Below are 461,373 nucleotides of genomic sequence, written 5' to 3' on the forward strand. Positions count from 1 at the left end.
ATCTCCTCTATTTCTTCCTGCTCACCTACATACTGGGAACAAAAAGCACATAGCCTACGGAAATAATGTCTGTAGACGACGTCAAAAACTTTTTCTTCTCCTGCTTTTAGGGCAGTGATAACGGACTTATTATTATTTATATCCAAATATATCGGAGATTGTGACATTCTCTTTTAATTTATGTAAGACAAAAATAATGAAAGAAGTAGATAAATGAAATAAAAATGCGAGAAAAAATATTTTTTTCTTTTTCTCTTTAGTATATTTGTGCTCACAACTGTATTACTACAAAGGTATTATAGTTTTTTTTTGTAAAAAGATAAAAGAGCATGGATGAAACTATCTTGGTGAATTACCTGCAAGGTGAATGTAATGATGAAGAAGCTGCTCGGGTGGAAGCTTGGTGCGAGGAAAGACCGGAAAACCGGAAAACTTTGGAGCAACTTTATTACACTCTCTTTGCAGGTGAGCGTATAGCGGTGATGAATACTGTAGATACAGAGGCGTCATTGGATCAATTTAAATCAGTTATCAGAGAAAAGGAGAAAAAGGCTAAGCGGAAAAGTATTTCAATCCGTTGGGGACGTTATGCTACTGTGGCGGCTGCTTTTCTTACCGGACTCGTTTTTGCCGGTGGAATTGCCTGGGGATTACTTTCTAATAAGCTTTCGGATTATGAGGTGATAACTGCTGCCGGACAGAGAGCGCAGACTGTGTTGCCGGATGGTAGTAAGGTATGGCTGAATGCATCTTCAAAAATAGTTTATCATAATTCTTTCTGGAGTTCGGATCGTCAAATCGATTTGTCGGGTGAAGCCTATTTTGAGGTGTCTCATGATAAACATGCTCCATTTATAGTAAATAGTAAGCAAATCAAGACTTGTGTGCTTGGTACGAAATTTAATGTGCGTGCACGCCAAGATGAGAATAGGGTAGTGACTACCTTGCTTCAAGGACTGGTACGGGTAGATTCTCCGCGAACGGAAGAGAATGGTTATTTGTTGAAACCGGGACAGACATTGAATGTAAATACGGATACTTATCAAGCAGAGTTAATTGAATATAACCAACCTACAGATGTGCTTCTCTGGATTAATGGCAAGTTGGAATTTAAGCAACAGTCTTTATTGGAAATAACCAATATTATGGAGAAGTTGTACGATATCAAATTTATCTATAAGGATGAAGCATTGAAATCAGAACGGTTTACCGGTGAATTCTCTACTGATAGCACTGCTGATGAGATACTGAATGTATTAATGCATACCAATCATTTCTCTTATAAGAAAGACGGACGGATTGTCCGGGTGATGAAGAAATAAGAGATAGATTAGTGTTTCTAAAAGGCAGCCTAATTAGATCCTGAAAGATTAAGGTTTGTTCGTTATATAAAGTGAAGTGCTCCCAAAAGTTAGATACATAACTTTCTGGGGGCATTTCGCATATATGTAGTGGCAAATTGATTGGAATGGGATTTTATTAGATAGTCTTTAAAACGAAAAATCACCCTCATTACAATGAACTGCACCCCAAAAGTTGAACACAAAACTTAAGGAGTGCAGTTCAGTCATGTAGTGAGGGTGATTTTATGAGCTTAAGGCCTGTTTGATAGCCTCTATTCTATATTTTTATAGTTATCTATTCATAAATACTTACTCACTTTTGGGTTCGTAAACATTAAATTCTGTAACATCCGTACGACCACTTGAAGCAATGGTAATAATCTGATATTTTAGATATCGCGTAGTAATAGGAGAAATGAACGTAATATTTTGTGTGCCCCCAGATATTGCTAGTGAACTTAATGATTTCCAAGTCGTACCATTATCAGATTGTAAAATCTCTACTTCTCTAGGAGCATATGAACTTGAATTTCCCCAATGATTTGTTTTGATGCCTGTTAACACCTTAGTTTCTCCTAAATCAACAGTAAACCAGAATCCTGCACCACTAAGAGCAATATCAGTATTAGTCCTGCCATCAATTAAGTTATTACCTGTTCCTTCTACTCCTTCTTCTAGCTTAATTACCCAACCTGCACGATTACTGATAAGTTGGCTATTGCTAGGAGTACCACTTTTTAGATTGCAGTAGGCAGCTTTATTAATAATGACAGGTAATGTACTTAAGCTACTACTAATAACTGTGTTCTTATCATTGGTAGTTACATTACTGATTGATATACTGAAAGAGAAACTTGTTTTTTCCATGATACTGGCGAATATCGTCGGATCAACCGTCGCAGTGATTTCTTCAGAAGTCATCTGTCCCTCTTTGAGAGTAACTTGTGAGGAACTTAAAACGATCTGGCTTGCATCAAGCCCTTCTGTTTCACTTTTTGCACTTAATGCGATAACCATATCTGTAGATACTGCTTTTTGTGTTTTTACAGTGAAAGCCATCTTCATTTCATCTCCTCCGATTCCATTCGCATCATGAGTCAGATTGAACTTTTTTACATTCCCTGATAAATAGTCATTTCTCTGTAGAGACACATACGTAGCATTCCATTCGTTAAAAACTTCTTCATTATCGCTACAGGACGAAATGAACGGGACAAACAAGCCGAGTAGAGTTGCTATTGATAGTGATTGAAATATATTTTTCATATGTACATACGATTAAATTATTACTATTTCCATTCGGTAGATTTATCTGTAGATAAAATACCGTCAATCCAGGTAGGAGTAGCAGAAGTAGTCAAAGTATGACCTTTGCCAGTTGCGTCTTCGAATACATTGCCTTGTCCTTCATTAAATCGCCAATAAGCTTCCAGACCTACAGATTTTGGGCTCACTTGGGTCATGTTATTCTGAATTTGAGAAGCGGAACGAACTACAGACCAGATACGTGCTTCACTCATCAAAATTTTACAGTTTCCCCATCTACTATAAGAATCATCACCTAAGCAGAACCAATTTACATCGGAGAAAGTTGTTGCTCCTGTTGGTATACTCAACACACCCGAATCAACTCCGTTTATGTAAAGTCGATAGTTGGAACCATCACAGACCAATGCTAAATGTTGCCATTCGTTTGGCTTGAAAGAATTACTTGGATTCAAATAAAGCCGGTTACGTCCTACAATCTGTACTAATGAATGTGCCTTATAATTTTCATTATCACTTTGAGGATCCTCAAAACGTAAAAGGATAAAGTTTGCATCATCTCCTCCGTTCTTAAATACTGCACGGTCACGGTCAGCTGTGTTGGCTACCTGGAAACGAACCTCTATAGTATATTGTGAATACGTTTCGGGAGATTCTGTGAATTTATTAGCTTTTAAACTAGGAGCGCCAACAAACATTGGAGCTGAAAATTCGATAATACTTTCTGCCAAAATAACAAAGGTTCCGGTATTTTCCATCGGTGAAATACTTCCATCTTGCAATACTAGTTTTACAGGCAGTGCATATGATTCTCCCGATTTCATCATTTCCTGACTGAAAGCTTTCAAAGCGATGGGGAGGGCATCGGCTGCATATTGTCCTGCTTTTACAGTAATCGTTTCCGGCAACGTATAATAATCTTTGGGCAACATTATATATCCGGTTCCATTAATATGGTTATAAGTGTCCAGTACTGATTGATCTGTAACCAATTTATAATGATTGTCTGTAGAAGAAAGATTACTAAGATGCACATTTAGGGTAGTAAAACTTTCTCCAGTAGCCTGTACGGTCACTTTTTGACTTGTACTGGAAAGAGCTTCTTCAATATAAGCATGTGTATCTAAAGTATCGTATTTTGCATCTCCACAACTTACTATACTTCCTAAGCCTGTTATGACTGCGGAGAAGCATAAAATTTTTATATAATTCATACGTTTCATAGTTTACATTAATTTTTAAGTAATGAATGTGATGACGGGTTCATAATTTGAATAGCACGGCGTATATTTTTATATTCTGGTGAAGTTCCATACTCTGCTTCCATATGATAGGTTCCTGCACCACCTTTACGGAATCCGTTACTTGGTTGCCAGCGTGCCATTCCTTCGAGAGATTTCATTTTGTTACCATAACGATCAGTGTAATCATATCCACCGTCCATAGCAGCATCAGTAGCCTCGAAATTCTCGGTCATGATGGTCATCTTCGTGATTTGTTCTTCAGACATGACACTGCTATACGTCTGAACAAGTCCTGCACCTGCTACGCCGCCTGTGATAAGACGTTTATCGAGTTTAGAATCACTGCCAGGACTACTATTATTGTAAGCCTGAATGATAAAATAGTCAAAATATAACCCGACTTCAGGTCTACCTGTTATGCTCTGTGGTTCGCCATCGATAACTAATAATTTACCTGTTCCTGATTTCGGACCGAAATATTTGCCTAGTTCATCAACAAATGCAAACATTCTATCGTCTTCGTCTACGATATTACCGGGGTTGCCGAAATTAGGTTCATAATCGATATCAAAGCCGTCGTAACCATATTTGTTTACTGTATCGGCAATGGCGCTTGCATATTTGCGAATGGATGCTTCTATTGCTTCCTTATTTGATTCATCGGAAGGCCATTCCCAAAAATCATTCACAGCTTCTTTTTCGGATGAAAATCCCATATTTTCCCAATTTTCACGAATATTCTGCGGAGTAATTTGATCGCCTACACTTCTGATAATAAAACACATGGTAAAACGAGTTCCTTTAACTTGTTGGCAAAATTGCAGATCTTTTTTTTGAGCTTCTGTAATGTTCGACCAATTTCCCCAAATAGAAACAATATCTACACTATCAGGAATACCGGCTAAAGAACTTTTCATATAGGCACCTTCACCACTCCAGCCACCAAACCAGCCAAAGGCAACTTGGTGATCTGTCTGCTTATAGGCACGCAAAGCCGCATAATATTCATCCGATACGATCGATTCGGGAAAAGTTTTTGCTTCCGACTCCGTCCAGTCACTGCAACCGATCAATGAGGTTGTTGCCAGTGATATGAGTACAATGTATAATAAATAAATTTTCTTCATAAAAGTCCTTTTTATGCATTATATAAATTAGTTCTTCTTAGCCCACTTTAAGTCAGTAGCTTCATTATCAGCACCACCGAGTTCTGCTACTCCCAGATCATAATTGGCTTTATTGTTTTGTGCCTCTGTATAAGGGAAGCTTAGACGACGCATACCGCGTTGGCTACTCACTCCACAATCTGATAGATTGTCGATACAAGGATAAAGTTCCGGATAACCTGTACGGCGATATTCAGCCCATGCTTCCAATCCTAATGGATAATTGGCGATCCATTTTTGAGTAATGACACGTTGGAAATTTTTTCCATTTACGTTATCAGCCTCACTGTCATCCCACATCACACTCACTGTATTGGTAATTGTAACAGTAGCATTTTGCACAGCATCACTTTCATGTGATACGACAGGAGCTTCGTCAATCTTCAAGTATTCAGTGGCTGAAACCTGATATTGTTCCATTGACAAATTAATACCATCTTCGTAATAGGCTTTTGCTGTTTTAGAACCGACATTCCAACCACGCAATTTTCCTTCTGCACGTAAAAAAGCCGTTTCTGCAGCGCAGAAAACCATTAATTTAGAGGTTGCCGTATATGCGGGAATAGAAAATCCTGCAGCGTCTGCCTTTTTAAAATCAGCATCTCCTGTACGCATACCTACATATTTATCTGTTTTCCCGGCAAGGGTAGACTTATTAAAGAACTTCGGCATACGTGGATCGCCATATGCATTCATATAATCTACAATATTTGCATTCACACGCAGATCACCCCAACTTACAGCTGCCAGTTGATATGGATTACTCTGTGTGCCACAAGAAAGCATAGCATTATCCGAATTACTTTCAATCAATCCTGCTTTATGTGTTACTGCTGCTTCAGCTGCCTCTTGAGCAATGCCAGGCCATGTTCCGCTGATTCGCATTGCAACACGTAAGCGCATTGAATTGGCTAGCTTAGCCCAACCTGAATAATTTCCATCAAAAACCGGATCATTGGCCCCCAATGGGGCATTGCCATTTGTTTCTACATAATAGTTGTACAAAACATCAGCTGCATTGGCTAAATCACTTAATATACTGGTATAGACCTGTTCCTGGGTATCATAAGATACATAGAAATTACCCTTCTTTACTTGGCTGTAAGGCATCGGTCCATAACAATCTGCAACGCGAAGCATCGTTATGGCACGTATCATACAAGAGAAAGCATAATAATGTCCGGTAGAATTAGTTGCTTCCTGTATCTGGAAAAAGTTTCCATATATTTTTTCAAACGGAGTGTTCCAAGGGGTAGCATTCCAGGCATCACTCTGATTGAATGTGCTGAAGTTTGTACCACTCCATGTGTTAGAACAGCATAAATAGCCACCTAACTGTCCCACCATCTGATCCTGCATTTGAGAGTCATTCTGCTGAATATTCACAATTGTTTCAATCATAGACTTCATCAAGGTAGCAGGGTCTGCATCATGAATTTGATATTGATTCGTATTATACTCCTCAAATTTATCGGTACAACTTCCTGCCAGTAACAACAGAGCGGCACCGACTGTGATATTTCTTAAATATTTTCTCATAACATTAGCTTTTTCTTTTAGAATTGAACTTTCACATTAAAACCGAAGTTACGCAAGCTAGGTTGCATAAAGTAGTCTACATTCATATAATAGTTACTGGAGGTAGAGGCAGACAATTCCGGGTCGAATGGAGCTTTACAGTAAATCATCCATAAATTACGTCCTACAACACCCAAAGTAACATTAGCCACATTTTTAAACCATCTTTTAGGAAGTGTATAGTTTAGGCTCAATTCCTGCAAACGTACATTGGTTGCACTGTATAGATAATAACGACCATAGCCACCTTCACCCGTACCAATAGTCTGGTAATACTTTTGGGCGTTAACCTTACCGTTATTAATAGGTATACCACCATTATCACGAGCTGTTGCAGATGTTTCGGATACTCCATAATAATCTAAAATTCCTTGAGTAGCCGAATAAGCTAATCCGCCTACACGGGCTGATAATACAACTCCTAAATCAATTCCTTTGTAAGTGAAATGATTGGTCCATCCGAGGTTGAAATCAGCATCCAGATTACCTACTTTTACCGGAGTGTTTGATGAAGTGATACCCAGATTACCATTCTGATCGACTTTTATATTACCGTTATTGTCTTTTGTCAGCTGGTTGTATACATAGATATCAGTCATGGAGCCTCCTTCTGTCAGGATGACGCGAGGAGCTACATTCTCTTTACCTAACCAACCTACATTCATTTCATCCATTTGGATAGCTTCTCCTGTCACAGGATTCACGCTGCCGCTTGCCAGTCGTTTCACCTTGTTACGGTTTAAAGTGAAAGTTGCATTAGAAGACCATCCGAATCCTGCCCATTTATCACTGAATCCTAAAGCTAATTCAATACCCTGATTTTGCACGTTACCGGCCTGTACAATCGCTTGTTTATATCCGGAAGAAGAGGGGATATCCACTTTAAATGTCTGGTTCAATGTGTTAGAACGATAGTAAGTAGCGTCTAAATTGAAACGATTTCCCCAGAATTTCAAGTTCAAACCGACTTCCCATGATTTAGTCTTTTCAGGTTTCATATTGTCCATCGGATATACGGTCGGATTCGCCCAGTTATGTGTCTGGCTGTTGTATTCGTAACCCGGATTAGTAAGGAAACGATCGAAAGAAGAGGCTACCACTGTATACGAACCGCGTATTTTAGCATAAGAAATCACCTCTGGTAGTTTAACCATTTCTGATAATAAAGCCGATAAACCGACTGACGGATAAAAGAAAGATTTCTGTTTGGAGAATGCGAGTTTTGAATCCCAGTCATTACGTCCGGTTACGGTTAGATACAGTTGATTTTTCCAACTTAATTCAGCACTGGCAAAAATACTTTGAATTTCATCTTCATATCCGGTAGGATCCGGTTTATAGTTGGCGGAGAAATTAATATTGTTGATCTGGAAGAAGTTGGGAATAACCAGGTCACCTGCAATATATAGCTGATCCATTGAAGTATGATATATGGAAGCACCAACATTGGCTGTTAAATGAAAATCACCAAATGTTTTATCTATATTAGCCAGGAAATCGGCATATAAAGAACGTTCCTGCCGCATGGCATCTTCAAAACCACCACTTACACCACAGAATGTTGTTAATGTAGAAGCAGATTTTTCGTTTTTATTCCGGTAGTCAGAGTTGTCCAGATTGACACGACCGACAACATTGAGCCAATCTGTAGCCTGCCATTTCAAGGAAGCGTTCATCATATAACGTTTCTTGTTGGAAGTACGGTTGATGCGATTTTGTATCCAATATGGATTTTGTAATGACAAACTTGCATCACCATAAGGCCAATATTGTTCCATATAGCCGTAGTTAGTATTATAACGTTCATACAAACGAATTTCGTCAAAGTTGTCTCCACGAGGGAATAGATACAGTGATGGGAGAGGGTTATAATACTGTCCTTGAGAAACCATGTTTTTGTTGTTCTGAACGATATATTGTGCACCGATATCCAGAGTAAGTTTATCATTCAGGAAATGGGTGGTATTACGTGCCGTAAAATTATAACGGTTATAAGAGTTATTCGGAAGAATTCCACCGGAGTTAGTTGTAGAAGCTGAAAGATAGGTCTGGTTTTTGGTATTTCCTGTAGATAATGCTACCGAATTGATAACATTGGATCCTGTTTCAAAGAAGTCAGATGGGTTATATCGACGGTTTGTCAATTCTCCCCAGCTGAATAATCCGGAACTTGTACCATAACGGTTCTGCATATCCGGCATAATATATGCTTTAGAGAAAGTAGTACTGTTGGATACTGTTATGGTAGTTTTCTCTGTTTGGCCTTTTTTAGTCGTTATTAAAACAACACCATTTGCCGCAGCGGAACCATATAATGCTGCCGCAGAAGGACCGGTCATCATACTAATACTAGCAATATCATCCGGATTTAAGTCAGCAACAGCATCTGATCCTCCCATCTCTCCAAATAATCCTTCGCCACCGCTTTTTCCTGTATTAAAAATAGGTACACCATCAATTACATACAATGCATTGTTATCTTTAGTCAGAGATTTCATACCACGCATAACAACACGAGTGGCACCACCAGCACCGGTTGCACCACTATTAATCTGAACACCGGCAACCTTTCCTGATAGTGAATTCATAAAATTGGCGTCCTTTACAGCTGTCAATTCGTCACCTTTTACCTCTTGTACATTATAACTTAATGCCTTAGTTGCACGCTTGATACCCAATGCAGTAACAACTACTTCGTCCAATACTTGTGTATCTTCTCCTAAGGTGACTTTAAGGGGTTGAGCATTGGCAAGCGTGATTGCTTGGGAGAAACAGTGAAATATAAATATCTGCCATAAAAAAAATAACAGAATATTACTACTGATGCGATTTCTCTGCTGTCTCAAAAAAAACATTGCATTAATTGGAATGCACGATTATTTTCAAACGCAAATATTTACATTTACGCAGGTTGCATAAAGTTAGATAAAACGATAAGAGTCCGGCAAAATGTCGGACTCTTATTTACAAATAACCGATTTTCCAATCAATTATATTTTAGATACTCCATCTATTATTCAGCAGGGAATACATACATTTCACCATTGTTATCATCAAACTTTCCAACCATTGGAAGGTCTAGCTTACTCTTGTCTCCATTATAGTAAGTAGCCCAGTTCCATATTTTAGTTGCATCGTCACTGATAACACCAGTCTCGTGATCGCGTTTTTGTCCATTACATGGATAGTAAAGTAGTAATCCTTGTTCGTCCGGATTTACCATCTTCCATGTATATCCTTTTATTTGTTGTGCAGTACGGGCAATATCCCAGAAACGGACTTCACGTACAAATTCATTAGAACCTCCCAACCAGAAACCTGTCAGCCCATATTCTCCGATTCTAATTTCACGTGATGCCACTAAGTCACCATTTACGTATACTAAGGTCATTTTACCATCATAAACAAATGTAAGCATATACCATTCATTTGCTTTAGCTGCAAATTTATTTGATGGTACATCAATTTGTGATGCGCCTGTTTTTATTTGCAACTGATTAGGATTAATCGTCACATCTCCAAAACGAGTAAATATTTCATCAAGAGGACTAGAGTTAGGTGCCACTTTTGTTCCCCCAATGGATTTATTATTTGCATTATATGCAGACCGTTTAATCATAACCTCCATAGTCCACTGTTTAACTTTAAAGTCTTGTGGAAACATATCACCACTTTCGCTTCCGGCATTATTCATAAGAAGCGCTTTGGTGCGTGTACGTTTTTCTAAAATGATCAAAGCTTCCTCTTCATTGGGGACGAGAGTGACAGAACCTTTAGACAAACGAATAGGTAATGCATAGTCTCCTTTCAAAGAAAATTTTAGATCTTTCAATGCAACAGGAATAGACTGCATAGCCAAATTTGGCTTAAAGGTCATCACTGAAGGTATTTCATACATTTCAGGCGGTAGCATCAAATAGGATGTACCATTCTTTTTATTGTATTCATCAAGCTGCGCCTGATCACCAACTGTCAAAGGAACTTCGCATGCTTTATTCTCTTTTACAGCTAACCCGACTTTTATATCTTTGATAAAATACTCCTTACCCTCTTCTACAAAAATCTGGATGGGACCATCAGCAGCTATATATGCGCCTTGATCACTTCCGAAATCTTTTTGAGTATCTGTATACAATTCGTTCTGGCAGCCTGCTAGAAGCAACGTACCAAACAGAGTCATAACTATTTTTTTCATTTTTCTTTCTGATTAAAATGTTTATTCAAATGTACCCGGATATACTTGGTTACCATAATAAAGAGCCGTTTTAAGCCACCTATAAGAGGGTTCGTTAGCAAAGTCATATTCCATATGGAAAGTACCAATGCCACCTATTCGTTTCCCACTCGGAAGATTTAGTGTGGCATAATCAAATATTTGTGTTCCATATTTTCCATTAAACTCCGTTCGAACTGAAGTATATCTTCGATTCGCATTCGAATTTACTGCTTTATTATCGGGATCAATACCTCCACATCTCCAACACTGTTCAAATTCAACCGTGATAATTGTTTTACGCTCCCAATCATCTAAATGAGGGTTATTGATTTTATTAATTACAGTGTTCGTATTTCTTTCCCAATAGCACTGGTAAATATAATGGTCTATCAACTTTGATGTTTCTGTCGACAAAAGATCCGGCTGACCATCCATAACTAACATTTTTCCAGCAGGACGTAAGCGAGCACTTAGCGTCTCAATAAAAATCTGCATATTATTATTACCAGTAGAACTAATTGTCTGAGAAGTTGCTAAAGTACCTTTATGACCATATCCTGGTTCATAGTCTATATCAAAACCATCCAGATTAAATTTTTCAATACTATCACAAATGGCATTTGCATACGCTTTAACCCCCTCTTGAAAATCACCTTTTCCTTTATCAGTTACCCAATATTCTGTAGCTGTTAATCCTTGAGGAGTCAACTGATCTCCCAAGTCCTGAATAATCCAGCATAATAGAGCCTTTCCTCCTTTCACTTCCTGAAAGAATTTTAAATCGTTTTTTTGCTCATCAGATAGTCTTCCTCTTGTTCCCCAAAGAGATACAAAGTCTACACTATCGGGTAGCATCTTCAAGTAATTTTGGGCATTTGTTCCTTTTCCTGTCCAATTACCAAACCAGCCAAATCCCTTTACATGGGGAGTCGTACGATATTCTCTAAGTTGGCGGTAATATTCGCGTTGCGAAGGCATCAAATCCGCTTCATTTTGAGCATCAATAAGAGGAATAAAACGATTTATTTCCTCTTGTTCTGGAAACACTTCACGTTCAGCATCTGTCCAGTCAGAACATGCTGTAAAGCCTAGGACTGCAATACCGATGTATAAATAATTACGTAATTTCATACTATTAATTGTTGTTTATTGATTATTAAAACAATTGACTGGTTTATTAATTCTGAACAGGTCTGTTAGCACGTACCCACCAAAGTTTAGTACCACCTTTATCCGGACCATTCAACAATGTAGTGATGGAAGACATATTGGGATTACCACTATATTCTTTTGCAGCAAAACTGAAACGTTCTGGAGCTCTCGTTTTCTCTGTTGCACCTACCTTATTATACAAAGTATTATCGAATAGACTTGCCAAATAAGGGAATCCAGTCCGGCGATACTCTGTCCAAGCTTCTACTCCATTAGGATAAAGAGCCAGATATTTCTGTGTGATGATCCGTTGCAGTTTCGTTTCCTCTGAAGCAGCGTCATCCCATTTAGGAGTAATATTTCCTGCAGTAATATCAGAATTATAGGATTTGCCACCAGCATAGTAATAATTACTTGGCGAATTTAGTGTTGCAGGTTGTGCACTATTGTTTAAATAGGTAGTGGCTGCTGCTTCCGCAATCCCCCATTCATCCATAGACAGTTTTACTCCTGCCTCATATAAGTCTTTCACATTTCCTTCAGTTAAGCCATACAATGCAGCTTCGGCCTTTAAAAAGAAAGTTTCGGAAGCTCTGAACCAGTATAAAGGATCTGCATTTTCTACTTTGGGACAAGAAGCGAACTCTGCTGTATTGTCGCCTTCGGCCTTGCCTAAGGTGTTACCAGGAGCAATACAATAGTATCCACTAATTTTGTTGTATGTACCCTTTGTGTAATATTTGTCTATTCGAGGATCGTTATAACCTGTCAAATAAGACCAAGCTGTGGCACCCATACGGTTTTCTTTGTAATCGATTGTTGCGATTAAAGAGTTTAGTAATGGGAATTTACTTGTATTACCAATTTTTGCTTCATCTGTTTTACTTTCAATCACGCCTCCATTCCTCGGATTCAATGCTTTCTGAATATATTCTACAGCTAAATCTTTGTTAACAAAGTGAGTACGAACTGCCATTCTCAACATTAATGAGTTGGCCAATTTAGTCCATTTAATCGGATCTCCATCATAAATCAAATCGTATTTCGGCATAATCTTAGAAGTCGATTTGTTCAGAATATCAGCACAAGTAGCCAAATCTTTCAACATAGCTTTATATACGTCTTCCTGCTTATCCAACATTGGAGCGATGTCACCATTTCCTGCGTTAGAATATACAATAGGGCCAAAACAATCAGTAGCTCTTAACCAACCAGCAATTCTTACGACATTAAATATTGCCATAATTTCTTGTTTATCTGGCTCTTCGCTATTTCCAATCTTTTGATATATTTGTACCCAAGGTTGATATACTTTCATATAAAGTTGTTCGTATGCATAACTCATTCGATTGTCAGCAAAGTCCCATGTAGCTTCTGTACTTAGTTTCCAGTTATTATTCATGCCAAAAAAGCCGATATATTGGGCCGATGACATCACATCTGTAACTGCCAAATCATTACCCGGATCAGTTGTTTTACTTGGTGAACCGATGGGAATAACACGTTGCTGCATTTCCATCAACTGAGTTCCGTAGATTAATCCACCTGCTTCCAGTTCTTCGTCTGTTACACCAGTAGTACTTTTATTAATATCTATATAATCCTCGCAAGCAGTTAATAAGCCTAGCGAAAAGACCACTAATAAGTATTTCTTAAATTTCATAATTTCAATTATTAATAAATAATTAGAATCCAAATTTCAAACTAAAACCATACGTACGACTGCTAGGCAGCATAAAATAGTCATAGCCTTGACCAAATGTACCTGTAGATGCTGTTAATTCAGGATCATAAGGAGCCTTATTATAGATCATCCATAAGTTAGTACCATACACGGAAATATTTACGTTCTTCACTACATCACCGAACCACTTGTTAGGTAGGGTATAACCGATACTAGCTTCTTGTAGACGAACGTTTGTTGCAGAATATACATAATATGAGTCTAAGTCATAAATAGTCCCATAATAATCTTCTGGTTGCATCTTTATATTACCTAGCATTACATAACCTGCGTCGCGAGCATCAGCTGATGCTTTAGAGACACCAAAACGGTCTAAAGTAGCTTGGGTCTTTGAGATTACGTTACCACCGATTCTTGCAGTAAACATGACATTAGCATTAATACCCTTATAGTTGAATCCATGTCTCCAGCCTAAGTTCCATTTAGGATTGACTGACCCGATCTTAAACGGTGTAGTCTTTTCTGTAGCCAAGGTCTGTCCTGGATTGTAGAGAATATATCCTTCTTCATTCCTTTCAACTCGGCGGTCGGCATATAACGCACCCACTTCACCTCCTTCACGGAGACGGAAGCGTCCCAGTTGAATATCACTTAAATCCAGCAATTCGCCATTAACAGGGTTCTTTACATTAGAAGCTAACTTCTTAATTTTGTTTCTGTTGGCAGTAGCTGTGAAAGTAGTATTATAATTAAATTCACCGAATGTCTGATCATAGCCTAATGTCATCTCAATACCTCTATTCTGTACATTACCAGCTTGAACATACATATATTTATATCCGCTACTTCCTGGCATATCAGCTTTCAATAACTGATTGTAAGTATTAGAATGATATACTGTCACCCCCAAAGTAATTGTATTGTTAAACCATCTGGTATCGATTCCTAGTTCGTACGAACGAGTACGTTCAGCTTTCAAATCACTCAAAGGATAGTATTCGAAAGGAGATACAGTGCCATTTTCTAGTTTATGAGTAATCGTTCCCGGTGTCAGACCTGTAAATGGAATCGGAGAACCTACTTCTGTAAATGAGCCTCTAACTTTAAAATAACCTAATACAGGATTGATACTTTCACGAATATTATCAGGCAAAAGCTCCGTAACAATAGCGGAAAGACCTACTGATGGATAGAAAATCCATTGCTCTTTACTATTAACCAATTGCGATGGTTTATCTGCACGCCCAGTTAATGTTAAATACAAGGCTGAATTCCATGCAAGTTCTGCGGATGCGAAAGTTGCAAAGTTTTGCGTACGAGAATCACCTCCAGTTTCAAAAGGACTGGCTACAGATGGATTTACATTTCCATAAGTGAATTTGTTGGGTACCAATAATAAGTCTCCACCATATCCATGTCCTTTGGTATCATATTCTTCGAAAGATACACCCGCATTCACTGTAGCATGATAAACTTGGGCAAACTGTTTGTCGAAGTTTACCATGATATCTGCATACTTCTGCTTGTAAAATTCATTCGAGTATTTATAACGGCCATTTTCTCCGGCAAAAGTACTGGTAGTGGATGCATAACGTCTGTCTTCTGATTCGGAATATGTATTATCCATACGGAGACGGCCTGCAACATTCAAAAAACTTGTTATATCATATTTCAAGCTTGCATACAACATGTAGCGGTCTTTAACTTCAGGACGCAAGTTACGGTAAGCAATCCAATATGGATTCTGTACATCCATACCCATACTACCTGGTTGCCAACTCTGTGCATTATATCCCAATTCATTATCATAGCGTTCGAAATACTTTTCACTTTCAAAGTTCATACCTCTCGGATATAGATAAGCTCCTACGATAGGGTTAAAGTATGTACCAAAAGATACCATGTTATTGTAGTATTCGCGAACATAGCTAGCAGATACATCTAATGTTAACTTATCATTCAGGAATTTTGCAGTATTGCGGAATGTTACATTATAACGGTGATATTTATTGTTTTCAACCATACCATTAGAGTTCACTGCGGAAGCAGAAATATATGTCTGATTTTTCTCTGTTCCCATTGAAAGGTTGAACGAATTATTGAAAGTAGCTCCTGTGTTATAGAAGTCTCTAGGCTCCCAGGAATATGGATTCTCCATTTTTTCTCCCCAAGAAAAGTAATTGCCCGAAACATTTCCATAAGTGTTCTGAAATTCTGGCATTACGAATGGATTGGCAAATTCTACTGAAGAGGATACATTCAAACGCATAACGCCTTGTGCACCTTTCTTTGTATTGATTAAGATAACACCATTAGCTGCGTTTGCACCATATAATGCAGCAGCCGATGGGCCGGTCAATACAGATAAGCTTTCAATATCATCTGGGTTGAAATTGGATATACCTTCACCGGAAGCCATTCCTACAAAGCCTGTACCATCTCCCGAACGATCAGCTTTATTGCCGATAGGTACACCATCCACTACATATAGTACATTGTTCTGACCTGCAATGGATTTATTACCGCGCATCACAACGCGAGTACCACCACCCACACCGGATGCACTACGTTGGATGTTTACACCAGCAACTTTTCCATTCAAACTATTCATAAAGTTGGCGTCTTTCACTGTTGTCAGTTCATCACCTTTTACTTGCTGTACATTATAGCTTAGTGCTTTCTCTGAACGTTTGATTCCTAACGCTGTAACAACTACTTCGTCCAGCACTTTTGTATCCTCACCCATTGAAATTTTCAGAGGTTGAGCACTGGCTAATGTGATTGCTTGGGAGAAACTGTGCATTATTATGATTAGGAAATAAAATTTATGCCACCTTTATTATTTATCAATAAGTAATTGTTCAAAATTAAACGGCATCATGTGTATGATTGTAGTGTCTTGCCTCTACAATTCACCACCACCAATAATATTTATTATTTTTTCTATCCTTCACCTTTCTTCTGGACTCCCGATAAACAGGACGTTTACGAGTGAAGAGTGACTCTTTCACACACTCTTTCACCTTACTTGGAAATGAAATATGCTTATAGATTATTTTTTTATTAGGGTGTTTTTTTTTAACATTGGGATGATTGTAAAAAACATCACAGTGTTTTTTACAATTAATGCAATGATTTTAGAAAGTACTGTTACAACATTCTTTCGATATGAATGTAATGGTGAAGACTCCTCCTTCACCCATAAACGACCTAGTCATCGGGTGTTCAGAAAAAAGGTGAAGGGGAATGGAAAAAATGTATATCTGTAGGGAAATCAAATATTGTTTTACCAATTCTATAAAGCACAGCTTTAGCCTACTTAAAGCATAGCTTTTCGTTCCCTAAAGCTATGCTTTAAGTAAGTGAAATGTAGAACAGAGCTTATACCTTGAACAAATAGTACAGACTTTATAAACTTTACCATCATGTGAATGGCTTATTTATAAAATTTGACGTAAAACTGTCTAATTGATATATAACATAATTTTCTTGTAACTAAAAATGAATATGGAAAATCCATTTATCTCTTCTGCTTTTTCACAAATTGTAGTATTGAAAAACTAGAGAAAATAAAGGGTGTACATACAATTTACATGCACTATTCTAATTTAAATATTAAAGTCGGTAAGCAATTGAGCATTTCTTATTCTTTCTTCTTTCTCAAAATAGGCTAGATAGTTCTCTGTGACAGCTAAATTGGAGTGTCCCAAACTTTCTGAAATATAGGAAGTTTTAGCACCTGCACGTTTTAGAACTGTTGCAAATGAATGCCTAGCAGTGTAAGTTGTTAATTGAGAGATCCCTGTATCTTGAGCTATCTTTTTGAGTCTTCTATTGCATTTAGTAACAATACGCCTCACTAGCCTAACTCTTTCAAACGCATTTTCTGTTCCGTCAGCGTATTTAAAGATATATGTTTGTGGATTAATTCTAGGGTTCCCCCATTTATGAATGATATTCCACATTTCCGGAGTTATTATTGCATGTATCTCTCTACTATGTTTAGCTGTCCTCGAAGTTTTAGAACGTACAAAGCATATCTCTCCATCTACAATATTTGAATACTGAAGAAATAGTAAATCCATGAAATTGATACCATTGCATAAATAAGAAAATACCCATAGATCTCGAAATTCTTCTATATCTTTTGTTCCATCTTGATAGGACATTACTTTTTTTATATCAGCAAGGGTGAGTGCTAATTTACGTCCACAGCCTTCAGGAATCTCATATTTATTTTTTCCAAAAGGGAACGATGATTCTTTTAATATGCCATCTTGTATAGCACGATTTAGTATGCACTTTAAAGCTCTGAAATAAATACTAATACTTGAATAGCTCTTACCTTTTGAAAGCCAGAAACGTTCACATCGTTTGAGCCAATCTACTGTAATTCTTTCTAAAGGAATATATGTCCCGCCAAAACTCTCTAAACTTTTTAATGCACTCTGATAACTTAGATAAGTACTTGCCTGCTCATTATCTTTTAGTTCTTTCATTTTCAGACTAAAAGCACTATGCAGATTCATATCTTTCATTTGTCTTCCTAACCTAATACTTAAAGTCTCAATATTAAATTCCCCCTTTTGTATTAGTTCATTAATGTGCTGTTTTACATTAGAAAAGCTACTTTCTATATCACTTCGTATCTCTGTCAATAACCTACTTTTTGCTTTTAGCAGTCTATCCCAATCTTCTTTTGAAAGTTCCTTTCCTGTTGAGTAATATTTTTGTTTTCTTCTGAATACCACTTGAACTTTAATAGGAAACAATCCGCTCTTTTTTACTCTTCTGGTATCTAATATGGTTAATACAGAGACTCCATCTCTTGAATATTTGAACATAAAAATGAATGTTTATATCTATACATTAACTGAAACATACATGAATTGTATGCAAAATGTATGCAAATATAATAAATCAGCCTGATTTTAATAAGTGTATAAGATTCTATTTATCAAATATTTGAGTATTTATTTTTCAATTAGGAATTTACTTCTATTATTTTTTTTCAAAAAAAAATCTTATCTTCGTTTAGTAAGGTTACAACATAGAATGTATTACTATTGAATAAGCGCTTATGGAATTTATTTTAAGTGTAACCTTTAAATTTATTAATTATGAGAAACAGAGATACATGAAACCTTTGTGTGAAAACGGTAATTTCAGTTACTGTCCCTAATTAAACTCTCTAAAAACTATTTCTAATTAAAAAGAATAAGATGAAAGAAATTATAAAACACAAGTTCTCATACTTGTTATTCTTCCTTTTGTTGGTTTCGTGTTTTGCTTCAGCTTATGGGCAAGAACGAACGATCACTCTTAATCTATCAAAAGTACCCTTAAACACTGCTTTGAAAGAAGTTGAGAGACAAACTTCAATGTCAGTAGTCTATAACACAAATGATGTCGATATAAATCGCATCGTATCCATCAAGGTAACAAAAGAATCTCTGAATAATGTAATGAATCAGTTATTCAGAGGAGTTAATGTCAGTTTTTCAATAGTAGATAATCATATTGTACTTTCTGCAAAGAGTAATAAAGAAGATCAGCAGAAAAAAACTCCAATTATGGCAAGTGGTACTGTTACCGATTCAAAAGGAGAACCATTGATCGGAGTTAGTATTCTGGTAAAAGGAACTTCAAATGGTACTATCACTGATATGGATGGAAATTTCAAAATACAGGCTGCCAAAGGTGATGTGCTTGAAGTATCCTATATCGGTTATGCCTCCCAAGCAATCACGCTTGCCGGTACACAGCCTGTAAAAGTAACAATGGGTGAAGATACAAAAGTACTGGACGAAGTAGTTGTTACAGCATTAGGTATCAAACGTTCGGAAAAAGCATTGACATATAATGTACAACAGGTGAAAGGCGATGAACTTACAACTGTAAAAAGTACTAATTTTATGAGTGCATTGGCTGGTAAAGCGGCAGGTGTACAGATTAACTCTAGTGCATCAGGTCCTGGTGGCGGTGTGAAAGTTGTAATGCGTGGTGCTAAGTCTATTACACAGAATAATAATGCTTTGTATGTAATTGATGGTATTCCAATGTATAACCGTGCCTCTTCCGGTGGTGATGGAGCTATGGCAACACAACCTAGTAGTGAATCAATAGCTGACATTAATCCGGATGATATCGAGAGTATGTCATTGTTGACAGGACCTTCTGCAGCTGCATTATATGGATATGAAGGAGCTAATGGAGTTGTTCTAATCACTACAAAGAAAGGGCGTGCAGATAAGACAACTGTAACTTATAGCAATAATACCACCTTCAGTGATCCGATGATGATGCCTAAGTTCCAAAATACGTATGGTAATCTGGCAGGAGAAACAATGAGTTGGGGCCTGGAAACAGATAAGAGATATGACCCTGCAAATTTCTTTAATACAGGAAGTAACATATCTAATGCACTGTCTCTCTCTACAGGTAATGACAAAAGTCAAAGTTATATCTCTGTAGCTACCACTAATGCGGCAGGCATCATGCCTAATAACGACTACGATAGATATAACTTCTCGTTCCGCAACACCACCAATTTCCTGAATAATAAGTTTATTTTGGACACAAGTGCCAACTATATTATCCAGAATGATAAGAATATGGTGTCTCAAGGACAATACTTTAACCCGTTGACAGCTTTATATCTGTTTCCACGTGGTGAGGACTTTAATGACGTAACTGTATACGAACGCTATGATGACTTATCAGGAGTAAGCACTCAATATTGGCCATACGGTGATCTAGGAGGTGTTTCATCTCAAAATCCTTATTGGATCATGAATCGAATGAATCGTGAAAATGATAGAAGACGTTACAAACTGGCTGCCAGTCTGCAATATAACATCATTGAAGGGCTGAATGTGCAGGGACGTGTGAGCGTTGACAATACCGAAAGCAAATATACTGAAAAATTCCATGCCGGTACTGTCGGTAACTTTGCAGGAACGAAAGGACGATATAAGGAAGAAAGACGTATGGATAGGCAAATATATGCAGACGTGTTGGCTAACTTCAACAAAACGTTCAAAGATTTTAATGTAATGGCCAACCTTGGTGCTTCTATTAAAGACCTTCGCATGGAATCCAGCTCTTTACACGGAGACTTGAACAATGTAACCAACCATTTTACCATCGAAAACCTGACACGTAGTGGGTATTATAAAGTAGATGCTAATGGCCTAAAACGTCAGACACAATCCGTTTTCGCCAATGCGGAAATAGGATGGAGAAGCTTCCTTTTCTTAAGTCTCACCGGACGTGCTGACTGGGATTCTTCACTTGCTCTTTCCGACAGAGGAAATAAAGCGTTCTTCTATCCATCTGTTGGTATTTCAAGCATTCTAAGCGAAGTGATTGATCTGCCCGAATGGTTCTCATTCTTGAAAGCACGTTTCTCTTTCACTTCTGTAGGTAATGCTTATGATCCTTATTTGACTAAAGCACGCTATATCTATGATGATCAGCTTGACCAATACAAAACAGAATCTTTGTATCCGAATTCGGATTTGAAACCCGAAATTACCAAATCTTATGAAGCAGGATTGAATATGCGTTTCTTTAAAGGTGCATTGAATTTTGATATTACTTATTATAATTCAGATACACGTAACCAAACGTTTGCAGCACCTCTTCCTGCAAGTGCCGGATATACCGCTGTTAATATTCAAGCTGGTAGTGTACAGAATCAAGGTATCGAAATGGCTTTAGGATATAATAATGAATGGCGTGATTTCGGCTGGTCTACTAACTTTACTTTTACTTATAACAAGAATAAGATTAAAAGACTCGCAGATGGTGTAACCAACAGAATAACTGGTGAACCCATTGAAATGCCTTATGTGGATAAAGCCAGATTAGGAGGTTCAACTTCACCGGTAGTACGTCTGACAGAAGGCGGTTCTATGGGAGATTTATACATCAACCGTGATTTCAAACGCGACAACAACGGTTATATCTATCTGGATGCTAAAACAGGTTTGCCAAGCATGGTAGAAACTGAATACAAGAAAATTGGCTCACTGCTTCCGAAAGTTAATTTAGGATGGAGAAATTCATTCACTTATAAAGGAGTACGTTTGAATGTATTGTTAAGTGGTCGTTTTGGTGGTTTAGTTGTATCTAATACGCAGGCATTCCTTGATCGTTGTGGCGTTTCAGAATATAGCGCACAACTTCGCCAAACTGGAGGAGTAACAATCAACGACAGAAATGTGTCTGCTAAAGACTATCTGGGTATAGTAGCAGCTGGTACCGGTGAGGGAGATCACTATGTTTACAATGCAACGAATATCCGCCTGCAGGAAGTCAGCCTCGAATATACGCTTCCTAAGAAATGGCTGTATAACATTGCTGATGTGACATTAGGTTTAATTGGAAACAATCTGGCTATGATCTATTGTAAAGCACCGTTTGATCCGGAATTGGTTGCATCATCTTCCAGCACTTTCTATACTGGTGTGGATTACTTCATGCAACCTAGCTTGAGAAACATGGGATTTAGTGTAAAAGTACAATTCTAATAAAGGAACGAATAATGAAAAGATTCAATATAATCAAGACAGTAAGCGCAGCAGCTTTTACAACTACTCTGCTGTTCACTTCGTGTACCGGGAACTTTGACGAATTAAACACGCATCCAACGGACTTGTATCCCGAAAATATGACTCCAACCGAGCGGGTAGGTACATTGTTTGTGGCTATGACTCGCTTATTGAATGCCTGTCAAGAAAATAACAGCCAGCACACCGAACAAATGGTGGGGCAATATGGAGGTTATTTCGCTACAACTGCTCCCTGGAATGGCACTAATTTCGGAACATTTAATCCCAGTGCAGACTGGGTATCTGTTCCTTACAAAGATATGTTTACTGAATTTTATCCGAATTTTCAAACAGTCAAAGAGTCAACAGGAGGGTCCGGATACATCTATGCATGGGCGTCTATTCTTAGAGTAGGCGTAATGATTCGCGTAGCCGATATCTATGGACCTATTCCTTACTCTGAAATGGGAAAAGGAGAATTTCAAGTAGCATATGACGACGTAAAAACACTCTATCATAATATGATTAGTGATTTGACACGTAGTATTGAGGTACTTTCTGCTTTTGTGCAGGAGAATGCAGGAAAAGAGGTTCCGGTTGCTGAATATGATATCATATACAATGGTGATTTCAGCAAATGGATTAAGTATGCCAACTCTTTGAAACTTCGTATGGCAGTACGTATCGCTTCTAATACTGAGGACACGGAATATGCCAAACAAATCATGGCTGAAGCAATTGAGGGAGGAGTTATAGAGTCTAATGGAGATAATGCTTTCTTCCCCGCTATGCCATACAATCCATTTGAGATTGCTTCCGGCTGGGGTGACTTGGCTATTAACGCAACACTTTCCGCATATATGACCGGATATAGTGATCCGCGCATCAGTAAGTATATGAATACTGCGACTTCATACAGAGACTACCGTGGAGTACGTATGGGTATTAGTGATACAAGCAAAGCCGTAGAGGGTAGCGCAGCAAGATATTCTAAACCTGCTTTTACAGCAGATTCCCCTATGCCTGTTTTCTATGCAGCGGAGACTTATTTCTTGAAAGCTGAAGCTGCTCTGCAGGGATGGATTGCTGGTGGAGACGCAGCGGCCAAAAGCTATTACGAACAAGGTATTCAAATGTCAATGAGTCAATATGGTGTAGAGATTGGTGATTATCTTTCAAGCACTGTTGTTCCACAAGGTTACACAGATCGATTGAATTCAAAGAACAATATCTCATTTACCAGCGTGCCCAGTGTTGCATGGGGAGATGGAACTAATAAACTTCAAAAGATTATTACCCAAAAATGGATTGCCAACTATCCGATGGGAATCGAAGCTTGGTGTGATTATCGTCGTACCGGCTATCCCGAATTGTTTACTGCACGTGACAATCTAAGTTCTGCCGGTTATATCGGTGATATTGATAGCAAACGCATGGTACGCCGCTTGCCATATCCTACAACAGAAAAATCCAGTAACTCTGCCAATGTAGAAGCTGCTATTGCAACTATGTTAGGTGGTCCGGACACCGGGTCTACAGATTTATGGTGGGCGAAAAAGAACTGATTTTTAACCTGATAAAACATAGAATATGAAACATATAAAGAAAATGTTAGGATTTGCATTTGCTGCGACATTCTTTGTTGGATGTACGGATGTGGAATCTATTAATGACATAGATTTGAATCAAACAACTAAAACAGATGAATATTATGCTGCTTTGCGTGAATGGAAAGAGACACCGGGACTTCCGCAAGTGTTTGTATGGTTCGACAACTGGACAGGGACTTCTCCTACAGGTGAAAATAGCTTAAGAGGTTTGCCTGATTCTATCACCATTGCGTCCAACTGGGGTGGTCATCCTAAATTTGATTTAACTCCGGAACGAAAAGCTGATATGGAATATGTGCAAAAAGTGAAAGGAACAAAGGTTGTCGTTACTCTCTTTTCTCAAAACATTGGTGATGATCTTCCTGATAAAGAAATTTATCACGAAGCCGGAACCAGTAGTGATCCGGAAAAAGTGAGACCTGCAATCAAAGCCTATGCTGAGGATATTTACAAGGCTTGCCTTGAATGTGGATATGATGGTTATGACTGGGATTATGAACCTGGTGGTGGAATGGGAGTAGGTCCGCTCTGGTCAAATAAAGTTCAGAGAACTATATTTGTAGAGGAACTTTCCTACTGGTTTGGACATGGAGCAATGGATCCCAACCGTGATCGTGGAGATCGCGCTATGCCGGAAAAACGCCTTCTCTTCTTGATTGACGGTGAGGTCGGTATTCGAACAGGTATGGATAAGGAATGGCTGTCATATTATGTAGATTATTTTGTATTGCAGGCTTATGGCGGAATGGCAGACTACAGAATGAAAGGGGTTCTTGACGATATGAGCGATTGGATTCAGCAGGGAATTATTACTCCGGATGAAATCGTTCGTAGAACCATAGCCACTGAAAACTTTGAATCGTATGCAAATACAGGGGGAGGGTTCCTCGGCATGTCAAATTATGTATATAAAACAACGTATACCACCGGTGGAAAATCGTATGAAATAGATCAGTTGATTGGTGGATGCGGGCTTTATCGTGTAGGCTTTGATTATGCACAGGGTAAGGGTGATTATGATGGTTCACCGGAATACTATTTTCTGCGTCAAGGCATTACGAACATATACAAGAATTTCTATAGCCGTATGAATGCTACTGCGAATGAAGAATAATGGTTAAACGAATTTTATAAGAATGAAAATTATGAAATATATCTATTTATCAAGTCTTATGATCGCATTCTCAACAGTCTTTTTTATGGGATGTGAAAATGCTGAATACAAGGCGCAGACAAACAGTCTTTATATAACAGATGCAGCTGATATAGCCACTGCTGCTACTATCACTATGGATGATGGTGCAGACATTAATGTTGTGGTACGTTTAGCTCAAAAGGTTACGGAAGATGTAGAGGTTGAAATTCAATTTGTTCCCGAATTACTGACCGAATACAATACGATCAGTGGTACAGAATATGAAGTTCTGCCTGCAAACATGCTTCCACAGAATGCTACGGTTACGATTCCGGCAGGTGAAATTAGTGCCAATTATCGGCTTCATGTGAATGATTTTGCAACGAATGGTATTACTTATGCTATTCCCCTTGCATTGGGAAATGTTATCAAAGGTGATGTTACGAAATCAAAAGCTCAAAGCAAATTCATTTATGTATTGGCTAAACCTTTGAATGTTTCTGCTCCTGTATTGCGTGGTAATGCCGGAAATGTATCGACCTTGCCGGCAACAGACTGGGGAATTACGGTAGATGCATGGACATTGGAAGCATGGGTACGTATGGATGGCTACAAAAAGAATAATCAGGCTATTTTCACTTCGGGTAGTGGTGACCATGAAATTTATATTCGTTTTGGAGATGCCAATAAACCTTATAATTATCTGCAGATAAAAACTTTAGGAGGGCAGAAACAAACTGCCAGTGATTTGGAGGTAAATACATGGTATCATTGGGCTTTCGTTTACAACGGAACAACACTCACCATTTATAAAAACGGAAAACAAGAAACATTCTTCGATCCTCCTGCACCAAAAGGTGGAAATGTACGTATTGATTATATGAAGATAGTTGATAGTGGTAGCTATTTCCAAAATAACTGTACTATGAGTCAGGTTCGCTTTTGGAAAGTTGCTCGTACTGAATCGGAAATTGCAAACAATATGTACTTTGAAGTTAATCCAAAGAATCCAAATTTGATTGCCCTCTGGCCAATGGATGAAGGAGAAGGTACTGCCTTTAGAGATGCAACAGGAAATGGGCATGATGCAACTTCTAATGGAGCTCTTCAGAAGTGGGAACATAATATCAGATTTGATAAATAAAATGTGCTAGACAAATAATTTATATGAAAGAGAAGGATATGTCCATTGTGGCATATCCTTTTTCTTTATATGTTAAAGTATTCATAATTTTTTAGAACTTCATTCTCCTGAACTGTATTATAATAAATGCTCGTATAAACTTAAATTCTAACAAACATGAAACATTGGTTATTATCTGTTTTGCTGGTGGTGTGTGGTGCCGTTTCAGCACAAGTAACACTAGTAAAAGATGGAAAGAGTAATGCTCGTATCATTGTGCAGGACAAGATGCCAGATACTAAGACATCAGCGCAACTCTTACAACATTTTCTCTATCATATTTCGAAAAGCAAGCTTCCAATTGAAAATGATAAAACGCCTCGGAAAGGAGATATACTGATTGGCGGTCAAACTCCGCAAACAGTGACGGAAGATGGTTTCTCTATCTCTACTCAAGATGGTATTTTAAGAATATCAGGAAAAGAAAAAGGAGTTGTATATGGAGTTGTCACTTTGTTGGAACAATATCTGGGAGTTGATTATTGGGGAGAGAATGAATACTCTTTTACTCCTCAAAAGACGGTGATTTTGCCTTTAATTAATAAAGTCGAAAACCCGGCCTTTCGTTATCGTCAGACGCAATGTTATGCCATCCGTACAGATTCTATTTATAAGTGGTGGAATCGTTTAGAGGAACCCAACGAAGTGTTTGCTGCCGGTTATTGGGTACATACCTTTGATAAGCTTCTGCCTTCATCTGTTTATGGGAAAGAACATCCGGAATATTATTCTTATTTCAAAGGAAAGCGCCATCCGGGGAAAGCAAGTCAGTGGTGTTTGAGTAATCCGGAAGTTTTTGAGATTGTAGCTCAACGTGTTGACTCTATTTTCAAAGCTAACCCCGATAAACATATCATGTCCGTCAGTCAGAATGATGGTAATTATACGAATTGCACCTGTGATGCTTGTAAGGCTATTGATGATTATGAAGGGGCACTATCGGGAAGTGTGATTACTTTTCTGAATAAGTTGGCTGCTCGTTTTCCGGATAAGGAGTTTTCTACATTGGCTTATCTGTATACAATGAATCCTCCAAAGCATGTGAAGCCTTTGCCGAATGTGAATATTATGTTGTGTGATATTGACTGCGATCGTGAAGTAACCTTGACGGAGAATGCTTCGGGAAAGGAATTTGTGAAAGCCATGGAGGGATGGTCTAAAATAACCAATAATATTTTCGTATGGGATTATGGTATCAATTTTGATAATTATCTGGCCCCTTTTCCTAACTTCCATATTTTACAGGATAATATCCGTCTTTTCAAGAAGAATCATGCTACCATGCATTTCTCTCAAATAGCAGGGAGCAGGGGAGGAGATTTTGCTGAACTTCGTGCCTATTTAGTTTCAAAGTTAATGTGGAATCCCGAAGCTAATGTAGATTCTTTGATGCAACATTTCCTACATGGATATTATGGTGAAGCAGCGCCACATCTTTATCAATACATAAAGGTTATGGAAGGTGCATTAATAGGTAGCGGACAGAGATTATGGATTTATGATTCTCCTGTATCACATAAATATGGTATGTTGAAGCCTGCTTTGATGCGTCGTTATAATCATTTATTTGATTTGGCCGAAAAGGCTGTCGCAACAGAGTCGGATTTCTTGAAGCGAGTTCAACGGGCGCGTCTGCCAATTCAGTATTCAGAACTGGAGATCGCACGGACAGAGACAGAAAAAGACTTGGCAGATATAAATAAGAAGTTAGATCTTTTTGAGGAACGTGTGAAAGAGTTTCAAGTCCCTACCTTGAATGAGCGTTCCAATTCGCCGATAGACTACTGTAAATTGTATCGGGAACGTTATATGCCACAAAAGGAGAATAGTCTGGCTTTAGGAGCAAAGGTTACTTATATAACTCCTCCTACCGGAAAATATGCAGCGTTAGGAAAGACTGCATTGGTTGATGGTTTGTTTGGTGGAGCAACCTTTGTTGATAGTTGGATTGGTTGGGAAGGAACGGATGGTGCATTCGTTATAGATTTAGGTGAAACGAAAGAAATACATAGTGTGGAAACGGATTTTCTTCATCAAATAGGGGCATGGATTCTTTTCCCTTTAAAGGTGGTTTATTCGTATGCTGATGACGGTGAGCATTATACACACTGGAATACGATTGATTTACAGGAAGAACGTACGGGGGAGGTGAAATTCCGTGGAGTCAAGGCAGAATCAGCAGAACCGGTAAAAACTCGTTATGTAAAAGTAGAAGTCACCGGAACGAAAGAATGCCCGACTTGGCATTACGGCGTGGGACATCCTTCGTGGTTCTTTATAGACGAAGTGATAATAAAATAAAAAAAGTAGGGGGGAGGCGTTAGTAGTTTCCCCCTTTTAGTTGTATTATATATAGATGGGTTAGAAAAATGGATTTTTTCATCTATATACTATGATTTATGCAACAGAATAAAACTGCTTCTCAACGAAACACTATTAGCCCGGCTTGCTGGGTGCCTACCGCTTATTTTGCAATGGGACTTCCTTTCATTGCTATTAATCTGGTTTCAGTTTTCATGTTTAAGGATCTTGGAATTTCGGATACGCAAATTGCATTCTGGACATCTCTAATTATGATGCCTTGGACACTGAAGTTCTTGTGGAGCCCTTTTCTTGAAATGTATAAGACGAAAAAATTCTTCGTATTAATAACAGAATTGTTGAGCGGTGTACTGTTTGGAATAGTAGCTTTTTCTTTGTTCTTCGATTATTTTTTCGCTATAAGTATCTCTACAATGGCAGTGATAGCTTTTAGTGGAGCCACACACGATATAGCTTGTGATGGTGTATATATGGCTGAATTGAACAAAGAAGATCAGGCAAAATATATCGGAGTGCAGGGTGCTTTTTATAATGTAGCCAAATTGGTCGCTAATGGAGGATTGGTTGCTATGGCGGGAGCACTGGCAGAACATTTTGGAGCGATAGAGGGTGCTTCAATAGATGCTAATAAAGGGGCATATTCATCTGCATGGATGATTATTTTCGGTGTGATTGCTGCAATAATGGTATTAATCGGTATTTACCACATCAGAATCTTACCTTCTACACAAGTACCTGTAACAACTAAAAAGTCGACTTCGGAAATTAAAAAAGAGTTAGTAGCAGTAATAGGGAACTTCTTTACTAAGAAACATATTTATTATTACATCGCTTTTATTATTTTATATCGACTGGCAGAAGGATTTATCATGAAAATAGCTCCGCTGTTTTTGCGTGCTTCAAGAGATGTAGGTGGTTTAGGATTGTCATTAACCGAGATCGGTACGCTGAATGGTATCTTTGGTTCTGCAGCTTTCGTTCTAGGTTCATTGTTGGCAGGAATTTATGTTTCTAAGTTCGGACTGAAAAAGACACTGTTCACTCTCTGTTGTATTTTTAATCTTCCGTTTGTAGCCTATACTTTTTTGGCAGTTGCGCAGCCTACTAATGTGTATCTAATCGGAACTTGTATAACAATGGAATATTTTGGCTATGGTTTTGGTTTTGTCGGACTGACGTTGTTTATGATGCAACAGATTGCTCCAGGAAAACATCAAATGTCGCATTACGCATTTGCTTCAGGGATTATGAACCTGGGAGTGATGCTTCCGGGAATGGTGAGCGGTTATCTTAGCGACTTGCTTGGGTATCGAAATTTCTTTATCTATGTATTAATCGCAACTATTCCAGCCTTCCTGATTACTTATTTCATTCCTTTCACGTATGATGATTCAAAAAAATAATAATATAAAAAATAACGATTATGAATAAAATTCAAATTCCTTGGGAAGATCGTCCTGTCGGATGTACGGACGTTATGTGGCGTTACTCACAAAATCCGGTTATCGGACGTTATCATATTCCTTCATCTAATAGTATATTCAATAGTGCTGTTGTTCCTTTTGAGGATGGTTTTGCCGGTGTATTCCGTTGTGATAACAAAGCGGTGCAAATGAATATCTTCACAGGTTTCAGTAAGGATGGTATTCATTGGGATATCAATCATGAACCTATCCAGTTTAAGGCTGGTAATACAGAAATGATTGAGTCGGAATATAAATATGATCCCCGTGTTACATGGATTGAAGATCGCTATTGGGTGACTTGGTGCAATGGTTATCATGGTCCTACAATTGGTATTGCATACACTTTTGACTTTAAGGAATTTTTCCAATGTGAGAATGCATTCCTGCCCTTCAACCGTAATGGCGTACTTTTCCCACAGAAAATTGATGGCAAGTATGCGATGTTAAGTCGCCCGAGTGACAATGGACATACTCCGTTCGGTGATATATATATCAGTTATAGCCCGGATATGAAATATTGGGGTGAACATCGCTGTGTAATGAAAGTGACTCCTTTTCCGGAAAGTGCTTGGCAGTGTACTAAGATTGGTGCAGGATCAGTGCCTTTCCTTACTGACGAAGGCTGGTTGCTGTTTTATCATGGTGTTATTACTACCTGCAACGGTTTCCGTTATGCTATGGGAGCTGCCATACTGGATAAAGATCATCCTGAAAAAGTCCTTTACCGTACACGTGAATACCTGATCGGTCCGGCTGCTCCTTATGAACTTCAAGGTGATGTTCCCAATGTTGTATTCCCTTGTGCTGCTTTGCAGGATGGTGAACGTGTGGCTGTTTATTATGGCGCAGCAGATACGGTGGTAGGTATGGCTTTCGGATATATAAAAGAGATTATCGATTTTACTAAGCGAACGAGTATCATTTAATTAAGATATGAAACGTATTATATTAACTTACACACTTGCTTTTTCCCTTCTTTCCGCATCTGCGGGGGAAGGGGGAAGCCCTCCCCTAAAAAATACGGATAAAGGTCTTTTGATAGATTATGTAGATCCTTTTATCGGAACTACTAATTTCGGGACTACCAATCCCGGAGCGATTTGTCCAAATGGTATGATGTCTGTGGTTCCTTTCAATGTGATGGGATCTTCTGAAAATACCTATGATAAAGACGCACGGTGGTGGTCTACGCCTTATGAATATACAAACTGTTTCTTTACCGGATATGCTCATGTAAATTTGAGTGGAGTCGGTTGTCCGGAATTAGGTTCTTTATTGCTGATGCCTACTACCGGAGAACTGAATGTGGATTATAAGGAATATGGTAGTAAGTATAAGGATGAACAGGCTTCACCGGGTTATTATTCTAATTATCTGACTAAATACAACGTAAAAACAGAAGTCTCGGCTACTCCTCGTACCGGTATTGCCCGTTTTACTTTTCCAAAAGGAAAAAGTCATATATTGTTGAATTTAGGTGAAGGATTAACGAATGAGAGCGGTGCCATGCTTCGTCGTGTAAGCGATTGTGAGGTGGAAGGAGTCAAATTGCTTGGTACATTCTGTTATAACCCTCAAGCTGTGTTTCCTATTTACTTTGTATTACGGGTTAAAAAGAACCCTTCTGCAACAGGGTATTGGAAGAAACAACGTGCGATGACGGGTGTTGAGGCTGAATGGGATCCGGACCAGGGAAAGTATAAACTTTATACTCGCTACGGAAAAGAAATAGCAGGAGATGACATCGGTACTTATTTCTCCTTCGACACAGAAGAAGGTGAGCAGGTAGAAGTACAAATGGGAGTTTCTTTTGTAAGTATAGAAAATGCCCGGTTGAATCTGGATCGTGAACAGGCTAGAAAGAATTTCGAGCAGATTCATGCTGAAGCACGCTCCAAATGGAATGATGACTTATCACGTATAACTGTAGAAGGTGGTACGGATGCTCAAAAAACTGTATTTTACACAGCACTTTACCATTTGCTGATTCATCCTAATATTTTGCAGGATGTAAACGGAGAATATCCGGCAATGGAAAGTGATAAGATTTTGACAACAAAAGGAGATCGCTATACTGTCTTTTCTCTTTGGGATACTTACCGCAATGTTCATCAATTGTTGACTTTGGTTTATCCGGAACGTCAGATGGAAATGGTACGTACAATGCTCGATATGTATCGCGAACATGGATGGTTGCCTAAATGGGAATTATATGGCAGGGAAACATTGACAATGGAAGGTGATCCGAGTATTCCGGTAATTGTAGATACCTGGATGAAAGGTTTGCGTGATTTTGATGTTGATTTGGCTTATGAAGCAATGTATAAATCTGCTACATTACCCGGAGCGGAAAACTTGATGCGTCCTGATAATGATGATTATATGTCCAAGGGATATGTGCCTCTTCGCGAACAGTATGACAATTCCGTATCTCATGCATTGGAATATTATATTGCTGATTTTGCGTTATCTCGCTTTGCAGAGGCTTTGGGTAAAAAGAAAGATGCAGAGATATTCTACAAGCGTTCTCTGGGATACAAACATTATTATAGCAAAGAATTTGGTACTTTCCGTCCGATTCTTCCGGATGGAACTTTTTACAGTCCGTTTAATCCGAGACAAGGAGAAAACTTTGAACCGAATCCCGGTTTCCATGAAGGTAATTCCTGGAATTATACATTCTATGTGCCACATGATGTATATGGCTTGGCAAAACTAATGGGTGGGAAGAAACCTTTTATTGATAAGCTACAAATGGTTTTTGACGAAGGGCTTTATGACCCGGCAAATGAACCGGATATTGCTTATGCCCATTTATTCTCATATTTTAAAGGTGAAGAATGGCGCACACAGAAAGAGACGCAACGTTTAATAGACAAGTACTTTACTTCCAAACCTGATGGTATTCCAGGAAACGATGATACGGGAACGATGTCTTCCTGGGCTATTTTCAATATGATTGGTTTTTATCCTGATTGTCCCGGACTACCCGAATATACATTGACGACTCCGGTTTTTAATAAGGTAACGATTCGGTTAGATCCGAAATGGTATAAAGAGAAAGAGCTAATAATTGAAACTAATCGCACTCAACCAGGAACTTTATATATTGATAAGGTACTGTTGAATGGTCAAAAGTTTAATAAATATCATATTACACATGATGAACTTGTTCACGGCAAATATTTAAAATTTGAATTGAAATAACACACAGTGTTTCATAGGTATTGTTTTTGGGTTGACAGGGCTGTCGGACTTCTTATGGTCCGGCAGCCCATTTTTTTACATTTACTTTTATTGTTACTTCTCGGAAAATAGCGACACTATATGCTCGGGATAGTGACGGTATCCGGCTAAAATAGCGTCACTATTTCTCCCGGATACCGTCATTATCTTATTTTCATTAGACTATACTCTGCCACATTTATAGTTATTCTCTGTTTTATAGGTGATTACAAAAATCTCTTTCATACGTCTACTATGTAAATTGTAGGCAATAAGATGAAAACAAGAAGAAATTTATTCAAACATATCCTTTGGATATTAATACTTGCAGAGTGTTTCCCTCTATTAGCGATTGCCGGATCGCAGCAAAAGGAACAACGTTATAAAATAGCTGTATGTGACTGGATGATTCTGAAGCGTCAGAAAATCGGTTCATTTCAATTGGTACATGAATTGAATGGTGACGGCGTCGAACTAGATATGGGTGGCCTTGGCAAGAGAGAAATGTTTGATAATAAATTGCGGGAACCTCATTTTCAGCAGCTATTTCGTGAAACTGCTCAAAAATATCAATTAGAGGTTTCTTCTATTGCTATGTCCGGTTTCTACGGACAGTCTTTTCTGGAACGTGCTAATTATAAAGAGTTGGTTCAAGACTGCCTTCATGCAATGAGAGTAATGAATACTAAAGTAGCTTTTCTTCCTTTGGGGGGAATCGAAACTGGATGGGAAAAGAATTCAGCACTTCGAACAGAAGTTGTAAAACGTTTGAAGGAGGTGGGAGATATGGCTGCTTCTGAAGGAGTAGTTATCGGCATTGAAACTCAACTGGATGCTAAAGGAGATGTGAAACTGCTGAAAGAAATTAATTCTCCGGGAATCAAGATCTATTTTAAATTTCAAAATGCATTGGAGAATGGAAGGGATTTATGTAAGGAATTGAAGATTCTGGGGAAAAAGAATATTTGCCAAATTCACTGTACGGATACAGATGGAGTGACTCTGCCTTTTAATGAACGATTGGACATGAATAAGGTGAAAAAGACTTTGGACAAGATGGGATGGAGTGGATGGCTAGTAGTAGAACGTTCACGTGATAAGGATGATGTGCGAAACGTAAAGAAGAATTATGGCTCGAATATTAAGTATTTGAAAGAAGTGTTTCAGTAAAGATAGGAGGATGATTATGATATAGTTAATATAACAAAGAGAGAGAAAAAAGCGCAAAATCTATTTTTTATCCTTTTAAGTGATTACATTTTTTTTGATTGTACGTCTTTCCTTAAAAGAACTTTTAGATTTTGAAGATATAATATATTATTTTTGTTTAAATTAAAATTTAATCTATGAAGAGTAAGATGAAGATTAAAATGAGGGTTGTCAGAAACCTATGGTACTTACCCATGGTTCTTTTCATTGCCTCTTGTGCGAAAGGTTTTGATAATAATGAAACCTTTTCGTCTGGAGTAAGTAATACCCAATTGCTATCTCCTGCAGAAGATGGTATTACATTTTCAAAGAGTGCTGATGAAAAAACATTCACAGTAAAATGGCCTGTTGTATTAGGAGCTAGCGCATATCAAGTATTGCTTCAAATAGTAGACGATCCAGAGAATCCGGAAACTGTATTAGATAAAACCGTTGATGGTTGTTCTTTGGAAGTTGAAATGAAAGAAGATACAAAATATCAGGTGGCAGTTAAATCATTAGGTAATGTAGAATATAATAACGCTGATGCGAAAGAAAGTTCTTTAGCACAGTGGTCTTCTTTGATACCTACAATAGCTACAATCCCTAGTGGTTCAGACATTGCAGAATGGTTTGCAGCTAATCCTATTCAGGATACTGGTGCTGAAATGGCATATGATTTGGAAGCTAATGGTACTTATACGTTAAATAGTCCACTTGATTTTGCAGGTTATTGGATTACATTCCGTGGAGATAAAATTCATCATCCTAAGGTAACAATGGGAACGAATGGTTTGATTAAAACAAGATACGGATTGAAAATTAAATATATTGATTTTGATTGTACAGGTGTTGATCAGGCTGCACAGTATGGCTCTTTTTTAACAATGAGTGAGACTCCTGATGAATCAACGTTGGTAGATGGGAAATGGTACCCGATGTTAATGCCTATTGTAATTCAATCATGTAATATCAAGGGCATAGCTAGAAGCTTGGTTTATAATGGTGGAAAGAATTATATTATTTCTGGATTGTATATTAAAGATTGTATTGTAGAATTAAATACTGCACAAGATTCAAAGAAACCTGTTATAAGTTTTACAGATGGAGGACGTGGATGTATTAATGATTTGGAGATTTCCAATTCTACGTTCTATGATTTATCTAAAGGCGGTAACTTTTTTATCCAATATGCAAATAATGCTGCAGGATCTACTAATTTGAGTTCTCTTTTCTCGAGTAGTAGTGTGAAGCTGTTAAATAATACCTTTTATAATGTTGCATATAGTAAGAATTTTGCTAATTATTCAGGTATGAAAAATAGTAAAGTTACTATTACTGTGATGAATAATATTTTTCAGCACTGTGGTACTGTACAAAAATTGTTTAATAGCGGTAATAAGCAATTCTCTAATAATGCATATTATGAGGAAGTGGATGGTGATGTTAATAAACAAAGTACAGATGGTAGTGAATTTCAGGAAGATCCGGGATTTACGAATCCTATATCTGGGAATTTTGCGGTGTCAAGTTCTACTATTATAGCCAAAAAAGTTGGGGATCCACGTTGGTTGCAATAAGTGAAGGATTGTTTAAATATGTAATTTAAAATAAGAATATATGCAAAAGAAATATTTATTTCTCAAGTGCTGCTTGTGTTTTTTGATGTTTTTTTGTGTGTCACTTCAAGCACAACAAGCGAGATCTGTTAGTGGTGTTGTAGTAGATGAAATAGGTGAACCTATTATTGGAGCTGCTGTAAAGATTGATGGAACTACGTTGGGAACGATTACTGATATGGATGGTAAGTTTGTTATATCTGTTCCTCCCAAGGGAAAAATAACCATTTCGTACATTGGATATACCAGTCAAACAATCTCTGATTTTAAGGATATGCGAATTGTTTTGAAAGAAGATTTAATGAAACTAGATGAAGTGGTTGTAGTAGGATATGGTACACAGAAGATGAAAAATGTGACAGGAGCTATTTCCACCGTTACTCCGACAGAAATTAGCGATTTATCTGTTGCTAGTTTAGGTAATGCATTAGGAGGAGTAGTGAATGGATTGGGCGTTAGTGGTGGTAACACTCGTCCCGGTGAAGGAGCTAGTCTTACAATTCGTCAAAATGATGTTGCTTCAAGCTTCTCTACAGGAGGCTCATCAAGTCCGGTATATGTTATTGATGACTATATTCAAGATGAAACAGCTTTCAATAATTTAGATGCAAGTGTAATTGAAAGTATTACAGTTTTGAAAGATGCTGCAGCTGCTGTCTATGGTGCACGTGCTGCTCAAGGTGTTATTTTAGTAAAGACAAAACGTGGTCAAATAGGTGCTCCGAAAATTTCATATAATGGTCAGTTTGGTTACACAGATGAAGTTTCTCGTGCAAAATTATTAAATGCATATGATTATGGTGTATTATGGAATGGTGTAGCATCAGCTCCGACTACAGATGGTTCTATTAATAATAGAACAGACTTATTTCAGGCTGATGAGCTAGCTGCGATGAGAAATCTGAATTATGATTTATTAAAAGATGAGTGGTCTGCTGCTTTCACACAGAAACATAGTATTAATGTTAGTGGCGGTACGGATCGTGCAACATATTTTGCCGGTATGTCTTATTACACTCAAGATGGTAATTTGGGCCGGTTGGATTATGATCGTTGGAACTATCGTGCAGGGGTTGATGCAAAAATAAGTAAATGGTTGAAAGCATCATTGCAGGTATCAGGTGACTATGGAAATCAGACAAAGGCATATAATAAAGTTGGTGGTGAGAATAGTGATACTGATTATAATACATTGTTGACTCATTTGAGATATATTCCAAGTTCTGTTGCTGGCCATTCTATGGCTGCATTAGGAGTAAGCAATTCAGAAGTTAAAGATATTCAAGCATATAACTATCGTTCTATTCAGGATTTGAATAACTATTCAAATAATAGAACTTCGAATATGACTTTGAATAGTTCGGTAGAATACGATTTCGGATGGAGTAGTATATTTAAAGGTTTGAAAATGAAGTTTTCATACTCGAAAAGTATCAATAATACGAAGGCTAATCAGTTAGGAACTAATGTGACCGTATATAAAATGTTGAATCGTGGTGGATCGGGTCAACATCTTTATACTGGTGATGATTTGGATCTTTCGGAAGCAAATTTCTCTGCTATTACAAAATCTAATGGTAATTTGATTAGACGACAAATGGATCGTGCTGATCAATATCAAATGAACTTTAATGTTTCCTATGCACGTAAATTTGGTCTTCATGATGTGAGTGCTTTGTTTTCTATAGAGAAAAGTGAGGCAGAATCTGAATATGTTTGGGGACAGGTTCTAGATCCGTTGAGTTTCAATGATGGTCAATCTAAAACAGCAAGTGGTACTCAAAGTACTGAATTTAGTCGTTCTGAATCAGGAATGTTGTCATACATCGGACGTGTGAATTATTCATATGCCGACAGATATCTGCTGGAGTTTTTGATTCGTTCAGATGCATCGACAAAGTTCGCCCCAGAGAACTATTGGGGAGTTTTTCCATCTCTGTCTCTTGGATGGGTTGTATCAGAAGAAAGCTGGTTTAAAGAACACGTGAAAGGTATTGATTTCTTGAAAGTTCGCGGATCATTTGGTATGCTGGGAAAAGATAATATCGCTGCTTGGAGTTGGTTGACGCTTTATAATCGTGATGCTAATAAAGGGGCAGTATTTGGAACAAGTGCATCCAATAATATAGGTGCCGGTATCTCTACTAATGTAAATAATGGTATTCCTAACCGTGATGCACATTGGGATAAAAGTTATCAGACGAATCTAGGTTTTGATATTCGTACATTAGACAGTCGTTTGTCAATAAACTTAGATGGATATTACAACATGCACCGTGATATGTTTATGAGTCCTCAAGGATCTGCTGCTCTACCTTCAACAGTTGGAACTAAACCTGCACCTACCAACTATGGTTCTGTGGATACTTATGGTGTTGAGATATCATTGGGCTGGAAAGATAATATTGGTAAAGACTTTAAATATTGGGTGAAATTGAATACAGGTTACAGTGATAATAAAGTGAAGAAAATGTATTGGCCTACTACTATTGCACAAGATCAACAACATCCTAATGAGCGGACAGATCTTGGTACGTGGGGATATCAATGTATAGGTATGTTCCGTAGTTATCAAGAAATTGAAGAATATTTTGAGAAATATATGAAAAAACCAGATGGTACATATGGTACATATTTAGGAAAGACAAAGGATGCAGTATTCCCTGGTATGTTGATTTATAAAGATATAAAAGGTCCATTGAATTCGGACGGAACATATCAAGCAGCTGATCATTCTGTAACAGATGTGGATAAAGTGAAAATATCTAATCGTTCTAATCCTTATAGCTTTACATTGAATTTCGGAGGTAGCTGGAAAGGTTTGTCTTTTAGTGCACAGCTTGGTGCTAGTTGGGGAGGATATAGTTTCGTTCCTAAAGAAGCGCGTGGTGTGTATAGTCCTATAACAAAACAAACCGATTATAAAGCTTTAGAATATTATAATATGCCTTCGTTCTGGTCAAATAACATGTATGTATATGAGAATGTATATGATGCACAAGGTAATATTGTAGCTGCTCAAAATAGAGATGCCAAATATCCTAACCTAATGTATTCACTCAATAGTGAAACCTCTACTTTCTGGAGGATTAGCGGAACTCGAGTTACTTTACGTAATTTGACTGTAGCATATTCTATTCCTAATGAATGGCTTAGAAAATTAGGAGTTGGTATCGAAAGTTGTCGTTTTAATTTGACTGGACAGAATCTGTTAAGCCTTTATAATCCATATCCTGATAATTTCATGGATCCTTTAACTGGTAATTATGGTGTTTATCCGGTTCTACGCAAATTTACATTAGGTGTTAATATTTCATTCTAAGAAAGGAAATAACTATGATAAATAGAATAACAAAATTCAGTGCAGTTGCTATTATGGCAACTACAGCACTTTTCTTCCAAGGGTGTAGTGATGAATTCTTACAAGATAAGAAAGCTTATGGTGCTGTTACATCTGAGGTTTATAATGACTATGAAGGTGCTAAAGGCCGCGTTAATATTTTGTATCAATATTTGCTTCCTAGTTCAACATCAGGGATCGGATTTGATACTCCAAGTGCAGGTGTGGCAGATGAATGTTCGCAATCAACAGAAGAATATGGAGGTTTCTCTGTTTTCATAGATCCGACTACGGAACTTGATTATACAACAGTACCTGATTATGCTTATCGTGAAATGAAGAATACAAGCCCTTATGGACGTATTCGTGAGTGTAATGATATTATTGAAGGTGTAACTGCTAGTACATTGACAGAAGAGCAAAAACGTGAATTATTGGGGCAGGCTTATTTTTTTCGTGCTTGGTGTTATTACAGATTAGTTAAGATTTATGGTGGTATGCCGATTATAGATCATGTACAAACACCGATGTTGAATGATGATGGAGGTTTGGATTTGTCCATTCCACGTTCAACTACGAAAGATTGTATTGATTTTATTTGTGATGATTTGGAAACAGCTTCTAATTATCTGCCTGTCAATTGGAATACTACTTTAAGTGCAGATTATGGACGTGTCACTGCTGGTACAGCATTAGCTTTACAAGGTCGTGCTCGGTTGCTTTATGCCAGTCCTTTATTTAATCGTGGAGATGATGAAGCGCGTTGGGATTTGGCTTACCAATCCAATGAAGCAGCAGTTAATAAATTGACAGAGGGAGGCTTTGGATTAGCTTATGCTGGTAATCCTGGTCGTAATGGTGGAAACTGGGCAAAGATGTTTTCTGATTACCAAAGTCCTGAAGCTGTATTTGTAACTTTATATAATACTATAAAAGAATCTGCAGGAACGAGTTATAACAAGAATAATTCATGGGAAAATTCTATTCGTCCTAAAAACACGTATGGAGGTGGTGGTAAAGCTACTACAGCACAAATGGTCGATTTATTTCCAATGGCCGATGGCATGAAACCGGGAGAGTCAAAATATGCATATGACTCGAAGTGTTTTTTCCTTAATCGTGATCCGCGTTTCTATCGTACATTTGCTTTCCCTGGTGTGATGTGGAGATTTAAAGGCGATCCAACATCTAAGGGGGTGGATTATCCATATACGGGTGATGAATATGTATTATGGAATTATACTTGGTACGATGATGAAAACAAGCAAATCGCAGAAGATCAGAGCGGCTATGGATCAGATGGATTGGCAACAAATGTAAAAGGAGTTTATGTTCGTAAGCGCTCTGATGATTTAGGTGTGAACTCTTCTCCATTGTATAATTATGATCTGACAGTAAGTGAACCATTTAAATGGAGCGGTGCTCCTTACATGGAAATGCGTTATGCAGAAGTTTTATTAAATTTAGCAGAATCAGCTTGTGGTATCAAGAATTACGATAAAGCCATCAGTATCTTAAAAGATATTCGTTTGCGTGCAGGTTATAGTGAATCTGATGTTGCAGCTTATGGTGATAAATTGGAGAGGATGGATCGTGGTGAGTTGTTTGGTGCTATTTTGTATGAACGTCAGATAGAATTAGCATACGAAGGCAAACGTTTTGATGATATGCGCCGCTGGATGTTATGGGATGGTGGTGTTGGACAAGAGGTCTTAAAATCTACTTGGAAATTGAGTGGATTTAATGGAAATACTTGTAATTATTTGAAAGTTACTCCATTTAATGAAACCCACCGTCGAACAGGTTTAGAGGTATGTGTGAATACTTCTTTTGGTACAGCTGAAGCAAAAATGGACGCTGATCCGATTGTAAAAGCTGGAATTACACGACCAGTCTTGAATTTGGATGATTCAAAAACTGTTTTAACAGAAAAGGCAAGCGAGGGAGCAACTAATACGGCTATTGATAATTTGGCAGATTTTTATCGTGCAAATTTATATCGTAAGACAACTCGTGTAGATGGTGATCCACAATATGAGATTAATTTCTTGCCAAAGTATTATTTCATAGGTTTTAAACAGAATTTTATGCAGAATAATGTAACATTGCTGCAGAATATAGGCTGGAATGATTATAATCAAAGTGGAGCATTAGGTACGTTTGATCCATTAGCTGAATAACTAAAAACTTAGATTAAAGATTAATATATCTCCAATACTTGTTTAAAGTGTTGGAGATATTTTTTAGATTAAAGAGTAGATTTGCTATAAATAATTAGCTCTACTGATTACAAATCTTTTTCTCTTTCGTCTTATTATTGTATTTTTGAATTAACAACTTCACTAAACCAAATAAAAATGAAGAAGAAACATGTATTATTAGCAGCTTTTGCTGCTGCAATGTTGACTCCGACTGTTGCATGGGCGCAATACCCACAAATAACCGACGAAGCCAAAGAAAACTATAAAAAGATGATGACCGAAGAGCGGAAGCGCTCTGATGAAGCATGGGCGAAGGCACTGCCAATAGTGCAGAAAGAAGCAAAAGAGGGACGTCCTTATATTCCTTGGGCTAGCCGTCCATGTGATTTGCCACAAGCGAATATACCGGCATTTCCTGGAGCAGAAGGAGGCGGTATGTATAGTTTCGGTGGTCGTGGCGGTAAAGTAATTACTGTGACTAATTTGAATGATCGTGGACCTGGATCTTTCCGTGAAGCTTGTGAAACAGGGGGCGCTCGTATTATCGTGTTCAATGTGGCAGGTATTATCCGTTTGGAGTCTCCGATTATAGTTCGTGCTCCTTATGTTACTATTGCAGGGCAAACAGCTCCCGGGGATGGCGTTTGCATTGCCGGCGAATCATTTTGGGTAGATACACATGATGTTGTTGTGCGTCATATGCGTTTCCGTCGTGGAGAAACAAAGGTTTGGCATCGTGATGACTCCTTTGGAGGTAATCCGATCGGTAACATCATGATAGACCATTGTTCTTGCTCATGGGGATTGGATGAGAATATTTCTTTCTATCGTCATATGTATGATCCTAGTGAAGGTCAATATGAAAGCAAAGATTTGAAACTTCCTACTGTAAATGTGACTATTCAGAATACAATCTCTGCAAAAGCATTGGATACATACAACCATGCATTTGGTAGCACTTTGGGAGGTGAAAACTGTGCATTTGCCCGTAACCTATGGGCTAGTAATGCAGGACGTAACCCTTCTATCGGTTGGAATGGAATATTCAACTTTGTCAATAATGTAGTGTTCAACTGGGTTCATCGTTCTTCTGACGGTGGTGATTATACCGCAATGTTCAATATGATTAATAACTACTACAAACCGGGACCTGCTACGCCGAAAGACTCTAATGTAGGACATCGTATTTTGAAGCCGGAAGCCGGACGTAGTAAATTGAACTATAAGGTATATGGACGTGTATATGCCGATGGAAATGTCATGGAAGGCTATCCTGCCATTACAGCAGACAACTGGAAAGGTGGTATCCAGATTGAAGATCAACCAAATACTGACGGATATACTGAAAATATACGAACTTATCAACCGTTTGAGATGCCGTATATCAAAGTTATGGGTGCAAATGATGCTTATGATTATGTATTGAAACATGCAGGTGCAACTATCCCTTGTCGTGATATTGTAGATGAACGTGTGATTGAAGAAGTGAAAACAGGCATTCCTTATTATGAAAAGAAACTTCCGAAAGATGCTTATGGCGATCTGACCGGCTTGTCTCCTAAATCAATGGGTGAGGACGGACAGTTTAAATATCGTCGTTTGCCGAAAGATTCTTATAAACAGGGTATTATTACTGATATTCGCCAGATGGGTGGATTCCCTGAATATAAAGGTACCCCTTACGTAGATACAGACGGTGACGGTATGCCGGATGAATGGGAAATTGCCAATGGCTTGAATCCGAATGATCCGAGTGATGCTAATAAAGATTGTACAGGTGACGGATATACTAATATTGAAAAATATATCAACGGTATCAGCACAAAGCATAAAGTAGATTGGAGAGATATGAAGAACAACTATGATACATTGGCTGAAAAAGGAAAATTAATGTAATCGCCGGTAAGATGCCGGAGCCAAGTTTTCTTTCGGCATCTTACTTTAAAAACAATATCAATGAAAAAGATACTGATACTATCATTGCTTTTTATTTTTAGTTGGATGTCCGCACAGGCAGTCGACTTAAATAAAGAGAATCGTGATCCTGAATATGTGAAGTCTATTGTCGGCCGATCCCAGAAGATCGTTGATAAACTTGGACTTACAGATGCGAAAATTGCCGAAGACGTTCGCAATATCATAGCCAATCGTTACTTCGAATTAAATGATATTTATGAAGTAAGGGATGCAAAAGTCAAGAAGGTAAAAGATTCAGGGTTGACCGGCGATGCTAAAAATGAAGCACTGAAAGCTGCCGAAAATGAAAAAGATGCGGCATTATACCGTTCACATTTCGCTTTTCCTGCCGATTTATCCCTCTTTCTTGATGAAAAGCAAATAGAGGCGGTGAAGGATGGCATGACTTATGGAGTGGTGAAAGTGACTTATGATTCACATCTGGACATGATTCCCACTTTGAAAGAAGAAGAAAAAGCCCAAATATATGCTTGGCTGATAGAGGCACGTGAATTCGCATTGGATGCAGAAAATTCGAACAAGAAACACGCTGCTTTCGGAAAGTACAAAGGACGTATCAATAATTACCTGGCTAAACGTGGATATGACCTGAAGAAAGAACGTGAGGAATGGTATAAACGTGTAAAAGCTCGTGGAGGTTCTCTATAATAAAAAAATAAGATACTATAAAAAGAAGCGAAATTCTTTCCCATTGTAAATGGTTAGTTTGTTTGATGGTGGAAAGGGTGGCTCGGAGAGTCGCCCTTTTATCATATATAAATTTTGAATCTGGTGATTCTTCCGTTATATTTGAGTACAAATTAGACTTATTATCGTCTCCTCTGTATAAAGGATACAATTATAGAATATAGAAATGAAAAAGTTAAGAAATACATTAGCTGCAATAAGTCTTCTGTTTTTGGCTTCTTGTGGAGGTAACAAAGACTACTATATGTTCACTTCATTTCATGAACCGGCTGATGAGGGATTGAGATACTTATATAGTGAGGATGGAATGCATTGGGATAGTATTCCGGGAATCTGGTTGAAACCGGAATTGGGGCAGCATCAACTAATGCGGGACCCTTCAATGGTGCGCACTCCGGATGGAACTTACCATTTGGTCTGGACTACAAGTTGGAAAGGCGATTTGGGGTTTGGTTACGCACATTCCAAAGACCTGATTCATTGGTCGGAGCAACAGATGATTCCTGTAATGGCAGACGAACCGACTACCATTAATGTATGGGCTCCGGAGATTTTCTATGACGACGAGAGTGAACAGTTTATGGTCGTATGGGCCTCTTGTGTCCCCGGACGTTTTGAAAAGGGGATAGAGGAAGAGAATAACAATCATCGTTTATACTATATCACTACAAAAGATTTTAAGACAGTTTCGAAAGCTAAACTTTTGTACGATCCGGGATTCAGCACCATTGATGCTGTCATAGTGAAACGGGCGAAGAATGACTATGTCATGGTGCTTAAGGATAATACCCGTCCGGAGCGTAATCTGAAAATCGCTTTTTCCGATTCTATGACCGGACCTTATTCGCCGGCATCCCAGCCTTTTACTGAATCCTTTGTAGAAGGACCGTCTGTAGAGAAGTTGGGCGATGATTATCTAATCTATTTTGATGTGTATAAGAAAAAAATATATGGTGCTATGCGTACAAAGGATTTCCGGAACTTTACAGACGTAACAGAAGAGGTAAGCATCCCTGTGGGACATAAGCATGGAACAATATTCAAAGCTCCGGAATCACTAGTAAAGGCATTGCTGGAAGAAAAGAAATAAATCCGGAACTAATTTAAAATCAGAAATAAATCATGAACAACTCTGCTAAAATTCTTTTTGTACTGGCTGCCGGATGGTTGACTACTACAGCCTTTGCACAAGATAGAATCCATTATACAGGAAAAGAATTATCAAATCCTGCTTATCACGACGGGCAACTGTCTCCGGTAGTCGGAGTGCATAATATTCAATTGGTACGTGCCAATCGCGAACATCCGGATGCTTCGAACGGCAATGGATGGACTTATAATCACCAGCCGATGCTCGCTTATTGGAATGGCCAGTTTTTCTATCAATACCTGGCAGACCCTTCTGATGAACACATACCGCCTTCACAGACTTTTCTGATGACTTCGAAGGATGGATATCATTGGACGAATCCGGAAATTGTATTCCCTCCTTATAAAGTGCCCGATGGATATACCAAAGAATCTCGTCCGGGTGTGCAGGCCAAAGATCTGATTGCCATTATGCACCAACGTGTTGGATTTTATGTCTCTAAATCCGGCAAACTGATTACAATGGGGAATTATGGAGTTGCTTTGGATAAAAAGGATGACCCCAATGATGGAAACGGTATTGGCCGCGTAGTTCGTGAAATAAAGAAAGACGGTTCTTTCGGACCGATCTATTTCATTTATTATAATCATGGATTTAATGAAAAGAATACCGATTATCCATATTTTAAGAAAAGTAAGGATCGTGAGTTTGTGAAAGCTTGCCAGGAAATTCTCGATAATCCGCTGTATATGATGCAGTGGGTGGAAGAAGCCGACCGTGAAGATCCTCTCATTCCGTTGAAGAAAGGATATAAAGCATTCAATTGTTATACATTGCCGGATGGACGTATTGCCAGTCTTTGGAAACATGCACTTACTTCTATCAGTGAGGATGGCGGACATACCTGGGCAGAACCGGTGCTTCGTGCAAAAGGCTTCGTAAATAGCAATGCAAAAATCTGGGGACAACGTCTAAGTGACGGAACGTATGCTACAGTATATAATCCATCGGAATTTCGTTGGCCGCTAGCTATCTCTTTGAGTAAAGATGGATTGGAATATACGACATTAAATTTAGTGCATGGTGAAATCACTCCAATGCGCTATGGAGGAAATTATAAATCATACGGTCCCCAATATCCACGTGGTATTCAGGAAGGTAATGGAATACCTGCAGATGGTGATTTATGGGTTTCTTACAGCGTGAATAAGGAAGATATGTGGATTTCCCGCATTCCTGTTCCGGTAGAGATAAATGCTTCAGCACATGCGGACGATGATTTCTCAAACAATAAATCAATTGCAGAACTGACTGACTGGAATATTTATTCTCCGGTTTGGGCTCCGGTTTCTCTGGAAGGTCAATGGCTGAAACTGCAAGATAAAGACCCGTTTGATTATGCAAAAGTGGAACGAAAAATACCGGCTTCTAAAGAGTTGAAAGTATCATTCGATTTGAAAGCCGGGCAAAATGATAAAGGTACCCTTCAGATTGAATTCCTGGATGAGAATGGAATAGCATGTTCCCGTATGGAACTTACTGATGATGGAATTTTCCGAATGAAAGGTGGCTCTCGGTTTGCAAATATGATGAAATATGAAGCAGGAAAGGTTTATCACGTGGAAGCAGTTCTTTCAACTGCCGATCGTAATATTCAAGTATATGTAGATGGTAAAAGAGTAGGACTGCGTATGTTCTACGCACCTGTGGCTGCTGTTGAACGGATCGTATTCCGTACCGGTGTACCTCGTACATTCCCGACTGTAGATACTCCTGCCGATCAGACTTATGATCTGCCAAATGCAGGTGCACAAGATTCATTGGCAGGATATGGTATTGCCAATGTGAAAACATCTTCTACGGATAAAGATGCATCTTCTGCTTTTTTAAAGTATGCTGATTTCAGTCATTATGCAGACTATTTCAACCACATGGAAGATGAGAACATCGTTCAGGCAATTCCTAATGCAAAAGCCTCGGAATGGATGGAGGAAAATATTCCTTTGTTTGAATGCCCGCAACATAACTTTGAAGAGATGTATTATTATCGTTGGTGGTCATTGCGTAAGCATATCAAAGAAACTCCTGTAGGATATGGTATGACGGAGTTCCTCGTTCAGCGTTCCTATTCTGATAAATATAACCTGATCGCTTGTGCGATCGGACATCATATTTATGAGAGCCGTTGGTTACGTGACCCTAAATATCTGGATCAGATTATTCATACATGGTATCGTGGCAATGACGGCGGTCCGATGAAGAAAATGGATAAGTTCAGCTCATGGAATGCGGATGCTGTATTGGCCCGTTATATGGTAGATGGGGATAAAGATTTTATGCTGGATATGAAAAAAGATCTGGAAACTGAATATCAACGTTGGGAACGTACGAACCGTTTGAAGAATGGATTGTACTGGCAGGGGGATGTACAGGATGGAATGGAAGAATCTATCAGTGGTGGACGGAAGAAAAAATATGCCCGCCCGACAATCAATAGTTATATGTATGGCAATGCCAAAGCACTTTCATGTATGGGAATTCTTTCCGGTGATGAAGGAATGGCTATGAAATATGGTATGAGAGCAGACACATTGAGAAATCTGGTAGAGAATGAGTTGTGGAATACCCGTCACCAGTTTTTTGAGACGATGCGTACGGATTCTTCAGCAAATGTCCGTGAAGCAATCGGATATATTCCCTGGTATTTCAACCTGCCGGATACGACAAAGAAATATGAAGTTGCCTGGAAAGAGATTCTGGATGAAAAAGGTTTCTCTGCTCCTTATGGATTAACTACTGCAGAACGTCGTCATCCGGAATTCCGTACACGTGGAGTGGGTAAGTGTGAGTGGGATGGGGCTATCTGGCCGTTTGCTTCTGCACAGACATTGACAGCAATGGCTAACTTTATGAATAATTATCCGCAGACCGTATTGTCTGACAGTGTATATTTCCGTCAGATGGAATTGTATGTGGAGTCACAGTACCATCGTGGTCGTCCTTACATTGGCGAATATCTGGATGAAGTGACCGGTTATTGGTTGAAAGGGGATCAGGAGCGCAGCCGCTACTATAATCATTCTACTTTCAACGATTTGATGATTACAGGACTGATTGGACTTCGTCCGCGTCTGGATAATACAATTGAAGTAAATCCATTGATCCCTGTCGACAACTGGGATTGGTTCTGCTTGGATAATGTGCTATATCACGGTCATAATTTGACGATTCTTTGGGATAAGAACGGCGATCGTTATCATTGTGGAAAAGGCTTACGCATTTTTGTGGATGGTAAAGAAGTCGGTTATGCAGATACATTGACAAGAATCGTTTGCAAGGATGTACTCAAATAATCATTTATCTGATAATATAGATAGGATAGTCTGAACAATGAATATAAAGAAATATCTCCTTCTTTTTCTTTGCCTGCCATGTTTTATGCAGGCAAAGACTATAACAATCAGCCGCCTTACCTGTGAAATGCAGGAAGGTCTGGTAGTGGTCGAAGGTTCACCTCGCTTGGGATGGGTGATGGAATCGCCGGAAAATGGAACGCGACAATCAGCTTATGAGATTGACATCCGGGAAGCTTTTACAGGACGTTCCGTTTGGAATAGTGGAAAAGTCTATTCTACACAGAGCCAGCTGGTTTCTATAGAGGGGGCAGATATACGGCCTGATAATCAATTTAATTATAGTTGGCGGGTTCGTGTTTGGGATGAGACAGATGCACCCTCTGAATGGAGTCGTGAAGCAAAGTTTCGCTCTGCTTCTTCAAGACTTTCCGAAGGAAAATGGATTGGAGCTATCACTCGTCAGAATGCTCATTTACCGGAAGGACGCAAGTTTCATGGTGGAGAGTTGAAGAAACCGGAGGTAAAGGCAGCTTGGGAAGCAGTGGACACTTTAGCAAAGAAAAGTATTTGTTTGCGAAGAACATTCCAGGTGGGAGATAAGACAGAAGGGAATACAAACCGCCAATCGGGCAAGAAAATAGTAGAAGCAACTGCATACGTTTGTGGTTTGGGATTCTATGAATTCTCTTTGAATGGCAAGAAAGTAGGCAACAGTGAATTTGCTCCGCTGTGGAGTGATTATGATAAAACTGTTTACTATAACACGTATGATGTAACGGAACAATTGCGGCATGGTGAGAATGCCGTGGGAATCTTATTGGGGAATGGATTCTATAATGTGCAAGGAGGACGTTATCGCAAATTACAGATAAGTTTTGGTCCTCCTACACTTTTATTTGAACTGGTTATTAATTACGAAGATGGAACATCTACAACACTTCGTTCTGACAATGACTGGAAATATGATTTTAGTCCGGTAACTTTCAATTGCATATATGGAGGTGAGGATTACGATGCTCGTCGTGAGCAAAAAGGATGGAATCAGGTTGGCTTTGATGATAGTCATTGGCGTCCGGTAGTTATACAGGAAGCTCCTAAAGGAATACTACGTCCACAGATGGCGCCTCCGGTGAAAATCATGGAACGATATGATATTCAAAAGGTAACCAAACTAAATGCAGAACAGATTGCTTCAGCTTCTAAATCGACTAAAAGAACTGTCGATCCTTCTGCTTTCGTGTTGGATATGGGGCAAAATCTGGCTGGCTTTCCGGAAATAACAGTACGTGGTAAACGTGGACAGAAAGTAACTCTGCTCGTAGCCGAAGCATTGACAGATGAAGGTGCCTGTAATCAGCGACAAACGGGACGTCAACACTATTATGAATATACACTGAAAGGTGAAGGTGACGAAACCTGGCATCCTCGTTTCTCTTATTACGGTTTTAGATATATTCAAGTCGAGGGGGCTGTCTTAAAAGGTCAAAAGAATCTGCAGAGATTGCCTGTGTTGAAGAATATTCAATCCTGTTTCGTCTTTAATTCAGCTAAGAAAGTTTCCACTTTCGAATCATCCAACCGAATATTTAATGCTGCCCATCGATTGATCGAAAAAGCAGTGCGTAGCAATATGCAGTCTGTGTTTACAGATTGTCCGCATCGTGAAAAACTAGGCTGGCTGGAACAGGTGCATCTGAATGGTCCTGGGCTATTATACAACTATGATTTGACAGCTTATGCTCCGCAGATTATGCAGAATATGGCAGATGCGCAACATGCCAACGGTGCCATGCCGACAACTGCTCCGGAATACGTGGTTTTTGAAGGTCCGGGCATGGATGCATTTGCCGAATCTCCGGAATGGGGTGGTTCTCTGGTTATTTTCCCATTTATGTACTATGAGACGTATGGAGATGACTCGTTGATTAAGAAATATTATCCGAATATGCGCCGTTATGTGGATTATCTGAAGACTCGTGCAGAGATGGGTATTCTTTCTTTCGGCTTGGGAGATTGGTATGATTACGGAGATTTTCGTGCCGGATTCTCTAGGAATACACCGGTTCCCCTGGTGGCTACCGCGCATTATTATATGACAGTAATGTTTTTAATAAAAGCTGCGAAAATGGTTGGCAATGACTTTGACATTCATTATTATACTTCTTTGGCACATGAAATACTTGCCTCATTTAATAAATGTTTTCTCAATAAAGAGACAGCACAGTATGGTACAGGGAGCCAATGTAGTAATGCACTTCCGTTATTCCTCCAGATGACGCAGGATTCAGATGAACAAGGCAGTTATCAACCGGATGCAAAGTTGGATGAGAAAGTACTTATGAATCTGATTAAAGATGTGGAAGCACATGGCAATCGCTTAACGACCGGTGATGTGGGTAACCGCTATCTGATTCAGACGTTGGCGCGTAATGGTCAGCACGAACTTATTTATAAGATGTTCAATCACGAAGAAGCTCCAGGATATGGCTTCCAGTTGAAATTCGGTGCTACCACCTTAACCGAGCAATGGGATCCCCGCCAAGGTTCTTCCTGGAATCACTTTATGATGGGACAGATTGATGAATGGTTCTTTAATTCGCTGGTCGGTATCCGCCCATCTACTACCTATCAAAAGTTTATCATCGCTCCCCAGCCTGTAGGAGATTTGAAATATGTCAAAGCATCGTATGAAACTTTATACGGTACTATTGTTGTAGATTGGACTAGCCAGAACGGAATTTTCACTTTAAACATATCTGTTCCGGTGAATACTACGGCTGTCGTTTATCTTCCGGGAGAAAAAGAACCCAAAGAGATACAGAGTGGAACATATCAATTGGTTTGTGCAAGATGAAAGAACCTTTTGCATATATTTGTAGAATTAAAAAAACAATGTATTCATAGAAAAAGCCACGCAGCATCTTTATTTTAATCATATAGCATGTTTGAAAAAAACATTTTAATGATTGTATTCAAACATTGGGAAGAAAAAAAGATTCTATTAGCATGATTTTTTAGAAGACAATGATGAAATATAATTTAATAATATCGATTATGAATTTACGGACAACTTTTCTCGTCTTTCTTTGCTTCTGTGCAACCACAATTCTCCGTGCCGAGCGTGTGGATATGTTGAAGACCGGTGCAAAAGCAAATGGTAAGGCTCTTAATACAAAGCTAATCAATTCAACGATTGATCGTTTGAACCGTGGCGGCGGAGGTACTCTTTTCTTTCCTGCCGGGACTTACCTGACAGGAAGTATTCATCTGAAAAGCAACATTACACTGGAGTTGGAAGCCGGAGCTACTTTGCTCTTTTCTGACAACTTCGATGACTATCTTCCTTTTGTCGAGGTTCGTCACGAAGGAGTGATGATGAAAAGTTTCCAGCCTTTGATCTATGCGGTAGATGCCGAGAATATTACCATCAAAGGAGAAGGAACTTTGGACGGACAGGGAAAGAAATGGTGGATGGAGTTCTTTCGTGTCATGATTGATTTGAAAGATAACGGCATGCGTGATATAAATAAATATCAGCCGATGTGGGATGCAGCAAACGATACGACAGCGATTTATGCTGAAACGAATAAGGATTATGTAACTACGTTGCAGCGTCGCTTTTTCCGTCCTCTGTTTATCCAGCCCGTTCGTTGTAAGAAAGTAAAGATTGAAGGAGTGAAAATTATCAATTCTCCTTTCTGGACGGTGAATCCTGAATTTTGCGATAATGTAATAATAAAGGGGATAACTATTGATAATGCCCCTTCACCAAATACAGACGGGGTTAATCCGGAATCCTGCCGCAATGTGCATATCAGTGACTGCCATATATCAGTGGGGGACGATTGCATAACAATCAAGTCCGGAAGAGATGCGCAGGCCCGTCGTTTGGGAGTACCTTGCGAAAATATCACCATAACCAACTGTACCATGCTTTCCGGCCATGGAGGCGTTGTTATCGGCAGTGAGATGAGTGGAAGTGTGCGTAAAGTGACTATTTCCAATTGCGTATTTGACGGAACGGATCGTGGAATCCGCATCAAGTCAACCCGTGGAAGGGGAGGAGTCGTTGAAGACATTCGCGTTAGCAACGTTGTTATGAGTAATATTAAACAGGAAGCAGTCGTGCTGAATTTGAAATATAGTAAAATGCCTGCGGAACCAAAGAGTGAACGCACTCCGATCTTCCGTAACGTACATATCAGTGGAATGACTGTGACAGATGTAAAGACTCCAATCAAAATAGTGGGTTTGGAAGAAGCGCCGATATCTGACATTGTTTTGCGTGATATTCATATTCAGGGAGGAAAACAGAAATGTATCTTTGAAAATTGTGAGCGTATCACGATGGATGATGTGATCGTCAATGGTGAAGAGATTAAAATGTAATCCTGCTCTGCATCTGATGTCTTTATGATGACTTACTTAGAATCAAATAATTAAAAATGAAACGAATCCTTTTTACCATGCTTCTTGCCGCATCTCTTTCGGCTGAAGCGCAGACACAAACATACGAGACGGAATTTGCCCGTCCCTTGAATGAAGTACTGACGGATATTCAAAACCGTTTCGGAGTCCGCCTGAAATATGATATTGATACAGTGGGAAAAGTGTTGCCTTATGCCGACTTTCGTATTCGTCCTTATTCTGTAGAAGAATCCCTGACGAATGTATTGGCACCTTTCGATTATAAATTTGTCAAACAGAAAGGAAATATGTATAAGCTAAAAGCGTATGAATATCCACGTCGTACGGATGCAGACGGAGAAAAGATGCTGGCTTATTTGAATACTCTTTATGCAGATCGACAGGCTTTTGAACTTCGCGTTGATTCTTTGAAAAAAGAAGTGCGTCAACGTTTGGGTATCGACACTTTACTAGCTCAATGTGTTAAATCCAAACCTATTCTTTCGAAGATACGTAAGTTTGATGGCTATACAGTGCAGAATTTTGCACTTGAAACACTTCCCGGCTTATATGTTTGCGGTTCTATCTACACACCTCAATCAAAAGGAAAACATGCGTTGATTATTTGTCCTAACGGACATTTTGGTGGCGGACGTTATCGTGAGGACCAGCAACAACGTATGGGCACTTTAGCACGTATGGGAGCTATTTGTGTGGATTATGATTTGTTCGGATGGGGAGAGTCGGCTTTACAAGTTGGCAGTGCGGCACATCGTAGTAGTGCGGCGCACACTATTCAGGCAATGAATAGCTTGTTGATTCTTGAGTCTATGCTTGCTTCCCGTAAGGATATTGATACCAGTCGTATCGGTACAAATGGTGGTTCAGGAGGGGGCACTCATACTGTTTTGTTGAGTGTATTAGATGATCGTTTTACTGCTTCTGCTCCCGTGGTGAGCCTTGCTTCTCACTTTGACGGTGGCTGTCCGTGTGAAAGCGGAATGCCCATTCAACTTTCTGCAGGAGGAACCTGTAATGCGGAGCTAGCTGCTACTTTTGCCCCTCGTCCACAACTCGTGGTATCTGATGGTGGCGACTGGACGGCTAGTGTTCCTACTCTTGAATTTCCTTATTTGCAACGAATTTATGGATTCTATAACGCGAAAGACAAAGTAACGAATGTACATCTCCCCAAGGAGAAACATGACTTTGGTCCGAACAAACGGAATGCTGTTTATGATTTCTTCGCAGACGTGTTCAAGTTGGACAAAAAGATGCTGGACGAAAGCAAAGTTACCATTGAACCGGAATCTGCTATGTATAGTTTTGGAGAAAAAGGAGCTTTGCTTCCCGAAGGTGCAATCCGGTCATTTGACAAGGTAGCCGCCTATTTTGACAAGAAGGCCTTTGCTGATTTAAAATCAGATGCTTCTCTTGAAAAGAAAGCCATGGACTGGGTAGCTTCTTTAAAGTTGGATGATGAGAAAAAGGCAGGTTTTGCGGCAACAGCTATTTATAACCATCTTCGTAAAGTTCGCGACTGGCACAATGAGCATCCCTATACAACAATTCCCGAGGGTATCAATCCTCTTACAGGCAAGCCGCTTTCCAAGCTCGACCGTGAAATGATTGCAGATTCTGCTATGCCGAAAGAAGTACATGAAAGGCTAATGAAAGAGTTACGCAGAGTATTGACTGAAGAACAGATAGAACAAATCCTCGATAAATATACGGTAGGTAAAGTCGCTTTTACCTTGAAAGGTTATCAGACCATTGTGCCCAATATGACAGAGGAGGAAACTGCTTACGTCCTGGAACAGTTGAAGCTGGCTCGCGAACAGGCTATTGACTATAAGAATATGAAGCAGATCTCTGCCATCTTCGAAATTTATAAAACCAAATGCGAACAGTATTTCAATGAGCATGGTCGTAACTGGCGTCAGATGTTCAAGGATTATGTGAATAAACGACAGGAAGAAAAGAAGGCTCAAGAAAAGAAATAGAATTACTTGATTTGAATATAAGAAGCTAAAAAAGGTAGCAATCCGTATGATGTAGAGGATTGCTACCTTTTTGTTTTAACTATCCCGGATAGGGATCTTATTTTAAATTCTTATGATTGTTGTGGTATACTAAATTTCTTTTGAAATGTAACGCTTAGTGTCTGCAAAATAACAGATAAGATAATCATCCCGAGCCCGGAATAAAAAGCAATATTCAGTTCTTTGGCCTCATTGAAAATAATCATGGCCAGAATGATGCTATATATAGGTTCCAGATTATAACTTAAATTGACCGTAAATGCTGAAATCTTTTTCAGAACCTGAATTTGCAATAAATATAGTCCGACAGTACAGAAAGAAGCGAGTAATAGTAGATTGATTAAGTCTCCCATACCGGGCACGATAGTGGACACCGGAAAATAATGCAAATAGAAAGGAAGAATACAGGAAACTCCAATAAATCCGCCAAACATCTCATACAGTAACAGGGCACTTGAAGCATGATTCTTTGCCGTCTTCTTATTGGTTATAGTAAATAGCGCCGCCAATGCAGAAGATATAATACCTAATGTTATTCCCATACGATAACGAGTATCAAAATGGAATATCAGGACAATTCCGAATAGGGTAAGCAGGCTGAATGTAACTTCTTTCAGTGACACTCTATGCCGATTAATCAGTGGCTCCAGAAAAGCCGTAAAGAAACCCACCATTGAGAAACAAACCACCCCGATAGAAACATTGGAGGCTTTGATACTTCCATAGAAGAATATCCAATGCAGTGCCAACAGTACTCCGACACCACTAATCTTTAGTATTTCTTTCAAAGGAAGTTTTGGTAACTTTTTCGCAAAGTATAGAATACCTGCCAGTATCAAAGTTGCAAACATCATTCTCCACCAGACTAACAATCCCTCATTGAGTGTTATCAACTTCCCGAATACTCCTGTAGCGCCTGCAATAATAATGGATATATGCAGCTTGATGAAAGCTTCTTTCATTTTATGATTACTCTATAATTAACTATAAGCCTATTGAGGCCGCAAAGTTACTAAATTCTTTTGTTTATTATTTGAACAGTGTGTTTTTCTTCGATTAACAGATTCTTAAATTGATTTAAACATCTTTTTCGCAGAAAATGTGTTATTTTGTGGATGGCTAATAGAAATATATATGATATGGATAAGCAAAAAGTAGCATTGGTCCTTTCTATGGGAGGAGCACGTGGAATAGCGCATATAGGAGTAATTGAAGAATTGCTCCGTCACAATTTTGAGATCACCTCTATTGCAGGAAGCTCGATGGGAGCTATGGTGGGGGCGATGTACGCTTCAGGAAAAATGGAAGAATGTAAGGAGTGGCTATATAGTTGGGATAAACGTAAGATGTGGGAATTGGCGGATATTACTTTAAGCCGGGATGGATTGGTGAAAGGTGACCGTTTTATCAAAGAACTGAAACAGATTATTCCGGACATGAATATTGAAGACTTGCCTGTCCCTTATGTAGCAATGGCTACGGATATTGTCCGCGATCAGGAAGTGAGGTTTGACAGGGGGAGCTTACATGAAGCTATCCGTGCATCTATTTCTATCCCCATGCTTTTCCGTCCGTTGAGAAAAGACGGTATGGTTTTGATTGACGGAGGCATTCTGAATCCTCTTCCATTGGCTCATGTAAAACGCATTGAAGGAGATATCCTGATAGCTGTCGATGTGAATGCACCCCTCGATTCCGGAAAGAAAAAGAAAATATCTCCTTATAATCTATTGACAGAATCTTCAAGAATGATGATGCAACAAATCACTCGTTACCAGATAGAGCGTTGTCAGCCGGATATCTTAATTCAGATGTCCGGTGATACCTATGATATGTTGGAGTTTCATCATGCAGCCTCGATAGTGAAGACAGGAGTGGAAGTTACCCGAAGCGTGTTGAAAGAATTTCTCGACAATGAATAATATGATACTTTAAATTACTCCAGATAAATCATCTTTTTCGTCATTCCTCCGTCAATCGTGATATTTTCTCCATTGATGAAATCATTGTTTTCTTCACAGAGAAACAAACACATACGAGCAATATCTTCCGGTTTGCCTACCCGTCGCGAAGGATGTTGTGAATGATCTTCCGGCCGGAGTTGGTCATAATCATGAGTTTGTATCCATCCCGGAGCAATAGAGTTGACGGTGATATTCCATTCGGATAACGACAAGGCCAGTGCATGAGTTAAAGAATAGATACCGCCTTTCGAAGCTGCGTAACCTTCACTTCCCGATTCACTCATCAGGTAACGTGTGGAGCAGATATTGATAATCCGGCCGTATGGATTAGGAGAAGACTGTTCTTTACGATGTATGGCAAGCAGGCGGGAGGTGATAAATACAGGGCGTAGGTTGATAGAAAGAATTTTGTCGAAATCCTCTACGCTCGTTTCGGTGATAGACGAAAATTGACTAATACCGACGTTGTTGACAATAATATCAATATCATTCCATTCGGAAAGAATACGTTGCATGCAACTTTCAAGCGCATCCTTATCGCTGACATCGACTTTATGGAATATAGATCCGGTTGCTTTTGCAGTCTCTTGTCCCGCTATTTCATTTATATCACAAAAAGCGACTTGATCGCCGGACAGGCAAAAAGCTTCTACTATTGCCTTGCCTATACCTTCCGCTCCTCCTGTTATAAATACTCTTCTTTTGGAGGGGGATGATTTTGAGGTCATTGGAGTACACGAAGCCGATTCGGTCGGATGAACTGTTGTAGATTTCTTCTTACCATATTTCTGTGCTTGTTTCCAAGCAGCCTTTCTGGCTTCATATTGTTCCTGTTGCCTTTCTATATAATTATCTGCCATCGTTCTTTTTTATTTCTTGGCAAATGTAAAATATAAAATGGATAAATACAAAGAATCGACCGCTCTTTTGCGGACAAAGGAGCGGTCGATTTTATTCAGATGACGGTTCAATTTAAAACTTCGTCGGATCTATCTCTGCATATTTAATTCGTTGGCGACGCCAAGTGTATATGGCATGCAGTTTCCCATCTTTTCCCTGGATAATACTGGGATAAGAGTACTGGCTGATCGGACTGTCTTCTAATGTAAGAACAGGCTTCCAGTTGATGCCATCTTCTGATATGGCCACACAAAGCGGAGTACGCGGACCTTTCGGAGTTCCGGGTAATGTAGAGAAATTATTGTAGATAAGTATATGTCTGCCGTCTTTCATTGTCACAGCATCCGTTCCGGAATTATTATTCGGAACATCCAGCAGCGTTACTTTACTCCACGTATCACCATTATCGCTGCTCCATGCAGTTGCTACTTGTGCGTTACGTGTACGGCAGAGTACCTGTAGTCTTCCGTCTTTATGCTTCAGAATACTAGGTTGTATCGCATAAACAGGTTTGGCTCCTTCTCCTCTGATCGCTTCTCCTCCTTCCTGATCGTCCACATTCATGCCACCTTTTTTACGGTTTTGAGTGGGGACGGATAACTCGGCATCCAGTGGACCTATCATCTTCCAGGTCTTGCCTTTATCATCGGAAATCTCGAAGTGGACACGCCATCCGTTACTTCCTTCCGTACTGGAAGGGCAGATGATACGTCCATTGATATATTCCGGTTTATTCTTAATAGGTCCAAGAAAACCTTCCGGAAGCGGTTCACGTTTACTCCAAGTCTTTCCTCCGTCACGTGAACGAACCAGCCATCCTGTCCAATCACTCACTTTCAGACCTATTTTATAGAATAAAATCAAGTCACCTCCGGGAATCTGGAAAAGAACCGGATTCCAACAAGCTTTTCTGCGGGCAATAAGTTTTCCTTTCTCATCTTTCACAGGTGTACAAGTTGAATCGATTCCAGCCAATACAGCTTGTGAATCTTTGATCGAGAACACACCGTCAGCGGCAAGTTTTGGGGCAGTCCATTCTTTGGAACCTTTCGGCTTACGACATACCCAGATGCAACAATCCGGATTGCGTTCTTTGGTGCCTCCGAAGAAAGAGGCTACGAGATCACCGTTCTTCAGTTCTACAATTGTAGCTCCGTGACATTCGGGGAAAGAAGCTTTTTCGTACAAGAATTCATCACTTAGAATAGCCGTATTCCGGGTGGGGATGTCTACACTGAAGTGATATTTCCCCGATCCGATCTTTTCCTTCCGTCCATCTGGTAGGTGCACTTCACCTGTTGTATTGGCAGGAAGCTCGATGTCCCATTCCAGATGAGTAGGAGTCTTTGCCCACCGACTGGTTATTTTCCCGTAGATACTCATGTATGATGCATCCACATTGCTTAATTCCTGGATTTCAAAAGCCGGTTGGAAAACGATATGTTTGTAACCGGACTTCCAGCGGTCTGCACGAATACCTGCCAGATTATTGAAACACCAAGGTAATAAATCGCCTAAAAGCATCACGTGATTGCCACTGTTCATTTCAGGATTGGCTGTATCACCATTCCATAATTCCCAAATAGTAGTAGCACCTTTGTCAACCATATATCCCCAGGAAGGATATGTTTTATTGGTAGCCAGTAAATAAGCTACATCAGCATGTCCACGACGGCTCAATTCACGCAATAACCATTGCACACCGATTACTCCGGTACTTATATGTCCTTTGTTGGTCGTAATAATAGAAGCTACAGCATTTTGGGCTACTGCATTGATCTGATTTTTAGGAACCAGTCCGAAGGCAAGTGGCAAAATATTGGCAGTAACCGTGTTGTTGCCATAGAAAATACTATCCGGATATAAGGCATGCCCCGGTACGGGAGAGGTACTTTCTTTTACATGCAAAAAACGAGCATTGAATGCATCTTTCATGCGATGTTCCAAATCTTCCCATTCTTCTGCATCAGCTTTCAGCCCTTGCAGACTTGCAAAGCGGTGCATCAGTTGTAACACTTTTAGATAATAGGCGGTTGCAATCAAATCTCCATCAGTCTTGCGGGATGGGTCTTTACTGTGAATCAACTCCAATGATTCGGGTGGAACGCACCAGTCACCATATTTATCTTTGGTGATGATATATTCCTCTGTCATGTAGTATTCACGGATATGAGATACCCATTTTTTAATAGCCGGATAATTCTCCTCGATCGGACGTTTGTCTCCAAAGTTTGTGAAAAGCATGTCGCAGGCCATAGGTAAAGCGGCAGGCCAGGTCACATTATCCGAGTAATAATTCCAGTATGCCGGGGCCACATCAGGAATACAGCCGTCTTCCCGTTGTGCTTCGCGAATGTCACGCGTCCATTTGGTGTACATTGCATAATTATCGAAAAGCATACTCTCTCCCCAACACCCCATGGTACGGTCGCCCAACCATGGTTGGCGCTCATTCCGTTGTGGACAGTCTACCGGCATACCTTTATAATTACTCCGGATTCCCCAGAATGCATTACGGATAATCTTATTCAGAGTCTCGTCAGAACAGCTGAAAGTTCCGGTATGTTCCATTTCATCTTCTACTACCTCGGCAACGAAATCTTCAGCCTTCGCATTCGGATAACCACTAACTTCTACATAGCGAAATCCATGATAGATAAAACGAGGTGCCCAGGTAGCATCTTTTGTTTCACGTCCACTGACAACATACACATCTGTAGAACGGGCATCCCTGAAATTTCTGGTGTAAAGTTCACCGTTGCTTTGCAGACTTTCTGCGAAACGGAGGCGGATACTGTCACCAGCCTGTCCTTTAACTCGGAAACGTACCCATCCTGCCATATTCTGGCCGATATCCAAGATATATTTATTGCCGAGCTTTTTAATGGAAACAGGTTTCAATGTTTCTGTGACTTTCATACCCGGCATCATTTGCGCACGCAATGTTCCCGAAGGAATACTCACACGTTGTGCCGGCATCCAGCTTTTATCATCATATCCGGTTTGAGTCCAGTTTCCTAACTCTTTACGGGCGTCGTACTCTTCACCATCGTATTCATTATTGCTACGAATAGGACCGTCAGTAGTCAATTTCCAGGTAGTGTTTGTAGCAATCGTTTCTTTGCTGCCGTCTGCATATTCCACAATCAGATTCAACCGAAGCTTAGGATAGCCGAAAGTAGGTATCTTATACGGTTTATAGTTTTGGCGCATCGTATAGAAACGACCATTTCCGAGAGTTACTCCAATAGCATTCTCTGTTTGAAGCAACGATGTGACATCATAGGTGTTGTACAGAATCGTTTTCCGATAGTCGGTAGGAGCAGGAGCCAGAACCTGATTGCCGATACGTTGTCCGTTGATAAACAGTTCATACAATCCCATTCCGGCGATGTGCACAGTGGCACGTTTCACTTCTTTCTTCAATGCAAATTCTTTGCGGAGATAGCGGGCTGCCAAGCGACTCCATTGTGTTTCGCTGTCTCCGGGAGCAGCTTTATCCAAACCGATCCATTGCCCTTGCCAATCTGCTTCATTAAACAGTCCTGTAGTCCAGAAAGCCGGAGTACTCCAATCTGTTGTCCCCTTGTTGGTGTCGATTTTCACTTTCCAATAGTAGGGAGCATTACGCTTTAGCGTTTTTCCCTGATAAGCGATCCATTGGGAAGCATCAGATTCAATCTTTCCTGAATCCCAGATATCCCCTTTTCCTTGTTCCAATAGCTCCGGGGTAGATGCAACAAGAATGTGATACGCAGTTTGTATCACATTCTGTTCATTCGATTCGATGCGCCAACTCAATCGAGGTTGGCGCACATCAATACCTGCCGGATTTTTCAACTGTTCTGTTCGCAGGTCAGTGATACCTATGGCTGCGTATATGGACCCGGTAAAGAGCAGAAGAGAAAATAGGAATAATATAAATATTCTTTTATTCATGAGCATAAGTTATATAAAAAGAGTAATTGCTTACTTTGGCACCGAATGGAAACTAGGCTCCGGCACCTTGCCGGTCTGGTAACTCTGTCCAGTCCTTCTCCATATAGTTTTTACTACTGTCCACTACAATCAGGATATGATCGTTTCCACTGCAATAACCACTGTCATGTTGAAATTTGTGCACTCCGTTATCAAATTCTCCGATGTATTCCAGTTTACCATCTTTCGTAGTGTACCACCAGGCATTCTTTTTCGCACCGCTAATTTTATTGAAATCAACTTCCATTGGACGTCCGGTGTAGTTGTACACCATCAGATAATCATTACCACGGGTAGCGATGGCGCGGTCATAGCGTTCTCCATTCTGTCCTACGATGACAGATTGATCGGGTATGCGTTCGAAGAACGGGAAAGTCAGCATCAGGTTTTTCAGATACTTCATTTGATTGTAACCCGGATCATCCAGTGCTTCATACCAAGGCTTTTTAGCGCCATAAGCACCACCTACACCCGGTTTGATAAATTGCATGATAGAATTATGACCGTATGTATGTCCGAAAGAACCGGCAAATACCGACCAGTAAGCATACCGGCGTACATCATAGTCTTTCCAGAGCAATTCATTCTCATCATGCAAGCCATGAGGAATTTCTTCGTAAATCGGTTCACCGTCAATCACGGGTTTCATAGGCTTCATGGCCAAGCTACGCTCTACGAAACGCCAGTTATCTTCTTCTGTATTTTCTTCGATAGGATAATCACCGTCTCCGAAACGTTGTCCGTAGCGGCGGTGTCCGCTTTGAAACATGTTGAAATCCAACCAGGGAGCATTGTTAAACCAAGTAGCAGAAGTTGTTCTTCCACGCGGATGGAATGTCATCAGGTGATTCTTGTCGATAGCTTTGATAGAAGTGGCCAGAGCTTCCCATTCAGCGGTTTTCACATCGCCACGGATGTCTCCGCCGATAAACCAGATAATGTTCGGTTCGTCCTTATAACGTTCTGCCAGAAACTTACCGTATGCTTTTGCCTGGTCAACAGTCATTTCACCCCGGTTCACAGGACTTCCCCAAATACAGACCATACCAATATACAAACCCTTCTTTGCTGCTGTACGGATAATATAATCCATGTGATCCCAATAACCGTATACACCTTTTTGATTGATGTTTTTGAAGTTATATTCGTCAATCATCGAATACTGTCCGTAGATATTCATAGACGGAACATTATTCAATGTTTGAACCTGAATCACATTATATCCGCGGCGTTTACATTGTTCCAGATAATATTCGGCTTCATCCCGGTTCAAGCGTTCGGGTAATAACCATCCCGTTTCGCCTAACCAAAAGAAAGGAGCACCGTTTTCATGTTTCAGGTAACGTCCCTCTTCGGAAACTACAAGCTTTCCGTTGTTCCAGGGAATGTACGTCTTTTGCGTTTTCTTTTGTGCCGCTGCCGGGATAACTAAAGTTAGCAACAGCAATAAGAGAGGAAGAATCTTGAATTTTCTCATTGTATTTTATCGTTTTTAGTTTATTACTTTGTGGTGAGTTTCTCGTATTCAATAGCAGCCAGAATAAATGAACCGACCGATTTCGGATCATTCTCTATGATCGGTTCACTGATATAATATTCAAATGAGCCGTCACGGTATCTTTTCGAGTCTCCGCCCAATCCTGCCACTGCACAGCAGTTAGTGATTGTATAGCTACCATCTTCTTCAAGACGGGTGAATGTCTTTACCATTCCATCAAAGGCTTTCTTTGTCGGTTCGATATATTCGTTGCCAAGATATCCTTTATTGATAGCTTTGGCGAGAGTGTAGACAAACAAGGCAGTAGCAGATGACTCCAGATAATTACCTTCCCGTGCTCCCTGATCGGTCACCTGATACCAGGTTCCTGATTGAGGATCCTGATATTTAACAATCGTTTTTGCCAATCCTTGCAAAATCTGTATAATACTATCGCGTCCGGCAGTTTCCTGTGGCAGGAAGTCCAGTACATCTACGATAGCCGCTCCGTACCATCCGATACTGCGACTCCAGAAATTAGGAGAGCAACCCGTTTCGGGGTTTGCCCATTTCTGTTCCCGGCTTTCATCCCATCCGTGATAATACAATCCTGTTGCAGGATCATAAGTCTTACTATTTATTAAAAGAATCTGTTTCTTCGCTTCGTCAAATAAAGCCGGTTCATTGAAAGTGGCTCCATATTGAACCAGATAGGGAGAAGCCATAAAGATTCCGTCCAGCCACATTTGATGAGGGTATCTCAATTTATGCCAGAACCCTCCTTCACTGGTGCGGGGCTGCTCTGTCATTTGTTTGCGCAAAGTATCCATGGCAATTTTGTAACGTTCGTCTCCGGTCTGTGCATAAAGATCAAAAAGAATCTTTCCGCCGTTGACGTTATCAATATTGAATGAAAGATATTTCATGGTTTTGATACACCCGTCGGCATCGATCAAGCTATCCGCATAGATCTTGGCATAATCATAATATGTGCTATCTCCGGTATGTTTCCATTCTTCCAACATGGATTTCACTACCAGTCCGTGGGTATATCCCCAACGTGGTTTCTTAGCTTTTTCAATCATCCAGGGTTCGGGGAAACGTTTCATTTCGGAGCGTGCCATGCGTTCACTCCATTTTTCCGTTTCTACTTTTTGAGGTGCTGTGCATGCCAGGAAACAAACCGTTCCACAAGCCACCATCAGTTTTAATAAGTTTTTGTTCATATCGGTCGAGTTATTATTTTCCAATCAATATATATTCTTGCCCTGCTTTGGTAGGCAGATCATAGATGTAAGTTTCTGCAATTTCCACCTTATTCAGGTTTGCCTTTTCATTAATCAATGGTTCGGGAATAGTGGGAACAGCATAAAGAGGATTCGGATTTTCACCTTTGGCACGCTTCAGCCCCTTGCCTGTTAATGGGTTGAGTGAACGTAAGCGACAGTTACCTCCCTTATGAGATTTCACAACCAAACGGCTTACTTTTCCGTTTTTCCAGCTCAAATCAAGCTCGAAACCTCCACGTGCAATAATTCCTTTGATAGAACCTTCCTGCCAGACGGTAGGAAGTGCAGGAAGCAGATAAATAAAACCATCGTAACTTTGCATCAACATTTCTGCAATACCTGCGGCACAACCGAAGTTTCCATCAATCTGGAATGGCGGATGCGCATCGAACAGGTTAGGATAGGTGCCTCCTTTTTTCTTCTCATTGCGCACAAGAGTCAACTGATCTGTAATCAGTTTGTAAGCATGGTCACCATCAAGAAGGCGTGCCCAGAGGCAAACTTTCCATCCCATGCTCCATCCGGTCGACGGGTCTCCGCGATGAATCAGAGAAGTACGTGCTGCATCGAATAATTCAGGAGTACGATAAGGAGAAATCTGATTGCTGGGGAATAGTCCGTATAAATGAGAAATGTGGCGGTGTACATCCTTCGGGTCATCCCAGTCGAACATCCATTCCTGTAGTTGTCCCCAGTGTCCTACTTGCATAGGAGCCATTTCTTTGAGACGTTGGGCCAGGTGAGTGGCAAATTCCTGATCTGTGTCCAGTATTTGAGAAGCAGATATAATTGTTGTCCAAAGATCGAAGACCAATTGGTTGTCCATGGTGCATCCGGCAGCTGTTGTGGCTTTCCCATTACTCCCCGAATGTACATTCTCCGGTGAATTACTGGGGCAGACTACCAACCAGTTGTGTACCGGCTCTTTCACCATGATTTCATCAAAGAAACGTCCGGACTCTTTCAGTATCGGGTAAACAGAACGCAGGAACTCAATATCTCCGGTGTATAGATAACGTTCCCAGAGATGTCGGCAAAGCCATGCACCACCACTGGGCCACATACCTGAAGGAGCTTTATCAACCGCCCCTGTGATGCGCCATATATCCGTGTTATGATGTAATACCCATCCGTTGGCTCCATACATAACCTTAGCCGTCTCTTTTCCTGTATCGCTAACCTCTTTTATCAAGCGGAATAACGGTTCATTCAACTCACTTAGATTTGTTACTTCCGAAGGCCAGTAATTCATTTCCAAATTGATATTACAAGTATATTTGCTGTCCCAGGAAGGGAATAATTTATCATTCCAGATTCCTTGCAGGTTGGCGGGCTGTCCTCCCGGTTGGGAAGAACAGATCAGCAGATAACGTCCAAATTGGAAATAAGTGGCAACCAGATGGGCATCATTGGTGTTCTTGAAATTTTCCACACGCTTATCGGTTGGCACATTTGAATATTGGTCTTTTCCTAAATCGAGAGAAACGCGTGTCAGGTATTGCCGATAGAAATCAATGTGATTCTTCTTCGATTCGATGAATGGATGAACCATTGCTTTCTCCAAATAGTTCTTTGCCCGTTCTATCTGATTACCGGTGATGTCTTGATAATTATTGAAATTAGTTGCAATAGATACATAGACGATTGCTTCGTCAGCTTTCTCAACAGAAAGTATCCCATCGGCACAAGCTATTTCTCCACCTTTATTTTTAGCAGTCAATCTGCCTTGAAATTCCACTTTCCCTTTCAATCCCTCATGCAAGGAGGATACTCCTGAAAGAGTTACGCAGTTTCCTTCTTCAGAAGCGATCATTACGTCCTGGTGAGGCGAAGTCAGTTGAGCGTTAAATGTAATTTGTCCGGGACGATTGGCAGTCAGTCGCACCATTACTACCTGATCGGTAAATGAAGTAATCGTTTCGCGTTGATATTGCACTCCGTCTACTTCATAACGCACTATCACGCGGGCTGAATCCAGACTTAACTCCCGATAATAGTTGGAATAACGGGTATGACTGGGAAAGGCAATTCGCAAATCACCGAAACTTTGATATGGCATTCCGGAATTCGTCTTTGCCATCACCTTTTCTGTAGCGAGAGTCTGTGCTTCCAGATATTTTCCGGCAAAAACAAGTTCACGCACTTTGGGAATATACTCCAGCGCGTCCGGATTAGCATTGTTATTGGGGCGTCCTGCCCAGATCGTTTCTTCGTTTAGTTGTATTTGTTCTGTCCCTGGTGTCCCATAAACCATGGCTCCCAGGCGTCCATTTCCCAAAGGTAGTGCTTCTGTCCATACCTGTGCCGGGCAGTCATACCATAGTTTATATTCTTGTGCAGACACATTCGTTTCCTGCGCATGAATGCAGCCCACAGACATCAGTACAAACAAATACCCGATTAATCTCTTTTTATTCATTTCCATCTAACTGCTTTTATACTTTTATAAAAGGACGTTTAATAGGGAATTTTGTACCTAGTATGTAGGCAAAAGAAGTTATGACAATGCAAAGTTATTTAATAAAAAGAACACTTATGGAAACGAATAAAAGAAAAGACCCTCTAAAATAAATTTAGAGAGTCTCTATTTAGAAATTTGGAATGTTATTATTTCAAATGCTTTCCATAAAACTCTGTCAACTTTTTGACAGCTTGATCCACATACTTAGGAATGTCATACAAATCGTAATGACTGGCCCCCTCTATAACCAACAAATCCTTTTCACAAGTTGCCCGTCGATAAAGTTCCTGTCCGTCTTTGTATGAGCCGAATGCCCCTTGTTTATCGCCAACTATGATTTGCAAAGGCTGTGTCAACAATTGTTCTACCAGGTTGAAAGCGTCAAACGCCAAGACGGATGCCATGCTGACAAAACGAAGTTTGTTGCAGGATGTGGGATATTCTCCTCTGGGTGTTCTGTAGTACTCTACAGCTTCCACGATATCTATATCCGTTATTCCCTGTTTCTCCCTTTCTTCAGGGCTACTTGGTGTCCAATTGATAATCATAGGCTCTGCACCATTAGCTTCCGCTGTACGCTGTTTACCGATTGCCTCTAATGTTTGAATAGGATTATTTTCACGATATATTCTGCCTATATTGGCACCTACCACTGTACCTACTGCTTTGATACGATGCTCTGTCATGGCTGCATTTACAGAGTAGCCGCCTCCGGCACAAACACCTAATACTCCAATACGATCCGGATCAACGAATTCCAACGTTGTCAGATAATCCACTGCACTTCGTATGTCCTCCACACGTGCAGTCGGTTCCTCAATATATCGAGGTTCTCCACCACTTTCTCCCTGATAAGAAGCATCAAAAGCAAGAGTTACAAACCCATGTGCTGCCAGTTTTCCGGCATAAATGCCCGCAGTCTGTTCTTTTACGCTACTTCCGGGATGTACACAGACGATAGCTGCATACTTCTTATTATCACTGAAATCATTGGGTAAATAAAGATTCCCCGCCATATTGATAGCGCGATTCTTGAAAGTTACATTCTTCTTCATTGTAGATAGTTTTTAGATTCTATTATTATTCGTACTTTTTACTGATGCAAAGATACGGAGGATAGAATCTAACAGTTTTTCCCTTTGGCTCAAATGTCCTTTTCTGAAAAGCTCAATATGAAAAAGATCTTAATGTGTCGGCGTAAAACCGAACTGCTTTTTGAATGCAGTAGTGAAATGTGATCTATTCTTGAAACCGACATCAAAACATACATCCGCAATCTTTTCGCCACCCTCTTTTATTTTCTCGTATGCCACATTCAAGCGCTTTTGCATAATCCATTTCTGGGGAGATAAATTGCTGATCTTTTTGAAATCCCTTTTAAAAGTGGCAAGACTGCGTCCGGTGTATAAAGCAATTTCACCTATGGACAAATCATACATATAATTCTCGTTCAGAAAATTGATGATATCAATCTTCCAAGGTCCTGTAAAATCAAACAGAGTAGGGTAGAAGCTCTTATCCATATAAAGGAGAGTAAGCAACCCTTCCTGCAGTTTTAGCTTCATCAATTCGTCATTTGGCTTGTTGGAAGAGTCAAAATAAGGAATCATCGACAGGAATATACTGTCAATATCTGCAGACTTGGATAATTTTACAACCGAATTTTGAAATGGAGCGAGCTGTGCGCATATCTCTTTCTTATCCAATGCTTTGTAGCGTTTAATCAGGAAATCCCGGTTGAACTGCATCGTGATTCCTTTGTACTGCTCTCCATTATAAGGTCCTTTAGTAATCACCACCTTGTGGTCCCGGCGGATAAACACACATTCCCCGGCAGTCACAGTCAGTTCATCCCCTTGCTCCGTAATCGACATCTTTCCCGAATACACATAGATCAGCAAATGCGATACAGCTTTATGAGTACATACCGTGTCATCATTCACTAGAAAACTGAAGATGATGTCGGAATATTTAAATATAATCGTCTCTTTTGGTTGCATATTCACAATGATTCTGTTTCAAAGATAACTATTTTCTTGTAAATTGAAATATACTTCCTATATTTGTCAGTAGAATATTTAATAAGAAGAAATTATGAAAAGTTTTAATGTTACATCTATGCTAGTGGTGCTGATGTTCTTGTGCTTTACAGGAATACAGGCACAGACCGTTACTCCTAGTAAGAAATATATCACGAAAGAACTGAATAACGTGAGTAATTTCAGTTCAATCAGAGTTCTGGGTAGTCCCGACGTTGAGTATCGTCAGAGTAGTGATTCTAAAACAACAGTTTCTATATATGGCTCAGATAATCTGGTTGACCTGTTGGAAGTATCTACAGTAAATGGAGTGCTGCAGGTAAATATAAAGAAAGGCGTTAAGATTCTTAGCGGAGAACGCCGGTTGAAAGTGATTGCCTCTTCTCCTTCATTGGATGATGTAGATATTAAAGGATCGGCCGATGTATATCTGAAAGGTACCCTCAAAGGAGCTGATTTAAATCTGAATATAACAGGTTCCGGAGATATTGAAGCCGAAAATCTGCAATATACCAATCTTTCTGCTTTTGTAAAAGGTAGTGGAGATATTAACGTGAAGAATGTGAAGGCCACTACTGTAAAAACGATAGTTAGCGGTTCCGGCGATGTGGAAATGAAAGGTTCTACTCAAATGGCTATGCTGACTGTGAATGGTTCCGGCGATATCAGTGCCGACAAGTTGACTGCTACTAATGTAGTTGCTACCGTTTCAGGTTCCGGTGATATATCTTGTTACGCTTCCAAACAGTTGGACGCAAAAGCCAATGGCAGCGGAGATATTGAATATAAAGGAAATCCTTCTATTGTAAATAAGCAAGGCAAGAAAGACTCAATTTCCGGCAAGTAAGAAATTAGATCTTTGCAGAAAGCGGGTAAATATGTGCTATGTTACATATTTACCCGCTTTTTTGCTATAAACAAACATAATACATGATAATTGGGGGATACATTCCTGGGAGAAAGGTGAAAACGAGTAGAAAAATAAGTTAGCAAACTTAAATACGGTTTTAAAGCCATTAAAATAGATGAATTCCGGCAACAAACAGATATGCTGATTGTTGTGACAATGAATCATTCGTTTTTTTTATTCACCTGAAAAAATACAGATTATGGCAAAGAATTCTCCCGATGAAGGAAAAAGTATAAAGATGGTAGAAAAGCAGGTAGATCCCTCTTTTAATAACCTCAAAGAGTATCAGGCAAAAAGACAATTCAGTGAGACTCCCGAACCGATGGCGGATACCGTGGAAACTCCAAGCCGGATACCTGTTTTTGTTGTCCAAAAGCATGAAGCCAGTCATTTTCATTTCGATTTCCGTCTGGAAGTGGATGGAGTGTTGAAAAGCTGGGTAGTTCCTAAAGGCCCTTCCATGAATCCGAAAGATAAAAGACTGGCCATACAGGTAGAAGATCACCCTTTGAGTTACGCACATTTTGAGGGAGTTATACCCGAAGGCAATTATGGAGCAGGTACAGTGGAAATATGGGATAGTGGAACCTATGCTTATGTCGGTAATAATCGTAACATTTCCGCTGCCATTAAAAACGGAATACTTGAATTCAAATTACATGGTCATAAGCTCAAAGGCCTGTTTACCCTTATCCATACGAATATGGACGACCAGGACAGAGACTGGTTACTAATCAAGAAAGACGATGTATTTGCAGTCACTCATGTCTACGATGCGAAGAACATTCCATTGTATGATGAGGTATTCCTGTAATATATATATTCCTTATGATTAAATGATACTCACTTACATATATAATTTTCTAATTATATACGTAGCTTTATAATTCAATATACTCTATTGTTTTGATGATTCAATTAACTTTTATGATATTATGACCGTGTTATTTCTAATGAAAATAATTAACTAAATGGGGACGATTGGGTAAAATGAAGATCTGATCGTATACCCCCTTAATATTTCGGTAACAAAAGATGTTGTTACCATTTTTGATAGAAAACACCCATTGTTTTTGTTGGAAACCACCTCCTGTGTGTACGTTGAAAAGTTTATACTTGCATCGGATTTTAAGCACGTTAAAAGATTATCAGGCGTGTTTTACTAAAGGTGTAAAATATTAATCAAATCCGATATTAGTATGAATGATTGTTACCTGAATTTATTAGTAAGCTTCCGAGCTTTATTCTCTGCAGATCCTGGAGCCAATTTAGTAAACAGCAAACAAACTATTGGCATCATTTTACCCGATTTGTCGTTGCTTGGATATGCGGTCCCTGTGGAAAGTTTCGGTATTGGACTGTTTGTGATTCTATTTGCGTATCTTATAATAGAATACAATGTGCAGTTATTATCGCATGAAAAATTTAAGATTGCCATGAACATGCTCCATACAGCACATACACCGTTAATATTGCTGCGGAATCAATTGGAAGAACTCAAAACTGGCAACCTCCCTGAACCTCTTTCCCAACAAGTGGAAGAAGCACTGGGATATGCCGAATGTATCATATATTGTAACCAGAATATTGCAACTCTCAATAAAGTAACTAAGAGAATTCCTCCTAAAACGTCAACGGTAAATTTGGAACTTTCCACTTATGTTACTTCCATTGTCAATCAATGCCGGGCTTATGCCAATTCCCGCCAGATACAGCTGACTGTTGGTGAATGTTCGGATTGCGTCAGTTGCAGGATAAACGAAAACATAATGACTGCAGCACTTCAGCACCTTATCAACAAGATGATTTTGATTTCCGAGTCAGGCTGTTGCATATCGATCAACGTAACCCACACAATGAATTCCTGGCAGTTGCAGATTAGCAATAATGAAATAGCCGGGCAAAGAACAGAGAAAATGTTCCCCTTTATTCCTATTATATTTCCTGTGTATGGATATAGTGATTTATGGACGGTAAGAAAAATCATCCGTCTGCATGGTGGAAAAATAACCGGATGCAGACATGGTAAAGCAGCTACTTTCCAAATCGTCATTCCGACAGACTGCCATTGCCTGAATCAGTCATGCCCGGTGTTGAGACATTCTTCTACAAAAACGAAGACGCCAACAAATGACTCCTGCGAGAATCCTAAGACCAATAAACAAAATACTAAAACGAGAGAAACTTCCCATATCCTATTAGTAATGGCAGATAAGTTATTTAGTGATTATTTAAAGAAAACCTTATCACGCTATTTTCAGATCTCTGTTCTTGATAATCCGGAGCTGCTGATGGATACGGCTATCAGTCAAAATCCTGATGCTATCATTATTGACGACAATGTGAATGGAATAAGCGGAGATATACTTAGCACTCAAATTAAGGAAGATAAAACGATAGGATACATACCAATCATTCTTCTATTAAGAGCCTTTGATAACGAAAGCTATTTGTCACATTTGGGGAGTGGGGCAGACCGTCTGGGATTACGTACGGAAAGCATTTGTAAACTTAGGGCAGACATACGTATGCTTGTCGAAAACCGCATGGTCTTACGCGAACGGATCAGACTGTTTCTGTCAGATGCCATCTCTCCGATGATCCCCACAAAAGCTGAAATAGAAACAGAAAATGCCGATCGGAAATTTATGGATAAAGTCAATAAAATCCTGGAGAAAAATCTCTCTACTGATAAATATACAATAGATAAATTAAGCATTGATATAGGTATGAGCCGTACTGCTTTTTATAATAAGATAAGAGAGATTACCGGCAACCCTCCCGAAAACTATATCAATTCATTCAAAATGGACAAAGCACTTAAATTGCTGGCCTCCCAGCAGTACAGCATTTCGGATATTGCAGGTATACTGGGCTATTGTGATGCTAAATACTTTGGAAAGAAATTCAAAGACTTCTATCATGTATGTCCGTCTGATTATATAAAGAGTATTGTAGGATAAAAGAGTATAGAAAAAGGGGGTGTACAAAGCACCCTCTTTTCTTTATACCTTTTTATGTTTTTTCTCTTTGACCGCAAATCTTGTTTTATACAAATGTAATAAAGCCTGTCTTATTGTATCATAGTACTTTTCTAGTCCATAGATTTTTAATAGCATCAGTTCAAAGTCTATTCTATCCTTCTGTTCTAATTCCTTTTCAAGAGGTAATCTGTCTCTATTGAAAATGGGTTGAAATGCTTTTATAATTTCTTCCTTTTGCACATCAGATAGCACCTCCGGATTGAGCATCTTGAAAGATTTTTCAAATTTTGTTTTGCTCAAGTCAAGGGCTCCTAATCCCCTGCCAAATCCGAGACTTTCAATGAAAAACATACTTAAAATGTTATTCAATAATGCGAGGAGGAAAATTTTGTTTTCATCTTTATACTGTTCCTTTATTGAGAAGCCAATCATTCGTTGATCAAAAAAAGAGCGTTTATCAAGCATGGCAATAAACAGACTTTTGTCGAAATTAATATTGACGACAAAATCTGCCATATTTTTTGTACTCATTTCGTACCAAAACATATTTGCCCTATGTAAAGCGACAGGCAATGGCTTCTTGTTTGTTTTATCCATTTGGTTTTCGAAAGATCTTATCCAATTCAGAGCTCCGGTATGATTTAATGTTTCAAGTTCTTCGATACTTTTTGAACAACAGAATGCCTGGGTCTGACTAGTTGCAATGAATGAAGGTGCTTTCTTTAAATTCTTTAGAACAGGCTTTATATATTCATCTTCTATTCCGTGTCCTGCTGCCGGATAAAACATACGATTGCAACCTCTTCTCTCTCCGCGTATAAATTTGAAGATTTTTTTTGAGTCAAGAAGTTTTTCGGTTATTGCCGGCAACCAATTCAAATTAGCGAAATATCCAGACCATGGGATTCCGATATTCTCTAATTGTTTGATTTCACTTATCGAATAGGACTGAATATTGACTTGTTCAGACTCTTTATTAAGAATGATTTCACTACTTAACTTTTTAATATCCGCTATGTTTTCAATTTTTTCTTTTAGCGTACAGAAAGAAATTTTCCTGTCTAAATTGACCGGATCAGAAATCTCTCTCTTGGTTGCTATTAATAATGTGGTAACAACCTTTGCATTATTGAACCATCGTCCATTTCCGGAGACAACAACACGGTCAATATTGAAGTATTTCTGAATTAATTTCAAAAATATTTCTCCATAATCTGTTCCAAGCCATGCATTAGAAAGTATTAATCCAATTCTTCCATTATTGGAGATAATATTGTATAAATAGAAAGGAATATATGCAAATATATCACTCTTTTTACTTAGTGTATTTTTCGCCTTAGTTTGTTCCTTGATTAATTCATTGATTTTTCCTATATTCGGATTAAGTTTTTTGATCTCTTTTTCTCTTATAAAAGGAAGATTGGATACGACATAATCCACATAAGGTAGTTTCTTTTCTACTTGATTTCCATTATTATGTTCTTCAAATGCAGTCTGGCCCATATGCAAATCAATTACGTCAGACCTGAAGATATTTAAAGTTTTTCCCATATTGTTGGGATTGGATAGAGATAGTGTTGATAGCTGGATAGGAAACGAATATTTATCAGAAGCCCAGATGCTTTCAATAATTTGGTCTTGCCCAATTTCATATTCTTCTTTGAGAGAATAAGCTTGCTTAATAATCGTTCCTGTTCCACAACAAGGGTCGAGGGTGATGCCATTTTTGTTATTTATCGTTATCCTTGTTAATAAATCAGCTAATTGAGGAGGAGTTGCAAATTGTCCGGCAACTTTTCTTTTGGCATAGTCGATGGACGATTGCAGTAAGTTTTGTAGAATTTGAATATCAACACTTTCAATCTTAATGTTCGAAATAAATAAATTTAATTGAACTAATTGCTTCCATACATTATCAGATATTAATTCATTGGCGATATTATCACCAAAAATATTCCCAAAATTACAGAGTTTCGAGATCTTCGCAATTATTTGCTGGGCCTCACTGACAGTTGTATCGAAAGTAATTGTTTCAATAATCTTTGCCTCATTGAAATGTCGTTTAATAATGTTGCCAAAAATAATTTTGAAGAACCAGTCGGTCAATATTACCTTCGATAAAGTTGGCAGTTTATGCTTTACATCTTTTTTAGTCTGTGGATTAAATCCGTATTCTGCTGCAGAAGAGAGCCACCAATTATCTATTTGCGCATCGAGTATTGCATTCCTTTTTATATTCTCTTTTATGTTTTCTGCTGTCGAGTCTATATTTTCGAGAACGATATCGATTATTTTATCGATTGCCAATATCTCGGAAGATCCACTTTCTGTTATTTCTCCATGTTCGAAATAATCATTTAAATCTTCCAGGATGGTATGTAGAAGATCTTTCCAAAGATTCTCGTTTTCTTTTACCTCTGAACGCGAATGAAGGTCGATACTATCCCATGATTTCAAGATAGAATATGTATTCCCATTCTTAACATACAAAACTGCGCTTGTCACATTCCAGAGAATAAAACTATTATTGTTCAGTATCTCTGATTTTATCTTGGCGTTGTTTATTAATTCCGTGTCGGTTATAGGAGTATCAGGCATTTTGAGTTCCCACCCCTGCAAAATGATCTTTTTAGCAGAGTCTTTGAAGATAAGCACATCCGGAAATAAACTCGATTTTTCATTTCTGATTGTATTCTCTCCTCCGGCACTTTTTACATGCCAACTTTTGTTAGCCAGGTAAAGATTGATTTCGCTAATGACATCAATGGCCCAACTTCTTTCATTATAGTTGATTTGTGGCATCCGTTTCTAAATAGTTTAAGGTGTGATATTTTGTGATTGGTTTTTTGAAAAGTTTGCGAGTCGATGGAGTCACTTCTTCTCTTTTTAGTGTTTCTGAAATCCTATCCATACAAATCTTGATATAGTCGGTAGGCTGTATTCTGTGCAATAATACATCTTCATTCTTTTCTATTCCGATAAATCTTCTGTTTTCCAGAATGGCCGATAGCAGGAAACTGCCGCTTCCGCAAGCATTATCCAGAATGATATCCCCCGGGTTAGAGAATGTTCTGATTAGATATCTACCCAATTCAACAGGCTTTTGTGTCGGATGATAAACTTCTCCTTCCGATTCGGCCGTTTTCACATATACAAAGTCGTCATGATCCTCCTCAAAGAATACCACATCATTGGGATAACGTTCGCCATCACTTTTTACATGCTGTGGCTTGAACTCCCCATAACTACCTGTATATTGATCTTTTCTGACCCCCTTGTCATACGCTTCCCCTTTAGTCATTTGCGGATTGTATACCGACTGTTTTTTATAGAAAACACAAACATCTTCGTGCTTACGAAGCGGTTGTTTTTTGGCATTTAAAAAGTTGGTCGGTTTTGACTTGATCCAGGTTATCTTGTATTTGAATAATTTCTCCTTGCTTAAAATCAATTTGGCTGTAAAAATACCTTGTGCGGTTAAAACGATCGCCCCATTGTCTTTAATAATACGTTCGTATTCAGCCCAAAGAGCCTGCAAATCAATCACGGAATCCCATTTATTTTGTGTAGTGCCATACGGTAAATCACAAAGTATCATATCTATGGATTTATCAGGAATGGATGGCAATATGTTCAGACAGTCGCCCTGAATGACTTTGTTTACAAAAGGTTTGATGTCTTTCTGCTGTTTTTTCTTTTTTTGTATGACTCCTTCTAACAATCGTTTATCTTCCTCTTTTATATCTTTGGATGTAGAACCCATGGTTTGTATATTAAATATTTAAATTGTCATTTTCTGTCAAAAGTAGAAATAATAGGATTATCTCCCAAATTTATTATATGAAATAATCTGTTATTTGTACCAATAAGCTTTTTGAAGTTTATCACATGATGATTCTCTGAATAGAATCCTTAGTCCATTGCTGAATGTTTCATTAATAAATACAGCATCAGCAGGACATTCCTTTTCGCATTTACCACACATAATACAATTCATTTCATCAACAGGAAGAGGTGTTTTTGCATTATCTTTTAAGGTAAACACATTCATCGGACAGCTTTTCATACACTTTCCACACGCTATACATCTGCTTGTGTTTAATAAAACTACATTTCCAACCACCTCATTAGTCCCGTCAGAGCGAAGAGGTAAACCTTCATAAGTCAATAGCGGAGTATATGTTTTTTTTAAAGCTGATAGTGGGTGAGTTTTTTTTCTCATTTGTAATGCGAATAGGGCCGATTTAAACAAATCGTTGCTATTCGGCCTGTTCTTATTATATCCATTCATTCCGACCCACGGACCGGTGCGGTCAAAGCCAACACATGAAAACTCACCCAATAAAATCCCATCTTTTTGAGCTATCAATGATTTTAGCTTTTTATGGTAACTGCCTAATATGGGCCTGCATCTGGTTGAAAAGATGAATATCTTTTTTCTTGCTATATCCAGTTCTTCTACGAGGGAAATGATCTCTTTATTATGCGAAGCGAAATTGATACCTGACCCCAATCCAATTAAATCATAAGACGAAATATCAGATTCGGTCACTTCCTTCGGGCATTTGACCGTAGCTTTAAGTTCTTGTGCCATTGCTTTAGCTACTTTCATTGTATTGCCAAGATAGGTTGATGAAACTATAATCAGTGTTTTCATTTTTTTATTGTTATTATTGTTTCGGGAGTGCCCGGAGCACCTTGTACACCTTTATACTGAATAAATTGACCGGACGACAAATCTATATAATAATCACATCCGAAGAATTTCGCTAACAAACCTGTCAAATGAACATTAATTCGTTGTTCACGAATTCCATTATGAACAACCACTTCTTTTCCATCTGCCTGCATCTCATATAGTTTTAAATTGTCAGGGCGTATACACTCAAATTTGAAAGTAGATTTCTCTTTAATAGAGTACCCTATGTTGAAACCTATATTCTGAAACCAGGGAACTCCATTGGAACTATATGTTTTGGAGTATGATTTAGATTTTAACATACCATCAATCTTATAAGTCCCATTTTTCAATACAACTCTGATATTTGTATTTTTATCTTGATTGGAATATTCCCATGAAATAGTATGATAATCCGGGGTCATCACATATTTGTTAATTTCATTTCCTTGAGTTGTTTTTAGATATATAAGATTATTCTCTCTACTCTTATTCCAAATAATCGTTGCTTTACTGTCACCACAAGAATATTTATACTCTATTGTCTGGGAATGAACTTGATAAAATGACAGTAGCGTTAGCGTGAATATGATTATTAATTTTTTCATCGATTAAATTTTTCAAATAACATATCAATATAATCACAAAGCGTATTTTCGTATATTGTCCATGAAGTATCACTCGAAAAATCAATGCCATTAAATAGGGGATATTCTAAGGTACTTAATACTATATGATTTATAGAAGCTATCAAAAGAGTAATATACATGCTTATATTCAAATCTTTCGTATCAACTTTCTGCTCCAGTATTTTTTGCAGCTTATGACCATTCTCTTCACGCAAATCTCGAATAGCTTTAAATTTTAACCCACCGGACAACTCCCATAAAAGAAGCTCTTGATGCATCTTATTCTCTCTTATAAAATGGAGTTGTGCCAGTAGAATTTCCTTGGTGATTTGTTTTAAGTTGGCCTCATTAACGGTTTCTATTCTATTGATAAAAGTATCATAAGCCTGGATATAGAAATCATGCTTCTTTGCCCAAACGGCAATTAATCCGTCTAAGCCTCCGAAGTATCTATATATTAATACTTTATCACACCCTGCTGTTCTCGCGATTTTATTGATTCCTATTTTAGAGAATCCCTCTTCAGTAATGATTGTGCTTACTGCCTCTATCAACTGTGTTTCACTTCTTTTTAATTCCATCATTTTACTGTTAGTCACTAGTTGGTGACAAAAGTAAGTCACCAATCGGTGACAACCAAATAATTAGTCTTATTTTTTAGTAACGATGTTGTTTCTTCTTCTCCTATATGCCATTGGAGGAACCTTTTTGTGTTTCTTGAAGAATTTGCAAAATGCAGCCTGGTCCGAAAAGTGAAGTTCTTCTGCAATCTGTGATACTGGAATACTATCGTTTTCAAGCATAGCCATAGCCTGATGTATCAATTCATTGCAGATAATCGTATGTGGTGTTTTGCCCGTCATTCCCTTAACGATACGTGTAAGATGTTTAGTGGAAATACATAAAGCTTCTGCATAAAAATCAATATTATGCTCTTCCATGAAATGCTTTGAGACAAGCTTCATAAAATTCAATGTAATATGATCCCTTTTGCTGATATATGGTAAGGCATCATCCATGTTCTCTTCGTGGGTGAACATGATATTTCCCAGCTCAAGACTAAAACTTCTGAAGTAAGTTTCAGAAAGTTCCTGTCGGTAATAATGCTTTGGGTTACCAAGAGTCTCTTTTAATAGAAGCAGTTGTCTCTCAAGAATTCCACTTTCCTCCTGTGAAAGGTGCCACACGGGAAGATACAGTCGTTCCAGTAAATGATTCAAGGGACCGGGACGAAGATTTTTCAGAGATTCACTGGCAAATTCAAATGTAATGAACAGACACCATGCCCGCAGATTCGGGTCGATTCTGTTTATCCGGACCGTGATAGTATCCATAATATCAAGAAGAGCTGGCCCTTTCATTTCATACGGTTTTCCGTTTAGTTCCAGTTCCAAGGCACCATCACATACGAGTATATGCAAACGACTTCCTTCCATGGTATTTCCTTTCAGTTTGTGGAACCTGTCAGGAGATATCAGTAAAAGTAATCCATCCCTACAACAGTCGGGGGGAAATAACAGGAATAATTCTTTCTGCGTCATTTTTATTTCAAGGTCTACATACCGCTACAAAAGTATGGAAAAATGTCCCGATCAAACAATTTCATGCGTCAAATAGACATACTATTTGCTAATGTTCTTTAATGAGGAGCAATCCGGACAAATCATTGCGCTGTTTGTACAAACAGTACTGAAAATACCTCATTTATTTTTGCGGCATCAAATAACAAATTTAACTAAAAAAAGAAATGAAGGTAAGAAGTATTTTTGTATCAGGTTTATGTTGCATATCCCTGTTGTCCGGTTGCCAGCAGAATACAAAGCAGCAGAATGAAGGGGAGAATTATCCCGTAATGACATTGAAACCGGAAGACAGACAACTATCTGTCAAATACTCCGCAGTGATAGAAGGAAAGCAGGATGTGGAAATACGTCCTCAAGTTTCTGGAACGATTACGAAAGTCTGTGTAGAGGAGGGCGCTCGTGTCCATAAAGGACAAATACTATTCATTATAGATCAGGTGCCATACAAAGCCGCCTTACAAAAAGCACAAGCTGCTGTGGCAACAGCAGAAGCCTGTGAAGCGACTGCCAGACAGACGTTGGAGGGTAAGCAGTCTTTATTTAAGGACAAAGTAATCTCTGATTTCGAGCTGCGTACGGCCCAGAATGACTACAAAAGTGCCAAGGCCGCCCTGCTGCAGGCACAAGCTGAAATGGCGGACGCTCAGAACAATCTTTCCTACACAGAAGTAAAAAGTCCCGTAGACGGATATGCCGGCATGACATCTTACCGCATCGGAGCATTAGTCAGCTCTTCCATGACAGATGCCCTTATCGATGTTTCGGACAATTCAGAGATGTATGTGTATTTCTCCTTGACAGAGAAACAAGTACTTTCCCTGACGGCCCAATACGGTTCTCTGGACAAAGCATTACAATCTTTTCCGGAAGTTTCTCTGGAACTAAATGACGGCTCGAATTATGAACAAAAAGGAAAAGTAGATGTCATCAGTGGTATTATTGATAAAACGACCGGGGCAGTAAGTATGCGTGCCGTATTCGGGAACAAGGACAAGCGCCTGATGAGCGGCGGGCAGGCTAATATCATCATTACTTATGACCGTCCGCAATGCATCGTTATTCCTCAAGGAGCTACCTATGAAATTCAGAACCGCATTTTTGCTTATAAAGTGGTAGACGGCAAGGCTGTTTCTACTCCTATAAAAGTTTTTGAAATTAATGACGGAGCAGAATACATTGTAGAAGAAGGGTTGCAGGAAGGAGATATCATTGTTTCCGAAGGTGCAGGTCTTTTGAAAGACGGTACAATCATATCCGCCGTAAAAGAAGAAAAGGAGGAATAGTTTATGAAACTGCAGAAATTTATAGACCGGCCGATTTTTTCAATGGTTATTTCGGTCGTTATTTTAGTAGCCGGATTAATCGGGCTGTATGCATTATCCGTAGAGCAATATCCAGACATTGCTCCTCCTACTATCCGTGTTTCTACTACCTATAGCGGAGCCAATGCGGAAGCAGTACAAAAAAGTGTAATTGTTCCATTGGAAGAGGCCATCAATGGCGTGGAAAACATGACTTACATGACATCTACCGCCAGTAATACCGGTAGTGCCGAAATCACGGTTTACTTTAAGCAAGGTAGCGATCCGGATATGGCAGCTGTCAATGTGCAAAACAAAGTATCCACTGCAACTTCACTGTTACCGGCAGAGGTAACTAAAGTAGGTGTCACCACCATGAAGCGCCAAAGCAGTATGCTGAAAATCTTCGGGCTTTACAGTCCGAAAGGAACATACGACGAAACATTCCTAACCAATTACCTGACTATTAATGTGAAACCGCAGATACAACGTATCTCGGGCGTAGGTGAAGTCAATGTGATGGGAGGAGATTATGCGATGCGTATTTGGTTAAAACCGGACGTAATGGCACAATATGAATTGGAACCAAGCGATGTGGAAACCGCTCTTTCCAGCCAGAATATCGAGGCATCCACCGGCTCCATCGGCGAAGACTCTAAAAACGTATACCAATATACACTAAAATATCGCGGGAGGTTGGAAACCGAGCAGGAATTTGAAGAGATCGTCATCAAGTCTTACAATGACGGACGTGTGTTGAAGCTGAAAGACATTGCCACTGTGGAGCTGGGAGCACAAAGCTACTCCTATACTGGCACAGTCAATGGTGCTCCGGGAAGTACCTGTATGATTAATCAGACTGCCGGAACGAACGCCAATGAAATTATCACCAACATCGACAAATACCTGGATGAACTAAAGGAAACTCTTCCGGAAGACATGGAAATTGTGGAGTTGATGAGTACAAAGAACTTCCTCGACGCTTCTATTAATGAAGTTATCAAGACATTACTGGAGGCTATCATACTGGTAGTATTGGTAGTATATGTATTTCTTCAGAATCCGCGTTCCACGCTGATTCCTACCATTAGTATCTTTGTGTCACTGATTGGAACATTTGCGGCCCTTTACATTGCAGGATTCAGTATCAACCTGCTTACGCTTTTTGCATTAGTGCTTGCCATTGGCACAATTGTGGATGATGCCATCATCGTGGTCGAGGCAGTTCAGACCCGTTTTGATGAAGGTTACCGTTCACCTTATAAGGCAGCTGTCGATGCTATGAATGGTATTTCTTCGGCTGTTGTCACATCCACTCTGGTCTTTATGGCTGTGTTCGTGCCTGTATCTTTCATGGGTGGTACATCCGGGATCTTTTATACACAATTTGGTATAACCATGGCAGTTTCCGTAGGTATTTCGGCCATCAATGCATTGACGCTTTCGCCTGCCCTGTGTGCCTTGATACTACGTCCGAACGAGATCTTAGTAGAAGGAAAGAAACCGGAGTTCTCTACCCGTTTCCGTATGGCTTTCGATTCGGCTTTCAAACGCATCGTCCTAAAGTATAAAATGGGAGCCAAGTTCCTTATTAAACGTAAGTGGCTGGCATGGTCCTCATTGGGACTGGCAATTATACTGCTTTGTTATTTGATGAGTACTACCAAAACCGGTCTTGTTCCTTCGGAAGACACCGGCTCCATATTTGTCAGTCTGGATGCACCTGCCGGAAGCACTTTGGCGGAAACGGCAAGTATCATGGATAAAGTTGAAAAAGAGTTGAAAGAGATTCCGCAGATTGACAATTTTAATAAGGTGGCCGGATTCGGCATGGGGTCGGGTAGTGGCTCTTCTCATGGTATGTTCATTATCAAATTAAAACATTGGGACGAACGGCAGGGAGAAGAAAGTAGTGTAGACGCTATATCCGAAGAAATATACCGCCGTACGGCAACCATTAAAAATGCTAATATCTTTGTTTTCTCTCCACCAATGATTTCAGGTTATGGTACCGGAAACAGCTTTGAACTCTACATTCAGGATCGTAGTGGAAAAGGAACCGAGGCTTTAAGCGAAGTGACCAATGAGTTTCTGGCAGAGTTGAACAAACGTCCGGAGATACAAATGGCCTATACATCGTTTAGTGCAAACTTTCCGCAATATCGTGTGGACGTGGACGAAGCACAATGCCAGCGTGTAGGTACCACTACCGAGGAAGTTCTTAACGTATTGTCCGGGTATTTCGGAAGTATTTACGCCTCCAATTTCAACCGTTTCACAAAGCTTTACCGTGTCATCATTCAGGCACCCTCGGATAGTCGTAAAAATATGCAGTCACTGGACAATATCTTTGTGAAGACAAATGGTGGAATGGCGCCGGTTAGCCAGTCCGTAAAACTGACCAAGACCTATGGTGCGGAGTCGCTGACACGCTTTAATATGTTCTCTTCCATCAATGTACAGGGAATGCCCGCAGACGGTTACAGTTCGGGAGATGTCATCAGTGCCGTGACAGAGGTAGCAGCCCAGACACTTCCTACCGGCTATGGCTACGAATATTCCGGCATGACACGTGAAGAAGAACAGATGGTCAACTCGCATGACACCATTATTATCTATGGTGTATGCATCCTGTTCATTTACCTGATACTCTGTGCACTTTACGAGAGTATATTCATTCCGATGGCGGTCATTCTTTCCGTACCTTTCGGTTTGATGGGAAGTTTCCTTTTTGCCCGTATGTGGGGAATTGAAAACAACATCTACTTGCAAACGGGACTGATAATGCTAATTGGGCTACTTTCTAAAACTGCAATTCTGTTGACAGAGTATGCTACAGAACGCCGTCATGCAGGCATGTCACTCACACAAGCCGCTATGAGCGCGGCCACCGTCCGTTTCCGTCCCATTCTGATGACGGCACTTACCATGATTTTTGGTATGCTTCCGTTAATGTTTGCTTCCGGGGTAGGAGCCAATGGTAACCGTTCTTTGGGTGTAGGTGTGGTAGGTGGTCTGATTATCGGAACTGTAGCTTTATTATTTGTAACACCCGCTTTCTTCATCGTATTCCAATATATCGAAGAACGGGTAATGGGTAAACGAAAAGAAGATAGACAATTATGAAAAGGATAATATATATAATCATGTGTATGGCATTGCTGAGCAGTTGCCATATCTACCGCAATTACCAACGACCGGAAGGCTTGCCCGTGGACAGCCTGTTTCGGGAGACGGACAGCAGCCGGACGGAAGATTCCCTGATACTGGGAGATCTTCCCTGGCAGGAAATGTTCCGGGACACACTGTTGCAAAACCTGATCCGTTACGGACTGGCGAACAATACTGATATGCAAACAGCCCTGCTACGTGTTGACCAGGCTAAAGCACAGCTAAAGGCTGCCTGTTTATCGTTTCTACCGTCATTGACCTTGTCTCCACAAGGTACACTAACTGGCACGGATGGAAGTAAAACGGTGAAAACCTACGAACTACCTGTACAGGCAAGTTGGGAGATAGATCTTTTTGGAAATCTGCGTAACGCTAAAAAAGGAACCCAGGCTACCTTATTACAACAGAAAGCATATCAACAAGCCGTCCGCTCGGAATTGATAGCAACGATTGCCAATGATTACTACTCACTCCTGATGTTGGATGAACAACTGGAAATCAGTCGGGCTACATTAGACGTCTGGAGAGAACAAATACGAACCATGGAATCCAAGTTCAAAGTGGGTGAAGAAACGGAAAATGCCATCACACAAGCCCGTGCCAACCTGTACGAACTGGAAGCCACCCATAACGACTTGCAGAGACAACAGCGCGAAGCGGAAAACACACTTTGCACACTTTTGGGAACGACTTCCCGAAGTATTCAGCGGGGTAGCCTGGAACAGCAGAGCTTTCCGGAACTAATCAATATAGGAGTTCCTTTACGCTTACTGTCCAAACGTCCGGATGTGGTACAAGCGGAAATGACATTAGCGAATGCTTACTATACGACTAATCAGGCACGTTCAGCTTTCTATCCCAATCTTACCCTGACCGGAAGTGCCGGATGGACGAATTCTCTGGGACAGGTGGTGACCAATCCCGGTGGTTGGATACTTTCGGCCGTTGCATCCCTGACACAGCCCATTTTTAATAGAGGAAAACTAATATCCAACCTGCGTGTATCCAAGGATGATGAACAGATAGCCTTACTCGCTTACAAGCAAGCCCTGCTGGACGCCGGACAGGAAGTAAATGATGCACTATATGCTACAGAAGCGGCACAAAGAACTCTTGGCAGTCATCAGAAGCAATGCAAGGAATTGGAGCGTACTGTACAGACTTCCGAGGCGCTTTATCAGACGGGTAATGCTACCTATTTGGAGTTGCTCACGGCACGGCAGTCGCTATTGAATGCCCGATTGAACGTGGTTTCCGACAGGTTCACACGCTGTCAATCCATTATTAACCTATATAATGCACTAGGAGGAGGATGCGAATAATAATAACCATGAAAGCAGATTCTTAGCCCGCGAAGAGACGTGTTAATCTTTTACGCTCATTATCATACTTCATACCTTTATTAAAGAACCGTTTTTACAAGGGCTATATATTGCAGCTTGGGCTTTTCCCAAGCTGCATTTTTCATTAATATTGCTACATAGTAGTAGATCCCCTGCCCATTGTTATTAAAAGATATGAAAAAAGCATGGGCTTGGCAGGAATAAGAGTGTGGGAATCTGTTTTATATAAAAATACATAAATACAAGAGAGAGTATGGAAAATATGAAGACGTTTTTACCGGAGACAGACCTTGCGAAATTGAGGCTTGTACTCGAAATAAAGGATGCCTATAACCGTGGGACAATTTCTCTTGAGGAAGCCCGAAAGATGCTTAAAGAGAAAGTCGTGACTTTAAAACCGTATGAGATAGCTTTGGCGGAGCAGGAACTGAAGGAAGTACAGGATGATGAGTGCCGTAAGGAAGACATTCAGCGTATGCTGGAACTTTTTGATGGCATTATGGATACGTCGTGTCCTGATTTGCCGCCCGACCATCCCATCATGTGTTATTATCGTGAAAATGACGAGTTGCGCAAAATCCTGTCCTCAATTGAAGAACTGGCACAATATCCGCTCATCAAGAATCAGTGGCTGGAACTTTATGATAAACTGACTCCCTATCGACTACATCTGTCCCGTAAGCAGAATCAGTTGTACCCTGTTCTTGAGAAGAAAGGCTTCGATCGTCCTACGACCACTATGTGGCTGCTCGATGATTTTGTTCGTGACGAGATAAGAGATGCGCGCATCTTATTGGAGAATGACAGTGATGATGAGTTTATGGCATGCCAGCAGACAATCGTCTACGATATAAGAGATCTGATGGAGAAAGAAGAAACCGTATTGTATCCTACTTCGCTCGTCATGATTTCCCCGGAAGAGTTTGAAGAAATGAAATCCGGCGACCGTGAAATCGGATTTGCCTGGATTGGAGAAGATCTGCAACAGAAACCGTCATCAACACCCGCAGAAAAAGAAAAAGGAGAAATGCCGGGATTTGCAGCGGAACTGGCCGGACTGCTGAACAAGTATGGTTATGGCAGGGGAGGAGGAGATGAACTGCTGGATGTGGCTACGGGTCGGCTGTCACTGGAACAAATCAATCTTATATACCGCCATCTACCCGTTGACCTTTCTTATGTTGACGAAAATGAACTGGTATGTTTCTATTCCGATACGAAACACCGTGTTTTTCCCCGCAGTAAGAATGTGATCGGGCGTAATGTCAAGAACTGCCATCCCCGCAGTAGTGTACATGTGGTGGAGGACATCATAGAAAAGTTCAGAAGTGGTGAACAAGACCACGCGGAATTCTGGATTAACAAGCCGGGGTTCTTCGTGTATATCTATTACGTGGCTGTAAGAGATGAAAACGGAAAATTCCGGGGCATACTTGAAATGATGCAAGACTGTACGCATATCAGAAGTCTGGAAGGTTCCCGTACACTACTTACTTGGGATGACACTAACACCCCTGCCCAGACGGAGCCATCCTCGGCCGAGAAGCCTGGAGAAGAATCTGCGAAAATAGAAATCACTTCAGCCACTCTTTTAAAGGACTTGTTGGCGGCATATCCTCTTCTGAAAGACAGAATGGAAGAAATCAGTCCTAAGTTCAAGTTGCTCAAGTCGCCTTTGGCACGAGTTATACTGCCTAAAGCCACCATCAAAATGATGAGCGAGAGAACCGGCATACCGTTGGAAGTCCTGATTGAGTCATTGAAATCCAAAATAGAGGAACTCTCCCGATAGCGAGTGACCTTTCTGCATTTTATATAGAATTCCCGCAATTACTTCTTTCTGACAGGAATTGCGGGAATTTGTATGGAATTATTTCTGTATTCTACCTGTTCTTTCATATCTATATCGTATCTTTGTAAGAGTTCTGAAACTTTGAATATAAAGATAACTACGCTTATGTTACAGAAAACATTCTTAGCACGTTGCGACAATAGGGCTTGTTTAGCTAAAACAAATGTAATAAGTGGCTCACCAGAGGATTGGCTGTCCAATGATTTATTATCAGGGTCTAATACGTTTGGGTTGACTTTCGATTTCTTCATTGATTGGGCGATCAATCGGATTTCCCCTTATGTTTGGATTAAAAGAATACTATTGCCTACCTATACTTATGATGAATTTATTGGTAAGTTGGATTCTGAAATGGAAAAAGAATTTGGCAAAGATTATCTATGCAGACTAGGACGGTTCGCAACAGAATATGATATGCAAGTTCAATTTATTGTATTCCATGATGAATTGGATTGGGCTAATGACAGAAGTGAACTGATAATTGTCTCTTTATCCTTCAAGGAAGGGTATTATAGCTTTTCTCCTCAAAAATATAGCTTGTCAGAATTTAAAGAGCTGATAAAGTCTCATTCCGGAGGTCCTGTTTCAATAGGTTCCAAAGGACTTATCTATGGTACCTCAAGGTTAGAATGCAGTTTGTCTAAGACGGATAGTTTATATCCGGGTGATGCAGACCTTCTACTTTTGAATGAAGATAATAAAGCGGTTTGCATTCTTGAATTCAAGAAACACACATTATCCAGTCCTGTCTCGGAGCAATGTTTCACAAACTATTATCCACGTCCTGACGAGCGCAAGTATAAACGCTTGGCCTTATTAAGAGATTATTTGGCTTCTAAATCCAATAGTCGTATTTTATTTTTTGTTCTTTATTACCCAACTCAAACATATATTGAGCAACGATGGAAATTGGAGGTAATAGAAGGTAATGCCTTTAGTTTGCGAGCAACTGATAGTTTTATCTTTGAATTACCTGCCGATAAATCAGATAATGAATACAAAAAGGTTATTGAAAAAATATCTCAGGTGATTGCTGCTCGTAGTTAGACAGATATTTACAACTACGAATGCAGATAATTCCGGATACAATGTTATATCTGGATTGAATAGCCAAGGTTATGAGGGCTTGACGGAAAGACAATTTTTGAATAAAGAAGCAGAATCAGTTGGTGCTTTACAATTCTTCAAAGATTTGCAGCTAGGTTTCATTGATATAGAAACCGATGAGCATGAGATAGAAAAAGGCAGAAAAGCGATAGATGTTTTTACTGTGCATAATATATATAATAAAGATGGAGAAATAACAGGTAAACAACGTTTTCGTTTTGATTATTGTGAATCACAAGGTACACAGAAACTTTTCGAACTGGCAGGACCGTTGTTTGAAGCTTTACGTCATGGTCGGTTGTTGGTGATGGATGAATTGGATGCTAAAATGCACCCATTGATTTCTCAACATATAATCAAACTGTTCAGTAGTGAAAAGACTAATCAGCATCATGCACAACTCTTGTTTACTACACATGATACCAATCTGCTTTCTTCGCATTTGTTACGTCGTGATTGAATATGGTTTACAGCGAAAGATAAGGCTGAATCTACAGATTTGTACAGTTTGATGCATATAGTGTTACCTGACGGAACGGAGCCGAGAGGAGATGGTAATTTTGAACGTAATTATATAAAAGGACGTTATGGTGCCGTTCCTTATTTAAGTACTATTGAATAATTCTTCCACACTAAAATATATACTAAGGTGTATTCTGAATATTATTCATTTCGAAGATTTGCCATCTTTTCCTTTTACTTCTAGAAGTTTTTTCGTTAATTTGTATCGCATTACAAGAATAATAGAATGAATGTATAGTAATAAAGAAAGGCTATGGAACAACAACGTTTTTGTGATATCAATTTATCTGATCCCTTTTTCAATTCTTTAAAAGAAGATTATCCCGAATTTTCTAAGTGGTATGATAAGAAAAAGAAAGATAAAGCAAAGGCTTTTGTCCAAAAGAATAATGAAGGGATGTTGCAAGCTTTTCTATATTTGAAGCAGGAGTTAGAAGACATAATAGATATATATCCACCAATGCCTCCCGCTAATAGACTAAAAGTTGGAACTTTTAAAATTGAAGCTCATAATACTAAATTAGGGGAACAATTTGTGAAAAAAATAGTAGCAGCTGCCCTTCATATTGATGCAGATGAAATATATGTAACGATATACAGAAAACACGAGGGGCTTATAAAGTTGTTAAAGAGATATGGATTTCTGATATATGGAACTAAAGGTCAGGAGGAAGAACCAGAGCTTGTGTTTGTAAAGCCAATGAAAGTATATTCAGGAGATTTATTGTATGATTATCCTTTTGTTCATACTTCAAAAGTACGAAAGTTTATTTTATCAATAAAACCTGAATATCATACTCCACTCTTTCCTGATTCAATTTTAGATAATGAGGAACGTCATAAATCTTTTCTTGTGCAAGATATTGCTTATACAAATAGCATACATAAGGTTTATTTGTGTAAGATGAGGGATATCGATCAATTGTTAAGAGGGGATATCCTTTTAATCTATCGAATGAAAGATGAGAAAGGGGCTGCATATTATCGTAGTGTCGTGTCTTCTATTTGTATTGTTGAAGAAGTAAGAAAGGCTTCTGATTTTAAATCTATGGAGGAATTCATCAAATATGCAAATGCTTATAGTATTTTTGATGAAAATGAGCTGCGAAAATGGTATACGGTATATGGAATGGTTCTTATAAAAATGACTTATAATATTGCATTTGATAGAAGAGTCACTCGGGGTGAACTTATTGAGCAAGTCGGTCTCTCGGCCAGTGACTACTGGGGGTTTATGCAAATAAATGACGAACAATTTAAGAATATAATATCTAGAGGAAAAATAAATGAAAGTCTTATTATCGATTAAACCAGAATTCGTACAGGAAATTTTTTCAGGAAAGAAAAAATATGAATATAGAAAAGCCATTTTTACAAAGAATGTAGATAAAGTGGTGGTATATTCAACAAAACCTGTTGGAATGATTGTTGGAGAATTTACTGTAGAGAATATTTTAAATGATAAGCCTTGTACATTATGGGATCAGACTCATAAAGATTCAGGTATCACTAAGGATTTCTTTGATCAATATTTTGAAGGACGCACACATGGATATGCATTAAAAATCAGTTCTCCACAGCTTTATGAAGAACCGATTAATCCATTTAAATTATTTAAGACTTTTGTTGCTCCCCAATCGTTTAAGTATATTGATTCAAATGACTCAGAAGCTCTATTATTCTCGAATTACTAAATCTAACCTGGATTATCTAAAAAGACAATCCAGGTTTGCCTATTATTCTATTTTGATACTCCCATCAATATCCCTTGGGCGTTTACTTTTCAATAAATAGCAGTATGAGTTATCTTCAGGAATTGCTATATAATGAGAAGTGTTTTTATCAAGTAATGCCGGGTTTTTAATTAGTTTTATTTTCCAACTTGGCATATCGTGAGGTGGAACAAATTTCTCAATAATATCTCTTAGAGAATTATCTATTAGTTTTAATACCAATTCCTTGAAATATGGCTTACAATCACTGTAAATATAATATTCAAGCTCTCTAAATTTATCAATTAAACATCTCTTATTTGCGTTGCCAACGTACCAAAAAGACCACCAATATTCATAGTACTCATATTTTCCATTAACCCCTATTGTTAATAATGCTCTTCTTATATCATTAGAAATGTCAGTTTCTTTAGAGAAATATCTATTTATGACTTGCCCAACTTTATTGAATTTCTCAATGTCAAAACTTGAAATTTCTGAATAATCGAAATTAATACATGACAAAGCAAACTCTATTCTTCCCATCAAAAGATCATTGTCTTCAACTTCAAATATTATATTTTTTAGAGCTACATTTTCTATATTATGCATTAGTAATTTTGCTTTCAATTTTTCTTCTTCTACCTGACTACGAGCGAAAGATGAATTGATTTTTTCGACTTTGGACAGATAATTGTAAATATCACCACATCCTTCGGATAATTCAGAAATTAAATTTATAACTCCATCAAATGTTTGAGGGCTTCTGATAATATCCGGTCTTTTACCTGTTACTTCAATATTTCCTCTTGATACAATATTTCTGATAACTCTCATCCAATCCTCAAATTTCTCCTTTTTAAAATCTTTGTAATTATACATTAGAAATTCGGTTTGGGCATAAAATAAGACCTTCTGGGTATATGATATGTTTTCATTCTCAGATACTATTTGTGATAAGAAATCCTTTGAAGGTTTGTGTCTCCATAAAGGAAAGTTTAAATTGAGGTCAATATTGGATTCTAAAATGTCGCAATATAAATCAAAGCATTTCTTTAAATAACAAAAACTATCTTTTGAAAATAACTCGGGTCTTATAGAGTCTGGATTATCGTTAAGTCTTGTTATATGATTAATTCTTTCTTCTTTCTTCTCAATGGCATGTCTAATCATTGCAATCGTTGATATAAAGTGAACTAATGAATCATCAATAGATTGCTTATTGCTAAAATTTGTCCAAAATAAGTCAGACCATTTTGTGTCAATCTTGAAAGCAAAAGTGTCTGTTGGATTATGATTTTCTTCCCATTTATTACTGTTTATATATTTCTGAAATCCCGCTTTGAATTTCTCAAATGTAGATAATAGTTTACCTCTTGCATTCATTTTAATATATAAGTCGTCAGTGAGTCCGATATTTTCTAGTTCAACATAGTAGAAACATATAGGTAATGTTTCACTTATAAGTTTCTCCCAAAGATTATCAATCAAACAGAATTTGTTATGTATATCATCTATCGTTCTAAGCATAGCTCTTATTGTAGGATCTTTTTTCCATGATAAATAGAACCAGGGAGAATCTATTATAATATTACTAATGCTGCTATCCTTGTTTACAATAATTCTATTATTAATAATTGATTTACAGAAATCTCTAGATGAAATTCTCGTTTCATAGCTGAATCTGTTAAGTGTTTTTTGAACATTATCATCCAAGCATTTATCTTTTGTTGCAGCATACCAATGCAACAAGAATAATGTGGTAAGTCGTTGCTGTCCATCTAGTGGTTGAAATGCATCATTTACTATACTGCCATAGATGAAATCTAGTTTCAGCTGATAATTCTCTTCTAAACTATTATATAATGCATTTAGAAAATTATCCCTTATTTCTTTTTTATCTTCTCTTCCTTGAGCATAATCCCTTTGTATGATAGGAATTTCAATATTATGAGTATTTATTAATTCATAAAAACTGAATGTTTTTCCTTTGTATTTTTTGTCGAATTCGTTCATTGCTGTTACTTATTTATATATTCGTTGAGTGTTGTCTCTATATCTATCAAATAATTATTTCGATCATCTTGTGTCCAAAAAGATATTTTAGGCGGATATTCACTGAAATATTTCAGAAATACATTTTTGGTACATAGTGGAATAAATATTCCAGCTTTATCTCTTTTGATAATAGTTTTTCTTTTAAATGGAAATACGGCATTTTTATATCCTCTATTTGTTTCAGAATCAAGAAGAGTTAAATTTGATATATCATTGATGTCTTCATCGTTTATTTCAGAATTAAAATGAGCGACAATATGTTCGAAGAGTGTTTTAAATACTTCATCATCATCACACTCACATTCCATAGCCTGTTTTTTCAATAATTTACCTTCACGATTAGAATCATCTATAAAAACAACTGCATCCTTTAGCCAGTCTTTTCGGTTTTTATCTGGTATTGCATCTTTTACTGAAGTTATATGTTCAATATCCCATTTCTCATTTTTAAATAAATCAAAAGGAAAATATGAATTATCCTTTTCGCTATTAAGCATTGTAAGGATATTGTATAATAAAAGTACATTCTTTACTTTATTATCTCCATATTGTAGTTCAGATAAACGGACTTCTTTAAGGTCATCTTTAATAATCTTATTTAGTTCATTTTTGAATTCGCTTTTTGATAATAATGTTGACTTCTCATACAAAGTAGCAATATCAATAGCTTCAACACATAACAAATAACCTATTTTGTGATATAGGTCGCGTTCATTGAACCATTCATTAAATCGTTGGAAATACTGTTTAATTTCAGACCAAACTATATCGATTGTATCATTTTGCTTCTTCGTGAACTTCTTTTGGAAAAACCTAAAGGTTGAATATTGATCAGCTGTATCCTTTTCACTATTCATCAAATCAAATATAAATTCAATTCTATTTGAAGTAGAATTATTCTTATTGATAAAATACCATAATCTGTCATTTTGTAACGTATGTTCTATGTTGTCCCATTCTGTTGCAATTTCAAATTGTCTTTGGCGCAGTTTTTTCAGTTCTCCTTTTTCAAAGTTTGAAGAATTTAGAAATAATGCTTTTATCAATTCGGCATTTGTTAGTGGAATTTTTCCTATATTTATTCTAGTGAAAATATCTATGGGGTTTTCTTCAAAACTTTGGTACCATATAACTTTGGTACTAAATTTAAATTTTGAACGAAATTCTCCCTTGTCAAAATTATCTCCCTTGTTATCAAACCAATCCGATATTGTTTTATATGCTTGTGATATATAGAAGAAATCAATGTTATCATTACTCTTTTCGAAGTTAAGACTTAATAAAAAATTATGAGAGTCCTTTCTTGTCTCATATTCAAGAGAGAATAATTTGTCTCTTTTGGCTTCAACAAAGTCCTGATTTAGGTAATGTAGTATTAGATATATAGTGGTGAGTCGTTGTTGCCCATCAATAACTTCATATTCAAGATTAGAAATGTTTTTGATAACTATCGGTTGCAAACAATACCAAGTCTTTTCATCTGTATCGTTTATAAGTCTTGGTTGAAAATCTGCAATATCATTTAGAAGATCTTTAACTTCATAACTTTTCCACCTATAACCACGTTGGTAAGACGGTATATAAAACTTATATTGCTGAAGCTCATTTAAAGTTTTCAGCTCTAAAATATTTTCCATGCTATTTTTTTTATATTATGACTTAATTTTCAGATTGTTTTTTTATTACATTGAAATATTGTGCAAGTTATAGATATTTTTTTGTATAAGCAAGATTTCTCTTTTTTTATGTTTAATAAAACAGCATTTCTCTATTTAATGCATGCAATCTATACTTCAATATTGCGATATAAAACATATTTGTAGAAAATTGGGGCCTTGATTATGTTTTGCAATATTTTACCAATTGTAATTTAAACAATAATTAGTAGTATGCTCACAAACATACCATCAATATAAATATTATATACAAGATACTATTTATTTTTTCAAATTCTCCTTCACCATTTTCCTCCATCTTTGAAACGCTCTCATTAGACTTTCTTCTTCCACTGATTCTGTCATATTGTATTTTTCCACGAATTCATGCATTGACTTTATATACATCACCCCATTTTTGAATTTATTTTCCAACAGAAATGAGTATAGTTCCGCTTTCATTTCCACTTCAATTTCCTTTTCTATAATAAAGATGCTATCCTGGCCGAAATAATTGTAAACTTCGGGATTTTTGCCGAGTCTTGGGCTGGGGAGGACGAAAGAGATATTTCCTGTTTCTTTCCAGGAGACGCCTTGCGGGTGAGGAACAGATAATTGGTACAGGAAGTGATAAACGGGGGTGAGGTGGGAGAGGTGGATTGGAACAGGGAGTTTTGAAGGCGGATTACTATGCGATCGGGATTCTAAACTTTGTCTGTATCGGACATACATGTACCTGACCAAATATGGCTTGATGGCAAACGTAACTGTAACCATTTGATTTGAATTTTGAGTTGTTGAAATTTGTTGTATACTGATTTCCGCTTAAAACAGCAGATTTCGTCGTGGTTGTTAAAAAAAATCCCATGGGTTACGGGGACGGAATCTTAAATCAGTAAGGAGTTGACATTCAAATTGTTACACTTATTGGTTTTTGGTTTAAAACCAACGGGCCGTTCCTTTAAAAGGAACGGCCCGTTGCACACCGAGGAACGACCTGTTCCTTTTAAAGAAACAGGCAGCTCCTTAAAATCCATGAGACAAAGCTATGCCTAATATTCTGATTTTTCAAAATCATATATTTCCTTATTTATGTATATATGTAATAATATATAACTTATAGCGTACATCTTAATTTTATGCGTATACACATAAACTATATGTAATGAATATAGAATATATTTTATAGAATATAATTTAACTATATTTATTACATAACGATTCTTAATGCAGCAAAACATTTCACTATACTACTTGTTTTGCGTGTGAACTCTGTAATTTTACCATAATAAAAAAATAAGAATATGATAACATCGGTTAGACTTATGCTAAATAAGAGCAGGAGATTGAATAATGGCAGTTACCCTTTAGTGTTCCAAGTGATACATGAGAGGAGGAAGAAGTTGATGTATACGGGTTTCCGGATCAAAGAAGAATCATTTGATGAATTGGAAGAGAAGATTATTGATGGCGTAGATTCTACATTTACCACTGCAGACGTTGCCAGGATGAATCGTGAACTACGGAAAATAAAGAATAGGATTCGTGCACAGATACGACACCTTGAGCGATCAACAGAATCTTTTACAGTGGAAGATGTATTAGCACAGTACATTCATAAAAATGTCAGACAACAATTTTATCTGCTGCGGTATATTGATACACAAATTGACCGGAAAAAGACATTGAAAAAGGAGGGGACGGCTGCGGCATATAGAAGCACACGCCTATCCTTGGCCAAATTTCTGAATGGGTCAGATATTCGTATGTCAGCAATTGACTTACGTTTTATCCGGCAATATGAGGATTTTCTATATAACAGCGGGGTTACAGGAAATACTGTAAGCTATTACTTGCGCAATTTGCGGACACTCTATAATCAAGCTGTAACAGATGGCTATCATCCTCATGGAGAATATCCTTTTGCAAAAGCACAAACCCGTCCCGCCAAAACGGTGAAACGTGCTCTGACTCGGAAAGATCTTCAAGCTCTGGCAAACCTGGGATTAGAAGAGATGCCGGAGTTGAAGTTTGCCCGTGATTTGTACTTGTTCAGCTTCTATGCCCAGGGAATGGCTTTTGTCGATATTGTACTATTGAGGAAATCTGATATTTACAATGGAGTGCTGACCTATTCCCGTCACAAGTCAAAGCAATTAATTCGTATTGCCGTGACACCTCAAATGCAGGAATTAATGGACAAATATGAAACTGAGGGAGAATATGTGTTTCCGATTATTAGCGAAAAATCTCTTTCAGAATATAAGCAGTACCGCCTATCCTTGGGGCGTATTAATCGATATCTGAAGAAAATTGCTGTCATGATCGACATCGCAGTGCCTTTGACCACATATACCGCGCGTCATACTTGGGCCACTCTTGCGCGTGACTATGGTGCACCGGTTTCTGTGATTAGTGCTGGTCTGGGGCACACTTCAGAAGAAATGACACGTATTTATTTGAAGGAATTCGATGTGTCACAGCTTGACAAAGTAAATAGTATGGTGACTAATTTGTCCTGATGGCGTGAATTTTTGTATTATAATTTATTGAAAAAAATAGCAGGTATTAATAATTTATATATATTTGCAGTATTGTAATCTATTCCGCAATAGAGATTATAATAATAACCTCTTATTATTCTAATGAATTTCACGCTGCAAAGTAAACTTATTTTTTTATAATATGATTTATCATAAAGTCCAATAAATTATCCATTTTGTACAAACTGGAATAATACTTGTCAATCAGTGCTATTATCAGCTTGACAGCGCTTTATTAATTGACTTGGAGTGCAACCGAAATGCTGTTTGCAATAACGACTAAAATAAACTTGTGAGTCAAATCCAAGTTCTTCAATGATATCTTTTATACAGATGCCCGGTTTGGTCATCTTTTCCAAAATAAGTTGGTTCTTTTGTTTCAGCATCCATTGTTTGGCTGTCATTCCAAATACTTCATTGAATCTTGCAAAAAAACAGCTTCTTCCCAAATTGGATAATGAAATAAGTTGTTCGATGTTACTCACTTTAGTATAGTTATGCATGACAAAATCTTTAAAATCAATTCTTTTTCCAATAATGGGATAAAACAGCATTGCGATTTCTTCTTTCTCATAAAATCCGCGTAGCAGGAAAAATAATTCCCGTTGCATCAGGTCATGCAGGTGCGAGCAGTTCATGCTATTTCGGATGCAGTAGGTAAGTATTTCCAAAAAGGGAGTTAACGGATAACGTATCTTAATAGGTTCGAATTTGTACTCTTTCTCCTTGCAAATTTCTGATAATGACTGTAATACTAGTTTGTCACAACTGCTTTCAGGTACATCGAAAAACATGAAAAGTAAATTTCCTCCCTTTCCGGCAACTCCCTTAAATGATGAAGAACGCGGAATCAGTATCATGTCTCCTGCCTGAAAAGTCCTGTTGTGAAATTGGTTGTAACTTACTGTAAAATCACCTTTGAGAAAGAACAACAGATAGTTCTTACTTGTATCATCCTCTCCCAGCTCTGTGTCCTCAGTAAACTCAATAAATTTGAATCCAGTTTCGATAGTAGTCATATAGTTCTGACATGACATGTGTTCTTCGATGTATAGCAACTTGTTTTCCATAAGCTTCGTTTTTATAAATAGAATTATTTTAGTGTTTGTTTTATCACAAGTTTCTTTGTTTCATAATTGTTTCAGTATATCTTTTCTTAATAACTTATCCATCAGATTTTTATTTTGCAATGTTCTAATTTTATTCATAATCTAATAATTCTGAAACATTTATCTGTTCTATTTTATATATAATATATTAATAATCAAATGTTTATATTCGTGCGATTCGTAGTAATCTCTATTGCGGAATAGAGATTAAGAAACGAACAATAATAAATAATGAGATAGTATGAAGAAATATCTATGTTTTATCGGGTTATTAGGAACATTACTTTGCAGCACTGCTACCTCTCACGCCCAAGAGATTGCAGTGAAAAGCAATCTACTTTATGACGCTACTACTACAATGAATCTAGGTCTTGAAATCGGTTTGGCAAAGAAATGGTCACTTGACCTGTCCGGCAATTATAATCCATGGAAATTTAATGATGAGACACGTTTACGCCATTGGGGGGTACAGCCGGAATTACGCTATTGGCTTTGTGAAAGGTTCAACGGTCACTTCATAGGAGTACATGGACATTATGCCAAATATAATGTAGGAGGAATTTCCTTTTTAAGCGACAACATGGAGCAACATCGCTACCAAGGTCATCTATGGGGCGGTGGAATTTCCTATGGATACCAATGGTTGTTAGGTAACCGTTGGAGTATGGAAGCTGTGATAGGAGTGGGGTATGCACGGTTGGACCACTCAAAGTATCCTTGTGCCACCTGCGGGACAGTGCAGAAGAGTGAGAAGAAGAACTATCTCGGCCCTACAAAGGCAGCGATTAATATGATATACATTATAAAATAGGTGAACGATGAAAAGAATCTGTTTATATATGGCCCTAGGACTACTGGGGATACTGTCCGGCCATGCCCAAGAGATAAGTATTAAAAATGCCATTGCCCGGAAGATTAGTGATGACAAGGTGGAAGTTTCTTTCAATATCGACTGTAATACACTGCAATTTTCTTCGAGACAACAATTGACAATAATTCCCGTAATCATAAGTGAATCGGAGAATGACAGTCTTTTTCTTCCATCTGTTTGCATTGCAGGCACGAATCGCTACCGTGTGAATAAGCGACAGGAGAAACTCTATGGCAAGATTAAAGGGCAGGAAATAATCCGCTATAAAAAGAAGTACGACACTGTGATTGAATATAACGAAACTGTTCCCTCACAGGAGTGGATGTCGGGTGCGCGTGTAGAGGTACTTCGTGAATTGCAGGGATGTGCCGGATGTGGTGAAATTCTAGGCAACAGCCCTATTGCCGATATTCCTTTATTAAAAAAAATCGTAGAACGCCCGAACTTGGAAATCAGAATACCGGTAATAGAGGAAAAACACCGTTCTTTCACCCATACTGCAACTCTGAATTTTAAAGTGAACCAGTCTACACTGCTGGCAGACTATATGAATAACCCGGTAGAGTTGGCTAAGATATATTCATCCATTGACTCTATTCGAGAGGATGTTAGTTACCGTATTGACAGAATCGGTATTGTAGGTTATTCCTCTCCGGAAGGTAACTACGTATCCAACGCCCGCCTCTCAGAACAACGTGCGAAAGCGCTGGAAAGAAATCTGGAACAGGCTTATAAACTGGATAATGGCATAATTGTATCCCGTTCGGTGCCTGAAAATTGGGAAGGATTAAGCGCTTGGCTGCAGGAATACCGGCCTTCTTATATGCAGAAAGTCCTTGATATTATAGAGCAAACTCCTGTGCCGGATGAACGTGATGCAAAAATAAAAGCCATTGATGGTGGGAAAATCTATAATGCTTTGCTGAGGGAAGTATATCCTCTATTACGATTGGTAGAATATACAGTCAGTTATACGGTTGTGCCTTTCTCAGTAGAACAAGGGAGAGAGATTATCCATACACGCCCCGATAAAATGAATCATTATGAAATGTATCTGGTGGCGGACAGTTATGGCAAAGGTTCGGATGAATACAATAAAATTATTCGGATGATCGCAGACCGTTTTCCGGACGACAGGATAGCCAATAACAATGCTGCCATTGTTGCATGGGAAATGGAAGATTATGACGCAATGAACGTATACCTGCAAAAACTGAATGAGAAAAGATAAATTCATTTTAGTATAAACACGAGTATTAATTAAATTTTAGTTTATGAAATTGGACAAAATTTTTGTAACGCTGTTTGTCGGATTGGCGATGACAGCATGTAGTAATGACGAAGAAGCGACAACTGGTGGCAATCAGCTTCCTGTTGATGGAAAGGCGGCTTATATGTCTTTGTCTCTGGCAATGCCCAAAAGTTCGGGAACACGTGCTCCGGGAGAGAATCATGGAACAGCAAACGAACAAAAGGTGAATGAGTTGTATCTTGCATTGTTTGATGCATCGGATATTTGCTTGGAAACAAAAACTTTGAGTGCTGCAGATTATATCTTGAATGTGGGTGGTGCCGATGTTGCAGGACATGATGGTAAGGCTTTCAGAGTACCTTCTGCTACTGCCAAAGTACTGGCTGTTGTCAACCCGAGTGACAAGTTTAAGCTTGTTTGTGTAGCTTCCACTTCCTGGTCAGTAATCAATAACGCTGTAGAACAGACTGTTAAGGAAGTGATTGGGGATGCTAAAAACAACTTCATGATGATTAATGCCGGTAAGAATGCAAGTCCGGCAGATGGTGCCCTGGTAGCGGCTAATGTGAAAGTGGTTGATGGAACGACCTATGCTGACGCTACTGCCGCAATCGCTGCCGCCGAAGGAGACCGTTCGGAGATTCACGTAGACCGTGTAGTTGCCAAAGTTTCTTTGGGAGTGAACGCAAGCGGTGTTACAGTTCCCGCAGGAGTAACCTGTACGTTCGGCAACTGGGCATTGAATGTCACAAACAAGAGCATGTTCCCTTATTCAGAAATCATTATGCCTGCCGGTGGCTCTGCCGGAGCAGATTACAGAATAGACCCGAACTATACGTTGGCAGGATTCAATGTATCACAATTCAATTATTTGAAAATTGCCGCAAACGGCAGTTTGCCAACCGATTTTTCAGCCATGGCCGACAGTAAATATTGTCTTGAAAACACAATGGCTGCTTATGCGCAAACCCAAGCACAGACTACGGCTGCCGTAGTGAGTGCAGTATATACTCCAAACTCTTTTACTGCTGGTGAAAGCTGGTTCCGTCTTTTGGGTGTCACTTATAAGACCTTGGCTGATTTACAGACCGTATATGTTGCCGCAAAAAGTGCGACAACACCGGATGCAGCACAACAACAGGTTCTTGATCTTTGCGATCAGTTCTACGCCCGTATGTCAGCTGCCGCTACTGCACAAAGCAAGACTATTGGAGCTGATTTTGCAGCTATCACTATTGCTGAACTGGATGCTATCACCAATGGAGGTGAATATTCGAAACCGGCTGCAGGTGAAACTGTGGGAGTTGAATATTTCCAAAAAGGAGTTTGTTACTATAATATCCTGATTCGCCACGATGATGCAATCACTGCAACAATGGCACATGGCAAATATGGTGTTGTACGTAATAACTGGTATACATTGACTATCAACAGCGTGAAACAACCGGGTACGTCTTGGATTCCTGACAAAACAGATCCTACTAAACCTGAAAATCCAGGTGAAGATAACGATGATAATGAAGCGTATCTTTCTGTGGATATAACAGTTAATCCATGGACAACATGGAGTCAGGGCGTAGACCTTTAATAAATAACTGTATAATAATATAAAGTTAAAATCAACCCATTGTAGGGAAGGCGCCGTGTGGCGTAAGCTTCCGGCAGTGTGCCTTCCCTTACTTTTTTTCTTGTTTTCATTAAATAAAAGCTGGCGGAAGCTGATTCCGTGAATCCTGAAAGGATATACTGACAAGTTTCGACTTGTCCACTCAAACAGATTATTCAGAGAAAAACACCATTGTTTTTCCTCACTATATATAAAAAAACAGAAAAATAAATAGAATCATTATGAGACACAACATTAAAATTAAGGGTATCATCCGGCGAACAGGCTTGGGGGGCTGTTTACTATTATTGTTGGCATGCTTCTCCTGTGAATCCATCCATGAGACGCTTCCCGAATGTCGGTTGTATATTGACTTCAAGTATGACTACAATATGGAGTTCACCGATGCTTTTGCTGCACAGGTGAATCGTGTCGATGTGTTTGTTTTCGATAAGGAAGGCACATTTATCATGAAGAAAAGTGAACAGGGGGAAAGACTGGGTACGGGTACCTACAAGATGTCGTTTGAACTCCCTGCAGGAGAATATCAGGTCGCAGCATGGGCAGGCATGAGTGATGCCTTTGAAATGCAGGAGTTACAGGCCGGGCAATCAAAGCTAAATGATTTGACAATGAAAATGAAGAGAGAAAAGTCATTGATACATAATGTTAAGTTGGAACCGTTTTGGTACGGTGAAGTAAAGACTGTACACTTCACAGGAGAGAAAGAACAGACAGAAACTGTCAGACTGGTTAAGGATACAAAAAAGTTCCGTTTTATCCTGCAAAAGTCAGGCCCGGGTGAAGAATTGGATGTAAACGACTGTCTGTTTGAAATCCGTGCGGATAATGGTAGTCTTGCATGGGACAATAGTCTGCTGGAAGATGATGTGATCTGTTTTCAACCCTATCATTTGGAGAAAGTGGAAGATGTAGGGATTGTTGTAGAAATGAACACGATGCGTCTGCTTGAAAACAAGAAAGTCTATCTGATGCTAACACGCAAATCGGATGGAAAGGAACTAATGAAAGTCAATCTGATTTCTTATTTGCTGCTGACCAAGATGGAAGGCCATCATATCCCTGCACAGGAATATTTAGACCGCCAAAGTGAATATGCCATTGTCTTTTTCTATAATCCCGAATTGCTGGATTTTCCGGCTAATAAGATTGTGATAAATGGTTGGACTATTTGGTTAAAAGGTGAGGAACTTTGATACACTAAGCAATGGTTATAAAGAGAATAAAAGATATGAAGAGTTATTGGTGGGTATGTTTTCTGCTATTTTATCGATTTTGTATCTCCTGCACAGAAAATGAGGGGAGCAGGGAGGCAATGATGAATCCTGACGAAGTGCAGATGGCAATAAATATCACTACACGTACGACGAATGACCCTGAAGTGCTGAATGTGAATGAGACACGTATCAGTCGAATACGTGTGTATATCTTTGATGGCACGTCACTGGATAAAATGTATTACTGGACACTGACGGAAACGAGCGGATTCTATGCAACTCCTGTTTTCACAGTAAAAGCTGCTACTGGAAAAAGTCTATGTGCAATAGTGAATGAGCCGACTGATATGAATACCCGTGCCATATTGGAGTCTGTAGATCATCCGAATGATTTGATAGATGTACAGTATCAGATAGCGGACTACCTGACTACCCAAGCTAATGTACCGGAATACACGACAGATTATTGCCTGCCGATGTACGGAGAAGTGAAAGGTATAGATGTGTCGAAAGGAATGACTCAGACGAGAAATATGACAGTAGACCGTGCCGTAGCACGGGTGGATGTGTATATGCGGAAAGAAGCGGGAAACAAGGAGGAAGTTCTCATTCCGAATGGGCTGATGGTGACAGGGGGAGCTGAAACCGGATATGTCTCTCCGGCAAAAGTGGGTAATTATGCGTCTTCTACCATTGATATAACCCGGGAAGCGGTTAAAAGTATACCGGAAGAAACTTCTACAAAAGATAAAGGAATACTGGCATATTCGTTCTATCTCCCCGAAATGGAATGTAAAGACCGGAAACTGAACCTAAAACTGGATGGTTATGATTCGATTGATTTAGGAGGGGATTCGGATAATTCCGGTGGAGCGGTATTGGAGAAACTGGAACGCAATCATGTATACCAGTTGTTGTGTCGGTTTAAGACAAAAATGCCGGCTTTAGACATAAACTTAACGGTGTGTCCATGGATAGCATTAGAACCTAATATTGATAAAATATATGGGGATATACATATTATAAATTGCTTTATTGTACCTCCTGGTGGAAGAGTTCATATACCTATGGATGGAGTTTATAAAGCATGGGCACAACTTGATGAATTCGAACATGCACCTATACCGGACGGAGAAGTTATGGTAGAAGTTCTTTGGCAAGATGAAATAGGAGTGATGACCGATCATAGTATAAAAGTGATGAATGCATCGTTGCGTGATAAGGCTTATGTCATAGTCGAAACAGGTGAGAAAATGGGTAATGCGGTGATAACAATGAAAGTGAATGGAGAGATTTATTGGAGTTGGCATATTTGGTGTACTGATTATAATCCAAATCTAAAGAATGGTCAACAAGAGCTTAACGGTTATGTATGGATGGATCGTAATATAGGCGCAACATATAATTCTTATAATGAAGAGGGAGGAGTCAGGTCTAAAGGCTTTCTTTATCAGTGGGGACGGAAAGATTTGTTTCCCCCTGCTAAAGGATGGGAAAAAGCAGAAGCCGATAAGGAATTATATGGGATCACTGGTGAACTAAAATCATTTAGTAAAACTCCGGTAGCAGTGCTTAATAATATTTCAAATTCAGTACATAATCCCATGACTTTTTATACATCATCTGACTCATGGTATACAGTGAATGAGAAACTGGCAGATTATTCACTGCGCTATTTATGGAATACAAAGTTAGGAAAGAAAACATTATTTGATCCATGTCCTGCAGGATGGAGGGTGCCTGCACCTAAAAATGTAGAGGATTCTCCTTGGCCTGATGATAGTATCGTCTTATATAAAGAAATGAAAGGGTTTGGATTCAATGTAAGCAATGTTTATTATCCTGCTGCAGGATATAGATTAAATTCTACAGGCGACATTATGATGGATATAAATTTAAATACACCTTATAATTATTGGGGAAGATATTGGTCTGGAAATCTTAGGCGATCATTTACAATGACTTTAACTTGTGTAGTTGCATGGGGAGAAAGACCAGAGGTAACAGGAGAAACCTATGGAGTATATGCTAAATTGGAGAGAGCGTCTGCTGCCTCTGTACGTTGCGTGAAAGAATAACAACTTAGAGAATTATAATTATGATAAGTAATATTACGAATGTTCTTACAGCTCTTTTTGTGACATTCTTACTATTCTCGTGTGTTGAAGAAAAGAATAGTTGTGATGATGGTAGGACAAATAACGTACCTGATGGGAAAGAACGAATGGAAATCCGCTTGATTGCACCTGTTGGCAATATAATGACAACTCGCGGAGTAGAAAACGCTTTATTTGAAGAAAACAGAATTGATAAACTGTTCATGGACATAATGGATGGGGAGAACGTTGTGACATCTTGCTCTACAGAAGATGGAAGGTTAATACTAGTATCTGTATCTGATAGCATTTATATAGCTTCTGCAATGTTTGATATCGGAGTTCTAAAAACAGGATATACTGTATGTATACGTGCTAATGATGACTTCCCTAAAGTCATATCAGAACAACCCGTTACTCCACTTTATATGTCGGGATTTGGGTTTATAGAAAAAAGTACAGAGCAGAATTTTAGAACTTCTCTACACTTACTTCGGGGAGTGGCTAAATTACGAACTACAGTTCGGAAAACTGCATTAAGTGTACCACAGCAGGAATTAGAGATAGGTGATGTGAAAGTGCAGGTAATTCATGCAGTTGATAAAATTCGCAAGTATGCTCCATTCTATTCGCATGATTCGGATGAATATATTTACGAAAATAGACCCAGCTCTTATTTTAGTTATTTTAGTTATTTTGATTATCCAGAAATAAGTCTTACTGATATCCTCTTAAAAGATAGAGTAGAACTTGACGGTGAAATGGTTACATTCTATTCCCAATATATTTATGAAAATTATTTGGAAGTCAGTAGAGACTATGAACTGGATAAAAATGTGACACTTCTAAAACTCACAATTCCTGTAACAGATGGAATGACCAGTCGCATTATTGAACGTACGATACGTCTTGACAATGGTGATTATAGAGTAAAACGTAATCATATTTACTCGATAGATGTGCAGGTACTAAGTATTGATGAAGTGAAAATTTACACAGATATGCTTAATTGGACTGATATTGAGATCACAGGTGATATTGTAGGTACTGATTTTGATGTGGACAGAAAAGAAATATCTTTAGTGCAAGGTATTACAGACCCTGTAAAATTGATTCAAGTTTGTTGCAATACTCCGGGGAGTTTTCAAATAAGGATACTTCAACCTAATCAGACAGATTTAATGTCTATAAATGATTTGCAACTTTATTGTGATGGAATATCCACCAATCATAGGGTGATAGGGAATAGTGGAATATATGATGTATCCACTGCCTAAACAATAGGTTTCTATTGTACAACGGGAAGTGTCTCTGAAAATTTTGATGGTGGCTTTATCGAAATAACGGCCGATAATGTACGGAAAGAACTGATTCCGATTAGTTCATTAACCACTTTTACTCCGTTGGATACGGAAGGAACTTCTAACTGCTATATAGCGGATAGAGGAGGGAAGAGCTATTCATTCACAGCCACAATTATGGGCAATGGTGTGGATGGGATTATTGACAATGGGGAATTTGAGGATGCGATGGGTAATAAACTCGCAAAAGTTACCGGTGCTGATATCCTGCCCTTGTCGGCCAAGTTATTATGGCAGGATACAGACGAACTGGTAGAACAAGTGGCTTTGGTAGATAACAGGGTTCAGGTGAAGATGGGACGGAGCCGTGGAAACGCAGTGATTGCTGTGTATGATAATGTGAACCCTAATGCGGTGAATGCCAAGATATTGTGGAGTTGGCATCTCTGGTGTACTGCTACTCCCGGATTGATAACATATTCTGCTTCCCGATATACCGGAAACGAATATAAAGTGATGGATCGTAATCTTGGAGCAACAACTGCCACTGGTGGATTGGGCACCACACAGGGACTTTCTTATCAATGGGGGCGTAAAGACCCATACTCTGGCTCGTTATCTTATGATGGCAAACGGACAGTATTATACGATATAAGAAGTGCAGAATCAGAAGTGGAATATTCAAAAAATGAACCCGCCACAATCGGACAGACCATCAGTACTCCACATATTTGTAATATGGGTACTAGCGATACGTATTCTTGGTGTAAAGACAATGATCTGTATATGAAATATCTATGGGGAAATCCAACTGGAACAGACAAGGTTTTCCCACAATCAACATCCAAAACAATTTATGATCCTTGTCCGGTGGGTTATAAAGTTGCTCCGGGAGATGTTTTCCAAGTATTAGCTAAAACTGGTTGGGTATGGGCACATTCGAATATAGCGTACTATTTTTATATTAAAAACGGATATTCTCATGGTTCCTCTTTTTATTGCGATGGTACGGGAGCTGATGAAACAAAGGTGATTTATTTGCCCGAGGTTTATTTACCTAATTGGGTGGCTGGAGATTTATCTTTATCGGGTAAATACTGGACTTCTTCGCTTTATGGTGAAAAAAAAGCTTTTACATTCACTTTCACCTTGCAAGGTAGTTACATGCTGCCCGTTAACAGAAGGTTTGCAGATGTAGGATCAGTACGTTGCATCAAAGAATAAATATAATAAATTGAAAGTTTTAATGACATGAAAAAACGACAAATACCGTTATTCTCTCATCCAAGATGCTTGATATTCTTTAGCATTTTAGGTATTCTGATATTGAGTAGTTGTGTTGATGACAATGAAACAGGAACTATAAATTCTTCCCCGGCAAATGTGATTCAGTTATCCATACCAGATGCGGAATTGGTGCAAGTGCGTAGTGTAGCTACGGGAAAGGAATGTATGATTAGTAATTTACAGGTTCTTATCTACAATGACGCTCATACCGCTGCTCCGGTATATTATCAGGAGGGAAAAAGCACACAGCTGTCTTTTCTGTTCGGAAATGGCACAGCATCTCCAACCATAACATTGACGGATTATATTCCTCAAAATGGAGATCGTGTTTATGTGCTTTGTAATATGACTGACCGTACTTCAATAAATGAAACAACAAGCGAAGATCAGCTCAAAAATTACAGTAGCCAGGGACAAATGAAAGGATTTTCGAGTTCACAAAAAGAGGAGCGAACCATTCCGATGTATGGTTGGATAGAATGGAACGAGGCGGCTACTTCTAATGTATGTTTGTTAACTCGTTGTTTGGCAAAAATTGTTGTGAATGCGAATTTGGAGCAATTATTTCCTGATAAAAAGGTCTATTGGGAATGGAAAAATCTAAATTTTTCAGATTTTATATTGGATAGTGACAATCAAGGAGATATTTATAAAGGGAATATCAACGAGAATGGCATTTCGGAAAAACATGACTTATTATCGGCCATAACTCCCATCGATGAGTCTAAAGGGTTGGTGACTAGCTATTATCCTTTGGAATATAAACATTCTATATATGCTTTAGGAAAGGAAGTGGATAAGAATAAATTCTCTGTAGATCGAGCAATGTTGTTGTTGACAGTACAGAATATGGATGGATCAGATAAGGAATATTATCGTTTGGACTTTTGGAATAAATCCACGGGAGCGTATTGGGATATATTGCGCAATCATTCTTATAATTTTAATATATCTAAACTAAAAAGTAAAGGTTATGCTACAACATTGGAAGCGATTCAGAACCCGGGAAGTAATATTGAGTATTCGGTGACGGTTTCTGATAATTGGTCGCAAGGATTTGCTTCAAACGGGCAGTATTTGCTGAAAACAGATAGGGAAAGTATTGAATTATTGAGAGGTATAGAAGATCCTGTAGTAATGGTGAAAATTGAGTTGCAGGCTGATGACTCAGGTAATGCAAATTTTGATAATGTAACAACGCGCAGGATTCGTGCTTTAGGAATGGACAAAAAAACTCTTTTCCCTTATAGCCAGATGCAAATGTATTATAGTATTGATAACAAAACTCTGATACCTATAAAGAAAACGACGGAAAGTAACCTCTCGGATAGTGAAGTAGATCTTCCTGTTAATAGCAATAAGTATTGGATATATGCTTGTGTGAGCAATGCAAACCTTGAATTTCAAGGGTATTTGGAAATTACTATTGGCAATATTATTAAATATATTCCTATTAAAGCTATAGAACATTCGGAGGCAAATCCAATTGACGAGAGTGGTCCGGCAAATAGTTTTATCACTCCGATTACTTATGGTATTTACTCATTTGATGCCACAGTAATAGGAAATGGAGTGGATGGCATTGTGGCTGAAACAAAAAATAAGCCGGCATGGTCTGGGCAACTTAAAGACGATCTTGCAATGTATCATTTTAAGAATGCTATGGGAGAGGATATCTCTGTTTCTAAAAATGTGGCAGTTGAACCTAAATCTGCCAAGTTAATTTGGCAGGATAAGGATAATCTAATATCACAGGTTGCATTTAATTCAGAGACTAATAGAGTTGAATTTTTAAGTAATGGAGCAGGAAATGGAGTTATTGCTGTTTATGATAACTCTGATCCCAATGCAGCAGACGCCAATGTGCTTTGGAGTTGGCATATTTGGTGTACAGAGCAACCTGATATTATCGAATTAGGGTTACCGACCAATGGGGAAGTTTACAGTGGAATAAATTATAGGATAATGGATAGGGATTTAGGAGCAACTACTTGTACTCCGGACGAATTGACTACTCGTGGCATGGGGTATCAATGGGGACGTAAAGATCCCTTTATAGGTTCAGCTTCTTTTGAAAGTACAGAAAGTGCTCCAATGTATAATGTTCGTGGTACCGACTTGTTTTTTGAAGAGATACAAAAAACAAAAAGTATAGGAACAATTGAGTATGCAATAAGACATCCTAATGTCTTTATTATAAGTAATGGTGCTGCGTATAGTGGAGGTGATTGGTTATATTATATTTCTCCTATTTATCAGTCTTCTTCGATGACTGGAAATCAATATTTATGGGGAAATAACCCTTATTCAGAGTACAAAATGGTCAATATAAAAACAATGAAGACACTCTATGATCCATGTCCTGCTGGGTATAAAGTATCTCCACCAGATGTGTATGGAGCATTTTTGAAAGAAAAGATAATAGAAGGATCAGTAACCGATCGTCTGCCGAGTTCTGATTATCATTACGGAACGATGGACGGTGAAAAAATTTATCCTCCGTCATTTACTAAGTATGGAGCCTATTTTTATTGTGGTGAGGGTAGCATGCAAAGGGTCTATTTTACAGGTAATGTTCGTTTTGGAGATACAGGATTTAAAGGGTTTCAAGGGATGTATTATGGCGGATCGCTTGCAGGTACTCTACTTCATGATGATGGTAATGGAGGAAATGATGTAGTTTCCTTTGCTTTTAATATTCCATCTTCATTTGGTTTTGGCTGTAGTTTTGGTTCGAAAGAGGCTCATTACTGGTTAGATCGTAGTGCAGCCGCTTCTATTCGTTGTGTCCGTGATGAATAAATGAAGATGAAAGTCACAGTCTATATATGGATTTTAATAAGTTTCTTATTTAAAATTATTTATCTATTCTCCTTTATCTGCAGTTTGCTTGTAGCTATATCATTTTTATTGATTATATCTATTTTTCGAGTATATTCTGCAGAAATCGGTTGAAGTAAAAGTGGAACATAAAATATGATTTTATATAATAATTTGTTGGCAAAAACCTTCTTGAATAAAAGAAAGTACTATTTCATGATATTCGGTTGTTGTTTTACTCGATTCAAGTATCTGGAAGTATGGAAAGAGATGGAACTCCGTATTCATGAACGGCAGTATATTGAGTGCTTGTTATTGGCATTACTCCCTGCATTGATACTGTCTTTATTTCTTTCATGGTGGTGTATGCTGTTTGTATTACTCAATTATCATTTGCTTTACTGGATGGAGAGGTGGTTTGGACATCACTCGTCATTTGATTGGGAGGCATTGGAACATTGTGGTGATACGTTTTATTTGAGAAAAAGGAAATCTTATGCGTGGATGAAGTGGTATGGCAAGAAATCGTTGCCGCCATCAGAATGGGATGATTAAAGTAACTTTAGGATAGCGTAATTAATTGAAAAGGCTAAAGTTTATGTTTTGCCGCTGTGAAGTGGCCCGTTAGAATCCATCCCCTGTCATTCTCTACATAGCAATATTTAGAAAATGGAATAATGGATTCGCCTGCCTGTGAAGGTAGACTATTGTTTGTTTTGTTTGTGTAGTGCATCTTTTTTCCGGTGGGGAAAGAGGTGCACTTTTTTTGTATTTCAAAAGGGACAGATGATTATTCGTCAATCTTGCGGATAATTTCTTCATTCAGTTCTTCATCAGTTCCCGTCAGTTGACGTACCAGTCTATAAACCGTAGTGCAAGGGTTGTGCATCGCATATCTTTCATCTGTATATTCACAATGTTTTGTTTCTGCCCAGCGTATAGCATTATCCTGCGAACCAAAAGTGGTGACTATATCAAAACTACTTTTGTCATTTTTAGCATATTGGTAAGGCGTTTTCTTTTTATATAAAGGAGATGCGTTGACAGCTTTGGTAATGGCGACGGCATATTCATCTCTTGTCATTCCTGTAATTCGGTTATGAAAATGATACAAATACCATAATTCGAAAGCTTCATTACTCCAGGCACATTCTATATGATTCTGGTTAGCTTTAGCAATTGCTGTGTTAAAGTTCTTGGCAGGAAAGCCGTCTTTATCAAATACAGCCCAAACTCTGTCATAAGGAATATTGGCTTTGTCTCGTAAACTAATGGCTTTATCAACTACACCAACTGTATTCATACGTCCGCCATCTAAAGTAAGTTCATAAACGACGTTACCTTTTCTATGCCGGTCAAAGGAACGGAAGTAGTTGGGTTCGGTCTTTTCTCCTTCACAAACGATTAGTATACGACAAATGACCGTTCTTGCTTTTCGTTTGTTCTTTTTATATTCATGCCGCTTTTGCAAAGCATTGTCTATCTTAATTACTCGTGCCATTATTTCTTATGGTTCTAATCATTCATAATAAATGGAATCGCCCCATATCTTCCATTGATATAATTTTTCTCATAGTTCGTGTCATTACGGGGCTTGGAACCATCAGGCAAAATGATGTCCATCATTGAATATAGGTCTGTTTGCTCCAAAGTGTCTTTCTCTGTGAACCATATCTGATCTCTACGCAACAGACGTGCAGAAAGCAAGTGAGTGTCATGCGTGGAGAATATCAGTTGAGCATTCTTTGGGTTCGTCTCCGCATTATTAAATAACTTGATAATGTATTGGGAAATAAGAGGGTGCATTTTTGCATCCAATTCATCGACAACTAAAATGGAACCTTTCAGTAAAGTCTCAAAGATGGGACCGGATAACTCTACTAACTTTAATGTTCCTGCCGATTCCTGGTTTTCGAGGTTGAATACCTCTTCACCAATCACTTGCCCTTTATCATTATATTTGTTGTGAACTGTACTAAGTTTTATATTTTTTTCAAGAACCATGCTTTTTCCTGATACAAAACTAACTTTAGTTGTGCTTTCTTCTTCTGAAAGTAAATCTTCAAAGCCCAATTGTAGAGTTTTGAAAAAGGCAAGAGCTTCTTGATAGCCCTCTTTCTTTTCATGAAACATTTGTTTTGAAAGTGTTTTGTAACCTATACTCTGCAAACCGGAAATTATTCTGTACCCATTATTGAACCAATTAATGATTTTCTTAGAAATAGTTCCCCCTAATTGTGCACACAAAGAAAGGAATAGCCGATTTTCATTTGTTTTAGATTCATATCCTATGCCCTCGGAAAAGTCTTTTTCTGAAACGCCAATACCTTCTTCTGTACGGATAAATAGAGTCTTTTCTTTTTTTGTTCCTACCTTGGTAAACAGCCATTCGCCAACAATAGAGGTATAGGTATAATCGAACCCATATCTGTATCGAATTCCGTCCATCAAAAAGAGTATTTCATAATGAGTCGGCTCGTATGTGTCGTCTGAAGTCTCTGATAGAAGAAACGGATCATACGGAAGCATTTCGTTATCGTTTAGTCGCACAGAGTTGATAACGCAATTTCTCATATTATCCAACGCGCTTATCAAATTGGATTTTCCGCTGGAGTTGGGACCATAAACTGCGGCAGTTTTTACTATTTTGTATCCATCCAACGAAACAACATTAGTTTTAGGTTCTTCCACAATATTCTGCGCTTCGAGCGAGAAAGTACATTCTTTATGGAATGAGCGATAGTTTTTAACTGTAAATTCAAGTAACATGGTTATCTGTTTTTTAGCTATGCAACAATGAATATATGAGTCTAAATCTCAATATAGACTACAAATATAGTATAAAACAGATCAAAAATACGATTTGTTGAGCAAAAAGCTCAAATATTTTCCATTCTTGATCTACTATGAAATAATAGATACCTTTTGGAGGCCAAGTTATTCTTCTCTCCCTGTTTGGCATTCTTGTCGCCTTTTTCTGGTTTTTATTTCTCTTCTTGTCGTTTTTTGTATTTTCTAAACTGTCTGTGGGTATGTAAAACGTCCTTGAAGATCTTGTGAGTATTATAAATTTGTGTCGTTTCACTTTTCTGGAGAATACCGCACTTTTGTACCGTTAACGTTAGCGAAGTAATAATTAAACAGTATTCATTTAAAAAAGAAAAGTATTATGGCAATTAGATTTAAAAGGGTTCAACGTCTGTGTGATCCAACAAACAAAGAGGCAGGAAAGAAAGTGTATCCGGTAATTTCTTATCAATACGATACGAGTGCTACATTGGATGAGTTTGCGAAAGAAATATCCTCTGCTTCCGGTGTAAGTGAAGGTGAAACTATTAGTGTATTGAAAGATTTTCGTACACTTCTGCGTAAGACATTACTTTCCGGACGTTCGGTAAATATCGCAGGACTGGGGTATTTCTATTTGGCTGCTCAAAGCAAAGGAACGGAAAAGGCGGAAGACTTTACTGTATCTGACATTAGCGGTCTGCGGGTTTGTTTTCGTGCGAATTCGGATATTCGTCTCTTTGCAGGAACTTCGACACGTTCGGATGGATTGAAGTTTAAGGATTTGGATCATATCAATGATTCGAGTATCATTGATGGTGGCTCAGGCGAAGGAGGTGAAGCACCGGACCCTGATGAAGGTACGGGAGGTAGTGGTGAAGCACCCGATCCGGCAGCTTGATAAACGGGAAGTCGGGAATTAGCGACTTTGTATGGAATGGGGCTTCGGCCTCATTCTTTCTTTATAACTACATAAATAGATCAATATGCAAATAACTACAATCCTTGCTTTCATTACTGCTATGGGTGGTTTGGAAGCGGTGAAATGGATAGTGAGATATATCTCTTGCCGGAAAACGGATGCACGGAAAGAGGAGGCAGACGTAAGCAGTCTGGAAGAAGAAAATCGCCGTAAAAAGGTGGATTGGTTGGAAGATCGCCTGACACAGCGGGACGAGAAAATAGACGGGCTTTATATCGAGCTTCGCAAGGAGCAGGAAGAGAAGATCGACTGGATACATAAATGCCATGAAGTAGAGTTGGCACAGAAAGAGTCGGAGGTGAAAAAGTGTGAGATCAGAGGGTGTGTGAAGCGCATTCCTCCTTCGGAATATTAATGAGGTTAGTTGATAAGAATAAAATGTCATGAGAAAGATAGATTCTATTATAGTGCATTGCTCGGCTACAAAAGCCGGACAGGATTTTACCGCTGCAGATATTGACCGTTGGCACCGGGAACGTGGGTTCAATGGTATCGGTTATCATTATGTTATCCGTCTGGACGGAAGACTGGAGAAAGGAAGGGAGATTGATTTGGCGGGAGCGCATTGTAAAGGTTGGAATGAGCGAAGTGTCGGGATCTGTTATATCGGGGGACTGGATGAGAACGGACATCCGGCAGATACCCGGACAAATGCTCAAAAACGGGTGATTTATCAAGTAATAATGGATTTGCAACGGCAATATACTATTCTTCAGGTATTGGGACACCGGGATACTTCGCCGGATTTGAATGGAGACGGGGTGATCGAACCTTATGAATATGTGAAAGCGTGTCCTTGTTTTGATGTGAGGGAGTTTATGAAGAGTGGGAGGGAGCTGCTGTTTGTTTTATTATTGGGTCTCGTTCTTCCGGGGGTGCTGTCGGGATGCAGGAGTAAGAAGGAAGTTACCAGTAGGAGCAGTGAGGTGCAGATGGATTCAAGTTCTTCCGGGCATTCTTCCCATGTGGCTTTGTATGATGTTAATCAGGAAAAGAAGATGCTGGAACGGATGGAGGAGTCTACCGAACAAATATTGGTAGTATTGGGGAAAGATACTGCGACAGGGGATTTCTCTTCCACCTGTTTTATTTCAGGTAGCAGAAAGACGGTGAATAAGGTTTTTGAAAAGAAAGAGAGGATAGATGAGAAAGAAGATACTCAAATATCATCTTTCATCGACACGAATCATCATAAAGTGGTTTGTGAGGAGGAAGAGAATAGCTTATATTATAGGAAAAATATAAGTTGGATGCTAATAATTAGTATATCGGCATTGATGTTACTTTACTTTATTTATAAAAAGAGGAGAATTCTTTTTTGAGGATTTGCATAGAAATATATAGAATAATACTATCTTTGTAGAGGTATATCGGGCTTAATGGAGTGATTGTTCAATAATATTCATATTCATCATCGGGATATACAATGAGAATGAGGGCGAAATTTTTTATTGTGATAATTGGAATTGTGTAGCCCTAAATGTGCGAATAACGTAAAAGTGGTAGCTTTTGAGTTTGAATTTTGCATATATCGAAACAGGCTATTTATAATATTTGCTATTAGTCTTGTTTGTAAACAGATATTGTTCTCTTAGACATGAATATAATTTGCCGTATTTGTGATTATACGGACCTTTGCAGAAGGTAACTAACAAACAATATTAGGGATTAATGATTATATATAATAGTCGATTAGCAAAATGTCTTCTCGATAAAAAGAAACATTCTTTTATGATTTTTGGGTGCTACTTTACCCGTTATAAGCAATTAGAATTTTGGGAGGAAATAGAAAACCGGATTCATGTAAGGCAATACATGGAATACTTTTTGCCTGCATTGTTATCAGCAGTAGGAGTATCGCTATGAGTGAAGCTGTCATCATCAAGATGGGCTGACTAAGATAAAGATCCCTTGTGGATCGGCTGCCTGTGAAGGTCGCTCTATTGTTTGTTTTGTTTGTGTTTTGGTGCACCTTTATTCTGTTGAAGAATAAGGTGCACTCTTTTTATGGTTATGTAATAGTTTAAATATATCTTTGAAGAAAAAAAGAAGATGGGTGAAAAAGCTTCAATGTGGAATCTTTGGCATGGCTGTCACAAATTGAGTGAGGGCTGCCGTCATTGTTATGTGTATCGGACGGATGGTAAATATGGAAAAGACAGTTCGGTGGTGACAAAGACGGAGAAGTTTGATTTACCCTTGCTTCGGAAAAAGAACGGTACGTATAAGATACCTTCGGGCAATCTGGTATATACCTGTTTTACTTCGGACTTTCTGATAGAAGATGCTGACGAATGGCGTGCCGAAGCATGGGAGATGATACGGATACGGCAGGACTTGCATTTCCTTTTTATCACCAAACGAATCGATCGATTACAACAGTGTCTGCCTCCGGATTGGGGTGATGGGTATGAGAACGTTACAATCTGCTGCACAATGGAGAATCAGGATAGGGTGGATTTTCGTCTACCTATTTATAGAGAAATTCCTATTAAACATAAAATTATTATCTGCGAGCCGCTTCTTAGCCGGATTGATTTTAGAGGTGAGTTAGGGGATTGGGTGGAACAGGTGGTTGCCGGAGGAGAGTCGGGAAAGGAAGCCCGAATGTGTGACTACGAGTGGGTGCTGGATATCCGGCAGCAATGTATAGATGCGAATGTCGGCTTTTGGTTCAAGCAGACTGGGAGTTTTTTGCTGAAAGAGGGACATGAATACAAGATTGCCCGACAGTTTCAACATTCGCAGGCGAGGAAGGCTGGATTGAATTATACGCCTGATAAACAAGAAATAAAAGGTTAGTTCAGATATTTTTTACTGAAAGCGAGGGTTGCTTGGCAATCTTCGCTTTTTTGTTTTATTGAGTACAAAATACGGATAATCACGTCTTTTTATAAAGATATTGTGTAAATTTTAAATTATCCATATTAATGAAACAGATAAAACTGTTACTTCTTTTAGCTTCCGCCTCCGTTACGGGAGCACTTGCGCAAAGCAATGGATTGACGGATATGAGTCAGAGCCGTTTTGCGAAGATGGCGAATACCGGAATTGGTGCCGTACATTGGACGGATGGATTCTGGGGAGATCGCTTTCAGGTATTTAGCCGGACTTCCCTGCAGAGTATGTGGAACACTTGGAACGCGCCGGAGATCTCTCACGGTTTCCATAATTTTGAGATTGCTGCCGGGGTATGCAAAGGAGAGCATTGGGGACCTCCATTTCATGACGGAGATATGTATAAATGGATGGAAGGTGTGGCTTCTGTCTATGCAGTTAATAAAGATCCAGAGTTGGGCAAGTTAATGGATAACTTTATTACTTGTGTCGTAAAAGCGCAACGTGCAGACGGTTATATACATACGCCTGTTGTTATCGAAGAACTGAATAAAGGGATTGACTCTCATGCATTGGAGGATCAGCATAAACAAACGGTCATTGGAACGAAAGTAGGTGACGAGGATGAAAAAGGAGCTTTTGCCAATCGGCTGAACTTTGAGACTTATAATCTGGGACATTTGATGATGGCGGGTATTGTGCATCGTCGTGCCACCGGAAAGACTACTCTTTTTGATGCTGCTGTGAAAGCGACGGATTTCCTCTGTCATTTTTATGAAACGGCTTCTGCTGAACTGGCTCGCAATGCTATTTGTCCCTCTCATTATATGGGGGTAGTTGAAATGTACCGGGCTACCGGAAATCCCCGTTATCTGGAACTTTCAAAGAATCTGATTGATATCCGTGGTATGGTGGAGAACGGTACGGACGATAATCAGGACCGTATTCCTTTCCGCGATCAATATCGTGCGATGGGACATGCCGTACGCGCCAACTATCTGTATGCCGGAGTAGCGGATGTATATGCAGAAACCGGTGAGCAGCAATTAATGAAGAACCTGACTAGTATCTGGAATGATATCGTGACCCGGAAAATGTATGTGACCGGTGCTTGCGGTGCTCTTTATGATGGTACATCGCCTGATGGAACGTGTTATGAACCGGATAGTATTCAGAAAGTGCATCAGAGTTATGGACGTCCCTATCAGTTGCCGAATAGCACTGCTCACAATGAAACGTGTGCCAATATCGGTAATATGCTGTTTAACTGGCGGATGCTGGAGGTGACAGGGGATGCGAAATATGCTGATCTTGTGGAGACTTGTCTTTATAACAGTGTATTGAGCGGTATTAGTCTGGATGGAAAGAAGTATTTCTACACGAATCCGCTTCGTATCAGTGCCGATCTTCCTTACACGCTTCGCTGGCCAAAGGAACGGACGGAATATATCAGTTGTTTCTGCTGTCCTCCGAACACATTGCGTACACTGTGCCAGGCACAAAACTATGCATATACATTGAGTCCGGAAGGGATTTATTGCAATCTGTATGGGGCAAATACATTGACAACGACTTGGAAAGGGAAGGGAGAAGTAGCTCTGACGCAGGAAACGGATTATCCCTGGGATGGAAATGTACGCGTAACGTTGGATAAAGTTCCTCGTAAGGCGGGTACTTTCTCGCTCTTCTTACGTATTCCTGAATGGTGCGAAAAGGCTACGCTTACGGTGAATGGACAGCCGTTGCAAGTCAATGCGAAGGCAAATTCGTATGCGGAAGTAAATCGTGCATGGAAGAAGGGGGATGTAGTGGAGTTAGTGATGGATATGCCTGTACGTTTGCTCGAAGCTCATCCGTTGGCAGAGGAGATTCGTAATCAGGTGGTAGTGAAGCGCGGACCGTTGGTTTATTGTCTGGAAAATATGGATATAGCGAATGGAGAGAAGATTGATAATGTATTGATTCCTGCTGATATAAAATTGACTCCGAAGAAGATCACGATTGAGGGTAGTCCGATTGTAGCGCTCGAAGGCAAAGCGCGTCTGGCATCTGCAACTTCGTGGGAAGGAGTACTTTATCGTCCGGTGGTTCAGGCAGAGAAGACGGTGGATATTCGTTTGATCCCTTATTATGCCTGGGGAAATAGAGGAAAAGGAGAGATGACCGTATGGATGCCTCTTGCCAGATAAATCATGATACAGAAATGAAGAAATGAGGATGAGAAAGTTATTTTTAACGGCTATATGTATTTTGTGCAGTCATTGGTTATGGTCTGGTGAGATATGGGTTTCTCCCAAAGGTAATGACTTTAATGATGGAACCCGCCAGTCTCCCAAAGCAACGCTGACTGCTGCTTTACGGCAGGCGCGTGAGTGGCGGAGGACGGGAGATGACCGTGTACAGGGAGGAATCACTATTTATATGGAGGGTGGAACGTACGCTCTGTATGAGCCGGTTTTTATTCGTCCGGAAGATAGTGGGACAAAGGAATCACCGACGGTGATCCGTTCGGCAACCGATGAAAAGGTGGTGTTGAGTGGAGGAGTCCGTATCAAGAATTGGAAGAAACAAGGAAAGCTCTGGGTGGCAGATGTGCCGGCATTTAATGGGCGTCCATTGGATTTCCGTCAGTTGTGGGTGAATGGAGAAAAGGCTGTCCGTGCCCGTGATGTAGAGGATTTCGAAAAGATGAACCGTATTTGCAGCGTGGATGAAAAGAATGAAGTTCTTTATGTTCCTGCGGTTGCGGTACGCAGACTTATTGATAATAAGGGAAAATTGAAGGCTGAATATGCCGAGATGGTGATCCATCAGATGTGGTGTGTGGCTAATCTTCGGATTCGCTCTATTGAGGTGCAGGGAGATAGTGCGGCGGTACGTTTTCACCAGCCGGAAAGCCGGATTCAGTTTGAACATCCTTGGCCGCGTCCAATGGTGACGACAGACGGACATAATTCTGCTTTTTATCTGACGAATGCCCGTGAACTATTGGATGTACCGGGCGAATGGTATCACGATATGGATGCCCGTAGAGTGTATTATTATCCACGGGAAGGAGAGAAGATGCAGGAGGCGGAAGTAATGGTACCTGCCATTGAGACGTTAGTACAGGTAGAAGGTACTTTGGATCGTCCTATGTGTCATATTCGTTTTGAGAAAATTACTTTTTCTTATACTACGTGGATGCGTCCGTCGGAGAAAGGACATGTGCCTCTTCAGGCAGGTATGTATCTGACGGATGGGTACCGGATTGATCCAAAGATGCAACGGGATTATCTGAATCATCCGTTGGATAATCAAGGATGGTTGGGTCGTCCTGCGGCTGCTGTTCGGGTAGCTGCTGCCAGGCAGATTGATTTTGAGCGTTGCCGATTTGAACATCTGGGTTCTACCGGACTGGATTATGAAGAAGCGGTGCAGGGTGGTATTGTTCGTGGTTGTCTCTTTCGCGATATTGCTGGAAATGGTTTGCTGGCCGGTAGTTTTTCTCCGGCTGCTCACGAAACGCATTTGCCTTATGATCCTGCTGACCGCCGGGAAGTATGTACACACCAACAAATCAATAATTGCTATTTCACGGAAGTAGGTAATGAGGACTGGGGATGTCTCGCCATTGCTGCGGGGTATGTGAGTGATATTAATATCGAGCATAATGAAATTAGTGAAGTTCCTTATAGTGGCATCAGTCTTGGTTGGGGATGGACACAAACTGTGAATTGTATGCGTAATAACAGAGTTCATGCAAATCTGATTCATCATTATGCGAAACACATGTATGATGTAGCGGGTGTTTACACGCTTGGTTCACAGCCCAAAAGCTATGTAACGGAAAATTGTGTGCATAGTATCTATAAACCGGGGTATGTGCACGATCCTAATCATTGGTTCTACCTTTATACAGATGAGGGTTCTTCTTTTATTACTGTTCGTGATAATTGGACGGAAGGGGAGAAGTATCTGCAAAATGCCAATGGCCCCGGAAATGTATGGGAGAATAACGGTCCGAAAGTGGATGATGCTATTCGTGAACGTGCAGGATTGGAAACAGAATACAAGGATTTGCTGAATGTCCGATAGTGATTAGTCGGTTAATAATAGAAAGAATAATGAAAAAGAAATATATGATATTGCTTGGTGCCTTGTCTTTGGCAAGTAGCACATTTGCCCAGACCTGGATTTGGTATCCGGGAGATTATGAAATCTGGCTGGGAAATCAAATGAACAACCGTCGTACGGAACGGGGTGCATTTTTCCCTCCTTTCTGGAAAACGGACAGTCATTATGTAGTGGTTGAATTCAGCAAGCAACTGAATCTTTCCGAGCCGGAAGAGATTTTTATTGCTGCGGAAGGAAAGTATAATGTCAAGCTGGATGGAAAGCTTCAATTCGGTATGCCGGAGACGATGACTCTTCCTGCCGGTAAGCATAACCTGAACATCAAAGTCTGGAATCAGGCTACTCCTCCCACCATTTATGTGAAAGGGAAGACGGTGAATTCTGATTCCTCCTGGCGAGTGACTTACGAAGATAAAGAATGGATTGATGAGAGCGGAAAAGCCAGTGGTACATCTGCTACGATCTATATAGATGCCGGATGTTGGAACTTTGACGGGGCTACCCAGCTTCCTTCCCAATTCAGTCTGATGCGTGAACCGCAGCAACCTGTTGCGAAGACAGAACAGGCTGAAGGAGGTATTCTTTATGATTTTGGAAAAGAGACATTCGGATTCATCACATTGAAGAATCTTTCCGGAAAAGGAAAAATAGAGATTTATTATGGCGAAAGTCCGGAAGAAGCAAAGGATAAAGCATATTGTGAAACTTTGGACAAACTGTTGTTAGAACCGGGACAAGTGACTGACCTCGCCATCCGTAGCACTTCTCCCTTAAATAGTTCTGATAACGAATATACGTTGGAGAATAGTAAAGCTTTTCGATATGTCTACGTTACCCACGAACCGGGTGTACAAATAGGAGAAGTATCCATGCAATATGAATATCTTCCTGAAGAGTATCGTGGAAGTTTCCGTTGCAATGATGAAGAATTGAACCGTATCTGGGAAGTGGGGGCCTATACCATGCATCTCACTACCCGCGAGTTCTTTATTGACGGTATCAAACGCGACCGCTGGGTATGGAGTGGGGATGCTATCCAAAGTTATCTGATGAATTATTATCTTTTCTTCGATAGTGAATCCGTGAAACGTACAATCTGGCTGCTTCGTGGCAAAGATCCTGTGACCAGCCATAGCAATACGATTATGGACTATACTTTCTATTGGTTCCTTAGCGTATATGATTATTATATGTATAGTGGCGACCGCCACTTTGTCAACCAACTGTATCCACGTATGCAAACGATGATGGATTATGTATTGGGACGTACAAATAAAAATGGCATGGTGGAAGGTATGACCGGTGACTGGGTATTTGTGGACTGGGCGGACGGCTATCTGGATAAAAAAGGAGAACTTTCTTTTGAGCAAGTTTTATTTTGCAGAAGTCTGGAAACAATGGCTTTGTGTGCTGATTTAGTTGGGGATGAGATTGGGAAGCAGAAGTATGAGAAGCTGGCCGCTGCTCTGAAAGCAAAGTTAGAACCTACTTTCTGGAACAATCAGAAACAGGCATTTGTGCATAATCGTGTGAATGGTCAGCAAAGTGATGCTGTGACGCGTTATGCCAATATGTTTTCTGTATTCTTCCAGTATCTGAACGCAGATAAGCAGCAAGCCATCAAGAACTCTGTTCTTCTGAATGACAGCATTCTGAAAATCACAACGCCTTATATGCGTTTTTATGAATTGGAAGCTCTTTGTGCTCTGGGTGAACAGGAGGCTGTCATGAAGGAAATGAAAGCTTACTGGGGCGGCATGTTGAAGGAGGGTGCTACCTCTTTCTGGGAAAAATACAACCCTGAAGAAACTGGAACGCAACATCTTGCCATGTACGGCCGTCCTTATGGCAAGAGTCTGTGTCATGCCTGGGGAGCAAGTCCTATCTATCTGCTCGGCAAATATTATTTAGGTGTGAAACCTGTGAAAGAAGGATATAAGGAGTTTGCTATTGCTCCTGTATTGGGAGGACTGAAATGGATGGAGGGTACTGTACCCACTCCGAATGGCGATATCCATGTTTATATGAATGGCAAAACGATGAAAGTGAAAGCTACAGAAGGGGAAGGCTATTTGACAATCAATAGTCGGCGTCCACCCAAAGCAAATATCGGAATACCGGAGAAAGTATCGGAAGGAGTGTGGCGTCTCCGGATTGATTCACCCGAAGAAAGAATTGTTACCTATCATTTATAATTCATTGTTAATTAGTTAGTGGAGTAGTCCTTGATTAACGGATCCTCTTTTATAGTGGAGATTGTTAATCAGGGACTTTTTTTATTGGAATGTGTGCCACCTTTTCTAAATTTTACTACTTTTGTTTTGTGAAAGACACTTAATTGTAATACGTCTTTTGTTCTTTTGGAAAAACAATTAAACAAAATCCAAGGAATGTTAGATAAATCAGCTCAATACACTAATACAGATGACGAGAAGCTCTTTTCCTTCATAGAAAAAGGAGATAAAGGAGCTTTTACACAGGCTTATGACAGATATCATAAGCTGCTATATGTATTAGCTTACCGTTATTTAATGAATGCAGACATGGCAGAAGATGTAGTGCAACATGTCTTTGCCCGTTTATGGGAATTTAGGTCGGAACTACATGTAGGAATCAGCCTTAAAAACTATCTGTTCACTATGACGAAAAATCATGTCTTAAATCTGATTCGTAATGAGAATAGTGCAATCAGCAAGAACTATGAGATAGCACAATCGACGCCTGTCTACGAAGATAATCTGATAGAAAATCTGGAGAAGAAAGAATTGATGGCCTCTTTTTATAAAGCGGTAGATATGCTTCCGCCACAGAAACGCAGTATTTGTTTGATGAAAGTGAAAGAGGAACTAACGAATCAGGAAATAGCCGAACGGATGAATCTGTCTGTTAATACAGTCAAAACGCATTATACGGAAGCATTGAAAATGCTACGTATTCATTTAAGTAAAATGCTAATAATTGTTACTTTTGTCACACTAATGACATATTTAAGTGTCCACTATTTAAGATAAAAAGAGAATGAATCGACCCACTGATAAACAAATAGAAGAAGTGCTTGCCGGAGTTGCTACACCGGAGGATGCAAAATTTGTGGCGGAATGGTTTGCCACAGAAGAAGGGAACACTTACCTGGATGCTGTGATGACTCGGGAGGCAGAACATTTAAAAGCCGAAACGGCAGAAATATATGTGGACCATACTATACCTTCAGAAAAGATGTACCATCAGATCCAAAAGAACATATCACGCAAACAGATCAAACGTATCTGCTTCCGTGTGGCTGCAATCTTGATTCCCGTTATTTTCCTGATAGGTCTTTATATACAGATCAATTCCCGGGTGAATTTATTCGGCACTACGGAATATGAGGAAATTCGTGTTGCCAAAGGAGAGCGGATACAGATGATGTTTCAAGACGGGACACGAGTTTATATCAATTCGGATTCCTGGTTGAAGTATCCTAAAAAGTTCGGATTGAGTAAGCGGGAAGTTTTCCTGGTGGGAGAAGCCTATTTCGTGGTAGCCAAGAATAAAAAACGTCCGTTTATTGTTAATCTGAACGGACCTTCCGTTCATGTACTGGGTACTTCTTTTGATGTACAAGCCTACCCGGAGAATAAAGACATTGTGATCTGTCTGGATGAAGGACATGTAAATCTGACTCTCTCCTCTGCAAAAAAATACCCGTTACTGCCGGGCGAGAAACTGATATATAATAAAGAAAGTGACCAGTGCCGGATAATCAAGAACGATCATTCAAAGCAAGTCTCAATGTGGAAAGACAATGTGATTTCTTTTAAAGATACTCCTCTGGCAGAAGTGGTCAAGGTTCTGAACCGCTGGTATAATGTAAACTTTAAGATAGAGGATGAGCAAGCATCGAAATATGTATATACGTTGACCTCGGATAATACGATACTGGAGAAAGTGCTTCAGGATTTGGAAAAGATTGCGCCGGTAAAATTTGAATATGATGAAGTCCGGAAAGAAGTGACAGTCCGAATGAAATAGGACGGAAAGAAGTAAAATATACTGGATAGGATAATAGAATGAGGACAGGCTGTGTATATACGCAGCCTTTACTGTTTTAGAATAAGAATGTTATGAAATAAATTAGGCTTATGCAAAAAAACTCTTTTTTCTCTCACCCGCTTTTTTGACTTGTGTGTCTACTAAGCATAAATGAGATTTTAAATCTAAGTTTAACTTTAATCAAAGCAAGTAGTATGAAACACAAAGTTCTGCTCATATTGTTGCTGGGGATAATCATAAGCGTGTCCGCTTCTGCCCAAAAGGTGACAATAAATCTTAAACAAGTAAAGCTGGAGAAAGTATTCTCTGCTATTACACAGCAAACTGGTCTTACGGTGGCTTATAGCCGTACGATCGTCAATCCGGATCGAATAGTGACGGTAGAAGCAAAGAATCAGGAGTTATCTAAAGTTCTGAATGATTTGTTTCTCGGTACTAACGTAAACTATGAGATCGGAAAAACAAAAATTTATTTGAAGGAGAAAGTTACGGATTTTGAACAACAAACCAGTAATGCGAACAAAAAAAATATATCCGGTCGGGTAGTCGATGAGAAAGGAGAGCCGATTATTGGCGCCAGTGTGATGGTGCAAGGCAGCTCTTTGGGTACAATAACGAATGTAGACGGACGTTATACTTTGGCTAATGTTCCCGAAAGCAGTACGATTACAGTCTCATATATCGGATATATTACAGTTAATTACGCTGCTACCAGCAGAAATCTGTCTCAAGTAGTTCTCCGCGAAGATAGTAAGACACTGGAAGAAGTGGTAGTGGTGGGATATGGTACGCAAAAGAAAGTAAACCTGACTGGTGCCGTTGCTATCGTTTCGGGTGATGAACTGACGACCCGTTCTGCTGCCAACTTATCACAGCTTCTGCAAGGTTCTGTACCGAATATGAACGTAAACTTTAGTTCGGGACGTCCCGGACAAGGGGGAAGTTTCAATATCCGTGGTGTCAACTCAATTAGTGCAGATGCAGCACCTCTGACTATCATTGATGGAATCGAGGGAGATATAAATAAGGTAAACCCCAATGACGTAGAATCCATCAGTGTTTTAAAGGATGCTTCGGCTGCTGCCGTATATGGTGCCCGTGCTGCTTATGGAGTTATTTTGGTTACAACCAAGAATGGAAAGATAGGAAAGACCAATGTCAGCTATAACGGTCGTTTCAGTTTTGGTGAAACGACAACTTCTACGGATTTTGAGACGCGTGGTTATTATTCGGCCGGTATCAATGATATGTTCTACAAAACATACCAGGGCGTCCCTTATACACATTATACCCAAGAAGATTACCATGAATTATGGATTCGCCGTAATGATAAAGTGGAAGATCCTTCCCGTCCATGGGTGGTAGAAAAAAACGGAGAGTATAAATATTACGGCAACTTTGACTGGTATAATTGTTTGTTTGATAATACCCGCCCTACTTGGGAGCATAACTTGACGGTTTCGGGAGGAACCGAAAAAGTGAAGTACATGCTATCAGGCAACTACTATAATCAGAAAGGAATTATCAGAATAGATCCGGACCGTTTTAAGAAATATACGTTCCGTTCGAAAATCATTGCCAATATCACTTCCTGGTTTGAATTAAGTAACAATACTTCCTATTACCATTCTGAATATACCTATCCGGGACTATCGGGAGTGAATGACGTTTTCACCAGAGCCGGGCGGCATGCTTTGGCAAGTATTGTGCCGATGCATCCGGATGGAACTCTGGTTTACAGAACAGGTCTGACAGACACAGGAGAAGTGGCAGATGGTGTGAGTGCCGTATTATTGAATGGCGGCCACCATAACCGGGATCGTGAATATGAGTTTGTAACTACGTTCGAGGCCGTATTGAAACCCATCAAACATTTTGAGGTTCGTGCAAACTACAGCTGGGCGCATTACAACCAGCAGAATTTGAATCGTTCCGTAGATGTATTATACTCCAGAAATCCGGGAGAAACAATCACAATGGATAACGGACGTACCAGAGGCAATTATTTGTCGGAAATACAAAACAACCAGATACGCCAGACTTTCAACTTATACGGGACGTATGACAATACCTTCGCAAATGCACATTCTGTAAAGGTCATTGTGGGAGGTAACTATGATTATAAGTATTTCAAGAAACTGGGAATGAAACGTAACGGGTTACTCTCTGAATCTCTCGATGATTTTAACCTGGCAAAAGGTGATGATATATCCATAACCGGGGGACAAGAGGAATATGCTATTCTTGGTTTTTTCTATCGTTTGAATTACGGATATAAAGACCGCTATCTATTTGAAGCCAGCGGACGTTATGACGGTAGTTCCCGTTTTCGTCGAGGACATCGTTTCGGTTTCTTCCCGTCGTTCTCTGCCGGATGGCGTGTCAGTGAAGAAGCCTTCTTTACACAAGCCAAAAACTATGTAAGTAATCTGAAACTAAGACTGTCTTACGGATCATTGGGAAATCAGAAAACAGTAGGCTATTATGACTATCTGCAACTGATTAATACCGGAGCGGTAATGAACTATGCTTTCGGAGATACTACGAAAGGCGATTATGCCTATGAGTCAGCTCCGAACTCTACCGATTTGACCTGGGAAACTGTAATCACAAAAAATATAGGTTTGGACTTGGGTTTTCTTAATAACCGTTTGAATGTATCTTTTGATGCATATATTCGTGATACCAAAGATATGTTGATGGCAGGAAAGACTTTGCCTGGCGTATATGGTGCATCTTCTCCCAGAATGAATGTGGCAGACTTGCGTACGAAAGGGTGGGAAGCATCTATTACTTGGGGAGATAGTTTTACTTTGGCAAGCAAGCCTTTCAACTACCGGATAATGGCTGGTATCGGAGATAACACCTCCAAAGTGACAAAATATGATAATCCCAACCGGACGCTGACTGATCCTTACGAAGGACAGCAGTTAGGCGAAATATGGGGATACGTAGTAGACGGTTATTTTAAAACGGATGAAGAAGCAAGGAATTATAAAGTGGACCAATCGTTCGTTAACCAAATGATTAATGCAAGCGCTTTGGATAATGGACTTCATGCCGGTGACCTCAAATTTGTCGATTTGGATGGTAACAACAAGATTGAGCAGACAACATCGGCTAATGACCGGAAAGACATGAAAGTGATCGGTAACTCATTGCCGCGCTATAATTATAATTTCGGAATCTCTGCAGATTGGTATGGAATTGATTTTTCAGTTCTTTTTCAGGGCATTGGCAAACAAAATTGGTATCCTGGTGCTGAAACGTCCATGTTTTGGGGACCTTATTCCCGACCATACGCTAGTTTTATTCCTTCCGACTTTATGAGCCAGGTATGGAGTGAAGAAAATACAAATGCTTATTTCCCACGTCCCAGAGGATATGTGGCTCTCGGTAGTAATCGTGAATTGGCAGTGGTTAATACTAAATATTTGCAGAATCTGGCTTATTGTCGGTTGAAGAATCTTTCTATTGGTTACACATTGCCGGATAAATGGCTTTCTAAAATAGGTTTCGAGAAAATACGTGTTTACTTTAGTGGTGAGAACTTGCTGACATTCACTAAGCTACATTCCGATTATATTGATCCGGAACAAGCATCGGCAAGTAACAGCTGGAAAACAAGTAAAAGTGACGCAAATATTTATCCCTGGGCAAAGACATACTCTTTTGGTGTAGATATAACGTTCTGATAATAATGAATATAAAGGAATATAGTATGAAAATAATGAAATATACATTGTGGGCGACTGTTGGTCTGTCGTTGTTATTTGCTTCTTGTGAAAGCATATTGGATATAAATCCGAAAGATCGCTTGACGACTAAGGATTATTTTACGAATGAAGAGCAATTACGATTATACAGTAATCAATTCTATTCGAATAACTTCCCGGGTGATGGCGATATTTACAAGGATAATGCTGATGTGTTGATCGTATCACCTTTGGACGATGAAGTGAGCGGACAACGTGTCATTCCGGAAACGGGTGGAGGATGGAGTTGGAGTGCACTGCGATCAATTAATTTTTTATTGGATAATCTGGGAAACTGTAAAGACCAGAAAGTGCGCGACAAATATGAAGCCCTGGCACGCTTCTTCCGTGCTTATTTTTATTTTGAAAAGGTGAAACGTTTTGGAGATGTACCTTGGTACGATAAAGTACTCGGCTCGGATGATGCTGATTTATACAAAGCCAGGGATTCACGCGAATTTGTGATGGGAAAGATAATGGAAGATCTTAATTTTGCCATAGAGGTTTTTAAAGAAACCAACCGGACAAAAGAACTTTATCGTGTAACCTGGTGGACTGCCCAGGCATTAAAGTCACGTGTAGGATTATTTGAAGGTACTTATCGTAAATATCATGGATTGGGTGATTATGAGAAATACTTGAATGACTGTGTAAGTGCCTCTAATGAAATCATGACTGCTTCCGGAGGATATTCATTGTATCAATCCGGCTCACAGTCCTATCGTAATCTCTTTAAATCCGAGAATGCGATTGATGCGGAAATCATATTGGCAAGGGATTATAATAATGATTTGAGTCTGGTTCATAAAGTACAAGCTTTTGAGAATTCTCCGACATTAGGCCGCCCCGGACTTTCGAAAAAACTGGTCAATTATTATTTAATGAAGAACGGCAACCGTTTCACCGACCAGCCCAATTATGCAACAATGGAATTCAAGGATGAAATAGTCAATCGTGATCCGCGTTTAGCCCAAACAATCCGTACTTCAAATATAAATATGAATGTCACGATGACCGGATACCACCTGCTGAAATATGCAAATGATAATATGAGCTATACAGGTGATTCAAGCAATGACCTTCCTCTGTTCAGATTGGCAGAAGTTTATTTGAACTATGCCGAAGCAAAGGCAGAATTAGGCACACTGACGCAAACTGATATCGACAATACGGTAAATAAATTGCGGACACGTGCAGGAGTCACGGGAAAACTGAATATGAACGCAGCAAACCTTTCTCCGGACCCTTATATGTGTGCTCCGGAAACCGGTTATGTGAATGTCACAGGAGATAATAAAGGGGTGATTCTGGAAATCCGCCGGGAACGTGCGATAGAGTTGGTCATGGAAGGCTTCCGTTATTATGATTTGATGCGCTGGAAAGAGGGGCAATGTATGGCCCAATCCTTTAAAGGGTTTTATCTTCCTGCTACAGCTATCAACAAAGCGTACGATATTGATGGAGACGGAACAAATGATGTCTGTTTCTACACCACATCTTCGCAACCCAATGTTGGAAATGTGACGTATGTAAAATTGGCTTCCGATGGAAGCGGCACCTCATTGTCGGAAGGTAATTATGGTAATTTACTGTGTTACAGCTGGATTGATCGTACATGGAATGAGAACCGTGATTATCTGTATCCGGTACCAAGACAGGAAATAACACTATCTGACGGTGTTGTAACCCAAAATCCGGGATGGAATGAATAACAAGTATAAAAGATATAAATAATAGATTTATGAAAAAGATAGTAATATATACATTGATTTCCTTCATATTCTCTGTTTTTGCCAGCAGTTGTGAAGATAATAAAGACAATTCATTGTACTATCCTGATTTCACGTGGGATACAGGAGATGGAGAGGAAGACGAAGACCCCGTAACTGAAACGTCCATGCGTGTAGCAACTTATAACTTACAGGTGGAGACTGGTACAGGATGGACTAACCGACGGGAACGTGTGGCACAATTAATCAAAGACTACGATTTTGAGATTTGTGGATTCGAAGAAGCCAGTTGGGAACAACGTTCCTACTTAGGAACTCAACTTGCGAGTGATTATCAGATTCTCGCTTATGGTCGTGACACTGGAAATGACGATAACAAGGCAGGAGAGATGAGTGGCATTTTATATAAGAAGAGCCGCTACACATTACTGGATGCCGGACGTTTCTGGTTTTCCGAAACTCCGGACATTCCTTCCAACGGATGGGATGAAACAAATTTCAAACGTTTCTGTGTATGGGGAAAATTCAAGGATAGCAAGACTCAAAAAGAATTTTATCTTTTTGAAACTCACATGCCTTTGGCTGATAATGCTAGAAAACACGCATGCCAAATGCTGGTGGATGCAGTTTCCGATAAAGCAAAAGACAATACTCCCGCATTTTGTACCGGCGACTTTAATGCTACTCCTGATGCTCCCGAAATAGCCACTACGATTTGCCAAAGTGGTATATTAAAAGATGCATATCGGGAAGCGGCCGTTCAGCATGGAGCTCTCTTTACATTTCCTTCTAAAAAGACCAGAATTGATTTTATTTTTGTGAAACATGCTACGGTGCTTTCTACCCGCACTATTGTCAGTTCTTTATCCGATCATTATCCTATGGTGATCGTAGTAGAAATCTAAAATAAAAATGAAGATTATGAAAAACAAATTTTATCATATAAGTACATACTCGGTAATGAGATATTGGACCATTTTATGGATGGCTATTTTATCTTTCTCATGCTCTGATTTTAATCCGATGGATTCCTATAGCCGTATTCCGCCGGATAGAAACACAGACATAGATGACGGAGACGAGGGTGACGGAGCAGGCGGGCTTTTTGAAAAAGGTTATGGAACAGTGAACAAGCCCTATCTCGTTATGGATGTGATACAGATTCAGAATATGAGTGAGGCTTTGGTGAAAGGAAAGATGATTTATTTCCAATTGGGAGCTGATATTGATATGAAGTCTATATCTAATTGGGATCCATTGAACCCAACCGGTGACTATTATATCTATTTTGATGGAAATAATCATATTATAAAGAATTTCACCTGTACAGACAAAGCGTATGCCAGTTTTTTCGGTATTTTGGCCGGGACTTGTAAAAATGTCGGTTTCTATAATGCCCATGTAGAAGCAGCTACTAATAGTGGGGCAGGGGTTATCGGCGGTTATATCGGAGTGAAAGCTCCGAACGCTGTAGAGAAGACAGGGCAGGTGGAAAACTGTTACGTCTCCGGAAAAGTGAAAGGAAAGTATGCTGGTGGAATAGCTTCCCGTATGGGTAGACCGTATGGAGGACAGATTTGTTATATCAAAAACTGTTATTCTACAGCAGAGGTTATATCTACAGGAGATGAATGTGGAGGTATTGTAGGTTCTATGTATGAAAACAGTGAGGTGTCATATTGCTATTCTACAGGTGTATTAATTGGTGCCAATTCAGTGGGAGGTATTGCTGCCCTTCCTTCCGAAGGAGCTAAAATTACTTCCTGTGTTGCTTGGAACTGGAAAATGACAGGACCTGCTGCTAGATCTGGACGTATCTGTGGAGTTTTGTCTCAAGGTGAAAATGGACATCAGGCAGATCCTGTCGCATCTGAATGTTATGCATGGGAGGATATGGTTTGTACAGGATTTTCTCCGGAGGATAATGTAGGCTCCGTTTCGACAGGAAAATATGATGGAGTGGGCGAAAGTGTCCTGACTTTGCAGAATAGCATTGCCAATTGGGGGACTCCATGGCATAATGTTGGGAATATAGATATGGGATTCCCTATTTTAGAGTGGCAATTGGATAGAGGAGATTATGCTAGTTATGGAGGACATGACAACGAACCGGAAGGAGATTTTGCCAATGGAGACGGAACTCAAAATAATCCTTATGTGATTGCTAATGCTATCCATATTCAGAATATGAGCAAAGCTCTCATTGAAAAACAAACGACTTATTTTGTCTTGAGTGCAGATATTGATATGCAAGGAATCAAGTGGACGCCTCTGAATGATGCTAATGGTTACCATAAATGGATTGATTTTGACGGACGCAACCATGTGGTTAAAAACTTAACTTGCGAATCGGGTACGTATAGGAGTTTCTTCGGGGTATTGTGTGGAGAATGTAGAAATGTGGGATTTGTGGATGCAAATATCTCATCTTCGAGCACAGGTATTGGCATTATAGCCGGTTATGTAGGGTTAGCTGCCGGTGCGGAAAACTACACAGGCAAGATAACCAATTGCTATACTAGTGGAATATTGAAAGGGTCGGGAGCAGCAGGTGGAATTGGTGGTGTACTTGGTGGTTCGGGATATATCAAAAATTGCTATTCCAGTGCTACTGTTATCGATCAGATTGCTAACAATACAGGTAAAGCCGGGGGAATCATCGGAAGGGTGAATGGCAATGCCAGTGGAAGCAGTATTGAGAACTGTTATTCTAGTGGTGATATTAGTGCCATAGGTGGAGGAAATGTAGGAAGTATAGTGGGCAAAATAGATAAAGGTAAGCTAACTGTTAAGAATTGTGTTGCCTGGAATACGATGTTGACCAGTACTGATAAAACAAAAATAGGACGTATAGTTGGAGGTACCGCTAATACTGCTTATGAAAACTGCTATGCTTATGATGGTATGATCCTGAAAGCAGGAGAAACTATATTTACCGTTTCAGATGAGACATCACCGTCCGGTAGTAGCTTCCAGGGAGTAGCTAAATCTACTAACGAACTGAAAAGTACTGTCATAAGCTGGGATTCTTCTCTTTGGAAAGAAGGGAACAATGGCTATCCGGTATTTAAATGGAGTAAATAAACTGATATTTAATAATTTGTAATATGAAGTGCTTTATAAATAAGAAATATTATTTCCTGTTTTTGATTTTACTTTTTGCCGGAGAACTTCCGGCAAAATCTTTGAACTTAGACAAAACGAAACCGGAAGATATTATTCGCCTTGCATCTTATAACATCCGCACCAAAGGAGACAAGGGGGATAAGGCTTGGGAAGTTCGTCTGAATGCATTGGTGGATGTTGTGCGACGGAATAAATTTGATATGTTTGCCATACAGGAAGGACGTACCTCTCAATTAAAAGATATGATGATCTTGAACGAGTTTTCTTATATCGGTCGTGATCGTGACGGGGATAATAAAGGAGAACATTGTGCCATTTTTTATAAAAAGGATCGTTTTAAGGTGTTGAAACATGGTGATTTCTGGTATTCGGAGACTCCTGACATACCTTCTTATGGTTGGGGAGCACGTTGTCGTCGGATTTGTACTTGGGGATATTTTAAAGACCTCCGGACTGGGAAGAAATTCTATGTGTTTAATTCGCATACGGATCATGAAGCAACAGAAGCAAGACGACAATCTTCGTTTATGTTGTTGGAACAGGTAAGGAAAATCGCTAAAGGTAAACCGACCTTTTGCACCGGTGATTTTAACGCTACTCCAGACGAAGAGCCGATACAACTTCTCCTGAAAGATAGTTTATTACTAGATTCATATGAATGTACTCTGACACCTCCCAAAGGACCGTCAGGTAGTTTTTATGCCTATGACAAAACAAGAAACATAGCTAAGCGTATAGATTTTATTTTTGTGACTCCAAAAATAAAAGTACTTTCTTATCACACCATTGATGATGATATAAAGTATAATAAATATTCTTCAGATCATTTTCCTGTAATGGTGGAAGTGCTACCGAAATGAAAAAAGGAATAAACTTTGAATAGTTATAAGACAATCAAGTTGTAAAGGTCGTTCATAGCCATAAATGTATAGATATATTTGTATATATCGCATTAACGTTGTTTCGACCTTTACACTATTTCCTTTTTTCTCATACAAGATGCTAACAAACTCATAGAACGTTTAGCAAATATACTAAAAAAAAGAAAAGTCAATAGCTTTTATTTATTCGAGATCTACAAAACTGCCCAAATATATTGATCATATCAATATTGAAAAACCAAACATTTGGACAACTCTTTTTATAGTCAGTCTAATCAGCAGCGTGGTACGGATGTGTAAACCAAAAACAGGAGCCGACTCCTTCAGTTGATTCCACGCCAATTTCTCCTCCCATTTGGGAAACAATGCTCTTACAGATAGAAAGTCCCAGTCCTGTACCCTGAACAAAAGTATTCAGCTTCACAAAACGTTCAAATACGCTCTTTTGCTTTTCTTCCGGTATTCCCATTCCGGTGTCGCGCACATAGAATTTTATCTTCTGATGGGATACTTGTTCATATCCCAAAGTGATACTGCCTTGCTGGGTGAACTTTAAGGCGTTATTTATAAAGTTACTGATTACTTGGGTGAATCTATTCTTATCCGTATAGATATAACATTCCGGAAATGGTTCCTCCAGAATCAGTTCAACACCTTTACCTACTTTCATTCCCATTGATTTGATAATTTCAGAACAAGTCTCGTTTACATCCACGTTGGTATATACAAAATTGAATGTTCCCGCTTCGATTTTCGAAAGATCGAGAATGTCCGATATCAGTTGTAAGAGAAGTTCGTTATTCTCTTGCACAATCTTAATGTATTCCTGCCGTTCGCTTCTGCTATCCGTTTCTGCCAGAAGACTGGAAAAGCCGACAATAGCATTGAGAGGAGTACGGATCTCATGACTCATGTTAGCCAGGAAAGCCGACTTCAGACGATCCAGTTCTTCCGCTTTATCGCGGGCAATAATCAATTTCTGTTCAGTTTCTTTCAAAGGCGTGATGTCATAATTGATACACAACATCTCAATAATGCCGTCTTGCGGACGATAATCTCTGACCATTACGTTAATGCTGGTCCATGTATATTTGCCATTCTCCCTGCATACACGAACTTCTTTACGCAAACTGGTTGCCTTTCCCGTTTTCACTTCACCTACAAAGTTTTTCAGAACAGCCTGATCTTCAGGAACTACATGTGCATATACTCCAATAACCTGTGGCATGGGAGTACCTTCTTTTTCACCCAAATTCCTGTACCATGTATCTTGGGCATATCCGTCTCTTGTCAATACATTGAAATGAGCAAATCCTACCTTGGCATAATCACCGATTAGAAGAAACAGATTCTCAAACTCCTGTATCTTAGTGTATGCATTGGTCGTTTCCGTTGTATCTATATTGATAAACAGATAGTTGATAAATCGATTTTGAGAATCATAGAGAGCAGTAACCTTAGTAGTAAGATTAATAATCCCATTTCTCCGGCTATCTACATATTGATTTATTTTTGAGAAGTCATAATTGATGGAGAAGTTTACATCTTCTTTCGCTCTCAATCTCTCTTTAACCTCTAAAGGAATATTGGGATTGTCGAACAGATTAACTCCCAATGCCTCATTCTTGTCAGACAAGCCGAATATTTCAAGCTCTTTATCATTAATATCTACCAGATAACCGTCTTTGTCGTAAAGTTCGACGCCAGCCGGAAGATTCTTATAGATGTTTCTCAATATCTTTTCGCTGTTGTCCAAAGCTAGACGATCTTCTTTGGCTTGTAATTCCGACTTTCGCAATTCGATGCAAATACTGATAATATTAGCAAGAGAGGAGAAGCATTGATAATCCACATTGCTCCAGCTACGCTGCGTTCTTACCATATCAATTCCCATATAGCCCCATACCTCTTCTTTAGAGATTAGCGGAACTACCATCAGCGACTTGATATCTTGCACCTCCAGCGTCTGACGATATTCCGCAGCTTCTTCGGGCATGTCGTCCAGCGTGTTCAGAATGATAGCCCTTCTTTCGGCTATCTGATGATTCCACCAGGTAGAAGGATCCCAGGGAATATTGCTCAAGAATTCCTGTTCCTTGGATATTCCTTCGGCGGTAACCTCATAAGTGCAATCCTGGCGTTGTTCTTTTCTGTTTATTTCGAAGATATAGATACGATCGCCCAAAAACTGGTTGAGGAGATCTCCTAATGTCTTGTTAACCACTTGAGTGACATCATCACATTGCAGAAAAGCAAGCAATGAATATGAAATATTATTTTGTTGGTAAAGCAGATTGCTCACTTGAAAGAAATCAATGTTTTCATTCGTAGTATCGATCGGTCTGTCAATATATTGCAGTAAGCCTGCCATATTCCTATATCCCTCTTTATCAGGCTTTTGGAAATTAATCTTAGAGTACACCCATATTTCTCCGTCTTTTGCCCGGATTGGGAACATCTGTTCGTATGTCTCCAGATAAGAAAGAGACATATACTCATTTTTAAGACGCAGCCGGTGATCTTCACGTATTCTTTGGTGAAATTCGGTGAAACTGATGCGGTTACTTTCGAGGCCGAGTAAGTCAACAATAAAGTCAGAGCAGATATATTCTTTATTCTTCAAATCTGACTCCCACCATCCCATTTTGGCCATTTGTGCTATCTGAACGTATTTTTCATAGTCATAATTTGTTTGTTCTTTCATATTGTTTGCTCTTGTTTTCTGTTTTATATTATAAGCTAGCCGGCAAAGATAAGCATAACTTTTAAATAATGAGGAATTTGCATATCACAGCAGGGTGAAAGTGGAAATTTGGTGCTGAAAAGTGAAAAAAGAGACAAATGAGTACAAACAGGGGATTATTTCGTCTTTCTCTTAGTGAAGAAGTGAATTATATAATCTATAATATATATCAGAAGAATGAAAAATACCAGATTATTCATGTTTGCGGCATGCACACTTTTTTTGGCAGCGTGTGGCAGGCAAACCGTGAAGATTATGACTCCGCCGGATGCGTCAAATCGTGTTTTGTTTGGTGCGGAGCAGTTACAGACTACCTTGGATAAAGCCGGTTATCAGGTAATGATGCAACAGGGAGACACGACATTCTCCGATCCCGAAATCAAAACGATTCTCTTGACGGAAGTAAATGACACGACACTCAAGAAAGAAGGTTTTCATATTTCGACGACGGGCAATCTGACCAGAGTGTCCGGCAGGGATGGGAGTGGTGTCATTTACGGATGCCGTGAACTGATTGACCGTGTGAATGATTCGGATGGTAAGTTGAACTTCCCGGAGGAACTGAAAGACGGTCCTGAAATGGTATTGCGTGGTGCATGTGTAGGATTACAGAAGATGACCTACCTGCCGGGACATGGTGTATACGAATATCCGTATACGCCGGAAAGTTTCCCCTGGTTTTATGATAAAGAACAGTGGATTAAATACTTGGATATGCTGGTTGCCAACCGCATGAATTCACTGTACCTTTGGAACGGTCATCCGTTTGCGTCATTGGTGAAACTGGAAGATTATCCGTTTGCATTGGAAGTAGATGAAGAAACGTTCAAAATGAACGAAGAAATGTTCTCTTTCCTCACAGAAGAAGCGGACAAACGCGGTATCTTTGTCATACAGATGTTTTATAATATCATTCTTTCCAAACCTTTTGCTGAACATTACGGACTGAAAACACAGGACCGTAACCGCCCCATTACTCCTCTGATTGCCGATTATACACGCAAGAGTATTGCCGCTTTCATTGAAAAGTATCCCAATGTAGGATTACTGGTTTGTCTGGGTGAAGCGATGTGTACAGTGGAGGACGATGTGGAATGGTTTACAAAAACAATTATTCCGGGAGTGAAAGACGGATTACAGGCATTGGGACGTACGGACGAACCGCCTCTTTTGTTGCGTGCGCACGACACGGACTGCAAACTGGTGATGGATGCTGCCTTGCCGCTCTATAAGAATCTTTATACGATGCATAAGTATAATGGTGAATCGTTGACTACCTACGAACCTCGTGGCCCCTGGTCGAAAATTCATACGGATTTGAGTTCGTTGGGTTCCATTCATATCAGTAACGTACATATCCTGGCAAATTTGGAACCGTTCCGCTGGGGTTCTCCGGATTTCGTACAAAAGGCGGTCACTGCCATGCACAATGTACACGGTGCCAATGCGTTGCACCTTTATCCGCAGGCCTCATATTGGGACTGGCCTTATACGGCGGACAAATTACCAAACAATGAACGTGAATTCCAGTTGGATCGCGATTGGATCTGGTATCAGACCTGGGGACGCTATGCGTGGAACTGCCATCGCGACCGTACAGATGAAATGGGTTACTGGGACCATCAGTTGGGCAAGTTCTACGGAACCTCTGACGAAAATGCAAGTAATATCCGTGTAGCATACGAAGAAAGCGGAGAGATTGCTCCGAAGTTGTTACGTCGTTTCGGTATTACAGAGGGAAATCGCCAAACGTTATTACTGGGTATGTTTATGAGTCAGCTTGTCAATCCGTACAAATATACGATCTATCCGGGATTCTATGAAAGTTGCGGACCGGAAGGAGAGAAGCTGATAGAGTATGTAGAAAAAGAATGGAAAAAGCAACCTCATGTAGGTGAAATGCCTTTGGATATTGTTGCTCAAGTAATAGAACATGGAGATAAAGCAATAGCGGCTATTGATAAAGCAGCAGGTTCTGTCTCTTCAAATAAGGATGAATTTGCACGTTTGCAGAATGATATGCATTGTTATCGTGAGTTTGCATATGCATTCAACCTGAAAGTGAAAGCTGCCAAACTGGTATTGGATTATCAATGGGGAAAAGAGATTAAGAATCTTGAAGAAGCTATTCCTTTGATGGAACAAAGCTTGGAACACTATCGCAAATTGGTGGAACTGACGGACGAACATTACTTGTACGCCAACAGTATGCAGACTGCCCAACGTCGTATTCCTATCGGTGGAGATGATGGAAAGAACAAGACTTGGAAAGAATTGCTGGTACACTATGAGAAGGAATTGGAGAATTTCAAAGCCAACCTCGCTTTGTTGAAAGAAAAACAGAATGGAAATGCAGTGACTGAAACTGTCGAGATTGCTGCCTGGACTCCTGCAAACGTGAAACTGATTTCTAATTATCCGACAGTGAAAGTGGATGAGGGTATTTCTTTATTTATGGATGTTCCAGGTAAGATAGAAGCAGTAGCTCCGGAATTGAAAGGAATGAAGGCGCTCCGCTTTAATGGAAATGAGCAGAGAGAGAAAGGCACAAGCATCACTTTCGAAACGGATGCTCCGGTGAAATTGTTAGTCGCTTATTTCAAAGACGACCAGAAAAAGTATGCAAAAGCTCCGAAACTGGAAATCGATGCGTCAGCCAATGATTACGGTCAGGCGGAACCTGTATTGACGAATGCTGTCCGTATCAATGGAATGCCTTTGGCAAATGTGCATGCATATAGTTTTCCGGCTGGAAAGCATACGTTGATGTTACCCAAAGGCTATCTGCAAGTGTTGGGATTCACGGCTGCGGAAACGAAAGTGCGTAATGCCGGGCTTGCCGGGGATGAAGAGACAATGGATTGGTTGTTTTATTAATGGGAATTTATCGGTTAAATGAGAATTTAGCGGTTAAATGGGAATTTATCGGTTAGGCTGAAAGCCTTACAATTATATATTTATTGGGGTGCCCTGAAAGGGCTTAATTCTATAGCGTAGGGCAACGCCCTACGAAAAAAAACACACCAGCCACAAGCCCTGAAAGGGCGGAACTATATACAATTATGCCCTTTCAGGGCGCAAATTCAGATTGTCGTTTTTACGTAGGGCGTTGCCCTACGCTATAGAATTAAGCCCTTTCAGGGCACTCCGCAAAATTATCATTTAGTGGTTATGCACTATTTAAGTATTAAACGATTAGAAAAAGTATCATGAAGAAGTTATTGCTGGCAGTTTTTAGTATAGCCACCACTTTCTCTCTATATGCGCAACGGGAAGTTCCGCAGGAACGAATGGAGCAGATTTACGAGGAAGTAAAGACACCATACAAGTACGGGCTCGCAGTTGCCCCGGCAGACAATTATCATAAGATTGATTGTCCTACCGTTTTTCGCCAGGGAGACAAGTGGCTGATGACTTATGTGGTTTACAACGGCAAAGGTGGAACCGATGGTCGTGGTTACGAAACGTGGATAGCAGAAAGTGATAATTTGCTCGAATGGCGCACTTTGGGACGGGTTCTTTCTTATCGGGATGGAAAATGGGACTGCAATCAGCGTGGCGGATTTCCTGCATTGCCGGATATGGAATGGGGTGGAAGCTATGAGCTTCAGACTTATAAAGGTCGCCATTGGATGACTTATATCGGTGGTGAAGGAACGGGCTACGAAGCTGTAAAAGCTCCGCTTTATGTCGGACTGGCATGGACGAAAGGAGATATTTCTACGGCACATGAATGGGAATCTCTGGACAAACCGATTTTGAGCATCCATGATAAAGATGCCCAATGGTGGGAAAAACTGACTCAATATAAGAGTACTGTTTATTGGGATAAAGATAAAACATTGGGAGCTCCGTTTGTGATGTATTACAATGCGGGCGGGCGTCATCCGGAAACGGATTTAAAGGGCGAACGTGTCGGCATTGCGCTTTCCAAAGATATGAAAACATGGAAACGCTACTCCGGAAATCCGGTCTTCGCGCACGAAGCAGATGGAACCATTACAGGAGATGCGCATATCCAAAAGATGGGAGATGTGTATGTGATGTTTTACTTCTCTGCTTTTGAACCTTCGCGTAAATATAAAGCATTCAATACATTTGCCGCCAGCTATGATTTGGTGAACTGGACTGATTGGAAAGGAGCCGACCTGATTATCCCCTCCAAGAACTACGATGAACTGTTTGCTCATAAGAGCTATGTGGTGAAACATGACGGAGTGGTTTATCATTTCTATTGTGCAGTAAACAACGCAGAGCAACGTGGCATTGCCATTGCTACCAGTAAGCCAATGGGACGTTCGGCTGTCCGTTTCCCGGTTCCGGAGAGTAAGAATCGCCGGCAAATCATGACATTGAATGAGGGTTGGAAAACCTGGATTACAGAGGCAACTCACTTGAAAGGTAATTTTATGATGCCTGCAAAAACGGTGAATATTCCTCATAATTGGGACGATTATTATGGATACCGTCAGTTGACACATGGAAACCTGCATGGAACAGCTATGTATGTGAAAGATTTCACGGCAGATGTAAAATCCGGGAAACGGTATTTCCTTCGTTTTGACGGAGTGGGTACATACGCCACCATTACAGTGAACGGAAAGGACTTCGGACGCCACCCCATAGGGCGCACCACATTGACTTTGGATGTCACAGATGAATTAAAACAGGGAGTAAATCGCTTGGAAGTGAAAGCCGAGCATCCTGAAATGATCGCCGATATGCCTTGGGTATGCGGGGGATGTTCGTCGGAATGGGGATTCAGTGAGGGTTCCCAGCCGTTAGGAATCTTCCGTCCTGTGGTATTGGAAGTAACAGATGAGATTCGCATAGAACCTTTTGGTGTACATATTTGGAATGACGAAAAAGCTGCTAACGTATTTGTTGAAACAGAGATAAAAAATTATAGTAAAGCAACAGAAACGGTAGAGTTAGTCAATAAACTAAGCAATGCTGATGGAAAACAAGTTTTCCGTTTGGTTGAGAAAGTTACTTTAGCTCCGGGAGAAATGAAAGTGATCCGCCAACAGGCTCCTGTTGAGAATCCTGTCTTGTGGAATACGGAAAATCCATATCTCTATAAATTAGCCAGCATGATTAAGCGTGATACGAAGACGACAGATGAAATTTCGACACCCTTCGGTATTCGTACCATTAGCTGGCCGGTAAAACGAAACGATGGAGACGGACGTTTTTACCTGAATGGAAAGCCGGTGTTTATCAATGGAGTATGCGAGTATGAACATCAGTTCGGACAAAGCCATGCGTTCAGTAATGAACAGGTTGCCGCAAGGGTAAAACAGATACGTGCAGCCGGTTTCAATGCGTTCCGGGATGCTCATCAGCCCCATCATCTCGATTATCAGAAGTATTGGGATGAAGAGGGGATCTTGTTTTGGACACAATTTTCCGCCCACGTGTGGTATGACACTCCGGAGTTTCGTGAGAACTTTAAAAAGTTGCTTCGTCAATGGGTGAAAGAGCGTCGTAATTCTCCGTCAGTGGTGATGTGGGGATTGCAGAATGAAAGCACTTTGCCTCGTGAGTTTGCACAAGAGTGCAGTGACCTTATCCGGGAGATGGACCCGACTGCCAAGACAATGCGTGTCATAACAACCTGTAATGGCGGTGAAGGTACAGACTGGAATGTAATTCAAAATTGGAGTGGTACGTATGGAGGAGATGTGACGAAATACGGTCGTGAACTCTCTCAAGCGAATCAATTATTGAATGGGGAATATGGAGCGTGGAGAAGCATCGACCTGCATACGGAACCGGGAGATTTCCAGGTGAACGGAGTGTGGAGTGAAGACCGTATGTGTCAGCTGATGGAAACTAAAATCCGTTTGGCAGAACAGGCTAAAGATAGTGTTTGCGGACAATTCCAGTGGATATACAGCAGTCATGATAATCCCGGACGTCGTCAACCAGATGAAGCGTATCGCAAGATAGATAAAGTAGGTCCGTTCAATTATAAAGGATTGGTTACTCCGTGGGAAGAACCATTAGACGTATATTATATGTATCGCGCCAACTATGTCCCGGCTGCAAAAGATCCGATGGTTTACCTGGTATCACATACATGGGCCAACCGCTTTGAAAAAGGACGTCGCCGTGCCACTATCGAGGCTTACAGCAATTGTGATTCTGTATTGCTATATAATGATCTGACAAATGAAAAGGCAACCTTCCTCGGACGTAAAAAGAACAACGGAACAGGCACTCATTTTATGTGGGAAAACCGGGATATTCGTTATAATGTGCTTCGTGCTGTAGGATATTATAAAGGTAAACCGGTAGCAGAAGACCTGATCCTATTGAATGGTCTGGAGCAAGCCCCTAACTTCAAACTTCTTTATCAGGATGATAAAAAGATATTGAAAGGAGAGGCAGGATATAATTATCTGTATCGTCTCAACTGTGGAGGGGATGATTATACAGATAGTTTCGGACAGCTCTGGTTGCAGGACAATACGAATTATTCCCGTTCATGGGCGGAGAATTTCAAGGATCTGAATCCTTATCTTGCCAGTCAACGTACCACCAATGATCCGATTCGTGGCACTCGTGACTGGACGTTATTCCAACATTTCCGCTTCGGACGTCATCAGCTGGAATATCGTTTCCCTGTGGCAGACGGAACATATCGTATTGAACTGTATTTCACAGAGCCTTGGCATGGTACGGGCGGAAGCGCTTCTACCGACTGTGAAGGACTGCGCATATTCGATGTTGCCGTGAATGATTCTGTTGTATTAGACGACTTGGATATTTGGGCTGAAAGCGGTCACGATGGAGTTTGTAAGAAAGTGGTATATGCCACAGTGAAAGGTGGAATGTTGAAAATTCATTTCCCGGAAGTGAAAGCAGGACAAGCCTTGATTTCAGGCATTGCTATTGCCAGCACAGATCAGGAACTGAAACCGACGGTATTCCCTGCGTCCGGCTGGAGTTGGGAAAAGGCGGATAAAGAAGTGATGGAAAAGACTCCGAAAGAGCTACTTCCGGAAGACAAAAATGCTCGTGTCAGTATATCATACGAAGCGGAAACCGCTGTACTGAAAGGCAAATACCAAAAGAAAGAACATCGCAAACAGACGGGAGTGTTTTTTGGTAAAGGAAAAGGCAACAGTATTGAATGGAATGTTTCTACCGGATTGGCGCAAGTGTACGCGCTTCGCTTTAAATATATGAACACTACCGGAAAGCCAATACCTGTCTTGATGAAATTCATTGATTCAAAAGGAGTTGTATTGAAAGAGGACGTATTGAACTTCCCGGAAACACCGGATAAATGGAAGATGATGAGTACCACTACCGGAACCTTTATCAATGCCGGACATTACAAAGTATTACTTTCGGCGGAAAATATGGACGGAATTGCTTTTGACGCATTGGATATTCAATAAATCTTTCTATCAATTGATTTCAATAGAAACGGGATACGGAGAAGTTAAACTTTCCGCATCCCGTTTCTTTATATTCGGATCATTTTCTTAGAAATAGAATAAAGATGTTATTTTTTTATGATTCAATGTTCCGATTTTAATTATTTAAAGATAGGAATTAAATAATCTCTATCTTTGAGGATAAACAAAAAGAACACTAATGGAAAGTGATATGCCAAAGTATGATTTGCCGGTTGATTATATTGTAGGAGAGGGGTTCGCAAAAGATTTACTGAAGAGCTATAAGAATTTTCCATGTAAGATTGAATCCGGCTTATTTATTCTTTGTATAAAAGGCACTATGCAGGTAACGATCAATAGCAATGCCCATCATATCAGTGAAAATGATTTAATAACCTTGCCGCCTAATTGCATATTGGAGATACACACATTCTCATCCGATATACAGATTTATTATGCAGGCTTTTCATCTCATTTTATAGAAAGTATAAATCTGATGAAAGCTACCCAGCACCTTCTTCCGGTAATTATGGAGAATTCGATAGTTGCTTTATCTCCACTTCAGGCATGTAGTTATAAAATGTTTTATGAATCATCTATTCTCTCATACGCTTCGTATAGGACACGGGAAAATAAAGAGATAGTGAAAGCAGTTCTTACCATGTTCATTCAAGGAGCAACTGAAATTTATAAGTTACAGAATAATTGGTATTTATCTTCTCAATCAAGAAAGTATGAGATTTATCAGGAGTTTTTGCAATTGGCCATGAAGCATTATACAGTTCATCATGGTGCCTCTTTCTATGCCAATGAGCTAGGACTTAGTTTACCCCATTTTTGTTCAACGATTAAAAAGGCGGCAGGAAATACTCCGTTAGAGGTGATTGCTTCTATTATTTTGATGGAAGCTAAATCCCGTTTAAAATCGGCCGATGAGCCTGTGAAAAATATTGCTTTATCTTTAGGATTTAATAATATTTCGTTCTTCAATAAATTTTTCAAGCAACACACTGGCATTACTCCTCAAGAATACAGGGGCCGCTAAACTTCTACTTTTCTTTCAAATGGTAATGTAACAGTAAAACAACTACCTTCTCCTATTTTTGACTCAACAAAGATATCTCCTTGCAGGTGTTCTACAATCGTTTTGCAGATAGAAAGTCCTAAACCGGTTCCCTGTTTAAAGGTATCTACTTTGTAGAAACGATCAAAGATTTCATTCAAACATTCTTGCGGAATTCCTGAACCGGTATCTTCTACAAATATTTGTACTGAATTAGCATTTCTGTTATCAAGCGTATACCCAAAATAAATATATCCTTTTTGGGTGAATTTCCGGGCATTATTAATGAAATTGCATATTACTTGTTTCAGACGCGTAATATCTGTGTTGATATAAACATCTTCATCCGGTAATAATGATTTTATTTCAATTCCGGAAATAGGTTTCATTGCCTGTTCTTTCTCTATGTCCATCATTAAAGAGTTAAGGGAACAGTTGGAGAAAGTAAATTTAATCGTATTTGATTCAATCTTGGACAAATCAAGTATATCGTCAATCAATCGTACTAAATGTTCGCTATTGATGCTGATTAGTCGCACGAAATCGGCACGTTCCTCTTCACTTAACTCATCATAAGTAGAACCTATAACATCAGAAAAGCCGACTATTGCATTCAGCGGCGTACGGATTTCATGACTCATATTGGCTAAAAATGCCATTTTAAGACGATCGCTTTCTTCTGCTTTTTTACGTGCCTCGATTAAGGTGTTTTCTATGTCTTTATATTCCTGAATACTCAAGCAGATTCCCACTAACCGATAGGGATGACCGGATATGTTTGCAATATAAGTTGACTGCCCTTCAAACCATTCCCAAGTACCATCCCCCCGGCGCAAACGGAATGGAACTGTTTTGTCAAAAGTTGTATTACCACTAAGTTGTACGACAAAAGCATCAGCCATAGGTTGCCGATCGTCCGGATGAATCATATTCACATATTCCTCCATTGTCAAAGTATTATTTTCTCCTGCCGGAATACCTAAATGTTCAAAATAACGATCGTCAAGAGTAAATTCACTCCGGCTTATATCATAATACCATGGATAGATTTTGGTTTTTTGCAAAGCAGTATTCAGAATATATTCCTGTGTAAGCTCTACTGTAATATTGCGGAAAAAGAATAAGATCTTGTTTAAATTAGTTCTATCCCTGATCGTTGCAAATTCTCCTCTTATGGGAAATTGTGTGTAATCAACCTGTTCTTGCATGAAGGTATGTTCAGGTAATGAATACGTATTTTCTCCCTGACGAATCTTTTCCAGAATAGTCGAAAGTATATCTTCCTTTTTGTTTAGCAGTTTAAATAAACGATTGGTAGGAAAGGGAAGCATATCATTGACCGACGGATGAACATGCAGTTCTGCAAAAGCCTGCTGATTGAGTTGTATAACTTCTCCATTTGTATCAAATATAATCACTCCGTCGGGTAAAATGTTTAATAATTCATCGTTATAGAGTGTCTGTTTGTAATCTTCCATCTTTTTATTGTTTTATACCGAATATAAGATATATGAGACATATCTTATAACAAAGAAAACTATTTCTGTGAAGATTATAACATATTTACAGCTCTTTTTGAGCGACTTATACGGTTATTTTAAATTGCAATACATTTAATGTTAATACAATATTCTTATTTTAATATTCGATATTCAAATATTAATAGAGGAGATGTGCCAAAACTCCTTTATGATTTTATTTTAGCACATCTCCTTTTCTTTATTTGGTAAGTTTTATCCCATTTATTTGCCAATCTTTTTTGGCTGTTCCTTCTGTGAAATTGAATGATTTAGTTTTGAGAGGCAATGGTTTGAAAGTTAGGGAAAATTCGGCTTCTCCGCTTTCAGGCAGAAAGAAATGCTCACCGGGAGTAATGCCGTCAGCTTTTTGTAATGTGTATGATGCACCTTGCTCGTCTACTAATTGGGCGTTCGCACTTACTTGTATCCAGTATTTGGGAATGTAATATGCATAGAAATGAACGATAGTGGCTGTATCAGTCAATTCTACCTGTTTCACTTCAATAATATCAGTATTGGTCGATTCAAAACTCGGATGGTTAACTACTTTTCTATTAGCGTTTTGGGTAATACTCATCTCGCGTTTTGGCGCATCCAAATATCTACGCATCTTTAATTTCAGGCTACCTTTACCATAGCCCGACCACATTTTCACGATTTTGCCTTCGGGAGAGATAAGAACATAATTCGGAATACCGTTGACATCATACACAGCATATAGTCCTGCAGTCTGTTTCAGATCACTTAAGTTTTGCCAAGTCATTTCATGTTGCGCAGAAGCAGCCTTCCATCTATTTTGCGTATCCGAACTCAAACTGATGATGGTGAGTCGGTCTTTATATTGCTCTTGAATCTCTTTCATTTCGGGCAAAGCCATGATGCAGGGACCACAACCGCTGCTCCAGAAATCAAGTAACATATATTTCCCCTTGAAATCAGCCAAATGATGCATCTTTCCATCTAAATCAAAAAGATCGGTATCTGCCATGTCATCTCCTTCTTTCACCGTTTTAGGAGGGAAGAGATTAACCCTGACTTCTTGTCCTTCAATGGAAGCTTTCTGTTCTTCGTTTAATCTGTCATATAAAGCCAGTATTTCTTCTTTATTGGTAAACCTTGAATTGTATTTCAAAGACATACTCAAACGGAGTAATTTTTCCATCCAGACATTGGAAATAGGGAGTTCCTTCATCAACTTTAATTCCCGTTGATTAATAATAGAAGATATACTATCACTCTTTGTTCGAAGTGCTTTTCGTTCGGCTTCTGAAGCTGAACGCATACTTCTTTCTTTGATAGCCAAACGTTGAAATTCGTCCCATAAGTCACGGGAATCCTCAATGAATCTATTATGTTCTTGTTGTTCTTTTACTGGACTGTCTACCCTCCATGTATAAATCAGAGGGTTTGTACCCGTTACTTTTATTTTTGCGCCCGGAGTTGCATAAATATCTAACGACATTGGAGGGAAATCTGTATCGCGACACATGAGAGACAGTTGATCCATACCGCTTTCTCCTGCATTTCGCTTGAAAAAGAAAGTTCCATTACGTATCGTATCCGTACCAACTATGCTTCCTACGCGTCCATCCGTCAAAAATAAGGAAACATGAGTTCCATCTTTCACTCCTTTTACCTCACCTTCAATTGTGTACTCGTGTTGTGCTTGTGAGACGAGACTGCCTAATAGAAAGAGGCTGCTAAATAGTAGTTTTTTCATCATCATAATATTAGAAGTAATTATATGCCGCAAGGTAAAGCTTTTCTTCATAGAGTGTTACTCCTTTTATTGTTCTTTAATATTTCTGTAAAAGAAAGGGGTACAAAATACCCTTTCGTCCGTCTATTTGATATGAAGAAAAAAGAACGAATGAAAATATATACTTTACTATTGGGTGTATTATTTGTAAGCCCGATACAGGCACAAACAGTGCATGATTGGGAGAATCATCATGTTCTCCAGATCAACCGTGAACCGGCAAGAGCCGCTTTTACCCCTTTCTCTGTACAGAAAGGAGACGGCTCAATCTCTTTAGACGGAACTTGGAAATTCCGTTGGACTCCCGTTCCCAATGAAAGAGTCATGAATTTCTATCAGATAAATTTTGATGATAAAGATTGGACGGATTTTCCTGTTCCCGCCAACTGGGAAGTGAATGGATATGGTACGCCTATTTATGTTTCAGCAGGTTATCCATTCAAAATAGATCCTCCACGGGTGATGGGAGAGCCGAAGACGGACTATACTACCTATAAAGAACGAAACCCGGTAGGACAATATCGTCGTACATTTGTTTTGCCAGCAGGATGGGAAGCGGATGGACAGACTTTTCTGCGCTTTGAGGGTGTAATGAGTGCCTTTTATGTTTGGATCAACGGCGAACGGGTAGGGTATAGCCAAGGCAGTATGGAACCGAGCGAATTTAATGTCACGAAGTATCTGAAATCCGAAGAAAATCAGATTTCACTGGAAGTCTACCGATATAGTGACGGTTCTTATCTGGAAGATCAGGATTTCTGGCGTTTTGGTGGTATTCATCGTAGTATTCATCTGATACATACACCGGATATTCATGTCCGTGATTATGCGGTACGCACTCTTCCCGCATCTGTTGGTAATTATAAAGACTTTATTTTGCAGATTGATCCGCAATTCAGTGTATATCGAGGGATGACCGGAAAAGGGTATGTCTTACAGGGAGTATTAAAGGATGCTTCAGGCAAAGAAGTTGCCACATTGAAAGGCGATGTGGAAGATATTCTTGATTTGGAACATAAAGCAAGCCGGATGAATGAATGGTATCCGCAGCGTGGCCCGCGTAAGATGGGACGTTTGTCAGCTATTATAAAATCACCGGAAAGATGGACGGCAGAAACACCCTATCTTTATAAACTACACTTAACTCTCCAAAATGAAGAAGGGAAAGTCGTAGAACAGATAGAACAGGCCGTAGGTTTCCGCTCTGTAGAAATCAAAAAAGGACAACTGTTAGTGAATGGTAATCCGGTTCGTTTTCGTGGAGTGAACCGTCACGAACATGATCCACGGACGGCACGTGTCATGAGCGAAGAACGGATGCTTCAGGATATTCTTTTAATGAAACAGGCGAATATAAATGCCGTACGCACCAGCCATTACCCCAATGTCAGCCGTTGGTACGAGCTATGCGACAGCTTGGGATTGTACGTGATAGACGAAGCGGATATAGAAGAACACGGATTGCGTGGAACACTCGCAAGTACCCCCGACTGGCATGCGGCATTTATGGACCGTGCAGTCCGTATGGCGGAACGTGATAAGAATTATCCATGTATTGTAATGTGGAGCATGGGAAACGAAAGCGGTTACGGACCGAACTTCGCTGCTATTTCGGCATGGCTGCATGATTTCGATCCCACTCGCCCTGTACACTATGAGGGGGCACAGGGAGTGGACGGAAATCCTGACCCGAAGACGGTAGATGTTATCAGCCGCTTTTATACCCGGGTGAAACAGGAATATTTAAATCCCGGTATTGCAGAAGGAGAGGATAAAGAACGCGCTGAAAATGCACGCTGGGAACGGTTGCTGGAGATTGCGGAACGCACCAATGACGACCGTCCGGTAATGACGAGCGAATATGCACATTCCATGGGAAATGCATTAGGAAATTTCAAGGAATATTGGGATGAGATATATAGTAATCCCCGTATGCTGGGTGGTTTTATATGGGATTGGGTAGATCAGGGAATCTACAAGACATTACCCGATGGCCGTACCATGGTGGCTTACGGCGGTGACTTTGGCGATAAGCCGAATTTAAAAGCTTTCTGCTTTAATGGATTGCTGATGAGTGACCGTGAAACTACACCTAAATATTGGGAGGTAAAGAAGGTATATGCCCCAGTTGAACTGAAAATGGAAAATGGGAAGCTGAAAGTGACGAACCGGAACCATCATATCGATTTATCATCTTATCGCTGCTTATGGACATTGTCTGTGGATGGAAAACAGAAAGAACAAGGAGAAATTACATTGCCGGAAATAGCTCCAGGAGAAAGTGGAACAATAGATTTGCCGACTTTCCGTTCATTGAATCCTCTTTCCGATTACCAACTGAAAGTAAGCATTGTTTTGAAATCGGATGCTCTTTGGGCAAAGGCAGGACATGAAGTGGCCTGGGAACAATTCTGTTTACAAAAAGGAGATTTAGCTTCTGCTGATTTAATTAATAAAGGAACGCTTCAAGTGGAAGAGGATGATAAATCTTTATTGATTAGCGGACGCGGTTTTTCTGTTCAGTGGGAAAAGAAAGTGAACGGAAGTATGACCTCCCTTATATATAAGGGCAAAGAAATGCTGGCTCACTCCGATGATTTTCCGGTTCAGCCTGTCACTCAAGTTTTCCGTGCTCCGACAGATAATGACAAGAGCTTCGGAAACTGGTTGGCTAAAGACTGGAAATTGCATGGAATGGATCATCCGCAGATAAATCTGGAATCTTTCCACCATGAAAAACGTGCAGACGGGGCGGTCATTGTCCGGATTCAAACAAGTAATTTATATAAAAAAGGAAAAGTGGTGACGACTTCTGTCTATACGGTCTTTTCAGATGGAACGATTGATCTGAAAACAACTTTCTTGCCACAAGGAGTTCTTCCTGAAATTCCCCGTTTAGGAATCGCATTCTGTCTGGCGCCTGCTTATGATACATTTACCTGGTATGGCAGAGGACCACAGGATAACTATCCTGACCGCAAAACATCTGCTATGATAGGGCTTTGGAAAGGAAGCGTTGCAGACCAATACGTACATTATCCACGTCCGCAGGACAGTGGAAACAAAGAGGAAGTGCATTATCTTACCTTGACCGACAAACAGAATAAAGGCATTCGTGTTGACGCGGTAGAAAACGCATTTTCTGCATCTGCCCTGCATTACACCGTACAGGACATCTATGAAGAAACTCACGATTGTAATTTAAAACCACGTGCGGAAATCATTCTTAGTATGGATGCTGCCGTACTTGGATTAGGAAACAGTAGTTGCGGACCGGGTGTATTGAAGAAATATGCCATAGAGAAAAAAGAACATACGCTGCATATCCGCATCAGTAGTAAACAATGATAGCAATAAATAACTAACACAATTATAAAAGTAACAATGAAAAAAGTAACCACTTTATTATCGACCTTAGCGTTGGCAACTACCCTGGCTGCTCAAAACCTTCCACAAACGGAAAGGCAATATCTCTCCGGTCACGGATGCGACGATATGGTTGAATGGGACTTCTTTTGTACCGACGGACGCAATTCCGGGAAATGGACGAAAATCGGTGTACCTTCCTGCTGGGAGCTGCAAGGATTCGGCACCTATCAGTATGGAATCACTTTCTATGGTAAACCATTCCCTGAAGGCGTTGCCAATGAAAAAGGTATGTATAAGTACGAGTTTGAAGTTCCGGAAAAGTTTCGCGGCAAACAGGTCAATCTTGTATTCGAAGCTTCAATGACAGATACGGAAGTAAAAGTGAACGGACGTAAAGTTGGTTCCAAACATCAGGGGGCCTTCTATCGTTTTTCATACAACATCACGGATTTTCTGAAATATGGCAAAAAGAATTTACTGGAAGTCACTGTTGCCAAAGAGAGTGAAAATGCCAGTGTGAACCTTGCCGAACGTCGTGCTGATTATTGGAATTTTGGCGGTATCTTCCGTCCGGTGTTCCTGGAGGTGAAACCAGCCGTAAACCTGCGGCACATTGCCATTGACGCAAAGATGGATGGAACTTTCCGTGCCAACTGCTACACAAATATTTCTAATGACGGAATGAGCATCCGTACACAGATTTTAGATAAAAAAGGAAAGAAGTTAGCGGAAGGCACTGTACCTGTAAAAGCGGGTGGCGACTGGACTTCTTTGCAACTGAATGTCTCTAACCCTGCACTATGGACTGCGGAAACTCCGAATCTTTATAAAGCTCAATTCTCCCTGTTGGATAAGGACGGTAAAGTGCTGCATAGTGAAACGGAAAACTTTGGTTTCCGCACAATTGAAGTACGCGAAAGCGACGGACTTTATATAAACGGAGTACGTATCAATGTACGTGGTGTCAATCGCCATAGTTTCCGTCCTGAAAGTGGCCGTACATTAAGTAAAGCGAAGAATATCGAAGACGTTCTTTTGATGAAAAGCATGAATATGAATTCCGTCCGTTTGAGCCATTATCCGGCTGACCCGGAATTTTTGGAAGCCTGTGATTCTCTCGGACTTTATATGATGGATGAGTTGGGAGGCTGGCATGGCAAGTATGATACCCCCACCGGAGTACGTCTGATTGAAGGCATGATAGAACGTGACGTGAATCATCCGTCTATTATTTGGTGGAGTAATGGTAATGAAAAAGGATGGAATACCGAACTGGATGGAGAGTTTCATAAATACGATCCGCAGAAACGTCCGGTTATTCACCCGCAAGGTAACTTCTCCGGTTTTGAAACCATGCATTACCGCTCTTACGGAGAAAGCCAGAACTACATGCGCTTACCGGAAATCTTTATGCCTACGGAATTCTTGCATGGTTTGTACGATGGCGGCCATGGTGCCGGATTATATGATTATTGGGAAATGATGCGCAAGCATCCCCGTTGTATCGGTGGATTCCTTTGGGTATTGGCAGACGAAGGCGTGAAGCGTGTAGATATGGACGAATTCATCGATAACCAGGGAAACTTTGGAGCAGACGGTATTGTAGGGCCACATCACGAAAAGGAGGGTAGCTACTACACTATCAAGCAGTTATGGAGTCCGGTACAAATCATGAATACTTCTATCGACAAGCAATTTGATGGCAAATTCTCCGTAGAAAACCGTTACGATTATCTGAATCTGAATACTTGCCGTTTCCTTTGGAAGCAAGTAAAATTCCCGCTGGCAACAGATGCATCCAATGCCGCTATTCAAGTGTTGAAAGAGGGTGAAGTGCAAGGCAGTGACGTGGTTGCTCACTCGGCAGGCATTTTGGATATAAAAACAAATATCCTCTCCAATGCAGACGCCCTCTTCCTGACAGCAATCGATCCATACGGCCATGAACTTTGGCGCTGGACTTTCCCGGTCAACAAACTGAATCAGCAGACTGAACAGCTTTCTCCCTTGTCCAGTCGTCCTACTTATACAGAGACAGAAAATGAGCTTACTGTAAAAGCGAATAAGCGTACGTTCATCTTCTCAAAGAAAGACGGACAACTGAAAGGGGTATCTGTAGATAACCGTAAGATTAACTTCGCCAATGGTCCCCGTTTCATTGGAGCCCGTCGTGCAGACCGCTCATTGGATCAGTTCTATAACCATGATGATGAGAAAGCAAAAGAAAAAGACCGCACATACAGCGAATTCCCTGATGCTGCCGTATTTACGAAACTGGATGTGAAAGAAGACGGAGGTAATCTGGTTGTTACCGCCAATTATAAACTAGGCAATCTGGATAAAGCCCAATGGACAATTAACCCGAGTGGAGAACTGGCTTTGGATTATACCTACAATTTCTCCGGTGTCGTAGACTTGATGGGTATTCGTTTCGACTATCCTGAAGATCAGGTAATCAGCAAACGCTGGCTGGGTGCCGGACCTTACCGTGTATGGCAAAACCGTATTCACGGAACACAATACGATGTTTGGGAAAACGACTATAACGATCCTATTCCGGGTGAGACCTTCACATATCCCGAATTCAAAGGATACTTTGGTGATGTTTCCTGGATGAATATCCAAACGAAAGAAGGCACTATCAGTCTGACAAACGAAGCTCCCGACGCGTATATCGGAGTATATCAGCCTCGTGATGGCCGCGACCGTTTACTTTATACTCTTCCCGAAAGCGGAATCTCTGTCCTGAACGTGATTCCTCCGGTACGTAATAAAGTAAACTCCACCGATTTGTGTGGTCCCTCTTCACAACCGAAATGGGTAAATGGTCCACAAACCGGACGAGTCATTTTCCGGTTTATGTAAATGAATCATATAAAGGTATCCACATTGCGTTGGGTACCTTTTTTATTTGGCCTTCTCACCGATTTTTCAAGGAAAAAGGCTATAAGTGGGGAATAATCATTATTTTTGTTTCGTTTTATACATTCAGATTAATGAATTCTTTCCTATGTACACAATACTAATTATAGAAGATGAACCCCGGGTTGCAAGTTTGCTGATGAACGGACTGGAGGAAAATGGCTATCAGACAATGGTGGCTTATGACGGACTGATGGGATTACGGCTTTTTCAAACGCACACATTCGATCTGGTTATATCCGACATTGTTTTGCCTAAGATGGACGGATTTGAACTGGCGAAAGAAATTCGCAAAACCAATCCCAATATCCCTATATTGATGTTGACGGCATTAGGATCAACAAACGATAAACTGGACGGTTTCGATGCCGGTGCAGACGATTACATGGTGAAACCTTTTGATTTCAGAGAGTTAAATGCCAGAATCAAAGTGTTGTTGAAACGTGTAGCGGGTAATGCACAGGAATTGCCGCAGGAACTTGTCTATGCAGATTTGCGTATTGACCTTCAACGTAAAGACGTAGAACGAAACAGCATATCCATAAAACTTTCTCCTAAGGAATACAACTTACTGTTATATATGGTAGAAAATGCCGAAAGAGTATTGAGCAGGGTTGAAATAGCAGAAAAAGTATGGAACACCCATTTTGATACAGGAACGAATTTCATAGATGTATATATCAACTATCTCCGCAAAAAGATAGACAGGGACTTTGAACCGAAACTTATTCATACCAAAGCCGGAATGGGTTTCATACTGACTGATAAATTATGAAGATCAGGACAACGTTGACTCTACAATATGCAGGGCTTACAGCTGCGGTATTCTTTGTTTTTGTGATGGCTGTCTACTATGTCAGTGAACATTCGCGTAGTAATGCTTTCTTTCGTAATCTTCAAAGTGAAGCTATAACCAAAGCGCACTTATTCCTTAAAAATCAAGTAGATGCCAAAACCATGCAGTCCATATACCTGAATAATCAGAAGTTTATTGATGAAGTAGAGGTTGCCGTCTATACAACAGATTTTAAAATATTATATCATGATGCTTTGCAAAACGATATTGTCAAAGAAACACCGGAGATGATAAAGCGTATTTTACAGCGGAAGAACATCAATTTCTATGTAGATGAATATCAGGCTATAGGACTGGTGTATCCGTTTGAGGGCAAAGACTATGTGGTTACTGCCGCAGCCTACGACGGTTATGGATACGCCAACCGGGATGCGCTAAGAAACATGCTCATTCTCCTATTTATCGGTGGATTGAGCGTATTGGTGGTTGTGGGGTATATCCTGTCTCGAAGCACTTTAAAACCGATACGTAATATAGTGAAAGAAGCGGAAAAAATCACGGCATCGCATATTGATAAAAGATTGCCTGTAAAAAATGAACAGGATGAACTGGGAGAATTAAGTACGACATTCAATGCATTGTTGGAGCGCCTGGAAAAGTCTTTCAATTCACAAAAGATGTTCGTCAGTAATGTATCTCATGAATTACGTACTCCGATGGCAGCCCTTACAGCTGAACTGGATTTAGCTTTATTGAAAGAACGGAGTTCCGAACAATATCAGATGGCTATCGGCAATGCATTGCAGGATTCTCATAGGATTGTAAACCTGATCGACGGATTGTTGAACTTGGCAAAAGCCGACTATCAATCGGAACAGATAACAATGGAAGAGGTCCGTTTAGACGAGCTGTTGCTGGACGCCAGAGAGCTGGTATTAAAAGCCCATCCGGATTATCACATCGAATTAGTATTTGAGCAGGAAGCCGAAGAAGATAATGTGCTGACAGTAATCGGAAACAGCTATTTGCTGACTACCGCTTTTGTGAATTTAATAGAGAATAACTGCAAATATTCTTCTAACCGAACTTCGTCAGTCTTGATAGCCTATTGGGAGCAATGGGCAATCATCCGCCTGTCAGATACCGGTGTAGGCATGTCTGATACGGATAAAGAAAACCTGTTTACACTGTTTTATCGCGGAGAAAACAAGAATATTGCTCCCGGAAATGGTATAGGTATGGCCTTGACACAAAAGATCATCCACCTTCACAAAGGCGAACTTACCGTATCTTCCCATAAGGATGAGGGCACTACCTTTGTGGTGAAGCTCCCGCATATCTAAGAAACTCTAATCGTTTTCTAATACCACTCTAATCATTCTCTAACAGCTTCCCGGTGAAGTCCTCCTTACTTTTGCATCGAATTAATAAATGCAGTTAGTAACTAAAAAAAATTAGAGATTATGGTATGGAAGAAAAAACTGCGTTCACCACAGTACACATTCAATTCAGAGAAAGTATTTTTGGTTGCCACACAACCCGGTAAGTCAATCTATTCATACTTGCAGACAACCAAGCTTGGATTAACACAGGGAGAAGTGCAGGAGCGACAATCCATTTATGGAAGAAACGAAGTGGTACATGAACAGAAAAAGAACCCGTTTATCCTGTTTATCAAAACGTTTATCAATCCTTTCATTGGCGTTCTGACCGGGCTCGCCATAATATCCTTATTTTTGGATGTATTGATGGCCGATCCTGGAGAGCAGGAATGGACGGGAGTCATTATCATCTCATCCATGGTGCTGTTCAGTGCTATCCTTCGTTTTTGGCAGGAATGGCGAGCAAGTGAGGCTACGGATTCTTTAATGAAAATGGTAAAAAACACATGTCTTGCCAAACGTGCCGGTGAACAGGAAGAAGAGATCGAGATTACGGAACTCGTCCCGGGGGATATCGTGTATTTGGCAGCTGGGGACATGGTTCCCGCTGATATTCGGATCATCGATTCGAAAGACCTGTTCATCAGTCAGGCTTCATTGACAGGAGAGTCCGAACCGATAGAAAAGTTTCCGGAAGTACGGGGACAGCAGTTCCGAAAAGGAAGTGTCATTGAATTGGACAATATTTGCTATATGGGTTCCAATGTGATAAGTGGTGCGGCAAAAGGAATCGTTTTTGAAACGGGGAACAAAACCTATCTGGGTACTATTGCAAAAAGCCTGGTCGGACATCGTGCCACTACAGCTTTTGACAAAGGCATTAGCAAGGTTAGTTTTTTATTGATTCGCTTCATGCTGGTTATGGTTCCATTTGTATTTTTCGTGAATGGCTTTACGAAAGGGGATTGGTTTGAAGCTTTCATTTTCGCCATATCCGTTGCGGTTGGTCTTACCCCGGAAATGTTACCGATGATTGTGACTGCCAACCTTTCCAAAGGAGCGATAGCCATGTCCAAAAAGAAAACAATCGTAAAGAATCTCAATGCCATTCAGAATTTTGGAGCGATGGACATACTCTGCACTGACAAAACCGGTACATTGACCTGCGATAAAATCGTATTGGAGAAATATATCAATGCAGATGGCAGTGACGACAACAGTAAACGTATTCTTCGTCATGCTTACTTCAACAGTTATTTCCAAACCGGTTTAAGGAACCTGATGGATAAAGCGATTCTTTCCCATGTAAGAGATTTGAGCCTGGAACATCTGAAGGATGACTATACCAAAGTGGACGAAATACCTTTCGACTTTACGCGCAGAAGAATGTCTGTTGTAATAGAAGACAGGCAGGGAAAGCGGCAAATCATCACCAAAGGAGCGGTAGAAGAGGTTCTCGATGTCTGTTCCTATGCCGAGTTCAACGGGCAGATTCATCCCTTGGCTGATGCCTTGAAAATCAAAGCACAGATGATTAGTGAAGAAATGAATCAGCAGGGGATGAGAGTATTGGCAGTTTCCCAGAAAAGTTTTATCGAGAAAGATTGTAATTTTGCCATCGAAGATGAAAAAGAAATGGTACTGATCGGGTATCTTGCTTTTCTTGATCCTCCGAAACCTTCTGCTGCCGAAGCCATCGAACAATTATATGCGCATGGAGTAGCAGTGAAAATTCTATCGGGAGATAATGATGTCGTAGTGAAAGCGATTGCCCGGCAGGTAGGAATTGATACCAGTCATTTTCTTACCGGGATAGAAATAGAGAATATGGACGAAACAGCATTGAAAGAAGCGGTAAAGGATACCACTTTATTTTCAAAACTGACTCCATTACAAAAGACGCAAATCATCTCTCTGTTGCAGGAACAAGGCAATACGGTAGGGTTCTTGGGAGATGGAATCAATGATGCAGGTGCATTGCGTCAGTCGGACATTGGTATATCAGTCGATTCTGCTGTGGATATAGCCAAAGAAAGCGCAGATATTATCTTGTTGGAAAAAGATTTGATGGTATTGGAAGATGGAGTGCTTGAAGGAAGAAAGACATTCGGCAATATCAATAAGTACATCAAGATGACTGCCAGTTCCAATTTTGGTAATATGTTCAGTGTGATGTTTGCCAGTGCATTCCTGCCGTTTCTGCCCATGATGCCGATACATCTATTGATCCAGAACTTATTGTATGACATTTCGCAGACCACCATTCCTTTTGACCGTATGGACCCGGAGTTCCTGAAGAAACCCCGTAAATGGGATGCGTCCGATCTAAGTCGTTTTATGATTTATGTAGGTCCCATCAGTTCTATCTTTGATATTATCACGTATCTGGTCATGTGGTACGTATTTAGCTGCAACAGCCCCGAACACCAGACACTGTTTCAGACCGGATGGTTTGTGGAAGGTTTGTTATCACAGACATTGATTGTCCACATGATACGTACCCGCAAGATACCGTTCATACAAAGCCGTGCCACATGGCCTGTAATGGGACTGACCTTCTTAATCATGGCAATAGGTATTCTTGTTCCTTTCACCGCTTTCGGGCGTTCCATCGGATTGACAGCTCTTCCTTTGAGCTATTTCCCCTGGCTGGTTGGGATTTTGCTCTCTTATTGCATTTTGACGCAGATCGTGAAGAATTGGTATATCAGGAAGTTTGTGCGCTGGTTATAGCTTTGTCTGTTTATCTCGCAAATTAAATGTATATATTGTAAAAGATTTAAAATTGAGACGAATTGTCTGTCAAGAGTTTTTGCCCCTAAAATTAATTTCATATATTTAGGAGCAAGAACTCTTATTTATTTAGATTTGCAAACTTTCTAATATTCAGGCACGATGAAACACTATTATTCCTTTCTGATAATAACCTCTTTGTTATTAGCCGGATGCGGGCAAAAAGACCGGGCAAAATCTCAATTCGAATCATCTGTACAGACAGAAGAAAGTTATTCGTTAGCAAAAGAATATATTAAAGAAGCTGTTATCACAGGAAAAGTGTTGAACCGGGATTTTTATCCTCAAGAAAAGGAATTAACTCTCATCATTCCATTTTTTTGGAAAATGGAAAATCAATATCGTACCCCCATACAAGAAGATGGTTCATTTTCATTCCGCTTTCCGGTTTATGCAAAATTAAGAGAAGTTTCCATTCGCAATTATGCGGAACATTTGTATATCCACCCGGGAGATAGCATACACGTGGAAATAGACTTCAAAGATCTTTTTCATCCCAAAGTAACAGGTGATGCAGAGAAGTTGAATCAAGAAATACTGGCATTTACAGAAAGCGCCTACTATTACATACAGAATTATAGTATAAACCCGAATTTGAATATTAAGGATTTTGAGACTGAATTAAAGAAGGAATATGACTTTCGTTTGGAGCGGAGAAACGAGTATCTGACGAAGTATAAGCCAATGGGCGATGTTACGTTATTTACTGAAGAGTTACTGAAACAGGACTATTATTACACTTTGTTATCCTATGGTAACCAATGCCAGTTTAAAACAAGAAAAGAAATGGATCGGTATCATAAACTTCTGTCTGCAATCAATAAGCTTTATAATAAAGGGATTCTTTCAGCACGTTTATATGATATTGCCGATGAGGTAGAATGCTATATAGCTTATGGGATAACATACAAAGATAAAAAAAATCCATCTGTAGAAGAGATTATGTCGGCAGTAGGAGAGAATGAACTGAACCAGTATATATATACCAAAATGGCAGTTGGCTCTTTGAATGCAAATGATACACTTGCTTTAACAACGAGGCATACACAGTTTGATTCGATCGTAAAAATGCCGCATTTGCGTGCACAAGTGATGCAGATATATAATCAGACTAAATCTTACCTGGAAAATCCGCAACCAGTTTCCAATAATTTATTATATGGTGAGTTTCACGAAAACTCAAAGCTAAAAACATCTATGCCTTACATGGAACCCGTCTATAATATACTTGAGAAGAATCACGGAAAAGTGATCTATTTCGATTTTTGGGCTAGGTGGTGTCCACCATGCCTGGCAGAAATGGAACCTTTGAAACAATTGCGGAGTAAGTATTCCACCAAAGACCTGGTCATATATTCCATATGTGTAAGTGAACCCAAGGAAGAATGGGAAGAATGTCTGAATGAGTATTCATTGAAGAACCGGGGAATTGAATGTATTTATGCATCTGATTATTTTGGAAAAGATAACTTACAGAAAATTCGCAAACAATGGAAAATAGATAGAATGCCCTATTATCTGTTGATTAATAGAAAAGGGCAAATTGTAGATTTCGGAACTACAGCACGTCCCAGCAATCCGCAATTTGTATCTCGAATTGACGATGCCCTCAAATAACTTTATCATTAATAGGATCGTATGTCATTTCTTTATTCTTCTTTTCTATACGAAAGCTTTTTATTTTTGATGAAAGTGATTTTTCTAGGGTTTGTTTTGCTTTACGATACGTACCGTCATTGGATGGATGTCGTGAACTAACAATAGCTCCTATAACTTTTTTATCTTTTAGATATCCTTGATTGTAGAATAAGTTCACAGTATTGCCGATTTGTGTTATAGCGTGTGCAATATCCGTTCCTTTTAGTTCTACAAAAATATAAACACAACTAAGGGGTGATGTGTATACAAATAAGTAATCACACTTTCTATGCTCTGATGAACTATCAAAATAACCATCAATTTTTATTTTATCAACTTCGGAAATATCTTTAGATGCAATAGTGAACTTACTTTTATTTTCATAAATCGTAAAACGAGAAGTGCATTTACACTTTGAATTAACATATTTATGATCAAAAGAATCTGTATTCTTGAATACGAATCTTCTATTAAAACATTTACAACTCATTTCTTTCAATATTGCATAGTTCGTCAAAAATATATCCTAATTTGTCAGAAGCCGTATCTATGTATTCAGCTCCCAAAGATTTTATGTCAGTATCTCTTATATCTTTAACAGTTCCATCTGAATGAAAAAAGTAGGATGATACATCATCAAAATCAATTAGCGCCATTGATGGAATGAGTTCTTTAATTTTAGATAGCACCAACTTCTTTTTATTGCTTTTCTTTAATATTTCTTGTGCTAAAATTAAATTATCTACTACTGATAACACATATGGACTATGTGTCGTAATTACAATACTTCCATTTGATTTTCTCATCTTTCTCATGATCCAATCAATAAGAAAGTGTTGAGTAGAAGGAAATAAATTTAATTCAGGTTCTTCTATTACTAATATCTGTTTTTTCTTGCTTTCAACATATTGGTTAAATACAATCCACAACGGAATAATTGATTGAATTCCACTAGAAGTTTGAGATAGTTTTACTTCTTTGTTTTCATTCATTAGATATACTGTGTCACCATTGTTATTGAATGACACTTTAATGTCAAGAATGTTTATATCAATATTTTTATACTGAATTCTTGCTTTTTCGTATAAGCTACCAAAATCCTTTATGCAATCGGGAATACTAGCTCCTGCTTGAAGTAAAGAAAATATGCTATTAGAAAATGTTGAAATCAACAATCTTTCAGCTGGAATATATACTGGTATACATTCTTCATAAAGGAGTCCAACTAAGGCAGGTTTTATTAACTCTACCATTGCGCTATCTTTTAAATCTAAGAGGTTTTTAAGACTTTTGATAAATTCTTTGTATGCAAAGTTATTTTCTTTTCGTTCTATAAATTTTAAAATAAAATCATATGACTTTGAAGTATTAGCCATTTCCATCAAATCAGCATCCTCGTAGTTACTGTGAAATTTATTTAAGCCTATTTCCCAATAGTATTTTTCATTGCTATAACGAATAATGGTTGTAGACGTAAATTCAAAATTAATATTATATTTATCCAATAACCTTAAGAAACTATTGAAATCTCCTTCTTTAATAGTCCAAAAAATCGAATTGTTAAATATTGCAAGAAGTTTTGCAATAGTACTTTTTCCACTAGAAGTATGTCCAATAAAGAAATTATATTTCTTTATTTCTATATTTGCGGATTTTATAGCCCCAAAATCTGTTACAATTAAATGTGCCATGCTCATTAAAAAATTTAAGTTATATCCCTCATATAAAAGAATAACTATTGGCAAATGTAGTCATTAATACTGGTATAATACCTAAAGTAGTTCTTTTTTATAGAAAAAAACAAGAAAAAGTTAGTAGATGTTCACTCATATTATAAATTTTCGCTAACTTCTTAATGTCTTCTTTGCCATTCACAATATGAGTACTGTCACCGATCCGGATGGCCTGACTACTTCATCGGAAGAAGACTTCTCGAACAGCTTAACAATAGGGATAAAAGACAAGGCTAATGTCAACCTTGTCTTTTTTGTAGCTCTCTCATCAATTCATCTACAATATATGCATCGCTCATGAGATATAGATCTCCAAGTCGGTGGACAATGCGCTGGTAGCTTTCGCTATTATAAAATATATCAAGTGCCTGTAGACTGGAAATATGCAGACGGGTAGCAAGAAGTTCTACAATGCTGTAATATTTGCCTTGCATTACAATATCAGCATTGGGGATTTCTTTTGAGAGAGATGGGAAAGGCAAAAGTATAACATCCACAAAATGTAAGTGTTCGTCAATTACTTTTTGGTTCGTAATACAAATTTGATTGTTAGGCTCTTGATGAATCAAACGTGACAACGCTTCTTCACGAGTGTAATCACCACGCATATAAAGGTCAATAGTACGTATCACACGGTCATCTGCTATACCGCCTTCTATTATGTCATAATCCTGCCATATAACATTCCCTTGTCGACATGCTACAACAAAATCCAGCCAATGTGCATCGTAAGTGGTAAAGTGCAAATAATTAAAAGAAAAGTTGCGGCAGGCATCTATATCCAATGAATAAATATTGAGCCACACACTATTTTCATGGCGAATATCAGCTGTGCGAAGAGCCCAACGAACTGCCTGTTCCTTTAAATCAGTAAGATAAAAGCCCACTCCGAAATCAAGATTCGGTCGGCATACGCCAGCTAATGGTTGTTCTACACGGTAAGTAGAACCATGATAAACAGTTAACATGACTTATCTCCTTTTTGCTGTGTCGAAACTTGAAAAGGACGATAATCTTCCGGTAACCATTGTGGATCACGATGATAGATATATTCTAATAAAGAATCTACTATGTAGGCTTTGCCTTGGGTATGCAAAGTATCATAAAAAGCATTTATATAGCCGTCTATAGCACCTAATTCTTTTAGTTTATTATATACATCCGCACTATAGCGTCCTAACCGTTCGGCTGTATTCTCTATACAATAGATAATAAACTCTAATTGTTTTTCTTTGAGGGTCACATTATTTTCTCCTTTCTTATCTTAATCAATTAGCGAAAAAGATTAATATTAGCAAAGATAGAAAAGTTCCTTCTTTCTTCCAATTAATTAGTATAGTATATCACGTTTCATTATGGATTAAATCAAAATCAATATACTTTCATTATAGCTTTATAGCTTTTTCTTCTTTCACCAACTTCCTCCATCTTTGAAATGCTCTCATCAGCGTTTCTTCCTGTACCAGTCCTACCATTTCGTAGTGCTCTACGAATTGTTCTATTGACTTTTTAAACATCACTCCTTTATTAAACTTATTATCCAATAGAAAGGAGTATAATTCCGCTTTCATCTCCGTTTCTATTTCCTTTTCTATAATCAATGCACTATCGTTTCCGATATAGTTATAGACTTCCGGATTCTTCCCATTACGCGGTTTGGGCAGTACAAAGCAAATATTCCCAATTTCTTTCCATGAAGTATTTTGCGGATGAGGGACAGATAGTTGATGAAGGAAGTGATAAACTGGAGTAATGTGGGAGAGATGGATAGGGATAAGTCGTTTGGAAGAAGAAGAAGGAGAGGAGGAATGAGACTGGTTCTCTGGATCGGGTTCTAAACTTTGTCGATATCGGACATACATATATCCAGCCAAATATGGCTTGATATTAATTGTAACTGTAACCATGGGAAAATTTTTAAAGTTTGTAATAAAAAAGTATGTATATACAGCCCTTTGGACTGTGAATTCCGTTTGGTTTATTGAGAATATTCCCATGGTTATCGGGACGGAATTCTTCTTTTTATAATAAATTGATATACAGTGTATTATAGATACTGTTTTTTGGTTTAAAACCAAGGAACCGTTCCTTTTAAAGGAACGCCCTGTTTCTCACCGAGGAACGCCTTGTTCCTTTTAAAGAAACGGATGACTCCTTAAAATCCGGGAACAAAACTAGTTGTAATATTCCGATATTTCAAGATGGATGATTGAAGCATTAAACAATACGTGTAAATATAAATAATCATTTTTATACATCGTTTATTTTACGCGTGTATAAACAACCGGTATGTCATGAAAGTTAATTGAATAGAATGGATAATAATTTAACAATGTTTACCGGATAAACCTTTTTTGAGAGTGTTAAAACTCGCTTCTTAGATGATTATGTGGCTATTTTGAGTGAAATTTCGGAATCTGTGTGCAATTTCAGAACGTTTTATTTTAATATATATTTCTTTTGTAAATTTGCAGCATATAATATTTAAATAAACATAAGCGAATAAGCAATAAATATACGCATTTTAATGAAGATACATGACATAGCAATTCTTTTTTTTATATTTTGGGGAAGCATTTCACAATGTGCGGCTCAAAAGATAGCGGTAAAAACAAACCTACTCTACGGTACATACGCCAGTTCACCTAATCTGGAAACCGAATTCGGGATTTCACCGCGAGGTACAGTAGATCTGGGTGCTGGCTTCAACTGGTTTACATCCGTTCATTCATCCTCAAACAAGAAACTGGTGCATTGGCTTGGCTCGGTAGAATATCGTTATTGGACGTGTGAAAGATTCAGCGGACATTTTGGGGGAATACATATACTAGGCGGACAGTACAACATAGCCGGTCATCATTTGCCGCTTCTATTTGGAGATGATTCCGGTCACTATCGCTATGAAGGATGGGGAATAGGCGGAGGCATTTCGTACGGCTACCATTTTCTTTTAGGCAATCGTTGGAGTCTCGAAGCAAATATAGGTATAGGGTATGTCAGACTACATTATGACAAGTTCCGATGCGAGACTTGTGGTGAAAAGACCGGAACAGAAAATCGCAACTATTTCGGACCTACTAAAGCAGCAGTTTCACTTATATTTCTTATAAAATAACAAAAACATGATAAATCTAAAATCTATCCTATGGCTGTTGCCTCTGTCACTGCTCGTTTCTCCATTACTATATGGAGAAAACCTGCCGGACAAATGGTATAAAGGAACGATACAAGCAACAGCCATCGAATTGCAACAAGTGGGGGATTCCCTACATATTCAAGTGCTTTATGACCTTGATAAAATAAAAGTCAGTTCCAATCATTCGATAGAACTGATACCGGTATTGATTGCTGCAAACCACCAACTGGAGTTACCGGAGATTTCTGTCAAAGGGCATAGTAATTTCCAAAACCTGAAACGTAAACTGGCTTTAATGAATACACAGGAACGTGATCTTTACCAGTCGGAAGCTCCGTACTATGTTGTGAAAGGATATGGAATAACCGAAGAAAAACAAATTCGATATTCCTTGGTCATTCCATTCGAATCGTGGATGAAAGATGCACGTTTGGATATAAAAAAGGAAGTAATGGGCTGTTGCAAACCGGGCAAGTTATTATCGACGTTTCCGCTTTTCGGTACCGTCACTTTGGAGCAACCGCCTGTTCCATATCACATCGTCCCGCATATCAGTTATGTCCGCCCACAAGTTGAACCTGTAAAAAAACGTGAGATGTCATGTGAAGCGTTCCTGGATTTTGTTGTATCAAAGACCATCATAAGGCCGGATTACATGAACAACCCGGTCGAACTGGAAAAAATATCCTCTATGCTTGCCGAAGTGAGAAATGATACAACTATTACCATTCGTGGAATATCAGTCATTGGTTATGCTTCACCGGAGGGTTCTGTCCTTTTTAACAAACAGCTTTCCGAAGGACGTGCAAAGGCACTTGTTAATTACCTTCTCCCTCGTTTCCCTTTCTCTAAAGAATTATACAAGGTGGAATATGGTGGCGAAAACTGGGAAGGACTACGTAAAATGGTTGCAGAGTCTGACATGGCAGAAAAGGATGGAATTCTTCATATTATAGATCACATACCAGTTGAAATAAACTACCGAACGAATACCAGTCGCAAGAAATCGTTGATGCTATATAAACAGGGCAATCCTTATCGGTTTATGTTGCGTGAGTATTACCAACATCTGCGTAAAGCGATCTGTAAAATAGAGTACGATGTTCAGAATTTTAATATAGAACAGGCAAAAGTGCTGATTCATAGTCGGCCACAAAATTTGAGCCTGAATGAAATTTATTTGGTCGCTCTCACTTACAAAAACGGATCGCCGGAGTTTATAGAATTGTTTGAAAAAGCTGTCAGTCTCTTTCCTGATGATAAGATTGCCAACCTGAATGCTGCCTCGGCTGCACTTTCGCGAGAAGACATTGCATTAGCAGAAAAATATCTTAAGAAAGCAGAGATTTCTGCACCGGAATATGAAAATGCCGTAGGAGTGTTGTACCTGTTGAAAAGCGACTATAAACAGGCAAAGCTACATCTAATCAAAGCTGCCGAATCCGGATTGGAACAAGCATATTTCAATCTGGAGGAATTGAATAAAAAGGAAGAAGATATTCGATCAATGACTAAACTAGATTATTGATTTTTTATTTATTATAATTATCATTTTATTTACAACATTTTAAAATTTAACAAAGATGAAAACAAAAAGTTTTCTATTATCTACATTGGTGACTTTTATGTTTGCCGGCTGTAGTAGTGATGATGCCCGGGAAGGGAATATTCCGAGCGGTGAACTGAATGGAAAGGCGTATCTGTCGCTTTCCCTGCAAAGTCACACATCCACTACAAGAGCAGAGAATGTAGTAGAAAAACCGGGAAGTTCAGGGGAAAGTAAAGCAGGGACAGTCAGAGTTTTATTATTTGACGAGGAAGATGTGTGCCTTGATGTGGTTAACTTTGACGATCTTACTGTTGGGAATAGCGGAGGAGAATCCGGTGGAACAGGGACCCCGGAAGCTGTAGCTAGCGATGCAAAATTAGTACCGGAGAAGACCAAAAAAGTATTTGTAGTTATCAATCCTTACACCGACGGGAATAAAGGATGGAATTTAGCTGCGGAAACAGTAAAAGGTAAACCTTGGTCTGCAATTAACACTGCTATTGAGGCGGTTATTGCCAATGTCGCTACCACCAATCAATTCATGATGACGAGTGCTGGCAAGGGTACTGGGATAGAAGGAGCATTAACGAATGTAACAGTGCATAAGCCAAGTGGATATACCAATGAAGCCATAAATCAGGCAAAAACAGATGCCAAAAACAATCCTGCTGAAATTAGTGTAGATCGATTGAGTGCAAAAGTAGAGCTTGTGGTTAAGGAGTCTTTTACTACCAAACCTGATGGTGCTAAATTTACTTTCGGCGGTTGGGAATTAAGCGTTACCAATAAGAGTGTGAAACTGTATAGTGAACTTATCACTTACGATAATGCCACGACTGGAGCGGTTTATCGTCGGGATAAAAACTACTTGTCTGACGAACAACCTGATGTATCAAATGCGAGTACTATGGAAACGAATATGGATGCAGCTTTCAATTATCTAAAAAATATAGATAGCGAAAGTGAGGAGATGCCTGCTGTTGCACAGAGTAAGGGAACAAGTCTGTATTGTCTTGAAAATACAATGGAAGCTAAGGCACAGCAATTAGGATTCACCACCAAGGTAGTGGTAAAAGCTACATATACTCCCAATGGTTTGACCGAAAATAGCAGTTATTTCTCTTGGAAAGGGAACTATTATACATTAGACCAGCTTAAAGATGAATATAATAACACTGCTAGTGGCGGACTGAAAACAGACTTACCTATATTCTTAAAAAAAGCGGGTGTCGTGGCAGAGGGTGTTTCGGACATAGATAAGGCGATTGCAGAGCTTACCGCAGACAAATTTACTGCGAAAACCGGTATCATCGGACGCTTCTGTGCCGTACGTTATTATCATGAATCTGTATGCTATTACGATGTCCTGATTCGTCACGACCAAAATGTAACAACCAAAATGGCTTTAGGTAGATACGGTGTGGTACGTAACAACTGGTATCACCTGGAACTTCAGAGCGTGAGCGGTCCCGGAACACCGTGGATTCCCGACCCGTCTGATCCTGATCCTACTAATCCTACACCTCCGGGTACCGATGATGATGAAGCAGACGCATACATTTCTGTAAAAATCACTATCAATCCATGGACTTACTGGACACAAGGTGTTGATTTGCATTAATAGATGAAAATCAAGAGACACATAAAGAAATACATAATAATCCTTGCCGCTTTTATGGCGGCAGGGATTACCGGTTGCGACGTCTTTCATGACGATCTTGACCAGTGTGACCTTTTTCTTGAATTCAGGTATGACTATAACATGGTAAATGAAGACTGGTTTGCCGATCAGGTGGAGGAAGTAAAAGTCTATGTGTTCGATGCAGAAGGGAAATATCTTCAGACATTCATCGAAAAAGGTAATCCGCTGAAAAATACGGACTATCGTATGCTGATCCCTTATCGACTGAAAGGCTGTACGGCTGTTGTATGGGCCGGAAAAACAGATGAGTTTTACCGGCTATCGTCAATGACTGCAGGTGATCCGATAGACAAACTATCCTTAAAATACGAACCCGATAATGACATGAGCAACAATCATCTTGATGCATTATGGCATAGCGGTCCCCTGCAAATGTTTTCTCCGGAGAACATAAGCAATACAGAAACTGTCAGCCTGATACGTAATACTAATGATATAACGATAGGCATTACACGAGGCAGCAATCCGGTCGATCTTTCAAAATACGATATACAATTGATAGCGGCAAACAGTATTTATGACTATAAAAATAATTTTGGAGATGGAAACAAGAACATAATTTACCACCCTTGTGCGGATGAGGAAGACAACAAACTATCTCTTCAGACCCGGCTCCACACGCTTAGATTCGTCAAAGATGTCGCTATGCCTTTTTCCATTACGGAGCAAACATCAGGAAAAGCAATAGACATTGGAGGAGAAACAACCATAAATCTTATTGACTACTTGCTGAAAAGTAAACCGGAAGCGATGGGTGACCAGGAATATCTCGACCGCAGATATCAGTGGGACATTAACATCCGCATCGGAGATAAGGAAGAGAACGGTTATGTAGCATTAAGTATCACTATTAACAACTGGACCTACTGGTTCCAACCAACAGATATGTAAGCCGTTTTTTGAAACGAAATTATGGCACAATTAAGGATGAATATAACTATCAACATACAATTTTCGGCAAATGTCCTGCTTTTGACAATATTTGCTTTGTTTGCTTACTCTTGTACAAAGGAGAACGAAACAACAGGCGCACGTATTTACGAAGGAGAAAAGATACCAATGAGTATTAAAATGGGGACACGCAATACTACTGCTGACGATGATGAAGTCATAAAATCCGTACGCGCAATTGTGTTTAACGACAAAAACGAATTGGTATACAACGATGTTTCTGATGCTTCCATAAACGTAGATAACATATATATCGCTCCCATAAGAGCGGCACGGGGATATAACAACATTTACATCATCTGTAACGAAACACCGGAGCTTACGGAAAAGCTCGCCGCCATTACATTGGAAAATGAAATAGAAAAAGTGACATTCTCTGCTATAGGTATTGTTGCTCCGCCACCTATGTATGGAAATGTGTCACGTGCCTATGTGGAGTCTCGTAGCGACGGAACAAATGCCACAGTTACCATCAATAATGTTACGACAACGGAACTGCCGATTGAGGTAAACCGTATGGTGTCCCGCATCAGCTTTACGGCAATTAAAAATATCACCAATGAGGATGAAGATTTTAAAGTAACCAAACTGAATGTAAAAGTGTGTCGTATGCCGGTCGCCACTACTATAGGAGAGGGGCAGGCATATACAGAAAATGTATGGTCGGATGATCTTACTATATCAGGAACAGGTGAACTCGATAATAACGGTACGTATACGATAAATGGAAATAACTACACCATTCCTGATAACATAGATTTCATAACGATTCCTATTACTTATATTCCCGAACATCTATTGTCCGAACCTCAAAATGCTTCACAAGCAACCTATCTTAAAATTGATGCACAATGCGTTCTTAAAAACGGCAGTACACAGGTACTGAACTGCATCTATCTGCTGAATATCGGTCAAGAGCCTCCTAAAAATCATAACCTGACACGAAACAACCATTATCGGATATACGCCACCATTACCGGTATGGGAGCAATGGGACTTTATGCGGAAATAGTGGCAATGGAGGAACATGACATCACTATCAACTGGAAACCTATTGACGGACTGGTTATTGTAAGTGACAAGGCTGCAGACTATGACGCCGTAGCCGATACGTCCAGAAATGTGAATATATGGAATGACTTTAGTGTTTATTCAGGGATACTGAAAGCATATCATTCAGGAACAGGATACAAGGATATCCTATTTAAATACGGCAGCCTGATAGCCATAAGTTCACCGGATGCAAATACGGAATTCACCCCACCTACCAATGCCACTATATTGAATGATGTACTTTGGTATCCGGGCTCGTACGCTCCTTTAAATATTACGGAATGGGCGGATATTCCTTATCTGGAAACGGATAAAATACCCACAGATAATACAATTGTCCAAGTAGCAGCGGGAAAGGGAGACCCTTGCAAACTTGCCGGACTGTCCGAATCTCAAATCAAGACTTTGGGGATTGTGGATAATAAGCAGTGGCGCATGGCTACTCCGGCTGAAAATCTAATATTGAAAACGGCAGCAGAAAATGAAAGTAATTCACAGGGTTATCCTTCATTCCATTGGCTATTTTCTCCACATAACAGATATAGGGATACGAACGGTATATCGCAAGGAGACCGTTCCAATGGATGGTATTGGGATAACAATGCTACCGTATTCCATTTTTCCGGAGAAGAACCGCAAAATGCAGAAATTCAAGAAAATATGGACAGGCAAAACGCGTATATAATCCGTTGTGTGCGCAATGAGATGATAAAAAGCCAACTGGAAGTAGGTATCATCAGCAGTCCTACTTATCAGGGAACTGAAACGAGCGGAAATGCTTATTTTGGTATTATCTCGAATATTCCTTACTGGACAGCAACACTTGTCACAGAAGGAGCATATGTGGGTTCAACAACCGAATTTGACGATTTCTCATTTGTAGCCGGAGAAACAATACATACCACCCATGGCGGTAACACTCAAAACATACCGATATACGTCAAACGTAAAGAAAGTACCTCACCGCGTTCATTCAGAGTGAAAGTGGAGGGGATCGGTTTGGAAGGAAAAACAGTAAATAAAATACTCACAGTTTCACAAAGCGGATATGATTTACGTGCAAAAACGGGATTAAGCAGCATGGGTAATATACCGCAAGAAGGAGGATCTTATACTACGACTATTAACCTCACCCCTACGGACGTAACAATCTCTTCCGGAAAACTGTATTTACAAATCACTTATGGAGGTGTCATAAGGTGCAAAAGTACTGAAGTACATACTGAACCGAATAAATATAGTTATGATGTTACTATAACAATTCCGGAAAACAATAGTCCAAGTATCGTTGAGCTTATAGGAAATATATATTTAGAGTATGAAAACAACTTGACAGTTCCTCTTGGCAGTCCGACAATTAAGCAGAACGGAACAATATCCTCCAACAATGAGAATTGAGGTGAAAGTATGATGATAAATAGACACAATATGACAATAAAAATAAAATATAATGTGTATTTCCGGACAGCTTGCATTGCTTTGTTTTCACTGATATTCACAAGCTGTACAAAAGATAAACTGGAAGAATTCGATCCAGGAAATGCTACCGGCAAAATGGTGATGGTCAGCCTGAATGTCAGCCTTCCTCCTGCTGTAGAGCCAACGTCTGTGAGCGGGTATGCAGTTACCAAGCCATTTTTTAGAAACAGAACCAATGCTGATTCGCCGTTTACAGTAATTTTGGGAGAGGGGCAAAAGGAATATGCAATAAACTCCAATACCCGGGTATCCGATGGTACAACCTCGTTATATAATCTTTGGCTTTTCCAGTTTCATGAGAATGGTTCGATTAACGGAAAACCCCACAAACTTAGTGATGTAAAGACAGCTATTAATGACATGGTAACTATAGATGTTCCCTTAGTTGTGGCAGATAATCAGACTTTATACCTGCTTGTACTGGGACCTAAACTTGATTATGATATGAGTGAAGTGGGAACACTTGATGATCTTAAGAAATGGAATTTCAAATATCTGACTAATGTAGAAGGACATACCCAATCGCTTATCACAGCTGATAATGAGGTGCCATTTGCCGGAGAAGTGTCAGGAGTCACTGTCGTAAACGTTGATGATGGTAAACGTGGCCTGGTGGAATACAACAAGCCCGTTGGTTTTGTAGGAGGTATTGAAGTCAGGAGGTTGATGGCACGCATTACATTACGCTATAAATTTGAAGTGGAGAATTACCAATTACAAGGACTGAAATTATTGAATGTCAACAATACGATTCGACTTTCCAACCCTTCAAAAAATACCGCAGAGGACACTTATGCCACGCTTGAAACTGTTGATTTTGAGGGACCCGATTCCAATGATTTCTATTCGGCAACCTGGTATGTTGCACAGAATTGTCAAGGGACGATAGAAAAAATTCTTAGTGAAAATCAACGCTACTATAAAATTGTTGATAAAACCCCTGCTGGGGATGCACCGCCATTGGGTACGCAGATTGAGGCATGGGCATACCCGACAACTGCATCTGCAACTGACGAATATGCAATTTACCAGATGTATGTTGGAAATAACAATACCAATAACTTTGACGTAGAACCCAACCATTTTTATAACCTACGTACTACCATAAATACAGACCTTACTTCGGCAAAGAATGACGAACGGATCAGAATGTATACCGCCAGTCAGTATGTAGAATTTCATGCCAGCCAGAATATAAGCGTTGGTGGAGGAGCAAAATTTGATAATACTAAATACAACAAAGCGGGCGTAAGCTATGATCTTGATGCAGCCTATGATGTACGTCCCATAGTTATACAGACTCAAGGAAGGAAAGTGGAAGTTGGGATATATACGGATAATCTCTGTATCACAAAAGTTTCTTCTAATAAGAGTTGGCTCTATCTGTCTTCCTCATCTAATTATACAGATGCGTTCAACAATGTTGATGAGCCGCTGGCTACATCTGTCAAAGCAAATACCATACTTCCTACACAAGTGACGTTTTATCTTTACAATAATGAATATGTTTATGATGAAAACGGCAAATTGGTCAATCCCGGTGAAAATGATAAGGACGGAAAGCGTTCCCTATATATCAAAGTGACTACCACGACCGAAGGTGAAGGAGGAGGAGCAGTGCAAGCTTATCATATATTCAAGATGGATCAGCGACCGGCAGTATATGCCGGACGTTTCGGAGGAGAGAGAGATGCAGACGGAAACTATACGATGGGATTGGTACATGACAGATTGCCTGTGCGCGGCCCTAAATATTTAGAAAGTATAACAACTATGGGAACAATACAATATGGTTATGATAAAGTTGAAACAGCTGCATATTCATACGGAACCGATAATATGGATTATGGGAAAGAGGCAACGAGAAATTTGGCTGAAAATATTAGAAATCTTCCTTGGAACAACGAAAAAATAGCTGCCCCGCAAAAAGATGCATCTAGATATGTATTACTCTATCAATATCAATATCCGGCCAGCTCCTTTTCAGCGAGAGTTTGCTATGACAAAAACAGGGATGAAAATGGAGACGGACGAATTGATAAAGAGGAGATGAAATGGTATTTTCCGGCGTCTAATCAAATGATTGGTATGTATATAGGCAGTTTTTTAAACAACGAAAGCTTTCCAGGTAGTGCCACAACAGAAGATGGAAATGACTATGTCAAAAGATGGTACCAAGGGGTAAATTCTAATCAAAAAATGCAAACCGGATCATCCAGATGTGTCAGAGATATAGATATCTCGCTCGATACTGATTAATGATGACATGAACTAAAATAAATAAAGAACAAAATGAAAAGAATAACAGTCATAATCTTCGTATCTTTTTTTATCCTGCTGAAAGGGTATTCTCAAAAGATTGAAATATATGAAGAGGCGGGAATTAAGTATGCAGCTATTAAATCAATGGAGTTACCGGCAAACAGGGTGGAAAATAGAAGTGAAAACCCTGACTTTTATAAAACTATTCAATTATTTAAGTACACCGACAGCGGTATGGATACTGAACCCATTCAAGTTAACGGTGAGAATGTTTATGTAAAACGGATTACACGACATCCTTACAACGAGAATAATCAAACAATAAAAATCGTTTGGAAAGTATCGGAATACTTTATCATTTCTCCGGATAATGTATGTAGCGATGGAAATGATAGTGATGGAAAGAATGTGGGAGAGAAAACAATGAAATGGGCTACAGCGAACGGATACCTTGCTACGGCAAACACAAATAGTTACACTACGGCAAGTTTTGCAGTCCCCAAAGGATGTGCAATGTATCGTGGAAAGGACGGGAAAGATGAACCTGGGACATGGCGGATACCTACATTACGGGAGGGAAGCCTAATTATGATTTTTTATAAGGAATTAGAGAGAACCAAGGATAAAGGCACCGATTTCCAGCCGTTTGATTTGTCGTTAGATGATAAAAAGGGAACAGCTTATTGGTTGGCAACAGAAAATAATACTAGTGGGAGTGCATGGTCTATAAAATTTTATCCTATGGCAGTGAAATATACATCATCCCTTATCTCCAAGGGTAGCACTCTTTATCTCCGCTGTATCCGGGATATTCCATTAAAATGAGTTACGAACAAAATCATCATCAGTTTATATACACACTTATTATCATACAAAATGAAAACGATAAAAGCCGAAATATTAATGATTGAAGGAGCACCATTCCCTGCCATTGAAAAAGTATATGATCCTTCAAGTAAAAAATGTAATGGGAGGATTACACCACAAGCCCCCATTGTCATCACTGGACATCACTTGGATATGTTAACATGGGATAGCGCCAATCTATACCTTGTGTCTTCAGTAAATGACAGAATGTTGATAGAATGTGGTGATATTCATAAATATTCGGACGATAAAGTGTATACAACCATTCCTGATATTGATGAAGGTGAATATTTTCTGGCACTGATGATTCTGATGAAAGATAAAGAAAGTTTCTTATATATCTTTCCCATATCTTTGATTGTACAATTTACTTAATCAAAATGTCACGATTAACATATGTATATATAGAAGCAAGAAATAAAGACAAACAGCATAATAGCATAAATTGCAGTCAATGAAAGATAATAAGCCATATAGGCAAAATAAAGTATTTGATAATATATCAGAAACAGAAGAGTTTAATGTCTATACTAAAATAGACGATTTACCGCTTAATGAAACTCCTGCGTATCTTGAAGAAGGGATAAACGGGATATGTACGGGAGGCAGTGCGCTTTTCAATGTTTTTGGTAATAAACGACGGATTGTTCCCAATGATCTGGTTGTTATTTTTCCTTTCCAGTTGGCTGCTGTCACAGAGATTAGCGATGACTTTTCAATGACTTTTCTCAAAGTATCCAAAAACTTGTTTATGGATACGATAAGCGGAGTATGTATACCTACTCTTGATTTTTTCTTTTATATGCGGAAAAATTTCAGCACTCCGCTATGCGATGAAGAATGTCAACGCTTCATTCACTTTTGTCATATACTGATTTATCGTATCAACTTGCCTCGGAACTTATTCAGACGGGAGTCTATTATGCAACTATTACGTGTTTTCTATTGGGATATCTATGTGGCTTATAAAAGAAATCCGAAAGCTGCCGAATTAGTAAAATATACCCGTAAGGAAAAACTTTTATTCGACTTCTTTTGTTTGGTGATCGAATTTCATACCGTAAGCCGGGATGTTGCGTTTTATGCGCAAAAGATGTGCGTGTCCGCTAAACACCTTACAATGGTAATTACGGATATGAGCGGCCGTTCGGCAAAAGACTGGATTATAGAATATTCCATTCTTGAGATAAAGGCTCTTCTACGGGATTCGGACCTTGAAATAAAAGAAGTGGCATCACGTACAAACTTCCAGTCGAATTCCGTTATGACAAGGTTCTTTCGCGAACATACCGGCATGACACCGTCTGATTATAGAGAAAGAATTTTTATTCAGATAGATGGATCATGATTTATAGTTAGTTAAGTAATATACGAAATACTGCCTGTGAAGGTCGTCTATTGTTTGTTTTGTTTGTGTGGTGCACCTTCTTCCGAGAGTAGGAAAGGAGGTGCACCTTTTTTTGATTAAAGTTGTTATATTCCTGATCTCATAAGCTAATAGTGAGTACAAAACAGAGTGATTTTCGTCTTTACTTTAGTAAAAATATAGACTGGAATGAAAAGCCGACTGAAACAACAAATATTTGCACTTTCTCTATTAGCATGGACAGCCGTATGCCCTGCCGATGCACAGCAAACACGCTCACTTAGGGAGCAATTTCAAAATCCGTCAGACGAAGCAAAACCCTGGACCTTTTGGTATTGGATGTATGGTGCCGTGTCTAAAGAAGGGATTACAGCCGACTTGGAGGCAATGAAACATGCCGGATTAGGAGGTACTTATCTGATGCCGATTAAAGGTATTCATGAAGGTGCCCAATACGATGGCAAGGCGCAGCAGCTAACTCCCGAATGGTGGGAGATGGTACGTTTCAGCATGGAAGAAGCAGATCGTTTGGGGCTGAAATTGGGGATGCACATTTGTGATGGTTTCGCATTGGCGGGAGGTCCCTGGATTACTCCCGAAGAATCTATGCAGAAAGTGGTTTGGAGCGATACGATTGTAAACGGAGGAAAGCTGATGGCTATTCGCCTGCCACAACCGGAAGCCTATGAAAGCTATTATGAAGATATTGCATTATTCGCTTTGCCGGTAGAAGACGCAGCGGACGAGATGCAGGCAAAGATTACTTGTGTCAATCTAGCCACGACAGGAAATGTAAAAGCTACTCAAACAGTGAATATGGATGCGGCAGGAGTGATCCGTTCATCCTATCCATGCTATATCCAGTATGAATACGAGCAACCTTTCACTTGCCGGAACATCGAAATCGTTTTAAATGGTAATAATTATCAGGCACACCGCTTGAAAGTAATGGCCAGTGATGACGGAGTGAATTATCGTTTGGTTAAGCAGTTGGTTCCTGCCCGTCAGGGATGGCAGAATACGGATGAGAATTCAACTCATAGTATTCCTCCGACTACCGCCCGTTTCTTCCGTTTCTACTGGACTCCTGAAGGAAGCGAACCGGGAAGTGAAGATATGGATGCTGCCAAATGGAAGCCCAATCTGAAAATAAAAGAATTACGCCTGCATCGGGAAGCCCGTCTGAACCAGTGGGAAGGAAAAGCCGGACTGGTATGGCGTGTTGCTCAAGCTACCAAAGAAGAGGAAGTTGGGAAACAGGACTGCTATTCACTTTCACAAGTCATCAATCTGACAGAGCAATATACTAGTCATTCGAATGGAAAAACATTGACCGCCACTCTCCCCAAAGGAAAATGGAAATTACTCCGCATGGGACATACAGCTACCGGACATACCAATGCCACAGCGGGAGGCGGAAAAGGATTGGAATGTGATAAGTTTAACCCGAAAACGGTACGGAAACAATTCGATAACTGGTTTGCGCAGGCATTTGCAAAGACCAATCCCGAAGTAGCTCGTCGCGTACTGAAATATATGCATGTCGACAGTTGGGAATGTGGCAGCCAAAACTGGAATAAACGTTTCGCTATTGAATTTCAGAAACGTCGTGGCTACGATTTGATGCCTTATCTACCTCTATTGGCAGGTATTCCGATGGAAAGTGTCGAACAAAGTGAAAAGATTCTGCGAGACGTACGTACTACCATATCAGAACTCGTCGTAGATGTGTTTTATCAGGTATTGGCGGACTGTGCGAGAGAATATGATTGCCAGTTTTCGGCAGAATGTGTAGCTCCGACGATGGTAAGCGATGGTCTATTACATTATCAAAAAGTAGATCTTCCGATGGGTGAATTTTGGTTGAACAGTCCTACACATGACAAACCGAATGATATGCTCGACGCTATTAGCGGAGCACATATCTACGGAAAGAATATTATTCAGGCTGAAGGGTTCACGGAAGTGCGTGGCACGTGGGATGAATACCCCGGAATGTTGAAAGCCTTGTTGGATCGTAATTACGCATTAGGAATCAATCGTCTTTTCTACCATGTATATGTACATAATCCCTGGCTGGACCGCAAGCCCGGCATGACATTGGATGGCATCGGACTATTCTTCCAACGGGATCAGACCTGGTGGGATAAAGGCGCAAAAGCCTTTTCCGAATATGCTACCCGTTGCCAGTCGTTATTGCAATATGGGCATCCGGTAACAGACATCGCAGTCTTTACAGGCGAAGAAGTGCCGAGGCGTTCGATATTACCGGAACGATTGGTTCCCTCTCTACCGGGAATCTTCGGTGCAGAACGAGTGGAAAGTGAACGCATCCGTCTGGCTAATGAGGGACAGCCTTTACGTGTACGTCCGGTAGGTGTTACTCATTCAGCTAACATGGCTGATCCGGAGAAATGGGTGAATCCGCTTCGTGGATATGCATACGATAGTTTTAATAAAGATGCAATCCTTCGTTTGGCGAAAGCAGAAAACGGACGAATAACGTTGCCGGGTGGAGCAAGTTATAAAGTATTGGTACTGCCTCTTGCGCGTCCAATGAATCTCGAACCTGTATTGTCATCGGAAGTGCAGAAGAAAATCAATGAACTAAAAGAAGCCGGCATTTTGGTACCTTCTTTACCTTATACAGAAGAAGATTTTTCTGTGTATGGTCTGGAACGTGATATGATTGTGCCGGAAGATATTGCCTGGACGCATCGTCGTGGCGAACTTGGCGAACTCTATTTCGTAGCCAACCAAAAGAACGAAACACGCACGTTTACTGCAAGTATGCGTATTAACGGTAAGAAACCGGAATGTTGGAATCCGGTGACGGGTGAGATGAATATTCATCCTTCCTATCGTATCAACGGAAACCGGACAGAAGTTACTCTCACATTGGCTCCTAATGAGTCCGTATTCATCGTATATCCTGCGGAGGGAGTACATGAAGGCTATGGAGAGTCCTCTCTCCAACTGCAAAAGGAGAAAAAAGATATCGCCAGAGCCTCTTTAAACATAGCTTTGGAAGCAAAGGAATATGCTATAACTTTTGCAGCTAACCAAAAAACGCTCACACGAAAAGAACTTTTCGACTGGAGCCAAGAAACGGATGAACAGATACGTTACTATTCGGGGACAGCGACCTATAAGACCACTTTCCGCTGGAAAAATAAACCGAATAAAGACCAACAGATTTATCTGAATCTGGGAACAGTTTATAATTTGGCAACTGTTCGTGTGAATGGCGTAGATTGTGGCACAATCTGGACTGCTCCTTATCGTGCAAATATTACAGGTGCCCTGAAAAAAGGAACTAATGAGCTTGAAATAGAGGTTACAAATACTTGGGCGAATGCACTGACAGGAGCTGATGAAGGAAAAGCACCGTTTGATGGCATTTGGACTAATGCAAAATATCGCAGGGCAGAGAAAACGTTGCTTCCGGCAGGATTGCTCGGACCTTTGAGTTTTTCTATCACAGAATAAAATAGATTTTTAAGGCACGGATTACGCGGATTATACGGTTTATGAGAATCGTATTACATAAAGTAACAACGCAATCCATGTAATCCGTACCCAATTCATTATAATATAGCTAAAGTATGAAAAGTTCAATTATTAAAACAGGTACAATGTTGGCAGGTTTTCTGCTTGCTGCCTGCCTGTCAACACACGCAGAAGTAAAGCTACCGGCTATTTTTTCTGATGGCATGGTGATGCAGCAACAGACCAATGCAAACCTTTGGGGGATGGCGACTCCTCATAAAAAAGTAACAGTGACTACTAGTTGGAATGGAAAACAATATGCAGCAACAGCAGATAAAAATGGGGCATGGAAACTGACAGTAGCTACTCCCGAAGCGGGAGGTCCTTATACTGTGACTTTTGATGATGGAACCCAAAAGACACTGAATAATATTCTGATAGGCGAGCTTTGGCTTTGTTCCGGACAAAGTAATATGGAAATGCCGATGAAAGGCTTCAAAAACCAACCGGTAGAAAATGCCAATATGGACATTCTTCACAGCAAGAATCCGCAAATCCGTCTGTTTACGGTGAAACGTACTTCTACATTCACTCCGCAGAATGACGTTATCGGTTCGTGGAAAGAAGCAACCCCGGCCAGTGTCCGTGATTTCAGCGCAACAGCCTATTATTTCGGGAGACTGGTAAATGAAATATTAGATGTTCCGGTTGGGTTGGTTGTAGCAGCCTGGGGTGGTTCCGCCTGTGAAGCATGGATGACAGCGGACTGGCTGAAAGCCTTCCCGGAAGCGAAGATTCCTCAAACGGAAGCCGACATAAAATCTAAAAACCGTACTCCGACCGTGCTTTATAACGGTATGTTGCATCCGTTAATCGGTATGACAATGAAAGGAGTGATTTGGTATCAGGGCGAAGATAACTGGAATCGTGCCCATACATATGCTGATATGTTTACCCGATTGATTAACGGTTGGCGTGCCGAATGGAAACAGGGTGATTTTCCCTTTTATTATTGCCAGATAGCTCCGTATGATTACGGGATTATTACCGAAAAAGGAAAGGAAGTGATAAATTCGGCATATCTCCGGGAGGCACAGGCAAAAGTTGAACATCGTGTAGCTAACAGCGGTATGGCTGTATTACTGGATGCAGGAATGGAAAAAGGTATTCATCCTGCAAAGAAACAGATTGCAGGCGAACGTCTGGCTCTTCTGGCTTTAACTAAAGCGTATGGAGTGGAAGGTGTAAATGGCGAAAGTCCTTATTATAAAAGCATTGAAATAAAGAACGACACTGTAGTTGTCAGCTTCGAACGTGCCAATATGTGGATCAGCGGCAAGAACTGTTTCGAATCGAAAAACTTTCAGGTAGCCGGCGAAGATAAAGTTTTTTACCCGGCCAAAGCATGGATAGAACGTAGTAAGATGCTGGTGAAAAGCGATAAAGTGCCGCACCCGGTAGCTGTTCGATATTGTTTTGAAAACTATGTGGAAGGAGATGTATATTGCGACGGATTACCTTTAGGGTCTTTTCGTTCGGATGATTGGTAATCGCAAATAGACAAGGTAAAATATGAAAAATATATGAAGAGATTTTATCTGATTATAACCATACTGTTTGTTGGCGTGTCGGCTCTTTGGAGTCAGCATGCCAATCTCATTTGGAATACTCCCAGTCGTAATTCTTCTGAATCTATGCCCTGTGGCGGTGGAGATATTGGGATGAATATATGGGTAGAAGACGGTGATGTTATGTTCTATGTGAGCCGTAGCGGTACATTCGACGAAAACAACTGCCAGTTAAAGCAAGGGCGTGTACGTCTCCGCCTGTCGCCCAATCCTTTCAAAGACGCTAAAGATTTTCGTCAGGAGTTGAAGCTGAAAGACGGATATGTAGAAATCGCGGCGGGAAACACGCAGATACAATTTTGGGTAGATGTTTTTCATCCGACTATACATGTAGAGGTAACAAATGCACAACCGTTGCAGACTGAAGTCTTTTATGAAAATTGGCGCTATCAGGAACGGCCTGTCAGAAAAGGAGAGGGGCAACAGTGTTCTTATAAATGGGCTCCTCCGAAAGGCTCTATGACGGAGGCCGACTGTGTTTCCGTGAACACAAATCAACTTCTGTTCTATCATCGCAATCCCGAACAGACCGTTTTTGATGTAGTTGTAGCTCAACAAGGAATGAACGAAGTAAAATCTCAAATGATGAATCCTTTGAAAAACTTAACTTTCGGAGGAACTCTTTTGGGTGAAAACTTAGAATTTGTCGGTACCACAGATGAAGTATATGCCGGAACAGACTACCGTGCCTGGAAATTCCGTTCTTCCAAAGCAGCTCGGAAAGAACATTTCTGCATTGTGTTACATACAGACCAGACAGAAACAATAGAAGAGTGGGAGCAGGGAATACAAACAGCTTTGCATAGAATAGCCCCCAAAGGCAAAGTTTCATCGAAGACTATCATACAGGATAAAAAACAGACCCGTTCGTGGTGGAATTCCTTTTGGCAACGCAGTTTTATCGAAGCAGATGGTGAAGCCAAAGAAATAACTAGAAACTACACCCTTTTCCGTTATATGCTGGGATGTAATGCTTATGGCAGCGTACCGACTAAATTCAATGGTGGACTATTTACCTTTGATCCTTGCCATGTCGATGAAAAACAATCTTTTACCCCCGATTACCGGAAATGGGGAGGTGGTACGATGACTGCACAGAATCAACGTTTAGTATACTGGCCGATGCTGAAAAGCGGAGACTTTGATATGATGCCTTCCCAGTTTGATTTTTATAACCGCATGTTGAAAAATGCAGAACTGCGAAGCCGTGTATATTGGCAACATGATGGAGCCTGCTTTAGCGAGCAGATCGAAAATTTCGGTTTACCGAACCCCGCAGAATATGGTTTCAAACGACCGGACTGGTTCGACAAAGGATTGGAATATAATGCCTGGCTGGAATATGAATGGGATACGGTTCTTGAGTTCTGCCAAATGATATTGGAAACAAAGAACTATGCAAATGCTGATATTACCCCTTATTTACCTCTGATCGAGAGTTCGCTGACATTCTTCGACGAACATTACCGGCAACTAGCTTCCCGCCGGGGACGGAAAGCGTTGGATGGCAACGGACATCTGATTCTTTTCCCGGGTTCTGCCTGTGAGACATATAAAATGACCAATAATGCCAGTAGCACCATCGCTGCTCTAAAAACAGTATTGGAAACTTATGGAAAGAAAGAAGAGATGCTAAAGACAATCCCTCCGATTCCATTGCGGTATATAGAAATAAAAGATACGTTGAATCCGACTATTGCTCCGGTCTTGAAGCAAACAATTTCGCCCGCTGTAAGTTGGGAACGAATTAATAATGTTGAAACGCCACAACTTTATCCAGTGTTTCCATGGCGTATTTATGGAGTAGGAAAGGAGGATCTGGATATAGCCCGTAATACCTACTTTTATGACCCGGATGCCATCAAGTTCCGTTCGCATACCGGATGGAAACAAGATAATATATGGGCTGCCTGTTTAGGCCTGACCGAAGAAGCAAAGAAACTATCTTTAGCCAAATTATCGAATGGACCGCATCGTTTCCCCGCATTTTGGGGACCGGGATATGACTGGACACCCGATCACAACTGGGGAGGTAGCGGCATGATAGGACTTCAGGAAATGCTATTGCAAACCAATGGAGAACAAATACTCCTTTTCCCGGCATGGCCGAAAGAATGGAACGTACATTTCAAACTTCATGCTCCGGGCGAAACAACAGTAGAAGCCACTCTCAAAAACGGAAAAGTGACAGACTTGAAAGTTTTACCGGAAAGTAGAGAAAAGGATATTATTATAATGATTGAAAAGGAAAAATGATAATTTTGCGGAGTGCCCTGAAAGGGTTTAATTATATAGCGTAGGGCAACGCCCTACGAAAAAGACACATCGGCCACAAGCCCTGAAAGGGCGGAACCGTATACAATTATGCCCTTTCAGGGCGCAAATTCAGATTGCTGTTTTTACGTAGGGCGTTGCCCTACGCTATATAATTAAGCCCTTTCAGGGCACCCCAATAAATATATAATTGTAAGGCTTTCAGCCTAACTGCAAAATTCCTATTTAACCGCTAAATTCCCATTTAACGAATGAAATATATAAATAAAGAATTATGAATAAAAGACCATTTATCATCTTATCAGCTTTTCTGTTGCTATTTTCCTTGATAGAAAAAGGGCAGGCTACAGAAACTTACCGTCCCGAGACATCGGTTGCCGGATTCATCCAGCTTCCCGGTAGCGGGCGACAAGTCTATAATTTCAATCCGGGATGGCGCTTTTTCAGAGGCGATGTCCGGGGAGCAGAAGCGGTAAACTTTGATGACCGTTCCTGGAATGTCGTTTCCACCCCTCATACCGTAGAGTTGATGCCGGCCGAAGGAAGCGGATGCCGCAATTATCAGGGTCCGGCCTGGTATCGTAAGCACTTTGTCCTCCCCGCTGAAACAAAAGGGCAACGGGTAGTGCTTCATTTTGAAGCAGCTATGGGCAAACAGATTCTTTATCTGAATGGTAAACGCATCCAGGAACATCTGGGAGGTTATCTGCCTTTTACTTTAGACTTAACCGCCAATGGCGTACAGGCCGGAGACTCCTGCCTGCTCGCTGTTTTCACGGACAACAGTGATGACAAATCCTATCCTCCCGGAAAACGTCAATATACATTAGACTTTGCTTATCATGGGGGCATTTACCGTGATGTATGGATGATTGCCAAATCTCCGGTAGCTATTACCGACGCTATTGATTCACAAACCGTTGGCGGTGGAGGTGTATTCGTTCATTTTGATAAGATCAGTGAAAAGAGTGCGCAGGTATATGTAAACACCGAAGTTCAGAATGACGACGCCCGTTTCGAGTCAGTCACTGTAGAAACGACTTTGACAGACGCGGATGGAAAAGTAATCAAACGCAGTTCAGGAAAACTTTCTTTAAAGCCGGGAGAGAAGAAATCCATCCGTCAACAGATGGAAGTAAAGAATCCTACTCTTTGGTCTCCGGACACTCCTTATTTATATAGAGTACAATCACGCATTAAAAAAGGAAATAAATCCATTGACGGAGGCATTACCCGTGTCGGTATTCGTCTGGCAGAATTCCGTGGTAAAGACGGATTCTGGCTGAATGGCAAACCTTTCGGACAACTGGTAGGAGCCAATCGCCATCAGGATTTTGCATACGTAGGCAATGCTTTGCCGAACTCACAGCAATGGCGTGACGCCAAACGTCTGCGTGATGCCGGATGCACCATTATTCGTGTAGCCCACTATCCCCAAGACCCTGCCTTTATGGATGCCTGTGACGAGCTCGGCCTGTTTGTGATTGTCGCTACTCCGGGATGGCAGTACTGGAACAAAGACCCGAAATTCGGGGAGTTGGTTCATCAGAATACCCGCGAAATGATTCGTCGTGACCGTAATCACCCTTCCGTATTGATGTGGGAACCCATCTTGAATGAAACCCGCTATCCGCTCGATTTTGCCTTGAAAGCTCTTGAGATTACCAAAGAAGAATATCCCTATCCGGGACGTCCGGTAGCTGCTGCCGATGTCCATTCTGCCGGAGTGAAAGAGCATTATGACGTTGTTTATGGCTGGCCGGGTGATGATGAAAAAGAAGACAAACCGGAGCAATGTATCTTTACCCGTGAATTCGGGGAGAATGTAGACGACTGGTATGCTCACAACAATAATAACCGTGCCAGCCGCAGTTGGGGAGAACGTCCGTTACTGGTACAGGCTATGTCTTTAGCAAAGAGCTATGACGAGATGTACCGCACAACCGGTTTGTTTATCGGTGGTGCCCAATGGCATCCGTTCGACCATCAGCGTGGCTATCATCCGGACCCTTATTGGGGCGGCATTTATGATGCTTTCCGTCAGAAGAAATATGCGTATGAAGTATTTCGCAGCCAGTCGCCGGCCAGCCTCCAACACCCATTGGCAGAATGTGGACCGATGATATTCATTGCTCATGAAATGTCACAGTTCTCCGATAAGGACGTAGTTGTATTCACAAACTGTGATTCAGTCCGTCTTTCTATTTATGATGGAACGAAAACCTGGACGAAACCGGTGGTTCATGCCAAAGGGCACATGCCGAATACTCCCGTTATATTCGAGAATGTCTGGGACTTTTGGGAAGCACGCGGATATAGCTATACTCAAAAGAACTGGCAAAAAGTGAACATGGTTGCCGAAGGAATCATCGACGGAAAAGTGGTATGCACTCAAAAGAAAATGCCTTCCCGACGTTCCACCAAACTACGCCTTTACATAGATACCCAAAAAGTGAACCTGGTAGCTGACGGCTCCGACTTTATCGTCGTAGTTGCTGAAGTAACCGATGATAGTGGAAATGTGCGCCGTCTGGCAAAAGAGAATATCGTTTTCACGGTAGAAGGTGAAGGAGAAATCATCGGAGATGCTACTATTGGCGCCAATCCCCGTGCGGTGGAGTTCGGCTCCGCTCCGGTGTTGATTCGTTCTACCCGGAAAGCCGGAAAAATAAAGGTGAAAGCCCACGTACAGTTTGAGGGCACTCAAGCTCCGACAGCTACTGAAATTGAACTGGAAAGCGTTCCTGCAGAACTTCCTTTCTGTTATGAAGAACAGACTTATGAAATACAAAGGACAACACCGTCCACTCTCAATGTAAACCCGGGCAAAGAATCATCTGAAGGAAAAGTGCAACTGACAGAGGAAGAACGCCAACGGGTGTTGGATGAAGTAGAACGTCAACAGACTGAATTTGGAACTGAAAAATAGTACGATAAAAGTGATTAGCAGGTTAGTGATAAGTGATTAGCAGGGTGATCTGCCAACTTGTTTTTTATATGTTACTAAAGCACTATTCAAAAAAAAAGACTATCTTTGAGTACGTTTAATTCCAATTATAGCCATCAATGAGAAAACGGAATATTCTAATACTATTACTATCCATGATAGGCATGTATGCTTTTGCCTATCCAAATATGATTGTAGAACACTACACGGCTGAACGTGGTTTGCCTAATAATATCGTAAACTGTACATTAAAAGGACAAGACGGATTTATCTGGTTTGGTACCTGGTATGGACTATGCAGCTTTGACGGAAGTAAATTCCGTTCCTACGATAATCATGACGGCTTTTATTCCACAGACATTCCGCCGCGTAAAATTCAGCGCATCGTAGAAGATAAGAATGGTTTTCTGTGGATTAAGACTATCGACCGTAAACTCTATCTGTTCGATAAACGGCATGAGAGCTTTCATGCCGTCTACGATGATGTGAAAGAATATTCCGAGAACATTCAGATTATCAAGATTCAGACGACCGAAGACGGCGACGTATTGTTGCTGACAAAAGATAAAAGTCTTTTGCGTGCGTATACCGACAAGGAAGGTAAAATAACGATGAAACAATTGCATGATTCGCGTCCTAACGTGAACGTGTACGACATGCGTCTGAAACACAACATATTCTGTGAAACAGCCGAGTTTATCAATTGGATCGGTATGGATTATCAGATTCTGTCCCTACGGAAAGGGGAAGCGCTGAAAGACAAACCTGCCGACTTTATACAGAAAAAGGTATCTGCCAACCCGGATCAGTTTACTTGTGCCTCTTATAATTCTAAATTCTTATGGTTGGGAGACAAGAAAGGCCACATTTATAGCATTGATCCGCAAAACGGAGTTGTCAACCGTTACGAGATACCGGAAATCAAACAGCCGGTTTCTAATTTGCTGGTAACGGAATCCGGTCTGATGTACATTACCACCAACGAAGGAGCATACGAGTACAATATCGGCTACAAGCAGTTGACCAAACTCCCCTTTACCATCCCCGAAAAAGACAATGGAATTATATTCTATGATAAATACGATAAGGTATGGTTTCAGGAGGGTAACCAGGCATTGACCTATTATGACCCCCTGAACAGGAGCCATCATCGCTTTACATTCCCTAATCAGAACGCAATCGGCAATTTTGAAATGCAGGATGCCGGCGAACAGGGCATGTTCTTTATGACTCCGGGAGGAGAAATTCTTCTATTCGACAGGGAGAAACTGGAAATGACCCGTATCAACCAATTGAAGCCTTTCTCCGACGATCTTCCCAATCAGCTTTTCTTCCATCTTCTGCTGGATAAAGATGGCATCCTTTGGCTGGCATCTACGAGCAGCGGAGTATACAGGCTTAATTTCCCCAAGAAGCAATTCCAACTGTTGACAGAAGTTTCTCCATCTCCGGTAGTGCCCGAGAGATCGACTTCCTGGAACCAGGGAATACGTGCTCTCTTCCAAGCGCAAAATGGGGATATTTGGGTAGGAACCCGCTGGCAAGCTCTGTATCGCCTGGATCGTAACGGACAAGTGAAACAAATCTTCTCGGATAAGAACTATCTATTGGGAGCCGTATATCATATTATGGAAGACAAAGACGGTAATCTTTGGTTTTCCACCAAAGGAAACGGGCTTGTCAAAGCCGAACCGGACATGAATTCACCGCACGGGTTGCGTTTTACCCGTTATATCAATGACCCCAAGAATCCGAATTCTATCAGTAACAACGATGTGTACTTTACTTATCAGGACAGCCAGGGGCGCATTTGGGTAGGATTACTGGGAGGAGGTCTGAATCTAATTTCCGAAGAGAACGGAGCAATTACCTTTATCCATAAATACAATGGCTTGAAACAATATCCTGCATACGGTCTTTATATGGAGGTGCGTACCATGACGGAAGATGAAGACGGACGTATTTGGGTAGGAACAATGGATGGCCTGATGTCTTTCGACGGACATTTCACTGCCCCCGAACAGATCCAGTTTGAAACGTACCGACAGGTCAGCGAAAATTCAAACGTAGCGGATAATGATATTTATGTACTCTACAAAGATACTGATTCGCAAATCTGGGTAAGTGTATTCGGAGGCGGTTTGAATAAATTAGTCCGCTATGATAAAGAAAAGCGTGAACCGATCTTCAAATCATACGGCATACGCGAAGGAATGAATAACGATGTAGTCAAGTCCATCGTAGAAGATAAAAACGGTAACTTGTGGTTTACAACGGAAATTGGCTTGTCTTGCTTCAATAAAGCTACCGAACAGTTTCGTAACTACGACAAATACGACGGTTTCCTAAATGTGGAATTGGAAGAGGGTAGTGCCCTCCGTACCTTGAATGGAGATTTGTGGATTGGTACCCGGCAGGGAATCCTGACATTCTCTCCCGACAAACTGGAAACATTGCATACGAACTACGATACACGTATTGTTGACTTTAAAGTTTCCAACCGCGATCTGCGTAGTTTCCGCGAATGTCCGATCCTGAAAGAATCCATCACATACGCCAAAGCAATCGAACTGAACTACAATCAATCCATGTTCACGATTGAATTTGCCGCATTGAATTTCTATAATCAGAACCGGGTATCTTACCGATATATACTCGAAGGATATGAAAAAGAATGGCACTATAACGGAAAGAATCGTATCGCTTCTTATACCAACGTACCTCCCGGAGACTATACATTCCGTGTAGAAACCGTAGATGAAGCCAATCCGGAGCTGGTTTCCAACTGTACATTGGCTATTACTATCCTTCCACCGTGGTGGTTGAGCTGGTGGGCAACCCTTATTTATGTAATTCTAGGTTTGGCAGCTCTCTATTTCAGCCTGCGCCTGGCTTTCTTCATGCTCAAAATGAAGAATGATATTTATATCGAGCAAAAGGTATCGGAGATGAAAATCAAGTTCTTTACCAATATCTCCCATGAATTGCGCACTCCTTTGACATTGATAAAAGGTCCGATACAGGAACTAAGAGAACGCGAAAAGCTCTCTCCGAAAGGATTGCAATATGTGGATCTGATGGAGAAGAATACCAATCAGATGCTGCAATTAGTGAATCAGATCCTTGATTTCCGGAAGATTCAGAACGGCAAGATGCGTTTGCATGTGTCATTAATTGATTTTAATGAAATGATAGCTTCTTTCCAGAAAGAATTCCGGGTACTTTCCGAAGAAAACGAGATCAGTTTTACTTTCCAGTTGCCGGATGAACCGATTATGGTATGGGCGGACAAGGAGAAAATGAGCATTGTTATCCGCAACATCATATCCAACGCATTCAAATTCACTCATTCCGGAGGAAGTATTTATATAACTACCGGATTGACAGACGACGGTAAACGTTGTTATGTACGGGTGGAAGATAACGGAGTAGGTATTCCACAAAATAAACTGACCGAGATTTTCGAACGCTTCTCGCAAGGAGAGAACGCGAAAAACTCCTATTATCAGGGCACGGGTATCGGATTGGCACTTTCAAAAGAGATCGTCAATCTGCATCACGGACAGATTCGTGCCGAAAGTCCCGAAGGACAAGGAGCGGTGTTTATTGTAGAACTCCTGATGGATAAGGAACATTACCGTCCGTCGGAAGTAGACTTCTATGTGGGAGATACGGAGACAGCCCCTGTTTCGGTAGAACAAGATCCTGTTGCAAATGCCATATCCGAAGACGGAACGGAAGAAGAACCGGAAATCGACGCTTCATTACCGACCCTTCTGTTGGTGGAAGATAACAAAGACCTTTGCCAGTTGATAAAGCTTCAGCTGGAAGACAAGTTCAATATCCATATTGCCAATAACGGAGTGGAAGGTTTGAAGAAAGTACATCTGTATCATCCGGATATTGTAGTGACCGATCAGATGATGCCCGAAATGGATGGGCTTGAAATGTTGCAATCCATCCGCAAAGATTTCCAGATTAGCCATATCCCTGTCATTATCCTGACTGCGAAGAATGATGAAGGCGCCAAGACCAAAGCGATCACTTTAGGGGCGAACGCCTACATCACCAAACCTTTCAGTAAGGAATATCTGTTGGCACGTATCGACCAGTTGCTTGCCGAACGGAAACTGTTCCGTGAACGAATCCGTCAGCAAATGGAAAACCAAACAACGACCGAAGAAGACAGCTACGAACAATTTTTGGTAAAGAAAGACGTACAGTTCCTCGAAAAGATACATCAGGTCATTGAAGAAAATATGGACGACAGTGACTTTAACATTGACACCATAGCATCCGGTATCGGATTGAGCCGTTCGGCATTCTTCAAGAAACTGAAGAGTCTTACCGGCCTGGCACCCGTTGACTTGGTAAAAGAGATTCGTTTGAATAAATCTATCGAGCTAATTAAAAATACGGATTTAAGTGTTTCCGAAATTGCTTTTGCTGTCGGATTCAAGGATTCGGGATATTATAGTAAGTGTTTCCGGAAAAAATATAATCAGTCCCCTCGCGAATATATGAATGAATGGCGGAAAGGAGAGAGATAACCGATTACAAAATGCTTTCTTAATCGTCCTTTTAGAAACCTAATTAAGATTCGAAAGAATGAACAACATTAAGAAAGTATTATCAGCGTGGATGCTGGTTGCCTGTGTACTACCTGTGGCAGCCCAGTATCCTGTAATTCCGGACTCGGTAAAAGCAAGAGGAGCAAAACAAGAAGCGGAGTTTGAACGAAAATCGGATGCGGCATGGGAAAAAGCTTTGCCGACAGTGTTAGAAGAAGCAAAGAAAGGTCGTCCCTATAAGCCTTGGGCCTCGAAACCCGAAGATTTGATAAAAAGTAATATCCCGGCTTTCCCCGGCGCGGAAGGCGGAGGCATGTATACTCCCGGTGGTCGTGGCGGTAAAGTGATTGTGGTCACTTCGCTGGAAGATTCCGGTCCCGGAACATTACGCGAAGCCTGCGAAACAGGAGGTGCACGTATTATTGTATTCAATGTAGCGGGAGTGATTCGTTTGAAAAGCCCGATTAGCGTACGCGCCCCTTATGTAACGATTGCCGGACAAACGGCTCCCGGAGATGGTATCTGCGTCACCGGACAATCTTTCCTGATCGATACACACGATGTCGTGATTCGTCACATGCGCTTCCGCCGCGGTGCGCAGGACGTAGCTTTCCGTGATGATGCAGTAGGAGGGAATGCAGTGGGGAATATCATGGTAGACCATTGCTCCGCCAGTTGGGGATTGGATGAAAATATGTCTATCTACCGTCATGTATACAACAGAGGGGCAGACGGACACGGGCTGAAACTTCCGACGGTAAACATTACCATCCAGAATTCTATTTTCTCTGAAGCATTGGATACCTACAATCATGCTTTCGGTGCAACCATCGGTGGGCATAACAGTATGTTCTGCCGTAATCTCTTTGCTTCCAACATCAGCCGGAATAGTTCGGTAGGTATGGACGGCGATTTTAACTTCGTCAATAATGTTGTTTTCAACTGGTGGAACCGTTCCGTAGACGGAGGCGATCACAACAGTTTCTACAATATGATAAACAACTACTTCAAACCCGGTCCGATCACTCCGATAGGTAAACCGATTTCTTATCGTATTCTCAAACCGGAAGCAGGACGTGACAAAAATAGACCGCTTTCATTCGGAAAAGCATACGTAAATGGAAATATTATCCATGGCAATGCCAAAGTTACAAAAGATAACTGGGACGGAGGCGTACAACTTAAAGAAGAGGTGGACGCCGCAAAGTTTCTGCCGCTAATTAAATCGGACGAGGCTTTCAAAATGCCACCGGTAACTGTAATGGATACCAAAAAAGCTTATACCTTTGTATTAGATAATGTAGGAGCTAATTTTCCGAAACGTGACGCAGTAGATGCACGTGTCATTAAGACCGTACAAACAGGAAAGGCCATTTATGCGAAAGATGCACCGGAGTTTGTCTCTCCTTACGTGAAGAGACGGTTACCGGCTGATTCTTACAAACAAGGTATCATCACAGATATTCGTCAGGTAGGCGGACTGCCCGAATATAAAGGTGAAGCGGTAGTAGACTCGGACGGCGACGGTATGCCGGATGCTTGGGAAGTTGCCAACGGATTGAATCCGAACGACCCGGCTGACGCAAACATGGACTGCAACGGTGACGGATATACCAATATTGAAAAATACATCAATGGCATAGACACCAGAAAGAAAGTGGACTGGACAGACTTGAAGAACAATTACGATACATTGTCTAAACGGAAAAGTCTGTTGTAACCGGATGAAAAGAGATTAAAGTTTATTGTAATGAATATACAAGTAAGAACGATCCTTTTAGGATTATTGAGCATTGGGTTTGTGCAAAGTTATGCGCAAACCTTTGCTTTACAGGTTAAGAATGACCAGATCACTTACCTGAATGATGATCGGGGAAACCGGATTCTCGATTTCTCTACATGCGGATATAAATCCTCCGAACAGGATATTCCTTCTGTCCGTAATGTGGTATTTGTACCCTGGAAAGCCGGAGATAATACTGCACGTATTCAACGTGCCATTGATTATGTAGCTTCGCTGACTCCTGACGCTTCCGGTTTTCGGGGAGCCGTATTACTCGATCAGGGAGAATTTTCCCTGTCCGGCAGTATTCGTATCTCCGCATCCGGAATTGTATTGCGGGGAACGGATAAAGAAAAAACAATACTGCTGAAAAAAGGCGTAGACAGAGGTGCGCTTATCTACATGGAAGGAATGGACGACCTGAATGTACAAGACACATTGAAGGTGTTTTCCCACTATGTTCCGGTAAACGCGAGAACATTGGAAGTCGCTTCGGGTGTTTCTCTGAAAAAAGGAGATCGCGTCATGGTTACCCGTCCTTCCGGCAAAGAATGGATTGCCTCTTTGGGTTGTGATATTTTTGGAGGAGGTATCAGTGCTTTGGGATGGAAAGAAGGTGACATGGATCTGACTTGGGACAGAACAGTCTGCGAAGTAAACGGCAACCAAGTAACACTGGATGCTCCGCTGACCGTAGCTTTGGATGCCAACTATGGAACTTCTTCCCTGTTGACTTATCAATGGAACGGACGTATTCATGATTGTGGCGTAGAAAATATGACACTGATTTCTGATTACGACAAGCGTTATCCTAAAGACGAGGATCATTGCTGGACAGGTATTTCCATTGAGGATGCGGAAAACTGTTGGGTGAGACTGGTTAATTTCAAGCATTTTGCAGGAAGTGCTGTAATTGTTCAGCGTACAGGTTCCAAAATTACCGTTGAAGACTGTATCTCGAAAGAACCCGTTTCAGAAATCGGAGGGATGCGTCGTTGCACTTTCCATACGCTGGGACAACAAACTTTATTTCAACGCTGCTATTCGGAACAGGGTATTCATGACTTTGCTGCCGGATATTGCGCAGCCGGTCCCAATGCTTTTGTACAATGTGATTCGTACGAATCTTTGGGATTCAGTGGCTCTATTGATGCCTGGGCATGCGGACTATTGTTTGACGTAGTAAATATCGACGGTCATAACCTGACTTTCAAGAATTTGGGACAAGATAAAAACGGAGCCGGTTGGAATACGGCAAACAGTTTGTTTTGGCAATGTACCGCAGCGGAAATCGAATGTTATGCCCCGGCAAAAGATGCGATGAACCGTGCATACGGTTGTTGGGCACAATTCTCCGGTGACGGTGAATGGGCACAGTCCAACAATCATGTACAACCTCGCAGTATTTTTTATGCTCAATTGGGAGAACGGTTGAATAAAGAATGTGCAGAACGTGCACGTATTCTTCCTAGAAATACAAGTGCAACCAGTAGTCCTACAGTGGAAGTAGCTATGGAACTCGCTAAAGAAGCATATAAACCACGGTTGACGTTGGAACATTGGATCGGTGATAATAAGTTTGCTCCTTCGGTGGCATCAACCGGAGTAAAATCAATCGATGATATTAAAGAGAAAAAGAGCGCTGCGCTTGCAAATTCTTCTTCTTCTTCTTCTTCTTCTGCTGCTGCTTCTGCTGCTAAATTATTAACCCAACCGGAAGTAACTGTAACCAATGGACGTATTCAGATGAACGGTGCTCTATTGGTGGGAGGCACTCATACCACCCCTTGGTGGAACGGAAAGCTCAAAACCAATTATCTAAAAAAGGCAAGTCCGGCCATCACCCGCTTTGTGCCGGGACGCGAGGGATTGGGATTAACCGACCGCATTGATTCTGTAGTCGACTTTATGAAACAGAAAAACATTCTTGTTTTCGATCAGAATTATGGTCTTTGGTACGATCGTCGCCGGGATGACCACGAACGGGTTCGCCGTCGGGATGGTGATGTATGGGGACCTTTCTATGAACAGCCATTCGGTCGTAGCGGTCAGGGAACAGCATGGGAAGGATTGAGCAAATATGATTTGAAACGCCCTAATGCATGGTACTGGAGCCGCTTAAAAGAATTTGCAGAAAAAGGAAATAAGGACGGACTGCTGTTGTTCCATGAAAACTATTTCCAGCACAATATATTGGAAGCCGGTGCGCATTGGGTAGATTCTCCATGGAGAAGCAGCAATAACATCAATCAGACCGGATTTCCTGAACCTGCTCCATTTGCCGGAGACAAACGAATCTTTGTGGCGGATATGTTCTATGATATCAGTCATCCTGTTCGTCGTGAATTGCACAGACAATATATCCGTCAGTGCCTGAATAACTTCGCAGACAATTCGAATGTTATTCAGTTGACAAGCGCCGAATTTACAGGCCCGTTGCACTTCGTACAATTTTGGTTGGACGTGATAGCTGAATGGGAAACTGAAACCGGGAAGAAAGCAAAAGTGGCATTGAGTACAACGAAAGACGTACAGGATGCAATCCTTGCAGATCCTAAACGCGCTGCCGTAGTAGATATTATTGATATCCGGTATTGGCATTATAAGACGGATGGAATCTTTGCGCCGGAAGGCGGAAAAAATATGGCGCCACGTCAGCACATGCGAAAGATGAAAGTGGGAAAGGTAACTTTCACAGAAGCATATAAAGCTGTCAATGAGTATCGTCAGAAATTTCCTCAAAAGGCAGTAACATTCTACGCACAGAATTATCCGGCTATGGGATGGGCTGTATTCATGGCAGGAGGTTCATGTCCTGTAATTCCGTGTACAGATAAAGCGTTCCTGAAGGATGCAGTAGCAATGGAAGTGGAAGAAACAAATACGGATGAGTACAAGAAAATGGTAAAATCTGATATTGGAAGTATCATTTATTCCAAGTCCGGAACAGAAATTCCTGTTCAATTATCGTCCGGAAAGTATGTATTAAAGTACATTCATCCTGCTTCCGGAAAGATTGAAACGATAAATAAATCGCTGAAAATAAACGGTTTATACAATCTAAAAGTGCCAGATAAGAAAGAAGGTATTTATTGGTTCCATAAGTTATAAAGCAGGAATCCCGTTGAAGACCATTCAGCGGGATTTTTGCTTTTTATTGGTAATTTCTAGTAAAAGAGTGTTATAAAACATGATACTTGTTTTTTCAATCCACAAACCAGATTTTACCTAACGTTGCGGTCGATACTGCTTAGTTTTGCAACATCAAATCAATCGAATTAATGCTATGATGGAACAAACTAATCATTCAACCGACACTTTGCTCGCTTCTTTTCAAGCGGGAAACATGGCAGCTTTTTCACAGCTGTATAACTTGCACATCAACGTCCTTTTTAATTACGGATTGAAGTTGACCATTGATAAAGAGTTACTGAAAGATTGTATTCATGACATCTTCGTGAAACTCTATACAAAGAAAGATGAATTAGGAACAATCGATAATTTGAGATCTTATTTATTCATCTCCTTAAAGAATAAGTTGTGTGATGAACTTCGCAGACGTATGTATATGTCTGATACGGCAGTAGAAGAAGTTAGCATATCCACTCCTACAGATGTAGAAGATGATTATATGGAAGAAGAGCAACGCAAGAATGAATTTTCATTGGTTAGACGTCTGCTCGACCAATTATCTCCCCGCCAACGTGAAGCGCTTACATTATATTATATAGAAGAAAAGAAATACGAGGATATTTGCGAGATTATGAATATGAATTATCAGTCTGTACGCAACTTGATGCATCGCGGATTGACAAAATTGCGTAGTCTGGCGAGTTAATTTTAGTAAAAAGGTAAATGGGTTGAGTACATAGACAGGATAACGCCGTCCTACTTATGTAAACGCTTAAAAAGGATGCGATATGTGCTCAAAGGTAATGGATTTTTTGACGGATGATGATTTTATCAACTATGTGCTGGGTGTAACTCCGCAATCAGCTTCCCAATGGGAAACTTATTTCAGAGAGCACCCGGAAGAGATGGCAGATGCAGAAGAAGCTAAAGCTGTATTATTGGCTCCGGCAAATGTAGACTGTGGCTTCTCAATAGTTGAAAATAACGAATTGAAAGATAGGATTATTAGTAGTATAAAAGATTTTTCGGGTATTTTGTAGATAGGTTAGTATAGTTAAGATAAAGTAGTTAGGTTAGTTAAGGCATTAAAAGATTGACGCGGCCTTTCACAGGAGGTTTAATTTTAAACACTGTGAAAGGCTGCGTTTTTTATTTGTCCTATTCAGGTTTATCGCCAGATTCCTGAATATCGAAAGCACTACTGAAACTGACTATTAATACGATACATCCGCCCAATATGCCGATAAGCATATAAGCGATACGGATATCGAACGCCTGCGAGATGGCACCGATAAGCAGGGGAGCAATCAGCAAACCTATAAAACTGATGCTTGACAGAATGGTAAGTGCAATACTGACCGGTGTTTTTGATTTGGCTCCCACGAAGCTGTACAAAGTAGGCACAATGCAGGAAATACCCAAGCCGACCAGCATGAAACCTAAAGAATTAATGATTACTTTCATAGCCATAGATTCGAAAACTCCTCCTAACAGGGCAGAAACAAAAAAGCCGATACAGATAAAGCTGCCCGCCAGTTGCAGGACTTTCTTCTTTCCCCAAAGCTGATAAGCGTAGTTAGTCAGGAAGCGGCCCGTTGCCATCATAATCATAAATACAAGAAAACCGATTTGCAATGATTTAGGTACGTGAACCACTGATTCGAAATAAACGGCACTCCAGTCGAACATTGCGCTTTCTACAATCAGCGCGAACAGTCCGACAAGTCCTAACTGCAAAAGTAACATTTCCGGTTTTTGAAATAACAGGCGAAAACCATTGGGAGCTTTGGCTGTATTTCTTTCCTGCGTCTTTGTATCAGAAACTTCCGCTTCCTGCGGTGCGCTCTCCTGCAAATATTTCCGCCCGGAAAGTGCAATTATAAGGATGATGATAAATATCAGTGTGTAATGCCAGATAGGGGAGACTCCTGCCAAAATCATTACGAAGCCGATAAGTGCTCCTGCACATGCCCCCAGACTCCATCCTCCATGAAAAGTGGCCATAATGGTTTTACCATACAAACGTTCCACTTCAATGCCTTGTGTATTGAATGATATATCACATAAATTCCAGCACACACCGAAGCAAAAGAGCAGAAAGCCTAAAAGATAGACCTCATGAGCCAGTCCGACACAAAGCAGGGATGAAGCGTATCCCAGGATACTGACCTGTACCATGCTCCGGCTTCCTAACTTCGAAACAAGATAACCAGCCAAGGGGATCGCAACAAATTTTCCGACAGGGATCATAAATAAAATCAGTCCCCAGTAGAAAGCATAATTTGCAGCAAAAACGTCTTTAAAATCAGGGATTCGGCTAGCCCAACTTGCCATACAAAGTCCTTGAGCGAAGAAAAAAGTCAATATGGCAAAACGTATTCTCTCTTTAGGATGCGTAAATTGGTTATTCATGCATTTTTTATTTTTAATCGCGGCAAAGGTATCTATTTTTTTTGTACTTTTGCGCCCGATTTAAAAATATCATATTCATGAAGACAGGCGAATCTTTATTATCCATAGGTAAATTTATTGCAGAATATTCAGCCCATTTAATGGGGGCCGGAGTACACACCTCGCGGGTGGTACGCAACACAAAGCGTATTGGAGAGGCTTTCGGACTAGATGTCAAATTAAGCGTATTTCATAGAAACATCATTCTGACTATTATAGACAAAGAAACAAACGAGGCTTGTAACGAGGTCATAGACATTCCTGCACACCCGATCAGTTTTGAACATAATTCAGAGTTAAGCGCATTAAGCTGGGAAGCAGTAGACAATCATTTGTCATTGGAAGAACTGAAAGACAAATACAAGAAGATTATTTCTGCTCCGCGGATACATCCGCTTTTCGTTTTACTACTAGTAGGATTTGCCAATGCGTCTTTCTGCAAATTGTTCGGCGGTGATTTAATTTCGATGGGAATTGTGTTCTCGGCTACCATTACAGGATTCTACCTGAAACAACAAATGCAGGCAAAAAAGATCAATCATTATGTTGTATTTATAGTCTCGGCTTTTGTTGCTTCCCTGTGTGCTTCCACCGCGCTGATTTTCGACACAACTTCGGAGATTGCCATGGCAACCAGCGTGCTTTATCTTGTACCTGGGGTGCCTTTGATTAATGGCGTGATTGATGTAGTAGAGGGATATGTATTAACAGGATTTGCCCGTCTGACAGAGGCTTCTTTGTTGATTGTCAGCATCGCTATCGGACTTTCCTTCACATTATTAATGGTAAAAAATAGTTTAATTTGATATGATAGCACTTGACATTCTTACGGATGGATTTTTTGCAGCAGTAGCAGGTATAGGATTTGGTGCAATTTCCGATCCTCCTTTGCGTGCATTCAAAATGATTGCCATACTGGCAGCACTGGGACACGCCTGTCGTTTTTGTTTGATGACCTATTTAGGCGTGGATATTGCCACAGGTTCGTTGTTTGCCGGATTAGTCATCGGCTTCGGTAGTTTGTGGTTAGGGAAAAAAGTATATTGCCCGATGACGGTATTGTACATTCCGGCGTTGCTTCCCATGATTCCGGGAAAGTTTGCATACAACATGGTATTTTCACTTATCATGTGTCTGCAAAATGTGAATGATCCGGATAAGCTGGACAAGTTCATGTCGATGTTCTTCTCTAATACTCTGATAGCAAGCACAGTGATTTTCATGTTGGCGGTAGGAGCTACGTTCCCGATGTTCCTGTTCCCACATAGAGCCTTTTCATTAACAAGACACTAAAACGAACTTTTATGGAGATTTTTTGGAGAACAATTGCATATTATAATTCAGCTACCTGGCTGTTACAGATAGTTATCATTCTGATTGGTATTGCATTGACCGGATTGCTTATCGGCCGACCACGTCCGTGGGTGAAAATGGCGATGAAGTTCTATATGATAGGCCTGTATACGTGGATTTCTCTGGTCTACTATTATATCTACTGTGAAGAGCGTAGTTATAATGGAGTAATGGCTATGTTTTGGGGTGTGATGGCTATCATTTGGATATGGGATGCGATTACGGGATATACTACCTTCGAACGTACCCACAAATATGATTTGCTGTCTTATGTCCTGTTGGCAATGCCTTTTATATACCCTTTGGTTTCATTGGCACGCGGTCTCTCATTCCCGGAAATGACTTCTCCGGTCATGCCTTGTTCGGTAGTGGTGTTTACTATCGGATTATTATTGCTGTTTGCACAAAAGGTCAATATGTTTTTGGTATTGTTCCTTTGCCACTGGTCGCTGATCGGATTATCCAAAACTTATTTCTTTCAGATTCCGGAAGATTTCTTGTTGGCAAGTGCCACAATCCCCGGCTTGTATCTTTTCTTTAGGGAGTATTTCCTGAATAATCTTCATGCAGATACCAAGCCGAAAGCCAAATATATCAATTGGCTGTTGATAAGCGTTTGCGTCGGACTGGCCGTGTTGCTGACTACTACTATGTTTTTGGAATTGGTTCCGAAAGGTTAATCCGGAAACATAGAAGATATTCAAATCAAAAAAAGAGGCCGTTCAAAAAAGCCTTGATCTTATAAAATCGTCCTTACTACGATAGACTGTAGTAAGGACGATTTTTCTTTTAGGAACTTTGAGAACAGTTTCTTTTATATATCGTATCGTTTACTTAATTGCGTAGAATATCCGTAAGGCATATTGCATCACTGCATCAGGCAACCATTTTTTACTCTTCGCAAACAATACCTGTATCCAAGGACCTACTTTCGTCCGAAAAGGAGGATTGGTACATTCCACTATCTTACAGATGGCAGCACCCAACTTCCGCGGATGGCATCCATTACGTTCTTCTTTTTCTATAATCTCCAATGATTTCAGAAAACTTTCTCCATAATCGGCATCCAGTCTTGTCTGTTCGGAGATATTCCGGTTATCAGTAAATCCGGTGTTAAAGTCTCCCGGTTCTACTACACAAACCTTTATATGGAACGGATGAACCTCTAAAGCCAATGCTTCGCTATATCCCTCCACAGCAAATTTCGAAGCAGAATAAAATCCCTGATAGGGGATTCCCATTACACCACCGATAGAGCTGATATTGATAATCTTTCCTTTTCGTGCCTTTCGCATAGATGGCAAAACGGCTTTACACATATTCACTACGCCGAAGAAGTTTGTATTCATTTGTATATTCACTTCTTCTTCAGTGGCAAGTTCCAATGCACCACCAATACCTATTCCGGCATTATTAATCAATACATCAATCCGTCCTTGCTCCAATAGAATCCGCTCTACGGCCTGACAAACGGAAAAGGAATTGGTAACATCGACAACAAGCATCTTTACTTGATTCATGTCTTCGGAAGGTTTCCGGCTTGTTCCATAAACGATGTGCCCTTGTTCCGATAACATTTGGGCGGTAATCTTACCGAATCCGGAAGATGCTCCGGTGATAAGTATGACTTGTGGTTGCATATTTTTTATTTGCGGTATGGTACTAACTGCTCAATTATCATTTCTGCAAGATAGCAGTCATTTCTTCCCGCCAATCTTCACCATTCTTCGGTTGGAACGTTTCAAATCCGAGTTCCTTGCCTATATGGATATTCGAAGCACCGTCATCTACAAATAAAGTTTCGGAAGGAATGATATTGCAATCATTTACCATAAATTCGAAAATTTCGGGCGCAGGTTTCGTATGACCGACCTCATAAGACAAATATAGTTTGTCACAATAATCATTCAGCGGCTTTTTCTTCGATGAGAAATCAGAGCTGCATGCCCACGACATAACAAAAGGATTGGTATTACTTAAAATATACACATGATAGGACTTTCTCAATTCCAATATATAATCGAGTTTATTTAGATTCACTTCATTGAAAAAGCCCAGCCATGCCTGTTTGGTTTCCTCCATCGTCAATGGACGGCCACATAAATCCCCCAGTTGTTTCCGAAACTCATCCGCACTTAGCTTTCCTTCTTCCAGTTCTTGAAAGATGCCGGTCTGGTGATATTTATCCAGCCGGGTATCAGCATCTGCCAGTCCCAGTTTGATAAATGCCTGAACCGCTTTGTCACGATCAATATCTACAATCACTCCTCCAAAATCAAATACAATGTTTTTAATCATGATATATAATTTTCTTGTTTGCTACAAAGATACGGCTTATCTTCTTAATTAGCAGTGCACAACGGCTTGATATTTGTCAAAAAAACATAGTGACGCTATCCTTGCCAAATAGTGTCACTATCACACCCGGATAGCGTAGCTATAAGGAGAGGATAGCGTCACTATACTTTTTGTATGACTTAGGGAAGGATAAATACCGATTATTTTTTATATTTGCAAATCCAATCAATCCTTTGTAAAGACAAAAATAGAGTTATGAATAACCTTCGAATTTTATTGTATATGATGCTCCTTTCATTGGCTGCATGTCATCCGGAAGGAACGAGTGTGAAGCAAGGGTTAGGCAAAGCCGCACAACTCATGGCACAGGACCCTGATACAGCATCCATTATTCTTGAGACTATTCAGTCAAGCCAAATGAATGAGGCTCAACTGGCAGAGTATAATTTATTGTGTACCCAGCTCAACGAGGATAAAAACATTCCTCATTCCTCTGATAAGCAGATTAGGCAGGCGGCATCTTATTATGAGAAAAATGGCAATGAATATCAAAAATCCAAAGCATATTATTATCTTGCCTGTGTGGAAAGTGATCTGGAACAGAAAGAGGAGGCAGAAATCCACTTTAAGAAGGCAATCAAGCTTGCCAAGGAAACAGAGGAATACGACCATCTGGCAAAAATCTGCAAACGATGTAGTCTTTATTATCAGAAATACGGTAACTTTGATGAGGCACTGGAAATGGAGAGAAAGGCTTACGCCAGTCAGTTGATGTTGAATGACGGTAAAAGCGATTCTTCAGTAATTCTTTCTTCTGCTTTAGGAATGTTTGGTGTGATGTCTTTGTTACTTGGGCTACTCTGGAAGAAAAATCGGCACGCACTTTCCCAATTGGATCTTTTCAAAGAAGAAATACTGAAAAAAGATGTTGAATCGGATAAGCTGATTTTGCAATGTAACCATCTCGAAGAGAAGTATCAGTCTCTTCAACTACATATCTATGAAAGTTCCCCCGTTGTCTCAAAAGTACGACAGTTTAAAGAACGGAATGTTTTGTCTTCTAAAATCCCTTCTTTCTCCGAGAAAGACTGGACAGAGTTACTGCGACTTCAGGAAAACGTCTATGGACTTGTATCTAAATTGAAAGAAATAGGTCCGAAGCTCACAGAAGAGGATTTAAGGGTATGTGCTTTTCTGCGGGAGGGAGTCCAACCTGCTTGCTTTGCTGATTTAATGAAACTGACTACAGAGACGCTGACCCGGAGAATCTCCAGAATAAAAACGGAGAAACTGATGTTGGCAAATTCTAAAGAGTCACTGGAAGATATTGTGAAATCATTGGGGGATCTTTCATTTTGTGCAAGAAATTAATTATTATCTGGTAATGATTCATTATCTCCTTACTACATTTAAGGCTTTTCGTTGCAGAGATTAATGTTTTTTGGTACAGAAATTAGTAATCTTTTATGCAGTCGGGTAGTTGTCCCGTTATAACGGGACGATGGGCATCCTATAGGGTGACAAATGTCACTTTATAAGGTGATATTTGTCATTCTGTAATATGATTATCTGTCTTTAGAAGAATGAAAGTCATTAAAGATACGAAATTAAATAGCAAAAAACAAGAGTGGCACTTGTTTTTCCTAATATCCCAATAGTTTTTTCATATTTGATACATTGTCATTTTTATGCCATTTACTTTACTATGCCATTATTAATTTGTACCTAATTTATCCTCTGTCTGTTTTTGTCTATCTCTTCACTTTTATTATTATTGATTATCAACATATTATCATTGACGACCGTCCGTATCCGTCCGGTAAAAAATGCCTATTTTAGCAGTATGTCCTGTAACTTTGCAAATAAAAAAGTACAGAACAATGAGCAACTTATTATTTAAAAGATGGAATGATTTCGGTGGGTGGCTGGTCTTTCTGATAGCAGCATTTGTGTATGGGATGACCATCGAACCAACCGCAAGTTTCTGGGATTGTCCCGAATTTATTTCTTGTGCTGAAAAATTACAGGTAGGGCATCCGCCGGGAGCACCTTTCTATATGCTTGTCGGCAACCTGTTTACCCAGTTTGCTTCCGATGCTTCGCAAGTGTCGGGAATGGTCAACTTTTTAAATGCACTATTGAGTGCCGGTTGTATCTTGTTTCTTTTCTGGAGTATTACCCGATTAGTGAGAGCCTTGCTTGTGGGCGATGAACGGAAATTATCTGTTATGGATGTTATTATCATTCTGGGAGCAGGTTTTGTGGGAGCTTTAGCTTATACTTTCAGTGATACATTCTGGTTTAGTGCGGTAGAGGGGGAGGTATATGCCTTCTCTTCTTTCCTCACAGCCTTGGTATTTTGGATGATTCTTCGCTGGCAGGATGAAGCAGATTCTGTGTCCGGTGACCGCTGGATTATCCTGATAGCCTATATTATAGGGCTTTCAATCGGAGTGCATTTGCTTAATCTGCTTTGTATTCCTGCCATTGTATTAGTGTTCTATTACCAAAAATATCAGACTCTATCACTCAAGGGAGTTATCGGGGCCATTGCATTATCCGGTATTCTTATTGTATTGATTCTTTTTGTTTATATACCCGGAATGGCTGATGTAGGAGGATGGTTCGAATTATTCTTTGTCAATGTGATGGGATTACCCTTCCAGTCAGGATTGATCGTCTTTCTGGGTTTGGTCCTGTTTTTACTGATAGGAGCCATTTATCGGTTCAGAAAACGCATCGTGAATACCGGTTTGTGGTGTTTACTCATGCTCACCATAGGATATACCACCTATGCGGTCATACTCATTCGTGCCAATGCTAATACGCCGCTCAATGAGAATGCACCGGATACTATTTTCACACTCAAAAGCTACCTGAATCGCGAACAGTATGAAAGTGCTCCTTTACTTTATGGGAGAACCTATGCGTCCGAACCGGAGTATGTGCCCGAAGGAGACTATTACAAGGTAAAGACAGAAAAAGGTAGTGCCATCTATCGGCCGGATAAGAAAGAAGGCAAGTATAAAATTATTCGCTATAAGGAAGACGTGTGCTACACTCAAAATATGTTGTTTCCGCGAATGTGGAATGATCGTTCGGCCGCTTCTTACAAAGGATGGTCCGGTGGAGGTGCGAATGAGGCTCCTACACAAAAAGAGAACCTGACTTATTTTATCACATACCAACTCAATTACATGTACTGGCGCTATTTCCTATGGAATTTTGTCGGACGACAGAATGATATTCAAGGAAGCGGTGAACCGGAACATGGTAACTGGATTACAGGAATTTCCTGGCTTGATAATCTGCGACTGGGGGATCAAAAACTTTTGCCGGAATCTTTGCGTGAGAACAAAGGTCACAATGTATTCTATGGCTTACCATTATTATTAGGATTACTCGGTATCTATTGGCAATGGACACGTGGAAAAAAAGGCAAGCAGCAATTCAGTGTCTTATTTTTCCTTTTCTTTATGACGGGATTGGCTATTGTGCTCTATCTGAATCAGACTCCCGGACAACCCCGTGAACGGGATTATGCGTATGCAGGTTCGTTTTATGCGTTCGCTATCTGGATTGGAATGGGAGCCGCCGGATGCTGTGACATGCTTCGCAGGAAACAGGCAAAAATCCTCCCAGTCGGCTTACTTATGCTGCTTTGCCTGTTTGTCCCCATACAAATGGCAAGCCAGACTTGGGATGACCACGATCGAAGCAACCGGTATACCTGTCGTGACTTTGGTGCTAATTATCTGATGACACTTCCCGACAAAGGAAATCCGATCATATTCTGTGACGGGGATAATGATACGTTCCCCTTGTGGTATAATCAGGATACGGAAGAAGTACGCAGAGATGTACGTATCTGCAATTTAAGTTATGCGCAGACCGACTGGTACATTTATCAGCAACAATGTCCTCTGTACGATGCTCCCGGACTGCCGATCAGTTGGGATCAAAATCAATACCAGGAAGGGAAAAACGAATATGTGGCTGTTCGTCCGGAATTGAAGAAACAGATAGAAGCATTGTATCAGAAACATCCCGAAGAAGCCCGTGACAGTTTTGGAGACGATCCGTATGAAATAAAAAATATCCTGAAATATTGGGTGTTCGCGGAGAAACAGGAATTTCATGTGATACCTACCGATACAATAAATATCCATATTGATAAGAATGCAGTACTCCGTTCGGGAATGATGTTGCCTGAAGCCATTCATCATTTAAGAGGGGAAGAACTAAAAGATGCAATACCGGATAAACTGTCTATTTCTCTAAAAGATATACGTCTATTGACTAAAGTGGACTTGCTCATACTCGAGATATTGGCTAACTGTAACTGGGAACGTCCCTTGTACATGGCTATCTCGGTAGGCAACTCCAGTAAACTGAAGTTTGATGACTACTTTGTTCAGGAAGGGTTAGCATTCCGGTTTACTCCTTTCAACTATAAAGAATGGGGAGACGTAAAAGAAGGCAACGGATATGCCATAGATACGGAGAAACTCTACGAGAATGTGATGAACAGATATAAATACGGAGGATTGGATACTCCCGGACTTTATCTGGACGAAACAACCCTGCGCATCTGTTATTCTCATCGAAGGCTTTTTGCGCAACTGGCTAAAGAATTGGTGAAACAAGGAGACGACATCCGTGCCAGAAAAGTATTGGAATATGCTGGGCAAGCTATTCCGGCATATAATGTTCCTGAAGTATACGAGAGCGGTTCGTATGATATAGCCACCGCTTATGCTTCCATAGGAGAAACGCAGAAAGCGACCGATCTATTGAATCATTTGATAGCAGAATCGGAAAATTATATCGACTGGGCTTTCTCATTGGGAGATAACCGGATAGGGATGGTTCAACAGGATTGTTTGTATAGGTTCTGGCAATGGAATCAGTGTAATGAATTACTGAAGAATATGGATAAAGAGAGATATGAACAGAGTAATCAGCAATTTGAAAAGAAATATATGCGACTCACTCAACTAATGAATTATCACAACTAAATTCAAAGAATATGAAATCGAAAAGAATAAGAGAAGAAGAAATAAAAACAGTATTGGGCAAAAGAAATTACGTCATCTTAATTATCGGCTTTATATTGATTATCATAGGATATATATTAATGAGCGGCGAGGGGAGTACCCTTGCCGCCTATAATCCCGATATATTTAGTGGAACACGCATACGTATTGCCCCATTATTGTGTTTATTGGGGTATCTACTGAATGTATTCGGTATTCTTTACCGCCCTCGTCAAAGAGGGATTTAATCTTTCAATAGAGGTAACTGATTGAGCATATTTCTAAGTTTGATTGCCACTCGTGGCATAGGTTCGGCAACTGTAAGTCCTACCAGATCATATTCGGAGGATATATCATTAATGATACGAACTACTTCTTCAATCTTCATGCCGTTAGGCTCAACGCCTACGGCAGCGATTATCTCTGCCGGGTCCAATACATCCATATCGAAATGTATAACCACCTTCGAAACCCCGGTACTTTTCAGCCATTCCATAATCTTTGTACGATCATTGGCAACTTCCTGTGGAGATAATCCTTTAATTCCCAGCTTTCTTTGTCGTTCCTGCATACCCTCATCCCATGAGCGGAGTCCGACAATCAGGGCTTTGGAAGCATCTGTTTTTCCCGGAAGTAATTCCATTATTTCTTCATCTCCCATTCCCAAACAAGCTGTTAGTGCCATTGCATGATAACCCTTATATTCATCATAAGGCAGATTGATGTCGGGATGTGCGTCTATCCAGACGATAGCTACATCATCCGGGTATCTATTGATTAAATAAGTAAACGGAACAACACTAACGGAACATTCTCCTCCTAAAGTGACAATCCGATCCGGATGATTCTCTTTAAGCAGATCAAGCGCAGCTTTAGTTTGTTTCAGTATGACACTGCGTGCACTAATACCTTTTTCCGTCGCTCTGTCATTGATATCCAGTGAAACCGGAACTTCGACGGTCTTCTGACCGGTCTGTGGGGCTAAATAGTTCAATAACTGTGCTCCCAGATAGTAGCCTCTGGATGAATCTTCCGCCGGAATATCAGGCATCCAATGATCTACAATTCCTCCTTGCCATTGAGGATAGATAAAACGAAGAGTTGATTTTTTATTTTCCATATTTACATTGTTAGTTACTTTTTCTTGTGCATTCATTGAAACGATTCCAACGACTAATGCAAGTGATAATAAATACTTTCTCATCTTTTTGAAGCAAAAGTAGGGAATACCTGACACATCGGCAAGTAGGGACGAATTATTCATATACTGATAAATTTAGCCCTATACTACATTTTTGGGTTATTATTTTTGTTTTTATAGTGATATCCTTATTTTTGCAGAAAAGCAGAAAACTATGTATAAGAAGAAAATTCCTTTTGATATTGATTGTGGGATAAAGATTACGATGGAAGTGATCGGGGGAAAATGGAAAAGTTGCATCATTCAGGAATTATGCACCGGTCCGAAACGTCCCAGCGAGCTGCATCGTTTATTTACTGAGGCAAGTCCCCGGGTCATCAATCAACAACTGAAAGAATTGGAGATGCACGGTATTATCAGTAAAAAGATATTCATGGAGCTTCCTCCTCATTCGGAATATGCTATCACCGAATTGGGAAAGACGCTGATTCCCTTGATTGAGCAACTGGAAATCTGGGGTGATAGCTTTCGTCCGGAGATGAAGAGAATCTTGAAAATAGAATAAATCTTTCTAATATCATTAATATTTCAAAAAAGACCATCTATCTAAAATAAATTATTGCTTCTTTTGTCCCAATGAAATGAAAGTTGGGAAATAGTATGAATAACAACATTGATATAAAAACGTTGGAGGCCTTTCAGGATGGGAATCACAAGGCCTTTGAGACTATTTTTATTACATACTACAACAAAACCAAAGCATTTATTGACGGATATATAAAATCGGAACCTGATGCAGAAGAGCTGACAGAGGATTTATTTGTCAATCTTTGGATCAACCGTCATTCGATTGATACGTCCAAATCATTCAATTCTTATTTGCACACCATTGCAAGAAATGCAGCAATCAACTTTCTGAAACATAAATATGTGTGTGATGCCTACCTGAACCATAATCAAGAAACAGGATATAGCTCTACTTCCGAAGAAGACCTTATTGCCAAGGAATTGGAAATGCTGATTGACGAACTTGTCGGAGGAATGCCCGAACAACGGAGAATGATTTATACATTAAGTCGTAATGAAGGATTATCCAATGCCGAGATTGCCGAACGACTGAACACTACCAAAAGAAATGTTGAAAGCCAGCTAAGCCTCGCTTTAAAAGAGATACGGAAGGTTATTTCATGTTTTCTGTTATCATTATTGTAACTTTATTTTCTTCTTTACTTATTTTTTCTCCAAAAATATTCATTTTCTTATTGAGCTTTTTGCCACCTAACTGTATATATAGTAAAGTGCAGTAAAAATGGAGAAAAGTAATATCACCAAAATCATCAGAATGTTCCTTTCCGCCCGCTTTCCATCCGAAACGGAAGAGAAAGTGCAAAAGTGGATCATTAAAGATAAAGACCAGCAGGCGAAAGCAAAAGCTTCATTAGATTATTGGAATGAATTGGACGTAGAAGCCGATTCGAGCACTTATGCCTCACTGGAACGGGTGAATTTAAGAACCGGATACAATAAAGAACATCTGACGGGCATCGCTTCTTATCAGAGGTTTGCCCGTGTTGCCGCAGTTGTTGTTCCATTGCTTTTATTAGCAGGAGGAATGTTCTGCTATCTTTCTCCACAAAACGAGATGATAGAGGTATCCGTTGCTTATGGAGAACAGAAACGTCTAATCTTGCCGGACAGTTCGGAAGTTTGGTTGAATGCGGGAAGCACCATTTTATATCCGGAAACTTTTGCTAAAGATAAACGTTTGGTCATTCTTAACGGTGAAGCTTATTTCTCTGTCCAAAAAGATACTGCAAGCCCCTTCATCGTGGAAGTTCCCCAGCTTTCCGTAAAGGTTCTCGGAACCAAATTCAACGTGAAAGCCTATCCTGGTGATGAAAAAATAACAACTACACTGACGAGCGGCAAGGTAGAAGTGAGCGTCCAGTCCCAACCTCCCCGGATACTTAAACCCAATGAACAGCTTACATACGATAAGAAGTCGTCAGACATCCATATATCAGTGATAGATACTCATGACACCAACAGTTGGGTAGTGGGAAAACTGATCTTTACCAATGCTACTGCCGGAGAAATATTCCGAACCCTCGAAAGACACTATAACACCACGATTGATAATGAGGCAAATATCCCTGCGTCCAAACGATATACTGTCAAATTTCTGAAAGATGAAGATCTGGATGAAATACTGAATATCTTGAAAGATATCATCGGCTTTGATTATCAACAACATGAAAATAAAATAGTATTAACCCAACCATAAAAGAAACAGCCTATGAACAAAAAGAACCGGGAAGCAGCTTGAGACCCTCTTCCCAGTTCTGAAATGCCTATCCTCATTCAACAAGTGACGTAAAATGAAGTATCAACATACAAATATAGAATAATGAATCGAATTAATACGAATAAACGGGCAGCTAAGCTCGCCATTTTTTTATTTTTTACTTTTCTCTCTCTTACAACTGTCGCACAGAACAAAGAAAAAAAGATTACCATACAAAATAAAAGGATATCATATTATTATTTCTTTGCAAGATAACCGGCAAAAGCCTGCCAATGATGATATACAAAAACTGACTCAAACCATAAGAGGAATCGTTGTTGATTCCAAAACCAATACGCCAATAGAATATGCCTCCGTCTGTATAGCAGAGAAACCTTCACTGGGAGGCTCAACTGACAACCGGGGAAATTTCCGGATTAATAACGTCCCGATAGGACGTTATAATATTCAGGCATCTTTTATGGGGTATCGCCCAAGTATCATTAGCGAAGTGTCTGTCACATCATCCAAAGAAGTATTTGTAGAAATCCCTATGGATGAAAATGTGCAGGATTTGGCTGAAGTGCTTGTCAAACCGGAAATAAAAAAAGACCGGACAGTCAACCCGATGGCTATTACGGGAGGGCGTATGATTAGTATTGAAGAAGCGTCCCGATTTGCCAATGGGTTTGATGATCCGGCACGGTTAAGTTCTGCATTTGCTGGAGTGGCAGGAGATGTCGGTACCAATGCGGTCGCCATCCGGGGAAACGCTCCGCAATTTACCCAATGGAGACTGGAGGGAATTGAAATACCTAATCCGACTCATTTTGCCGATTTAGCAGGGCTGGGAGGGGGATTTCTGTCTGCTTTAAGCACGCAAGTTATCGGAAACTCCGATTTCTATAATGGAGCTTTCCCAGCGGAATACAGTAATGCCTTATCCGGTGTTTTCGATATGCATTTGCGCAATGGTAATAATCAGAAGTACGAACACGCCTTTCAGGTCGGACTCATGGGCATAGATTTAGCTTCGGAAGGTCCTATCAGTAAAAAACGGGGAAGTTCCTATCTGGTGAATTATCGTTTTTCTACTACTTCACTGGCATCGGGTAATGACATCAACCTGAAATATCAGGATTTAGCCTTCAAACTAAATTTTCCCACACGTAAAGCCGGAACCTTTTCGATCTGGGGATTAGGATTGATAGACAGGAATAAAGCAGATGTTTTGGAACGTTCCGAATGGGAAACGATGGGAGACCGGTCGTCAGGATATAATAAACTGGATAAGCTGGCAGGTGGCTTAGCGCACAAATATGTACTGGATGAAAATACTTATATCCGTTCTTCTCTATCCGCTACCTATTCCAAAGACCGTTCATTGGCAGACTTACATACCGACGACGCTATTATTAATGTAGCAGATATTCAGAATAGTAGATGGAATTTAGTATTCAATTCATATCTGAATAAGAAATTCAGTCCGAGGCATACCAACAGAACAGGGATTACCATTACGGAACTTAAATATGATCTTGATTACAAAGTCAGCCCTTATTTGGGATTAAACAAACCTATGGAGCAAATATCGAAAGGCAGTGGAGAAAGCACAGTCCTCTCGGCATATAGTAGTTCCGTAATAAACTTGAGCAACAATCTGACAACCAGTTTAGGGGTTACCGGACAATATTTTACTTTAAACAAGAACTGGTCGATAGAACCGAGAGTTGCCCTTAAATGGAAAATAAATCCTGCACATTCTTTAGCAGCTGCTTACGGCTTGCATAGCCGTCGGGAAAGGCTCGACTATTACTTTGTTGAACAGATAATCAATGGTAAAAAGGAATCAAACCGGTACCTGGACTTCTCAAAGGCACATCATTTCGGATTCACTTATGACTGGAATATCAATCAGACCCTACATCTGAAAATAGAACCCTATTATCAATACTTGTTCCACATACCAGTTGAGGAAAACTCCTCCTTTTCGATTATCAATTATGAAGAATTCTATTTAGACCGCATATTGACAAACACCGGAATAGCCAAAAACTATGGAATAGATATAACACTGGAACAATACATGAAAAACGGCTTCTACTATATGATTACAGCTTCATTATTCAAATCGAAATATAGGGGAGGAGACCGTATCTGGCGAAATACGAGACTGGATAAAAGTTTTTTAGTGAACCTGCTCGCCGGAAAAGAATGGATGGTTGGCAGACTCAAACAGAATGTATTAAGTGTAAACGGCCGTCTGTTCTTTCAGGGAGGAGGACGCTATACACCTGTGGATGAAGAAAAAAGTCAGGAAGAAAAAGACATCGTCTTTGACGAGAGCAAAGCCTATACTAAACGATTCAATCCATCTATAAACGGTGATGTTTCCATCAGCTTTCGGATCAATAAGAAAAGAGTATCCCACGAGTTTTCTCTGAAAATACTGAATGTGGGTATGCGCACCGGAATGCATTTCTATCAATACAATGAAAGAACGAGTGTAGTAGAAGAAAAAGACGGAGCGGGTCTGATTCCGAACATCAGCTACAAAATTTATTTCTAAATAACTGAACAAGAAAAGGGTTTGTTCACACAATAGACTGACACCCAACAGGCAACTGCTTTCAGTAATTATGGTATAACAATCTGTAATATATATACTAACAAGCTCTCTGAATACCTGTATATTTGCTGCGTGAAATAATTTAGTTATGAATTATATGCGTATCATATTCAAGAAATTCAAAGCACGTATGATTGTAGGATGTATATTAGCTGTAATAGCATTGCTGGCGGTGTCAGTCATTGTTTTTATCAATCAAGCCAGTTTCGGCAGAACTCCCCATGGGGAACGGCTGGAAAGAGTCATGAAATCTCCTAATTACAGAAACGGAGAATTTAAAAATCAGCATGAAACCCTATTGATGACTTCCGACAGGGGACGTTTTAGCGGAATCTGGGAGTTCATTTTCAGAAAGATAGACGGTTTGCGCCCCGAACAGGCTGTCAAAGCAATAAAAACGGATTTACGCAAGATTGACCCTAATGAAGAAATATTGGTATGGTTCGGACATTCATCTTACCTGATTCAAACGGGAGGAAAGCGAATATTGGTTGACCCGGTATTTTGTATGGCTTCTCCCGTATCTTTTGTCAACAAGCCATTCAAAGGTACGGAACTTTATACACCCGATGATATGCCGGACATTGATTATCTCGTGATTAGTCACGATCATTGGGATCATTTGGATTACAACACGGTCAAAAAATTAAAAGACCGGATTGGAGCAGTGATTTGTCCGTTGGGTGTTGGCGAACATTTCGAATATTGGGGATTTGATAAAGAGCGTCTGATAGAACTTGACTGGAATGAAGACGCAAACCTCGCTCCGGGCTTTATGATACATTGTTTGCCTGCCCGCCATTTCTCCGGTCGCGGACTTACTGCCAACCAGTCACTTTGGGCTTCCTTCCTGTTAGAAACTCCTTCACAAAAGATATACATCGGCGGAGACGGAGGATATGATACGCATTACGCAGAAATAGGTAACCGATTTCCGGACATCGACCTTGCAATCCTCGAAAACGGACAATACAACGAAGAATGGAGCTTGATCCATTTGATGCCCCAGTATATGGCACAGACGGCCAGAGATTTAAAAGCGAAAAGAGTTCTGACCGTACATCATTCTAAATATGCGTTGGCCAAACATCGTTGGGATGAACCTCTCAAAAATGCAGAAGAGATGAAGAATAAAGATTCTCTGAATGTATTGATTCCGGAGATTGGAGAGGTCGTGGCATTAGAAAAATAGTGCTTTACCCAATCGGCTAAAGGTTTTCCCGTCTGTTATCAGTAAAATTGGTAAAACATTCTGTAATTTGTATAGTTGAAAAACAAATTTCCCTGATTAACTTTGCAAAGTTGAAATATAGATGGTTCAATCCTGACAGTTTTAGACATTTAGATATAACTACTATAAATTGAAAATTAATTAGTTTATGCTACGTACTATCAGACTTACAACCGCCATTGTGTGCTTTACACTTATTACCCTGCTCTTTCTCGACTTCACGGGTACATTGCACACATGGTTCGGATGGTTGGCGAAAATTCAATTTCTGCCGGCTTTATTAGCCTTGAACATAGGTGTCGTATTGTTTTTAGTTGTACTTACATTCCTGTTCGGACGTATCTACTGCTCTGTTATTTGTCCGTTGGGAGTGTTTCAGGACATTGTTTCGTGGGTATCCGGCAAACAAAAGAAAAACCGGTTCCGTTATTCACCAGCAATGAAATGGTTGCGGCATGGCGTTTTAGGAGTATTCATTATCATGATGGTTGCAGGATTGAACTCTTTGGCTATTTTGCTGGCACCGTATAGTGCTTATGGCCGGATAGCTTCCAGTCTTTTTGCACCGGTCTGGCAATGGGGAAACAACCTGTTGGCGTACTTCGCCGAACGAATGGATAGTTATGCTTTTTATGAGGTAGATGTATGGATAAAGAGTCTTTCGACGATGCTGCTTGCCATTGTTACCCTTGTTGTTCTTTTCATTCTGGCGTGGCGCAACGGACGAACCTATTGTAATACGATCTGCCCCGTAGGTACTGTATTAGGGTTTATATCCAAATATGCAATATTCAAACCGGTAATTGATACTTCCAAATGCAATAGTTGCGGTTTGTGTGCCCGCAATTGCAAAGCATCGTGTATTAATCCGAAAGCTCATGAAATAGATTATAGCCGTTGTGTGACTTGCATGGATTGCATCGGAAAGTGTAAGCATGGAGCCATTACATACACAAGACGGAAACCTAAGAACGAAACAGCTACGAGCGAAGATACGAAAGCAAAGTCTGTCACTACTGAACAGGTAGACAATGCCCGTCGTAGCTTCCTTTCAGCATCGGCCATTTTTGCAACAACTTCTGTACTGAAAGCACAAGAGAAAAAAGTAGACGGAGGATTGGCTACTATCGAAGATAAAAAGATTCCCCAAAGAGAAAATCCGATCTATCCTCCCGGTGCATTAAGCGCACGCAATTTCACTCAACATTGCACAGCCTGCCAATTATGTGTCTCTGTTTGTCCCAACCAGGTATTGCGCCCATCGGACAACCTATTGACATTGATGCAACCGGAAATGTCATACGAACGTGGATATTGCCGTCCCGAATGTACTAAATGTTCGGAAGTTTGTCCCGCCGGCGCTATTCATCTCACCAGTCTTGCCGAGAAATCAGCTATTCAGATCGGACATGCCGTATGGATTAAAGAGAACTGTGTACCTTTGACAGATGGAATGGAATGTGGCAACTGTGCCCGCCATTGTCCGACAGGTGCCATACAGATGGTAACTTCCGATCCTGAAAAAACAGATTCTCCAAAGATTCCGGTAGTAAATGTAGAAAAATGTATCGGTTGTGGGGCGTGTGAGAACCTTTGTCCGTCCCGTCCTTTCAGCGCTATTTATGTGACAGGACATCAGATGCATAGAATTATTTGATCTAAATCAGTATAAGATTATGGAAGATAAAAATAAGAAAGATATAAATAGAAGAGATTTCATTAAGATTGTAGGTATTAGTGCAGCCACATCGACAGGGCTATTATACGGATGCTCTTCAAAAGGTACTTCCTCTTCAAGCAGCGCAACAGGAGAAGGAGAGGTGCCTACCGATAAAATGACTTACCGCACGTCTCCGACTACCGGTGACCGTGTTTCACTCTTGGGATATGGTTGTATGCGTTGGCCTCTCAAACCTGCTCCCAACGGTAATGGTGAAGTAATCGACCAGGATGCCGTGAATGGACTGATTGATTATGCAATCGCTCACGGAGTAAACTATTTCGATACATCTCCGGCATACGTACAGGGCTTTTCCGAAAAGGCAACGGGTATTGCATTGAGCCGTCATCCCCGTGACAAATATTATATCGCCACCAAGTTATCCAATTTCTCTCCCGATACATGGTCTCGTGAAGCATCGCTCAAGATGTACCACAAATCGTTTGCAGACCTGCAGGTAGATTACATTGATTATATGCTGCTTCACGGCATCGGCATGGGAGGAATGGAAGCCCTTAAAGGACGCTACCTGGATAACGGAATGCTTGACTTTCTGGTGAAAGAACGGGAGGCAGGACGTATCCGCAATTTGGGATTCTCCTATCATGGGGATATCGAAGTGTATGACTATCTGCTTTCACGGCACGATGAATTCAAGTGGGATTTCGTACAGATACAATTGAACTATGTAGACTGGAAACATGCCAAAGAAACCAATACCCGGAATACGGATGCTGAATATCTGTATGGAGAACTGCATAAACGAGGAATTCCATCTATCATCATGGAACCGCTTTTAGGAGGTCGTTTGTCTAAATTGAATGACAACCTGGTGGCACGGCTCAAACAACGCCGTCCGGAAAGCAGTGTCGCTTCCTGGGCTTTCCGTTTTGCCGGTTCATTTCCGGACATTCTGACTGTATTAAGTGGTATGACTTATATGGAGCATCTGCAAGATAATCTCCGCACTTATTCTCCTTTGGAACCGTTGACAGATGAAGAAAAAGAGTTTCTCGAAGAAACGGCACAATTAATGTTGAAATATCCAACGATCCCTTGCAACGACTGCAAATATTGTATGCCATGTCCGTATGGGTTGGATATACCTGCTGTGTTGTTACATTACAACCGTTGCGTCAATGAAGGGAATGTCCCCAGGAACGGGCAGGATGAGAATTATGCGAAAGCCCGGCGTGCTTTCCTAGTCGGATATGACCGTAGCGTGCCCAAACTTCGTCAGGCAAGCCATTGCATCGGTTGTAACCAGTGTGTGGCACACTGTCCGCAGAACATTGATATTCCGAAAGAGCTGCATCGGATAGATCAGTTCGTAGAACAATTGAAACAAGGTACTTTATAAAAGAAAAGATGGAAGAATTAATCAATTTACTACATACAGGAGGATATTCCTGTACTATTGCCAACAAAGGAGAAATCCGTACTTTCACTCAACGCGGTGTGGCTGATATCTATGATTTACTGACCCAGGAACCGGAGTTTCTTAAAGGAGCCTCGATTGCTGATAAGGTGGTTGGAAAGGGAGCTGCCGCCCTGATGATTCTGGGAGGTATCAAAGAGTTATATACCGATATTATCAGTACCAAAGCTCTGGAGTTGCTTCAGAAATCAGATATAAAAGTTGGTTTTACAGAGGAAGTACCTTTTATCTGGAACCGTAACCATACAGGAGGATGTCCTGTAGAGACAATGTGCAGCGAAGTGGAATCAGCAGAAGAAATATTACCACTGATCCGCGATTTTCTGGAAAAGATCAGAAATAAGAAGTAAAAAGAAGAAACTTGAAACACGAAATAAAGTATGAGAAGAAATACAGCTTGTTTATTCCTGTTCGGTAGCTTGCTTTCCCTCTCGGGAATGGCACATACTAAAAAGGATAGCATACAGGCCGGAAGAAATTATATGATTGATGAAGTCGTAGTCACCGGAACACGTAATGAAACCGATGTGCGTCATCTTCCGATGACCATTTCCGTAGTCGGCAGGCAACAAATTGAGAAAAGATATGAGCCTTCTCTTTTGCCGTTGTTAACGGAGCAGGTACCGGGATTATTCACTACCAGTCGTGGCATCATGGGATATGGCGTATCTACCGGAGCTGCAGGTGGCATGAGCTTGCGTGGTATCGGTGGTAGTCCGACAGCGGGATTATTGGTACTGATTGACGGTCATCCCCAGTACATGGGGTTGATGGGACATCCGATAGCGGATGCTTATCAATCTATGATGGCAGAGAAAGTGGAAGTTTTACGTGGTCCTGCATCTGTACTTTATGGTTCGAATGCCATGGGTGGTGTGATTAATATTGTTACCCGTCGGCAACAGGAAGAAGGTGTGAAGACGAATATGCAAGTTGGGTACGGTTCATATAACACGTTGCAGACTGAATTTTCCAACCGTGTCAAGAAGGGACGTTTCAGTAGCGTCGTAACCGGATCATATAATCGTACAGATGGACATCGTCCCGATATGGGATTCGAGCAATATGGTGGATACGCAAAGTTAGGTTATGATATCAGTTCTTTCTGGAAAGTATGGGGAGATGTGAATGTAACCCATTTTAATGCTTCCAATCCGGGGACTATCCAAGTACCACTGATTGACAACGATTCTCGTATCACTCGTGGAATGACATCGTTCGCTTTGGAAAATCATTATGAAAAGACTTCAGGAGGTTTGAGCTTTTTCTATAACTGGGGACGGCATAAAATCAATGATGGCTATCAGATAGGAAAAGAACCGCAAAAATCACATTTCAACTCTAAAGACAAAATGCTGGGTGTATCATGGTATCAGAGTGCCACTTTCTTTACCGGTAATCGTTTGACCGTAGGATTTGATTATCAACACTTCGGAGGTGAATCATGGAACAAAGTACTGGCTACGGGTGAACATACTCCGGGAGTAGACAAGCAAATGGATGAGTTTGCCGGATACGTTGATTTCCGTCAGGATATCAGCAGTTGGTTCTCACTGGACGCAGGTATTCGTGTAGACCACCATTCACACGTAGGTACAGAATGGATTCCACAAGGCGGACTGGCTTTTCATTTACCCAAGAATGCAGAACTTAAAGCAATGGTCAGCAAAGGATACCGTAATCCAACCATTCGTGAGATGTATATGTTTCCTCCTGCCAACCCGGAATTGAAACCGGAAAAACTAATCAACTATGAACTTTCCTATTCACAACGTCTGCTGGAAGGGGCATTGTCCTATGGAATCAGCCTTTACTATATCAATGGCGACAATCTGATTATGTCAAACGGACTCTTTCCTCCATTGAATATCAATTCCGGAGAGATAGAGAATTGGGGAGTTGAAACGAATATAGGCTACCACATCAATTCACACTGGAATGTGAACGCCAATTATAGCTGGTTGCACATGGAGAATCCCGTTCTTGCTGCCCCCGAACATAAATTGTATGCAGGGGCGGACTATACTTCCGGACGTTGGAGTATATCGACTGGAGTACAATATGTGAAAGGACTTTATACTTCTGTTGTAAAGGGTAGCGAGCAACAGGATCATTTTGTTTTATGGAATCTTCGTGGGAATTATCGTGTCTGCCGTTTCGCTAACCTCTTCATAAAAGGAGAGAACCTGCTGGCACAGCGTTATGAAATAAATGCAGGTTATCCCATGCCCAAAGCTACGTTTATGGGTGGTATTAATTTGAACTTTTAAATAATAAAATGATATGGAATCAACTACTGTAAAACTCTATTCGCTGAATTACGGCAATGTGAGAACTTATCTGGCAGCCTCGTTATTCATCGTTGGCAACATCCTTTTTCCCCAATTTTTTCATCTCATACCGCAAGGAGGAATAACCTGGCTGCCTATCTATTTCTTCACACTGATCGGAGCTTATAAGTACGGGTGGAAAGTCGGTCTGCTGACTGCTGTTCTTTCCCCTATTATCAACTCCTCACTTTTTGGTATGCCGATGCCGGTGGTGCTGCCTGCTATTTTATTAAAGTCCGTATTGCTCGCCATTGCTGCCGGTTGGGCCGCACAACGTTTCGGACGTATCTCCATCCCGGTATTGGTTGGCGTAGTACTTACCTATCAAGTTGTAGGGACATTGGGAGAGTGGATGTATATAGGAAATTTCTACAATGCCATTCAGGATTTCCGCATTGGAATTCCCGGAATGTGCCTGCAAGTATTCGGAGGTTATTTATTCATTAGATATTTGATTCGCAAATAACTTCCTTATCAATAACCGCTTTTCCCTGAAAAGAGTTATAAGCCTTGAAAAAGAAAGTTCTCCTCTGTTATAGATACCCATAACAGAGGAGAACTTTTTTAAATACAACGTATCTATTCGCTTTTTATTTATCAATCTTCTTCGTCATCATCTTCCAGCTCAGTAGCAGCGGGATTACCTCCTTCTTTAGCATACCTGCTCGGACTCATCTTATAGTATTTTTTGAATACTTCCCGGAAATATTTAGTTTCAGAAAATCCAACCATGTCTGAAATCTCATTAATAGCATATCCACCCTCTTTCAGTAACTCGGTAGCACGTTTCAAACGCATCACCCGAATAAACTCTGTCGGAGACTGTCCCGTCAATGCTTTCAATTTACAATAGAAACTGGTACGGCTCATACCACTTGATTCACAGAGCACATCAACGGAAAATTCAGGGTTGTTTATATTCTCATCCACGATTTTCTTAGCATTTGATATAAACTTCCAATCAAGGCTGTTAGTGCCGTTTGCAGACGGAACCATCGTTTTTTCTATATCCAGATTGGCATATCTCATGCGCAACAGTTCCCGGTTTGCCAGTAAGTTAGCAATATTTGCCCGCAGAATTTTCACGCTGAAAGGTTTGATGAGGTATTCGTCCGCACCAATGGACAAACCGTCAAGAATATTATTTTCATCTCCTAAAGCTGTGAGCAACAATACAGGAATATGTGAAGTCTCAATATCACTTTTGATAGCGACACACAATTCGTCTCCTCCCATCTCCGGCATCATAATATCAGAAAGTACCAGTTCCGGCCAAAACTCTTTTATAATAATCAATGCTTCCTTTCCATTGGCACAAGCTTGTACATTATATATAGAAGATAATGAACTGACCAGATAAGAACGTAATTCATCATTGTCTTCTACAACAAGAATCCGTTGCAAATTTGGATTATCTATGGTAGCAGTTGCTTTTGCAGGTACATTGGGGGTAGGTAGGACAGGAGCCAACGCTTCAAATTTAGAGGGTGCTTCCTCACCGGTATTTTGAAAGTTCTTATTGCTTTTCGGAAAGACTATTTTGATTGTCGTGCCTTGATGTTCAACACTCTCTACACTAATCTTACCACCATGAAGGCTGACCAGTTTTCCCACCAGCATTAATCCTATACCACTACCTGTCACTTTGGAGTTAATGGCATTGCTCGCACGAAAATGTAGCTTGAACAACTTACTTTGTTCACTGGCAGGAATACCGATACCTGTATCCTTGATAATCACTTTCCATGAATCGTTCGTATCAGATACGGAAATATTGACCTTTCCACTTTCCGGAGTATATTTTAGCGAGTTCGATATTATATTCTTCAAAATAGAATCCATCTTCTCCTTATCAAACAATACATTCAGATAGCTGAAAGTACTCTCGTATGTATACTCAATACGCTTAATAGCTGCATAAGAAGAGAATGTATCATATATTTCATTCATATAGCTATTCAGTTCATACTCAGAAACACTCATTTTAGAGGAATATATATCCGTTCGTTCAAAATTAATCAGATTGCTGACCAATCGCAAAAGAGATTCCACATTCCTCAATGCAATATTCGTACGGGTTATTCCATTGTCGGTTAGAGTCTCTTCTTCCAGTAATTCCTCCAAGGGTGCTTTTATCAAAGTTAATGGGGTACGTATATCATGAGCTGTATTGATAAAGAACTGCGTTTTTTCATCAGATATATTCTTTTGTTTTCTTAGATTTATCACACGTAGAACGAAATAAAATCCCCCTATTACCAACAGAATATAACACAAGATAGCCCACCAACTCGACCAAAAAGGTTGCGTGATGATAATTTTCATAGCATGTTCCTGAAAAACAATGTCATGTTCTTCTCTGGATATAGCACGTACATGAAGAATATATCTACCTGGAGGCAAATTGGTAAAACGAATCAAATTATTTGCTCCCGGTTGAGTCCATTTCTCATAAAAGCCTTCTAATTTCCACGAATATAGTGCATTTCCGGGAGAATCATAATTGATTGTAGAAACTTCAAATGAAAACGTATTCTCATCATATTCCAGTTCTAACACATCTGTCTCATCAATACTCTTCTGTAAAGGGGAATCCTTGACACCCGGATAAACAGGTTGATAAGACAGATGGAAGTCACTGAATATTAACCTAGAGAACTTATAATCCGGGAATTTTACATTTACCGGGAATTCAATTGCTCCGTCTGTGCTTCCAAATACAAAACCTTTATTCTTACGCACTGTTCCTGCGGATGCATTAAAGTAAGCAGGTAACAATCCTTCTCCTCTGGTCCAGTTATTGAATATCTTTTCTTTCGTATGAAAACAAGTTATTCCGTTCTCCGTACTCATCATTATACGCCCGTTTACTTCCGGAAGTATGGTAAATATTCTATTTGAAACCAATGCGGAATTATCAGAAAAATAGTGCTCAAATGTTTTATCTTGATGATTGTACACAAATACTCCCACACCATTTGTTCCGATATATAGCAACCCATTATCTGCCTGGTATAGCGCATTGATATAAACAGCTCCTATCTCCATCTTAATATACTGATACTCACCAGAATTTCGATTTAATAGATACAATCCGTTAACAGTTCCAATCCACATAGTGTCTTTGTCTTTTTCAACAATCGATGTGATGGAATTCAAACCAGGATATAGACGGACACTGTTAGTTGCCAAATTAAAACATTTTAGATTGTAATATCCACCCGACCAGATATATCCTCTTGAATCCTTAATTATATCACGAATATACTTATCCGGGCGCATATTGACGTGAGAAAGCAGGTAAGGAGAGAAGTATTCAACTGACAACGTATTCTTGTTTATCTTATAAATGCCGGAAGTATATCCTCCTGCCCATATAACTCCGGGAGATACTTCACATAAAGTAATAAAGATATGGTTTTTATCTTTTATCTGTTGGTCAAAAGAACTTAGGAACGAATGCCATTTACCAGTTTTTGACTGATAAAGACTAATACCATTACTGGTTCCAAACCATAAATCGCCATCCTCGTCTTCAATAACCGCATGTACCTGATCGTTGATTAGCGATTGGTGATTACCCATGGAATGTTTCATCCAATGATAATTTTCATAGCGGTTATCCATTATTGTGATCCCGGTAGGATAATTGGCGAGCCATATTCGTTTTTCTTCATCTACAAAGACATCATTGATGTTATTTCCGTTCATTTCATTATAACTCTGATAGTTGGCTACAATGTAATGTTCCAGTTTACACGTGTTTACATCAACTTTATATACTCCCATCCCTTCGGTTGCAATCAACAGTTCCGTTTCATTCAAAGGGCTGATACGAGCTATGTTTACGTCACTAAGGTCAGCGTCCGGCCGTATAATTTCCTGCGTATTCGTATCATACACAAAAACTCCTCTTTCAAATGAACCGATAAACAGTCTTTTTAATTGCTGATGAAAATACAGTTCACTCACCTGAGCATGGAAATAGTCTAATGTTTCAACAGGTATAATCTCTAAAACATTATTTTCCTGTTTGACATATCGTACGCCTGTCTCCGTTGCTATAAAGAAATGGTGCTCATCTACTTGCTCTATTGCCGTGATACTACTGTGAAGCACATTAGGGAATTGGAAGATACGAGCATCTTTAATATTATAAAGCAATACAGTATCCTTGCGACATAACCAAATATTATTATTCCGGTCCAAATAACCACAGCTAATTGTTTCAGAAGTATCCGGTAATCTATATACCATTCTGAAATCATCTTTATTAGCGTCATATTGAAAGATTCTCCCTTGCTTGCCAATCACCCAGATGCCTATATGCGGTTCTGTATACAGCCATCCCAGACGTATGGGAGCGTCTAAAGTATTACCTTCTTTATTTAATTTATAGTGTTTTATATCTTTACCGTTGTATCGGTCCATCCCTTCATTTGTAAGGAACCACATATAGCCCTGGGCATCTTTCTGAATATTGAATATCCGGCGATTGCTCAAGCCATCTTCTATTCCTATATATTTGTATGTTTGTGCTGTAACCCAAACAGGAAAAAAGAGAAGAATATATACAATGTATTTCATATAAACAGTTGTTTTTTAAACTACTTCTAACGATCATATAAATATAACAGTTAACGAAACTAGACAAAAGCAATGACAAATGCAAAGAAATAGGAGAGATTCTACAAGAAAACATCTATTTAGAAACATTTTTATTTCCAAAGTTGATTATTTACTTTGCGAAGTTGATTTATCTGAAAGTGTTCTTTTGCTATATGTTATAATTAGCGCATGTTTTGTTTTTGTTAATTTAACTAATCAAATTTGATTCCAGTTTCTTCTTATAGACCCATATACTTATTGTAAAATAAATAAGTGCCTGTATCCAGAGAGTTATATATTCCGGTCTGATATCAGCCATACTGGCTCCCATAGAATTCAGTTTCACAAAAGCGAGTGTGCCTGGTGCAGCAGGGAAAATGTAATGGGCCACTTTCCAATACCAAGGCATTAGTTCCATTGGATAGGAAACGCCGGAAAGAAAGATTAATCCTACGGAGAAGAAGGCGATCATGAGTAGGGGAGCCTCAGAATCCGTAAAATACCTGGACGCAGCTAATCCCAGGAAAGAAGTTGCCATCAAATATGGAATCAATAATAGTACGATGTACAATCCGTTTCCAATATTGGGGATGCTGAAAAAGTGAGGGAGCAAGCCTAATAGAAAAAAGGCAAAGATGGCATAAAGAGCACAGTACACGGACGTTTTTCCTGCCACTATACGAATGGCAACTCCCCAGCCATATCCGAAAGAAGTATATGCGCGGATTCCTTTACTACTGTATTCTTCTCCGGTCACCATGCCAATAACCATCAGCAAGGTCTGGAAAATTATAATCATCATGACTGCCGGAATAAGATAGGAACCATACCCTTCGGTATAATTGTAGAGTGCAGTGCCTTCCACATTGATCGGTTTCGCCATAGCTACGGCAAGCAATCCTTGTGGTGGAAGAAACACCGCTTCATCTGGCCGGTATTTATCATTAATAGCCAACATGACACGTGAAGAAGCACCTTGCAAAGCTTCGAAATACAAGAAGGCATCAGTAGTTGCATAAAGGGAAAATACGGCTTCATCTCCCCGGAACACCCGTTCCTCAAAGTCATGAGGCAGATAGAGTATTCCCTGTACTTTGCATTCTTTCATCCATTCTTTTGCTTCATGATAATCCATAGCCTGACTGGAAATCTCTGCCTGGGGAGTAGCATCCAGCCAACGGATAAAATCACGGCTCAATTCACTGTGCGAATTGTCGACTACGGCAACAGGTACATCGGTTACAATATTCGGTGCATACATATAATTGTAGAGCAACCCGTAAACGAAGATTCCTCCCATCAACACCAGTAAAACCGCATAACTGGTACTGATAGCTAGAAATTCACGACGAATGATGAATGACAACTGTTGTAACTTACTTAATGTTTTCATACTTATGACTTTCTATAGCTCGTTTTAAATGAGGAAGCAGCGACAGGGCCAGCAACGGGAAGATACAGAGTATCACAGCCGACGGCCAAAGATGGATAAACCCACCGCCTCCATAGAGCATGGTTTGCATCATTTCCGTAAAATGACGGACAGGGAACAAATTGGAAGCATCCCTCACCAACGGATACATATTGGGAACCGGAAAGGTTACTCCGGACAAAGTAGCCCCCAGAGAACCTACCATAGAAACTACGCTTATAACCAACGATATTGCTGGAAACAGCGAGAATAAAAACAGCCCTAAAGCTTGTGTTGCAATGATGAAAAGCACAGTCATGATATTCATTAACCACCAACTCCCCTGAAAAGGAATATGCAAAATACCAAACATGACGTAATTAGCCAACCATCCTATCAGTATATATATAATGGTATAAGGTAATAATTTACCTAAAACAGCTGTCACTATATTGCCTTTTGCAGTCGCCAGCCAATCGTCTGCTGTGCGGAACTTAATTTCAATGCCAACCGCATACACGGTAATCAACAGAATCAAAACCTGAAACAGCACAAAGAAAAAGAGCTGACTTAAATATACCGAATAATCCAGACTAGGGTTATATATCGGATGGTTATTAGCCTGTACGGGTAATAAAAAGGTGGTAATCTGATCCTGTTCTACTCCGAGTGCCATCGCTTGCATCACCACAGGAGAAAGAGCCACCGGAGCTAAGGAAGTTTCGAATGCCGCCATCAACTCACCACCTACCGACATTAATGCATAATGATAATAGTAGGAGAGTGTTGCATTCTTTCCGGTAATCGCATTCTGTTCAAATTGGGGAGGTATGGAAAGATATCCATAAATCTCTTTCTTTTGCACAGATTCACGGGCAGCTGCTTCATTTACAAAATGCTTTGTCACTTTAAAAGTTGGTACGGCAGAAATGTTCCTGACTATCGTCCGGGAAGTAGCAGTATTATCCTGATCGACAATACCGATAGGAATGTTTTCCATCTGTCCGTTACCAAAGATCGTAGCCATAAAGAAAAGGGTGAACAATGGCAAGACAATGCAGACACCAAAATAAAGGCGCCGTGAAGTCATTCGCCGCCACTCTCTGAGCAGTACGGAACGAAAAGGGGAATATGTTTGTGATTCATCCATTCTCTGGTTTATTTGATGTCGATTAATCTAAAGTCAATAACACGGACATGCCGGGACGCAAGTCATCCATCTTTTGGGTTGGACGGGCATGAATCTCAAAGGTACGTAAGTCATAACTTCCGGTTTGCTTGGTTGATTTCCAGGTAGCAAAACTGCCTAGCGGACTAATATAATAGATTTTGAATTCAATATTTTTTTTACCGATAGCGGGCACATCCGCAACAAATGTTTCGTCCATTTTAAATTGCGGCATCAGATCTTCCCGCACGTTAAGAACAACATGTATATCATCCATCACCACCAAATTCATAATGGGAGTTCCCGGTGCAACCAACTCTCCACGTTTAGGGAAGATTGTTGCTATCTGACCGTTTTCCGGAGCGATTAACCGAGCATCGACCAGCAAAGCCGAGACTTCATCCACTGTGCTTCGGGCAGCATCCACCATGCTGGCAGCAGACGCTTTATCTTCTTTTTGTGCACCATCTACAGCCATCTGATACTGTTCATAGGCAGCACGTTCGGCTGCTACAGCCGCTTTATACATAGCTTCTACTTCATCCTTTCTTTGAGAAGTAATGACACTGTCCTTATATAAAGTAAGAATACGGTTGTAAGTTGTCTGGGCGAGAGTAAGATCACTCTTCGTTTTATTCCATAATTGCAGTGCAGTAGCTACAATCTGACGACGGGTTCCGGCATCTATTTTCTTGTTCTGTTGCACTGCCACCTGTTCCAAGGCATTCACTTGTTGATACTTGGCATGTACTTCAGGGCTATTAATGACGACAAGAGTATCTCCCTGGTGTACCCAGTCTCCCTCCTGAACGAAGAAAGTGTCGATACGGCCGGGAAGTTTCCCGCTGATACGGATTTCTGTTGCTTCAGCTTGTCCTTGCAAGACCAGCGGCTGTTTATGCATTAATATAACTCCCAGGCCGGTGAAAATACCGACAGCCAGAAGAATGATGACAAAAGCCCATGATAGGGTTTTACTAGTTGGTTTCATTGTTTGTTACGGTTTAGGTTGATAGTTTGCAAATTGTTCCGGTGTGCCACAAAGCGAGAGTAGATTCATTAGTGCCACATCATATTCATAATATGCTGCCAGGCGAGCCACTTTTACACTGGCAAGCATGGTTTCAGCATCAATAACTTCGGTAGAAGTTGCCATCCCTTCTGTAAATGATTTCTTTCGGATGCGTACCAATTCTTCACTTAAAGCAATCGTTGCATTTAAAGCTTTTACATTATCCTGTGCCTTTTCCAGCTGCGTATAAAGCTTATCTACCCCAACAGCCAGATCATCACGGGCCTTCATCTGGCCTAAAGCCAGAGTTTGTTCCGTTAATTTCGATTGCCGCACTCTTTTTTCACGATCCAGTCCGTCAAAGAGGTTCCATGTAAAACCAATGCCTACCATGGTACGCGGTAATAAATTACTCTGAATACCATGCGAATACAAGGTCTGTTTTCCAAAAAGGGCTATATTCGGCAAATAGCCGCTTTGAGCAATCCGCACTTCTTGTTTGGCAATATGCTGCTGCAGCTGTAATTGGTTGAGTGTATAGTTCCCACTGTTTACTGAAAGATCAAATAGCATTTTAGGTGGTAATGAATCATTCATAAAAAGGGGAGAGGTAGGAATGATATTGGCATCTGCATCCTTTTTATTCAGCAAAACCTTTAAGGCACTTTGCACTACTGTTTCTTCTTTTCGCGCAGCTTCCAATGCACGTTTGGCTTCATCCATATTTACCTGGGCAAAAAGCCTTCCTGCTTTGTCAATCATTCCTGCTGCCTCTAATTTCAAGGCATTTTCATAATGTTTCTTCAATCCGTTGTAGGTTTCTTCACGAACCGTCACAATTTGTTGTGCCAGTCGAAGCCCATAATAGCTTTCAACCAATAAACTTTGCTGATTGGCCGATACCTGTGCCCGACTTTCCCGTGCCAGATCGACCATCGTTCTTCCGATGTTGGTGGCATGAAAACGCTTACCACCGGAAAAGAGTACCCACTCGGCTGATAAATCAACAGTTGTCAAATTTCTTGGAGTCAAAGGAAATATAAGGGTATTTGCCCCAATTTGATCCAGTATAGACGAAATGATCTGGTCATCCGGAATAATCGAATGTACAAAGTCTTTAGCCGGATCGGTAAACTGCGATAAAGGCTGTTTAACTTCGATCTTCTCCGACATGTGTACAAACGCACCTGTAGACTGAAGACTGGGATACCAGAAAGCATTCAACTTATCACGTTCAGCCTTCGCAATCTCAATACTCTTATCCGCTATTTTCAGACTCTGATTTCCTTGATTCAACAGATGCAGTGATTCTTCGAAACTTAATGGTGTCTGTGCATCTATCTGACCGATGGAAAAATACAAAGTCAATAGTATACAAAGTCGCTTATTTTTTTTCATACAGGTTAGGTTATATCTGAATTTGAGATATTCTAACAGATGAAAAGAGAGGTTTGTTCATCAGAAAGAATATAGCAATACAACAAAAGAAGGTTTCAGCGCTCTTTTATAAGATGTTCTATTTTTCATCTTCTCTTTGAATCATGCTTGTGTCATTTCTATCAGATAGAAAAAATGATGCATAAAATAATGCAAGTATATGCAATAAGCGTGTTATTAATGGATATAAACTACTTGATTATACAAAATATAAATGCATATTGGAGTTGTTTCTTTAAAGGAAAAGCTCCGTTCCTTTAAATGGAACCAACCGTTGGTCGGTGAGAAGCGTGTTCTCCCTTTAAAAGAAAGCTACCAAACAGCCCATAAAGTACCAGTTTGTCTCTAAATCTTATTTATTTTGCTAGAAACTAAATCTGTCAATTTGAAATAATATAAGCAACTTTGTTCTCACATATTCAATATTCATTCTCTATTTAGAACCTAGTGATAGATTATTCACTAAAATAGTTTATATCTGAATCTTATTAACCGGAAATCCTGGAATTTTTTCTATAGCGACTATCGCCAATCTGTATATTTTTAATTATACGGGCTACTAATATGCGTTTTTTCATATCCGGTTGTTTTTCATCAAAACAAAAGAATTGAAGAGGCTTTAATTTCTCTTTTTTCTTGCATTAAAATTTCTGCGATTTTATTTGAGATATAAAAATTATGTTTACCTTTGCATCACCATTTCATAAGGCTTTTGAGTCGAGAAATGCAGTAAATATGCGGTAATAGCTCAGTTGGTAGAGCGGCGGCTTCCCAAGCCGCAGGTCGCGAGTTCGAGCCTCGTTTACCGCTCTTTTGAAAATCAGGTGGTTATCTTAAATAAACTACCTGATTTTTTATTTTTCAAGCCCCCTTTTCTATGGTTTTATCTATTATCGGAGGAAACCTAAACTGAACATATTGTAGAATAACCCTAATTGAATAACCAATATGGCTAAGAAAATAGAGAAATATCTCCCCGTAGATTACAGTGACAGTTTTTCCATAGAAGTTACAGAAAATCGTTTGTCTCCTAAAGATATTATTTTAAAAGTCCTTGCTCATAACCCCGCTTGGCTCCGAATGTTGTATGCAATAAGGGCCTGTTTAGTCAAACCTTTCGGTATAGAAACTAAAGCTATTGAAAGTGAAGAACTTATTATAGAGGAAGACAAGCAAGAAGCAATTATGAGAAAAGACGATAAACATTTATTGTTTTATGTCGATATTTTCATTACGCCATTGGAAACAGGAAAACAAATGATTGAGGTTACCACATTAGTAAAATACCATAATTGGGTAGGAAAGGCTTATTTCTTTTGTATAAAACCTTTTCATCGGGTCATAGTGCCTTTAGTTCTCAAAAAAGCGCTATGCTGAACAAGCACAGTCGCGGATGCAACGATATAACGAATATGAAAAATGAGATATGTAATATAGAAGTACATGACTTTAGAAAATTAATGCATGAAGAATAGGGCAGTTCATGCATTTTTCGTATTTTTGCACCCTGTTTTAACACTCAAGAAAACTTTAAATAGAAAAATATAATGGCAAAAGAACTGAAAGACCTTACCAAACGTAGTGAAAACTACTCACAGTGGTATAACGATTTGGTGGTAAAAGCTGATTTGGCAGAACAATCTGCCGTGCGCGGATGTATGGTGATTAAGCCTTACGGATACGCTATCTGGGAGAAAATGCAACGTCAATTGGACGACATGTTCAAGGAAACAGGACACGTAAATGCATATTTCCCGCTATTAATCCCGAAATCATTCTTAAGCCGCGAAGCAGAACACGTAGAAGGGTTTGCGAAAGAGTGTGCCGTAGTAACACATTATCGCTTGAAGAATGCAGAAGACGGTTCAGGAGTTGTAGTAGATCCTGCAGCTAAATTGGAAGAGGAATTGATTATCCGTCCGACATCAGAAACAATCATCTGGAATACTTATAAGAACTGGATTCAGTCATACCGTGACCTGCCTATTCTCTGCAACCAATGGGCGAACGTTTTCCGTTGGGAAATGCGTACCCGTCTTTTCCTGCGTACTGCCGAATTCCTGTGGCAAGAAGGACATACTGCTCACGCTACCCGTGAAGAAGCAGAGGAAGAAGCAATCAGAATGCTGAATGTATATGGTGAATTTGCAGAAAAATATATGGCTGTTCCTGTTGTAAAGGGAGTGAAATCAGCTAATGAACGTTTTGCAGGTGCACTTGACACTTACACAATAGAAGCCATGATGCAGGACGGAAAAGCATTGCAAAGTGGTACTTCCCACTTCCTGGGACAAAACTTTGCAAAGGCATTCGATGTTCAGTTCGTTAACAAGGAAAACAAGATGGAGTATGTTTGGGCTACTTCATGGGGGGTTTCTACTCGTTTGATGGGCGCATTGATTATGACTCACTCGGATGACAACGGATTGGTATTACCTCCGCATTTGGCTCCGATTCAGGTAGTAATCGTTCCTATCTATAAGAATGACGAACAACTGAAACAAATCGACGCTAAAGTAGAAGGCATTGTAGCTAAGTTGAAAGCATTAGGTATCTCTGTTAAATATGACAATGCAGATAATAAACGTCCGGGCTTTAAATTCGCCGACTATGAATTGAAAGGTGTACCTGTTCGTTTGGTTATGGGTGGCCGCGATCTTGAAAACAACACGATGGAAGTGATGCGCCGTGATACACTGGAAAAAGAAACGGTTACTTGTGAAGGCATTGAAACATACGTTCAGAATTTGCTTGAAGAAATGCAAGCTAATATCTACAAGAAAGCATTGGACTACCGTAACTCCAAGATTACAACAGTAGACACCTATGACGAATTTAAAGAAAAAATCGAAGAAGGCGGATTTATTCTGGCTCATTGGGATGGAACTACTGAAACCGAAGAAAAAATTAAGGAAGAAACTAAAGCAACCATTCGTTGTATTCCGTTCGAGTCATTTGTTCCGGGAGACAAAGAACCTGGTAAATGTATGGTAACAGGTAAACCATCTGCTTGCCGCGTGATATTTGCACGTTCTTATTAAACAAAATTCGCACATAATTATAAAAAGGATGGAAACGGCTCAATCGCTTTCATCCTTTTCTTTTTTTCCTTCCATATTATATTATTTATGGCCTGTCCTAACAGTTCATTAGACATTCAATAGTTATTTCAAACTCTTTTTTCAATCCATTTCAGTTTTATTTCAGAAATATCCCTTTTCTTTGTAGTATGTAAAAAAGAAAGGAGACAAAATTATGAAGATATTGATTGTAGAAGACGAACCCTCTTTGAGAGAACTGATTCAATGTTCACTTGAAAAAGAACGTTACGTTGTAGAAACAGCCAGTGACTTCAATTCTGCTCTACGCAAAATTGAAGATTACGACTATGATTGTATCTTATTGGACATCATGCTACCGGACGGAAGCGGACTTGATCTTCTTGAACGACTGAAAGCTCTCCATAAGCGGGAGAACGTGATTATTATTTCCGCAAAAGACTCCCTGGAAGACAAAGTTTTGGGATTAGAACTGGGAGCGGACGATTATTTGCCAAAGCCATTTCATTTGGTTGAACTAAATGCACGAATTAAAAGCGTGATTCGTCGCCATCAGCATGATGGAGAGATTGATATCCGCCAAGGCAACGTACGGATAGAACCGGATAAATATCGTGTATTTGTCAACGAGCAGGAAGTGGAACTAAATAGAAAAGAATATGATATCCTGTTATATTTTATCAATCGCCCTGGGAGATTAATCAATAAAAACACTTTGGCCGAATCAGTGTGGGGAGACCATATCGATCAGGTCGATAATTTTGACTTCATATATGCACAAATTAAGAATCTTCGCAAAAAGCTCAAGGATTCGGGTGCAACTATTGAAATTAAAGCAGTCTATGGATTTGGGTATAAAATGATAGTAGAATAAAAAGGAAAGAGATTATTGTCCATGAAATTAATATATTACATCATTCTTCGTATTACCCTTGCTCTGACCCTCATACTGACGGTCTGGGCTATCTTCTTTTATGTTACGATGATCGATGAAGTCAACGATGAAGTGGATGATGCTTTGGAAGATTATTCGGAAACCATCATTATCCGGGCATTGGCAGGAGAGGAGCTACCTTCTAAAACCAATGGATCCAACAATCAATATTATATGATGGAAGTAAGTAAAGAGTATGCGGAAAGCCGGGAGGATATTCAGTATAAAGACTCTATGGTATACATTGAAGAAAAAGGAGAGACCGAGCCGGCACGTATTCTTACTACTATCTTTAAAGATGATGAAGGACGATACCACGAGCTGACAGTATCAACTCCCAGCATTGAAAAAGACGATTTGAGAGATGCCATCCAGGTGTGGATTATATTTTTATATGTAGCTTTATTATTCTGCATTATTATCATTTCCGTATGGGTATTTTACCGGAATATGCGACCGCTCTATGTACTTCTACACTGGCTGGACGGTTATCAAACAGGAAAAAGAAATAAACCTTTGAGTAACGATACTCAAATCACGGAATTCCGGAAATTAAATGAGGCTGCCATTCGTTATGTGGAACGTACGGAGCAGATGTTCGAACAACAAAAACAGTTTATCGGAAATGCTTCACACGAGATACAAACTCCACTTGCTATCTGCCGTAATCGATTGGAAATGTTGATGGAAGATGATTCGCTATCAGAAAAACAACTGGAAGAACTGATGAAAACGCATCAGACTTTAGAATACATCACTAAATTAAACAAATCCCTATTATTGCTTTCCAAGATTGATAATGGTCAGTTTACGGATACCAAAGAATTGGAACTCAATGTACTTCTCAAACAATATCTGCAAGATTACGAAGAAGTTTATGATTATCGCAACATAGAAGTCACGATAGATGAACAAGGCGTTTTCAAGGTGACAATGAACGAATCCCTGGCTGTTGCTTTACTCACTAACCTCCTGAAAAATGCATTTGTACATAATATTGACGGGGGACATATCCGAATCACCGTTACTAAGAACGGTATTACTTTCCGAAATTCGGGAGTGGAACATCCGCTGAACAAGGAACATATCTTCGAACGTTTCTATCAGGGTAGCAAAAAAGAAGGATCTACAGGGCTGGGATTAGCTATAGCCGATTCCATCTGTCGTTTGCAACATCTGAATATAAAATATTACTTCGAGCAGAATGAACATTGCTTCGAGATTTCCCAATCATAAGATTCATCTGAAAAATACAGAGGACACGGATTTTAAGTGAACGACCTGTCGGTTATCATAAAACCAATTTGTCAGGTATATCCATTCACCTGTTTCTCCGTGTCCTCTGCGTCTTTTATAGTGAGCAGGTTATCGGGATCGTATTTCTCTCCTCATAAACATGATATAAGAAATAGCGAAGCAAATAACCGTTGCCGCAATCAATCCGGTCAACTGTGGCCATACAACTAAAAGACTTTGTCCCAATGGGAGCGGACTAGGGATAGCTCCCTGTACCTGTTCCATAGTCAATGGCCCCAAACTTCTGACAGAAGGCATCAATAGTGTGGTGGTAGCTTCATTAAACAGTTCACTCGGCGCCAAACGCATCAACCCTAGAATAAACTTCTGATAACTGATAATCTGATAAGGTGATGCCATCTGTGACGGACTCAATCCTTTTGCCACCAAATTAACAATCATGGTATAGAATACGCTAAAAAACAGCCAAACGGCCACAGATGCTAATGCAGAAGTCGCTGCCTGACGGAAACGGAGCGAGAACAGAATAGCCAGATTCAACCAGAATGCTACATAAAAGATACTGGTAATAATGAAGAAAACAATTCTCCAAAACTCTTCTGCCGTAGGAGGAATGCCAATAGCAATCAGCCCACATCCCATCACCAGAAAGCTCAATACAAACAACATGATACCTATCACAATCAAAGCAGCCACAAACTTCGCATTGATAATGCAATCACGATGAATAGGCTGGGACAGCATACGGCTCAATGTGCCTTTATTTTGTTCGGAATTGACAGCATCAAATCCCAAAGCGATTCCCAATAGGGGGCCTAAGAAGTTAATAAACAGAACAAAAGAGGGGAGAGTCCCATCTGAAACTGTAAACAACTTCAAGAAAAGAAACGAACCGTCCGGGTCATTAGGTTTGATGGCTTCACTAATATTGGTGAGCGCTGTATATAGCGACCCCATACAGGTAAGTGCTATAATACCTATTAATATAATAAAACGCCAACTTTTTACATGATCGGAAATTTCCTTGTTGACGATAACCCAAAAAGGATGATTGACTTTATTCATGTCTTTCTCCTCCTTCCTCAAAATAATGGTTATAAATATCAGACAATTCCTGCTTCTTATCTTTCAATTCTGCCATATCGATCAAAGCAAGTAATTGGCCATTACTGAACAAACCTACCCGGTCACACACTTTCTGTACTTGATCCAGATGATGGGAAGAGAAAAGCACTGTCAGTCCTTCTTCTTTACTCAACCAGCGAATCAGTTCGATAAATTCCTGAACACCTGCAGGGTCAATCCCTGAAGTCGGCTCATCGAGAATAATAATCTCCGGATTTTTAATAAGTACATCAGCCAATCCCAACCGCTGTCTCATACCACGAGAATATTTCCCGGTCTTTTTGGCTAACTGATCTTCAAGGCCTACCCGCTTCATCAGTTCCATAGCCTTAGTTTTTGCCTCTTTATCAGAAATACCATTTAATCGCGCTGTATAGATCAAATTCTCCGGTCCTGTCATATCATCATAGAATCCTACATCTTCTGGCAAATAACCTATTTTCCTTTTTACTTCAATAGGATGTGTAGTAGAATTGATTCCACAAATTTCAACTGTTCCCGAAGTAGGCTCTGTCAATCCCAACATCATTAAGATAGTAGTTGATTTTCCAGCGCCATTCGGCCCCAGTAATCCGAAGATTTCTCCTTTCCGGATATTCAGGCGAATATGATCTACAGCAGTGAAATTACCGTATTGTTTGGTCAAATCGGTAAGTACGATCACTTGTTCGCCCATAATTTACCTCCTTCCATATTTACGGAACAGATAGTAAACCACGCCGATGGTGGCAATAATGATAAGAACGCCTACCCATCCCCATATCATCGGAGTTTTTACTGCAACTCTGAACTGCGCATCTGCATTTACTTCAGGAGTTTTTGCCATGATGGTAGTCACATAGTCACCTGGCAATGCTTTTTTAGAAGCTTTCAAAGTAGCCATAACCGTTGATGTCTCTCCGGCTTTTAGTGCATCGATTTTTGAAGGTTCGAAAGTTACTTCCCAGTCAGCAGGTTTATTAGCAGACAGCTGAATATCTTTCAGTAATGAAGAACCTGTATTTCTGACTTCCAGTTCTATTTTCTTTATATCACCTGCTGTGACATCTGTACTCAATAACCCACGGGGAGTAGTCAGTTCCATTTGATAAGAGCCAGTAACAACCACTTCCAGTTCCAATTCGGCAGAAGTGGTACCTGTAGCGGCGCGTACCGGAATTTTGTAACTGCCGGCTTCTACATTGGCAGGAGGAGTAATATCTATACTTACATTTTGAGTGCTGTTGGCTTCCACTTGTGCAGAAGTGGCTTGCTTATAGTTAGGTTTAAAAACTACATTCCAACCTCTGGGTGCATTAGCCATCAAAGCATACAGCTGCTGGTCGGCAGTCTGATTTTTTAAAGTGGCGCTGAAAGTGAAGGTTGATTTGGAATTTCCCTGCATGTTGGGTTGGTCGGTAGTAAATTCAGTCTGGTATGTTCCTTTTTGAGCAACCACCACATCCAATGGAAGTTTGGCGTTTCCGGCATATACTACAAAGTGATAATTACCTTTATTCACCTTTAATGGGACTTCGACTTTTAAATTGAAAGTCTTTTTCTCTTTGGGAAGTACCGATAGTTGGCTAAGGCTCCAGCCACCGGATTTCATTTCGTGTTTCCAACTGGCGGACAATCCGCTGACAGAAAGATTCGCATTCGTCAACTGGTCTGTGTTGTTGATAAGATCAATACTGTAGTCAATTGACGCTCCGGGAGATACGGAGATTTTTGTGTAAGGTGTGTACAGAATCACGCTCTTAGGTATTGAATCATTGGCGTGCGTGTAACTCATAGGGATAATCCCCAATAGAATAGCTAATAATAAAAAATAATTTGTTCTCATAGTCATACAAAAGTTCTTATGGTTGTTTAATATGAATATTGTCAAATTTGTGTGTGCAAAAATAAACGATGTATCTATTAGTAGTTTTAAAAGAATCCTAAAGAATCTAATTTCAGGAAGAAATTATAGTGACACTATCCCTATAGGATGGTGACGGTATCCTTTATATATAGTGACGCTATGTTAACCGGATAGCGTCACTATTTTTTTTCGATTTTTTTTTCGGAAATTCTCAAAATTCCCAAATCTTTTCAGATTCTCCTCTCACCTTTGCATTATCAAATTAATAATTATAGTAAAAACCAATATTTAAAAAACAACGATTATGAAAAAGTTAGTATTCTTATTAGTGTGTCTTTTCACTTTGCAAACAGTAGCTCGTGCAGATGACGACAAACCAATCCAGATAACTCAAATGCCACAACCGGCACAGCAGTTTATCAAACAGCATTTTGCCGACAGCAAAGTAGCATTAGCCAAAATGGAGAGTGATTTCTTCTATAAAAGTTATGAAGTGATTTTCACGAATGGCGATAAAGTGGAGTTTGACAACAAAGGTAACTGGGAAGAAGTGAACTGCAAATATAGTTCTGTACCTACAGCAATTATTCCGGCAGCTATTCAGAAATACGTAACGACCAATTACCCTGATGCTAAAATTCTAAAAATTGAGAGAGATAAGAAAGATTATGAAGTAAAACTATCCAACCGTACGGAACTGAAGTTTGACCTGAAATTTAATTTGATTGATATTGATTTCTAAACCTATTTAAATTGAACAAAGATGAAACTAAAGATTTATACACTTTTACTGGCACTAAGCGTCACATGGAGTCTGCAAAGTTGTGACAACGATGACGATGGTTCAATAGCTGTTCCTGCCGAACTTCAAAGTGCATTTTCATCCAAATTCCCTAATGCTGCAAATGTGAAGTGGGAAACTAAGTCTGGATATTATGTAGCAGATTTCTATGACGGATATGAAGCATCTGCATGGTTCACCCAAGATGGTAAATGGCAAATGACAGAAACGGACATTCCTTACAATGCATTACCACAAGCAGTAAAAATGTCTTTTGAGAACAGCGAATATGCCTCATGGAAGCGGGATGATATAGACAAACTGGAACGGACAGGCGTTGAAACTGTTTTCGTAATTAAAGTCGAAAAGCAGAATCAGGAGGTCGATTTGTATTATTCTGCTGATGGAACTCTGATTAAAAGCATTGTAGACACTGATGATGATAACAGCGAACATCTTCCTGTACAATTGACTGAAGCTATGAAAAACTTCATCAATGAAAAGTATCCGAATGCAAGAATCATGGAAGTAGACGTTGAAGATAATAGAAATGATTGGGATTTTGGATATACAGAGGTAGATATCATTCATAATGGAATCCCAAAAGATGTATTGTTCAACCAGACTGGAAATTGGTATTCTACTTCATGGGAAGTACGTCAGGATGAATTGCCTGAAGCGGTAAACAGTACTCTCAATAATCAATATAGAGAATATCGTTTTGACGAAGCGGAGTATATTGAAAAAGCAGATGGTACCATATATTATCGAATTGAACTTGAGAAGGGGGATGTAGATAAAGTAGTAAACATAGGCGAGAACGGTACTGTCCTTTCATAGGTCAAAGTGCATAATTCTGAAACATAATTCTCACAAACAACAAACGATGACATAATTCCTGGTGGATATGTCATCGTTTATTATTTTTTACTGCTCCTGTACACGTTTTCTTTTCACTGCCGATTTAGCAGTTTTATCAGTGATACTGTCCGTTTGTTGCGGTTTCACCTTTTCAGCTTCTTCCTGTTTCCGCTTATTGCGTAACCGCCATTTATTCCAGAAATATAGATCACTCCATTTATTGAAATCCTTTTTATACATGATACCTACACCTTGTGTAGTCAAGTTTGTTTTTGTGTAATAACGGTCATTTGTCTCATTATAAGCCTTCAAACGAATATCTCCCGAACGGGTAATCAGCCATTCTGCTTCAAAGTCTCCTACAAAGTTAGTATTAGCCATCGGATTATCTCGATAACCGAAGTTTCCGTTTATCAATAAACGGTTATTCAATAATTGTCCCGACAAAATACCTTCTACTTCCATATCTGTCCAACCCTTATCACCCGTACTCAAATTCGTACCGATATTCCAGTTATTCGTTTCAAAGACTTGTGAAAGTGCATTATTCAACTGGCCGGAAAGAGTAGATGAGAGCACCGATGACATCACATTCGAATTCTGATTATTATTACGGGCATCTTCCGTATAGAACTTGCCAATACCCAACAAATAAAGAATCTGCATATTCATTTGCTCCTCCGTACTGATATAATTACGTACCAATGTTTGTATTTCATCTCTTTCATTCGGAAGCTCTATACCCAGTTTGATAGTCGGTCGTACCAGCATACCACTTAGATTCATGATACAATTTACACGTACATTGGGTTGTTGAATAATAGCCGAAGCATCCGGTATCAAGTCATTCAAAGAAGCGGAATTCACTGTATATGAAGCTTGTATATCCATGTTAGCATCCAAAGGTGCACCATTGAACGTTATTGTACTTCCATCCTTGATAATAAAGTCTTTACGGATCACCTCCTGCAAACTAAATTTATATACTCCTTGATTGATCCGGTAATTACCGAACATTTTCACATCGCCCTTATTATAAAATTCCGTTCGGATATTTCCCGTACCTTTTCCGCTGATATAATCTCCGGCAATAGGGTCCATGATGATTCGCATGGTGGCATCGGGAGTTGCATCCACCAGAATATTCAAACGGATATCTGTTTTCTGCTCTTCCTCCTCCTCCTGACGTTTTTGCTGTATTTGTTCGTAATATGAGATTACTTGAACAGAATCCTGAATAGTACGACGAGGTGTTTTATCTACAAATTTGATAAACTGATTGCTAGTAGCCGATGCTACACTACCATTAATATAAGTAAAGGTAGTATTTCTATTTGTAGTCATAGCCACATTTACGTCGAGCCCCTGTATGGCGTTTCCAGAGAGCAATACATTCCCGGTACCATATACCGTACCATAGAAAGGCATATCTGTCGATTCTTTTGTGTTCATCACAAGCATATTATTTGCCTGTATCTCAAAACGATAGTTTAGGTTCTTAAAATGCTGGAAATGCAAATATCCATTCATTCTCCCCGAATGTCCTTCCATATCAGAGATATGTATATTATTGAATGTCAATCCAGTAGGAGCCAGATGAATAGTGTCTTTTACAGCAAAATGTGTGTTTAAAATATCAAAATTCATGGATGCGTCTGTCATAACCGCACCATCCAGGTTCAACCCTTTAAATTTACCATAGAAATGTACTTTTCCTGTTCCCCGCCCTTTAATATCATTGGCAATAGACTTCATATAATGTTCGAGGAATTTCAGATTCAATTCATTTGCTTCAATATTTAAATCAAGTCCGCTCTCGGGTTTTAATGGATAAATAATACCCGTGACACGCGATGGAGAAGGAGATATATCCTGAATGGATGCATCCAACCGGATACCTCTGTTTTCATTATCCCACTCACCATATATATCCAGTTCACCTAAACGACCGTGATTGAGTGAGAAATTCTTTATAAATAAACGAGTATTCATGATAGGCTTTTTAAGCACTCCGCTTGCATAAGCCGTTCCTGTTGCATCGCCCTCAAAATTTACATCGTCGGATATACTTGCAATATCAAATACATATCCCATATTTATATCCTTTAGATCAACCTTTACAGTATCTTTAGGATTCTCGGAAAGCCGGCCGTTAATGCGTACATATCTATCCTGATGACTAAAATAGAAGTTATTCACATCCACTCGTCCGGAATCGACCACCACCTGCGAAGGATGTATCTTCCAGAGAGTATCATTTAAAATAACATCAGTAGGTTTCACATCCACCATCGCTTTCAACAATGACTTTTCTCCGCTTGTACGTAAAAATTTGGCAACAGCTGCTAATTTCCCGCTATATGTTGCTGCAGCATTATTTCCCCAATCCAAAGTCGTACTGACATTGTCATCTTTAGCTTGTGCATCCAAAGATAGATTGACTGCTCCTTTCTTTTTCAAATTAGTCAGACGAACCCGTGCACGAATATGATCTGCCGGATTCTCGCACAGAATCATACCTGACTCAATATAGTTGTTCTTATATTGCAGACGGGGAAAATATCCCTCTACACGCAAGCGTTGTAAAGCATCATTAAAATATCCCTTCAACGTAGAATGAGTATATACCGTTAACGGTATATCAAATATCGTAGATAAAATGTCCGTATTATATATATGTATATCAAACAAAAAGTTATTATGGGTTTCAATCGGCTTCTTGGGAGGTAATATCAAAGACGGCACATATTTCCGCATAATATTCAGAATACTGGCAGGCAATGTGTGATATTGGAATTTTCCCTCTATGCTTGCTTTCAGGAATTCGGAAGTCAATCTAAGCTGATTTTCTCCATTTTGTTTGGTTGCCCGGATATTCATATTCTGCATGAAATATGCTTTATCCGGAGCTGTAAATTCCAAGCTATCCACATTGATTTCTCCAATCATCTCATCCACTGATCCACCTGTAAAATTGGCTTTCAGTTTTAAAGAGAACTCTGCATCAGGATATTTGGTCGTAAGATTCAAATCATGTGGGCGTACTTTATTGACTACTGCAAGAAAATTAAAAGTAGGAACTTTGGATGCAACATTTACGTCTCCATTCAGATAAATAGAGCCATTAGGATCATCCAACGCAATCTTTCCATTAAATCCGCCTTGTTTGTATTCTCCGTCCAGTGTGATATTTTCATATCTATATCTGCTATAATCTATCGAAGCAATCAGTCCTTTCAATTCTACGGCAGGCAAGTGGTCAGCAATATGTCGGCCATGTACATCCAGATTGAAAGTAATTTCTCCCAATTCCTCATTATCCAATAATTTACCTAGTTGAAAATCCTCTGTTTTGACAGCTCCGGAATACGCAAACAATCCTTTTGTCTTATCAGAACTCAATTTTAAGTCGGTCTTTACATTTCCAAGACTCGTTTGTAATTGTCCATAAGTAACTAAGTCCGTGAAGTATCCCGAAATTTCTCCCTGGAAACTCACGTTGCCCAAACGTTCGAGAAGAGGAGGAACTCCATTATAATTAGGACTCAAATTACGCACTAAAAAACCGACTCCGCGGGTATTGGCCGAAAGTTCGGAAAGAGTTCCATATACATACGCATCTTGTGGACGCGATAAGTCCTGAAGCGATACATCTCCTCGCAGACGGAACTGACGGTCATCGGCTGTAATCTCCAGATGCGAACAAGTCAACTGATCCACAGTTCCCTTCACCTCCATATCCAACGTCACCGGTTCCTTGAAATGCGAGAGGATAGGGACAAAAGGAGAAATATCTTTTAAAGTAACTTGCGATGGCAAAGTACGGAAAGAGAAATGCACCTGTTCTGTAAAACGGTCAAAAGCTTTCAAACTATCATACTCCAAATGAATGGTATCAAGCTTGAGAGAGGTTTCGGGCAATTCTATTGTAAAATTATCAATGTTTGTCTGCTTGTTATTGGCAACCAGTTTCAAACTCATTTTTTTCAAAGAGAAGCCGGATGCTTTTTCATCAAGGCTCAATCGCTTGATCCCTAAATTCAAAGAGTCCTTACTTAATGCCTTCAGCGATATATTAGCGATGATATTTTGAAGCTGAATATGCTTAGCGTTAAATTTCCCCGGTGTTTCTTCTTCCGACAACACATGATAAGACATCCTTCCACGACGAATCAGGATGGAATTAATACGCAAATCAAGGGAGTTTTCTTTCTTCACGGTATCTTTGGAAGCAAAAGCATCCAAAACAAACTTAAAATTAGGAGGGGAATCCGGAGTCTCTTTCCGGAGATTGATATTAAATCCGAAAAGCTGGACACTGCTAATGGATATCTTTCCTTTAAAAAAGGGCATAATATCGAACTTGGCAGACAAACGTGTGACTTTGAGCATTTCCTGACCACTCTGATCGTCAAGCAATACATCATCAATAATAATACGGTTCAATAGACCCATATTAATTCTACCAATCACTACCTTTGTATTTAAAACTTCAGAAAGTTCTTCAGCTACAAATACACTCATTGCTTGCTGAATGTTTGGTATATTCAGCAAAACAATAGTCCCGATATATACTCCCAGTACAATACCTACTACCCAGCGTACAGTCTTTTTCAGCGTTCTGATATGCGATAACTTTTATTTTGCGAACAAAAATATAAAATAGTTCGTTACGAATCGTAGTTTTATGATTACTTTTGCACCGTTTAATAGTTTAAATACTTATGAGTGCAATAATTTTAGGAATTGAATCCTCCTGTGACGATACGTCGGCAGCCGTAATCAAGGATGGTTATTTGCTGTCAAATGTGGTATCAAGTCAAGCCGTACATGAAGCATACGGTGGAGTAGTACCCGAGTTGGCTTCACGGGCACACCAACAAAACATCGTACCGGTAGTACATGAAGCATTAAAACGTGCCGGCGTCACCAAAGAAGAGTTGAGCGCGGTAGCTTTCACTCGCGGACCGGGATTGATGGGGTCTTTGCTTGTTGGAGTCTCCTTTGCAAAAGGATTCGCTCGTTCTTTAAACATCCCAATGATTGATGTTAATCATTTGACCGGACATGTTTTAGCTCATTTTATTAAAGCGGAAGGAGAAGAAGAGAGACAACCTGTTTACCCATTTCTCTGTTTGCTGGTATCTGGAGGAAATTCACAAATCATACTGGTCAAAGCCTATAATGATATGGAGATTCTTGGACAGACTATTGACGATGCCGCAGGTGAAGCTATTGATAAATGCTCTAAAGTGATGGGACTTGGTTATCCCGGCGGACCGATCATTGATAAACTGGCTCGTCAGGGAAATCCGAAAGCTTTTACATTCAGCAAACCGCATATTCCTGGTTTAGATTACAGCTTCAGCGGATTGAAAACTTCCTTTTTATATTCATTACGCGACTGGTTAAAGGAAGATCCTGATTTCATAGAACACCATAAAGTAGATCTTGCAGCATCATTGGAGGCTACTGTAGTGGATATTCTGATGGATAAATTACGAAAAGCCGCCAAAGAATATAAGATTAATGAAATAGCTGTGGCCGGAGGAGTTTCTGCAAATAATGGATTGCGTAATGCTTTCCGGGAACATGCCGAGAAATATGGCTGGAACATTTTTATCCCTAAATTCAGTTATACGACTGATAATGCAGCCATGATCGCCATTACCGGATATTTCAAATATCTGGATAAGGACTTTTGTTCTATTGATCTTCCGGCTTATTCTCGTGTGACGTTATAATTGGGTATACCTTATTATATATAATAGGATAAAAACTAAGAAGTATGTTTGCCGAAATAATAACCATTGGCGACGAACTGTTGATAGGACAGGTTGTCGACACTAATTCAGCCTGGATGGGGCAGGAATTAAATAAAATAGGCATTGAGGTTCTTCGTATTGTTTCAATCCGTGACCGGGAAAAGGAAATCTTGGAAGCGATTGATAATGCGATGGAAAGGGTGAATATTGTTTTAGTAACCGGAGGACTCGGACCTACCAAAGACGATATCACCAAACAAACTTTATGCAAATACTTTCATACAGAACTGGTTTTCAGTGAAGAAGTATTCGAAAATGTAAAACGGGTACTGGCAGGGAAAATACCAATGAATGCACTCAACAAAAGCCAGGCAATGGTTCCGAAAGATTGTACAGTGATAAATAATCCTGTAGGAAGTGCTTCTGTCAGCTGGTTCGAAAGAGATGGAAAGGTACTTGTTTCCATGCCGGGCGTTCCGCAAGAGATGACTGCCGTAATGACAGAAAGTGTATTACCTAAGCTGCACGAGAGGTTTCAAACGGATGTAATTATGCATCAAACATTTCTTGTACAACACTATCCGGAATCCGTATTGGCAGAAAAACTGGAACCGTGGGAGAGTGCTCTGCCAGAATGTATCAAATTGGCATATTTGCCTAAGCTGGGGATTATTCGTCTTAGACTGACAGGACGCGGACAAAACAGGGAAGAAGTAAAAGTTCTTCTTGAACGTGAAAAGGTAAAATTAGAGAAAATACTTGGTGAAGACATTTTCGGTGAAGAAGATACGCCATTGGAAGTTATAGTCGGTGAACTTTTAAAAAAGAAGAAATTGACCGTTTCCACCGCAGAAAGTTGTACCGGAGGCAGTATTGCCGCACGTTTGACCTCCATTGCCGGTAGTTCTGAATATTTTAACGGAAGCGTAGTAGCCTATTCTAATGAAGTAAAAATGGGACTTTTACACGTTTCCTCCGAAACATTGGAGCAACATGGGGCCGTCAGCGAAGAAACTGTGATTGAAATGGTAAAAGGTGCGATGAAAGCACTAAAAACCGATTGCGCCGTTGCTACTTCAGGGATAGCAGGTCCTGGAGGGGGTACTCCCGAGAAGCCGGTGGGAACTGTTTGGATAGCCGCTGGTTATAAAAACGAAATTCGTACTTACAAACAGGAAACGAACCGCGGAAGAAGCATGAATATCGAAAGAGCAGGCAATAATGCACTATTAATGCTCCGTGATTTACTCAAATAAAGAAAAATAGGAGCCTGGAAGTGAATTATTTTAGGAAATTCTTGTTTTATACGGATAAAAGTGCTTACTTTGCGTCCTGTTTGAAAGAAGTATAGATATAAAACTATAAAAATAAGATAGAAATGTCGAAGATTTGTCAAATTACCGGAAAGAAAGCCATGATTGGCAACAATGTTTCACACTCAAAGAGAAGAACTAAAAGAACCTTTGATTTGAACTTGTTTAACAAAAAGTTCTATTATGTAGAACAAGATTGTTGGATCAGCCTTAGCATTTGTGCTAACGGGTTGCGTATTATCAACAAAAAAGGACTGGATGCTGCGCTGACTGAAGCAGTGGCTAAAGGTTATTGTGATTGGAAAAGCATTAAAGTAATCGGCTAAACGTAGAGGAGAAAACTTACAATGGCAAAGAAAGCAAAAGGTAACAGAGTACAAGTGATTCTGGAATGTACAGAACACAAAGACAGTGGAATGCCGGGAACATCTCGTTATATCACAACTAAGAACAGAAAGAATACTACAGAAAGACTTGAGTTGAAAAAATACAACCCGATTCTGAAGAGAGTAACAGTACACAAGGAAATTAAATAATAAAGTAGTATAACCCATGGCAAAGAAAACAGTAGCAAGTTTGCACGAAGGTTCTAAAGAAGGTCGTGCTTATACCAAGGTTATCAAAATGGTAAAATCTCCGAAAACTGGAGCATACGTTTTTGATGAACAAATGGTTCCGAACGAAAAAGTACAAGACTTTTTCAAAAAATAATCGAAATAGCATATACGCTATAACTGCAAAATCCTCTCATTGGCGAACAATGAGGGGATTTTTTATTGCTTCTTTTTTTACTTTTCCAATCCTTTGTTATATCTTTGTAGCAAATGTATTATACAAACAAGTGTAAATATGGGATTTTTTAGTTTTTTTTCAAAGGAGAAGAAGGAAACTTTAGATAAAGGATTATCTAAAACCAAAGAGAGCGTATTCAGTAAAATAGCTCGTGCTGTGGCTGGCAAGTCAAAAGTAGACGATGAAGTATTAGATAATCTGGAAGAAGTGCTGATTACATCTGACGTAGGTGTAGAAACAACTTTAAATATTATCAAGCGCATCGAAAAACGTGCAGCTGCAGATAAGTATGTAAATACTCAGGAACTGAATCTTATATTACGTGACGAAATAGCAGCTCTGCTTACTGAAAATAATTCGGGTGATGTAGCTGATTTCGACGTACCCATCGCAAGAAAACCTTATGTCATTATGGTTGTGGGAGTAAATGGGGTAGGTAAAACTACGACCATTGGTAAACTGGCTTACCAATTCAAGAAAGCAGGTAAATCCGTTTACCTGGGAGCCGCCGACACTTTCCGCGCTGCAGCTGTGGAACAGCTAATGATTTGGGGAGAACGGGTAGGAGTTCCCGTAGTCAAACAGAAAATGGGAGCAGATCCCGCATCTGTAGCTTATGACACCCTTAGTTCGGCTGTTGCCAATAACGCAGACGTGGTTATTATTGATACAGCCGGTCGTCTGCACAATAAGGTGGGCTTAATGAACGAGCTGACCAAAATTAAGAATGTGATGAAGAAGGTGGTACCTGATGCACCGGATGAAGTTTTATTGGTACTGGACGGTTCCACCGGACAAAATGCATTTGAGCAAGCCAAACAATTTACTTTGGCGACGGAAGTTACCGCTATGGCCATCACTAAGCTTGATGGAACCGCCAAAGGTGGTGTTGTGATTGGTATTTCCGATCAATTCAAGATTCCTGTTAAGTATATCGGACTAGGCGAAGGCATGGAAGACCTGCAGGTATTCCGTAAAAATGAATTCGTTGATTCCTTGTTTGGAGAAAATGCATGAAAAGAAAAACAATAGATATTATTACTTTAGGATGTTCTAAAAATCTGGTTGACTCCGAGCAGCTAATGCGCCAATTGGAGGAAGTCGGATACAGCGTAACTCATGACACTGAAAATCCGCAAGGGGAAATTGCGGTAATCAATACATGTGGGTTCATTGGTGATGCCAAAGAAGAATCCATTAATATGATTCTGGAGTTCGCTGAAAGAAAAGAAGAAGGGGATTTAAAGAAACTTTTCGTGATGGGTTGTCTTTCCGAACGCTATCTCAAGGAATTAGCTGTTGAGATACCGCAGGTAGACAAATTTTACGGAAAGTTTAATTGGAAGGAGCTTTTGCAGGACTTGGGAAAGGTCTATCACGATGAATTATATATCGAACGGACATTGACAACTCCCCAGCATTATGCTTACCTGAAAATTTCAGAAGGATGTGATCGTAAATGTTCTTATTGTGCTATTCCCATTATTACAGGACACCATATTTCCAAGCCAATAGAAGAAATTCTGGACGAAGTACGATACCTGGTATCGCAAGGCGTGAAGGAATTTCAGGTGATCGCACAAGAATTGACTTATTATGGGATCGACCGGTATAAGAAACAAATGCTTCCGGAATTGATTGAGCGTATTTCTGATATACCCGGGGTGGAATGGATTCGCCTGCATTATGCCTATCCAGCACATTTTCCAACAGATTTATTCCGGGTTATGCGCGAACGTGACAATGTATGCAAATACATGGACATTGCCCTTCAGCACATCAGTGACAATATGTTGAAGTTAATGCGCCGACAAGTGAGCAAAGAGGATACTTACCAATTGATCGAACAATTCCGTAAAGAAGTGCCGGGCATTCACTTGAGGACGACTTTAATGGTAGGACATCCCGGAGAAACTGAAGAAGACTTCGAAGATCTCAAAGAATTTGTACGTAAAGTACGTTTTGATCGAATGGGTGCTTTCGCATATTCCGAAGAAGAAGGGACTTATGCTGCAGAAACATACGAAGATTCTATTCCACAAGAGGTTAAACAAGCCCGACTTGATGAATTGATGGATATCCAGCAAGGTATTTCGGCAGAGTTAAGTGCAGAAAAGATCGGTAAACAGATGAAAGTTATCATCGATCGTCTGGAAGGAGATTATTATATCGGACGGACAGAATTTGATTCACCGGAAGTAGATCCGGAAGTATTGATTGATCGTTCAGAGAGAGAGCTTAAGATCGGACAGTTTTATCAGGTAGAAGTGATGAATGCAGACGATTTTGATTTATATGCAAAGATTATAAATGACTATGAATAATAAGGAATTTACATCCGAACTAGCGGAAAGATTGGGATACACAATCAAGGATACTTCCGAATTGATGAATTCTTTGTTGTCCAGTATGACACAAGAATTGGAAGAAGGTAATGTGGTTGCAATTCAAGGATTCGGTTCTTTTGAAGTGAAAAAGAAAGCGGAACGGATTTCAATCAACCCGGCAAGTAAACAACGCATGCTGGTTCCACCTAAATTGGTATTATCGTATAGACCTAGCAATACATTGAAAGATAAGTTTAAATAAATATTTCCCGTTATGAATGAAAGACTAACAATTCAAGACCTTACTGACTTATTGGCAGCCAAACATAGCATGACCAAGAAAGACGCCGAAGCGTTTGTTAAAGAGTTTTTCCTCTTGATAGAACAAGCCTTGGAGAACGAAAAGACTGTAAAAATCAAAGGATTGGGAACTTTCAAACTTATTGATGTAGATAGCCGGGAAAGTGTCAATGTCAACACAGGAGAGCGTTTCCAGATAAAAGGACATACAAAAGTCTCATTTTCTCCGGATGCAAATTTAAGGGATACGATAAACAAACCTTTTGCACACTTTGAGACTGTTGTGTTGAATGAAAATACAATTCTGGAAGATACTCCGATAGAAGAGACTGAGGAAGAAGAAACAGGAGAGGAAGCGTCAGCACAGGCAGTCTCGAATGAGATGGGGGATAATTCTGAAACTACTGCGATAGAAGAAAATGAAGGTACTGATAATCTTTCAGAAGAAGAGCCGATTCAAGAAGAGCAAATAGCCAGTCGCCCACTTGTGGAAGAGTCCATTGAAGAACTTGCTATTACTGAGGAATCTGCAATAGTACAGGAATTGACAGAACAGACATCTCCTAAAGAGCCTGAAGAGATCATTACAGAGACTAATATCGAAGAAAAGGTAGAACAGTTGGAAGATGAAGAGGTTCCGGAGGAGGAAGTGACAATCGATGAACAGCAACCAGCATCTATAGAAGAAGAAAAAGAAAAGATCACTGCCGAAAAGATTATAGAGCAAGAGCTTCTAAAAGCAAATCTGCAACCTGTGACTCCCATAGTGCCTCCTGCTGAAAAAGAAACGATAAAGCCGGTCCAACCGGAACAAATATCCCAACCGGTTTCTAAAAAGACAGCCCCGGTGAAGGAAAAATCTCCTGTACCTTATTTAATAGCTGTTATTGTAGTCGTTTTGTTATTATGTGGAGGTGTCATTCTATTTATTTATTATCCGGATTTATTTTCTTCTTCATCTGACAAGAATGCACTGGATATGCCGCCTGTGACGACTCAACCCGTTCAACCGGAAGCGCAACTTTCTGATACGATTGCACATAAGGATACTACAAAAATAATAACGCCTGATGTATCCAAAGTCGCTACCACGACACAACCGGTTGCCAAAAAAGAAGAAGCTATTCCTGTCAAAGCAGAACCTCAAACGGTTACACAACAACCTGCTACTTCTGCCTATCTGGATTCAGCATCTTATAAGATTACGGGAACCAAGACAAAATATACAATCAAAGAAGGAGAAACTTTGACTAGGGTTTCCTTGCGTTTTTATGGTACAAAGGCAATGTGGCCATACATTGTGAAACACAATCCGAAGGTTATTAAGAACCCCAACAATGTACCGTATGGCACAACTATTGAAATACCGGAACTCACAAAAGAATAAGTAGTTATAATCCATTCACCCGACCATGCAAATCCTGTATTGGTCGGGTGAAGTGTTATGGATGTACAAAAGCGTATGAAAGTACCTTAATCTAAAGATTTCGCATTGTTTTTTAATAAAAATTAGTTGCAATCGTTAATTATATGGCGTACTTTTGGGGCAAAATAAAAAGCCTTATGACACAGGCAAGGCTTACATAAAATTAATGGGATTTAAATAATAAAATATTAAGTATTTATGGCTGAATCAATTGATATCCGCGAGCTAAATGAGCGGATTGAAAGACAAAGTGCTTTCGTTACCAATCTTACGACAGGTATGGACCAAATCATTGTTGGTCAGAAACATTTGGTTGAATCACTGCTTATCGGATTACTTTCCGATGGACACGTCCTCTTGGAAGGTGTGCCTGGTTTGGCGAAAACTTTGGCTATTAAGACACTCGCTTCTCTGATTGATGCGAAATATAGCCGTATCCAGTTTACGCCGGACTTATTGCCTGCAGACGTTATCGGTACAATGGTTTACAGTCAGAAAGATGAATCTTTTAAAGTGCAGCGCGGACCTATTTTCGCTAACTTTGTATTAGCTGATGAAATTAACCGTGCTCCTGCAAAAGTACAAAGTGCTTTGCTGGAAGCAATGCAGGAACGTCAAGTTACTATTGGTAAAGAAACATTCATGTTACCGGAACCTTTCCTTGTATTGGCAACTCAGAATCCTATCGAACAGGAAGGTACTTATCCGCTTCCTGAAGCACAGGTTGACCGTTTCATGCTGAAAGTAGTCATTGATTATCCGAAGTTGGAAGAAGAAAAATTGATTATTCGTCAGAATATCAATGGTGAGAAGTTTAATGTGAAACCTATTCTAAGAGCGGATGAAATTATTGAAGCACGTAAGGTTGTTCGTCAAGTCTATTTGGATGAGAAGATCGAGCGTTATATTGTAGATATTGTATTTGCAACTCGTTTCCCTGAAAAATATGATCTCAAGGAACTGAAAGATATGATCGGATTCGGAGGTTCACCTCGTGCGTCTATCAATCTGGCTTTAGCTGCTCGTACGTATGCATTCATCAAACGTCGCGGCTACGTTATTCCGGAAGATGTACGTGCTGTAGCACATGATGTTCTTCGTCACCGTATCGGATTGACATACGAAGCTGAAGCTAACAACATGACTTCGGACGAAATCATCAGTAAGATTCTGAATAAGGTTGAAGTACCCTAATCTGTAGTTATAATACAGTCAATAAGTAGTCACAAATATCTATGCATGACTACTTAACTACCTACTAATTAACTACTGTATAAATGGAAACAAGTGAAATACTAAAAAAAGTTCGCCAAATTGAAATAAAGACACGAGGATTGTCTAACAATATCTTTGCAGGCCAGTATCATTCGGCTTTCAAAGGTAGGGGTATGTCATTTTCGGAAGTCCGTGAATATCAATTCGGTGATGATATACGTGACATAGACTGGAATGTGACTGCGCGCTTCAATAAACCTTATGTGAAAGTGTTTGAAGAAGAACGTGAACTGACAGTTATGTTAATGGTTGATGTTTCCGGAAGTTTGGAATTTGGTACGATCAAGCAGTTAAAGAAAGATATGGTGACGGAAATCGCTGCTACTCTTGCTTTCTCTGCCATCCAGAATAATGATAAAATAGGTGTGATTTTCTTTTCAGACCGGATAGAGAAGTTTATTCCTCCCAAGAAAGGACGTAAACATATCTTGTATATTATCCGTGAATTAATTGATTTCCAACCGGAAAGCCGTCGCACAAATATTCGTCTTGCCTTGGAATATTTGACAAACGTAATGAAAAGGCGTTGCACTGCATTTATCTTATCAGATTTTATTGATCAGGAAAGCTTTAAGAATGCGCTGACCATTGCTAACAGGAAACATGATGTAGTAGCATTGCAAGTATACGACAGGAGAGTCAGTGATCTTCCTCCAGTAGGACTGATGCAAATCAAAGATGCAGAAACTGGGCATGAACAATGGATTGACACCTCTTCCAAAGCTGTACGCCGGGCACATCGCGACTGGTGGATACAAAAGCAGACTGAACTGAACGATACTTTTACCAAAAGTAACGTAGATGCTGTATCCGTCAGAACCGATCAGGATTACGTAAAGGCATTGTTGAATTTATTTGCCAAACGAAATTAATGGAATCAAAGATGAATAGAAATATTATTCTGATAGCATTATTAGGTCTATTGTTTGTCAGTAAAGCAGTAGCACAGTCTGTTACAGTAGAAGCAAAAATTGATTCACTGCAGATACTGATCGGCGAACAGGCGAAAGTGCAACTGCAAGTAGCCATGGATGCCAAACAGCGTGCTATTTTTCCTGCTTACACTGATACACTGGTAAGAGGTGTGGAAATTATAGAAACAGTCAAACCAGATACCCAATTCCTGAATGATCGTCAGCGGATGGTGATTACGCAGGAGTACATTATCACTTCTTTTGACTCTGCTCTATATTATCTGCCGCCAATGCCAGTTACCGTAGATGGGAAAGTGTACAACTCCAAAGCTCTCGCATTAAAAGTATATTCAATGCCGGTTGACACCTTACATCCGGACCAGTTCTTCGGACAAAAACCTGTGATGAAAGCTCCTTTTGCATGGGAAGACTGGTATGGATTGATCGCTTGTTCATTCTTGGCTTTACCTTTGCTTGGCTTGCTGATCTATCTGATTGTTCGCATACGTGATAATAAACCGATTATCCGTAAAATTAAAGTTGAACCTAAATTGCCGCCACATCAGGCTGCAATGAAAGAGATAGAACGTATCAAGACAGAGAAGGTATGGCAGAAAGGGCTATCGAAGGAGTACTATACCGAACTTACCGATGCTATTCGTACATATATTAAGGATCGTTTCGGATTTAATGCATTGGAAATGACTTCTTCTGAAATAATCGATCAGTTATTGGAAATGAATGATAAAGAGGCCATATCAGACCTAAAACTATTGTTCCAGACTGCTGATTTAGTGAAGTTCGCCAAGCATAATCCTCAGATGAATGAAAACGATGCCAATTTGATTAATGCCATTGATTTTATCAATGAGACCAAACAACCGGAAGAGGAAAATCAGAAACCGCAACCAACGGAAATCACTATTATTGAGAAACGTTCTTTACGTGTTAAAGCTATGCTGATTTGTGGAATTGCATTGTTATCAGCAGCATTGATCGGTACCTTTATATATATAGGTCTACAGTTATACAATCTTTTTGTATAAAGGATGTATAGCTTAATACTAAATAGTAAACTGTTAAATCATAAATAAAATGGTTTTTGCCAATATTGAATATCTGTTTTTGCTATTATTGCTTATACCGTATATTGTATGGTATATCCTGAAGCAAAAGAAAAGTGAAGCAACTCTTCAAATTTCAGATGCCCGGGTATATGCACATACACCTAAAAGTTATAAGAATTATTTGTTGCATGTTCCATTTCTATTACGCTGCCTTGCTTTAGTACTGGTTATTTTGGTTCTTGCACGCCCGCAAACTACTAATAAGTGGCAGAACAGTGAGATAGAAGGAATTGATATTATGCTGGCTATCGACGTTTCTACCAGTATGCTGGCTGAAGACTTGAAGCCGAACAGACTGGAAGCTGCTAAAGACGTAGCTGCAGAGTTTATCAATGGACGTCCCAATGATAATATCGGTATTACATTATTTGCAGGAGAAACTTTCACCCAATGTCCGTTGACTGTAGACCATGCTGTACTGTTGGATATGATACATAATATCAAATGTGGTCTTATCACTGACGGTACTGCTGTCGGTATGGGTATTGCAAATGCTGTAACCCGCTTAAAAGATAGCAAAGCGAAATCCAAAGTTATTATCCTATTGACGGATGGTACTAATAACAAGGGAGATATTTCGCCTATGACAGCGGCAGAAATAGCAAAAAGCTTTGGTATTCGTGTATATACCATCGGAGTAGGTACCAATGGAATGGCTCCTTATCCTTATCCAGTCGGAAATACGGTGCAATATGTAAGTATGCCGGTAGAAATTGATGAAAAGACATTGACAGAGATTGCCGGAACGACAGATGGTAACTATTTCCGGGCTACGAGCAACTCGAAGCTTAAAGAAGTATATGAAGAAATTGATAAACTGGAAAAGACGAAACTGAATGTAAAAGAGTATAGTAAGCGGGACGAAGAATATCATTGGTTTGCTTTAGCAGCTTTCCTCTGTGTCTTGTTGGAAGTACTATTACGTAATTCGGTACTCAAGAAAATTCCATAAGGATGTTTGTCAATCGTTATTTGCCAATCATAAAATAGTAAGAAGATGTTTCGATTTGGAGAACCTACATATTTATATTTATTGCTGCTATTACCTTTTTTAGCAGCTTTCTACTTGTATTCCAATTACAAGAGGAGAAAGAATATCCGACGTTTCGGAGATCCGACTTTGTTGGCTCAGTTAATGCCTGACGTATCCAAATATCGTCCGGATGTAAAATTCTGGATTATTTTTGTTGCTATTGGTTTGTTCTCCGTATTACTGGCACGCCCTCAATTCGGTTCAAAACTGGAAACGGTTAAACGCAAGGGAGTAGAGGTAATTATTGCTTTGGACATTTCAAACTCTATGTTAGCGCAGGATGTACAGCCTAGCCGTTTAGAAAAAGCAAAAAGATTAATATCCAGATTAGTAGATGAGCTTGATAATGATAAGGTAGGTATGATTGTATTTGCCGGTGACGCTTTTACACAGCTGCCAATTACAAGTGACTATATTTCCGCTAAGATGTTCTTAGAATCCATTAGTCCTTCGTTGATTTCTAAACAGGGTACAGCTATTGGGGAAGCAATCAATCTGGCAGCCCGTAGTTTCACTCCGCAAGAAGGGGTAGGACGCGCCATTATTGTTATTACTGATGGTGAAAATCATGAAGGTGGTGCAGTGGAAGCTGCCAAAGCTGCGGCAGAAAAGGGTATTCAAGTAAGTGTATTGGGAGTAGGTATGCCTGATGGCGCTCCAATACCGGTGGAAGGAACGAATGATTACCGCCGCGACCGGGAAGGTAATGTGATTGTTACCCGTTTGAATGAAGCTATGTGTCAGGAAATTGCAAAAGAAGGAAAAGGTATATATGTACGAGTAGATAATTCTAATTCAGCCCAAAAGGCCATCAATCAAGAAGTGAATAAAATGGCGAAGTCTGATGTAGAGTCGAAAGTATATACGGAGTTTAACGAACAATTCCAGGCTATTGCATGGGTTATTCTACTATTGTTATTGGCAGAAATCTTAATTCTGGATCGCAAAAATCCTTTATTTAAGAACATTCACCTGTTTTCTAATAAGAAATAGTTATACGTATGTTAAAAAGTAAATATATTCTATTCGCTGTATTTCTGTTAGCGGCAGCTGGTGTATCGGCTCAGAAAGCAGAACGCGACTATATCCGTAAGGGAAACCGTCTGTTTAATGATAGCGTATTTGTTGATGCAGAGGTGAACTACCGGAAGGCCTTGGAAGCTAATCCCAAGTCTACGGTATCCATGTATAATCTGGGAAATACCCTTTCGCAACAGCAAAAGTTTCAGGATGCCATGGAACAATATGTATCGGCCAGCAAAATAGAAAAAGATAAAATGAAACTCGCCCATATTTATCACAATATGGGGGTAATTTTCCAGGCTGGTAAAGACTACGCCAAAGCTGTAGATGCATATAAAATGTCACTGCGTAATAATCCTACCGATCATGAAACCCGGTACAATTTGGCTCTTGCACAGAAAATGCTGAAAGACCAACAAAATCAGCAGAATCAAGATCAAAATCAGGACCAAAACAAAGATCAGCAAAAACAAGATCAGAAACAGGACCAGAATAAAGACAAACAGAAGGATCAGAAACAAGATGAAAAGAAAGATCAGCAGCAACCACCGAAATCTGAAAAGAAACAAGATAATCAGATGTCAAAGGAAAATGCTGAACAATTACTGAATTCTGTCATGCAGGACGAGAAAGATGTGCAGGATAAAGTGAAGAAGCAACAAAAAGTTATGCAAGGCGGTCGCTTGGAAAAAGATTGGTAATATAAAGTTGATGATATAAATTTCATAAGCAATGAAAAAACTGATTATTATATTGATGGCATTGATAGCATATAGCACTCATGTGTTTGCTGATAAGGTGTCTTTTACTGCTTCTGCTCCTGATGCAGTGGTAGTAGGCGAACAATTCAGGCTGTCGTATATTGTAACTACACAAAAAGTGAAAGATTTTCGGGCACCATCAATCAAAGGTTTTGATGTATTGATGGGTCCAAGCCGTTCACAACAAAGTAGTACTCAAATAGTGAATGGTAATGTTACATCTACTAGTAGTATTACATTTACATACATATTAATGGCTAATAATGCCGGAGAATACACAATACCCGGTGCCTCCATTGTTGCCGATGGTGACCAAATGGTGTCAAACTCAGTAAAGATTAAAGTATTGCCACAAGATCAGGGTGGCAATAGCGGACAAAATAATAGTAGTAGTGGTTCTATACATTCCTCATCTGGTACAAGTGTCTCTAATCAGGACCTTTTTATTATGGCAAGTGCCAGTAAAACAAATGTGTATGAACAGGAGGCTTTTGTCCTGACCTATAAAATATACACTAGAGAATCCAACTTACAACTTAATAATGCGAAATTGCCCGACTTTAAAGGTTTCCATTCTCAAGAAATAGAAATGACAACCAATGCAAGATGGACTCCGGAGCATTATCAGGGACGTAATTACTATACAACGGTTTATCGCCAGTTTGTTCTCTTCCCGCAACAATCAGGAAAGCTATATATTGATCCGGCACAGTTCCAGATGACTATCGGAAAACCTGTGCAATCAGATGATCCTTTTGATGCTTTCTTCAATGGAGGAAGTAATGTCATTGAAATTAAAAAAAATATTTCCACTCCTAAGATAGCAATAAATGTCAATCCGCTTCCTACAGGTAAACCTGCAGATTTTTCAGGTGGAGTGGGAGAGTTCAATATATCTTCTTCTATCAACAGTAAGGAACTGAAAACCAATGATGCTATTACTATTAAACTGGTAATATCCGGTACAGGTAACCTGAAGTTGATTTCTAATCCGGAAATTAAATTCCCGGATGATTTTGAAGTATATGATCCCAAAGTAGACAATCAAGTCAGATTAACCCGGGAAGGGCTCACAGGCAATAAAGTTATTGAATATTTGGCAATTCCGAGACATGCCGGAACATATAAGATTCCGGGAGTATCTTTCAGCTATTTTGATATTCGCTCCAAATCTTATAAAACACTGAAAACAGAAGATTATGTAGTAAATGTTGAGAAAGGTGCAGGTAATGCGGATCAAGTAATTGCTAACTTCACGAATAAAGAGGACTTGAAAGTATTAGGTGAAGACATCCGTTATATCAAACAGAATGAAGTTACTCTCCAACCTAAAGGAAGTTTCTTCTATGGTTCAATGACATATTGGTTGTTCTATATCATTCCGGCTCTTGCCTTTATTATTTTCTTTATTATTTATCGTAAGCAAGCTGCTGAAAATGCAAATGTTGCTAAAATGCGTACGAAGAAAGCAAATAAAGTGGCAACGAAGCGTATGAAGCTTGCAGGAAAATTACTCTCCGAAAATAAAAAAGATGCTTTCTACGATGAGGTATTAAAGGCATTGTGGGGATATATAAGTGACAAACTGAATATTCCGGTATCTCGTTTATCTAAAGATAATATTGAAGAGAAACTAAGAAATCACGGAGTAAATGAGGAACTAATCAAAGAATTCCTGAATGCATTGAATGATTGTGAATTTGCCCGGTTTGCTCCAGGTGATGAGAATCAAGCTATGGATAAAGTTTATTCTTCTTCAATAGAAGTAATAAGCAAAATGGAGAATTCAATAAAACATTAACCCAGAAGAGATTATGTCATGAAAAAGATATTATTTTTTATATTATTATCAATGTCGCTTACTTGTTTCGGACAAGATTCGTTAAGCATTGATACTAGACAAACGAATGGAGTTGATTCTATCCACGCTTCGCATACCACATTTTCCAGTAATACACTGGAAGATGCAACAAAAGCTGAAGGAGATTCCGCATATATAAAAGAAGATTATGCAGCAGCTATTCAGATATATGAAGCATTACTGAAAAATGGAGAAGCTGCCGACGTCTATTACAATCTGGGAAATAGTTATTATAAAATAGGGGAGATAGCGAAAGCTGTTTTAAATTATGAGCGTGCTCTGCTATTACAACCAGGAAATGGTGACATCCGTGCTAATCTTGAAGTGGCACGTGCAAAAACAATAGACAAGGTTGAACCTGTTCCCGAAGTATTCTTTGTTTCATGGATCAAATCTCTGACAAATAGTATGAGCGTAGATGCATGGGCCACATGGGGTATTGTCTCCTTTATTCTATTGATTATCGCTCTCTATTTCTTTATATTCTCCAAACAGATTATGTTAAAGAAAATAGGATTCATATCAGGAATCATTTTGCTGATTGTCACTGTTTGCTCTAATCTTTTTGCTTCGCAACAAAAAGAGCATTTGGTTAATCGAAGTGAGGCGATAGTAATGAATCCGAGTGTAACAGTACGGAGTACTCCAAGCGAGAGTGGAACTAGCTTGTTTATTCTCCATGAAGGGAGAAAGGTAAGTGTCAAAGACAACTCTATGAAAGAATGGAAAGAAATTCGACTGGAAGATGGAAAAGTCGGGTGGGTACCTGCTTCTGCTATCGAGGTGATATAAAGGTCATTAATAGATTTTATATATTCAAGAAAAAAAGATAAGCAAATAATTTGTTTTATCTTTTTTTTTGCTTAAGTTTATAGCGTGATAAAAAAATCACATAGTATTAACCATTAAATTTATGAGACATGAGAACAATAACGTTTAATGAACTTCGTAAAATTAAAGATTCATTGCCTAGCGGTAGCATGCATAGAATAGCAGACGAACTTGGTTTGCACGTAGATACAGTGCGAAACTTCTTCGGAGGACACAATTTCAAGGAGGGAAAAAGCGTCGGAATACATCTCGAGCCCGGTCCAGATGGTGGGCTTGTAATGTTGGATGACACGACCGTTCTTGATCGGGCTTTAAAAATCCTAGATGAATTGAATATGAGTATGCAAAAAGAACAGGCTACCGAATCTGTGCAAGTTTAAAATATAACAAACTGAATCCCAATTGAATCAAACAATTGGGATTTCTTATTTGTTTTCACCTTATAAAATGTACATTTATGGAAGACAAATTAGTAACCCTGGCCATTCTGACATACACCAAAGCGCAGATCTTAAAGAATGTCTTGGAAAATGAAGGTATAGAAACCTACATTCATAACGTTAATCAAATACAACCGGTTGTTTCATCGGGAGTGCGTTTACGAATTAAAGAAAGCGATCTGCCACGTGCTTTGAAAATAACAGAAAGTTCTACATGGCTGTCTGAAAGTATAGTGGGAGAGAAGGAGCCCAAAGTAAAAGATAAATCAAATAAGATTTTAATTCCCGTCGACTTCTCTAATTATTCGATGAAAGCATGTGAATTTGCATTCAACCTGGCAAAAACAGAAAATGCAGAAGTCATCCTGTTGCATGTCTATTTCACGCCTATTTATGCATCGTCGTTGCCTTATGGGGATGTTTTCAATTACCAGATTGGAGATGAAGAATCTGTAAAAACGATTATCCAAAAAGTCCATTCTGATCTCAATGCTTTATCAGAGAAGATAAAAGAAAAAGTTGCATCAGGCGAATTTCCCAACGTTAAATATAGCTGCATCTTACGTGAAGGTATTCCAGAGGAGGAAATCTTAAGATATGCTAAAGAACAGCGTCCTATGGTTATCATTATGGGTACCCGAGGCAAAAATCAGAAAGACATTGATTTAATTGGCAGTGTAACCGCTGAAGTTATTGACAGGAGTCGCACGGCTGTATTGGCTATTCCGGAAAATACACCATTTAAACAGTTTAGTGAAGCAAAACGGATTGCCTTTATTACCAATTTTGATCAAAGAGATCTAATTGCTTTCGAGGCATTCTTTAATACTTGGAAATCATTCCATTTTTCTGTATCTTTGATACACCTTACAGATTCTAAAGATACCTGGAATGAAATAAAACTAGCAGGTATAAAAGAATATTTTCACAAGCAATATCCGGGGCTTGAAATTCATTATGACGTAGTGATGAATGATAATTTATTAAAAGGACTTGATCAGTATATCAAAGATAATCATATAGATATAATCACTTTGACTTCTTACAAAAGGAATATATTTGCTCGATTATTTAATCCAAGTATTGCCAGAAAAATGATTTTCCATTCAGATACACCATTGCTTGTTATTAACAGCTGATCAAATCAGGCAAAAAATGAGCATCCAAGATTAGGGAATAATAAATATTATGTTTAATAGAAAAAGGGGTAATATAATGACCTTACTCCTTTTTCTATTTTTATTTAAATGAAGAAATTTACCTGTTCCACTCAAGTCCATATCAAATATAAGATTTTTCAATTACTACTTTAAACTATTGAATAAAAAAAAGAAGACTACTATTTCTAATAGCCTTCTTATATTTTTTCAGAAAACGATCTTACTTCATCATCTTATCGATTTCTTCGAATTCAGGTCCCATATTCAAGTTATAGTAAACTCTGTAAAGACCTTGCAACCATAAATCTTGTTGATCGGGTTTTAAAGCTCTGGCTTTTTCATAGAATGGTTTAGCTTCTTCGTAGAATTTCTTAACCACAGCTTGTGCTTCAGCGTACTTAGGATCATTGATATCTGTTGTTGCTTTATCAGCATAATCCTGTGCTTTCATCAAATATACCAAACCTACATTAGAGTATGCTTCTGCATATTCCGGATCAGCAGCAATAGCTTTTTTGTAGTATTCGATTGCATTATCATATTCTTTCATATTATGATAAAGATATGCTTTTACATACAAATACAACTTGTTATTCGGATCATTAGCTAACATTCTATCAGCAAACTCCATAGCTTTAGAAGCTTGATTAGAGCTATTATAATAATCAACCAAATTAGCGAAGAAATAATCATTTCCAGGGAACTTAAGGATACCCTCTTCCAAAGACTTAATCCATGCAGCAGTATCACCTTTAGCCTTGTAAGCATCAGCCATCAACTGCATAGCAAATTTACCACCATCTTTATCAGATAAAGCTGCAGGAGCATATTTAATGATTGCATCTTTATCACCTACCCTATCAGCAGCTAATGTTGCGTAATAAGCAATTTGCGGAAGAAGAGTATCGTTTTTAGCCAATTCTTTATCAGCTAACATTGGATAAGAAGCTGACTCTACATAGGTTGCAAAGAACTTCAAAGCTTCTTTATTCTTGTCCAGGTTGAAATACTGAATACCACCATTAATCAAATTAGGACGTTCAGCCAACATACTGGAAGCATTAGCCTTCCGATATTTGTTTTTAACTTTTCCCTTTTCATTAGGTATTTCCGCTAATTCATCACACTTATTATAGTACTCATACATTTTCAGAATACTATTGTATACTTTCAATGTATCATACGGTTTCTTCAAAAAAGCATTTTTCATTTGCTCCTCGTTGATACGTCTCTGAATAAATCCAGCAACGTCCCATGTGTCAGCAAGATCCTTCGTTTCAGGATTCTTCATAGCCTCCTTAATAAGCTGTTCAGCCTGCTTAAAATTAGGTTTTACGTCATTAGCCATACTCTTTGCTTCTTTCACATTCTTCATCTGAGCGAATGAGAAGCTAACAGCCATCAATAAAACCATAGAAAATAATACTCTTTTCATGATTGTTGTTTGATTAATTATTAATATTATGTCTATTCCTCAATTTCGTTATTGCTTTCGTTTTCATTTACGTCCGCTGCATCATCAATATCAGGAGCATCAGCATTCGGATCACTCACGATTGTACCCTCTGCCTCTTCTGCCGGAATTTCATCTTCAAGACTTTCTGTCATAACCTTACATACCGAACCAATCTGGTCGTTACGTTTTTCAAGATTTATCAGACGAACGCCTTGAGTAGCACGGCCCATTATACGAACATCCGCTACCTTCAAACGAATAGTGATACCAGACTTATTGATAATCATCAAGTCATTTTCATCGGTTACCGACTTGATTGTTACCAACTTACCTGTCTTTTCGGTAATATTCATGGTCTTCACACCCTTACCTCCACGGTTCGTTTTACGATAGTCTTCAATTTCAGAACGTTTACCATATCCTTGTTCGGAAACTACCATTACAGATTCTGTCTCCAAATCTTTGATACAAATCATTCCTACTACTTCATCCTGACCATCATTATCCAACGTAATACCACGTACACCTGTTGCTGTACGTCCCATTACACGAACTGCTGCCTCATGGAAACGAATTGCACGACCATTGCGGTTTGCAATGATGATTTCATTATTTCCATTCGTCATACGAACTTCAATTACGCTATCATCTTCGCGGATAGTTATAGCATTTACACCATTCTGACGAGGACGAGAATACTGTTCAAGCAATGTCTTCTTTATTACACCTTTCTTAGTACAGAATAATACATAGTGGCTATTGATAAACTCGGAATCCTCTAAACTCTTCACACGCAAGTATGCAGTTACATTATCATCCGAATCAATATTCAACAAGTTCTGAATAGCACGGCCTTTAGAATTCTTCGTTCCTTCAGGTATTTCATATACTTTCAGCCAATAACACTTACCCTTTTGTGTAAAGAACATCATGGTATTGTGCATGGTAGCAGGATAAATATGCTCTACAAAGTCTTCATCACGGGTTTCCGTACCTTTCGAACCTACTCCACCACGATTTTGTGCACGGAATTCGGTCAACGGTGTACGTTTAATATAACCCATATGAGAAATTGTAATAATCATCTGATCATCTGCATAGAAGTCTTCCGGATTAAATTCTTCTGAAGAATAAACAATTTCAGAGCGACGTACATCTCCATATTTCGCTTTGACTTCTAACAATTCCTCTTTCATTACCCGACGACATACTTCATCATCAGCCAGAATACTTTCCAAATAAGCTATCTGCTTCATTATTTCTTCGTATTCCGCATGAAGCTGATCCTGCATCAGACCGGTTAACTGACGCAAACGCATTTCTACAATTGCACGAGCCTGAATTTCTGTCAGGTTAAATCGCTCAATTAAGCCCGTTATAGCGTCATTCGGAGTCTTTGCAGCACGAATGATGCGAATTACTTCATCAATATTATCTGAAGCAATAATCAAACCTTCAAGAATGTGCGCACGCTCTTTCGCCTTACGAAGATCGAACTGAGTACGACGAATAACAACTTCGTGTCTATGCTCTATGAAATATTTAATTAAATCTCTTAGATTCAACGTTTTTGGACGTCCATGAACCAAAGCCACATTGTTAACGCCAAAAGAGGTCTGCAAAGCTGTCATTTTATAGAGTTTATTCAACACTACACTTGCATTTGCATCACGTTTTATGTCAATAACAATACGCATACCATCACGGTCAGACTCATCGTTGGCATTTGAGATACCTTCTATCTTCTTATCATTTACAAGATCAGCAATATATTTAATCAGTTCGGCCTTATTTACATTATAAGGAATCTCTGTTATTACGATCTTGTCATGTGTTTGTCCGCTTTCAATTTCAGCTTTCGCACGCATAATTACACGTCCGCGACCTGTCAAATATGCTTCGCGTACACCACTCACACCATATATATATCCGCCAGTAGGGAAATCCGGTGCTTTAACAAATTCCATCAGTTCCTCTACCGTAATTTCCGGATTATCAATATATGCATCACATGCTTCAATCACTTCCGAAAGATTATGAGGAGGCATATTGGTAGCCATACCAACAGCAATACCGGATGCTCCGTTCACCAGAAGGTTCGGGATACGCGTCGGCATCACCTTAGGTTCCACCAGCGTATTATCAAAGTTTGGCTCAAAATCAACGGTTTCCTTATACAGGTCATCCATCATTGCTTCACCCAACTTATTGAGACGAGCTTCTGTATAACGCATAGCAGCAGGGCTATCACCATCCACAGAACCAAAGTTTCCCTGTCCATCTACCAAAGGATAACGCATTGCCCATTCCTGCGCCATACGTACCATTGCAAAATAAACAGAAGAATCCCCATGAGGATGATACTTACCAAGTACCTCACCCACGATTCTCGCTGACTTTTTATAAGGTTTGTCTGAAGTATTGCCTAATTCCATCATTCCGTATAAAATTCTACGGTGAACAGGCTTAAATCCATCTCTAACATCCGGAAGGGCACGCGAAACGATGACCGACATGGAGTAGTCAATGTACGATGACTTCATTTCCTCCTCGATGTTAATCTTTATAATTCTGTCTTGTTCAAGCATTTAAAATGATTATTAATTATACATTCTACGGTTTGTGAAAAACCACGCTAAAGTACTACTTTTCCCCGATATACGAAAGTTTTTAGAAAGAAAGTTTTATCATGACCGAGACGATAACCCGCCAAACTTTAAAATACGAAAATAAAAAGATAAAAACGATAAATATAATATGGAAAGATAAATAACATCGGTAAAAAAGAGCCTATTATTTGTTATACCTTATATATATAATACAAATACACAGTTTTTATGGCACGCCATTTGTAGATATAAGAAATAAAGCAAATATTGCAATACAAACTTGATTAAATGCGTATATTTGCCAGTGAATAACCCTTAGAAGAAAAGGAAAAAAGTATGAATAATCAATTCTCACAAAGAGTTTCCGACATTATCGTCTATAGTAAGGAAGAAGCGAATCGGTTGAGAAGTAGGTATATAGGTCCCGAACACCTGCTTCTGGGAATACTCCGTGACGGTGAAGGAAAAGCTATCGAGATATTGTCTAAACTCAACACCAATCTGGCTGCTATAAAGCAACAGATTGAAGCTCAGCTGAAGGCAGAAGCTGATGAAATGTTATTGCCTGATGTAGAGGTGCCGTTATCTAATGATGCGGCAAAGATATTAAAAATGTGTATTTTAGAAGCTCGTGGAATGAAAAGTAACATCGCTGATACAGAACATGTATTATTGGCTATTTTAAGAGAAAAAAACAATATGGCGGCTTCCGTACTTGAAGCAAACGATATAAACTACGTGAAAGTACTGGAGCAAGCTACATTGCAGCCGGATATCAATTCCGGCATGGGCTTTTCGGAAGACGATGAGGATGACGAAGAAATGTCTTCTCCTCGTTCCGGCAGAGGTGGCTCGGATGAACGCCAGCAGGCACAAACCGCTTCCAAGAAGCCGTCTAATGATACGCCGGTACTTGACAATTTTGGTACTGACATGACAAAAGCGGCAGAAGAAGGACGGTTGGATCCTGTCGTGGGCAGAGAAAGAGAAATCGAACGTTTAGCGCAGATATTAAGTCGACGCAAAAAGAATAACCCAATTCTGATTGGTGAACCCGGTGTAGGAAAATCAGCGATTGTTGAAGGTCTTGCATTGAGAATCATTCAGAAAAAGGTTTCGCGTATCCTGTTTGATAAACGAGTCGTTGCTCTTGACATGACTGCTGTTGTGGCAGGAACAAAGTACCGTGGACAATTTGAAGAACGTATCCGTTCCATTCTCAATGAATTGCAGAAGAATCCGAATGTTATATTATTCATTGATGAAATTCACACGATTGTAGGCGCAGGCTCTGCAGCAGGCTCTATGGATGCCGCCAATATGCTAAAGCCAGCATTGGCAAGAGGAGAAATACAATGTATCGGTGCCACCACTCTTGATGAATATCGTAAGAATATTGAGAAAGATGGCGCATTGGAACGTCGTTTCCAAAAAGTAATCGTAGAACCGACTACTGCTGCCGAAACTCTGCAGATTTTGCGTAATATCAAGGATAAGTATGAAGATCATCACAATGTGTATTATACGGATGAAGCATTGGAAGCATGTGTCAAGCTGACAGACCACTATATCACAGATCGTAATTTCCCTGATAAAGCCATTGATGCTTTAGATGAAGCCGGCTCACGTGTACATCTTACTAATGTCAATGTACCCAAAGAGATAGAAGAACAGGAAAAGCTGATCGAAGAAGCTAAAAACAAGAAAAATGAAGCCGTAAAATCGCAGAATTTTGAACTTGCAGCCAGCTTCCGTGATAAGGAGAAAGAACTTTCTATCCAATTGGATGAGATGAAAAAAGAATGGGAAGCCAATCTAAAAGAAAACAGGCAAACTGTTGATGCAGAAGAAATTGCTAATGTTATCTCAATGATGTCAGGCATTCCAGTACAACGAATGGCACAGGCCGAAGGCATCAAGCTAGCAGGTATGAAAGAAGATTTGCAAGCTAAAGTCATCGCACAAGACACAGCAATAGAAAAGCTGGTCAAAGCTATTTTGCGAAGCCGTGTAGGACTCAAAGATCCTAATAAGCCCATTGGCACGTTTATGTTCTTAGGTCCGACAGGAGTTGGTAAAACTCACTTAGCAAAAGAGTTGGCCAAGTATATGTTCGGTTCTGCCGATGCACTGATTCGTATCGATATGAGTGAATATATGGAAAAGTTCACTGTTTCACGCTTGGTTGGAGCACCTCCGGGATACGTAGGATATGAAGAAGGTGGCCAGCTGACAGAAAAAGTGCGCCGTAAACCATACTCTATTGTATTGCTTGATGAAATAGAAAAAGCACATCCGGATGTATTCAATATCCTGCTTCAGGTAATGGATGAGGGTCGTCTGACTGACAGTTATGGCAGAATGGTAGATTTCAAAAATACCGTTATTATCATGACTTCCAATATCGGAACCCGCCAGCTGAAAGAATTTGGACGTGGTGTTGGTTTTGCGACACAAAGCCGCCTGGATGATAAAGAATTCTCGCGAAGTGTAATACAAAAAGCTCTAAATAAATCATTCGCGCCTGAATTCATCAATCGTGTAGATGAGATTATCACGTTTGATCAACTTTCTCTGGAAGCGATAACAAAGATTATAGACATAGAGCTAAAAGGATTGTACGATAGAATAGAATCTATTGGTTACAAGCTTGTTATTGAAGATAAGGCGAAAGAATTCATCGCTAGCAAGGGATATGACGTACAATATGGCGCCCGTCCTTTGAAGCGCGCAATTCAAACCTATCTGGAGGATGGTTTATCCGAGCTCATCATTTCCTCGTCTTTAAAAGAGGGAGATACTATTCAAGTAACCCTTAATGAAGAAAAAGGCGAATTGGAGATGAAAGTTGTTTCTCCGGAATAGAGTTATTTCCTGAATAAGAAAATAATTTAATATGCCATAATGTCAGACCTTCGGGTCTGGCATTTTTTTTGTCTCTATATGGACAAATATCAATTAAAATTAATCAATAGATAAACTAAAAAAATATACGTATTATGCAAAAAGGTAATATTGGGGTTACAACAGAAAACATTTTCCCTATCATTAAAAAGTTTTTGTACAGTGACCATGAGATTTTTCTGCGCGAGTTAGTATCCAATGCGGTAGATGCCACTCAGAAGCTGAATACGCTTGCTTCTATTGGCGAATTCAAAGGTGAACTGGGTGACTTAACTGTTCACGTTGAATTAGGCAAAGATACTATTACCATTTCTGACCGTGGTATCGGTTTGACTGCAGAAGAAATAGAGAAGTACATCAATCAAATAGCTTTCTCTGGAGCTAATGACTTCCTGGAGAAGTATAAGAACGACGCAAATGCCATTATCGGACATTTCGGACTTGGCTTCTACTCTGCCTTTATGGTTGCAAAGAAAGTGGAGATTATCACTAAATCATACAGAGACGATGCAAAAGCCGTAAAATGGACTTGTGATGGCAGCCCTGAATTCACTATTGAAGAAATAGAAAAAGCCGACCGTGGATCAGATATCATCTTATACATTGATGACGACTGCAAAGAATTCCTCGAAGAAGCACGTATCTCCGAACTTCTGAAGAAATATTGCAGCTTCCTTCCTGTTCCTATTGCATTTGGAAAAAAGAAAGAATGGAAAGATGGCAAACAGGTAGAAACGGCTGAAGATAATATAATCAATGATACCACTCCTTTGTGGACACGCAAGCCTAGCGAACTTTCGGATGAAGATTACAAATCATTCTATAGCAAGCTATATCCGATGTCTGATGAACCACTCTTCTGGATTCACCTGAATGTGGATTATCCATTCCATCTGACTGGTATCCTCTACTTCCCGAAGGTAAAGAGCAATATTGAATTAAATAAGAACAAGATTCAGTTATATTGCAATCAAGTATATGTAACAGACTCTGTTGAAGGCATTGTGCCGGACTTCCTGACTTTGTTACATGGAGTAATAGATTCTCCGGATATTCCGTTGAACGTTTCCCGTTCATACTTGCAAAGCGACTCAAACGTGAAGAAGATTTCAACTTATATCACTAAGAAAGTTTCCGACCGTTTGCAGTCTATATTCAAGAATGATCGTAAGCAGTTTGAAGAAAAGTGGAACGACTTGAAAATATTTATCAATTATGGAATGCTCACACAAGAGGATTTCTATGATAAAGCGCAAAAATTCGCCCTTTTCACCGATACAAATGACAAACATTACACATTCGAGGAATATCAGACCCTTATTAAAGATAACCAGACAGACAAAGATGGAAATCTAATCTATCTGTATGCAAATAACAAGGACGAACAATACAGCTATATTGAAGCTGCAACCAATAAAGGTTACAATGTCTTGCTCATGGATGGCCAGTTAGATGTAGCTATGGTAAGTATGTTGGAGCAAAAGCTTGAGAAATCCCGTTTCACGCGTGTAGACAGTGATGTTGTTGACAATCTGATTGTAAAAGAAGACAAGAAAGGTGAAACTCTGGAAGCCAACAAACAAGATGCAATCACAACAGCCTTCAAGAGCCAATTGCCTAAAATGGATAAGGTTGAATTCAATGTGATGACGCAAGCGTTGGGAGAAAATTCGGCTCCGGTCATGATTACTCAAAGCGAATATATGCGTCGTATGAAAGAAATGGCAAATATTCAAGCCGGAATGAGCTTCTACGGCGAAATGCCTGACATGTTCAATCTGATCCTGAATTCAGACCACAAGTTGATAAAACAAGTATTGAATGAAGAAGAGAATGCCTGTCAAGCAGAAGTAGCTCCGATACTCTCCGAAATGGATAACGTCAACAAACAACGTAATGAGTTGAAAGACAAACAGAAGGATAAAAAGGAAGAAGACATCCCGACAGCTGAAAAAGATGAATTAAACGATCTCGACAAGAAGTGGGATGATCTGAAAAGCAAGAAAGAAGCTATCTTTATCGGCTATGCAAGCAATAACAAAGTTATCCGCCAGCTTATCGATCTGGCCTTACTTCAAAACAATATGTTAAGAGGTGAAGCTTTGAATAACTTCGTAAAACGTAGCATTGAGCTGATTTAATATCGCCCCTTTAAACATTACACATACTTCAAGAAAGAGCATTCAACGTTAAATACACGTTGTAATGCTCTTTTTCAATTTAAAACGATCGGCAAAATATCGATTAATTGAAAAGTATTGTATATATTTGAACACTTAATAGACAAAAAATTCAATTGTTTGATTTGGGTTATGAGAAAGATTTTTTTAGTGTTCATTACTTTATGGCTGATTATCCCGGCTATCCATGCCCAAAAAGTAGGACTTGTATTAAGCGGTGGTGGCGCCAAAGGAATGACTCACATCGGCATCATTCGCGCATTGGAAGAAAACAACATCCCTATTGACTACATTGCTGGTACTTCCATGGGAGCCATTATCGGCTCCTTGTATGCCATGGGATACTCTCCTGACGACATGGTAGAACTGCTCAAATCGGAGGACTTTAAACGATGGTATTCCGGAGAAGTGGAAGAGAAATACGTATATCATTTCAAAAAGAATCTTCCCACTCCCGAATTTTTCAATATTCGTTTTTCATTCAAAGATTCACTGAAGAGTTTAAAACCTCAATTCCTGCCTACCAGTGTTGTCAACCCGATTCAAATGAATCTCGTGTTTGTTGACCTATATGCACGTGCTACGGCCGCTTGTAAGGGAGATTTTGATAAACTTTTTGTTCCTTTCCGTTGCATTGCGTCCGATGTGTACAATAAAAAACAGTTAGTCATGAAGGAAGGAGATTTAGGAGATGCCGTCAGAGCTTCCATGAGCTTCCCTTTCATGTTTAAACCCATTGAAATAGACAATGTACTGGCCTACGATGGAGGTATCTATAATAACTTTCCCACGGACGTCATGAGAGATGATTTTCATCCGGATGTCATTATAGGAAGCGTTGTATCCACCAATCCCACTAAACCCAAGGAAAATGACCTCATGAGTCAAATTGAGAATATGGTGATGCAGAAAACCGACTATTCTATTCCGGACTCTATGGGGATTTTAATGACGTTCAAATATGACAACGTCAATCTGATGGATTTTCAACGCATCGACGAATTACATGATATAGGATATAATCGAACCATCAGCATGATGGATTCTATCAAAAGCCGTATCCATCGGCGTGTGAATCTGGACAATATTCGTTTAAGGAGAATGGTATACCGTAGTAATTTCCCGGAACTACGTTTTAAAAATATCATCATTGATGGAGCTAATCCACAACAACAGGCATATATGAAGAAAGAATTTCATAAGTCGGATAACAAAGAATTCACCTATGAAGATTTAAAGCAAGGTTATTTTCGATTGCTATCAGATAAAATGATTTCAGAAATCATACCGCATGCAATTTATAATCCGGAAGATGACACCTATGATCTGCATTTAAAAGTCAAACTGGAAAACAACTTTGCTGTACGGCTGGGAGGTAACATATCCACCTCCAATTCGAATCAGATCTACCTGGGACTTAGTTATCAGGACTTAAACTACTATGCCAAAGAGTTTATTCTTGACGGGCAACTTGGAAAGGTATATAACAACGTGCAATTTATGGCAAAAATAGACTTTGCCACTGCCATTCCTACCTCGTATCGTCTTATAGGTTCGATCAGTACTTTCGACTATTTTAAGAAGGACAAACTTTTTTCGCGAAATAACAAACCGGCCTTTAACCAGAAAGACGAACGTTTCTTGAAATTACAGGTTGGATTACCTTTCCTTTCGAGCAAGCGAGCAGAGTTTGGAGTAGGAATTGCAAGAATAGAGGATAAATATTTTCAAAAAAGTGTCATTGACTTCGGAAATGACAAATTTGATAAAAGCCGCTATGATTTATTTGGTGGATCAATTAGTTTTAATGGAAGTACTCTTAATTCCAAACAATATCCTACACGTGGATACAGAGAAGCCCTTGTAGCCCAGATTTTCGTTGGAAAAGAACGATTCTATCCGGGCGAAGGAAGTACGACCAGTAACAACAAAGATCATCACTCCTGGCTGCAATTATCTTATATGAAAGAGAAATATCATAATATGAGTGAACATTGGGTTTTAGGATGGTATTTGAAAGCCCTGTATGCCTCCAAAAACTTCTCCGAGAACTATACGGCCACAATGATGCAAGCTGGAGAGTTTTCTCCTACATTACATAGCAAATTGACTTACAACGAAGCCTTTCGTGCCAATCAATTTGTCGGAGCCGGCATTCGGCCTATTTACCGTTTAAGCCAGATGTTCCATCTTCGGGGAGAATTTTATGGTTTTATGCCTATTTATCCAATCGAAAAAAACTCGTTGAATAAAGCATATTACGGAAAAGCTTTCTCCAAGTTTGAATATTTAGGAGAAATTTCTGTTGTATGTCAATTGCCTTTTGGAGATATCTCTGCATATGTAAATCATTATAGCTCACCGAAAAGGGAGTGGAATGTCGGACTAAGTATAGGTTTACAACTATTCAATTATCGGTTCATAGAATAATTTTCTACAAAAAAAGTCGGTGAAAAGCTTGCTAATTCGGGAAAAGTCCGTATCTTTGCACCCGTTAAAACAAAATAAGGGTCGCGTAGCTCAACTGAATAGAGTAGCTGACTACGGATCAGCCGGTTACAGGTTTGAATCCTGTCGCGATCACTTTTTTGAATTAACAGAATGGCCGCGTAGCTCAACTGAATAGAGTAGCTGACTACGGATCAGCCGGTTACAGGTTTGAATCCTGTCGCGGTCACTGAAAAATTTACAAGTTATATTATTTGAGGTCGCGTAGCTCAACTGAATAGAGTAGCTGACTACGGATCAGCCGGTTACAGGTTTGAATCCTGTCGCGATCACAAAATCCTCTGCATTTGATGCGGAGGATTTTTATTTTCTCCCATTTCATCGAAGAAATTAGCTATAACTAAACTAAAAAGATTCAAAAGTCAGTCATTATAAACAAGCGATACATCCCCTCATATCTTTTATTTTCAATTCCCTCTTCACCTTCACCTTTCTTCCGGGCTCCCTATATATACATAGCAAAAATATAAGAATGAAAAAAGGGCGACAAGATAGAATCGCGGAGACGCTTACATTTCCAAACAGGTGAAAAAGGCTGTGTAAGAGTTGCCCTTCACCCGTAAACGACTTATAAAAATGAAGCATTATGGATTTAGCAGAAAATCGATTTGGAAAAACTTGGAAACATTTTTGGTGGTATGAGTTCCTGGATGTCCAGACGGGGCTATAGCGTTAAACAAGCCAAGGCAGATGTGGTCCGTGATTATTATGGCGGCGTTGAACCCTCCCAACCGACAACTTCCTCTCCTTCATTCACTCAAATAGCACCCGCCATGTTGTCGGAAGAAGAGTTTAGTCTTGCCGGGATCACAATCACCTTTAACAGTGGAACCACCATTTCGGTCAAACGGACCACACCCGGTGGTGTGATTAAAATGTTGCGCGATTACGAAAGAACGGAGGGAGATCTATGTATTCTCTAACATCAGCCAATCGCTACTATCTGTACCAGGGCTTTGTTCGTATGAACCTTGGCATTGACGGTTTATTCAAAATTATACGATCGGAAATGAAGGACTTGTCTCCCGTTTCCGGAGATATCTTTTTATTCTTTGGTAAAAACCGACAAAGTGTAAAAATACTGCGTTGGGATGGCGATGGCTTTCTTCTGTACTACAAGCGCCTCGAAGGTGGAAGTTTTGAGTTACCGACATTTAACCCCAATACAGGCAATTACGAGATTTCTTATCAGGTTTTGTCTTTTATCTTAAATGGAGTGTCATTAAAGTCTGTACGGTTGAGAAAGCGTTTTAGGATCTAATTCAACATTCTGATTATTAGTTATTTGTGCTAAAGATATCATCCGGTTTATTTGGCCAATTCGTTGATTTTTTATATCTTTATGCCATGAAAAAGGATGAGATCATAGAGTTATTGAAGGAACAAATCAAGGGATTACGAGATGACAACAACAGACTCTTGGACCAAATAGATGCTTTGATAAAGGAGGTTTCTTCCCTTAAAGAGGCACTCCTTCAAAAAGGCGAATCTCTTAGCAAGCAACAGCGCCTTACTAAGGGACTCGCCAAACTTGTATCCAACACATCCGAACAACAACAGGCTCCCCAATCTGCCATATCCGAAGAAGAGCAGCAGAAGATAGAAGCGGAAAAAGCAGATAAGCGTAAAGCAAGAAAGAACAATGGGGCCAAACGTGACATGCATTATGAGATGGAGGAAGAAGAACATGTCGTTTATCCCGATGATCCCGATTTTGACATCAATAAGGCCCGGTTGTTTACCACTGTTCCCAGAATATGCGTCCGCTATGAATGTATACCCATGCGCTTCATCAAGCATGTCTACAAGATACACACCTATACGCAAGAAGGTCGCCTGTTTGAGGGAAAAACACCGGCTTCGGCCTTCTTGAATTCCAGCTATGACGGTTCATTTATTGCCGGATTGATGGAATTACGTTATATACAATCGCTACCTGTTGAAAGAATCATCAACTACTTCGAGGGTTATGGCTTTACGCTGAAGAAACCTACGGCTCATAAGTTGATAGAAAAAGCCTCAAGCCTCTTCGAAAATCTTTATAAGTGCATCCGGCAGACAGCTTTGAGTGATCCTTATAAGGCAGCCGATGAAACCTATTACAAAATACTCGTCCCGGAAAAGAACAGCAAGGGAAAAGGAGTCAGGAAGGGATACCTTTGGGTGGTTGTCGGCATAAACACCAGGATGATATACCTGCTCTATGATGACGGCTCCCGGTCTGAAAGAGTTATTCTTAACGAATTAGGCAGTTGCAAAGGTATCATACAAAGCGATGGTTACTCACCTTACCGGAAGCTCGAAAGCGATGCTTATCCCAATATCACACGCATCCCGTGCTTGCAACATATAAAACGGAAATTTATAGATTGCGGTGAGAAGGACCCGGATGCAAAAAGAATCGTGGAGCTGATAAACGCACTTTATCAAAACGAGCATAAGCATAAAATTGGGGTTGAGGGATGGACGGTAGAACAGAATCTTATGCATCGAAAAAAGTATGCACCGGACATACTCGGAGAAATAAAAGATGTGCTTGATGAAATAGAAGAACGGGGGGATTTATTACCTAAGAGCGAACTGCAGGAAGCCATTACCTATCTTCGCAATGAGTGGAATGCAGTGGTGGACATCTTTAATTATGGTGACACTTATCTGGACAACAATATGGTTGAACGGATGAACCGGTACATATCCTTATCAAGAAAAAACTCATTGTTCTTCGGCAGCCATAAGGGGGCCGAACGAGGTACCATACTCTATACGATAGCACTCACTTGTAGGATGCATAAAGTGAATTTATTTGAGTATCTCACGGATGTGATAAACAGAACAGCCGAATGGCAACCGAACACACCAATTGAAAAATACAGGGAACTGCTTCCTGACAGATGGAAAAAGACTAATGACTAAAAAGGGATCATTAGCCTTTTTATTTTAATACACTATATAGAATCGCGGAGACGCTTACAATATGTCAATAGCTAATAGAATTTCTTATCAAGCCCTCAAATAGCTATGCTTTAGATAGGCTAAAGCGTAGCTTTCCGTTTCCTAAAGCTATGCTTTAGAAAAGTGAAAAACCTGTATCGAAAAACGTAATTAATAAGAAATATACCCCTTTCATAATAGACAGCGACCGTTTTAAAATAAATCATAGGCTGATTTTAAATAAATATCCCAATGATTGAATTCAATCATTGGGATATTTATTTAAAACACTTAGATGTTTATTATGAATTCCTCGCTGAAGAAGCATCAGCATTTAATATTCAACTCATTCAAAACCTTGCGTATTGCCTCAAATGTGGTAATGCGAGTAGGAACTAGTGGCAACCGAAGTTTATTCTCGATCATACCCATGGCATTCAACATTGATTTTACTCCTGCCGGATTTCCATCAACAAACAATAAATTGAATAATTCCGTGAATCGATGGTGAATGGTTAATGCATTGGCAAAGTCTCCTTGAAGCGCCAGGCGCGTCATACGGCTAAATTCACGAGGAAAAGCATTACCGATTACTGAAATCACACCAACGGCTCCCAATGTAATAAGCGGAAAGGTTATACCATCATCTCCGGAGATTACATTGAAATTTTCCGGTTTATTTTTAATAATATCATCCATTTGCGTAATATTGCCGGATGCTTCTTTGATAGCAACTACATTCTTAAAATCACGGGCAATCCGCAAAGTAGTTTCAGCAGTCATATTTACCCCCGTACGTCCCGGAACATTATACAATACGATGGGGAGCTCCGTAGCTTCCGCAATCGCTTTATAATGCTGATAAATACCTTCTTGAGAAGGTTTATTATAATACGGCACAACAGACAATATGGCATCAACTCCTGTGAAATCATCATTTTTCAATGTTTCTACAATAGCACGAGTATTATTACCACCTACACCCAACAGAATAGGAATTCTTCCGTTAACGCGGTCAATTACCATCTTTTTTATAGTTTTCTTTTCTTCCTCGGTCAGAGTCGGTGTTTCAGCTGTAGTCCCCAGCACACACAAGAAATCCGCATTATTCTGTAATAGATAGTCCACCATACGCATCAACGCGTCATAGTCAACGCTCTCATCCTCTTTGAAAGGAGTAATCAGTGCTACCCCCATTCCTTTCAATTTAGTCTGTATCATGAGTTTTAATTATAATCTCTAATTTATTTAGCCGCAAAAGTACGAATATTTTTCTTATCTTACGATATAAGTTTCAGAAATTCGTCTTCGCTTAATATGGTTATTCCAAGTTTTTTTGCTTTTTCAAGCTTTGCAGGTCCCATATTGTCCCCAGCCAGTATAAAACTTGTTTTCGCAGAAATGCTTCCTACATTTTTCCCTCCGTTTTTCTCGATAAGCTCTTTATATTCGTCACGTGAATGATGAACAAACACACCGCTGATAACGATAGACTGTCCCGCTAACTTATCCGTATATCCGCTTAAATCTTCTTCGGTGCGATAAAGCTGCAGTCCGGCCTCTTTTAGCTTGGCAACTAACTCACGATTAGACTCATTCGCAAAATATGCAAGTATACTCTGGGCTATTTTTTCTCCGATTTCATCGATACTTACCAATTTTTCAAGATCTGCCTGTTGCAGATCATCTATATTCTCAAACGATTTTGCTATCTTTTTGGCCACAGTCTCACCAACAAAACGAATTCCCAAAGCAAAAATAACACGTTCGAAAGGAACGGTTTTGCTTTGTGCAATCCCCGTTATAATGTTCTCCGCCGATTTTTCTCCCATACGATCCAAACCTTTGATATCATCAGCTGTGAGTTTATATAAGTCAGCCGTATTTTTAATTAATCTCAAACGATAAAACATATCCACGGTTTCCGGTCCCAATCCATCAATATTCATAGCCTTTCGACTAATAAAATGCTCGATTTTGCCTTTGATTTGAGGAGGACACGCTGTTTCATTAGGGCAATAATGAGCGGCTTCCCCTTCATACCTGACTAATTTACTACCACATTCGGGACAATTGACGATGAATCGAACCTTCTCCCCAAGCATAAAACTACGTGCATCTTTATCTACTCCCGTAATCTTAGGAATAATTTCACCACCTTTTTCCACATAAACCATGTCTCCGATATGCAAATCAAGTCCTTCGATGATATCCGCATTATGTAAGGATGCACGTTTTACGACAGTTCCCGAAAGCTGTACAGGGTCCAGATTAGCTACCGGAGTGACTGCTCCGGTTCTTCCTACCTGATAGGTCACCTTATTCAATCGGGTCAATGCACGTTCTGCCTGGAATTTATAGGCAATAGCCCATCGAGGAGACTTAGCCGTAAAACCCAAATTTTTCTGTTGTCTCAAACTGTTCACCTTTAAAACAATCCCGTCTGTGGCAACCGGTAGATTTTTACGTTCTACATCCCAATAGTTGATAAATTCAAAGACCTCCTCCAATGTCTGGCACTTACGCGTCAAATCAGAGATTTTAAAGCCCCATTTTGCCGCTTCCTGAAGATTTTCATAATGTCCGTCACAAGGCAGATTATCTCCCAATAAATAATATAAATAAGCATCCAGCTTGCGAGAAGCTACAATAGAAGAATTTTGCAACTTCAATGTACCGGACGCCGCATTTCTTGGATTGGCAAAAAGCGGTTCTTCACGTGCCTCTTTTTCCCGATTCAACTCTTCAAACACTTCCCATGGCATAAGAATTTCCCCACGTATCTCAAAAGAAGCGGGATAATTATCACCATGTAATACAAGCGGGATAGAACGGATTGTTTTCACATTATCCGTCACATCATCGCCTTTTTCTCCATCTCCACGGGTGACGGCACGAACCAACTTCCCATTTTCATAGGTCAACGAAATAGAAGTACCGTCATATTTCATTTCACAACAAATCTCGAAATCCTCATTTAGCGCTTTACGGACACGATCGTAGAAGTCCGTCACTTCCGCTTCCGAATATGTATTTGCCAATGACAGCATAGGATATTTATGAGCCACTTGCGTAAAATTCTTGTTCAAGTCGCTCCCCACGCGCATAGTGGGTGAATTTTCATCTTTATATTCCGGATGTGCTTGTTCCAGATCCTGAAGTTCACGCATCTTATCGTCAAACTCTTTATCCGAGATTTCAGGAGCATTCAACACATAATAATTATAATTATGCCGATGAAGTTCGGCACGCAATTCCTCTATTTTTTCTTTTATATCCATATTTCTTCGATTGTTTAAGGCAAAAATACATGTTTATCTTTGAATATTTGTACTTTTGCGAAAAATTAAAAGATTATGCGCATTGATATTATAACAGTTTTACCCGAAATGATTGAAGGTTTCTTCAATTGTTCTATCATGAAACGAGCTCAAGATAAAGGACTTGCAGAAATACACATTCACAATTTACGTGATTACACCGAAGATAAATATCGTCGTGTCGATGATTATCCTTTTGGAGGATTTGCCGGAATGGTGATGAAAATAGAACCTATCGAACGCTGCATCAATGCTCTAAAGGCAGAACGTGACTACGATGAAGTTATCTTCACGACCCCTGACGGAGAACAATTCAACCAACCGATGGCCAACACTCTCTCTCTGGCACAGAATCTCATTATTCTTTGCGGACACTTTAAAGGCATCGATTACCGTATTCGCGAACATCTGATTACTAAAGAAATCAGTATCGGCGATTATGTATTAACAGGAGGAGAACTAGCGGCAGCAGTGATGGCAGATGCTATCGTACGTATCATTCCCGGAGTCATCTCCGATGAACAATCCGCACTTTCCGATTCTTTCCAGGATAATTTGCTGGCAGCACCTGTATATACACGACCTGCTGATTATAAAGGCTGGAAAGTTCCCGATATTCTATTATCCGGGCATGAAGCAAAGATCAAAGAATGGGAACTGCAACAGTCCCTGGAACGCACCAGAAAACTTCGTCCCGACCTATTAGGGGAGTAAAATAAAGTGTAAATAAAAACGACGGTGAAGATTACGTAAATCCTCACCGTCGTTTTTATTTTATCTTCAATCTAAAGATTCTGTCCGTAGACAATTCCTCTAAACACGAACTTCTTTTTCATCTGCCACTACCTGCCTGTTTATCCTTTCTTTATTTAAAAGAGAAATAGCATTTTTCTTGCAGACTTAATGCGAAGGGTTATTGTATGTTTTCAATTATACCTCAAGCGCACCAATTATTTCCTTTACAGACTTACATCCGTGTCTTTCCAGGTAATTATTTATACCATCTTCCACTTTAATAGTCACAGCAGGATCTATGAAATTTGCCGTACCAATTTGGATGGCCGTCGCACCTGCAAGCATGAATTCAACAGCATCTTTCCAGTCCATAATACCTCCCAATCCAATGACAGGAATATTTATCACCTTGGCAACTTGCCATACCATACGTAATGCGATAGGTTTTACGGCTGCTCCCGACATTCCGCCTGTTATAGTTGACAAAATAGGGCGTTTACGTTCCGCATCAATCGCCATACCCAGCAATGTATTGATTAATGACACGCTATCCGCACCACTTTCTTCTGCTGCACGAGCTATTTCAGTGATGTCCGTAACGTTCGGGGAGAGTTTTACGATAAGTGTCTTTTTGTAAGCTGAACGCACTGCTTTTACTACTTCTGATGCCCCTTTTGCTGACACACCAAAAGCCATACCACCTTGCTTTACATTAGGGCAAGAGATGTTTAGCTCTATAGCAGGAATTTTGTCAAGTTCATTAATGATTTCAGCTGTTTTTACATAATCTTCGATGGCAGATCCCGAAACGTTTACAATCATATTCGTTTGGATGTCTTTTATACGGGGATATATATGCTCCACAAAGTAATCAACACCCTTATTTTGCAGTCCTACAGCGTTTAACATCCCAGAAGGAGTCTCTGCCATACGCGGATAAGGGTTTCCTTCACGTTTGTGAAGAGTAGTTCCTTTTACAATAATACCACCTATTCGCGCTATATCAATGAAGTCGGAGAACTCTTCACCATATCCAAATGTACCAGATGCTGTCATCACCGGGTTTTTCATTTGTAATTCACCAATGTTTACACTTAAATCTGCCATAGTAGTTTATTTATATTAAAAACAGGACCTTCTTTACATACACACAAATGACCTTCTGTCGTATTTTCCACACAACATAAGCATGCTCCGATACCACAAGCCATTGTATTTTCCAAAGATACTTCACATTCTATCTGATTACTTTTGGCATATTTTGCCACAGCCACCATCATCGGTTTGGGACCACAAGTGTAAATCTGCTCAAATCGTACCTTATTTAATATAGAATGTTGGGTAACATATCCTTTTTCTCCATGGCTACCATCTTCCGTGGTGGTATATACCTCTCCATATTTGGCAAACTCTTCCAGCTGCAACAGATCTTTGTCGCTACGGGCACCTAACAGGAACGTAGGTTTATGGCCTTTTTTAGCCAACTGCTCACCTAAATAAAGCATAGGGGCTGTTCCGACACCTCCACCAACTAATAAGAGCTTATCAGAAGCCTCCAGAGGCATTGTATATGCATTTCCCAGTGGAAGCACTACATTTATTGTTTCACCGGGATTAACCTCTGCCAAACGTCTTGTTCCATCACCAACCAGCTGGATCAGAAACCAGACCTCATTTCGCTGTTTATCTACAAAATTAATAGAAATGGGACGCCGTAAGAATGTAGTAGGCGAACCGTCCACCCGGAGTTCGGCAAACTGCCCAGGTAACATTTCGGGCAGTAATGACTGAGAGGTCAATTTTAGCAATACATAGTTTGCATTCAATCTGATATTCTCGGTCACTGTCAGATCTAAAATAAATTTCTTCATGTATGGATATAAAAGTATAAATTCGTATTCCGGGTGCAAAGATACAGGAAATTGCTCAAACCACCGATTTTACTCTTCATTTTTCAGGTCGAAACGTCTCATAGGTATTATCATCGAAAAATATTCTTATTTCCGTGATTTTCCTGGCAGGCTTTTCTATATACCTAATCTCTTGTTTTACAATCTCTTTGGGGGCATTTTCGGCATTTCTTAACGGCGTTTCCTTGCGATTTTCCGGAAGAGTCGGTTCTTTGGACGGATTTACGGGATTCTCGTCGAATAAAGAAGGCAGATAATCGTGATTAGAAGAAGAAAAGGAAGTTCCTTCTTCAGACACCATCATTTCGCCCTTACCATAAAGCAACCATTCAAGATTTACATAGTCATACTTTTGATGAACCTTCATAACGACCTCTAAGCTGGGTTTATTCCGATCATTTAAAATATGAGAGAGAGTAGATTGTTGCACTCCAATTGTTTCAGCAAAAACTCTAGGAGGAACTTTTTCTCTTTCCATTATCATTCTGATTCTGTCTTTTATTTCCATACTACCTTCTTTTTATTACAATTGTATGTGTTATGTACCTATTTCACAAAAATACGCACTATCTCATTGATTATACAAAGGTAAATAATTAGATTCACAAAAGCAAATTACAAATATAAAAATATTAATATTACAAAAATATATCACATTATACAAATCGAATATTACGCTTGCATATAGAATAAAACGAGTTATTATAAGCATATATCTTTAGTTTAATTATATATCATAAAACACAGATATACAACCATATATATAATACAAATGAAACTCAAATAGAGACATTCACAAATATACATACCACATAGAGAAGGCTCTTATAGCACAAATTGATATAATAAACTATATAATCTTGATTTATAATAAGATAATAGAGATAAAAGTATTTGTTAATGCCTGAAAAACTACATTTGTATATAGGGTATTATTTTTGTAAATGCATAAATATATTATTGTAAATACTATCTTTTAATTACATTTGGAATTCATTCACATAAAAATACAATACATTTGTAACCACATAAATACACAAAAGTAAATATTGATAGTTGCAAAAGCAATAAAAGGAAGGGATCAACTCATACTTTACCAATGTATATTGCTATTTTTTTCTAATCATCCTTTACAATCTTCTCTAAAAAGAGAATCCTTGCAATATTTCCGTACCGATCTCCACTTATTTATTTTTTTTCAATTCTAGGAAGCTCATTTTTAGCATAAACAAATGAAATACAAACACTTACCCCTATAATTCAGATTCTATTTTTCTATTAAACTAGAAAAAATAGGCTTATAGTAATCAAAAATACTCTGGATTATCAAAATGACACTAATGGATGATTTTAGAGAAAAGAAAAAATCTCCATTCTCACTATAAAACGATACCTTTAAAATCCAAAATGCTTTTTTGATAAACTCAAGAATAAGTAAACTTTTCTCGTTTAAAAATTAAAGCTCCTATTTAAAAGAAAAAGTTTCCTTGAAGATAGATCAATACAAAATTCTAAAAATATACTTTGTGTAGTTCGTTAAATGGGGTAACTCTATAAAACTACAAAAGGAGTAAATCTATTTGTAAATAATCACTGGCATTGTGAAAGTCTTTTTTATAATGGAAGTAATTGCGGGAATACAAAAAAAGACATATACTTCCCGTTTCTATCTACGGTAAAAGTATATGTCTGATTATATAGGTAATTCTTAATCCTACTTAATGCAAAATTTTGAACACTAATTCACGAAGAATATCTCCATCTGTCATAGAACTATTTTGGACTCCTTTGGATTTTGCATCAGCATATCGTATTTCTCCAACAATCTGCATCGTCTTTACTCCGCTATATTTTCGCATTGCTGCCATATAATCCCGGGCCTGCCAAGGAGTTCTTAGTCCTAGCATATTTGCGATCCCTTGCTCTGATTTATCCGGTGCATAATAAGCCAACATTAGATTGGAGTAAAAGCTGAATAATAAAGACAGCGTCATTTGGATTGGGTTAGTTTTCGGATTTTCCTCAAAATATTTTATTATCTTATTTGCTTTTAATATATCCTTTTCCACTAAAGCACTGCGCAATTCAAAGTTATTATAATCTTTGCTTATGCCTATGTTTTTTTCTATCTGTTCAGGAGTTACGCGTTTTTGCCCGGCAGGTAAAGTGATAATCAACTTTTCAAGTTCTCCGGTCAGACGACTCAAATCTGAACCTACAAAATCAGCAAGCATAACAGTTGCTTTAGGTTCCATATCAACTCCTTTCCGTTTCATATATGAAGCTATAAAACCGGGAAGTTGTGCATCCTTTATTTTTTTAGATTCAAACAGTACACCAACTTTGTCCACCTCGGCAGCCAGCTTCTTTCTACGATCCAACGTTCCATGCTTATGGCATATCACTAAAATGGTGGAAAGCAAAGGCTTTTGAAGATAATACGACAACTCTTCCATATTACGTACCGCCTGTGCTTCCTTAACTACTACTACTTGGTGTTCCGACATCATGGGATAACGCTTTGCAGCATTTATAATCGTTGCCACATCCACATCAGCCCCATACACAACAGTCAGGTTGAATTCTTTTTCCGTCTCACTCAACACATTATCCGTTATGTAATCTGCAATCAAGTCGATATAATACGACTCTTCTCCCATCAGGTAATAGATAGGGCGATACTGCTTTGCTCTCAATTCCTTGAGGATGTCATCACAGGTCAGTTCTTGTTTTGCCATATATAATTTTCAGAAAGACCGGATTACCAGTCGAATTTCAAGTGTTTAACAGTTTTCTTTTCATCAATAATCATGCGCAAAGAAGCAATACCAATTTCAACATGCTCTTCTACATAATTTCTGGTAACCAAATTATCACTTCTATCTGTTTTTACTCCGTCGGGGGTCATTGGCTGATCGGACACTAATAATAATGCGCCGGTAGGAATATGATTGGCAAAGCCACAACTGAACAAAGTTGCAGTTTCCATATCAACTGCCATAGCCCGGGTCTTTTTCAGATATTCTTTGAATACATCATCATGTTCCCAGATACGGCGGTTGGTGGTATATACGGTACCAGTCCAATAGTCACGGCCTTTGTCACGGATGGATGAAGAAACGGCACGCTGCAACATAAATGCAGGTAATGCAGGAACTTCGGGAGGAAAATAATCGTTAGAAGTTCCCTCTCCACGGATAGCTGCAATAGGGAGAATCAAATCGCCAAGCTGATTTTTCTTGTCGATGCCACCACATTTTCCCAAAAACAAACAAGCCTTGGGTTGAATAGCTCCCAGCAAGTCCATGATGATGGCAGCGTTAGGACTTCCCATACCAAAGTTAATCATAGTGATGCCTTCGGCAGAAGCTGAAATCATATTTGCATCCCTTCCTAAGATGGGAACATTAAACTGATTTGCGAAAATCTCGACGTACTTGTTGAAGTTAGTCAACAGAATATACTCTCCAAAATCCTCCAGGTTACGTTTTGTGTAACGGGGCAGCCAATTAGCTACGATTTCTTCTTTTGTTTTCATAATTATCTATTAAATTTGTGCTCCCAATAATGGGAACCATTATTTAACTTACAAAAATAATAAATGTTATCGTTAAACCTACCAGTATTCGACACTAAAATAAACGTACGAAACGGAAAAAATGTAATTTTCGACGTAATTCGTAAACGATATGTCGCCCTTACCCCTGAAGAATGGGTACGGCAACACTTTGTTCACTTTCTTATTGCACACAAAGGATATCCGACTGCCCTTCTGGCCAATGAAGTAATGGTAAAGTTGAACGGTACTACCAAACGATGCGACACCGTACTTTATCGGAGGGATTTATCAGCCCGGATGATTGTGGAATATAAAGCACCACATATCGAAATCACACAGGCTGTTTTCGATCAGATCACCCGGTATAATATGGTATTGAAGGTCGATTATCTGATTGTCAGCAACGGAATGCAACATTATTGTTGCCGGATGGACTATGAAAATCAGACTTATACATTCCTCCAGGATATTCCTGATTACCATTCTTTATAAAATAATCTGTGCTGTATTCGCCTTAAAAAAACAGCCTTACCAACGAGAATAAAATAGCGTCACTATCCCCTCAAGATAGTGACGCTATTTGCCTACTATAGTGACACCATCCCGAACAGATAGCGTCACTATACCAACTACCCTTCCAGACAGTCCTCAAACAGCTTTTTATTTTTGCATTGCAGCATCTTTCCCACCATCCTCATTTCCTTTCTTTTTGCTGAATCGCTCTTGTAATTTCTGCATAAATTCGTAGAAATTAGGAATATAAATGGTAGCCAATAAAGTGTTCATGGCCATACCAAATACCACAGCGGCCCCCAATGCTATACGACTTTGTGCACCTGCACCGGTGGCGAATAACAAGGGCATCACTCCTAATACAAAAGCAAAAGAAGTCATCAGGATCGGACGCAAGCGGACATGTCCCGCTTCAAAGGCAGCTTCCCGAATTGAATTACCCTCGGCACGGAAATCACGGGCAAATTCCACAATCAAAATTCCGTTCTTTGCAGAAAGTGCAACCAACAGGATTATACCGATTTGCGTATAAATACTGACTGGAGTTCCCATAATCAGACAGCCAATCATGGCACCTAATAAGGCTACCGGCAATCCGATGACGGCTGCTACCGGGCTAGTCCAACTTTCATACTGTGCAGCAAGTACCAGGAATGCAACAATTAACGCCATAATCAGAACAATGGTAGTCGTATTCCCAGCCTGGGTTTCCTGATAGGCAACGGAAGTCCATTCATACCCAAACTCATCTCCCAGCTGTTCCTTAAACAATGCTTCCACTTCTTGAATAGCCTGCCCGGTACTACTTCCCGGAGCAACATTACAAGTCAGAGAAGCAGTCGAGTACATATTATAGCGGTTAATCTGGTCCTGGCCTAACTGTTCCTCTACTTTGGTGAAAGAAGAAAAAGGCACCATCTCTCCTGCCGAATTCGGCACACTTAACTTCAAGACATCATCAATCACGCGTTGTGCCTGATCGCGCGCCTCGATCTTCACCTGGTAAATACGGCCGAATTCAACAAAATCATTCACATAAGCCGCTCCCATATAATAGCCTAATGTAGAGAAAACATCGTTCAAGGCAATTCCCATGAACTGGACTTTGTCACGGTCGATATTCAAGAAATATTGCGGAACATTTGCCTGATACTGACTGGATACAGATGCTAAAGTCGGTTTCGAATGATAAGAAGCAAGCAAGGCATTGATGGCCTGCTGCATTTCCGTCGGCCCCAGATTACGCCGGTCTTCCAACTGAAGCTGTAAACCACCGGATGCACCCAACCCCGGAATAGCCGGAGGAACCATGGCAAATACTTCCGCAGCCTGAATAGTCATATACGCTTCACCATTAAAACGGTTGACTATGGCAGCAGCCGTATGCTCCTTCCCTTTCCTCTCACTCCAGTTTTTCAGCACCACAAAATAAGTTGCAGAGTTACTCTGTTCGCCACCACCCATGATAGAAAAGCCGGAAATACCAATATAATTCTTTACTTCCGGATAAGAATCCAGAATACCGTTTATCTTTTCTCCCACTGCTTGCGTACGCTCAAGGCTGGCGGCAGGCGGAAGTTGAACAACAGCAATAAAATATCCATCATCCTCGTCCGGGATAAAAGTTGACGGCCAATGCATAAAAAGCAATAGAGCAATAACAGTCAAAGCGCCATAAGAAGCGAGAGCCATTCCCGGACGTTGAAGCAACCATTTGACAATTTTGTCATATACCCCTTGTGTCTTGTCATAAGCCTTATTGAAACCTTTGTATATAAAGAAGTTAGAAGGTTTACTCTTTTCAAGAAACAGTGCGCAAAGCGCAGGAGTCAATGTCAACGAATTGAAACCGCTCAATACGGTAGAAGCGGCAATAGTCAGCGCAAACTGCTTATACAGCTGACCTGAAATTCCACTAATCATCATTGTTGGAATAAACACGGCAAGCAATACGAGAACCACCCCGACAATCGGGCCCGTGATCTCTCCCATCGCTTTTGTCACGGCTTCACGAGGTGAGTACTGCCCAGTTTCCAATAATCTCGAAGCGTTCTCCACCACCACTATCGCATCATCCACCACAATAGCAACTGCTAAAATCAGTCCGAACAATGTTAATGTGTTGATAGAGAAACCAAATGCCGCCATTACGGCAAATGTACCGATCAACGATACCGGGATAGTAATACAAGGAATAATCACTGCCCGCCAATTCTGCAGGAACAAGAAAATAACGAGTATCACCAGCAAAGTTGTTTCAAAGAAAGTAACCATCACTTCATCAATGGAAGCATGGATAACATCAGTCGTATCCAAAGTGACATTATAGGCCACTCCTGACGGGAAACTTTCTGCAAGTTCTTCCATCTTAGCTTTCACTCCTTTTGAAACATCCAGCGAATTGGAACCCGGTTGCTGGTAAATAGCAATAGCAGCCGTAGGTTTTCCATTCAATCGCGACACTACACTGTATGAAGCAGACCCCAAATCAATGCGTGCAATATCTTTCAGACGAAGCATCGCCCCGTCCTGCTCACGGCGGATAATAATATTCCCGAACTGTTCTGGAGATTTCAATCGTCCCTGAACATTCAACGTATACTGAAAAGCATTATTATTATCCTGTCCGATAGGCTGACCGATATATCCGGCAGATACTTCCACATTCTGCGACTGGATGGATTGATAGACTTGCTGCGGTGAAATATTCCGTATACGCATAGCCTCCGGATCGAGCCAGATGCGCATCGAATAATCCCCTGCTCCCATCACATTCACAGCACCCACTCCGGGCACACGTGTCAACTGGTCCACTAAATTCAATTTGGCATAATTAGTCAGATACAGGCTGTTGTACACAGAGTCCTGCGAAGTCATTGTCAAAAACATCACAATGTTTGAAGATTGTTTCTGCACAGTGACCCCTTGCACCACCACCGGTTCCGGCAGCGATGATTGTGCGATACTTACCCTGTTTTGTACCTGCACAGTTGCCATATCGATGTCCGTACCAACAGCGAATGTAATAGTCAGAGAATATGCTCCCGAAGATGAAGAATTGGAAGACATATAAAGCATGCCGTCTACACCATTCACCTGCTGTTCGATAGGAATACCCACTGTTTGAGCAACAGTTTCAGCATTTGCCCCGGGATAAACGGCAGAGACCTGCACCGTTGGCGGTGTGATCTCCGGAAATTGCGCCACAGGCAATATATTGAGTGTGACCAGACCGGCTACTACAATAAGCAGGGCAAGGACAGTAGCAAATATCGGTCGGTTGATAAAAAACTTAGAAAACATAATGTATAGGTTTAAAAGATTTCATTTGTTAATCAATCAGTTATCCAAAAGACCTTATTTCCCTCTTTTAGGGAGGGAATCAGGAAGTGGCTTTACTTTCATTCCGTCTCTGACTTTCATCAAAGCCTCCGTGACATACTGTTCCTGCGGGGAAAGTCCCCCCAATACCTGCCGTAAAGTGCCGTCGACCAACTGCCCTATTTCAATATGCCGGTAATGAACTATATTCGAATCATTTACAATATATAAGTATTTGCCTAACTGGTCAGTTCCGATAGAACCCTCTTTCACTAACATGGCATTTTTAGCTTCTCCATAAGGTAAAGTTATACTTACATATAATCCGCTCTTCAATATCCCTTTCGGATTATCAAAATTGGCACGAACCATCAGTGTTCCTGTATTCACATCTACATTTGGTGAAAGATAATCGAGCGTAGCCGGATAACTTTCAGTTCCCCCCTTTCCCAGTTGAACCATTATTTTTTTAGGAAGATCAGTCGGTAACTGCTGAGTATCCATAGTCATTGCCAACCATTGATTATCAGCAACATTAAAGTAAGCATACATCTGATTATCCTTATAAATAGTAGCCAATGTGACTGGTTGCAACGAACCGCCTACATAACTTCCTATATCTACAGTCGCCTTACTGATGGTGCCGTCAAACGGTGCACGGACATAACAATATCCCAAGTTTGTACGGGCGGTGCTCAAAGCTGCTTCCGCGTTGCTGACAGCTGCAACACCCTCTTTCACAGAAGATTCAGCCTGAAGTACCTGTATCTGACTGACCGCATCACTCTTTACAGCCTCTTTCATACGGCTATAATTATTACGAGCATATTCCAATTGCGCTTGGGTAGTTTTCAGTTCTGCTTCTGCTTGCTCCACCTGATCTTTATATAAGGTTGGTTCGATGACAAACAACAGTTGCCCCTGTTTCACCCGTCCACCTGCGACATAAGAGGTAGACTGCAAGGTTCCGTTCACCCTGGCTACAAGATTCACCGTCTTTTCTGTTGTCAGATAACCCGGATAATCTTTCGTCAAAGTAATATCCTCCACTATGGGTTTGGTCACACTAATTTCCGGAGTTGGCATACCTCCCATCGCTCCTGTACTTTTCTTCTCCTTGCAACCCGTCAATATAGGCAGTGCAAGAAAGATATACATCAGTTTTTTCATATCTGTTAGGTTATATATTTTATAGATTGATTTTTATTCTCTCCAACCACCCCCTAAAGCCTTGTAGAGGGCTATCAGTTGCAAAAGCGAACTACCTTGTGCCTGTACCAGCTGATTCTCATAAGATAACAGAGAACGTTGTGCATCAAGTACGTTTTGGAAAGGCGAAAGTCCCTGTTTATAAAGTTCCAGTGAAAGTTTCAATGTCTCAATTCCTTGATTGCGTACTTCCCGCAGGGCTACAATCTGTTTGATTGAATTCCGGTAGGAATTCATAGCATTGTCCGTTTCCTGTACGGCAGTTAAAACCGTCTGATTAAACTGGTTGATTGCTTCATCCAGTTGCGCTTTTGCCAGCCGGGTTGCATTCACCAGCTGTCCTCCATTGAAAATAGTCCAGTTCAATGACGGAGCAATTTCATAAGTCATACTTTTACTTTTGGTGAGATCCTTCAGGTCACGGGCGGCATATCCAAATGAACCTTTCAAGAAAACTTTCGGCAACCAATCCGCTTTCGAAGCTCCGAGCAATGCTGCCTGCGCATTTACGCTCAATTCCGCACTTCGTACATCAGGCCGTCGCAGTAATAAATCGACAGGCATTCCCACTCCGATAGGTTCCATATAATCGGGCAATGTGCCACTGGATTCAAGAACAGGACGAATGTCCTGGGGATACATTCCCAATAAGACAGCCAATGTTGTGATATACTGATTGATACCCGCTTCCAACTGAGGAATGGAGGCTTTTGTGCTATATAATACAGACTTGGCCTGTGCCACATCGAGTTTAGCAACCAGCCCGGTATTATAGCGTACTTCCGTGATTTTCAGGACTTCTTCCTGCGAAGCAGTGTTTTTCTTCACCACTTCAAGCTCTTGTTGCAACTCCCTTAGATTGATATAAGCCGAGGCTACTTCTGCAGCTAATGAGACCATGACTCCTGTGTATTCTTCCTTGCTGGCGGCAAAATTCTCTTTCTGCGCTTTTACCCGTTTCCGGATACTGCCAAAAATATCAAGCTCCCAGCTCATGCTTAGCGAAGCATCATAATAATGATCGGTTGTTTGGGGCAGTGAACTTGTATTTCCACTGGTTTCCTGACGGGTCCATCCTGCATTCAATCCGATGGAAGGAAAAAAGTTACTGCGTTCTATCCAAAGATTGGCACGAGCGGCAGCTATACGGTTGATTGCCATGGCAACGGAGTAATTACGATCTACTGCCAGAGCTATCAAAGAGTCCAGTTTGGTGTCTTGGAATGACTTCCACCAATGGTCATCCACTGGAAGTATCTGTTGAAATACTTCCCCGCTCTCTTCCCAATCTTGAGGAAGCGGAGCTTTCAAATAACGGTTTGCGGTCTGTCCAACCGCGGTCACAGTTGAAAGAAACATAAGGAGCGATGTGCCCCACACTCGTATATTCATATCAGTTCAGGTTTTTATGAAATGAAAAGATAACAACTAAAGGGTAAGTTTGTTTATCGATTCTTTTTTATACGAGCACTTGTTAAAACAAAAAAAGCCCTGCATTGCTGCAGGGCTTATTATATATCAAAAAAGTAACTTTACTTACTTCACTGCTCTTCTTATTCAGCAGTTTTTCTTCTGATAGCTCTTTTGGTAGTAGCTACCGGAGCTTCTTCCACCTTGTGTTCGATTTGTACGCCAGCCAATTCCGGGTCAATCATAATACGTCCGCAATATTCACAAACGATTACTTTCTTACGAGAACGGATATCCAGTTGTCTCTGGGGCGGAATCTTGTTAAAGCAACCACCACAAGCGTCACGCTGTACGTATACAATACCCAATCCGTTGCGAGAGTTCTTACGGATACGTTTGAAAGACTGCAATAGACGTGGTTCAATCTTAGTTTCCAAATCTTTAGCTTTGTCTCTCAATTTCTCTTCTTCCTGTTTGGTTTCAGAGATAATTTCGTCCAGTTCGCTCTTCTTCTGCTCAAGGTCTTTCAGTCTTTCGTTAAGAATCTGATCGTTCTTCGTTACTTCAGCCTCTTTTTCTTCTTTATCAGCAGAATATTCCTTAATTCTCTTTTCGCAAAGTTCGATTTCCAATGTCTGGAATTCGATTTCTTTCGTCAAGAAATCATATTCACGGTTATTGCGAACATTGTCTTGTTGTGACTTATATTTTTCTACTGAAGCCTTTGCTGTTTCAATTTCTACTCTCTTGCCGGCAATAGCAGATTTCAGTTCATCCACTTCAGCTTTGATCTTGTCGATACGGGTACTCAAACCAGCAATTTCATCTTCAAGGTCTTGCACTTCCAACGGAAGTTCACCTCTCAATGTCTTGATTTCATCAATCTTAGACAACATCGTTTGCAGTTGGAACAGTGTCTTCAGTTTCTGTTCTACCGTCAACTCATTCGGATCTTTTTTTGCTTCTCTAGCCATTTTACTTATAAATATTTTATGGGATTCGTATTTATTTTACTCAATTGGAGTGCAAAATTAGGAAATAAATCCCGGATTATGGAATAAAAAATTTCTTTTGTATATTGTTCGCTTTCGTAATGACCAATCTCTGCCATCAGAATATCACCCTCGTGGCCGAAATAATCATGATATTTGATTTCTCCCGTAATAAAGACATCCGCACCCGTCCGAATTGCCTGTGGAAGCAGGAAAGCTCCGGCACCACCACATAAGGCAACCTTCTGTATTTCTCTCCCCGTCAGTTTGTTATGACGTACACAACCCACTTCAAAGATTTTCTTGATGCGTTTCAGAAACTCGAGTTCCGTTTCCGATTCATCCAATTCACCTACAATTCCCGAACCTGCCTGCAACCAGTCATTCTGCAACGGATACAAGTCAAATGCCGGTTCCTCATAAGGATGTACAGACAATAAAGCCTTTATAACTTCCGCTTTTTTATATATAGGAAGAATGGTTTCAATCCTCACTTCATTTTCATGATGCAGTTCACCGATTGTTCCACAGAAAGGATGCGTTCCCTCTTTTGCCCGGAAGGTTCCCTCTCCTTTCAGATTGTAACTGCATGAATCATAGTTACCTATATTTCCGCATCCGGCTGCAAACAACACTTCGCGCACACTATCGGCTTGTGCATCCGGCACGAAAGTCACCAGCTTAATCAGACAGTTCTCTTTCGGTTCGAGCACTTTCAGATTCTTCAACCCTATTTTCTCTGCTATCTTATAATTAACTCCACCTTGTGCATTATCAAGATTAGTATGTGCTGAATAGATCACAATATCATTCTTTATTGCTTTCAGTATGCAGCGTTCCACGTAATCTTTGCCCGTGATAGATTTATAGCCCTTGAAAATGAGCGGATGGTGCGATATAACGAGATTGTACCCCAGCGCGATAGCTTCATCCAACACAGCTTCGGTAACGTCAAGACACAACAAAGCCCCTGTTGCTTCCGCTTCTGTCAATCCGATTTGCAGGCCGGCATTATCAAATCCGTCTTGCAATGGCAGAGGCGCGAATCGTTCAAGGGCGCTTACTATTTCCTTAATTTTCATTATTGGTAGAAAATTTGGTTGCAAAGATAATAAATAAAATAGGAATTAACATACTAAGTGATCGTTTTTTAGAGAATTTATCGTTATCCATTTTTTGAGATCCCCGTAAAAGATATAAAATACCACCCAGAAACTATCAAAAAGGACCTAAAAACTATCTGTTGATAGAAATTCCCCTAAATTACGTCTGATTCTCCCCTACCAAGGTCGACAAAATATCTTAAACTTGCATCATCAAAATTTTTACAACGAATACTCACATTTTAAAAACAACACATATGAAAAGTTTAAGCTTCAGAAAAGATTTGGTAGGAGTTCAGGAAGAATTACTACGTTTCGCATACAAACTGACAACAGACCGCGAAGAAGCAAACGATTTGCTGCAGGAAACCTCATTGAAAGCATTAGATAATGAAGATAAATATACACCCGATACAAATTTCAAAGGATGGATGTACACCATCATGCGCAATATCTTTATCAATAATTATCGTAAGGTAGTTCGCGACCAGACATTTGTTGACAAGACCGATAACCTTTATCATCTTAATTTGCCGCAAGATGCAGGGTTTGAAAGTACTGAAAGGACATACGACCTGAAAGAGATGCACCGTGTAGTCAATGCTCTTCCGAAAGAATACAGGGTTCCGTTCGCCATGCACGTTTCCGGATTCAAATACCGTGAAATTGCAGAAAAACTGAATCTTCCGTTAGGTACCGTAAAAAGTCGGATCTTCTTTACCCGTCAGAAATTACAGGAAGAACTAAAAGACTTCCGCTAAACCATAACTATATCCATATAAATTTTAGATTAAACAGTTAATTTCATTTTTCAGTTTTATCAATAGGCAAAAGGCAAAAAGAATATAAACTCTTTTTGCCTTTTGCCTGTTTTCATCGGATAAATTCGGATAAAAACCGGTTCCGGAATAAAAACTAATTATAAATTTTCGCCTAAAGCTTCCGTTATTTATTGAAATTCTGTACTTTTACTTCATCTAAATAATGAATACGATGAAAACAAATTTGACTTTACTGCTCCTGCTAGTTATGATGGTTTCTTGCCAGCCCAAGAAAAGTGATAGTATCGAAATGTCCGTAGCCGAGGCTGCAAAGATTGACAATATCGAAGATTGTGCGGCAGATACGGTCAAAGCTACCGCTATCTTCTGGATTGATAAAGTAGAAACCAAACACTGCAAAGAGTACGGTTTTCGCACAATCAAAGCTAGGGTGCTCATTCGCGAAGACGGGAAGGTTGATTTGCTGTCATTCGTCAAGAAACAATCGCCTGATGTAGAGAAGTATATACGCCATCACCTCTCTAAATTTCAAGTAACGGAAAAGATGTTTGAAGGCGGTTATGTGCAACCCGGAGAACAATTCGTGCAGCTTCGCTGCTTATGGGGAATGTTGAAAGGCAAATAATAAACACGCTAATAACCGGTTAGCTTTTGCTTTTCATTTGCACCTTATTTATCATTTGTACCTTGTTTTTCAGTGCATACCGTTCGTCTACGACTCTGTCCGTAGGGAAGAAAGTGAAAATAAGCCGCCACTCTCCTTCCTTATAGATAAATTTACGTCCACTGGCTCCACGAAGAATTGCTTCGTATTTTTCCTGCAGGAAAGCCTCGATATGTTCCGGCATTTCTGTGCCGGATGCTGAAAACTCCACTGTTATAAAGAAGTGTGGAATAGCTATTTCAGCTACTTTATGGAATATCTGGTCAATAACAGTCATTTCCTGGGTTCTTTTGTTACCTCCAGCAGTTTTCCGTATGCATCAAAAGATCGACGCGAAGCCAATGAAATAGTAATCATTAGCGATAGCATAGATGCTGTAAAAGTAATCACCATAATCATCATCTGATACTTGATAGCGACATTCGGGCTGCTTCCTCCCAGAATTTGTCCGATCATCGTGCCCGGAAGAGCCACCAATCCCATCACGGCAATGTTCGCAATCAGGGGACTAAACGATTTAATGATGGCCTGCCGGATAAATGGAGCCTGCGCTTCCTGCCTTGTTGCTCCGTTTCCCAATAAATACCGATATAGTTGCTGTTCACGTTTCAATCCACTATAATAAGTATTCAAAGCTATTACATTGCTCGACAGCATATTACCCATCAGAATTCCAAATATTGGAATAAAGTATTGGGCGCTAAATATATTATCCAGTTGGAGAACAATACCGATAAAATAGATGCCTACCAATACAACACTACAAAGAAATCCTACCGTAATAGGGATTAATAAAATACTACGTTTCAACTGAGTACGTACCAATGCGGTCTGCCCGGCCACGAATACCATAATTATCACCCAAAGAAAATTAATCCAGGGATTGTTCCATAAAAAGAGATATTTCAGATACATGCCGATAAAGAACAGCTGGATAATCATCCGTAATGTACCAATCACGGCAGGTTTCAGCAATCCCGTTTTAAATTTCCAAAGGTAAAAAAACGGAATGGCAAGCAATAGTAGCCCTATAAAGAGATTATAATATGATATATCAATCGTTCCCACAATATATTCTTAACAATTCTATCCGATTTGCGTTACAGTTCAATTAATTACAGTTCTATTAAATAATGACAGCCCGAAGCAAAGTCCTTATCATGTGATACGGCTAACACAGCCGTTCCTCTTTCCGCCTGTCGCCGGAAAAAAGACAGGACTTTACCGGTTGATCCGGCATCCAAAGCAGAAGTCGGTTCATCTATGATAATGAGAGGTTTGTTGAGCATTGCAGCCACAGCCAACATAATACGTTGGCGTTGACCACCCGATACTTCATTCACCCTCTTTGTATATAATTCGTGTTCCAGCCCCAATTCATCGAAACAAGTGAAAAGTCTTTCTTCCGAAAAAGGAACAGAACGATTCACTTTCAGTCCGAACGGGAGAGCCACCATCTCTTTGACCCATTCAAAAGGTAGTGCCAATTCTTGAGGAATCCATGCAATCTGTCTGCGGACACTATCGATAGTCGATATATCAAGCAATGTTTCCCCTACCTGTATAGATCCTTCTTTCAAAGGCACAAACCCCATTACCGCATTCAGCAACGAAGTCTTTCCACAACCGGATTGACCGACAATGCAAGCCGTTTCTCCCCTTTCCAACTTCATACTGAAACCGGAGAAAAGCACTTCCGTACCAAAAGCAATACAGGCATTATTAATATGTAACATCTATTTGTTCTCTTGAAAATCCTGCCAAAATTATATTTATTGAAGTTCCGCCACCCACTTCTCAATGTTTCGTGTTTCAGCACTAAAATTCACTCCAATCTTAAAAAGTGTTCGCCCATCACTTTCGAAAGGTTTAGCATAATGCTTTTCATTGATCTGCTGCAAGGCTTCTTCAGCCGTACCCTCCAGCTTGAATTCCATGACATAGATAAATTTATCAGTCTGCAAAACAAGATCGATACGGCCCTGGCTCGTGTGATATTCCGCTTTTACATAAAAACCGACTAATTTGAACACGATAAAGAGGACATTCTGATAATGCAATTCCAAATCGCGAACCAATTCATAAGGAGTATCTGCAAAGAAACTCTGAAGACGACGGAAAAAAGAATCATAATCTCCCGAACGGACTTCGCGGACAAACTTCTGAATCTCAAAAGATGATTCTACGGCATTTATATTGGCATAAAAAGGCATGAGATATTTCACAAAACCTTCCTCCACTTCACGATTGGGAAATCCTAGGCGATAAGTTTCAAATTCACGATCGTAGCCTTTTATGGTAAGATAACCGCTCTGATAAATCACAGGGATAGGATTGTCGGAAGTTGAATCAATACTATTCAGTACGTCGGCACTAGTTTCTTCATGAGCCATCCGGTGAAGATCGTAATGATGTTTTTTTAGTAATTCGACCAGATAAGTAGGTGTGCCCGTTTCAAACCAGTAGTTGCCAAACACATTGTATTTAAGGGTGTTAAGTACACTGAACGGATTATACATACCTATAGAATCATGAGTGAAATGATAACCATCATATCTTTCACGCATTTCTGTGCAAATTTCATCATACGTCAAACCTTGCGCATCGGCAAATTCATGCAATTCAGTTTCAAAGTTCTCATGCAACTCACGATCACTGATTCCGCAGATTTCTATATACTGCTGACGCATAGAAATATCCTCCAGATTATTCAGATCGCTGAATACACTTACTTTTCCGAATTTTGTAACTCCCGTAAGCATACCAAATTTAATGCAGCCATCCTTGCTTTTTAAAGCTCCATAGAAAGCCTTCAATGTATCACGAAAACTCTTCTGGAGTTCATCATTACCAATCGCCTGTAACATAGGCTTATCGTATTCATCCACAAGAATAACGACACTCTGGCCCTCTTTCTCACAAGCACGCTGAATAATACCCTCGAAACGCATAGCTAGAGAAGTTTCTGCAGATTCCGCTCCATAGATTTTTTCCCATTCCACCAATGTGCGATTCAGCTTATTTTCAAGTCTTTCCGGTGTATCGTATTTTTCTGTATTGAGGTCAATATGCAGGATCGGATATTTAAACCAGTCTTTTTCCAGTTTCTCTATCGCCAATCCTTCGAAAAGTTTTTTCTTCCCTTGAAAATAGGCTTCCAAAGTAGACAGTAACAAACTTTTCCCAAAACGACGTGGACGACTTAGAAAATAATAACTGCCAGTTTTCACCATTTGATATATCCAAGCAGTCTTATCTATATAGCAATAACCTCCTTTACGGATTTTCTCGAAGTTCTGTATGCCGATAGGATAAATTTTATTACTCATATACTCATAACTTTATAAGTTGACAGATACAAAGATAGCCTTTTCCACCCAATAACACAAAGTCCGGTACGAAAGTTTTTTCATACCGGACTCAAATGTTAGTGAACAACTTCAAAACTAATATTGTTAATTCTACTACGTTAAAATAGTGCAATTGCACCTAAAACAGCCAATACGGCAAATATTCCCCACATAACCCACCATGAAGTGCCGTCTCTCATTTCAATATAAGCAGCTCTAAAACATTTGATAGCTACGAGGAACAAAATAAAACTAAAAATGACTTTCATACTTTTTTTGCTTTTATCAATGTCATACAGACAATATTAAAATTATATCTTAATCAAATCCATCATTTATCTTTTGATAATTATTATATCTTCCACGTCGATACACTATGTATATAATCATTGGAAAGAATATGAAACAACAAATAATATCCATAATCCAACTTTCAGCAGACTTGTTATAATCAACCTTTTCATTATGTCTAGCAACTTCTTCCTTTGTCATTTTCATGAATTATTACCATTTACCCATTTATCTTTATCCTGTTCTTCTTGTTTTTTCTTATTTATTCTTGACAATAAATATGCACCAAGTCCTCCAAAAAACGCAGGTCCTACAACATTATGTCCTTGCGAAATAGCTCCTATAAAAGAAAGTATTCCTAGAATCAACAATATCCAGCCTAGTATTTTCATTGTTTATCCTCCTTATTCATATCAACAAAACTTACATCCTTTTTCTTCGAACATAAAACAATAATCAATCCTAATATCACATTGATTAGAGCAAAGAAAAAAGCCCATCCAAAACCAATCTTACGATTGCGCCCCATACATCCAACTCCATAAGCCAACGCAACAGCAACTACTAATAAAAGTATTCCTTCCATAATATATTTCTTTCAGATATTAATATTCAATTCTTTTTCAGCACGTTCTTTCAGGAGAATAAGTTCGCGATAGTTATATTTATTCTTAACTATCAGAGCAAATATCTCCGTTGCTCTATCAAACAAAATCAAATTAGTCGAAAAATTATCTGGATGACATTTTCCTTTAAGCTTATCATAAAGATTTCTAGCCCCAAATGCACTGTCCATTATATTTTTAAAATCTGGTTCTTCTTTTCCTTGTCGTAAGCGAAGCTTCAAGCAAAAACGTTCCGAATGAAAATATGTCCAAAGTCCAAAAAATAAGCAAATAAGAAGTATTATAATCCCAATAATGCAATATAACCACATTTCGTCCAATTCTTTCGTTGTTTCCACAATTGGATGTAGACTTTCTATTTTTAAGCTATCTGCTCTCATGTCAATAATCCTCCCATACTTGCATAATCTATCATTTTCCAACGACATCCATAGATACCACTATCATCATGTACTTCTAACGTATCCCAACCAAGAGCGATCAACCGTCTAATCAACATTGTATCGCTCAATATCGTTTGTCCAATAAACGTCATTTCATCTTTAGTCAAAGGACGGCCAGAAAGTGCTTGAATACGAAAACCTGAATTCATCCATGAAGAAAATTGGTGCTTATATTCTCTGTTTCCTTTTGAAAGACTAGCCTTAAGCATTGTTGGAGCTATTCCTTGTATAAAAGATTCACGAGCAGCTGCATTGAAACTGCGAATCAATCTACCACGTTCCGACCGATCATTAAACCAGTCCACAATATTGTTCCAAATATTCTCAATTTGCATAAAATAAAAATATTAAAATCCTTTCTATTCAAACCATATTTTCATAATTCATTCTGTTTTTGAGGGTACTACTTTCATAATTTTATTTGTTTGAAAAAACCTTATTAAAATATTTATCGCCCTCTTCGATTACAATTTTTCTCGCTTCAGAATTAACATCACCTTTATATATATCTATAACCTTCCCCACTTTTCTTTGTAAGAACCAATTATATTGTAATTCCACTCCTTTATACAAACCTATCATAAAATATTTAATTTTAACTTCTTCCATTTCTTTTTCCATATCCTCTATTTGGGCACTATAGTCTGCTATTCTTATGGAATCGGCTATCTCTTTTAAGCGATTTGCTTCTTCTTGAATAAAATTAGTTGTTTTTCCATTATAAAAAATAGCAATTTTACCATGACCTTTATTTATCACTTTATATCCATTATTTTGGCATACAGCTACCAACGAAACAATTAAAAACACCAAAACAAGTGATTGTTTTATATAATTACATATTACCATGACATTTCTTCTATTAAGTTTGCATGTATATTAGAAACCATTAAAATATCTTTGTTTTTCATTTTGATATTTAGGTTCATTTCCCATCACTTTATCCATCATATTACTAAATATCCAACTATTTACAATAATACCTTCATCCCATGTCACTTCCTTAATTTTAGATTTTGCGTACATACGAAACCATATTACTTTTTTATCTTTATCAGTCCATCCTCCCTCTATAAAAGCTTTATACTTTCCATTTTTACTTAATGTTTCTGGATTCGAATTCGACTGATTTATATCCTCTTCTAAAAAGGTATATAATTGTTTTATCATTTCATTGTTTTTTAAAAGCACTTTGCCTATTTCATGAGAAGTAAGTGATGAACCTTCAATTCTATGTCTAGGTTGATAAGAGGATGTTCTAATATCTATTTTATTTGTAATATCTTCTATCTCAACCTTATAAGTTTGTGCATTACCGTTTAAATAAAAACAAAAGCTGATTAGCAATAAAAAACTCAATTTCATAATTATAAGTTTTTTGCTCGCAGATTCCCGAATCGAACGATTCATTTTTAGAAAAGTATTTATTATAAAAAGAAAAAGCGCGGGAATCTGTACCTGTTACTCGTCCCGCTTATCAAGGCCTTCGAACTGCCCGCAGTAGTCTGAACGAGCAACGCAGAAGCCCACGCCGATATGTATAAATCCAACATACCTTTCTTGCAAAAGGCACGTTGAATAGATATAAACATATCCCGTAGACACCTACTGTTGCTTTGTTTTTGACTGCTGCTCAAAGTGTTCGAAGTTTTGATAAGCCAAAGACAAAACGTCAAGTAAACGTCTTTCTTTAATATAATAATTTCCCACCCCATCCACCTTACGAAAAGGTATCGGCGTGGAAAACGATGCAAATATATGAAAAAAGTATAAACTAATCTAGTTATTAATTATATTTTTGTCACATCTAAAAAACAATGATGGTTTATAAAAGTATTTATATAGGCAATTATCTTCAACACCCATTGATTATAAAACAATTTCCCATTAGGCAACGGCGAAATCGTCGTTGCCTAATGGGAAATTATTCGTCAGCCAACGGCAATTTTGCATATTCTATGCAAAATTGCAAAAAACAGGGAAAGTTAATTAACTTTCCCTGTTTCATAAAGATTAGAATAAAAACTACGCTGCCGGATCGGGTGCTTCGCCACCAGAACCTCCACCTCCATCTGGTTTTTCGCCTCCGGTTTCATCTTCGTCACCAGCACTTGCACTTACTTCTCTATCTGAGAACAATTCAATGCTTGCATTACCAAGCATTGTTTTGAATTTGGTTCCAGGAGTAAATACAATCTTTCTTCGAATAATAGTAGCAGCATTTACATCCTCCTCTTTATCCTTGCTCGCAGCATTAATAGCAGGGCGAAATGAACCGAACTCACCAAACCTCACAGAGAAACCTTCTTCCAAGAAAGTAATCATGGTATCTTCTGCACCTTTTAGTATGACATCTACCATGGCACGATGTATACCAGTTCTCTGGTTTACTTCATTACATAGTTTTTCATAACTAATACTACCAATAAGAACATTAGCAGCAACGTACTTCTCTTGCTTGTTCTCCTTATCAAAGTTCAGCACGATTTTTTTCTTTCTATAGCGTATAGCCATAATAATAAATATTTAAATTAATAGTTATATCAAGAAGCCACTCAATTGACTTCTTGACAAAAATAGCACTATATATGTCAATTCAAAATGATAGTGCAATATTTATTTTAACAAACTATATACCAGTATATTACAACTTATTTTAAGCATAAACAATTACAAAAATAAGAAAATACGGCAGAATTCTAAATTCTATCAACAACACCACTATTAACTCCATCATTATTATCAACATCAGTACTTACATCTATCTATACAACAAGTCCTTTAATTCGTATAATAGCAGAAACAGATTCACGACTAACAACAGTCCCAAATTCACCACTAATAATAACTGTACCAAGTTCATCAATAACAACACCACTAAGTCCATCACTAATAACATCGCCAATACTCCTATTTATTTCATCATCTAGTGTAATTTTGCCAATTTTCATTTATCTTTGCCTTACTAATTAATTCAAGAAAGTTATGATACTGAACGAAAGAGACGCTCGTCACGAGCATATATTGCAGGTAGCACGTCAGATGATGACGGCTGCACGCACTGCTCCGAAAGGAAAAGGAATCGATATTATTGAAGTGGCCCTCATCACTGATGAAGAGATTAAACAATTATCGGACACTATGATAGCTATGGTAGAAGAACACGGAATGAAATTCTTCCTTCGTGATGCCGACAACATCCTAAGTGCCGAATGTGTTGTACTGATAGGAACACGCGAGCAGACACAGGGCTTGAATTGCGGCCATTGCGGATTTGCCACCTGTGCCGAACGTACTGATGGAGTTCCCTGCGCATTGAACAGCATAGATGTAGGTATCGCAATAGGTTCCGCGTGCGCCACGGCAGCCGATTTACGCGTAGACACACGCGTCATGTTCTCCGCCGGATTGGCAGCGCAACGCCTGAACTGGCTGAAAGACTGCAAGATGGTAATGGCAATCCCCGTAAGCGCATCCTCCAAGAATCCGTTCTTTGACCGGAAACCGAAGCAGGAAAACAATGCATAACAGTCACATCGATGCAGAAAACAAACTGACTTTAGATGCAGACAATAAACTGATTTTATAAATAACTAAATATATATAGTCTAATGGGAATCATGGTTGGACTCCCCAGCCCAAGCGGCTCGGAGAAAGATTTGCAGTTGAACTTCGGCAAAAACATGACCGTACAGGTAGAAATGAGAGCACCTCATTTGCCTGCCGAATGGCACATGCAGAGCGGTATACAGTTAACATGGCCACATGCCGGTACAGATTGGGCCTACATGCTGGCGGAAGTGCAAGAGTGTTTTATCAATATTGCCAGAGAAATAGCGAAGCGTGAATTATTATTGATCGTCACTCCCGAACCGGAAGAAGTGAAAAAGCAGATAGCTGCTACTGTCAATATGAATAACGTCCGCTTTCTGGAATGTGCCACCAATGACACATGGGCCCGCGACCACGGAGCCATAACAATGATAGATACCGGCACCCCTTCCCTGCTCGACTTCACCTTCAACGGCTGGGGACTGAAATTTGCTTCCGAACTGGATAATCAAATTACTAAACATGCCGTAGAAGCCGGAGCCTTGAAAGGCCAGTATATAGACCACCTCGACTTCGTACTCGAAGGAGGTTCTATCGAAAGCGACGGAATGGGTACATTGCTTACCACTTCCGAATGTCTGCTTTCTCCCCAACGAAACGGACGACTGAACCAGGTAGAGATAGAAGAATACCTGAAATCAACCTTCCACCTGCAAAAGGTGCTTTGGTTAGATCACGGTTATCTGGCTGGTGATGATACCGACAGCCACATCGACACTTTGGCACGCTTCTGTTCTACCGACACCATCGCTTACGTGAAATGCGAAAACAAAGAAGACGAACATTACGAAGCACTGCTCGCAATGGAAGAACAGCTGAAAACATTCCGCACCTTAGCAGGAGAACCCTATCGCCTATTGGCCTTACCCATGGCAGACAAGATAGAAGAAGACGGCGAACGCCTGCCTGCAACTTACGCCAATTTCCTGATTATGAACGACGTTATTCTCTACCCGACATACAATCAGCCGGCGAATGACAAAAAAGCAGGAGAAGTATTGCAGCAAGCCTTTCCAAGCCATCAAATAATTGGAATAGACTGCCGTGCCCTGATTAAACAGCACGGTTCCCTACACTGCGTCACCATGCAATATCCGCTGGGTGTTATAAAGGAGTCATAAAAGAATTACAAAGGAGATATAAAGGAATTATAAAATAATGAATGAATCAACCCACTAATTATTCATCATGAGAAAGATAAAAGTCGGAATCATCCAACAATCCAATACCGCAGATATTAAAGCCAATCTGATGAACCTCGCAAAGAGTATCGAGGCTTGTGCCGCTCACGGTGCACAACTGATTGTGCTCCAGGAGTTACACAATTCACTTTATTTCTGCCAGACAGAAAACACTAACCTGTTTGATCTTGCCGAACCAATTCCCGGGCCTTCCACAGGCTTTTATTCCGAGTTGGCAGCAGCTAATAAAGTAGTCCTTGTTACCTCTCTTTTTGAGAAACGTGCTCCCGGACTTTATCATAACACCGCTGTCGTATTCGACCGCGACGGAAGCATTGCAGGAAAATACCGGAAAATGCATATTCCCGATGATCCGGCTTACTACGAAAAGTTCTATTTCACTCCGGGAGACATTGGTTTTGAACCGATTCAAACATCTTTAGGAAAACTGGGCGTATTAGTATGCTGGGATCAATGGTATCCGGAAGCTGCCCGCCTGATGGCACTAAAAGGTGCGGAACTTTTAATTTATCCTACCGCCATTGGCTGGGAAAGCAGCGACACGGACGATGAAAAAGCCCGCCAACTCAATGCCTGGATTATTTCACAACGCGCTCATGCCGTTGCCAATGGACTTCCTGTTATCTCCGTCAACCGTGTAGGACACGAACCCGATCCTTCCGGACAGACAAACGGTATCTTATTCTGGGGAAACAGTTTTGTAGCAGGACCACAAGGGGAATTTCTGGCACAAGCCGGAAACGATCACCCGGAGAACATAGTAGTGGAAATAGATATGGAACGTTCGGAAAACGTTCGTCGTTGGTGGCCTTTCCTTCGTGATCGTCGGATTGACGAATATGATGGACTTACCAAACGCTTTCTGGATTAAAGGCTTACCCACATACCTTCATTGCAGGAGGTTTATCTAATAAAGAAAAAAAGAAGGGCACAGAGTTCAAATCTAAATTGAGAACTCTGTGCCCTTTCAATATATCATCATAAATAACTATCTCATTGAAACGTTATTTTTTTGTTGGCTAGGAAATTAGCCCCTCCATAAATAAACAATCCCAGGAATTGAGCCAGATATTCATTCACGTCCAATCCTTCTACCAATAAGACAAGAAATAAGAACTGTGCAGTGTAAGCCACGGCAAAAGCAGAACAAAAGAGCAGTATCTGTTTCCAGATACTATTCTTTTTATTTTCTACGGGGAATATCCAGTATTTGCACCAGATAAAGTTATGGATTTGAGCTATCAGATACGCTGTTATATTAGCCACCATATAGTCACCATCGAATGACATTTCTTTCATCATTAACCATACAACCAACGCCATAATTAAGGCGTTCATTGTACCGATGACTATAAAACGGAATATGCGTACAGATTCTTTCACTCGCCCTCTTTCAGATCAACGATCAAATTCAGTTCATCAAGTTGAGTCTGGTCGATTGCAGACGGTGCATCCAGCATCACATCACGTCCGGAATTGTTTTTCGGGAACGCAATACAGTCGCGGATAGAATCCAAACCAGCGAACAAAGATACCCAACGGTCGAGTCCGTATGCCAAACCACCGTGAGGAGGTGCACCATACTTAAAGGCATTCATCAGGAAGCCAAACTGCGCCTGTGCCTTTTCCGGAGTGAATCCAAGAATCTCGAACATCTTCGCCTGTAATTTCGCATCGTGGATACGGATAGATCCGCCACCAACTTCCACACCGTTCACTACCATATCATAAGCATCTGCACGTACAGCTGCCGGATCAGTATCCAACATCGGAATATCTTCCTCTTTCGGATGAGTAAACGGATGATGCATAGCCATCAGACGACCTTCCTCCTCGCTCCATTCGAACATCGGGAAGTCGATCACCCAAAGACAAACAAACTTATTCTTATCACGCAACCCCAGTTGAGCGCCCATTTCCAGACGAAGCTCACAAAGTTGTTTACGTGTTTTCATCACATCGTCACCGGACAAGATCAGAATCAAGTCACCCGGTTTAGCACCGAATGCCTCTTTCATTTGCTGCAGCACTTCCTGCGTATAGAATTTATCCACGCTCGATTTTACAGTTCCGTCCGCTTCTACACGGGCATACACCATACCTTTTGCACCAATCTGCGGTTTCTTTACGAAGTCCGTCAGTGCATCCAGTTGCTTACGAGTATAAGTTGCAGCACCTTCGGCACAGATACCACCCACATAAGCAGCATTATCGAATACAGAGAATCCGTGACCTTTCATGATATCCATCAGTTCCACGAATTTCATGCCGAAACGCAAGTCCGGTTTGTCACTACCATAATATTTCATGGCATCCGCCCAAGACATACGCTGGAACGGTTCAGCCAGTTCCACGCCACGCAGTGTTTTGAACAAATGTTTAGCCATTCCTTCGAAAGTAGTAATAATATCTTCCTGCTCAACGAAGCTCATTTCGCAGTCAATCTGCGTAAATTCCGGCTGACGGTCGGCACGCAAGTCCTCATCACGGAAACATTTTGCAATCTGGAAGTAACGGTCGAAACCGGAAACCATCAACAACTGCTTCAATGTCTGCGGAGATTGCGGAAGTGCGTAGAACTGTCCCGGATTCATACGTGACGGTACTACGAAGTCGCGTGCACCTTCAGGAGTAGAACCGATCAAAACGGGCGTTTCCACCTCGATGAAGCCCAGGCTATCCAGATATTTGCGAACTTCAATCGTCATTCTATGACGCAATTCCAGATTAGAGCGGACAGCGTTACGACGCAAATCCAGGTAACGATATTTCATGCGGATATCATCACCACCATCCGTATTATCCTCAATAGTGAACGGAGGAGTCATAGCCGTATTTAGTACGTTCAGTTCGGAAACGATGATTTCAATGTCTCCGGTAGGAATGTTTGCATTCTTGCTGAAACGTTCATTAACCGTTCCTGTCACTTGAATGACGAACTCACGTCCCAGTTTATTAGCACGTTCACAGAGTTCAGCATTAATTTCTTCGTTAAAGACCAACTGGGTAATTCCGTAACGGTCGCGGAGGTCGATAAAAGTCATTCCTCCCATTTTACGGCTGCGCTGTACCCATCCAGACAGCGTAACTTGCTTGTTTACATCAGAGATTCTTAGTTCTCCACATGTGTGCGTTCTGAACATATATTTTTTATTTAAACGATTATCACTCGCGTTTCTATTTTGATTGAACCAAAACTGCGCAAAAGTACGCAATAATTTGTAATTCGTTGTCAGTAATCCGTTATTTTATCAGACTTTCTTTGTCAGCTTTTTCAATATTTTCTTGTTTCTGTCTGTTATATTGTCGACGATGGCTTCATTCATCAATTTGATACCATTCATATATTCCTGCGCTCTTTGGAGCACATTGGCAGCATCCTTTTCCGACGCTTGCGGCACCACTACGCGCAATCCCCTTTGAATCAACTCAATGTTCACATTGGCGTCCGTTTCCATGGGGTCGCCGTCAAAGTGCACTACTCCCGGAGTAGTGCGACGGATGCACAACTGCTTGCAACGGAAAGTCTTGATACGGCTATTCTGATCGATTGTCTTATTGAATAACTGGAAAGCCAATGAAGGGACATCCAATACGGTGAACGGTTCGAGAATGGTTACATCCAGCAAGCCATCCGTCAGCGTAGCTTGCGGGGCGATATAAGCATTGTTTCCATATTGCGACGCGTTTCCGCAGGCAATCAGGAAAGCCTTATACTTGGAAACTCCGTTTTCCGTTTCCAGTTCATACGTTTCCGGTTCATATTTAAGACTCTCTTGCAGGGTCTTTTCCAGATAAGTCAACACCCCGCGTTTACCGGCATGCGCAAACTTCAGACTAACAAAAGCATCGAATCCCACTCCGCAAGTGCAGAAAAAATCCGTCCCGTTAATCTTACCATAATCTATTACGTCCATGCAACCTTCGTTCAGCACTTCCAGCGCCCTCTTCGGTTCCATCGGTATATGCAGATGCCTCGCCAGTCCATTACCCGATCCGCAGGGAATAATTCCCAGTGCGGTATCAGTATGCACCAACGAACGAGCTATTTCATTGATTGTCCCGTCCCCACCGATAGCCACTACTATATCAGTCTTCTCTTCGGCAGCTTTAGCAGCTATTTCTACTGCATGACCGGCTCTCTCCGTATTCACTACTTCCCAAGAGTATCTCGCCTTGTCTATTTTTTCGTCCAGCAAGTTAAGAATCAATTCTTTACTTTGTGTTCCCGAAATAGGATTGACGACGAATTTTATTTTTTTCATTCTTTCGTTCATGCTATTCTTGTCGATTGTAGACGACAAAAGTAATATAAATATCTTAAATTTTAATCTATTAGAGGTTTCTAATCACATGAGGGCAACTTTTTTCTCTTAAAAAGAACAGATAAAAGCAAATTTTGTTATCTTTGCCCCCTGTTTTTAAACACTTGTTAAGATAAAAGGATGTAAGATCGTCAGCGAACGATCTGAGTATGAGTATAATAAATTATAATTCATGGGATTATTACAAGAGAAGTTAGCTAAGTACGACCTGCCACAAAAGTTTATGGCACAGGGCGTTTACCCATATTTCCGTGAGATAGAAGGAAAGCAGGGTACAGAGGTAGAAATGGGCGGACACGAAGTGTTGATGTTCGGTTCCAATGCATACACTGGCCTTACGGGAGATGAAAGAGTGATTGAAGCAGGTATTAAAGCCATGCATAAATATGGTTCCGGATGCGCAGGCTCGCGCTTCTTGAATGGTACACTTGACCTGCACGTTCAGTTGGAAAAAGAACTGGCTGCCTTTGTAGGCAAAGATGAAGCACTCTGCTTCTCAACCGGTTTTACGGTGAATTCGGGAGTTATTCCTGCTTTGACAGATCGCAATGATTATATCATTTGCGACGACCGCGACCACGCATCTATCGTAGATGGCCGTCGCCTCTCCTTCTCTCAACAACTGAAATATAAGCATAACGATATGGCGGATCTGGAAAAGCAACTTCAAAAGTGCAACCCGGATTCAGTGAAGCTCATCATAGTAGACGGTGTGTTCTCTATGGAAGGCGACCTGGCAAACTTGCCCGAAATCGTACGCTTGAAACATAAATACAACGCTACTATCATGGTAGACGAAGCTCATGGCTTGGGTGTATTTGGAAAACAAGGACGTGGTGTTTGCGACCATTTCGGTCTGACTCACGAAGTTGACTTGATTATGGGTACTTTCAGCAAATCACTGGCTTCTATCGGTGGATTCATTGCTGCTGATTCTTCTATCATCAACTGGTTACGTCACAACGCACGTACTTATATATTTAGTGCGTCCAACACTCCGGCTGCTACTGCATCTGCTCTTGAAGCTCTCCACATCATCCAAGATGAACCGGAAAGACTTGAAGCGCTGTGGGAAGCTACCAACTATGCATTGAAGCGTTTCCGTGAAGCAGGTTTTGAAATCGGTGCAACAGAATCACCTATCATCCCTCTTTATGTACGTGACACGGAAAAAACATTCATGGTCACTAAATTGGCTTTCGATGAGGGTGTATTTATCAATCCGGTTATTCCTCCGGCATGTGCACCGCAAGACACTTTGGTACGTGTGGCATTGATGGCTACCCATACAAAAGATCAAATTGACCGCGCTGTAGAAAAGCTGGTTAAGGCATTTAAAGCATTGGATATTTTATAATCCGATTATATAAATCATCTAAAAAGTCTGGTACAGTAATGTATCAGACTTTTTAGATGATCTTTACCCCTACAACAATATGTGTGATTATGCAAGATATAGTAAACGGACGCTGCGGTTGGTGCGGAACTGACGAACTGTATGTGAAATACCACGATCAGGAGTGGGGAAAGTTAGTGACCGACGACAAGATGCTGTTTGAGTTTCTTGTGTTGGAAAGTGCTCAAGCAGGATTGAGTTGGATAACCATCCTTAAAAAGCGTGAGGGATATCGCAAAGCCTTTTGTGATTTCGACCCTGAACGGGTGGCACAAATGAACGATGAAGATATTGAACGATTGATGCAATTTGATGGCATTGTGAAAAACCGCCTGAAAATCAAAGCAACAATTACAAATGCAAGACAGTTCCTTGTGGTACAAAAGGAGTTCGGTAGTTTTTACGACTATACGCTGTCGTTCTTTCCCGATAGAAAACCGATCATCAATGCCTTTCAGTCATTGAGTGAGATTCCGGTATCATCTCCCGAATCTGATGCCATGAGCAAGGATATGAAGAAACGAGGATTTAAATTCTTTGGAGCTACGATTTGTTATGCTCACTTACAGGCTGCAGGGTTTATTAACGACCATCTGGCAGACTGTATTTGCCGAAAGAACAAATAACAATATAACTTCATGTTATAAAATGACTATTTTGCTACCTAATTTGATGGTAATGTTATATACCTTTCTGGTTGGCAAAATAAATATGTTTGCTTGAAAGAAGAAATAAAAAGTAAGCTGGAACTTTTTAAGGTTCCAGCTTACTATATATAAAGATGTGATACGTGCCGCTTATGGTTTTTTCTCAATCATACCTGCCGTAGCGTTGAACTGATACTCACGGGTAGCATCGGCTGCCTGCCACGCGTCGTTCATAGCTTTGATTTGGGCAGTGCTGGGTGCATTACCACTGAATGCTGCGCAATTTTCAGATTTTCCTCTGCCTACTGCGCTGCTAATTCCGACTACTGTTTTCCAATAACAGTAGTCGGAATTATTAGGATCAATCCAACCTACGATTCCACCTTTATCGTTATTTGTAGAGATAGTGCCAGCTGCGCTCCAACAGGCTATAGCTTTACCGCATAAACCTGCAATGCCTCCAGCACTAGGATTGTTCACGCCTATGATGTTCGCAGTATTGAAACAACCAGTAATATCAGCTTCACCATCACCGGTAATACCGCCTATAACTTCACTACCTGTGATTACACCACTATTACTACATGCTATGATTATTGTTCCTCTAGTACTGTAGCCTACAATGCCTCCTGTAGTGGCAGTACCGGTCAGTGCTGCCGTATTGTGACAATTTATGATTTTACCCTGTTGTGTCTGACCTATGATACTGCCAAAACGACCATTGCTATTCTTATATTCACTTATGCTTCCTTTGAAACTAAGATTTTGAATGGTAGTTCCATTTCCATATCCAAAGATACCAGCATATTGTTCTGTATCCTTTATGGTAAGCGTGCCACTTATGCTATAGCCTGCTCCATCGAAATTTCCAAAAAATTGCCTATTAGCGGAGCTCAAAGCCCCAATAGGAGTCCATTCCATTGTTCCGAGGTCAATGTTATCAAGTAGTTTGTAATATTTGCTATTCCAAGTGCTTGGTTGGTTTCCGTTTACACGAGTAGCTAGCAATACTAATTGTTCTTTATTCTTAATGGTGTAGGCTTTATCCCAACTAGAGCCGTCGATACCTGCCTCTCCTTCGTTTTCGAAGGTGGGGCCAGCCGTTACTTTCACTTTACAGGTAGCCGTAAATCCACCGTCTTCGGTAGTTACCGTAATAGTCGTCTCACCTTCGGTGACACCCGTTACTGTACCGTCGGCAGCAATGGTGGCAACTTCGGACTTACTACTCTTCCAAGTAACATTCTTGTTGGTAGCAGTAGCAGGAGTAAAAGTAGGAATCAACTTCACTGTGCCATCTTTTGCCACGGATTTATCTGTAAGAGCAACGCTTTCTACGCTGACTTCCGTTGTATATACGATAACACGTGTAGCTGAATGTTCCGTTCCGTCTTTACCAACAACGATTACTTTCAATAAAGCAAATTCGCCCTCTTCAATTCCAGCTGGCAGCGTAAAAGTTACTTTAGCGTTAACATCAATCGTCTTATCTTCTTTGAATGTCGGGCTGGTAAGTTCTACACCCCAGGGAGTAGAAGTTGCACGAGTCGTAGCTTTTACAATAGCTACTTCCATTCCTTTACTGCTGGTCAGTTCGGCTTTGATAGCGGCATAATCACCCTCTTTTACGTTAAGCGCCAGTGTGAGTTCATGTTTTTCGCTGTTCACTTTAAACTCGTCGAACTTATCGAATATCTTCATTTCACTTGCCATAGGCAGGGTAAATGTTGCACCGCCTTCACCTGCAAGGGTAAAGGTTACCGTGCCTTTAGTTTTGTCTACCGTTACACCGTCTGCGGCAAATACGGCATCGCCTTGTGCACCGTCTGCTCCGGCAGCACCTGCTGAACCTGTTTCACCCTTGTCGCCTTTATCACCTGTGGCTTGTACTTTCTTTCCGTTGTTTAACAGCCATTCACCGTTTACTTTCCAATAAACTTTACCATCGGTGTCTGTAACTACGCTTAATACGGGAGACTGACCGTTTATACCTGCGCTTCCGTCCACACCCTTATCGCCAGTGGTGCGAATCTTCTTGCCATCGGCATCGAGCATCCAAGTGGCGGCAGTAGTACCAATCTTTACCGTCCAGTAATACTCTCCTTCGAATTTGTCTACTCCGATAACAGGAGTCACACCGTCCGCTCCTTTGGCTCCATCCTTGCCGTTGTAGATGGTGATGGATTCGCCCTTGCTGAAATTGATAGTGTAACGCAGATAAGTAGACACCGTGTTCCAACTGCATCCACGTTCCCGCAGACTGTTCTCAAAACGCTTCAACCATTCGGGCGTCAGTTGCCGAAACAGCATCTTGTCCGAACCCAGAAAGGTGCGGATTGCATTTAAGCTGCTCCGGTACACATGAGCAGTCCCTAAATTTCCCCTTCGCTGCAACTCGGCAGCGATTTCTTTCATAAACGAAATCAAATCTTCTTTCTTCATCAACTTTTTTAATAATTACTATGAGCTGATTTAACAGCCGAATTTATTCGAAAAAAGCAAAGCTACAAATAAATTTTAGCACATGCGATTTGCGTTATAAAGATTCAAAAAATAGGAAAATCGAACTATATATTTTAATATATATAGTTTATTATTTATATATTTATAATAATACCGGTAAGTGTTCAGGGGGGGCTTTTTTAGGTAGGTGTAACCATCTGCCATATAGCGAGTTATCTGCCTTTGGAGAGTGTTCCACTATGCGTTCGGCAAAAAGGCGCTTTTTTATCCCCCAAATGGAGGCTCTAAACCCATCCGGCAGAGCCTCTGTTTGATACATTCAGAGGCTCCGTTTCAAGCAAACGGAACCTCTGTTTTTTTGCCTCACACCCTCCTATCCAAAATCCGGCGGGTGTGATAAAAGGTACAAAATCAAAAAATATCAGATATGCAAAACAATCCTGTTCAACAAGTTATCTATTTCCTGAATCATTGCATCTTATTCATTCTTCATGATGACTCCCGGATTGATACGGACAGCCTTGCGGACTTGCCACAGCAACGTTCCCAAAGAAATGAGCGAAGTCAGGATAAAGCCTGCCACGAAGATTCCCACGCCTATCGGAGCTTTCACCGCAAAATCTTTGGTATAATCATTGATGATGTAGTAGACCAACGGAATGGCCACTACAAACGCAGCCCCCAAAATATAAAGATACTTCCTGACCAACAACAGGGCAATCTGCCCGCCGGTAGCACCATTCACCTTACGCAAGGCTATCTCCCGATATCGTTGGCGAATATCATAGAGCGACAATCCGAACAGTCCGAGACAGGACACACAGATAGCCAATCCGGCAAAGGTGACGTAGATACGCGTCGTCCGCTTATCATCGTCATACAGCTTTTCTACCTGATCTTCTACAAAAGAATATTCAAACTCCCCCTCTCCGAGCACTTCATTATGAAGCGCTTTCAGGAAATCAATCGCTTCCTTACGCTTTCCCCCGACTATTGTGGCAAGCAAAGGGTCTGTCGGATTACCATTTTCCTCGTATAGAATGGCCAGAGGAGCATCTCCCTTAGACAGATGTCCGGTGCGGAAATCTTCTATCACTCCTACCACCTGAAAAGGAGGATTCTTCCCTAAATCGATACCCTGGCTCCACCACAAGCGCGATTCCGTCTGCAAGGATGCTTCATCTATCTTCTCTATACGGAAAAGTTTCCGAGCAGTCTCATTGATAATCATTTTATATTGGGCAAACTGATCCTTGTCATTCCACATCCTCCCCTCTTTCAGTTTCAGCCCGAACATACGCATATAGCCATTGCTGGCAAAGGTGATAGCCATCTTATGCTTTTCTCCGTTACACTCCACAGTGGTCTGCGGCTCCAGCTGAATGGGAGGATCGCCATACTGCCATGCTGCAAAGTAAGGACATCCATCCATCTTCTGCCTGATGACCTGCTCTTTATGCTGAATCTCGTCATAATCTCTCTGCCACTCTTCATCGCTCGAATACCTTTTATTCATCGTCTCAAACGAGAGGAACCGGCAAGAAATGATGTCTTTGGTGTGATAGCCCAAATCCGTATGGAGCATCGTATAGAGTTGGCGCACGAAAAACAGCGCAATCACTATCAGGCTGAATGTAATGACATACTGAATGAACAGGAACAATGCACGGGAAACGATGGAATGTCCTCCGACGCTGACAGAACGCAGAGAGGTGATGGGAGAAGAATAATTGTAGCGCAGAAAAGGAAAAAGAGACGTGACCAGCGGCAACCCCAACAAGAGAATAAAAGACAACAAGAGATCGAATGAAACATCCGATTTTACAGGAATGTCATAGACCGATGCAAACATTCCTGCGGTGACTTCTACAATCATCCATATTATTAGCAAAGCAACTGCCACCATACACACGTTCTCTGCATAGATTTGAGAAAATATCTGAAAGCCGCTTGCACCATACACTTTTTTGACACCAAACTCTCGCGCCCGTTTTAAAATGATAACGGTGTATATATTGATGAAATTGAAGATGCCAACCAACAACAGCATACAGGCTACAACGGATAACACAGTGATATGATCTTTATTTCCACGCTGGAAAGCTGCCGAAACGGAACTGACCGCCTTATCGAAATAAAAGTCTTTGAGGGATAAAAGCCTGAACTGTATAGGGCGGTTCCCAAAACAAATTAACGACTGCGGTTTGGATATCTTTTCGTTATACTTCGCGATGTCCGTTCCTTTTGCCAGACGTGCCACACAGAACCCCATCCGGCTCCAATCGGTATATTTTCCCTGATTGACGGGAGCAAGCAGATCGAACTGCAAAGAAGATTTTGTGTCCGGCTCGTCCACTATTCCGGCGATGGTAAGCGCGTTGCCCGTTGAAAAGACGAGCTGTTTGCCCAATGGAGATTCGTCTCCGAAAAGATGTCGGGCATACTTCCGGGTTATTATTACTTCATCCGGCTTCCGGTGACTTGTTATTCCGGACAGGACGGGATAATTCATCAGTTGCATGAACGTGCTGTCTGCTACCAGCACATTGGCCTGATAGCGATGGTTGTCGAAGAGGATATAATCGTCTTCAAAAGAGACGCAGTATGAATATGCCTCTATTTCAGGATTCTTCATAGGGTCTATGAAGTTGGGATCATGATTCCTGTCGGTATTGTCCATGATCGCAATACCGCCGTCACTTCGCTGGGCGGTGAGTAAATACAGACGGTCTAAATCTTTGCAGAAATGATCGACCGTTAATTCCTGATGGATATAGCGCACTATTATTAACGTTGCCGCTACGCTCACTGCAAGCCCTACGATATTGATTATCGTGTAAGTCTTGAAGCGGAACAGCGTTCTGATAATAGATAATTGTTTTTTCATATTTCACTCATTTATTTTATTCACTCTTGATGACTTCCGCCGGATTCTGCCGGGCAGCTTTCCATACGCGCCAGATGATGCTTAGGAAAATGACAAGTCCCATTCCTATGAATATGACTGCATAGAGCCATCCTTCTATCGGAGTCTGTTTCACATACTCTTCAAGCCAGCGTCTCATCAGAAGATACCCCAGCGGAAAGGCCAGAATGGAGGCGACAGCAAGCAGAATCAAGTACTCTTTAAAGAACAGGTTCAGGATCACTCTCACATTCGCACCGTTCACCTTGCGGATGGCAATTTCTTTCCGGCGCTGTTCGCACGACAGTGTCACCAATGAGAATATGCCGAACACGGCAATCGCTATACATATAAAGGAGACTATGCTCAATAATTGGCACAATGTATTTTCCGACTTCATATAGGCATCATACACTTCCTCAATGTTCACCAGATAGAGTTCTCTATCCGGATTTCCTTTGTATGCTTCTTCTCTCAATTTCTGCGACACGGCGTTCCATGTCCCCTCTTTGAATTTGAAGATGAAATCCCCTCTTTCCTTGCTTTCGGGCAAAAAGAATACAGCCGGAGTCACCGGATGCACCGGAGCATTGTAATAGATGTCTCTGATGACTCCTTTCACTGTGCATACCTCATTTACTCCCATACGCAGGGTTTTTCCTATCGGCTTATCCCATCCAAAGGCTTTCACGGCAGCTTCATTGATGACTACGGTTTCTTTCCCATCCTTTTCGTTCAGCATCTCCCCCTCCAGGACATCGACCTGAAAGAAATCAACGTAAGCCTGATTGATTGTTTCACTCTCTACGCTCACACGTTGTTCCTTGTCCGTTTTCCCCTCCCATTCGTCTAGCGTGCAGGTGGAAAACATCATTTTGGGGATAGGAGTGTAAAAACCTTGCAAGCGTTCGGTCACATCGGGCATCTGATCGAGAATGGCGTCGAAAGGAACATTCCCAAATCCATAACTGGAAATCACTCCGACGTTGTGCCTTTCCAGTCCCAGTTCCTTAGAATTCAGCAGGAAGTTTAACTGCTTGAGCATGAACAGGGTACAGAATACAAAACCGATACTGATGAAAAGCTGGAAAAGAATGCTTCCTTTGTAGAACCATCCGGAAAAATGTATAGTTGATTTGTGTTTGATGTTGTCTAATAAAGTTTTCCTGTTGACATAGTGTACAAGTATGGCGGCAATGCCTGTTGTCAGTAATAGCAATGCCAGGATATAGGTTATCACTTCAGTGTAGAAAAACGAAGTGCTCTCTCCTATCTGTGACAAGCGTTTGAAAACGGGCAGGATTAATTCGATCAGTACGAGACCTACTCCTGACGATATGGCAAGGAGCAGGATTAGTTCGGAAAGAAGCAAGGAGAGCAGGCTGCCGTTGGAGGCTCCATTCACTTTCCGCAAGGCCAGTTCGCGTTTACGCATTCGAATACGGGTGACGTGCATAGTCAGATAATTGCATAGCCCGCAAATAATGACTAATGCACCGATGCACGCAAAAAGGCGTACATGATTCAGCTTTACATTCACGTTGTCTGTCGGATGAGTGCTGCGTAGCGTTGTCAGAGGAGCGATGGGGATGGATATCGACCTTTTATGCGAGTTCTGTTCCACTTCAGTTTTTGAGAGTCGCTGTTCCAATGCTTTTATGTCACTGTTGGGATAGACGCGGAATAGCGTGTTGCATTGTTGTCTTCCCCAATCCGGCTCCCAGTCATAATAAGGCAGCAAGATGTCAAAAGAGTAGAGAGAGTGTCCCTCCCATGATTTCACCACTGCAACGATTGTTTTCTCATCATTATTCTTTTGAGGGAAAAACAGCTGTTTGCCTATCGGGGATTCCGTTCCGAATATCCGTTGAGCGGCCCTGTCGGTAATGGCTATCTGATTTTTATCCAGTCGCAAATAATTATCTCCGTCTATGGCAGTGATATGGAACATCGAGATAAAATTCGAATCGACTTCCATTTGTGTGAGTTGATATTCCGTCTCCTGGTAGTTGACGGGCTTCTCGCCCGGCCCCAGATATACACGGCAGGATTTCTCAATCTCCGGACAGTTTTTCACCAGATATTCTGCCAATAGGCTGGAGGAATAATAGGAAAAACCATCTCCTTGCAAATCGAATTTATTGCCCGCCAGATAGATGCGTTCGGCACCTTCATGGAAGTTGTCATACGTCATTTCATAACGTATCCATAAAGCGGATAGCGCGAAACAGGTGAAGCCAACTGCCAGTCCGATGATGCTGACAAGGCTTTGTGTCTTGTATTTCACCAGATTACGGAAGGCTACTTTCAGATAGTGGTTTATCATGATATACTCTTTATTGATGGCTTGTGCTTACATACTAACTTCGGTCACCACCTGTCCGTCAAACAGGTTGATGATACGGTCGGCATAGCCGGCATCATGTTGCGAGTGGGTCACCATGACGATGGTGGTTCCTTCTTTATTCAGTTCGTTCAATAGTCCCATCACTTCTTTACCGTTTTTGGAGTCGAGGTTACCGGTAGGCTCATCGGCCAGAATCAGTTTGGGGTTGGACACGACGGCACGGGCAATGGCCACGCGTTGCTGCTGACCGCCGGAGAGTTGTTGCGGAAAGTGTTTGCTGCGGTGGGTGATGGACATTCGTTCCATGGCTGTCTCTACCCTCTTTTTCCGTTCGGAAGCGGAGATTCCCATATAGAGTAAAGGCAGTTCGATGTTTTCGTATACGTTCAACTCGTCTATCAGGTTAAAGCTCTGAAACACGAAGCCGATCACGCCTTTACGAAGGCTGGTGCGTTGCGATTCGGTATAGCGGGAGACTTCCGTTCCATTCAGGTAGTACTCCCCTCCTGTCGGGTTATCGAGCAGTCCCAGAATGTTGAGCAGCGTTGACTTGCCACAGCCGGAGGGGCCCATAATGGCTACAAATTCGCCTTGTTTCACTTCGATGTTGACGTTGTTCAACGCCCAGGTTTCCACTTCTTCCGTTTTGAAAATCTTCTGTAAGTTAATGGTCTTAATCATAACTGTATAGTTTTAGATTTATATTTTTATTCGTTTTTGATTACTCCACCCAATATGCTTCCCCAATAGAAAGAATACGGTGTACATTTGTTTCCACAGTTGCAGTACCATGTTATGTTACTTGTGTGCCGGAATATGCTAATTCAAGATTAATTCTTCCGCATCGCCAAAGGTATCATATCCGGTGGTAATTACCCAATCTCCCGGCTGTAAACCTTCTACTATTTCGTATTGCTGCGGATTCTGGCGACCAATGTTCAATGGCACGCGGACGGCTTTTGTCTTTGATGCATTTACTTTGTAAATCCATTGTCCGCCTGTAGACTGGTAGAAGTTGCCTCGCGGAATAATGAGTGCTTGCTCCGGCTGTCCCAATTCAATCTGTACGCGGAAGCTCTTGCCGACTCTTACATTATCGGGCATATCTCCTGTAAAGACAAGATCGACATCGAACACACGGTCTTTCACTTCGGGAACTACTTTCGATATTTTCAGCGGATATTTGTTTCCCTGATAGTTCACGGTAGCGGGCAGTCCGGTGGTAATCCGGTCGATGTAGTATTCGCTAAGTGAAGTATGAATTTTGTATTGGTCGAGCACTTTTATTTCAGCAATGCTTTCGCCGGAGGAAACCTGCTGTCCCGGAGTGACCTTGACGAAACTAAGCTGGCCTTTCAGGGGAGCTGTGACTACGAGACTATTCAGTCGTTCGCGAGTACGTTCGTATTTCTTCCGTTCCCGCTCGCGGTCGTTGCGGATCAGTTCTTTACGTATCATCGTAACGGTGGAATCATGTCGGAGGCTCTCTTGTTGCAGGGCTGCGTTTTTCTGTTTGTAGCTGTATTCATCTTCTGCTACTAGCAATTGGGCCTTACTCTTCACGCCCATCTGGAATTCTTCGCGGTCGAGGGCGATACTTTTTTTCAGGCGTTCGAGTTCGTAGTTATTGGTCAGGGCTTGCTGTTTCAGGTTCAGACTTTTTTGTTCCATTTCAATCTCCTGCTCCTGATAGGTTATCATTCGCTTTTCCCATTCGTCGCGCTGGTCTTCGATATTGCGGAGCAAATCGGGATTGGAAAGTATAAGAATGGTGTCTCCCTGTTGAAGCAAACTTCCCTCTTCACCAACTATTCTTTCCACGCTTCCTGCTTCGCGGGTATTGATCTTGATGGTTAGTATGGGTTGAATGAGCCCTTCTACGTCTACATATTCCATGAAATTGGATTCTTTCACTTCTGCAATCTGTATATTTTCGGCATCTATCCGTAGTTTTCTGGGACCTAAAGACAAAGTAATCACATAAATCAAAAAGGCGGCAAATAAAAGCCCTCCTATCAGATAGTATCTGTAACGAATGTACCACGGTTTCTTTTCTAATTTTATATCCATGAGATTATCTGGTGTTTTACAAGTTTCTATTAAGTAGGGTTCCATCACTATTCTTTACTGACTTTTCGTTGTTCTCTATTCAATCAGAAGATGGTAGTCTTCTGTCAGTATCGTATTTCGTTCAAAATCGTATAGTGTCATGCTACGGAGTGTATAATATAAACTCCAATAATTGTATAAAGCTGAAATATAGTTGCGGCGGGCACTGTCTTTCTCTGAAATGGAAGCGTTCAGGTCAAGAATGGTAGATTTACCTAATAGATAGAGTTTGCGGGCTACTTCGCTTCTTCGTTGGGCCGTTTCATCCGTGCGGGCAGCGATGCGGACACGTTGCGTTTGCAGATTGAATTGTTTGACGAGTTTGCGGACGTTCAGTTCAAAATCTGTCCGGCTCTGTTCGACTTGTGTGTACACCAGGTCACGATTGGAACGGGCTACTCGCACTTGTCCTTTTCCACGCCCCCAGTCCAGGATAGGGAGAGAAATGCCGATGCTTACGTATTGCTGGTCTAATAAATTTCGATAGGCGTCGGGTAGTTTGTCGGCAGTCTGCGTTACTCCGAAACGGAGATAGATATCTGCTTTCAGGCCGGCATTGGCGCGGGCTTTCGCCACAGCACTCTCACTTTCCAGTTTCCACCTTTCCATCGTCTGTATGTCCGGACTGTTTTCGTAAGCCAGCGCCAGTGCTTCATTCAGGTTCACACTGAAATCCGGAATTTGAGGACTGACAAGGACACGCAATTCCCGATCTTCGTGAATACCAAGATAGGAACGGAGTTCCTGCATACAATTATCCATTTCAATAAGGGCATTCATGCGGTTTGTCTCTTCCGTCAAACGGTTGAGTTCCAGTTGCAGCATTTCATTTTCTGTGATGGTACCTATGTTATAGCGGCCTTGCGCATAACGGTAAAGTGTATCGGCATTGGCGTAATTAAAGGAAGCAATATCGTAATCGCTCTGGGCGGTGGCCAAGGCAAAGAATTTATTAATCGCATTGGCTGATACGAGTTCAAGCGTCTCTACGTAGCTTTTCTTTGCCTCCTGATAGCGCACGGGCTCTATCCGTCTATCCCATTTCAAACTATTGTAGCCAAAAAGAGACTGGCGATAACCGATCATAATGGGAGAAGTCTGCCACGAGTATTTATGTTCGCTGAACAGATCCATGCGTTGAGCGGAGGTTTCGAGAAAGAAAGAGCCACCGGTCCAGGATAAGTTCTGTGAAAGATTCAGGGTTAAATCCGTATTCAATAGATTTTGTTCGACAAACTTTACCGAACCGTCTCCCATCGTTATCTTGTTAATGGCACGGTTCAGATTCGGATCGGATGTCAGGCTTAAAGACGGCAGATAGTTGGCACGATAATATTTATAGTTCCAATACGCAGAACGGAAACTGTGGCGTGCCGTCTGTGCATCGGGAGATTCCATACGGGCAATCTCTATGACTTGCTTCAACGATAACTCTGTGACTTGATCTTGAGCAATCAATAATTCTGTCGGTAACAGTCCGAGATATATAAAGATTAATTTCAGGTTCATTCGTTGGTTTTATTTGTTATTTATCATTCAAAAGATGTGCCATTTAGATAAAGATCTATTATTCAATAATATATAAATATTTCTTTTATTAATCCAGTGTGCATATACGCACAAAAATAGTGCGCAATCGCACACACAACACATGAGATTTATCTATATCTTTGCTCCTGGAATCTAATAGATTATAAGATATGGAAGAAGTCAACAAATTAGGAAAGATACTCATAGTAGATGATAATGAGGACGTGCTCTTTGCCCTCAATCTGCTACTGGAACCGTATACGGAGAAGATAAAAGTGACCACTACTCCCGATCGGATCGAGCATTTCATGACTACCTTTCATCCCGATCTTATCTTATTGGATATGAATTTCAGCCGGGATGCCATCAGTGGACAGGAAGGATTTGAAAGTCTGAAACAGATATTGCAGATGGATCCACAGGCTATTGTTATTTTCATGACTGCTTATGCAGATACGGACAAGGCCGTGCGGGCCATCAAAGCTGGTGCTACTGATTTTATTCCCAAGCCGTGGGAAAAGGATAAATTGCTGGCTACGCTTACTTCGGGAATGCGACTGCGGCAATCACAACAGGAAGTCAGTATTCTGAAAGAGCAGGTGGAAGTTCTTAGCGGTCAAAATGCTTCGGAGAATGATATTATTGGTGAGTCATCGGCCATGCAGGAAGTGTTTGCCACGATCAATAAATTAAGTAATACGGATGCCAATATACTGATTCTCGGAGAAAACGGTACGGGAAAGGATGTGATTGCCCGCCTGTTATATCGTTGTTCTCCCCGATACGGCAAACCTTTTGTCACGATTGATCTGGGAAGTATCCCCGAACAATTATTTGAAAGTGAGCTGTTTGGTTTCGAAAAAGGCGCTTTCACCGATGCCAAGAAGTCAAAAGCGGGACGAATGGAGGTGGCGACCAATGGGACTTTATTTCTCGATGAAATCGGTAATCTCTCGCTTCCTATGCAGTCTAAATTACTGACTGCCATCGAAAAAAGGCAAATCAGTCGCTTAGGAAGTACGCAAGCTGTTCCCATCGACGTCCGTTTAATCTGTGCCACCAATGCCGATATCCAGCAGATGGTGGAAGACGGGAATTTCCGTCAGGATTTATTATATCGTATCAACACGATTGAAATACATATACCTCCACTCCGTGAACGGGGCAATGACATCATCTTGCTTGCCGAACACTTTTTAGATCGTTATGCCCGCAAATATAAAAAGGAAATGCACGGACTGACACGGGAAGCCAAAAACAAACTGCTGAAATATGCATGGCCCGGAAATGTGAGGGAACTTCAACATACGATAGAACGTGCTGTAATCTTGGGAGACGGCTCCATGCTAAAACCTGAAAACTTCCTTTTTCATGCGACACCTAAACAGAAAAAGGACGAAGAAATGGTACTGAATCTCGAACAACTGGAACGGCAGGCCATTGAGAAAGCGCTCCGAATCAGCGACGGAAACATCTCCCGTGCTGCCGAATATTTAGGGATTACCCGTTTTGCATTGTATCGCAAACTTGAAAAATTAGGCTTATGAAACGATTTGAGTTTAAAGTAGCGTTGCACATCTTAGTTATTTTTCTGCTTTCTATCGGCAGTTGTCTGCTGTATCAAAGGCAGTTATGGTTCAGCACTACCGTCTGTATTCTCTTTTTGATAGGTACCGGTATGCATCTCTACCGAATACAGTTCAAGCAAATCACCTTGTTACGACGATTGACGGATGGACTTCGCTACAACGATATGACGCAGAATCTTCATCCGCCTTTCAAAAATAAGATGATGGATGAGTGGGCGCAGGAGCTTTCTAATGCATTGAAGGACTTTCGGGGAAAGTTATTGGCAGAGGAAGTCAAGCATCAGTATTACGAGAATTTATTAAATAAGGTAGATACTGCCGTACTCGTAACCGATGCTTCCGGACACATCGAATGGATGAATCAGGCTGCAGTAGCCCATCTGGGGCAAATATCACAACTACCGGACGTACTTCAGGAGGCTTCTATCAGCAATGATATGTCCATGATCCGCATCGAGCAGAATGGTATCGTTCTGGAAATGGCTATTTCCTGCACCACATTTGCCACACAGGGGAAGAAACAGCGGTTAATCAGTCTGAAGAATATTCATTCTGTACTGGAACGTAATGAAATGGAGGCCTGGCAAAAGCTGATTCGTGTATTAACGCACGAAATCATGAACTCCATCACTCCTATTATTTCTCTTTCGGAAACGTTAAGTGAAAGGGGAATCCCCGAATCACTCGGAGAAAAGGAGTATTCTGCTATGTTGCAAGCTATGCAGACTATTCACAGAAGAAGTAAGGGATTACTGGGATTTGTGGAGAATTACCGGCGACTGACACGAATTCCGACACCTATCCGCACCAAAGTATCTGTTGCAGAATTATTTATGGACTTAAAGAAATTATTCCCGGAAGAGTATATTCATTTCGAAATGCCCGCATCCGATTTATATTTATATGCAGACCGGGCACAGATAGAACAAGTGCTTATCAACTTATTAAAAAATGCTCGCGAAACGTGCGAGCGAAAAATAGATAAAGAGATACAGATAAAGTTTTTCTCTAAAGACAACCCGACATTAACAATATCTGATAATGGCGAGGGAATTCTAACAGATGTTTTGGACAAGATTTTCGTTCCTTTCTTCACCACCAAAACATCCGGTTCGGGCATCGGATTGAGCCTGTGCAAACAGATCATGACTTTGCATGACGGAAGTATTAACGTAAAATCAGAAATAGGGAAAGGAAGTTGCTTTATTCTTACTTTCCCTAAATGAGAATCACTGAAAGCCTCCCGAATCCTTTAATACGATGATTAGTCTGGGTAGTAGAGGAATTACTTATCCTCTACTACCCAGACTATTTGTATCAGGATTTAACTCCTTAACAGCCTCTTTGACCGCTTTATTAGTTGGCTTGCGATATGCTTCCGCTTGTTGAACGGGGACAATCTCATTCACCATTCTTTCATATCCTTTTTGCTCTAACAAGTGCACTTCTTTTTCACCTGTTTCTTTTTGTTTTCTTGTTTTCATAAGGCTTTTCATTTTAAAATTCTTATTTATAAAACAGAAAACATCGAAAGATAGTTCATACTCACAGATAATTTATGTACGGGGCAACTGCTCCCCAATATACTACTATAGGCTTGTTCATTCCGGTACGGATTTGAGCTTAAACTTACACAGTGAAAAAAATATCTATCATGCTATCATTCATTTTTATATCATACTAATTATCAGTGAAATAAGTATGATAGATATATTTCTAAAAAGGCATCTCTCATACTTATACCACCAAAAACAGGGTATCTCTCATCAATAAAATAATCGAATAAAGGTCGGACAGGCGTAAGATGGTTTGTTTTTGTTGCAATGAATCCGTATAAATCCGACCTGTATGGCTTAATAATCCCACTTTAATAGCGATAAGTTTATAGCCCACATATGTGTGACGAACAGTCTACATACGTGGGCTGTACAGTTTACAGGTGCGGGCTGTACAGCCTACATATGTAGGCTATAAAAAGATTACCGTTTCCAATGGATTATTAAGCTGCCAAATACAGGTTATCATCCTATAAAGTGAATATCCTTGTGGCTTCATATGGGTATTTTTCCCTGATTCTACACTAAAACGGATGCAGTAGTGGTATGATAGATACCCGTTTTTTGCGACAGAAACATGATAGATACCTGTTTGAAAAATTATCTATCATACTTATTCTTCTGATAATTAAAACAATATAAAAATAAATGATAGTATGATAGATATTTTTTTCATTATGTAGTATTTAAGTTTAAATCGTACAATTATCATTCAGCTCATTTCTGTACTGGAAATGAAACAAACTTTTGAGGTGGTTGCCTTGATTTATGTACACCTTAATTCTATAATATATAAATTAACTCCTATATTTGTACTTTTATTCAACTTATCCTCTTTATAAATTATGAAAGAAAACAAATATAATAATAGCCATTTCTTCAGTCAATATTCTCAAATGTCCCGTTCGGTAGAGGGCTTGAAAGGAGCCGGAGAATGGCATGTATTGCAGAAAATGCTCCCTGATTTTGCTGGGAAAAGAGTTTTGGACTTAGGCTGTGGATTCGGCTGGCATTGCGCCTATGCAATAGAGCACGGAGCAACACACGCTACCGGAATTGATATTTCGGAGAAAATGCTCGAAGAAGCTCGGAAAAGAAACCCTTCTCCACTCATTGAATACCAATGTATGGCTATCGAAGATTTTGATTTCCAGCCAGATTCTTATGATATTGTCATCAGCTCGCTAACCTTCCATTATCTCGAATCCTTTACGGATATATGCCGAAAAATCAATAACAGCCTGACTCCGGGAGGCACTTTCGTCTTCTCCGTAGAACACCCGATATTTACGGCCTATGGCAATCAGGATTGGCATTACGACCAGGACGGGAAGCCTATTCATTGGCCGGTAGATCGTTATTTTACGGAAGGCAGACGCACAGCAGTCTTCCTGGGCGAAGAGGTTATCAAATACCACAAGACGCTGACTACGTATATAAACGGTCTCCTTCAAACCGGATTTGAGATATGCGAACTTATAGAGCCACAACCGGACGAAAGCTTACTGGATATCATTCCGGGAATGAAAGATGAATTGCGACGCCCCATGATGCTTCTGATCTCTGCCAATAAAAAAAGTGAGACCGCAAAGTGATGAGATTCAAGGTATTGAGAAATAATAGGTAAAAAACATTCGTTTAGCTATTGTTAATTAAAAAATACTCCCTATCTTTGCACCGCTTTTGAAAAGAACAACCCTTCAAAAAAGTAGCGGGGTGTAGCGCAGTCCGGTTAGCGCACCTGCTTTGGGAGCAGGGGGTCGTGGGTTCGAATCCCGCTACCCCGACTACAAAAAAGAGGGTTATTAAGTTCAAATTTTTTCGGGGTGTAGCGCAGTCCGGTTAGCGCACCTGCTTTGGGAGCAGGGGGTCGTGGGTTCGAATCCCGCTACCCCGACGAAAAATTCAAGTCAAGAAAAATTAAATGGTGTTGAGCTGATACAGTTTGTATCGGCTTTTTTGTTTGTGCAAAATAGACCCAATTATACCCTATTTTGGGGCAAATAAAAGGGATAATTCTTTGAACTATCTTTGAACAAGTTTTTCTATTTGCACCTATTTAGTGGAAAATAAAGCAATTTCCCGCCAATTTACCCCGATTCAAGCTGTTTAATGCAATTTTAAACATTTAAAAAACATTAAAACAGTATGGCAACATTTAAAGCAATCGTTTTCCAAACAGGAAGACATATAAAACAAGATGGAACATCAAATATAAAAATCAGAATCTATCATAATAGAGAATCCCAGTATATAGCAACCAGCTACTATATCCGCCCAGAAAACATGGACGACTCCGGCCGGATCCTACCCAACGTACCTAACAGTGAAATGATAGAGTACGAAATAAATGCGTATATCCAAAAGATCAGGAGAGAGTATTTGAAGCTAGGACAAGAAAGAACCCAATTTATGTCATGTAAGGACTTAAAAGAAGAAATTGAAAAATCATTAGTTCCTGATGCCGAGTTTATAGATTTTGTAGAGTTTACTCAAAATATAGTAATTCAAACGGAAAAGAGAAAAACTGCCGAATGGTACAGATCTTCTATCGATACCCTATGTTGGTACATGAAAAGAAAAAAGATAGATATAAAACTTATCACTTCATTCATGCTGAATAAGATGATCAAAGACTTATATCACTCCGGACCTGCCGGCACACCTTTAGAGCCAGGCACGGTAAGCCATTATCTTAGGGGAATAAGAGCATTGTATAACAAGGCAAAACTCTATTATAATAACGAAGACTTTGATATTATAAGGATTCCTGGCGACCCATTCAAGAAAGTTGAAATCCCGGAGTATCGGAGAAAACGAAAGAATATAGATACCAACACCTTATTAAAAATCCGAGATTTTCAGTCTGATAAGAAATGTACTAATATGGCTCGTGATGTTTTTATGATGATGTTCTATATGATGGGAATCAATATCAATGATTTATATAGCATGTCATGTGAACGTCGCGGAAGGCTGGAATACACACGTTCCAAAACAAAAACGCGGAACAATCATGAGCAAATACCGCTTTCGATAAAAATAGAACCGGAACTCCGCATCCTCCTTGATAAATACACAGAGGGTTATTTCCTCTCCTACTTTCATACCAACTATTGTAACTTGAATAATTTTATGCGGGCAGTCAATAATGGGCTGAAAGACATTTGCATGAACTTAGAACTCGATTTCAAGATCACCACGAACTGGGCGCGCCACAGCTGGGCCAGTTTGGCGCGCAACAAGGCTGGAGTTCCTAAAGCTGATATTGATTTCTGCCTTGGTCATGTGAATAACGATTATAAAATGGCCGATATCTACATTGATATAGATTATAGTATTTGTGATAAAGCAAATCGTGCTGTTTTGGACTTATTGCAAAAAAAAGAAGAAAAAAAGACCTGAAACGTTTGCAAAAACAAAAACTCTCTATATATTTGCAACCGAAATGGTGTTGAGCTGGATAAAACAATGATTTTATCCGGCTTTTATTGCATATATATGCTTCAATAGTTCATATTACTGAAACTCATCTCATTTTTACGCTATGCGCCACAAAACAATGACGCATGGAAATTACAGTTTCAAAAACAGCTTTATTAGATAAGCTTAAATCAATCGGGCGAATCATACAGCCCAAAAATTCAATACCGGCCTATGACAACTTTTTGTTTGTCGTCGATGAATTTGGTATCATCCTAGTTACAGCAGGAGAAGAAGGCGGGCGTATCTCTACCAATATTGACGGTAAAACAGACTTTACTGATCGTTCTTTTATGGCTAATGCCAAAACATTACTTGATGGATTAAAAGAAATCCCGGAGCAGCCATTAACTATTCATCTCTACGAAAAAGAATTGGTAGTCAAATATGCTAATGGAAAGTTTTCTATACCTGTTGAAAAAGGAGATCAATACCCGACAATGAGTACAGATAATACTGCTACCCCATTACTTGTATCAGGAAATGACTTACTATATGGAATAAGGCAAGTATTGTTTTGCAGTGCCAATGACGAATTACGTCCGGTACTGAATGGAGTCTATTTTGATATAGATTTAGATAATATCTCATTTGTTGCAACAGACGGTACCCGACTTGCGATGATTGAGAATCCTTCCGCTTATACGCGCAAGGAACGGGCAGCCTTCATTCTGCCAAGTAAATTTGCCAAAGTCCTTTCTAATATTGTTCCGGAAGATTGCATGGAAGTAGAAATATCAGTAAATCAGACTAATATTTTATTTGAGTTTGATTCATACCGTTTAATCTGCCGCATGATTGAAGGCCGGTTCCCTAATTATCGTGCTGTTATCCCTCAAAAGCAACCCAACCGTGCAGTATTGAAAAGAACCGATATTGTATCAGCCTTAAAACGCGTATCTGTTTTCTGTGATGAAAACTCTTCTCTGGTGATACTCAAGTTTTGTCCTGATTCCCTTAAAATTACAGCCCATAATTTAGACTTCTGTAAATCAGCTGAAGAAACTGTTGCTCTACGAACTGGTTGTGATATTGAAATTGGCTTTAAGAGTAGCTTTTTAATCGAAATGATAAACAATATTCCCTCCGAGGATATTGCTATTACTATGAGTGACCCGTCGAAAGCCTCAATTCTTACTCGCTGCGATGAAGAAGTTCGTAGCTTGACTTATTTATTAATGCCTTTATCTATTAACTATTGATACTATGGGAAAAGAATACCAATCACCTAAACAGGTTATTCAATCGTATTTGGAAGAGAGAGCAAAGAGTGATCCCCTCTTTGTCACTTCCTACACAAAGCCAAACAAGAATATTGATGAATGTTACGACTATATCATAGGAGAAGCAAAAAAACGCGGTGGTAGTGTTGTATGTATGTCTGACGATGAAGTATTCGGATTGGCAGTTCATTACTATGATGAAGATGATATCAAAGTTAGTAAGCAGCCTGCAACAAAAGCAGTTGTTTCTAATCGACCTGAAAAGAAAAAAGAACTTATACCATCTATTGAGAAGACCAAACCGGAGCAGATTGCTAATAATAAACGTAAAGGAAAGAAAAAGGAAATACCTACCGGACAATTTTTATTATTTGAAGACTTATGAGACCAAGAACAAAATTACAGCTTAGAGTTGCTAATTTGAGTAGCCAGCTGCCTAATATTGAGAGTTTGATGATTGACTGGGCTAAGAATGAGTGTTTGAAACATATAGGATATGCAACCAAGTCACGTATTATCTGTATGGAGTGCGGCCAACGCTTCGCTCCGGAACTTGTAAAACGTAAACGTGCTGTTTGTCCTCATTGTGATACGTCTTTGAAAATAGAACAGTCGAGGAAGCGTATCAATAAACAGACAATGTTTATTGGCAAGGCAGAAATTTGTGAGGAATTCCAAGTTATCCGAAGTTTTGAATTGATTGCTTATTACCGAGCAGAAACAAAGCCTCGTTATTATATTCGTGAGATACTACAACATTGGATAAAAGACGACGGTAACCGGGAAGTAATAGCTCGTGCCAATAATACGGGATTCAGTGGTTGGTACGGAGATCTGGAGATACGGAATAAAGTTGTTGGATCATATTATTACAACTATAGCAATGATATTTATTGCGAACGCTATCATCCGGCCTCTGTCTTTAGACCTAAGTATATTCGAATGGGTATAGATTGTAAATTACGCGGTATGTCATTTCTTACTGCCACCAATACAATTCCCCATTCTCCCAAGGCTGAAACACTTCTAAAGGCAAGACGTTATGAATTAATAGATTATTACGAGGGACACCGTTACAAGATTGATATGTATTGGCCGTCTATAAAAATTTGTCTTCGTAATAAATATCGGATTAAAGATGTTTCGATGTGGTTTGATTATCTGAAACTACTAGATCATTATCATAAAGATCTGCATAACGCTCATTACGTTTGTCCTAAGAATCTAAAAAAAGCTCATGACTTGTATGTGGCGAGAAAGAAACGTGATGATGAAAAAGAACGCAAGGCTAAAGAAATGCAACAATTGCTTAAACTCAAGAAGGATGCAGAGAATTATATCAAAGAAAAATCGAAGTTCTTTGACCTAAAAATGTCTGATGGTAAAATAGTCGTAGTACCGCTCAAAAGTATTGAAGAGTTTCAACAAGAAGGTGAAATCATGCACCATTGCGTCTTTACAAATAAATATTATAAAGAAAAGGATTCACTCATTCTTTCTGCCCGAATAGGCAAGAAACATGTTGAAACAGTCGAGGTCAATTTGAAGACGTTAAGTATTGTTCAATCTCGTGGTGTCTGTAACCAAAACACCGAGTATCATGAACGCATTATCGGGCTCGTAACAAAGAATATGAACTTAATACGTCAAAAGCTGACGGCATAAAAAAGATCTAAATATGGCAAGACCATTAAAACAGGGACTGGATTATTTTCCTTTAGATACAGATTTCTTATCTGATAGGAAAGTACGCAAGATAATAAATGCTTGTGGCCCAAATTCCGTCACTATACTAATTTGCCTGCTATGTAATATCTACAAGGATAAAGGGTATTACATCGTGTGGGACAAAGAAATGCCTTTTGATATTGCTGATATAGTCGGGGTATCCGAGGGCGCCGTAAGTGAAGTCGTGAAGAAGGCCCTACAAGTGGAATTATTCGATAACACCCTGTATAGAAAGTTCCATATTTTATCTTCCCGTGGTATTCAAAATAGATTTAAAAGCTGCACTTCAAAAAGGAAAGATGTTGAAATTATCCCTGATTTTTGGATTAATGACGTCAATAACTCGATTAATGACGTCAATAACTCAATAAATGTAGGTGATAATGAACAAAGTAAAGTAAATAAAAGAAAATCTTCTCCCCCACATATACGCGTGGGAGAACTTTTTCCGGCGGATAGCTTCTTCGATAAGTCCTTAGATGATTGCTATGCTGAACTTAAATCAAATCAATCATGGGCGGAAACAGTAACGATGAATACTCGTTCTTCCGGCTACAATGACCTTACACTAGAAGCTTTTTACGAGTATTTGAAGCAGTTTTTCATGGAGCAACAGAATAAAGGCGAAACAGCGAAGTCTCCCAAAGATGCTATGTCCCATTTTGCTAGTTGGCTGAAAATTGAGCTTAAAAACAAGAAAGATGAACGGAGAACTAATAAAAACAGAACTGCAGGTAGTGCTAAGTCCGTCACAGATTGTCCAGAAGACAGCAATCAGAAAGGAACTAACGCCGATACAGCAGGCCTTACAAGCTGGATCGACAGCCTCTCAATTGGTCGCTGAATGGAGCGGTACAATCGCACAACTAAACTGTAATGTCTCATTGTCAGATGTGGCTAATGCAGAGAATATACCCACTTTGGCAGACGTAAACAGGAGCTTTAGCAACTCAACATCGGTAGAGATCATTACCGAGCATTTGAAATCTGTGCTGAGATATGCCGGTGTTGAGTTGACTAATGCCCAGCTGGCAGAAACGGCCCTGTCGATACTATCTAGCTACTGGTACCTGAATTTAGCCGAGTTATGTATCTTCTTCTCCCAGCTAAAGAACGGCAGCCGCGGACAATTCGTCTGGGGGTCGAAGATCAATAATCAAGCGATCATGGTAGCACTTGTCGAATTTTGCAAAGACAGGCGACGTGAAATTGAGCATAGAGAAAATGAACTAATACGAAAAAAGGCTGAAACTGGCTATGCCCGTAATGAGAACTTGATTAAAGATATCGTAACGGGAGTTCAAAATACCAGAAGAGAACGAGAAAAAGCAAAACAGGACTTCAAGACCTTCTGTGAGCTATTTCCATATCTGCCTGATAAGTATGAGCCCATGGTACTTTGGAAAGCATGGGGAGGCAATAAAGAGGCTCTACGTAAGATTTACGGTGAAAGTATTCCTCCTCCAGATGTAGCCGAAATGGATATCGGGATGTATTTGTGTAATTACAACATTACCAAGGGTAAAGAGTTGGAAAAATAAAAGCGGCCAGCATACCACCGCCGGCCACTCTCATAAGCACAAAGCTTATAGCTATTAGGAACAGCAAATATATAAAATCTTTGTGCTTATGGCAAGTAAAGCAGTAAATAATTACATAACTAAACGCTACGAACGCTGGCTTGATTACTCTTTGTATCATTGTGGGCTTGCCGGCATTCCTGATGAAGCGACAGATGTCTTAAATGAGGTCATTTGTTCGCTCCTTCAAAAGAAAAACAGGTTGCTTGACAAACTACTTGAAACAAAAAAAAATGGCTATACAGAGCTTGATTTCTTTGTTTTGAAGATGATAAAGCTAAACGCTTCCTCTCCTACTTCACAGTATAGGAGTAGATACAAGCCCCTGCCTGTGGATGATAATGTAGATTATTCAAGGCTGGATATTGAAGATATCCCGGATGAATCAGAAGATAGAAATACTGAAATACTAAATAAACTGCATTTAGTAAGAGATACATTTGAAAGCCTTGATTTAGGTCCAGTAGCAGCTCGTGTTTTTGAGTTTCATTTCTTCCAGGACGGTAATTTTTCCGATTGGGAGGGTCCGGAGACATTGAAACAACTATATGAAATTTATAACGGAGTGCAGGAACTTATTAGAAAGAAAATAGCCGGGGAAACTATATTTTAGTGAAAATTCCTTGGTCATGGAAGAAAAAGTAGAAATTAAGATTGATCCCCGGAACTATCGTATCCATGGGGACGAAAACAAGCGGCTTATTCATAAAAGCCTCGTTGAATGTGGAGCCGGTCGGTCCGTATTGGCCGACCGTGACAATGTGTTAATCGCTGGAAACGGCGTGTATGAGGAAGCTCAAAAGTTAGGCCTCAAAGTACGTATTGTAGAGTCTGACGGAACAGAGCTCATTGTTATTAAACGCAAAGATTTATCTACGGAAGATGAAAAGAGAAAACTGCTAGCCTTGGCAGATAATCATACTTCCGATACTTCTCGTTTTAACTTCTCTGCTATCGTTGATGATTTTAATCTTGATATGTTAGGTGAATGGAATTTGAATATTCCTAACTTCAACATTGATGAAGATAAATTGGACGATTTCTTTAGTGGGAGTACTCAACCAGCTTCAAAAAAAGAAAAAGTGTTGATCTGCCCTTTCTGTGGAAGAAATGTATATGAAAAGGAGGATGACGATGAATAAACGAGTTATTACTTATAATCAAGTAATTGGTTTTCATTCCTATCCGGATGCACCTCCTTCATGCATTTATTTATCGGCACGGCATCGACACGTATTTGTAATACGATGCAAGTTTGAGGTATTACACCATAACAGAGAAATTGAAATTTATACGATGCAGAAAAAGCTAGAAAGCACTTTGCAGAATGAATTTGGATCACCATGTGAATTTGGTTCATATTCATGCGAAGATATTGCACAATGGCTTCTAAATCGTTTTTCTAGTATGAATGAAGTTGAAGTATTGGAGGATGATTTCGGTGGAGCCGCTATTCAAAGATAATCTTAAAGTTCATTTTGCAGGATGCGAAAATCTGGATAAACTAACGGCACTTCATGCTGTAGGAGTAAAGTATTTCCTTTTTACATGCTATCCATTCGTCAAACAAATGATTAATGGCAAGCTTTCAAATAAAAATAGAAATAATATCATTCCTTCATTAGTTTCTTCTCTTGGTGAGCATGCAATAATGGATTCCGGACTGTTTACTTTAATGTTTGGAGCAGACAAAGGAAAACATGATGAAGAATTCTTATACACTTGGATGTTAAAATTAGTCGAATTTGTGAAAGAAACAGGATTCACTGGAACATGTGTTGAAGTTGATTGCCAAAAAATTCTTTCCCCAGAAATTGCCTGGAAATTCAGAAAAGAGATGAAACGTCTTCTTCCTGATAACAGGATAATCAACGTTTTTCATCTGGAAGACGGAAAAAAGGGACTTGATCGCTTGATAGACTTCTCGGACTATATTGCAATAAGTGTTCCAGAGTTGAGAATACATAAGAATCGAACCTACAAAACAGATGTTGCCTATCTGACTCGATATATCAAGAAGAAAAAGCCTCAAATTGATATACATCTGTTGGGATGCACCGAATCCAAAATGTTGAAAGAAAACAGCTTTTGCACGAGTGCTGATAGTACAACTTGGAGTGCTATTGTAAGATGGCCGAAACTTCCATTTGTCATTAATGGGAAGAAATTAACAAAACACATTAAAAATTTAGATGAATCAAAGTTATTAGAATTTTATGCAGAAAATATCGATCAATTAGTAAAAAAGTATCGATTCAATCCTCGCTCTAAACTCACTTTGGCAAAAATTTGTTTGGCCGGTGAGTTATGTTTGCACGAATATGATTATTTATTAAGTAACCAAAGATGAAATTATGTACATAGTAAAAAAGCGTATTGAGATTTCAGCTTCACACAGTTTGAAGCTATCCTATGAAAGTAAGTGTCAGAACCTGCACGGGCACAATTGGATTATTATTGTTTGGTGTCGTGCAAAAACACTGAATCAAGATGGTATGGTAGTCGATTTTACACATATCAAACAGAAGATCCAGGACAAACTAGATCACAAGAATCTGAATGAGATACTTCCCTTCAATACAACTGCGGAGAATATGGCAAAATGGATTTGTGATCAGATCCCGGGATGTTTTAAAGTAATGGTACAAGAATCTGAAAATAATATTGCGTGGTATGAAAAAGATTAATGAGATTTTTTACAGTATACAGGGAGAAGGTTATCGTACTGGTACTCCTGCTGTTTTCGTTCGTTTCTCTGGATGCAATTTGAAATGTCCCTTCTGTGATACACAACATTCTTCCGGAAGAGAAATGTCGGATGAGGAAATTATCAAAGAGGTTTGCTTCTACCCTACCCGCTTCGTTGTTTTGACCGGTGGCGAGCCGGGATTGCAGGTAGATCAAGAGTTTATCAATAAGCTCCATCAGGCAGGGAAGTTCGTTCAGATAGAAACAAACGGGACAGTTCCCCTTCCTATCGGCATTGATTGGATTACTTGCTCGCCGAAAGAAGGAAGCAAAGTTTTTGTTGTCAATCCTCACGAAATAAAAGTCGTCTATACAGGGCAAGATCTGTCAACCTATGAAGCCATGACAGCTGCAGTATATTATCTGCAACCATGTTCCTGTCAAAACACAGAAGAAGTTATTAACTACGTAAAAGAACACCCAAAATGGAAACTAAGTCTACAGACACAAAAGATATTGAATGTGCAGTAAGAACAATCCTATCGTATATTGGTGACAATCCAGAACGCGAAGGATTAAAAGGAACACCGGAACGCATTGTCAGAATGTGGAAAGAACTATTTCGCGGGTATGATCCTGAACAGGCACCGAAAATAACGACTTTCCCCAATGGTAAAGATGGATTATCCTTTAACAGTATAGTTGCAGACTCTGGTAACTACTACTCAATGTGCGAGCACCACATGATGCCTTTCTTCGGAAAGTATTGGTTTGCCTATATTCCTAATTCGGAAGGAAGCATATTAGGCATCTCAAAGATTGGCCGCGTTATCGATTATTGTGCAGCCCGCTTACAGGTACAGGAGAGACTAGCTCAAGATGTCGTTACGATGATAGTGGATGCACTCGGAAAAGAACACCCACCGTTAGCAGTTGGTATTATAATGGAAGGAGAACACTTGTGTAAAACCATGCGTGGAGTAAAAAAACAGGGAAAAATGCGTTCTTCTTTCTATTTTGATAATGGAAGGTTGCCTGAATTGAAGGCTGAATTATCACAATTTGCTAGTTTTGGTTAGTTTATGACAGAGAAGAAGAATCCGGCCGAGAAGAAAAAAAGAGGGCGTAAATCAGAGTACAGAATAGAGTATGCCGATCAAGCTCTAAAGCTTTGTTTGTTGGGTGCAACAGATAAAGAGCTCGCCGAATTCTTCTCTATTTCAGAGCAAACCTTAAATAAATGGAAAAAAGACTATCCCGAATTTCTTGAGTCCCTAAAAAAAGGAAAGAATATTGCGGATGCGAACGTTGCATCTCGGTTATATAATCGTGCTATCGGTTATTCCTGTAAGGCAACAAAATTTGCAACATCCGAAGGAAGAATAACAGACTCAAAAGAATATATTGAGCATTACCCACCTGATACGACAGCTGCTATATTCTGGCTGAAGAACCGGCAGCCGGAGAAATGGAGAGACAAAAAAGAAGTTGATGCAAATGTGAACCTTGGTGATGAATTGGAAGGATTGAGTGACGAACAACTACAGGCTATAATTGATGGCAAAGAAGAAGAGTAAAAGACAAATATTGATTCGTAAAGCAAAGGCTGCTACCATACTCCGCAAACGAATAGCAAAGAAAGACTTTTGGGCGTTTTGTTTGTACTATGATCCGAAGTTTTTCTCTAAACGTCTGTTCCTAAAAAAGGTCGCAGAAGCGTTCATGCGTGTGTATGAATCATATTCTGCCAGTATAATCTACCGTCTTGCTGTCAGTATGCCGCCACGTGCCGGAAAGTCTTATATATCTTCTCTATTTATTGCCTGGATGTACGGACACTTTCCGGAAGAGTCAGTTATGCGTAACTGTTGTTCGGATACTCTCTATAATAAACTATCATACGATACTCGAGATGTTGTGAAATCTAGGCGTTTTAAAGAAATATTTCCCGATATCCATTTAAAGGGTGATAAGCAGAATGTCAAGAGCTGGAGTGTGGAAGGCGCTCGGCAGGTAAGCTACTTCGGTGGTGGTGTTGGTGGTACCGTTATTGGATTTGGCGCGTCAATGCTCGCCATGACGGATGACTTGTACAAGAGTCTGGAAGATGCATTATCGGATAATAACAATGAAAAGGTATGGTCTTGGAAGCAGGGTACGCATGACTCCCGTATTGAAGGAAGCTGCTGTATGATTGATATTGGTACTCGCTGGTCCTCTAATGATGTCCTTGGACGCATGGAAGAAGCCGGCAAGTACAATGAAATCATTCGTATTGCTGCGCTGGATGAGAATGATGAAACTTTCTGCGCCGATGTTCATACTACAGAATATTACAAGGAATTACGTTCTGAAACAGACGAAAGTATTTGGATGGCCGAGTATATGCAGGAACCGTTCGAGGCCAAAGGGTTACTATTCCCCAAATCGTCTCTCATGCGCTTCAAACTTGCCGATATTGCAGGGAAAAAACCTGATGGAACACTCGGAGCCTGTGATACTGCTGATAAGGGAGATGATGATTTCTGCGCACCATTCGCAAAGGTGTTTGGTCCAAAATACTTCATTACCGATATTCTTTTCACTAAAGATCCTGTCGAAGTCACAGAACCGCGCCTGGCGCAAATGGTTATTGATACAGAGTGCGATCAACTACGTATTGAATCAAACAATGGCGGGCGTATATTTGCTATCAATGTACGCAAACTTGTTACAGCTAAAAAGAAATCGTGTATGATTCAAGCCCGGGCAACAACACAGCACAAGGAAACACGTATCATCATGAAAGCTGGCTGGATAAAGAAGCATTGTGCTTTTCTTGATGAAACAGAATATTCTAAAGGATCAGACTACGGTCGTTTCATGAAAGCGTTTACCAGTTACAAGCGCGAGGGTGATAACGCTCATGACGATGCTCCGGATGGCATGACAATCCTTGCCGAATTTGCTGAAGCAATCGGTCTAAACCTCAAAAAGCAAACCCGTAAGGTGGGCCGTGGATAGTATCCATTCCTATAACTACATAAAGAATGTTGTAATCACATCCCAAATGAACCAAAGAATTTGGTTGTCTCTACTTTGTTCTTGATATAAGAACCATTTGATAGCATAAGCCACTCTTTTAAATACCTTCATTATTATTTATTTTTGAAGAATAGCTTTCGGTTAGTATCAAGGTTTGAAAAAGACCTATTATCCCCAAAAGCATGATTGGCTTCTGCTTCTGCGAAATACGTATAAATTTAGTGAACTTAAAAAGACAACATTAAAGCGCCCTCACAACTAAATGATTATCAATAAAATAACATTTATCAGCTGTAGAAACAATATCTTTTTCAGCACTTTTCCGACACTTTTACCGCCAAAAAAGGACAAAACAATGCACTTGGTCGGTGATTTTTTTCTGAACATATATTTTAAGAGAAAAGTATATGCCAGACATTAAGGATATTCTGAAAAATGAAGATTTCGGTAGCATAGTAGGTGATTTATGTGTTGATACCCGTGAAAATCGTAATCCTCGTGAATATATGGAGGAATACAATGGAGACAGAACCCGTCGTAAAGAATCAGTTGGGTATCGGGAGCCTAAAAAGATTGCTGTATATTCAGATACAGAAGTAGAAATTGACCCCGAAACAGGAGCCGAAAAGCCAAAGAGACTAGAAGACAAGACTGTCGATGTAGCTAAGGTCGTAACCAACCTACCTAAAAAGATCGTCCGCACATCTGTTGCTTTTCTGTTTGGCGGTGAAATGACTATCACAGCAGAAGATTCGAATGACGGATTTGATGAGTTTAAGAAGGTCTATAAGCGAAAGCTCAAGATGCAATCGGTATTGAAAGAGTTTGCTCGCAAGGTGTTATCTGAAACCAAAGCAGCTATTATATTCTATCCGGTCACTAAAGATGATGGAAAAAGCCAGTTGAAGGTTAAGATTCTATCTACTCCCAAGGATAGTAATGTCGAATGTGAATTTTATCCACACTTTGATGAAGACGACGATATGGACGGCTTTATCTATAAGTACAATGCAGAAGTCAATGGCCGTACTTGCGAATGCGTGAAAGTCTATACGAAAGATGTTATTTACTCCGGTATTATGGACGGTGTTTGGCAAGTGAAAAAGATAAAGAATCGTTTTGGCAAGATTCCGGTAGTATATGCCGAAGTCGATTGTCCGGATTGGGAAGATGTCGCTAATTTGATAGACAAGAAAGAAATGAGACTTTCCCGCCTATCAGATACTAATGACTACTTTTCCGAACCGATACTGAAAACTTATGGTCTGGCTAATCTTCCGAGCAAAGAAACTGTAGGCAAAGAGTTAAACTTTACTATGGAAGTAGATGCGGATACCGGTAATACATATCATGGTGATGCAGATTACTTAGCATGGCAACAGTCCTGTGAATCCGTAACACTTGAACTTAACCAGTTAGATGATGCAATACATTCCGGATCTTCAAGTCCTGATTTATCTATGAGTAAACTAATGGGGCTTGGCAACCTTAGTGGTACCTCACGTCGTTTTATGTTGATTGATGCAGAGATTAAGGCATCTGAACAAATGGAGATATTCGGCCCGGCAGTTCAACGTACAGTGGCAATAGTTCAGGCTGGAATGGCTAATATTACGCACACTAAATATGCATCGCAATTAAATGATAACTACATTGAGGTTGAGTTTGGTAGCATTCTCCCACAAGATCTAGCTGAAGAACTCAAGAACCTTGAAACTGCTTCTCAATTCAATAGCAAGGAAACGATTATAAAGAATTCACCATACACTGACGATGTGGAAACAGAATTGAATCGTAAGAAGCAAGACGAAAAAGAGACTGCACAGAATAATTCATTTATTGGAGCAACTTTATAATCTATGCCCGGACTTTCTTTCTACGATAAACAACATATACAGAAAATTGCTGCACAGCAGGCCGTAATAGCCAATATCTTTAATCAGTTTATACTTTCTGTTTCCCCGTATCTCCGTAAATGGTCTGATGCGGGGAAAAACAATGTATGGATAAGCAATCAGGGAATAGAGAGTGCAGTTGACCGGGAACTGCTGAATCTTGAATCAATGCTATATGCTAATATCTCTGCATTTCAAAAGGACGGTTGGGAACGAGCAGAAAAAAAGAATGATGATTTTATTTCCCAGTTCATCAAGGGAATGTCTATTTCCAGTGCAACAAAAGATGGTATGTTCGCTCATAGCTTATCTGCATTTGAAACTCTAAAGAACGATATAGATGCTAACGGATTCAAGTTATCTGATAGAGTTTGGAATATTACGCAACAAACGAAATCGCAACTCGAATTCTATCTTGATAGTGGCGTAGTTGCCGGACGTAATGCAAACGGAATCAGTAGCGATATACGGCAAATTTTGCAAAATCCCCAAAAACGCTTTCGCAGGATCCGGAATGAGAAAGGTGAATTGGTATTATCACAACCAATGAAGAATTATCATCCAGGACAAGGTGTTTATCGTTCAGCATATAAGAACGCTCTCCGGACATCTGCAACAACTACGAACATTGCTTATCGTAGTGCGGACTATGAACGTTGGAGCAAACAGGACTTCATATTAGGTATTGAGGTACATCGCTCGGCCAATAATCGAGGACCGTGCAAGATCTGTGATGCGATGGTAGGTAAATATCCGAAAACGTTCAAGTTTACAGGCTTTCATCCTTTTTGTATCTGCTTTGCCACTCCTATCACCATGGAGCCGGAAGATTTTGCTGATTTCTTGCTAAATGATACGGTTCCGCAAGAGCAGGTTATTACTGATATTCCCCAGGCAGCAAAGGAGTTTGTTAGCGAGAATAAAGACGGTCTACAATCGGCTTTCTGGTATAAGGATAACTTTACGCAAGACGGGAATGTAAATGAGCGCCTAAAAATAGTTGTAAAACAGCCCGAGAAGTCTAAACAATCTGTAATTGAGCCGATATCTCCTTTCAAAGAAAGTCAGAGCGTAGAAGAAGCTCAAAATTATGCAACGAAGTTAGGTGTTAAATATGCAGATTTTTCCGACTTATCATTGGATATTGCCAATGCATTAAATGAAGCATTGCAAACACTTCCCCAGGAAGATATGCCTTTATTTGTTGGAAGCGCAAAGAATCTGCAAAATCTATCAGGGTATGCTATCAAGAAGAAAGGATATCATGGCATTACAATGGAGAATATAATAAGAATCAAAGAAAATGAGATATGGAAAGTTGAGAATGGTACATTAGTTGGTATAAATGCCAAAAGTATTAATGCGATAACAAAAGCTAAAGCCAAAATTGAAACTGAATATATGGCAAGGACAGGGCATCATTGGCGCTTTAATACTGACGGTAAATCTACAACTTTTCATGAGATAGGGCATGTTTTTGACCAAAAACACTTAGTATCATCAGATTCAAAATGGCAAACTATCGCTAAGAAATGGGCGGAAGAGTCTCAATGTGATATTCTTAAAACACCATCTGAAGCATTTGCTGAAGCTTGGGCGGCTCGTAATACAGGAAAAGAACTTCCCTCATATATAACTGAATATTTTAAAGAATTAGATAGACAATACTTTAATAAAAAATCATCCATACCTAAGCGCATCAAAACTGATGCAGAAAAGAATGATATTCAAAAAAGATGGGACGACCGATTTGTAAGAAACTTCAACCAAGCCAAAATAGAACAGAAGATTGGTGTAAAAAAAGGCAAAGAAATGACCTTCGAAGAAGCTAATGAGTTACGGGGAAACATTAATTATGGAAAAGCAAGCGAATATAGTGTAAATTGCCAGTCTTGCGTAGTTGCTAATGAATTGAGGAGACGTGGATATAATGTTACAGCTCTACCAAATCTTCAAAAGACAGGGAACATTCCATATGAGTTATCAATGCGGACCAATTGGGCATGGATCGACCCCAAGACTATGGTTATCCCTAAAAAACAGACTGCAGGAGGCATATATGATATAACAAGATCGGGAGCTTTAAAAAGCAAAAGTATAAAAGAGTTAACCAAAGAATTAGTTGAACTAGTAAAAGAACCGGGAAGATATCATATTGATTTTGCTTGGAAAGGCAAGAATTCTGGGCATATTATTACTCTGGAAAAATTACATAATGGAAAAATAATAATATATGACCCACAAACTGGAAAGATGAAAAATTGGAGAGAACTATCAAAGGAAATAAGTTTGAGATATGGAGTTAATGTATTACGTGTAGACAATTTGTTGGTAAATACTGATATTATTGACGGAATAGTGAAAAAATTATAGTAATGTATCTACATGGTCTTTAGGCATGGAAGTCATTCCCATTATATCTTCTGATTGAGTATATGGTGCTAACGTAGCAACACTATCTTTAACAAGGATAAAGCGAGGATAACCAATACAACATCCTGCATCTTCTTTCCGGGATACTGTATATGCTAAATAGCCGTTCCATTCTCCATAATAGGAAACTTGATCGAATCCATTTTGAAGAGCGAGTTCTTTAGCTTTCTTTCTATATTCTTTCTTCTTATTATCCATGTTGCAAATATAGTCATTGATTCCGGAATAAAATATATAAGCAGGAAAAATTTACTCCCCTTATATTTTAATAGAAAATCGTTATGACAATCATTGATGCAATTAAAAAGAGCTTGAAAGCCGCAGGTGTAAATGAAAAGTACGCTGTAAAGGTTCAGAAACTCTTCAAAATCGAAAAGGAGGATGATATTGATACTTATATTGCCTTGTTCAAAGACAATATTCTTCCTGATCTTGAAAACACATCCGCAATAGAAAAAGCGAAAAAGGATGCTATTGCCGAGTATGAAAAGAACAATGGTTTAAAGGATGGTAAACCTATCAAATCGGCTAAAAAGACTAAGAAAACAGTAAAATCCGAAGACGATGATGAAGAAGACGATGATGAAGACTTCGAAGATTTGCCCGCATCTGTAGTTAAGCTATTGAAAGCCCAACAGAAGCAAATCTCCGAGTTGACCGCATCGGTATCTTCTGTCGTATCAACAGTCACAACTTCCACGAAACAGGCATCAGCCAGAACACTATTTGCAGATGCAAAACTCCCTGAAAAGTGGTTTAACCGTATTGATGTCAATTCTGAAACTTCTGTTGAAGATCAGATTAAAGAGTTGCAAGAAGAATACGCTGAAATCAGACAGTCGGTAATAGATGATGAGGTCGCCGGTGGCGGTTACAAGCCTAATTCCTACAAGCCCAAAGAACGTTCTGAAAAAGAATGGCTAGAACTTATGGAAGACGAAGAAAACTCAAATAATGGAACTGCCAGTCTTGGCCTCGATGAATAATAACTAATAATTAAAAGCTATGTTCAGAAAAAAACAAAAAGAATTTCAGTATGCTCCCGGAATCGAAAAGATTATTGAGGACATTCAGGGCGGTGGTACTATTGCCCGTGCGGAACTGAAGGGAATCATTGATGAACTTCCTCCGCTTGTTATGGTAGGTAAGGATGCTAACGGTCTTTATCATACTGTTAAGACCGGAAGAATTACGGCAGTTGCGGATGCTGATGCAGTAACTATTCAGATAGCAAAGAATCATGTGTTTAAAGTTGGAGAGGCTGTTACTGTTGGTGGTGCCTTAACTGGAGCTGCTGATGTAATCTCTGCAATCGACAAGACCAACCCAGGCTACGATACGATAACCCTTGCTGGACCAATTGGAGCTGCAGAGATAGGTAATGTATTAGTTCTTGTTACTGCCAAAGCTGATGCCAAAGCCGCCAAGTTCAAATATGTACCAGAAGTTATTACAATGAACAAGGTTGATGTAACGGTTGCTAACCAGCAATCAGGACTTCTGGTACGTGGTACTGTAAATGAGGCAGTAATGCCCTACCCTATTGACGAAGCAATGAAGGAATTGCTTCATTTTATCCGTTTTGTGTAATCCATTAATTCATAATTATGTATGGAAAGAAGTTTAATTAAACAAGTGAACCGTAAGAATATGGGTGCCCGTCTTAACTCGCGTAAAGTTAAGCCGGTATTCTTCCCTAATTTCTTTGGTGTAAAGCAGAAGAACTCTCTGAAATGGGAAACTCTTACTGGCGAAAAAGGTGCACCGGTTATCGCTGATGTTATTTCATTCGATTCTTCCGCACCGCAAAAGAAACGTGAAGTTATCGGCAAGATGTCAGGTGATATCCCTAAGACTGCCGTAAAACGCGGTATGAACGAAAGCGACTGGAACGAATACCAGCAACTTAGCCGGGATTGTGAAGGTGATGCAGACTTGAAATCAATTCTAGACCTTGCTTTTAAAGATCAAGACTTCGTATATAACGCTGTTCGTGGCCGTTTCGAATGGTGGTGTATGCAATTGATGTCTAAAGGTGGCTTCATTCTCAATTCAAGCAATAACAATGGCATTGTTACCGAAGAATTTGTAGGCTGTGGTATGCCTAATGAAAACAAGAAAGTTGCTGCTGTGGATTGGTCTAAGTCTACAACGGCCGACGGCTTACAGGATATTGAGGACACTGTGGTTGCCGCTTCTGCCGAAGGTGTTACTATCAAATACGTAGTAATGCGCAAAGACAGATTTGCTCTATTGAAGAAGCAAAAGGCTGTTATTGAAAAGGTAAAAGGCTGGATCAATCAGAAAGAAAAACTGACTATCTCCAAAAAGGTTATCAATGAATACCTTGCTGCCCAAGAGAATACGGAAGGTGTCCAGATTGTTCTTGTAAGTCCGTCTGTTCGTATTGAGAATGCTGCTCATCAACGTACTACTGTAAATCCATGGGAATCCGCTAATATTTGTTTCCTGGAAGATTTACAGTGTGGCGACATTCAGCATGGTCCTATCGCAGCGGAACATTCTGTTGAATACAAGAAGAAAGCTACAACGCTGAAAAAAGACTTTGTTTTCATCAGCAAATGGTCTGAACTGGAACCGTTCAAGGAGTGGACTAAAGCGGAAGCCAACGCAATTCCTGTAATTAATGATCCTGATGCAATGTACATCATGAAAACTGATGGCCAAGCATGGGAAGAAGGTGAAGATACTGAAAAAACAGATGAAGAGTAAACTATATGGCAACAATCAGAGAAACAATACTGGAATATCCTTCTATTGAGGATATGGAAAGCTTCTTAGATAAGGTAGTCTTCGTCAAGCGGGGCATCAACCCCGAAGCGGAATGTACTACTGAAAACATGAAGCAAGTTGGTCTTTGTGTCGCTGATACGTACGCCATGTTAGTAAACTCACAGGATTTCAGTGAGAATAAGCTTTCTATCACTCATCCCCGTTCTTTCTATGTCCAGACTGCAAAACAACTGTATATAGAAAACGGGGAGCCGGAGAAAGCCGGTAAACTCGGGAAACGAATCATTATCAAAGGAAAGGCTGGTAACAGATGGTAAAACGATATCCACATACAGCGATAGTCACTATCGACGTTAACGGAAAGACAGTAAACGGTGAATGGGTTCCGGGGAAACCGATTGAAATATCCGTTCCCGGACGTTATGATCCTGTAAGTGATGGTACTGTTGTCTATAAACGTAATTCTGCTGGTGATGAAGCGCAAGTACATGGCTATTTTTACACCAAAATCCAACCGCCGGCAGACAGTAAGTTTTTGCGTTTGAAAGTTGATTCCAAAGGCGTAGATGTACCAATTATTTGTTGGGAATCTTATCAATCACATTCAATTATCAACGTATGAAAAATGGCATGACTCCCCTATTCGACCAACATTCACTAGAACGTTGGTTCGATCACTTTCAAAGCAAAGCAGAAAACAAGATACTTGTATTGCTGCAGGCAGGAGGTGAAAAGTTTATCGATATAGCTCGCCGGAACGGCTCATATAAGGACCAGACTGGCAATCTTCGTTCATCTATCGGATATATAATTGCGAAAAACGGAGAAGTGGTTGCAGAGAACTTTACTGAAAGTGAAAAAGGAACTGACAAGACAACCGGTAAGTATAAAGGGCGTAGGCTTGCAGAAGAAGTATCTCTGTCTCATTCCGGTGGTTATGTGTTGGTTGGTGTTGCAGGAATGGAATACGCGGCAGCCGTAGAAGCTAAAGGGTATGAAGTAGTTTCAGGAGCTAATACGCAATGTGAGAAGTATCTAAGGGATACGTTGAAATCAGTTTTTAGCAAGATTTGATTATGGATGAATTCGACGCTGTTGATATAATCTATAATGCTGTGGTCGCTGCGGGCACCGATGTTATGATTTACAAGGACAAATCGGAAGCAGGCTTAACCAATGAACATATCGTTATCAATCATCTGCAACTGAATGAACTCGACTTCATTAATAAAGTGCCTATCAACGTCAACATCTTTGTTCCTTTGAATGAAAATGGTATGCCCCAACGTCAACGCATGAAGGAAATTAAGCGTAAAGTAAGAAAATCGCTTGATTCCATTAATAGCAATGACGGTATATGTAAAGAAGTGACAGTTCTCTGGAGTGTTCCAATGCCGGACTTGAAAGAGAAATTCGCTTGTACAAATATTAGACTAGAAATTTTAATAGATCAATAATTATGACAGGAGAAGTAAGACCTATCGCTATGGGCGTAGGTAAAATTAAATTTGGAACAGTCGGAGACGGTGTTCCAGGAGCGGACCTCAAAGATTTTCCTCTTCCGACAAAAGGAAGTGTAGTATTCAACTTTGCGGATCCTAAAGAAGTAAAAGTCGAAACGGAAGGAAGCGATGAACCTTTGTATGTTGAATTTGTAAAAGATACAACAGATTACATCGAGCTCTCTATTCCTACTCCTTCTAACGAAGTACTTAAAGAGTTAGCAGGTGGTGAGATTGATACAGCTGACGGAAGAAACATCTGGAAGAAACCAATCAACGTTCCTTCTATCTCAAAGACATTCCAGTGTGAAACATTACCCAAAAACGGTAAAAAGGTAGTTTATACCGTAGTTAATGGTAAGATTACTTCTAAGATCTCACAAGCTCCCGGTTCCGAGCAAGCGGAGTTGTTACTTATACGTGTATATATGCAGGCAGCCATTACAGCTTCCGGAGAAAAAAAGGCTGCTTTTATGCGTGAAGTTATAAGCGTGTCTGAAGGCGGAGAAGCCCCGGCAAATCCAGCAAATCCCGAAGGCGAAGAAGTAGTAGAGTAAAAATGGTTTCCTGTGTAGCTTAGTTGGTTAAAGCACTACATTAGTAGAGACCGGTGGTTCGAATCCACTCACAGGAACAAACTATTTGAAGGATGGAGCCGAAAGTATTAAAGGTTAGTCGCGAATAACTGGATATATTGTCAGGAAGTACAACTGACTAGGCTCCTTGATGAAATTTATGAGTATAAAAAACTTATTCCAACAAGAATCTGATTCTGTTACAGAACAACCTGTAAGAATCCCATTTGATTTCTCTAACCGAGATTCTATTCCTAATGGAAAGGACCCAGGTAATAGTATTGTAATAAAACCAATTACCGTCCGGACATGGTTTAGAATTCGTCCGCTTCTTCTTGAAATTGAAAAAGAAGATATTGATAGGATGATTGTAAAAAAGGGAGAGCTGCCAGAAGATTTTCCAAAAATTATGGATAAGTACGGAGAACTGCTTCTTGATATCGTATGCTTAGGTATTCATAATAAGCCAAGTGATCCGCCAAAATGGTTTAAACAAGCTCTTGCAGACAATTCCACATGGGAAGATATACGCATATTATTCAATGCAATTATATATCGAATAGGATATCACCCTTTTTGTACCTCTATCACGATGCTTCGGAACGTGAGCCCATTGCGAGAGACGGAGATAATAGCCGCTCGGAAAAATCTACAAAGCTGGAAGGATACAACCAAAGTAGATTCTTAGTTATTGTAAAAGAAGCTCTAGGATTGACTTTTAATGAGACGCTGGATAGTAGCTATGGATTAATAGAGATATTGCTTCAGGAGTACTCCTTTGTAATGAGGGAGCGAAATAAAACGACTGATGAAGACGGAGAAGTCGAAGGACGAGACTATGAATGGATAGAGCTACCAAGTTTTGATAATCCAAACGAGAAGATCCGGATGAAAAGATATTATGATATTAACGGGAAAGTCAAAAGATAAAGTAATTTGCCATTGTGTTTATATATTAGGTTAACTGTTTTTTTATTAAATTGATTTAGAGTTGTTTTTGGTCCCTTGTGTCTGTGAAGATACAGGGGATTATTTTTTCATTTCTTGAAGCATCTGATTGAGAGAAGCATTATCCTGCTGTAGATTTTTAATCAATCTTTTCTGATAAGAGAGCATCCCTTCAATTCTTCCTTCACTCTTCCCTTTCTCGTAGGCAGCTTTAATCTCTTCTTCCGTATAGCTACTTTTATTCGCTATGGATACGTTTTCATTTTCCTTGGTCATGGCGCTAATGAATAGTGATTTATATATTATAGAAAAAGGCTATCTCTCCCCTTTTATTCCGACCAAGGACCATAATCTATTATCTTGCAAATTGGATTATGTAGCAAAGGGAATTGATAGCCTATATTATACTTTCTGTAGGCTTATCAACTCCCAATTTGCAAGATTAAAAAATGTCCTTGGTCAAGACACTGCAAAGATGCTTATTCTTCTTGAAATAGCCAAATTTTGGCTCCTCTTTATATTTTAAGAATAAATGCTATATGGGTATTCAGAACAAAGATGGAGCGTTGTATTTCGCAACAGGCATAGATAATTCAGGACTATATTCCGGGCGTCAGGAAGCGATGGGAATCATTAAGGCAATGGCCAGTGAAATTACCGCTTTCGATGTATTCGGTGGGATCGGCATTAGTGCAGGTATCGCATTTGCCAGAGCTGCCAAAGGTGCATACGACTTTGAAAAACAATTTCAACAAAGCATGAAAGAAGTTGCTACTCTTTCAAATGGAATTAAAGGCAGCTTAACGGATTACATGAATCAAGTTATGGAGATAACTCGTACTATTCCCGTTGAAGCAAACGAAGCAGCCAAAGCTCTCTATCAGATCGTATCTGCCGGACATGATGGAGCCAACGGAATGAAAGTGTTGGAAGCATCCGCAAAAGCTGCTGTTGGTGGAGTAACCGATACTGCTACTGCAGCTGATGCTATTACTACAGTTCTAAATGCTTATAAATTGGATGCTTCTAAAGCCCAGGAAGTTTCGGACCAGTTATTTACCACCGTTCGATTAGGTAAGACTGATTTTGGTCAACTAGGCAAAAGTATAGCCCAAGCAGCACCTATTGCTGCATCATTTGGCATTGATATAAAAGAAGTCCTGGGCGCAGTAGCATCAATCACCAAACAAGGTGTTCCCACTTCGGAAGCAATGACGAAAATACGTGCTGCTATCTTAGGTACAGCCAACCAGTTGGGAGACGCTGCATTCAAAGGACGTACTTTCCAAGAAGCATTACAACTTATTTATGACAAAGCAGGTGGTTCATCAACCAAAATGAAAGAATTGTTGGGTACCGATGAAGCACTCCAAGCCGCTTTAATGCTTACTGGTGAAAAGGCCAAGGAAGCAGCTTCCGATCTAGACGAAGTTAATAATTCTGCCGGTGCAGCAGAAGCAGCCTTTAAAGAAATGGCTTCATCTGCCGAAAATCAAATGAAACTACTTGGCAATAATATAACAGCTACCCTTCGTCCCCTTGGAAAAGAGATTTTAAAAGAAGTATCTTCTATTGCTACTTCTTTTAACAAAGCCTTCGAAAATGGAGATGCACAAGAATCATTAAGAATATTGGGAACATTGATAGTGACACTTACTAGTGCTTTTATTGGCTATAAAGGTTCTATTATAGCTATAAATGCTGTTAAGAAAATACATATTTCATTGCTTGAAATGGAAAAATATGAAATGACATTGTACCAGAAAGCTGTTGAAGCCGGAACTGTATCTGAAAATGTCCTTACTGCTGCCCAAGTAAAACAGATGGCTACAAGGAAAGCAATGATTACAACAATTAAAATGCATACGGCTTCCCTATTAAAGAATACTGCAGCCATGTTGGCAAATCCCTATATTTTAGCAGCTGCAGCTGCTGCAACTCTCGGATATGCAATTTATAAGTATGCTACCCGTGCAACTGCTGCAGAGAAAGCACAATACCGATTCAATAAAACAGTAAAAGAAAGCCAACAAAGAGCAGAAGATTATAAGAATAAGATTCAAGGTCTTGTCTCTATAGCACGAAGCGATGCGGCTGCCACTACAGAAAGATATAAGGCTCTGCTTCAACTGCAACGTTTAATGAAGTCCGTTTTTAAAGATATGGACTTGAAGAAGTTGAAAGATATGGATGACTTAGAATTAACCAATAAAATAGCAGAAGCAGAAGCAAGAAGAAATGTTGTTATAGCTAAGACTAATTTAGTTATGGCAAAACAACGCTTACAAAAAATAGACAACCAAATCATCCTAACAAATAACAGAAATGGGTATACTGGTGCATTAAAAGAAGATAGAGAAGCTGTTGCTAAAGAAGTGGATTTGTTACAAGGTGAGGTTGACAGAGCAGTAAAGGTACATTCTATATCTATTAAGGCTCATGTACAATCCCAAAAAGAAGCCGCTACTCAAAATAAAGCCTTTTGGACCAAGCAAAAAGATGATGCAACGAAAGCACTAGATTCAATAGCTTCGGCTCAAAAGAAATTGATGGATGCTGGAAATTTCAAAGGGATTGATGCTACTGTCGTTACTGCCTACAAAGAAAACATCAAAAAGCTAAAAGAAGCAGAGAAAGAGTTAAAAGTTTATGATTCATTTTCCAAGCAAGATGATAAGGCACAAAAATTACGTGAAGAACAAGAAAAATATAAACTCCTGTTAGAGAAACAGAAGTTTGACCAGGAACGAATGAAAGAAGATTCAGCAAATGAACTTGAACAGATTGAAATCAATAAACTTAAAGAAAGCAGTGAAAAGGTTCTAAGGCAAAGAGCACTCAATCATCGGCTAGAATTACAGGCTATTAAGCGCGAAACCGAGGATAAGAAACGGAAAGTAATAGAAGATGCACGAGCTGCTTTTGAAATCAATCCTCAAAATAAAAAGAAGGTTTTTAATGCAGATGTTTTCATCAATTCAGAATCTACGAAAAAACTGTTTGCTTCATTCGATAATATAGCAAAAGAAGCTACAATCGCTACCAATACAAAGTTTGATCGCGGAGATGATTTATCTGACCTGTTGAATCAGTATCAGGATTATACAGACCAGCGTCTTGCGATTGAACGAAAATTTAATGAGGATATTGCAACGTTACAGGAACAGCGTAAACAAGCTACGAAGAATGGAGATACAAATCAGGTAGAACAGATAGACCGTTCCATTGCTCAAGCAACGAAAAATAAGGGAATGGAGTTAATGAAACTGGACTACGATAAGTTGAAAGAATCCCCAGAATATGTTCGCGCCTTCGAAAACTTGAAAGAAACTTCTTCCGAAACTCTTAATTCCCTTTTAACGCAATTAGAGAATGCAAAGAGTACAGCGGCACAAGTTCTATCTCCTGATCAACTTCGCGAATATACGAGTACAATTCAATCCATCATGGACGAATTGGATTCCCGTAATCCGTTTCAGTCATTATCTGATAAGAAGAAAGAACTAGCGGAAGCTGAAGAAGAGCTAGCCAATGCGCAAATCGAGTTAGAAAATGCTCGGATAAAAGCCGAGGCTGTGAAAGGAGGTGCTAAATTTGAGAATGGGATCAAATCCTCTAAATACAATCCGGAAACAGGTAAAATAGAATCGACTAAAGCCTATTTATCCGAAGCGCAGGCCTTGGAGCAAGTTAAAAAGAAAACTGAAAACTACAACGCAGCAAAAGATAAGGTTGTCAAGAAATACAACCAAGTTAAAAAGGCAGAGAAAGAAGTCAGAGCACAGATATCAGAACTAGCGGACACAATAGATGAACTTGGAAAAACGATCGGTGGACCTGCTGGAGAAATTATCTCTTTGATTGGTAATATCGGAGCATTTACAATGACTGCTATGTCTGGCGTTGAATCAGCAGCAAATACATCAGCGAACGCTATTAGTACAGTTGAAAAAGCGTCTGTTATTCTTGCGATTATTGGCGCAGCAATGCAGGTAGCAATGAAAATCTTTGATTTGTTCGGCAAAGACGATACAACGGAGAAATACGAGAAAGCGAAAGAAACGTATGAGTCTTATATCAGTATTCTTGATAGAGTAATCGAAAAGCAACTGGAATTAGCTGAAACTCTTACAGGAGATAATGCCAATGCAGCCTATGAAAAAGCGCTTAAAATGGTAAAATTGCAAAGTGAAAATGCTAGGGTTTTAGGACAACAGTATCTAAATTCTGGTGCATCTGGAAAATCACACTCGAAGGGATATAGTGAAGTTGAAGATATGTCCTGGGAAGGTTGGAAACAAGCAGCGGACACACTAGGAATGTCTATTGATGATTTCAAAAAGAAAATGGGCGGACGTATGACCGGTCTATTTGATTTGACAGATGATCAACTTGCAAAGCTTCAGGAGAATGCAGGCATATTTTGGTCACAACTAGATTCCGATACACAAAAATTTGCCGATCAAATAGCAAATGGTGTCGCAAAGGTTGCGGAAGTATTAGAACAACAAATTGCTGATACGACTCTTATTGATTACAGTTCTCTCCGCTCTGACTTCCAAGACTTGCTTACTGATATGGACGCCGATAGTGCTGATTTTGCAGACAACTTCGAAGAATATATGAGAAATGCCATTCTTAATTCCATGCTTAAGGAGGATTATATGGACCGGTTGATTGAATGGAGGGAAAAGCTATATAATGCAATGGATGATGGTATGACCGAGGATGAATATAATGCATTGAAAGCCGAAGGCCAACAGATTGCCAATGAAATGAAAGCTAAACGAGATGCATTATCAGAAATATATGGTTTTGGCAAAGATGATGATGAAGAACGTGAGGCATCAAAGAAAGGATTTGCTTCTATGTCGCAAGACTCTGCAGATAAGCTAGACGGTAGTTTTGCTGTTATGATCTCTCATACATATTCAATTAATGAAGGTGTAAAGCATCTCCAGTCTAATTCGGATAAAATAGCGGAAAAACTCGCATATCTTTCAAATTTGGATAAATATATGGGAGAAATAATGAAATACAATGATATTGTTATCACTTATCTATCTGATATAAGCAGCCATACAGCACGGCTTGAAGCGATTGAAAAAGCCATAGAGTCTATAAAGCTGGGTATTGATACATTAAACACAAAAGGCATAATACTGAAGCGATGAAAGGACAATTACTAATAGATGAATTAGATATGTATACCAAACACGGTATTTCAATTATAAAGGGGAGCTACAATAATCTTGTTGCCTTCCCTACTTTGAAAGATCCGGAGAAAAACGACTGGCCGGAGGAAGACGGACAAGAATTTGATCTTTCTGTGGTTGCCCTCGACACAAGCGAAATTAGTATAGAATTTGGCTTTAGAGATGACTTGGGATTTGGTGGATTAATAGCGCTCCTTTCCGATATGGGATACCATAATTTCCGTTTTCCGATTCTTGGTAAAACATATCGTTTACGTTTGTTATCACAGAATAGCTATACAATTTATCCTAGACTTGAAATAGCGAAGATAGTTTTTGCAAACGATTTTCCTCATGAAGCAAATTATGAATATCAGGACCCTGTTAATTCTATCGCTATGCCAAAGGGTTATGAAATAGACAATAAAGATTTGTCCGATTATGGCGTAATAGTTCTTCCAGGTAGTAATGCCGAGATATTGAAAACTCCGGCAGTAAAAAAGAACCTATTGCAGAATTTCAAACGTCAAGATGGAGCAATCTATGACGGTGAAGTTGTGAAATTCCAAACCAAAGAAGTATCTCTCAAATGCCTGATGCGGACCGGGACGATTGAAGCGTTCTGGCGTAATCGCAATGCCCTACTCTATGATCTCACAAAACTGTCTGCTAAGGTCGATGATGAAGGATATGAGTATTCTGATGCTGAACGTATATTTTATTGTGATGAGTGGAGTGAAAGCTATCCTTGCTATTATAAGAGTTGCCAGACAAACAATTTTCTTCTTAATAATGGGGTATGGTGGGAATTTACCTTGAAACTTGTATTTACTAGTTTCCGGATTGGAGAAACAGATTTCCTGCTTGCATCCGAAGCAGGAGAATTTATCATAACAGAAGATGGAATATTTTATATTGACTTAAAAAATTATGCCAATTAAAAAGAAAAAAATCAGCGAATTAACGCTTGCTGATAGCATGGTAGGATTGTACACTATTGGCGTTAAAATGGTGAATGGCGTACAAACAAGTGTAAAAGTTAGTCTTGAATTCATAAAGAAAGCCTATGATGACGTAGTTGCAGCAACAAAGAAGGCCAATGACGCAGCAAAGGCGGCTGATGATTCCCGAACCCAAATAGAAGCGAATGAAGATACTCGACAACGCAATGAAGCTACTCGTATCGATGCTGAAAGAAATCGTTCAAATGAAGAACAAGCCCGGTCAGCTGCAGAATCAGTACGTATCATAAATGAGAATACCCGTAAAGCAGAGGAAGCAGCTCGTGCGACCGCTGAAGGGCAACGTGTATCTGCAGAACTTAGCCGCGTTGAAACAGAAAATAAACGAGTGTCAGATGAACAAGCACGTAAAAATAATGAAGATGCACGTAAGACCGCTGAAACAGGACGTTCTTCTGCAGAATCGGAACGTGTGAAGGAAGAAGACAAACGAAAAGCGGCTGAAACAACACGTTCTACAGCTGAAACAGATCGCGTAACAGCCGAAGATGAACGAAAAGAAGCCGAATCCACGAGAGAAACGAATGAAACTGCACGTGTGACAGCCGAAGATAATCGCGTTACTGTCGAATCTGAACGCGTATCTGCTGAAACAGACCGTAAATCAGCGGAGACAGCCCGAGTATCAGAAGAAAACAAAAGAAAGTCCGCTGAAACAGAACGTAAATCAGCGGAGACAGCCCGAGTATCCGAAGAAAATAAAAGAAAGCAAAATGAAGATACCCGCAAAGCTGCAGAAGATACTCGTTCCTCAAATGAGACTAGGCGTGTCTCTGCTGAAACAGAACGTGTAGAAGCCGAATCCCAACGTAAGTCAGAGTATAGCGGTATTATACAAGAAATGACATCTGCTACAGGTGATGCTACCGCACAACTAGAACTTGTAAAAAAAGCTACGAATGATGCAAATGCTGCCAAAAACGCATCAGTTGAACAGACTGCTCTTGCAAAGAAAGCTACTAATGACGCTAACGCAGCAATTATAAGTATTAATGCTGCCAAAGAAGAAACCCAACAAGCAACAGAAGAGGCTAACGCTGCCAAAGTTGCATCGGAAGCCCAAACAGCTTTAGCGAAAAAAGCTACTGATGATGCTAATACAGCCAAAAACGCATCAGTAGCGCAAACAGCTCTTGCTAAAGCTGCCACAGATAACGCAAATGCGGCAGCACAGGCCGCCAATAACGCAGTTTCTGGAGTTGATGCTAAAGTAAAAGCTGCAGTAGATGCACTTGTAGCTGGAGCACCGGAAGCCCTCGACACGCTTATTGAATTGGCTAATGCCCTTAATAATGATCCGAACTTCGCCGCTACCATGGCAACAGAGTTAGGGAAGAAAATCAACGTTTCCGATATTGTCAACAACCTAACAAGTGGTGGTACTGGCAAGGTCCTTTCTGCCGAACAAGGGAAGGTTTTGAAAGCAGCTTTGGATACACATAACCATGCAGGAATATACGAACCTGTATTCTCAAAAAATACAGCTTTCAATAAGAACTTTGGCACAACTTCCGGAACTGTTTGCCAAGGAAATGATAGTCGACTAAGTGACGCACGTACACCTAAAGCGCATACTCACAAAGTATCAGAGATTAGCGACTTTCCTACTTCCATGCCAGCAAGTGATGTTCCTGCATGGGCGAAGGCTGCAAGTAAACCATCCTATACAGCTTCCGAGGTTGGTGCGTCCCCATCGAATCATACTCATACAGGGGTCTATCAGCCAGTAGGAAGTTATGCAGCGAGTTCGCATAAACACGAAGCAACGGATATTACTCCGGATAGTACTCATCGCTTTGTTACTGATGCAGAAAAAAGCACTTGGAATGGTAAAGCTGCAGGTAATCATAACCACGATTCCGCATATCAACCTAAAGGTAGTTATGCAGCTTCATCACATAAGCATACAGCAACAGATATTACAGACGATTCTACACATCGTTTTGTCACAGATTCAGAAAAATCTACTTGGAATAGTAAAGCCGCCGGTAATCACAACCACGATTCAGCATACCAACCCAAGGGTAATTATGCATCAAGTTCTCATAATCATACAGCATCGGACATTAAAGAAGATGAAACGCATCGTTTTATGACGGATGAAGAACGTACAAAACTTAGTGGAATAGCCTCTGGAGCTAATAATTACTCTCATCCGGCTTCTCATCCAGCATCAATGATTGAAGAAAGTACTACAAGAAAATTTATGACTGATGCAGAGAAAACTTTACTAAGTTCTCTCGGGACTACGTATGCTTTAGCTGATCTATCGAACGCAATGAGCGTAAACCTATCCTTGAACGGTTATGCAAAATTCAATAATGGATTACTTGTACAATGGGGCAGAGTTGGAGGTTCATCTACAGTTTCGTATAGTGTGACTATGCCTACATCTTTTTATAATACTGAATATAAAATATTTGCAACTGTATATAAGCCTAGTAGTGACTCCGCCGTATATTCATCATCTCCTTTGGCAATAAATAAAACAGTTAGTAGATTTTATTTGAATAGAAATTATGCAAGTGGGGGTACTACTGGATTATCACAAGAATTATGGGACTGGTTTGCGATCGGGCGTTGGAAATAACTAAAAAACAAATATTATGAAGTATTGGAAAAATGGATTCTACGATGAACCGGTAGACGGTTCAGTAGAAATAACGGATGAGCATTACAATCAGCTATTAGATGGGCAGTCTAACGGTTTACTGATAGTTGAAAGTAAGAATGGATACCCGATTTTGGTAGAATATGAGTACGACATTGAAGAAGTGCGAAAAATGAAAATATCTGAAATACAGGTATTTGACAAATCGACAAATGTCAATTCTTTTGATTTATTGGGTAAAAGCATGTGGTTAGATAAAAGTACACGTGTTGGATTATTTAACTCAATTTCGATTGAAAAAAATGCTGGTAAATCAGATACCGTGTTGTGGTATGATGCTATAAAGTATATCATTCCAATTTTTGACGCTTTAGCTATGTTGAATGCCTTAGAATTGTATGCACTCAACTGCTACAATGTGACACAATCGCACATCTCAGCAGTCAAAGCATTGCAGACTATTGAGGAAATCGAAAACTATGATTATACGGTCGGTTATCCGGTGAAACTTAGCTTTCCCGGGTAACCAGTCTTGAAATTGTATGCTTCAATTTCTTCTTTTGTGTATAGCTGATTGATAGAGTTTATATGCCTTTGCGTCACATTATAGCACGCAAGGGCATATAACTCTATCTGTTGCAGCATATTAATGGCCTTCTCGATAGAGAGAATAAACTGCGTATCACCTAGCCAAATACTTGTTTCAGATCGTCCAGTTTCTCTTTCAATACTAATTGAGTTCATAAGTCCTACACGAGTATTCTTATTCAGCCATCCAAATACTCCGTTTATACTGAATTGATTCACTGCTTCAGATGAATCGAACAATCGTAATTCATCAAGTTTTTGCGCCCTGATTTCTTCGATAGTAGCCTCGTGCACAACTAAGATCGGATATCCTTTTTTGCTTTCAACTATGAGTAATCCAGCAGATTGTCCGGCTAATAATTGGCTATAATACTCTTCTGTAATTTCTATAGAACCGTTTACCGGTTCGTCATAAAATCCTTGTTTCCAATACTTCATAATGATTATATTTAGTTTATTTCCAACGTCCTATTGCAATCCAATGAAATTCCGCATTCGATGTTCCGTTTCCTTCCGCTGCATAAGTACATATATAGTTAAAACTAGATTTAGTTTTAGCTAAATAATTAATAACCCAACTTGATAGATCAATTAAATTACCTTTCATAGCACTACACGCCAATGAATAATAATCATCATGGAAAGAAAGTGGTAAAGTAATAGTTCCCTGATATGAACTACCGCCAGTTTTTTTCCCCCATTGAATCATTAGCCCGTCCGGTAGCTTATAATATCCATTTTGAGAGAAGTTCTTTGTTGAAACATTTGAAAAATCTTTCAATGCAGTATTAGTTCCGAGAGAACTTTGCCAAATTACAAGCAATAAAAGTAATACCAATTTTCTACTAAATCTATCCATAATCAAATTCATGTTGTCAATATTTACTTCCATCGTCCAATAGCTATCCAGTCAAATGATCTGATAGAACTGCCTACAGTTATGCTATTATCTGCAAGAAGATACTTTCGCATGACAGCCACATAAGATGCAGCTTTATTATAGGGCAAAGCAGTATATAAAGAGTGTTCATTAGATATTGTTTCCATCGTAGTCACAAGTCGATAGGAGGCATCATAAAAAGAAACAGGGAAATATATAGTCGCACTTCCTGGGGATGAATTTGCCAAGCGCCCCCATTGTATAAGCAGTCCGTCTTCATATTTACGATAGCCGTTTTGTCCAAGATTTTGCGAGTTAATTTGCGCAGATTTTGTTCCGAGAGAACTTTGCAGGAAAATAATCACTAAAATAGCTCCTAATTTTCTACTAAAACAGTTTATATTCAGTTTCATGTCCCAATCTTTTATTATTTCCAACGTCCAATAGCAAACCAATTAAAAGGATATCCTGTTGTGTAAACACCATTTCTATCATTACTCGCGTGCCGTTGTACAACCGTGAAATTTGATTTATTTTTATTATATACCATTACGGCAGAAACCACTACTTCAGAAATGAGTTCAAAACCAGAACATGCTACAACATTGTAAGCTGTATCATAGAAAGAAGCAGGAAGATATATAGTTTTAACATCCCCTATTTTTCCACCGACTCCCCACTGGATCATCAGCCCGTCCGGTAGCTTATAATATCCATTTTGAGAGAAGCTTTTTGTTGAAACATTGGAAAAATCTTTCAACGCTGCATTTGTCCCGAGAGAACTTTGCGCAAAAATGACTACAATAATGGCTACCAATTTTCTACTAAAGTGTACCATTCTTATTCCAGTGTCACAATTATTTTACTTCCAACGACCAATTGCAAACCAGTTTATCCCTTCTGTTGCATAAAGATAGTTTTCAGCGCTCCATGTTGCAGCCGGAACTATGACAAAATAAGAGGTATACTGTGTCTTAATCTTACATGACACAACTGAAATACTATCTACTGTACTATCATAAACTCCAACTATTGCTATGTATTTGTTATCATAAAAAGATGTGGGTAAATAGATACTCCTATTTCTGTATGAAGAAGCTAAATTCCCCCATTGAATCATCAAGCCATCAGGCAGTTTATAATATCCATTCTGTCCGAGGTTCCTTGTAACAACATTGGAAAAATCTTTCAATGCGGCGTTCGTCCCGAGAGAACTTATGTAAAAAATGACCCGCAATAGATAAAATGAATACTATCTTTTTGAATAGATGAATCACTCTGTTCATTACACTTATGTATTTATATTTTATAATATAAATTCAAATCTGGTGATATGATAACTTTGCATAATGGTGATAAGGAAATAGACATTGAAGTAAAGGATGAAAGCTACTCTTATGAAGCTATCATGGGAGAATATACACTCACTTTGTATTTTTCGCATCCGGGATATATTGAAATTCCGGTTGGCTCCTGGTGTGACTTCTACGGGAAGCGTTATTCTTTGAAGAGGGATAGCAATTTCAAGAAGAACGGTGAACGTAACTTCGAATATACTCTGATTCTGGAAACTGGGGAGGCTGATGCTATGCTGTGGAAAGTACGTCATACCGTTGACAGAAGTATTAAATTCTCATATACAGCCAAGCCACATGAACACCTACGTCTACTCGTTGAAAACCTGAACCGTCGGAGTACCGGTTGGAAAGTCGGTGATTGCATTGAAGGAACGGAAAAAGTAATCAACTACAATCACACCTATATTCTTGATGCTTTCAATCAACTTGCAGAACTATATGAAACAGAATGGCAGATCATTGAAGAAACGGTTGAAGGAAAACAAATTAAGACTATCCATCTGCGTAAAGTTGAGTATAACAAGGAGAACCCTTTGAAACTGTCGTATGGTAAAGGCCACGGTTTTAAGGTCGGTGTTGGTCGCGAATCCGGGGAGATACCACCCGAAATAATTTTGGTAGAAACTACAGAACGCAATATTGATTATTCTACATACGGATCTAAGTACCTGTTACTTCCAAAGAATAAGACTATCCGATTTGATGGAATCAAATTTGAGAATGAAGAGGGCTTCGATTCTACTAAGGCGCGTATCTATAAGACCGATGCGGATGGAACTTGTGTCATGCGTGCCGATAAAGAACTTACAACAGCAAAGGAAGATAGTCTGGACTGTACAGCTATTTATCCTTCCCGTGTCGGTACTGTCAGTGCTGTTATTGAAGTGAACAAGAAGAATAACTTCTTTGACTTTGTAGATAAAGACATCCCGGAAGAGTTGAATTTCGAAGATTGTCTCATAGCTGGAGAAAGTATGACTGTCATTTTCCAAACCGGCATGCTTACAGGCAAGGAGTTCGAAGTAAAGTATATCCATGAAGCGAAAGACAAGAAAGAGGCACGTCGATTTGAAATTGTTCCGCAAGAAATCGATGGGATAACAATGCCGGAACCGGAAGTCTGGCGCCCGAAGGTTGGTGATACATACGCAGTGTTCGGAATGCAATTGCCGAAGGCTTATATCTGTAATGACAGCACACAAACAGGTGCGAGCTGGGAAGCTTTCAAGGAAGCAGCAAAATACCTGTATGAACATGAAGATAAAGCATTCATATTTACCGGGACATTGGACGGCATTTGGGCTAAAAAACGCTGGTTGGAGATAGGCGGTAAAATAGTACTCGGAGGGTATGTTGATTTCTATGATACGCAATTTCATCCGGAAGGTTCTCTTATTCGCATGATCGGAATCAAACGCTATATTAATAATCCATATTCTCCGGAAATAGAGTTGTCAAACGAACCAGTCAGTACATCTGTTTCAAGTGATCTGAATAAGATTGAGACGAACAAAGTAGAGGTAGATATCAAGCATAAGGACGCCCTGCAGTTTACTAAGCGTCGGTTCCGGGATGCAAAGGAAACGATGTCCATGCTTGAAGATGCACTGCTGAACTTCTCCGGCTCTGTCAATCCAATAACCGTTTCAACCATGCAACTGCTTGTAGGTGATGAAAGCCTGCAATTCCGTTTTGTCAATTCAAAAACGAATCCAGTTCAGGTATCTCACAATATTACTTATAATGCCAGCACAAGAATACTGAACGCTCCGGCAGGAATCCTTCAGCATTTAACACTCGGCATTAGTTCTCTTTCTTCTTCACATAAGGCAGACGAATATAAGTACTGGGATATGGCTGAATACAATTCTCCGGCATTCATTGACCCGGAAAAGAAATATTATCTATATGCTAAAGTTGGCAAGGAGAATCAAGCTGGAACATTCCTCTTGAGTGAAACAGCTATTAAAATGGAACAGATAGCTGGATATTATCATTTACTCACTGGAGTGCTTAACAGCGAGTATGAAGGTAGTAGAAGTTTTGTTCAGTTATACGGATTTACTGAAATTCTGCCGGGCCGCGTAACAACAGAAAGAATCCTTTCTCCGGATGGTGATACATATTTCGATCTAGTAAAAAGTGAGATAGGCGGTAACATTCAAATTAAAGCCGGTTCCTCCGGATTGGAGAATTTGTCTGAATGGGAAGCAGCTCACAAAGAAATTGAAAATGCTGCGAAGGCGGCGGAACAAGCTAATAATGCAGTTGATGGCTTACATGACTATGTGAATGGGGCATTTGCGGATGGCATTATTACGGAAGCCGAAGCAAAAGCTATTGAAAAGTATATCAATACTGTCAACAATACCAAACAAGCTATCGAAGCGACCTACAATAAGCTATATACGAATGTTTATTTATCAGGGCCTGCAAAGATCGGTTTGCTTAATGCTAAGGTTACATTGATGGGAAGTATTGAGAACCTTATAAATGCTATTAATACGGTCATCACTGACGGACAGACCACTGTAGTGGAAAAAAGAGATGTAGATAATAAGTTTACTCTGTTTAATTCAGCCTTAGCGACTTTCAATACAGCTGTTGAGGAAGCTAATAAGGCAATACAGGATAAACTAAAGGAATATTCCGACGAGGCACTGAAACAAGCGATACAAGCTTTAGAGGACGCTGCAGATGCTGCTAAAGCTGCACAAGAAGCTGCCGATTCAGTCGATGGCTTACATGATTATGTGGATGGCGCATTTGCGGACGGTATCATTGACGGGGCGGAAGCGAAAGCGATAGAGAAGTATTTGAATACAGTCAAAAATACGAAATCTGCCGTTGAAGCGACATATAGCAAACTATATGTAAACACCTATTTGGAAGGTTCTGCAAAAACAGCCTTACTTAATGCCAAGGTTTCCTTATTTGGTGCTATTGATAATCTTATTGCTGCAATAAATACGGTTATTGCAGATGGACAAACGACTATTGAGGAAAAAAAGAATGTAGATGATAAGTTTACTCTATTCAACTCTGCTTTAGCTAGTTTTAATACAGCTGTTGAAGAAGCAAACAAAGCTATTCACGACAAACTGAAAAGCTATTCCGATGAGTGTACAGCCGATTTGAAAGTACTCAATACTCAAATCTCCGCACAAGTAACTCGAGTTGACAGCCTGACGCAGCGGATAGATACTGCAGGTTGGATTACTACAGCTGACGGTAATAAGATATATGCTTCTAAAGAACTGGAAAACGGCAATACGCTTATATCTTATATTAACCAGGCAGCAGGTGAAACGACGATTCATTCATCTAAAATTAATTTGGAAGGTGCTGTTACAATCACCGCACTGCATAGTGATCTGCAGACAATGATTAACTCCAAGATTGATCGAGACGGATTGGGTAAATTAGCATTTGAGGATGCAGTCGAATATGCAAAACTTGGTACTACAATTGTTGTAGGCGGGTATTTGAATACTGATTTGATAAAGGTTCGCAGGATAGATGCTGACTCCGGGTTCATAGGTGGTTTTACTATCGAAAATGGACGTCTCGTTTGGACGCGTTCAGGGTATTTTGGCGGAACATCTCGTAGTTTGAAATTAGGTTCTGGAACGGCAAAAGAAGGCGTTGTTAACGTTACTTTCAATGCAGAAACAGACGGACGTTTTGGGATCGCATCTATTGGTTCCAATTTTGGTGGAGCTTGTATTTATGCTTCCAGGAATCTAAATGCATCAGACAGAAGCTACCCACTGGCTAGTACAACATACGCTGGCTTTTTTGATGGAGGAGTTTATGTGAAAGGTTCTTTATCGAGTGAATTATGCCTTGCCGATAATTTTGGTTGTATTACAAGCCGGAATTCAGATGGAAGTATAAACTATTACCAAGGAATTGATTTTGATTTTGGTAGTAATATGAAGTTCAGAAAAGGACTATTAGTATCAATCGCTTAATATTAATGATTATGAAATTAAATTTAAACAAACCTTTAATAGATTTTAGAGGTAAGGAAGCCATTAAAATAGTCAATGGCAAGGAACAGAAGCAGTTTCTTCGTGATATGGTTTCGGAAGCGCTTTATGCTGCCGGTATGAATCCTCAATCAGGTATGGATATGGCAAAAAAACTACGTGCCTACAATATGCTCCAACAAATCATAAATAACCGAGGAATACTTGAGATTACAACAGAAGACGCTACTCTCTTAAAGGAGATTTGTGCAGATGTCTTTACGGCAGGTGCTTTCGGGCAAATTAATGAACTAATTGAAGGAGGAGGTAAAGAATGAATATTACATCAACTAACAGTACTGCCACAACTAAGGTTACGGACGCTATCAGGATTAAGTACAGAATGTCAACCCGTGGTACCGAAGCGGTGAAAGATATTACTGCCGAGATTGTCAAAGATGAAACGACTGTCGGCTTCTTCAATATTTCGCGAAATGGAGTAACTGGATTCTCGCTACATGAGGCTCATGGGCTAACCTTTGGCGAAGTGAAACAAGTATTTCAGACAGCTATTGATGATTGTAGCGAGGTATTAAAATGAAAGATACGATATGGGAGTAAATGAGTGGATAGCAGTACTGGGAGCAATAGGTGGTACTTCAACAATCACATGGCTTGTAACCTTTTGGGTAAATCGTAAAACAAATGCTCGCAAGGAAGATGCTACGGCTGATAGTATGGAAAATGAGAATGAACGTAAACAGGTTGATTGGTTGGAGAAACGTCTTGCCGAACGTGATGCAAAGATTGATGCAATCTATGTAGAACTCCGTCAGGAACAAGCTGAGAAGCTCCAACTCATCCACGATAAACATGAACTGGAACTTAAACTTAAAGAAGCCGAGATAAAGAAGTGTGATGTGCGTGGTTGTAGTAAACGTCAGCCGCCAAGTGATTATTAATTAAAATGGGAGGAAAAAAAATGAAAACTATTGATGCAATTATCATCCATTGTTCGGCCACGCGTGCCGGACAGGATTTACGAGCCAAAGATATTGACCGGATACACCGGGCTCGGGGATTCAATCAGATTGGTTATAATTTCATTGTTGATCTTGACGGAATAGTTGAGAATGGGCGACCGTTAAGCATTGACGGAGCGCATTGTAATACCAAAGGATTTTCAAAGTCTTCGTATAATAAGCATAGTGTTGGCATCTGTTATATCGGAGGCTTGGACGCATCTGGAAAACCTGCAGATACACGTACTCCAGCTCAAAGGACAGCACTACGCGAATTGGTCGCAAAGCTTTGTAAGGAATATCCTATAATTGAAGTACTCGGACACCGTGATACTTCGCCGGATCTGGACGGCAGTGGTGAAGTAGAGCCGGCAGAATATATCAAGGCTTGTCCCTGCTTCGATGTCAGGAGTGAATTTTCTAATTTTCTTCGTAATACAGTGATCCGGCCATGAAAGCGCTAATCTATATAACCATATTCCTGATGTTGGGAATATGGTTTACCTCCTGCAAGACTTCCCGGAATATGGAAACTCAAAAGCAGGTAGACTATTCCAGTGAATTGAGTCGTATTCAAAGTATAATTGAATCACTACGGCTGGATGTGAATAAGCAGATAAAAATTACTACTGACAAATTGAGTGATTTGAAGATTGAGAATAAAACAGTTTACTTGTCTGCTCCAGATTCAACAGGGAAACAACATCCGATTAAAGAAAGTACTACTACTGCATCCAAGCAGGATCAGGAACGAACAGAAGTTGATGAAACATTGTCTATTACTTTACAGCAGTTCTCAAATCGACTTGATACTATAAGTAATAAGGTTAATGTTTTGCTAAATCAAAAAGAAATTGTCGTAGAACTATCATGGTGGGATTTACACAAAGATAAAATATATGTAATCATTATTTTTATTGCTATAGGGGTGCTTGTGTATATATACCTAAAATAAATATATTTTAGAAGTGGCTATTTTTTGTGTTTCTATGTTTATAAACATAGAAACTTATTTAACGTTGGCAGGTTGTTTTTTTATTTTTGCAAAAAATATTTATTTGAAAAGATATGGATACAAAATCATTTTTTGAAAAGTCTAAAAAACAGCTTAATATATTAAATAAAAAAGGTTGGTTAGCTAATATTTCATCATACAATAATGAATACATTTGTCCTTTGTGTTTGAACAAGTTCACTGCTGAACAAATGGATGAATTGTCACAAGAAGATGCACCACAAGACAAATTAGGAGGTAAAAGAATAGCCTTAACATGTAAAAAATGCAATAATACGTGTGGCTCATCTATGGACTGTTACTTGATAAATAGAATTGAAAACTATGAGAATTCTATTTTTATACCAGGAACAAAAAGGGACGTTAAAGTTAAAGTTGCTGATAAGACTTTTAATGGTCAATTAGAAGTCTGTAGTGATGGGCGAATGATAATGACTAATAGCTTTAAACAGAATAATCCTACTTTATTAAGTGAATATATGAAGCAACTAGCGGAAGATATGGCGCTGTCCATTGAGAATAAAAATAAAAAAGTAGATGATACACGCCTTTCTGTTGCGTTGTTGAAAAATGCATATATCATACTTTTTGCAAAATTCGGTTATACCTTTCTGATGGATGAACTTTATGATACTATAAGAGAGCAGATTGAAAAACCTGATTCAGAAGTTGTTCCTAAGCTATGGAAGATAACTACAGAACGAATGATTCCTGATGGTGTATATTTGATGTCTGATTGCGATGGTTTTTTAGTTTCTTACACCATTAAAAAGAATATTGAGTATTATGTTTTGGTAGCGATACCTTTCCCTAATGTTTCATTTGATGAAATAGTAGCTTATCTTACAACCATTGGACCGAATAAGCCTATGACGTTAAAAAAAATCACTAATAGAGATTATTGGCAAGATGAAAGTGCTATTGAATTATTAAGAAAAGAAATATTTCTAGAAAAAGGAGTATAGGTATTGACTGATGGTAACCAATGATACAGTAAAAGCTATCCCCCCAAAAGCTCCAATAGGAAGAGAGAAGTAATGGCAGAAGAAAATAAATATGCCCATGATTCCGTTCAGGAGTTATGAAATTTTTCATTAACTTAAATAAGTCTCCAGTATGAATAGAATTATAATTATTGGTAACGGTTTTGATTTAGCTCACAATTTAAAGACTGGATATAAAGATTTTATAAATGATTATTGGGATACTGTTGAAGAAGGGATTTATGATAAATACTGGCGGTTGTTAGACCAACAATATGGAGGGGGCAAACACCCTCTTAATGACTATGAAGATCAGTTTATAAAAATTGGAAAAGAATATGATAAAACCGGAGTTAATAAAGTTTGTTCTTCTTATAAAGAAGATAGTCCTTTATGGAAATTGCATACACTAATTGATGAGCATAATAATGATCCTAGTTCAAATGTGACAGTTACTTTAACGTTCACAAATCATTTTTTTGAGCGTATATCTCATCAATGTTCTCTTGTGAATTGGGTAGATATAGAAAATGAATATTATAAGGCATTGAAAGAGCTACTTCAAGAAGAAAATTACCAAAAGCAAAACGAAAGTATCCATACGCTTAATAAAGAGTTTGATAGTGTAAAAAGATTGCTAGAAAAATATTTAACTAGGATTAGTGAAAACACAGAACTGAAAAAACATCAATCTATACAAGATGCTTTTTCAAGTTATGTAGAATTTGAAGAAGTTGCCACTTGTAAGCAAACTGCATTTATTAACTCTTTTTTTTCTAATATGGATATACGTTTTGATTTTGACATTGACCGGCATGGAGATCTTTCATATAATGAATGCTTGACAAAGGATGAAGAACTGAGGTACTATATTGATAAGAAACTTAATAATGACAATTTTAAAAAAGAGAATCTTATACCAAACACCTTGATTCTAAATTTTAATTATACAAAAACGGCAGAAAAATTATATATTAAAAATGGAAATGACAAGATTATTAATATTCATGGAGAGCTTAACAATGAAAATAATCCCATTATATTCGGATATGGTGATGAGCTAGATGATGATTATGAAAGAATAGAGAGATTACAGAATAATGATTTTCTAGAGAATATTAAATCTATACGATACCATAAAACAAGAAATTATAGAAAGCTTTTGGAGTTTGTTGCATTAGGTCCATATCAGGTCTTTATAATGGGGCATTCTTGTGGAAACTCTGATCGGACATTATTAAATACTTTATTTGAGCATGATAACTGCCTATCTATTAAAGTCTTTTATCGACAGTACGAAGATGGGACAGATAATTATATTGATATGATAAAAAATATATCTCGTAATTTTAATAATAAGCCTAATATGCGTGATATAGTTGTTAATCGAGAAAGTTGTTCTCCTTTGGTGCCTGTAAAAAAAGAGGTAGCCGAATAAGCTACCTCTTTCAATTATAAATAGTTTTTTCCCAGTCATCCAACACTGTTACATCCCACCGCGGAAGATCCGGATTAATATAAGTTACTGACCTGCCATACACAGAGAAACTTTTTCCAATAAACTCGTCGATAGCTTCATCTTCCCCTTTTTGAAGACAGATATTCATAAAAACATGCATTTCATTCCAGTTTGTAGGCCCAATGAACAAAGATTCAATCAAGCGGCCTTTAACAGGTACACCGATAACTTGCTCTTTTATCCTATCAACTAAAGAAACTGCTTCTTCAAATGTCATACTTGTAATTTTAGAGCAAAGATATAAAAAATAGATGCCCTCTCCCCTATCATATAAAAGCTATTTCAATCTGTGGAATTTCAGTATTACAAATTTCAATTCTATTAAGAAAGATATTTTCGTAATTCTTCGATTGCCTGTGATGCACTTCGAACTACCACATACTTATTACGACATGATTCCGCTTGTTTTTGAAACTCTTTTTGATATTCTGATTGTTTCCCCACCTTCGTTTTAAACTCTATACAGAGAGAAGCAAAACCCTTTTTGGGAATAAGTACGATCACATCAGAAACACCAGGCTTTACTCCTTGACGTTTCAGGTTAGCAGCTTCACGTATATGACGGCTTCCACCGTTCGGAACGGCAAATATAAGTTTGTCAGGTATATTAGGGAAATATAGAGGAATAAGTTTAAAGAACTCTGTTTGTATTCGAGCTTCCTCGTTATTATGTACTTCTTTAGAGCGCGTAGGATTACGCTGATCTGCATAACAATTATAACACATAAAGTCGGTACCGGTTTTAATAACCGATACCGTTTCTTTTCCGCATAAAATGCACTTTTCTTTAGTCATTTTCGCAATAAGGTGTCTTAGATTCGATTCCATATTTTTGCAGTAACTGTTTACTAACATATATAACCTGTCTACAGGTTTTTTCAGAGAACATTCCGATATGTGTATATTCTTCTGGAAGTTCTAATACAGACGAGAGCCATGTATAAGCTTCTGTTCGCTTCATTAACTTGAATCGCCATATCTTATCGAAATATTCGTGTGCTTCATGTTTGAGCACTCGGAGCTGTTTGTTGGCTAATCTGCCTAAAGCCTGATCGGTTCCTTTATGTACACCAACATAAGCATTGCAGGTACGGCAGATATAAATCATACCGTAAGATTTGCCATATACAATGGAACTATCCATAAATTCTGTATTTTTTCCACAATACGGACAAATTTTGCCTTGTATAATAAGTTTCTGTCTATTGGTGAGTTCGTTCATTTCTAATTAAAAACAAAGCAGAAGAGGTGCTGCATAGCAAGATAGCCTTTAAACTACCTCCCCGAAGGTTCGAACTTCTTGAGCAATGGGAGCAAGCTGCTTGTTTTACTAATGATTGTTCCATTATGATATTCCTTTCTAAATTTGTTATGGGATAATTAATTCGGGATTATCATAGATATTACCAATCACGATAGTATCATCCATTTTTGTAAGATCAGATTGCCCGAAATAGAATAAATTTCGACCATTAGAAAGTTGAAAACGACAATTATCATATAGGATAATAGCTGTATATTCTTCTGGTTCAAAACCAAATGTAATAGTGTGAAGAATATCCCCTTCATAGATTTCTTTTCCGTTCTTGTCGAATAAGCCTGTGAATTGTCCCACAGTTGTAGTTTCTACCTTACTTCTATTAAACATTTCAGTAGCTTCGCATCCATATTGGGAAAGTTTCTTGCTGAAAATAGCCATTTCACCACTTTCGTACTGAATCAAGTCACCAAATATCCATTCGTTATTATATAAGTTTTTACCTCTGAATTTTATTGTTCTCATATTCATTACTATCTTTATGTTATTCGTCAATTACTTCTTATTCTCCTTGCATTTCTTGCAGAGATAAAGCCCTGTATCTTCATCTCTACCCTCTGATTTCCACATATCAGACATACAATTATCGCAATATGTAGCCTCACTTTCATCTTCACATGCTCCACAAAAGTTCTTTCCCTCAATCTCGTAATGACAACCTTCGGAATAACTATCATACAATCTCTTACACACGTCACACATTTCTATCGAATCCGGTAGTATGGGGAAGTGTTCTTGTAGATACCAAATAACAGTACTTGATTGCTCTGGAGTAAGTTTAACTTTATACTCATCACCTAAAGAAATTCCTTCTGGAATATCACCCTACAAAAAGGAATGAAACTCTTGAATCCATTCTAAATCGCTCCAATCACGATTAGAATTATTCTTTTGAAGTTTGATCTCATTCTTATTCATTTCTATCTTGAATTATTGAAATAGTGCTTGCTGCACTTGCGACAATACAAATTTATTCGCATCAGCAAAGAACTTTTTCTTTATCTCGAATCCGTATGCTCTGCGTCCTAGTTGGGCGGCAGCTAATAAGGTAGAACCACTTCCGGCACATGGATCAATTACCACATCACCCTTATCAGTAAATATCTCTATTAACCTACGAAGAAGTGGAACCGGCTTCTGTGTTGGATGTATTTTAGGTGTATCATTGTCTCTTACCCAATCAAAGCAGTTGAATATCATCCGACCATCATTGTTGAACTTTGGAAGTTTTTCACGATAAAAAAGTAAACCGTACTCACAGTTACCTACTACTTTCATGTTTGCTTTTAATACCTGTGCGGAAAAATCTTTCCGGAATACAAGATTGATATAATTATTCAGCCCATATCTTTTACCTAGTTCAATATACCGGAACTGATCCTCAAACTCACAGAAGATTATCATACAAGGCGCCTTAGCTTTATCCTTTGGCTCTTTTACAAGCATCTGGGAACAGAAATGCATAAATTCCGCAGGTCTAAAATCCTTATCAGTATCAAAGAACTCTTTACCCGCCTTATCGCTTTCTCCGTTCTTATTATCACCATCCACATACCATGAGGGATTAGAGGCATAAGCATTATTTCCTAAATTGTAAGGGACATCGGCTATAATTAGTTGAGCTTTAGGAATTCCATAAACTTTATAATTCTGGAAATGATCATTGTATAACTCTATTTCTTTCATATTTAAATTGGCTTGAATTATAGTAGCCCAAAGGCTACCAGATTAAACATCTCCCCACAGTGTCTTTGCGAGTTCGTATTTCTTTTGTAATTCATTTACTTCTTTCTTTGCATAAGTAAGAGCATAAGAATGACTACGCGGGCACTTTCCCGATTTAACGGCTTCGTGATATTTTTGAGCAACTTCAAGTTTATGCTCGTAGAAATCGATACTCTCCGGCATGGATAAATTGATTGTATTTGCACGTTGTTCCCAATATTTAGCTATCCTTTCGTGCTCGGCTGCTTTTTCGTCAAACTGAACACTTTTACCCATATTGTTCCATGCATCATCTATCGCTTTTCTGTGTCGCTTCTCGCTATGATGTCCCACTTTGATAGGTTCACCTAGAGAAAGAAAATCCTTATCTTTATTGGACTTGTTGTAGTATTCACTGCTTTTCTGTACAGCAGATGTAGCCCATTCATGACGACGTTCAGCCCTTTGTTTAGCCCACTCTTGTACATTAAATCCATCAGCCCGTACGATCGAGTAATAATAGAATCCATCACGTTCGTAAATGAGGTTGAAAACAATACATTCATTTTCTTTTCCATACTTGGTTGTAACCTCGATTACTTCTCCTTTTTCATGTTTTTCACTACATTTTGCAAGAAAAACATTTGGTACATATTTACTATACGTATTCATAGTGCCTATAATTATTGATTAAAAACTTCTTTGTGTACTTGGTTAATTGTTCCATTGATTATTAATGATCCTTTGGTAACACGAATCTTGTTACCTTTCTCTTGAACTTGGTAGCCCGCTTTTTTTAGCCGGTCTATTTTCTGTTGTGGCTCCATTTTAAAACCCCTCATCATCATAATCTGTATCAAATATTCGTGCAACCATATCGACGATATTTTCCTCAATGTCTTCCGTAGATCCGGTTACAGCATTAGCTATATTCTTTTTCTCCTGGATGATTCGATAAACCTTCTCATCTATCGTCCGACGGCCAAGAAAATAGTAACAGGTAACAGAGTCCTTTTGCCCGATACGGTGTGCCCGGTCTTCGCACTGACAACAATCGGCGTATGTCCAAGGGAACTCAACAAAAGCGACATTACTTGATGCAGTAAGCGTTAAGCCAACTCCAGCCGCTTTAATAGAGCAAATAATTATATCTGTCTTAGGATTATTCTGGAAGGCATCAACCGCTCTTTGCTTAACATCTTGGGAATCTCTTCCGGTAACTGACACAGCAGTGGGAAAGTAACGTTTCAGTTGGTCTACAACCTCATGAAGAGAACAAAAGAGGATTATTTTCTTTCCATTCTCCCGGAAGTCTTTCACAAATTCAATAACATCGCGTACTTTTCCACGTGCGGAGATCTGCCGAAGAATATTGATACGTACCATGACTTCACCACGCAAAGCCTTTTCAATCTTTTCATCGTCGGCATCCTTATATTTCTGTAGATACATAATAAGGTCACGTTCGGCATCTACGTACTCCTTACGATTAGTAATTTCACATGTGTTTACTTGACGTATTTTATCCGGAAGATCTGTAAGAACTAGTGACTTTTCACGTCGAAACACACAGTATTTCCATAGGTTGAAATTTAATTCTTTCAAATTTGACGCTTCTCTTTGACCTGAACAGTATCGGTTAACAAAAGGCTTATAACCTCCAAAATCTTCCATACGATTCAATATTGCTAGCTGTGGAATCAGGTCTTTTGGCCTGTTGACAACTGGGGTTCCCGTCAATTCGATAATCCATTCTTTGCCGGTGCATATCCCTTTACAGAATTTAGCCTGCTGGGTAGATGCAGATTTACAACGATGACTCTCATCAATGATAACTGATTTGAATAAGTTGATTGAGTTTCTAAATTCTACATCTCGTAGCGTCCAGCCTTCGGACTTCTTTATACGTTGTACAAAGTACTTTTTTAAAGACTCATAATTGACTATAAATACCTGATGCATTCCTGTTTGAAAGAAAAAAGTCCAAGTATCACGTACTTTATCAGTTAAGATCATTGCTTTTTTGTCCGTAAACTTCTCCCATTCACGCATCCAGTTTATTTTTAATGAAGAAGGACAAATAACAAGACAAGGAAAAGCACCAGCGATATTAATTGTTGCAATACTCTGCAATGTCTTACCGAGTCCCGGTTCATCACAGTTCATAAACCGTTTTAATTCTAATCCTCGAGCAATGCCTTTAAGTTGATAAGGATAAGGTTGAATTTTAAGATTATGAGGAATGACCAGCTCCGGAAGTTCCGGAATATCGTAAACAGCTTCTTCTTCCCTTTTTTCATTGCCACTAAGCCAGTTTATATTCTCAAATTGCTGTATTTGATAAATCATCCTTTCAAGATCAACTCTACTCCTAGTCGGAATAATCCAAACTTTTCGGGTACCGTCAAAACGTCTTCCAGGAATCTGCCTGATCCGATCTACGATAGAAGGTTTATATTTGAAAGATAATTCAAAATTATCTCCTTTTAATTCGATATTCATGATTTAGAGTATTTTGTAGGGGGAATTATCCCCCTATAGTGATTGGTGTTATGCAGTTGCATCTAAAGGAGCTGGAGCTTCTATTTGCTTCTTTCGCCCTCTTTTTTTAGGTTTATCTTCAATTATAACGGCTTCTTCCGGTTCGTCTGTATCAAAATCAAGACGTTCCTGTCTGACTCCCCATTTCTCTTCAAACAGATAACTCTCAACTTCCGCATCACAAGCTGCCGCATCAATGCTCAATTCTTCATAGTAAGGATAGTCTGCATCAAGAAGAGGAACGAAGATTTTCAGATCAACAACCTTGCCAGACTGAAGTAATTTAGCTCCCATAATAGTAATTCCAGAAACACTGTCGACACTATCGTTTGCATAGCCGGTTATGATGTAATTTTCAAGAATCTCTGAATAGCCAGGAGACGTAAAACTATCCTTATTAATATTGGCAGCTTCCGGCTGTTCGCATAATACGACAAGATGTAATTTAAGACGATTAAATGTCTCTCTTAAGTCACTATGAATGATCTGATCGCAGTTCTTGCTAATTACATTCGTATAGTTTGCTTCCGAAAAACGTTCATTGTACACTACATTCAAGCGGTCCTTTTTAATAATCGCTTTCTTGATTTCATTTTTTGCTTGTTCCATAATCTTCTTTAGTTGATAAAGTGATAATACTAAACGTTGATACAACTCCCATTACGGCAGCCGTAGTTATTTCTCTAGTTGTAGCATCTTCTCTTTGAGAGAAAGATAATGCCGTAAACAGGCCGATAACGGATATTCCGATTGTGACTCTTCTTAGATTTTTCATGATAATTACTTTTTGTTGTTAAACATTCCGGACATTTGCATTTCTGCCTTAGCTTTACTTATTACAGTTACACACCACGATAATTGATGTGTTGCCGTCCGATTGCAACGTTCGCACCAATCAACTAAGTATCTCTCTTCCCGACATAAAGAATTGACTAGAGCATTTATCGCTGTCGCTGTTGCTTTCGCACTTTTTGCCGTGTCTACAAGCGTCTGCATGACCTCGGATTTCATTGCCTCATTGAGCCAATATTTTGAATCTGCGAGCAATTTTCCAGAGCGGGCAACATATACAGCTAAATCATTACCGCGTTGTACAGCTTCTGCTACATCTTCGCTCATAGTTATATTAAGGAATGAATCTATATTGGTTAATTCGGCCAATATTTGTTCTTTTGATGTAATAAGTAAATTCATATTGTTTTATGGTAAAATATAATCAGACCATTAATTGCCACCACTTAAAAGCAAGGTCCTCGTATTTCTCTTTTCCTCTGATGTATGAAGGGTGTTTCCGGTCGGTGATAAAATGCTTGAAGATTCTACAATTCTTCTTGCTGATAGCATAAATAAAATCTTGTTTGCTACCGGCTATATCCATATACCATGCCCGGGACCGGTCCCAGTCAAAGAAATCTATCGCTTCATCAAATTGTGTTTGGGACTCTGCGAAGGTCGTTTTTAAATCACCTCCAAAGTTGAAAGAAGACAACCACCAATCCCATTTACACCGTGTATCAAGATGATAAACAAAGTTCCCATAAAAGAACTCTTGTTGTTTATTAACCATAAACTTTTGTGTATCGGACTGTGCTAAAACGACAGCTAGAAATTGATCCTTTTCTGCTTCTTTCCGGAGAGCCTTACGCATTTCAAGCCCTAGTTCAAATTCGTCTTTCGTATACACGTAATCGTCTACCATTAACTTGTCATATCTTACACGCTCGTTTTCTGTAATAAGAGCATCTACAAGAGTTCCAAACTTGAATGCCTTCTCTTTATCCCCGTATTGAGCACGGGGATAAAGATAGTTCTTAAGCTCTGTCAGATCTGAATTGCTGACCTCCGGACGAGAGTAATATGAATCAGGATTTGACATGGCTATTTGGCTTTTACATCTGCTTCATATCGGATGAATTTTGATTCGATATGCTTTTGATCTTTACCGTTCGCCTGCTTCTCGCAATAAGTAATCATCTTTTTAAAGATTTTCTCCAGTTCTTCAACAGGCAATGTTTGACCTTCGTTTATCCACCACATCTGGAATATTTCTAAATATCCCTGCTGATGAAGTACAACAATCTTTTCTTTCACCTTGGCGTTAGTCGGTGGAGGAGCAATAGAAGCGGCAGCTTCCATAAAAAGACTACCAATAGAGCTTTGTTGTGCCTTCAGTGCAGCCTCTTGTTTTGCTGCTTCTTCCTCCTTTTTCAACTCTTCCATTCTTTTGGCTGCAGCTTCTTTTTCACGTTGTTTACGCAATTCTTCCGCTTTGGCAGCTTCCTCTGCATTAGCGAGACGAAGTTGTTCCAGTTCTGCAAGTTCCTTGCGTTTAGAGGGAACACGGTCGGTAAGGTCTTGCTTAACGCTTACAATCTTTGCCTTATACTGTTGAGCGTATTGCTCATATTTGCCCTCTAGAACTTCTCGGCGAATCTCCTGTTTTGTTTCTTGACTAATATAGTAAGTCGCAGAATCCGCACTAAACTTATCAAAATGAGATTTGGGATAATCGGTCTGAAAAACTGTGATTCCTATAACTTCACGATCGAAGTTTTCATAAGTCAAGTTGGAAAATATTCCCTGCAATTCAGAAACTTTACTTGAAAGATATTGGTTGAAATAAGAAAGAAGGCTATCCCCTATTATCTGTCGATAGTTTGCTTTCTCTGTTTCAATTCTAGCTCTCTGTTCCGCTTCTCTCTTTCTTTTCTGTTCTTCTTCGTATTTAAACTTGGCATACTCATTGCGCTTTATCACAAGCTTTCCGGGAATTGTTGAAGGATCCTTAGGATCAATTTGTTTTTCTTGGGAGGTGAAAAAGGAACGTATTCTATCAAATATCTGCGTAATAGGTTTACGACGTTCATCCATATTTTTGAGTGTTACGCTAACCTTTTTCAAGTAGTCGGCTGTAGCCTGATCTATTGTTTCATTCATACCTTCTCCTTCGATAGTGTCAAGGAGAGCTTGCCCAGCTTCATTACACTTTTTGACAGAATTTGTATTCTTCCCCATTATATCTGGAAAAGATGACAGAATATTTTTTGCTTCGTCTATTTTGATTAACTCTGTTGCCATATTATTTATTTTAATCGGTTAGTAAGTATTAGAATCCACCGTCTTCATCATCATCGGAGACTGGCACCTGTACAGGTTCTGGAGCTTCCAGTTGTTTTTCTTCACCGAAAGGAATATTAGGATTATCCACAGCCTGAACGGGTTCATTAACCTTATCTTCATCCACCAAGCCATAGTCGATAATTTCTTCCTCTTCTTGATCCGAATCCATAATAGTAAACTTACCTGTACGCACTTTTGGATAAGCATCAAACGCATGTTTGATCATCTTATTCTCAAGGAACCCAGGATCAATGCTGCCATTATTCGAAGTATAGAGTGCATTGGCTTTACCCAATTCACGTCTTTTAGTTTGATCGTTCCACTTCGAATTTGCTTTTTCACTATAATGTTTCAATCGTTCGATATCACCTTCCATTAACCATTGATAATCTACCGAGTTGTCATTTCGTACAATACGAATGAATGCAGCAATAACTTTGGTTGAAGTACGGGGACATTGTGCTTCATACTCGATATTCTTTATACCATTAACTAAGGATGCTTTAAAATGATCTCCCTCATATACAACGACTGGATTATCCGCATACTTGATTTGCCCGGCACGCATACGCATTGTCAGTTCGCCATACCCGGTAACTGAAACATAGGCACGTTTTTCATAAATATCATATCCTTGTGCATTCTTGTGTCCGGTTTTACTGCTTCTGCTAAGTATATAGCAAAGTGGATGTCCTGTTTGATCTAGTGTAAGACCGTTGACTGCTATATCAAGAAAACAGCCATATAGAGACATCTTTGTCGAATCTGCCAAATCAGGATTATCACGGAGAAGTTTTTGAAAGTTGAATACTTCTTTATGATACATTTGCTCACCTTTATCTGTTCCCCAGATAGCATTGTACATTTGAACGAATTTTGCCTGTACATTTTCACTTTCGACAATTTTCGTTGCTGGAAGCGCATTTAGCTCTTCCACTTTTACTTCAATAATTTTACTCATAATTGTTTAAATATTAGCGTTTTATTAATCTCCTTGATATACTCCACGTCTATATTCCTCCATTAAAAGAATATCTTCGGCCGTGGGCTCTATGCTTATATTTTTATCAGGTTTAATCTCTACAGGAGTAGGAACATAGTTCTTTTTCTGTTCTTCTCTTTCTGCAATCTGCTTTCCGATACTGTCTTGCAGAGCCTGTAATACTTCTGATGATTTCGGTATATATCTCATACAGCGATCTGCATTAGTTGTTTGATAATGTTATCTGGAACTTTATTATGCAAATCCATCATTGCACTGGCTGTTTCCAATTCGGATCGTTTCACATAATATTTTCCTCTTTCCTTATTATTTGCCGGATAAAACTTAATCCAGGCTTTTTCGCGCCACTCTTTTATTAGGCGTTTTCCGTATATTTCTTCCGCTTGTGATATTGTTACTACTTCGGGGAGTAGTCCCAGCATCGTAAGCGTTTGCACCGTCCCAATTTTAATGCATCGGGCGACCATCATTTCGAAGCAATTTTCCATAATCTCTAATTAGGCTGTTTCCTATACTTTTGAATGGTGTTGAGCTGATTTTATTACTGAAACACATCTGCATCTCTATGCTATGCTGCCTGATTAATATTGATTAGAGTTCATATACTTCTTCTATTTTATTTCTTCGTATTCTTGCCCGTCGACTCCGGTTAAGATCGTTGTTGCAGTCAAATGCAATCTGAAAGGCAATAATTCCAAGAAACGAAAGAGCTACGATTGTTTTCTGCAATTGCTGGAAATCAATATTTAGAGCAAATGCTCTATTAGCCCACCAACTGCCTAATTCATTCAGTTTACTTGTTCCTGTCTTTTTGTAAGCTCTATCCAGTATTACGTTTACCGTCCCGTATGCAATATTCAAGAGATCCGCAATCTCTTTCTTTGCTTTACCACAAAAAGCGAGGCCAGCAATCTGATTTTCGCGCTTCGTTAGTTTAGCGTCAGCTTGCAGTTCCATGATGCAAAGTCTCTAGTTCGGCGGCAGCTTTGGAGACTCCTTTAGTAGCTTCCAAGGCTTCATTAGCCATTCTTACAGCGACATTCAATACTTTTGCTTTGTAGGTTGAGCGAGCAGAAGCCGGCTTATTATTAAGGATATTGTGCACTGTACCCTGTGAGCATCCTACTTCTTTCGCTATCTGCTTTTCGTATCCGTAAGGCAGATTTGCTTTGATAGTTTCTAATTGATTTTCCATATACATTATTATATTTATAGTTTCTAGTTCCCGGAAAGGCGGTCAAACCCGTCCGGGATTATATAGCTTATTCTTCCGTTTCTTTGTCAGTGAATGAATACTCTTCTTCTGCAATTCCGAAAGAAGAAAACAGTTCACGAATTTCATCTTTCAGTTCTTCGTCACCATCACACTCATATCCATCATTCATATCATAAGTTGGTAGTTCCCAAACATTGGTACTTGTTTGGTTTAGTTCTGTACGCAGCAAACTATATCTAATTGCATCCTTTGCCTTACTTGCTTCCTGTAATGAAACTTCTAGAATTGTCTTCATTTTCTTATTTTATTTATAAATGTAATCAGGTGAATTTTTATATCCATCAAACGAAATTCCAAACGCATCAAAATCACTCTCGCTTGCTAGTCTGATTTCATTCGGATTGTTGATCTGGAAATTGTTCTGCAAATTGGTTGTACCAATAGCTCCTTTCAGAGGTGAAGAATGTAGTATTTGAACTGAATCAGGCAATTCTGGTAGAATATACCCAAGCGTATGTTCTTTGTAAACCACTAATTTTATTTTTTCTGTCTTTACCATATCTATATATCGATTTAGAGTAAATAATCTATTTTGTTAACTTTATTGCCCTTTTATTTTGGCGTTATCATTGTTTTACGTTAACTTTATAGTGCAAATATAGAATTAAAATCTACACATGTAGATATTTGCATAGAGAAATAATCTATATATTAAGAAAATTTAGGATTTAATGAAAGAAACAGTTAGAGATAGGCTACTCCAATTCATAAACGAATTAGGCATAAGCACAAGAATGTTTGAGCAGAATTGTGGTTTAAGCAATGGATTTGTCCGAAACACAGGAGACTCTATAAGACGGAATAATTTAGAGAAAATATCTACAATCTACCCAGATTTGAATACAACTTGGCTATTGACTGGCGACGGAAATAAACTAAATTCTTCTGCGAAATCTATCACTTCTATTTCCTCTGAAATGCCTGCACCAAGCAAACAATCATCCAAAGGAATACCTTATTTTGACGTTGATGTTACTATGGGATATGATGAACTTCCCAACGATCAGACTAATATTCCTAATTACTATTTGCATATACCTGCATTTCAGAATTGTGATTGTGCGGTACCAGCTTATGGACGTTCTATGATTCCAGACATAAATGATGGTTCTATTATAGCTATTAAGGAAGTCAGTTTAGATAGTGTTCTTCCTGGAGAGGCATACCTTATTATAACAGATGAATACAGAACTGTGAAATATATCCGTAACTGCAAGGACAATCCTAATAAATGGCGTTTAGTTCCAAAGAACTTGGAAGAATTTGACGAGATGATAATAGACAAGACTAAAGTTCTTCGAGTATTCCTTGTAAAAGGGGTCATAACAAATAAGATTCTATAGCATAATTCTACAACAAAAAACTAATTATGGAAGCATTTGGATTTATAGGTGTTGTATATCTATTGGCTGGAATTATCCAGTTGATTATTCTTTTTGTTTTGATTGTGAAATTCCTTCAGCTTGTAGCAGATGTAAAACAACTAAAAAATTTATATACTGAAAGAAGCCGCGAATTGTCTTCAAGCATTGATAAACTTTCTTCTGCAATAAAGGAGCAAAGTAACTCAAAGGATAACGATAAGCCCGATGTTGCCAAGGATGAAAATATTGTAGCAGAACAGAAAAAAGAACCCAATAAGCCATATAACGAGGCTTCTGCAGAAGAGGTGCCGACAGTGGATGAAAACAGCGATGACTTCAAACAACATTTACGCAAATGGAAGATTCTTAAAAACAAAGGATATACAGATCAAGCTATCAGAGAATACATGGAGTACACTAAACGTAATATGAATTCTGCTGTAGACTTCATTAACTCTATATAAACTGGATAAAGAAGCCTATTTAATTGATTTTACAACTAAGAAAAATAGATTTATGGAACAAGATATACGTTGGTTACAAAGATATGACAGCTTTCACCGGGCTAATAAGCGGATTCTGGATATAACTGAATCTGATAAGACTCCCGATAGTTTATCTGAACTTGAAATGGAAGGACTGATACAAAGATTTGAATATACTTTTGAACTTGGCTGGAAAGTCCTTCAGGATCTGTTGAAATATAAAGGTTACGAGTTTGTGCAAGGTCCGAATGGCACTCTTCAAAAGGCATTTGAAGATAATATGATCACAGATCATGACGGCTGGCGTAGAATGGCAAAAGCTAGGGTTACTACTTCGCATACTTATAATGAAGGTGATGCTATTGAAATTGTACGCAAAATATATGAGGAGTATTCGCTTTTGTTGAAACAACTTGATAGCAGGTTGAATGAAGAAAAGCTACGAATGGAAATGGGAACATTGTTTTGATTATGTACGGCCTTAGTGATACAGTAATAACGGATATTTGTAGTGTATTCCGGCGCTTCCCCAATATTGATAAGGTACTTATTTTTGGCTCCAGGGCAAAAGGAACTTATTCGGAAGGTTCTGATATAGATTTGGCAGCTGTAGGAGAGAATATAACTTTTAACCAACTAATGGATATAAATATCCAGATAGAAGATTTGGGGTTATTGTATAAGGTTGACGTAGTTGACTATAATAAAAATATAGGGACTCCTATTGGCGAGCATATAGATCGTGTCGGACTGCTATTCTATGAAAAAGAATGATCATATAAGTTTAGAAGTCTAGTTAATTGATTGCTTAACTTTTGAATAATGAGAGAAATTCATAATTTTAATGATAAATGTCTGCTGACTTTATTACGAATTGCTAATATTCAGAATAAAGAACGGAAGCGATTAGAGAAGATGTATTGTGACAGATTTCAAGGATATCAAGAGGTTAAAGACTTCTTGTATGCTAACGAACTGCTAAAGTATAATGGTGAATTGGTTAACGGAGAATGGATTGTAGACAAAGAAAGCCCTGTTGAAATAACAGGGCTTGGATTAAATGCTATTAGATACGGTTTATTTGTTTCTGAAACGCGAAAACAGTTTCTTGAAAAGCGATATATTCGTCTTAGGGACATTGGGCTTATCATTAGTATTATTGGCGGTCTGCTTGGGTTCATATCGTTTTTCTGTTAACTGGTCATATATGCGTTCCATGTATTCCAAACCTATTTGTTCAGTAACATTGCCTGAAGAACGATTGTATTTACCAGTTTTTGCATATCTAGCAAGTGCAATGGAGCGTGCAATTAACTCAAAGGGATTATGACAACTATAAGTTCTTTGTACAAGCTCCAAAGTCCGAAGCCGGATTTCCGTATCTGAAAGCTCATTTAGCGATGTAATAGTTTGGGATGAAGTACCATTTTGAAGTATATCTTCAAGAATACAAACAGGGTCATCTGTATAGGGATTAGCTTTAAGATAGTTAGTTTTACGCTGAAATATGATTTTACCTTTTTCATCCTTTATCGTGCGGGTAATAGCATAATTCTCTTGATCTATCTCAAAATAGATGTGTAATTCTTTAAAATGTTTCATGATAGTGTTTATCTTAATATATAAATGTATGGAAGAAAAAGATAAATTAATCGCTTCTCTTCGGCAACAACTCCGGAAAGTGCTGCGAGAAAATAGTGCTCAAAAGCAAGAAATTGCTCTCTTGAATTATGAGTTAGAAAGGGCTAAAATAAGGCTCTCAAAATAGCGTTCTTTGAACTATCTTTGAAATGGTTAGCTCACATCATTATAATTGACTGATATGTAGCTGAATATCCTTTATAATCACGCTGCTTTGGGAGCAGGGGGTCGTGGGTTCGAATCCCGCTACCCCGACGAAGAAAATCAAGTCAAGATTCACAAAATAAAGCCAGTACAATTAGTATTGGCTTTTTTATTATATATAGAATAAGTGTAATTATCCCCGTTTGGGGGCAAATAAAAAGGGCAATTCTTTGAAATATCTTTGAACAGGTTTCTAGCATTATCCTCATCTTCTTATTTAATTTAGAGTAAAAATCTATTTTGTTAACTTTATTCCCCTTTTATTTTGGCGTTATCAATGTTTTGCGTTAACTTTATAGCGGAAATACAAACATTGTTTATAGAGAAAACGATAACAAACAAAATACTTAAACACATGAAGAAAACTCTGCTGATGCTCGTTGTTATTTTCATTTCACTATATTCGCATTCACAAAGTCCCTTTCTGAATTTTAGAATTCCAGAAGAATCAAATAAGCGTATCATCGGATATTCTTCAAGTAATAAAATAAATGTTTTTTTGAATATAAAATATCAATCTTGTAATACTCTAATACAGTATTACAAACAGGATTCTAATAAATTGATTGTGTAACAAAAATAACGATATGATGAAAAAGTTTTTTTATTTGAGTGCGATACTAGCCATAGTTTTGGTTTCATGTAATTCAGAAAAGGAGTATATAGCAAAACTCTCTAATACCGCTTCTATGATTGAGAAAGAAGCTGATTTAAGTGAAGCAATAGCTCTTCATTATTGTGATACTTGGAGAAAAGTAATTTACGATCATGAATACAATGGAGAATATTGCACTGATTTCAATGAAGCCTTAGCGAAGCATCAGGAGTTTATTATCACAACAGATACCTATAAGAGACTAAAACAAAAGAAAGATTCAATCGAGGCTATAATGCCACAACTAAATGATTATCCTTCAAGTTGTAAAGATGCTTATAATGAGTTAGTATCAATATATGCAGATGCAGATGAATTATTCAGATTCGCAGATGAGCCTAGGGGCTCTTTATCTACATACTCAACAAAAACGACAGACCTTTATCAAAAGATAGAAAAGTCACTGAAAGAATTTAAAATAAAGCATATACAAAACAAATAATTTAAAAGAGTAGTATAGTTATTGTAGCAGCTTATTGAATTTAAGACTATCAAAAGACAAATAATAATTTCACTTCAAGAGCAACTTCAGAAAGTACTGCTAGAAAATAGTGTTCAAAAGCTAGAAATTACTCTTTTGAATTATGAGTTAGAAAGGAATAGAACGAAGATCTCAAAATAGCGTTTTTGAACTAGCTTTGAAATAGTGACGGTATATGACAGCGATACCGTCACTATCGCAAGCATATACCGTCACTATCTTTACCGGATAGCGTCACCCTTTTACATGTTCAAATAATAATCCCGGGTTAGCGTCATATATTCCTCACTATATTGATGACGAGCCAGTTCTGTCAATAGTTCTTCTACAATGCACTCTTGATTGGAAAAAGAAAAAGTAATCAAAACACGTTTCGGAATACCGCCGGGTTTAGTGATTACATTCAGTTGACGGACTGCATATAATTTCTTTATAGAAGCTATCTTTTTTACCCGTTCAGCTACATCTGCCGGAATCACCACTGTAAAAAATCCGTTTTCTGTCAATAATCCGCTTACTCCTTCCAACAAATCGTCATAAGTCAATGAATCATTGTGTCGGGCAGCAGCCCTCTGCCGATCCGGACACTCCAGCGAATCGACAAAATAAGGAGGATTTGAAACAATCACGTCAAATTTATCCGAAGACCGGTATTTCTTAAAGTCAGCCTGCACCACTTCTACCCGCTCTCGCCAAGGAGAACGAGCCACATTTTCCCTGGCCTGTCCGGCAGCTGCCTCGTCTATCTCCAACGCCACAATCTTTGCATCCGGCAAACTGCGTTGCGCCAACATTAAAGCCACCAATCCTGTCCCCGTGCCAATATCCAATATACGGCGCGCACCTTCAACTGAAGCCCAAGCCCCTAAAAGCACCCCATCCGTACCGACTTTCATGGCACATTGGTCGTGCCACACTGTAAATTGCTTAAATTGAAAATAAGGATTCGACATTTTATCCGTTTATCTTAAAGCCGTTTTATACTATTATTTTATTGCAAATCGCCAAAAATAAATAATAATTATGGAATACTCCCTTTACAAGCCGATATTTTGGCATTGTTTTTGTGTTTTTATTCTGTGCAGTGCTTTATTATTAGAGAGAATCAATTAACTTTGCAAACGATTTATGCATATCAGTATGACATAAACTAAATTAAAACGAAAAGATGAAAGAAAGATATTTATTGGAAGATGGAGGCGATAACAGCTTCTCGCTAATCACAGACTATGATGGGAACGATGAACAAGCATTTGATGTAAATGTGAAATCTGGTGAAATTCTTCCGGTACTCCCCTTACGTAATATGGTATTGTTTCCTGGAGTATTCCTGCCAATCACGGTAGGCCGTAAGTCTTCTCTGAAACTCGTACGAGATGCTGACAAGAAACATAAAGATATTGCAGTAGTATGCCAGAGATCGGCACATACAGAAGATCCGAAACTGGAAGATTTACACAATATCGGTACCGTAGGACGAATTGTGCGGATATTGGAAATGCCCGATCAGACAACAACTGTCATTCTTCAGGGAATGAAACGTTTAAGTCTGACTAGCATCATCGAAACTCATCCGTACCTGAAAGGTGAAATAGAACTTTTGGAGGAAGATGTCCCTGGCAAAGACGATAAAGAGTTTCAAGCCCTGGTGGAAACTTGCAAGGACTTGACAATGAGATACATCAAATCGTCAGATGTGATGCATCAGGATTCGTCGTTTGCTATTAAAAATATCAACAACTCAATGTTCCTCGTCAATTTCATCTGCTCAAACCTGCCGTTCAAGAAAGATGAGAAGATGGACTTGTTGAGCATCAACTCATTGCGTGAACGCACTTATCACTTACTGGAAATTCTGAACCGTGAAGTGCAGTTGGCAGAAATCAAGGCATCCATCCAAATGCGTGCCCGCGAAGATATCGACCAGCAGCAACGCGAATACTTCCTGCAACAGCAGATCAAGACTATCCAGGATGAACTGGGTGGCGGCGGTCAGGAGCAGGAAATAGAGGAAATGCGCCAGAAGGCAGAAAGAATGCGCTGGAATTTAGAAGTCAGAGACACGTTCATGAAAGAACTTGCCAAACTGGAACGCACTCATCCGCAATCTCCGGATTACAGCGTACAACTCAACTATCTGCAAACGATGCTCAATCTCCCATGGGGTACTTATACAACTGACAATCTGAACCTTAAAAACGCAGAAAAGACGTTGAACAAAGATCATTACGGACTGGAGAAAGTAAAAGAACGTATTTTAGAACATCTAGCCGTATTGAAGCTGAAAGGTGATATGAAATCACCGATTATCTGTTTGTATGGCCCTCCGGGAGTGGGTAAAACATCTCTTGGAAAATCCATCGCATCTGCGCTCAAACGGAAATATGTACGTATGTCTTTAGGCGGTGTGCATGACGAAGCAGAGATTCGCGGTCATCGTAAGACTTATATTGGCGCTATGCCGGGACGAATCATCAAGAGCTTGATAAAAGCCGGTGCTTCTAATCCTGTTTTCATCTTGGATGAAATAGACAAGGTCAGTGCTGACCGTCAGGGGGACCCTTCTTCTGCATTGTTGGAAGTGCTCGACCCGGAACAGAACACATCTTTCCATGATAACTTCCTGGATGTAGACTATGATCTCTCCAAGGTATTGTTTATTGCAACAGCCAATAACCTGAATACAATCCCCGGTCCATTGCTCGACCGTATGGAATTGATTGAAGTAAGCGGATACATCACAGAAGAAAAAGTAGAGATTGCCCGCAAGCATCTGCTCCCCAAAGAATTGGAAGCCAACGGACTTAAAAAGACAGATATTAAACTTCCCAAAGATACACTGGAAGCCATAATCGAGTCATATACCCGTGAAAGTGGTGTTCGTGAGCTAGAAAAGAAGATCGGTAAGATTCTTCGCAAATCGGCCCGTCAATATGCTACGGACGGTTATTTCGCCAAGACGGAAATCAAACCGACAGATTTGTATGATTTCCTTGGAGCACCGGAATATACACGCGACAAGTATCAGGGAAATGATTACGCAGGTGTAGTCACCGGATTGGCATGGACAGCTGTCGGAGGCGAAATCTTATTTGTAGAAACCAGTTTAAGCCGGGGCAAGGGCGGACGTCTTACATTGACCGGTAACCTGGGAGATGTGATGAAAGAATCTGCTATGCTGGCACTTGAATATATCAAGGCGCATGCTTCTGTCCTTAGTCTGAATGAAGAGATTTTTGATAACTGGAATATCCATATCCACGTTCCTGAAGGGGCTATTCCGAAAGATGGTCCGTCAGCAGGTATCACGATGGCCACTTCACTGGCTTCTGCCCTGACTCAAAGAAAAGTGAAAGCCAACATTGCCATGACGGGAGAAATCACTCTTCGCGGCAAAGTGCTTCCTGTGGGTGGCATCAAGGAGAAGATATTGGCAGCCAAACGTGCCGGAATCAAGGAAATCATCATGAGTGCCGAGAACAAAAAGAACATAGATGAAATTCAAGATATTTATTTGAAAGGACTGACTTTCCACTATGTAAACGATATAAAAGAGGTATTCGCTATTGCATTGACCAACGAGAAAGTAGCGGATCCTATTGATTTATCTGTTAAGAAACCCAGCCAGGAATGACATTTGAGTTACAATATACAGACACTAAAAGTAATGCCCGTGCCGGTCTGATAACAACGGACCACGGGCAGATACAAACACCTATCTTCATGCCGGTGGGCACACTGGGCACTGTAAAGGGAGTACATCTGACCGAATTGAAAGAAGATATTCAGGCACAGATTATTCTGGGTAATACCTATCACCTCTATTTGCGTCCGGGACTGGACGTGATCGAGAAAGCAGGCGGGCTGCACCGTTTCAACGGTTTCGACCGCCCCATGCTGACTGACAGCGGTGGTTTTCAGGTATTCTCATTAGCCGGAATCAGAAAGCTGCGTGAAGAGGGAGCCGAATTTCGTTCGCATATCGACGGAAGCAAGCACATCTTCACTCCGGAGAAGGTGATGGACATAGAACGTACGATCGGTGCGGATATTATGATGGCTTTTGACGAATGTCCCCCGGGTGACTCGGATTACGAGTATGCCAAAAAGTCATTGGGATTAACCCACAGATGGCTCGACCGTTGTATACAACGTTTTAACGAGACAGAACCTAAATACGGTTACAATCAGTCTCTCTTCCCCATCGTGCAGGGATGCGTTTATCCTGACCTGCGCAAGCAATCTGCAGAGTTTGTTGCATCCAAAGGTGCTGACGGGAATGCTATCGGCGGTTTGGCGGTAGGTGAACCGGTAGACAAGATGTATGAAATGATCGAGATTGTCAATGAAATACTTCCTAAAGACAAACCCCGTTACCTGATGGGTGTCGGAACTCCTGTCAACATTCTTGAAGGAATAGAACGCGGTGTGGATATGTTCGACTGCGTTATGCCTACAAGAAACGGACGAAATGGCATGTTGTTCACCAAAGATGGCATTATCAATATGCGGAACAAAAAATGGGAAACAGACTTCTCTCCCATCGAAGCTGACGGAGCCTCTTGCGTGGATACATTGTACAGCAAGGCTTATTTGCGCCATCTTTTCCATGCGCAAGAGCTACTGGCTATGCAAATCGCTTCCATACATAATCTGGCATTCTATCTGTGGCTGGCAGGAGAAACAAGGAAGCATATTATCGCCGGAGATTTCTCAACCTGGAAGCCGATGATGGTCAAAAGAGTATCAACTAGATTATAAGAAATGAAAAGCAATCGATTTATAAAACGGCTGGACTGGTATATCATCAAGAAGTTCTTGGGGACATACGTATTTGCTATTGCACTAATCATTTCTATTGCAGTGGTATTTGACTTCAACGAAAAGATGGACAAACTAATGGAGCATGAAGCTCCATGGGATAAAATAATCTTTGAATACTACATGAACTTTATCCCCTATTTCTCCAATCTGTTCAGTCCGTTGTTCGTATTCATTGCTGTTATTTTCTTTACCTCCAAACTGGCAGAAAACTCCGAAATTATTGCGATGTTCTCCACCGGTATGAGCTTTAAGAGGATGATGCGCCCTTACATGATTTCTGCCGCTATCATCGCCCTCGTCACTTTCACACTAAGTTCGTATGTGATTCCGAAAGGAAGTGTTACGCGTCTGAATTTTGAAGACCGGTATATCAAACCAAAGAAACAAAACTCGGTAAGCAATGTGCAGCTGGAAGTGGATAGCGGAGTGATTGCATATATCGACAACTATAACAACGCAATGAAAACCGGTAACCGCTTTTCATTGGACAAATTTGTGGATAAAAAGCTGGTTTCGCATTTGACTGCACGACGGATCACGTATGACACCACCACCGTTCATAAATGGACGATCCACGATTATATGGTACGCGAACTGGATGGTTTAAAGGAAAAAATCACTAAAGGAGACCGGATAGACTCTATCATCAATATGGAACCTTCTGACTTTCTTATCATGAAAAACCAGCAGGAAATGCTGACCAGTCCCGAATTAAGCGATTATATCGCCAAACAGAAACGAAGAGGGTTTGCCAACATCAAGGAGTTTGAGATTGAATATCACAAACGAATCGCTATGTCGTTCGCCTCTTTCATCCTTACCATCATCGGTGTATCGCTTTCGTCCCGAAAAACGAAAGGCGGTATGGGGCTTCATCTGGGTATCGGATTAGGATTAAGTTTCTCTTATATCCTGTTCCAGACGATTACTTCCACCTTTGCCGTGAACGGAAATGTGCCGCCTGCCGTTGCAGTCTGGATTCCTAATATCCTTTATGCGGGTATCGCATTCTTCTTGTACCAGAAGGCACCTAAATAAAAGGTAGGCAAGCCTTCCGCAGTCTTCACGGATTCTATCCATAGATTGCCCTAAGGTTTTGGATGCACCGGATAAACGAAGAGTATAAAAGTAGAAGTTCCGCCTATTCTTGCTAATGCAAGTGTAGGCGGAACTTTTTTGTTGTATCCATTTCCTCTTTTGTCTATTCTCCATTGTTTTCACCTGATGGTGATTTGGAAAATCCCTCTTCCTCCTTATATTCTTAAAATCGTTAACCGACTTCTTTTACATAAGCAGAAAGATCTGCAGCAGAGATGTTTTTGGCTATAATTACACCATTTCCATCCAATAAATAGTTAGTGAATCCCCGATTTAAACGGTACTTCTTAAATAAGCCGGAATCCTCGCCTTCTGTTTCCACGAAACAAGTGGGCGTAACTATTTGATCCTTACGAACGGTTTCTTTAAATATTGACTGATATTCGTCAAATGAAATAGAAACCATTTCCACATTATGAGAAGAACGAAGCGCATTGCTCAAACTTACATTTTGCATCCGGGACTGCGCGTCATAACTTGCCCAAAAACTTAGCAACACGTATTTACCTTTCAAATTTCCCAATTTAAAGGCGGGTTGCCCGTTTGACGTAGATTCGATTTTAAAATCAGGGGCTACGTCACCCTCACTCAAACCTCCGGTAGGTTTGTCTTTCTCAACGAAAGCGGTCAAGGAACAAATCAGTAATACAACAAAAATCCATTTTACATGCTTCATGTAATTCGGTTTTAGTTAATACTATCCGGGACTGTCCTTAAACAGTGGTTTCTTCCCGAAACATTGTCTTTTCAGGCATCAGGCGAAGAGGAATCCGCTGATTATCAGAGCCTTTATTTTTGAAACCGGGTGCAAAGGTAAGTAAATATTAAATTAACTTCCAAGCAAATAAGCAAAAATCTCACTTTTGGGGTATAACTTTTTATATTATTTAGCATAAAAACGAACTTTTTTCTCTACTTTTGCAGCGTTAAAGTCTATTTTTTATGCAACCATCAAATACTGAATTGATTCTGATTCGAGTTACCGGCGAAGATCGCCCGGGACTGACTGCTTCCGTGACCGAAATCCTTGCCAAATATGATGCCACGATTCTTGATATCGGCCAGGCAGATATTCATAATACATTATCGCTGGGTATCCTGTTCAAGAGTGAAGAAAGACATTCCGGATTCATTATGAAGGAATTGTTGTTCAAGGCTTCTTCCTTGGGAGTGACCATTCGGTTTGAACCTATCACCACCGAGCAATATGAAAACTGGGTAGGTATGCAAGGGAAAAACCGTTATATCCTGACGGTTCTGGGACGCAAGCTTTCCGCCCGACAGATTTCTGCCGCTACAAGCATATTAGCCGAACAGGGCATGAATATTGATGCTATCAAACGTCTGACAGGTCGTATCCCGTTGGATGAATGTCAGGCAGATACACGTACCAGGGCTTGCATCGAATTTTCAGTGAGAGGTACTCCGAAAGATCGCATTGCGATGCAGGAGAAGCTGATGAAGTTAGCTAGCGAACTGGAAATGGACTTTTCTTTCCAACAGGATAATATGTACCGTCGTATGCGCCGTCTGATCTGTTTTGATATGGACTCTACATTAATCGAAACAGAGGTGATTGACGAACTGGCTATCCGTGCCGGTGTAGGCGACGAAGTAAAAGCAATCACAGAAAGCGCCATGCGTGGAGAAATAGACTTTACAGAGAGCTTTACCCGCCGTGTAGCACTATTGAAAGGGCTGGACGAATCAGTCATGCAGGAAATAGCCGAGAGTTTGCCTATCACAGAGGGCGTAGAACGGCTGATGTATGTATTGAAGAAGTACGGTTACAAGATTGCTATCCTTTCGGGAGGATTCACTTATTTCGGCCAGTACCTGCAAAAGAAATACGGTATAGATTATGTCTATGCCAACGAACTGGAAATCATCGACGGCAAACTGACCGGACGTTACCTGGGAGATGTAGTAGACGGAAAACGGAAAGCCGAACTGCTCCGCCTCATTGCACAAGTGGAAAAGGTGGATATTGCACAGACCATCGCCGTAGGAGATGGAGCTAATGACCTCCCTATGCTAGGGGTTGCCGGACTGGGAATTGCTTTCCACGCAAAGCCTAAAGTGGTGGCAAATGCCAAGCAATCAATCAACACCATCGGGCTGGACGGAGTGCTCTATTTCCTCGGATTCAAAGATTCTTACTTGAATATGTAATTAGACCAAAAAATAGATTATCTTTGCTGACAAATTAAATAAAAGAATGAAGTTTTCCGAACTACAATTAAATGCAAATGTGCTTGAGGCGCTTGATGCCATGCGATTTGACGAATGTACGCCTATACAGGAGCAGGCAATTCCAATCATACTTGAGGGTAAAGATTTGATCGCAGTAGCACAGACAGGAACAGGTAAAACGGCCGCGTTTCTACTGCCTGTATTGAATAAATTATCTGAAGGTAAACATCCGGAAGATGCGATTAATTGTGTCATCATGTCTCCCACCCGGGAATTGGCCCAACAGATCGACCAGCAAATGGAAGGGTTTTCCTATTTTATGCCGGTATCGAGTGTCGCCGTATACGGTGGAAATGATGGAATATTGTTCGAACAACAGAAAAAAGGACTCACTTTAGGAGCTGATGTTGTTATTGCTACTCCCGGACGTCTGATCGCCCATTTAAGCCTTGGATATGTAGATCTTTCCAAGGTTTCTTATTTTATTCTGGATGAAGCAGACCGGATGCTCGACATGGGATTCTATGAAGATATCATGCAAATTGCAAAATATCTGCCAAAGGAACGACAGACAATCATGTTTTCTGCAACAATGCCTGCAAAGATTCAGCAATTAGCAAACACAATCTTAAATAATCCGTCAGAGATAAAGCTCGCAGTTTCCAAACCTGCAGAAAAGATTATTCAGGCGGCATACGTTTGCTACGAGAATCAAAAGCTGGGAATCATACGCAGTCTTTTTATGGATGAAGTTCCGGAACGTGTGATCGTCTTTGCATCTTCCAAAATCAAAGTTAAAGAAGTGGCCAAGGCGTTGAAATCAATGAAGCTGAATGTAGGTGAAATGCATTCGGACTTGGAACAGGCTCAACGGGAAACGGTTATGCACGAGTTTAAAGCCGGACGAATCAATATATTGGTAGCTACAGACATCGTTGCACGTGGTATAGATATCGATGATATCCGCCTGGTTATCAACTTCGACGTGCCTCACGATAGCGAAGACTATGTACACCGTATCGGACGTACAGCACGTGCCAACAATGATGGTGTAGCACTTACGTTCATCAGCGAGAAAGAACAAAGTAACTTCAAAAGTATTGAGAACTTCCTGGAAAAAGAGATTTATAAAATTCCTATTCCTGAAGAATTGGGAGAAGCTCCGGAATACAAACCGCGTTCTTTTAGCAAGGGCAAGGGTGGCAACTACAAAAGAAAAGATTTCCGGGGAAAAAGGAATAATAATAACGGAGGAAAGAGAAATAACCGTCCGTCTCCCCCCAGACAAAATTAAAGCAAGGCTTTTTAATCCGGCACTATACGATCTGAATGTATGGTGCTTTTTTATTTGGATGAAGTGATAGTCAAATCTCCTTTAAAACTTACTTCCATATTTACAATGCTATATATGGAAGTTTCCGGAATGGCCAGGACAGCTTGATAATGAAAACCGTTCCGGTCTACTTTCATAAACTTTGTATCTGACAGGATGGATTGCTCCAGAAAATCGACAGGAAGTACTTTGTCAAACATCTGTTTGGTAACATCGCTGGCAAACAGGCTCTTTTTACCTTCATACACACAAATGTGCATCACATTATCATAGTATACATTATCCATGCTAATCCCGTCTTCGGAATAAGTCGTCTTGATGACTCTCATTTTAGAAGGATTAATATATACGTATGCGCGATAGCGAGTGCCATTATAAGTCACTACACTATCGCGTTTGGTTACTTCCGTATATGCCGGAATGACTAATTCCTGACGGACAAAATAGATTGAATCATTGGCATCTTCGGATTTATGCAACTTAATTACATCATCCGTTATGGAATGAAACCAGAATATATGTTCTGCCTGCTTATCAATCTTGTAATAAGTAGTATCATTTCCATAAGTATAAAGAGTATCCCGTATTATTTTAAATGCAATGGGAGTACTTTGCACATCTGCATAGTAGATAGTATCTCCTTCTACACGCATCAACGGGCTCTCCGTTTCATCGTCCAGCCAAATTCCCTGCAGTAGTCCTTTTGCACTAAGATCCTCTTTCTCTTGTTGAAGAGAATGGGGACTCTTATTGCCGCTACATGCCGCGAAAAAGATTGCCATTAACGATACAGCCACATTTTTCATCATCTATTTTAGTTTTTGTATAAAGATACTCTTATTTTTTTATTTACCAATACAGTGATAAATAAATCCGAGTTCTTCCATCTCTTTTTTATCATATATATTACGTCCGTCCAACACAATCTGCTGGGACATCGTTTTCTTGATAACGGCCCATGAAGGCAGACGGAATTCTTTCCATTCGGTAACCAGCATCAACACATCAGCATCCAGTACGGCATCATACATATCGCAAGCATAATAGATAGTATCACCAATCCTGCGCTTACATTCTTGCACGGCAGCCGGATCGTATGCGCGTACTTTACAACCTGCTTTCAGCAATTTATCGATCAGGACTAATGCCGGAGCCTCACGCATATCATCCGTTTCCGGTTTAAATGCCAATCCCCACAAAGCAACAGTCTTACCCTGCAAATCACCATTAAACTGTTTCATTAACTTTTCGAACAAGACGCTTTTTTGGTTCTCATTCACTTCTTCCACAGCCGTAAGTACCCGCATGGTATAACCATTCTGTTCTGCTGTTTTAATCAATGCCTTCACATCTTTGGGGAAGCAGGAACCACCATATCCGATACCCGGGTACAGAAACTTACGTCCGATACGGGTATCCGAACCTATCCCACTACGCACCATATTCACATCCGCACCAACAATCTCGCACAAGTTTGCAATATCATTCATAAAACTTATACGGGTTGCCAGCATCGAATTTGCCGCATATTTAGTCATTTCCGCAGACGGAATATCCATGAAAATCACACGGAAATTATTCAATAAGAATGGTTTATATAGTTTGGACATCAATTTCTCCGCACGTGCCGACTCCACTCCCACTACCACGCGGTCCGGGCTCATAAAGTCACTGATAGCATTTCCTTCTTTAAGGAATTCCGGATTAGAAGCCACATCAAAATCAACCGTCACACCTCTCTTATCCAGTTCTTCCTGAATAACCGCACGAACCTTACTGGCAGTGCCTACCGGAACGGTACTTTTGGTAACTACCAATTTATACTGTTTCATATTGCGACCAATGGTACGGGCCACCTCCAATACGTATTTCAAATCAGCGCTGCCATCTTCATCCGGAGGAGTTCCAACTGCACTGAATATAACTTCCACTTCATCCAGACAACTTTCCAATGAGGTAGTAAACTTCAATCGCTTTGCTTTCATATTACGGAGTACCATCTCTTCCAATCCATTTTCATAAATTGGAATGTTCCCCTTTTGCAAAGATTCGATTTTCTCTTTGTTCGTGTCTACGCACGTTACATTCACGCCAATTTCGGCAAAACATGTGCCTGACACCAGACCCACATACCCTGTTCCCACGATTGCAATTTTCATACTTAATCTATTGTTTGTTTAGAAATTCATTCAAAATAAACGGCGTCCTTGAAAGCAGTTCCCTCTCTGTCTTTCGCAGATAATAACATTTGCGACTCTGCCAACGGCCAGTCGATCCCCAATGTTTCGTCATTATATAAAATAGAGGCTTCCGCTTGCGGAGCATACTTGTTATCTACCTTATATGTAAAAACAGCTTCTTCACTCAAGACAGCAAAGCCATGAGCAAAACCACGGGGAATAAAAAATTGTCTCTTATTTTCTTCACTAAGCAATACACAAACATGCTTTCCAAACGTAGGCGATGATTTACGCAAATCAACGGCAACGTCGAGCACTTCTCCTTTAAGAACACGAACTAGTTTCGCCTGACTATGTTCTCCTTTTTGATAGTGCAATCCACGCAATACACCAAAAGATGATTTCGACTCGTTGTCCTGTATAAAGTTTACGGGACCAATATTGGCTTCAAACTCTTCTTTCTTATAGGCTTCCATAAAATAGCCCCGTTCATCGGAGAAAACTCTAGGCTCGATCAGCCATACTCCGTCTATTTCTGTCTGTATATAGTTCATTATTGATAGTGATAAATAAAACGATGCAAAAGTAGTGAATTTTTCGAAGTTTTCTGGGATATATTCAATTTATCTCTTAATTTTGCAGACATGATTGAATTGGCACAACATATAGAGACTTTACTACTGGAAAACGACTGCGTCATTGTTCCGGGATTTGGTGGTTTTGTAGCGCATTATTCGCCCGCAACCCGCGTAAAGGAAGAAAATATATTTTTACCTCCTACCCGTACAATCGGTTTTAATCCTCAATTAAAACTGAATGACGGCGTACTGGTGCAATCTTATATGTCAGCATACGACACAAGTTTTGCTGACGCCAACCGTATAGTAGAAAAAGAAGTAAACGAATTTATCGGTCTCCTTCATGAGGAAGGGAAAGCCCATCTGGATAATATAGGCGAGATTCATTATAACATTTATGGCAACTACGAGTTCATTCCTTATGATTATAAGATAACGACTCCTTCATTATATGGTCTCGACTCTTTTGAAATACATGAACTTTCGGCTCTGCAGCAGAAAGAAAAAGTATTGATACCGACTTATCCGGAAAAGGAAAAGAAGACTTTTGAAATTAGTATCAACCGTGCGTATCTCCGCAATGCTGCAGCAATGATTGCTGCCATCGTACTGTTCTTTGCCTTTTCAACTCCGGTAGAGAATACCGATGTTCAAAAGAACAATTATGCACAGTTATTGCCCAGCGAGCTTTTTGAGCAAATAGAAAAGCAATCGGTTGCAATAACTCCTGTTTATGTTAAGAACGATGCTGCGCAACAAGCAAAGAAGTTTTCTGCTTCTTCCGCTTCAACCAAAACTTCATCTGCTAAAAAGCATACAACGGATAAAGCCAAGACTTCCAAACCGATTGCAGTAAGAGAAGTGAAAGTGGTAAAACAGGAAACAGCGGCTCCTGCTCCTGCGGTGAAATCTCAAGAAAGTGCAAATCATCCTTTTCATATCATTGTGGCAGGAGGAATCAGCCTGAAAGATGCAGAAGCTATTGCAACCCAATTAAAATCAAAAGGATTTGCTGATGCAAAAGCTCTGAACACTGATGGCAAAGTACGTGTCAGTATCAGTTCATTCAACAACCGTGATGAAGCGACCAAGCAATTACTTGAGCTAAGAAAAAACGAAACTTATAAGAATGCCTGGTTACTGGCTAAATAAAAAAACCTTTTAAAAAGCATGAAACGAGTTCTTTGTCCTAAATGTGAGAATTATCTTTATTTTGATGAAACCAAGTATAGCGAAGGCCAATCACTGGTATTTGAATGCGAACATTGTGGCAAGCAATTCAGTATCCGGTTAGGAAAAAGTAAAGTTAAGGCTCTTAGAAAGGAAGAAAACCTGGAAGAAGAAGCTGAATCTCATAAAGAAGAATTCGGATATATCACTGTTATCGAAAATGTATTTGGTTTTAAACAGTTACTTCCCTTGCAGGAAGGTGACAATGTCATAGGCCGCCGTTGTGTAGGAACAAACATTAATACTCCCATTGAAAGTGGTGATATGAGCATGGATCGACGCCATTGCATCATCAATATAAAGCGTAATAAGCAAGGAAAGCTAGTCTACACATTACGAGATGCTCCTAGTCTCACAGGTACTTTCCTTATGAATGAAATTCTGGGAGATAAAGACCGTGTACATATTGAAGATGGCGCTATTGTGACAATTGGAGCTACTACATTTATTTTGCATACGGCTGAACAAGAATAATAAATAACTTGATAATAAAAAATAGCGCCACTTGTTCAGAGAACAGTGGCGCTATTTTTTTATTTAGTCTTCTAATTACAGAATACCTTTAACGGTCTCAAGCATTCCTTTTTCCTGGATAGAATCCAAATCAGCTTTTACGGCTTCTGTCAATCCCGGGATCTTATTCAAATCTTCTCCCCAAATAAAATCTGCAGCCAGAACACCTTCAGCAACTTTCTTTGTGCAACCTGTTGCCCAAAGTTCTTTCAGCAAGTTCATGATTTCAGGAGCATCATTCGGAACAATTTCAGCACCATCAGCACGTACACCACCTTTATAATAAGTAATGATAGCGGCTAAACCAAGCACCAGTCCTTTAGGAAGTTCACCTTTACGTTCCAGATAAGTCTTCAATCCCGGCAAATCACGAGTTTCGTATTTAGGGAAAGAATTCAGCATGATGCTGGTTACTGCATGATCCACGAACGGATTGTTGAAGCGTTCCAATACATCATTTGCAAATTTCTCCAACTCATCCTTCGGCAAGTTCAAAGTTTCCATCAGTTCGTCAAACATTACCTTGTGGATATATTTGCCAATCACTTCGTGCTGGCAAGCATCACGTACAATATTCACTCCCGAGAGATAGGCAACCGGAGAAAGAACAGTATGCGGGCCATTCAACAAAGTAACCTTACGTTCGTGATAAGGAGCTTCTGACGGTACAAATAATACATTCAAGCCTGCCTTGTCAGCCGGGAACTCTTTTGCAACTTCCTGCGGAGCTTCAATAACCCACAAATGGAAAACTTCAGCCTGAACAACCAGATTATCATCATATTGCAGTTTTTCTTTGATAGCAGCAATATCCTTGCGCGGGAATCCCGGAACAATACGGTCTACCAATGTTGCATATACACCACAAGCTTCTTCAAACCAAGTTTTAAACTCATTACCCAGGTTCCACAATTCAATATATTGATAAATTGTTTCTTTCAACTTATGACCATTCAGGAAAATAAGTTCGCAAGGGAAAATAATCAAACCTTTTGTCTTATCACCATTGAATGTTTTAAAACGATGATACAGTAATTGAGTCAGCTTACCCGGATAAGATGAAGCAGGAGCATCTTCAAGTTTACAAGCCGGATCAAAAGCAATACCAGCCTCTGTAGTGTTTGAAATAACAAAACGCATTTCAGGTTGCTCTGCCAACTTCATAAACTCGTCATTTTGAGTATATGGGTTTAAAGCGCGGCTGATTACATCAATCATTGTCAAGCTGTTAACAGCCTCTCCTTTATCCAATCCTTGAAGGTTTACATGATAAAGATCATCCTGTGCATTCAGCATATCGACCATACCTTTATCAATCGGTTGAACCACTACTACACTGCTGTTGAAATCAGCTTTCTGGTTCATGTTATAAATAATCCAATCTACAAATGCACGCAAAAAGTTACCTTCGCCAAATTGGATAATACGCTCCGGACGTTGTGTTTTAGGAGCAGTTTCTTTGTTTAATGCTTTCATGTTAGTTGTAATTTATAAAGTTGATATTATACAAATTCAAAATAAAAATCAATGTTTTCCTTTATCAGGATATCAATAGGCATGTATTTTACAGGTTCAACAGACTTCTTAAACACGACATGATCGCACAAAGCCTTCACCCCACAATATCCTTGCAAACCCGGACGTTGCCCGATTAAATAATGCACATCACCGGATTTTAATAAATCTACGTTTGCTTTCAGAAGGTCATATCCTATCAGTCCTTTCATGCTACGTCCCGCATGACGAAGATACTCTCCCAACTGATACACTCTGGAATTAAATACAACTCCCAGTAAAGCCTTCGGATGTGCCTGAAAAAACTCATCCAATGTCTGTTGGTTACTTTCCTGATCGGATTTATTAAGTACTACCTCATGGATTACCAAGTTATTATATTCTTCGGCAATGTAACTCATAAAACCATCCAAACGGCGTTGCATCTGTATTTCAGCCGGATTATCTTTATTGTTACTTAAAAACAAAACCAACTCCTGGCCTTCTCCTGCCGAATAATTGCGCATCAATATTTTCGCTGCGATATATCCGCTCTTATATGAATCCTGCCCGATATATGTCAATGCTTTCGCTTCTTCCATATTGAAATCGACAAAAGCATAAGCGATCTTATTTTCCTGTAAATAGGCTGTCAGCGCCAGTGTCTCTTCCCGAAAATTCGGAGAAATCAATACCGCATCCACATTCTTTTCTTTTATGGAAAGGCAGGCTTCCTGATAACTCTTCTCATCCCCATGGTGATAGCACAGATAATCTATACTCACATTAAAAGGACGCAACTCTTGCCGGGCACGCTCAATCCCCCCTACTACCGAATGCCAATAATCATGCTCTATATAATAAGGTATCAAACAGAGGAAAGAATATTTCTTTTTAGCAGCCAAACCGATAGCAAACACATTGGGCTGATAATGAATCTCATCCAACACCTTTTGTACTTTGGCTTTGCTTTTGGGAGACACGTCACCGCGATTGTGCAACACCCTGTCAACCGTTCCGGCGGAAACACCGGCCATACGGGCTATGTCTTTAATGGTATAGTTCTGGTCCTCCATAGTGCTAAAACTTAAATATTATAAATAATCGCTGCAAATATACGAATTATTTTGTTACTCCAAGTAAATTTTCTATTTTTGTGTTCGATAACGGTTAATAAAACTAAAACGAGATTTACGCCTATTAGCTTTAAAATCAATACTATATAGGTATAAATACAGAAAGTAATAATTTTATATACTTAAAACACAGTAATAATGAAGAACTTCATGGACGAAAACTTCTTGCTGCAAACAGAAACTGCGCAAAAGTTGTATCACGAGCATGCGGCTAAAATGCCGATTATCGACTATCACTGTCATCTTATCCCTCAAATGGTAGCTGACGACTACAAGTTTAAATCACTGACTGAAATCTGGCTGGGCGGTGACCACTACAAATGGCGTGCAATGCGTACAAACGGTGTAGACGAACGTTTCTGCACAGGAAAAGATACCACAGACTGGGAAAAATTTGAAAAATGGGCGGAAACAGTACCTTATACTTTCCGTAATCCATTGTACCACTGGACTCACCTTGAACTGAAAACAGCATTTGGTATCAATAAAATATTGAATCCACAAACTGCACGTGAAATTTACGATGAATGTAATGAGAAACTGTCTCAACCCGAATATTCAGCTCGTGGAATGATGCGTCGCTATCATGTAGAAGCCGTTTGCACAACAGATGATCCTATCGATTCATTGGAATATCATATCAAAACACGCGAAAGCGGATTTGAAATCAAGATGTTACCAACATGGCGTCCTGATAAGGCTATGGCTGTAGAAGTCCCTGCAGATTTCCGCAGTTATGTAGAAAAACTGGCAGAGGTAAGTGGTGTTACAATCTCCAACTTTGATGATATGATCGCTGCTTTGCGCAAACGTCATGACTTCTTCGCAGAACAAGGCTGCCGTCTGTCTGACCATGGTATTGAAGAATTCTACGCAGAAGATTATACAGATGCTGAAATCAAAGCTATTTTTAATAAAGTATATGGTGGCGCAGAATTGACCAAGGACGAAATTCTGAAATTCAAATCGGCAATGCTTGTGATCTTCGGTGAAATGGACTGGGAAAAAGGATGGACTCAACAATTCCATTACGGCGCTATTCGTAACAATAACACGAAGATGTTTAAATTACTGGGTGCTGATACAGGTTTCGACTCTATCGGTGAATTCACAACTGCCAAAGCAATGGCTAAATTCCTTGATCGCCTAAACACTAATGGCAAATTGACTAAAACAATCCTCTACAACTTGAACCCATGCGCCAACGAAGTGATTGCAACAATGCTGGGTAACTTCCAGGATGGTTCTATCCCGGGAAAAATCCAATTTGGTTCCGGATGGTGGTTCCTCGATCAAAAGGATGGTATGGAAAAACAAATGAATGCTTTGTCAGTGCTCGGTCTTTTGAGCCGCTTCGTAGGTATGCTGACAGACTCCCGTTCCTTCCTATCCTACCCGCGTCATGAATATTTCCGCCGTACATTGTGTAACCTGGTAGGACGTGACGTAGAAAACGGAGAAATTCCGGCATCTGAAATGGATCGTGTAAACCAAATGATTGAAGATATCAGCTACAACAATGCCAAGAACTTCTTCAAGTTCTAATAGATAGTAGTTACACTATAAAAAAAATACCGCTACCAAAGTCGAATATAGCTTTGAGTAACGGTATTTTTTATTCCTACAGCTGAACAATAACAACCCAAAGGCTCTTAACAAAAAAGGAGAACCTTTTAAGTTCTCCTTTTAATAATCTTTGTACACCCTCAGGGACTCGAACCCTGGACCCATTGATTAAGAGTCAATTGCTCTACCAGCTGAGCTAAGAGTGCAACATTTTATTTTTATTGCAACGTCGAATTTGTACACCCTCAGGGATTCGAACCCTGGACCCACTGATTAAGAGTCAGTTGCTCTACCAACTGAGCTAAGAGTGCTTAATTCCTCGTTTGCGGTTGCAAAAGTAGGTCTTTTATTTTATTTGACCAAACAATCATGCAGCTTTTTTACTATCTTTTTTTCGTCTTTATTCGAACACATAAAGCTCGGAAGGCGTATTTCGCTTTAAAGCAAGTAGTTGCACATCTTTGCCTACAATAACACCTTTGTTCTTTAATTTCCATTCCACCGTTTTATAAGCCAGCTCCGGGTGATTATTGTCTTTACTTAAATGGCATAACCAGATATATCGCAAATGTTCAGTGATATTTTCCGCCAGAAACTCTGCAGTATCAGAGTTACTCATGTGTCCGGTTTTACTTGCAATCCGTTCTTTCAGATATTGAGGATAAGGCCCCATTTTGAGCATTTCCTCATCGTAGTTGGCTTCAAGTATCAAATAATGGGCTTTACTGATATAATGAGCAGCTGTAGGAGTAATCTCTCCAAGGTCGGTTAAGAAAGAAAAGACTTTGCCATCAATTTCAATGCAATATCCCACATTGTCCGTTCCATCGTGTGGCACTTCAAAAGATTCAATATGAAAATCTTCCAGCGTCATAGGCTCTTGCTTTTCCAGATAACGAACTGACGAGCTAAGTTTCTCCGTCATACAATAGCTACGATTGATTCCAGCATGAATACGTGCGGTTGTATAAACAGGAATATTCATTTTTTCTCCCAGATTACCCACTGCTTTAATATGGTCAGCATGATCGTGCGTTATAAATACCGCACGAATACTATCCATCAAGATATTATAATCTTTCAGTGATTTTTTGATAGTACGTATGCCGATTCCGGCATCTATCAGTATCCCATAGGTTTCAGTGCCCAAATAATAACAGTTCCCACTACTGCCACTCGCCAGGCTTATAAATTTTACTTTCATGTTTTATCCTCTTTATTAAAATGCAAAATGCCGTCAACTTTTACAGCAAAGTGACGGCAAATATACATAAAAAAGCAGAGAATTACCGAGAAGCCTCCTTCTTTTTGTCGATGGATTCGGTGATTTTTGCAAATAATAGTAGCGCTACAGCGGCAATCAGGCCTATAGCAGCAAAGTAATACCATATATAATGGGCATTTCCGCTAGCTGCCTCCCATGCTTCCCGCGTCTCGAACAAAGCCGGATCCGGACAATATTTAGTGAGCAAAATTCCCGCCAGACCAAAACCGAAAATAGAAGAAAGGAATGAATGTAAATGACTGAATCCTAAATACATTCCTTCTTCTCCTTTCGGAGCCTGTAAAGAGAAATATTCCAGATAACGCGGTGAAATGAAACATTCGGCAAGCGCCTGCACAACTATACCTGCAATCATCATCAGAGTAATATTACTCATGCCTGTAATAAGATCATTACCCAGCAGATTTCCACATGCCATCAGTAATGCCGAAATAGGAATCAAAAACATTCCCACATTCATCGAAGTAATCGCACTGCGTTTGGCCATCAAACGAGTGATAAAACTAACGCAGCAAACCACCACAAACGGATTCACGTTGGCAATCCAACCCGGTTTTGCCGTCTCGCCAGCCATACGAATCACATATTTAGGCATAGTGGCATAAAGCTGCTGTTGCACCATCCAGAAACCAGTAACAATCAAAATAAGAATCAATAAACGCCAGTTTGTGATGATTCGCATAAATCCCTGTCCAATCTCATGGAGACTTTTTCCTTCACCTGCCGTATGCGTCGATTTATAAAGAAGAATAACAGCAAGTAAAGCAACTATTGTCATCGCACCGGAGAAATAATTAATATAGATATACGCTTGTTCACCAATGACATTACGCAAAGGATCGATAATCGTTTTACCGGTGAAAGCACCCACATTTACCATCATATAAAATATGGAATAACCACGGGCACGAGTTGCTTCCGTTGTTTCTTTAGCCACAGAAGCGGAGATAATGGACTTAATGAAAGAACCTCCCACCATAAGCACAAACAAAACCGGCACGATGATCCACCGGGTATAGCTATCAGGCAAACCATTAAATTGAGTAGTGGCACCATAACTAACCAAACCGGCAGCTTCCAGTAAAGTGGGCAGTACACCCAGCCCTAAATATCCGATGGATAATAAGGAAAACGCTATAATCATTGATTTCCGGAAACCGATCTTGTCAGCATAAGCACCGGAAAAAATAGGAAGCAGATACAATCCACCGGAAAAAAGCCCGGAAATCATACTTGCTTCAAAATCATTAAAACCTAAAATAGAAGATAGATAAATAGTGAGAACGATGAAAACGGCATAATATGCCATACGCTCAAACAGTTCGACTGTGTTGCTGACCCAAAATGCTCTCGTAAAGCCTTTAGCAGCACGCTGAGGGGAATTGTTCATGTATTTATTAATTTATTAAAATGTTAATTTGATACAAAGATACGTTTTTTTGGCTTACTGTCCGTATCTTTGTTCCAAATTAGGTAATTAAAAACTATGATTATAGCTGTTGATTTTGACGGAACGATTGTAGAACATCGTTATCCACGCATTGGTGAGGAGATTCCATTTGCTGTTGACACATTAAAGTTATTGCAACAAGAAAAGCATCGTTTAATACTATGGAGTGTGCGTGAAGGGGCACTTTTAGACGAAGCTGTCGAATGGTGTAAAGCCAGAGGTCTCGAATTCTATGCCGTTAATAAGGATTATCCTGAAGAACAAAAAGACCATCAGGGATTTTCACGAAAGCTGAAAGCCGATATGTTCATTGACGACCGGAATTTGGGTGGTTTACCGGATTGGGGAGTCATTTATGAAATGATTAGAGAGAAAAAGACGTTTGCAGATATCTATAGCCAAAACGGAGAAGAAGAAAAAACGTCATCGAAAAAGAAGAAAAGATGGCTGCCTTTTTAGGAAGCTGATAAATATCAAACTAATAAAATAGAAATGCACTCTTATCTGACATGATTAGAGTGCATTTCTATATTCATAAATGATTTATCATTCAACATTGAATCGCAATTTGCTACGCTTCTTTATTTTCCCACTTTTCCCTAAACTCCCATAATTGCTCAATAGTGGGATGAAAAGTCGGATTCTCCCAGTTTCTGGAAATCATTGCAATCAAAGACTCCAAATACGATTTACCATCAATAATGGTAGTACATTTATTGACCTGATATCTTTCTGTTGGATAATTCTTTGTCTCAATCATCTTTTTTGCCCAGTTCAATAATTCCTGAACAGCTTCATTGTCATAAGTATGTTGTGCCATATCTTTAGAATTTTCCGCAAAGATACAAAGTTTATTTATTCATAAATAAAGTTGTTCGTTTCTTTTTACTATAAAGATTCCATTTTAAATTTATACCTTTACGTCCAATATACTCAATTAGACTAACTAATAGAAACAATAATTATGAAGAAAATTTTCATTTTAGTATGTTCATGTGCTCTTTTGGCAGCATGCAACAATAGCGCGAAAACAAACAAGAGTGCCGGTGCAGACAGTACTTCAATCGAAGTAACCGATATCCATAATGCGGAAAATTCACTTGATTACGAAGGAACTTATAAGGGAGTTTTCCCCGCTGCCGATTGTCCGGGTATTGAAACAACCCTGACATTAAATCCGGACAAAACATTCAGCCTCCATTCCGTATATATCGATAGAGACAGCTCATTTGACGAAAAAGGTACATATACTTTAAAAGACAACCTGTTGACTCTTAAAGAAGAAGGCGGAGAACTTTCTTATTATAAAGTAGGAGAAAATCATTTACGCAAACTAACAATGGATAAACAAGAAATAACCGGAGAACTTGCAGACCATTATGTTTTAAATAAAGAATAAGGTCTAAACAAATTTTGCTATCAATAGAGAACAAAATCAAGATTTTTTATGTTTATATAAATAGATATAAACTTAAAAATAGAACAACTTATGATTTATAGTTTTTTATTTCCCACAAAATCGAATACAACGAAAGTATCTTTGTTGCTATTGGCTGTCCGGATCATCTTCGGTATATTATTAATGAACCACGGTATCCAGAAATGGAGTAACTTCCAGGAGATGTCAGCAGTATTTCCTGATCCGCTTGGAATAGGAAGTCCCCTATCTCTCGGATTAGCAATTTTTGGCGAACTCGTATGTTCGATGGCATTTATCATCGGATTCCTGTATCGCTTGGCAATGATCCCGATGATTTTCACAATGATAGTAGCCTTCTTTGTTGTTCATGCTAATGACGTATTTGCGGTTAAAGAGCTAGCCTTCATCTATTTAGTTGTATTTATATTGATGTATATTGCCGGTCCCGGTAAATTTTCAATAGACCATATCATAGGAAACGAATTGTCACGGCGGAAGTCAAGAGTATACAAAAATTAGAAATAATAGCCCCGATTAATTAAAAAATATTATATTTGCATACACATAAGAGAGAAATTATCAATATTTTTTATTAATCAAAAACATTTTAACATGAAAAGAGGAAAACTGACTTTAGTCGCAGTAGTACTTAGTGGTAGCTTATTATTCAGTTCTTGTGTAGGATCATTTGGTTTATTCAACCGCCTGTCTTCCTGGAATCAATCAGTTGGAAACAAGTTTGTAAACGAACTCGTATTCCTTGCTTTCAACATTGTTCCGGTTTATGGTGTAGCTTACCTGGCTGATGCTTTAGTTATCAACTCAATCGAATTCTGGAGTGGCTCCAATCCGATGGCTAATGTAGGTGACGTAAAGAAAGTAAAAGGAGAAAACGGCAACTACATGGTGAAAACTCTTGAGAATGGATATTCCATTACTAAAGAGGGCGAAACTGCTTCAATGGACCTGATCTACAACAAAGAAGCCAACACATGGAATGTCGTTGCAAACGGTGAAAGCGCTGAATTAGTAAAAATGAACAATGATGGCACTGCTGATTTGTTCTTGCCAAATGGCGAAAAGATGAATGTAACGCTGGATGCTCAAGGCATGCTGGCAGCACGCCAGGCTACAATGAGCAATTTTATGTTTGCCGCCCGCTAAAAATAAAAACAAATACGAAGGAGATGAAACATCATATAGGAGTTTCATCTCCTTTTTCAATCTTATCTTCTTCTATCAAGAATCTTTTGTACTATGAATAAACTACATACACTTATCTATTCTGTTCTAATCTTCACCTGTCTATCTTGTCAGCAACAGACTCCCCAAACTCAAATAGAACAGACAGCCATAGATTTCTGCGAAGCCTTTTATAATTTCAATTATCCGGTCGCCAAAGAATGGAGCACGCCTTCTTCTCAATCTTATCTTAGTTTCTTAGCATCTAATGTCGGGCAAACCCATCTGGAGCAACTTAAGACACGAGGCGCTGCAAAAGTTTCTGTTATTTCAAGTGAGATAGATGCTAATTTAGAAGAAGCGTCAGTTGTCTGCCAAATCAAAAATGCATTCGTCATTCATCCCATCGGAGGAAAAATGGAATACGTAAGTTCCCTGCAAGATACGCTCGAATTAGTAAGAGTAAATAATAAATGGCTGATTAGAAAGGATATCCCACAGCAAAATGGAAAGCAAAGTCACGACTGAATTTAGGATGAATGATGGGGAAATGCTCTTTCCTCGTTTCATAGGCAGGATTGACAGCTTTCATACCTCCATCAAAGCGCAGAATAAAGAAATCCAAATCCAGTCGGAGACCTAATCCGTAGGCCACTGCTATTTGCTTATAAAACTTATCAAACTTGAAAACTCCTCCCGGTTGATTGGCATAACTCCGGATGGTCCAGATATTACCAGCATCAATAAATACCGCCCCCTGAAACTTCCAGAATAACTTGCTTCGGTATTCGATACTGGCGTCCAGTTTAATATCTCCGGATTGATCGAGCAAATTTCCATTTCCTGCAAAAGAACCCGGTCCCAAATCGCGAACACTCCATCCGCGGACACTATTGGCTCCACCAGAGAAATATTGTTTCTCAAACGGAATAGTCTTCGCATTTCCATAAGGTACAGCTATTCCCACACCGGCATGAAACGCAAAAGAGTTACGATAATCGATTCTGATATTCTTAGCAAAATCAAACTCCCCTTTCAGATATTGAGCATAAGGAATTCCCAGAATAGCATATTCACCATTGCTATTCTTCCGAATGTTTGCAGCCTTTGACAGAGCATACATTACATTTCCCGCCGATTCGAAATTAAAACGGATGGAGTATGAATTAGAAGCAATCGTATTATTGATAATCGATCCTCCCACGCTATTATAATTATAACTATATCCCATATTTATAATCAGTCGATCCTGATAATTATACTGGAATATATGGTTCTGTCCTTTATTTATATAATCTTCCTTAAACCTTTCAGAGATACGGGGCAAATAAAGGAAAGCAATATTTATCAAATCAATACGGTGTTGTATCTTCTGACGCTGTGTCCACTTGTAACTCCAGTTAGCAGAAGCCATCGTGCGCAAGAACTCCGGTCGCAACTGATAATTATATTGTAAACCAAACTCTGTTGTAGCCCTGATTTTCCGCTTAAAATCAGAGGAAATGAATGGGAACAGGAAATTAGGAAAGTTGATACTCGTTTCCACCCCATATTCCGTATAGTTATTATTTGAATAGCCTGCCTGAAGCCCGGAAATAACCTCATACGCTCCACGGAATTTTATCATAAACGTTTCCGATCCGCGAAAGAGATTCCTATTCTGGAAAGAAACGGAAGCTGCCGCTCCCAAGTCACCGGCAGAATTGGTTCCCTCTACCTCGAAAGATACCGATTTATGTTTGCTCTTAGTCAACATCACGTAACAATCGAGCATTGTTGAATCTCCAACTTGAGTCTCGATAAAACGGATATTTGTATATTTCAATGCAGACAAACGCCCGAAACTGGAATAAGTTTGCTGCACATCACGCTCATTAAACAAATCACCGGAAGCAAACCGAAGGTTATCCGTAAGCACTTTAGGACGTAAATAGAGCTTATCCTTATAGTAAATCGGATATCCCTTATAATGAACCGAATCATTAATATCCACACTACTCAAGGCAGAAGACTGCAAAACGTCATAATCTGTAATAAAATTAATCTTATTAATCCAATATTGCTGATGTGCCCTTGCCGAATCACTCGCATGCGCTTTATACATCTGCAAATGTTGAGTCAGATCTACATTATAAGTATTACGAACCGTATCGGCTGTATATCCGATATAATCCTTATTAAATTTATAGTAGCCATTCCGAAGCAACTTATTCGTGATACGTTGTCTGTCCGCATCCAATACATTCACATCCAAATACATTCCTTCCTTCAACAAGCTTCTGGCAGAATCCTGTTTGAGAAGAGAGGCTATTTTAGGATCATAAATATCATATTTGATAGATTGAACAACGTAGGGTTTGCCGGCCGTTACATCATAATACAGCTTAATCTTTTTCTTTTTTATTTTAGTCGAACGCTTCACGGTTGCCGCCATATATCCCATATTATGCACAGCCTTAGTAATCTCTTCTTCAGAGCGTTTCGCTTCGTCCTCGCTATATATTACAGGAGCATCCCCTATCCTTCTTAAAAATTTGTTTCCCCATTTGGTTGAATCACGTCCCGACAGATTGTAGACATAAAGTTGAGTCTTTATCAGGCTGAACCACTTGGCATTAGGATTTTGACGAACATACATACGTAAGGAAGAAGGCCGTATGTTTTTCTGGTCCGTACGAATTTTAACTTCATCCAGCAAATAAGAACCATCCGGCACAAACTTAGTGGTAGTACACGAAGCAAGTGACAAGACAGCAGCAGAAGCAAGTAAATAAAGAAAATTTCTCCTCATACGGTTTTACATCGATAGCATAAAAAATGCGCTTACAAAGATAAATTATATTTTCCGACGGGAAAAATAAATTAAGAAAAAGAGAGGAAAGTAAGGATAGATTGGAAATATCTTTATAGCTTTGCAAAAGAATATCAAATTTATGGCATCACTAAGTAAAAACAAAATAAAGTATATCCACTCGCTGGAACTGAAGAAAATACGCAAAGAAGAAGGAGTATTTCTGGCTGAAGGTCCTAAATTGGTAGGTGATTTACTCGGACATTTTCCTTGTCGTTTTTTAGCAGCCACTTCTTCCTGGCTTCAGGAACATCCCGATATAGATGCAAGTGAACTGGTAGAAGTTTCACAGGAAGATCTTTCACGGGCCAGTTTATTGAAAACTCCCCAACAGGTACTTGCCATTTTCGAACAACCATCCTATACGGTGAATCCGGAAGTCGTGCACCAATCACTTTGCCTTGCATTGGATGATGTGCAAGATCCTGGAAATCTGGGTACTATTATCCGCTTGGCCGATTGGTTTGGCATCGAGCATATTATCTGCTCACAGAATACGGTAGACGTATATAACCCCAAAACCATACAAGCCACAATGGGAGGAATTGCCCGGGTGAAAGTGCATTATACTTCCCTCCCCGATTTTATCCGTTCACTCGGAGACACTCCTATATTCGGAACTTTCCTGGACGGAAAAAATATGTATGAGCAACCATTGTCTGCCAATGGCCTGATAGTAATGGGAAATGAAGGAAATGGTATAGGAAAAGAAGTCGCTACATTGATTAACAGAAAATTATATATTCCTAATTATCCGGAAGGTCAGGAGACATCCGAGTCTCTTAATGTAGCCATCGCTACCGCAGTAATCTGTGCCGAGTTCCGTCGACAGGCTGCATGGAAGTAAAATCAAAAGGATAAAATAAATAAGGAAATAGGGCTTCCCCCTTCCTTTCCGCTTCATGCAGATACTCCATCAAACATTGGGAAGATTGATTCGGAACATTGGGAAGATTGGATGGAAACACTGGGATGTTTTTAAAAATCATCCCAGTGTTTTTTATTTTTTCCATTTGATTTTCAGAAAGCAGTGCAATCACTCCCGGCATCCATTCGACCGATTCAATCTCTTCAGTCAATGGAAATACATCTCGGACAATTCCCTCACCGGTGATCTCCACCACCTGCTGCTTCATAAATCCTACAGCAGGTATCAGCAAATAATGAGAAGCAAAACGTTTCATTACGATCAGCGATTTTGGCGTCTTTGTTGTTGCTGCCTGCGTTGATTCATCTGACGTTCCTTTCTTTGCTCCATTCTTTCCTTCTGGATATGTTGTTCCACTTCAATCTGTTCCGGTTTCTTCTCGCGATGAGTTCCCGTACGACGACGGTTCATTTCTTCCGGTGTCAGACGTTGCATATCATCTTTCTCCTTGTCTATCATCTTATGCAAAGAGTCGGCATTTTCTTTAGCAGATATCTTCTTCAAAGAATCCGCCTTCAAAGCTTTTATCTTGTTCAAAGAATCGCGGACAGCAAACGAAACTGTGTCCGTACAATGATAACGAGTCATCATGAAACGGTCAGCCAGTAATGCTCCTCCCTTTTCCAGACTATCTGCCGGATAATAAATGAAGCCTTTTATCTCTTTCATTGGACCTAATGTATCTGCAAACAAACGAATCTGTTGCACACCCGGTTCAGTCACCGTTTTCCAATGATTGATCGTATCTTTCTCATAAATCACCTGCATGGCCATCGTAACGCCTCTTAAAGAGTCGGCAAGCATCGGTTCGAGGAATCGATAGCGTACTTCCCATACCAGCGTATCACGGTCTTTGTAGTTAGAGTCGGTCGGCAAAGTAAATACATATTGATTATTCATCATTTCACCGGTCAAACGAATCATACGCTGCCACGGCCAGACATCAATACTGTCACCCTGCTTAGTCATTTTCGGTTTCTTATCACGTTTGGCTATCAGGTCACCCACAAGTTCCTGTTCGTCTTTCAAACGCTTTTTCACCTTATCATAAATCTTCGATAAAATCTCTGTGTTACGTGTATACCAAACCATGGATGAGTCAAATGCAGCCTGCGTAGTCCCATATTTCTTAAAAACGGCGTCGATATACAATGCCTTCTTATAATTCTCACTATAAGGCAAATTATCTCCCATAGACTTTGCCACATGATAATCATACAGCAAATTCTCCATCTTCGATTCCGAGATTACATCACTGGGTCTTTTCACTTTACACCCGGCTACCGCAAAAACGAACATGCAGATGAGACACAGATGAAACCGAAATTTATTTTTCATGATCCGTAGCTTCCTTTTTATCTTTATCCAGCGAATGATAAGACTCATTCAAATATTTACTATAAAAGAGTAACAAGGCAATGATACCGCAACTGATAGCGGCATCCGCAAAATTAAAGATCGGACTAAAGAATATAAAATGCTCTCCACCCACAAACGGCATCCATGTAGGCCAGTTTGTATCTATAATCGGAAAGTAAAACATATCCACCACTTTTCCGTAAAACCAGGTAGAATATCCACCACCTTCGGGCATGAAACTGGCAATCTGCGAATGAGTGCTTTCATTGAAAATAACTCCATAGAACACGCTATCTATGATGTTCCCCAAAGCACCGGTCAGAATAAGAGCCACACAGACGATATAACCTGTTTTAAAACCTTTCTTTATGATTTTATAGAGATACCACCCTATCAATGCTACCGCAACAATGCGGAATGTTGTCAGGAATAACTTGCCGAAGATTTCCATACCGAAAGCCATCCCGTTGTTTTCGGTGAAATAGATATAAAACCAATCGGTCACACGTATACTTTCATGCCAGTACATGTGAGTTTTAATCCAGACCTTGATGATCTGGTCAATAATCAATACGGAAAAGATAACGAGAAGGGCAATTCTCCCCTTCGTGAATAGTTTCTTCATGTGTTTATTATAAGTTAAACATAACGAGCTACAAGTGCCGTGCGTAAACTTTGCGCAGCTACTTGTAGCTCGTTACCTGTAGCCTACTTGCTATCTGTTATTTTTTACCACTGTTCTTTGCTTCAATACTTAATGTAGCATGAGGAACAGCACGCAAACGTTCTGCCGGAATCAACTTTCCGGTTTCACGGCAAATGCCGTACGTTTTATTCTCAATACGTACCAAAGCAGCTTGTAATCCTTGGATAAACTTCAGCTGACGTTGTGCCAATCGGGTCGTTTCTTCCTTGGAGAGCGTATTAGCTCCTTCTTCCAATACTTTATACGTAGGAGATGTATCGTCGGTATCATTACCGTCCAGTCCCATCAAACTTTTCTTCAACTGTTCATAGTCACGTTGTGCCAATTCCAGTTTCTCCATAATAATGGCACGGAATTCCTCGAGTTCCGCATCCGAATATCTAGTCTTTTCTGCCATAACTTTACAATTTTAAAAGGTTAATCAATATAGTATTAGTCTTTTATCACGTTCACAAACAATGAGAAGTCGTCAAACTCCAGCATTGTTCCGTCTTTCACTTCATCTACAAGTTCAAGAGATGTGCCTAAAACCTGGTTACAAATATAAGTATTATATTCATTTACCGCATCATCTGTTTGCGTATTTTTCGAGATTGTTATTTTTATTTTGTCTGTAATCTCGAAGCCGCTTGACTTACGTATATTCTGAATACGGTTCACCAGTTCACGAGCAATACCCTCGCGACGCAGTTCTTCGGTAATGGTCACTTCAAGCGCTACTGTCAGTTTGCCTTCGTTGGCAACCAACCATCCCGGAATATCTTCACTAAAGATCTCGACATCTGATGCTTCAATAACAGCTTCCGCACCATCCAGGTTTAATGTATACTTTCCGTTTTTCTCCAATTCACCGATGGCTTCCTGTGACATTTCTGCAACAGCAGCAGCTACTGCTTTCATTTGCTTGCCAAATTTCGGGCCTAGCTTTTTAAAGTCACATTTCACTTTTTTCACCAATACACCGGCTGCACCATCAACGAATCTGACTTCTTTTACGTTCACTTCATTCATAATCAGGTTCTTCACAGCTTCGATATGAGCTTTCTGCTCTTCATCTACCACCGGAACCATGATACATTGCAGCGGTTGGCGTACCTTGATATTCACCTTGCGGCGCAATGCCAACACCATAGATGTAACATCCTGTGCCATTTGCATGCGGGCTTCCAGTTCCTTGTCTATCATTTCTTCCTGATATTTCGGGAATTCGGCAAGATGGACAGAAACTACATTGTCGCGTCCTGTTGCTGTAATCAAGTCAGTATACAGGCGGTCTGCATAGAACGGAGATACAGGAGCCATCAGTTTGGCAACTGTTTCGAGACAAGTGTACAATGTCTGATAAGCAGACAATTTATCCTGTGTAAATTCACCACCCCAGAAACGTTTACGATTCAGGCGAACATACCAGTTGGACAAATTATCATTCACAAAATCAGAAATCAAACGTCCTGCCTTTGTCGGTTCATATTCATTATAGCATGTATCTACCTCCTTTATTAATGTATTCAATACAGACAAGATCCAGCGGTCGATCTCCGGACGTTCTGCCATCGGTACATCCGCTTCTTTATACTCAAATCCGTCTACATTCGCATAAAGCGCAAAGAATGAATACGTATTATATAAGGTACCGAAGAATTTACGACGAACCTCCTCCACTCCTTCAACGTCAAATTTCAGGTTATCCCACGGAGAAGAATTGGTAATCATGTACCAACGCAACGGGTCGGAACCATACTTTTCAATCGTAGTAAACGGATCGACAGCGTTATTCAAACGCTTAGACATCTTGTTACCGTTCTTATCGAGCACCAGACCGTTAGAAATAACAGCTTTATAGGACACACTGTCAAATACCATGGTAGCGATAGCATGCAAGGTAAAGAACCAACCACGAGTCTGGTCTACTCCTTCCGCGATAAAGTCAGCCGGATATACCTGACGGTTATCCAACAGTTCTTTATTTTCGAACGGATAATGGATCTGCGCGTATGGCATAGCACCCGAATCGAACCATACATCAATCAAGTCTGATTCACGCTTCATCGGTTTGCCATCTTTCGATACCAATATGACGTCGTCTACATAAGGACGGTGAAGATCAATCTTATCATAATTTTCTTCCGAATATTGACCCGGCACGAAACCTTTATCCTTGTATGGATTGGATTTCATAAATCCGGCAGCTACCGATTTCTCGATTTCATTATAAAGTTCTTCTACAGATTCGATGCATATCTCATCCGTATTATCTTCTGTACGCCAGATAGGCAATGGAGTACCCCAATAACGAGAACGGCTAAGGTTCCAGTCATTCAGATTTTCCAGCCACTTGCCGAAACGGCCGGTTCCGGTAGATTCCGGTTTCCAGTTGATGGTTTTATTCAATTCCATCATTCGCTCCTTGCAAGCGGTAGAACGGATAAACCAGCTATCCAACGGATAATAAAGCACCGGTTTGTCTGTACGCCAGCAGTGCGGATAGTTGTGGACATGCTTTTCTATCTTGAAAGCCTTGTTGTCTGCTTTCATCATCATAGCAAGAGCGATATCCAACGATTCGGCAGCTTGCGCAGCTTTCTCATCGTATTTGCCATCCACCATAAATTGAGGATCATAAGCATTTTTCACCCATGCACCCTGATATTCTTTGTATTTATCTACATCAACACATTCTTTTACGAAATTCTCATCCAGCTCATTCAACAGATAGAATTTACCAGTCAGATCCACCATCGGACGAGTTTCGCCTTTCTTATTAATCATGAAAAGTGACGGGATTCCTGCAGCACGTGCCACATTCGCATCGTCTGCACCAAATGTAGGCGCAATGTGAACGATACCTGTACCGTCTTCTGTCGTTACATAATCACCCGGTATCACACGGAAAGCCTTATCACTAGGCTTCCAGTTGCCATCTTCGGATACTTCAACCGGTTTCACCCAAGGAATCAACTGCTCATATTCCATACCGACAAGATCAGTGCCTTTGTATTCGGCAATCACTTTAAACGGTACAAGTTTATCTCCGGCTTTGTAGTCCTCCAATTTCAGATCAGCAGCTTTTGCATTGAAGTGTACATTCAATAAAGCTTTTGCCAGAACAACCGTGATAGGTTCTCCGGTATAAGCGTTGTAAGACTGTACAGCCACATAGTCAATTTTGGGTCCCACACAAAGAGCCGTATTTGAAGGCAATGTCCATGGAGTAGTTGTCCAGGCGATAAAATAAGGAGTTCCCCATTCCGTCATTTCCGGTTTAGGATTCTTCATTTTAAATTGGGCAACGGCCGTTGTATCTTTTACATCCCGATAACAGCCCGGTTGATTCAACTCATGTGAGCTCAATCCTGTTCCTGCAGCCGGTGAATACGGCTGGATCGTATATCCTTTATACAACAATCCTTTTTTATGCAGTTGCTTCAATAGCCACCATAATGTTTCAATATAGCGATTATCGTACGTGATATAAGGGTGCTTCATATCCACCCAATATCCCATCCGATGAGTCAGGTCTTCCCACTCCTTGGTATATTTCATCACGTCTTTCCGACAAGCCGCATTGTAGTCGGCAACAGAGATTTTCTTACCAATATCTTCTTTTGTGATACCTAACGCCTTTTCTACACTTAGTTCCACAGGCAGTCCGTGCGTATCCCATCCGGCTTTACGCTTCACCTGATAACCCTTCATCGTTTTGTAGCGACAGAAAATGTCCTTAATGGTACGAGCCATTACATGGTGAATACCCGGCATACCATTAGCCGAGGGAGGTCCTTCGAAAAACACGAACGAAGGACAGCCATCACGTTCTGTCATACTCTTGGCGAAAACCTGGTTCTCGTCCCATTTCTTCAGCACATCTTTGTTCACCTGCGAAAGGTCAAACTGCGAATATTCAGTAAATCTCTTACCCATAGCTGTCTACGATTTTACTATTTACAATTTACAATTTGAGGGGTATCCCCATTTTTAAGGGTGCAAATTTACAAAAACATTTGTTTAGTTGAGCAAAAAGCTAGGACTTTTAATCGGATTCGTGTGAAGTTAACGATTATAAACCGCCTACAGCCTAAACAAAACAGGTATCTCCTTGTTTTAGTGGGAAACCTAAAAGCACTTTAACTTATGAATTACGGTATTAGCATTTTATTCAGAGCAATCCCTTTGGCGATGGCTATTTTTTGCTTCGGATACGGAGCGTTTATTTATGGTTATGGAGATGACGGGAGTCGTGTTGTGGCCGGTCCTGTTGTGTTTTCACTCGGTATGATATGCATTGCACTGTTTTGCACGGCTGCCACTATCATCCGGCAAATCATACATACTTATAATAAATCGGCCAAATACGTTTTGCCGGTTATAGGCTATCTGGCAGCCATCATTACTATTATTGGAGGTATCTGCATTTTCAGTAATGCCACTTCCACCTCTGCATTTGTTGCAGGACACGTTATCACCGGCGTTGGATTTATTACCACTTGTGTAGCTACCGCCGCCACCTCTTCTACCCGATTCTCTTTAATTCCGAGGAATTCAAAAGCAACAAGTAATGAAGTTCCGGAAGGAGCTTTTTCCCTTAATCAGAGACGGGCATTGGTCATTGTTGCCATCATCGTTTCGCTGATCGCATGGATATGGGCATTTGTATTATTAGGCAACAGTCATTCTCATCCTGCTTATTTTGTGGCGGGGCATGTAATGGTCGGTCTGGCATGTATTTGTACCAGTTTGATTGCGCTGGTAGCTACCATAGCACGCCAGATACGTAATGATTATTCAGAAAAAGAACGGAATAAATGGCCGAAACTGGTTTTATTAATGGGATCTATCTCTTTTGTATGGGGATTATTCGTGATTTTAGCAGATTCCGGAAGTGCAAACGGTACCACCGGATATATAATGCTCGGATTGGGGTTGGTATGTTACAGTATTTCCAGCAAAGTAATCCTGCTGGCTAAGATATGGAGGCAAGAGTTCAAATTAGCCAACCGTATTCCTATGATTCCGGTATTTACGGCATTGGCTTGCCTGTTCCTGGCGGCTTTTGTATTCGAGCTTGCTACTACACATGCTGATTATTTTATTCCGGCACGTGTTTTGGTAGGTCTCGGAGCTATTTGCTTTACGCTGTTTTCTATCGTTAGTATATTGGAGAGTGGCACATCTTCCAAATAAAAAAGTATTCTATCAAAAGGGCGTCACTATATGCCCCGGATAGTGACGCTATCCAAGGCATATAGTGACGCTATCCGGACTGCATAGCGTCACTCTTTTTATTTCTTGTATCTCACCTCATACAGGTCATTCCTGCGGTCTTTCAAGTTGCGTACACTACCATAAGTATGCAACTCGTTCAGCAAATCCAAATCAACATCCGATACCAAAATCATTTCGGTGTTAGGAGTTGCCTCCGCCCTCTTTCCGTCTGTTGGAAAAGCAAAGTCGCATGGGGTAAACACACCCGATTGGGCATATTGAATATCCATATTGTGCACACGGGGAAGATTTCCGACACTTCCGGCAATGACTACAAAACATTCATTCTCGATGGCACGTGCCTGCGCACAAACACGAACACGGGAATAGGCATTCTGGGTATCTGTCAGGAAAGGAACAAATAATATCTGCATCCCCTGATCTGCCATCAGGCGGGAAAGTTCGGGGAACTCGACATCATAGCAGATCAAAACTCCAATCTTTGCACAGTCCGTGTCAAAAGTATTCAGAAGTTTGCCACCATTAAGTCCCCAACTTTTTATTTCATCGGGAGTGACGTGTAATTTTTCATACATTTCGTAGGTTCCATCCCGTCGGCAAAGGAAACCTACATTATAAAGCAATCCATCCTCTTTTACGTATGGCATACTCCCGGTTATAATGTTGATATTATAGCTAATAGCCAGATTCATAAACCGTTCCCGAATTTCATCCGTATACTTTGCCAATCCGCGAATAGCCTGCGATTCTCCTTTATCGTTATACTTCGACATCAAAGGAGCATTGAAATATTCCGGGAAAAGAACAAAATCACTTTTATAATCGGAGACTGCATCCACAAAAAATTCTACTTGTTCGAACAGGTCATCCAACGTTTTATAACTACGCATCTGCCATTGCACCAGTCCTACACGAACCGTAGTTTTCGGACTGATATATTCCTGTGTAGGTGGCTGATAATAGATATTATCCCACTGCAGCAAACAAGCATAATGTTTTGATTCTTCATCATTTGGCAGATAATTAGTCATTACCTTACGAACGTGAAAATCATTCGACAACTGGAAAGTAAGTACCGGATCATAAATCTCGCGTTGACGTACCCGTTCGATATATTCTTTCGGACGCATTTTGTCAGCATATTTATGATAATTCGGGATACGTCCGCCAAACATGATCGCTTTCAGATTCAATGTTTCGCAAAGCTCTTTACGATATTCATACATACGACGTGCGAGACGCAAACCACGATAGCCCGGGTGGATGAATACTTCAATGCCATACAGGATATTTCCTTTAGAGCTATGTGTATTGAATGTTTCCTTACCCGTAACCTGTGCATACGTATGGTCGTTCTTTACTTTATCATAATCAACAATAATAGAAAGAGCACAACCAACTATTTTATCGTCAACGACTGTGACGATCTGACCCTCCGGAAAGATTTTAATCAACTTCTGTATCTGCTCACGAGTCCAAAATACATCGCTACCGTCAGAATAAACACGGGTAAACGATTGGGATAACTGTACATAATCTTCTATTTGCAGATTGCGTATCTGCACTTTATTAATTTTTATCGGATGCTGTTCCATAACAATACGTGTTTTATAAAAGATAGTGCAAAGGTATAGTTAATCCTTTAATTGTGTTTTGAAACCAAGAAAAATTAATAATAGTATTTTATGTAAATTGAGTTATTCAATTCAAACTTATATACTTTGACATTACTCTAACTCTAATATTTCTTTTACTTCACCTTCTCCTACGTGCTTTCGTCCTTCTCCAAAGGTAAACTTAGTGCCTTCAGAAAAATTATCTCCTAAAGCTCTTCTAATAAGAAAAGCTATTTCAACTACCCCCTCATCTCCGGGATAAAAAGCCTCCCTATCAAGCAAAGTTATTTGACCAGAAGTTTTCGTCTCCTCAATAAAATCAAATAAAGGTCGATACCCACTATAAAATGGGGTTCTACGACCATCCTTATATAACCTTATACTAGCTATAATTCTAATCATAATAGTAACAATATAAAAAATAATCAACTAATTTGTGAGAATAAAGAATGGCGGACAATGTTAGCTATAAGTATATTCATCAAAGTTATTCTAATAAATTGAAAAACAAAAAAAATCAAATAGATATTTTCTAACATCAATTCATTTAATAGTCAAAAGGAATAATCGAACGATAATATCTTTTACACAAATATATATTTTATTGTATTATCTATTTTATGTATTCTTTTTCTGCAAATTCCAAAGGTGAAGAAGCACTCCTTCACCCACAAAATTCTTATTTACTGGTAATTCAGAAGAAAAATGAAGGAGTAGATTAAATAAATGTTTCTTATATATAGAGAATACAGCTTAAGCAGAAAGAAAAAAAGCAGCGTTTTAAGAGAAGGAAAGCGGCGCTTTAAGTAGGCTAAAGCATTGCTTTAGCTGCGGAAAATAGCTGCTTTTATTTGATTCTACTTCTTCTATCCACTTCTCTCTAATCTGGAAAATTTCAAAGATAAAACAATTAGATTTTCCAAAGAAATATTTTTTAAGCCAGAAACGGATATGAGAAATCATTGTAATAATCATGTCTTTTATTACATTGATATTTCGAAGTCAATATGCTCAAGACAGAATCAACTTTTGAATCATTTTCATATAGGATGAGCATATAAATACTATCTTTGCGAATATCAATCATGATAAAAGAGTACCCCAAAAGATAAAGAAAAGATATGAATTCCAACAAATTCTCCTATCAAGGACAAATCGAGACTATTCTTCATTATCTAAATTCCATGATACAAAAGAATTGGACAGGTAAAACTGCTGATGAGTTCAATCGTTTGATGTCTATACCAGAATTAGCTAAAATAGCATGCATGTCTGCTCGCAATCTTCAGCTGATGTTTAAAGCTTACACTAGCGAAACAATACATCAATATATCATTCGCACACGTATGGAATACGCCCAGCAATTACTCAAAGATAATAAAAAAAGTATAGCTGAAATATATGAATATATTGGATTTGCTAACCAGTCAGCTTTAAATAATACATTTCAAAAAAAATACAATCTCACTCCTCGAGAACTACAAAAGAAATTATTGGAAACAAGTCATACTTATCCTTCATGTATTTCTCCTTACCGCATAGTGGAATCAGAAACAATACCTGTCTTATTTTTATCTTATATTGGCAATTATGACACTTGTAGCACAGTTGCTTTTGAGACATACACTTGGGATTGCCTATATAAATATGCTAAAGAAAACTCTTTATTACCAGATAAGGAAGATTATTGGGGGATAGCTTATGATGATACAGACATTACTTCATTAGAAAAATGCCGTTTTTACGCTTGTATAGCCATTCAAAAAGGAGTAGGATCCAATCCTCCTCTTACTAATCCAATAAAACATATGGATTTACCTCAAGGTACATACGCAGTTTATATTCATCAAGGAGATTATGCATTGTTAGATGCCTTCTATGAGATAATATTGAAACAATTACCGCAATCATATTGCTTAGGAGAAACTCCAATCTTGGAACATTACTTGAACTCTCCCACTGACACAGATGTGAAAGAGCTTCTGACTGAAGTTTGGATTCCAATCATTAAATAATTTTGTATAAGGGTGAAATATCACTCTTATACAAAATTAGTAACTATCATGCCTGATATACACTCTTTATCAAAGACTTAGGACAATACCCGAGGATATCAATAGAAATCTTTTCGGCTTCCTCTTTTGATATATTTTCATTAATAATATAGTGCTTAAAAACATTTTCCTTTTCTTTATATGCATAAGATGAAAGCAGCGGCCCTGCTATTGTTCGCAATTGCGAGTCTCTAAAATCATCACTTTGATTTCTGCCTAAACCAACACGTGTAGAATGTAAAATAATTGATTTATTTTCTCTATCACGACAATCTTCAACAGCTTCTTTTAAAACAAATTCTTCCTCCAAAGTATTATAATCTAAATTCTTATCCTCAACAATGAATTTTAAAACATTATTTGGTCCGAATTTTATTGTGCCATCATCAAACTGCGCACTTCTTATCAAGATACCATAATATATATCAGTACTATCAGATAAGCAAAGATCAATACCTCCTCTGGTGCCACCTTTAATTTTTGAATTCTTCGTCATGCCTGTACGATGAACATAAAATTTTCCATAATTATTCTTTTGCAGTTCATTTCCATGCACAAACCCATCATTAAACTTTGGGTGCTTAAAATAAGCTTCTACTTCAATTGGGTAAATCCGCAACCCATTACTCAACTCAAACATATAATTTGTAACTATCAATTTATTAATTGTTTGAAGCTGTTTCTCTATTTCCTTAAAGTCACTACATTGTATTAAAATTGCAATTTCTTTTTTCAAAGTATCCATGATTATTATAATATTAAATTTCTTTGGGTAAAGATAATCTTTTTAGTAAAGAGTTGTCTGAATATATCAACTTTTTTTTTATTTCTCACTTAGATGATATCAAATAGTCAACAACAGAGTCCCAATTCGGATACTGCTCCGAACCAAATAATATCAATTCACCACTAAAATTTTCCGCACCATTTTTGAGGCGATCATCTATCAAGAAGTCTCCTTTGTTTAAATTTTTATGATGGCTAAGAATTAATCGTTTATAGCTATATGTACCTAACCATTTTTTCACCCATACAAGTTTATCCGACCAAGCAGAAGGATTATTCCAAGGTGCCGTGGAAAGAATGTACACATCATAAAAACGTACTAAACGATGGAAAGCATCAATTGCTCCTTTATATGGATACATTTTCGCAAAAATGTTAGGAACTTCATCATATCGTCCCTCATATTCTTTCTTTTCGTATTCACTCAATTTGTTAATACCTGATTGGAAGTCAACTAATACATTATCCATATCAATATAAAGTATAGGTTTGAAAGTCGATAACGCTGATGTCATACAATTTTTATTTTATAAATTTTGAATTTAATGAATTATCCCGTAGTGATGCTATTCTTATCCTGTTGACAACAATCTGACAAAGCTACCATTTATCCATCGATTCAGTTTTACACCAATCAAAAATAATATTGTAAATCCAATAATTAGTTCCATATTTCTTACTTCTTTTATTTTTTCTACTTATTATTTAGTCACAGTCCAAGACAAACAATTCAATGCACCTCCCCATTTCTTTATAATCGGAGCTATATTAATCTGGTAAATTCGTCCATCATAGGAAGGATGCAATTCTTTTATCTGGCTTAAAGCCTCTCCATCTGTAGGTAATCCAAGTCCGGGAATTATGATTACATCACGTGTCTGAAGCATATTTATATATGCCCAACTATTTTCATCATATTTGCTAAGTTTTAAATCTATAACGGCAAAATCGTCACTCAATCTACGTCTCATTTCTCGTTCTATCTCTGGAGGATAAACTTTCAAGTTGACCAATATCTTACCATCACCAATATTATGAATAATTCCATCTGTATGACCACAGATATCATATTTGTCCCATGGTAGAAATACAATATCTGCTCCATAAAAGTTTTCCTTTAGTATTGCCAGTACTTCGCTCTGGTCAATCTGTGAATTTTCCTGAAAGACCTTTTCTGTCATGATGACAATTGGTTTCCGACCTCTCATACATGATCCTATCCACTTTGAATTCGCTTCACACACGACTACATTTCCTCCATCAACAATAAGTGGAGACTGTGTAATATCCATATCTCTACTCATAGCTTTAAGTACAGGAATAATATTAGTTTTGTACTGTGGCTTATCCTTCAAATAATCAGGTTCATAGCGAAATTGAATATAAGACTTAAATCCCCACTGTATTGGCATATAATCTCGACACCAATAATCTTTAGTGTGTAGTAATGTACCATGCTCTATATGGTGGTAAACAAGAATGTCTGATATTTCTTTATAAACATTGGGATAATGCCAAGCAAAAAGACTTGAGAAATAAATGGCATCTTTATACTGTTCTGTAACCATAATCTTACCTAACGAAAAACCAATAATAATATGTTATAACTAGAAAAATGCCATTTGGCAATATCCATAGATTAAAACGATCTCACAAATATCACAATGCAAAGATAAGTGCATAGCCAAACAATCTATTTACTCAAAAATGCAAAACGATTCGTATACCTTCATTTAAATGATTTTACATGTGATTATCTATCAATAGTATATAAAACAATTATGACACCCTACCATTGGTACGATGTCATAATCTTAATAGAACCATGCCAAGAAACCGAAGTCATAATGACATGATGAAATTACACTAACCTAATTTATTTATTTTTTTTCCAAAGCTTGCTCATATCTTCCAGTGTCTTACCTTTCGTTTCGGGTACCCAACGCCAAACGAAGATGGCAGCAGCCACACAGATTATGCCATATAAACTATATGCAAACATCGGGCTGAAGTCATACAGTGCCGGGAAAGTAGAAGATACAATGTAATTGAATATCCATTGGAATGCTACGGCGATTGCCACCGCTTTACCACGGATCGTGTTCGGGAATATTTCCGAGATCAACACCCAGCAAATCGGTCCCCAAGACATCATAAAGAATGCTGCATACACAATCACTGAAAGTACCGGGAGAACACCCTTTATTGCCATGCTATCACACATTGCTACCGCAAATGCACCTACAGCCATACCAATAGAACCTATTATCAATAGTGGTTTACGTCCGAAGCGGTCTACAGTGAAGATTGCAACCAATGTAAAGACAATGTTTACAATACCCATAATAACCGTCTGCATCATACCACCTCCTTCTGCACCTGCATTTTCGAAAATACGAGGAGCATAATAAAGTACCGCATTAATACCGATAGCCTGTTGGAATACAGAAAGCAAAATACCGATCACAATTACTGCCACTCCATAAGTAAAGATTTTCTCTGTCTTTTCATGAGCAGTAGCTTTAATATCATTAAGAATTTCCTGTGCTTTTGTCTTACCATTGATCTTTTCAAGGATCGAATAAGCCTTTTCATCCTGCTGTATCAATACAAGATAACGAGGAGTCTTGGGAACAAAGAACAACAACAGACCGAAGAAAGCGGCAGGGAAAGCTTCCGAACCGAACATGTAACGCCATCCTTCATAAACAGTCCACATATCAGATTCAGCACTAACAGACAGTACACCGGCTGCATCTTTCAAAATAATAGGATTTTGATGGTCGCCCATAATCAGGAAATTCACGAAGTATACTACCAACATACCGAAGATGATAGCAAACTGGTTACACGATACAAGCGTTCCACGAATATTAGAAGGAGCAATTTCAGCAATATACATCGGACAGACTGCAGAAGCCAGTCCAACACCGATACCGCCCAAAACACGATACAAATTAAAAGCAATCAGCAAATCCATGTTCGGCTTTCCATATTCGAAGAATAAGACTTCCGGATAATAGGAACCTAATGCTGAAAGGAAAAAGAGTACGGCAGCAAGCCTTAGAGAATTACGACGTCCCAAACGGGAAGCAAATATACCGGAGATCGCACCACCCAGTACACAGCCAATTAATGCACTGGAAGATGTGATTCCATGCATTACTTTATTGTATTGAAAATCAGAGGCCGAAAGGAAAAAAGCCTCCAAGCCTTTCTCCGCACCGGAAATAACTGCTGTATCGTATCCGAAAAGCAGTCCTCCCAAAATGGCGACAGAGGTTATCGAATATAGGTAGAGTTTACTACCTTCGTTCGTTGTATTAATCATGGTTATAAGTAGATAAAGTAGTGTTGTAGTAGTTGGATTTATATCACCACAGATTTCACAGATTGACACAGATAAAATTCAAAATAAGAGAGAAGAAAATTAATCTGTGACGATCCGTGTAATCTGTGGTGGGGTTAATTAGCAATACATATTCAGAATTGCTTCATAAAGCTCTTGTTTACCGCTAGTCTGCTTCGGTTCACCGTTTGCTTTAGCATAAGCAACTACATCTTCCAAAGTCAACTTGCCATCTTCAAATTCTTTACCTTTACCACCGTCGAATGAAGCGTAACGGTCAGCCAACATTTTCTTATAGGGAGATTCGTTCAGCAAAGCAGCTGCACTTTCCAATGCACGAGCCATAGCATCCATACCTGCGATGTGAGCGATGAAGATATCTTCCAGGTCAGTAGAGTTACGACGAGTTTTAGCGTCGAAGTTTGTTCCACCGTTACCCAAGCCGCCGTTGCGGATTATTTGCATCATAGCTTGTGTCAATTCGTAGTTGTCAATCGGGAATTGGTCTGTATCCCAACCATTCTGATAATCACCACGGTTAGCGTCGATAGAACCCAACATGCCGTTGTCTACTGCTACTGCCAATTCGTGTTCGAAAGTGTGACCTGCCAAAGTTGCGTGGTTTACTTCAATGTTCACTTTGAAATCTTTATCCAAGCCATGAGCTTTCAGGAATCCGATTACTGTTTCTGTATCTACATCATACTGATGTTTTGTCGGTTCCATCGGTTTCGGTTCAATCAGGAAAGTACCTTTGAAACCACGGGCACGAGCATAATCACGAGCGATGGTCAGCATTTTTGCCAGGTGTTCTTTTTCACGTTTCTGATCTGTATTCAGAAGAGACATATAGCCTTCACGGCCACCCCAGAATACATAGTTCTGACCACCCAGTTCAATAGTTGCATCGATTGCATTCTTGATCTGAACAGCAGCACGAGCTACTACGTCAAAATCAGGGTTAGTAGCAGCACCGTTCATATAACGTGCATGGCCAAATACGTTGGCAGTACCCCACAACAGTTTGATGCCAGTTTCAGCTTGTTTCTGTTTTGCGTATGCTACGATTGCTTTCAAGTTAGCTTCGTATTCTTCGATGCTTGCACCTTCAGAAACCAAGTCTACATCGTGGAAACAGTAGTATTCGATACCCATTTTCTGCATGAATTCGAAACCTGCGTCCATTTTATCTTTTGCAGCTTGTATAGCGTCAGCATTACTATTCCAAGGGAATTGTTTTGTTCCGCCACCGAATTGGTCGCCACCTTCAGCACACAAAGTATGCCACCATGCCATAGCGAATCTCAACCAATCTTTCATCTTCTTGCCGTTGATAACCTTTTCAGCATCGTAGTAACGGAATGCCATCGGATTCTTACTATCTTTACCTTCGAACTTAATCTTTTCAATTCCCGGGAAAAATTCTTTTGTTGCCATAATTCTTTTATTTTTAAAATGGTTATTATTTAAATTGTTAATTATTTATCTGAAGACAGAACCGGAGCCGGTATGTTACCGGTCATCGACTTTTCAAGACGGTATTTCCATTTTGCATACGCGTCAGCATATTCTTGGCGTTTTGCCACATTAGGTTCAATCACATCCAGTTTGTCAAGCGTAGCAAATGCCTCATTGTTATCCTTATAGATACCTGCACCGATGCCCGCACCTTTCGCAGCGCCTACGGAACCATCCGTATCGTAAAGCTCGATAGTAGCTCCTGTGACTCCCGCCAAAGTATCGCGGAAGATAGAACTCAAGAACATATTAGCGTGTCCGGCATGGATCATCTTCACAGGAATTCCCATTTGCTCCATGATATCAATGCCATATTTAAAAGAGAATACAATACCTTCTTGAGCGGCACGGATAATGTGGTGTTTGCCATGTGCATTGAAGTCCAGTCCACGTATGCTGCAACCGATTTCCTTATTGTTCAGCATACGTTCGGCACCGTTACCAAAGGGCAGAATACTGATTCCCGCACTGCCGATAGGAGCTTTGGAAGCCAACACATTCATTTCATTATAAGATATTCCTTCGGGAGCAATGTTGCGTTTTACCCATGAATTGAGAATACCCGTTCCGTTGATGCAAAGCAATACTCCCAAACGTGTCTGATCTATGGTATGATTGACATGCGCAAAGGTATTGACGCGTGACTGCGGATCATAGTTCACTTCACCATTCACGCCATAAACCACTCCCGATGTTCCTGCCGTAGAAGCAATCTCTCCCGGATTAAACACATTCAAAGAAAGGGCATTGTTAGGCTGGTCGCCTGCACGATAGGTAATCGGTGTTCCTTCTTTCAGTCCAAGCTCTTTGGCAGCTATTGCATTTACACGTCCTTGTTCAGCAAAAGTCGGTTTAATATCTGCAATCAAAGAAGAATCAAATCCGTAATAATCCATTAAGAAATCAGCCACCCGATTGTTCTTGAAATCCCAGAACATACCTTCCGAAAGCCCGGAAACAGTTGTACAGATTTCTCCACTCAACTTCATGGCAATATAATCGCCCGGCAGCATTATCTTATCAATCTGCTCATAGATGGCCGGTTCGTTTTCTTTAATCCACGCCAACTTGGAAGCAGTAAAATTCCCCGGTGAGTTCAACAAATGAGAAAGACATCTCTCCTCCCCGATTGTCTCAAACGCTTTCTGACCGTATGGCACCGCACGAGAGTCACACCAGATGATAGCAGGACGCAATACATGCTGATTCTTATCAACACAAACCAATCCGTGCATCTGATAAGAGATACCGATGGCTTTAATTTCAGCGGCACTCACTCCGGATTCGGTCATAATAGCCTGCGTGGACAACTTTAAGTTTTCCCACCAACTTTCAGGATCTTGTTCCGCCCATCCGGGATTCACTGCAATAATATTCGCTTCTGTTTTCGGAAAAAATGCCGAGGATACACATTTACCAGTCTCCGCATTTACCAAACTCGCTTTTACAGACGAGCTACCTATGTCATAACCTAATAGAAACATAATTTTATTTACGATTAAACGATTTACTATTTACGATTTACGCTCAATGTCCGACAATTAATGCTTTAACATTCAACGCCTAATACTTGATACTTAATACTTGAACAGGATTTACCTCCTTACCTTATTATATATCTTCTTATCAAATTTATAATAACGGGCAGCACGGTGAGCCACTCCTTGTTGTTTTTCTTCCAAAGGAACTACATATTCCATCATTGCTATTTTTTTATGGAAGTTACGCACGTCCACGGCTTTGTCATATACTAATTCAAAAAGAGTCCTTAATTGTGCGGCTGTAAATTTACGCGGAAGCAGTTCGAACAACATGGAAGGATTAAATTCTACGAACTGACGAATATAAGTCATTGCCTCCTTTATAATCAGATTATGGTCGAAAGCCAGTGTTTTCACGTCTTTCAAAGCGACCCAGCAAGCCTGGTGATCGTCCAGATTCTTATCCAACGTACGATCTATCTTCACCATCGACAAATATGCAATGGTAACAATACGCTCCACTTTTGACTGCATAGCTCTTTCCAACCAACGTACATCTTTCGGATTACTCGTTCTGTTTTTAGAACCAAATGCTTTAAACTGCATCAGATTCACATTTTTAAGTCCTGTCAGTTCATACAAAACTCGTTGTGCAGCTTCATCCAAGGCTTCATCCATATAGATAAGACTTCCGGGAAGTTTCATATCATGATATACTTCTCCATTATCCTCACCTGCACGTTTTACAAGCAACACTTTCAGTTGTTCTCCGTCAAAACCAATCACTACACAGTCTACTGATATATGATTGTTTGCTAAAGGTGTATTTTTCTGTAAATTTTGCATATACATTTCTTTAAGACGATGCAAATATAGAGGCTACAAACCATCAAAACAAAATAAGAAACATGCTATAAAACATTGTTTTTCATATAAATACATATCATACATTCTACAATATGAATAGTTAGTGTTATCTTACGAATTACAATATGTATTTTAGTATTTCCGCGAGTGAGTAATTGTATAAAGTACAAAAACTAGATGGACGCTTTATTATCAGTACTTTTCATATCATTTCCAGCAGATAGCGGTAAAGGTACTTATTGTATTTTAAACGATATGCCATTTTGTACCTTATCGTTTTTTATTCTATCTTTGTCGGGTAAATATTAAAAAAACTAAAATGGAACGTCATCCAGTCATTTTATCCATTGCCGGCTCCGATTGTTCGGGAGGCGCAGGTATTCAAGCAGACATAAAAACAATCTCCGCTTTAGGTGGCTATGCGGCATCGGCTATTACTGCCATCACCATACAAAACACACTGGGAGTACGTGCCGTACAATCTATCGCCCCTGACATTGTTCGTGGACAAATAGAAGCAGTGATGGACGACCTGCAACCGGTTGCCATCAAAATAGGAATGGTAAATGATATTCAAATTGTTCGTGTGATTTCCGACTGTTTACAAAAATATTCACCTGCATACGTCGTCTACGATCCGGTAATGGTGTCTACCAGCGGAAAGAAACTCATGACAGATGAAGCTATAGAAGAAATAAAAAAAGAACTTTTGCCGCTTGTGACATTAATCACCCCCAACATCGACGAAGCGAAGGTGCTTACAGGTAAAAGTATTCACAACATTCAAGACATGCAGGCAGCCGCCAAAATGCTGACGGACGATTATCACACTAGCATCTTGTTAAAAGGCGGACATCTGGAGGGAGACAATATGTGCGACCTTTTGCACACGTCCGAATCTATCTATCATATATATGAGGAGAAAAAGATAGAAAGCCATAACCTGCATGGAACCGGGTGTACCCTCTCCTCTGCCATTGCTACTTATCTGGCCAAAGGATACCCCATGCGAGAATCCATCCAGCACGCTAAAACGTATATCACTCAAGCTATTATCGCAGGAAAAGAATTGAATGTCGGACACGGCAACGGCCCTTTATGGCATTTTCCGGACTCCGTTGCACAAATGTGTACATTTTGTGCGGTTGTATCATAAAAATACGTAACTTTGCACCCGCAATTAAAAATCAATTAAATAATAAAAATATGAAAGCATTTGTATTTCCCGGTCAAGGCGCTCAATTTGTAGGAATGGGTAAAGACCTGTATGAAAACTCAGCTTTAGCAAAAGAATTGTTTGAAAAAGCAAATGATATCCTCGGATATCGCATTACAGATATCATGTTCGACGGCACAGACGAAGATCTTCGTCAGACAAAGGTTACTCAGCCTGCCGTATTCCTTCACTCTGTTATCTCTGCTCTTTGCATGGGTGATGACTTCAAACCGGAAATGACTGCCGGCCACTCACTTGGTGAGTTCTCTGCATTGGTTGCTGCCGGTGCATTGAGTTTTGAAGATGGATTGAAGCTTGTGTATGCACGTGCAATGGCTATGCAGAAAGCTTGCGAAGCTACTCCTTCCACCATGGCTGCTATTATCGCATTGCCGGATGAAAAAGTAGAAGAAATCTGTGCAGCAGTAAATGCAGAAGGTGAAGTTTGCGTACCGGCCAACTACAACTGTCCGGGACAAATCGTTATCTCCGGCTCTGTACCGGGTATCGAAAAGGCTTGCGAACTGATGAAAGCTGCCGGAGCCAAACGTGCTCTTCCGCTGAAAGTGGGTGGTGCTTTCCATTCTCCATTGATGGACCCTGCCAAAGTTGAATTGGAAGCTGCTATCAAGGCTACGGAAATTCATACTCCTAAATGTCCGGTATATCAGAATGTAGACGCACTTCCTCACACTGATCCTGCAGAAATCAAAAAGAACCTGGTTGCCCAGCTGACTGCTTCCGTACGCTGGACACAGTCTGTTAAGAATATGGTTGCCGACGGTGCTACTGATTTTACAGAATGTGGCCCGGGTGCAGTACTTCAAGGACTGATTAAGAAAATTGACGGTACTGTCAACGCTCACGGTATTGCATAAGCATCCGTAAGAAAGACTTTATCTTTAAATATATGAAGCGTGTTGGTAACTATTGCCAACACGCTTTTTTATATTAAGCCTATTCATAGCATACGGATTAACATGTTGTATAACACCCCATTACTTTTCTTTTCCGGCAAACTTTCCGTATCTTGCTATTGTTTTTATTACAGGAATCATTTACTCAAATTTATGAGCCATGAAAATACATGAATATCAAGCGAAAGAGATTTTCTCCAAGTACGGAATACCTGTCGAGAGGCACACTTTATGCCGTACAGCCGCAGGTGTCATAGCCGCTTACCGGAGGATGGGAACAGACAGGGTGGTTATAAAAGCACAGGTATTAACCGGAGGCCGGGGAAAAGCCGGAGGAGTGAAACTGGTAAACAATACGGAAGATGCTTATCAGGAAGCTAAAAATATTCTCGGAATGAGTATTAAAGGACTTCCGGTCAATCAAGTACTGGTTAGTGAGGCGGTAGATATTGCTGCCGAATATTATGTCAGTTACACCATCGACCGAAATACACGTTCTGTCGTTCTGATGATGAGTGCATCCGGCGGTATGGATATCGAAGAAGTAGCCCGTCAAACACCGGAGAAAATCATCCGATATTCAATCAATCCATTTATTGGTCTTCCCGACTATCTGGCAAGGCGTTTTGCTTTCTCCCTCTTTCCTCAAATGGAGCAGGCGGGTAAAATGGCGGCCATCCTTCAGGAACTTTATAAGATCTTCATGGAAAATGATGCATCATTAGTGGAAGTAAATCCGCTGGCACTAACCAAGAAAGGTACGTTGATGGCTATTGACGCAAAGATTGTTTTTGATGACAATGCGCTCTATCGCCATCCGGAGGTACATGCTTTATTTGATCCGACGGAGGAAGAAAGAATAGAAGCAGACGCTAAAGATAAAGGATTCAGTTATGTCCACATGGATGGTAACATCGGTTGTATGGTAAATGGTGCCGGACTCGCTATGGCTACTATGGACATGATTAAACTTTATGGAGGTCAGCCAGCCAATTTTCTCGACATTGGTGGTAGTTCCAATCCTGTCAAGGTAATTGAAGCCATGAAACTTTTATTGCAGGATGAAAAAGTGAAAGTGGTCCTGATTAATATTTTTGGAGGAATCACCCGCTGTGATGATGTAGCAATGGGGCTTCTTCAGGCATTCGAGCAGATAAACAGTAATATACCTGTTATCGTACGGCTTACAGGCACTAATGAGCATATCGGACGGGAACTGTTACGGAATTACAGCCGTTTCCAAATAGCCACAACGATGAAAGAAGCTGCTCTTATGGCTCTGAAAGCATAATAAGTACCCAAATCATTAATAAATAAAGCAATTATGAGCATATTAATAGATAAATCCACCCGCCTGATTGTACAGGGAATCACCGGGAGAGACGGGCTTTTCCACGCCAAGAAGATGAAAGAATACGGAACCCATGTTGTTGGAGGAACTTCTCCGGGCAAAGGAGGAACAGATGTAGACGGCATCCCCGTATTCAATACTATGTATGACGCGGTTGAACAAACGAAAGCCAATACTTCTATCATTTTTGTTCCGGCACGTTTTGCGGCAGATGCCATTATGGAGGCAGCAGATGCGGGCATCCGGTTAATTGTCTGTATTGCGGAAGGAATCCCCACGCTGGATGTAATTAAGGCGCACCAGTTTGTCGAACAAAAAGGTGCTATGCTGATCGGCCCCAACTGTCCGGGACTGATCTCTCCGGGAAAAAGCATGGTAGGCATTTTACCGGGACAGGTCTTTTTAGAAGGAAATGTCGGAGTTATCAGCCGTAGCGGAACACTTACTTACGAAATTGTGTATCACTTAACGGCGAATGGCATGGGACAATCCACTGCTATCGGCATCGGGGGTGACCCTGTTGTAGGTCTTCATTTCCGTCAACTGCTGGAGATGTTTCAAAATGATCCGGAAACAGAAGCGATCGTCCTGATTGGAGAGATTGGAGGAAACGCAGAAGAACAAGCGGCTGAATATATCCGCAATAATGTAACCAAACCTGTAGTGGCATTTATTGCAGGACAATCAGCTCCTCCGGGGAAGCAGATGGGACATGCAGGAGCTATCATTTCGGGAAGTTCCGGTTCGGCAAAAGAGAAGATTGAATCTTTAGAAGCTGCCGGTATCCGGGTAGCACAAAAACCTTCGGATATACCGAAATTATTGAAAAGATAAACTCCCAAAGAGAAAGAAAAGACAAAAGTAGTCATATCATAACAGATGCAGATTCACTCCCTCAAATAAGTAATTACATACTTATCGTTTAGAGTAAATCTGCATTTATTTTACATACCTTTCTTTATACCTAATTTTATAAGAAGAGCATTCATAGGATATGCACAGAAGAAACCGAAAAGCATAGCCAACTGCATCATAAACCAGAATATCCATGTGTCTTTGGGTAATGGTTCATTGATGAACAATACAAAATAGACAATCGCCATCCAGCCATACATTCCTACCTGCCAGGATAAAAGAGAAAAGAAATCCGCTTTGAAAGCACGAGCCAAGGCATTACCTACCGATATTTTTTCCATCTCCCGAATAGCATAGAATTGGAAATAAACACCAATCATCAAAGCCAGAATAAAGTCAAGTACCCAATTACCAAAGAGCTGACTTCCTGCCACAGTTACAGGAACATAGTTTGTGAACCACTCTCCTATGATATCTGCCAATGTACATCCTGCACCACAATGAAGCGCCGACAAAGCTACCGATTGCCAATAAGGACGTTGCATTCCTTGCATCGACATTTCTCCCTGCATGGCCATATCCATCTCCATATTATCTTTCATACCGGACATATCCATTCCCTTCATATCAGACATATCTTTCATGCCAGACATATCCATTTTCATCCCATCATCCTCAGCTTTCATCGGACTACTCCGTCCAAACTTATTATACGCCCATAAAGCTAAATAACTTCCCCATAATGCAGATAATATCCAGACTGCATTCATTATCTTCATTGATTGCGGACGATGTGTCAGGTCTATGGCAATATGTACTGCAATTCCGATACCTGAACATACTAAGAAAACGGCTATTAAATTGAGCATGGCTGTATGTTTTTTAAAGATTCAGATTACAAAACATCCTTTATTTGTGAATAGTTCACCCCATTACTTTAATTTTATCCCGTCGAACTATTCCCTACACGAGTTGTTATCATTTTATAATCAAAACAATAGAATTATGAGCAGACGTAGACAATTAGAGCATGAAGTATCTGTTGCTCAAGAAAGAATAAAGAAAGCTGCAAAAGATACACCGAAGGATATCCTGAAATTATGGGAACAAGAGCTGGTAGACCTGGAATTGGAACTCAATAATATGGTGGATGATGAAGAAGATAACAATGAGGATTAACAGAAGAAAGGCGCGCTAGTTACCTAGTGCGCCTTTCTCTATTACTGTATATGTATTCAGTATTAATTCTTTGGCAATGCTTCTTTTACTACCATTGAACGACCTACATATTCTGCACCGTTCAATTGTTCGATAGCTTTAGCAGCTTCTGCATCATCCGGCATTTCGATAAACGCAAAACCTTTTGATCTTCTAGTTTCACGATCTGTGATTAACTTTACTGAAGCAACTGTTCCATACTCTTCCATTACATGTCTCAAATCTGATTCCTTAACATTATAGCTAAGATTTCCAATGTACAAATTCATAAAATACAAATATAAAAAATTAATAATTCAATAAGAAAGTTTTAGGAAGATCTTAATTAGAGATGGATATGCTCAAATAAATGAGAAGATTCATGTAAAAAAATCAAATCGTAATAAACCTCTTTATTGTTGTTGGTACAAAGGAAAGCATTATTTGGGGATATTGCACTATATTCTCTCCTTTTTCTTTCTGCAAAACATCTTTTTTATGAAAATAGGCCAATACTTAACGTTCTTATTCTTTTTATACCAAGCCATTCCATGTAAACTACCGGATTAGTCTTTCTGCAAATTCTTCGCTACAAATTCCTCAAAAAACGTTTTCTTATAGTTTCCACCTCCTATTCCTATCTCATAAGACTTAATAAAAATATCATTGGTATCAAAAGAGCCAATCCGTGAAGTATTGACAATATAGGACTTGTTTATCCGGAGAAACTGTTTAGCGGGCAGTTGCTCATGAATATTTTTCAGATTCATCTTAGTAATCACCCGCTGACCTTCCAATTGGAGAATGGAATAATCCTTTAGTCCTTCAATAAAAAGAATATCACTGAAGTTTATCTTGATATAGCGTCGTTCCGATTTGATGAAGATATATTCTTCCTGTATCTCCTCCACTCTTTCGGCTGTTTCCGACAATAACAGTTTATGATATGCTATTGCCTTATTGACTGCTTTCAGAAAACGGTTCATTTCAATGGGCTTCACCAGATAATCAATGGCACTTACTTCATAACTATCGAGTGCATATTCCGCATACGCCGTTGTAAAGACAATCAACGTATTCACGGGAATGCTTTGCGCAAATTCTATTCCGGTAATTCCCGGCATCTGAATATCAAGGAAAATCAGATCAACCGTATATTCATTTATATAAGCGGACGCTGCGATAGCATTATTAAAGCTACCCACCAATGTCAGTTGTGGAATCTGCTCCACCAATGACTTCATACCTTTGCGAGCTACCGGCTCGTCATCAACAATAATACAATTCATAAGTTTAGATGTAAGTTGACATTATAAGTTGTTTCTTTATCTTCTATCTGTAGCGTATACCGTGATTCATAAAGTAAATCCAGTCTGCGTTTCACATTGGCCAACCCTATTCCCCCTTCCCGCTTAACAGGAACACGGGGCTTAGAATTTTCGCAACGAAACGTCAACTGTTTATTATGCACAGAAAAATACAAGTGAACATAAGATAAATTGTCGCTATCCAAATTATGTTTCACCGCATTCTCTACAAAAGGGATAAACAATAACGGAGGAATACAGATATTCTCCATATTTCCCTCTTGAAAGATTGTATATTCAAAATGATCCCTTCTCACCTTCTCCAATTCAAGAAAGCTGGTGAGAAACTGTATATCTGCAGTAAGAAATACTTCTCTTCTTGTACTGTCATTCAACTGGTAGCGAAGTAGATTGTCCAGTTTCTCCAATATCTGTGAAGCCTCATCCGGAGCATCCTTTACCAAAATATTGGCATTATTCAGCATATTAAAAAGAAAATGCGGATTGATCTGTTTCTTTAATTGTTGCAATTCTGCCTGTTTAGTCGCCTTCTCCAATTCAAGAATCTTTTTATCGGAGACAACCCAACGGCGAAATAGTTCAAAGCTCGTACAGCCACCTGCACTTAATAGCAGTACTAATACTCCATAAGCAATACTATCAAAAGAAACAGCATGGTTATCCTGTATACAAAACCCACGAATACCGTATCGTTGATATAATGGAGACAGAAATATAAATCCTAATAATACACTCACTAAATTGACTCCGAGAAACGAAATCCAATAACACCATAACTTGCGCTTGGCTTTATACAGGAAACGGGGCACTAACCAATATATATTCAGATAGATAGGAAATGCAAAAACCAATATACTAACCGGATATGCATATAGGAAACCTTCTCTAGTAAAATCTCCATATACATTCTGAAAGCCCAAAAAGAGTATAATAAATAGCAATAGTAAATTACTGATAAGCCTGAAACGGTCATTTACCAGATTCTTCCCCCAATCGTATACATTCCAGGTATCTTTCATAATTCCAACATTAAACCAATGGTACACAGTGCCTCATCATTATAGCCACTTTTTAATTGATAACCTCCCGGATATAACAAGTCCAATCGTTGCCGTAACTTGTCAAAAGCAGGTGCTACTTGTAGACTTTCCTTTTTTCGCAGACAGTATGTACAAATAAATCGAAGCTGATTCTCTTCCATTTGAAAATCGATCCTTATATTTTCTCCCTTTCCATTCTCTCCACATACAGTTGTCTGAATCACATATTCTATCACAGGCATAAACAATAAAGGAGGAACTTGTATATAACGCACTTCATTCAGGATGTTGACTTCAAAATTAAACTCCGGATTACATAGTTTCTCCAACTTCATATAATCAGTCATAAAATCGATATCATCTCCCAACAATACCTGTTGCCGTTCACTTTCATAAAGTTGGTATCTAAGCAACCGACTTAATTTAAAGATAAGCAATGACGCCTTTTCTCCATCTTCTCCCAGCAAGGTTCGTACCTTATTCAATATTCTCGAAAAAAACTCCGGTTGGAGTTGATCTTTCAAATGATTTAGATCAGTCTGTATGCTAATATTCTCCAATTCATTTAATCGTTGTTGATAGGCCACCCAACGATGCAGAAAAATAGTAAAAGAAAAAGCCAGGAAATAGAGTATCAGTGCCAATGCATTTATCAACAGAAAGAAAGGGAGATCACTGTTTAGTCTTTGCATCTGTTCGGGTATAACATAATATTGCCCTAGAAAACAAATAGCACCAACCATGGCGGTCAGCATAAATCCAACAAGGCAACTCAAATATATGATATACTTTTTATATCTACGCTGAAACAGATAACCGGGAATTAACCAGTAAGTATGCAGATTTATGATTCCCCATAGAATGACAGAAAGTAAAAGACTAACTCCCGTAGAAAGATTTAGCCCTAAACTATCGCTTTCGACAAAAGTGCCTCTGAACACTAAAAAGGAGACTACAAGAAATATCCCAATTTGCTTCAGTAACGTATATAATAGTATCTTAACTGACATCAGGCGATAAAGTTACCATTTTTTTAGAACTTATACTTCATTCCCACCGAAACATACATTGCCGGTTTAAAATATGGATCAGTATCTTTAGACATATCTTCGAAGAAAGCCTTTAAAGTGCGGGTAGTGTAATAAGCTATTCTGCTACACGACACACCGGCAGTAGCAGTGATTGAAAAAGAATTCCCCATACTTACTTCCGGTTGTAAACCTACAATAATGAATTGCTGGGAAAACATAGTATCTTTTCCTTCTCTTTCCAACAATGCCAATGACCCGTTCATCTCTGCCACGATCCTTAGATTCAGATATTTATTCATTTTCATTCCTGCCGATACTTCCATGGCATTCAGCATCGAAACTTTAATTTGATAACGTCCTTCAGTGCTCCAATCAAAATAAATAGCAGGAAATACCATCGGATAACCAAATGTGTTGTTCACAGCCAATCCGGCCCCAAGAGATAAATTGGACTTGAACTGCCGGATGAAAATAACTCCTCCCTGTCCCAGAACATTCTTCAGTTTTACATCAGAAGAGGTATAGACGCCTGCACCGACAGTCGTCAACAAAAGCCATTTTTTGCTGATAGGGCGAATATTGGTTACGCTCAACTGCATATTTATAATTTGATCTATGTAAGATTGAAGATTCTTATTATTCATTGCCGTATAGCTTCCTCCTGCCGAAATCATCCAAAGAGTTGGCTGATTTCTTTCATTCATTTTCTGTGATACGGGAATATTGACGTTCCCTTCCACAAAGCACATATCCCCTTTCCCGGGATACTGTCCATTTTCATCTTTATATCGGGAAGAAGATATATACCCGGTTTTCACAGTAACCTGTGCCTGTATATTTTCAGGAAGTAATAGAAACAAGGCGAACGCACTTAACAAAATAATCCTCATTCTTTTATCTGTTTTAGGGTTTGAATGAGACAAAAGTAGAGTTTTACCGATCTGCGTAGAGAGTTTGTAGACCAAACCCGGCATTAAGTAGACCAAACCTGTAAATTTGTAGCCTGTTTGGTCTGAATGTATTATATAAAAAAATAAAAGACTACCTTTCAACCGAAGATAGTCTTTTATCCGTATATCATTTTTTAATTATCCACAATGGAAATACTTATGTACGAGATCTAACATCTCCATCGGCTTTCCTTCCAAATCCGCACGCAATGTTTTATCTTCATAACCACGAAGTCTGCGGATGATACCATCAATCATTGCCGGGCTGAATACATTATATTGTTCAAAGATTGCCCGTTGTTGTTGCAGGCAATCGGCAGAAGCTTCACAGCTATCCGGCAGTTGCGCCAGTGATTTCAGCTTATCTTCGTTTTCTTTCTGATGGATATTCACATTTACATAAGTTTTTTCAGCAATGTCCAGCGCATTTTCAATCTCAAAACCATGACGGCAGGCAACAGCCAAACCAGCCAACAGTTGATACAAATCTGCCGAACCATCCGGAGAACGCATTTCTACAGTCTGCTTCTGGCTGGTGTCAAAATGACTTTCAGCTTCCAACGGATTTGCCAATGTACACATATCTGTTTTTGCAGCCCATCCCAGAGGTACACGCACTAATACAGAGCGGTTACGATCTCCCCAACAAACATTGGTAGGTGCTTCCTGATGAGGAACGAGACGGAAATAAGAAGTAGGGTTGGTATTTCCAAAAGCAGTAATTGACGGAGCAAGCACCATCATTCCGGCAATTGCCTTGCGTGCTGTTTCCGACAAAACACCGTCTTTCAGCATCTGGTTCTTTCCGTCTTTCATGATACGCATGTGGACATGCAAGCCCGAACCTGCTTTACCTGCCGTAATCTTTGGAGCAAAGGTTACATTGTATCCATATCTAAATCCCAGGTTACGAATCACCCATTTGGCAATCATTAATTGATCTGCTGCCTGCGATACGGGAACCGGCAGGAATTCTATTTCATTCTGCTCATAGATATAACCATCCAGCGTAAAATTACCCACTTCGGAGTGTCCATACTTTATTTGCCCGCCTGTCTGTGCGATGTAAGACATACATTGAGTACGGAACTCATTGAATTTAGCATAAGGACCCGATTCGTGATAACCACGTTGGTCGGTTGCCTGAAACATACCAGTATCCGGAGCTATTACATAATATTCCAATTCGCCCATTGCCTGAAATTCCATTCCGGTAACTTCTGTAAAAGTTTTGCTTGCTTTGTAAAGAGTGTGTTCTGGTGCACTTTCGAGGGGTTCGCCGTCTTTATTGAAGAAAGAGCACAGCATAGACAGCGTCGGAATCTCGGCAAACGGATCAACGAATGCTGTGCAAAAACGGGGAATTACATAAAGGTCACTACTGCCCGCTTCTATAAATGAGAAAAGACTGGAACCGTCTACCCGTTCTCCACATGTGAGAATAGCTTCCAGATAAGCTTGATTGTTGATGACAAAGTTCAGAGTTTTCAGACGCCCGTCTCCCGCCGGATACATAAAATTAACCATGCGGATATCTTTTTGCTGGATAAATGAGATAATGTCAGCTTTTGTAAACTCTGAAGTTGTTTTTTGAAGGAATGCCACCAACTGGTTAGCATTCATTGATAAATCATAATTCATAATCGGTTGTTTTTCGTTGTTGTATGATTAAAACGGTTTGTTGAATGCCAAAGATAAGGAAAAGATGGAAAATCGAGTAAGAAAAGATTTAATTATTTCTTTGCTATGTTGCATTTATGTCTATTATCCTATTTAAAACGCTTCAGGTCTTTCTTCTCAAAAATCCATTCCGGAGTGTATAGTTTCCCTGCATCCGTTTCCGTCAGCTCGTACCAGGGAGAAAGGTTGCGGCTGGTTGGATTGACCAGGATATGAATCTGTTGGGCAGGCATATAGCTTTGTGCCAGGAGAAATACTTTCTTCCCGGTATTCGGATGAATGGCAACATCCATAACAATCACAGCATGACCGGGTGAACCACCTTTAATAAAGACATCCCCGGGTTGCAAGGAAGTATAAAGCACAGCTGGGAGTTCACGAGATAAAGAGGCAGTTCCGGCATACATAAAAACCATATCGAGATAGTTACGGAAAGTTTTATAGGAATAATCCACTCCCTTGCCCGAAGCATACCATTGAACCTGATTATCGTTGACTTTTATTCGATTTCCCTCCGCCCATTTCTTATATTCGGCAGTAAATCCACTTGTGAAGTTGAATTTTATGTCTGCATACCGTTTATGTTTCCACAGATATTCCGCCCGCAAGCGTATCACTGCATCGGCACACTGCTGCAAATCACGATTGCCTATCTCCATATCTACGACTGCAAATGCGGCTGCCTGATTGGCTTTTTCTTTTCCATTGTAAAGTAACACTTTACTGCCTTTAGGCAATAATGGCAAATTGCGCAAATAAGTTGTAAACGAATTATCGGAGCAGGTCTCTCTAACATATCCTGACGGAGGAGCGATTCTATCCGCAAGCCTCTCCTGTCCCCATGAGTGAAAGACTATGAGAAGCAAGCCTGCACATATTAACAAATACTTCATATCGGTTTTTCTTATTCCATATCCGGACAAATATAAGTAATTATTATTGAAAACGAAGTTGAATGTCTGTTTTTCTCCCGATTGAAGACGCTATCGTCTTAAAAATATGTAATATCGGATTCTGACTAAAACAAAGTGGCCTATACTCTCTTTTTTCTGTAAGAATAGTGCGAACTTTGTTTTCTACAAATTATAATAGTGTTTTTATGGAACAGGTGGTAGATTTAGCTTTGCCAGAATACTTTGAAAGAATATCCGCAGAAGCTACCTTTCAGGAGCAATTGTCCGTCATAGATATAGATAACTCCCGTCGTTCGCCGGTTCAAGTCAAAAACTATCCGATACGCTTAAAAGGCTATTCCCTCATCTTTGTTCTTTCCGGAGAAATTACAATAGGAATAAACTATTTATCGCATACACTGAAAAAGAACATGGTGATGCAGGTGTATCCGGATGATATTATAGAGCACACAGCTTATTCAGCCGATTTCAAGGGCTATCTCATCATTCATTCTGCTGAATTGAAAAAGGAAATAATGGCTATGACATCCGGCATCCGTCTGCAACAGGCGGGTCAGTTGAAGAAATTACATACCAGGCAAGAGTTGAGTGAGGAAGAAAGCCTGCGTTTGAGAAAACAGGTTGAACTCATTAAAAGTTATATTCCTGATAAAGAACACGTCTACCACTCTTATGTCATCAAGAATCAGATTATAAATCTATTCTTTGACCTTGATAACTGCCGCTGGCATAGGTATGGCGACGGAGAACGGCACCAATAGTATCTTCCACCGGGATGTGCGGATTGATGCGTGCTGGCTGATAGAGTTCAACGTAATCTGTGCCTAATCGTTTCAAAGTGTAAACCAGATAATTTTGTACGTTCTGCGGACGGACGTCAATACCATAGAACCGATCATCTGAAGTGAGCATTCCACCAAACTTGACGGCAATAAAAATGTCTCCGCGCTCCCGGGTTTTCAAAGCCTCGCGGATCACCAGTTCACTTTCTCCGTGACCATAAAAGTCAGATACGTAATTCCACTGTCTAGCGCGGCATGTATCGTGTCGACTCCCTGCTGAACGTCAGCCATTCTCATGGCACCCAGTCCGATACGCGAAAGGGTGATACCATTGATTTCTTTATTCAAATACTTCATTGTTTCTTTTATTATATAGTACTAATTCGATTGCAAATTTCGGATAAATTCCTTCATGATACCAGAGCAATATCCGTTCATTTTTGGTCATTATCCGTCAAGAAGCCTCTTTCTCATGAAATGTCTCAAACATACTGATTATAAAAACCAATTGACTGCCTCAACTGTTTAATTTAAATAGAACTATTAAAACTACCGTCACATGAAAAAGGATATTCTAAAAGACCTGCTGGCAAAGCCCGGAAAGAAACAGTTGGTATCGGATTTTGACTCGTCATTCACTGGCGATTTATCCAAGCAAGACGCTAAAGAACAACTGGCAAAGGATATTGAGAAGCTTTCGGAGCTGCAAAGTATGCTTTATGCGCAAGACCGGTATTCAATCCTGATTATCTTTCAGGCGATGGATGCTGCAGGAAAAGACGGGACTATCAAGCATGTGATGTCCGGCATTAACCCACAGGGATGCCAAGTGTATTCGTTCAAACAACCGTCTGCTGAAGAACTGGACCATGATTATCTCTGGCGTATCAATCGCTCTCTCCCGGAAAGAGGACGAATCGGCATTTTCAACCGTTCGCACTACGAAGATGTGCTGATTGCCAAAGTGCATCCGGAAATTATTCTATCCAACAAGTTACCAGGTGTCGAAACCATAAATGACATTGATCCCGACTTCTGGAAGCGTCGTTATCGACAGATCAACGATTTTGAACGCTATCTGACGGAGAATGGAACGATTGTCCTGAAATTCTTTCTCAATGTATCGAAAGCCGAACAGAAAAATCGATTCATGGAGCGACTGGACGATGCATCTAAAAACTGGAAATTCTCTTCGGCGGACATCAAAGAGCGTCAATTCTGGGAGGACTATATGAATGCTTATGCCGATGTACTGACGGAGACATCAACGGAACTGGCTCCATGGTATATAATCCCTGCCGATAATAAATGGTTCATGCGTTACGCAGTAGGACGAATTATTTGTGACCGGATGCAGCAATTGGATTTACATTACCCCAAACTGTCGAAAGAGGGATTGGAGAAGCTGGAAGAGTGTAAGAAAAGTGTATCAAACATTAACTTTTAAATCACTTGCACTTATCCTTTTTTATTCTAACTTTGTAGAAAGACCTACATAAAGAACCAAAATTGATAAGCTTATGGACATCCAAACTTTTATTCAAAATTTCAAAGAGGCATTCGGAGAAAATGCTGAATTGCCTCTTGTTTTCTGGTACTCGGACGAGCAAAAAGGAGAAACAGAAAAGATAAACGGTTGCTTCTTCAAAGGTATGAAGACGGTAAGAGATGGTGGTATTATCAGCCTGAATGCCGAGAACATCGGTTGTGGCGGCGGTAAATTCTATACTGGCTTCACCGAAATGCCCGAACACGTACCGACTTTCGTCTCCCTCAAGGAGAAATACAAACAAACCCCGGAACAGGTTATCGACTACATAGAGCAAATGGGCGTTTCCAGAACTGAAAACAAGTATCTTCATTTTGCACGTATAGATAAGGTAGAAAGCCTTGAAGAAATAGAAGGTGTCGTATTTCTGGCAAATCCGGATACGCTTTCGGGCTTGACCACTTGGGCTTTTTATGATAATAACGCAGCAGATTGCGTCGTTTCTACCTTTGGTTCCGGCTGTAGTGCTGTAGTGACGCAAGCCACGATAGAGAATCGTAAAGGAGGCAAACGCACTTTCCTCGGTTTCTTCGACCCATCGGTTCGCCCTCATTTCGAAGCTGACAAACTAAGCTATACCATACCTATGTCCAGATTTAAAGAGATGTATGAGACGATGCGCCAAAGTTGTCTATTCGATACGCATGCATGGGGAAAGATTAAAGAAAGAATGAACGGATAATCTCCCATAACGAAATTGCATATCATTATACAATTATCGGGACATTAGGTATGCTTATTCCGAACATACAAGGCTTCTCTTTCGTTGTTATAGGAAGAAACTGCCACTTGATACTGACAATTCATTATCAAGACAGATATTTTCTGAATATCAATCCTTGTTATACGAACCAATATGATTAAAAAAATAGATTATATATCCTTGTTTGCGCGCCTTGCGCTTGCTATCGGATTCTTGTCGGCAGTTGCAGACCGCTTAGGTTTATGGACTCCTTTGTTGGGAAGCGAAAATGTAGTTTGGGGCAATATGGAAAGCTTTACTACTTATACCGGAGTTTTGTTGCCATGGATCCCCAAATTTCTAATACCATTATTGGCATGGACGGCTACCATAGCAGAAACGATTCTCGGTATATTGCTATTAATAGGTTTCCAGAAACGTTGGGTCGCTCTTCTTAGCGGCATTCTATTATTGACTTTTGCATTCTCCATGTCGTTCTCCTTGAATGTGAAAGCCCCATTCGATTATAGCGTATTTGCAGCAGCTGCGTGTGCTTTCTTACTTTATAAAGAAAGTAAGGTAAAACAGGAAGAGTATTCATAATATATAAAGTGAAACAGGAAGTATAACAGAAAAGCGTAAATCAAAACCTGCGCGCTGGTGGCTCCCTGCCTGTCCTATTTTGTTTCCCGGTGTGAAACTTTCTTTTCCTACGGGATTAAAATAATATATCAGTCGGATTAAACCTTTTATCTGGAGAAAAGTCTTATTATTAATATATTATCGTTCTATTCAACATTAAAGTATCAACGAAAATGGAAACATCCGTCAAACTCTATTCGCTGAAACACAGCAATGTGAAAACCTACCTGTTCGCCTTACTATTCGTAGCGGGTAACATTGCACTTCCACAATTATGCCATCTTGTACCTTATGGTGGTCCTACCCTGTTACCTATTTATTTTTTCACGCTGATTGCGGCTTATAAATATGGTTTTCTTGTAGGATTATTGACTGCTATTCTTTCACCAGTCATCAATCATTTATTGTTTGCCATGCCCTCGGAGGCAGTACTTCCCATCCTATTAATCAAATCGTCCTTACTCGCCGGAGCTTCAGCTCTTGCAGCACGTACTATAAAATCGGTTTCATTACTGGCCATTCTTGGTGTCGTACTCACTTATCAGGTCATAGGCGTTGCATTTGAATGGGCCATCGTCGGAAGTTTCTACGAAGCAGTACAGGACTTCCGTATCGGTATTCCGGGAATGTTACTGCAATGGTTCGGCGGATACGCCCTCCTGAAAGTAATTGCCAAACTCTAAACTAATATAGAAAGATGGACAGAAGGGATTTTTTAAAAACAGTAGCTATCACCGGAGCCGCCTTGACTATACAGCGTTCGGAGGCTATGGAGGTGTTAACTCAAACAATCAATAAAGCAAACGGAAGCAATCCTGATCTGGTGGCCGTTATGGGCGGAGAACCCGAAGAGATGTTCCGCCGTGCCATAAGCGAACTGGGGGGTATGAAGCAATTCGTGAAACCGGGGCAGAAAGTGGTTGTAAAACCTAATATCGGTTGGGATAAAGTGCCGGAACTGGCAGGAAATACGAATCCGAAACTGATTGAAGAAATCGTCAGACAATGTTTTGCCGCCGGAGCTAAAGAAGTGGTCGTGTTCGACCATACTTGTGACGATTGGCAGAAATGCTACAAAAACAGTGGTATTGAAGCTGCTGCCAAAAAAGCCGGAGCCAAAGTAATGCCTGCACATCTGGAGTCGTATTACAAACCAATCGATCTGCCAAAAGGCAAAAAGATGAAGAAAGCCAAAGTGCACGAAGCGATTCTGGATTGTGATGTATGGATCAATGTTCCTATTCTGAAGAATCACGGAGGTGCCAATCTGACTATCTCCATGAAAAATCACATGGGGATTGTGTGGGATCGCGGATTCTTCCATCAGAACGATTTGCAACAATGCATCGCAGATATCTGTACATTACAGAAGAAAGCTGTACTCAACGTAGTAGACGCCTACCGGATCATGAAAACAAACGGTCCCCGGGGACGCTCTGCATCCGATGTTGTACTGGCAAAAGGATTGTTTATCTCACCGGATATTGTAGCCGTGGATACGGCTGCTGCCAAGTTCTTCAATCAAGTACGTGAGATGCCACTGGATACAGTAGGACATCTCGCCAATGGGGAAGCATTGAAAATAGGAACCATGAACATTGACAAATTGAATGTCAAGCGAATTAAGATGTAAAGCAACCATGTTAAGAAGGCTACGTATTGGAATATCAGCACTTTTATTTGTGCTGATTTCTTTCTTTTTTCTCGATTTCGCAGAAATATTACCGAACAGTTTTCATCGGCTGGCACATTTGCAATTTATTCCAGCCATCCTTTCACTAAGTATAGGTATCTTATTATTTCTCATTGTGTTAACGCTTTTATTCGGGCGTGTATATTGTTCTACAATCTGCCCTATGGGTATCTTGCAGGATGTGATTGCACGAATTTCCAAAGCAACGGGAAAAAAGAAAAAAAGATATAGTTACAGTCCTGCAAAAAACAAATTGCGCTGGGGTGTGCTCGGACTGACAGTGGTCGGGTTTCTATGTGGATTTACATTTATTGTTGGTTTGCTCGATCCGTACAGTGCGTATGGACGTGTAGTAGTGCACATATTCAAACCTATCTATATGCTGGGGAATAATCTGCTGGAATCACTCTTTGCCAGATTTGACAATTATACATTTTATCAGGTAGACACCTCCATCTTGAGCATTTCTTCCCTTCTCATCGCTATTATTACTCTTGCAACCATCTTTGTAATGGCATGGAAACATGGACGGACATGGTGCAATACGATTTGTCCCGTAGGAACAATATTGGGGTTATTGAGCCGCTTTTCATTATTCAAAGTCCGTATTGATACTGCCAAATGTAATGGATGCGGGCTTTGTGCCACCAAATGCAAAGCAGCTTGCATCAATAGTAAAGAACACGCTATTGATTATAGTCGTTGTGTAGATTGTTTCAACTGTTTGGGAGCATGCAAACAAAAAGCATTAGTTTACGCCCCTTCTTTAAAAAAACAGTCTGATGTAGAAACTCCTGCACCATCATCACCGGATTTGGATTCATCCAAACGCCGTTTTTTGGTCGCCGGTCTTGTTACTGCCGGAGCAACCCCCAAACTCATCTCCCAGGCCAAGGAATCTGTAGCAAGCCTGGAAGGTAAGAAGGCATACAAAAAGGAAAATCCGATCACTCCTCCGGGGTCTATCAGTCGGGAACACTTCCAACAGCAATGCACATCCTGTCATCTTTGTGTCAGCAAATGCCCTTCTCATATCTTGAAACCGGCTTTTATGGAATATGGCTTGGCAGGCATGATGCAACCTACTGTTAGCTTTGAGAAAGGATTTTGTAACTTTGACTGTACTGTCTGTGGAGATGTCTGTCCCAATGGAGCAATTCTTCCCATAAATGTAGAGCAAAAACATCTTACACAAATGGGATATGTTGTTTTCATCGAGGAAAATTGCATTGTTTATACTGATGGAACCAGTTGCGGAGCCTGCTCCGAACACTGTCCCACACAAGCAGTAGCGATGGTGCCGTATAAGGACGGATTGACGATTCCTCATGTAAATAAAGAAATATGTGTAGGTTGTGGAGGATGTGAATATGTTTGCCCAGCCCGTCCATTCCGTGCCATCTATATCGAAGGAAATCCCGTACAAAAAGAAGCAAAACCATTCAAAGAAAGCGAAGAGCACAAAGTTGAGATAGACGATTTCGGATTCTGACCGGCATGGTGCCGGAGCAGAGTTTCCATCCGTGTTTTATGTTCTATGACGGTTTATTTCAAATGTGAACAAGACAGATGGTATGGATTTAAAAAAAACTATCCATTATATTCCTCCTACTTTCAATAAATTCACTAAATTCGTGGCGAACTAAAGAAAGCAATTCATGGAGGTATTCACAAATAACTGGAATAGCCGGAAATATCAGATTGGCTATGCACTAAGCGGAGGATTTATTAAAGGATTTGCCCATTTGGGAGTCATGCAAGCTCTTCTGGAACATGATATTAAACCGGAAATCATCTCTGGAGTAAGTGCAGGGGCACTTGCAGGTGTCTTTTACGCGGACGGCAACGAGCCACACAAAGTACTTGATTATTTCTCCGGACATAAATTCCAGGATTTAACGAAATTGGTGATTCCCAAGAAGGGGCTATTTGACCTCTGTGAATTTATTGATTTTCTCCGGACTAACTTAAAAGCAAAAAATCTGGAAGAACTACAACTTCCCCTGATTATCACAGCAACTGACCTCGATCATGGTCGCATGGTTCATTTTCATCGGGGAAACATAGCGGAACGGGTCGCCGCTTCCTGCTGTATGCCTGTCATGTTTTCTCCTGTCAACATAGAAGGCACTAACTATGTGGATGGAGGATTGATGATGAATCTTCCGGTCTCTACCCTGCGCAGGGTTTGCGATAAAGTGGTAGCTGTCAATGTAAGTCCCATCATGGCACAGGATTACAAAATGAATATTGTAAGCATTGCTATGCGCTCATTTCATTTCATGTTCCGCGCCAATACCTTTCCCGAAAGAGAAAAATGCGATTTATTAATCGAACCATACAACCTATACGGATACAGTAACACCGAACTGGAAAAAGCAGAAGAAATCTTTGGGCAAGGCTATAATACAGCTAACGAAGTACTTAATCAACTGTTGGAAGAAAAGGGAAAAATATGGAAATAACCTCCTATCCATCAGAAATAAGAATGAATACGAATATTAATAATCTACTCTATATGAATGACGAAAATAAAATAATTATCTACCAAGTATTCACCCGCCTGTTTGGAAATAACAACAACCACTGTGTCTACAATGGAGACATTGCCACCAATGGTTGTGGGAAAATGGCTGATTTCACTCTCAAAGCACTTAGTGAAATCAAGAAACTGGGTACTACGCATATATGGTATACAGGCATCATCGAGCATGCCACTCAAACGGACTATCGCCGTTATAACATCAGGCCGGATCATCCTGCTGTTGTAAAAGGAAAAGCGGGTTCTCCCTATGCTATCAAGGATTATTATGATGTAGATCCTGACTTGGCTAACGATGTGCAAGGACGTATGAAAGAATTTGAGAATCTGGTACATCGCACACATCGCACAGGTCTGAAAGTAATTATTGATTTTGTACCTAATCACGTAGCACGCCAATATCACTCGGATGCACAACCGGACGGTACGACCGAATTGGGAGCTAACGATGACTCCAGCCAATCTTTCAGCCCATATAATAATTTCTATTATATTCCGCAAGCGGAACTTCATGCCCAGTTTGATATGAAAGACGGTGCAGCAGAGCCTTACCGGGAATTCCCGGCGAAAGCTACCGGTAACAATCGTTTTGATGCTACTCCCAATATCACCGACTGGTATGAAACAGTGAAATTAAACTATGGAGTGGATTATCAGAATGGCGGTACTTGCCACTTCTCCCCGACTCCGGATACTTGGATAAAGATGCTGGACATTCTTCTTTTCTGGGCATCAAAAGACATTGACGGTTTCCGTTGCGACATGGCCGAAATGGTTCCTGTTGAATTCTGGGAATGGGCTATTCCTCAAGTAAAAGAGGCTTATCCTGAAATACTTTTCATCGCAGAGGTTTACAATCCAGGTGAATACCGTAACTATTTGTTCCGCGGCAAGTTTGATTACCTGTATGATAAGGTAGGGCTATATGACACGTTACGCAATGTAGCTTGTGGATATGAATCTGCATCCGCTATCACTCATTGCTGGCAAAGCCTGAATGGAATAGAGAAAAAGATGCTCAACTTCCTGGAGAATCACGACGAGCAACGTATCGCTTCTGATTTCTTTGCCGGCAACCCGCGTAAAGGAATTCCCGCACTGATCGTTTCCGCCTGTATGAACACTAATCCTATGATGATCTACTTCGGCCAGGAGTTTGGAGAACTGGGCATGGATAGTGAAGGATTCAGCGGAAGGGACGGACGGACTACTATATTCGATTATTGGAGTGTAGACAGCATACGACGCTGGCGCAACGGAGGTAAATTTGACGGGAAGATGCTTACTGAAGAACATAAACACCTCTACTCTATCTACCAAAAAGTACTGACGATTTGTAATGAAGAGCAGGCAATCAGCAAGGGAGTATTCTTTGATTTAATGTATGCCAATATAAACGGATGGCGTTTCAATGAGCATAAACAATATACTTTTATGCGAAAATATAAAAATGAGATTCTGTTTTTCATTATTAATTTCGACAGTCAACTGGTAGATGTTGCTATCAATGTGCCTTCACATGCTTTCGACTTTTTACAGATTCCTCAAATGGAATCTTATCAGGCCACTGATTTGATGACGGGCGCTAAAGAAGAAATCAGTCTATTACCTTATAAACCCACGGATGTTTCGGTAGGAGGTTATAACGGAAAGATTTTAAAGATTACTTTTTAAATAAAAAGACTAAGATCTGTACACTCTTCATCCCTCGGTCACTTATGAATGACCGGGGGATTATTTTATGCACATCACTCAAACAAATATTCTCAAAGGCTGTTTAGGTAGATAAATAATCCTCTAAACTCAAAGCTTATGAAGAAATTTATGATTTGTGCAATCGCATTGTTTCTGCTATTATCTACATCTGTCTTTGGAGATACCCCTCCCGGCAATGTACAGTCGACTTTCAAGAAAATGTATCCTAAAGCAAATGGCGTCGCCTGGTCACAAGACGACGGATATTATTGTGCCAACTTTGCAATGAACGGATTTACTAAAAATGTGTGGTTCAACGTTCGGGGACAATGGGTAATGACGCAGACTGATCTTGTCAGTCTCGACCGGCTGACCCCAACAGTCTATAATGCCTTTGTATCCGGCCCATACGCAAATTGGGTGGTAGATAATGTGACAATGGTGGAGTTTCCCAAATGGCAGGCTATTATAGTAATTAAGGTAGGGCAAGATAATGTCGACATCAAATATCAATTATTCTATACTCCACAAGGGGTATTGCTCAAAACGCGCAACGTTAGTGATATGTATGATATTCTCGGACCAAGTACCTTTCTGGAAAACTAGGAACTGAATTATAGAATAGGATAATAAACGAGAAAGCCCCCGCAGATATTCAATAATATTTGCGGGGGCTTCTTGATTTAAAGATATAATTATTTTTTCTTTCTAAGTACTACAGCGGTACGGGCAGGAATATAGAGTTTCAGCCACTCTTTCTTTTCCTTCTTGTACAGCGGATCGGTAATAGTGAAATGCACGACAGAGTCGTCTGCCAAACCATTTCCTCCAAATGCTACATCGTCGGTGTTCAGTATCACTTCATAAGCTCCCGGAGTTACCAGGAATCCATAATCAGTGAATGACTGCTTCGGATTAAAGTTAAAGACAAATATAAGGTCTTTCCGTTCGTATGCCAATACCTGATCGCCATCATTATGCCATATTTCCTGAACAGGTGTTGCCTGGAAATCTTTCACACTCTTGAGAACTTTCAGCATTTCTTTATCAAAATCACCCATATAGTGATAGGTCAGATTTTTGTTGTCCACCAAATCCCATTGGCGGCGGGCATATTTGCACGACCATCCGTTACCTTCACGCGGGAAGTCAATCCATTCGGGATGCCCGAATTCATTTCCCATAAAGTTCAGATAACCTCCGTTGATAGTCGAAGAGGTCAGCAGGCGGATCATTTTATGCAAAGCAATACCACGGTTGACAACATAATTTTCGTCTCCCTTCTGCATGTGCCAGTACATATCGGCATCAATCAGGCGGAAGATAATCGTCTTATCTCCTACTAATGCCTGGTCATGACTTTCTGCATACGAAATGGTCTTTTCATCCTGGCGACGGTTGGTTACTTCCCAGAACATGCTGGAAGGTTTCCAGTCTTCATCGATCTTTTCTTTGATTGTCTTGATCCAATAGTCCGGAATATTCATGGCCATACGATAATCGAAGCCGTAACCGCCATCTTCTACTTTGGCTGCCAGTCCCGGCATACCGGAAACTTCTTCGGCAATGGTTATCGCCTTCGGATTTACCTGATGAATCACTTCATTAGCCAGTGTCAGGTAACAAATCGCATTATCATCCTGATGACCGTTGAAATAATCTCCGTAGTTACAGAAAGCTTCACCCAGTCCATGGCTGTAATATAACATAGAAGTCACTCCATCAAAACGGAATCCGTCAAATTTATATTCTTCCAGCCAGTACTTGCAGTTTGATAACAGGAAGTGGATCACTTCATTCTTGCCATAATCAAAGCAGAGAGAGTCCCAAGCCGGATGTTCGCGACGAGCGCCCGGATAAAAATACTGATTCGGATCACCGGCAAAGTTTCCTAGTCCTTCTACTTCATTCTTCACTGCATGTGAATGAACGATGTCCATAATCACAGCAATACCCATCTCATGAGCAGCATCAATCAATGCTTTTAGTTCATCGGGGGTACCAAAACGCGAAGAGGCAGCAAAGAAACTGGATACATGATAGCCGAAGCTTCCATAATATGGATGTTCCTGAATAGCCATAATCTGGATACAATTATATCCTTCTTCAGCAATACGAGGAAGTATTTTCTCGCGGAATTCGTTATATGTGCCCACTTTTTCCTCCTGCTGTGCCATTCCGATATGACATTCATAAATCAACAGCGGATTCGTGTCGGGCTTAAATGTTTTCTTCTTGAATTTATAGGGGTTCTCCGGAGCCCAGACTTGTGCACTGAATATTTTTGTCTGTTCATCCTGTACCACACGTGTAGCCCACGCAGGAATACGTTCGCCTTGTCCGCCTTCCCAATATACATTCAGTTTGTAGAGATCGCCATGATGAATGGCATCTGCCGGCAGGTTGATTTCCCAAATCCCATTCTTTTGTTTTTTCAGCTTGTAGGCAGCTTTTTCCTCCCAATTATTAAATGTACCCACCATATAAATATGAGTAGCATTAGGAGCCCATTCACGGAAAGTCCACCCCTTATCGGTGCGATGCAATCCAAAATAAAGATACCCCGATGCAAAATCTGAAAGGGTTTGTTTTCCCTTATTCGTCAATTCAGCTTCTTTGTCTAATACATGCTGATGGCGTCCGGTGATAGCACCGGCAAAAGGCTCCAGCCAGGGATCGTTTTTTACGAGATTAAGTGTCTTTTCCATATCAGAATTGAATTAGGATTATGCTTTTACTTTTACGATTACTTTCTTCACACCATCCGGAGTGATACCGGGAGCATGACCGTCTTGCGGGAAAAAGATAGCAAACATTCCCGGTTTTACGGCAACGTATGTTTCTGCTAATCCTTCGAAGAAAGTAATATCTTTTTCTGCGTTATAAGGTGCATTTGCCGGAACACAGTCTTTAGCAGCAGTATACCCCATTATTTCTGTTCCCGACAATGGGATTTGAATATCAATAAATTCATTATGAGTTTCCAGTTTGGCTTCCTCTTTTGTTTTAGGTTTGGTTTGTGCAATATTCACCAACAGATCTTTTCCTTTCAGTTCTGTCTTACCAACCTCCATGGCTTGGAGGTCATGAGACTTCAAGAATTCAATAGCTTGTGCAAACAGAGGGTTTAAAGACGCATATTTCTCCAGATTTTCTAAAGTATCTACTACCATATAAGTTAAATTTTAAAGTTTATATTCTAGGCATTATTTATTCAAAATCATCAATCGTATAATTTATAAAATCGGCAAACCGTTTGAATTGCCGGAACACTTTGTCTATCTGTTCCAACATATCCGGTCGGGTAAAGAAGTCATCGGGAACATTATAAGAGCAAACATATTCTTTACATTTCAAATAATCAATGTACTTGAAATCTTTCGGAAAACCTTTCGGAGCTGTTTTCAGAAAATCCTCTCCTATCACTGGGAAGTATTTCTTAAACTCCGGATCTTCTACGATCGCAACAAACTCTTCTATATTATCATAGATAGATTGTCGCACTGCTTTCAGGATATTGGTAGGCAGACACAAGCTTCCTCCGGCAAGCATTGAACCATCCGGCTGCAAGTGTACATAATATCCACAATGATCGGACTTCTTTCCTTTGGCATTGATATAACCTCCGAAATGTATTTTATAAGGTGTTTTATCCGCAGAGAAGCGGGTATCCCGGTAAATACGATAAGTACAGTCTTTGGGCTGAATCCCCCGGATAGTTTCATCAAACAGGGAAATACGGGCGATCACTGTTGCCAAAAAGTTGTCGAACTCGGCACGGGCTGTTTCATATTCTGCCTTATGCTCATTAAACCACTCACGATTATTATTCGCGGAAAGATCTTTTAAAAACTGAAAGATAACGGGTATGTTCATCTTTATCATTTTCTATTATTACTCTACAAACGTACAAATTTTATTTCATATAAACTACAAAAGGGGGTAAAAGGACATAAAAAAAGCATCGGCCTGGTAAAACCGATGCTCTAACACATTTATCAAAAAAACAGACTCTTCTGTCTCTGACGTACTTTAGCTTTCACAAGTGAAGTACAATCTCTTTAATTAATCTTATATCTAATACTATGAAAAACACATAAATATAACAGTACAAAAGAGACATTTGTTCAGCAGTTCTATGTATATTTCAGTTAATTATAGTTTATAGAATTAAATGTTTCTCATTTATAGGCAATATAATGCGTTTCCAGTCAATCATTGCGTTGAATAACATGATATGGGAATAGTCTTTCAAACATATTTGCGGAATGTCTTTCTCAACAATGAGCTGTCTGTCCAGAAATTCGCTTCGTTTCGTCCCCCGGAGTAACGGATGAGCCGGTGTGAACCATGTATCTCCGTCATAGAGAGCAACATTAGCTATAGAGGTATCTGTCAGATAGCCATTTCTTACAATTAAAATATCATCCGCCATTCCTCTTTGAGCATACAAGGCATTCAGTTCTTCCCGATGCGCACTTTTATAAGTATAATCAATGGTATCGGACACAACCAAATGCAAAGAAGATACCTGTCGCATCTGATAGGGCGCATACGTAACTTCTTCCACTTCTTTTCCATATACAATCCGGCATTTATGAATTCCATTTAAAGTTGGCGGAGATATAAATTCCCGTAAATCCAGCGGAGTGCTGTCTTTCCAAAAAGCTGCACGGGTTTCATTAAAGCGCTCT

General features: G+C 39.8%; 372 protein-coding genes, 9 tRNA genes and 3 pseudogenes (2 of these 384 running past the window's edge). 225 read left to right on the top strand and 159 right to left on the bottom strand.

Going from position 1 to position 461,373, the window contains the following annotated elements:
- Nucleotides 1-167, bottom strand: the 5' end (the start) of a protein-coding gene (locus NQ505_RS17320) for an RNA polymerase sigma-70 factor (RefSeq protein WP_004300457.1). Its footprint begins 442 nt before the window's first position; only the first 167 of its 609 coding nucleotides appear in the window; it begins with the start codon at nt 165-167; the stop codon falls past the left edge of the window.
- 162 nt (nt 168-329) lie between these two features.
- On the opposite strand from NQ505_RS17320, the gene NQ505_RS17325 reads away from it, so the two are divergent.
- Nucleotides 330-1,322: a FecR family protein gene (locus tag NQ505_RS17325; protein WP_008999499.1), complete on the top strand. Its 993-nt coding sequence runs from the start codon at nt 330-332 to the stop codon at nt 1,320-1,322.
- 330 nt (nt 1,323-1,652) lie between these two features.
- On the opposite strand, the gene NQ505_RS17330 is transcribed toward NQ505_RS17325, so the two are convergent.
- The 10 genes from NQ505_RS17330 to NQ505_RS17375 form a co-directional block, all read right to left on the bottom strand.
- Complete coding sequence (locus NQ505_RS17330; RefSeq protein WP_008999500.1) at nt 1,653-2,609, bottom strand: DUF4999 domain-containing protein; 957 nt, start codon at nt 2,607-2,609, stop codon at nt 1,653-1,655.
- Between the two features lie 23 nt (nt 2,610-2,632).
- The gene (locus NQ505_RS17335; RefSeq protein ID WP_008999501.1) at nt 2,633-3,832 is read right to left on the bottom strand and encodes a DUF1735 and LamG domain-containing protein; all 1,200 of its coding nucleotides are present in this window, start codon (nt 3,830-3,832) and stop codon (nt 2,633-2,635) included.
- Between the two features lie 8 nt (nt 3,833-3,840).
- Nucleotides 3,841-4,980, bottom strand: coding sequence for a glycoside hydrolase family 18 (locus NQ505_RS17340; RefSeq protein WP_004300462.1), 1,140 nt, complete (start codon nt 4,978-4,980; stop codon nt 3,841-3,843).
- A gap of 27 nt (nt 4,981-5,007) precedes the next feature.
- Nucleotides 5,008-6,558: a SusD/RagB family nutrient-binding outer membrane lipoprotein gene (locus tag NQ505_RS17345; protein WP_008999504.1), complete on the bottom strand. Its 1,551-nt coding sequence runs from the start codon at nt 6,556-6,558 to the stop codon at nt 5,008-5,010.
- 17 nt (nt 6,559-6,575) lie between these two features.
- Nucleotides 6,576-9,452 carry a SusC/RagA family TonB-linked outer membrane protein gene (locus NQ505_RS17350; protein ID WP_410492471.1) on the bottom strand — a complete coding sequence of 959 codons (2,877 nt, stop codon included), beginning with the start codon at nt 9,450-9,452 and terminating at the stop codon, nt 6,576-6,578.
- Nucleotides 9,453-9,610: 158 nt separating this feature from the next.
- Nucleotides 9,611-10,792 carry a BT_3987 domain-containing protein gene (locus NQ505_RS17355; protein ID WP_032853580.1) on the bottom strand — a complete coding sequence of 394 codons (1,182 nt, stop codon included), beginning with the start codon at nt 10,790-10,792 and terminating at the stop codon, nt 9,611-9,613.
- A 21-nt stretch (nt 10,793-10,813) separates the two neighbouring features.
- On the bottom strand, nt 10,814-11,944 hold the full coding sequence (locus NQ505_RS17360) for an endo-beta-N-acetylglucosaminidase family protein (RefSeq protein ID WP_008999511.1): 1,131 nt from the start codon (nt 11,942-11,944) through the stop codon (nt 10,814-10,816).
- Nucleotides 11,945-11,990: 46 nt separating this feature from the next.
- Entirely contained in the window at nt 11,991-13,628 is a 1,638-nt protein-coding gene (locus tag NQ505_RS17365) for a SusD/RagB family nutrient-binding outer membrane lipoprotein (protein ID WP_008999510.1), read from the bottom strand.
- A gap of 22 nt (nt 13,629-13,650) precedes the next feature.
- Nucleotides 13,651-16,452 (bottom strand): SusC/RagA family TonB-linked outer membrane protein, encoded by a 2,802-nt coding sequence (locus NQ505_RS17370; protein WP_008999509.1) that lies wholly within the window; start codon nt 16,450-16,452, stop codon nt 13,651-13,653.
- An 805-nt stretch (nt 16,453-17,257) separates the two neighbouring features.
- Complete coding sequence (locus tag NQ505_RS17375) at nt 17,258-18,493, bottom strand: site-specific integrase (protein ID WP_008999507.1); 1,236 nt, start codon at nt 18,491-18,493, stop codon at nt 17,258-17,260.
- A 378-nt stretch (nt 18,494-18,871) separates the two neighbouring features.
- On the opposite strand from NQ505_RS17375, the gene NQ505_RS17380 reads away from it, so the two are divergent.
- From NQ505_RS17380 to NQ505_RS17470, 19 genes are all read left to right on the top strand, one after another.
- Entirely contained in the window at nt 18,872-22,183 is a 3,312-nt protein-coding gene (locus NQ505_RS17380; protein ID WP_259825629.1) for a TonB-dependent receptor, read from the top strand.
- Nucleotides 22,184-22,197: 14 nt separating this feature from the next.
- Complete coding sequence (locus NQ505_RS17385) at nt 22,198-23,769, top strand: SusD/RagB family nutrient-binding outer membrane lipoprotein (protein WP_008999514.1); 1,572 nt, start codon at nt 22,198-22,200, stop codon at nt 23,767-23,769.
- A gap of 25 nt (nt 23,770-23,794) precedes the next feature.
- Nucleotides 23,795-24,928 carry a glycoside hydrolase family 18 gene (locus NQ505_RS17390; protein WP_008999515.1) on the top strand — a complete coding sequence of 378 codons (1,134 nt, stop codon included), beginning with the start codon at nt 23,795-23,797 and terminating at the stop codon, nt 24,926-24,928.
- A gap of 31 nt (nt 24,929-24,959) precedes the next feature.
- A complete protein-coding gene (locus NQ505_RS17395) occupies nt 24,960-26,093 on the top strand; it encodes a DUF1735 and LamG domain-containing protein (RefSeq protein ID WP_008999516.1) in 1,134 nt (377 codons plus the stop codon).
- Nucleotides 26,094-26,249: 156 nt separating this feature from the next.
- Nucleotides 26,250-28,433, top strand: coding sequence for a DUF4838 domain-containing protein (locus tag NQ505_RS17400; protein WP_008999517.1), 2,184 nt, complete (start codon nt 26,250-26,252; stop codon nt 28,431-28,433).
- 98 nt (nt 28,434-28,531) lie between these two features.
- Complete coding sequence (locus NQ505_RS17405; protein WP_008999518.1) at nt 28,532-29,857, top strand: MFS transporter; 1,326 nt, start codon at nt 28,532-28,534, stop codon at nt 29,855-29,857.
- Nucleotides 29,858-29,877: 20 nt separating this feature from the next.
- Nucleotides 29,878-30,846, top strand: a complete 969-nt coding sequence (locus tag NQ505_RS17410) for a 1,4-beta-mannosyl-N-acetylglucosamine phosphorylase (RefSeq protein WP_117933585.1) — start codon at nt 29,878-29,880, stop codon at nt 30,844-30,846.
- Between the two features lie 7 nt (nt 30,847-30,853).
- The gene (locus NQ505_RS17415; protein WP_008999519.1) at nt 30,854-33,127 is read left to right on the top strand and encodes a GH92 family glycosyl hydrolase; all 2,274 of its coding nucleotides are present in this window, start codon (nt 30,854-30,856) and stop codon (nt 33,125-33,127) included.
- A gap of 294 nt (nt 33,128-33,421) precedes the next feature.
- Entirely contained in the window at nt 33,422-34,315 is an 894-nt protein-coding gene (locus NQ505_RS17420) for a sugar phosphate isomerase/epimerase family protein (protein WP_008999520.1), read from the top strand.
- Between the two features lie 176 nt (nt 34,316-34,491).
- A complete protein-coding gene (locus NQ505_RS17425) occupies nt 34,492-35,913 on the top strand; it encodes a DUF4992 family lipoprotein (protein WP_008999521.1) in 1,422 nt (473 codons plus the stop codon).
- Between the two features lie 40 nt (nt 35,914-35,953).
- Nucleotides 35,954-39,274, top strand: a complete 3,321-nt coding sequence (locus tag NQ505_RS17430; protein WP_008999522.1) for a SusC/RagA family TonB-linked outer membrane protein — start codon at nt 35,954-35,956, stop codon at nt 39,272-39,274.
- A 14-nt stretch (nt 39,275-39,288) separates the two neighbouring features.
- Nucleotides 39,289-41,472 carry a RagB/SusD family nutrient uptake outer membrane protein gene (locus NQ505_RS17435; protein WP_008999523.1) on the top strand — a complete coding sequence of 728 codons (2,184 nt, stop codon included), beginning with the start codon at nt 39,289-39,291 and terminating at the stop codon, nt 41,470-41,472.
- Nucleotides 41,473-41,649: 177 nt separating this feature from the next.
- Complete coding sequence (locus NQ505_RS17440) at nt 41,650-43,389, top strand: thrombospondin type 3 repeat-containing protein (protein ID WP_008999524.1); 1,740 nt, start codon at nt 41,650-41,652, stop codon at nt 43,387-43,389.
- Between the two features lie 60 nt (nt 43,390-43,449).
- The gene (locus tag NQ505_RS17445) at nt 43,450-44,118 is read left to right on the top strand and encodes a DUF3826 domain-containing protein (RefSeq protein ID WP_008999526.1); all 669 of its coding nucleotides are present in this window, start codon (nt 43,450-43,452) and stop codon (nt 44,116-44,118) included.
- Between the two features lie 205 nt (nt 44,119-44,323).
- Nucleotides 44,324-45,247: a glycoside hydrolase family 43 protein gene (locus NQ505_RS17450; protein ID WP_008999527.1), complete on the top strand. Its 924-nt coding sequence runs from the start codon at nt 44,324-44,326 to the stop codon at nt 45,245-45,247.
- Nucleotides 45,248-45,279: 32 nt separating this feature from the next.
- Complete coding sequence (locus NQ505_RS17455) at nt 45,280-48,600, top strand: MGH1-like glycoside hydrolase domain-containing protein (protein WP_008999528.1); 3,321 nt, start codon at nt 45,280-45,282, stop codon at nt 48,598-48,600.
- A gap of 37 nt (nt 48,601-48,637) precedes the next feature.
- On the top strand, nt 48,638-51,457 hold the full coding sequence (locus NQ505_RS17460; RefSeq protein WP_032853582.1) for a glycoside hydrolase family 78 protein: 2,820 nt from the start codon (nt 48,638-48,640) through the stop codon (nt 51,455-51,457).
- 200 nt (nt 51,458-51,657) lie between these two features.
- Entirely contained in the window at nt 51,658-52,992 is a 1,335-nt protein-coding gene (locus tag NQ505_RS17465; RefSeq protein WP_008999530.1) for a glycoside hydrolase family 28 protein, read from the top strand.
- A 56-nt stretch (nt 52,993-53,048) separates the two neighbouring features.
- Nucleotides 53,049-55,013 carry a DUF3826 domain-containing protein gene (locus NQ505_RS17470; RefSeq protein WP_008999531.1) on the top strand — a complete coding sequence of 655 codons (1,965 nt, stop codon included), beginning with the start codon at nt 53,049-53,051 and terminating at the stop codon, nt 55,011-55,013.
- A gap of 110 nt (nt 55,014-55,123) precedes the next feature.
- On the opposite strand, the gene NQ505_RS17475 is transcribed toward NQ505_RS17470, so the two are convergent.
- Entirely contained in the window at nt 55,124-56,014 is an 891-nt protein-coding gene (locus NQ505_RS17475) for a DMT family transporter (protein WP_008999532.1), read from the bottom strand.
- A gap of 153 nt (nt 56,015-56,167) precedes the next feature.
- Between NQ505_RS17475 and NQ505_RS17480 the strand changes: the two genes are divergently transcribed.
- The gene (locus NQ505_RS17480) at nt 56,168-56,974 is read left to right on the top strand and encodes a patatin-like phospholipase family protein (protein ID WP_032853583.1); all 807 of its coding nucleotides are present in this window, start codon (nt 56,168-56,170) and stop codon (nt 56,972-56,974) included.
- 14 nt (nt 56,975-56,988) lie between these two features.
- Here NQ505_RS17480 and NQ505_RS17485 read toward each other — a convergent pair whose 3' ends face one another.
- From NQ505_RS17485 to NQ505_RS17515, 7 genes are all read right to left on the bottom strand, one after another.
- The gene (locus NQ505_RS17485) at nt 56,989-57,876 is read right to left on the bottom strand and encodes an SDR family NAD(P)-dependent oxidoreductase (RefSeq protein WP_008999534.1); all 888 of its coding nucleotides are present in this window, start codon (nt 57,874-57,876) and stop codon (nt 56,989-56,991) included.
- A 112-nt stretch (nt 57,877-57,988) separates the two neighbouring features.
- Nucleotides 57,989-61,855, bottom strand: a complete 3,867-nt coding sequence (locus tag NQ505_RS17490) for a family 78 glycoside hydrolase catalytic domain (RefSeq protein WP_032853642.1) — start codon at nt 61,853-61,855, stop codon at nt 57,989-57,991.
- Between the two features lie 52 nt (nt 61,856-61,907).
- The gene (locus NQ505_RS17495; RefSeq protein WP_008999536.1) at nt 61,908-63,371 is read right to left on the bottom strand and encodes a glycoside hydrolase family 140 protein; all 1,464 of its coding nucleotides are present in this window, start codon (nt 63,369-63,371) and stop codon (nt 61,908-61,910) included.
- 23 nt (nt 63,372-63,394) lie between these two features.
- Nucleotides 63,395-64,597 (bottom strand): glycoside hydrolase family 105 protein, encoded by a 1,203-nt coding sequence (locus NQ505_RS17500; protein ID WP_008999537.1) that lies wholly within the window; start codon nt 64,595-64,597, stop codon nt 63,395-63,397.
- 13 nt (nt 64,598-64,610) lie between these two features.
- Nucleotides 64,611-67,079 (bottom strand): glycosyl hydrolase family 95 catalytic domain-containing protein, encoded by a 2,469-nt coding sequence (locus NQ505_RS17505; RefSeq protein ID WP_008999538.1) that lies wholly within the window; start codon nt 67,077-67,079, stop codon nt 64,611-64,613.
- Between the two features lie 188 nt (nt 67,080-67,267).
- Nucleotides 67,268-68,176, bottom strand: coding sequence for an alpha/beta hydrolase (locus tag NQ505_RS17510; RefSeq protein ID WP_008999539.1), 909 nt, complete (start codon nt 68,174-68,176; stop codon nt 67,268-67,270).
- Between the two features lie 129 nt (nt 68,177-68,305).
- A complete protein-coding gene (locus tag NQ505_RS17515) occupies nt 68,306-69,121 on the bottom strand; it encodes an AraC family transcriptional regulator (RefSeq protein ID WP_008999540.1) in 816 nt (271 codons plus the stop codon).
- Nucleotides 69,122-69,215: 94 nt separating this feature from the next.
- Here NQ505_RS17515 and NQ505_RS17520 point away from each other — a divergent pair, with 94 nt between their 5' ends.
- The 3 genes from NQ505_RS17520 to NQ505_RS17530 all read left to right on the top strand — a co-directional run bounded on the left by NQ505_RS17520 (nt 69,216) and on the right by NQ505_RS17530 (nt 73,033).
- Nucleotides 69,216-70,007 (top strand): head GIN domain-containing protein, encoded by a 792-nt coding sequence (locus NQ505_RS17520; protein ID WP_008999541.1) that lies wholly within the window; start codon nt 69,216-69,218, stop codon nt 70,005-70,007.
- 262 nt (nt 70,008-70,269) lie between these two features.
- Entirely contained in the window at nt 70,270-70,884 is a 615-nt protein-coding gene (locus NQ505_RS17525) for a DNA polymerase ligase N-terminal domain-containing protein (RefSeq protein ID WP_008999543.1), read from the top strand.
- A gap of 385 nt (nt 70,885-71,269) precedes the next feature.
- A complete protein-coding gene (locus NQ505_RS17530; RefSeq protein WP_008999544.1) occupies nt 71,270-73,033 on the top strand; it encodes a helix-turn-helix domain-containing protein in 1,764 nt (587 codons plus the stop codon).
- 42 nt (nt 73,034-73,075) lie between these two features.
- Here the strand turns inward: NQ505_RS17530 and NQ505_RS17535 are convergent, their stop codons facing one another.
- From NQ505_RS17535 to NQ505_RS17560, 6 genes are all read right to left on the bottom strand, one after another.
- Nucleotides 73,076-75,856, bottom strand: a complete 2,781-nt coding sequence (locus NQ505_RS17535) for an N-6 DNA methylase (protein WP_008999545.1) — start codon at nt 75,854-75,856, stop codon at nt 73,076-73,078.
- Nucleotides 75,837-76,826, bottom strand: a complete 990-nt coding sequence (locus tag NQ505_RS17540) for a DNA-methyltransferase (RefSeq protein WP_085938544.1) — start codon at nt 76,824-76,826, stop codon at nt 75,837-75,839. The genes NQ505_RS17535 and NQ505_RS17540 overlap by 20 nt, the downstream gene beginning before the upstream one ends.
- Before the next feature lie 81 nt (nt 76,827-76,907).
- On the bottom strand, nt 76,908-77,711 hold the full coding sequence (locus NQ505_RS17545; RefSeq protein ID WP_008999547.1) for a 4Fe-4S binding protein: 804 nt from the start codon (nt 77,709-77,711) through the stop codon (nt 76,908-76,910).
- Entirely contained in the window at nt 77,708-78,340 is a 633-nt protein-coding gene (locus NQ505_RS17550; RefSeq protein WP_008999548.1) for a hypothetical protein, read from the bottom strand. Before NQ505_RS17550 ends, NQ505_RS17545 begins: the two co-directional genes overlap by 4 nt.
- On the bottom strand, nt 78,337-78,945 hold the full coding sequence (locus NQ505_RS17555; protein ID WP_229097385.1) for a TetR/AcrR family transcriptional regulator: 609 nt from the start codon (nt 78,943-78,945) through the stop codon (nt 78,337-78,339). The genes NQ505_RS17550 and NQ505_RS17555 overlap by 4 nt, the downstream gene beginning before the upstream one ends.
- 66 nt (nt 78,946-79,011) lie before the next feature.
- The gene (locus NQ505_RS17560; RefSeq protein ID WP_008999550.1) at nt 79,012-79,902 is read right to left on the bottom strand and encodes a helix-turn-helix domain-containing protein; all 891 of its coding nucleotides are present in this window, start codon (nt 79,900-79,902) and stop codon (nt 79,012-79,014) included.
- Nucleotides 79,903-80,108: 206 nt separating this feature from the next.
- Between NQ505_RS17560 and NQ505_RS17565 the strand changes: the two genes are divergently transcribed.
- From NQ505_RS17565 to NQ505_RS17600, 8 genes are all read left to right on the top strand, one after another.
- Complete coding sequence (locus NQ505_RS17565) at nt 80,109-81,227, top strand: efflux RND transporter periplasmic adaptor subunit (protein WP_008999551.1); 1,119 nt, start codon at nt 80,109-80,111, stop codon at nt 81,225-81,227.
- Between the two features lie 3 nt (nt 81,228-81,230).
- On the top strand, nt 81,231-84,371 hold the full coding sequence (locus NQ505_RS17570) for an efflux RND transporter permease subunit (protein WP_008999552.1): 3,141 nt from the start codon (nt 81,231-81,233) through the stop codon (nt 84,369-84,371).
- The gene (locus tag NQ505_RS17575) at nt 84,368-85,738 is read left to right on the top strand and encodes an efflux transporter outer membrane subunit (RefSeq protein WP_032853585.1); all 1,371 of its coding nucleotides are present in this window, start codon (nt 84,368-84,370) and stop codon (nt 85,736-85,738) included. Before NQ505_RS17570 ends, NQ505_RS17575 begins: the two co-directional genes overlap by 4 nt.
- 274 nt (nt 85,739-86,012) lie before the next feature.
- Entirely contained in the window at nt 86,013-87,551 is a 1,539-nt protein-coding gene (locus NQ505_RS17580) for a PAS domain-containing protein (RefSeq protein WP_008999554.1), read from the top strand.
- 165 nt (nt 87,552-87,716) lie between these two features.
- Nucleotides 87,717-88,658, top strand: coding sequence for a hypothetical protein (locus tag NQ505_RS17585; RefSeq protein WP_008999555.1), 942 nt, complete (start codon nt 87,717-87,719; stop codon nt 88,656-88,658).
- Between the two features lie 97 nt (nt 88,659-88,755).
- Nucleotides 88,756-89,178, top strand: coding sequence for an AAA family ATPase (locus NQ505_RS17590; RefSeq protein ID WP_157179080.1), 423 nt, complete (start codon nt 88,756-88,758; stop codon nt 89,176-89,178).
- Between the two features lie 315 nt (nt 89,179-89,493).
- On the top strand, nt 89,494-90,549 hold the full coding sequence (locus NQ505_RS17595) for a hypothetical protein (protein ID WP_008999556.1): 1,056 nt from the start codon (nt 89,494-89,496) through the stop codon (nt 90,547-90,549).
- Nucleotides 90,527-90,934, top strand: coding sequence for an ASCH domain-containing protein (locus tag NQ505_RS17600; RefSeq protein WP_008999557.1), 408 nt, complete (start codon nt 90,527-90,529; stop codon nt 90,932-90,934). Before NQ505_RS17595 ends, NQ505_RS17600 begins: the two co-directional genes overlap by 23 nt.
- Nucleotides 90,935-90,976: 42 nt before the next feature.
- On the opposite strand, the gene NQ505_RS17605 is transcribed toward NQ505_RS17600, so the two are convergent.
- The 3 genes from NQ505_RS17605 to NQ505_RS17615 form a co-directional block, all read right to left on the bottom strand.
- On the bottom strand, nt 90,977-92,968 hold the full coding sequence (locus NQ505_RS17605; protein ID WP_008999558.1) for a DUF262 domain-containing protein: 1,992 nt from the start codon (nt 92,966-92,968) through the stop codon (nt 90,977-90,979).
- A 5-nt stretch (nt 92,969-92,973) separates the two neighbouring features.
- Nucleotides 92,974-94,647, bottom strand: coding sequence for a DUF262 domain-containing protein (locus NQ505_RS17610; RefSeq protein WP_008999559.1), 1,674 nt, complete (start codon nt 94,645-94,647; stop codon nt 92,974-92,976).
- Nucleotides 94,648-94,947: 300 nt separating this feature from the next.
- Entirely contained in the window at nt 94,948-95,442 is a 495-nt protein-coding gene (locus NQ505_RS17615; RefSeq protein ID WP_008999560.1) for a hypothetical protein, read from the bottom strand.
- 527 nt (nt 95,443-95,969) lie between these two features.
- On the opposite strand from NQ505_RS17615, the gene NQ505_RS17620 reads away from it, so the two are divergent.
- The gene (locus NQ505_RS17620) at nt 95,970-97,187 is read left to right on the top strand and encodes a site-specific integrase (protein ID WP_008999561.1); all 1,218 of its coding nucleotides are present in this window, start codon (nt 95,970-95,972) and stop codon (nt 97,185-97,187) included.
- Nucleotides 97,188-97,408: 221 nt separating this feature from the next.
- Here NQ505_RS17620 and NQ505_RS17625 read toward each other — a convergent pair whose 3' ends face one another.
- A complete protein-coding gene (locus NQ505_RS17625; RefSeq protein WP_008999562.1) occupies nt 97,409-98,278 on the bottom strand; it encodes a helix-turn-helix domain-containing protein in 870 nt (289 codons plus the stop codon).
- A gap of 280 nt (nt 98,279-98,558) precedes the next feature.
- On the opposite strand from NQ505_RS17625, the gene NQ505_RS17630 reads away from it, so the two are divergent.
- The 9 genes from NQ505_RS17630 to NQ505_RS17670 all read left to right on the top strand — a co-directional run bounded on the left by NQ505_RS17630 (nt 98,559) and on the right by NQ505_RS17670 (nt 111,343).
- Nucleotides 98,559-99,128: a DUF3575 domain-containing protein gene (locus NQ505_RS17630; protein ID WP_008999563.1), complete on the top strand. Its 570-nt coding sequence runs from the start codon at nt 98,559-98,561 to the stop codon at nt 99,126-99,128.
- A gap of 7 nt (nt 99,129-99,135) precedes the next feature.
- Nucleotides 99,136-100,419 carry a DUF3868 domain-containing protein gene (locus tag NQ505_RS17635; RefSeq protein WP_008999564.1) on the top strand — a complete coding sequence of 428 codons (1,284 nt, stop codon included), beginning with the start codon at nt 99,136-99,138 and terminating at the stop codon, nt 100,417-100,419.
- A gap of 43 nt (nt 100,420-100,462) precedes the next feature.
- Nucleotides 100,463-102,028 carry an Mfa1 family fimbria major subunit gene (locus NQ505_RS17640; protein WP_008999565.1) on the top strand — a complete coding sequence of 522 codons (1,566 nt, stop codon included), beginning with the start codon at nt 100,463-100,465 and terminating at the stop codon, nt 102,026-102,028.
- 260 nt (nt 102,029-102,288) lie between these two features.
- A complete protein-coding gene (locus tag NQ505_RS17645; RefSeq protein ID WP_008999566.1) occupies nt 102,289-103,263 on the top strand; it encodes a FimB/Mfa2 family fimbrial subunit in 975 nt (324 codons plus the stop codon).
- A 35-nt stretch (nt 103,264-103,298) separates the two neighbouring features.
- Nucleotides 103,299-105,362, top strand: a complete 2,064-nt coding sequence (locus NQ505_RS17650) for a hypothetical protein (protein WP_008999567.1) — start codon at nt 103,299-103,301, stop codon at nt 105,360-105,362.
- Between the two features lie 20 nt (nt 105,363-105,382).
- A complete protein-coding gene (locus tag NQ505_RS17655; protein WP_232293020.1) occupies nt 105,383-106,657 on the top strand; it encodes a hypothetical protein in 1,275 nt (424 codons plus the stop codon).
- Nucleotides 106,658-106,783: 126 nt separating this feature from the next.
- Nucleotides 106,784-107,905, top strand: coding sequence for a hypothetical protein (locus NQ505_RS17660; RefSeq protein WP_232293021.1), 1,122 nt, complete (start codon nt 106,784-106,786; stop codon nt 107,903-107,905).
- A gap of 27 nt (nt 107,906-107,932) precedes the next feature.
- Nucleotides 107,933-110,770 carry a hypothetical protein gene (locus tag NQ505_RS17665; protein WP_008999568.1) on the top strand — a complete coding sequence of 946 codons (2,838 nt, stop codon included), beginning with the start codon at nt 107,933-107,935 and terminating at the stop codon, nt 110,768-110,770.
- 174 nt (nt 110,771-110,944) lie between these two features.
- Nucleotides 110,945-111,343, top strand: coding sequence for a hypothetical protein (locus NQ505_RS17670; protein ID WP_008999569.1), 399 nt, complete (start codon nt 110,945-110,947; stop codon nt 111,341-111,343).
- 235 nt (nt 111,344-111,578) lie between these two features.
- On the opposite strand, the gene NQ505_RS17675 is transcribed toward NQ505_RS17670, so the two are convergent.
- Nucleotides 111,579-112,289 carry an RloB family protein gene (locus NQ505_RS17675; protein WP_008999570.1) on the bottom strand — a complete coding sequence of 237 codons (711 nt, stop codon included), beginning with the start codon at nt 112,287-112,289 and terminating at the stop codon, nt 111,579-111,581.
- Between the two features lie 14 nt (nt 112,290-112,303).
- The gene (locus NQ505_RS17680; protein WP_008999571.1) at nt 112,304-113,557 is read right to left on the bottom strand and encodes an AAA family ATPase; all 1,254 of its coding nucleotides are present in this window, start codon (nt 113,555-113,557) and stop codon (nt 112,304-112,306) included.
- Between the two features lie 400 nt (nt 113,558-113,957).
- Between NQ505_RS17680 and NQ505_RS17685 the strand changes: the two genes are divergently transcribed.
- From NQ505_RS17685 to NQ505_RS17750, 14 genes are all read left to right on the top strand, one after another.
- The gene (locus tag NQ505_RS17685) at nt 113,958-114,476 is read left to right on the top strand and encodes an HU family DNA-binding protein (protein WP_008999572.1); all 519 of its coding nucleotides are present in this window, start codon (nt 113,958-113,960) and stop codon (nt 114,474-114,476) included.
- 85 nt (nt 114,477-114,561) lie between these two features.
- The gene (locus tag NQ505_RS17690) at nt 114,562-114,912 is read left to right on the top strand and encodes a hypothetical protein (protein ID WP_008999573.1); all 351 of its coding nucleotides are present in this window, start codon (nt 114,562-114,564) and stop codon (nt 114,910-114,912) included.
- 28 nt (nt 114,913-114,940) lie between these two features.
- Nucleotides 114,941-115,879, top strand: a complete 939-nt coding sequence (locus NQ505_RS17695) for an N-acetylmuramoyl-L-alanine amidase (protein WP_008999574.1) — start codon at nt 114,941-114,943, stop codon at nt 115,877-115,879.
- A gap of 730 nt (nt 115,880-116,609) precedes the next feature.
- Complete coding sequence (locus NQ505_RS17700; protein ID WP_008999576.1) at nt 116,610-117,359, top strand: DUF5131 family protein; 750 nt, start codon at nt 116,610-116,612, stop codon at nt 117,357-117,359.
- A gap of 128 nt (nt 117,360-117,487) precedes the next feature.
- Nucleotides 117,488-119,584, top strand: a complete 2,097-nt coding sequence (locus NQ505_RS17705) for a glycoside hydrolase family 127 protein (protein ID WP_259825630.1) — start codon at nt 117,488-117,490, stop codon at nt 119,582-119,584.
- A gap of 28 nt (nt 119,585-119,612) precedes the next feature.
- On the top strand, nt 119,613-121,472 hold the full coding sequence (locus tag NQ505_RS17710) for a right-handed parallel beta-helix repeat-containing protein (protein ID WP_032853589.1): 1,860 nt from the start codon (nt 119,613-119,615) through the stop codon (nt 121,470-121,472).
- 29 nt (nt 121,473-121,501) lie between these two features.
- Entirely contained in the window at nt 121,502-123,706 is a 2,205-nt protein-coding gene (locus NQ505_RS17715) for an alpha-L-rhamnosidase C-terminal domain-containing protein (protein WP_008999578.1), read from the top strand.
- Nucleotides 123,707-123,901: 195 nt separating this feature from the next.
- Nucleotides 123,902-124,522 carry an RNA polymerase sigma factor gene (locus NQ505_RS17720; RefSeq protein ID WP_004310318.1) on the top strand — a complete coding sequence of 207 codons (621 nt, stop codon included), beginning with the start codon at nt 123,902-123,904 and terminating at the stop codon, nt 124,520-124,522.
- A 7-nt stretch (nt 124,523-124,529) separates the two neighbouring features.
- The gene (locus NQ505_RS17725; protein ID WP_008999581.1) at nt 124,530-125,522 is read left to right on the top strand and encodes a FecR family protein; all 993 of its coding nucleotides are present in this window, start codon (nt 124,530-124,532) and stop codon (nt 125,520-125,522) included.
- A 215-nt stretch (nt 125,523-125,737) separates the two neighbouring features.
- Complete coding sequence (locus NQ505_RS17730; protein WP_008999582.1) at nt 125,738-129,238, top strand: TonB-dependent receptor; 3,501 nt, start codon at nt 125,738-125,740, stop codon at nt 129,236-129,238.
- Between the two features lie 26 nt (nt 129,239-129,264).
- Entirely contained in the window at nt 129,265-131,010 is a 1,746-nt protein-coding gene (locus NQ505_RS17735) for a RagB/SusD family nutrient uptake outer membrane protein (RefSeq protein ID WP_008999583.1), read from the top strand.
- Nucleotides 131,011-131,039: 29 nt separating this feature from the next.
- Nucleotides 131,040-131,933: an endonuclease/exonuclease/phosphatase family protein gene (locus NQ505_RS17740; protein WP_004325982.1), complete on the top strand. Its 894-nt coding sequence runs from the start codon at nt 131,040-131,042 to the stop codon at nt 131,931-131,933.
- 16 nt (nt 131,934-131,949) lie between these two features.
- Nucleotides 131,950-134,112 carry a hypothetical protein gene (locus NQ505_RS17745; RefSeq protein WP_008999584.1) on the top strand — a complete coding sequence of 721 codons (2,163 nt, stop codon included), beginning with the start codon at nt 131,950-131,952 and terminating at the stop codon, nt 134,110-134,112.
- A gap of 23 nt (nt 134,113-134,135) precedes the next feature.
- The gene (locus NQ505_RS17750) at nt 134,136-135,014 is read left to right on the top strand and encodes an endonuclease/exonuclease/phosphatase family protein (protein ID WP_008022240.1); all 879 of its coding nucleotides are present in this window, start codon (nt 134,136-134,138) and stop codon (nt 135,012-135,014) included.
- A gap of 292 nt (nt 135,015-135,306) precedes the next feature.
- Here the strand turns inward: NQ505_RS17750 and NQ505_RS17755 are convergent, their stop codons facing one another.
- Nucleotides 135,307-137,739, bottom strand: coding sequence for an ATP-binding protein (locus NQ505_RS17755; RefSeq protein WP_195355495.1), 2,433 nt, complete (start codon nt 137,737-137,739; stop codon nt 135,307-135,309).
- A gap of 216 nt (nt 137,740-137,955) precedes the next feature.
- Here NQ505_RS17755 and NQ505_RS17760 point away from each other — a divergent pair, with 216 nt between their 5' ends.
- The 3 genes from NQ505_RS17760 to NQ505_RS17770 all read left to right on the top strand — a co-directional run bounded on the left by NQ505_RS17760 (nt 137,956) and on the right by NQ505_RS17770 (nt 146,232).
- Entirely contained in the window at nt 137,956-140,655 is a 2,700-nt protein-coding gene (locus NQ505_RS17760; protein ID WP_008999585.1) for a hypothetical protein, read from the top strand.
- A 332-nt stretch (nt 140,656-140,987) separates the two neighbouring features.
- Nucleotides 140,988-145,187, top strand: coding sequence for a malectin domain-containing carbohydrate-binding protein (locus NQ505_RS17765; RefSeq protein ID WP_008999586.1), 4,200 nt, complete (start codon nt 140,988-140,990; stop codon nt 145,185-145,187).
- Nucleotides 145,188-145,386: 199 nt separating this feature from the next.
- A complete protein-coding gene (locus NQ505_RS17770) occupies nt 145,387-146,232 on the top strand; it encodes an AraC family transcriptional regulator (protein ID WP_032853590.1) in 846 nt (281 codons plus the stop codon).
- Here the strand turns inward: NQ505_RS17770 and NQ505_RS17775 are convergent.
- Complete coding sequence (locus NQ505_RS17775; protein ID WP_008999588.1) at nt 146,229-147,728, bottom strand: sensor histidine kinase; 1,500 nt, start codon at nt 147,726-147,728, stop codon at nt 146,229-146,231. The genes NQ505_RS17770 and NQ505_RS17775 overlap by 4 nt on opposite strands.
- Nucleotides 147,729-147,969: 241 nt before the next feature.
- Nucleotides 147,970-149,496, bottom strand: a complete 1,527-nt coding sequence (locus NQ505_RS17780) for a TlpA disulfide reductase family protein (RefSeq protein WP_008999589.1) — start codon at nt 149,494-149,496, stop codon at nt 147,970-147,972.
- A gap of 126 nt (nt 149,497-149,622) precedes the next feature.
- On the opposite strand from NQ505_RS17780, the gene NQ505_RS17785 reads away from it, so the two are divergent.
- From NQ505_RS17785 to NQ505_RS17810, 6 genes are all read left to right on the top strand, one after another.
- Complete coding sequence (locus tag NQ505_RS17785; RefSeq protein WP_083852329.1) at nt 149,623-152,877, top strand: glycoside hydrolase family 2 TIM barrel-domain containing protein; 3,255 nt, start codon at nt 149,623-149,625, stop codon at nt 152,875-152,877.
- A 36-nt stretch (nt 152,878-152,913) separates the two neighbouring features.
- Nucleotides 152,914-155,763: a glycoside hydrolase family 2 TIM barrel-domain containing protein gene (locus tag NQ505_RS17790; protein WP_259825633.1), complete on the top strand. Its 2,850-nt coding sequence runs from the start codon at nt 152,914-152,916 to the stop codon at nt 155,761-155,763.
- 145 nt (nt 155,764-155,908) lie between these two features.
- Nucleotides 155,909-156,595, top strand: a complete 687-nt coding sequence (locus NQ505_RS17795; protein ID WP_008640327.1) for a response regulator transcription factor — start codon at nt 155,909-155,911, stop codon at nt 156,593-156,595.
- Nucleotides 156,592-157,959: a sensor histidine kinase gene (locus tag NQ505_RS17800; RefSeq protein ID WP_008999591.1), complete on the top strand. Its 1,368-nt coding sequence runs from the start codon at nt 156,592-156,594 to the stop codon at nt 157,957-157,959. The genes NQ505_RS17795 and NQ505_RS17800 overlap by 4 nt, the downstream gene beginning before the upstream one ends.
- A 120-nt stretch (nt 157,960-158,079) precedes the next feature.
- Entirely contained in the window at nt 158,080-160,731 is a 2,652-nt protein-coding gene (gene mgtA / locus NQ505_RS17805; protein ID WP_008999592.1) for a magnesium-translocating P-type ATPase, read from the top strand.
- Between the two features lie 162 nt (nt 160,732-160,893).
- The gene (locus tag NQ505_RS17810) at nt 160,894-162,408 is read left to right on the top strand and encodes a TlpA family protein disulfide reductase (RefSeq protein ID WP_259825635.1); all 1,515 of its coding nucleotides are present in this window, start codon (nt 160,894-160,896) and stop codon (nt 162,406-162,408) included.
- Here the strand turns inward: NQ505_RS17810 and NQ505_RS17815 are convergent.
- The 5 genes from NQ505_RS17815 to NQ505_RS17835 all read right to left on the bottom strand — a co-directional run bounded on the left by NQ505_RS17815 (nt 162,401) and on the right by NQ505_RS17835 (nt 166,069).
- Nucleotides 162,401-162,919 carry a hypothetical protein gene (locus tag NQ505_RS17815; RefSeq protein ID WP_008999593.1) on the bottom strand — a complete coding sequence of 173 codons (519 nt, stop codon included), beginning with the start codon at nt 162,917-162,919 and terminating at the stop codon, nt 162,401-162,403. The genes NQ505_RS17810 and NQ505_RS17815 overlap by 8 nt on opposite strands.
- Nucleotides 162,909-164,120, bottom strand: coding sequence for an AAA family ATPase (locus tag NQ505_RS17820; RefSeq protein ID WP_004325967.1), 1,212 nt, complete (start codon nt 164,118-164,120; stop codon nt 162,909-162,911). Before NQ505_RS17820 ends, NQ505_RS17815 begins: the two co-directional genes overlap by 11 nt.
- Before the next feature lie 281 nt (nt 164,121-164,401).
- Nucleotides 164,402-165,130, bottom strand: a complete 729-nt coding sequence (locus tag NQ505_RS17825; protein ID WP_008999594.1) for a DUF3990 domain-containing protein — start codon at nt 165,128-165,130, stop codon at nt 164,402-164,404.
- Nucleotides 165,124-165,405 (bottom strand): DUF3791 domain-containing protein, encoded by a 282-nt coding sequence (locus NQ505_RS17830; protein WP_004296045.1) that lies wholly within the window; start codon nt 165,403-165,405, stop codon nt 165,124-165,126. Before NQ505_RS17830 ends, NQ505_RS17825 begins: the two co-directional genes overlap by 7 nt.
- A gap of 142 nt (nt 165,406-165,547) precedes the next feature.
- Nucleotides 165,548-166,069 (bottom strand): hypothetical protein, encoded by a 522-nt coding sequence (locus tag NQ505_RS17835; RefSeq protein ID WP_151939900.1) that lies wholly within the window; start codon nt 166,067-166,069, stop codon nt 165,548-165,550.
- Nucleotides 166,070-166,689: 620 nt separating this feature from the next.
- Here NQ505_RS17835 and NQ505_RS17840 point away from each other — a divergent pair.
- The 18 genes from NQ505_RS17840 to NQ505_RS17925 all read left to right on the top strand — a co-directional run bounded on the left by NQ505_RS17840 (nt 166,690) and on the right by NQ505_RS17925 (nt 199,391).
- Nucleotides 166,690-167,277: a DUF3575 domain-containing protein gene (locus tag NQ505_RS17840; RefSeq protein WP_008999597.1), complete on the top strand. Its 588-nt coding sequence runs from the start codon at nt 166,690-166,692 to the stop codon at nt 167,275-167,277.
- Between the two features lie 7 nt (nt 167,278-167,284).
- Nucleotides 167,285-168,826, top strand: coding sequence for a DUF3868 domain-containing protein (locus NQ505_RS17845; RefSeq protein ID WP_008999598.1), 1,542 nt, complete (start codon nt 167,285-167,287; stop codon nt 168,824-168,826).
- A gap of 55 nt (nt 168,827-168,881) precedes the next feature.
- On the top strand, nt 168,882-170,468 hold the full coding sequence (locus NQ505_RS17850) for an Mfa1 family fimbria major subunit (protein WP_008999599.1): 1,587 nt from the start codon (nt 168,882-168,884) through the stop codon (nt 170,466-170,468).
- A gap of 3 nt (nt 170,469-170,471) precedes the next feature.
- Nucleotides 170,472-171,440: a FimB/Mfa2 family fimbrial subunit gene (locus tag NQ505_RS17855; RefSeq protein ID WP_032853591.1), complete on the top strand. Its 969-nt coding sequence runs from the start codon at nt 170,472-170,474 to the stop codon at nt 171,438-171,440.
- 21 nt (nt 171,441-171,461) lie between these two features.
- Nucleotides 171,462-173,951 (top strand): fimbrial protein, encoded by a 2,490-nt coding sequence (locus NQ505_RS17860; RefSeq protein WP_008999601.1) that lies wholly within the window; start codon nt 171,462-171,464, stop codon nt 173,949-173,951.
- Between the two features lie 30 nt (nt 173,952-173,981).
- Nucleotides 173,982-176,291, top strand: coding sequence for a DUF4906 domain-containing protein (locus NQ505_RS17865; RefSeq protein ID WP_008999602.1), 2,310 nt, complete (start codon nt 173,982-173,984; stop codon nt 176,289-176,291).
- Nucleotides 176,292-176,324: 33 nt separating this feature from the next.
- Nucleotides 176,325-177,119 (top strand): DUF1566 domain-containing protein, encoded by a 795-nt coding sequence (locus NQ505_RS17870; protein WP_004296036.1) that lies wholly within the window; start codon nt 176,325-176,327, stop codon nt 177,117-177,119.
- A 51-nt stretch (nt 177,120-177,170) separates the two neighbouring features.
- A complete protein-coding gene (locus tag NQ505_RS17875; RefSeq protein ID WP_004296035.1) occupies nt 177,171-177,536 on the top strand; it encodes a DUF4469 domain-containing protein in 366 nt (121 codons plus the stop codon).
- 79 nt (nt 177,537-177,615) lie between these two features.
- The gene (locus tag NQ505_RS17880) at nt 177,616-178,509 is read left to right on the top strand and encodes a helix-turn-helix domain-containing protein (protein WP_008999603.1); all 894 of its coding nucleotides are present in this window, start codon (nt 177,616-177,618) and stop codon (nt 178,507-178,509) included.
- A 207-nt stretch (nt 178,510-178,716) separates the two neighbouring features.
- A complete protein-coding gene (locus tag NQ505_RS17885; RefSeq protein WP_008999604.1) occupies nt 178,717-182,016 on the top strand; it encodes a glycosyl hydrolase in 3,300 nt (1,099 codons plus the stop codon).
- A gap of 116 nt (nt 182,017-182,132) precedes the next feature.
- Entirely contained in the window at nt 182,133-183,566 is a 1,434-nt protein-coding gene (locus NQ505_RS17890) for a sialate O-acetylesterase (protein ID WP_008999605.1), read from the top strand.
- 33 nt (nt 183,567-183,599) lie between these two features.
- Nucleotides 183,600-185,900, top strand: coding sequence for a DUF5703 domain-containing protein (locus tag NQ505_RS17895; protein WP_195355505.1), 2,301 nt, complete (start codon nt 183,600-183,602; stop codon nt 185,898-185,900).
- 292 nt (nt 185,901-186,192) lie between these two features.
- Entirely contained in the window at nt 186,193-188,847 is a 2,655-nt protein-coding gene (locus NQ505_RS17900) for a glycoside hydrolase family 2 protein (RefSeq protein WP_008999607.1), read from the top strand.
- A 137-nt stretch (nt 188,848-188,984) separates the two neighbouring features.
- Nucleotides 188,985-193,415 carry a two-component regulator propeller domain-containing protein gene (locus tag NQ505_RS17905; RefSeq protein WP_083852324.1) on the top strand — a complete coding sequence of 1,477 codons (4,431 nt, stop codon included), beginning with the start codon at nt 188,985-188,987 and terminating at the stop codon, nt 193,413-193,415.
- 58 nt (nt 193,416-193,473) lie between these two features.
- Complete coding sequence (locus tag NQ505_RS17910) at nt 193,474-195,156, top strand: thrombospondin type 3 repeat-containing protein (protein WP_008999609.1); 1,683 nt, start codon at nt 193,474-193,476, stop codon at nt 195,154-195,156.
- Between the two features lie 30 nt (nt 195,157-195,186).
- Nucleotides 195,187-198,330 (top strand): DUF6298 domain-containing protein, encoded by a 3,144-nt coding sequence (locus NQ505_RS17915; RefSeq protein ID WP_008999610.1) that lies wholly within the window; start codon nt 195,187-195,189, stop codon nt 198,328-198,330.
- 175 nt (nt 198,331-198,505) lie between these two features.
- Complete coding sequence (locus tag NQ505_RS17920) at nt 198,506-199,057, top strand: RNA polymerase sigma factor (protein ID WP_004296026.1); 552 nt, start codon at nt 198,506-198,508, stop codon at nt 199,055-199,057.
- Nucleotides 199,058-199,139: 82 nt separating this feature from the next.
- Nucleotides 199,140-199,391: a hypothetical protein gene (locus NQ505_RS17925; protein WP_004309749.1), complete on the top strand. Its 252-nt coding sequence runs from the start codon at nt 199,140-199,142 to the stop codon at nt 199,389-199,391.
- Between the two features lie 118 nt (nt 199,392-199,509).
- Here NQ505_RS17925 and NQ505_RS17930 read toward each other — a convergent pair whose 3' ends face one another.
- The gene (locus tag NQ505_RS17930) at nt 199,510-200,763 is read right to left on the bottom strand and encodes an MFS transporter (RefSeq protein WP_004318284.1); all 1,254 of its coding nucleotides are present in this window, start codon (nt 200,761-200,763) and stop codon (nt 199,510-199,512) included.
- Nucleotides 200,764-200,840: 77 nt separating this feature from the next.
- On the opposite strand from NQ505_RS17930, the gene NQ505_RS17935 reads away from it, so the two are divergent.
- Genes NQ505_RS17935 through NQ505_RS17945 form a run of 3 tightly spaced genes read left to right on the top strand, consistent with a single transcriptional unit; the run spans nt 200,841 to nt 202,835 of the window.
- Nucleotides 200,841-201,608: a threonine/serine exporter family protein gene (locus NQ505_RS17935; RefSeq protein WP_004296023.1), complete on the top strand. Its 768-nt coding sequence runs from the start codon at nt 200,841-200,843 to the stop codon at nt 201,606-201,608.
- 1 nt (nt 201,609) lies between these two features.
- Nucleotides 201,610-202,095, top strand: coding sequence for a threonine/serine exporter family protein (locus tag NQ505_RS17940; RefSeq protein ID WP_004318282.1), 486 nt, complete (start codon nt 201,610-201,612; stop codon nt 202,093-202,095).
- A gap of 11 nt (nt 202,096-202,106) precedes the next feature.
- Nucleotides 202,107-202,835 (top strand): DUF6064 family protein, encoded by a 729-nt coding sequence (locus NQ505_RS17945; protein ID WP_004296021.1) that lies wholly within the window; start codon nt 202,107-202,109, stop codon nt 202,833-202,835.
- A 150-nt stretch (nt 202,836-202,985) separates the two neighbouring features.
- Here the strand turns inward: NQ505_RS17945 and NQ505_RS17950 are convergent, their stop codons facing one another.
- Together NQ505_RS17950 and NQ505_RS17955 are read right to left on the bottom strand one after the other, a co-directional pair.
- Complete coding sequence (locus tag NQ505_RS17950; RefSeq protein WP_008999611.1) at nt 202,986-203,795, bottom strand: SDR family oxidoreductase; 810 nt, start codon at nt 203,793-203,795, stop codon at nt 202,986-202,988.
- A gap of 37 nt (nt 203,796-203,832) precedes the next feature.
- Complete coding sequence (locus NQ505_RS17955; protein ID WP_004296019.1) at nt 203,833-204,453, bottom strand: HAD family hydrolase; 621 nt, start codon at nt 204,451-204,453, stop codon at nt 203,833-203,835.
- 255 nt (nt 204,454-204,708) lie between these two features.
- On the opposite strand from NQ505_RS17955, the gene NQ505_RS17960 reads away from it, so the two are divergent.
- The 3 genes from NQ505_RS17960 (at nt 204,709) to NQ505_RS17970 (ending at nt 209,737) form a co-directional block, all read left to right on the top strand.
- Complete coding sequence (locus NQ505_RS17960) at nt 204,709-205,824, top strand: tetratricopeptide repeat protein (protein WP_008999612.1); 1,116 nt, start codon at nt 204,709-204,711, stop codon at nt 205,822-205,824.
- Between the two features lie 509 nt (nt 205,825-206,333).
- The gene (locus tag NQ505_RS17965) at nt 206,334-209,471 is read left to right on the top strand and encodes a DUF2723 domain-containing protein (protein WP_008999613.1); all 3,138 of its coding nucleotides are present in this window, start codon (nt 206,334-206,336) and stop codon (nt 209,469-209,471) included.
- Nucleotides 209,472-209,482: 11 nt separating this feature from the next.
- Complete coding sequence (locus NQ505_RS17970) at nt 209,483-209,737, top strand: DUF3098 domain-containing protein (protein ID WP_008999614.1); 255 nt, start codon at nt 209,483-209,485, stop codon at nt 209,735-209,737.
- On the opposite strand, the gene NQ505_RS17975 is transcribed toward NQ505_RS17970, so the two are convergent.
- A complete protein-coding gene (locus NQ505_RS17975; protein ID WP_008999615.1) occupies nt 209,734-210,753 on the bottom strand; it encodes an arginase family protein in 1,020 nt (339 codons plus the stop codon). The two genes, NQ505_RS17970 and NQ505_RS17975, sit on opposite strands and share 4 nt — an antisense overlap.
- Before the next feature lie 91 nt (nt 210,754-210,844).
- Between NQ505_RS17975 and NQ505_RS17980 the strand changes: the two genes are divergently transcribed.
- The 10 genes and pseudogenes from NQ505_RS17980 (at nt 210,845) to NQ505_RS18025 (ending at nt 222,728) form a co-directional block, all read left to right on the top strand.
- Entirely contained in the window at nt 210,845-211,195 is a 351-nt protein-coding gene (locus NQ505_RS17980; protein ID WP_004296014.1) for a winged helix-turn-helix transcriptional regulator, read from the top strand.
- A gap of 95 nt (nt 211,196-211,290) precedes the next feature.
- Nucleotides 211,291-211,842, top strand: coding sequence for an RNA polymerase sigma-70 factor (locus NQ505_RS17985; RefSeq protein WP_008999616.1), 552 nt, complete (start codon nt 211,291-211,293; stop codon nt 211,840-211,842).
- A 97-nt stretch (nt 211,843-211,939) separates the two neighbouring features.
- Entirely contained in the window at nt 211,940-212,914 is a 975-nt protein-coding gene (locus tag NQ505_RS17990) for a FecR family protein (protein WP_008999617.1), read from the top strand.
- A 123-nt stretch (nt 212,915-213,037) separates the two neighbouring features.
- A pseudogene (locus NQ505_RS17995) lies at nt 213,038-215,483 on the top strand (TonB-dependent receptor).
- A gap of 148 nt (nt 215,484-215,631) precedes the next feature.
- Nucleotides 215,632-216,735, top strand: coding sequence for an MBL fold metallo-hydrolase (locus NQ505_RS18000; protein ID WP_008999619.1), 1,104 nt, complete (start codon nt 215,632-215,634; stop codon nt 216,733-216,735).
- A gap of 187 nt (nt 216,736-216,922) precedes the next feature.
- Nucleotides 216,923-218,431, top strand: coding sequence for a 4Fe-4S binding protein (locus tag NQ505_RS18005; RefSeq protein WP_008999620.1), 1,509 nt, complete (start codon nt 216,923-216,925; stop codon nt 218,429-218,431).
- A 19-nt stretch (nt 218,432-218,450) separates the two neighbouring features.
- Nucleotides 218,451-219,854 (top strand): aldo/keto reductase, encoded by a 1,404-nt coding sequence (locus NQ505_RS18010; protein WP_007760340.1) that lies wholly within the window; start codon nt 218,451-218,453, stop codon nt 219,852-219,854.
- Nucleotides 219,855-219,862: 8 nt separating this feature from the next.
- On the top strand, nt 219,863-220,282 hold the full coding sequence (locus NQ505_RS18015) for a DUF1893 domain-containing protein (protein WP_008999621.1): 420 nt from the start codon (nt 219,863-219,865) through the stop codon (nt 220,280-220,282).
- Between the two features lie 30 nt (nt 220,283-220,312).
- A complete protein-coding gene (locus NQ505_RS18020; protein ID WP_008999622.1) occupies nt 220,313-222,202 on the top strand; it encodes a TonB-dependent receptor in 1,890 nt (629 codons plus the stop codon).
- A gap of 13 nt (nt 222,203-222,215) precedes the next feature.
- Nucleotides 222,216-222,728, top strand: a complete 513-nt coding sequence (locus tag NQ505_RS18025; protein WP_004296005.1) for a hypothetical protein — start codon at nt 222,216-222,218, stop codon at nt 222,726-222,728.
- A 131-nt stretch (nt 222,729-222,859) separates the two neighbouring features.
- On the opposite strand, the gene NQ505_RS18030 is transcribed toward NQ505_RS18025, so the two are convergent.
- From NQ505_RS18030 to NQ505_RS18050, 5 genes are all read right to left on the bottom strand, one after another.
- The gene (locus NQ505_RS18030) at nt 222,860-226,849 is read right to left on the bottom strand and encodes a hybrid sensor histidine kinase/response regulator transcription factor (RefSeq protein WP_008999623.1); all 3,990 of its coding nucleotides are present in this window, start codon (nt 226,847-226,849) and stop codon (nt 222,860-222,862) included.
- Nucleotides 226,850-227,078: 229 nt separating this feature from the next.
- Nucleotides 227,079-228,263 carry an ABC transporter permease gene (locus tag NQ505_RS18035; RefSeq protein WP_032853593.1) on the bottom strand — a complete coding sequence of 395 codons (1,185 nt, stop codon included), beginning with the start codon at nt 228,261-228,263 and terminating at the stop codon, nt 227,079-227,081.
- Complete coding sequence (locus tag NQ505_RS18040) at nt 228,247-229,431, bottom strand: ABC transporter permease (RefSeq protein WP_032853594.1); 1,185 nt, start codon at nt 229,429-229,431, stop codon at nt 228,247-228,249. The genes NQ505_RS18035 and NQ505_RS18040 overlap by 17 nt, the downstream gene beginning before the upstream one ends.
- 22 nt (nt 229,432-229,453) lie before the next feature.
- Nucleotides 229,454-230,440, bottom strand: a complete 987-nt coding sequence (locus NQ505_RS18045; RefSeq protein ID WP_008999624.1) for an HlyD family secretion protein — start codon at nt 230,438-230,440, stop codon at nt 229,454-229,456.
- A gap of 6 nt (nt 230,441-230,446) precedes the next feature.
- Complete coding sequence (locus NQ505_RS18050) at nt 230,447-231,859, bottom strand: TolC family protein (protein ID WP_004318253.1); 1,413 nt, start codon at nt 231,857-231,859, stop codon at nt 230,447-230,449.
- A gap of 776 nt (nt 231,860-232,635) precedes the next feature.
- Here NQ505_RS18050 and NQ505_RS18055 point away from each other — a divergent pair.
- The 5 genes from NQ505_RS18055 (at nt 232,636) to NQ505_RS18075 (ending at nt 237,127) form a co-directional block, all read left to right on the top strand.
- Nucleotides 232,636-232,708, top strand: a tRNA-Gly gene (locus NQ505_RS18055).
- 138 nt (nt 232,709-232,846) lie between these two features.
- Entirely contained in the window at nt 232,847-233,275 is a 429-nt protein-coding gene (locus NQ505_RS18060) for a DUF2867 domain-containing protein (protein ID WP_008999625.1), read from the top strand.
- A gap of 170 nt (nt 233,276-233,445) precedes the next feature.
- A complete protein-coding gene (proS, locus tag NQ505_RS18065; protein WP_004318252.1) occupies nt 233,446-234,939 on the top strand; it encodes a proline--tRNA ligase in 1,494 nt (497 codons plus the stop codon).
- A gap of 214 nt (nt 234,940-235,153) precedes the next feature.
- Complete coding sequence (locus tag NQ505_RS18070) at nt 235,154-235,831, top strand: response regulator transcription factor (RefSeq protein ID WP_004295994.1); 678 nt, start codon at nt 235,154-235,156, stop codon at nt 235,829-235,831.
- 21 nt (nt 235,832-235,852) lie between these two features.
- A complete protein-coding gene (locus tag NQ505_RS18075; protein ID WP_004295993.1) occupies nt 235,853-237,127 on the top strand; it encodes a sensor histidine kinase in 1,275 nt (424 codons plus the stop codon).
- Nucleotides 237,128-237,256: 129 nt separating this feature from the next.
- Here NQ505_RS18075 and NQ505_RS18080 read toward each other — a convergent pair whose 3' ends face one another.
- The 3 genes from NQ505_RS18080 to NQ505_RS18090 are packed head-to-tail and all read right to left on the bottom strand — an operon-like array spanning nt 237,257 to nt 240,104.
- Nucleotides 237,257-238,213, bottom strand: a complete 957-nt coding sequence (locus NQ505_RS18080; RefSeq protein ID WP_032853595.1) for an ABC transporter permease — start codon at nt 238,211-238,213, stop codon at nt 237,257-237,259.
- Entirely contained in the window at nt 238,206-238,949 is a 744-nt protein-coding gene (locus NQ505_RS18085; protein ID WP_004295990.1) for an ABC transporter ATP-binding protein, read from the bottom strand. The genes NQ505_RS18080 and NQ505_RS18085 overlap by 8 nt, the downstream gene beginning before the upstream one ends.
- Before the next feature lie 3 nt (nt 238,950-238,952).
- Nucleotides 238,953-240,104 (bottom strand): NEW3 domain-containing protein, encoded by a 1,152-nt coding sequence (locus NQ505_RS18090; RefSeq protein ID WP_008999628.1) that lies wholly within the window; start codon nt 240,102-240,104, stop codon nt 238,953-238,955.
- A gap of 319 nt (nt 240,105-240,423) precedes the next feature.
- Here NQ505_RS18090 and NQ505_RS18095 point away from each other — a divergent pair, with 319 nt between their 5' ends.
- Together NQ505_RS18095 and NQ505_RS18100 are read left to right on the top strand one after the other, a co-directional pair.
- Nucleotides 240,424-240,861 carry a PepSY-like domain-containing protein gene (locus NQ505_RS18095; RefSeq protein ID WP_008999629.1) on the top strand — a complete coding sequence of 146 codons (438 nt, stop codon included), beginning with the start codon at nt 240,424-240,426 and terminating at the stop codon, nt 240,859-240,861.
- A gap of 21 nt (nt 240,862-240,882) precedes the next feature.
- Nucleotides 240,883-241,740, top strand: a complete 858-nt coding sequence (locus NQ505_RS18100) for a PepSY-like domain-containing protein (protein ID WP_008999630.1) — start codon at nt 240,883-240,885, stop codon at nt 241,738-241,740.
- 87 nt (nt 241,741-241,827) lie between these two features.
- Here the strand turns inward: NQ505_RS18100 and NQ505_RS18105 are convergent, their stop codons facing one another.
- Nucleotides 241,828-246,285, bottom strand: a complete 4,458-nt coding sequence (locus NQ505_RS18105) for a translocation/assembly module TamB (RefSeq protein WP_008999631.1) — start codon at nt 246,283-246,285, stop codon at nt 241,828-241,830.
- 200 nt (nt 246,286-246,485) lie between these two features.
- Here NQ505_RS18105 and tsaD point away from each other — a divergent pair, with 200 nt between their 5' ends.
- From tsaD to NQ505_RS18200, 19 genes are all read left to right on the top strand, one after another.
- Complete coding sequence (tsaD, locus tag NQ505_RS18110) at nt 246,486-247,505, top strand: tRNA (adenosine(37)-N6)-threonylcarbamoyltransferase complex transferase subunit TsaD (RefSeq protein ID WP_004306076.1); 1,020 nt, start codon at nt 246,486-246,488, stop codon at nt 247,503-247,505.
- 44 nt (nt 247,506-247,549) lie between these two features.
- A complete protein-coding gene (locus tag NQ505_RS18115) occupies nt 247,550-248,782 on the top strand; it encodes a competence/damage-inducible protein A (RefSeq protein WP_004306075.1) in 1,233 nt (410 codons plus the stop codon).
- 122 nt (nt 248,783-248,904) lie between these two features.
- Nucleotides 248,905-249,165: a 50S ribosomal protein L28 gene (gene rpmB / locus NQ505_RS18120; protein ID WP_004295983.1), complete on the top strand. Its 261-nt coding sequence runs from the start codon at nt 248,905-248,907 to the stop codon at nt 249,163-249,165.
- Between the two features lie 21 nt (nt 249,166-249,186).
- Nucleotides 249,187-249,375, top strand: coding sequence for a 50S ribosomal protein L33 (gene rpmG, locus NQ505_RS18125; RefSeq protein WP_002560155.1), 189 nt, complete (start codon nt 249,187-249,189; stop codon nt 249,373-249,375).
- 16 nt (nt 249,376-249,391) lie between these two features.
- Nucleotides 249,392-249,550, top strand: coding sequence for a DUF4295 domain-containing protein (locus tag NQ505_RS18130; protein ID WP_004295982.1), 159 nt, complete (start codon nt 249,392-249,394; stop codon nt 249,548-249,550).
- A gap of 138 nt (nt 249,551-249,688) precedes the next feature.
- A complete protein-coding gene (gene ftsY, locus NQ505_RS18135) occupies nt 249,689-250,648 on the top strand; it encodes a signal recognition particle-docking protein FtsY (RefSeq protein ID WP_004295981.1) in 960 nt (319 codons plus the stop codon).
- Complete coding sequence (rimO, locus tag NQ505_RS18140) at nt 250,645-251,955, top strand: 30S ribosomal protein S12 methylthiotransferase RimO (protein WP_008999632.1); 1,311 nt, start codon at nt 250,645-250,647, stop codon at nt 251,953-251,955. Before ftsY ends, rimO begins: the two co-directional genes overlap by 4 nt.
- Nucleotides 251,948-252,220, top strand: a complete 273-nt coding sequence (locus NQ505_RS18145) for an HU family DNA-binding protein (protein WP_008999633.1) — start codon at nt 251,948-251,950, stop codon at nt 252,218-252,220. Before rimO ends, NQ505_RS18145 begins: the two co-directional genes overlap by 8 nt.
- A 12-nt stretch (nt 252,221-252,232) precedes the next feature.
- Nucleotides 252,233-253,645 carry an HU family DNA-binding protein gene (locus NQ505_RS18150; RefSeq protein WP_008999634.1) on the top strand — a complete coding sequence of 471 codons (1,413 nt, stop codon included), beginning with the start codon at nt 252,233-252,235 and terminating at the stop codon, nt 253,643-253,645.
- Between the two features lie 237 nt (nt 253,646-253,882).
- On the top strand, nt 253,883-254,878 hold the full coding sequence (locus NQ505_RS18155) for an AAA family ATPase (RefSeq protein WP_004295977.1): 996 nt from the start codon (nt 253,883-253,885) through the stop codon (nt 254,876-254,878).
- Between the two features lie 83 nt (nt 254,879-254,961).
- Nucleotides 254,962-255,831: a DUF58 domain-containing protein gene (locus tag NQ505_RS18160; RefSeq protein ID WP_008999635.1), complete on the top strand. Its 870-nt coding sequence runs from the start codon at nt 254,962-254,964 to the stop codon at nt 255,829-255,831.
- On the top strand, nt 255,831-256,919 hold the full coding sequence (locus NQ505_RS18165) for a hypothetical protein (protein WP_008775675.1): 1,089 nt from the start codon (nt 255,831-255,833) through the stop codon (nt 256,917-256,919). The genes NQ505_RS18160 and NQ505_RS18165 overlap by 1 nt, the downstream gene beginning before the upstream one ends.
- A gap of 49 nt (nt 256,920-256,968) precedes the next feature.
- On the top strand, nt 256,969-257,952 hold the full coding sequence (locus NQ505_RS18170) for a vWA domain-containing protein (protein ID WP_004295974.1): 984 nt from the start codon (nt 256,969-256,971) through the stop codon (nt 257,950-257,952).
- Nucleotides 257,953-257,997: 45 nt separating this feature from the next.
- On the top strand, nt 257,998-259,026 hold the full coding sequence (locus NQ505_RS18175) for a VWA domain-containing protein (RefSeq protein ID WP_004295973.1): 1,029 nt from the start codon (nt 257,998-258,000) through the stop codon (nt 259,024-259,026).
- An 8-nt stretch (nt 259,027-259,034) separates the two neighbouring features.
- On the top strand, nt 259,035-259,757 hold the full coding sequence (locus tag NQ505_RS18180) for a tetratricopeptide repeat protein (RefSeq protein ID WP_004295972.1): 723 nt from the start codon (nt 259,035-259,037) through the stop codon (nt 259,755-259,757).
- Nucleotides 259,758-259,788: 31 nt separating this feature from the next.
- Nucleotides 259,789-261,618 carry a BatD family protein gene (locus NQ505_RS18185; protein WP_004325924.1) on the top strand — a complete coding sequence of 610 codons (1,830 nt, stop codon included), beginning with the start codon at nt 259,789-259,791 and terminating at the stop codon, nt 261,616-261,618.
- 18 nt (nt 261,619-261,636) lie between these two features.
- The gene (locus NQ505_RS18190; RefSeq protein ID WP_032853596.1) at nt 261,637-262,470 is read left to right on the top strand and encodes a tetratricopeptide repeat protein; all 834 of its coding nucleotides are present in this window, start codon (nt 261,637-261,639) and stop codon (nt 262,468-262,470) included.
- Nucleotides 262,471-262,598: 128 nt separating this feature from the next.
- Complete coding sequence (locus NQ505_RS18195) at nt 262,599-262,889, top strand: hypothetical protein (RefSeq protein ID WP_004295969.1); 291 nt, start codon at nt 262,599-262,601, stop codon at nt 262,887-262,889.
- Between the two features lie 77 nt (nt 262,890-262,966).
- Complete coding sequence (locus tag NQ505_RS18200) at nt 262,967-264,088, top strand: universal stress protein (RefSeq protein ID WP_004306068.1); 1,122 nt, start codon at nt 262,967-262,969, stop codon at nt 264,086-264,088.
- 241 nt (nt 264,089-264,329) lie between these two features.
- Here NQ505_RS18200 and NQ505_RS18205 read toward each other — a convergent pair whose 3' ends face one another.
- Both NQ505_RS18205 and gyrA read right to left on the bottom strand, forming a co-directional pair.
- The gene (locus NQ505_RS18205) at nt 264,330-265,544 is read right to left on the bottom strand and encodes a tetratricopeptide repeat protein (protein WP_008999638.1); all 1,215 of its coding nucleotides are present in this window, start codon (nt 265,542-265,544) and stop codon (nt 264,330-264,332) included.
- A 32-nt stretch (nt 265,545-265,576) separates the two neighbouring features.
- Complete coding sequence (gyrA, locus tag NQ505_RS18210) at nt 265,577-268,153, bottom strand: DNA gyrase subunit A (protein ID WP_008999639.1); 2,577 nt, start codon at nt 268,151-268,153, stop codon at nt 265,577-265,579.
- 357 nt (nt 268,154-268,510) lie between these two features.
- Between gyrA and NQ505_RS18215 the strand changes: the two genes are divergently transcribed.
- The 9 genes and pseudogenes from NQ505_RS18215 (at nt 268,511) to tnpC (ending at nt 278,679) form a co-directional block, all read left to right on the top strand.
- Complete coding sequence (locus NQ505_RS18215; RefSeq protein ID WP_008999640.1) at nt 268,511-271,039, top strand: ATP-dependent Clp protease ATP-binding subunit; 2,529 nt, start codon at nt 268,511-268,513, stop codon at nt 271,037-271,039.
- 134 nt (nt 271,040-271,173) lie between these two features.
- A complete protein-coding gene (htpG, locus tag NQ505_RS18220) occupies nt 271,174-273,219 on the top strand; it encodes a molecular chaperone HtpG (protein WP_004306065.1) in 2,046 nt (681 codons plus the stop codon).
- Between the two features lie 171 nt (nt 273,220-273,390).
- Nucleotides 273,391-275,688, top strand: a complete 2,298-nt coding sequence (locus NQ505_RS18225; RefSeq protein ID WP_004295962.1) for a patatin-like phospholipase family protein — start codon at nt 273,391-273,393, stop codon at nt 275,686-275,688.
- Between the two features lie 79 nt (nt 275,689-275,767).
- A tRNA-Arg gene (locus NQ505_RS18230) sits at nt 275,768-275,841 on the top strand.
- A gap of 20 nt (nt 275,842-275,861) precedes the next feature.
- A tRNA-Arg gene (locus NQ505_RS18235) sits at nt 275,862-275,935 on the top strand.
- A gap of 29 nt (nt 275,936-275,964) precedes the next feature.
- Nucleotides 275,965-276,038 (top strand) — tRNA-Arg (locus NQ505_RS18240).
- A gap of 314 nt (nt 276,039-276,352) precedes the next feature.
- Nucleotides 276,353-276,689 (top strand): annotated as a pseudogene (locus NQ505_RS18245) (hypothetical protein).
- Nucleotides 276,677-277,027, top strand: a complete 351-nt coding sequence (tnpB, locus tag NQ505_RS18250) for an IS66 family insertion sequence element accessory protein TnpB (protein ID WP_004296723.1) — start codon at nt 276,677-276,679, stop codon at nt 277,025-277,027. Before NQ505_RS18245 ends, tnpB begins: the two are co-directional and overlap by 13 nt.
- Before the next feature lie 86 nt (nt 277,028-277,113).
- On the top strand, nt 277,114-278,679 hold the full coding sequence (gene tnpC / locus NQ505_RS18255) for an IS66 family transposase (protein ID WP_254009005.1): 1,566 nt from the start codon (nt 277,114-277,116) through the stop codon (nt 278,677-278,679).
- 345 nt (nt 278,680-279,024) lie between these two features.
- On the opposite strand, the gene dapA is transcribed toward tnpC, so the two are convergent.
- Both dapA and ligA read right to left on the bottom strand, forming a co-directional pair.
- Entirely contained in the window at nt 279,025-279,918 is an 894-nt protein-coding gene (dapA, locus tag NQ505_RS18260) for a 4-hydroxy-tetrahydrodipicolinate synthase (RefSeq protein ID WP_004303039.1), read from the bottom strand.
- A gap of 59 nt (nt 279,919-279,977) precedes the next feature.
- Complete coding sequence (ligA, locus tag NQ505_RS18265; protein WP_008998608.1) at nt 279,978-281,978, bottom strand: NAD-dependent DNA ligase LigA; 2,001 nt, start codon at nt 281,976-281,978, stop codon at nt 279,978-279,980.
- A gap of 75 nt (nt 281,979-282,053) precedes the next feature.
- Here ligA and trmD point away from each other — a divergent pair, with 75 nt between their 5' ends.
- Nucleotides 282,054-282,731 (top strand): tRNA (guanosine(37)-N1)-methyltransferase TrmD, encoded by a 678-nt coding sequence (gene trmD / locus NQ505_RS18270; protein WP_004295953.1) that lies wholly within the window; start codon nt 282,054-282,056, stop codon nt 282,729-282,731.
- A gap of 216 nt (nt 282,732-282,947) precedes the next feature.
- Here the strand turns inward: trmD and NQ505_RS18275 are convergent, their stop codons facing one another.
- The 5 genes from NQ505_RS18275 to NQ505_RS18295 all read right to left on the bottom strand — a co-directional run bounded on the left by NQ505_RS18275 (nt 282,948) and on the right by NQ505_RS18295 (nt 288,200).
- The gene (locus NQ505_RS18275) at nt 282,948-283,859 is read right to left on the bottom strand and encodes a dihydroorotate dehydrogenase (RefSeq protein ID WP_008998609.1); all 912 of its coding nucleotides are present in this window, start codon (nt 283,857-283,859) and stop codon (nt 282,948-282,950) included.
- Nucleotides 283,847-284,623 (bottom strand): dihydroorotate dehydrogenase electron transfer subunit, encoded by a 777-nt coding sequence (locus tag NQ505_RS18280; RefSeq protein WP_004295951.1) that lies wholly within the window; start codon nt 284,621-284,623, stop codon nt 283,847-283,849. Before NQ505_RS18280 ends, NQ505_RS18275 begins: the two co-directional genes overlap by 13 nt.
- Before the next feature lie 76 nt (nt 284,624-284,699).
- On the bottom strand, nt 284,700-285,170 hold the full coding sequence (locus NQ505_RS18285; protein WP_004295950.1) for a helix-turn-helix domain-containing protein: 471 nt from the start codon (nt 285,168-285,170) through the stop codon (nt 284,700-284,702).
- 1,210 nt (nt 285,171-286,380) lie between these two features.
- Nucleotides 286,381-287,400, bottom strand: a complete 1,020-nt coding sequence (holA, locus tag NQ505_RS18290) for a DNA polymerase III subunit delta (RefSeq protein WP_004303045.1) — start codon at nt 287,398-287,400, stop codon at nt 286,381-286,383.
- 23 nt (nt 287,401-287,423) lie between these two features.
- Entirely contained in the window at nt 287,424-288,200 is a 777-nt protein-coding gene (locus NQ505_RS18295) for an AMP nucleosidase (RefSeq protein ID WP_004303046.1), read from the bottom strand.
- Nucleotides 288,201-288,263: 63 nt separating this feature from the next.
- Here NQ505_RS18295 and NQ505_RS18300 point away from each other — a divergent pair, with 63 nt between their 5' ends.
- A complete protein-coding gene (locus NQ505_RS18300) occupies nt 288,264-288,713 on the top strand; it encodes a type I restriction enzyme HsdR N-terminal domain-containing protein (RefSeq protein ID WP_008998611.1) in 450 nt (149 codons plus the stop codon).
- A 168-nt stretch (nt 288,714-288,881) separates the two neighbouring features.
- Here the strand turns inward: NQ505_RS18300 and NQ505_RS18305 are convergent, their stop codons facing one another.
- The 5 genes from NQ505_RS18305 to NQ505_RS18325 form a co-directional block, all read right to left on the bottom strand.
- Nucleotides 288,882-292,037, bottom strand: coding sequence for an efflux RND transporter permease subunit (locus NQ505_RS18305; RefSeq protein ID WP_008998612.1), 3,156 nt, complete (start codon nt 292,035-292,037; stop codon nt 288,882-288,884).
- Between the two features lie 54 nt (nt 292,038-292,091).
- Entirely contained in the window at nt 292,092-293,225 is a 1,134-nt protein-coding gene (locus NQ505_RS18310) for an efflux RND transporter periplasmic adaptor subunit (protein ID WP_032853446.1), read from the bottom strand.
- A 33-nt stretch (nt 293,226-293,258) separates the two neighbouring features.
- A complete protein-coding gene (locus NQ505_RS18315) occupies nt 293,259-294,656 on the bottom strand; it encodes an efflux transporter outer membrane subunit (RefSeq protein ID WP_008998614.1) in 1,398 nt (465 codons plus the stop codon).
- Between the two features lie 161 nt (nt 294,657-294,817).
- Nucleotides 294,818-295,648, bottom strand: a complete 831-nt coding sequence (locus NQ505_RS18320) for a zinc ribbon domain-containing protein (RefSeq protein WP_004295942.1) — start codon at nt 295,646-295,648, stop codon at nt 294,818-294,820.
- A gap of 5 nt (nt 295,649-295,653) precedes the next feature.
- The gene (locus NQ505_RS18325; RefSeq protein ID WP_008647557.1) at nt 295,654-296,748 is read right to left on the bottom strand and encodes a Nif3-like dinuclear metal center hexameric protein; all 1,095 of its coding nucleotides are present in this window, start codon (nt 296,746-296,748) and stop codon (nt 295,654-295,656) included.
- Between the two features lie 278 nt (nt 296,749-297,026).
- Between NQ505_RS18325 and NQ505_RS18330 the strand changes: the two genes are divergently transcribed.
- A complete protein-coding gene (locus tag NQ505_RS18330; RefSeq protein WP_004303051.1) occupies nt 297,027-297,530 on the top strand; it encodes an RNA polymerase sigma factor in 504 nt (167 codons plus the stop codon).
- 232 nt (nt 297,531-297,762) lie between these two features.
- Nucleotides 297,763-298,176 (top strand): DUF4891 domain-containing protein, encoded by a 414-nt coding sequence (locus tag NQ505_RS18335; protein WP_008998615.1) that lies wholly within the window; start codon nt 297,763-297,765, stop codon nt 298,174-298,176.
- Nucleotides 298,177-298,195: 19 nt separating this feature from the next.
- On the opposite strand, the gene NQ505_RS18340 is transcribed toward NQ505_RS18335, so the two are convergent.
- From NQ505_RS18340 to NQ505_RS18400, 13 genes are all read right to left on the bottom strand, one after another.
- The gene (locus NQ505_RS18340) at nt 298,196-298,492 is read right to left on the bottom strand and encodes a hypothetical protein (RefSeq protein ID WP_004308920.1); all 297 of its coding nucleotides are present in this window, start codon (nt 298,490-298,492) and stop codon (nt 298,196-298,198) included.
- Nucleotides 298,489-299,283: an ABC transporter permease gene (locus NQ505_RS18345; protein WP_008998616.1), complete on the bottom strand. Its 795-nt coding sequence runs from the start codon at nt 299,281-299,283 to the stop codon at nt 298,489-298,491. The genes NQ505_RS18340 and NQ505_RS18345 overlap by 4 nt, the downstream gene beginning before the upstream one ends.
- Nucleotides 299,284-299,330: 47 nt before the next feature.
- Nucleotides 299,331-299,951 (bottom strand): ATP-binding cassette domain-containing protein, encoded by a 621-nt coding sequence (locus tag NQ505_RS18350; RefSeq protein ID WP_004308918.1) that lies wholly within the window; start codon nt 299,949-299,951, stop codon nt 299,331-299,333.
- A 36-nt stretch (nt 299,952-299,987) separates the two neighbouring features.
- Complete coding sequence (locus NQ505_RS18355) at nt 299,988-301,544, bottom strand: ATP-binding protein (RefSeq protein ID WP_004308917.1); 1,557 nt, start codon at nt 301,542-301,544, stop codon at nt 299,988-299,990.
- A gap of 140 nt (nt 301,545-301,684) precedes the next feature.
- Nucleotides 301,685-301,834, bottom strand: coding sequence for a hypothetical protein (locus NQ505_RS18360; RefSeq protein WP_008998617.1), 150 nt, complete (start codon nt 301,832-301,834; stop codon nt 301,685-301,687).
- Between the two features lie 225 nt (nt 301,835-302,059).
- Nucleotides 302,060-302,248: a hypothetical protein gene (locus tag NQ505_RS18365; RefSeq protein WP_008998619.1), complete on the bottom strand. Its 189-nt coding sequence runs from the start codon at nt 302,246-302,248 to the stop codon at nt 302,060-302,062.
- Nucleotides 302,245-302,442 (bottom strand): hypothetical protein, encoded by a 198-nt coding sequence (locus tag NQ505_RS18370; protein ID WP_008998620.1) that lies wholly within the window; start codon nt 302,440-302,442, stop codon nt 302,245-302,247. Before NQ505_RS18370 ends, NQ505_RS18365 begins: the two co-directional genes overlap by 4 nt.
- Before the next feature lie 12 nt (nt 302,443-302,454).
- Nucleotides 302,455-302,862: a hypothetical protein gene (locus NQ505_RS18375; RefSeq protein ID WP_008998621.1), complete on the bottom strand. Its 408-nt coding sequence runs from the start codon at nt 302,860-302,862 to the stop codon at nt 302,455-302,457.
- On the bottom strand, nt 302,859-303,260 hold the full coding sequence (locus NQ505_RS18380; RefSeq protein WP_008998622.1) for a hypothetical protein: 402 nt from the start codon (nt 303,258-303,260) through the stop codon (nt 302,859-302,861). The genes NQ505_RS18375 and NQ505_RS18380 overlap by 4 nt, the downstream gene beginning before the upstream one ends.
- Nucleotides 303,261-303,342: 82 nt before the next feature.
- Complete coding sequence (locus NQ505_RS18385) at nt 303,343-303,774, bottom strand: hypothetical protein (protein ID WP_259825639.1); 432 nt, start codon at nt 303,772-303,774, stop codon at nt 303,343-303,345.
- A 30-nt stretch (nt 303,775-303,804) separates the two neighbouring features.
- Complete coding sequence (locus tag NQ505_RS18390) at nt 303,805-304,290, bottom strand: hypothetical protein (RefSeq protein ID WP_032853448.1); 486 nt, start codon at nt 304,288-304,290, stop codon at nt 303,805-303,807.
- Nucleotides 304,291-304,950: 660 nt separating this feature from the next.
- Complete coding sequence (locus NQ505_RS18395) at nt 304,951-305,439, bottom strand: HU family DNA-binding protein (protein WP_122138117.1); 489 nt, start codon at nt 305,437-305,439, stop codon at nt 304,951-304,953.
- 251 nt (nt 305,440-305,690) lie between these two features.
- Nucleotides 305,691-305,876 (bottom strand): hypothetical protein, encoded by a 186-nt coding sequence (locus NQ505_RS18400; protein WP_008998627.1) that lies wholly within the window; start codon nt 305,874-305,876, stop codon nt 305,691-305,693.
- A gap of 34 nt (nt 305,877-305,910) precedes the next feature.
- On the opposite strand from NQ505_RS18400, the gene NQ505_RS18405 reads away from it, so the two are divergent.
- The 3 genes from NQ505_RS18405 to NQ505_RS18415 all read left to right on the top strand — a co-directional run bounded on the left by NQ505_RS18405 (nt 305,911) and on the right by NQ505_RS18415 (nt 308,610).
- On the top strand, nt 305,911-306,453 hold the full coding sequence (locus tag NQ505_RS18405) for a ferredoxin domain-containing protein (RefSeq protein WP_008998628.1): 543 nt from the start codon (nt 305,911-305,913) through the stop codon (nt 306,451-306,453).
- Nucleotides 306,454-306,536: 83 nt separating this feature from the next.
- Complete coding sequence (locus NQ505_RS18410; protein ID WP_008998629.1) at nt 306,537-307,658, top strand: agmatine deiminase family protein; 1,122 nt, start codon at nt 306,537-306,539, stop codon at nt 307,656-307,658.
- Between the two features lie 67 nt (nt 307,659-307,725).
- Nucleotides 307,726-308,610, top strand: coding sequence for a carbon-nitrogen hydrolase (locus NQ505_RS18415; RefSeq protein WP_008647565.1), 885 nt, complete (start codon nt 307,726-307,728; stop codon nt 308,608-308,610).
- A 122-nt stretch (nt 308,611-308,732) separates the two neighbouring features.
- Here the strand turns inward: NQ505_RS18415 and NQ505_RS18420 are convergent, their stop codons facing one another.
- The 3 genes from NQ505_RS18420 to NQ505_RS18430 all read right to left on the bottom strand — a co-directional run bounded on the left by NQ505_RS18420 (nt 308,733) and on the right by NQ505_RS18430 (nt 312,016).
- Nucleotides 308,733-309,122, bottom strand: coding sequence for a GtrA family protein (locus NQ505_RS18420; RefSeq protein ID WP_004295929.1), 390 nt, complete (start codon nt 309,120-309,122; stop codon nt 308,733-308,735).
- Nucleotides 309,119-310,882, bottom strand: a complete 1,764-nt coding sequence (aspS, locus tag NQ505_RS18425; RefSeq protein WP_008647566.1) for an aspartate--tRNA ligase — start codon at nt 310,880-310,882, stop codon at nt 309,119-309,121. Before aspS ends, NQ505_RS18420 begins: the two co-directional genes overlap by 4 nt.
- 108 nt (nt 310,883-310,990) lie before the next feature.
- Nucleotides 310,991-312,016: a diacylglycerol/lipid kinase family protein gene (locus NQ505_RS18430; RefSeq protein ID WP_004303062.1), complete on the bottom strand. Its 1,026-nt coding sequence runs from the start codon at nt 312,014-312,016 to the stop codon at nt 310,991-310,993.
- 220 nt (nt 312,017-312,236) lie between these two features.
- On the opposite strand from NQ505_RS18430, the gene spt reads away from it, so the two are divergent.
- Both spt and NQ505_RS18440 read left to right on the top strand, forming a co-directional pair.
- Nucleotides 312,237-313,421 (top strand): serine palmitoyltransferase, encoded by a 1,185-nt coding sequence (gene spt / locus NQ505_RS18435; protein ID WP_008998630.1) that lies wholly within the window; start codon nt 312,237-312,239, stop codon nt 313,419-313,421.
- 89 nt (nt 313,422-313,510) lie between these two features.
- Nucleotides 313,511-314,086, top strand: a complete 576-nt coding sequence (locus tag NQ505_RS18440; protein WP_008998631.1) for a DNA-3-methyladenine glycosylase I — start codon at nt 313,511-313,513, stop codon at nt 314,084-314,086.
- A gap of 171 nt (nt 314,087-314,257) precedes the next feature.
- Here the strand turns inward: NQ505_RS18440 and NQ505_RS18445 are convergent, their stop codons facing one another.
- From NQ505_RS18445 to NQ505_RS18475, 7 genes and pseudogenes are all read right to left on the bottom strand, one after another.
- Nucleotides 314,258-316,336 carry an Ig-like domain-containing protein gene (locus NQ505_RS18445; protein WP_232292993.1) on the bottom strand — a complete coding sequence of 693 codons (2,079 nt, stop codon included), beginning with the start codon at nt 316,334-316,336 and terminating at the stop codon, nt 314,258-314,260.
- A pseudogene (locus tag NQ505_RS18450) lies at nt 316,319-316,549 on the bottom strand (phage integrase SAM-like domain-containing protein); the annotation flags it as partial. The pseudogene NQ505_RS18450 and the gene NQ505_RS18445, both read right to left, overlap by 18 nt.
- A 499-nt stretch (nt 316,550-317,048) precedes the next feature.
- Nucleotides 317,049-319,457, bottom strand: a complete 2,409-nt coding sequence (locus NQ505_RS18455) for an ABC transporter permease (RefSeq protein ID WP_008998633.1) — start codon at nt 319,455-319,457, stop codon at nt 317,049-317,051.
- Nucleotides 319,458-319,473: 16 nt separating this feature from the next.
- Nucleotides 319,474-321,801, bottom strand: coding sequence for an ABC transporter permease (locus NQ505_RS18460; protein WP_008998634.1), 2,328 nt, complete (start codon nt 321,799-321,801; stop codon nt 319,474-319,476).
- Between the two features lie 27 nt (nt 321,802-321,828).
- Nucleotides 321,829-322,503, bottom strand: coding sequence for an ABC transporter ATP-binding protein (locus NQ505_RS18465; RefSeq protein ID WP_008998635.1), 675 nt, complete (start codon nt 322,501-322,503; stop codon nt 321,829-321,831).
- Nucleotides 322,504-322,641: 138 nt separating this feature from the next.
- The gene (locus tag NQ505_RS18470; protein ID WP_008998636.1) at nt 322,642-323,892 is read right to left on the bottom strand and encodes an efflux RND transporter periplasmic adaptor subunit; all 1,251 of its coding nucleotides are present in this window, start codon (nt 323,890-323,892) and stop codon (nt 322,642-322,644) included.
- A 75-nt stretch (nt 323,893-323,967) separates the two neighbouring features.
- Nucleotides 323,968-325,440 carry a TolC family protein gene (locus tag NQ505_RS18475; protein ID WP_008998637.1) on the bottom strand — a complete coding sequence of 491 codons (1,473 nt, stop codon included), beginning with the start codon at nt 325,438-325,440 and terminating at the stop codon, nt 323,968-323,970.
- Between the two features lie 191 nt (nt 325,441-325,631).
- Here NQ505_RS18475 and NQ505_RS18480 point away from each other — a divergent pair, with 191 nt between their 5' ends.
- Both NQ505_RS18480 and NQ505_RS18485 read left to right on the top strand, forming a co-directional pair.
- The gene (locus tag NQ505_RS18480; RefSeq protein ID WP_008998638.1) at nt 325,632-327,008 is read left to right on the top strand and encodes a sigma-54-dependent transcriptional regulator; all 1,377 of its coding nucleotides are present in this window, start codon (nt 325,632-325,634) and stop codon (nt 327,006-327,008) included.
- Complete coding sequence (locus NQ505_RS18485; RefSeq protein WP_008998639.1) at nt 327,005-328,276, top strand: sensor histidine kinase; 1,272 nt, start codon at nt 327,005-327,007, stop codon at nt 328,274-328,276. Before NQ505_RS18480 ends, NQ505_RS18485 begins: the two co-directional genes overlap by 4 nt.
- A 63-nt stretch (nt 328,277-328,339) precedes the next feature.
- On the opposite strand, the gene NQ505_RS18490 is transcribed toward NQ505_RS18485, so the two are convergent.
- Nucleotides 328,340-328,534 (bottom strand): hypothetical protein, encoded by a 195-nt coding sequence (locus NQ505_RS18490; protein ID WP_004303066.1) that lies wholly within the window; start codon nt 328,532-328,534, stop codon nt 328,340-328,342.
- Between the two features lie 917 nt (nt 328,535-329,451).
- On the opposite strand from NQ505_RS18490, the gene NQ505_RS18495 reads away from it, so the two are divergent.
- The 20 genes from NQ505_RS18495 to NQ505_RS18590 all read left to right on the top strand — a co-directional run bounded on the left by NQ505_RS18495 (nt 329,452) and on the right by NQ505_RS18590 (nt 346,600).
- Nucleotides 329,452-330,201, top strand: coding sequence for a class I SAM-dependent methyltransferase (locus NQ505_RS18495; RefSeq protein ID WP_004311656.1), 750 nt, complete (start codon nt 329,452-329,454; stop codon nt 330,199-330,201).
- 117 nt (nt 330,202-330,318) lie between these two features.
- Nucleotides 330,319-330,393, top strand: a tRNA-Pro gene (locus NQ505_RS18500).
- A 35-nt stretch (nt 330,394-330,428) separates the two neighbouring features.
- A tRNA-Pro gene (locus NQ505_RS18505) sits at nt 330,429-330,503 on the top strand.
- Between the two features lie 251 nt (nt 330,504-330,754).
- Nucleotides 330,755-332,011 carry a phage integrase SAM-like domain-containing protein gene (locus NQ505_RS18510; RefSeq protein WP_049702804.1) on the top strand — a complete coding sequence of 419 codons (1,257 nt, stop codon included), beginning with the start codon at nt 330,755-330,757 and terminating at the stop codon, nt 332,009-332,011.
- Between the two features lie 164 nt (nt 332,012-332,175).
- Nucleotides 332,176-333,291 (top strand): DNA polymerase III subunit beta, encoded by a 1,116-nt coding sequence (dnaN, locus tag NQ505_RS18515; protein ID WP_008998641.1) that lies wholly within the window; start codon nt 332,176-332,178, stop codon nt 333,289-333,291.
- A 4-nt stretch (nt 333,292-333,295) separates the two neighbouring features.
- The gene (locus NQ505_RS18520; RefSeq protein ID WP_008998642.1) at nt 333,296-333,697 is read left to right on the top strand and encodes a PcfK-like family protein; all 402 of its coding nucleotides are present in this window, start codon (nt 333,296-333,298) and stop codon (nt 333,695-333,697) included.
- Nucleotides 333,694-334,977 (top strand): PcfJ domain-containing protein, encoded by a 1,284-nt coding sequence (locus tag NQ505_RS18525; RefSeq protein ID WP_008998643.1) that lies wholly within the window; start codon nt 333,694-333,696, stop codon nt 334,975-334,977. Before NQ505_RS18520 ends, NQ505_RS18525 begins: the two co-directional genes overlap by 4 nt.
- A gap of 13 nt (nt 334,978-334,990) precedes the next feature.
- A complete protein-coding gene (locus NQ505_RS18530; RefSeq protein ID WP_008998644.1) occupies nt 334,991-335,884 on the top strand; it encodes a DUF4373 domain-containing protein in 894 nt (297 codons plus the stop codon).
- Between the two features lie 76 nt (nt 335,885-335,960).
- Nucleotides 335,961-336,581: a DUF6633 family protein gene (locus NQ505_RS18535; RefSeq protein ID WP_229036691.1), complete on the top strand. Its 621-nt coding sequence runs from the start codon at nt 335,961-335,963 to the stop codon at nt 336,579-336,581.
- A gap of 88 nt (nt 336,582-336,669) precedes the next feature.
- Entirely contained in the window at nt 336,670-337,233 is a 564-nt protein-coding gene (locus NQ505_RS18540; RefSeq protein WP_008998646.1) for a hypothetical protein, read from the top strand.
- 16 nt (nt 337,234-337,249) lie between these two features.
- Nucleotides 337,250-337,762 (top strand): hypothetical protein, encoded by a 513-nt coding sequence (locus NQ505_RS18545; RefSeq protein WP_008998647.1) that lies wholly within the window; start codon nt 337,250-337,252, stop codon nt 337,760-337,762.
- Nucleotides 337,755-338,084 (top strand): hypothetical protein, encoded by a 330-nt coding sequence (locus NQ505_RS18550; protein ID WP_008998648.1) that lies wholly within the window; start codon nt 337,755-337,757, stop codon nt 338,082-338,084. The genes NQ505_RS18545 and NQ505_RS18550 overlap by 8 nt, the downstream gene beginning before the upstream one ends.
- 106 nt (nt 338,085-338,190) lie before the next feature.
- Nucleotides 338,191-338,970, top strand: a complete 780-nt coding sequence (locus tag NQ505_RS18555; RefSeq protein ID WP_138301450.1) for a hypothetical protein — start codon at nt 338,191-338,193, stop codon at nt 338,968-338,970.
- A gap of 4 nt (nt 338,971-338,974) precedes the next feature.
- On the top strand, nt 338,975-339,307 hold the full coding sequence (gene queD, locus NQ505_RS18560; protein WP_008998650.1) for a 6-carboxytetrahydropterin synthase QueD: 333 nt from the start codon (nt 338,975-338,977) through the stop codon (nt 339,305-339,307).
- Nucleotides 339,294-339,839 (top strand): 7-carboxy-7-deazaguanine synthase QueE, encoded by a 546-nt coding sequence (locus NQ505_RS18565; RefSeq protein WP_008998651.1) that lies wholly within the window; start codon nt 339,294-339,296, stop codon nt 339,837-339,839. Before queD ends, NQ505_RS18565 begins: the two co-directional genes overlap by 14 nt.
- Complete coding sequence (gene folE, locus NQ505_RS18570; RefSeq protein WP_008998652.1) at nt 339,794-340,387, top strand: GTP cyclohydrolase I; 594 nt, start codon at nt 339,794-339,796, stop codon at nt 340,385-340,387. Before NQ505_RS18565 ends, folE begins: the two co-directional genes overlap by 46 nt.
- 3 nt (nt 340,388-340,390) lie before the next feature.
- Entirely contained in the window at nt 340,391-340,885 is a 495-nt protein-coding gene (locus NQ505_RS18575; protein ID WP_008998653.1) for a helix-turn-helix domain-containing protein, read from the top strand.
- Nucleotides 340,866-342,311, top strand: coding sequence for a phage terminase large subunit (gene terL, locus NQ505_RS18580; RefSeq protein WP_008998654.1), 1,446 nt, complete (start codon nt 340,866-340,868; stop codon nt 342,309-342,311). Before NQ505_RS18575 ends, terL begins: the two co-directional genes overlap by 20 nt.
- Before the next feature lie 428 nt (nt 342,312-342,739).
- Entirely contained in the window at nt 342,740-344,188 is a 1,449-nt protein-coding gene (locus NQ505_RS18585; protein ID WP_008998656.1) for a phage portal protein, read from the top strand.
- Between the two features lie 3 nt (nt 344,189-344,191).
- Complete coding sequence (locus tag NQ505_RS18590; protein ID WP_008998657.1) at nt 344,192-346,600, top strand: toxin glutamine deamidase domain-containing protein; 2,409 nt, start codon at nt 344,192-344,194, stop codon at nt 346,598-346,600.
- Here NQ505_RS18590 and NQ505_RS18595 read toward each other — a convergent pair.
- Nucleotides 346,595-346,858, bottom strand: coding sequence for a hypothetical protein (locus NQ505_RS18595; protein WP_008998658.1), 264 nt, complete (start codon nt 346,856-346,858; stop codon nt 346,595-346,597). The two genes, NQ505_RS18590 and NQ505_RS18595, sit on opposite strands and share 6 nt — an antisense overlap.
- An 83-nt stretch (nt 346,859-346,941) precedes the next feature.
- On the opposite strand from NQ505_RS18595, the gene NQ505_RS18600 reads away from it, so the two are divergent.
- The 11 genes from NQ505_RS18600 (at nt 346,942) to NQ505_RS18650 (ending at nt 352,421) form a co-directional block, all read left to right on the top strand.
- Nucleotides 346,942-347,646: a hypothetical protein gene (locus tag NQ505_RS18600; protein WP_008998659.1), complete on the top strand. Its 705-nt coding sequence runs from the start codon at nt 346,942-346,944 to the stop codon at nt 347,644-347,646.
- A gap of 19 nt (nt 347,647-347,665) precedes the next feature.
- Nucleotides 347,666-348,250: a hypothetical protein gene (locus NQ505_RS18605; protein ID WP_008998660.1), complete on the top strand. Its 585-nt coding sequence runs from the start codon at nt 347,666-347,668 to the stop codon at nt 348,248-348,250.
- 21 nt (nt 348,251-348,271) lie between these two features.
- Nucleotides 348,272-349,393 carry a major capsid protein gene (locus tag NQ505_RS18610; protein ID WP_008998661.1) on the top strand — a complete coding sequence of 374 codons (1,122 nt, stop codon included), beginning with the start codon at nt 348,272-348,274 and terminating at the stop codon, nt 349,391-349,393.
- 5 nt (nt 349,394-349,398) lie between these two features.
- A complete protein-coding gene (locus NQ505_RS18615) occupies nt 349,399-349,731 on the top strand; it encodes a hypothetical protein (RefSeq protein WP_008998662.1) in 333 nt (110 codons plus the stop codon).
- The gene (locus NQ505_RS18620) at nt 349,725-350,036 is read left to right on the top strand and encodes a hypothetical protein (RefSeq protein ID WP_008998663.1); all 312 of its coding nucleotides are present in this window, start codon (nt 349,725-349,727) and stop codon (nt 350,034-350,036) included. Before NQ505_RS18615 ends, NQ505_RS18620 begins: the two co-directional genes overlap by 7 nt.
- Nucleotides 350,033-350,488: an HK97 gp10 family phage protein gene (locus NQ505_RS18625; protein ID WP_032853451.1), complete on the top strand. Its 456-nt coding sequence runs from the start codon at nt 350,033-350,035 to the stop codon at nt 350,486-350,488. Before NQ505_RS18620 ends, NQ505_RS18625 begins: the two co-directional genes overlap by 4 nt.
- Nucleotides 350,489-350,490: 2 nt before the next feature.
- Nucleotides 350,491-350,871 carry a hypothetical protein gene (locus NQ505_RS18630; protein ID WP_008998665.1) on the top strand — a complete coding sequence of 127 codons (381 nt, stop codon included), beginning with the start codon at nt 350,491-350,493 and terminating at the stop codon, nt 350,869-350,871.
- A 2-nt stretch (nt 350,872-350,873) separates the two neighbouring features.
- Nucleotides 350,874-351,473: a hypothetical protein gene (locus NQ505_RS18635; protein ID WP_008998666.1), complete on the top strand. Its 600-nt coding sequence runs from the start codon at nt 350,874-350,876 to the stop codon at nt 351,471-351,473.
- Between the two features lie 8 nt (nt 351,474-351,481).
- Nucleotides 351,482-351,550 (top strand) — tRNA-OTHER (locus tag NQ505_RS18640).
- 101 nt (nt 351,551-351,651) lie between these two features.
- Nucleotides 351,652-352,179, top strand: a complete 528-nt coding sequence (locus NQ505_RS18645) for a hypothetical protein (RefSeq protein ID WP_008998667.1) — start codon at nt 351,652-351,654, stop codon at nt 352,177-352,179.
- 23 nt (nt 352,180-352,202) lie between these two features.
- Nucleotides 352,203-352,421: a hypothetical protein gene (locus NQ505_RS18650; protein WP_229030923.1), complete on the top strand. Its 219-nt coding sequence runs from the start codon at nt 352,203-352,205 to the stop codon at nt 352,419-352,421.
- A 99-nt stretch (nt 352,422-352,520) separates the two neighbouring features.
- Here NQ505_RS18650 and NQ505_RS18655 read toward each other — a convergent pair whose 3' ends face one another.
- Entirely contained in the window at nt 352,521-352,715 is a 195-nt protein-coding gene (locus tag NQ505_RS18655; protein ID WP_008998668.1) for a hypothetical protein, read from the bottom strand.
- Between the two features lie 263 nt (nt 352,716-352,978).
- Between NQ505_RS18655 and NQ505_RS18660 the strand changes: the two genes are divergently transcribed.
- The 4 genes from NQ505_RS18660 to NQ505_RS18675 are packed head-to-tail and all read left to right on the top strand — an operon-like array spanning nt 352,979 to nt 361,793.
- On the top strand, nt 352,979-357,613 hold the full coding sequence (locus tag NQ505_RS18660; RefSeq protein ID WP_008998669.1) for a phage tail tape measure protein: 4,635 nt from the start codon (nt 352,979-352,981) through the stop codon (nt 357,611-357,613).
- Complete coding sequence (locus NQ505_RS18665) at nt 357,610-358,575, top strand: hypothetical protein (RefSeq protein WP_008998670.1); 966 nt, start codon at nt 357,610-357,612, stop codon at nt 358,573-358,575. The genes NQ505_RS18660 and NQ505_RS18665 overlap by 4 nt, the downstream gene beginning before the upstream one ends.
- On the top strand, nt 358,565-361,246 hold the full coding sequence (locus NQ505_RS18670; protein WP_008998671.1) for a hypothetical protein: 2,682 nt from the start codon (nt 358,565-358,567) through the stop codon (nt 361,244-361,246). The genes NQ505_RS18665 and NQ505_RS18670 overlap by 11 nt, the downstream gene beginning before the upstream one ends.
- Before the next feature lie 16 nt (nt 361,247-361,262).
- Nucleotides 361,263-361,793, top strand: a complete 531-nt coding sequence (locus NQ505_RS18675; RefSeq protein ID WP_008998672.1) for a DUF4376 domain-containing protein — start codon at nt 361,263-361,265, stop codon at nt 361,791-361,793.
- Here the strand turns inward: NQ505_RS18675 and NQ505_RS18680 are convergent.
- The 5 genes from NQ505_RS18680 to NQ505_RS26270 are packed head-to-tail and all read right to left on the bottom strand — an operon-like array spanning nt 361,763 to nt 363,855.
- Nucleotides 361,763-362,293, bottom strand: a complete 531-nt coding sequence (locus NQ505_RS18680; protein WP_008998673.1) for a DUF4376 domain-containing protein — start codon at nt 362,291-362,293, stop codon at nt 361,763-361,765. The two genes, NQ505_RS18675 and NQ505_RS18680, sit on opposite strands and share 31 nt — an antisense overlap.
- A gap of 16 nt (nt 362,294-362,309) precedes the next feature.
- Nucleotides 362,310-362,726: a gp53-like domain-containing protein gene (locus tag NQ505_RS18685; RefSeq protein WP_008998674.1), complete on the bottom strand. Its 417-nt coding sequence runs from the start codon at nt 362,724-362,726 to the stop codon at nt 362,310-362,312.
- Between the two features lie 11 nt (nt 362,727-362,737).
- A complete protein-coding gene (locus NQ505_RS18690) occupies nt 362,738-363,148 on the bottom strand; it encodes a gp53-like domain-containing protein (protein ID WP_008998675.1) in 411 nt (136 codons plus the stop codon).
- Between the two features lie 14 nt (nt 363,149-363,162).
- Nucleotides 363,163-363,573 carry a gp53-like domain-containing protein gene (locus NQ505_RS18695; protein ID WP_008998676.1) on the bottom strand — a complete coding sequence of 137 codons (411 nt, stop codon included), beginning with the start codon at nt 363,571-363,573 and terminating at the stop codon, nt 363,163-363,165.
- A gap of 24 nt (nt 363,574-363,597) precedes the next feature.
- On the bottom strand, nt 363,598-363,855 hold the full coding sequence (locus NQ505_RS26270) for a gp53-like domain-containing protein (RefSeq protein ID WP_008998677.1): 258 nt from the start codon (nt 363,853-363,855) through the stop codon (nt 363,598-363,600).
- A gap of 213 nt (nt 363,856-364,068) precedes the next feature.
- Here NQ505_RS26270 and NQ505_RS18700 point away from each other — a divergent pair, with 213 nt between their 5' ends.
- From NQ505_RS18700 to NQ505_RS18735, 8 genes are all read left to right on the top strand, one after another.
- A complete protein-coding gene (locus tag NQ505_RS18700) occupies nt 364,069-368,067 on the top strand; it encodes a hypothetical protein (RefSeq protein WP_008998679.1) in 3,999 nt (1,332 codons plus the stop codon).
- Nucleotides 368,068-368,078: 11 nt separating this feature from the next.
- The gene (locus NQ505_RS18705; RefSeq protein WP_008998680.1) at nt 368,079-368,402 is read left to right on the top strand and encodes a hypothetical protein; all 324 of its coding nucleotides are present in this window, start codon (nt 368,079-368,081) and stop codon (nt 368,400-368,402) included.
- Nucleotides 368,399-368,665, top strand: coding sequence for a hypothetical protein (locus tag NQ505_RS18710; RefSeq protein ID WP_008998681.1), 267 nt, complete (start codon nt 368,399-368,401; stop codon nt 368,663-368,665). Before NQ505_RS18705 ends, NQ505_RS18710 begins: the two co-directional genes overlap by 4 nt.
- Nucleotides 368,666-368,675: 10 nt before the next feature.
- Nucleotides 368,676-369,026 carry a hypothetical protein gene (locus tag NQ505_RS18715; protein WP_008998682.1) on the top strand — a complete coding sequence of 117 codons (351 nt, stop codon included), beginning with the start codon at nt 368,676-368,678 and terminating at the stop codon, nt 369,024-369,026.
- Nucleotides 369,027-369,046: 20 nt separating this feature from the next.
- Complete coding sequence (locus tag NQ505_RS18720) at nt 369,047-369,541, top strand: N-acetylmuramoyl-L-alanine amidase (protein WP_008998683.1); 495 nt, start codon at nt 369,047-369,049, stop codon at nt 369,539-369,541.
- Nucleotides 369,538-370,041 carry a hypothetical protein gene (locus NQ505_RS18725; protein WP_008998684.1) on the top strand — a complete coding sequence of 168 codons (504 nt, stop codon included), beginning with the start codon at nt 369,538-369,540 and terminating at the stop codon, nt 370,039-370,041. The genes NQ505_RS18720 and NQ505_RS18725 overlap by 4 nt, the downstream gene beginning before the upstream one ends.
- Nucleotides 370,042-370,154: 113 nt before the next feature.
- Nucleotides 370,155-371,066, top strand: a complete 912-nt coding sequence (locus NQ505_RS18730) for a hypothetical protein (protein WP_008998685.1) — start codon at nt 370,155-370,157, stop codon at nt 371,064-371,066.
- A 151-nt stretch (nt 371,067-371,217) separates the two neighbouring features.
- Nucleotides 371,218-372,522, top strand: coding sequence for an AbiH family protein (locus NQ505_RS18735; RefSeq protein ID WP_008998686.1), 1,305 nt, complete (start codon nt 371,218-371,220; stop codon nt 372,520-372,522).
- Nucleotides 372,523-372,532: 10 nt separating this feature from the next.
- Here the strand turns inward: NQ505_RS18735 and NQ505_RS18740 are convergent, their stop codons facing one another.
- The 20 genes from NQ505_RS18740 to NQ505_RS18835 all read right to left on the bottom strand — a co-directional run bounded on the left by NQ505_RS18740 (nt 372,533) and on the right by NQ505_RS18835 (nt 384,064).
- Nucleotides 372,533-372,820 (bottom strand): hypothetical protein, encoded by a 288-nt coding sequence (locus NQ505_RS18740; RefSeq protein WP_008998687.1) that lies wholly within the window; start codon nt 372,818-372,820, stop codon nt 372,533-372,535.
- Nucleotides 372,821-372,924: 104 nt separating this feature from the next.
- On the bottom strand, nt 372,925-373,329 hold the full coding sequence (locus NQ505_RS18745; protein WP_008998688.1) for a VRR-NUC domain-containing protein: 405 nt from the start codon (nt 373,327-373,329) through the stop codon (nt 372,925-372,927).
- Nucleotides 373,330-373,390: 61 nt separating this feature from the next.
- A complete protein-coding gene (locus NQ505_RS18750; protein WP_032853453.1) occupies nt 373,391-373,825 on the bottom strand; it encodes a zinc-finger-containing protein in 435 nt (144 codons plus the stop codon).
- A 147-nt stretch (nt 373,826-373,972) separates the two neighbouring features.
- Entirely contained in the window at nt 373,973-374,386 is a 414-nt protein-coding gene (locus NQ505_RS18755; protein WP_008998690.1) for a YopX family protein, read from the bottom strand.
- A gap of 30 nt (nt 374,387-374,416) precedes the next feature.
- Entirely contained in the window at nt 374,417-374,614 is a 198-nt protein-coding gene (locus tag NQ505_RS18760) for a hypothetical protein (protein ID WP_138301452.1), read from the bottom strand.
- A 237-nt stretch (nt 374,615-374,851) separates the two neighbouring features.
- A complete protein-coding gene (locus NQ505_RS18765; RefSeq protein ID WP_008998692.1) occupies nt 374,852-375,607 on the bottom strand; it encodes a DNA-methyltransferase in 756 nt (251 codons plus the stop codon).
- A gap of 42 nt (nt 375,608-375,649) precedes the next feature.
- A complete protein-coding gene (locus tag NQ505_RS18770; RefSeq protein ID WP_008998693.1) occupies nt 375,650-376,297 on the bottom strand; it encodes a DUF3560 domain-containing protein in 648 nt (215 codons plus the stop codon).
- Nucleotides 376,298-376,453: 156 nt separating this feature from the next.
- Nucleotides 376,454-378,127 (bottom strand): DEAD/DEAH box helicase, encoded by a 1,674-nt coding sequence (locus NQ505_RS18775; protein ID WP_008998694.1) that lies wholly within the window; start codon nt 378,125-378,127, stop codon nt 376,454-376,456.
- Nucleotides 378,128-378,175: 48 nt separating this feature from the next.
- Complete coding sequence (locus tag NQ505_RS18780) at nt 378,176-378,775, bottom strand: hypothetical protein (RefSeq protein ID WP_008998695.1); 600 nt, start codon at nt 378,773-378,775, stop codon at nt 378,176-378,178.
- Nucleotides 378,756-378,941: a hypothetical protein gene (locus tag NQ505_RS18785; RefSeq protein WP_005681099.1), complete on the bottom strand. Its 186-nt coding sequence runs from the start codon at nt 378,939-378,941 to the stop codon at nt 378,756-378,758. Before NQ505_RS18785 ends, NQ505_RS18780 begins: the two co-directional genes overlap by 20 nt.
- A 5-nt stretch (nt 378,942-378,946) precedes the next feature.
- Nucleotides 378,947-379,360 (bottom strand): hypothetical protein, encoded by a 414-nt coding sequence (locus tag NQ505_RS18790; protein ID WP_008998696.1) that lies wholly within the window; start codon nt 379,358-379,360, stop codon nt 378,947-378,949.
- Nucleotides 379,361-379,382: 22 nt separating this feature from the next.
- Entirely contained in the window at nt 379,383-380,042 is a 660-nt protein-coding gene (locus tag NQ505_RS18795) for a hypothetical protein (RefSeq protein WP_008998697.1), read from the bottom strand.
- Between the two features lie 2 nt (nt 380,043-380,044).
- Nucleotides 380,045-381,244, bottom strand: a complete 1,200-nt coding sequence (locus NQ505_RS18800; protein ID WP_008998698.1) for a hypothetical protein — start codon at nt 381,242-381,244, stop codon at nt 380,045-380,047.
- Nucleotides 381,245-381,272: 28 nt separating this feature from the next.
- A complete protein-coding gene (locus NQ505_RS18805; RefSeq protein ID WP_005681103.1) occupies nt 381,273-382,247 on the bottom strand; it encodes a recombinase RecT in 975 nt (324 codons plus the stop codon).
- 24 nt (nt 382,248-382,271) lie between these two features.
- Nucleotides 382,272-382,478, bottom strand: coding sequence for a hypothetical protein (locus NQ505_RS18810; RefSeq protein ID WP_008998699.1), 207 nt, complete (start codon nt 382,476-382,478; stop codon nt 382,272-382,274).
- Nucleotides 382,475-382,777, bottom strand: a complete 303-nt coding sequence (locus NQ505_RS18815) for a hypothetical protein (protein ID WP_005681105.1) — start codon at nt 382,775-382,777, stop codon at nt 382,475-382,477. The genes NQ505_RS18810 and NQ505_RS18815 overlap by 4 nt, the downstream gene beginning before the upstream one ends.
- Before the next feature lie 103 nt (nt 382,778-382,880).
- On the bottom strand, nt 382,881-383,246 hold the full coding sequence (locus tag NQ505_RS18820) for a helix-turn-helix transcriptional regulator (RefSeq protein ID WP_008998700.1): 366 nt from the start codon (nt 383,244-383,246) through the stop codon (nt 382,881-382,883).
- Nucleotides 383,230-383,484 carry a hypothetical protein gene (locus NQ505_RS18825; RefSeq protein WP_005681107.1) on the bottom strand — a complete coding sequence of 85 codons (255 nt, stop codon included), beginning with the start codon at nt 383,482-383,484 and terminating at the stop codon, nt 383,230-383,232. Before NQ505_RS18825 ends, NQ505_RS18820 begins: the two co-directional genes overlap by 17 nt.
- A gap of 67 nt (nt 383,485-383,551) precedes the next feature.
- Complete coding sequence (locus tag NQ505_RS18830) at nt 383,552-383,800, bottom strand: hypothetical protein (RefSeq protein ID WP_008998701.1); 249 nt, start codon at nt 383,798-383,800, stop codon at nt 383,552-383,554.
- Nucleotides 383,801-383,809: 9 nt separating this feature from the next.
- Entirely contained in the window at nt 383,810-384,064 is a 255-nt protein-coding gene (locus NQ505_RS18835; protein ID WP_008998702.1) for a hypothetical protein, read from the bottom strand.
- Between the two features lie 172 nt (nt 384,065-384,236).
- On the opposite strand from NQ505_RS18835, the gene NQ505_RS18840 reads away from it, so the two are divergent.
- The 4 genes from NQ505_RS18840 to NQ505_RS18855 are packed head-to-tail and all read left to right on the top strand — an operon-like array spanning nt 384,237 to nt 386,188.
- Nucleotides 384,237-384,908, top strand: a complete 672-nt coding sequence (locus tag NQ505_RS18840; RefSeq protein ID WP_008998703.1) for a helix-turn-helix transcriptional regulator — start codon at nt 384,237-384,239, stop codon at nt 384,906-384,908.
- Nucleotides 384,909-384,934: 26 nt separating this feature from the next.
- Nucleotides 384,935-385,393: a hypothetical protein gene (locus NQ505_RS18845; protein ID WP_008998704.1), complete on the top strand. Its 459-nt coding sequence runs from the start codon at nt 384,935-384,937 to the stop codon at nt 385,391-385,393.
- Nucleotides 385,394-385,445: 52 nt separating this feature from the next.
- On the top strand, nt 385,446-385,883 hold the full coding sequence (locus NQ505_RS18850; protein ID WP_005681114.1) for an HI0074 family nucleotidyltransferase substrate-binding subunit: 438 nt from the start codon (nt 385,446-385,448) through the stop codon (nt 385,881-385,883).
- Between the two features lie 2 nt (nt 385,884-385,885).
- Nucleotides 385,886-386,188 (top strand): nucleotidyltransferase domain-containing protein, encoded by a 303-nt coding sequence (locus NQ505_RS18855; protein ID WP_008998705.1) that lies wholly within the window; start codon nt 385,886-385,888, stop codon nt 386,186-386,188.
- Between the two features lie 303 nt (nt 386,189-386,491).
- On the opposite strand, the gene NQ505_RS18860 is transcribed toward NQ505_RS18855, so the two are convergent.
- Nucleotides 386,492-387,016, bottom strand: coding sequence for a hypothetical protein (locus NQ505_RS18860; RefSeq protein ID WP_008998707.1), 525 nt, complete (start codon nt 387,014-387,016; stop codon nt 386,492-386,494).
- Between the two features lie 28 nt (nt 387,017-387,044).
- Here NQ505_RS18860 and NQ505_RS18865 point away from each other — a divergent pair, with 28 nt between their 5' ends.
- Together NQ505_RS18865 and NQ505_RS18870 are read left to right on the top strand one after the other, a co-directional pair.
- A complete protein-coding gene (locus NQ505_RS18865) occupies nt 387,045-387,182 on the top strand; it encodes a hypothetical protein (RefSeq protein WP_008998708.1) in 138 nt (45 codons plus the stop codon).
- Nucleotides 387,183-387,846: 664 nt separating this feature from the next.
- Nucleotides 387,847-388,356, top strand: coding sequence for a hypothetical protein (locus NQ505_RS18870; RefSeq protein ID WP_004311658.1), 510 nt, complete (start codon nt 387,847-387,849; stop codon nt 388,354-388,356).
- Nucleotides 388,357-388,637: 281 nt separating this feature from the next.
- Here the strand turns inward: NQ505_RS18870 and NQ505_RS18875 are convergent, their stop codons facing one another.
- Nucleotides 388,638-389,348: a tRNA1(Val) (adenine(37)-N6)-methyltransferase gene (locus NQ505_RS18875; RefSeq protein ID WP_008998709.1), complete on the bottom strand. Its 711-nt coding sequence runs from the start codon at nt 389,346-389,348 to the stop codon at nt 388,638-388,640.
- 215 nt (nt 389,349-389,563) lie between these two features.
- Between NQ505_RS18875 and lon the strand changes: the two genes are divergently transcribed.
- Genes lon through NQ505_RS18890 form a run of 3 tightly spaced genes read left to right on the top strand, consistent with a single transcriptional unit; the run spans nt 389,564 to nt 394,257 of the window.
- A complete protein-coding gene (gene lon / locus NQ505_RS18880) occupies nt 389,564-392,029 on the top strand; it encodes an endopeptidase La (RefSeq protein ID WP_004295911.1) in 2,466 nt (821 codons plus the stop codon).
- Complete coding sequence (tgt, locus tag NQ505_RS18885; protein ID WP_008998710.1) at nt 392,026-393,156, top strand: tRNA guanosine(34) transglycosylase Tgt; 1,131 nt, start codon at nt 392,026-392,028, stop codon at nt 393,154-393,156. Before lon ends, tgt begins: the two co-directional genes overlap by 4 nt.
- Before the next feature lie 3 nt (nt 393,157-393,159).
- Nucleotides 393,160-394,257 carry an LptF/LptG family permease gene (locus NQ505_RS18890; protein ID WP_004295909.1) on the top strand — a complete coding sequence of 366 codons (1,098 nt, stop codon included), beginning with the start codon at nt 393,160-393,162 and terminating at the stop codon, nt 394,255-394,257.
- A 232-nt stretch (nt 394,258-394,489) separates the two neighbouring features.
- Here the strand turns inward: NQ505_RS18890 and NQ505_RS18895 are convergent, their stop codons facing one another.
- A complete protein-coding gene (locus NQ505_RS18895; RefSeq protein WP_004295908.1) occupies nt 394,490-394,993 on the bottom strand; it encodes a thioredoxin-like domain-containing protein in 504 nt (167 codons plus the stop codon).
- A gap of 266 nt (nt 394,994-395,259) precedes the next feature.
- Here NQ505_RS18895 and serB point away from each other — a divergent pair, with 266 nt between their 5' ends.
- A complete protein-coding gene (serB, locus tag NQ505_RS18900; protein WP_004311666.1) occupies nt 395,260-396,489 on the top strand; it encodes a phosphoserine phosphatase SerB in 1,230 nt (409 codons plus the stop codon).
- A gap of 46 nt (nt 396,490-396,535) precedes the next feature.
- Nucleotides 396,536-397,804 (top strand): DEAD/DEAH box helicase, encoded by a 1,269-nt coding sequence (locus tag NQ505_RS18905; RefSeq protein WP_004295906.1) that lies wholly within the window; start codon nt 396,536-396,538, stop codon nt 397,802-397,804.
- Nucleotides 397,805-397,854: 50 nt separating this feature from the next.
- Here NQ505_RS18905 and NQ505_RS18910 read toward each other — a convergent pair whose 3' ends face one another.
- Genes NQ505_RS18910 through rfbC form a run of 3 tightly spaced genes read right to left on the bottom strand, consistent with a single transcriptional unit; the run spans nt 397,855 to nt 400,577 of the window.
- The gene (locus NQ505_RS18910; RefSeq protein WP_004295905.1) at nt 397,855-398,652 is read right to left on the bottom strand and encodes a DUF4738 domain-containing protein; all 798 of its coding nucleotides are present in this window, start codon (nt 398,650-398,652) and stop codon (nt 397,855-397,857) included.
- Between the two features lie 36 nt (nt 398,653-398,688).
- Nucleotides 398,689-400,002 (bottom strand): UDP-glucose dehydrogenase family protein, encoded by a 1,314-nt coding sequence (locus tag NQ505_RS18915; protein ID WP_008998713.1) that lies wholly within the window; start codon nt 400,000-400,002, stop codon nt 398,689-398,691.
- A 26-nt stretch (nt 400,003-400,028) separates the two neighbouring features.
- Nucleotides 400,029-400,577 (bottom strand): dTDP-4-dehydrorhamnose 3,5-epimerase, encoded by a 549-nt coding sequence (gene rfbC / locus NQ505_RS18920; protein ID WP_004303149.1) that lies wholly within the window; start codon nt 400,575-400,577, stop codon nt 400,029-400,031.
- A 90-nt stretch (nt 400,578-400,667) separates the two neighbouring features.
- On the opposite strand from rfbC, the gene NQ505_RS18925 reads away from it, so the two are divergent.
- Nucleotides 400,668-401,753 (top strand): SPOR domain-containing protein, encoded by a 1,086-nt coding sequence (locus NQ505_RS18925; RefSeq protein WP_259825640.1) that lies wholly within the window; start codon nt 400,668-400,670, stop codon nt 401,751-401,753.
- An 18-nt stretch (nt 401,754-401,771) separates the two neighbouring features.
- Entirely contained in the window at nt 401,772-402,305 is a 534-nt protein-coding gene (locus NQ505_RS18930) for an FHA domain-containing protein (RefSeq protein WP_008998259.1), read from the top strand.
- A gap of 75 nt (nt 402,306-402,380) precedes the next feature.
- On the opposite strand, the gene NQ505_RS18935 is transcribed toward NQ505_RS18930, so the two are convergent.
- Together NQ505_RS18935 and NQ505_RS18940 are read right to left on the bottom strand one after the other, a co-directional pair.
- The gene (locus tag NQ505_RS18935) at nt 402,381-403,820 is read right to left on the bottom strand and encodes a tagaturonate reductase (RefSeq protein ID WP_004295900.1); all 1,440 of its coding nucleotides are present in this window, start codon (nt 403,818-403,820) and stop codon (nt 402,381-402,383) included.
- Between the two features lie 26 nt (nt 403,821-403,846).
- Nucleotides 403,847-404,914, bottom strand: a complete 1,068-nt coding sequence (locus tag NQ505_RS18940) for a substrate-binding domain-containing protein (RefSeq protein ID WP_004303151.1) — start codon at nt 404,912-404,914, stop codon at nt 403,847-403,849.
- A 198-nt stretch (nt 404,915-405,112) separates the two neighbouring features.
- Between NQ505_RS18940 and uxaC the strand changes: the two genes are divergently transcribed.
- Nucleotides 405,113-406,519, top strand: a complete 1,407-nt coding sequence (gene uxaC / locus NQ505_RS18945; protein ID WP_008998262.1) for a glucuronate isomerase — start codon at nt 405,113-405,115, stop codon at nt 406,517-406,519.
- A gap of 154 nt (nt 406,520-406,673) precedes the next feature.
- On the opposite strand, the gene NQ505_RS18950 is transcribed toward uxaC, so the two are convergent.
- The 4 genes from NQ505_RS18950 to NQ505_RS18965 all read right to left on the bottom strand — a co-directional run bounded on the left by NQ505_RS18950 (nt 406,674) and on the right by NQ505_RS18965 (nt 409,215).
- A tRNA-Lys gene (locus tag NQ505_RS18950) sits at nt 406,674-406,746 on the bottom strand.
- Nucleotides 406,747-406,778: 32 nt separating this feature from the next.
- Nucleotides 406,779-406,851, bottom strand: a tRNA-Lys gene (locus tag NQ505_RS18955).
- A gap of 89 nt (nt 406,852-406,940) precedes the next feature.
- Complete coding sequence (locus tag NQ505_RS18960; RefSeq protein ID WP_004295897.1) at nt 406,941-407,744, bottom strand: MBL fold metallo-hydrolase; 804 nt, start codon at nt 407,742-407,744, stop codon at nt 406,941-406,943.
- 82 nt (nt 407,745-407,826) lie between these two features.
- Nucleotides 407,827-409,215, bottom strand: a complete 1,389-nt coding sequence (locus NQ505_RS18965) for a peptide MFS transporter (protein ID WP_004295896.1) — start codon at nt 409,213-409,215, stop codon at nt 407,827-407,829.
- Between the two features lie 96 nt (nt 409,216-409,311).
- On the opposite strand from NQ505_RS18965, the gene NQ505_RS18970 reads away from it, so the two are divergent.
- Complete coding sequence (locus tag NQ505_RS18970; RefSeq protein WP_008998264.1) at nt 409,312-409,734, top strand: BT0820 family HAD-type phosphatase; 423 nt, start codon at nt 409,312-409,314, stop codon at nt 409,732-409,734.
- 112 nt (nt 409,735-409,846) lie between these two features.
- Here the strand turns inward: NQ505_RS18970 and NQ505_RS18975 are convergent, their stop codons facing one another.
- On the bottom strand, nt 409,847-410,095 hold the full coding sequence (locus tag NQ505_RS18975) for a DUF6965 family protein (RefSeq protein ID WP_004295894.1): 249 nt from the start codon (nt 410,093-410,095) through the stop codon (nt 409,847-409,849).
- 144 nt (nt 410,096-410,239) lie between these two features.
- Between NQ505_RS18975 and NQ505_RS18980 the strand changes: the two genes are divergently transcribed.
- The 4 genes from NQ505_RS18980 to NQ505_RS18995 all read left to right on the top strand — a co-directional run bounded on the left by NQ505_RS18980 (nt 410,240) and on the right by NQ505_RS18995 (nt 412,405).
- A complete protein-coding gene (locus NQ505_RS18980) occupies nt 410,240-410,674 on the top strand; it encodes a copper resistance protein NlpE (RefSeq protein WP_008998265.1) in 435 nt (144 codons plus the stop codon).
- A 90-nt stretch (nt 410,675-410,764) separates the two neighbouring features.
- Entirely contained in the window at nt 410,765-411,214 is a 450-nt protein-coding gene (locus NQ505_RS18985; protein ID WP_004295892.1) for a DoxX family protein, read from the top strand.
- Nucleotides 411,215-411,307: 93 nt separating this feature from the next.
- Nucleotides 411,308-411,859, top strand: a complete 552-nt coding sequence (locus tag NQ505_RS18990; protein ID WP_004295891.1) for a DUF3332 domain-containing protein — start codon at nt 411,308-411,310, stop codon at nt 411,857-411,859.
- Nucleotides 411,860-411,952: 93 nt separating this feature from the next.
- Nucleotides 411,953-412,405: a hypothetical protein gene (locus NQ505_RS18995; protein WP_008647912.1), complete on the top strand. Its 453-nt coding sequence runs from the start codon at nt 411,953-411,955 to the stop codon at nt 412,403-412,405.
- Here the strand turns inward: NQ505_RS18995 and NQ505_RS19000 are convergent.
- Nucleotides 412,359-414,668: a BamA/TamA family outer membrane protein gene (locus NQ505_RS19000; protein WP_008998266.1), complete on the bottom strand. Its 2,310-nt coding sequence runs from the start codon at nt 414,666-414,668 to the stop codon at nt 412,359-412,361. The two genes, NQ505_RS18995 and NQ505_RS19000, sit on opposite strands and share 47 nt — an antisense overlap.
- Before the next feature lie 142 nt (nt 414,669-414,810).
- Between NQ505_RS19000 and NQ505_RS19005 the strand changes: the two genes are divergently transcribed.
- A complete protein-coding gene (locus NQ505_RS19005) occupies nt 414,811-415,575 on the top strand; it encodes a TrmH family RNA methyltransferase (protein WP_008998267.1) in 765 nt (254 codons plus the stop codon).
- Here the strand turns inward: NQ505_RS19005 and NQ505_RS19010 are convergent.
- The 5 genes from NQ505_RS19010 to ileS form a co-directional block, all read right to left on the bottom strand.
- A complete protein-coding gene (locus NQ505_RS19010; RefSeq protein WP_008998268.1) occupies nt 415,526-415,912 on the bottom strand; it encodes a hypothetical protein in 387 nt (128 codons plus the stop codon). The two genes, NQ505_RS19005 and NQ505_RS19010, sit on opposite strands and share 50 nt — an antisense overlap.
- 5 nt (nt 415,913-415,917) lie before the next feature.
- Nucleotides 415,918-416,994 carry a DUF4296 domain-containing protein gene (locus NQ505_RS19015; protein ID WP_008998269.1) on the bottom strand — a complete coding sequence of 359 codons (1,077 nt, stop codon included), beginning with the start codon at nt 416,992-416,994 and terminating at the stop codon, nt 415,918-415,920.
- Nucleotides 416,984-417,640: a lipoprotein signal peptidase gene (locus NQ505_RS19020; RefSeq protein WP_004295884.1), complete on the bottom strand. Its 657-nt coding sequence runs from the start codon at nt 417,638-417,640 to the stop codon at nt 416,984-416,986. The genes NQ505_RS19015 and NQ505_RS19020 overlap by 11 nt, the downstream gene beginning before the upstream one ends.
- 97 nt (nt 417,641-417,737) lie before the next feature.
- Entirely contained in the window at nt 417,738-418,118 is a 381-nt protein-coding gene (locus NQ505_RS19025) for a TraR/DksA family transcriptional regulator (RefSeq protein ID WP_004295883.1), read from the bottom strand.
- Between the two features lie 35 nt (nt 418,119-418,153).
- Nucleotides 418,154-421,642 carry an isoleucine--tRNA ligase gene (gene ileS / locus NQ505_RS19030; protein ID WP_008998270.1) on the bottom strand — a complete coding sequence of 1,163 codons (3,489 nt, stop codon included), beginning with the start codon at nt 421,640-421,642 and terminating at the stop codon, nt 418,154-418,156.
- A 210-nt stretch (nt 421,643-421,852) separates the two neighbouring features.
- Between ileS and NQ505_RS19035 the strand changes: the two genes are divergently transcribed.
- Entirely contained in the window at nt 421,853-422,902 is a 1,050-nt protein-coding gene (locus NQ505_RS19035; RefSeq protein ID WP_008998271.1) for a DUF2776 domain-containing protein, read from the top strand.
- 98 nt (nt 422,903-423,000) lie between these two features.
- Here NQ505_RS19035 and NQ505_RS19040 read toward each other — a convergent pair whose 3' ends face one another.
- Both NQ505_RS19040 and NQ505_RS19045 read right to left on the bottom strand, forming a co-directional pair.
- Entirely contained in the window at nt 423,001-424,539 is a 1,539-nt protein-coding gene (locus NQ505_RS19040) for a carbon-nitrogen hydrolase family protein (protein ID WP_004316417.1), read from the bottom strand.
- A 132-nt stretch (nt 424,540-424,671) separates the two neighbouring features.
- Nucleotides 424,672-424,962 (bottom strand): hypothetical protein, encoded by a 291-nt coding sequence (locus NQ505_RS19045; RefSeq protein WP_008640146.1) that lies wholly within the window; start codon nt 424,960-424,962, stop codon nt 424,672-424,674.
- 782 nt (nt 424,963-425,744) lie between these two features.
- Between NQ505_RS19045 and NQ505_RS19050 the strand changes: the two genes are divergently transcribed.
- Entirely contained in the window at nt 425,745-426,575 is an 831-nt protein-coding gene (locus NQ505_RS19050) for a GyrI-like domain-containing protein (RefSeq protein WP_259825665.1), read from the top strand.
- Nucleotides 426,576-426,621: 46 nt separating this feature from the next.
- On the opposite strand, the gene NQ505_RS19055 is transcribed toward NQ505_RS19050, so the two are convergent.
- From NQ505_RS19055 to NQ505_RS19085, 7 genes are all read right to left on the bottom strand, one after another.
- Nucleotides 426,622-427,359, bottom strand: coding sequence for a hypothetical protein (locus tag NQ505_RS19055; protein ID WP_004316413.1), 738 nt, complete (start codon nt 427,357-427,359; stop codon nt 426,622-426,624).
- Nucleotides 427,360-427,444: 85 nt separating this feature from the next.
- Complete coding sequence (locus NQ505_RS19060; protein WP_008998273.1) at nt 427,445-427,915, bottom strand: 5' nucleotidase, NT5C type; 471 nt, start codon at nt 427,913-427,915, stop codon at nt 427,445-427,447.
- A gap of 186 nt (nt 427,916-428,101) precedes the next feature.
- Entirely contained in the window at nt 428,102-428,968 is an 867-nt protein-coding gene (locus tag NQ505_RS19065; RefSeq protein ID WP_004316411.1) for an agmatine deiminase family protein, read from the bottom strand.
- Nucleotides 428,969-429,276: 308 nt separating this feature from the next.
- Nucleotides 429,277-430,731, bottom strand: coding sequence for a D-xylose transporter XylE (gene xylE / locus NQ505_RS19070; RefSeq protein ID WP_004316410.1), 1,455 nt, complete (start codon nt 430,729-430,731; stop codon nt 429,277-429,279).
- A 138-nt stretch (nt 430,732-430,869) separates the two neighbouring features.
- Nucleotides 430,870-432,186, bottom strand: a complete 1,317-nt coding sequence (gene xylA / locus NQ505_RS19075; protein WP_004295876.1) for a xylose isomerase — start codon at nt 432,184-432,186, stop codon at nt 430,870-430,872.
- 41 nt (nt 432,187-432,227) lie between these two features.
- Entirely contained in the window at nt 432,228-433,751 is a 1,524-nt protein-coding gene (locus NQ505_RS19080) for a xylulokinase (protein ID WP_004295875.1), read from the bottom strand.
- 111 nt (nt 433,752-433,862) lie between these two features.
- Nucleotides 433,863-434,594, bottom strand: a complete 732-nt coding sequence (locus NQ505_RS19085) for an NUDIX hydrolase (RefSeq protein ID WP_004295874.1) — start codon at nt 434,592-434,594, stop codon at nt 433,863-433,865.
- 340 nt (nt 434,595-434,934) lie between these two features.
- On the opposite strand from NQ505_RS19085, the gene thiD reads away from it, so the two are divergent.
- The 4 genes from thiD (at nt 434,935) to sucD (ending at nt 438,933) form a co-directional block, all read left to right on the top strand.
- Nucleotides 434,935-435,771, top strand: coding sequence for a bifunctional hydroxymethylpyrimidine kinase/phosphomethylpyrimidine kinase (gene thiD, locus NQ505_RS19090; RefSeq protein WP_004295872.1), 837 nt, complete (start codon nt 434,935-434,937; stop codon nt 435,769-435,771).
- A gap of 50 nt (nt 435,772-435,821) precedes the next feature.
- Nucleotides 435,822-436,709, top strand: coding sequence for an ACP S-malonyltransferase (fabD, locus tag NQ505_RS19095; protein WP_004295871.1), 888 nt, complete (start codon nt 435,822-435,824; stop codon nt 436,707-436,709).
- Nucleotides 436,710-436,908: 199 nt separating this feature from the next.
- The gene (gene sucC / locus NQ505_RS19100) at nt 436,909-438,039 is read left to right on the top strand and encodes an ADP-forming succinate--CoA ligase subunit beta (protein WP_004295869.1); all 1,131 of its coding nucleotides are present in this window, start codon (nt 436,909-436,911) and stop codon (nt 438,037-438,039) included.
- A gap of 33 nt (nt 438,040-438,072) precedes the next feature.
- Nucleotides 438,073-438,933 carry a succinate--CoA ligase subunit alpha gene (gene sucD / locus NQ505_RS19105; protein ID WP_004295868.1) on the top strand — a complete coding sequence of 287 codons (861 nt, stop codon included), beginning with the start codon at nt 438,073-438,075 and terminating at the stop codon, nt 438,931-438,933.
- A gap of 110 nt (nt 438,934-439,043) precedes the next feature.
- Here sucD and NQ505_RS19110 read toward each other — a convergent pair whose 3' ends face one another.
- Entirely contained in the window at nt 439,044-439,823 is a 780-nt protein-coding gene (locus NQ505_RS19110; protein WP_004303313.1) for a DUF4396 domain-containing protein, read from the bottom strand.
- A gap of 136 nt (nt 439,824-439,959) precedes the next feature.
- On the opposite strand from NQ505_RS19110, the gene NQ505_RS19115 reads away from it, so the two are divergent.
- Nucleotides 439,960-440,133 (top strand): hypothetical protein, encoded by a 174-nt coding sequence (locus tag NQ505_RS19115; protein ID WP_004303314.1) that lies wholly within the window; start codon nt 439,960-439,962, stop codon nt 440,131-440,133.
- Between the two features lie 62 nt (nt 440,134-440,195).
- Here NQ505_RS19115 and NQ505_RS19120 read toward each other — a convergent pair whose 3' ends face one another.
- The 7 genes from NQ505_RS19120 to NQ505_RS19150 all read right to left on the bottom strand — a co-directional run bounded on the left by NQ505_RS19120 (nt 440,196) and on the right by NQ505_RS19150 (nt 447,073).
- Nucleotides 440,196-440,441 (bottom strand): RNA recognition motif domain-containing protein, encoded by a 246-nt coding sequence (locus NQ505_RS19120; protein WP_004295865.1) that lies wholly within the window; start codon nt 440,439-440,441, stop codon nt 440,196-440,198.
- A gap of 276 nt (nt 440,442-440,717) precedes the next feature.
- Entirely contained in the window at nt 440,718-441,440 is a 723-nt protein-coding gene (locus NQ505_RS19125; RefSeq protein WP_008998275.1) for a LytR/AlgR family response regulator transcription factor, read from the bottom strand.
- On the bottom strand, nt 441,437-442,498 hold the full coding sequence (locus NQ505_RS19130; RefSeq protein WP_004295862.1) for a sensor histidine kinase: 1,062 nt from the start codon (nt 442,496-442,498) through the stop codon (nt 441,437-441,439). Before NQ505_RS19130 ends, NQ505_RS19125 begins: the two co-directional genes overlap by 4 nt.
- A complete protein-coding gene (locus NQ505_RS19135; RefSeq protein ID WP_224440793.1) occupies nt 442,495-443,211 on the bottom strand; it encodes a histidine kinase in 717 nt (238 codons plus the stop codon). Before NQ505_RS19135 ends, NQ505_RS19130 begins: the two co-directional genes overlap by 4 nt.
- A 341-nt stretch (nt 443,212-443,552) precedes the next feature.
- Complete coding sequence (locus NQ505_RS19140; protein WP_008998276.1) at nt 443,553-444,440, bottom strand: DUF6268 family outer membrane beta-barrel protein; 888 nt, start codon at nt 444,438-444,440, stop codon at nt 443,553-443,555.
- Nucleotides 444,441-444,638: 198 nt separating this feature from the next.
- Nucleotides 444,639-446,141 (bottom strand): glutamine synthetase family protein, encoded by a 1,503-nt coding sequence (locus NQ505_RS19145; protein WP_004295859.1) that lies wholly within the window; start codon nt 446,139-446,141, stop codon nt 444,639-444,641.
- 128 nt (nt 446,142-446,269) lie between these two features.
- Nucleotides 446,270-447,073 carry a DUF4846 domain-containing protein gene (locus NQ505_RS19150; protein ID WP_004295858.1) on the bottom strand — a complete coding sequence of 268 codons (804 nt, stop codon included), beginning with the start codon at nt 447,071-447,073 and terminating at the stop codon, nt 446,270-446,272.
- Between the two features lie 206 nt (nt 447,074-447,279).
- On the opposite strand from NQ505_RS19150, the gene NQ505_RS19155 reads away from it, so the two are divergent.
- Nucleotides 447,280-447,855: a hypothetical protein gene (locus NQ505_RS19155; RefSeq protein WP_004295857.1), complete on the top strand. Its 576-nt coding sequence runs from the start codon at nt 447,280-447,282 to the stop codon at nt 447,853-447,855.
- On the opposite strand, the gene NQ505_RS19160 is transcribed toward NQ505_RS19155, so the two are convergent.
- Entirely contained in the window at nt 447,785-448,072 is a 288-nt protein-coding gene (locus NQ505_RS19160) for an aldo/keto reductase (RefSeq protein WP_074726660.1), read from the bottom strand. The genes NQ505_RS19155 and NQ505_RS19160 overlap by 71 nt on opposite strands.
- Entirely contained in the window at nt 448,069-448,233 is a 165-nt protein-coding gene (locus NQ505_RS19165; RefSeq protein WP_004295856.1) for a hypothetical protein, read from the bottom strand. Before NQ505_RS19165 ends, NQ505_RS19160 begins: the two co-directional genes overlap by 4 nt.
- Nucleotides 448,234-448,435: 202 nt before the next feature.
- On the opposite strand from NQ505_RS19165, the gene NQ505_RS19170 reads away from it, so the two are divergent.
- The 9 genes from NQ505_RS19170 (at nt 448,436) to NQ505_RS19210 (ending at nt 457,285) form a co-directional block, all read left to right on the top strand.
- Nucleotides 448,436-449,323, top strand: a complete 888-nt coding sequence (locus tag NQ505_RS19170; RefSeq protein WP_004295854.1) for a polyphosphate kinase 2 family protein — start codon at nt 448,436-448,438, stop codon at nt 449,321-449,323.
- 73 nt (nt 449,324-449,396) lie between these two features.
- Nucleotides 449,397-450,107, top strand: a complete 711-nt coding sequence (locus NQ505_RS19175) for a DUF169 domain-containing protein (RefSeq protein WP_008998277.1) — start codon at nt 449,397-449,399, stop codon at nt 450,105-450,107.
- Between the two features lie 174 nt (nt 450,108-450,281).
- Nucleotides 450,282-450,710: a MauE/DoxX family redox-associated membrane protein gene (locus NQ505_RS19180; protein WP_008998278.1), complete on the top strand. Its 429-nt coding sequence runs from the start codon at nt 450,282-450,284 to the stop codon at nt 450,708-450,710.
- A 212-nt stretch (nt 450,711-450,922) separates the two neighbouring features.
- Nucleotides 450,923-451,432 (top strand): hypothetical protein, encoded by a 510-nt coding sequence (locus NQ505_RS19185; RefSeq protein WP_008998279.1) that lies wholly within the window; start codon nt 450,923-450,925, stop codon nt 451,430-451,432.
- Between the two features lie 14 nt (nt 451,433-451,446).
- Nucleotides 451,447-452,382: a DUF362 domain-containing protein gene (locus tag NQ505_RS19190; RefSeq protein ID WP_004295850.1), complete on the top strand. Its 936-nt coding sequence runs from the start codon at nt 451,447-451,449 to the stop codon at nt 452,380-452,382.
- Nucleotides 452,383-452,389: 7 nt separating this feature from the next.
- Nucleotides 452,390-453,934 carry a 4Fe-4S binding protein gene (locus NQ505_RS19195; RefSeq protein WP_008998280.1) on the top strand — a complete coding sequence of 515 codons (1,545 nt, stop codon included), beginning with the start codon at nt 452,390-452,392 and terminating at the stop codon, nt 453,932-453,934.
- 166 nt (nt 453,935-454,100) lie between these two features.
- Entirely contained in the window at nt 454,101-454,907 is an 807-nt protein-coding gene (locus NQ505_RS19200; RefSeq protein WP_008998281.1) for a patatin-like phospholipase family protein, read from the top strand.
- Between the two features lie 53 nt (nt 454,908-454,960).
- The gene (locus tag NQ505_RS19205; RefSeq protein WP_008998282.1) at nt 454,961-456,658 is read left to right on the top strand and encodes an alpha-amylase family protein; all 1,698 of its coding nucleotides are present in this window, start codon (nt 454,961-454,963) and stop codon (nt 456,656-456,658) included.
- Between the two features lie 138 nt (nt 456,659-456,796).
- Nucleotides 456,797-457,285, top strand: a complete 489-nt coding sequence (locus tag NQ505_RS19210) for a PepSY-like domain-containing protein (protein ID WP_004303340.1) — start codon at nt 456,797-456,799, stop codon at nt 457,283-457,285.
- 89 nt (nt 457,286-457,374) lie between these two features.
- Here the strand turns inward: NQ505_RS19210 and NQ505_RS19215 are convergent, their stop codons facing one another.
- The 4 genes from NQ505_RS19215 to NQ505_RS19230 all read right to left on the bottom strand — a co-directional run.
- Complete coding sequence (locus tag NQ505_RS19215; RefSeq protein WP_004303341.1) at nt 457,375-459,387, bottom strand: alpha amylase C-terminal domain-containing protein; 2,013 nt, start codon at nt 459,385-459,387, stop codon at nt 457,375-457,377.
- 18 nt (nt 459,388-459,405) lie between these two features.
- On the bottom strand, nt 459,406-459,852 hold the full coding sequence (locus NQ505_RS19220) for a YhcH/YjgK/YiaL family protein (RefSeq protein WP_008998283.1): 447 nt from the start codon (nt 459,850-459,852) through the stop codon (nt 459,406-459,408).
- A gap of 37 nt (nt 459,853-459,889) precedes the next feature.
- Complete coding sequence (locus NQ505_RS19225; RefSeq protein WP_004303345.1) at nt 459,890-460,564, bottom strand: DUF2461 domain-containing protein; 675 nt, start codon at nt 460,562-460,564, stop codon at nt 459,890-459,892.
- A gap of 277 nt (nt 460,565-460,841) precedes the next feature.
- A protein-coding gene (locus NQ505_RS19230; RefSeq protein WP_008998284.1) for an aminotransferase class IV family protein crosses the window boundary here: on the bottom strand, nt 460,842-461,373 show its 3' portion. It continues 65 nt past the right edge of the window; the window shows 532 of its 597 coding nt (coding positions 66-597); its start codon lies off the right edge, out of view; it ends in the stop codon at nt 460,842-460,844.

The organism is Bacteroides sp. D2 (assembly GCF_025147085.1).
Lineage (GTDB): Bacteria > Bacteroidota > Bacteroidia > Bacteroidales > Bacteroidaceae > Bacteroides.

What these genes read in the sequence shown, in the direction of transcription:
- NQ505_RS17420 (WP_008999520.1), top strand. Translation starts at nt 33,422, where the DNA reads ATGAAAACAAGAAGAAATTTATTCAAACATATCCTTTGGATATTAATA.
- NQ505_RS18310 (WP_032853446.1), bottom strand. Translation starts at nt 293,225, where the DNA reads ATGAAAAAACTGATGTATATCTTTCTTGCACTGCCTATATTGACGGGT.
- NQ505_RS18305 (WP_008998612.1), bottom strand. Translation starts at nt 292,037, where the DNA reads ATGTTTTCTAAGTTTTTTATCAACCGACCGATATTTGCTACTGTCCTT.
- NQ505_RS17670 (WP_008999569.1), top strand. Translation starts at nt 110,945, where the DNA reads ATGATTTTATATAATAATTTGTTGGCAAAAACCTTCTTGAATAAAAGA.
- NQ505_RS17920 (WP_004296026.1), top strand. Translation starts at nt 198,506, where the DNA reads ATGATGGAACAAACTAATCATTCAACCGACACTTTGCTCGCTTCTTTT.
- NQ505_RS19005 (WP_008998267.1), top strand. Translation starts at nt 414,811, where the DNA reads ATGGCATCACTAAGTAAAAACAAAATAAAGTATATCCACTCGCTGGAA.
- tsaD (WP_004306076.1), top strand. Translation starts at nt 246,486, where the DNA reads ATGAGTGCAATAATTTTAGGAATTGAATCCTCCTGTGACGATACGTCG.
- NQ505_RS19165 (WP_004295856.1), bottom strand. Translation starts at nt 448,233, where the DNA reads ATGAAGTATTTGAATAAAGAAATCAATGGTATCACCCTTTCGCGTATC.
- NQ505_RS17380 (WP_259825629.1), top strand. Translation starts at nt 18,872, where the DNA reads ATGAAAGAAATTATAAAACACAAGTTCTCATACTTGTTATTCTTCCTT.
- NQ505_RS18740 (WP_008998687.1), bottom strand. Translation starts at nt 372,820, where the DNA reads ATGACATTTGAAGAAGCAGTTTCTTTAGTTGATAGGATAAAAGAGCAA.
- NQ505_RS17940 (WP_004318282.1), top strand. Translation starts at nt 201,610, where the DNA reads ATGATAGCACTTGACATTCTTACGGATGGATTTTTTGCAGCAGTAGCA.
- NQ505_RS17800 (WP_008999591.1), top strand. Translation starts at nt 156,592, where the DNA reads ATGAAGATCAGGACAACGTTGACTCTACAATATGCAGGGCTTACAGCT.
- NQ505_RS19000 (WP_008998266.1), bottom strand. Translation starts at nt 414,668, where the DNA reads ATGAGGAGAAATTTTCTTTATTTACTTGCTTCTGCTGCTGTCTTGTCA.
- NQ505_RS18935 (WP_004295900.1), bottom strand. Translation starts at nt 403,820, where the DNA reads ATGAAAGCATTAAACAAAGAAACTGCTCCTAAAACACAACGTCCGGAG.
- NQ505_RS17535 (WP_008999545.1), bottom strand. Translation starts at nt 75,856, where the DNA reads ATGCCACAAATCAACTATAATGAAAGAAGTTGGGCCATTGATGTCATT.
- NQ505_RS18080 (WP_032853595.1), bottom strand. Translation starts at nt 238,213, where the DNA reads ATGAATAAAGTCAATCATCCTTTTTGGGTTATCGTCAACAAGGAAATT.
- NQ505_RS18320 (WP_004295942.1), bottom strand. Translation starts at nt 295,648, where the DNA reads ATGGCTAGAGAAGCAAAAAAAGATCCGAATGAGTTGACGGTAGAACAG.
- NQ505_RS17740 (WP_004325982.1), top strand. Translation starts at nt 131,040, where the DNA reads ATGAAAAAGATAGTAATATATACATTGATTTCCTTCATATTCTCTGTT.
- NQ505_RS18890 (WP_004295909.1), top strand. Translation starts at nt 393,160, where the DNA reads ATGAAAAGCAATCGATTTATAAAACGGCTGGACTGGTATATCATCAAG.
- NQ505_RS18840 (WP_008998703.1), top strand. Translation starts at nt 384,237, where the DNA reads ATGAAAGAAACAGTTAGAGATAGGCTACTCCAATTCATAAACGAATTA.
- NQ505_RS19140 (WP_008998276.1), bottom strand. Translation starts at nt 444,440, where the DNA reads ATGAGGATTATTTTGTTAAGTGCGTTCGCCTTGTTTCTATTACTTCCT.
- NQ505_RS17490 (WP_032853642.1), bottom strand. Translation starts at nt 61,855, where the DNA reads ATGAATAAAAGAATATTTATATTATTCCTATTTTCTCTTCTGCTCTTT.
- NQ505_RS17385 (WP_008999514.1), top strand. Translation starts at nt 22,198, where the DNA reads ATGAAAAGATTCAATATAATCAAGACAGTAAGCGCAGCAGCTTTTACA.
- NQ505_RS18335 (WP_008998615.1), top strand. Translation starts at nt 297,763, where the DNA reads ATGAAAACAAATTTGACTTTACTGCTCCTGCTAGTTATGATGGTTTCT.
- dnaN (WP_008998641.1), top strand. Translation starts at nt 332,176, where the DNA reads ATGGAAATTACAGTTTCAAAAACAGCTTTATTAGATAAGCTTAAATCA.
- NQ505_RS19195 (WP_008998280.1), top strand. Translation starts at nt 452,390, where the DNA reads ATGTTAAGAAGGCTACGTATTGGAATATCAGCACTTTTATTTGTGCTG.
- rimO (WP_008999632.1), top strand. Translation starts at nt 250,645, where the DNA reads ATGAAAAGAAAAACAATAGATATTATTACTTTAGGATGTTCTAAAAAT.
- NQ505_RS19205 (WP_008998282.1), top strand. Translation starts at nt 454,961, where the DNA reads ATGAATGACGAAAATAAAATAATTATCTACCAAGTATTCACCCGCCTG.
- NQ505_RS17825 (WP_008999594.1), bottom strand. Translation starts at nt 165,130, where the DNA reads ATGTTAACTGTTTATCATGGTTCTACTTACCGTGTAGAACAACCATTA.
- NQ505_RS18865 (WP_008998708.1), top strand. Translation starts at nt 387,045, where the DNA reads ATGGAAGAAAAAGATAAATTAATCGCTTCTCTTCGGCAACAACTCCGG.
- NQ505_RS18130 (WP_004295982.1), top strand. Translation starts at nt 249,392, where the DNA reads ATGGCAAAGAAAACAGTAGCAAGTTTGCACGAAGGTTCTAAAGAAGGT.
- NQ505_RS18285 (WP_004295950.1), bottom strand. Translation starts at nt 285,170, where the DNA reads ATGGAAATAAAAGACAGAATCAGAATGATAATGGAAAGAGAAAAAGTT.
- NQ505_RS18575 (WP_008998653.1), top strand. Translation starts at nt 340,391, where the DNA reads ATGACAGAGAAGAAGAATCCGGCCGAGAAGAAAAAAAGAGGGCGTAAA.
- NQ505_RS18180 (WP_004295972.1), top strand. Translation starts at nt 259,035, where the DNA reads ATGTTAAAAAGTAAATATATTCTATTCGCTGTATTTCTGTTAGCGGCA.
- NQ505_RS17675 (WP_008999570.1), bottom strand. Translation starts at nt 112,289, where the DNA reads ATGGCACGAGTAATTAAGATAGACAATGCTTTGCAAAAGCGGCATGAA.
- NQ505_RS17410 (WP_117933585.1), top strand. Translation starts at nt 29,878, where the DNA reads ATGAATAAAATTCAAATTCCTTGGGAAGATCGTCCTGTCGGATGTACG.
- NQ505_RS18960 (WP_004295897.1), bottom strand. Translation starts at nt 407,744, where the DNA reads ATGAAAGTAAAATTTATAAGCCTGGCGAGTGGCAGTAGTGGGAACTGT.
- NQ505_RS18170 (WP_004295974.1), top strand. Translation starts at nt 256,969, where the DNA reads ATGGTTTTTGCCAATATTGAATATCTGTTTTTGCTATTATTGCTTATA.
- NQ505_RS18780 (WP_008998695.1), bottom strand. Translation starts at nt 378,775, where the DNA reads ATGGAACAAGCAAAAAATGAAATCAAGAAAGCGATTATTAAAAAGGAC.
- NQ505_RS19190 (WP_004295850.1), top strand. Translation starts at nt 451,447, where the DNA reads ATGGACAGAAGGGATTTTTTAAAAACAGTAGCTATCACCGGAGCCGCC.
- NQ505_RS18040 (WP_032853594.1), bottom strand. Translation starts at nt 229,431, where the DNA reads ATGGATGAATCACAAACATATTCCCCTTTTCGTTCCGTACTGCTCAGA.
- NQ505_RS19050 (WP_259825665.1), top strand. Translation starts at nt 425,745, where the DNA reads ATGATACAAAAGAATTGGACAGGTAAAACTGCTGATGAGTTCAATCGT.
- NQ505_RS18600 (WP_008998659.1), top strand. Translation starts at nt 346,942, where the DNA reads ATGACAATCATTGATGCAATTAAAAAGAGCTTGAAAGCCGCAGGTGTA.
- NQ505_RS19200 (WP_008998281.1), top strand. Translation starts at nt 454,101, where the DNA reads ATGGAGGTATTCACAAATAACTGGAATAGCCGGAAATATCAGATTGGC.
- NQ505_RS18085 (WP_004295990.1), bottom strand. Translation starts at nt 238,949, where the DNA reads ATGGGCGAACAAGTGATCGTACTTACCGATTTGACCAAACAATACGGT.
- NQ505_RS17510 (WP_008999539.1), bottom strand. Translation starts at nt 68,176, where the DNA reads ATGAAGAAGAATGTAACTTTCAAGAATCGCGCTATCAATATGGCGGGG.
- aspS (WP_008647566.1), bottom strand. Translation starts at nt 310,882, where the DNA reads ATGTTCAGAACGCACACATGTGGAGAACTAAGAATCTCTGATGTAAAC.
- NQ505_RS18980 (WP_008998265.1), top strand. Translation starts at nt 410,240, where the DNA reads ATGAAGAAAATTTTCATTTTAGTATGTTCATGTGCTCTTTTGGCAGCA.
- ligA (WP_008998608.1), bottom strand. Translation starts at nt 281,978, where the DNA reads ATGGATATAAAAGAAAAAATAGAGGAATTGCGTGCCGAACTTCATCGG.
- NQ505_RS17350 (WP_410492471.1), bottom strand. Translation starts at nt 9,452, where the DNA reads ATGTTTTTTTTGAGACAGCAGAGAAATCGCATCAGTAGTAATATTCTG.
- NQ505_RS18050 (WP_004318253.1), bottom strand. Translation starts at nt 231,859, where the DNA reads ATGAAAAAAAATAAGCGACTTTGTATACTATTGACTTTGTATTTTTCC.
- NQ505_RS17650 (WP_008999567.1), top strand. Translation starts at nt 103,299, where the DNA reads ATGAAGAGTTATTGGTGGGTATGTTTTCTGCTATTTTATCGATTTTGT.
- NQ505_RS18615 (WP_008998662.1), top strand. Translation starts at nt 349,399, where the DNA reads ATGGCAACAATCAGAGAAACAATACTGGAATATCCTTCTATTGAGGAT.
- NQ505_RS18590 (WP_008998657.1), top strand. Translation starts at nt 344,192, where the DNA reads ATGCCCGGACTTTCTTTCTACGATAAACAACATATACAGAAAATTGCT.
- NQ505_RS17960 (WP_008999612.1), top strand. Translation starts at nt 204,709, where the DNA reads ATGAATAACCTTCGAATTTTATTGTATATGATGCTCCTTTCATTGGCT.
- NQ505_RS17395 (WP_008999516.1), top strand. Translation starts at nt 24,960, where the DNA reads ATGAAATATATCTATTTATCAAGTCTTATGATCGCATTCTCAACAGTC.
- NQ505_RS18715 (WP_008998682.1), top strand. Translation starts at nt 368,676, where the DNA reads ATGGGAGTAAATGAGTGGATAGCAGTACTGGGAGCAATAGGTGGTACT.
- NQ505_RS18845 (WP_008998704.1), top strand. Translation starts at nt 384,935, where the DNA reads ATGGAAGCATTTGGATTTATAGGTGTTGTATATCTATTGGCTGGAATT.
- NQ505_RS18750 (WP_032853453.1), bottom strand. Translation starts at nt 373,825, where the DNA reads ATGAACGAACTCACCAATAGACAGAAACTTATTATACAAGGCAAAATT.
- xylA (WP_004295876.1), bottom strand. Translation starts at nt 432,186, where the DNA reads ATGGCAACAAAAGAATTTTTCCCGGGAATTGAAAAGATTAAGTTCGAA.
- NQ505_RS17905 (WP_083852324.1), top strand. Translation starts at nt 188,985, where the DNA reads ATGAGAAAACGGAATATTCTAATACTATTACTATCCATGATAGGCATG.
- NQ505_RS17480 (WP_032853583.1), top strand. Translation starts at nt 56,168, where the DNA reads ATGGCTAATAGAAATATATATGATATGGATAAGCAAAAAGTAGCATTG.
- NQ505_RS18215 (WP_008999640.1), top strand. Translation starts at nt 268,511, where the DNA reads ATGAATAATCAATTCTCACAAAGAGTTTCCGACATTATCGTCTATAGT.
- NQ505_RS18735 (WP_008998686.1), top strand. Translation starts at nt 371,218, where the DNA reads ATGAATAGAATTATAATTATTGGTAACGGTTTTGATTTAGCTCACAAT.
- NQ505_RS17640 (WP_008999565.1), top strand. Translation starts at nt 100,463, where the DNA reads ATGAAATTGGACAAAATTTTTGTAACGCTGTTTGTCGGATTGGCGATG.
- NQ505_RS18825 (WP_005681107.1), bottom strand. Translation starts at nt 383,484, where the DNA reads ATGGAAAATCAATTAGAAACTATCAAAGCAAATCTGCCTTACGGATAC.
- NQ505_RS18810 (WP_008998699.1), bottom strand. Translation starts at nt 382,478, where the DNA reads ATGAGATATATACCGAAATCATCAGAAGTATTACAGGCTCTGCAAGAC.
- NQ505_RS18200 (WP_004306068.1), top strand. Translation starts at nt 262,967, where the DNA reads ATGGAAGACAAATTAGTAACCCTGGCCATTCTGACATACACCAAAGCG.
- ftsY (WP_004295981.1), top strand. Translation starts at nt 249,689, where the DNA reads ATGGGATTTTTTAGTTTTTTTTCAAAGGAGAAGAAGGAAACTTTAGAT.
- NQ505_RS17550 (WP_008999548.1), bottom strand. Translation starts at nt 78,340, where the DNA reads ATGAAAAAATTAATAATCATATTCACGCTAACGCTACTGTCATTTTAT.
- NQ505_RS18165 (WP_008775675.1), top strand. Translation starts at nt 255,831, where the DNA reads ATGGAATCAAAGATGAATAGAAATATTATTCTGATAGCATTATTAGGT.
- NQ505_RS19085 (WP_004295874.1), bottom strand. Translation starts at nt 434,594, where the DNA reads ATGCAAAATTTACAGAAAAATACACCTTTAGCAAACAATCATATATCA.
- NQ505_RS17735 (WP_008999583.1), top strand. Translation starts at nt 129,265, where the DNA reads ATGAAAATAATGAAATATACATTGTGGGCGACTGTTGGTCTGTCGTTG.
- NQ505_RS17715 (WP_008999578.1), top strand. Translation starts at nt 121,502, where the DNA reads ATGAAAAAGAAATATATGATATTGCTTGGTGCCTTGTCTTTGGCAAGT.
- NQ505_RS18060 (WP_008999625.1), top strand. Translation starts at nt 232,847, where the DNA reads ATGGCTAAGAAAATAGAGAAATATCTCCCCGTAGATTACAGTGACAGT.
- NQ505_RS17400 (WP_008999517.1), top strand. Translation starts at nt 26,250, where the DNA reads ATGAAACATTGGTTATTATCTGTTTTGCTGGTGGTGTGTGGTGCCGTT.
- NQ505_RS17765 (WP_008999586.1), top strand. Translation starts at nt 140,988, where the DNA reads ATGAAGAAGTTATTGCTGGCAGTTTTTAGTATAGCCACCACTTTCTCT.
- NQ505_RS18815 (WP_005681105.1), bottom strand. Translation starts at nt 382,777, where the DNA reads ATGGAAAATTGCTTCGAAATGATGGTCGCCCGATGCATTAAAATTGGG.
- NQ505_RS17785 (WP_083852329.1), top strand. Translation starts at nt 149,623, where the DNA reads ATGAAGAAAAAAGAACGAATGAAAATATATACTTTACTATTGGGTGTA.
- NQ505_RS17760 (WP_008999585.1), top strand. Translation starts at nt 137,956, where the DNA reads ATGAAAAATACCAGATTATTCATGTTTGCGGCATGCACACTTTTTTTG.
- NQ505_RS17865 (WP_008999602.1), top strand. Translation starts at nt 173,982, where the DNA reads ATGACAATAAAAATAAAATATAATGTGTATTTCCGGACAGCTTGCATT.
- tnpB (WP_004296723.1), top strand. Translation starts at nt 276,677, where the DNA reads ATGTATTCTCTAACATCAGCCAATCGCTACTATCTGTACCAGGGCTTT.
- NQ505_RS18495 (WP_004311656.1), top strand. Translation starts at nt 329,452, where the DNA reads ATGAAAGAAAACAAATATAATAATAGCCATTTCTTCAGTCAATATTCT.
- NQ505_RS19110 (WP_004303313.1), bottom strand. Translation starts at nt 439,823, where the DNA reads ATGCTCAATTTAATAGCCGTTTTCTTAGTATGTTCAGGTATCGGAATT.
- NQ505_RS17370 (WP_008999509.1), bottom strand. Translation starts at nt 16,452, where the DNA reads ATGCACAGTTTCTCCCAAGCAATCACATTAGCCAGTGCTCAACCTCTG.
- NQ505_RS17335 (WP_008999501.1), bottom strand. Translation starts at nt 3,832, where the DNA reads ATGAAACGTATGAATTATATAAAAATTTTATGCTTCTCCGCAGTCATA.
- NQ505_RS17980 (WP_004296014.1), top strand. Translation starts at nt 210,845, where the DNA reads ATGTATAAGAAGAAAATTCCTTTTGATATTGATTGTGGGATAAAGATT.
- NQ505_RS18325 (WP_008647557.1), bottom strand. Translation starts at nt 296,748, where the DNA reads ATGAAAATTAAGGAAATAGTAAGCGCCCTTGAACGATTCGCGCCTCTG.
- NQ505_RS17405 (WP_008999518.1), top strand. Translation starts at nt 28,532, where the DNA reads ATGCAACAGAATAAAACTGCTTCTCAACGAAACACTATTAGCCCGGCT.
- NQ505_RS18990 (WP_004295891.1), top strand. Translation starts at nt 411,308, where the DNA reads ATGAAAAGAGGAAAACTGACTTTAGTCGCAGTAGTACTTAGTGGTAGC.
- NQ505_RS17720 (WP_004310318.1), top strand. Translation starts at nt 123,902, where the DNA reads ATGTTAGATAAATCAGCTCAATACACTAATACAGATGACGAGAAGCTC.
- htpG (WP_004306065.1), top strand. Translation starts at nt 271,174, where the DNA reads ATGCAAAAAGGTAATATTGGGGTTACAACAGAAAACATTTTCCCTATC.
- NQ505_RS17665 (WP_008999568.1), top strand. Translation starts at nt 107,933, where the DNA reads ATGAAAAAACGACAAATACCGTTATTCTCTCATCCAAGATGCTTGATA.
- NQ505_RS19150 (WP_004295858.1), bottom strand. Translation starts at nt 447,073, where the DNA reads ATGAAGTATTTGTTAATATGTGCAGGCTTGCTTCTCATAGTCTTTCAC.
- NQ505_RS18795 (WP_008998697.1), bottom strand. Translation starts at nt 380,042, where the DNA reads ATGTCAAATCCTGATTCATATTACTCTCGTCCGGAGGTCAGCAATTCA.
- NQ505_RS17645 (WP_008999566.1), top strand. Translation starts at nt 102,289, where the DNA reads ATGAGACACAACATTAAAATTAAGGGTATCATCCGGCGAACAGGCTTG.
- NQ505_RS18585 (WP_008998656.1), top strand. Translation starts at nt 342,740, where the DNA reads ATGCCAGACATTAAGGATATTCTGAAAAATGAAGATTTCGGTAGCATA.
- NQ505_RS17925 (WP_004309749.1), top strand. Translation starts at nt 199,140, where the DNA reads ATGTGCTCAAAGGTAATGGATTTTTTGACGGATGATGATTTTATCAAC.
- NQ505_RS17635 (WP_008999564.1), top strand. Translation starts at nt 99,136, where the DNA reads ATGAAAAGAATCTGTTTATATATGGCCCTAGGACTACTGGGGATACTG.
- NQ505_RS17840 (WP_008999597.1), top strand. Translation starts at nt 166,690, where the DNA reads ATGAAGATACATGACATAGCAATTCTTTTTTTTATATTTTGGGGAAGC.
- NQ505_RS18785 (WP_005681099.1), bottom strand. Translation starts at nt 378,941, where the DNA reads ATGAAAAATCTAAGAAGAGTCACAATCGGAATATCCGTTATCGGCCTG.
- NQ505_RS18855 (WP_008998705.1), top strand. Translation starts at nt 385,886, where the DNA reads ATGTACGGCCTTAGTGATACAGTAATAACGGATATTTGTAGTGTATTC.
- rpmG (WP_002560155.1), top strand. Translation starts at nt 249,187, where the DNA reads ATGGCAAAGAAAGCAAAAGGTAACAGAGTACAAGTGATTCTGGAATGT.
- xylE (WP_004316410.1), bottom strand. Translation starts at nt 430,731, where the DNA reads ATGATTAATACAACGAACGAAGGTAGTAAACTCTACCTATATTCGATA.
- NQ505_RS18190 (WP_032853596.1), top strand. Translation starts at nt 261,637, where the DNA reads ATGAAAAAGATATTATTTTTTATATTATTATCAATGTCGCTTACTTGT.
- NQ505_RS17375 (WP_008999507.1), bottom strand. Translation starts at nt 18,493, where the DNA reads ATGTTCAAATATTCAAGAGATGGAGTCTCTGTATTAACCATATTAGAT.
- NQ505_RS17870 (WP_004296036.1), top strand. Translation starts at nt 176,325, where the DNA reads ATGAAAAGAATAACAGTCATAATCTTCGTATCTTTTTTTATCCTGCTG.
- trmD (WP_004295953.1), top strand. Translation starts at nt 282,054, where the DNA reads ATGCGCATTGATATTATAACAGTTTTACCCGAAATGATTGAAGGTTTC.
- NQ505_RS17850 (WP_008999599.1), top strand. Translation starts at nt 168,882, where the DNA reads ATGAAAACAAAAAGTTTTCTATTATCTACATTGGTGACTTTTATGTTT.
- NQ505_RS18910 (WP_004295905.1), bottom strand. Translation starts at nt 398,652, where the DNA reads ATGATGAAAAATGTGGCTGTATCGTTAATGGCAATCTTTTTCGCGGCA.
- NQ505_RS18300 (WP_008998611.1), top strand. Translation starts at nt 288,264, where the DNA reads ATGTTATCGTTAAACCTACCAGTATTCGACACTAAAATAAACGTACGA.
- NQ505_RS19080 (WP_004295875.1), bottom strand. Translation starts at nt 433,751, where the DNA reads ATGTTTCTATTAGGTTATGACATAGGTAGCTCGTCTGTAAAAGCGAGT.
- folE (WP_008998652.1), top strand. Translation starts at nt 339,794, where the DNA reads ATGGAAACTAAGTCTACAGACACAAAAGATATTGAATGTGCAGTAAGA.
- NQ505_RS18620 (WP_008998663.1), top strand. Translation starts at nt 349,725, where the DNA reads ATGGTAAAACGATATCCACATACAGCGATAGTCACTATCGACGTTAAC.
- NQ505_RS17570 (WP_008999552.1), top strand. Translation starts at nt 81,231, where the DNA reads ATGAAACTGCAGAAATTTATAGACCGGCCGATTTTTTCAATGGTTATT.
- NQ505_RS17875 (WP_004296035.1), top strand. Translation starts at nt 177,171, where the DNA reads ATGAAAACGATAAAAGCCGAAATATTAATGATTGAAGGAGCACCATTC.
- NQ505_RS18115 (WP_004306075.1), top strand. Translation starts at nt 247,550, where the DNA reads ATGTTTGCCGAAATAATAACCATTGGCGACGAACTGTTGATAGGACAG.
- NQ505_RS18530 (WP_008998644.1), top strand. Translation starts at nt 334,991, where the DNA reads ATGGCAAGACCATTAAAACAGGGACTGGATTATTTTCCTTTAGATACA.
- NQ505_RS18410 (WP_008998629.1), top strand. Translation starts at nt 306,537, where the DNA reads ATGGGAATCATGGTTGGACTCCCCAGCCCAAGCGGCTCGGAGAAAGAT.
- NQ505_RS26270 (WP_008998677.1), bottom strand. Translation starts at nt 363,855, where the DNA reads ATGATTCAATGGGGGAATTTAGCTTCTTCATACAGAAATAGGAGTATC.
- NQ505_RS19170 (WP_004295854.1), top strand. Translation starts at nt 448,436, where the DNA reads ATGAAAAAGGATATTCTAAAAGACCTGCTGGCAAAGCCCGGAAAGAAA.
- NQ505_RS18860 (WP_008998707.1), bottom strand. Translation starts at nt 387,016, where the DNA reads ATGAAACATTTTAAAGAATTACACATCTATTTTGAGATAGATCAAGAG.
- NQ505_RS18805 (WP_005681103.1), bottom strand. Translation starts at nt 382,247, where the DNA reads ATGAGTAAAATTATTGAAGTAAAAGTGGAAGAGCTAAATGCGCTTCCA.
- tgt (WP_008998710.1), top strand. Translation starts at nt 392,026, where the DNA reads ATGACATTTGAGTTACAATATACAGACACTAAAAGTAATGCCCGTGCC.
- NQ505_RS18670 (WP_008998671.1), top strand. Translation starts at nt 358,565, where the DNA reads ATGCCAATTAAAAAGAAAAAAATCAGCGAATTAACGCTTGCTGATAGC.
- NQ505_RS18400 (WP_008998627.1), bottom strand. Translation starts at nt 305,876, where the DNA reads ATGAAAATTGGCAAAATTACACTAGATGATGAAATAAATAGGAGTATT.
- queD (WP_008998650.1), top strand. Translation starts at nt 338,975, where the DNA reads ATGTACATAGTAAAAAAGCGTATTGAGATTTCAGCTTCACACAGTTTG.
- NQ505_RS19115 (WP_004303314.1), top strand. Translation starts at nt 439,960, where the DNA reads ATGAGCAGACGTAGACAATTAGAGCATGAAGTATCTGTTGCTCAAGAA.
- serB (WP_004311666.1), top strand. Translation starts at nt 395,260, where the DNA reads ATGCAACCATCAAATACTGAATTGATTCTGATTCGAGTTACCGGCGAA.
- NQ505_RS17725 (WP_008999581.1), top strand. Translation starts at nt 124,530, where the DNA reads ATGAATCGACCCACTGATAAACAAATAGAAGAAGTGCTTGCCGGAGTT.
- NQ505_RS17985 (WP_008999616.1), top strand. Translation starts at nt 211,291, where the DNA reads ATGAATAACAACATTGATATAAAAACGTTGGAGGCCTTTCAGGATGGG.
- NQ505_RS18150 (WP_008999634.1), top strand. Translation starts at nt 252,233, where the DNA reads ATGAATGAAAGACTAACAATTCAAGACCTTACTGACTTATTGGCAGCC.
- rpmB (WP_004295983.1), top strand. Translation starts at nt 248,905, where the DNA reads ATGTCGAAGATTTGTCAAATTACCGGAAAGAAAGCCATGATTGGCAAC.
- NQ505_RS17445 (WP_008999526.1), top strand. Translation starts at nt 43,450, where the DNA reads ATGAAAAAGATACTGATACTATCATTGCTTTTTATTTTTAGTTGGATG.
- NQ505_RS17860 (WP_008999601.1), top strand. Translation starts at nt 171,462, where the DNA reads ATGGCACAATTAAGGATGAATATAACTATCAACATACAATTTTCGGCA.
- NQ505_RS18520 (WP_008998642.1), top strand. Translation starts at nt 333,296, where the DNA reads ATGGGAAAAGAATACCAATCACCTAAACAGGTTATTCAATCGTATTTG.
- NQ505_RS17810 (WP_259825635.1), top strand. Translation starts at nt 160,894, where the DNA reads ATGAAACACTATTATTCCTTTCTGATAATAACCTCTTTGTTATTAGCC.
- NQ505_RS17390 (WP_008999515.1), top strand. Translation starts at nt 23,795, where the DNA reads ATGAAACATATAAAGAAAATGTTAGGATTTGCATTTGCTGCGACATTC.
- NQ505_RS18005 (WP_008999620.1), top strand. Translation starts at nt 216,923, where the DNA reads ATGCTACGTACTATCAGACTTACAACCGCCATTGTGTGCTTTACACTT.
- NQ505_RS19210 (WP_004303340.1), top strand. Translation starts at nt 456,797, where the DNA reads ATGAAGAAATTTATGATTTGTGCAATCGCATTGTTTCTGCTATTATCT.
- NQ505_RS19035 (WP_008998271.1), top strand. Translation starts at nt 421,853, where the DNA reads ATGAATTACGGTATTAGCATTTTATTCAGAGCAATCCCTTTGGCGATG.
- NQ505_RS17615 (WP_008999560.1), bottom strand. Translation starts at nt 95,442, where the DNA reads ATGGTTACAGTTACGTTTGCCATCAAGCCATATTTGGTCAGGTACATG.
- NQ505_RS17970 (WP_008999614.1), top strand. Translation starts at nt 209,483, where the DNA reads ATGAAATCGAAAAGAATAAGAGAAGAAGAAATAAAAACAGTATTGGGC.
- NQ505_RS17365 (WP_008999510.1), bottom strand. Translation starts at nt 13,628, where the DNA reads ATGAAATTTAAGAAATACTTATTAGTGGTCTTTTCGCTAGGCTTATTA.
- NQ505_RS17855 (WP_032853591.1), top strand. Translation starts at nt 170,472, where the DNA reads ATGAAAATCAAGAGACACATAAAGAAATACATAATAATCCTTGCCGCT.
- NQ505_RS18350 (WP_004308918.1), bottom strand. Translation starts at nt 299,951, where the DNA reads ATGTTACATATTAATAATGCCTGTATTGCTTTTGGTACGGAAGTGCTT.
- NQ505_RS18035 (WP_032853593.1), bottom strand. Translation starts at nt 228,263, where the DNA reads ATGAAAACATTAAGTAAGTTACAACAGTTGTCATTCATCATTCGTCGT.
- NQ505_RS18930 (WP_008998259.1), top strand. Translation starts at nt 401,772, where the DNA reads ATGAAACGAGTTCTTTGTCCTAAATGTGAGAATTATCTTTATTTTGAT.
- NQ505_RS19145 (WP_004295859.1), bottom strand. Translation starts at nt 446,141, where the DNA reads ATGAATTATGATTTATCAATGAATGCTAACCAGTTGGTGGCATTCCTT.
- NQ505_RS17955 (WP_004296019.1), bottom strand. Translation starts at nt 204,453, where the DNA reads ATGATTAAAAACATTGTATTTGATTTTGGAGGAGTGATTGTAGATATT.
- NQ505_RS17555 (WP_229097385.1), bottom strand. Translation starts at nt 78,945, where the DNA reads ATGATGGAATTAAAAAGAAGTGAAACACAGTTGATAGAGGCAGTAAGC.
- NQ505_RS17915 (WP_008999610.1), top strand. Translation starts at nt 195,187, where the DNA reads ATGAATATACAAGTAAGAACGATCCTTTTAGGATTATTGAGCATTGGG.
- NQ505_RS17330 (WP_008999500.1), bottom strand. Translation starts at nt 2,609, where the DNA reads ATGAAAAATATATTTCAATCACTATCAATAGCAACTCTACTCGGCTTG.
- NQ505_RS17835 (WP_151939900.1), bottom strand. Translation starts at nt 166,069, where the DNA reads ATGGTTACAGTTACAATTAATATCAAGCCATATTTGGCTGGATATATG.
- NQ505_RS18605 (WP_008998660.1), top strand. Translation starts at nt 347,666, where the DNA reads ATGTTCAGAAAAAAACAAAAAGAATTTCAGTATGCTCCCGGAATCGAA.
- NQ505_RS17485 (WP_008999534.1), bottom strand. Translation starts at nt 57,876, where the DNA reads ATGGCAGATAATTATATAGAAAGGCAACAGGAACAATATGAAGCCAGA.
- NQ505_RS18965 (WP_004295896.1), bottom strand. Translation starts at nt 409,215, where the DNA reads ATGAACAATTCCCCTCAGCGTGCTGCTAAAGGCTTTACGAGAGCATTT.
- NQ505_RS18030 (WP_008999623.1), bottom strand. Translation starts at nt 226,849, where the DNA reads ATGAAATACATTGTATATATTCTTCTCTTTTTTCCTGTTTGGGTTACA.
- sucC (WP_004295869.1), top strand. Translation starts at nt 436,909, where the DNA reads ATGAAAATACATGAATATCAAGCGAAAGAGATTTTCTCCAAGTACGGA.
- NQ505_RS17795 (WP_008640327.1), top strand. Translation starts at nt 155,909, where the DNA reads ATGTACACAATACTAATTATAGAAGATGAACCCCGGGTTGCAAGTTTG.
- NQ505_RS17460 (WP_032853582.1), top strand. Translation starts at nt 48,638, where the DNA reads ATGAATATAAAGAAATATCTCCTTCTTTTTCTTTGCCTGCCATGTTTT.
- NQ505_RS17745 (WP_008999584.1), top strand. Translation starts at nt 131,950, where the DNA reads ATGAAAAACAAATTTTATCATATAAGTACATACTCGGTAATGAGATAT.
- NQ505_RS18700 (WP_008998679.1), top strand. Translation starts at nt 364,069, where the DNA reads ATGATAACTTTGCATAATGGTGATAAGGAAATAGACATTGAAGTAAAG.
- gyrA (WP_008999639.1), bottom strand. Translation starts at nt 268,153, where the DNA reads ATGCTTGAACAAGACAGAATTATAAAGATTAACATCGAGGAGGAAATG.
- NQ505_RS18725 (WP_008998684.1), top strand. Translation starts at nt 369,538, where the DNA reads ATGAAAGCGCTAATCTATATAACCATATTCCTGATGTTGGGAATATGG.
- NQ505_RS17885 (WP_008999604.1), top strand. Translation starts at nt 178,717, where the DNA reads ATGAAAAGCCGACTGAAACAACAAATATTTGCACTTTCTCTATTAGCA.
- NQ505_RS18485 (WP_008998639.1), top strand. Translation starts at nt 327,005, where the DNA reads ATGAAACGATTTGAGTTTAAAGTAGCGTTGCACATCTTAGTTATTTTT.
- NQ505_RS18555 (WP_138301450.1), top strand. Translation starts at nt 338,191, where the DNA reads ATGATTAATGGCAAGCTTTCAAATAAAAATAGAAATAATATCATTCCT.
- NQ505_RS17620 (WP_008999561.1), top strand. Translation starts at nt 95,970, where the DNA reads ATGATAACATCGGTTAGACTTATGCTAAATAAGAGCAGGAGATTGAAT.
- lon (WP_004295911.1), top strand. Translation starts at nt 389,564, where the DNA reads ATGAAAGAAAGATATTTATTGGAAGATGGAGGCGATAACAGCTTCTCG.
- NQ505_RS18160 (WP_008999635.1), top strand. Translation starts at nt 254,962, where the DNA reads ATGGAAACAAGTGAAATACTAAAAAAAGTTCGCCAAATTGAAATAAAG.
- NQ505_RS18970 (WP_008998264.1), top strand. Translation starts at nt 409,312, where the DNA reads ATGATTATAGCTGTTGATTTTGACGGAACGATTGTAGAACATCGTTAT.
- NQ505_RS17690 (WP_008999573.1), top strand. Translation starts at nt 114,562, where the DNA reads ATGCAAATAACTACAATCCTTGCTTTCATTACTGCTATGGGTGGTTTG.
- NQ505_RS18385 (WP_259825639.1), bottom strand. Translation starts at nt 303,774, where the DNA reads ATGGTAATATGTAATTATATAAAACAATCACTTGTTTTGGTGTTTTTA.
- NQ505_RS18835 (WP_008998702.1), bottom strand. Translation starts at nt 384,064, where the DNA reads ATGGTAAAGACAGAAAAAATAAAATTAGTGGTTTACAAAGAACATACG.
- NQ505_RS17520 (WP_008999541.1), top strand. Translation starts at nt 69,216, where the DNA reads ATGAAAAGTTTTAATGTTACATCTATGCTAGTGGTGCTGATGTTCTTG.
- dapA (WP_004303039.1), bottom strand. Translation starts at nt 279,918, where the DNA reads ATGATACAGACTAAATTGAAAGGAATGGGGGTAGCACTGATTACTCCT.
- NQ505_RS18460 (WP_008998634.1), bottom strand. Translation starts at nt 321,801, where the DNA reads ATGATAAACCACTATCTGAAAGTAGCCTTCCGTAATCTGGTGAAATAC.
- NQ505_RS18415 (WP_008647565.1), top strand. Translation starts at nt 307,726, where the DNA reads ATGAGAAAGATAAAAGTCGGAATCATCCAACAATCCAATACCGCAGAT.
- NQ505_RS19155 (WP_004295857.1), top strand. Translation starts at nt 447,280, where the DNA reads ATGGAACAGGTGGTAGATTTAGCTTTGCCAGAATACTTTGAAAGAATA.
- NQ505_RS17780 (WP_008999589.1), bottom strand. Translation starts at nt 149,496, where the DNA reads ATGATGATGAAAAAACTACTATTTAGCAGCCTCTTTCTATTAGGCAGT.
- NQ505_RS18635 (WP_008998666.1), top strand. Translation starts at nt 350,874, where the DNA reads ATGACAGGAGAAGTAAGACCTATCGCTATGGGCGTAGGTAAAATTAAA.
- NQ505_RS18985 (WP_004295892.1), top strand. Translation starts at nt 410,765, where the DNA reads ATGATTTATAGTTTTTTATTTCCCACAAAATCGAATACAACGAAAGTA.
- NQ505_RS17360 (WP_008999511.1), bottom strand. Translation starts at nt 11,944, where the DNA reads ATGAAATTACGTAATTATTTATACATCGGTATTGCAGTCCTAGGCTTT.
- thiD (WP_004295872.1), top strand. Translation starts at nt 434,935, where the DNA reads ATGGAACGTCATCCAGTCATTTTATCCATTGCCGGCTCCGATTGTTCG.
- NQ505_RS19215 (WP_004303341.1), bottom strand. Translation starts at nt 459,387, where the DNA reads ATGGAAAAGACACTTAATCTCGTAAAAAACGATCCCTGGCTGGAGCCT.
- NQ505_RS18875 (WP_008998709.1), bottom strand. Translation starts at nt 389,348, where the DNA reads ATGTCGAATCCTTATTTTCAATTTAAGCAATTTACAGTGTGGCACGAC.
- NQ505_RS18370 (WP_008998620.1), bottom strand. Translation starts at nt 302,442, where the DNA reads ATGGAAGGAATACTTTTATTAGTAGTTGCTGTTGCGTTGGCTTATGGA.
- NQ505_RS18295 (WP_004303046.1), bottom strand. Translation starts at nt 288,200, where the DNA reads ATGAAAACAAAAGAAGAAATCGTAGCTAATTGGCTGCCCCGTTACACA.
- NQ505_RS18925 (WP_259825640.1), top strand. Translation starts at nt 400,668, where the DNA reads ATGATTGAATTGGCACAACATATAGAGACTTTACTACTGGAAAACGAC.
- NQ505_RS18015 (WP_008999621.1), top strand. Translation starts at nt 219,863, where the DNA reads ATGGAAGAATTAATCAATTTACTACATACAGGAGGATATTCCTGTACT.
- NQ505_RS17575 (WP_032853585.1), top strand. Translation starts at nt 84,368, where the DNA reads ATGAAAAGGATAATATATATAATCATGTGTATGGCATTGCTGAGCAGT.
- NQ505_RS18280 (WP_004295951.1), bottom strand. Translation starts at nt 284,623, where the DNA reads ATGAAGAAATTTATTTTAGATCTGACAGTGACCGAGAATATCAGATTG.
- NQ505_RS18790 (WP_008998696.1), bottom strand. Translation starts at nt 379,360, where the DNA reads ATGAATTTACTTATTACATCAAAAGAACAAATATTGGCCGAATTAACC.
- NQ505_RS18705 (WP_008998680.1), top strand. Translation starts at nt 368,079, where the DNA reads ATGAAATTAAATTTAAACAAACCTTTAATAGATTTTAGAGGTAAGGAA.
- NQ505_RS18100 (WP_008999630.1), top strand. Translation starts at nt 240,883, where the DNA reads ATGAAACTAAAGATTTATACACTTTTACTGGCACTAAGCGTCACATGG.
- NQ505_RS18770 (WP_008998693.1), bottom strand. Translation starts at nt 376,297, where the DNA reads ATGAATACGTATAGTAAATATGTACCAAATGTTTTTCTTGCAAAATGT.
- NQ505_RS17545 (WP_008999547.1), bottom strand. Translation starts at nt 77,711, where the DNA reads ATGAAAACACTGATTATAGTTTCATCAACCTATCTTGGCAATACAATG.
- NQ505_RS18625 (WP_032853451.1), top strand. Translation starts at nt 350,033, where the DNA reads ATGAAAAATGGCATGACTCCCCTATTCGACCAACATTCACTAGAACGT.
- NQ505_RS18195 (WP_004295969.1), top strand. Translation starts at nt 262,599, where the DNA reads ATGAGAACAATAACGTTTAATGAACTTCGTAAAATTAAAGATTCATTG.
- NQ505_RS17820 (WP_004325967.1), bottom strand. Translation starts at nt 164,120, where the DNA reads ATGGCACATTTAATTGTAACAGATTTTGGGGCTATAAAATCCGCAAAT.
- NQ505_RS18745 (WP_008998688.1), bottom strand. Translation starts at nt 373,329, where the DNA reads ATGTGTTATAATTGTTATGCAGATCAGCGTAATCCTACGCGCTCTAAA.
- NQ505_RS17775 (WP_008999588.1), bottom strand. Translation starts at nt 147,728, where the DNA reads ATGGAAGATTACAAACAGACACTCTATAACGATGAATTATTAAACATT.
- NQ505_RS17605 (WP_008999558.1), bottom strand. Translation starts at nt 92,968, where the DNA reads ATGAACGAATTCGACAAAAAATACAAAGGAAAAACATTCAGTTTTTAT.
- terL (WP_008998654.1), top strand. Translation starts at nt 340,866, where the DNA reads ATGGCAAAGAAGAAGAGTAAAAGACAAATATTGATTCGTAAAGCAAAG.
- NQ505_RS17595 (WP_008999556.1), top strand. Translation starts at nt 89,494, where the DNA reads ATGGAACAACAACGTTTTTGTGATATCAATTTATCTGATCCCTTTTTC.
- NQ505_RS17815 (WP_008999593.1), bottom strand. Translation starts at nt 162,919, where the DNA reads ATGAGTTGTAAATGTTTTAATAGAAGATTCGTATTCAAGAATACAGAT.
- NQ505_RS17450 (WP_008999527.1), top strand. Translation starts at nt 44,324, where the DNA reads ATGAAAAAGTTAAGAAATACATTAGCTGCAATAAGTCTTCTGTTTTTG.
- NQ505_RS18075 (WP_004295993.1), top strand. Translation starts at nt 235,853, where the DNA reads ATGAAATTAATATATTACATCATTCTTCGTATTACCCTTGCTCTGACC.
- NQ505_RS18175 (WP_004295973.1), top strand. Translation starts at nt 257,998, where the DNA reads ATGTTTCGATTTGGAGAACCTACATATTTATATTTATTGCTGCTATTA.
- NQ505_RS17610 (WP_008999559.1), bottom strand. Translation starts at nt 94,647, where the DNA reads ATGGAAAATATTTTAGAGCTGAAAACTTTAAATGAGCTTCAGCAATAT.
- NQ505_RS18765 (WP_008998692.1), bottom strand. Translation starts at nt 375,607, where the DNA reads ATGAAAGAAATAGAGTTATACAATGATCATTTCCAGAATTATAAAGTT.
- NQ505_RS17475 (WP_008999532.1), bottom strand. Translation starts at nt 56,014, where the DNA reads ATGAAAGAAGCTTTCATCAAGCTGCATATATCCATTATTATTGCAGGC.
- NQ505_RS18430 (WP_004303062.1), bottom strand. Translation starts at nt 312,016, where the DNA reads ATGAACGAAAGAATGAAAAAAATAAAATTCGTCGTCAATCCTATTTCG.
- NQ505_RS17515 (WP_008999540.1), bottom strand. Translation starts at nt 69,121, where the DNA reads ATGCAACCAAAAGAGACGATTATATTTAAATATTCCGACATCATCTTC.
- NQ505_RS18360 (WP_008998617.1), bottom strand. Translation starts at nt 301,834, where the DNA reads ATGAAAGTCATTTTTAGTTTTATTTTGTTCCTCGTAGCTATCAAATGT.
- NQ505_RS19130 (WP_004295862.1), bottom strand. Translation starts at nt 442,498, where the DNA reads ATGAAAGATACCTGGAATGTATACGATTGGGGGAAGAATCTGGTAAAT.
- NQ505_RS19180 (WP_008998278.1), top strand. Translation starts at nt 450,282, where the DNA reads ATGATTAAAAAAATAGATTATATATCCTTGTTTGCGCGCCTTGCGCTT.
- NQ505_RS17900 (WP_008999607.1), top strand. Translation starts at nt 186,193, where the DNA reads ATGAATAAAAGACCATTTATCATCTTATCAGCTTTTCTGTTGCTATTT.
- NQ505_RS18540 (WP_008998646.1), top strand. Translation starts at nt 336,670, where the DNA reads ATGGCAAGTAAAGCAGTAAATAATTACATAACTAAACGCTACGAACGC.
- NQ505_RS18675 (WP_008998672.1), top strand. Translation starts at nt 361,263, where the DNA reads ATGAAGTATTGGAAAAATGGATTCTACGATGAACCGGTAGACGGTTCA.
- NQ505_RS18145 (WP_008999633.1), top strand. Translation starts at nt 251,948, where the DNA reads ATGAATAATAAGGAATTTACATCCGAACTAGCGGAAAGATTGGGATAC.
- NQ505_RS19175 (WP_008998277.1), top strand. Translation starts at nt 449,397, where the DNA reads ATGGACATCCAAACTTTTATTCAAAATTTCAAAGAGGCATTCGGAGAA.
- NQ505_RS17700 (WP_008999576.1), top strand. Translation starts at nt 116,610, where the DNA reads ATGGGTGAAAAAGCTTCAATGTGGAATCTTTGGCATGGCTGTCACAAA.
- NQ505_RS18565 (WP_008998651.1), top strand. Translation starts at nt 339,294, where the DNA reads ATGAAAAAGATTAATGAGATTTTTTACAGTATACAGGGAGAAGGTTAT.
- NQ505_RS18000 (WP_008999619.1), top strand. Translation starts at nt 215,632, where the DNA reads ATGAATTATATGCGTATCATATTCAAGAAATTCAAAGCACGTATGATT.
- NQ505_RS18395 (WP_122138117.1), bottom strand. Translation starts at nt 305,439, where the DNA reads ATGGCTATACGCTATAGAAAGAAAAAAATCGTGCTGAACTTTGATAAG.
- NQ505_RS18800 (WP_008998698.1), bottom strand. Translation starts at nt 381,244, where the DNA reads ATGGCAACAGAGTTAATCAAAATAGACGAAGCAAAAAATATTCTGTCA.
- NQ505_RS17505 (WP_008999538.1), bottom strand. Translation starts at nt 67,079, where the DNA reads ATGAATAAAAAGAGATTAATCGGGTATTTGTTTGTACTGATGTCTGTG.
- proS (WP_004318252.1), top strand. Translation starts at nt 233,446, where the DNA reads ATGGCAAAAGAACTGAAAGACCTTACCAAACGTAGTGAAAACTACTCA.
- NQ505_RS18095 (WP_008999629.1), top strand. Translation starts at nt 240,424, where the DNA reads ATGAAAAAGTTAGTATTCTTATTAGTGTGTCTTTTCACTTTGCAAACA.
- rfbC (WP_004303149.1), bottom strand. Translation starts at nt 400,577, where the DNA reads ATGAACTATATACAGACAGAAATAGACGGAGTATGGCTGATCGAGCCT.
- NQ505_RS17435 (WP_008999523.1), top strand. Translation starts at nt 39,289, where the DNA reads ATGATAAATAGAATAACAAAATTCAGTGCAGTTGCTATTATGGCAACT.
- NQ505_RS17680 (WP_008999571.1), bottom strand. Translation starts at nt 113,557, where the DNA reads ATGTTACTTGAATTTACAGTTAAAAACTATCGCTCATTCCATAAAGAA.
- NQ505_RS18915 (WP_008998713.1), bottom strand. Translation starts at nt 400,002, where the DNA reads ATGAAAATTGCAATCGTGGGAACAGGGTATGTGGGTCTGGTGTCAGGC.
- NQ505_RS18660 (WP_008998669.1), top strand. Translation starts at nt 352,979, where the DNA reads ATGGGTATTCAGAACAAAGATGGAGCGTTGTATTTCGCAACAGGCATA.
- NQ505_RS17945 (WP_004296021.1), top strand. Translation starts at nt 202,107, where the DNA reads ATGGAGATTTTTTGGAGAACAATTGCATATTATAATTCAGCTACCTGG.
- NQ505_RS17525 (WP_008999543.1), top strand. Translation starts at nt 70,270, where the DNA reads ATGGCAAAGAATTCTCCCGATGAAGGAAAAAGTATAAAGATGGTAGAA.
- NQ505_RS19010 (WP_008998268.1), bottom strand. Translation starts at nt 415,912, where the DNA reads ATGAAACGTTTTGCTTCTCATTATTTGCTGATACCTGCTGTAGGATTT.
- NQ505_RS18655 (WP_008998668.1), bottom strand. Translation starts at nt 352,715, where the DNA reads ATGACCAAGGAAAATGAAAACGTATCCATAGCGAATAAAAGTAGCTAT.
- NQ505_RS19225 (WP_004303345.1), bottom strand. Translation starts at nt 460,564, where the DNA reads ATGATAAAGATGAACATACCCGTTATCTTTCAGTTTTTAAAAGATCTT.
- NQ505_RS17975 (WP_008999615.1), bottom strand. Translation starts at nt 210,753, where the DNA reads ATGAATAATTCGTCCCTACTTGCCGATGTGTCAGGTATTCCCTACTTT.
- NQ505_RS17630 (WP_008999563.1), top strand. Translation starts at nt 98,559, where the DNA reads ATGAAGAAATATCTATGTTTTATCGGGTTATTAGGAACATTACTTTGC.
- NQ505_RS17880 (WP_008999603.1), top strand. Translation starts at nt 177,616, where the DNA reads ATGAAAGATAATAAGCCATATAGGCAAAATAAAGTATTTGATAATATA.
- NQ505_RS18905 (WP_004295906.1), top strand. Translation starts at nt 396,536, where the DNA reads ATGAAGTTTTCCGAACTACAATTAAATGCAAATGTGCTTGAGGCGCTT.
- NQ505_RS18390 (WP_032853448.1), bottom strand. Translation starts at nt 304,290, where the DNA reads ATGAAATTGAGTTTTTTATTGCTAATCAGCTTTTGTTTTTATTTAAAC.
- NQ505_RS18510 (WP_049702804.1), top strand. Translation starts at nt 330,755, where the DNA reads ATGGCAACATTTAAAGCAATCGTTTTCCAAACAGGAAGACATATAAAA.
- NQ505_RS17935 (WP_004296023.1), top strand. Translation starts at nt 200,841, where the DNA reads ATGAAGACAGGCGAATCTTTATTATCCATAGGTAAATTTATTGCAGAA.
- NQ505_RS18010 (WP_007760340.1), top strand. Translation starts at nt 218,451, where the DNA reads ATGGAAGATAAAAATAAGAAAGATATAAATAGAAGAGATTTCATTAAG.
- sucD (WP_004295868.1), top strand. Translation starts at nt 438,073, where the DNA reads ATGAGCATATTAATAGATAAATCCACCCGCCTGATTGTACAGGGAATC.
- NQ505_RS18730 (WP_008998685.1), top strand. Translation starts at nt 370,155, where the DNA reads ATGGATACAAAATCATTTTTTGAAAAGTCTAAAAAACAGCTTAATATA.
- NQ505_RS17340 (WP_004300462.1), bottom strand. Translation starts at nt 4,980, where the DNA reads ATGAAGAAAATTTATTTATTATACATTGTACTCATATCACTGGCAACA.
- NQ505_RS17500 (WP_008999537.1), bottom strand. Translation starts at nt 64,597, where the DNA reads ATGAACAAAAACTTATTAAAACTGATGGTGGCTTGTGGAACGGTTTGT.
- NQ505_RS17685 (WP_008999572.1), top strand. Translation starts at nt 113,958, where the DNA reads ATGGCAATTAGATTTAAAAGGGTTCAACGTCTGTGTGATCCAACAAAC.
- NQ505_RS18645 (WP_008998667.1), top strand. Translation starts at nt 351,652, where the DNA reads ATGAGTATAAAAAACTTATTCCAACAAGAATCTGATTCTGTTACAGAA.
- holA (WP_004303045.1), bottom strand. Translation starts at nt 287,400, where the DNA reads ATGGCAAAACAAGAACTGACCTGTGATGACATCCTCAAGGAATTGAGA.
- NQ505_RS17345 (WP_008999504.1), bottom strand. Translation starts at nt 6,558, where the DNA reads ATGAGAAAATATTTAAGAAATATCACAGTCGGTGCCGCTCTGTTGTTA.
- NQ505_RS18405 (WP_008998628.1), top strand. Translation starts at nt 305,911, where the DNA reads ATGATACTGAACGAAAGAGACGCTCGTCACGAGCATATATTGCAGGTA.
- NQ505_RS18610 (WP_008998661.1), top strand. Translation starts at nt 348,272, where the DNA reads ATGGAAAGAAGTTTAATTAAACAAGTGAACCGTAAGAATATGGGTGCC.
- NQ505_RS19040 (WP_004316417.1), bottom strand. Translation starts at nt 424,539, where the DNA reads ATGGAACAGCATCCGATAAAAATTAATAAAGTGCAGATACGCAATCTG.
- NQ505_RS17580 (WP_008999554.1), top strand. Translation starts at nt 86,013, where the DNA reads ATGGAAAATATGAAGACGTTTTTACCGGAGACAGACCTTGCGAAATTG.
- NQ505_RS17465 (WP_008999530.1), top strand. Translation starts at nt 51,658, where the DNA reads ATGAATTTACGGACAACTTTTCTCGTCTTTCTTTGCTTCTGTGCAACC.
- NQ505_RS18665 (WP_008998670.1), top strand. Translation starts at nt 357,610, where the DNA reads ATGAAAGGACAATTACTAATAGATGAATTAGATATGTATACCAAACAC.
- NQ505_RS17470 (WP_008999531.1), top strand. Translation starts at nt 53,049, where the DNA reads ATGAAACGAATCCTTTTTACCATGCTTCTTGCCGCATCTCTTTCGGCT.
- NQ505_RS18630 (WP_008998665.1), top strand. Translation starts at nt 350,491, where the DNA reads ATGGATGAATTCGACGCTGTTGATATAATCTATAATGCTGTGGTCGCT.
- NQ505_RS17710 (WP_032853589.1), top strand. Translation starts at nt 119,613, where the DNA reads ATGAGAAAGTTATTTTTAACGGCTATATGTATTTTGTGCAGTCATTGG.
- NQ505_RS18475 (WP_008998637.1), bottom strand. Translation starts at nt 325,440, where the DNA reads ATGAACCTGAAATTAATCTTTATATATCTCGGACTGTTACCGACAGAA.
- NQ505_RS18375 (WP_008998621.1), bottom strand. Translation starts at nt 302,862, where the DNA reads ATGAGAGCAGATAGCTTAAAAATAGAAAGTCTACATCCAATTGTGGAA.
- NQ505_RS17355 (WP_032853580.1), bottom strand. Translation starts at nt 10,792, where the DNA reads ATGAAAAAAATAGTTATGACTCTGTTTGGTACGTTGCTTCTAGCAGGC.
- NQ505_RS18720 (WP_008998683.1), top strand. Translation starts at nt 369,047, where the DNA reads ATGAAAACTATTGATGCAATTATCATCCATTGTTCGGCCACGCGTGCC.
- NQ505_RS19220 (WP_008998283.1), bottom strand. Translation starts at nt 459,852, where the DNA reads ATGGTAGTAGATACTTTAGAAAATCTGGAGAAATATGCGTCTTTAAAC.
- NQ505_RS18045 (WP_008999624.1), bottom strand. Translation starts at nt 230,440, where the DNA reads ATGAAACCAACTAGTAAAACCCTATCATGGGCTTTTGTCATCATTCTT.
- NQ505_RS19045 (WP_008640146.1), bottom strand. Translation starts at nt 424,962, where the DNA reads ATGATTAGAATTATAGCTAGTATAAGGTTATATAAGGATGGTCGTAGA.
- NQ505_RS17950 (WP_008999611.1), bottom strand. Translation starts at nt 203,795, where the DNA reads ATGCAACCACAAGTCATACTTATCACCGGAGCATCTTCCGGATTCGGT.
- NQ505_RS17625 (WP_008999562.1), bottom strand. Translation starts at nt 98,278, where the DNA reads ATGGAAAACAAGTTGCTATACATCGAAGAACACATGTCATGTCAGAAC.
- NQ505_RS17325 (WP_008999499.1), top strand. Translation starts at nt 330, where the DNA reads ATGGATGAAACTATCTTGGTGAATTACCTGCAAGGTGAATGTAATGAT.
- NQ505_RS18090 (WP_008999628.1), bottom strand. Translation starts at nt 240,104, where the DNA reads ATGACTATGAGAACAAATTATTTTTTATTATTAGCTATTCTATTGGGG.
- NQ505_RS17990 (WP_008999617.1), top strand. Translation starts at nt 211,940, where the DNA reads ATGGAGAAAAGTAATATCACCAAAATCATCAGAATGTTCCTTTCCGCC.
- NQ505_RS18995 (WP_008647912.1), top strand. Translation starts at nt 411,953, where the DNA reads ATGAATAAACTACATACACTTATCTATTCTGTTCTAATCTTCACCTGT.
- NQ505_RS17890 (WP_008999605.1), top strand. Translation starts at nt 182,133, where the DNA reads ATGAAAAGTTCAATTATTAAAACAGGTACAATGTTGGCAGGTTTTCTG.
- NQ505_RS17895 (WP_195355505.1), top strand. Translation starts at nt 183,600, where the DNA reads ATGAAGAGATTTTATCTGATTATAACCATACTGTTTGTTGGCGTGTCG.
- NQ505_RS19135 (WP_224440793.1), bottom strand. Translation starts at nt 443,211, where the DNA reads ATGCAAAGACTAAACAGTGATCTCCCTTTCTTTCTGTTGATAAATGCA.
- NQ505_RS18355 (WP_004308917.1), bottom strand. Translation starts at nt 301,544, where the DNA reads ATGAGTAATAAAATTTATCCTATCGGCATACAGAACTTCGAGAAAATC.
- NQ505_RS17705 (WP_259825630.1), top strand. Translation starts at nt 117,488, where the DNA reads ATGAAACAGATAAAACTGTTACTTCTTTTAGCTTCCGCCTCCGTTACG.
- NQ505_RS17530 (WP_008999544.1), top strand. Translation starts at nt 71,270, where the DNA reads ATGAATGATTGTTACCTGAATTTATTAGTAAGCTTCCGAGCTTTATTC.
- NQ505_RS18850 (WP_005681114.1), top strand. Translation starts at nt 385,446, where the DNA reads ATGGAACAAGATATACGTTGGTTACAAAGATATGACAGCTTTCACCGG.
- NQ505_RS17750 (WP_008022240.1), top strand. Translation starts at nt 134,136, where the DNA reads ATGAAGTGCTTTATAAATAAGAAATATTATTTCCTGTTTTTGATTTTA.
- NQ505_RS17585 (WP_008999555.1), top strand. Translation starts at nt 87,717, where the DNA reads ATGTTACAGAAAACATTCTTAGCACGTTGCGACAATAGGGCTTGTTTA.
- NQ505_RS17845 (WP_008999598.1), top strand. Translation starts at nt 167,285, where the DNA reads ATGATAAATCTAAAATCTATCCTATGGCTGTTGCCTCTGTCACTGCTC.
- NQ505_RS19065 (WP_004316411.1), bottom strand. Translation starts at nt 428,968, where the DNA reads ATGGTTACAGAACAGTATAAAGATGCCATTTATTTCTCAAGTCTTTTT.
- NQ505_RS18185 (WP_004325924.1), top strand. Translation starts at nt 259,789, where the DNA reads ATGAAAAAACTGATTATTATATTGATGGCATTGATAGCATATAGCACT.
- NQ505_RS18105 (WP_008999631.1), bottom strand. Translation starts at nt 246,285, where the DNA reads ATGAGTGTATTTGTAGCTGAAGAACTTTCTGAAGTTTTAAATACAAAG.
- NQ505_RS18820 (WP_008998700.1), bottom strand. Translation starts at nt 383,246, where the DNA reads ATGGAACTGCAAGCTGACGCTAAACTAACGAAGCGCGAAAATCAGATT.
- NQ505_RS18020 (WP_008999622.1), top strand. Translation starts at nt 220,313, where the DNA reads ATGAGAAGAAATACAGCTTGTTTATTCCTGTTCGGTAGCTTGCTTTCC.
- NQ505_RS19185 (WP_008998279.1), top strand. Translation starts at nt 450,923, where the DNA reads ATGGAAACATCCGTCAAACTCTATTCGCTGAAACACAGCAATGTGAAA.
- NQ505_RS18275 (WP_008998609.1), bottom strand. Translation starts at nt 283,859, where the DNA reads ATGGCAGATTTAAGTGTAAACATTGGTGAATTACAAATGAAAAACCCG.
- NQ505_RS18490 (WP_004303066.1), bottom strand. Translation starts at nt 328,534, where the DNA reads ATGAAAACAAGAAAACAAAAAGAAACAGGTGAAAAAGAAGTGCACTTG.
- NQ505_RS17930 (WP_004318284.1), bottom strand. Translation starts at nt 200,763, where the DNA reads ATGAATAACCAATTTACGCATCCTAAAGAGAGAATACGTTTTGCCATA.
- NQ505_RS18695 (WP_008998676.1), bottom strand. Translation starts at nt 363,573, where the DNA reads ATGGTACACTTTAGTAGAAAATTGGTAGCCATTATTGTAGTCATTTTT.
- NQ505_RS19015 (WP_008998269.1), bottom strand. Translation starts at nt 416,994, where the DNA reads ATGAAAAATAAATTTCGGTTTCATCTGTGTCTCATCTGCATGTTCGTT.
- NQ505_RS18070 (WP_004295994.1), top strand. Translation starts at nt 235,154, where the DNA reads ATGAAGATATTGATTGTAGAAGACGAACCCTCTTTGAGAGAACTGATT.
- NQ505_RS18690 (WP_008998675.1), bottom strand. Translation starts at nt 363,148, where the DNA reads ATGAAACTGAATATAAACTGTTTTAGTAGAAAATTAGGAGCTATTTTA.
- NQ505_RS17770 (WP_032853590.1), top strand. Translation starts at nt 145,387, where the DNA reads ATGGAAAGTGATATGCCAAAGTATGATTTGCCGGTTGATTATATTGTA.
- NQ505_RS18525 (WP_008998643.1), top strand. Translation starts at nt 333,694, where the DNA reads ATGAGACCAAGAACAAAATTACAGCTTAGAGTTGCTAATTTGAGTAGC.
- NQ505_RS19020 (WP_004295884.1), bottom strand. Translation starts at nt 417,640, where the DNA reads ATGAAGAAACTATTCACGAAGGGGAGAATTGCCCTTCTCGTTATCTTT.
- NQ505_RS18550 (WP_008998648.1), top strand. Translation starts at nt 337,755, where the DNA reads ATGAATAAACGAGTTATTACTTATAATCAAGTAATTGGTTTTCATTCC.
- NQ505_RS17965 (WP_008999613.1), top strand. Translation starts at nt 206,334, where the DNA reads ATGAGCAACTTATTATTTAAAAGATGGAATGATTTCGGTGGGTGGCTG.
- NQ505_RS17560 (WP_008999550.1), bottom strand. Translation starts at nt 79,902, where the DNA reads ATGACGCAGAAAGAATTATTCCTGTTATTTCCCCCCGACTGTTGTAGG.
- NQ505_RS17415 (WP_008999519.1), top strand. Translation starts at nt 30,854, where the DNA reads ATGAAACGTATTATATTAACTTACACACTTGCTTTTTCCCTTCTTTCC.
- mgtA (WP_008999592.1), top strand. Translation starts at nt 158,080, where the DNA reads ATGGTATGGAAGAAAAAACTGCGTTCACCACAGTACACATTCAATTCA.
- NQ505_RS18480 (WP_008998638.1), top strand. Translation starts at nt 325,632, where the DNA reads ATGGAAGAAGTCAACAAATTAGGAAAGATACTCATAGTAGATGATAAT.
- NQ505_RS17655 (WP_232293020.1), top strand. Translation starts at nt 105,383, where the DNA reads ATGATAAGTAATATTACGAATGTTCTTACAGCTCTTTTTGTGACATTC.
- NQ505_RS18155 (WP_004295977.1), top strand. Translation starts at nt 253,883, where the DNA reads ATGGCTGAATCAATTGATATCCGCGAGCTAAATGAGCGGATTGAAAGA.
- NQ505_RS17755 (WP_195355495.1), bottom strand. Translation starts at nt 137,739, where the DNA reads ATGAAAGAACAAACAAATTATGACTATGAAAAATACGTTCAGATAGCA.
- NQ505_RS18895 (WP_004295908.1), bottom strand. Translation starts at nt 394,993, where the DNA reads ATGAAGCATGTAAAATGGATTTTTGTTGTATTACTGATTTGTTCCTTG.
- NQ505_RS19120 (WP_004295865.1), bottom strand. Translation starts at nt 440,441, where the DNA reads ATGAATTTGTACATTGGAAATCTTAGCTATAATGTTAAGGAATCAGAT.
- NQ505_RS18755 (WP_008998690.1), bottom strand. Translation starts at nt 374,386, where the DNA reads ATGAGAACAATAAAATTCAGAGGTAAAAACTTATATAATAACGAATGG.
- NQ505_RS17730 (WP_008999582.1), top strand. Translation starts at nt 125,738, where the DNA reads ATGAAACACAAAGTTCTGCTCATATTGTTGCTGGGGATAATCATAAGC.
- NQ505_RS17910 (WP_008999609.1), top strand. Translation starts at nt 193,474, where the DNA reads ATGAACAACATTAAGAAAGTATTATCAGCGTGGATGCTGGTTGCCTGT.
- NQ505_RS18685 (WP_008998674.1), bottom strand. Translation starts at nt 362,726, where the DNA reads ATGAATTTGATTATGGATAGATTTAGTAGAAAATTGGTATTACTTTTA.
- ileS (WP_008998270.1), bottom strand. Translation starts at nt 421,642, where the DNA reads ATGGGTAAGAGATTTACTGAATATTCGCAGTTTGACCTTTCGCAGGTG.
- NQ505_RS18465 (WP_008998635.1), bottom strand. Translation starts at nt 322,503, where the DNA reads ATGATTAAGACCATTAACTTACAGAAGATTTTCAAAACGGAAGAAGTG.
- NQ505_RS18225 (WP_004295962.1), top strand. Translation starts at nt 273,391, where the DNA reads ATGAGAAAGATTTTTTTAGTGTTCATTACTTTATGGCTGATTATCCCG.
- NQ505_RS18940 (WP_004303151.1), bottom strand. Translation starts at nt 404,914, where the DNA reads ATGGAGGACCAGAACTATACCATTAAAGACATAGCCCGTATGGCCGGT.
- fabD (WP_004295871.1), top strand. Translation starts at nt 435,822, where the DNA reads ATGAAAGCATTTGTATTTCCCGGTCAAGGCGCTCAATTTGTAGGAATG.
- NQ505_RS18595 (WP_008998658.1), bottom strand. Translation starts at nt 346,858, where the DNA reads ATGGATAATAAGAAGAAAGAATATAGAAAGAAAGCTAAAGAACTCGCT.
- NQ505_RS18830 (WP_008998701.1), bottom strand. Translation starts at nt 383,800, where the DNA reads ATGAAGACAATTCTAGAAGTTTCATTACAGGAAGCAAGTAAGGCAAAG.
- NQ505_RS17565 (WP_008999551.1), top strand. Translation starts at nt 80,109, where the DNA reads ATGAAGGTAAGAAGTATTTTTGTATCAGGTTTATGTTGCATATCCCTG.
- NQ505_RS17695 (WP_008999574.1), top strand. Translation starts at nt 114,941, where the DNA reads ATGAGAAAGATAGATTCTATTATAGTGCATTGCTCGGCTACAAAAGCC.
- NQ505_RS18205 (WP_008999638.1), bottom strand. Translation starts at nt 265,544, where the DNA reads ATGAAAAGAGTATTATTTTCTATGGTTTTATTGATGGCTGTTAGCTTC.
- NQ505_RS17425 (WP_008999521.1), top strand. Translation starts at nt 34,492, where the DNA reads ATGAAGAGTAAGATGAAGATTAAAATGAGGGTTGTCAGAAACCTATGG.
- NQ505_RS17790 (WP_259825633.1), top strand. Translation starts at nt 152,914, where the DNA reads ATGAAAAAAGTAACCACTTTATTATCGACCTTAGCGTTGGCAACTACC.
- NQ505_RS18340 (WP_004308920.1), bottom strand. Translation starts at nt 298,492, where the DNA reads ATGACTGTTATTGACCAGATATTCCATAAAGTAGCTGAAATAGCTATT.
- NQ505_RS19025 (WP_004295883.1), bottom strand. Translation starts at nt 418,118, where the DNA reads ATGGCAGAAAAGACTAGATATTCGGATGCGGAACTCGAGGAATTCCGT.
- NQ505_RS17600 (WP_008999557.1), top strand. Translation starts at nt 90,527, where the DNA reads ATGAAAGTCTTATTATCGATTAAACCAGAATTCGTACAGGAAATTTTT.
- NQ505_RS18440 (WP_008998631.1), top strand. Translation starts at nt 313,511, where the DNA reads ATGCAAGATATAGTAAACGGACGCTGCGGTTGGTGCGGAACTGACGAA.
- NQ505_RS19055 (WP_004316413.1), bottom strand. Translation starts at nt 427,359, where the DNA reads ATGGATACTTTGAAAAAAGAAATTGCAATTTTAATACAATGTAGTGAC.
- NQ505_RS18315 (WP_008998614.1), bottom strand. Translation starts at nt 294,656, where the DNA reads ATGAATATACGAGTGTGGGGCACATCGCTCCTTATGTTTCTTTCAACT.
- NQ505_RS18025 (WP_004296005.1), top strand. Translation starts at nt 222,216, where the DNA reads ATGGAATCAACTACTGTAAAACTCTATTCGCTGAATTACGGCAATGTG.
- NQ505_RS17455 (WP_008999528.1), top strand. Translation starts at nt 45,280, where the DNA reads ATGAACAACTCTGCTAAAATTCTTTTTGTACTGGCTGCCGGATGGTTG.
- NQ505_RS18330 (WP_004303051.1), top strand. Translation starts at nt 297,027, where the DNA reads ATGAAAAGTTTAAGCTTCAGAAAAGATTTGGTAGGAGTTCAGGAAGAA.
- NQ505_RS17430 (WP_008999522.1), top strand. Translation starts at nt 35,954, where the DNA reads ATGCAAAAGAAATATTTATTTCTCAAGTGCTGCTTGTGTTTTTTGATG.
- NQ505_RS19060 (WP_008998273.1), bottom strand. Translation starts at nt 427,915, where the DNA reads ATGACATCAGCGTTATCGACTTTCAAACCTATACTTTATATTGATATG.
- NQ505_RS18775 (WP_008998694.1), bottom strand. Translation starts at nt 378,127, where the DNA reads ATGAATATCGAATTAAAAGGAGATAATTTTGAATTATCTTTCAAATAT.
- NQ505_RS18365 (WP_008998619.1), bottom strand. Translation starts at nt 302,248, where the DNA reads ATGAAAATACTAGGCTGGATATTGTTGATTCTAGGAATACTTTCTTTT.
- tnpC (WP_254009005.1), top strand. Translation starts at nt 277,114, where the DNA reads ATGAAAAAGGATGAGATCATAGAGTTATTGAAGGAACAAATCAAGGGA.
- NQ505_RS17440 (WP_008999524.1), top strand. Translation starts at nt 41,650, where the DNA reads ATGAAGAAGAAACATGTATTATTAGCAGCTTTTGCTGCTGCAATGTTG.
- NQ505_RS17495 (WP_008999536.1), bottom strand. Translation starts at nt 63,371, where the DNA reads ATGAGAAAATTCAAGATTCTTCCTCTCTTATTGCTGTTGCTAACTTTA.
- NQ505_RS18975 (WP_004295894.1), bottom strand. Translation starts at nt 410,095, where the DNA reads ATGGCACAACATACTTATGACAATGAAGCTGTTCAGGAATTATTGAAC.
- NQ505_RS18710 (WP_008998681.1), top strand. Translation starts at nt 368,399, where the DNA reads ATGAATATTACATCAACTAACAGTACTGCCACAACTAAGGTTACGGAC.
- NQ505_RS19125 (WP_008998275.1), bottom strand. Translation starts at nt 441,440, where the DNA reads ATGAATTGTATTATTGTTGATGACGAGCCGGTAGCTCGCAAAGGTATG.
- NQ505_RS18680 (WP_008998673.1), bottom strand. Translation starts at nt 362,293, where the DNA reads ATGAAGTATTGGAAACAAGGATTTTATGACGAACCGGTAAACGGTTCT.
- NQ505_RS18380 (WP_008998622.1), bottom strand. Translation starts at nt 303,260, where the DNA reads ATGCAAATTGAGAATATTTGGAACAATATTGTGGACTGGTTTAATGAT.
- NQ505_RS18470 (WP_008998636.1), bottom strand. Translation starts at nt 323,892, where the DNA reads ATGGATATAAAATTAGAAAAGAAACCGTGGTACATTCGTTACAGATAC.
- NQ505_RS18870 (WP_004311658.1), top strand. Translation starts at nt 387,847, where the DNA reads ATGATGAAAAAGTTTTTTTATTTGAGTGCGATACTAGCCATAGTTTTG.
- spt (WP_008998630.1), top strand. Translation starts at nt 312,237, where the DNA reads ATGGGATTATTACAAGAGAAGTTAGCTAAGTACGACCTGCCACAAAAG.
- uxaC (WP_008998262.1), top strand. Translation starts at nt 405,113, where the DNA reads ATGAAGAACTTCATGGACGAAAACTTCTTGCTGCAAACAGAAACTGCG.
- NQ505_RS18545 (WP_008998647.1), top strand. Translation starts at nt 337,250, where the DNA reads ATGGAAGAAAAAGTAGAAATTAAGATTGATCCCCGGAACTATCGTATC.
- NQ505_RS18455 (WP_008998633.1), bottom strand. Translation starts at nt 319,457, where the DNA reads ATGAAAAAACAATTATCTATTATCAGAACGCTGTTCCGCTTCAAGACT.